Annotated in this window: 414 protein-coding genes, 15 tRNA genes, 13 pseudogenes, 1 riboswitch and 1 other annotated feature (2 of these 444 running past the window's edge); of the genes and pseudogenes, 256 read left to right on the forward strand and 186 right to left on the reverse strand. The window is 43.5% G+C overall.

The features are described 5' to 3' along the window. The 12 genes from cpaB to ABUE30_RS00945 form a co-directional block, all read left to right on the forward strand. On the forward strand, positions 1 to 104 hold the final stretch of the coding sequence (gene cpaB, locus ABUE30_RS00890) for a Flp pilus assembly protein CpaB (protein WP_408621786.1). 697 nt of this gene lie to the left of the window's left edge; 104 of the gene's 801 nt are visible here — the last part of the coding sequence; its start codon lies beyond the left edge, outside the window; it ends in the stop codon at positions 102 to 104. Positions 105 to 178: 74 nt separating this feature from the next. Then, positions 179 to 1,471, forward strand: a complete 1,293-nt coding sequence (locus ABUE30_RS00895) for a type II and III secretion system protein family protein (RefSeq protein WP_408621787.1) — start codon at positions 179 to 181, stop codon at positions 1,469 to 1,471. Beyond that, entirely contained in the window at positions 1,468 to 1,947 is a 480-nt protein-coding gene (locus tag ABUE30_RS00900; RefSeq protein ID WP_408621789.1) for a hypothetical protein, read from the forward strand. The genes ABUE30_RS00895 and ABUE30_RS00900 overlap by 4 nt, the downstream gene beginning before the upstream one ends. Position 1,948: 1 nt before the next feature. After that, the gene (locus ABUE30_RS00905) at positions 1,949 to 3,205 is read left to right on the forward strand and encodes an AAA family ATPase (RefSeq protein WP_408621791.1); all 1,257 of its coding nucleotides are present in this window, start codon (positions 1,949 to 1,951) and stop codon (positions 3,203 to 3,205) included. Between the two features lie 3 nt (positions 3,206 to 3,208). Further along, positions 3,209 to 4,483 (forward strand): CpaF family protein, encoded by a 1,275-nt coding sequence (locus tag ABUE30_RS00910; protein ID WP_408621793.1) that lies wholly within the window; start codon positions 3,209 to 3,211, stop codon positions 4,481 to 4,483. Then, a complete protein-coding gene (locus tag ABUE30_RS00915; protein WP_408621795.1) occupies positions 4,483 to 5,406 on the forward strand; it encodes a type II secretion system F family protein in 924 nt (307 codons plus the stop codon). The genes ABUE30_RS00910 and ABUE30_RS00915 overlap by 1 nt, the downstream gene beginning before the upstream one ends. Continuing rightward, positions 5,403 to 6,284: a type II secretion system F family protein gene (locus ABUE30_RS00920; RefSeq protein WP_408621797.1), complete on the forward strand. Its 882-nt coding sequence runs from the start codon at positions 5,403 to 5,405 to the stop codon at positions 6,282 to 6,284. Before ABUE30_RS00915 ends, ABUE30_RS00920 begins: the two co-directional genes overlap by 4 nt. Further along, positions 6,274 to 7,077: a tetratricopeptide repeat protein gene (locus ABUE30_RS00925; RefSeq protein WP_408621799.1), complete on the forward strand. Its 804-nt coding sequence runs from the start codon at positions 6,274 to 6,276 to the stop codon at positions 7,075 to 7,077. Before ABUE30_RS00920 ends, ABUE30_RS00925 begins: the two co-directional genes overlap by 11 nt. Beyond that, positions 7,068 to 7,643 carry a hypothetical protein gene (locus ABUE30_RS00930; RefSeq protein WP_408621801.1) on the forward strand — a complete coding sequence of 192 codons (576 nt, stop codon included), beginning with the start codon at positions 7,068 to 7,070 and terminating at the stop codon, positions 7,641 to 7,643. The genes ABUE30_RS00925 and ABUE30_RS00930 overlap by 10 nt, the downstream gene beginning before the upstream one ends. Next, positions 7,618 to 8,187: a tight adherence pilus pseudopilin TadF gene (tadF, locus tag ABUE30_RS00935; RefSeq protein WP_408621803.1), complete on the forward strand. Its 570-nt coding sequence runs from the start codon at positions 7,618 to 7,620 to the stop codon at positions 8,185 to 8,187. The genes ABUE30_RS00930 and tadF overlap by 26 nt, the downstream gene beginning before the upstream one ends. A gap of 2 nt (positions 8,188 to 8,189) precedes the next feature. Further along, positions 8,190 to 9,767 (forward strand): VWA domain-containing protein, encoded by a 1,578-nt coding sequence (locus ABUE30_RS00940; protein ID WP_408621805.1) that lies wholly within the window; start codon positions 8,190 to 8,192, stop codon positions 9,765 to 9,767. Further along, on the forward strand, positions 9,767 to 10,297 hold the full coding sequence (locus tag ABUE30_RS00945; protein ID WP_408621807.1) for an OmpA family protein: 531 nt from the start codon (positions 9,767 to 9,769) through the stop codon (positions 10,295 to 10,297). The genes ABUE30_RS00940 and ABUE30_RS00945 overlap by 1 nt, the downstream gene beginning before the upstream one ends. Before the next feature lie 99 nt (positions 10,298 to 10,396). Here ABUE30_RS00945 and ABUE30_RS00950 read toward each other — a convergent pair whose 3' ends face one another. From ABUE30_RS00950 to ABUE30_RS00960, 3 genes are all read right to left on the reverse strand, one after another. Next, positions 10,397 to 10,726: a TusE/DsrC/DsvC family sulfur relay protein gene (locus tag ABUE30_RS00950; protein WP_408621809.1), complete on the reverse strand. Its 330-nt coding sequence runs from the start codon at positions 10,724 to 10,726 to the stop codon at positions 10,397 to 10,399. Between the two features lie 10 nt (positions 10,727 to 10,736). Further along, the gene (locus ABUE30_RS00955) at positions 10,737 to 12,875 is read right to left on the reverse strand and encodes an FUSC family membrane protein (protein WP_408622510.1); all 2,139 of its coding nucleotides are present in this window, start codon (positions 12,873 to 12,875) and stop codon (positions 10,737 to 10,739) included. A 71-nt stretch (positions 12,876 to 12,946) separates the two neighbouring features. Next, positions 12,947 to 13,609 carry a Bax inhibitor-1/YccA family protein gene (locus ABUE30_RS00960; RefSeq protein WP_408621810.1) on the reverse strand — a complete coding sequence of 221 codons (663 nt, stop codon included), beginning with the start codon at positions 13,607 to 13,609 and terminating at the stop codon, positions 12,947 to 12,949. Between the two features lie 254 nt (positions 13,610 to 13,863). Between ABUE30_RS00960 and ABUE30_RS00965 the strand changes: the two genes are divergently transcribed. The 11 genes from ABUE30_RS00965 to eutC all read left to right on the forward strand — a co-directional run bounded on the left by ABUE30_RS00965 (position 13,864) and on the right by eutC (position 20,981). After that, positions 13,864 to 13,954: transfer RNA gene (locus ABUE30_RS00965), tRNA-Ser, on the forward strand. A gap of 266 nt (positions 13,955 to 14,220) precedes the next feature. After that, a tRNA-Ser gene (locus tag ABUE30_RS00970) sits at positions 14,221 to 14,311 on the forward strand. Between the two features lie 367 nt (positions 14,312 to 14,678). After that, on the forward strand, positions 14,679 to 15,323 hold the full coding sequence (uvrY, locus tag ABUE30_RS00975) for a UvrY/SirA/GacA family response regulator transcription factor (protein ID WP_408621812.1): 645 nt from the start codon (positions 14,679 to 14,681) through the stop codon (positions 15,321 to 15,323). Continuing rightward, positions 15,324 to 17,147: an excinuclease ABC subunit UvrC gene (uvrC, locus tag ABUE30_RS00980; RefSeq protein ID WP_408621814.1), complete on the forward strand. Its 1,824-nt coding sequence runs from the start codon at positions 15,324 to 15,326 to the stop codon at positions 17,145 to 17,147. Positions 17,148 to 17,193: 46 nt separating this feature from the next. Beyond that, complete coding sequence (gene pgsA / locus ABUE30_RS00985; RefSeq protein ID WP_408621816.1) at positions 17,194 to 17,766, forward strand: CDP-diacylglycerol--glycerol-3-phosphate 3-phosphatidyltransferase; 573 nt, start codon at positions 17,194 to 17,196, stop codon at positions 17,764 to 17,766. Positions 17,767 to 17,903: 137 nt separating this feature from the next. Beyond that, positions 17,904 to 17,979, forward strand: a tRNA-Gly gene (locus ABUE30_RS00990). A gap of 11 nt (positions 17,980 to 17,990) precedes the next feature. Then, positions 17,991 to 18,064: transfer RNA gene (locus ABUE30_RS00995), tRNA-Cys, on the forward strand. Between the two features lie 16 nt (positions 18,065 to 18,080). Continuing rightward, positions 18,081 to 18,167: transfer RNA gene (locus tag ABUE30_RS01000), tRNA-Leu, on the forward strand. Positions 18,168 to 18,269: 102 nt separating this feature from the next. Further along, positions 18,270 to 18,356, forward strand: a tRNA-Leu gene (locus tag ABUE30_RS01005). A 283-nt stretch (positions 18,357 to 18,639) separates the two neighbouring features. Continuing rightward, positions 18,640 to 20,061, forward strand: a complete 1,422-nt coding sequence (locus ABUE30_RS01010) for an ethanolamine ammonia-lyase subunit EutB (RefSeq protein WP_408621818.1) — start codon at positions 18,640 to 18,642, stop codon at positions 20,059 to 20,061. Then, the gene (gene eutC, locus ABUE30_RS01015; RefSeq protein WP_408621820.1) at positions 20,058 to 20,981 is read left to right on the forward strand and encodes an ethanolamine ammonia-lyase subunit EutC; all 924 of its coding nucleotides are present in this window, start codon (positions 20,058 to 20,060) and stop codon (positions 20,979 to 20,981) included. The genes ABUE30_RS01010 and eutC overlap by 4 nt, the downstream gene beginning before the upstream one ends. A gap of 382 nt (positions 20,982 to 21,363) precedes the next feature. On the opposite strand, the gene ABUE30_RS01020 is transcribed toward eutC, so the two are convergent. The 20 genes from ABUE30_RS01020 to ABUE30_RS01115 all read right to left on the reverse strand — a co-directional run bounded on the left by ABUE30_RS01020 (position 21,364) and on the right by ABUE30_RS01115 (position 49,151). Beyond that, entirely contained in the window at positions 21,364 to 22,014 is a 651-nt protein-coding gene (locus ABUE30_RS01020; protein ID WP_408621822.1) for a tetratricopeptide repeat protein, read from the reverse strand. Positions 22,015 to 22,178: 164 nt separating this feature from the next. Then, positions 22,179 to 24,617 carry a hypothetical protein gene (locus tag ABUE30_RS01025; RefSeq protein ID WP_408621824.1) on the reverse strand — a complete coding sequence of 813 codons (2,439 nt, stop codon included), beginning with the start codon at positions 24,615 to 24,617 and terminating at the stop codon, positions 22,179 to 22,181. Continuing rightward, positions 24,614 to 26,002, reverse strand: coding sequence for an ATP-binding protein (locus tag ABUE30_RS01030; protein ID WP_408621826.1), 1,389 nt, complete (start codon positions 26,000 to 26,002; stop codon positions 24,614 to 24,616). The genes ABUE30_RS01025 and ABUE30_RS01030 overlap by 4 nt, the downstream gene beginning before the upstream one ends. Before the next feature lie 12 nt (positions 26,003 to 26,014). Further along, entirely contained in the window at positions 26,015 to 30,115 is a 4,101-nt protein-coding gene (locus ABUE30_RS01035) for a contractile injection system tape measure protein (RefSeq protein WP_408621828.1), read from the reverse strand. Then, complete coding sequence (locus tag ABUE30_RS01040; RefSeq protein WP_408621830.1) at positions 30,112 to 32,457, reverse strand: hypothetical protein; 2,346 nt, start codon at positions 32,455 to 32,457, stop codon at positions 30,112 to 30,114. The genes ABUE30_RS01035 and ABUE30_RS01040 overlap by 4 nt, the downstream gene beginning before the upstream one ends. Further along, on the reverse strand, positions 32,457 to 33,263 hold the full coding sequence (locus ABUE30_RS01045; RefSeq protein ID WP_408621831.1) for a hypothetical protein: 807 nt from the start codon (positions 33,261 to 33,263) through the stop codon (positions 32,457 to 32,459). The genes ABUE30_RS01040 and ABUE30_RS01045 overlap by 1 nt, the downstream gene beginning before the upstream one ends. Before the next feature lie 2 nt (positions 33,264 to 33,265). Next, positions 33,266 to 37,171, reverse strand: a complete 3,906-nt coding sequence (locus tag ABUE30_RS01050; RefSeq protein WP_408621832.1) for a hypothetical protein — start codon at positions 37,169 to 37,171, stop codon at positions 33,266 to 33,268. Next, the gene (locus tag ABUE30_RS01055; RefSeq protein ID WP_408621833.1) at positions 37,168 to 37,617 is read right to left on the reverse strand and encodes a GPW/gp25 family protein; all 450 of its coding nucleotides are present in this window, start codon (positions 37,615 to 37,617) and stop codon (positions 37,168 to 37,170) included. The genes ABUE30_RS01050 and ABUE30_RS01055 overlap by 4 nt, the downstream gene beginning before the upstream one ends. A 13-nt stretch (positions 37,618 to 37,630) precedes the next feature. Further along, positions 37,631 to 37,930 carry a PAAR domain-containing protein gene (locus ABUE30_RS01060; protein ID WP_408621834.1) on the reverse strand — a complete coding sequence of 100 codons (300 nt, stop codon included), beginning with the start codon at positions 37,928 to 37,930 and terminating at the stop codon, positions 37,631 to 37,633. A gap of 9 nt (positions 37,931 to 37,939) precedes the next feature. Continuing rightward, on the reverse strand, positions 37,940 to 39,724 hold the full coding sequence (gene vgrG / locus ABUE30_RS01065; protein WP_408621835.1) for a type VI secretion system tip protein VgrG: 1,785 nt from the start codon (positions 39,722 to 39,724) through the stop codon (positions 37,940 to 37,942). A gap of 18 nt (positions 39,725 to 39,742) precedes the next feature. Continuing rightward, positions 39,743 to 40,393: a CIS tube protein gene (locus tag ABUE30_RS01070; protein WP_408621836.1), complete on the reverse strand. Its 651-nt coding sequence runs from the start codon at positions 40,391 to 40,393 to the stop codon at positions 39,743 to 39,745. Next, positions 40,393 to 40,587: a DUF5908 family protein gene (locus ABUE30_RS01075; protein ID WP_408621837.1), complete on the reverse strand. Its 195-nt coding sequence runs from the start codon at positions 40,585 to 40,587 to the stop codon at positions 40,393 to 40,395. Before ABUE30_RS01075 ends, ABUE30_RS01070 begins: the two co-directional genes overlap by 1 nt. Positions 40,588 to 40,589: 2 nt before the next feature. Further along, the gene (locus ABUE30_RS01080) at positions 40,590 to 41,027 is read right to left on the reverse strand and encodes a phage tail protein (RefSeq protein ID WP_408621838.1); all 438 of its coding nucleotides are present in this window, start codon (positions 41,025 to 41,027) and stop codon (positions 40,590 to 40,592) included. Positions 41,028 to 41,087: 60 nt separating this feature from the next. Continuing rightward, a complete protein-coding gene (locus tag ABUE30_RS01085) occupies positions 41,088 to 41,558 on the reverse strand; it encodes a phage tail protein (RefSeq protein ID WP_408621839.1) in 471 nt (156 codons plus the stop codon). A gap of 46 nt (positions 41,559 to 41,604) precedes the next feature. Further along, positions 41,605 to 43,158, reverse strand: a complete 1,554-nt coding sequence (locus ABUE30_RS01090; RefSeq protein ID WP_408621840.1) for a phage tail sheath family protein — start codon at positions 43,156 to 43,158, stop codon at positions 41,605 to 41,607. Positions 43,159 to 43,348: 190 nt separating this feature from the next. Then, positions 43,349 to 44,161, reverse strand: coding sequence for a hypothetical protein (locus tag ABUE30_RS01095; protein ID WP_408621841.1), 813 nt, complete (start codon positions 44,159 to 44,161; stop codon positions 43,349 to 43,351). Next, entirely contained in the window at positions 44,161 to 44,745 is a 585-nt protein-coding gene (locus ABUE30_RS01100) for a DUF4255 domain-containing protein (RefSeq protein WP_408621842.1), read from the reverse strand. Before ABUE30_RS01100 ends, ABUE30_RS01095 begins: the two co-directional genes overlap by 1 nt. Before the next feature lie 541 nt (positions 44,746 to 45,286). Further along, a complete protein-coding gene (locus tag ABUE30_RS01105) occupies positions 45,287 to 46,297 on the reverse strand; it encodes a hypothetical protein (RefSeq protein WP_408621843.1) in 1,011 nt (336 codons plus the stop codon). 284 nt (positions 46,298 to 46,581) lie between these two features. Continuing rightward, entirely contained in the window at positions 46,582 to 47,712 is a 1,131-nt protein-coding gene (locus ABUE30_RS01110; RefSeq protein ID WP_408621844.1) for an MBL fold metallo-hydrolase, read from the reverse strand. Between the two features lie 152 nt (positions 47,713 to 47,864). Then, positions 47,865 to 49,151: an acyltransferase family protein gene (locus ABUE30_RS01115; RefSeq protein ID WP_408621845.1), complete on the reverse strand. Its 1,287-nt coding sequence runs from the start codon at positions 49,149 to 49,151 to the stop codon at positions 47,865 to 47,867. A gap of 519 nt (positions 49,152 to 49,670) precedes the next feature. On the opposite strand from ABUE30_RS01115, the gene ABUE30_RS01120 reads away from it, so the two are divergent. Further along, positions 49,671 to 50,246 (forward strand): PDC sensor domain-containing protein, encoded by a 576-nt coding sequence (locus ABUE30_RS01120; protein ID WP_408621846.1) that lies wholly within the window; start codon positions 49,671 to 49,673, stop codon positions 50,244 to 50,246. Positions 50,247 to 50,291: 45 nt separating this feature from the next. Next, positions 50,292 to 51,938 (forward strand): methyl-accepting chemotaxis protein, encoded by a 1,647-nt coding sequence (locus tag ABUE30_RS01125; RefSeq protein ID WP_408621847.1) that lies wholly within the window; start codon positions 50,292 to 50,294, stop codon positions 51,936 to 51,938. A gap of 27 nt (positions 51,939 to 51,965) precedes the next feature. Here the strand turns inward: ABUE30_RS01125 and ABUE30_RS01130 are convergent. Both ABUE30_RS01130 and ABUE30_RS01135 read right to left on the reverse strand, forming a co-directional pair. Continuing rightward, a pseudogene (locus ABUE30_RS01130) lies at positions 51,966 to 52,765 on the reverse strand (thioesterase II family protein). Next, the gene (locus tag ABUE30_RS01135; protein WP_408621848.1) at positions 52,741 to 53,583 is read right to left on the reverse strand and encodes a carbon-nitrogen hydrolase family protein; all 843 of its coding nucleotides are present in this window, start codon (positions 53,581 to 53,583) and stop codon (positions 52,741 to 52,743) included. The pseudogene ABUE30_RS01130 and the gene ABUE30_RS01135 overlap by 25 nt, the downstream one beginning before the upstream one ends. 328 nt (positions 53,584 to 53,911) lie before the next feature. Here ABUE30_RS01135 and ABUE30_RS01140 point away from each other — a divergent pair. The 3 genes and pseudogenes from ABUE30_RS01140 to ABUE30_RS01150 form a co-directional block, all read left to right on the forward strand. Beyond that, positions 53,912 to 54,726: pseudogene (locus ABUE30_RS01140) on the forward strand (ISAs1 family transposase); the annotation flags it as partial. Between the two features lie 321 nt (positions 54,727 to 55,047). Continuing rightward, positions 55,048 to 56,496, forward strand: a complete 1,449-nt coding sequence (locus ABUE30_RS01145; protein ID WP_408621849.1) for an anion permease — start codon at positions 55,048 to 55,050, stop codon at positions 56,494 to 56,496. Positions 56,497 to 56,906: 410 nt separating this feature from the next. Beyond that, positions 56,907 to 57,521 (forward strand): HAD family hydrolase, encoded by a 615-nt coding sequence (locus tag ABUE30_RS01150; protein WP_408621850.1) that lies wholly within the window; start codon positions 56,907 to 56,909, stop codon positions 57,519 to 57,521. Between the two features lie 141 nt (positions 57,522 to 57,662). Here the strand turns inward: ABUE30_RS01150 and ABUE30_RS01155 are convergent, their stop codons facing one another. After that, positions 57,663 to 58,892 (reverse strand): multidrug effflux MFS transporter, encoded by a 1,230-nt coding sequence (locus ABUE30_RS01155; RefSeq protein ID WP_408621851.1) that lies wholly within the window; start codon positions 58,890 to 58,892, stop codon positions 57,663 to 57,665. 126 nt (positions 58,893 to 59,018) lie between these two features. Further along, entirely contained in the window at positions 59,019 to 61,793 is a 2,775-nt protein-coding gene (locus tag ABUE30_RS01160; protein ID WP_408621852.1) for an insulinase family protein, read from the reverse strand. 137 nt (positions 61,794 to 61,930) lie between these two features. Between ABUE30_RS01160 and sixA the strand changes: the two genes are divergently transcribed. Beyond that, on the forward strand, positions 61,931 to 62,383 hold the full coding sequence (gene sixA, locus ABUE30_RS01165) for a phosphohistidine phosphatase SixA (protein WP_408621853.1): 453 nt from the start codon (positions 61,931 to 61,933) through the stop codon (positions 62,381 to 62,383). 66 nt (positions 62,384 to 62,449) lie between these two features. Here sixA and ABUE30_RS01170 read toward each other — a convergent pair whose 3' ends face one another. Next, positions 62,450 to 63,547 (reverse strand): glycerol dehydrogenase, encoded by a 1,098-nt coding sequence (locus tag ABUE30_RS01170; RefSeq protein ID WP_408621854.1) that lies wholly within the window; start codon positions 63,545 to 63,547, stop codon positions 62,450 to 62,452. A 503-nt stretch (positions 63,548 to 64,050) separates the two neighbouring features. Between ABUE30_RS01170 and ABUE30_RS01175 the strand changes: the two genes are divergently transcribed. Beyond that, complete coding sequence (locus ABUE30_RS01175; protein ID WP_408621855.1) at positions 64,051 to 64,263, forward strand: DUF1107 family protein; 213 nt, start codon at positions 64,051 to 64,053, stop codon at positions 64,261 to 64,263. A gap of 56 nt (positions 64,264 to 64,319) precedes the next feature. On the opposite strand, the gene smrB is transcribed toward ABUE30_RS01175, so the two are convergent. Next, on the reverse strand, positions 64,320 to 64,850 hold the full coding sequence (gene smrB, locus ABUE30_RS01180; protein ID WP_408621856.1) for an endonuclease SmrB: 531 nt from the start codon (positions 64,848 to 64,850) through the stop codon (positions 64,320 to 64,322). Between the two features lie 56 nt (positions 64,851 to 64,906). Between smrB and prmB the strand changes: the two genes are divergently transcribed. From prmB to ABUE30_RS01195, 3 genes are all read left to right on the forward strand, one after another. Beyond that, positions 64,907 to 65,824, forward strand: coding sequence for a 50S ribosomal protein L3 N(5)-glutamine methyltransferase (gene prmB / locus ABUE30_RS01185; protein ID WP_408621857.1), 918 nt, complete (start codon positions 64,907 to 64,909; stop codon positions 65,822 to 65,824). Positions 65,825 to 65,848: 24 nt separating this feature from the next. Beyond that, a complete protein-coding gene (aroC, locus tag ABUE30_RS01190) occupies positions 65,849 to 66,937 on the forward strand; it encodes a chorismate synthase (protein ID WP_408621858.1) in 1,089 nt (362 codons plus the stop codon). Between the two features lie 99 nt (positions 66,938 to 67,036). Continuing rightward, complete coding sequence (locus tag ABUE30_RS01195) at positions 67,037 to 67,558, forward strand: elongation factor P hydroxylase (RefSeq protein WP_408621859.1); 522 nt, start codon at positions 67,037 to 67,039, stop codon at positions 67,556 to 67,558. Here the strand turns inward: ABUE30_RS01195 and ABUE30_RS01200 are convergent. From ABUE30_RS01200 to mnmC, 3 genes are all read right to left on the reverse strand, one after another. Next, positions 67,555 to 68,556: a GGDEF domain-containing protein gene (locus ABUE30_RS01200; RefSeq protein WP_408621860.1), complete on the reverse strand. Its 1,002-nt coding sequence runs from the start codon at positions 68,554 to 68,556 to the stop codon at positions 67,555 to 67,557. The genes ABUE30_RS01195 and ABUE30_RS01200 overlap by 4 nt on opposite strands. Continuing rightward, positions 68,553 to 69,632 (reverse strand): response regulator, encoded by a 1,080-nt coding sequence (locus ABUE30_RS01205; protein WP_408621861.1) that lies wholly within the window; start codon positions 69,630 to 69,632, stop codon positions 68,553 to 68,555. The genes ABUE30_RS01200 and ABUE30_RS01205 overlap by 4 nt, the downstream gene beginning before the upstream one ends. A 529-nt stretch (positions 69,633 to 70,161) precedes the next feature. After that, on the reverse strand, positions 70,162 to 72,186 hold the full coding sequence (gene mnmC / locus ABUE30_RS01210; RefSeq protein WP_408621862.1) for a bifunctional tRNA (5-methylaminomethyl-2-thiouridine)(34)-methyltransferase MnmD/FAD-dependent 5-carboxymethylaminomethyl-2-thiouridine(34) oxidoreductase MnmC: 2,025 nt from the start codon (positions 72,184 to 72,186) through the stop codon (positions 70,162 to 70,164). Between the two features lie 140 nt (positions 72,187 to 72,326). On the opposite strand from mnmC, the gene fabB reads away from it, so the two are divergent. The 19 genes from fabB to ABUE30_RS01305 all read left to right on the forward strand — a co-directional run bounded on the left by fabB (position 72,327) and on the right by ABUE30_RS01305 (position 94,040). Next, on the forward strand, positions 72,327 to 73,544 hold the full coding sequence (gene fabB, locus ABUE30_RS01215) for a beta-ketoacyl-ACP synthase I (RefSeq protein WP_408621863.1): 1,218 nt from the start codon (positions 72,327 to 72,329) through the stop codon (positions 73,542 to 73,544). A gap of 116 nt (positions 73,545 to 73,660) precedes the next feature. Then, positions 73,661 to 74,794 (forward strand): 4-phosphoerythronate dehydrogenase, encoded by a 1,134-nt coding sequence (locus ABUE30_RS01220; protein ID WP_408621864.1) that lies wholly within the window; start codon positions 73,661 to 73,663, stop codon positions 74,792 to 74,794. 122 nt (positions 74,795 to 74,916) lie between these two features. Continuing rightward, positions 74,917 to 75,900, forward strand: a complete 984-nt coding sequence (locus tag ABUE30_RS01225; RefSeq protein ID WP_408621865.1) for an Asd/ArgC dimerization domain-containing protein — start codon at positions 74,917 to 74,919, stop codon at positions 75,898 to 75,900. 177 nt (positions 75,901 to 76,077) lie between these two features. After that, positions 76,078 to 78,639 carry a FimV/HubP family polar landmark protein gene (locus tag ABUE30_RS01230; protein ID WP_408621866.1) on the forward strand — a complete coding sequence of 854 codons (2,562 nt, stop codon included), beginning with the start codon at positions 76,078 to 76,080 and terminating at the stop codon, positions 78,637 to 78,639. Between the two features lie 113 nt (positions 78,640 to 78,752). Next, entirely contained in the window at positions 78,753 to 79,538 is a 786-nt protein-coding gene (gene truA, locus ABUE30_RS01235) for a tRNA pseudouridine(38-40) synthase TruA (protein WP_408621867.1), read from the forward strand. A 104-nt stretch (positions 79,539 to 79,642) separates the two neighbouring features. Beyond that, complete coding sequence (gene accD / locus ABUE30_RS01240; protein ID WP_408621868.1) at positions 79,643 to 80,563, forward strand: acetyl-CoA carboxylase, carboxyltransferase subunit beta; 921 nt, start codon at positions 79,643 to 79,645, stop codon at positions 80,561 to 80,563. 3 nt (positions 80,564 to 80,566) lie between these two features. Further along, positions 80,567 to 81,826, forward strand: coding sequence for a bifunctional tetrahydrofolate synthase/dihydrofolate synthase (gene folC, locus ABUE30_RS01245; RefSeq protein WP_408621869.1), 1,260 nt, complete (start codon positions 80,567 to 80,569; stop codon positions 81,824 to 81,826). A gap of 1 nt (position 81,827) precedes the next feature. After that, complete coding sequence (locus ABUE30_RS01250; RefSeq protein ID WP_408621870.1) at positions 81,828 to 82,445, forward strand: SPOR domain-containing protein; 618 nt, start codon at positions 81,828 to 81,830, stop codon at positions 82,443 to 82,445. A 110-nt stretch (positions 82,446 to 82,555) separates the two neighbouring features. Next, positions 82,556 to 83,041, forward strand: a complete 486-nt coding sequence (locus ABUE30_RS01255) for a CvpA family protein (protein ID WP_408621871.1) — start codon at positions 82,556 to 82,558, stop codon at positions 83,039 to 83,041. Positions 83,042 to 83,068: 27 nt separating this feature from the next. Beyond that, positions 83,069 to 84,595, forward strand: a complete 1,527-nt coding sequence (purF, locus tag ABUE30_RS01260; protein WP_408621872.1) for an amidophosphoribosyltransferase — start codon at positions 83,069 to 83,071, stop codon at positions 84,593 to 84,595. 163 nt (positions 84,596 to 84,758) lie between these two features. Then, the gene (acuI, locus tag ABUE30_RS01265) at positions 84,759 to 85,742 is read left to right on the forward strand and encodes an acrylyl-CoA reductase (NADPH) (RefSeq protein ID WP_408621873.1); all 984 of its coding nucleotides are present in this window, start codon (positions 84,759 to 84,761) and stop codon (positions 85,740 to 85,742) included. A 476-nt stretch (positions 85,743 to 86,218) separates the two neighbouring features. Beyond that, positions 86,219 to 86,734: a GNAT family N-acetyltransferase gene (locus ABUE30_RS01270; RefSeq protein WP_408621874.1), complete on the forward strand. Its 516-nt coding sequence runs from the start codon at positions 86,219 to 86,221 to the stop codon at positions 86,732 to 86,734. A 740-nt stretch (positions 86,735 to 87,474) separates the two neighbouring features. Further along, entirely contained in the window at positions 87,475 to 87,684 is a 210-nt protein-coding gene (locus tag ABUE30_RS01275) for a cold-shock protein (RefSeq protein ID WP_408621875.1), read from the forward strand. A 446-nt stretch (positions 87,685 to 88,130) separates the two neighbouring features. Next, a complete protein-coding gene (locus tag ABUE30_RS01280) occupies positions 88,131 to 89,090 on the forward strand; it encodes an ABC transporter substrate-binding protein (protein ID WP_408621876.1) in 960 nt (319 codons plus the stop codon). Positions 89,091 to 89,123: 33 nt separating this feature from the next. Beyond that, the gene (locus ABUE30_RS01285) at positions 89,124 to 90,617 is read left to right on the forward strand and encodes a sugar ABC transporter ATP-binding protein (RefSeq protein WP_408621877.1); all 1,494 of its coding nucleotides are present in this window, start codon (positions 89,124 to 89,126) and stop codon (positions 90,615 to 90,617) included. Between the two features lie 5 nt (positions 90,618 to 90,622). Next, entirely contained in the window at positions 90,623 to 91,660 is a 1,038-nt protein-coding gene (locus tag ABUE30_RS01290) for an ABC transporter permease (protein WP_408622511.1), read from the forward strand. Next, positions 91,650 to 92,624, forward strand: coding sequence for a galactofuranose ABC transporter, permease protein YjfF (yjfF, locus tag ABUE30_RS01295; protein ID WP_408621878.1), 975 nt, complete (start codon positions 91,650 to 91,652; stop codon positions 92,622 to 92,624). The genes ABUE30_RS01290 and yjfF overlap by 11 nt, the downstream gene beginning before the upstream one ends. A gap of 87 nt (positions 92,625 to 92,711) precedes the next feature. Further along, positions 92,712 to 93,494 (forward strand): arylamine N-acetyltransferase family protein, encoded by a 783-nt coding sequence (locus ABUE30_RS01300; RefSeq protein ID WP_408621879.1) that lies wholly within the window; start codon positions 92,712 to 92,714, stop codon positions 93,492 to 93,494. A gap of 51 nt (positions 93,495 to 93,545) precedes the next feature. Next, positions 93,546 to 94,040, forward strand: coding sequence for an AAA family ATPase (locus ABUE30_RS01305; protein WP_408621880.1), 495 nt, complete (start codon positions 93,546 to 93,548; stop codon positions 94,038 to 94,040). A gap of 108 nt (positions 94,041 to 94,148) precedes the next feature. Here ABUE30_RS01305 and cmoB read toward each other — a convergent pair whose 3' ends face one another. The 3 genes from cmoB to ABUE30_RS01320 all read right to left on the reverse strand — a co-directional run bounded on the left by cmoB (position 94,149) and on the right by ABUE30_RS01320 (position 96,926). Further along, positions 94,149 to 95,138 (reverse strand): tRNA 5-methoxyuridine(34)/uridine 5-oxyacetic acid(34) synthase CmoB, encoded by a 990-nt coding sequence (gene cmoB / locus ABUE30_RS01310; protein ID WP_408621881.1) that lies wholly within the window; start codon positions 95,136 to 95,138, stop codon positions 94,149 to 94,151. Then, on the reverse strand, positions 95,131 to 95,874 hold the full coding sequence (cmoA, locus tag ABUE30_RS01315) for a carboxy-S-adenosyl-L-methionine synthase CmoA (protein WP_408621882.1): 744 nt from the start codon (positions 95,872 to 95,874) through the stop codon (positions 95,131 to 95,133). Before cmoA ends, cmoB begins: the two co-directional genes overlap by 8 nt. A gap of 140 nt (positions 95,875 to 96,014) precedes the next feature. Beyond that, entirely contained in the window at positions 96,015 to 96,926 is a 912-nt protein-coding gene (locus tag ABUE30_RS01320) for a M14 family metallopeptidase (protein ID WP_408621883.1), read from the reverse strand. Between the two features lie 251 nt (positions 96,927 to 97,177). Here ABUE30_RS01320 and aspS point away from each other — a divergent pair, with 251 nt between their 5' ends. The 7 genes from aspS to ABUE30_RS01355 all read left to right on the forward strand — a co-directional run bounded on the left by aspS (position 97,178) and on the right by ABUE30_RS01355 (position 103,673). After that, a complete protein-coding gene (gene aspS, locus ABUE30_RS01325) occupies positions 97,178 to 98,950 on the forward strand; it encodes an aspartate--tRNA ligase (protein ID WP_408621884.1) in 1,773 nt (590 codons plus the stop codon). Positions 98,951 to 99,080: 130 nt separating this feature from the next. Beyond that, the gene (locus tag ABUE30_RS01330; protein ID WP_408621885.1) at positions 99,081 to 99,827 is read left to right on the forward strand and encodes a YebC/PmpR family DNA-binding transcriptional regulator; all 747 of its coding nucleotides are present in this window, start codon (positions 99,081 to 99,083) and stop codon (positions 99,825 to 99,827) included. After that, entirely contained in the window at positions 99,827 to 100,351 is a 525-nt protein-coding gene (ruvC, locus tag ABUE30_RS01335) for a crossover junction endodeoxyribonuclease RuvC (RefSeq protein WP_408621886.1), read from the forward strand. Before ABUE30_RS01330 ends, ruvC begins: the two co-directional genes overlap by 1 nt. 220 nt (positions 100,352 to 100,571) lie before the next feature. After that, positions 100,572 to 101,534, forward strand: coding sequence for a D-2-hydroxyacid dehydrogenase family protein (locus ABUE30_RS01340; protein ID WP_408621887.1), 963 nt, complete (start codon positions 100,572 to 100,574; stop codon positions 101,532 to 101,534). Positions 101,535 to 101,724: 190 nt separating this feature from the next. Further along, positions 101,725 to 102,813 carry a threonine aldolase family protein gene (locus ABUE30_RS01345; RefSeq protein ID WP_408621888.1) on the forward strand — a complete coding sequence of 363 codons (1,089 nt, stop codon included), beginning with the start codon at positions 101,725 to 101,727 and terminating at the stop codon, positions 102,811 to 102,813. Between the two features lie 19 nt (positions 102,814 to 102,832). Next, a complete protein-coding gene (locus ABUE30_RS01350) occupies positions 102,833 to 103,060 on the forward strand; it encodes a DUF3820 family protein (RefSeq protein ID WP_408621889.1) in 228 nt (75 codons plus the stop codon). Positions 103,061 to 103,202: 142 nt separating this feature from the next. Continuing rightward, positions 103,203 to 103,673, forward strand: coding sequence for a GNAT family N-acetyltransferase (locus ABUE30_RS01355; RefSeq protein ID WP_408621890.1), 471 nt, complete (start codon positions 103,203 to 103,205; stop codon positions 103,671 to 103,673). A gap of 343 nt (positions 103,674 to 104,016) precedes the next feature. On the opposite strand, the gene ABUE30_RS01360 is transcribed toward ABUE30_RS01355, so the two are convergent. Continuing rightward, complete coding sequence (locus ABUE30_RS01360; RefSeq protein ID WP_408621891.1) at positions 104,017 to 104,541, reverse strand: CBS domain-containing protein; 525 nt, start codon at positions 104,539 to 104,541, stop codon at positions 104,017 to 104,019. Between the two features lie 38 nt (positions 104,542 to 104,579). Further along, a complete protein-coding gene (gene focA / locus ABUE30_RS01365) occupies positions 104,580 to 105,464 on the reverse strand; it encodes a formate transporter FocA (protein WP_408621892.1) in 885 nt (294 codons plus the stop codon). An 811-nt stretch (positions 105,465 to 106,275) separates the two neighbouring features. Here focA and ABUE30_RS01370 point away from each other — a divergent pair. The 3 genes from ABUE30_RS01370 (at position 106,276) to ABUE30_RS01380 (ending at position 110,409) form a co-directional block, all read left to right on the forward strand. Further along, entirely contained in the window at positions 106,276 to 108,360 is a 2,085-nt protein-coding gene (locus ABUE30_RS01370) for a TonB-dependent siderophore receptor (RefSeq protein WP_408621893.1), read from the forward strand. Between the two features lie 273 nt (positions 108,361 to 108,633). Then, positions 108,634 to 109,284, forward strand: coding sequence for a glutathione S-transferase family protein (locus ABUE30_RS01375; protein WP_408621894.1), 651 nt, complete (start codon positions 108,634 to 108,636; stop codon positions 109,282 to 109,284). A gap of 546 nt (positions 109,285 to 109,830) precedes the next feature. Next, entirely contained in the window at positions 109,831 to 110,409 is a 579-nt protein-coding gene (locus ABUE30_RS01380) for a LysE family translocator (RefSeq protein WP_408622512.1), read from the forward strand. A gap of 206 nt (positions 110,410 to 110,615) precedes the next feature. Here the strand turns inward: ABUE30_RS01380 and ABUE30_RS01385 are convergent, their stop codons facing one another. The 8 genes from ABUE30_RS01385 to ABUE30_RS01420 all read right to left on the reverse strand — a co-directional run bounded on the left by ABUE30_RS01385 (position 110,616) and on the right by ABUE30_RS01420 (position 118,114). Further along, positions 110,616 to 110,912, reverse strand: a complete 297-nt coding sequence (locus ABUE30_RS01385) for a YciI family protein (RefSeq protein WP_408621895.1) — start codon at positions 110,910 to 110,912, stop codon at positions 110,616 to 110,618. A 2-nt stretch (positions 110,913 to 110,914) separates the two neighbouring features. Next, complete coding sequence (locus ABUE30_RS01390) at positions 110,915 to 111,466, reverse strand: septation protein A (protein ID WP_408621896.1); 552 nt, start codon at positions 111,464 to 111,466, stop codon at positions 110,915 to 110,917. Between the two features lie 80 nt (positions 111,467 to 111,546). Further along, positions 111,547 to 112,356 (reverse strand): tryptophan synthase subunit alpha, encoded by an 810-nt coding sequence (gene trpA, locus ABUE30_RS01395; RefSeq protein ID WP_408621897.1) that lies wholly within the window; start codon positions 112,354 to 112,356, stop codon positions 111,547 to 111,549. After that, the gene (trpB, locus tag ABUE30_RS01400; protein ID WP_408621898.1) at positions 112,353 to 113,546 is read right to left on the reverse strand and encodes a tryptophan synthase subunit beta; all 1,194 of its coding nucleotides are present in this window, start codon (positions 113,544 to 113,546) and stop codon (positions 112,353 to 112,355) included. Before trpB ends, trpA begins: the two co-directional genes overlap by 4 nt. Before the next feature lie 15 nt (positions 113,547 to 113,561). Then, positions 113,562 to 114,941 (reverse strand): bifunctional indole-3-glycerol-phosphate synthase TrpC/phosphoribosylanthranilate isomerase TrpF, encoded by a 1,380-nt coding sequence (gene trpCF / locus ABUE30_RS01405; RefSeq protein WP_408621899.1) that lies wholly within the window; start codon positions 114,939 to 114,941, stop codon positions 113,562 to 113,564. Next, complete coding sequence (gene trpD, locus ABUE30_RS01410) at positions 114,938 to 115,942, reverse strand: anthranilate phosphoribosyltransferase (RefSeq protein WP_408621900.1); 1,005 nt, start codon at positions 115,940 to 115,942, stop codon at positions 114,938 to 114,940. The genes trpCF and trpD overlap by 4 nt, the downstream gene beginning before the upstream one ends. After that, on the reverse strand, positions 115,939 to 116,541 hold the full coding sequence (locus ABUE30_RS01415; RefSeq protein WP_408621901.1) for an aminodeoxychorismate/anthranilate synthase component II: 603 nt from the start codon (positions 116,539 to 116,541) through the stop codon (positions 115,939 to 115,941). Before ABUE30_RS01415 ends, trpD begins: the two co-directional genes overlap by 4 nt. Next, the gene (locus ABUE30_RS01420) at positions 116,534 to 118,114 is read right to left on the reverse strand and encodes an anthranilate synthase component 1 (protein WP_408621902.1); all 1,581 of its coding nucleotides are present in this window, start codon (positions 118,112 to 118,114) and stop codon (positions 116,534 to 116,536) included. Before ABUE30_RS01420 ends, ABUE30_RS01415 begins: the two co-directional genes overlap by 8 nt. A gap of 225 nt (positions 118,115 to 118,339) precedes the next feature. Here ABUE30_RS01420 and ABUE30_RS01425 point away from each other — a divergent pair, with 225 nt between their 5' ends. The 5 genes from ABUE30_RS01425 to rluB are packed head-to-tail and all read left to right on the forward strand — an operon-like array spanning position 118,340 to position 122,102. Then, positions 118,340 to 119,266: a PHP domain-containing protein gene (locus ABUE30_RS01425; protein WP_408621903.1), complete on the forward strand. Its 927-nt coding sequence runs from the start codon at positions 118,340 to 118,342 to the stop codon at positions 119,264 to 119,266. Continuing rightward, positions 119,190 to 119,810 carry an L-threonylcarbamoyladenylate synthase gene (locus tag ABUE30_RS01430; protein WP_408621904.1) on the forward strand — a complete coding sequence of 207 codons (621 nt, stop codon included), beginning with the start codon at positions 119,190 to 119,192 and terminating at the stop codon, positions 119,808 to 119,810. Before ABUE30_RS01425 ends, ABUE30_RS01430 begins: the two co-directional genes overlap by 77 nt. A 10-nt stretch (positions 119,811 to 119,820) precedes the next feature. Further along, the gene (locus tag ABUE30_RS01435) at positions 119,821 to 120,678 is read left to right on the forward strand and encodes a segregation and condensation protein A (RefSeq protein WP_408621905.1); all 858 of its coding nucleotides are present in this window, start codon (positions 119,821 to 119,823) and stop codon (positions 120,676 to 120,678) included. Next, on the forward strand, positions 120,668 to 121,231 hold the full coding sequence (scpB, locus tag ABUE30_RS01440) for an SMC-Scp complex subunit ScpB (protein WP_408621906.1): 564 nt from the start codon (positions 120,668 to 120,670) through the stop codon (positions 121,229 to 121,231). The genes ABUE30_RS01435 and scpB overlap by 11 nt, the downstream gene beginning before the upstream one ends. A gap of 28 nt (positions 121,232 to 121,259) precedes the next feature. Next, positions 121,260 to 122,102 carry a 23S rRNA pseudouridine(2605) synthase RluB gene (gene rluB, locus ABUE30_RS01445; protein WP_408621907.1) on the forward strand — a complete coding sequence of 281 codons (843 nt, stop codon included), beginning with the start codon at positions 121,260 to 121,262 and terminating at the stop codon, positions 122,100 to 122,102. Positions 122,103 to 122,176: 74 nt separating this feature from the next. On the opposite strand, the gene ABUE30_RS01450 is transcribed toward rluB, so the two are convergent. Then, positions 122,177 to 122,779, reverse strand: coding sequence for an isochorismatase family protein (locus ABUE30_RS01450; protein ID WP_408621908.1), 603 nt, complete (start codon positions 122,777 to 122,779; stop codon positions 122,177 to 122,179). Positions 122,780 to 123,032: 253 nt separating this feature from the next. Between ABUE30_RS01450 and ABUE30_RS01455 the strand changes: the two genes are divergently transcribed. Beyond that, a complete protein-coding gene (locus ABUE30_RS01455; protein ID WP_408621909.1) occupies positions 123,033 to 123,419 on the forward strand; it encodes a DUF4870 family protein in 387 nt (128 codons plus the stop codon). 16 nt (positions 123,420 to 123,435) lie between these two features. On the opposite strand, the gene ABUE30_RS01460 is transcribed toward ABUE30_RS01455, so the two are convergent. Continuing rightward, entirely contained in the window at positions 123,436 to 125,265 is a 1,830-nt protein-coding gene (locus tag ABUE30_RS01460; protein ID WP_408621910.1) for a putative bifunctional diguanylate cyclase/phosphodiesterase, read from the reverse strand. 143 nt (positions 125,266 to 125,408) lie between these two features. Here ABUE30_RS01460 and ABUE30_RS01465 point away from each other — a divergent pair, with 143 nt between their 5' ends. Next, a complete protein-coding gene (locus tag ABUE30_RS01465) occupies positions 125,409 to 126,392 on the forward strand; it encodes an LLM class flavin-dependent oxidoreductase (RefSeq protein ID WP_408621911.1) in 984 nt (327 codons plus the stop codon). A 3-nt stretch (positions 126,393 to 126,395) separates the two neighbouring features. Here the strand turns inward: ABUE30_RS01465 and ABUE30_RS01470 are convergent, their stop codons facing one another. Next, entirely contained in the window at positions 126,396 to 127,574 is a 1,179-nt protein-coding gene (locus ABUE30_RS01470; protein ID WP_408621912.1) for a sugar efflux transporter, read from the reverse strand. Positions 127,575 to 127,722: 148 nt separating this feature from the next. Between ABUE30_RS01470 and ABUE30_RS01475 the strand changes: the two genes are divergently transcribed. Next, the gene (locus ABUE30_RS01475) at positions 127,723 to 128,142 is read left to right on the forward strand and encodes a hypothetical protein (RefSeq protein ID WP_408621913.1); all 420 of its coding nucleotides are present in this window, start codon (positions 127,723 to 127,725) and stop codon (positions 128,140 to 128,142) included. A 161-nt stretch (positions 128,143 to 128,303) separates the two neighbouring features. Here the strand turns inward: ABUE30_RS01475 and phnE (ABUE30_RS01480) are convergent, their stop codons facing one another. The 6 genes from phnE (ABUE30_RS01480) to ABUE30_RS01505 form a co-directional block, all read right to left on the reverse strand. Further along, positions 128,304 to 129,155: a phosphonate ABC transporter, permease protein PhnE gene (phnE, locus tag ABUE30_RS01480; RefSeq protein WP_408622513.1), complete on the reverse strand. Its 852-nt coding sequence runs from the start codon at positions 129,153 to 129,155 to the stop codon at positions 128,304 to 128,306. A 43-nt stretch (positions 129,156 to 129,198) separates the two neighbouring features. After that, entirely contained in the window at positions 129,199 to 130,068 is an 870-nt protein-coding gene (gene phnE, locus ABUE30_RS01485) for a phosphonate ABC transporter, permease protein PhnE (RefSeq protein ID WP_408621914.1), read from the reverse strand. A 17-nt stretch (positions 130,069 to 130,085) separates the two neighbouring features. Beyond that, positions 130,086 to 131,015 carry a phosphonate ABC transporter substrate-binding protein gene (gene phnD, locus ABUE30_RS01490; protein ID WP_408621915.1) on the reverse strand — a complete coding sequence of 310 codons (930 nt, stop codon included), beginning with the start codon at positions 131,013 to 131,015 and terminating at the stop codon, positions 130,086 to 130,088. 37 nt (positions 131,016 to 131,052) lie between these two features. Continuing rightward, complete coding sequence (gene phnC, locus ABUE30_RS01495) at positions 131,053 to 131,859, reverse strand: phosphonate ABC transporter ATP-binding protein (protein ID WP_408621916.1); 807 nt, start codon at positions 131,857 to 131,859, stop codon at positions 131,053 to 131,055. A gap of 205 nt (positions 131,860 to 132,064) precedes the next feature. After that, complete coding sequence (gene lpxH, locus ABUE30_RS01500; protein ID WP_408621917.1) at positions 132,065 to 132,787, reverse strand: UDP-2,3-diacylglucosamine diphosphatase; 723 nt, start codon at positions 132,785 to 132,787, stop codon at positions 132,065 to 132,067. Continuing rightward, complete coding sequence (locus ABUE30_RS01505) at positions 132,784 to 133,281, reverse strand: peptidylprolyl isomerase (RefSeq protein WP_408621918.1); 498 nt, start codon at positions 133,279 to 133,281, stop codon at positions 132,784 to 132,786. The genes lpxH and ABUE30_RS01505 overlap by 4 nt, the downstream gene beginning before the upstream one ends. Before the next feature lie 138 nt (positions 133,282 to 133,419). On the opposite strand from ABUE30_RS01505, the gene cysS reads away from it, so the two are divergent. From cysS to ABUE30_RS01540, 7 genes are all read left to right on the forward strand, one after another. Next, entirely contained in the window at positions 133,420 to 134,805 is a 1,386-nt protein-coding gene (gene cysS / locus ABUE30_RS01510) for a cysteine--tRNA ligase (protein WP_408621919.1), read from the forward strand. A 233-nt stretch (positions 134,806 to 135,038) separates the two neighbouring features. Beyond that, a complete protein-coding gene (locus ABUE30_RS01515) occupies positions 135,039 to 135,401 on the forward strand; it encodes a hypothetical protein (RefSeq protein ID WP_408621920.1) in 363 nt (120 codons plus the stop codon). Positions 135,402 to 135,657: 256 nt separating this feature from the next. Continuing rightward, on the forward strand, positions 135,658 to 136,173 hold the full coding sequence (locus tag ABUE30_RS01520) for an O-acetyl-ADP-ribose deacetylase (RefSeq protein WP_408621921.1): 516 nt from the start codon (positions 135,658 to 135,660) through the stop codon (positions 136,171 to 136,173). Between the two features lie 67 nt (positions 136,174 to 136,240). Then, positions 136,241 to 136,768, forward strand: a complete 528-nt coding sequence (locus tag ABUE30_RS01525; protein ID WP_408621922.1) for a GNAT family N-acetyltransferase — start codon at positions 136,241 to 136,243, stop codon at positions 136,766 to 136,768. 6 nt (positions 136,769 to 136,774) lie between these two features. Further along, positions 136,775 to 137,314, forward strand: a complete 540-nt coding sequence (locus ABUE30_RS01530; RefSeq protein ID WP_408621923.1) for an MOSC domain-containing protein — start codon at positions 136,775 to 136,777, stop codon at positions 137,312 to 137,314. Positions 137,315 to 137,631: 317 nt separating this feature from the next. Continuing rightward, a complete protein-coding gene (locus tag ABUE30_RS01535; protein ID WP_408621924.1) occupies positions 137,632 to 138,270 on the forward strand; it encodes a ribonuclease T2 family protein in 639 nt (212 codons plus the stop codon). Positions 138,271 to 138,319: 49 nt separating this feature from the next. Continuing rightward, the gene (locus ABUE30_RS01540) at positions 138,320 to 138,781 is read left to right on the forward strand and encodes a GNAT family N-acetyltransferase (RefSeq protein WP_408621925.1); all 462 of its coding nucleotides are present in this window, start codon (positions 138,320 to 138,322) and stop codon (positions 138,779 to 138,781) included. A gap of 67 nt (positions 138,782 to 138,848) precedes the next feature. Here ABUE30_RS01540 and folD read toward each other — a convergent pair whose 3' ends face one another. Then, positions 138,849 to 139,706, reverse strand: coding sequence for a bifunctional methylenetetrahydrofolate dehydrogenase/methenyltetrahydrofolate cyclohydrolase FolD (gene folD / locus ABUE30_RS01545; RefSeq protein ID WP_408621926.1), 858 nt, complete (start codon positions 139,704 to 139,706; stop codon positions 138,849 to 138,851). A 1,597-nt stretch (positions 139,707 to 141,303) separates the two neighbouring features. Between folD and ABUE30_RS01550 the strand changes: the two genes are divergently transcribed. The 11 genes and pseudogenes from ABUE30_RS01550 to ABUE30_RS01600 all read left to right on the forward strand — a co-directional run. Then, on the forward strand, positions 141,304 to 141,711 hold the full coding sequence (locus tag ABUE30_RS01550; protein ID WP_408621927.1) for a hypothetical protein: 408 nt from the start codon (positions 141,304 to 141,306) through the stop codon (positions 141,709 to 141,711). Positions 141,712 to 141,922: 211 nt separating this feature from the next. Beyond that, the gene (locus ABUE30_RS01555; RefSeq protein ID WP_408621928.1) at positions 141,923 to 142,252 is read left to right on the forward strand and encodes a hypothetical protein; all 330 of its coding nucleotides are present in this window, start codon (positions 141,923 to 141,925) and stop codon (positions 142,250 to 142,252) included. Positions 142,253 to 142,866: 614 nt separating this feature from the next. Beyond that, entirely contained in the window at positions 142,867 to 144,168 is a 1,302-nt protein-coding gene (gene ltrA, locus ABUE30_RS01560) for a group II intron reverse transcriptase/maturase (protein WP_408621929.1), read from the forward strand. 160 nt (positions 144,169 to 144,328) lie between these two features. After that, entirely contained in the window at positions 144,329 to 144,463 is a 135-nt protein-coding gene (locus ABUE30_RS01565; protein ID WP_082038639.1) for a zinc ribbon-containing protein, read from the forward strand. A gap of 11 nt (positions 144,464 to 144,474) precedes the next feature. Next, the gene (locus ABUE30_RS01570; protein ID WP_408621930.1) at positions 144,475 to 144,702 is read left to right on the forward strand and encodes a DUF2188 domain-containing protein; all 228 of its coding nucleotides are present in this window, start codon (positions 144,475 to 144,477) and stop codon (positions 144,700 to 144,702) included. A 207-nt stretch (positions 144,703 to 144,909) separates the two neighbouring features. Further along, a complete protein-coding gene (locus ABUE30_RS01575; protein WP_408621931.1) occupies positions 144,910 to 146,247 on the forward strand; it encodes a hypothetical protein in 1,338 nt (445 codons plus the stop codon). Positions 146,248 to 147,023: 776 nt separating this feature from the next. Next, positions 147,024 to 148,339, forward strand: a pseudogene (ltrA, locus tag ABUE30_RS01580) (group II intron reverse transcriptase/maturase). A gap of 123 nt (positions 148,340 to 148,462) precedes the next feature. Next, positions 148,463 to 149,110: an alanyl-tRNA editing protein gene (locus tag ABUE30_RS01585; protein ID WP_408621932.1), complete on the forward strand. Its 648-nt coding sequence runs from the start codon at positions 148,463 to 148,465 to the stop codon at positions 149,108 to 149,110. A 95-nt stretch (positions 149,111 to 149,205) separates the two neighbouring features. After that, positions 149,206 to 149,670, forward strand: a complete 465-nt coding sequence (locus ABUE30_RS01590) for a hypothetical protein (protein ID WP_408621933.1) — start codon at positions 149,206 to 149,208, stop codon at positions 149,668 to 149,670. Beyond that, the gene (locus tag ABUE30_RS01595) at positions 149,651 to 150,394 is read left to right on the forward strand and encodes an NUDIX hydrolase (protein WP_408621934.1); all 744 of its coding nucleotides are present in this window, start codon (positions 149,651 to 149,653) and stop codon (positions 150,392 to 150,394) included. The genes ABUE30_RS01590 and ABUE30_RS01595 overlap by 20 nt, the downstream gene beginning before the upstream one ends. Positions 150,395 to 150,509: 115 nt before the next feature. Continuing rightward, positions 150,510 to 150,830 (forward strand): annotated as a pseudogene (locus tag ABUE30_RS01600) (N-acetyltransferase family protein); the annotation flags it as partial. 185 nt (positions 150,831 to 151,015) lie between these two features. On the opposite strand, the gene ABUE30_RS01605 reads toward ABUE30_RS01600, so the two are convergent. After that, positions 151,016 to 151,390, reverse strand: coding sequence for a transposase (locus tag ABUE30_RS01605; RefSeq protein ID WP_408621935.1), 375 nt, complete (start codon positions 151,388 to 151,390; stop codon positions 151,016 to 151,018). A 157-nt stretch (positions 151,391 to 151,547) separates the two neighbouring features. Between ABUE30_RS01605 and ABUE30_RS01610 the strand changes: the two genes are divergently transcribed. Then, positions 151,548 to 151,850: a putative quinol monooxygenase gene (locus ABUE30_RS01610; protein ID WP_408621936.1), complete on the forward strand. Its 303-nt coding sequence runs from the start codon at positions 151,548 to 151,550 to the stop codon at positions 151,848 to 151,850. 188 nt (positions 151,851 to 152,038) lie between these two features. On the opposite strand, the gene ABUE30_RS01615 is transcribed toward ABUE30_RS01610, so the two are convergent. Together ABUE30_RS01615 and ABUE30_RS01620 are read right to left on the reverse strand one after the other, a co-directional pair. Then, positions 152,039 to 152,329 (reverse strand): putative quinol monooxygenase, encoded by a 291-nt coding sequence (locus ABUE30_RS01615; RefSeq protein WP_408621937.1) that lies wholly within the window; start codon positions 152,327 to 152,329, stop codon positions 152,039 to 152,041. A gap of 33 nt (positions 152,330 to 152,362) precedes the next feature. Further along, positions 152,363 to 153,391, reverse strand: coding sequence for a zinc-binding alcohol dehydrogenase family protein (locus ABUE30_RS01620; RefSeq protein ID WP_408621938.1), 1,029 nt, complete (start codon positions 153,389 to 153,391; stop codon positions 152,363 to 152,365). Between the two features lie 103 nt (positions 153,392 to 153,494). Here ABUE30_RS01620 and ABUE30_RS01625 point away from each other — a divergent pair, with 103 nt between their 5' ends. From ABUE30_RS01625 to ABUE30_RS01635, 3 genes are all read left to right on the forward strand, one after another. Continuing rightward, a complete protein-coding gene (locus ABUE30_RS01625; RefSeq protein WP_408622514.1) occupies positions 153,495 to 154,436 on the forward strand; it encodes a LysR family transcriptional regulator in 942 nt (313 codons plus the stop codon). A gap of 171 nt (positions 154,437 to 154,607) precedes the next feature. Next, positions 154,608 to 155,114: an AAA family ATPase gene (locus ABUE30_RS01630; protein ID WP_408621939.1), complete on the forward strand. Its 507-nt coding sequence runs from the start codon at positions 154,608 to 154,610 to the stop codon at positions 155,112 to 155,114. A 261-nt stretch (positions 155,115 to 155,375) separates the two neighbouring features. Next, entirely contained in the window at positions 155,376 to 155,522 is a 147-nt protein-coding gene (locus ABUE30_RS01635) for a hypothetical protein (protein ID WP_408621940.1), read from the forward strand. 119 nt (positions 155,523 to 155,641) lie between these two features. On the opposite strand, the pseudogene ABUE30_RS01640 reads toward ABUE30_RS01635, so the two are convergent. Both ABUE30_RS01640 and ABUE30_RS01645 read right to left on the reverse strand, forming a co-directional pair. Continuing rightward, positions 155,642 to 155,907: pseudogene (locus tag ABUE30_RS01640) on the reverse strand (transposase); the annotation flags it as partial. Between the two features lie 119 nt (positions 155,908 to 156,026). After that, on the reverse strand, positions 156,027 to 156,371 hold the full coding sequence (locus ABUE30_RS01645) for a YajD family HNH nuclease (RefSeq protein ID WP_408621941.1): 345 nt from the start codon (positions 156,369 to 156,371) through the stop codon (positions 156,027 to 156,029). Positions 156,372 to 157,001: 630 nt separating this feature from the next. Here ABUE30_RS01645 and ABUE30_RS01650 point away from each other — a divergent pair. The 3 genes from ABUE30_RS01650 to ABUE30_RS01660 all read left to right on the forward strand — a co-directional run bounded on the left by ABUE30_RS01650 (position 157,002) and on the right by ABUE30_RS01660 (position 159,199). Next, positions 157,002 to 157,265 (forward strand): hypothetical protein, encoded by a 264-nt coding sequence (locus ABUE30_RS01650; RefSeq protein ID WP_408621942.1) that lies wholly within the window; start codon positions 157,002 to 157,004, stop codon positions 157,263 to 157,265. Between the two features lie 346 nt (positions 157,266 to 157,611). Beyond that, positions 157,612 to 157,962, forward strand: a complete 351-nt coding sequence (locus tag ABUE30_RS01655; protein ID WP_408622515.1) for a helix-turn-helix transcriptional regulator — start codon at positions 157,612 to 157,614, stop codon at positions 157,960 to 157,962. Next, positions 157,946 to 159,199, forward strand: coding sequence for a type II toxin-antitoxin system HipA family toxin (locus ABUE30_RS01660; RefSeq protein WP_408621943.1), 1,254 nt, complete (start codon positions 157,946 to 157,948; stop codon positions 159,197 to 159,199). The genes ABUE30_RS01655 and ABUE30_RS01660 overlap by 17 nt, the downstream gene beginning before the upstream one ends. A 69-nt stretch (positions 159,200 to 159,268) precedes the next feature. Here ABUE30_RS01660 and ABUE30_RS01665 read toward each other — a convergent pair. Continuing rightward, positions 159,269 to 159,492: pseudogene (locus tag ABUE30_RS01665) on the reverse strand (IS4 family transposase); the annotation flags it as partial. Positions 159,493 to 159,707: 215 nt separating this feature from the next. On the opposite strand from ABUE30_RS01665, the gene yqfB reads away from it, so the two are divergent. From yqfB to ABUE30_RS01680, 3 genes and pseudogenes are all read left to right on the forward strand, one after another. Then, entirely contained in the window at positions 159,708 to 160,037 is a 330-nt protein-coding gene (gene yqfB / locus ABUE30_RS01670) for a N(4)-acetylcytidine aminohydrolase (RefSeq protein ID WP_408621944.1), read from the forward strand. A gap of 120 nt (positions 160,038 to 160,157) precedes the next feature. Continuing rightward, a complete protein-coding gene (locus tag ABUE30_RS01675) occupies positions 160,158 to 161,189 on the forward strand; it encodes an acyltransferase family protein (RefSeq protein ID WP_408621945.1) in 1,032 nt (343 codons plus the stop codon). A 504-nt stretch (positions 161,190 to 161,693) separates the two neighbouring features. Next, positions 161,694 to 162,064, forward strand: a pseudogene (locus ABUE30_RS01680) (transposase); the annotation flags it as partial. Between the two features lie 21 nt (positions 162,065 to 162,085). Here the strand turns inward: ABUE30_RS01680 and ABUE30_RS01685 are convergent. From ABUE30_RS01685 to ABUE30_RS01710, 6 genes and pseudogenes are all read right to left on the reverse strand, one after another. Next, complete coding sequence (locus tag ABUE30_RS01685) at positions 162,086 to 163,282, reverse strand: AI-2E family transporter (protein ID WP_408621946.1); 1,197 nt, start codon at positions 163,280 to 163,282, stop codon at positions 162,086 to 162,088. Then, positions 163,279 to 163,551 (reverse strand): hypothetical protein, encoded by a 273-nt coding sequence (locus ABUE30_RS01690; RefSeq protein WP_408621947.1) that lies wholly within the window; start codon positions 163,549 to 163,551, stop codon positions 163,279 to 163,281. The genes ABUE30_RS01685 and ABUE30_RS01690 overlap by 4 nt, the downstream gene beginning before the upstream one ends. Next, on the reverse strand, positions 163,520 to 164,017 hold the full coding sequence (locus ABUE30_RS01695) for a hypothetical protein (protein WP_408621948.1): 498 nt from the start codon (positions 164,015 to 164,017) through the stop codon (positions 163,520 to 163,522). The genes ABUE30_RS01690 and ABUE30_RS01695 overlap by 32 nt, the downstream gene beginning before the upstream one ends. 20 nt (positions 164,018 to 164,037) lie before the next feature. After that, positions 164,038 to 164,340, reverse strand: a complete 303-nt coding sequence (locus ABUE30_RS01700) for a hypothetical protein (RefSeq protein ID WP_408621949.1) — start codon at positions 164,338 to 164,340, stop codon at positions 164,038 to 164,040. A gap of 716 nt (positions 164,341 to 165,056) precedes the next feature. Next, positions 165,057 to 165,405 (reverse strand): annotated as a pseudogene (locus ABUE30_RS01705) (IS3 family transposase); the annotation flags it as partial. Positions 165,406 to 165,476: 71 nt separating this feature from the next. Further along, positions 165,477 to 165,680, reverse strand: a complete 204-nt coding sequence (locus tag ABUE30_RS01710; RefSeq protein ID WP_408621950.1) for a transposase — start codon at positions 165,678 to 165,680, stop codon at positions 165,477 to 165,479. 452 nt (positions 165,681 to 166,132) lie between these two features. Between ABUE30_RS01710 and ABUE30_RS01715 the strand changes: the two genes are divergently transcribed. Then, on the forward strand, positions 166,133 to 166,588 hold the full coding sequence (locus ABUE30_RS01715) for a GNAT family N-acetyltransferase (protein ID WP_408621951.1): 456 nt from the start codon (positions 166,133 to 166,135) through the stop codon (positions 166,586 to 166,588). Positions 166,589 to 166,609: 21 nt separating this feature from the next. Further along, positions 166,610 to 167,119, forward strand: coding sequence for a 2'-5' RNA ligase family protein (locus ABUE30_RS01720; RefSeq protein WP_408621952.1), 510 nt, complete (start codon positions 166,610 to 166,612; stop codon positions 167,117 to 167,119). 147 nt (positions 167,120 to 167,266) lie between these two features. Here ABUE30_RS01720 and ABUE30_RS01725 read toward each other — a convergent pair whose 3' ends face one another. The 3 genes and pseudogenes from ABUE30_RS01725 to ABUE30_RS01735 form a co-directional block, all read right to left on the reverse strand. Next, on the reverse strand, positions 167,267 to 167,545 hold the full coding sequence (locus tag ABUE30_RS01725) for a type II toxin-antitoxin system RelE/ParE family toxin (RefSeq protein ID WP_408621953.1): 279 nt from the start codon (positions 167,543 to 167,545) through the stop codon (positions 167,267 to 167,269). After that, positions 167,542 to 167,826: a damage-inducible protein J gene (locus ABUE30_RS01730; protein WP_408621954.1), complete on the reverse strand. Its 285-nt coding sequence runs from the start codon at positions 167,824 to 167,826 to the stop codon at positions 167,542 to 167,544. Before ABUE30_RS01730 ends, ABUE30_RS01725 begins: the two co-directional genes overlap by 4 nt. 84 nt (positions 167,827 to 167,910) lie before the next feature. Then, positions 167,911 to 168,207: pseudogene (locus tag ABUE30_RS01735) on the reverse strand (IS110 family transposase); the annotation flags it as partial. Positions 168,208 to 168,365: 158 nt separating this feature from the next. Here ABUE30_RS01735 and ABUE30_RS01740 point away from each other — a divergent pair. The 3 genes and pseudogenes from ABUE30_RS01740 (at position 168,366) to ABUE30_RS01750 (ending at position 169,662) form a co-directional block, all read left to right on the forward strand. Beyond that, positions 168,366 to 169,061, forward strand: coding sequence for an aspartate/glutamate racemase family protein (locus ABUE30_RS01740; RefSeq protein ID WP_408621955.1), 696 nt, complete (start codon positions 168,366 to 168,368; stop codon positions 169,059 to 169,061). Between the two features lie 120 nt (positions 169,062 to 169,181). Further along, a pseudogene (locus ABUE30_RS01745) lies at positions 169,182 to 169,400 on the forward strand (type II toxin-antitoxin system Phd/YefM family antitoxin); the annotation flags it as partial. Continuing rightward, positions 169,393 to 169,662 (forward strand): annotated as a pseudogene (locus ABUE30_RS01750) (Txe/YoeB family addiction module toxin). The pseudogenes ABUE30_RS01745 and ABUE30_RS01750, both read left to right, overlap by 8 nt. 293 nt (positions 169,663 to 169,955) lie before the next feature. On the opposite strand, the gene ABUE30_RS01755 reads toward ABUE30_RS01750, so the two are convergent. Together ABUE30_RS01755 and ABUE30_RS01760 are read right to left on the reverse strand one after the other, a co-directional pair. Further along, positions 169,956 to 170,702 (reverse strand): SDR family oxidoreductase, encoded by a 747-nt coding sequence (locus ABUE30_RS01755; RefSeq protein ID WP_408621956.1) that lies wholly within the window; start codon positions 170,700 to 170,702, stop codon positions 169,956 to 169,958. After that, positions 170,699 to 171,655, reverse strand: coding sequence for an alpha/beta hydrolase (locus tag ABUE30_RS01760; RefSeq protein WP_408621957.1), 957 nt, complete (start codon positions 171,653 to 171,655; stop codon positions 170,699 to 170,701). Before ABUE30_RS01760 ends, ABUE30_RS01755 begins: the two co-directional genes overlap by 4 nt. A gap of 236 nt (positions 171,656 to 171,891) precedes the next feature. On the opposite strand from ABUE30_RS01760, the gene ABUE30_RS01765 reads away from it, so the two are divergent. Then, a complete protein-coding gene (locus ABUE30_RS01765) occupies positions 171,892 to 172,371 on the forward strand; it encodes a TetR/AcrR family transcriptional regulator (protein ID WP_408621958.1) in 480 nt (159 codons plus the stop codon). Between the two features lie 168 nt (positions 172,372 to 172,539). On the opposite strand, the gene ABUE30_RS01770 is transcribed toward ABUE30_RS01765, so the two are convergent. The 3 genes from ABUE30_RS01770 to ABUE30_RS01780 form a co-directional block, all read right to left on the reverse strand. Beyond that, positions 172,540 to 173,973 carry a glycoside-pentoside-hexuronide (GPH):cation symporter gene (locus tag ABUE30_RS01770; protein WP_408621959.1) on the reverse strand — a complete coding sequence of 478 codons (1,434 nt, stop codon included), beginning with the start codon at positions 173,971 to 173,973 and terminating at the stop codon, positions 172,540 to 172,542. Between the two features lie 12 nt (positions 173,974 to 173,985). Beyond that, positions 173,986 to 176,313 carry an alpha-xylosidase gene (yicI, locus tag ABUE30_RS01775; RefSeq protein ID WP_408621960.1) on the reverse strand — a complete coding sequence of 776 codons (2,328 nt, stop codon included), beginning with the start codon at positions 176,311 to 176,313 and terminating at the stop codon, positions 173,986 to 173,988. A 399-nt stretch (positions 176,314 to 176,712) separates the two neighbouring features. Then, the gene (locus ABUE30_RS01780) at positions 176,713 to 177,036 is read right to left on the reverse strand and encodes an iron chelate uptake ABC transporter family permease subunit (protein ID WP_408621961.1); all 324 of its coding nucleotides are present in this window, start codon (positions 177,034 to 177,036) and stop codon (positions 176,713 to 176,715) included. Between the two features lie 441 nt (positions 177,037 to 177,477). Between ABUE30_RS01780 and ABUE30_RS01785 the strand changes: the two are divergent. Both ABUE30_RS01785 and ABUE30_RS01790 read left to right on the forward strand, forming a co-directional pair. Then, positions 177,478 to 177,851 (forward strand): annotated as a pseudogene (locus ABUE30_RS01785) (VOC family protein). Between the two features lie 60 nt (positions 177,852 to 177,911). After that, a complete protein-coding gene (locus ABUE30_RS01790) occupies positions 177,912 to 178,397 on the forward strand; it encodes a GNAT family N-acetyltransferase (protein ID WP_408621962.1) in 486 nt (161 codons plus the stop codon). 426 nt (positions 178,398 to 178,823) lie between these two features. Here the strand turns inward: ABUE30_RS01790 and ABUE30_RS01795 are convergent. Then, positions 178,824 to 179,242, reverse strand: a pseudogene (locus ABUE30_RS01795) (transaldolase family protein). 345 nt (positions 179,243 to 179,587) lie between these two features. Here ABUE30_RS01795 and metB point away from each other — a divergent pair. Together metB and ABUE30_RS01805 are read left to right on the forward strand one after the other, a co-directional pair. Next, positions 179,588 to 180,766 carry a cystathionine gamma-synthase gene (metB, locus tag ABUE30_RS01800; protein WP_408621963.1) on the forward strand — a complete coding sequence of 393 codons (1,179 nt, stop codon included), beginning with the start codon at positions 179,588 to 179,590 and terminating at the stop codon, positions 180,764 to 180,766. 104 nt (positions 180,767 to 180,870) lie between these two features. Continuing rightward, positions 180,871 to 181,491 (forward strand): LysE family translocator, encoded by a 621-nt coding sequence (locus tag ABUE30_RS01805; protein ID WP_408621964.1) that lies wholly within the window; start codon positions 180,871 to 180,873, stop codon positions 181,489 to 181,491. Positions 181,492 to 181,778: 287 nt separating this feature from the next. On the opposite strand, the gene ABUE30_RS01810 is transcribed toward ABUE30_RS01805, so the two are convergent. Next, complete coding sequence (locus ABUE30_RS01810; protein ID WP_408621965.1) at positions 181,779 to 182,294, reverse strand: hypothetical protein; 516 nt, start codon at positions 182,292 to 182,294, stop codon at positions 181,779 to 181,781. Positions 182,295 to 182,358: 64 nt separating this feature from the next. Next, on the reverse strand, positions 182,359 to 183,294 hold the full coding sequence (locus tag ABUE30_RS01815) for a LysR family transcriptional regulator (RefSeq protein ID WP_408622516.1): 936 nt from the start codon (positions 183,292 to 183,294) through the stop codon (positions 182,359 to 182,361). A gap of 317 nt (positions 183,295 to 183,611) precedes the next feature. Here ABUE30_RS01815 and ABUE30_RS01820 point away from each other — a divergent pair, with 317 nt between their 5' ends. Genes ABUE30_RS01820 through ABUE30_RS01830 form a run of 3 tightly spaced genes read left to right on the forward strand, consistent with a single transcriptional unit; the run spans position 183,612 to position 186,024 of the window. Next, positions 183,612 to 184,805: a glycine C-acetyltransferase gene (locus ABUE30_RS01820; protein ID WP_408621966.1), complete on the forward strand. Its 1,194-nt coding sequence runs from the start codon at positions 183,612 to 183,614 to the stop codon at positions 184,803 to 184,805. Between the two features lie 10 nt (positions 184,806 to 184,815). Next, on the forward strand, positions 184,816 to 185,847 hold the full coding sequence (gene tdh / locus ABUE30_RS01825) for an L-threonine 3-dehydrogenase (protein ID WP_408621967.1): 1,032 nt from the start codon (positions 184,816 to 184,818) through the stop codon (positions 185,845 to 185,847). A 30-nt stretch (positions 185,848 to 185,877) separates the two neighbouring features. Further along, a complete protein-coding gene (locus ABUE30_RS01830; RefSeq protein ID WP_408622542.1) occupies positions 185,878 to 186,024 on the forward strand; it encodes a hypothetical protein in 147 nt (48 codons plus the stop codon). Here ABUE30_RS01830 and ABUE30_RS01835 read toward each other — a convergent pair. Together ABUE30_RS01835 and ABUE30_RS01840 are read right to left on the reverse strand one after the other, a co-directional pair. Next, positions 186,011 to 186,118, reverse strand: coding sequence for a ClbS/DfsB family four-helix bundle protein (locus ABUE30_RS01835; RefSeq protein WP_408621968.1), 108 nt, complete (start codon positions 186,116 to 186,118; stop codon positions 186,011 to 186,013). The genes ABUE30_RS01830 and ABUE30_RS01835 overlap by 14 nt on opposite strands. After that, positions 186,119 to 186,421, reverse strand: coding sequence for a hypothetical protein (locus ABUE30_RS01840; protein ID WP_408621969.1), 303 nt, complete (start codon positions 186,419 to 186,421; stop codon positions 186,119 to 186,121). Positions 186,422 to 186,762: 341 nt separating this feature from the next. Here ABUE30_RS01840 and ABUE30_RS01845 point away from each other — a divergent pair, with 341 nt between their 5' ends. Next, complete coding sequence (locus ABUE30_RS01845) at positions 186,763 to 187,221, forward strand: superoxide dismutase family protein (protein ID WP_408621970.1); 459 nt, start codon at positions 186,763 to 186,765, stop codon at positions 187,219 to 187,221. Between the two features lie 174 nt (positions 187,222 to 187,395). Here ABUE30_RS01845 and ABUE30_RS01850 read toward each other — a convergent pair whose 3' ends face one another. The 3 genes from ABUE30_RS01850 to ABUE30_RS01860 all read right to left on the reverse strand — a co-directional run bounded on the left by ABUE30_RS01850 (position 187,396) and on the right by ABUE30_RS01860 (position 193,289). Then, complete coding sequence (locus ABUE30_RS01850; protein WP_408621971.1) at positions 187,396 to 189,066, reverse strand: methyl-accepting chemotaxis protein; 1,671 nt, start codon at positions 189,064 to 189,066, stop codon at positions 187,396 to 187,398. A 314-nt stretch (positions 189,067 to 189,380) separates the two neighbouring features. Next, positions 189,381 to 190,982: an isocitrate lyase gene (locus ABUE30_RS01855; protein WP_408621972.1), complete on the reverse strand. Its 1,602-nt coding sequence runs from the start codon at positions 190,980 to 190,982 to the stop codon at positions 189,381 to 189,383. Between the two features lie 78 nt (positions 190,983 to 191,060). Further along, positions 191,061 to 193,289, reverse strand: coding sequence for a malate synthase G (locus tag ABUE30_RS01860; RefSeq protein WP_408621973.1), 2,229 nt, complete (start codon positions 193,287 to 193,289; stop codon positions 191,061 to 191,063). 155 nt (positions 193,290 to 193,444) lie between these two features. On the opposite strand from ABUE30_RS01860, the gene ABUE30_RS01865 reads away from it, so the two are divergent. Both ABUE30_RS01865 and ABUE30_RS01870 read left to right on the forward strand, forming a co-directional pair. Then, positions 193,445 to 194,971: a DUF3612 domain-containing protein gene (locus ABUE30_RS01865; protein WP_408621974.1), complete on the forward strand. Its 1,527-nt coding sequence runs from the start codon at positions 193,445 to 193,447 to the stop codon at positions 194,969 to 194,971. Between the two features lie 538 nt (positions 194,972 to 195,509). Then, the gene (locus tag ABUE30_RS01870; RefSeq protein WP_408621975.1) at positions 195,510 to 196,412 is read left to right on the forward strand and encodes a GGDEF domain-containing protein; all 903 of its coding nucleotides are present in this window, start codon (positions 195,510 to 195,512) and stop codon (positions 196,410 to 196,412) included. A gap of 188 nt (positions 196,413 to 196,600) precedes the next feature. On the opposite strand, the gene ABUE30_RS01875 is transcribed toward ABUE30_RS01870, so the two are convergent. Further along, positions 196,601 to 197,704, reverse strand: a complete 1,104-nt coding sequence (locus tag ABUE30_RS01875; RefSeq protein WP_408621976.1) for a GGDEF domain-containing protein — start codon at positions 197,702 to 197,704, stop codon at positions 196,601 to 196,603. A 930-nt stretch (positions 197,705 to 198,634) separates the two neighbouring features. Here ABUE30_RS01875 and ABUE30_RS01880 point away from each other — a divergent pair. Beyond that, positions 198,635 to 199,393 carry a LysE family translocator gene (locus ABUE30_RS01880; protein WP_408621977.1) on the forward strand — a complete coding sequence of 253 codons (759 nt, stop codon included), beginning with the start codon at positions 198,635 to 198,637 and terminating at the stop codon, positions 199,391 to 199,393. 459 nt (positions 199,394 to 199,852) lie between these two features. Beyond that, positions 199,853 to 200,557 (forward strand): aspartate/glutamate racemase family protein, encoded by a 705-nt coding sequence (locus ABUE30_RS01885; protein ID WP_408621978.1) that lies wholly within the window; start codon positions 199,853 to 199,855, stop codon positions 200,555 to 200,557. A 322-nt stretch (positions 200,558 to 200,879) separates the two neighbouring features. Here ABUE30_RS01885 and ABUE30_RS01890 read toward each other — a convergent pair whose 3' ends face one another. Beyond that, entirely contained in the window at positions 200,880 to 201,485 is a 606-nt protein-coding gene (locus ABUE30_RS01890) for a hypothetical protein (protein ID WP_408621979.1), read from the reverse strand. A 634-nt stretch (positions 201,486 to 202,119) separates the two neighbouring features. Between ABUE30_RS01890 and ABUE30_RS01895 the strand changes: the two genes are divergently transcribed. Then, positions 202,120 to 203,811, forward strand: a complete 1,692-nt coding sequence (locus ABUE30_RS01895; protein WP_408621980.1) for a SulP family inorganic anion transporter — start codon at positions 202,120 to 202,122, stop codon at positions 203,809 to 203,811. A 285-nt stretch (positions 203,812 to 204,096) separates the two neighbouring features. Here the strand turns inward: ABUE30_RS01895 and pap are convergent, their stop codons facing one another. Beyond that, the gene (gene pap, locus ABUE30_RS01900; protein ID WP_408621981.1) at positions 204,097 to 205,614 is read right to left on the reverse strand and encodes a polyphosphate:AMP phosphotransferase; all 1,518 of its coding nucleotides are present in this window, start codon (positions 205,612 to 205,614) and stop codon (positions 204,097 to 204,099) included. 480 nt (positions 205,615 to 206,094) lie between these two features. Here pap and ABUE30_RS01905 point away from each other — a divergent pair, with 480 nt between their 5' ends. From ABUE30_RS01905 to ABUE30_RS01935, 7 genes are all read left to right on the forward strand, one after another. After that, positions 206,095 to 206,661 carry a flavodoxin family protein gene (locus tag ABUE30_RS01905; RefSeq protein WP_408621982.1) on the forward strand — a complete coding sequence of 189 codons (567 nt, stop codon included), beginning with the start codon at positions 206,095 to 206,097 and terminating at the stop codon, positions 206,659 to 206,661. Positions 206,662 to 206,891: 230 nt separating this feature from the next. After that, positions 206,892 to 207,377 carry a GNAT family N-acetyltransferase gene (locus ABUE30_RS01910; RefSeq protein WP_408621983.1) on the forward strand — a complete coding sequence of 162 codons (486 nt, stop codon included), beginning with the start codon at positions 206,892 to 206,894 and terminating at the stop codon, positions 207,375 to 207,377. Positions 207,378 to 207,702: 325 nt separating this feature from the next. Continuing rightward, positions 207,703 to 208,722: a S66 family peptidase gene (locus tag ABUE30_RS01915; RefSeq protein ID WP_408621984.1), complete on the forward strand. Its 1,020-nt coding sequence runs from the start codon at positions 207,703 to 207,705 to the stop codon at positions 208,720 to 208,722. 90 nt (positions 208,723 to 208,812) lie between these two features. Beyond that, entirely contained in the window at positions 208,813 to 209,319 is a 507-nt protein-coding gene (locus tag ABUE30_RS01920) for a GNAT family N-acetyltransferase (protein ID WP_408621985.1), read from the forward strand. A gap of 304 nt (positions 209,320 to 209,623) precedes the next feature. After that, a complete protein-coding gene (locus ABUE30_RS01925; protein ID WP_408621986.1) occupies positions 209,624 to 210,151 on the forward strand; it encodes a GNAT family N-acetyltransferase in 528 nt (175 codons plus the stop codon). A 275-nt stretch (positions 210,152 to 210,426) separates the two neighbouring features. Beyond that, complete coding sequence (locus ABUE30_RS01930; protein WP_408621987.1) at positions 210,427 to 211,566, forward strand: 5-methyltetrahydropteroyltriglutamate--homocysteine S-methyltransferase; 1,140 nt, start codon at positions 210,427 to 210,429, stop codon at positions 211,564 to 211,566. A 627-nt stretch (positions 211,567 to 212,193) separates the two neighbouring features. Next, positions 212,194 to 213,066, forward strand: a complete 873-nt coding sequence (locus ABUE30_RS01935; protein ID WP_408621988.1) for a DnaJ C-terminal domain-containing protein — start codon at positions 212,194 to 212,196, stop codon at positions 213,064 to 213,066. A 26-nt stretch (positions 213,067 to 213,092) separates the two neighbouring features. On the opposite strand, the gene ABUE30_RS01940 is transcribed toward ABUE30_RS01935, so the two are convergent. Beyond that, positions 213,093 to 214,292 (reverse strand): MFS transporter, encoded by a 1,200-nt coding sequence (locus ABUE30_RS01940; protein ID WP_408621989.1) that lies wholly within the window; start codon positions 214,290 to 214,292, stop codon positions 213,093 to 213,095. A 122-nt stretch (positions 214,293 to 214,414) separates the two neighbouring features. On the opposite strand from ABUE30_RS01940, the gene ABUE30_RS01945 reads away from it, so the two are divergent. From ABUE30_RS01945 to ABUE30_RS01975, 7 genes are all read left to right on the forward strand, one after another. Further along, positions 214,415 to 214,771 (forward strand): ArsR/SmtB family transcription factor, encoded by a 357-nt coding sequence (locus ABUE30_RS01945; protein ID WP_408621990.1) that lies wholly within the window; start codon positions 214,415 to 214,417, stop codon positions 214,769 to 214,771. Between the two features lie 174 nt (positions 214,772 to 214,945). After that, positions 214,946 to 215,845, forward strand: a complete 900-nt coding sequence (locus ABUE30_RS01950) for a homocysteine S-methyltransferase family protein (protein WP_408621991.1) — start codon at positions 214,946 to 214,948, stop codon at positions 215,843 to 215,845. Between the two features lie 15 nt (positions 215,846 to 215,860). Next, positions 215,861 to 217,258: a basic amino acid/polyamine antiporter gene (locus ABUE30_RS01955; RefSeq protein WP_408621992.1), complete on the forward strand. Its 1,398-nt coding sequence runs from the start codon at positions 215,861 to 215,863 to the stop codon at positions 217,256 to 217,258. Between the two features lie 235 nt (positions 217,259 to 217,493). Continuing rightward, complete coding sequence (gene ddlA / locus ABUE30_RS01960; protein WP_408621993.1) at positions 217,494 to 218,594, forward strand: D-alanine--D-alanine ligase; 1,101 nt, start codon at positions 217,494 to 217,496, stop codon at positions 218,592 to 218,594. Between the two features lie 823 nt (positions 218,595 to 219,417). Next, positions 219,418 to 220,062, forward strand: coding sequence for an adenylate kinase (gene adk / locus ABUE30_RS01965; protein WP_408621994.1), 645 nt, complete (start codon positions 219,418 to 219,420; stop codon positions 220,060 to 220,062). Positions 220,063 to 220,171: 109 nt separating this feature from the next. Further along, positions 220,172 to 221,140: a ferrochelatase gene (gene hemH, locus ABUE30_RS01970; protein ID WP_408621995.1), complete on the forward strand. Its 969-nt coding sequence runs from the start codon at positions 220,172 to 220,174 to the stop codon at positions 221,138 to 221,140. A 40-nt stretch (positions 221,141 to 221,180) separates the two neighbouring features. Beyond that, on the forward strand, positions 221,181 to 222,488 hold the full coding sequence (locus ABUE30_RS01975) for an inosine/guanosine kinase (protein ID WP_408621996.1): 1,308 nt from the start codon (positions 221,181 to 221,183) through the stop codon (positions 222,486 to 222,488). Between the two features lie 42 nt (positions 222,489 to 222,530). Here the strand turns inward: ABUE30_RS01975 and ABUE30_RS01980 are convergent, their stop codons facing one another. Together ABUE30_RS01980 and ABUE30_RS01985 are read right to left on the reverse strand one after the other, a co-directional pair. Then, complete coding sequence (locus ABUE30_RS01980; protein WP_408621997.1) at positions 222,531 to 222,848, reverse strand: DUF496 family protein; 318 nt, start codon at positions 222,846 to 222,848, stop codon at positions 222,531 to 222,533. A 164-nt stretch (positions 222,849 to 223,012) separates the two neighbouring features. After that, entirely contained in the window at positions 223,013 to 224,245 is a 1,233-nt protein-coding gene (locus ABUE30_RS01985; protein WP_408621998.1) for an HD-GYP domain-containing protein, read from the reverse strand. 218 nt (positions 224,246 to 224,463) lie between these two features. On the opposite strand from ABUE30_RS01985, the gene ABUE30_RS01990 reads away from it, so the two are divergent. Together ABUE30_RS01990 and ABUE30_RS01995 are read left to right on the forward strand one after the other, a co-directional pair. Beyond that, positions 224,464 to 225,078: a flavin prenyltransferase UbiX gene (locus tag ABUE30_RS01990; RefSeq protein ID WP_408621999.1), complete on the forward strand. Its 615-nt coding sequence runs from the start codon at positions 224,464 to 224,466 to the stop codon at positions 225,076 to 225,078. Positions 225,079 to 225,094: 16 nt separating this feature from the next. Continuing rightward, positions 225,095 to 226,072, forward strand: coding sequence for a YbgA family protein (locus ABUE30_RS01995; protein WP_408622000.1), 978 nt, complete (start codon positions 225,095 to 225,097; stop codon positions 226,070 to 226,072). Between the two features lie 55 nt (positions 226,073 to 226,127). On the opposite strand, the gene fur is transcribed toward ABUE30_RS01995, so the two are convergent. From fur to ABUE30_RS02020, 5 genes are all read right to left on the reverse strand, one after another. Continuing rightward, on the reverse strand, positions 226,128 to 226,559 hold the full coding sequence (gene fur / locus ABUE30_RS02000) for a ferric iron uptake transcriptional regulator (RefSeq protein WP_408622001.1): 432 nt from the start codon (positions 226,557 to 226,559) through the stop codon (positions 226,128 to 226,130). A gap of 212 nt (positions 226,560 to 226,771) precedes the next feature. Beyond that, positions 226,772 to 227,416 (reverse strand): lytic transglycosylase domain-containing protein, encoded by a 645-nt coding sequence (locus ABUE30_RS02005; protein ID WP_408622002.1) that lies wholly within the window; start codon positions 227,414 to 227,416, stop codon positions 226,772 to 226,774. Between the two features lie 166 nt (positions 227,417 to 227,582). After that, positions 227,583 to 228,110: a flavodoxin FldA gene (gene fldA / locus ABUE30_RS02010; RefSeq protein ID WP_408622003.1), complete on the reverse strand. Its 528-nt coding sequence runs from the start codon at positions 228,108 to 228,110 to the stop codon at positions 227,583 to 227,585. Between the two features lie 15 nt (positions 228,111 to 228,125). Then, positions 228,126 to 228,419: a LexA regulated protein gene (gene ybfE / locus ABUE30_RS02015; protein WP_408622004.1), complete on the reverse strand. Its 294-nt coding sequence runs from the start codon at positions 228,417 to 228,419 to the stop codon at positions 228,126 to 228,128. A 156-nt stretch (positions 228,420 to 228,575) separates the two neighbouring features. Continuing rightward, positions 228,576 to 229,364, reverse strand: a complete 789-nt coding sequence (locus tag ABUE30_RS02020; RefSeq protein WP_408622005.1) for an alpha/beta fold hydrolase — start codon at positions 229,362 to 229,364, stop codon at positions 228,576 to 228,578. A 186-nt stretch (positions 229,365 to 229,550) separates the two neighbouring features. Between ABUE30_RS02020 and ABUE30_RS02025 the strand changes: the two genes are divergently transcribed. The 11 genes from ABUE30_RS02025 to ABUE30_RS02075 all read left to right on the forward strand — a co-directional run bounded on the left by ABUE30_RS02025 (position 229,551) and on the right by ABUE30_RS02075 (position 243,477). After that, the gene (locus ABUE30_RS02025) at positions 229,551 to 230,042 is read left to right on the forward strand and encodes a replication initiation regulator SeqA (RefSeq protein WP_408622006.1); all 492 of its coding nucleotides are present in this window, start codon (positions 229,551 to 229,553) and stop codon (positions 230,040 to 230,042) included. A gap of 45 nt (positions 230,043 to 230,087) precedes the next feature. Then, positions 230,088 to 231,737 carry a phosphoglucomutase (alpha-D-glucose-1,6-bisphosphate-dependent) gene (gene pgm / locus ABUE30_RS02030; RefSeq protein WP_408622007.1) on the forward strand — a complete coding sequence of 550 codons (1,650 nt, stop codon included), beginning with the start codon at positions 230,088 to 230,090 and terminating at the stop codon, positions 231,735 to 231,737. Positions 231,738 to 231,901: 164 nt separating this feature from the next. Beyond that, on the forward strand, positions 231,902 to 232,444 hold the full coding sequence (locus ABUE30_RS02035; protein WP_408622008.1) for a hypothetical protein: 543 nt from the start codon (positions 231,902 to 231,904) through the stop codon (positions 232,442 to 232,444). A 276-nt stretch (positions 232,445 to 232,720) separates the two neighbouring features. Continuing rightward, positions 232,721 to 235,201, forward strand: a complete 2,481-nt coding sequence (locus tag ABUE30_RS02040; RefSeq protein ID WP_408622009.1) for a glycogen/starch/alpha-glucan phosphorylase — start codon at positions 232,721 to 232,723, stop codon at positions 235,199 to 235,201. 116 nt (positions 235,202 to 235,317) lie between these two features. Then, on the forward strand, positions 235,318 to 236,349 hold the full coding sequence (astE, locus tag ABUE30_RS02045; protein WP_408622010.1) for a succinylglutamate desuccinylase: 1,032 nt from the start codon (positions 235,318 to 235,320) through the stop codon (positions 236,347 to 236,349). Further along, positions 236,328 to 237,344, forward strand: a complete 1,017-nt coding sequence (locus tag ABUE30_RS02050; protein ID WP_408622011.1) for a FecCD family ABC transporter permease — start codon at positions 236,328 to 236,330, stop codon at positions 237,342 to 237,344. Before astE ends, ABUE30_RS02050 begins: the two co-directional genes overlap by 22 nt. Further along, a complete protein-coding gene (locus ABUE30_RS02055; RefSeq protein ID WP_408622012.1) occupies positions 237,337 to 238,101 on the forward strand; it encodes an ABC transporter ATP-binding protein in 765 nt (254 codons plus the stop codon). The genes ABUE30_RS02050 and ABUE30_RS02055 overlap by 8 nt, the downstream gene beginning before the upstream one ends. Before the next feature lie 47 nt (positions 238,102 to 238,148). Next, entirely contained in the window at positions 238,149 to 238,277 is a 129-nt protein-coding gene (locus ABUE30_RS02060; RefSeq protein WP_408622013.1) for a hypothetical protein, read from the forward strand. Positions 238,278 to 238,534: 257 nt separating this feature from the next. Next, positions 238,535 to 241,576: a D-2-hydroxyglutarate dehydrogenase YdiJ gene (gene ydiJ, locus ABUE30_RS02065; protein ID WP_408622517.1), complete on the forward strand. Its 3,042-nt coding sequence runs from the start codon at positions 238,535 to 238,537 to the stop codon at positions 241,574 to 241,576. Between the two features lie 3 nt (positions 241,577 to 241,579). Next, the gene (locus tag ABUE30_RS02070) at positions 241,580 to 242,008 is read left to right on the forward strand and encodes a hotdog fold thioesterase (RefSeq protein ID WP_408622014.1); all 429 of its coding nucleotides are present in this window, start codon (positions 241,580 to 241,582) and stop codon (positions 242,006 to 242,008) included. Positions 242,009 to 242,172: 164 nt separating this feature from the next. Continuing rightward, complete coding sequence (locus ABUE30_RS02075) at positions 242,173 to 243,477, forward strand: MFS transporter (RefSeq protein ID WP_408622015.1); 1,305 nt, start codon at positions 242,173 to 242,175, stop codon at positions 243,475 to 243,477. A gap of 12 nt (positions 243,478 to 243,489) precedes the next feature. On the opposite strand, the gene ABUE30_RS02080 is transcribed toward ABUE30_RS02075, so the two are convergent. The 4 genes from ABUE30_RS02080 to ABUE30_RS02095 all read right to left on the reverse strand — a co-directional run bounded on the left by ABUE30_RS02080 (position 243,490) and on the right by ABUE30_RS02095 (position 247,240). Next, on the reverse strand, positions 243,490 to 243,936 hold the full coding sequence (locus tag ABUE30_RS02080; protein ID WP_408622016.1) for a YqaA family protein: 447 nt from the start codon (positions 243,934 to 243,936) through the stop codon (positions 243,490 to 243,492). After that, positions 243,936 to 244,652, reverse strand: coding sequence for a gamma-glutamyl-gamma-aminobutyrate hydrolase family protein (locus ABUE30_RS02085; RefSeq protein ID WP_408622017.1), 717 nt, complete (start codon positions 244,650 to 244,652; stop codon positions 243,936 to 243,938). Before ABUE30_RS02085 ends, ABUE30_RS02080 begins: the two co-directional genes overlap by 1 nt. Further along, positions 244,607 to 245,608, reverse strand: a complete 1,002-nt coding sequence (locus ABUE30_RS02090; protein ID WP_408622018.1) for an amidoligase family protein — start codon at positions 245,606 to 245,608, stop codon at positions 244,607 to 244,609. The genes ABUE30_RS02085 and ABUE30_RS02090 overlap by 46 nt, the downstream gene beginning before the upstream one ends. A 378-nt stretch (positions 245,609 to 245,986) precedes the next feature. After that, on the reverse strand, positions 245,987 to 247,240 hold the full coding sequence (locus ABUE30_RS02095; RefSeq protein ID WP_408622019.1) for a DEAD/DEAH box helicase: 1,254 nt from the start codon (positions 247,238 to 247,240) through the stop codon (positions 245,987 to 245,989). Between the two features lie 650 nt (positions 247,241 to 247,890). On the opposite strand from ABUE30_RS02095, the gene ABUE30_RS02100 reads away from it, so the two are divergent. The 7 genes from ABUE30_RS02100 (at position 247,891) to ABUE30_RS02130 (ending at position 253,357) form a co-directional block, all read left to right on the forward strand. Then, on the forward strand, positions 247,891 to 248,430 hold the full coding sequence (locus ABUE30_RS02100) for a GNAT family N-acetyltransferase (protein ID WP_408622020.1): 540 nt from the start codon (positions 247,891 to 247,893) through the stop codon (positions 248,428 to 248,430). A 552-nt stretch (positions 248,431 to 248,982) separates the two neighbouring features. Continuing rightward, positions 248,983 to 249,189 (forward strand): hypothetical protein, encoded by a 207-nt coding sequence (locus ABUE30_RS02105; protein ID WP_408622021.1) that lies wholly within the window; start codon positions 248,983 to 248,985, stop codon positions 249,187 to 249,189. Positions 249,190 to 249,406: 217 nt separating this feature from the next. After that, positions 249,407 to 250,153 carry a hypothetical protein gene (locus ABUE30_RS02110; protein ID WP_408622022.1) on the forward strand — a complete coding sequence of 249 codons (747 nt, stop codon included), beginning with the start codon at positions 249,407 to 249,409 and terminating at the stop codon, positions 250,151 to 250,153. 37 nt (positions 250,154 to 250,190) lie between these two features. Beyond that, entirely contained in the window at positions 250,191 to 251,093 is a 903-nt protein-coding gene (locus ABUE30_RS02115) for a DUF72 domain-containing protein (protein WP_408622023.1), read from the forward strand. A 15-nt stretch (positions 251,094 to 251,108) separates the two neighbouring features. Beyond that, the gene (locus ABUE30_RS02120) at positions 251,109 to 251,489 is read left to right on the forward strand and encodes a nuclear transport factor 2 family protein (protein ID WP_408622024.1); all 381 of its coding nucleotides are present in this window, start codon (positions 251,109 to 251,111) and stop codon (positions 251,487 to 251,489) included. Between the two features lie 193 nt (positions 251,490 to 251,682). Then, positions 251,683 to 252,510 carry a nucleotidyltransferase domain-containing protein gene (locus ABUE30_RS02125; RefSeq protein ID WP_408622025.1) on the forward strand — a complete coding sequence of 276 codons (828 nt, stop codon included), beginning with the start codon at positions 251,683 to 251,685 and terminating at the stop codon, positions 252,508 to 252,510. Between the two features lie 226 nt (positions 252,511 to 252,736). Beyond that, positions 252,737 to 253,357, forward strand: a complete 621-nt coding sequence (locus ABUE30_RS02130; protein ID WP_408622026.1) for a class I SAM-dependent methyltransferase — start codon at positions 252,737 to 252,739, stop codon at positions 253,355 to 253,357. Positions 253,358 to 254,239: 882 nt separating this feature from the next. Here ABUE30_RS02130 and ABUE30_RS02135 read toward each other — a convergent pair. Beyond that, the gene (locus tag ABUE30_RS02135; protein ID WP_408622027.1) at positions 254,240 to 254,821 is read right to left on the reverse strand and encodes a GNAT family N-acetyltransferase; all 582 of its coding nucleotides are present in this window, start codon (positions 254,819 to 254,821) and stop codon (positions 254,240 to 254,242) included. An 877-nt stretch (positions 254,822 to 255,698) separates the two neighbouring features. On the opposite strand from ABUE30_RS02135, the gene ABUE30_RS02140 reads away from it, so the two are divergent. Continuing rightward, positions 255,699 to 256,145, forward strand: coding sequence for a YaiI/YqxD family protein (locus ABUE30_RS02140; RefSeq protein WP_408622028.1), 447 nt, complete (start codon positions 255,699 to 255,701; stop codon positions 256,143 to 256,145). 30 nt (positions 256,146 to 256,175) lie between these two features. Here ABUE30_RS02140 and ABUE30_RS02145 read toward each other — a convergent pair whose 3' ends face one another. Further along, positions 256,176 to 256,946, reverse strand: coding sequence for a DNA repair protein (locus ABUE30_RS02145; protein WP_408622029.1), 771 nt, complete (start codon positions 256,944 to 256,946; stop codon positions 256,176 to 256,178). 27 nt (positions 256,947 to 256,973) lie between these two features. After that, a complete protein-coding gene (locus ABUE30_RS02150) occupies positions 256,974 to 257,669 on the reverse strand; it encodes a sensor histidine kinase (protein WP_408622030.1) in 696 nt (231 codons plus the stop codon). A gap of 153 nt (positions 257,670 to 257,822) precedes the next feature. On the opposite strand from ABUE30_RS02150, the gene cysB reads away from it, so the two are divergent. Beyond that, positions 257,823 to 258,809 carry an HTH-type transcriptional regulator CysB gene (gene cysB, locus ABUE30_RS02155; RefSeq protein ID WP_408622031.1) on the forward strand — a complete coding sequence of 329 codons (987 nt, stop codon included), beginning with the start codon at positions 257,823 to 257,825 and terminating at the stop codon, positions 258,807 to 258,809. 28 nt (positions 258,810 to 258,837) lie between these two features. Here cysB and ABUE30_RS02160 read toward each other — a convergent pair whose 3' ends face one another. From ABUE30_RS02160 to pabB, 3 genes are read right to left on the reverse strand one after another with little or no spacing between them, the layout of a single operon-like run. Continuing rightward, entirely contained in the window at positions 258,838 to 260,208 is a 1,371-nt protein-coding gene (locus tag ABUE30_RS02160) for an L-serine ammonia-lyase (RefSeq protein WP_408622032.1), read from the reverse strand. A 20-nt stretch (positions 260,209 to 260,228) separates the two neighbouring features. Further along, on the reverse strand, positions 260,229 to 260,798 hold the full coding sequence (locus ABUE30_RS02165; RefSeq protein ID WP_408622033.1) for a CoA pyrophosphatase: 570 nt from the start codon (positions 260,796 to 260,798) through the stop codon (positions 260,229 to 260,231). Beyond that, on the reverse strand, positions 260,779 to 262,149 hold the full coding sequence (gene pabB, locus ABUE30_RS02170) for an aminodeoxychorismate synthase component I (protein ID WP_408622034.1): 1,371 nt from the start codon (positions 262,147 to 262,149) through the stop codon (positions 260,779 to 260,781). The genes ABUE30_RS02165 and pabB overlap by 20 nt, the downstream gene beginning before the upstream one ends. Positions 262,150 to 262,398: 249 nt before the next feature. Between pabB and ABUE30_RS02175 the strand changes: the two genes are divergently transcribed. The 3 genes from ABUE30_RS02175 (at position 262,399) to ABUE30_RS02185 (ending at position 266,992) form a co-directional block, all read left to right on the forward strand. Next, positions 262,399 to 263,910 carry a fumarate hydratase gene (locus tag ABUE30_RS02175; RefSeq protein ID WP_408622035.1) on the forward strand — a complete coding sequence of 504 codons (1,512 nt, stop codon included), beginning with the start codon at positions 262,399 to 262,401 and terminating at the stop codon, positions 263,908 to 263,910. Positions 263,911 to 264,092: 182 nt separating this feature from the next. Continuing rightward, a complete protein-coding gene (locus ABUE30_RS02180; protein WP_408622036.1) occupies positions 264,093 to 264,728 on the forward strand; it encodes a hypothetical protein in 636 nt (211 codons plus the stop codon). Between the two features lie 365 nt (positions 264,729 to 265,093). Next, positions 265,094 to 266,992, forward strand: a complete 1,899-nt coding sequence (locus ABUE30_RS02185; protein WP_408622037.1) for a methyl-accepting chemotaxis protein — start codon at positions 265,094 to 265,096, stop codon at positions 266,990 to 266,992. 88 nt (positions 266,993 to 267,080) lie between these two features. Here ABUE30_RS02185 and ABUE30_RS02190 read toward each other — a convergent pair whose 3' ends face one another. Further along, the gene (locus ABUE30_RS02190; RefSeq protein WP_408622518.1) at positions 267,081 to 267,926 is read right to left on the reverse strand and encodes a MurR/RpiR family transcriptional regulator; all 846 of its coding nucleotides are present in this window, start codon (positions 267,924 to 267,926) and stop codon (positions 267,081 to 267,083) included. A 384-nt stretch (positions 267,927 to 268,310) separates the two neighbouring features. Between ABUE30_RS02190 and ABUE30_RS02195 the strand changes: the two genes are divergently transcribed. The 4 genes from ABUE30_RS02195 (at position 268,311) to ABUE30_RS02210 (ending at position 270,770) form a co-directional block, all read left to right on the forward strand. After that, positions 268,311 to 269,279, forward strand: coding sequence for a glucokinase (locus tag ABUE30_RS02195; RefSeq protein ID WP_408622038.1), 969 nt, complete (start codon positions 268,311 to 268,313; stop codon positions 269,277 to 269,279). 119 nt (positions 269,280 to 269,398) lie between these two features. Then, positions 269,399 to 269,486, forward strand: a tRNA-Ser gene (locus tag ABUE30_RS02200). A gap of 13 nt (positions 269,487 to 269,499) precedes the next feature. Then, a tRNA-Ser gene (locus ABUE30_RS02205) sits at positions 269,500 to 269,592 on the forward strand. A 719-nt stretch (positions 269,593 to 270,311) separates the two neighbouring features. Continuing rightward, positions 270,312 to 270,770, forward strand: a complete 459-nt coding sequence (locus ABUE30_RS02210; RefSeq protein WP_408622039.1) for a GNAT family N-acetyltransferase — start codon at positions 270,312 to 270,314, stop codon at positions 270,768 to 270,770. On the opposite strand, the gene ABUE30_RS02215 is transcribed toward ABUE30_RS02210, so the two are convergent. From ABUE30_RS02215 to dgcN, 7 genes are all read right to left on the reverse strand, one after another. Continuing rightward, on the reverse strand, positions 270,760 to 271,488 hold the full coding sequence (locus ABUE30_RS02215; RefSeq protein ID WP_408622040.1) for a hypothetical protein: 729 nt from the start codon (positions 271,486 to 271,488) through the stop codon (positions 270,760 to 270,762). The genes ABUE30_RS02210 and ABUE30_RS02215 overlap by 11 nt on opposite strands. Continuing rightward, complete coding sequence (gene putA / locus ABUE30_RS02220) at positions 271,488 to 274,601, reverse strand: bifunctional proline dehydrogenase/L-glutamate gamma-semialdehyde dehydrogenase PutA (RefSeq protein WP_408622041.1); 3,114 nt, start codon at positions 274,599 to 274,601, stop codon at positions 271,488 to 271,490. Before putA ends, ABUE30_RS02215 begins: the two co-directional genes overlap by 1 nt. Before the next feature lie 148 nt (positions 274,602 to 274,749). Then, entirely contained in the window at positions 274,750 to 275,529 is a 780-nt protein-coding gene (locus ABUE30_RS02225; RefSeq protein ID WP_408622042.1) for an AraC family transcriptional regulator, read from the reverse strand. 55 nt (positions 275,530 to 275,584) lie between these two features. Continuing rightward, positions 275,585 to 276,895: a hypothetical protein gene (locus ABUE30_RS02230; RefSeq protein ID WP_408622043.1), complete on the reverse strand. Its 1,311-nt coding sequence runs from the start codon at positions 276,893 to 276,895 to the stop codon at positions 275,585 to 275,587. 69 nt (positions 276,896 to 276,964) lie between these two features. Further along, positions 276,965 to 277,828, reverse strand: a complete 864-nt coding sequence (locus ABUE30_RS02235; protein ID WP_408622044.1) for a D-amino-acid transaminase — start codon at positions 277,826 to 277,828, stop codon at positions 276,965 to 276,967. A gap of 37 nt (positions 277,829 to 277,865) precedes the next feature. After that, positions 277,866 to 278,843 (reverse strand): N-acetyl-D-Glu racemase DgcA, encoded by a 978-nt coding sequence (dgcA, locus tag ABUE30_RS02240; RefSeq protein WP_408622045.1) that lies wholly within the window; start codon positions 278,841 to 278,843, stop codon positions 277,866 to 277,868. 10 nt (positions 278,844 to 278,853) lie between these two features. After that, positions 278,854 to 279,858 (reverse strand): N-acetyltransferase DgcN, encoded by a 1,005-nt coding sequence (dgcN, locus tag ABUE30_RS02245; RefSeq protein ID WP_408622046.1) that lies wholly within the window; start codon positions 279,856 to 279,858, stop codon positions 278,854 to 278,856. A 741-nt stretch (positions 279,859 to 280,599) separates the two neighbouring features. Here dgcN and alr point away from each other — a divergent pair. Next, positions 280,600 to 281,688 (forward strand): alanine racemase, encoded by a 1,089-nt coding sequence (gene alr / locus ABUE30_RS02250; protein ID WP_408622047.1) that lies wholly within the window; start codon positions 280,600 to 280,602, stop codon positions 281,686 to 281,688. On the opposite strand, the gene greB is transcribed toward alr, so the two are convergent. From greB to kdgK, 3 genes are all read right to left on the reverse strand, one after another. Further along, positions 281,672 to 282,178, reverse strand: a complete 507-nt coding sequence (gene greB, locus ABUE30_RS02255) for a transcription elongation factor GreB (protein WP_408622048.1) — start codon at positions 282,176 to 282,178, stop codon at positions 281,672 to 281,674. The genes alr and greB overlap by 17 nt on opposite strands. Positions 282,179 to 282,596: 418 nt before the next feature. Then, entirely contained in the window at positions 282,597 to 283,004 is a 408-nt protein-coding gene (locus ABUE30_RS02260) for a gamma-glutamylcyclotransferase (protein ID WP_408622049.1), read from the reverse strand. A 231-nt stretch (positions 283,005 to 283,235) separates the two neighbouring features. Further along, complete coding sequence (gene kdgK, locus ABUE30_RS02265; RefSeq protein ID WP_408622050.1) at positions 283,236 to 284,174, reverse strand: 2-dehydro-3-deoxygluconokinase; 939 nt, start codon at positions 284,172 to 284,174, stop codon at positions 283,236 to 283,238. Between the two features lie 747 nt (positions 284,175 to 284,921). Here kdgK and ABUE30_RS02270 point away from each other — a divergent pair. Further along, complete coding sequence (locus tag ABUE30_RS02270; protein WP_408622051.1) at positions 284,922 to 285,449, forward strand: YgjV family protein; 528 nt, start codon at positions 284,922 to 284,924, stop codon at positions 285,447 to 285,449. A 204-nt stretch (positions 285,450 to 285,653) separates the two neighbouring features. Next, positions 285,654 to 285,995 (forward strand): DUF3634 family protein, encoded by a 342-nt coding sequence (locus ABUE30_RS02275; protein ID WP_408622052.1) that lies wholly within the window; start codon positions 285,654 to 285,656, stop codon positions 285,993 to 285,995. A gap of 108 nt (positions 285,996 to 286,103) precedes the next feature. Here the strand turns inward: ABUE30_RS02275 and ABUE30_RS02280 are convergent, their stop codons facing one another. Next, a complete protein-coding gene (locus tag ABUE30_RS02280; RefSeq protein ID WP_408622053.1) occupies positions 286,104 to 288,176 on the reverse strand; it encodes a methyl-accepting chemotaxis protein in 2,073 nt (690 codons plus the stop codon). 282 nt (positions 288,177 to 288,458) lie between these two features. Between ABUE30_RS02280 and ABUE30_RS02285 the strand changes: the two genes are divergently transcribed. Then, positions 288,459 to 289,373 (forward strand): HAD-IIA family hydrolase, encoded by a 915-nt coding sequence (locus ABUE30_RS02285; RefSeq protein WP_408622054.1) that lies wholly within the window; start codon positions 288,459 to 288,461, stop codon positions 289,371 to 289,373. An 85-nt stretch (positions 289,374 to 289,458) separates the two neighbouring features. On the opposite strand, the gene asnB is transcribed toward ABUE30_RS02285, so the two are convergent. The 8 genes from asnB to ABUE30_RS02325 form a co-directional block, all read right to left on the reverse strand. Further along, positions 289,459 to 291,123 carry an asparagine synthase B gene (asnB, locus tag ABUE30_RS02290; RefSeq protein WP_408622055.1) on the reverse strand — a complete coding sequence of 555 codons (1,665 nt, stop codon included), beginning with the start codon at positions 291,121 to 291,123 and terminating at the stop codon, positions 289,459 to 289,461. A gap of 182 nt (positions 291,124 to 291,305) precedes the next feature. After that, positions 291,306 to 292,904 carry a cation:proton antiporter domain-containing protein gene (locus ABUE30_RS02295; RefSeq protein ID WP_408622056.1) on the reverse strand — a complete coding sequence of 533 codons (1,599 nt, stop codon included), beginning with the start codon at positions 292,902 to 292,904 and terminating at the stop codon, positions 291,306 to 291,308. A 311-nt stretch (positions 292,905 to 293,215) separates the two neighbouring features. Next, complete coding sequence (locus ABUE30_RS02300) at positions 293,216 to 293,893, reverse strand: DUF2982 domain-containing protein (protein WP_408622057.1); 678 nt, start codon at positions 293,891 to 293,893, stop codon at positions 293,216 to 293,218. A 102-nt stretch (positions 293,894 to 293,995) separates the two neighbouring features. Next, entirely contained in the window at positions 293,996 to 295,126 is a 1,131-nt protein-coding gene (locus ABUE30_RS02305; RefSeq protein ID WP_408622058.1) for a ribosomal protein uL16 3-hydroxylase, read from the reverse strand. A gap of 49 nt (positions 295,127 to 295,175) precedes the next feature. Next, positions 295,176 to 296,543, reverse strand: coding sequence for an adenylosuccinate lyase (purB, locus tag ABUE30_RS02310; RefSeq protein WP_408622059.1), 1,368 nt, complete (start codon positions 296,541 to 296,543; stop codon positions 295,176 to 295,178). 24 nt (positions 296,544 to 296,567) lie between these two features. Then, a complete protein-coding gene (gene hflD, locus ABUE30_RS02315; protein ID WP_408622060.1) occupies positions 296,568 to 297,191 on the reverse strand; it encodes a high frequency lysogenization protein HflD in 624 nt (207 codons plus the stop codon). Further along, positions 297,188 to 298,300 (reverse strand): tRNA 2-thiouridine(34) synthase MnmA, encoded by a 1,113-nt coding sequence (gene mnmA, locus ABUE30_RS02320; protein ID WP_408622061.1) that lies wholly within the window; start codon positions 298,298 to 298,300, stop codon positions 297,188 to 297,190. Before mnmA ends, hflD begins: the two co-directional genes overlap by 4 nt. A 57-nt stretch (positions 298,301 to 298,357) precedes the next feature. Further along, a complete protein-coding gene (locus ABUE30_RS02325) occupies positions 298,358 to 299,029 on the reverse strand; it encodes a pseudouridine synthase (RefSeq protein WP_408622062.1) in 672 nt (223 codons plus the stop codon). 234 nt (positions 299,030 to 299,263) lie between these two features. Here ABUE30_RS02325 and icd point away from each other — a divergent pair, with 234 nt between their 5' ends. After that, positions 299,264 to 300,520, forward strand: coding sequence for an NADP-dependent isocitrate dehydrogenase (gene icd / locus ABUE30_RS02330; protein ID WP_408622063.1), 1,257 nt, complete (start codon positions 299,264 to 299,266; stop codon positions 300,518 to 300,520). A 67-nt stretch (positions 300,521 to 300,587) separates the two neighbouring features. Here the strand turns inward: icd and cspD are convergent, their stop codons facing one another. After that, a complete protein-coding gene (gene cspD, locus ABUE30_RS02335; protein WP_408622064.1) occupies positions 300,588 to 300,803 on the reverse strand; it encodes a cold shock domain-containing protein CspD in 216 nt (71 codons plus the stop codon). Between the two features lie 208 nt (positions 300,804 to 301,011). Here cspD and clpS point away from each other — a divergent pair, with 208 nt between their 5' ends. Next, on the forward strand, positions 301,012 to 301,332 hold the full coding sequence (clpS, locus tag ABUE30_RS02340) for an ATP-dependent Clp protease adapter ClpS (RefSeq protein WP_408622065.1): 321 nt from the start codon (positions 301,012 to 301,014) through the stop codon (positions 301,330 to 301,332). 54 nt (positions 301,333 to 301,386) lie between these two features. After that, positions 301,387 to 303,651, forward strand: a complete 2,265-nt coding sequence (gene clpA, locus ABUE30_RS02345) for an ATP-dependent Clp protease ATP-binding subunit ClpA (RefSeq protein WP_408622066.1) — start codon at positions 301,387 to 301,389, stop codon at positions 303,649 to 303,651. 83 nt (positions 303,652 to 303,734) lie between these two features. Here clpA and infA read toward each other — a convergent pair whose 3' ends face one another. The 3 genes from infA to aat all read right to left on the reverse strand — a co-directional run bounded on the left by infA (position 303,735) and on the right by aat (position 305,417). Next, positions 303,735 to 303,953, reverse strand: coding sequence for a translation initiation factor IF-1 (gene infA / locus ABUE30_RS02350; protein ID WP_016401030.1), 219 nt, complete (start codon positions 303,951 to 303,953; stop codon positions 303,735 to 303,737). Positions 303,954 to 304,023: 70 nt separating this feature from the next. After that, entirely contained in the window at positions 304,024 to 304,734 is a 711-nt protein-coding gene (locus ABUE30_RS02355) for an arginyltransferase (RefSeq protein ID WP_408622067.1), read from the reverse strand. Continuing rightward, positions 304,731 to 305,417 (reverse strand): leucyl/phenylalanyl-tRNA--protein transferase, encoded by a 687-nt coding sequence (gene aat, locus ABUE30_RS02360; protein WP_408622068.1) that lies wholly within the window; start codon positions 305,415 to 305,417, stop codon positions 304,731 to 304,733. Before aat ends, ABUE30_RS02355 begins: the two co-directional genes overlap by 4 nt. A 51-nt stretch (positions 305,418 to 305,468) precedes the next feature. On the opposite strand from aat, the gene ABUE30_RS02365 reads away from it, so the two are divergent. Continuing rightward, complete coding sequence (locus tag ABUE30_RS02365) at positions 305,469 to 305,939, forward strand: outer membrane lipoprotein (RefSeq protein ID WP_408622069.1); 471 nt, start codon at positions 305,469 to 305,471, stop codon at positions 305,937 to 305,939. 54 nt (positions 305,940 to 305,993) lie between these two features. Here ABUE30_RS02365 and trxB read toward each other — a convergent pair whose 3' ends face one another. Beyond that, positions 305,994 to 306,947: a thioredoxin-disulfide reductase gene (gene trxB / locus ABUE30_RS02370; RefSeq protein ID WP_408622070.1), complete on the reverse strand. Its 954-nt coding sequence runs from the start codon at positions 306,945 to 306,947 to the stop codon at positions 305,994 to 305,996. Between the two features lie 557 nt (positions 306,948 to 307,504). Between trxB and lrp the strand changes: the two genes are divergently transcribed. The 10 genes from lrp to recR all read left to right on the forward strand — a co-directional run bounded on the left by lrp (position 307,505) and on the right by recR (position 319,220). Next, a complete protein-coding gene (lrp, locus tag ABUE30_RS02375; protein ID WP_408622071.1) occupies positions 307,505 to 307,972 on the forward strand; it encodes a leucine-responsive transcriptional regulator Lrp in 468 nt (155 codons plus the stop codon). Positions 307,973 to 308,105: 133 nt separating this feature from the next. Then, positions 308,106 to 310,586, forward strand: a complete 2,481-nt coding sequence (locus tag ABUE30_RS02380; RefSeq protein ID WP_408622072.1) for a DNA translocase FtsK — start codon at positions 308,106 to 308,108, stop codon at positions 310,584 to 310,586. A gap of 12 nt (positions 310,587 to 310,598) precedes the next feature. Further along, on the forward strand, positions 310,599 to 311,216 hold the full coding sequence (gene lolA / locus ABUE30_RS02385) for an outer membrane lipoprotein chaperone LolA (protein WP_408622073.1): 618 nt from the start codon (positions 310,599 to 310,601) through the stop codon (positions 311,214 to 311,216). Then, positions 311,209 to 312,540, forward strand: coding sequence for a replication-associated recombination protein A (locus ABUE30_RS02390; protein WP_408622519.1), 1,332 nt, complete (start codon positions 311,209 to 311,211; stop codon positions 312,538 to 312,540). The genes lolA and ABUE30_RS02390 overlap by 8 nt, the downstream gene beginning before the upstream one ends. Before the next feature lie 108 nt (positions 312,541 to 312,648). Next, the gene (gene serS / locus ABUE30_RS02395) at positions 312,649 to 313,941 is read left to right on the forward strand and encodes a serine--tRNA ligase (RefSeq protein WP_408622074.1); all 1,293 of its coding nucleotides are present in this window, start codon (positions 312,649 to 312,651) and stop codon (positions 313,939 to 313,941) included. Positions 313,942 to 313,999: 58 nt separating this feature from the next. Continuing rightward, the gene (locus ABUE30_RS02400; protein WP_408622075.1) at positions 314,000 to 314,632 is read left to right on the forward strand and encodes a MarC family protein; all 633 of its coding nucleotides are present in this window, start codon (positions 314,000 to 314,002) and stop codon (positions 314,630 to 314,632) included. 166 nt (positions 314,633 to 314,798) lie between these two features. Next, complete coding sequence (locus ABUE30_RS02405) at positions 314,799 to 315,893, forward strand: AbrB family transcriptional regulator (protein WP_408622076.1); 1,095 nt, start codon at positions 314,799 to 314,801, stop codon at positions 315,891 to 315,893. A gap of 487 nt (positions 315,894 to 316,380) precedes the next feature. Beyond that, entirely contained in the window at positions 316,381 to 316,632 is a 252-nt protein-coding gene (locus ABUE30_RS02410) for a hypothetical protein (protein ID WP_408622077.1), read from the forward strand. An 870-nt stretch (positions 316,633 to 317,502) separates the two neighbouring features. After that, a complete protein-coding gene (locus ABUE30_RS02415; RefSeq protein ID WP_408622078.1) occupies positions 317,503 to 318,606 on the forward strand; it encodes a phosphoribosylaminoimidazolesuccinocarboxamide synthase in 1,104 nt (367 codons plus the stop codon). Positions 318,607 to 318,617: 11 nt separating this feature from the next. Beyond that, a complete protein-coding gene (gene recR, locus ABUE30_RS02420) occupies positions 318,618 to 319,220 on the forward strand; it encodes a recombination mediator RecR (protein WP_408622079.1) in 603 nt (200 codons plus the stop codon). Between the two features lie 46 nt (positions 319,221 to 319,266). On the opposite strand, the gene ABUE30_RS02425 is transcribed toward recR, so the two are convergent. Next, positions 319,267 to 319,641, reverse strand: coding sequence for a TraR/DksA family transcriptional regulator (locus ABUE30_RS02425; RefSeq protein ID WP_408622080.1), 375 nt, complete (start codon positions 319,639 to 319,641; stop codon positions 319,267 to 319,269). Positions 319,642 to 319,950: 309 nt separating this feature from the next. Beyond that, positions 319,951 to 320,892 (reverse strand): tRNA-dihydrouridine synthase, encoded by a 942-nt coding sequence (locus tag ABUE30_RS02430; protein ID WP_408622081.1) that lies wholly within the window; start codon positions 320,890 to 320,892, stop codon positions 319,951 to 319,953. 360 nt (positions 320,893 to 321,252) lie between these two features. On the opposite strand from ABUE30_RS02430, the gene apt reads away from it, so the two are divergent. The 3 genes from apt to ABUE30_RS02445 all read left to right on the forward strand — a co-directional run bounded on the left by apt (position 321,253) and on the right by ABUE30_RS02445 (position 324,359). Then, positions 321,253 to 321,798 carry an adenine phosphoribosyltransferase gene (gene apt, locus ABUE30_RS02435; protein WP_408622082.1) on the forward strand — a complete coding sequence of 182 codons (546 nt, stop codon included), beginning with the start codon at positions 321,253 to 321,255 and terminating at the stop codon, positions 321,796 to 321,798. Positions 321,799 to 321,820: 22 nt separating this feature from the next. After that, positions 321,821 to 323,965: a DNA polymerase III subunit gamma/tau gene (gene dnaX / locus ABUE30_RS02440; RefSeq protein WP_408622083.1), complete on the forward strand. Its 2,145-nt coding sequence runs from the start codon at positions 321,821 to 321,823 to the stop codon at positions 323,963 to 323,965. 67 nt (positions 323,966 to 324,032) lie between these two features. Beyond that, positions 324,033 to 324,359, forward strand: a complete 327-nt coding sequence (locus ABUE30_RS02445; protein WP_408622084.1) for a YbaB/EbfC family nucleoid-associated protein — start codon at positions 324,033 to 324,035, stop codon at positions 324,357 to 324,359. Positions 324,360 to 324,413: 54 nt separating this feature from the next. On the opposite strand, the gene ABUE30_RS02450 is transcribed toward ABUE30_RS02445, so the two are convergent. The 3 genes from ABUE30_RS02450 to nagB are packed head-to-tail and all read right to left on the reverse strand — an operon-like array spanning position 324,414 to position 327,560. Next, the gene (locus tag ABUE30_RS02450) at positions 324,414 to 325,640 is read right to left on the reverse strand and encodes an ROK family protein (protein WP_408622085.1); all 1,227 of its coding nucleotides are present in this window, start codon (positions 325,638 to 325,640) and stop codon (positions 324,414 to 324,416) included. Beyond that, positions 325,615 to 326,754: an N-acetylglucosamine-6-phosphate deacetylase gene (gene nagA / locus ABUE30_RS02455; protein WP_408622086.1), complete on the reverse strand. Its 1,140-nt coding sequence runs from the start codon at positions 326,752 to 326,754 to the stop codon at positions 325,615 to 325,617. The genes ABUE30_RS02450 and nagA overlap by 26 nt, the downstream gene beginning before the upstream one ends. Continuing rightward, a complete protein-coding gene (gene nagB, locus ABUE30_RS02460) occupies positions 326,751 to 327,560 on the reverse strand; it encodes a glucosamine-6-phosphate deaminase (protein WP_408622087.1) in 810 nt (269 codons plus the stop codon). The genes nagA and nagB overlap by 4 nt, the downstream gene beginning before the upstream one ends. A gap of 249 nt (positions 327,561 to 327,809) precedes the next feature. On the opposite strand from nagB, the gene nagE reads away from it, so the two are divergent. The 3 genes from nagE to msrA all read left to right on the forward strand — a co-directional run bounded on the left by nagE (position 327,810) and on the right by msrA (position 331,910). Beyond that, on the forward strand, positions 327,810 to 329,192 hold the full coding sequence (gene nagE, locus ABUE30_RS02465) for an N-acetylglucosamine-specific PTS transporter subunit IIBC (protein ID WP_408622520.1): 1,383 nt from the start codon (positions 327,810 to 327,812) through the stop codon (positions 329,190 to 329,192). Between the two features lie 202 nt (positions 329,193 to 329,394). Further along, on the forward strand, positions 329,395 to 331,062 hold the full coding sequence (gene glnS / locus ABUE30_RS02470; protein ID WP_408622088.1) for a glutamine--tRNA ligase: 1,668 nt from the start codon (positions 329,395 to 329,397) through the stop codon (positions 331,060 to 331,062). Between the two features lie 227 nt (positions 331,063 to 331,289). Continuing rightward, the gene (gene msrA / locus ABUE30_RS02475; protein WP_408622521.1) at positions 331,290 to 331,910 is read left to right on the forward strand and encodes a peptide-methionine (S)-S-oxide reductase MsrA; all 621 of its coding nucleotides are present in this window, start codon (positions 331,290 to 331,292) and stop codon (positions 331,908 to 331,910) included. A 60-nt stretch (positions 331,911 to 331,970) separates the two neighbouring features. Here the strand turns inward: msrA and ABUE30_RS02480 are convergent, their stop codons facing one another. The 5 genes from ABUE30_RS02480 to ABUE30_RS02500 form a co-directional block, all read right to left on the reverse strand. After that, the gene (locus tag ABUE30_RS02480) at positions 331,971 to 332,600 is read right to left on the reverse strand and encodes an MBL fold metallo-hydrolase (protein WP_456298927.1); all 630 of its coding nucleotides are present in this window, start codon (positions 332,598 to 332,600) and stop codon (positions 331,971 to 331,973) included. Between the two features lie 89 nt (positions 332,601 to 332,689). Beyond that, a tRNA-Met gene (locus tag ABUE30_RS02485) sits at positions 332,690 to 332,766 on the reverse strand. A gap of 25 nt (positions 332,767 to 332,791) precedes the next feature. After that, positions 332,792 to 332,868: transfer RNA gene (locus ABUE30_RS02490), tRNA-Met, on the reverse strand. Positions 332,869 to 332,891: 23 nt separating this feature from the next. Continuing rightward, positions 332,892 to 332,968, reverse strand: a tRNA-Met gene (locus tag ABUE30_RS02495). 18 nt (positions 332,969 to 332,986) lie between these two features. Next, a tRNA-Met gene (locus tag ABUE30_RS02500) sits at positions 332,987 to 333,063 on the reverse strand. 161 nt (positions 333,064 to 333,224) lie between these two features. Between ABUE30_RS02500 and rlmKL the strand changes: the two genes are divergently transcribed. The 4 genes from rlmKL to rmf all read left to right on the forward strand — a co-directional run bounded on the left by rlmKL (position 333,225) and on the right by rmf (position 339,615). Further along, a complete protein-coding gene (gene rlmKL / locus ABUE30_RS02505) occupies positions 333,225 to 335,342 on the forward strand; it encodes a bifunctional 23S rRNA (guanine(2069)-N(7))-methyltransferase RlmK/23S rRNA (guanine(2445)-N(2))-methyltransferase RlmL (RefSeq protein ID WP_408622089.1) in 2,118 nt (705 codons plus the stop codon). A gap of 94 nt (positions 335,343 to 335,436) precedes the next feature. Continuing rightward, a complete protein-coding gene (uup, locus tag ABUE30_RS02510; protein WP_408622523.1) occupies positions 335,437 to 337,344 on the forward strand; it encodes an ATP-binding cassette ATPase Uup in 1,908 nt (635 codons plus the stop codon). Continuing rightward, positions 337,341 to 339,275 carry a DUF3466 family protein gene (locus tag ABUE30_RS02515; protein ID WP_408622090.1) on the forward strand — a complete coding sequence of 645 codons (1,935 nt, stop codon included), beginning with the start codon at positions 337,341 to 337,343 and terminating at the stop codon, positions 339,273 to 339,275. The genes uup and ABUE30_RS02515 overlap by 4 nt, the downstream gene beginning before the upstream one ends. Positions 339,276 to 339,408: 133 nt before the next feature. Then, on the forward strand, positions 339,409 to 339,615 hold the full coding sequence (gene rmf / locus ABUE30_RS02520; protein ID WP_408622091.1) for a ribosome modulation factor: 207 nt from the start codon (positions 339,409 to 339,411) through the stop codon (positions 339,613 to 339,615). Positions 339,616 to 339,661: 46 nt separating this feature from the next. On the opposite strand, the gene fabA is transcribed toward rmf, so the two are convergent. The 3 genes from fabA to rnt form a co-directional block, all read right to left on the reverse strand. Next, positions 339,662 to 340,204, reverse strand: a complete 543-nt coding sequence (gene fabA / locus ABUE30_RS02525) for a 3-hydroxyacyl-[acyl-carrier-protein] dehydratase FabA (protein ID WP_408622092.1) — start codon at positions 340,202 to 340,204, stop codon at positions 339,662 to 339,664. 64 nt (positions 340,205 to 340,268) lie between these two features. Then, a complete protein-coding gene (locus ABUE30_RS02530) occupies positions 340,269 to 342,035 on the reverse strand; it encodes an AAA family ATPase (protein ID WP_408622093.1) in 1,767 nt (588 codons plus the stop codon). Positions 342,036 to 342,103: 68 nt separating this feature from the next. Next, the gene (rnt, locus tag ABUE30_RS02535; protein ID WP_408622094.1) at positions 342,104 to 342,742 is read right to left on the reverse strand and encodes a ribonuclease T; all 639 of its coding nucleotides are present in this window, start codon (positions 342,740 to 342,742) and stop codon (positions 342,104 to 342,106) included. A gap of 118 nt (positions 342,743 to 342,860) precedes the next feature. Here rnt and ABUE30_RS02540 point away from each other — a divergent pair, with 118 nt between their 5' ends. Next, complete coding sequence (locus ABUE30_RS02540; protein WP_408622095.1) at positions 342,861 to 343,736, forward strand: flagellar protein MotY; 876 nt, start codon at positions 342,861 to 342,863, stop codon at positions 343,734 to 343,736. Between the two features lie 44 nt (positions 343,737 to 343,780). Here ABUE30_RS02540 and gloA read toward each other — a convergent pair whose 3' ends face one another. Beyond that, complete coding sequence (gene gloA / locus ABUE30_RS02545) at positions 343,781 to 344,188, reverse strand: lactoylglutathione lyase (RefSeq protein WP_408622096.1); 408 nt, start codon at positions 344,186 to 344,188, stop codon at positions 343,781 to 343,783. A gap of 323 nt (positions 344,189 to 344,511) precedes the next feature. Here gloA and ABUE30_RS02550 point away from each other — a divergent pair, with 323 nt between their 5' ends. Beyond that, positions 344,512 to 346,548: a methyl-accepting chemotaxis protein gene (locus ABUE30_RS02550; protein ID WP_408622097.1), complete on the forward strand. Its 2,037-nt coding sequence runs from the start codon at positions 344,512 to 344,514 to the stop codon at positions 346,546 to 346,548. A 342-nt stretch (positions 346,549 to 346,890) separates the two neighbouring features. On the opposite strand, the gene nth is transcribed toward ABUE30_RS02550, so the two are convergent. Genes nth through rsxA form a run of 7 tightly spaced genes read right to left on the reverse strand, consistent with a single transcriptional unit; the run spans position 346,891 to position 353,267 of the window. After that, complete coding sequence (gene nth, locus ABUE30_RS02555; RefSeq protein ID WP_408622098.1) at positions 346,891 to 347,523, reverse strand: endonuclease III; 633 nt, start codon at positions 347,521 to 347,523, stop codon at positions 346,891 to 346,893. Further along, positions 347,520 to 348,215 carry an electron transport complex subunit E gene (locus ABUE30_RS02560; protein ID WP_408622099.1) on the reverse strand — a complete coding sequence of 232 codons (696 nt, stop codon included), beginning with the start codon at positions 348,213 to 348,215 and terminating at the stop codon, positions 347,520 to 347,522. The genes nth and ABUE30_RS02560 overlap by 4 nt, the downstream gene beginning before the upstream one ends. Positions 348,216 to 348,217: 2 nt before the next feature. Next, the gene (gene rsxG, locus ABUE30_RS02565) at positions 348,218 to 348,847 is read right to left on the reverse strand and encodes an electron transport complex subunit RsxG (RefSeq protein WP_408622100.1); all 630 of its coding nucleotides are present in this window, start codon (positions 348,845 to 348,847) and stop codon (positions 348,218 to 348,220) included. Further along, complete coding sequence (gene rsxD / locus ABUE30_RS02570; RefSeq protein WP_408622101.1) at positions 348,840 to 349,907, reverse strand: electron transport complex subunit RsxD; 1,068 nt, start codon at positions 349,905 to 349,907, stop codon at positions 348,840 to 348,842. Before rsxD ends, rsxG begins: the two co-directional genes overlap by 8 nt. After that, on the reverse strand, positions 349,904 to 352,123 hold the full coding sequence (gene rsxC, locus ABUE30_RS02575; protein WP_408622102.1) for an electron transport complex subunit RsxC: 2,220 nt from the start codon (positions 352,121 to 352,123) through the stop codon (positions 349,904 to 349,906). The genes rsxD and rsxC overlap by 4 nt, the downstream gene beginning before the upstream one ends. Next, positions 352,123 to 352,683, reverse strand: a complete 561-nt coding sequence (gene rsxB / locus ABUE30_RS02580) for an electron transport complex subunit RsxB (protein ID WP_408622103.1) — start codon at positions 352,681 to 352,683, stop codon at positions 352,123 to 352,125. The genes rsxC and rsxB overlap by 1 nt, the downstream gene beginning before the upstream one ends. A gap of 2 nt (positions 352,684 to 352,685) precedes the next feature. Further along, positions 352,686 to 353,267: an electron transport complex subunit RsxA gene (gene rsxA, locus ABUE30_RS02585; RefSeq protein WP_408622104.1), complete on the reverse strand. Its 582-nt coding sequence runs from the start codon at positions 353,265 to 353,267 to the stop codon at positions 352,686 to 352,688. 238 nt (positions 353,268 to 353,505) lie between these two features. Here rsxA and nrdD point away from each other — a divergent pair, with 238 nt between their 5' ends. The 3 genes from nrdD (at position 353,506) to uvrB (ending at position 358,887) form a co-directional block, all read left to right on the forward strand. Beyond that, the gene (gene nrdD, locus ABUE30_RS02590; RefSeq protein ID WP_408622105.1) at positions 353,506 to 355,638 is read left to right on the forward strand and encodes an anaerobic ribonucleoside-triphosphate reductase; all 2,133 of its coding nucleotides are present in this window, start codon (positions 353,506 to 353,508) and stop codon (positions 355,636 to 355,638) included. Beyond that, positions 355,638 to 356,120 carry an anaerobic ribonucleoside-triphosphate reductase-activating protein gene (nrdG, locus tag ABUE30_RS02595; protein ID WP_408622106.1) on the forward strand — a complete coding sequence of 161 codons (483 nt, stop codon included), beginning with the start codon at positions 355,638 to 355,640 and terminating at the stop codon, positions 356,118 to 356,120. The genes nrdD and nrdG overlap by 1 nt, the downstream gene beginning before the upstream one ends. 778 nt (positions 356,121 to 356,898) lie before the next feature. Next, the gene (gene uvrB / locus ABUE30_RS02600; protein WP_408622107.1) at positions 356,899 to 358,887 is read left to right on the forward strand and encodes an excinuclease ABC subunit UvrB; all 1,989 of its coding nucleotides are present in this window, start codon (positions 356,899 to 356,901) and stop codon (positions 358,885 to 358,887) included. A gap of 25 nt (positions 358,888 to 358,912) precedes the next feature. Here the strand turns inward: uvrB and ABUE30_RS02605 are convergent, their stop codons facing one another. Then, a complete protein-coding gene (locus ABUE30_RS02605; protein ID WP_408622108.1) occupies positions 358,913 to 359,632 on the reverse strand; it encodes a sulfite exporter TauE/SafE family protein in 720 nt (239 codons plus the stop codon). A 203-nt stretch (positions 359,633 to 359,835) separates the two neighbouring features. Here ABUE30_RS02605 and ABUE30_RS02610 point away from each other — a divergent pair, with 203 nt between their 5' ends. The 13 genes from ABUE30_RS02610 to ABUE30_RS02670 all read left to right on the forward strand — a co-directional run bounded on the left by ABUE30_RS02610 (position 359,836) and on the right by ABUE30_RS02670 (position 375,413). After that, positions 359,836 to 360,732, forward strand: coding sequence for a DapH/DapD/GlmU-related protein (locus tag ABUE30_RS02610; protein ID WP_408622109.1), 897 nt, complete (start codon positions 359,836 to 359,838; stop codon positions 360,730 to 360,732). Between the two features lie 293 nt (positions 360,733 to 361,025). Next, a complete protein-coding gene (locus ABUE30_RS02615) occupies positions 361,026 to 361,109 on the forward strand; it encodes a potassium-transporting ATPase subunit F (protein WP_408622524.1) in 84 nt (27 codons plus the stop codon). Further along, complete coding sequence (gene kdpA, locus ABUE30_RS02620) at positions 361,109 to 362,779, forward strand: potassium-transporting ATPase subunit KdpA (protein WP_408622525.1); 1,671 nt, start codon at positions 361,109 to 361,111, stop codon at positions 362,777 to 362,779. Before ABUE30_RS02615 ends, kdpA begins: the two co-directional genes overlap by 1 nt. Position 362,780: 1 nt before the next feature. Next, positions 362,781 to 364,781 carry a potassium-transporting ATPase subunit KdpB gene (gene kdpB / locus ABUE30_RS02625; RefSeq protein ID WP_408622110.1) on the forward strand — a complete coding sequence of 667 codons (2,001 nt, stop codon included), beginning with the start codon at positions 362,781 to 362,783 and terminating at the stop codon, positions 364,779 to 364,781. A gap of 11 nt (positions 364,782 to 364,792) precedes the next feature. Then, positions 364,793 to 365,311 (forward strand): potassium-transporting ATPase subunit C, encoded by a 519-nt coding sequence (locus tag ABUE30_RS02630; protein WP_408622111.1) that lies wholly within the window; start codon positions 364,793 to 364,795, stop codon positions 365,309 to 365,311. After that, positions 365,301 to 367,913: a DUF4118 domain-containing protein gene (locus ABUE30_RS02635; RefSeq protein ID WP_408622112.1), complete on the forward strand. Its 2,613-nt coding sequence runs from the start codon at positions 365,301 to 365,303 to the stop codon at positions 367,911 to 367,913. Before ABUE30_RS02630 ends, ABUE30_RS02635 begins: the two co-directional genes overlap by 11 nt. After that, entirely contained in the window at positions 367,913 to 368,617 is a 705-nt protein-coding gene (locus ABUE30_RS02640) for a response regulator (RefSeq protein WP_408622113.1), read from the forward strand. Before ABUE30_RS02635 ends, ABUE30_RS02640 begins: the two co-directional genes overlap by 1 nt. Positions 368,618 to 368,680: 63 nt before the next feature. After that, positions 368,681 to 369,562, forward strand: coding sequence for a LysR substrate-binding domain-containing protein (locus tag ABUE30_RS02645; protein WP_408622114.1), 882 nt, complete (start codon positions 368,681 to 368,683; stop codon positions 369,560 to 369,562). Between the two features lie 153 nt (positions 369,563 to 369,715). Beyond that, positions 369,716 to 370,591 (forward strand): carbohydrate ABC transporter permease, encoded by an 876-nt coding sequence (locus ABUE30_RS02650; RefSeq protein WP_408622115.1) that lies wholly within the window; start codon positions 369,716 to 369,718, stop codon positions 370,589 to 370,591. Positions 370,592 to 370,599: 8 nt separating this feature from the next. Continuing rightward, positions 370,600 to 371,490 (forward strand): carbohydrate ABC transporter permease, encoded by an 891-nt coding sequence (locus ABUE30_RS02655; protein ID WP_408622116.1) that lies wholly within the window; start codon positions 370,600 to 370,602, stop codon positions 371,488 to 371,490. Between the two features lie 2 nt (positions 371,491 to 371,492). After that, positions 371,493 to 372,782, forward strand: coding sequence for an extracellular solute-binding protein (locus ABUE30_RS02660; protein ID WP_408622117.1), 1,290 nt, complete (start codon positions 371,493 to 371,495; stop codon positions 372,780 to 372,782). Positions 372,783 to 372,840: 58 nt separating this feature from the next. Beyond that, positions 372,841 to 374,259, forward strand: a complete 1,419-nt coding sequence (locus ABUE30_RS02665; protein ID WP_408622118.1) for a CehA/McbA family metallohydrolase — start codon at positions 372,841 to 372,843, stop codon at positions 374,257 to 374,259. Between the two features lie 26 nt (positions 374,260 to 374,285). Further along, on the forward strand, positions 374,286 to 375,413 hold the full coding sequence (locus ABUE30_RS02670; protein ID WP_408622119.1) for an ABC transporter ATP-binding protein: 1,128 nt from the start codon (positions 374,286 to 374,288) through the stop codon (positions 375,411 to 375,413). A gap of 53 nt (positions 375,414 to 375,466) precedes the next feature. Here the strand turns inward: ABUE30_RS02670 and tpiA are convergent, their stop codons facing one another. Then, entirely contained in the window at positions 375,467 to 376,219 is a 753-nt protein-coding gene (gene tpiA, locus ABUE30_RS02675; protein ID WP_408622120.1) for a triose-phosphate isomerase, read from the reverse strand. Between the two features lie 170 nt (positions 376,220 to 376,389). Next, positions 376,390 to 377,166: an ElyC/SanA/YdcF family protein gene (locus ABUE30_RS02680; RefSeq protein WP_408622121.1), complete on the reverse strand. Its 777-nt coding sequence runs from the start codon at positions 377,164 to 377,166 to the stop codon at positions 376,390 to 376,392. A gap of 219 nt (positions 377,167 to 377,385) precedes the next feature. On the opposite strand from ABUE30_RS02680, the gene ABUE30_RS02685 reads away from it, so the two are divergent. Beyond that, positions 377,386 to 378,576, forward strand: a complete 1,191-nt coding sequence (locus ABUE30_RS02685) for an amino acid aminotransferase (RefSeq protein WP_408622122.1) — start codon at positions 377,386 to 377,388, stop codon at positions 378,574 to 378,576. A gap of 400 nt (positions 378,577 to 378,976) precedes the next feature. Here ABUE30_RS02685 and ABUE30_RS02690 read toward each other — a convergent pair whose 3' ends face one another. Both ABUE30_RS02690 and ABUE30_RS02695 read right to left on the reverse strand, forming a co-directional pair. After that, entirely contained in the window at positions 378,977 to 379,300 is a 324-nt protein-coding gene (locus ABUE30_RS02690) for a cupin domain-containing protein (RefSeq protein ID WP_408622123.1), read from the reverse strand. Positions 379,301 to 379,769: 469 nt separating this feature from the next. Then, complete coding sequence (locus tag ABUE30_RS02695; protein WP_408622124.1) at positions 379,770 to 380,348, reverse strand: LON peptidase substrate-binding domain-containing protein; 579 nt, start codon at positions 380,346 to 380,348, stop codon at positions 379,770 to 379,772. Between the two features lie 127 nt (positions 380,349 to 380,475). Then, positions 380,476 to 380,612: riboswitch (molybdenum cofactor riboswitch) on the forward strand. On the opposite strand from ABUE30_RS02695, the gene moaA reads away from it, so the two are divergent. The 6 genes from moaA (at position 380,601) to ABUE30_RS02725 (ending at position 383,825) form a co-directional block, all read left to right on the forward strand. Further along, positions 380,601 to 381,572 (forward strand): GTP 3',8-cyclase MoaA, encoded by a 972-nt coding sequence (moaA, locus tag ABUE30_RS02700; protein ID WP_408622125.1) that lies wholly within the window; start codon positions 380,601 to 380,603, stop codon positions 381,570 to 381,572. Its footprint overlaps the riboswitch before it by 12 nt. After that, a complete protein-coding gene (gene mobA, locus ABUE30_RS02705) occupies positions 381,573 to 382,145 on the forward strand; it encodes a molybdenum cofactor guanylyltransferase (RefSeq protein ID WP_408622126.1) in 573 nt (190 codons plus the stop codon). Beyond that, on the forward strand, positions 382,135 to 382,647 hold the full coding sequence (gene moaB, locus ABUE30_RS02710; RefSeq protein WP_408622127.1) for a molybdenum cofactor biosynthesis protein B: 513 nt from the start codon (positions 382,135 to 382,137) through the stop codon (positions 382,645 to 382,647). The genes mobA and moaB overlap by 11 nt, the downstream gene beginning before the upstream one ends. Next, positions 382,647 to 383,132, forward strand: coding sequence for a cyclic pyranopterin monophosphate synthase MoaC (gene moaC / locus ABUE30_RS02715; protein ID WP_408622128.1), 486 nt, complete (start codon positions 382,647 to 382,649; stop codon positions 383,130 to 383,132). The genes moaB and moaC overlap by 1 nt, the downstream gene beginning before the upstream one ends. Beyond that, entirely contained in the window at positions 383,129 to 383,374 is a 246-nt protein-coding gene (locus tag ABUE30_RS02720; protein ID WP_408622129.1) for a MoaD/ThiS family protein, read from the forward strand. Before moaC ends, ABUE30_RS02720 begins: the two co-directional genes overlap by 4 nt. A 1-nt stretch (position 383,375) precedes the next feature. Beyond that, positions 383,376 to 383,825: a molybdenum cofactor biosynthesis protein MoaE gene (locus ABUE30_RS02725; RefSeq protein WP_408622130.1), complete on the forward strand. Its 450-nt coding sequence runs from the start codon at positions 383,376 to 383,378 to the stop codon at positions 383,823 to 383,825. 232 nt (positions 383,826 to 384,057) lie between these two features. Here the strand turns inward: ABUE30_RS02725 and moeA are convergent, their stop codons facing one another. Next, entirely contained in the window at positions 384,058 to 385,395 is a 1,338-nt protein-coding gene (gene moeA / locus ABUE30_RS02730) for a molybdopterin molybdotransferase MoeA (RefSeq protein ID WP_408622131.1), read from the reverse strand. Between the two features lie 28 nt (positions 385,396 to 385,423). On the opposite strand from moeA, the gene folE reads away from it, so the two are divergent. The 6 genes from folE (at position 385,424) to ABUE30_RS02760 (ending at position 390,243) form a co-directional block, all read left to right on the forward strand. Continuing rightward, positions 385,424 to 386,083, forward strand: a complete 660-nt coding sequence (gene folE / locus ABUE30_RS02735) for a GTP cyclohydrolase I FolE (protein WP_408622132.1) — start codon at positions 385,424 to 385,426, stop codon at positions 386,081 to 386,083. A 106-nt stretch (positions 386,084 to 386,189) separates the two neighbouring features. Further along, positions 386,190 to 386,756: a GNAT family N-acetyltransferase gene (locus ABUE30_RS02740; RefSeq protein ID WP_408622133.1), complete on the forward strand. Its 567-nt coding sequence runs from the start codon at positions 386,190 to 386,192 to the stop codon at positions 386,754 to 386,756. Positions 386,757 to 386,766: 10 nt separating this feature from the next. After that, a complete protein-coding gene (gene yccX / locus ABUE30_RS02745) occupies positions 386,767 to 387,033 on the forward strand; it encodes an acylphosphatase (RefSeq protein WP_408622134.1) in 267 nt (88 codons plus the stop codon). Between the two features lie 626 nt (positions 387,034 to 387,659). Further along, positions 387,660 to 388,403 (forward strand): DeoR family transcriptional regulator, encoded by a 744-nt coding sequence (locus ABUE30_RS02750; protein WP_408622135.1) that lies wholly within the window; start codon positions 387,660 to 387,662, stop codon positions 388,401 to 388,403. 354 nt (positions 388,404 to 388,757) lie between these two features. Further along, positions 388,758 to 389,417 (forward strand): OmpW/AlkL family protein, encoded by a 660-nt coding sequence (locus ABUE30_RS02755; RefSeq protein WP_408622136.1) that lies wholly within the window; start codon positions 388,758 to 388,760, stop codon positions 389,415 to 389,417. A gap of 64 nt (positions 389,418 to 389,481) precedes the next feature. After that, positions 389,482 to 390,243, forward strand: coding sequence for a heparin lyase I family protein (locus tag ABUE30_RS02760; RefSeq protein ID WP_408622137.1), 762 nt, complete (start codon positions 389,482 to 389,484; stop codon positions 390,241 to 390,243). Here ABUE30_RS02760 and ABUE30_RS02765 read toward each other — a convergent pair. The 10 genes from ABUE30_RS02765 to hisG form a co-directional block, all read right to left on the reverse strand. Then, positions 390,240 to 392,030: an ABC transporter ATP-binding protein gene (locus ABUE30_RS02765; protein ID WP_408622138.1), complete on the reverse strand. Its 1,791-nt coding sequence runs from the start codon at positions 392,028 to 392,030 to the stop codon at positions 390,240 to 390,242. The genes ABUE30_RS02760 and ABUE30_RS02765 overlap by 4 nt on opposite strands. Continuing rightward, positions 392,023 to 393,762 (reverse strand): ABC transporter ATP-binding protein, encoded by a 1,740-nt coding sequence (locus ABUE30_RS02770; RefSeq protein WP_408622139.1) that lies wholly within the window; start codon positions 393,760 to 393,762, stop codon positions 392,023 to 392,025. The genes ABUE30_RS02765 and ABUE30_RS02770 overlap by 8 nt, the downstream gene beginning before the upstream one ends. A gap of 112 nt (positions 393,763 to 393,874) precedes the next feature. Next, positions 393,875 to 394,492: a bifunctional phosphoribosyl-AMP cyclohydrolase/phosphoribosyl-ATP diphosphatase HisIE gene (hisIE, locus tag ABUE30_RS02775; protein ID WP_408622526.1), complete on the reverse strand. Its 618-nt coding sequence runs from the start codon at positions 394,490 to 394,492 to the stop codon at positions 393,875 to 393,877. Then, entirely contained in the window at positions 394,486 to 395,259 is a 774-nt protein-coding gene (gene hisF, locus ABUE30_RS02780; RefSeq protein WP_408622140.1) for an imidazole glycerol phosphate synthase subunit HisF, read from the reverse strand. Before hisF ends, hisIE begins: the two co-directional genes overlap by 7 nt. Then, complete coding sequence (gene hisA, locus ABUE30_RS02785; protein WP_408622141.1) at positions 395,241 to 395,978, reverse strand: 1-(5-phosphoribosyl)-5-[(5-phosphoribosylamino)methylideneamino]imidazole-4-carboxamide isomerase; 738 nt, start codon at positions 395,976 to 395,978, stop codon at positions 395,241 to 395,243. The genes hisF and hisA overlap by 19 nt, the downstream gene beginning before the upstream one ends. Beyond that, on the reverse strand, positions 395,979 to 396,593 hold the full coding sequence (hisH, locus tag ABUE30_RS02790) for an imidazole glycerol phosphate synthase subunit HisH (RefSeq protein ID WP_408622142.1): 615 nt from the start codon (positions 396,591 to 396,593) through the stop codon (positions 395,979 to 395,981). It abuts the gene before it with no gap. After that, positions 396,593 to 397,663, reverse strand: coding sequence for a bifunctional histidinol-phosphatase/imidazoleglycerol-phosphate dehydratase HisB (gene hisB / locus ABUE30_RS02795; protein WP_408622143.1), 1,071 nt, complete (start codon positions 397,661 to 397,663; stop codon positions 396,593 to 396,595). The genes hisH and hisB overlap by 1 nt, the downstream gene beginning before the upstream one ends. After that, the gene (gene hisC, locus ABUE30_RS02800; RefSeq protein ID WP_408622144.1) at positions 397,660 to 398,730 is read right to left on the reverse strand and encodes a histidinol-phosphate transaminase; all 1,071 of its coding nucleotides are present in this window, start codon (positions 398,728 to 398,730) and stop codon (positions 397,660 to 397,662) included. The genes hisB and hisC overlap by 4 nt, the downstream gene beginning before the upstream one ends. Continuing rightward, entirely contained in the window at positions 398,730 to 400,016 is a 1,287-nt protein-coding gene (gene hisD / locus ABUE30_RS02805; RefSeq protein ID WP_408622145.1) for a histidinol dehydrogenase, read from the reverse strand. The genes hisC and hisD overlap by 1 nt, the downstream gene beginning before the upstream one ends. A gap of 4 nt (positions 400,017 to 400,020) precedes the next feature. Beyond that, positions 400,021 to 400,920: an ATP phosphoribosyltransferase gene (hisG, locus tag ABUE30_RS02810; protein WP_408622146.1), complete on the reverse strand. Its 900-nt coding sequence runs from the start codon at positions 400,918 to 400,920 to the stop codon at positions 400,021 to 400,023. Between the two features lie 22 nt (positions 400,921 to 400,942). Continuing rightward, positions 400,943 to 401,068 (reverse strand) — a sequence feature (His leader region). Positions 401,069 to 401,244: 176 nt separating this feature from the next. Between hisG and ABUE30_RS02815 the strand changes: the two genes are divergently transcribed. The 6 genes from ABUE30_RS02815 (at position 401,245) to rnd (ending at position 406,189) form a co-directional block, all read left to right on the forward strand. Beyond that, entirely contained in the window at positions 401,245 to 401,460 is a 216-nt protein-coding gene (locus ABUE30_RS02815) for a hypothetical protein (RefSeq protein ID WP_408622147.1), read from the forward strand. Positions 401,461 to 401,518: 58 nt separating this feature from the next. Beyond that, the gene (locus tag ABUE30_RS02820) at positions 401,519 to 403,462 is read left to right on the forward strand and encodes an ATP-dependent DNA helicase (protein WP_408622148.1); all 1,944 of its coding nucleotides are present in this window, start codon (positions 401,519 to 401,521) and stop codon (positions 403,460 to 403,462) included. Next, the gene (gene tsaB / locus ABUE30_RS02825) at positions 403,459 to 404,163 is read left to right on the forward strand and encodes a tRNA (adenosine(37)-N6)-threonylcarbamoyltransferase complex dimerization subunit type 1 TsaB (protein ID WP_408622149.1); all 705 of its coding nucleotides are present in this window, start codon (positions 403,459 to 403,461) and stop codon (positions 404,161 to 404,163) included. The genes ABUE30_RS02820 and tsaB overlap by 4 nt, the downstream gene beginning before the upstream one ends. Positions 404,164 to 404,166: 3 nt before the next feature. Then, positions 404,167 to 404,430: a hypothetical protein gene (locus tag ABUE30_RS02830; RefSeq protein WP_408622150.1), complete on the forward strand. Its 264-nt coding sequence runs from the start codon at positions 404,167 to 404,169 to the stop codon at positions 404,428 to 404,430. After that, on the forward strand, positions 404,423 to 404,914 hold the full coding sequence (locus ABUE30_RS02835) for a Slp family lipoprotein (RefSeq protein WP_408622151.1): 492 nt from the start codon (positions 404,423 to 404,425) through the stop codon (positions 404,912 to 404,914). Before ABUE30_RS02830 ends, ABUE30_RS02835 begins: the two co-directional genes overlap by 8 nt. Positions 404,915 to 405,061: 147 nt before the next feature. After that, positions 405,062 to 406,189 carry a ribonuclease D gene (gene rnd / locus ABUE30_RS02840; RefSeq protein ID WP_408622152.1) on the forward strand — a complete coding sequence of 376 codons (1,128 nt, stop codon included), beginning with the start codon at positions 405,062 to 405,064 and terminating at the stop codon, positions 406,187 to 406,189. A gap of 31 nt (positions 406,190 to 406,220) precedes the next feature. On the opposite strand, the gene minE is transcribed toward rnd, so the two are convergent. Genes minE through minC form a run of 3 tightly spaced genes read right to left on the reverse strand, consistent with a single transcriptional unit; the run spans position 406,221 to position 407,998 of the window. Further along, the gene (gene minE / locus ABUE30_RS02845; protein WP_408622153.1) at positions 406,221 to 406,493 is read right to left on the reverse strand and encodes a cell division topological specificity factor MinE; all 273 of its coding nucleotides are present in this window, start codon (positions 406,491 to 406,493) and stop codon (positions 406,221 to 406,223) included. Between the two features lie 5 nt (positions 406,494 to 406,498). Further along, positions 406,499 to 407,311 (reverse strand): septum site-determining protein MinD, encoded by an 813-nt coding sequence (gene minD, locus ABUE30_RS02850; protein WP_408622154.1) that lies wholly within the window; start codon positions 407,309 to 407,311, stop codon positions 406,499 to 406,501. Positions 407,312 to 407,326: 15 nt separating this feature from the next. Further along, positions 407,327 to 407,998: a septum site-determining protein MinC gene (gene minC, locus ABUE30_RS02855; protein ID WP_408622155.1), complete on the reverse strand. Its 672-nt coding sequence runs from the start codon at positions 407,996 to 407,998 to the stop codon at positions 407,327 to 407,329. Between the two features lie 116 nt (positions 407,999 to 408,114). Between minC and ABUE30_RS02860 the strand changes: the two genes are divergently transcribed. The 4 genes from ABUE30_RS02860 to ABUE30_RS02875 are packed head-to-tail and all read left to right on the forward strand — an operon-like array spanning position 408,115 to position 410,482. Further along, the gene (locus ABUE30_RS02860) at positions 408,115 to 408,396 is read left to right on the forward strand and encodes a YcgL domain-containing protein (RefSeq protein ID WP_408622156.1); all 282 of its coding nucleotides are present in this window, start codon (positions 408,115 to 408,117) and stop codon (positions 408,394 to 408,396) included. Further along, complete coding sequence (locus tag ABUE30_RS02865) at positions 408,386 to 409,357, forward strand: lytic murein transglycosylase (RefSeq protein ID WP_408622157.1); 972 nt, start codon at positions 408,386 to 408,388, stop codon at positions 409,355 to 409,357. The genes ABUE30_RS02860 and ABUE30_RS02865 overlap by 11 nt, the downstream gene beginning before the upstream one ends. A gap of 2 nt (positions 409,358 to 409,359) precedes the next feature. Beyond that, on the forward strand, positions 409,360 to 410,028 hold the full coding sequence (locus ABUE30_RS02870) for a fumarylacetoacetate hydrolase family protein (RefSeq protein WP_408622158.1): 669 nt from the start codon (positions 409,360 to 409,362) through the stop codon (positions 410,026 to 410,028). Further along, positions 410,021 to 410,482 (forward strand): YcgN family cysteine cluster protein, encoded by a 462-nt coding sequence (locus ABUE30_RS02875; RefSeq protein WP_408622159.1) that lies wholly within the window; start codon positions 410,021 to 410,023, stop codon positions 410,480 to 410,482. Before ABUE30_RS02870 ends, ABUE30_RS02875 begins: the two co-directional genes overlap by 8 nt. Before the next feature lie 310 nt (positions 410,483 to 410,792). On the opposite strand, the gene dsbB is transcribed toward ABUE30_RS02875, so the two are convergent. The 6 genes from dsbB to rne form a co-directional block, all read right to left on the reverse strand. Next, positions 410,793 to 411,299, reverse strand: a complete 507-nt coding sequence (gene dsbB / locus ABUE30_RS02880) for a disulfide bond formation protein DsbB (RefSeq protein WP_408622160.1) — start codon at positions 411,297 to 411,299, stop codon at positions 410,793 to 410,795. Positions 411,300 to 411,360: 61 nt separating this feature from the next. After that, a complete protein-coding gene (nhaB, locus tag ABUE30_RS02885; protein ID WP_408622161.1) occupies positions 411,361 to 412,944 on the reverse strand; it encodes a sodium/proton antiporter NhaB in 1,584 nt (527 codons plus the stop codon). Positions 412,945 to 414,144: 1,200 nt separating this feature from the next. Further along, positions 414,145 to 415,641, reverse strand: coding sequence for a SpoVR family protein (locus ABUE30_RS02890; RefSeq protein ID WP_408622162.1), 1,497 nt, complete (start codon positions 415,639 to 415,641; stop codon positions 414,145 to 414,147). A 10-nt stretch (positions 415,642 to 415,651) separates the two neighbouring features. Further along, a complete protein-coding gene (locus ABUE30_RS02895) occupies positions 415,652 to 416,920 on the reverse strand; it encodes a YeaH/YhbH family protein (RefSeq protein ID WP_408622163.1) in 1,269 nt (422 codons plus the stop codon). Positions 416,921 to 416,937: 17 nt separating this feature from the next. Then, positions 416,938 to 418,860: a PrkA family serine protein kinase gene (locus ABUE30_RS02900; RefSeq protein ID WP_408622164.1), complete on the reverse strand. Its 1,923-nt coding sequence runs from the start codon at positions 418,858 to 418,860 to the stop codon at positions 416,938 to 416,940. 532 nt (positions 418,861 to 419,392) lie between these two features. Continuing rightward, positions 419,393 to 422,359, reverse strand: coding sequence for a ribonuclease E (gene rne, locus ABUE30_RS02905; protein ID WP_408622165.1), 2,967 nt, complete (start codon positions 422,357 to 422,359; stop codon positions 419,393 to 419,395). Positions 422,360 to 422,784: 425 nt separating this feature from the next. Here rne and rluC point away from each other — a divergent pair, with 425 nt between their 5' ends. Further along, positions 422,785 to 423,738, forward strand: coding sequence for a 23S rRNA pseudouridine(955/2504/2580) synthase RluC (gene rluC, locus ABUE30_RS02910; RefSeq protein ID WP_408622166.1), 954 nt, complete (start codon positions 422,785 to 422,787; stop codon positions 423,736 to 423,738). Between the two features lie 52 nt (positions 423,739 to 423,790). Here rluC and ABUE30_RS02915 read toward each other — a convergent pair whose 3' ends face one another. Then, positions 423,791 to 424,381, reverse strand: a complete 591-nt coding sequence (locus ABUE30_RS02915; protein ID WP_408622167.1) for a Maf family protein — start codon at positions 424,379 to 424,381, stop codon at positions 423,791 to 423,793. 130 nt (positions 424,382 to 424,511) lie between these two features. On the opposite strand from ABUE30_RS02915, the gene yceD reads away from it, so the two are divergent. From yceD to ABUE30_RS02975, 12 genes are all read left to right on the forward strand, one after another. Beyond that, positions 424,512 to 425,042 (forward strand): 23S rRNA accumulation protein YceD, encoded by a 531-nt coding sequence (gene yceD, locus ABUE30_RS02920; protein ID WP_408622168.1) that lies wholly within the window; start codon positions 424,512 to 424,514, stop codon positions 425,040 to 425,042. Between the two features lie 11 nt (positions 425,043 to 425,053). After that, on the forward strand, positions 425,054 to 425,227 hold the full coding sequence (gene rpmF / locus ABUE30_RS02925; protein WP_408622169.1) for a 50S ribosomal protein L32: 174 nt from the start codon (positions 425,054 to 425,056) through the stop codon (positions 425,225 to 425,227). Between the two features lie 10 nt (positions 425,228 to 425,237). Next, positions 425,238 to 426,263 (forward strand): phosphate acyltransferase PlsX, encoded by a 1,026-nt coding sequence (gene plsX / locus ABUE30_RS02930; RefSeq protein WP_408622170.1) that lies wholly within the window; start codon positions 425,238 to 425,240, stop codon positions 426,261 to 426,263. Positions 426,264 to 426,446: 183 nt separating this feature from the next. Next, entirely contained in the window at positions 426,447 to 427,385 is a 939-nt protein-coding gene (fabD, locus tag ABUE30_RS02935) for an ACP S-malonyltransferase (RefSeq protein ID WP_408622171.1), read from the forward strand. Between the two features lie 12 nt (positions 427,386 to 427,397). Next, complete coding sequence (fabG, locus tag ABUE30_RS02940) at positions 427,398 to 428,132, forward strand: 3-oxoacyl-ACP reductase FabG (RefSeq protein WP_408622172.1); 735 nt, start codon at positions 427,398 to 427,400, stop codon at positions 428,130 to 428,132. Positions 428,133 to 428,282: 150 nt separating this feature from the next. Further along, entirely contained in the window at positions 428,283 to 428,519 is a 237-nt protein-coding gene (gene acpP, locus ABUE30_RS02945) for an acyl carrier protein (protein WP_408622173.1), read from the forward strand. 79 nt (positions 428,520 to 428,598) lie between these two features. Beyond that, positions 428,599 to 429,831: a beta-ketoacyl-ACP synthase II gene (gene fabF, locus ABUE30_RS02950; protein WP_408622174.1), complete on the forward strand. Its 1,233-nt coding sequence runs from the start codon at positions 428,599 to 428,601 to the stop codon at positions 429,829 to 429,831. 83 nt (positions 429,832 to 429,914) lie between these two features. Next, positions 429,915 to 430,733 carry an aminodeoxychorismate lyase gene (gene pabC, locus ABUE30_RS02955; RefSeq protein WP_408622175.1) on the forward strand — a complete coding sequence of 273 codons (819 nt, stop codon included), beginning with the start codon at positions 429,915 to 429,917 and terminating at the stop codon, positions 430,731 to 430,733. Beyond that, positions 430,733 to 431,731 carry an endolytic transglycosylase MltG gene (mltG, locus tag ABUE30_RS02960; RefSeq protein WP_408622176.1) on the forward strand — a complete coding sequence of 333 codons (999 nt, stop codon included), beginning with the start codon at positions 430,733 to 430,735 and terminating at the stop codon, positions 431,729 to 431,731. The genes pabC and mltG overlap by 1 nt, the downstream gene beginning before the upstream one ends. Next, a complete protein-coding gene (gene tmk, locus ABUE30_RS02965; protein WP_408622177.1) occupies positions 431,728 to 432,351 on the forward strand; it encodes a dTMP kinase in 624 nt (207 codons plus the stop codon). Before mltG ends, tmk begins: the two co-directional genes overlap by 4 nt. Further along, positions 432,344 to 433,309: a hypothetical protein gene (locus tag ABUE30_RS02970; protein ID WP_408622178.1), complete on the forward strand. Its 966-nt coding sequence runs from the start codon at positions 432,344 to 432,346 to the stop codon at positions 433,307 to 433,309. Before tmk ends, ABUE30_RS02970 begins: the two co-directional genes overlap by 8 nt. Beyond that, positions 433,299 to 434,084, forward strand: a complete 786-nt coding sequence (locus ABUE30_RS02975; protein WP_408622179.1) for a TatD family hydrolase — start codon at positions 433,299 to 433,301, stop codon at positions 434,082 to 434,084. The genes ABUE30_RS02970 and ABUE30_RS02975 overlap by 11 nt, the downstream gene beginning before the upstream one ends. A 174-nt stretch (positions 434,085 to 434,258) precedes the next feature. Here ABUE30_RS02975 and rsmF read toward each other — a convergent pair whose 3' ends face one another. Then, on the reverse strand, positions 434,259 to 435,686 hold the full coding sequence (gene rsmF, locus ABUE30_RS02980; RefSeq protein ID WP_408622180.1) for a 16S rRNA (cytosine(1407)-C(5))-methyltransferase RsmF: 1,428 nt from the start codon (positions 435,684 to 435,686) through the stop codon (positions 434,259 to 434,261). Positions 435,687 to 435,851: 165 nt separating this feature from the next. Between rsmF and ABUE30_RS02985 the strand changes: the two genes are divergently transcribed. The 4 genes from ABUE30_RS02985 to prc all read left to right on the forward strand — a co-directional run bounded on the left by ABUE30_RS02985 (position 435,852) and on the right by prc (position 439,317). Next, entirely contained in the window at positions 435,852 to 436,118 is a 267-nt protein-coding gene (locus ABUE30_RS02985) for a YebG family protein (protein ID WP_408622181.1), read from the forward strand. Then, positions 436,111 to 436,584 carry a GAF domain-containing protein gene (locus ABUE30_RS02990; protein ID WP_408622182.1) on the forward strand — a complete coding sequence of 158 codons (474 nt, stop codon included), beginning with the start codon at positions 436,111 to 436,113 and terminating at the stop codon, positions 436,582 to 436,584. Before ABUE30_RS02985 ends, ABUE30_RS02990 begins: the two co-directional genes overlap by 8 nt. An 80-nt stretch (positions 436,585 to 436,664) precedes the next feature. Continuing rightward, positions 436,665 to 437,273: an RNA chaperone ProQ gene (proQ, locus tag ABUE30_RS02995; RefSeq protein ID WP_408622183.1), complete on the forward strand. Its 609-nt coding sequence runs from the start codon at positions 436,665 to 436,667 to the stop codon at positions 437,271 to 437,273. Between the two features lie 22 nt (positions 437,274 to 437,295). Beyond that, entirely contained in the window at positions 437,296 to 439,317 is a 2,022-nt protein-coding gene (gene prc, locus ABUE30_RS03000; RefSeq protein ID WP_408622184.1) for a carboxy terminal-processing peptidase, read from the forward strand. 61 nt (positions 439,318 to 439,378) lie between these two features. On the opposite strand, the gene ABUE30_RS03005 is transcribed toward prc, so the two are convergent. The 3 genes from ABUE30_RS03005 to ABUE30_RS03015 form a co-directional block, all read right to left on the reverse strand. After that, positions 439,379 to 440,332, reverse strand: a complete 954-nt coding sequence (locus tag ABUE30_RS03005) for a tyrosine-type recombinase/integrase (RefSeq protein WP_408622185.1) — start codon at positions 440,330 to 440,332, stop codon at positions 439,379 to 439,381. A 920-nt stretch (positions 440,333 to 441,252) separates the two neighbouring features. Then, positions 441,253 to 442,626 (reverse strand): amino acid permease, encoded by a 1,374-nt coding sequence (locus ABUE30_RS03010; protein ID WP_408622186.1) that lies wholly within the window; start codon positions 442,624 to 442,626, stop codon positions 441,253 to 441,255. Positions 442,627 to 442,715: 89 nt separating this feature from the next. Beyond that, positions 442,716 to 444,659 carry an exoribonuclease II gene (locus ABUE30_RS03015; RefSeq protein ID WP_408622187.1) on the reverse strand — a complete coding sequence of 648 codons (1,944 nt, stop codon included), beginning with the start codon at positions 444,657 to 444,659 and terminating at the stop codon, positions 442,716 to 442,718. A gap of 354 nt (positions 444,660 to 445,013) precedes the next feature. On the opposite strand from ABUE30_RS03015, the gene ABUE30_RS03020 reads away from it, so the two are divergent. Next, positions 445,014 to 446,411, forward strand: coding sequence for an MFS transporter (locus tag ABUE30_RS03020; protein ID WP_408622188.1), 1,398 nt, complete (start codon positions 445,014 to 445,016; stop codon positions 446,409 to 446,411). Positions 446,412 to 446,417: 6 nt separating this feature from the next. Beyond that, a complete protein-coding gene (locus ABUE30_RS03025) occupies positions 446,418 to 447,356 on the forward strand; it encodes a glycoside hydrolase family 43 protein (protein WP_408622527.1) in 939 nt (312 codons plus the stop codon). A 51-nt stretch (positions 447,357 to 447,407) separates the two neighbouring features. Here the strand turns inward: ABUE30_RS03025 and ABUE30_RS03030 are convergent. The 4 genes from ABUE30_RS03030 to ABUE30_RS03045 form a co-directional block, all read right to left on the reverse strand. Further along, positions 447,408 to 447,484: transfer RNA gene (locus ABUE30_RS03030), tRNA-Val, on the reverse strand. Positions 447,485 to 447,504: 20 nt separating this feature from the next. Continuing rightward, positions 447,505 to 447,581: transfer RNA gene (locus ABUE30_RS03035), tRNA-Val, on the reverse strand. A 19-nt stretch (positions 447,582 to 447,600) separates the two neighbouring features. Beyond that, positions 447,601 to 447,677, reverse strand: a tRNA-Val gene (locus ABUE30_RS03040). Positions 447,678 to 447,976: 299 nt separating this feature from the next. Beyond that, positions 447,977 to 448,897, reverse strand: a complete 921-nt coding sequence (locus ABUE30_RS03045; protein ID WP_408622189.1) for a chemotaxis protein — start codon at positions 448,895 to 448,897, stop codon at positions 447,977 to 447,979. An 872-nt stretch (positions 448,898 to 449,769) separates the two neighbouring features. Between ABUE30_RS03045 and ABUE30_RS03050 the strand changes: the two genes are divergently transcribed. The 4 genes from ABUE30_RS03050 to ttcA all read left to right on the forward strand — a co-directional run bounded on the left by ABUE30_RS03050 (position 449,770) and on the right by ttcA (position 455,328). Then, positions 449,770 to 449,946, forward strand: coding sequence for a type 2 periplasmic-binding domain-containing protein (locus ABUE30_RS03050; RefSeq protein ID WP_408622190.1), 177 nt, complete (start codon positions 449,770 to 449,772; stop codon positions 449,944 to 449,946). Between the two features lie 2,590 nt (positions 449,947 to 452,536). Beyond that, entirely contained in the window at positions 452,537 to 453,277 is a 741-nt protein-coding gene (locus ABUE30_RS03055) for an FNR family transcription factor (protein ID WP_408622191.1), read from the forward strand. Between the two features lie 111 nt (positions 453,278 to 453,388). Next, positions 453,389 to 454,312, forward strand: coding sequence for a universal stress protein UspE (gene uspE / locus ABUE30_RS03060; protein WP_408622192.1), 924 nt, complete (start codon positions 453,389 to 453,391; stop codon positions 454,310 to 454,312). An 86-nt stretch (positions 454,313 to 454,398) separates the two neighbouring features. After that, entirely contained in the window at positions 454,399 to 455,328 is a 930-nt protein-coding gene (ttcA, locus tag ABUE30_RS03065; RefSeq protein ID WP_408622193.1) for a tRNA 2-thiocytidine(32) synthetase TtcA, read from the forward strand. A gap of 40 nt (positions 455,329 to 455,368) precedes the next feature. Here the strand turns inward: ttcA and ABUE30_RS03070 are convergent, their stop codons facing one another. Together ABUE30_RS03070 and cobB are read right to left on the reverse strand one after the other, a co-directional pair. Beyond that, positions 455,369 to 456,166 carry a glucosaminidase domain-containing protein gene (locus tag ABUE30_RS03070; protein WP_408622194.1) on the reverse strand — a complete coding sequence of 266 codons (798 nt, stop codon included), beginning with the start codon at positions 456,164 to 456,166 and terminating at the stop codon, positions 455,369 to 455,371. A 49-nt stretch (positions 456,167 to 456,215) separates the two neighbouring features. Then, positions 456,216 to 456,926, reverse strand: coding sequence for a Sir2 family NAD+-dependent deacetylase (gene cobB, locus ABUE30_RS03075; protein WP_408622195.1), 711 nt, complete (start codon positions 456,924 to 456,926; stop codon positions 456,216 to 456,218). Positions 456,927 to 457,337: 411 nt separating this feature from the next. On the opposite strand from cobB, the gene ABUE30_RS03080 reads away from it, so the two are divergent. The 4 genes from ABUE30_RS03080 to ABUE30_RS03095 all read left to right on the forward strand — a co-directional run. Beyond that, positions 457,338 to 458,357 carry an amino acid ABC transporter substrate-binding protein gene (locus ABUE30_RS03080; protein WP_408622196.1) on the forward strand — a complete coding sequence of 340 codons (1,020 nt, stop codon included), beginning with the start codon at positions 457,338 to 457,340 and terminating at the stop codon, positions 458,355 to 458,357. Positions 458,358 to 458,450: 93 nt separating this feature from the next. Continuing rightward, entirely contained in the window at positions 458,451 to 459,641 is a 1,191-nt protein-coding gene (locus tag ABUE30_RS03085; protein WP_408622197.1) for an amino acid ABC transporter permease, read from the forward strand. Positions 459,642 to 459,644: 3 nt separating this feature from the next. Next, positions 459,645 to 460,745, forward strand: a complete 1,101-nt coding sequence (locus ABUE30_RS03090) for an amino acid ABC transporter permease (RefSeq protein WP_408622198.1) — start codon at positions 459,645 to 459,647, stop codon at positions 460,743 to 460,745. Positions 460,746 to 460,756: 11 nt separating this feature from the next. Beyond that, on the forward strand, positions 460,757 to 461,373 hold the 5' portion of the coding sequence (locus ABUE30_RS03095; protein ID WP_408622199.1) for an amino acid ABC transporter ATP-binding protein. It continues 151 nt past the right edge of the window; only the first 617 of its 768 coding nucleotides appear in the window; it begins with the start codon at positions 460,757 to 460,759; its stop codon lies off the right edge, out of view.

Genomic DNA, 461,373 nt, shown 5'->3' on the forward strand with positions numbered 1-461,373 from the left:
TGCATGATGTGCTCATTCGTGATGTTCTGCCAAGTTATAGCTCGGTCAAAGAATTACGAGGGTCGGCATCTTCTGCTTCAATCTCAAGAGCTCAGGTGAACTAATCATGATAAAAAAAATAATACGATGGGTGCTAATAGGATGGAGCATCCTGAGTTTGCCCGTGTATGCAGCCCTTTTGAATTTAACGACGGGAGGGGCGAAAACACTACATGTTCAGCAACTCGCTGATACGGTTTTTGTGGCGAACCCACAAATTGCAGATTACCGAGTTCTTGATGGACATCGTATTGTCATTTTTGGCAAATCGGTCGGAACCACATCGCTGATTATTTACGATAAGGCGGGTAATACATTATTAAATCGCCAAATTGTGGTGAATCAAGGCATGGAAAATATCGAACAGCAGATCGCGATTCGTTATCCTGACTTAGCGATCAGTGTCTCAAATATTGGTGACCAAGTTGTACTCAGTGGTGAAGTGCCAGATATTCAAACTCGGGATGATATCTATCAATTGGTAGGGGTTTTACTGAAAAAATCAGTGGATCATACCAAAACCGTCTCGCTCAAAAACGCCGGCTCAGTTTCATCAACTGGAACTGGTGGAAATTCGGGATCTGATGAGAAGTTGGACTATTTAACCCAAAATCATTATTCAGGCGTTATTGATAATTTGAAAGTAGGCGGAGTTAAACAGGTGAATGTGAAGCTCTCAGTTGCAGAGGTTTCCACATCTTACGTTCAGGAATTAGGCGCTAAATGGGGTTCAATGGTTGACAATAGCTTTCAGGGTAATGGTCAATTTTTCAACTATTTAAATAGCTTTAGTGCCAGTAATATTGCTACCTTTATTTCGGCATTGGATAATGACAGTGTCGGGCAGATTTTAGCGCAACCTAATTTATCGGTGATCTCGGGTGAAACAGCGAGTTTTCTTGTCGGTGGTGAGCTACCTATCGTTACCAATTATGATAATTCGTATCAAGTTACTTATAAAGAGTATGGAGTGAAACTTAGCGTAGGTGCTAAGGTATTAAATGATAATAAAATTCGTTTAACATTATCTCCGGAAGTAAGTGCTAAGGATAGTACCTATACCTCAACATTAGCTGATATCCCAGCATTTAAGACTCGAAAAGCGACAACTACTGTGGAATTAGGTGATGGGCAGAGTTTTGTCTTAGGCGGTTTGCTCAGTAAAGACGAGGAAGAGACACTGCAAAAAGTTCCATTTATTGGTGATTTGCCCATTTTAGGCGCGTTATTTCGCTATACCTCAACAACGCGTAAAAATACCGAATTAGTCATTGTTGCAACGGTTAACTTAGTTAAACCAATTTCACCTCAGGATGTGAGGCTACCGACGATGGAACGGACATCTGTTTTGAACCGCTGGTTGGGAATCAACGAACAACATGTCAGTGCTGATACGCAAGCGGTGATCACTTCAGGGGGATTTAAGCAATGAGACAACTTGTCATTCTCATCTTAACAGCGACATTGCTATCGGCATGTAGTAGTAGTGTGAAGCAGTCACAAGGACCTGAATTCAGTCTCAAACCAACGACTCAGGTATGGCATTTTAATCAACCATTGAGCCAAGCGGCATGGACGCAAATTAAACAACAGTTAACGCCTACTCTGGACAATCTGCGCATTTATCCCATCATGATTAGCGGTTCATCGCATTATCAAGCGCGTGTCGCTGCATTACAGCATTGGCTCTTACGCCAAGGCGTGCAAAATAGCCACATTCGTATTAGCCATCAACAGAGCGGCGGTGTGACATTGCAACTGGTTCGTTATCAGGTTGGCGGCGCAGATTGTCAGCCTCCTCGCGTTCTCTATAAACTGGGTGAAATGCAGCACAACGATTTATGTGCAGTGACGATGTTGCGTTGGCAATCTATGGTCTATCCAGAACATATGCTTGGAGCGCAATAGTATGGCCATATTGGAACTCTCAGAGCTACTGAAAAAGGAATCTGTCCCAGCGGCTGCTAAAAAAACGATAGCCTCGACGGTGCTCTTTTACCAAAGTAGTGAATGCGCTGAATTAATTGCAGAAGCATATCGCTTTGAAGGCTATGAACTGCCCGAAATGCTCGATAATAAGGACCCTGTTATTAGTGATTATGTCGATGAACATAATCCTGAAATTGTATTGTTAGAACTGAATAAAAGCCGTGAAGTTGCCAAAGATGCTGAACGCATTAGCCATATGTTGCCTAACCATAGTTCAGTGATTGTTATCGGTCAAGAAGATGCTATTTCAACTATCCGTAATTTAAAAGCCCTCGGGTTCTATTATCTTTTTTGGCCAGTGACCAAGCATGAGTTGATCGACTTTGTTGTAGGTGTCTCTGACAACCGTTTGCGTCAACGTGGTCCTGGGCAAAACCGCAAAGCTAAATATATTGGTATTTACGGCTCTAAAGGTGGCGTCGGCGCATCCCTTATTGCCTCTGAAATTGCATACACATTATCTGATCTTAAAAGTTCAACGTGCATTCTGGTTGATCACAATTATGAAGGGGGCAATATGGATGTCATGTTGGCCCGTGACGATTTGCATAAAAGTAATTTGCAAACAGGTAGCATTGCGGCCTCTTTGGATAGTTCTGCGGCCAAAGCACTGATGAGTGATGTCACCGATCGTCTCAGCTATCTGGCTTTGAATGGTGAGCAGCGCTCGCATGAAGAGATGCGTGATTTGACCGATAATATGGTCGAGCTTGTTGCCAAAGATAGTAATTTTGTGGTCGAGGATCTATCTGCGAGCGTAGATTTTAGCCGTCATTTAGATTGGATGACTCAGCGCTACGATAGTTTACTCGTCGTTATTGAACCTTCCGTTTCCTCGATTCGTGAAGCCAGTCGCACTTTGAGTGCTATTCGAAAAAAACGGGTTGAGTTAGATCATCCATTACGGTTGTTGATTGTTCTTAATCAACGTCTTCCTGAGAAATACAATTCCGTTACCTATCAAGAGATAGAAAAATATCTGGGAATGAAAGTGGATATCGTGATCCCATTTATTCCTGAAGTGAATCAAATGAAGCTTTATCAAAAGCATCTGTATAACTCGAAGACCAAGGCTTTAAAGCCACTACGTCATTTAGTTAAACTGATTATGGGTGAGCAAACTCAATCAGTTTCACCGCTTGCGCGCTTAACTAAAATGCTACGTTTAAAAGGATAATGTGTGGCGACAACTAAGGATATTTACAAGCAGCTCCGTTCTCGCATTTTCGATGTAATTGATGCTCAAGCATTGAGTACTCTTACACCCGTACAGCTTCGTGAGCAATTAGGCGAAGCGGTTGATCTTTTGATCACTCAGCAACGCTTGCCAGTTCCTCGGTTGGTTCGTAATGAGTTTGTTGGCAACTTACGTGATGAGTTGATTGGCCTTGGCCCAATTCAGCCACTGATGGATGATGATAGCATTAACGATATTATGGTTAATGGTCCTGATCATGTTTTTATTGAGCGTAATGGCGTCGTTGAAAAATCTGATATTACCTTTGTAGATGCGGAACAAGTTTTAGAAATTGCTAAACGTATTGCCTCAAGAGTGGGTCGACGTGTCGATGAATCGGTGCCGATGTGTGATGCGCGATTACCTGACGGGAGCCGTGTCAACATTGTGGCTCCGCCGATTGCGATTGATGGTACATCTATCTCTATTCGTAAATTTAAGAAGCAGAAATTAGGATTAGAAGATCTGGCTCATAATGGCTCGATGAGCACCGAGATGGCGCAATTGCTTGCTATTGCTGCACGCTGCCGGCTGAATGTAGTTATCTCAGGCGGGACAGGGTCGGGGAAAACGACCTTGCTGAATGCTTTATCAAATTATATTTCGCCTAAAGAGCGTATCGTCACGATTGAAGATGCTGCTGAGTTACAGTTACAGCAGCCGCATGTGGTTCGCCTTGAAACACGCACCGCCGGAATTGAAGGCTCGGGAGCAATAGGGCAGAGGGAATTAGTGATTAACTCGTTACGTATGCGCCCTGATCGCGTTATTGTTGGGGAGTGTCGTGGTGCCGAAGCCTTTGAAATGTTGCAAGCAATGAATACTGGCCATGATGGGTCGATGACGACTTTGCATGCGAACTCGGCTAGAGACGCTATATCGAGGATCGAGAGTATGGTAATGATGGCCACTTCATCACTGCCATTAGAAGCAATTAGGCGAACAATTGTGAGTGCCGTGGATGTGATTATTCAGATATCACGTTTGCATGATGGTAGTCGTAGATTAATGAGCATTAGCGAAGTTGTTGGTTTAGAAGGGCAATCAGTTGTGCTAGAAGAAATTTTTCGCTTTCAACCAGATGCGACTCAAATTGAAGGAAAAGTTGCTGGTAGCTATGTTACGTCTGGATTGATGCAGCGATCTGTATTAATGGAAAAAGCTCGATTCTTTGGTCTGCAAAATGATTTAAATAGTGTTTTTGGTCGGAGGGGATAATGCCATTTCTACTTGGACTTGCGGCATTTATTTTAGGGGGGATTTTACTCGTCACGCAGTTTTATCATAAACGTAAGAAATTAGATTTTTTTACGTCAAAAGATAATGAAAAGATCAAAACTGATTTGATCGATCAAAGCGTGATTGATCTGAGGGCATTGACTAAGATCGCATTGCATCGGCGGATACTTTTTTATTTGATGAGTATCACTATCCCACTCGGGGAACGTGTTGGCATAAAAGTTTTTTTCTACTATTTGGTATGGCTCATCATCGGTGGTGTGCTTAACTATTATTTTTTGAGTTTTGATCTACTTATCGTCTTGGCTTGTATCTTTGTTACCGCTACCTTTTTCGGTAACTATCTGTTGAAACATATCGCCAAAAAGCATTTTAATGATAACTTTCCGGATGCACTGAATTTGTTGGCGAGTGCGATCTCTGCAGGCGAGAGCCTCATGCATGCTATTATTTATGTTGGTGAGCAGATGCATAACGATGTTGGTTTAGAATTTAAGCGGATGGGGGAGCGTTTACAAATAGGTGAGTCGCCTCACGTTGTATTGGCTAAAACCTGTATTCGTATGCCTTATCCCGAATTTGTTTTCTTTTCTATTACATTACGTGCAAATATTGAACGAGGTGGGCAACTTCGCGATATTATTCAGCAGTTAAACCGTGTGATGTTCGATGCGCGCGCGCTGGATAAGAAAAAGAGTGCGATGACAGCCGAAGCAAGAATGTCCGCAAAGATCGTTTTCGTTATCCCATTTGGATTTCTGGTGCTAATGAAATTTTTATCGCCTGAAAATTTTAATTATGTATTGACAGACCCCACGGGGCGTTACCTCCTTTATTATGTTATCGCGAGCGAGTTTGTTGGGATGCTCATCATATCTGCGCTGATGAAGGGGATAAAATGAACATCGGTACAATGGTTTCAGTTGCTATTCTCGCTGGATTAGCGTTATTGCTTGCCTCTTTAATTATTCTGATGTTAAGGGCGTTTTCTCGTGAACGTAAATTAAAAAATTTCATTATTAAACAGCAAGCTGAAGAGACATGGCGAGATAAAATTTTAGAGTTTAGTCAGCGTTTTACTAGTTTTAACCATGAAAGTGTCTCTCAAGATTTTATTGCGGCAGGTATTTATAACGAACGGTATGCACTATTTTTCTTTCCACTGAAATATGGTGGATTTATTCTCTCAGCGTTAGTTATCTATCTGTTTCGCCAGAATATAGGTCTATCTGACTCGATGCACCTGATGGCCATTATTGCAACGCTAGCTGTTGTATTTATTATTGCGCCAGATATGTATTTACGCCAACGCAAGCAGCAATTGACCCGAAAAATATCTCAAAATTTACCTTATCTCATTGACTTGTTGAGTGTATGTGTTCAAACAGGAATGACCATCGAAGCGGGTTTTATCTATCTAACTAAAGAAATGGCTAGTTTTGATAGGGATCTGGCTTATGCACTACAAAAAACGACCGATCGTTCTAAAGTGGTCGGGTTATCTAAATCACTCGAAGAGTTACTCGTTCGAGTCCCGAGTAATGAAATGCGCTCATTTGTGCATACGATTAATCAAAGTTTACAGTATGGGTCATCTATTTATAAAGTGTTACTCATGTTGTCCAAAGATATTCGTGAGTTACAAATGCTCACTCTGGAAGAAAAAGTTGGGAAGTTGTCTGCTAAAATGTCAATCCCTTTGATTGTCTTTATTATGTTACCTGTTGCGATTTTAACGGCCGGACCAGGGGTAATGAGGTTGTTTTATCATGGTTTCTAACAAGCTATATACATTTACTATTTTTGGTTGTGTTATGTTGTTGAGCGCTTGTAGTTCAGGTCGTCAATCTGGTGGTGGTTTTATGCAACAACGGCAATTTGTCTCACAGGCATCTGCTCAAGCAGATAAACCTTTGACAACAAGTCAAAAGGTTGAACTGATGGAGAAGGCGCAAAATTATCCAGGATTGGTTACATACTACAAACATCAGCTTGAGCAAGATGATAGTCAATCTGTTCGACTTAGCTTAGCAAAAACGTATTATGAATCAGGTGATATTAATTCAGCACTATTTCAGCTTAGCTATTTAAAAGCGCATACACAGCCAAATGCAAAAATTAATTATTTAATGGCACAATGCTTTTATTACCAAAAAGATTATACGAAGGCACTTCGAGAAGTGAATATAGCTATCGTTCTTGACCCAAAAGATGCCAAAAATTATAACTTGCAAGGTGTGATCAGCGCCAGTCTTGATGATTTTATCTCTGCTCGGCGGGCTTTTGAGAAAGCTAGAAGTTTATTTTATAGTGATGCCATTGTGCTTAATAACTTGGCGATGGTTGATATATATCAGAATCAATATCAACGGGCTATCGATCTTTTAATGCCGATGTATAAAAACGGTCAAGCGGATAAAAAAATTCGAGCTAATTTACTGATTGCTTTAGCGAAGGTTCATCAACTTGGTCTTTTTGAAGAAGTTTATGGGAATGCAGATCTCGATAAAGCTAAACGTGTTTATAATCAGCTCAATATGAAAACAGTGAAAGGGACAAAACCATGGAACTAAAAAAACGCCAACGAGGTGTTGTTTCCATCGAGTTTGCAATGGGTTTTTTTCTGTTTATGTTGATGTTTTTTTCATGGGCTCAAATCGCTTATGCTGGCTATATCTCAGGATTGATTGATTATACATTGGCTGAAACTGCGCGCGATACGCGGGCCAGTATTCCATCACAACAAAGTACGGATGCGGCGCAATCATCACAAGGCGATGCAACGGCTCAAGCGCAGACGGCCTACCAAATTCAATTTGAAACGTTTCTTAAACAAGAGGCTGGAATTTGGGGGCGATTTATCGATTTCAGTAAATTTCATACCAAAGTATATTACTATGACAGTGTTGCGAATTTAGCCAGTAGTTGCAAACCGCCTGATCCGAAGAATCCACCTGAAGATCAAAAAGACTGCTTAGCAAGCAATGCGACGCAAAATGAAACAAATGCACCGATTGCGGTTTATCAAGCAAGTTATGATTTTAAGCCGTTATTTAATTTAATCCCTTCGCAGAATTTGAGCCTTAAACGTGAAGCCTTTGTGGTGCAGGAATATGAGCGAAAAGACTTTTACAACTAAATGCACACGTGGCGTATTCACTATCGAATTTGCGATTATTGCGCTATTTATGAGTACCGTCATTGTGTTTACATCTGACATGGTCATTAAGCAGTCTGTTGAAGGGATGCTCGATCGCATGAGTTATTCTGCTGTGAGTGTATTGAAAGAGCGCACCCAGCTTTATGATAAAGATGAACAGATGGATTCATCTCAAGTCGATACGATTGATAAAATTGTGCAAACATCGCTTGCTCGTACAATGCCTAGTTTTCAACCATCACGATACAGTGCGTATTATCAGCAGATTACATTTGCGGGTGTCAATACAAAGCAGTCATCGATGAGTGAGAAAGATGTCATAGAAGGTAGCCATAACGCAGCTTGCACGCCGCCGAATCAATTGAAAAGTATCGCGGCGAATTTATCCCCTATTACCAATGAGGGACGCCGGGCCCCTCTGTTTCAAGTAACGCTCTGTTATCGTACGGATAACTGGTTTGGCCAATTAGTGGGCGAAGATTATGAGTGGATTCGCTCTAACTCCATTATACTGGGGCGCTAACAATGAAATATGTACATAGCCAAAAGGGTATTGCTTCTATTATATTTGTTCTCATTTTCCCATTTTTTCTAGGCTTTTTTGCATTGGCGATCGAGGGAACTCGCTACATGACGGACAGTGCTCGGCTCAGCGATGTCTTGGAAAGTGCCTCACTTGCTGTGGCCGCATCGGTGAATCACGATGATGATAAGACGATGGTTCAAGATTATATAGCAGCCACCGTTCCACACGCTGATGTAAAACCTTCAGACATTACTATTACGTCAAAAACCTGTGAACAAATATATGGCAGTGACTGCGGTAAAGCAGGTGTGTATGATAAAAATGGGTTGCAGTTTAATGAGTATAAAGTTCAGGTTAATAGTCATTTTGTGAGTTGGTTTCCAGGCAGTACGCTTGTGGCCGGGTTTAATAAAAATCAAATATTATCGAATCAAGCTGTTGCTCGAAAATATCAACAAAATTTTGTTGATATAGCATTTGTAACCGATTTTTCAGGCTCAATGTTAGATAATTTTGGTGGGCAAAATAAAGCAAAATATGCCGCAGATATTGATATTATATCTAGTATAATGAATACCTTGAAAAGCTATAATGATTTAGCCCAAAATTCTAATAAAACTGAACGTAATAACGTTGCTATTGTACCATATAGTCAATACAATAAAAAAATTGATGGCAACGTAATATCCGAAGTTTCATATGGATATCAATCGTGGGGCTCTGCTTCTGTCACTGGGCCTAGTCAAGTCGATACTATTTCTCCATCTTTCGCTGCAACTGAATTGTATGATTCGGGATTTAATTTGCACCAATATTATCCTAATGGTGTGCCTGAACTTAATAGTGCAGAGCCTGATGGAACATTGATTCAAAAATATTTCGGATGGTCACGAGGTTTTTCAGCTCAACACACATATTGTAGTGGTTGGCAGTGTTATTATGATGACTATAATTGGGACTATGATGATTGGGATTATCATAGTCATAGTTATAGTTATTATTATAACGATTATGATATTTATCAATTTTGGAATGTTTGGTATCCGGATAAAAGAGATTTAAACTATAAAATACGTAATTATATTGGTTGTAGTAATCTAAATTGGTATGGTACTTGTCAATTTACAGGATACTTCTTCAATATTGGCTTAACTGATGATTTTTCTGGCATAGAAGAAAAAATAGATAATTTCTTTCCTAGTGGATCTACATCATCGAGTCAGGGGATTATTCCTGCTGCAGAAATGTTATTAAATAAAACATCTACGAATACAAATAATTTAATAATTGTTTTATCAGATGGTAATGATACAGATAATAATTTAAGTTTGGGTTATTATAATTCTGGACTATGTGACTATCTAAGGAATCAGTTTAAATCAAAAAATCAAAGTTTGAAGATAGCTGTAATTGGTTTTGATTATGATGTAAGTAAAAACCCAGGATTAGCTGAATGTGCTGATTCTAAAAATATTTTTAATGCTCAGAACTATGATGAAATATACACAAAAATATTATCACTAATTACTGAAGAAATTGGCCATCTCTATAACCATGACTATAAAGTGAATAACTAATGGATCGAATTAATTTTAAAAATAAGTTGTCACTCTTACTTTGCTTGGCAAGTTTAGCTCCGAGCATGAGTTTTGCGGCAGATTGTACTATTCCATCAGCGAGCAGTTATCGTGTTGGTGTCACTCACAATGGGTATTTGGTCAAAGAGTTGGACTCGCAAAAAGGCATACTTGAACAAGGGACTTGTCAGCGGTCAGATGTCTCGTACATAGTTCATTTTTCCTTTGACCAGGCAACCTTAAACAGCGAGCAAAAGCAACATATTCAGCAGCTAGTGAAGCAGTTGCAGTTGACTCAAGAACCGGTGCAGCTCGAGATTGTTGGCTATACTGACTCACGCGGGTCTATCGCTTATAACCAGCGGTTAGGCAAGGCGCGCGCCAGCGCAGTTCGTCATTACTTAGAACATTTAGGGGTTGTGGGCTCGCGTGTGATGATTCACTCAGAAGGTGAATTACAACCGGTTGCCTCTAACACGACTTCAACAGGCCGAGCGTTGAATCGTCGTGCTGTGATCACAACCAAGTAGCGATGCGTAGCTATCACTTGCTGTAAAGAGGCGAATAAGCCCCTTCATGGCTATTAGTGGCCGCTATTTAAGTCTGACTTTTATACTACGATGTTCCCACTAAATACATCGTGCAGGCTTAGGTAGGCCCGCTATTTTTGTCGCTTGCTTGGCAGGCCCTTTGGGGAAAAGCCGATAAAGATAACGACTGTTGCCTTTTTCTGGGCCATATTTTTTCCCCATTGCTTTAACCAGTGGCCGTATCGCGGGTGATGTATTGAACTGAAGGTAAAAGTCCCTGACAAAGTGGACAACTTGCCAATGGGGTTCACTCAGGTTGATCCCTTCACTATTAGCAATAACACTGGCTAATTCTTCGCTCCACTGGGTGCTATCTAGAAGATAACCTTCGGCATCTGTTTCGATCGTAGTTCCGTTAATTTCTAACATCAAGTTCAGTCTATAATTGAGATGGAATAGGATTTTGTCGCTCTGCCAATTGAGCTTGGATCTGGCATAGATTGCTAGTTAGCTGTTGCAGCTGAAAAGCAATCAGTAGCTCTTCGCCATGCAGGTTTGGCATCAATTCTCGCAATTTTAACGTAATTGCGGGAGTCAGTGTAGTCTCATCAAGTTGCTCTGGTGAATGCTCTCCTGCTCTTAATTGGTTAAGGCTGGCAGTGAGTTGCTGGCCGATATCAATAATAATAGCGCTCGCTTGGGGAGAGAGCTGACGGCCACGATAGAGCGATAACGTCGATAGATGTGCTATATAACTATGGATATAGCCTGTGAGATGGTAGAGCAATGTGACATCACGTCGTCTAGTTGAAGGCTCTGCAAACAATGCTTGTTGATGTTTTACAAACTCTGCTTCCGCGACATGCAAATTGAATCGGGCCAGCCGATAGGGTTCATTTTCATCTGCTTGATGGTGTTGATAATGGTTAAATATCAGACTTTGATAATCAATTAAACGGGTTAGTAATGTGTTAGTTCGTTGCTGTGTATGATTTTCCAGCCAATCAGGCCAGATAAATCGAATGGCAATATAAACCAATAATCCACCCAATAACGTTGCAATCATACGTATGACAATAGTGAACTCAGACTTTACCCCGAGTAGTTGCAGGGCGAGTGCAACAAAAATGGTGATCATGACAACGGCTAGTGCATAGCGATGACTAAAATACCAAAAAAATAGCAAGCAGCTTAATGCGACCGCTACAATCATCATGGCAAGTGGTAATTTAAGTAACAATAGTCCAGTTGCGATAGCAATGCCTATCAATGTTCCCACAATGCGCTGTACTAATCGCTGTTTTGTCGCAGCATAATTAGGCTTCATCACTAATAGCGTCGTGAGCAGTAACCAAAAATTTTGTCCATGAATAGGGCCAGGGATGAGCATTATGATCAAAAAGCCTGTCAGCATACACAGAGCTTGGCGTAATGCATGACGAAAGAGTAGTCCGGTTGGCTGGGTTATTTGTTGCCAAAAATTTGCCCAATTTAGAACAGGTAACTGCTCAAACTTAAAGTCATGACTGGGGAATACCGTTTTTTCACGAGTAAGCCGCTCCATCTCACTTAAATTATTCAGCATGAAACTCAGTTGGTTGTAATCGACTTCGCCAAGTGTACGTTTGAGCTGATAATTGCCCCGAAGCGTTTGCGCAAGGCTTGCAATCTCGTGCTGGAGCCTATCACGGATAGGTCGAGGTTTCGCCTGCCAAGCAATCCGTTTTGCTAGACCTAACATAATAAAGTGTAATTGCTGCGAAATGACTGTATCGGAAAGCTTTTGGTTGAGTTGGGCGTAATTCACGTGTGATGACACGATCCGTTCGATCAATAATTGGGCTTTGAAAAATAAGTCTAGGTAATCAGAGTTCTGATTGGCCTTTGGATATTGGGCTTGGCGAATCACCAATAGACTCCGCATTTGCGCAAGTGCGCTGGAAGCTTCACCCGTTAGCCCTGCTAGATTGCGTCGTAAAGTCTCGTCATTATGATATTTACTGAAAAATTGAGCTTTTTGTGACTGATATTTGGCAAGCAAGGTAAATAATGTATGAGATTGCTGAGCCAAGTTTTGGTTCGGCTTGAGTGCATTAATAATAAAGGAGAGTAGAACATAGCTCAGTGCTCCAACCAGTAAATACAATGGTTGTTGCCACTTTTGCCCTGTATATTGCCCATAACCTAGCATCGTATAAATGGCCAGAATTAACGCACTCATTGCGATAGGTCCAAAACGAACCTCTAACCCGGCTAGCATGACAAAGATAAACGTCGAGCTAAACAGCCCTAACGCAAATAGCCACGGATAGCTATAAAGTGCGGTCACTGAACCAGCTGCGAGGGTAAAACAGCCAAACATCACTAACATCGCTTTAGCACGATGTACATAAAGAGCCGGGTGGTCAGCAAGCGCAGCTGCGACAACGCCAAAGGCGAGCGTGGACAGATGCACCATTGGTAAATGCAGATAGACACCGAGCAGAATAAAGATAATCAACAAGGTTGCCTTAACGGCTATCCAGAACTGTGGATGATTAACTGGTGGTGTTTTGAGATAACTAAATAATGAATGCATCACGAGTGGTTACACAAAAAACGCCCCAAAGAAGGGGCGTTGATAGAGACTAATAAGCGAGTTCAATTTTTTTAATTGCGAGAAGAAGCCATTAAAATGTTGAGCAAGCTTAGGAAGATGTTGTACAACGACACAAAGATTGTCACGGTTGCAGAAATATAATTACGTTCCCCGCCGTGGATAATTGCACTGGTCTGCATCAAAATAGCGCCTGATGAAAACAGAATGAACAAGCCACTTAAGACTAAGTTCAGTACTGGCATATGCAAGAACAGGTTCGCAATCATCGCTACAACGAGCACGACAAAGCCTGCTGTCATCATGCCACCTAAAAACGACATATCTTTGCGAGTGGTCAATACATAAGCTGACAATGCAAAGAAGGTGAGGGCGGTTCCACCTAATGCAGTCATCAAAATACCAGTTCCACCTGTTTTAAGCAGCAGATCGATAATAGGGCCTAAGGTATACCCCATAAATCCAGTGAGCAAGAAAACGAATACAAGGCCTGTTGAGCTATTTTTGGTTTTCTCAACAGCAAATAATAACCCATAAAAGCCGACTAAGGTTAAAATGATACCTGGAGGCGGTAACATTAGAACTGCTGATGCACCCGCAATAGCGGCAGAAAAGGCTAAGGTCATTGCTAATAGCATGTAGGTGTTACGTAAGACCTTATTGGTCTCATCTTGTTGACGAATGTTACTATAGTCAACACTGCGATATTCATTCATAGAGTTTCTCCACTCTTGATCACTTAATACTAAAAGTGAGTATACATAATTTATACGGCTGAGTATAACAACCATTGACCCAAGGAAATGGCCCTAGTTTATAGTTAGAATACAATATGTATTAAAAGTTCATTGAAAAGAAGCTGTTATGATCAATAAATAATCAACCGAACGATTTTTTTGTAAAAATCAGATAATAATTTTAAAAAATAGTTGCGTTTAAAATTTCAATCAGTATTATTCGTTCCCGCTGCGGAGGGGTGGCAGAGCGGTTGAATGCACCGGTCTTGAAAACCGGCGTGGGTTCATAGCCCACCGAGAGTTCGAATCTCTCCTCCTCCGCCACTTTTTAAAAAGGGCATCACATTTGTGATGCCCTTTTTGCATTTAGTCCTGCATTAATGAAAATGTGGGCGGCAGATTATTCGTCATATGGATGAGCTCTTGATAGAGCTGATATTGATCATCGAGCGTATTGGAAGACGTGAACTGCATTGAAAAAATGAGCGGTTCGCATAAAAAGACAGCAACCAAATCGAAATTTAAGGAAAAGCATCAAGCAAGCCTTTACAACATTGTAGCAAATCGCTAATATGCGCCTCGTCGTCTGCGGAGGGGTGGCAGAGCGGTTGAATGCACCGGTCTTGAAAACCGGCGTGGGTTCATAGCCCACCGAGAGTTCGAATCTCTCCTCCTCCGCCACTTTTTAGAAAAGGGCATCACATCTGTGATGCCCTTTTTGCTTCCCATGTTAAATTTATCCAAGTGACAAATCCCACTCGCTATCTCACTGTATATATAGCATTAACCCTCATCGCATCTGTTTTGAGTTGAAAGTGAGTTCTATCTAAACAACCTGTGATCAGGGTATAGGATTTCATATATGTTCCCCTCTTTTTAGTCGCTCTGTCTATTAAAGCCTGATAGTATCTAGTGTCGATGTTTTATAAACTGACAGAACAGTTAGCGGTTTTTGTCGACCCAATTATTATTGATTGGTGTGATAATAAAATTGTAAAATCTAACTGCCTAGTGAGTTAAGTAAATTTTACTGTGCGGAGATGTACGCTTGATTACCGTTTATCTAGTTGATGATCACGAGTTAGTGCGCACAGGGATCCGTCGCATTATTGAAGATGCACGAGGAATGAAAGTTGTCGGTGAGGCAGAAAGCGGTGAACAGGCGGTCCAATGGGCTCGTCAGAACCATGCTGATGTCATGCTTATGGATATGAATATGCCAGGGATTGGAGGCTTAGAAGCAACTCGGAAAATTCTTCGTTACGATCCCGATACGCGAATAGTGGTATTAACGATTCATACCGAAAATCCATTCCCTAGCAAGGTCATGCAAGCTGGGGCGTTTGGCTATTTAACCAAGGGGGCAGCCCCTGATGAAATGCTTAACGCAATTCGAACGGTCAGCTGTGGTCAGCGTTATTTATCGCCACAGATTGCCCAACAGGTTGCATTGAGTTCATTTTCAACAGACAGTGAAAATCCGTTTTCCCAGTTGTCTGAGCGTGAACTGCAAATTATGTTGATGATCACCAAGGGGGTCCGTGTCACTGATATTTCAGAACAATTGAATCTAAGTTCAAAAACGGTGAATAGCTATCGTTATCGACTTTTTAGTAAACTGAATATTAGTGGTGATGTTGAGTTAACCCATTTGGCTATCCGTCACGGCATTTTGGACGCAGAAAAGCTCTAGATGAGTGAGTTTGATGCGACAGCTTTTTTAAGTCGAACGCCAGCTCTGCCTGGCGTTTATCGAATGTATGATAACCAAGATGTGGTTATCTATGTAGGCAAAGCTAAATCACTTAAAAAGAGGCTTTCGAGCTACTTTAGAGCGCGGGTTGATCGTGCTAAAACCGCTGCGTTGGTACGGCAAATTGTGCGTATTGAGACCACTATCACTAATAGTGAAACTGAGGCGCTAATTCTTGAACACAATTTAATCAAAAAGTATCGACCTCGCTATAATGTTGTCCTAAGAGATGACAAATCCTATCCTTACATCGTGTTGACCCATCATCGTCACCCACGGTTAACGCTGCACCGTGGGCGCAAACGTACCCAAGGGCGCTATTTTGGCCCTTATCCAAGTGGCTCGGCAGTGCGAGAAAGTTTAATTCTGTTGCAAAAAACCTTTCCAATTCGGCAATGTCGAGACAGCGAGTATGCCAATCGCACTCGTCCCTGTCTGCAGTATCAGATTGGTCGCTGTAGCGGTCCTTGTTGCGATAAAGTGAGTGATGATGAATATCAAAAGCAGGTTGGGTTAGTCGGATTATTTCTCAGCGGCAAAGGTGATGAAGTGATTGAGCGGTTGGTGCATCATATGGAAGATGCTAGCCATGAGCTCGCATTTGAAAAAGCCGCTCGCTATCGGGATCAAATTCAAGCGCTACGCCGTGTGCAAGAGCAGCAGTGGGTTTCAGGGACGGGAGCCGCCCAAACTGACATTGTCGGATTTGACTATCGCAATGGTATCGCAGCGGTACATTTGATGCTGTTCCGTGACGGACAATTGATAGGGAGTCGCAGCTATTATCCTAAAGTCCCCCCAGACACGGAACTGTCCGAAGTTGTTCAGAGTTTCATCAGTCAGTATTATCTAGCTGAGCAACGAGAGGGTCAATTACCCCGTGAAATCCTAATCGGTTATCAACAACAAGAATGGTTGCCCCTGCAAGACGCACTAAGTGAGCGGGCGGGTCATCAGGTCGTTTTACATCGTCCTAGCCGAGGCGAAAAAGTACATCTGTTAAAACTAGCCAATGACAATGCCAAAAATGCGGTGTCGAGTAAACTGCAAGAAGCGTCTACAGCTGCTACTCGTCTGGCTGCCCTACAACAGTTTTTACAACATCCTGAGCCTATTCAGCGAATGGAGTGCTTTGACATCAGCCATACTCAAGGCGAGCGCACCGTTGCGTCTTGTGTGGTATTTGATGAAAAAGGTCCGAATAAGAGTGCCTATCGACGCTTCAATATTGAAGGCATTACCGGTGGTGATGATTATGCCGCGATGTCCCAAGCACTCAAGCGCCGCTATGGTAAGCAAACCGCAGAGGTCGATATGCCCGATATCCTCTTTATCGATGGGGGGAAGGGGCAGTTAAATGCGGCATTCAACGCGTTTGATGCCATGCAGCTCACTCAAGAACCTCTATTTGTTGGCGTTGCCAAAGGTGTGACTCGAAAACCAGGCCTAGAAACACTACTGATTGGCCGAGAGATGCGTGCGCTACATCTAGAAAAGCATGAGAGCGCATTACACCTCATTCAGTATATTCGAGACGAAAGCCATCGATTTGCAATTACTGGCCATCGGCAACGCCGCGATAAAGCGCGACAGCATAGTGTATTAGAAGATATTCCTGGTATCGGCGCTAAAAAACGCCAAGCCTTACTCAAATACATGGGCGGTATCCAAGAGGTGAAACGTGCTGGCGTCGAGGAGCTGGTCAGAGTTCCTGGGATTAGTCGAACTCTTGCACAAACTATCGTTGATCGATTGCAAGAGTAGCCACAAACGGGCAACATACCCTCATTGACTTAAAAATTATACGCTAATGAAAACAATACCTAATATTTTGACGTTATTTCGGTTGATTCTGATTCCGTTTTTTCTTGTTGCATTTTATTTACCTGTACCTTGGGCTTATACCGCTTCAGCCGCTATCTTTGTGTTGGCCGCGTTTACAGATTATCTGGATGGATTTTTAGCGCGTCGGTTAAAACAAACAACGGCCTTTGGCGCCTTTCTTGACCCCGTTGCCGACAAAGTGATGGTGACGACGACTTTAGTCGTTTTGGTTGAGCATTATGATTCAATCTGGATTAGCTTACCGGCAATGGTGGTGATTGGTCGTGAAGTGGTGATCTCTGCGTTACGCGAATGGATGGCTGAATTAGGTAGCCGAGCCAGTGTCGCAGTGAATAAGCTAGGTAAATATAAGACAGCTGCGCAAATGGCTTCGATCACTGGATTACTTTGGCAGTATCAGCCTTGGATGGTGATAGGATCTAAAATTTTATTATATTTTGCCGTGTTACTCACTATCTGGTCTATGATTGCCTACATAAAAGCAGCTTGGCCGTATTTAACTGGACAAAAACAAAGCGAATTGCATGAAAAATCTTAAAGTTGACTGTTTTTCAGGCGAATGAACAAAAAGTTTAAAATTTGTTGTTGACGACTGAGATAACATCGCTAAAATGCACAGCACATCAACAAAGCAGGCCAGCGAGGCTTTGCGCTTGAGTTGATTTTTATCTAAAAGCGGCACTAGCTCAGTTGGTAGAGCGCGACCTTGCCAAGGTCGAGGTCACGAGTTCGAGCCTCGTGTGCCGCTCCAAAGATAATTAAGGCGGGTTGGCAGAGTGGCCATGCAGCGGATTGCAAATCCGTGTACCTCGGTTCGACTCCGGGACCCGCCTCCATATTGAAGTTAGTATGGCCCGGGTGGTGAAATAGGTAGACACAAGGGATTTAAAATCCCTCGAACGCAAGTTCGTGCCGGTTCAAGTCCGGCTCCGGGCACCACTTTCTTATCTAAGAATTTAATAGGTCAGATTTTTATAGAATTGTTTAATCTAGAACCTATTTGTTCAACTGTTCCAACAAATCTTCAGCATAATTAGTATGGCCCGGGTGGTGAAATAGGTAGACACAAGGGATTTAAAATCCCTCGAACGCAAGTTCGTGCCGGTTCAAGTCCGGCCCCGGGCACCACTTCCTTTCTATATTATTTTCTAATCCTGCTAACATTATCTAATCGCATTACTGGCTTTAAGTTTGAGCATTTTGTTTAAGAACTAATAGATTAGAGTTGATTGGCATTGTTTATCGTAAGTTGTTTTAACCTGGTTGTGATAGAACATAAATCATTATTCAATAAGGCGATAATCGCCGAATAATGCTTTGCGTGTTCATCTCAAAGTGATAAGTTTTAAAGTAGTCACTTGGGATAATTTGTTTTTATTGCGATTCATGTTTGTAACACGAGACTCCACCGATGACCCATGCTCATACTCCGTTTCAATTTCGTCATACATTGGGGCAGCGAACGTTCGGCTTTGTTGACCTTGCTGATCTGATGGCTAAGGCGACGCCTGCCCGCTCTGGTGATAGGCTCGCAGGTGTTGCAGCGCAAAGCGCAGAAGAGCGTGTTATTGCACAAATGACGTTAGCTGATGTACCGCTGAAACTCTTTCTTGAACAGCTTCTTGTTCCCTATGAAGATGACGACATTACCCGCTTGATCATAGACGATCATGATGCTGTCGCCTTTGCGCCTATATCGCATCTTACTGTTGGCGGTTTTCGGGATTGGTTGTTGAGCGATCTAGCGAGCAGTGAGGTGCTTACGCAAATTCGCTTAGGTGTGACACCAGAAATGGCCGCGGCAGTGAGTAAGATTATGCGCAACCAAGACCTTATTCTCGTTGCAAAAAAATGCCATGTTACCACTGCGTTTCGTAATACCATCGGCTTACCGGGGCATTTATCCACACGCCTACAGCCTAACCATCCAACCGATGACTTAACGGGGATTGCGGCGAGTATGTTAGATGGTTTGTTATACGCCAATGGGGATGCGGTGATTGGCATCAATCCAGCGACAGACAACGTTCAGCAAGCGACTCGTTTGATAAAAATGATGGACGATGTAATCCAGCACTATGAGATCCCGACTCAGTCGTGTGTACTAACCCACGTTACTAATACACTGGAATGCATCGAGCAAGGTGCGCCTGTAGACTTAGTTTTTCAATCCATCGGTGGTACGCAGGCCACCAACGACAGTTTTGGCTTTAGCCTTGCCAATCTTGCTGAAGCGCAGGATGCTGCTTTGTCCTTAAAGCGTGGTACGGTCGGTCACAACGTGATGTATTTTGAAACCGGTCAAGGGAGCGCCTTGTCAGCCAATGCGAATCATGGTCTGGATCAACAGACCTGCGAAGCCCGCGCCTACGCCGTTGCCCGTAAGTTTAATCCATTATTGGTCAACACCGTTGTTGGGTTTATCGGCCCAGAATATTTGTATGATGGCAAAGAGATCGCTCGCGCAGGTCTAGAAGACCACTTCTGTGGCAAACTACTCGGCTTACCCATGGGGTGTGATGTTTGTTATACCAATCACGCGCAGGCGGATCAAAATGATATGGATAATCTCCTTACGCTTCTCGGGGTCGCGGGGTGTACCTTTGTGATGGGGATCCCTGGTTCTGACGACATAATGCTCAACTATCAAACTACCTCGTTTCACGATGCGCTATATGCTCGTCGAGTATTAGGGTTAAAACCTGCCCCAGAATTTGATGCGTGGCTGGAAAAAATGCAAATTTTTAAGAGTAACGAGCAATTCGTTTTGAATCAAACAGTACCTAGTGCTTTTCGTCAACCTTTGAATCGTCTGATCGGAGGCCTCTCGTGAGCCAGAATAAATTAATTATACAATCTGCTGATCGCTCGCTGTTGGACTCTTCCTTTGATGAAGCCGTAACGGAAAACCCGTGGCGAAAGCTTAATACTTTTACCGATGCACGAATTGGCCTTGGGCATGCGGGTATTAGTGTCCCAACTAAGCATTTATTGGCATTTCAACTTGCCCATGCTCAAGCCATTGATGCTGTTCATACTCATATGGATAGCGACAGTTTAGCCAATCAGTTGATGGCTCAAGATTGGGCACCATCATCCCCCCCCTTGTTGTTGCATAGCAGAGCGGTGGATCGTGGCTGTTACTTACAACGACCTGATTATGGAAGACGACTTGATCAAGATTCGGCCAACAAGCTTGATGAACATAGAGCGACTCACCCGCAAGGTTATGACCTTGTGATTGCTATTGCCGATGGGCTATCTTCTATTGCCATTGAGCACAATACCCAGCCTTTTCTCGATGCGCTATTTTCCCTACTCAATACTCAAAACGATGATTCCCATCTTAATCGCTACATGGATTCGTTTGAATTACCTTCTACTGCTTGGAATGTAGCACCTTTGTGCTTGGTAGAGCAGGGACGAGTTGCTATTGGCGATGATATCTGTGAGCGCTTAAATGCCAAATGTGTCCTCGTATTAATTGGAGAACGGCCCGGCTTAAGCTCACCCGATAGTTTAGGTTTGTATCTTACATGGGGAGGTAAGGTCGGTTATACCGATGCGTCTCGCAACTGTATCTCGAATATTCGCCCTGCGGGACTTAAGTATCAAGAAGCTGCTCGCAAGGCATTTTATCTATTAAGCGAAGCCAGACAGTTAAAACTCTCCGGCGTGAAATTAAAAGATCGCTCCGATGATGGCCCTGTTATAGAAACAAGTAATACTAGCCGTAATTTTCTTACCTCTTAGGAAGGGAGGCTGCGGACGCTTGAAAAGTGCCCGATTGATAGCGTTTATTTGCATGTCAAAGAATATGAAAAATGGCTGAGAGCTTATTTAAAATCATCAACTATTGACAGACCGAGACAACCATTGAGCGAATGAGGCGAGTTGAGTAGATATCATTTTCTTTGAGCCTGTAACAGATTCTGTGCAACCAAGGCTTATAAGTCGTTAGCGTCAGTTATGCTAATGCTAAGTTAATTCAGCTTAGCCTCCATTGTATATCACCCTTTTTTGAACGAAAGGGGCCCGTGTTATTGAGTCATTCATCCCGATGATGTTGACTTCGCCTTGACGCAAATAACGCCTTTAGCTCTTATAGAGCAACTAAGCAAACTGGGCGGCTCTATTATTGGAGTTTATTCAGTAACGCCCTGATATCTTTTTTTCGTCCCTCATCTGCTAACTGATATTCGGGATTGATCTTAAATTTTAAAGCTTGTTTAAGGATCTGGATAGCTTCAGCTTTTTTGCCTTGTTTAGACAAAAAATCGGCATAGAAGTAGTTAGTCGTCAAATCGTTTGGGTTCATTTTCATCGCCTGTTTGAGCAATGTCTTTGCTTTGTCATTATTGCCAAAACTAATCGGCCAGCTGGGTGCTCGATAGTAAAGGGCACCCAAAATGACATATGGCGCGTTGTGTAGGACGTGAGGATCAATGGTTATGACGTGTTCGATGCGATCTTTGGCTTCCCGAATTAAACCGAGTGCACTGCTGCCTCCTTCCACACCGGCCAGCGATGCTAGATTAATGGCAAGTAGGGTATTTAGCGTTGGGTTATCAGCATCTTTTGTTAAAGATTGTCGGATCAGAGCTATCAGTTGGTTATAACAGTGAATTTGCTCATCCGATTGCTGACGTTGGTACTGACAGACGGCCCATTGGTGTTCTATGTCATGAATATTTTGACTGGCACTATAGGTGGGAAATGCAAGTAGCAATAAAAGTAATAACATTATTTGGACGCGGAGTTCGATACGCATGGACGGCCTATTCATGAAATGATCATCATCGCTAAAAAATAGCGATTCATTGCTCTTATTGAAACGTTTCTTGTTTTCCTGAATTGTTTATTCAGCTTTATCAAATGTGTTGAACGGTCTTTTGGACTTGTTGGCCTGATAGAAAATTCAGGCCAACAACCATCGCATAGTACAATATATTAAGGCTTATCTCCCTCTTTTCGCAGCACTCGAACGCCCATAAGAATCGCACCAATGACCATGGCAAACCCTAGCATAATGGGTCCTTGCATATTTTTAAAATAAGGATCAGCGATAAATACTAACATTAACCCGAATATTGCGGCAGAGCATAGGGTGACGAAGGGCAAACTTGCGATGAATTTTCGCCATGGGTAGTACCAGATACTCGCGAGCAAAATAACAATGATGACGCTAAACACACCGAACAAGATTAACCGCAGTAACCAGCGGTTTGGGCAAATCCAGTTTAACACCTGAGTGCTATAAGCAATGACCGTGTTTAGAGGTGTCGGTGAAGGGGATTGAGTCGAGTAGAACGTGTTTTGGATAAATTGTTGACTGACTGAGTCGGTGACTGTTGGCCAATAAGCCGCCCCAAGTAAGCTCCAGCTTGATAGGTGCACCAACTGGTTTAATTTTTCGTAGGAATGATAATGTGCAGCAGTAATCAGCATGGGGATCATATGTTGATATAAAACGGCGGTTTTATCCTGTTCTGGCTGGTTACTCAGCCACTTCAATAAGCCGCGGATCTGGCTAAGCTCATTATCGCTTTTATCCGTTTGTGTTGCGCTCCCTGGACGCATAATTAACAAATTACTTATTTTAGAAAGCTTGTCCAAATTGCTAAAGGTATAAAAACTGTGGGGATCGGCAGCTAATACCGCTTGAATTGGAATGATCACGTTAAGGTAGTAGCGATCATGGGCGTGTGCTTCAATGCTCTCTGTATTGGCTTTATCGAGTAAACTGGCTTTTAAGGCACGAATAAATGCTAAAAAGGCTTTTTGGCTGTCAGGGCTTTGCAGCGTTGTTAAGTCTAAATCGAGGGTAATGCCATCGGCGATAGTTGGAATATGCGTCATACCTAAAGAGAACAAAGGATGCATGCGATTACTCAGATGCTTGTTCAGAGGCTGTTGAACACTATCGACTAATTGTTTGATCATTTCGGTAGTGAATAATCCGGTGAGCTGTTGCTCGGATAAATGTCTTGATGCGCTAACCACGAGATCGATGTCAGTGCGGTAGCGGTGGGCAGTTTGGATAAACTCACTATCTTTGACCTCGGTCGTCCAGTTTGGAGGTAAGATTAAAGTTCCCCCGTTGTCGGTAGGCTTCAATGTAGCTCCGACGTAGCCAATGCGATCCAACTGGCTAAAGTGAATGAGTTGACCTTCTTTAGGGTGCAGCCAGTAGGGGTAAAATCCATAGAAAATATCGGCGCTATAAAGGGGAGCTTTACTGTCTTCACAGCCACAGTTGGAGGGCGCTCGCCATAATGTCGGTCGATCTGTTTTCGGCGAAATCCCTTGTTTCCCCGCTTTCTGGATAATACTTTTACCCGTGTCGCTCGATGGTGAAATACCGGCAAGTTTCAATGCGATATCAAATAGATAGTTGCCGGCAAAAACTTCGCCTTGTAGCGGCTGAAGCGCGTTGAGTGAGTCTTTGGAAATAGCTACCAGTTTAAGCTGTTCAAGCGTTTTTTTAAGTGCTGATGAATTGATCTGCCAAACTAATGCAGGCGTTTGAGTTTTAGTTTGGCTACTCTCGGTGGTTTGCCTGACTTGAGTGGTATGTTGGTCGTTTAAACTATACGTGGCTTTAGTGGTGGTGCTACTCTGGGTTTGGCTATTTGAGCTTGCTGATACTTTGAGCGGTTGCGACTCGATTAATCCATTTAGGTCTAATTCTGGATGTCCCAATTGGGTCAATGGTTCACGCAGGGCATTAAAAAGCTGCGTGCGTTGGTCAAATTGTTTAGAAGACAGTTTGTTTAATATTTGAATCGCTGCTTGCTGGTCGGCCAAAGCGTTGAGATCCACCGCACTCAGTTGGTAGTAGTCGACCGTCTTCGTTTGCTGAACCTGTTGAGGAGGACTTGGCTGGGGTTGAGGTTGAGGTGTGGACGGTTCTATATGGGGTGGTTTTGGGGTAAGATCTTGTTGAAGTTCTTGTGCGCTTAAGTGCAGCAGCTGGTTTGGCGCGATGGTTTTGCGCCAATGTGGATAAAGCGTGTTGATTTGACTGGCTTGTGTCAGGTTTGTTTGCAGTGTTTGCACAAAGCGGGTTTGGTTTTTAGGTACAATTACGGCAAATTCTGCACAAAAGTAGGCGAGCCAAGTACGAGTTTTGGGACCATAAAGACCATCATCTAAAAGGTGACCGTCGTTTTTCAGCGACTGAATAAACGTCGGATTATATTCATAGAGTGATTGCAATTGTTGCTGGGTGATTTTGCCAAACACATCAGAGCTACCACTGGGTAGGGATTTATAGCAGTTAGTATACGCTGATCCGTCCCAAATTGATGGGCTGGCAGCGTGAGCGGAAAAGGTCATGATACAGTACAACACTATCCCAAATGGCATGAACCTTACTGATGTGATCATAGTGTTTTTCCTTCTTTGCGACGCTCTTTTTGGATCCCTTGGCGTAGCATGTCACAGGTTATATTTGGGCTTTGTTGTTGGTGGGCGCTAATCGCTGCATCTCGAACGACATTAATCATGGCTCCTGCAGCCATCGGATAGGCTTCGGCCAACTGTTCAAGCTGGGCGTGCTCATCATCGGGTAAATGCAAGCCGATTAGGGTTTGCCACAAGGCGAGACGCTGCTCGATATCTGGAATTGGAAAATAGATCATCGACTGAAAGCGACGAGCAAAAGCTTCGTCAATATTATCCCTAAGGTTCGTTGCTAAGATCACCATCCCAGGGAAGTCTTCAATCCGTTGTAACAGGTACGCCACTTGTTGATTAGCATGGCGATCATTGGCGGTATCCCCTTTAGAGCGGCTGCCAAACAAGGCGTCGGCTTCATCAAAAAATAAGATCCAACGACGGTTCTGAGCTTGATCAAACAAATTGGCCAGATTTTTTTCAGTCTCTCCAATATATTTAGATACGATCGCCGATAAGTCGACTCGATAAACGGGTAATCCACTGGCTTTGCCTAGCAGTATGGCGGTTAAGGTTTTGCCCGTACCAGGTGGGCCATAAAATAGGCATCGATAGCCAGCTTTGAGATAACGTTGCAGTTGCCAATGGGCCAAAATTTCAGAGCCTGAAGTGAGCCATGTTAAGACTTTTTGGACCTCATTTAAGGTTGCTGAGGGAAGCACTAGATCTTGCCATTCCAACGCAGTTTCAATAAGCATTGCTGGAAACAGACTGCTGTAGCTGGGCGATTGTTCTTCACCTGTGGTTAATTGGTGCAAATAATTATCGCTAATACTCAGGCTACAACTTAATAGCGGCTCATCAGGCTCGGTGGCGCCGAGCACGATGACTCCTTTTTTAAATAACCGATGCGCGCTATGAAACCGGGTTAAAAATGCGAGCCGTTTGGTTAAGCTATTCCCTGCATATAAAAAAGCAGCTGTTTCACCAGTGGGGATAAAGCCACTGTGTTTTTTACCCAAAAGACCACCAAACTCACTATAGCCGCGGCTGAAACTGTCGTTTTGAGTAAAGAATATATCCAATAGTTGGGGACGTAGATAGGGTATGAGCGCCAGAATCAGCATCAGTCGCTCAGGCCATTGCAGATTTTCATCACGAATAAGTGTTGCATAATCGCTGTAATCATCACTCAAGTCAGGCGCAGAAAGTGTATCAATCTCGGCTAACTGGGGTTCTTGCTCAAAGTAAAGTTTGATACGCCGATCAATGATCTGATTAAACCAGTTTATTTCTCGCTCAAGCGACTGGGCATTGGCCCGGCCTTTGCTTTGCGAATCGGGTTGCTTTGACTGAATGACTTGATGAAAATTCATATGCATTGCTCCCTAACGCCAACTGACAAACATCGGTTTGTCCATCCACGGGTATTTAATGGTTTGATAGCTCCATGGCAACTGATCAAGCAGCATATCAAATGTGCCGGGGGCGATATTTAGCTGCCAGTGTTCGGTCTGGCGAATAAGTGTTCCTGAGCGTTGTAAAAAAGTGCTACGCAGGCCATCAATCGATGTTGAACCTAATGCCTGCCAATGTGCGCGCATGGCGTTTAGCATGCCGTCGATCACCAACTCTGCCCCATCGGGCAATAAATGATCAGCTGGGATCGGCATCGTTAGAGGCATACCACAAAGCACTTTGTTGAGCATCATCCGATATTCGGGCGCTTCATGCTGGCCATATACTACCTGTTGTAGGCAAAATAAAGCCTGTTCTTGCGTCTGAGGGCTGGCAAACTGTTTACCATCGGTTAACCCGAGTCGTTGAAATAGATTGGCAAGATACGGTGCGGCTAACACCATCCCAGCATTGTCGATACTTATCGGCTCGCCATCGGCTGGCGTATCATCTGTTTGGCTGAGTATTGGGCAAGGGCGCTGAGTGATCGCTTCTTGCAGCGGGCCAATGATCGAGGCCTCAATATCCGGTGGTTTAGGGGGGGCAGTAGCCTTGATGTTTTCTAATGTTAACCATTGATAGCGGCTATCTGCGCGCTGTGTGGTTAATAAAGATTGCTTAAGCGGGGCGTGAGCAGAGATATATGGGTGAGCAAACAGCGCTGCTTGGATCCGCCTGATAAGGTGATACATTCCCTCTTGGCCGCCTAACAATAAGAGCTGGTGGTAAAGTGTATGCCAAAGTATGCTGCGCGCGTTCCCTGTATCGGCTAGCTGCTGAGTCAATGTTTGAGCGAGCCAATCAATATAAGCTAAAAGCTGCGGATAATGCGTTGCGAAAAGCTGACGATGTTCTTGATCGCTCAGCGCTGTAATCCAACGGCGTAACATCGGAGGGGATTGCAACTGTATGCTCAACCACGGCCACAAAGAGTGGCCATGATTGAGCAATATATATCGTCGTTGTTCAATGTTTGGCAATGGGGCGTCGGTTTGAAGCCATTGTTGCAGTGCTTGCAATGGGTTTTTTAGTGGTTTGAGCCAGTCTGTTTGCGCCGAAATCGGCACATGATGCTCGATCACCGATTGGAGTAAGGCGATTCGTTGTGCTTCGCTTTGACTGGGTAATTGTCGGTGTAATTCACTTAATATAGCGAGCAGCCAAGCGTGGATGCTCCGCGGGGGATCGGCTGCTAATGCGCGTTGATAAAACCAGTTTGCTGGCAGGGGAAGCTGTTCTAACAATATGCTGAGTGTGTGGAGCCATGTGATAAGCTGGTCGGCAATTTTAGGGACGAGTAATTTGATCAATCGTTGCTGATTAGTCACTGACAATTGCTGGAGTGGCCAATACGCAGCAGCTTGAGTGAATTGCTCGACAACTGCACGGCGGTGTGTCGCAGATAACTCTAAGGGAATCACCCAGTGAGCCATAGGTGCCTTTAGCCAGGCAAGCATGTCTGGTGACGATGAAAGGCTTGTCTCGCTATATACAATGGTGAGTTCAATTAGCCAATCAGGTGGTGAGGTACTCGTTTGTAACATCGCATCGATCAGTTGTCGCGCAGACACATTATGTCTGGCAGCCAACTGTTGGACGAGTGATTTTAAATAGCTATGGCGGTTAAATTCGCTGCCGCGATCGCTTAATAGATAGGCGAAGGTCAACTGCCATATACTCTGTTTTAGTGCGATGGGATGGCTGGTGATCACCGCAAAATAGTGGTGATGATGGATGACACTAGCAACGGTCGGATGCGCGCTTGAATCGATCACGATGACAAGTTTCAGTAGCGTGCTATCTGGAAATTGTTCTGCCCAGAGACGTTGATAGTTGTCGAGTTCGCCAAGCGTGACAATCTGCGTTCTTAGCCACAAAGGATCTTGGTGGAGCATATTATGATAAAGCTGCTGCCAGATGGGCTGATCAGCCGTTAATAGCGCGTCAACTATTTGTTCTCTTGCTAAATAATTTGGCTGATTCACCAGCGAACGCTCAAGTGGCTGAGTTGTAGACAATGAGTGCGAGCTTAATAAGCGTAGTTGTTCATTCAATAAGCTATATAATATTGATTGTGAGGACGGTGAAGCGACTTGCAACATTGCGCGGATTAGCTCCGTTTGAGAAATGTTGCGTCGAGCGGCCATGCGCGCCGTTAATGTGGTTAGATAGCTGCGCCGATTAAATTCGCTCTCGTGTTCGAGAATGAGATAACCAAGGGTAAACTGCCAATAACTAACCCGTGTGCTATGGCGATCCACCGGTTGGGTCTCGAATGTGGCCCATATTCTAGGGTGGTGGATAATGTCTTGAATGATTTGACCAGCCGCTGGGGTGATGTGAATCGCTAAGCGGATCAGCGTTGGATCACTATAGCCTTCAGCCCATGTTTGCCTAATAGCCGCTAGTTGTCCCATCCAACGTAATATTGAACTCAAGAGGGTTGATTCGCTGGGCCAGTGCGCGAGCAATGTGACTTCATCAGCGCAGCGCAGCGCCATAATGATCGTGATTGGCTCGGATGTGGTGGCGCGTGTTTGCAACGAGAAGTGCTGTCGCCAATGTGCCTCGATGGTTTCTTGCGACGTTGAGTTTTGTTCTATGTCCGGTTCAATTGTGGTTAAAAGCGCTTGTTTCGCAAAGAAAGGTAGCTCGCTTAGTAAACGTTGTGCCGATAGCGTATTGACGTTTAGTCCACGCAGAGTGCTTATTAACAGTGCCGCGTCATGCCTGAGGAACCAGTCTAACGTGTCGGGGGATATTTCACCGGCTACCAGTTGATGATGTAGCCAGTGACGGCGGACGGCGCTAGACATTGTTTCTATTTCAGGGATGGCTATGAGATCTTGTTTTGGGGTCTTGTCAATTTCATTGAGCATTGTCTGCATTTGCTCGCGTAATCGTGAGTCAATGGCGCTCTGTTGCAAGGTCTGACGTAACATGTGGATGAGCGCTGCAACAGCCATATTTTGATGCGCTGCCATTTGATAAAGCACGCCTTGTAGATAAGTTTGTTTGTTAAATCGGCTGCCGCGCTCCACGAGCAGATAATACAAAGTAAACCGCCAGAGTTGCTGCTTAAGGTGAGGCGTGGCGGCGATCTTAGATGCTGTCGCCGCACTTGGTGTTGCGGCTGAGTGAACCCATAATTGTGCTGTGTTTAATAACAGATAGAGAAACGGATATTCGCTCGGTTCTAATAGTCTAAGTAGGGAAAACCGCTGAGATGGTGTTAATTGTCGTACCAGTGTGTCGGGCAGCCTCGGGTCGAGATGATGGGCTTGCAATACGGCAAGTAGCACATGGCTATATGGACCTATAATGGGCCATGCGTATGGCATCAATAAACTCAGATCATGATGGGTCAGCGCGTGGGTTAACTGCTGATGATAATACACTTCGATAGTTTGTTTTAAGCGAGGGTGATGCTGTTTGTCACTTGCGACTAAGCGTTGAATCAATCGAGATTGATTGGCGGCAGATAGGCGCGTGAATAGCCGTGCTAAATCCTCCGTGGGCAGTTGATAAATCATCCGCGCCAATAGTACTTCGTTAGATGGCTGTGCGGCTAAGTAGTGTTCCAGTTGATCAATATGGCTGATCATCGCGGGGATTAAATCAAGCTGGCTGAGGTGACTTTGGCTGTTAATATTCCAAGGCAATTGACCCGTTTGCAAAAACATCAGCGCTTGTTCAAAACGATAGTCTTTACTGGCATAGCGATGAACAGAGTTCGGCACAATGGCCGGTGATGTTAAGAGAGACGTCAGCTGAACGGTGAGCTGCGCCTCGATAGCGGTTAGTAATTGACTCAATAGCGATTCAGTATTTAAGTTCCCTAGGTTCAACTCAAGTTTATCGATGGTGATGACTTCATCGCTGGGATTGAATCGATCAAAGACGCGTTCAAGCATTGGTAGTAGTTGCTGAGAGACCCACTGGTGGGATTGGCGTTCAAACTGCTCGGCTGGTTTGCCAGTTTCAAAGTTGAGTGTGAGCCGAGCATGGGCAATTTTGTGGAAGGCTTTCATCGTGTCAGCCCCAGCGATTGCACATTAGGTTGCAATAAAAAGGCTAAGAGCTCGTTTGCCAACTGATCACAGTGTTTGTGATCGCGTTGATGTTTGGCGCGGGCTTCCCGCCAGTCTGTATAAAGAGTTTCAAAAGCACAAAAGGCATAAAATGAGAGCCAGTGATAGTGCACCATCAGATGTGCGGGAGTATTTTGCGTGATGAGGCTTTCGGCTTGGCTACGAAATAATGGATTTTGATGGCGAGCGGTAAAACCAGGCAAAACAATGCTGATCTGTTGGGCATATGGATTGTCATCGTCATGATGCTTAGGGTCACTAGCGGTAGGTCGTAGCGCAATATGTTCGATCACATAAAGCCCTTCGCTATCGCGATTAAGTTGGATCAGCCATTGGCGCAGGTAGTAGCTAAATTGCATGAGCTTCTGTCGCTGACGATGACATCCAATATACAACCACTGCGGCGACTGAGTATTGCTGGAGAATGTAAAAAAGAGTTGATAATCCCCTTTATGTGTACGAGGTAGAATGCGATAGTTTTGAGACGTGATACCGTACTGTAGCAGTGATTCGGGGATTGTTTGTCCTTTAAAAGCGACAATAGCACTGCGCATTTGACGGATTTGTTGATCGGATAACTCGGCGGTTTGTGTCTTTGCTGGCACATCCTCTAATTGTGCTTGTAGCACATCCGGCAGTTGAAACAAGGTCTGTTGCCCGATACTACTGCGTGCAAAACTGCTATCGGGTACAACATTTAATAGATACTGAGTGATATTGCGGCTGTATAAGTGGTGTCGACGCCACGAAATTCCAAGCAATAGGGTGAGGCGGCGCTGATAATCGCCTATGCTGTCGGCTTGACACAAGTCACATCCTAAGCCGCGATTAGCGGTTAGTGCGCTAATATGAAGAATAAACTGTTGCTTGCTGTGCAGTAGTTTCCATTCAAGCTCTTCGGCAGAAAAATAATCATTAAACTGGTAGTGCAGTGCATCCGGATAATGTTCACCATACAGCGCTAACAGGTAGTCGAAGATCCGTCCTTTACGTTCTGGATAGTTGTCAAATTGGCTCTGTAATTGACGCAACATGTGCTCCGGCTGAGATGCGTAATGTTGCTCGATACCTCGGAATTGGTGGTTTCCTAGGGGTTGTACTTGATAGCTGACTGGGTTTTCAAGCAAGGTTGACCAGAGCTGACGAATGCCTGCTAAATCGGCGCAAAAGTTAGCCATTAGTTGATCAAATAGCAGCAGATAACTACGCAGTTGATGACGTTGTGCTTGTTGCTGCGGTTGATAGTGACTTATGCCCGCTGCTGCTAAACGATAATTGCGGGGGAATAGGGTTTGAATCGATTCATACTGGCTTAAGTCATAAAAGTGACCCGATATGTTAGTTGTAAGATCTGCTGAAGGGGATGGTGTTGATTGAGTTGAGGATGATTGTTGATGATAGTGATAGAGGATCTCAGTGAAATCGATACTCAGTGGGTGGCCGTGTTGACTCAGCTGCAACTGGATTTCGGTTGCATTAAGCGGTATGGCTAGCCAAGCATTTTCTGGTAGTTGCGTTAACGCATCATTGTTATCTGATTGAGAGGGATAGGGTATCAGCTGAAGCTGTTGCACATTGATAATACCGGGAATGGCCAACAGTGTTTCAAATAGTCCCGCCAGATTGGCGATTGGAGCATGATGGTCAATCCATTCAGTTGCTTGCCAATAGAGCTGCGCAATGAGACGGTTAGGTTCGACTTCACCGGAAATTTGGACGTTGGCGCACAGTGATAACCCTGTTGTTCCGACGATAGTGACTTGACTGATGTCTTCACCCAATCCGCGGACTTGATGATACACTTTTTGAATCTGTTCAGTGATGTTGGCGATCGTTTGTGGTTCATTTAAGGCTCGCTGGCGATGTATCATGTTGAGTCGACATTGGATGGTGTAAACCCCCTGATACAAAGGCTGGGTTACTGGCAGTAATGAAACGCCCTCTAAGGCTGGAATTTTATTCAGCAGATATTGCTCGTAATCGGCTATTTGCTGAGGCGGAGAGGTCAAAATGGTATTCGGCAGCGCCAACCCTTGCTGAGTATAATGAATATGGCCATCTGGCTGGGCGAGATAATCACTGACTGCAAAATCACTTCGATAGATTAAGTCGGTCAATGCATAGCAGACCTGTTCTAAAATTGTGACACCGGGGTCGTGCAAATTGTAATCGGTCCAGATATGACCACTTAGTTGTTGCAGATAAAGAAGACCTTGACGATAGAGCTGCTCAAAACTATCGGGCTTATCAGCGTGGTCGTGTCGTGGGATCGGGTTGACCATTAGTCATCTAGCTCGCTGCTGACGTGAGTTTCACAGCTTTGCATATAGGCATCCTGCCACAGCTGTGTCAGGTGATAGCGGATCACCCGTTGATCACCATAGCTGGTATTAGAGCGGATTTGCAGTACATAAGGACGAATGGCTCCCTCTTTGATTGTTTGTTTCCAACGAAGCCGTAGTTTATCGGAGCTTGAGCGAAAATAGCCCTGGGTGACTTGAATTGGGTTTTTGCGTTGCCAGAGCCGATTCCACCAACGGTTTGGCGCACAGGTATTGATCGCAATGGCATGTAACAATGCGTAACGACCACTGTGGCGGATCCCAACCCCAGCAGCTATTTCAAACATCTGACATCCTTCTAATTCTGGGGTTAGATCATGCCACTGTCCATCGGCAGGGATCTCAGCATCAAGCATCTGATGGCCCATCCGGCCATGAGCGGCAATCAAGCCATTAACATCAAGAGCGCATTGTGGATGATCGGTTTGAATGCCCATGTACCCATCACCTGTTAGGGTGAGATTAGCTGCTTTGTTGCGGTGTTGTTCGGCCGTAATTTGTAAGTTATCTTGCTGCTTGGCAAAACCGATATGCCATAGTGGGGTGTCAGGCGAGCTTTGCTGATAGAAGCTCAGTAGATGTGCGCGATCGAGCGCCGTCAATTGCAGCCCCGAATCGGGTGGTTTGGCGAATCCTTCTTCAATCTGATTAACGCATGAGTCGATCAAATCTGCAAAATGGTCAGCAGAGGGCATTGCGCCTTGGCGGAAATAGTTTTTTAAGGTACTGCGATTACGTTTCGCCATAATTAGTCTTCTCCCAGCGAGGGCTCACCGGAGCGATTGATAATAAATTGCTCGCCAATGGTTAATTGACCCACTCCGACCGGTTGGGGGCTGATCTCCAGAGGCTGGGGGGTGACCTGGATATGATGATGTTCCGCTGGTAGCAAGATGTACCACGGATATTCAGCCGCAATCGTGGGCTCGGATGAGGCGCTATCTTGCAGTTGATAATTAGTTTGCTGTAGTTGACTGATTTTGAGTACGGATAACCCCGTCACATGGCTGACAAATGGAAATTGACTTATAAATGCGACGAGCTTACTCAGCGATAACTGCCAACCTAATCCAAGATTGGCCGTATCATTTTTCCAAGGACATAGATGCTCGCTGATTGCGTAATTAAGATGTCTCAGAGCGAGTCCGTGGTGGGTCCCAACTTTTAATGTCACCTGGCAGCGAACTTGAATTCGCTCATATCCGGGGTGGCGCACTTCAACTTGGCAGCCACTACGACTGACCGATTGTAAATAATCACGAATTGCGAGTAATTTTGCAGAACTGATGGTGACTGGAATACACGGATTATGTTGGCAGTGAATTGGCTGTGGGGTGACGATTATTAGCACGTGACCGGGAACGTTCTGATGTGAGTCAAAGCGATGGTGGGCAAAGCAGCTCACGCTGCCAATATCAGCAAACTGTTCGAGTACCAAGTGCTCGTAATCCCAAGGTGTAATAGCGAGTCCTTTATGATGCAGTTTTTCGCTCACCCGTGCGATCCACTGTTGGCGATTTTCTTGTTTAGGTGCTGCGTGAAGCGGGGTAAGCTGCATGATGTTGGCCAGATTAGCGGGTTTAGGTGAGACCCGCCAAGTGCTCCATGGTGTCAGTGATGGATTTGGCTGCCCTTTGACCTCAATGACATGTGTTGCAATGTGGCGACAATTTGGATAGAGCCCGATGCCGCAATCGGTGCTGACACATAGCCAGTAGTAACCGTCGGGCATAATACTGTGGTGAGTATTGATCGTGTCTGGTAGGTCGAGTGTGATAACGCCAGTGGTAATAAAGCCTTGGGTTGAATCATGGACAATCTGCTTCGGTGGGAGTGTCAACCACTGATTGTCGACCAAATAAGCCCAATGGTAATCATTGGATGGATAGGGTGAGAGGATCTTGGATTGACCGTCCAGCAATAAGAACAGGTTCAAATAACCCGATAGTTGCGATGCTGACAGACCAATAAACAAATAGCTGTCATGGGGATAGTTTGCCATCAGGCGTTGGGCTTTGGGTGCCAGCGGATCTGCGGGTGGATAGATCAGCTCTTTGCCAAAAGGATGCAAATGGATGATTTGGCTGTGATTGGTGGGGCTAGGGGATTTTAGATCTAACGTGCTTTGGGCGTGATAATTGACTGCAAAACGGCTTAGCTGCGGTGTATAGGGCGAATTGGGTAGAGGTTGTAATTTGTCTTTTTTCTTATTTTTTGTATTCGCAATGAGGGTTTGACTGAGCAGCGGTGCATAGAGACGGTGGCCAAAAGCTGTTTGCGGGGCGATCAGTTTTATTTTAAATAGCCCATTGCGAATGCTTGATTGTGAACTAAAGGGTGTTTGAGGCCAAGGTTGAGTCACTGGCGTAAAGGCGTGTTGCATCGATAACTGCAACTGTTGGGTTCGCTGTAACGAACCTTCTTTAGGGGCAAATAGCGCATAACTAGGTGCGCCCACTGATTGCCATTGTCCATTACTCAAAACCTCTAGTGCAACCTGAAAACTGTGATTGCAATAAGCATATGGGTAACCTTGGTAATATTGACGAAAGCCGTCGCTGCCACGCGGTAGATCGGTCCAATGCATATCCACTGATAGGGTATGAATGTGCTTACGAGCGAGCTCTTCACTGGCGATGACTAAATAAGATTCGTCGTTGGGTAAAACTCCAAATGGATGAAATGGCTGACTTGGATCGCTTGCCCCTTCATTGTTAAATAGCTGAAGTTGTGTCAGTCCCTCAATCCGTGTGTCGAGTTGCAGATCCATTAATTCAAAGTCGCGAAAAATAGAATAGGGAAAACAGTTTGTCTGGTTTTTTAGCGTCAGCTTAAATGCGGGATGAAGCATGTCCCAGCCTTGATTTATCAGCTCTTGATTGGGGGGAATAATCGCCGCAAAGCCAGGTTCAAGATTAAAGATCAGCGTGAATCCATACCGATGGCTGATTGGCGTTGGCAACGGATAGATCTGGTAGTGAGTGATCGCTAGCCAGCCTTCTTCAGTCGTTAGCTCGGCGTCAAATAAATTGCTAAAAAGCAGATAAAAAACGGCAGTTTTTGACTGCATGAGTAGTTCATGGACGGTCTGCTTCGCTGGCCCCGAAAGCGTTTTTTCGGCCTGAGCACGGATCAGACTGATATCAGCTGGACTAAGCCAGTCTGTATCACTTAATGCATGGCGAGTAATCAGAAGTCCAAAGATGCGGTAAAATTGCTCGGGTTGCTTAGCTTGTTGCAATAGCGCGAGCAAAAATTCTCGGTAGATGAGGTTAATTTGCTGATCAGCCTCAGCATTGGCGAGCTGATGGCATTGTATTGGACTGAGCGTTGCGACGAGCTGCTCGGCGATGAGCTCTATCCTTTCAGGCTCACCTAACGTATGACGATGGATCGTTAGTAACTGAGTAAATAGAACTTGGATCTCATCGGTTACTTTACTATCTGGTTGGCTTAATCGATAAAGTTGTCGATCAATTATTTCCCTTTGTTTTTCGCCTAATTGGAACTTTACACTGACTTGGCGTTTGCCTTGCGCCATCGCAAGCACGGGATCGGCGACAACCAAGCCCATTGTTTGATTTTGATTCAAGGTGTCGGCGCTAAATAGCGTGAATGACTGAGTATCTGGCAGCTCAGGTGGGGCTGCATCAGGGGCGATAGTGATCGATTGACTATTGATCCCGCAGACTAATCCAGCTTCTCGTTCAGGAGATATCAGAGGATCCCGCTTGAAGCTAAGCTGGTGGACTTGGCGGACTTCGGCATCAGTGACCAGTATTGGATAAGCTGTGCGATAATCTATACGCTGAAACTGTGCGTCTTGTCCGGGACTAATGAGGGTATTCTCAGTCATGGTCACGGGCGTTCCACGATGATTATTGAGTGAAAGTTTCAGATAGGTGTGATTATCTGGTGCTGATTGCTCAGTTTGTCGCAACACGTCTCGATAGTAAAAATTAAGGTGGCGTTCGTTGAACTGGTTGATTCTTACGCGTGCTAGCTGGAACAGCCGTAAAAAGCTTACATAAAGTGCTAGCTGAGGGGGATGTTCACCGTGTTTCAATGATTGTTGCAGATAAATGTGACAATCCTTTTGCAACGTTTTGAGCGTCATAATCGCGGCAGAGAAGCTATGTTGGATAAAATCAAATTTTGGGGGAGTTGTGACCGTCTGATCAAGTTGCCAGAGTGGGTCAAATTGGCTGAAATATGAGCGTTTTTCTTCAGGTATGCAACTGAGTAACTGCTGGAGTGGGGCAATTAATTTATTCCGATAATGACCGAGTAATACAAATTTAAGTTGATAGGCTAATTCGGGTTGGCTGGGGAGATACTGGTACCAGCTGTTAAATTGACGATACAATCCGATAAGGTAGTCAATAGCAGGACTTTCCCCCAGTTGCATAGCTTGTTTGAATTGCTGACGGCAACGATAGGGATCGAGGCTGAGGATACAAGCGCAGATCACTAGTTCATTCGTTTCAAACATGGCGGCCCATGAGCCCGCTTGGTGGTTATTTTCATCGTGATAGGGAAGTGTTGCAGCAAATTGTTTCGCCCAGTCTAACAACTGCTCAAAGCTGAGCTCATGGAGTTGAAAAAACTCTGGGGTAAGTGCTTTGATTAGGCGTTGCTTCTGGGTTGTGGTCATTCAGAGTCCTCCCTATTGGTTTGGGGGAGCAACTGAGGGGCGATCAGCGTACCTTCTTGTAGGTAAAATGGGTAAACCATATTTCCCCGCGTATTGGTGGTGACGATGAGATAGGTGATGTTGATGATCAAGTTGCCTTGCATGGCGTCGATCGTGATCTCGATGTCGAGCAGATCAATGCGGGTCTCGAAATACAAGATAGCTTGTTTGATACTCATTTTTATCTCAGTGAGAGTCGTTTGTGAGAGCTCCGCAAATACCAGTCGGTGTAAATCACATCCGAATTCGAGGTGCATAATTCGCTCGCCGGGTGTCGTTGAGAGTAATATGCGCAAACTTTCTTGGATATCCTGTTCATCTTGACTAAGTGCCACCTGTTGTTTTGGGGCGTTAAAGCGAGGAGGAAATGCCCAGCCTCTGCCAAGAAAGTTGTTGTGATCACTCATCTCTGATTCCTTTTTAGCCACCAATTAAAACGGTTGGTTCGCCTAAAATAATACTCCCTCCATGATTGGTACTATCTCCCATTCGAGCCGCTGGTTTGCCGCCAATCATCACCGTTACGGAGCCTTTGATGATGGTTGATGGCGGCCCGACACAGGTGCAACTATCACCAACAACTGATGCAGGCAGATTACCGATCAGGACTGTCGCAACCCCTGGCCCAATCACTGGGCCACCAACATGTGGGATCGGCGGCAAGCCAGGCGTTTGCATTGGGCAGAGGTGCATATCGGTAATTCGTGCAGCAAATGGCATAATTGCTCCTTAGTTAATTTTGACCAATCCACCTTTGATGGTTGTCATTCCTGATGCCGATAGTTCAGCGGTTGCTGAACCTTTGGCAGTAAAACCGGTTTGAGCTTCTAGTGAAACATTCATACCCGATCCTTTCACATCCGCATTGGCTTTAAGGCTGATATTACTAGTGGCTTTGAGCGAGATAGCCCCTTTTGCTGAAAGACTAATATCTTTAGGGCTTTCTAAACTAATCCCGCTATCATTTAGAGTGACTTTATTATCATTTTGATCGCTGATGGTGATCGCTTTATCACTGTCGCTGAGGACAATACTATTGCCCCCAGGTGTGATGAGTGTGATAACTTTGTCTTCTTCATTAAACTCCACCTTTAGTTGACTTTTGGTTACGATGGCTTTGGTATTGTTTTCGGCGGTTAACTCATAAGGTGGAGTGTGTTGGCTACTGTATAAGCTGCCTAAAATGATCGGCTGTGATGGGTCATTGTTGATGTAACCAAGAAGAACTTCATTGCCAACTTCGGGAATAAAAAAATTGCCGCTGCTGCTAGTGGCATAGTAGCTGATTAGTCTCGCCCAAAGTAGATTGTCATCATCGCCTAGAGTGGGTAATTTAACCTGAATGCGAGACTGTGATTGAGGGTCGTCATTTAGCTGAGTCACCACTCCAATTTGTAGGCCATCGACGGGTGGAAGCCAGCCAGCTGCCGGTGGTGCACCTAGATCGCGATGTTCACTGGACCACATAGGGGATAAACCTAAGTCAACTGTTGTAACCCACTGACCCTGTTCGATCTGATGATGTACGGCGCTGATATATTGCGGACCGTTAAAACGGGCACCGACGCCGGCGATTTTAATCAAGGTATTGATTTTGGCATCGGCATTGCCTTGAAAGCTCACCGAACCGCGGATTTTGGACAAAGCTGACTTAAGTTGCTGCCCTTTAGCCCAACTTTCAAGGACATCCTCACTGAGTGTCCCGGATGTTTGAAGGCGATAGTTGCCTACCCCCAACACCTCCGCTAACGTTGAACTACTCAAATTTCCTTGCTCATTGATAGACTGGCTACTTGCTTGACCTTGCACCATTTGTTGTTGGCTCATATCCCAGCCGATCCCAGTGACCTGATTGAGTTGATAGCAAGGGTCGACTTCAACTGATAAATCGATGAGCTCATTGCCATAGGTAATGGTTAGCGATGGGCTGTCATCTAGTGTTGGTGTCACTACGGTGATCTTATTGGATTGGTTACTAACCACCATGGCGTTGGCTTCAGCGCGGGTCAGCAGAAAATCCCAATCGCTGCAATTAAACTGGGTCAGTTCATCATGTTCACTGCTGGTTGAGTCGACATGATCTAAATCGAGTCCAGAGTAGTTACTGATGATTTGACTGATAATGGCGCTATCTGTCTGCTTGAGATAGCACTTACTTTTGCGTGCGATGGTCATGGCAACTGCTTGATCTTTGCATGTAATATCCAGCAACGTTTGATTATTGCCACTGATATGGATGGCATGTTTAATGACGATGCCTTCGTAAAGTGTAGTCTCATCACTATCATACCCTGCACTAATGGTAATGGACGTGCCCGGTTTAAAAGTATCGGTTTCACTGATAGCAAATGTTTGGTTGGCAATATCACCATCGGCAATTAATAGCTCGGCATGAGCAACCTGATTGATCTGGGAGAAGATATTAATGGCAATAACACCAATATCACTGGCTATCTCGCTGCCGTCAGCTTTAATGGTGAACGTCACGACGCCATCTGTGTCTTGATTTGACATACAACCTCTTAATACGGGTTAGACCAACGGTGGAAAATAAAGTTGTGTTCCGATTGGAATGTGACGAATACTGGCTAACCTATTCACACGGGCTACTTCCATGTAATAGGCTGCATTATGGTAAATTTGGGCACATAACAGCGGCAATGTATCCCCAGCTTTAAAAGTGACTACGTGCGTTAAATCAGGGGATGACTTTTTAGCTAGTTTTGCCTTTTCTTCTTCATCCATATATTGCTCGAAGGCAAGATTTATTTTGGCACGCAGTGCCACACCGCTTGAACTAAACAGAATGTACGAAACCCCCATGGAGGTGAGGCGACCTTTAAAGGATAAATTTCCCCATGTGAGAGTGACAACACTGGGTTGGTGTTGTGTCCCAACATAGCGATAGATCACATTTTTGAGCGCGTCTATTTGTGTATCGACTTTTGATGCTTTGGGCTGCTCAACAACCCCTGTTGCATCAACTAAGATTTCAAAGCTTAATTTTTCGCTCTGATAAGCCTTGTAATCCATCGATGGCGCAATATCACCTTGAGCCTGTCGATTTTTACATTCATTATTTGTATAATTAATGCCTAGATCGTGTTTGAGCGTATTAGGATTGAGCATCACAGTGAACGATCGCTTGTCATCTTGGGCTGTTATCTTGAGCTTTTCTATCATTAGCGTTCTCGAATATCAGTGTGAACTTTATGATGTAATGCTTTAAATTTTGAAGAATTTTCACTCTGATGTGACGATAGTAACGTGTTTGATTGATCGCATGAACGCCGCTTGTCGCTCGTTGCAGTTTCGCTCGATGAAGCGTTACTGGAGACATTTGACTGAATTACCATCTGTTTGACTTCAATTGGCATGGTTACTTACTCCTTATCGCTCGACTAAAACAAAATTCAATTTCTTCTATGGTGACTTCATTTTTAGTCGAGTTAAATGTGTCAACTTTCCAACTGACTGGATAAGCGTTTAAAAATACCCAACTACGACAAGGTTTATGGTTTTCATCGAGCAGATGAACAAGAACTGATTTAGTTTGAATTTTGAATTTGTATTTAAAACAGTTGAGACACCATTTTGCTAATGGAGAAGCGAGTGTTGCTATTCCTCTTTTGACGGTTAGCTTGTTACCTTTGGCTATTTGAGGAAGATAGTAAACTGATGTACTTCCACCTTCGAGATACTCTTCAGTTTCTATTTTTTGCTCAATCCCCGAAACTTCTTGAAAAGCGGTTTCAGAAGAATTATTGCCAATTACCACACTAAAATGAAAGGCAGGGAGGGGCCATTCTTCTTCCATGTAGTTGATCCTGTGCTTGATGAATGCAGCTACCCTCATGCTGATAGCTGCATTTAACGATTACACTGCGATTTCAAGTCCTTCATGGACTAGTTCAATCGTCTCGACAGCCACTTCATTCCCATCTGATTTCAGATCGGTGCCTGTGACTTTGGTTGGCCAAGCATTTTTCAGCTTCCAGCTCATGACCGGGCTGCCTGCTTCATCCAACAAGTTAATGGTGACCGCAGTACGAGCAATGGTATTCATCTTGATTTTGCTATACCACTCGTAGAATTTGTTATCACTTTTAAAAATGCCTTTTTTTAGGGTGATGTTGCTACTTTTGACGATACCCGGCATTTTGATCGTTGAAAATACGGGGCTATTACCCGCGCGATATTCAATCGGCTGAGATTCCGTATCCAAGCCGGAAATTTCTTGAAAAGCGGCGACCATTCCAGCACCGGCTCCACCATCCCATTTGACTTCAAAATGAAATTTGGGCATCGGCCAAACGGTTTCTGATTGGGCTGATCCATCATCTGCCATGGGATTTCTCCTGTTAAGTTAAATGCATTGTGTCCAGAGCTTGTGCCTATGATTTTTGCATTTGTTGCTGGAACGTGATCTCAATAAATTCAGCGGGACGGCTTATCGCAACTAATACGGTAATCCGCAAAATCCCTTCTAAAATATCGTCAGCTGTCATGGTTTTACCTAGTCCAACACTGACACTGTAAGCATCATCGGGGGATGCGCCAGCTAGACCACCACGTTTCCAGATCCCATAAAGAAAGTTACCAATCATGCTTTCCATAGAGACCCACGTATTAGCGACATTAGGCTCAAATACATATGCTTTCGAGGCCAATTTGACAGATTCCTCAAGCATAATCATGGTGCGACGGACATTGATATAACGCCAATCTAAGCTGTTGCCATCCAATGTGCGAGCCCCCCAGACTAGGGTGCCTTCACCAATAAACGGCCGAATCGCATTAATCGATTTACCTTGGGTTGTGACGTTCAAGTCTTCTTGCTCGTCATCGCTGATATTAACAGTCGGCGAGACCACTGCATTTAAACTAACATTAGCCGGTGCTTTCCAGACGCCGCGTGAGTTGTCGACCATGGTGTAAACACCTGCCATGGCGGCCGCAGGGGGCAAAATATTTTGTTGAAATTTGATATCGGCTAAGATTGTTTGATAGATAGGGCTGATGGAAACCAAAATTTTATTAAGCTGTTCTTGTTCGAAATCACTTTGCTCGGTGCTCAACTTAGCGACCTCGTCTAACATCTGCTGCTTTTTCGTCAGTCTGAGTTTGTTACTGCCACTTTTAAGCTCATCTTCAGATAAATTATCTAGATCTTTAAATGCATTGCTGATTTCAAACGTTAGTAATTCAGTTAGTTTGTCGATATTGCTGACACTATGAAAATTTACATCGCTGTCTTGTACAATTGATGTATTTAGCCATGGATAATAAGCGGTAGCGTAATTAAGATAGTTAATACCCAATTTAGAGCGAAATTTTTCGACACAATCTCCATCGGGATGCTGGCGATCTTTAAACCCTTCCCAAATATCTAATATGGCAACTCGGTTTTTCATTTTTCCGCCGCAATGCGCAAGCATTGCTTGCTGAACATTGATACAATCATCTTCTGCTAATTGCACGACCTCGGGAATAACAACCATGGTGGGTTCTTGTTCTTTAATGAGTGGGGTAATCCCAGATTTTAAAACGCCAGCATCTAAGTCATCTTGATAGCTGCCAACAGAGACGATATGACAAGGCCCCCCTCCGTTCTGGAAAAAAAACATCATGCTGTGATAAAGCAAATAGCGGGTATTGGATTGTTTAATTTTGTAAGCTTTGCCATCTTGGCTAAATGCTGTTGATGTTGTAGCATCATCGTCTGCATCGCTGATTTCAAACTGTTGCAATGCAGGCCCGCCAAAATAGCGTCTAAATTCCGACATCGAAGCAATTCGCCATGGCTTGTTATGCAATGATTTACCACCATTGTCTGCTTTTTCTGTATAACCAACAAAAGCAGGGACTGCTGTAGCAACCTCAACAACAGAATTTGGGAAAGCATTTTTCTCGACAATATATACGCCGGGGGTTTTCATGACACCCATGGTGAGATCCTTTATGTGATGAGATATTTAAAAACAACCCATATGGGCATGTTGCCAAACGAAACCACACAGCATACATCTAATTGATTTTATGACATTTTATAAACTGTCCAAATATCGAAATACAATAGTCGTTTGCAAGATCGCTCAAGGGAACCTTTATTGTTTATATTAGTCATTTATCAATATGTCAAGAAAGATATATTTCATAGTTGATAAAATTATTGTTTTTATTTTGACTCATCTTTGATGGGCTTGCTGTTGGTAAGTGACGAATTAATATCTGATTATCTTTTTTTAGTTGAAAATGAAATGGTGAGTGTTCGGCAATCGAGATCGGTTCTAGTGATGTGAACGTGGTCGCCAATTGATTGTTATTAAAAATTTTTTCTCCAGAATATTCAAACTGATGAATATTTTTTGTGTCGGATATAACGCATTGTGGATCAATAAACTCTGAAAAAAAGTAATATTGCCAATATCCCTGATTGGCTTGATAACTAACTGTGATAGAAGAATATTCTTGCGATATTGTTGGCAGAACGCCTTTTATATGAATCCATCCAACCAGATTTTGGCTTAATTCTTTTGGATTAATAGTATCAATCTTATTTGTTAGGGAAATCTGGGTGAGCTCATCGCTGGATAACCAAGCTGTGGGCTGAATCAATTTGGAGGATACTGGATCAGTTAAATCTGCTAGAAAATATGCAGTAGGTAATATTTTTGAAACTATCCCATTGGTGTAATTACGAAAATATGGATCATGACTAAAAATTTTGATGTGTAATTCATTTGTCTCCTGATTATCGAAAAGCTCGGCTAAGCAATCAGGATCACTCAGTAAGCACAATCCTCCCCGAATAGGCCTTATAAGTACTTGGTGTCGCTTTAGCCAAAGTTGGCTGTTTGGGCTGAATTCAAGCTGCAGATTACGGGCCAGTCCATTTATAAAATAACTATGTTCCACCATAATCGACAGATAGTGCTGATAATTAGCCATTAGCTAGGAGACCCACTTAAGTTGAGATGAGGTGCCGTTAACGGCTCAGCTTGTGTTAGCACCGCTTCACTGTTAGGGATAGCCGCCCTTATTTTGTAGACGACTGAAGGAAGATAATGTGTTCCTATCATGCCCCACATGTGGCTCAGCTGTTCTAGCGGAATGGTTTCCATTTCTATGGATATTTGTTCAATTAGTTTGGGCATATCTGGTGAATTATGGCGATTAAATAATGGGTTACGATGAAAAAAAGCTAATAAATGAGAGATTAATTTTAACCCATCTGAGTAGTTCGCCCCGCTAAAAGAAGCGGCAATAACGACTGATAAGCTGACATATAATGGTTTGTTCGTTAGCGCGAGGCGTTGCTGTGGATTTGATGAATAATTTGGCATTTGTTGAGGGAAAGGGTCTCGTTCTAAGTGACTTAAAAAAAGTAATATTTTGTTTTGGATATTTGGCGCTGGTGCGCTGTTCAAATCGGATGGAGGACTAATAAGTACCGCATTTTCAACGGTATGAAATGTGTTTTTGATTGATTGATTCATCCGGATGGATAAGTAGTCTAAACAGGTATAAAGCATTTCTTCCCCCATCATTGCTTCTCAATCGAGAAACTTGTCGCTACTATGTGGTGTTAGTTGTTAAAGTTTAAGCCTTAATTTTGGATCTATCACTAAATGTGAGCTAATTATTCAAAGAAAGTCGGTTTTATGATTGTTGAGTTGCCTACCTGTGCGCTGATAACTCGAAGTCACCTGACTACCCCTTATGGTTTAATAATGCCGACTAGATTCTGGTTGTTATGTCTAACGGTCACATAGTGGCATTTTAAACTCTATTTCTGCTTTTTCCCTTTGTACTCTGTTTTACATTTGGTTTGCCGTTGATGCTTACAAAGACGTCATGACGCCATATGCCAAATACCAATAATTATATGAGTAATGGATTTTTGATATGGCTAAGCGGATGGCGATGCGTATCGGCAAGAAGGCAGCAATCCATGAGGAAACTTCACAAATGCCCCATCATATGATGGAAGTGAAGCAGAAATAGCTGTTTTGGTGAAGTCGAAGCATCAAGAGCAGGGCCACAATGCGGCGTGGCCCTACAGACAGACTGTGATTATTTATAATCACCATGCATGTAACGATAAAACGATGGATTAACCCAAGTTTTGATTGTATTGATGTGGATATTTTTTTCCACATCTTTAATGTGCTCAGCTTGCGCTTTAGCTTTTTCAGGTAACACCATTAACTGCGCTTCGTATTGCCCCATTTCGATCCGGTTTTCCATTAAAACTTTATAACGTTTCATCGGGGTATATGAGCGGTAGAACGGCTGCCACCATGCTTGAAAAATTAATCCTTTCTCATCTTTGCTATCTTTTTTAGCATATCGGTTAATCAAATCCATAAACTCAGCTTTGCGTTGCGGCGTCTTAAATTCAAAGTCGAGATTATATTCTTTGGATGTGGCGACCATTTTGCCGCTTGGCAAGGTGGTGAGAGGGTCGCTTGATTTTCCCCATTTTGCTAAATACAAATAAGCAGATGATTTGGGGGTGAGCTGCACTTTCGGATCAAATCCTTCGGTTCGCATAAGATAGATCAACTGCGTTGCATGTTGAATATTGTCGTGGCCGTAACGCAACATGAGTTTTGGGGAAAAATGAGACAGATCGCTCTTATTAATGACGTTATAACCGGTCGTATACCCTTTATCAATAAAGGAATTTAACAGATTGAGTGTTTGTTTATGTTGGATCACATGTGCGTTTTGCCACGCATAATTGAGTCGCTCAATGATATTCTCGTCATCGACATTGCCGAGGTAATTCTCTGTTGTGTTGAGTTGGTCGGTGACAAAGTTTGATAATTTTTTATTCAAAACTGCTGGATGGTTAAGATCATTGACATTGATTACGTTCATATCAATGAGTAGTGCATCATCTTGCGATTTGCTTTTATGGTGAGTTGCTTTTGCAACTTTGGCTTGATCAAACGTCAATGCCAGTTCTTGGAGCTTAAGTGCTTTGACAGCTTGTTGCGTCGTCATGTCAGCTGCGAGAGCTTGGGTTGCAATTGGGAACATCGTTGCCACAACGAGTGCTTTAAGTAACTTTGAATTCATAACGTTTCCTGTTGGCGTTATGCGGGGGGGACCGCTAAGTGGACAAAATTATCACAGCCGCTGCGAATAGGGATCAAACTACACGCATGCGTCGTTAGGTTGTAAAGGATGAGAGATAGTACACGAAGTATTGGAAAAAGACAGACCAATAACTCGGCTTATGAGTATCACGAACCGTGTCCTATGATGCACTGAATGACTTCGCATCATAGGAATCGTTCATTCTGTGTGAGAGAGAACCTCTCACGAAAAGGTGACTGATTAAGAAACGATTACCTGCTTAATTAGATATCACTTGTGGAGGTTTCTCTAATAGTGACTGGTTCAGTGCTTGTCCACCAATGGGAGAAATGCTGCGGCTGCTGACAGTCGACGACTTGTCCTATCATCGGGGTTAACAGCTGGTATGGCTTATCCAAACTCAGCGCACTAATTTGTTTCAGTGGGTCATCCCAATCATGGTTTGATAACTTAAATTTACTGTTGTGTTGAGGGATAATGGCTTTGGCTTGCAGGTCAATGGCGGCTTGTACCGTTTGCTGGGGAAACATATGCACATCTGGCCAAGCGTGATTATATTGACCGCATTCTAGCAATGCGATATCAAACGGCCCAAGCTGCTCGCCAATCGCTTGAAAGTGTGGGCCATAACCACTGTCGCCACTGAGATAGACTCGCTGTGAGCCTATCAGTGCGAAGGAAGCCCACAGTGTTGGGTTTTTTTTCAACATCCGCCCAGAAAAATGCTGGCTAGGGAGGCACTCGATAGTGACATGGCTGCTGGTTTGGATGCTCTGTTGCCAATCACACTCTTGAATTTGCGCCGGCTGATATCCCCATTGTTGAAGATAAGAGCCTATGCCTAATGGTGTAATGACGTGAGCAACCTTGTAGCGAAGCGCATGCAGGGTTGGATAGTCAAGGTGGTCCCAATGATCGTGGGTGATAAGTAAGTAGTCAATATCTGGAATATCGTTCGGCTGATAGATATTGCTGCCTACAAACGGTCGATTCGTCCTTGGAATAGGTGAAGCGTTGTCGCTGAAGACCGGATCAACTAAAAAGCATAGCCCGTCGAGCTGAATATAGCTGGTGGAGTGTCCCATCCAGATCACAATATTTTGTTCGCGCTGCAACTGATGAAGATTACTTTTGTAGGATGAAACAGGGGTTGCTGGGATAGCACGCGCATTGCGTTGCACTAAAAAGGTGAACAATGCTTTGAGCTCGCCGCCTGCTTTTACGCGTTGGGATGGATGCGCTGCGTTATGAAATTGACTATATCGATGATTCGCCTTGAGGTCTTGTTTGGGCTGAAAAGGCTTTGGAGAACGAAATTGTGGCTTTTTCAACCATTGATAAATTCCTATTCCAATCGTAATGATTAGAAGAACTGCACTTAATATGAGCGTCATAATTAATCATCTCGTTTAATATTAACCTTGACATATAGAACTGATATTGCCGCTTAAGGTGATTTTGTTCAAACAGTTATTCAATGCAGTTATACCTGATGTAAGTGAATGCTGTATGACAGCAGCATTTAGATCGATATAACGCATCGCTGCTATTGCATGGGTGATGCTGAACTGGCCGACTTTAAATATCGCTTTTGTAGCCGCCGTCTTAAGGGGACAACGATGCGTTCTTGGAATAAGACAGCAAAGATTACCGTAGTGCCTAGAAACATCAGGTAACTGAGTATTGATGGTGTTACCGCGCTACCGGCGGTCATACAGTGGAGATGATCCCCTTTGATACAGGCCAATGGTGCACCTCGTAACCAACGGTCTGTAGTTCCCCAGATTGTAAAAAGGGGGATATGGAAGGCGAATATCGGAAGTGAAGCGCCTCCTAGTCGTGGCAACCATCGTTGCAACCATGGTTGGCTAGGTGCTTTAATATGTGCACACAGATAGAGCAAACTCATCTGTATGGGTAATAATAAGCCATTGTGGAGTAAGTAATACCAATAGTTTTTTCCACCATGCGTAAAAAGATACGTGGCGAGTAAAAATCCACTTGAAATCGCGATGAACAAAATAGTTTTTTGTAAGGCAGTTAGTTGAAAATTGTCTCGATGTCTTTCTAAGAAAAATCGATAGGCTAAAATACCTGCTAAAAATTCAGGCAAACGTAGCAGGGGTCCTCGTTGTAATAGCCCTGTGGTTGGCATGCCATAATGGTTGGTAAGCACCGCTATGCATGGTGGAATCAGATACACGGCCCAAATTAATAGCATCCATAATCCGTAACGGCGAACACTCATCAACCTCGGAGCAACCCATGGAAATACTAAATAAAAGAAAAATAGGGCTGAAAGCGACCATAATGGTGCATTAAAGGTTAAAAAATAAGGGTTCCAAGCTTGTAACATAAATAGTTGCAAGAAAATATTAAAAGCCAGTTGAGTATTATCCATTAAATGACGAAAAATCTCGGGGTGAGTTTGGGCGAGTGACTCATGCGTATCATAAATCACAAAGCGCATACTAAAAGTGGCACTCTCTGGCGTGACTGCAAGTAGATGCATATAACCAACCGCCAATACTGAAGCGAGCAACGCCATAATATGAATAGGGTATAGGTTAAAAAAACGCTTACACCAGAAATGATTGGCAGGTTCGCGTAATGTACTACCACGTACATAGACATGGGCGAGTAAAAAACCAGATAAAATAAAAAAGGTGCTCGTGGCAAAAAAGCCCATGCTGGTTAGTTCGCTGAGTCCCCAAAGTTGTTTGATTTGTGGATACCCATGAGCCGTGTGATAGATCATAACATAGCAGCCGAGTATGAATCGAAGCCATTCCAATCCCATAAAGCGTTCTTTAGCCAGAGGCATTGTTAACATGAAGTTGATCCTCATTGGGGATAAATAGTGTCACTCAAGTTCCATGTTGATGAAGTGCTCCAAGCCGTTTTTTAAAAGCCATAGGTTGATTTTTGTTATTGTATAAAATGCCTTCACATAGTTGCAGATTTTTTCGCCAAATTATATATAAGTCATAGCTAGGGTAGGGATTTGTCTCTATCTACTACTTCGCCTCATTTTTAATATACTCAGTAACGACCCGCTAGCCATAGTGGATGATTCGTCCGAATTTTGTTTGATTGATGATGGTTGAGTTCGATCTTTGATGCCACTATTTATCCCTTTCGCTCTGAATCTGGCGAGAAACAGTATATCCATGTAACCGCTCTGTTTGCCATAAATACAGACCTCTTTTATTCGTTTCATTCACTATTCATTTTTATTAAGCAAAAAAATTTTTTTTACTACCAATCTAGTCATTATTGACTATCTTCAATATAAATAGGTGGAAATATCCACTGTTTTAAAAGAACGTATTTTATGTTTTAAGGAGAAAACATGGTGAGACGACTTCCTTTACGCCGGGTGGTGCATTTCCTCGGTTTGATCGTGTTTGCGATCTCTATGAATAGTTTTGCAGAGCAAGCGCCAGATTCAGTTAAATCGATTGTGCCGCAACTTCAATCTTGGGGAAGTGATCCGCAGTTAGTGGCTGCAGTCAAAGCTCAAAATGCTGAAAATTTAAGTTTGGATACGATTAAAGATCGTGATGAAAAGTGGCGTAAAAGCTCAGATATCAGTGCATTGATGAAGGCACTGATGACGAATAATGCGGCCAAACGTTTAATCGAATTGGAAAAAAGTAAGCCATACCTAGTTGAATTGTTTTTGATGGATAACCAAGGCGCTAATGTTGCGATGAGCAATAGAACCTCTGATTATTGGCAAGGGGATGAAGAGAAATTTACCCAAAGTTATCAACAAGGCCAAGGACATGTGTACGTCAGTAAAGTCGAATACGATGAGAGTACTCAAGCCTATTTAGTGCAAGTTTCAGTCCCTGTTATCGACCAAGGTAAAGCCATTGGAGCGCTTACTATTGGAATTAATTTAGATAACTTAGAAGGAATGTAGGTTGGTCAATTTCACAAACCATGATGAGAAAGGGGAGGCTATCGCGTGCTTTTTTTCCGTGATATAGGTTTTCGTTGGAAACTGACAATCCCGATAGGGATTATTATATTGTTTGTATTGATATTGGCGGGTCGGAGTCTGTATTCTGAAAACCAGCAGGCAGAGGCTATTTCAATTGTTACGACTCGAGAACTCCCCTCCTTAAATCTTGTTCAACAAGCTGATCGCGATTTTCATCAAGCTTGGGTTGCCGAACGAAGTTTGTTAATGCTAAAAGTTGGTAGTTCTAATTACCAAGCCATGCAAAAAATGCATCAAGAAAATATCCTTCAAGTAGAACAGCGGATCAAAAAGTTGGATAACTATAACCCACCTGACAAAGTAAAAGAGCTTCTAGCTCAGTTTTGGCAAGTGTATCCAAAATGGCGACAGATGACAGAGCGTATTGAACAAGAACGCTCTACTGATACGCGAGCTGGACGAAGCGTCGCGGTTGCGCTTTCATATAAGGAAGGGGAAGAATTATTTAATCAGTCTCGTGACTATTTGGATCAAATTGCTGCTCTTATTTATGAAGAGGCTAATAGTCGTGCAAAATTATTAGAAGCGATGCATGTTAGTTTTCGTATTGGACAGTTGACGTTAGCCACCATTGCATTAGTTCTTTGTTTATGGCTACTGGTGTTTTTCCCATCGTTGATCACTCGCGATTTGGGAAATATTATCAACCAAATTAAAACGTTGGCCAAAGGCGGTGGTGATCTCACGCAACAAATGGCGATTGCACGTCGTGACGAGCTTGGGCAACTGGGACGCTACCTTGATCAATTTATAAATCAATTGCGTGAATTAGTTAAACAAGTGGTTGAGCACACTCGCGATAGCGGTGACGAAGTGCAAAATATTGGCCAATTATCCCGTCAAGCAAGTACATCTCAAAAAACCCAGACTGAGATGATGAATCAGGTTGCGCAGGCAAGTCGAGAGATGAATCACTCAATTCAATCGATTTCTGATCGTACCAGCGAGGCAGCTGAGCTGACTCAACAAGCTCACCATGATGCGATGCGTGGGCAATCTCAGGTTGAAGTGACCGGCGATAGCATTAAAGTTCTCAATGAAAGCGTGAACAACGCGACAGCTGCGATTTCGCGAATTGAAGAGGTGACAGTTAAAATTGGTAGCGTACTCACAGTGATCAGTGGGATTGCTGAACAAACCAATCTGTTGGCTCTAAATGCGGCGATTGAAGCCGCTCGAGCCGGTGAATCAGGACGTGGCTTTGCCGTGGTCGCCGATGAAGTGCGAGCGTTAGCAAGCAAAACTCAACATTCGACTGATGATGTGAAGGAGATGATTAGTAATCTAGACGACAGCGTGAAGGCCGCCGTTGCAACCATGCAACAAGCCGCTGAGCAGTCGCTACAGACACGAGATTCGAGTGAAGAAACCAAACATGCGATCAATGCTATGATGGTCGCGATGGTTGGCGTCAAAGAGATTGCGGGACAAATCGCTTCTGTCACTGATGAACAAAGTCATAGTGCAACCCAGATGCAACACTATATTACAGACATGGAAGCGCTAGCTCAAGATAGCTTAAATCAATCATCCAATGTGGAACAAGCGTGTAGCAAACTGGTGGCAATGTATCATCAGCTCAATGCGTTAACTGGTAAATTCAAGGTGTAACGATCAAGCTATCTATAAAGGTAATAATCACTTCTCGGTATCCAGGAACTTGACCAGGTCAATGCCACTCTTTATCAAATGGCTGATCTGAGGGATATTTTCCTGCATATAAAAATGCCCTCCCTGAAATTCGTGCTGATAAAATGCTCCGGTGGTTCTCTCCTGCCACTGACGCATGTCATCCGTCGTCGCAGGGATATCCCGATCGCCTCCCAAAGCAAAGATGGTCGTCCCTTCAAGTTTTTTATCTGGGGACAATCGGTGGGTTTCAATCGTCGTCAGATCCGCCCGCATGATCGGCAGGAGCAAGCTGCTGAAATCAGGATCGCTGAGCAGTTCCGAATTCTGCTCGCCAAATTTTAATAAGGCATGAATCAGATACTCATCATCATACCGATGTAACATCTCTTTATCCGGACGATGTCCGGGCGCTTGGCTTGATAGAAAAAGCGTATCCACGGATATCCCTTTGCGTTTCAGTTCAAACGCCAGCTCGAAAGCCATCACGGCCCCATGCTATGGCCCATCAGCGACAGAGAGAACCCCGGCTCAGCCTCAATGACATGGGCGATTTCCAGCACGTAATTCGACAGACTGGTGATCAACGGTTCTCTCATCCGGTCCTGACGCCCCGGATACTGAATGGAAAAAACCGCAATATCCGGCGATAACGCGGCGGATAACGGCTGAAAATAATTCGCTGCGCCTCCGGCATGAGGCAGACAGATCAGACAACGTGCTCCCGGTGGTGCGGCATGGTATTGGCGCACCCAGTGCTTACTTTTGATATTCAGTTTCATCATCAAGCCACAGTTGGCGACAAGCATGAATACCGATTCACAAAATCATTGAGCATCGTTTCTTTGCATCGCATTTGTTTCAAAATTTCAGGATCGAGTTCGGCCACAACGACACCGGGTTCACTTTCATGCGCTTCTGCAATCAGATTGCCGTAAGGCCCCCAAATCGCACTGGCACCGCAAGCGGGCCATCCCCCCGTGGTACCGACATGATTCGACATCAGGACATACATCGTATTGTCGAGCGCCCGGGCCGGCATCCAGATCCGAGATTCATGATAACCGTTCCCCTGACTGAACAAGGCACTCACCAGATAAGCATGGCAGCCGTCGACCGCCGCGGATCGCGCATGTTCTGCAAATCCTGAGTCATAACAGATGGCAAGCCCCAGTTTCCATCCGTCAATATGCAGAACGCCGGCTTCACTGCCCGGAGTAAAGAAATCCGCTTCGCCACTGAAAAGCGCACGCTTATGGTAGTCCATGATGCGCTCCCCCTGTTCATTGAAACACACCGAACTAATGTAGACCCGATCCGCCTGCCATGTCGCCGCACCGACGATCGCCGTCACACCGGACTCGCGACAAGCAGCAGCGATGGGTTCAAGCCGTTCATCATGCGGACTGATTGCATATGCTTCAGGATTTGATTTGATCAGATCCGGCTCGTAACCGCTGAGAAATTTTTCCGGCAGCAGGACGACTCTGGCCTCTTGTTCCGCAGCTTGCCGGATCAACGCGACGGACTGACGGACATTGGCACGAATATCCCCCGCATATGGCTGCGCCTGCGCAACAGCTACCCGCAATGTTTTGTCCGGATATGGTCTCAATTGACTTTCCATATTTGCATTCCTTTGAAAAAAGCCGACACGACAACGTGTCGGCTGATCGTAAATCAAAATGTCACGAACTAAAACATGCACTTGACTAAAACAATGTGTACTTGACTAATTCAGCGACCTTTTCAGGTTGTGTCCGCATGAAATAGTGCCCGCCTTCATTCAGTTCGATCAAATGAATGTCCATTGTCACACGCGTCCAGTGCTTATACCGTTCGATATAGCCTTCCGTCGCCGGATCATCTTTCGAAATTACCAAGGATCAGGGCGGGATCGCACTTTGTTAGCGAATATGATCTAATATCGGAAAGCCCTCATTCATTCAGCCATTTTGAACCTAATAGAACATCTATCTGTAGTCAAAGATACTCGCTCAGACATTAATCAAAAACAGGACCTTATCGACGTCATGTTCCTCGTTATCAGCGCCATCGCATCGAGGTGTGAAGGTTGGCAAGATATTGAACTATATGGCGAAGAAAAACTCGACTGGTTGAGAAAGTATCGTCCATTTGAAAATGGTATTCCACGTTGACATACCATCGCACGCATCCTGCGTTCAGTCGTTGCTGAGTCGTTACTTGAAGCGTTTGCTTGTTGGATTAACGAACAAAGAACTAGCCAAAATAAGCCTGTCATCGCATTTGATGGAAAAGTCCTACGTGGCTCGTACCGAAATGACAGCAAAAAAGCGTTACAGCTGGTGACCGCTTATGACACTGAGCGTGGTCTCGTTTTAAGCCAGAAGCCGACAGCGACTAAAAATGGTGAGATCAATGTTGTGCGCCAACTGCTTGATGTTATTCATGTAAAGGGCAGTATCAATTACTATTGATGCGCTGCATTGTCAGCGAGAAACCCTCGATAAAATTGCAGAGAAAAAGGCCCATGTTGTGATCCAAGTGAAAAACAACCAACCGAAACTCAGAAAAGCGGTTGTGGAGAAATTTCAAGCCGTTTTCGACGCCGGAAAAGAAAAAATCGTTACTGAAATCAAAGAAAAACATCATGGTCGCCAAGAAGAACGATATGTATTTCAGTTAAAAGCAATACTACCCGAAGGACTTGCTCAAAAATGGCCGACGATACGAAGCATTATTGCCGTAGAGCGCCATCGAAGTATCAATGGAAAAGGCAGTATAGACCCCCTAGCTATAAAGCCACATGGATTTGTAGCTAGTTCCTATTCTCATCCATGTTTAAACGTCGATGTAACGCACTACTTTCTTTTAAGTCAATGCCTTTCGCAATCTGTGATTTGGTTAGCTTATACAGACAAGACGTCATAGCGCGCCATCCAAAATTTGACAACGATATCAATTATGACAATTAGACTGATTATCAAAGTGCTTTTTGATGGCCGTCAACAACTTGGTGAGATTGTTCATGAATAGTGGTTGGTAACGATATGTTGATGTGTATCTTTGATTGTCTTCACTCACAAATTTCTTGCAATAGGAATAAGCCATGAGATGGATTAAAAATTTAGCGCCACTGCTGGTTGCTATCGTGATAGCTGTCCTTCCGGCCCCAGCAGGGCTTGATGCGTATGCATGGCGATACTTCGCTATTTTTATCGGATGTGTAGTGGGGCTTATTTTCGAACCGCTACCGGGTGCGGTCGTAGGGTTGATAGGGGTTGTGCTAATCGGACTATTGAATCACTGGGCGTTATTTTCTCCTACGCAACTGGCAGACCCGCATTTTCATGCTGCGAAAGCTGCCTTCAGCTGGGTGGTGTCAGGATTTACTAACGGGACTGTTTGGTTAATCTTCGGTGCATTTATGTTTGCACTTGGCTATGAAAAGACTGGGCTGGGTCGACGTATCGCACTTTGGTTGGTTAAAACAATGGGAAAACGTAGTCTTACCCTTGGTTATGCCATCATGATTGCAGATCTGATTTTAGCTCCTTTTACGCCATCCAATACAGCTCGCAGCGGTGGCACCATATTTCCAATTATTCGTAATCTTCCCCCTTTGTATGATTCTAATCCTGACGATGAAAGCCGTAAACGCATTGGGACTTATCTGATGTGGACTGCAATTGCGACTACATGTGTGACCAGTTCAATGTTTCTAACCGCACTGGCGCCTAATTTACTAGCAGTAGCTCTGACTGAGTCTGCAACGGGCATTGTGATCAGTTGGAGTGATTGGTTTTTAGCCGCTGGCCCTGTGTGCGCACTCCTTTTATTGTTGGTCCCTTTACTCAGTTACTGGCTGTGTCCACCTGAAATTAAATCAGGCTCAGCGGTCTGTGAATGGGCTGGCAAAGAATTGGTGCAGATGGGAAAATTGAGCCGTAATGAGTTGTTGTTACTCTGTTTTGTCGTGATGGCTCTGCTGTTATGGATTTTTGCGGGGCAATATATGGCGGGAGCTCTAGTAGGGCTGCTGGTCGTTATTTTGATGTTAACCTGTAAAATTTTAACTTGGGACGACATCCTAAGCAATAAATCAGCTTGGAATACACTGGTGTGGTTTGCAACATTAGTTGCGTTAGCTGGTGGCCTGAGTAAGGTTGGATTTGTAAAATGGTTTGGCCAGCTGGTGGGAAGTCAGATCGGGGGGATGAATCCAACCATGGCCATGTTGGTCTTAGCGTTGATTTTCTATTTATTGCACTATTTATTCGCCAGTGTCACCGCTCATACAACAGCGCTATTGCCGGTTATTTTGGCTGCAGCTTCTGGGATACCGGGGCTTAATATGCATATGTTTATCTTTTTGCTAATGCCGATGTTAGGTCTGATGGGGATTATTACACCTTATGGGACGGGGCCTAGTCCTGTCTACTACGGCAGTGGTTTTATTCCTGGGCCATTGTGGTGGAAGTTAGGTGCAATTTTTGGCACGCTTTATCTAGTTGTATGGTTAGGACTTGGTCTCCCGTGGTTACACGTGGTGTTTTAACGTGGTGACGGTTCTGATGGATGACTTGATAGGGTTCAGATGAAGTCATTCACGCCATCTGAAATTGATAGCCTCTAAGGAGGCTATCAATGTTTAATCATTAATTTCCGTAAGTTTTGAAGGTGAGCAGTAATTCATTTGTCTCACTTAGTGGTATTGGCTATGATGCCCTTGGCGGCTTCGGCATAATGATTCGATTAGCCTTGAATGGCCAGGGGCCGCCACTTGTTTTGGAGTCTTCTTCTAGTTCTAGCGTATATACTTTACCCACACCGTCATTGACGGACTGGAATCTTTTTGCTCACAACTACCGTGAGCGTTATTCATCTTTATTTGGGGATTTATAGGGATGTCATCTGCGGCATGAATAATAGTCATAAATTGATTTAATTGAAGAGAGGTTCATAAGTATGCCGACTATTCGTAATATTGTGTTTGATATTGGCAATGTCATGGTGCGCTGGTCACCACTGGAAATTATTCGACTCACTTTCGGCGAGCAGGTTGATGGTGCATCGCTGGCGGCTAATATTTTTCAAAGTTCATTGTGGTTAGATTATAATCGAGGGGTTTATACACAGTTGCAAGTACGTCAGCAGTTGCAAGAGCAGATGAATTTTTCAGACGATGAGTTAAATCGCTTGTTTTACTATTTAGTCAATTCACAGATCCTCATTTATGGACAGGTTGACTTACTCAAACGGCTTCATCAGGCAGGTTATCAGTTATACACTTTAACAGATAATGTGCCGGAAATTGTTAGTTTTATTAAACAACGCTATGATTTTTGGCCATATTTTCATGGTGAAGTGGTATCGGCTGATGTCGGGTGTTTAAAACCAGATCCGGTTATTTATCAATACCTGTTAAATACCTACCAACTCAACCCTGCCGAATCCGTTTTTACCGATGACCTCATGGCGAATATTCAAGGGTGTCAAAATGCAGGGATGCACGGTATTCATTTTCGCTCGTCAACGCAATTAGAAACTGATCTTCGCGCGTTAGGTGTGCAAATGGATTAATCGCTATCTTCTGCGAATTGTCTTTTTATTATCATGGCTCAAGTCAGTACTAGGCTTTTTAATATCACCAAGCCTAGTACTATTGCGTCGTATTGTATAGAAAGAGTTATTTATGTTGAGTTGATGAGAACCAATCTTAATTTATTGTTTAATGCACTCATCAACTGGTGGAATGGGTTCTCTCCAGCCAATTAAACAAGTAAAAATAATAAATGCAATAGCGTAGCACCCAAATATAGTGATGGCCATTGCTGCTGTTGAGCTGCCACCTAACCCACTTAGAGGGGCACTGATCCCACCTAATACAAACATGCATGCACCGAGTAGGGCTGAAGCACTCCCTCCACTTTGCGCAGGAACTTCTTGCATGGCTAGCATTGTGCCAGTTGTCCCAATCATGCTGTTGACGCTAATGGTGATAAATAAAATGGGTAAGAGCAACCACAATGACGCGTCGATAAAACCGATTACAACCAAAAGAGCTGCGCTTGTAATGGCTAAGATTAATACGCCTTTTAAAACGACTAGTTCTCCCCAGCGTTTGGCGAGACGAGCACTTATTTGTGCGGCGATGATGAGCCCTAATCCATTGGCAGCAAAGCATAAGCTATATAGCTGTGCGGACAGATGATAGTGCTCCTGGAGTACAAAAGAGGACGCTCCAATATAGGCAAACATACCAGCTAAAATAAACCCCTGTGTTAAGCACAGACCGATAAAACGGCGTTGCAACACTAAATTTCCTAACTGACCAAAGACACTGATAAAGCTTCCTTTGTGTCGCAGTGGTTTGGGTAAGGTTTCGCTGATTTGAAAGTGGCTAAAAATCAGTAATAAGCTGCTTGCAATGCCAAGTACCATAAAAATGTCTCGCCAATTGAGCCATGTCAGCAAAATCCCTCCGACAACAGGCGCGATAATGGGGGCGATGCCATTAATCATCATCAGTAGTGCAAAAAATTGCGTTAATGCTGAGCTTTGATACTTGTCTCGAGCAATTGCCCGGCTAATCACAACGCCGCCCGATCCCATCACACCTTGGATAAAGCGAGCTAAAATCAGCTGTTCAACATTCACGGCAAAGTAGCACGTCCATGATGCAACAACTAGGATAAGTAAAGAGATGAGTAAAGGCGGACGCCGTCCTAACCGGTCACTTAAAGGACCGAAGATTAGTTGCCCTAATCCCAGTCCAATCAGGGTGGCTGTTAAGCTTAACTGCGTTGCTGATGAGGTTGTAAGAAAATCATGTGTGATCTGGGGTAATGCTGGTAAATACAGATCAGTGTACAACGGCCCTAAAGCTGAAAGACAACCTAAAATAAGTGCATAATGGATTCGTGTTTGTGGCAAACAGCCAGCTGTTTTCATAACATTCCTTATTTTGATTATAAGTTTAAAGTGTGGAAGACGTAAAAGTTGTGCATAGCTATGTATCGCTTGATCTGTTCCTCTGAGACCGCATAGGTATAAGCTATACGGCCGTTATCAACAAGGTTAATACACAAATCGCTGGGCACTTGCATGAAAATGCTCAATTGATTCGATGCGATCGCCTTGAATGCAGGATTGTTCTTGTTTTGCTCCTGTTGTGTAGAGGATCATACGATCGCGATGAGGACTTTTTAATCCAATGGTAAATCGCATCAGCTCAGCGCGAGTGAGACTCATCAACTCATCAACTACTTTTTGCCGTTGGTCAAAATCTTCATCTTTGTTACCAATACTGACCCAATAGCGCCGAGCGCGGGTTCGCATATTCGACTCGCGTTCTAAAATCTGACTGGCTAAACCACTTTTTGCGTCCCCCCATTCTTGGCCACTTAACTCGTGGATCAGTAAAGGAAAATTATCAATAAATTCATCGATAGCTTCTCGCATCTGCGTGGGTGAGGCATGGGGTGATTGAATATAAAACAATAAACCTGGATGGCGATTAAGTGGTAAGTTGCCATTACCAACGATATATCCGAGTTGCTGTTTGGTTCGAAGCTCATAGAAAAATGTTGAGGACATTAAATGGTTACAGAAAGTGAACAATGCAATCTGTTTAGAATTAGCTTGTGCACTTTGAAAATACATCAAAAGTGCTGAGTCACTATGAGATGGGCAGGGGTGCTCATAGACAAGCGTTTGCATGCCACTGATGCTAACTAATTGACGGGGCGTTTCATCCGCTGGGCGACTTTGAGGAGCCAACTCGCGCTGAATATACTCACTTATCTCTATAGCCTGTAGTTTTGACCAACTCCCATAGACGAGTGTCTCAATATGTACTTTTTGATACAGATTGGCTATAAATTCTGGCATCTGCTCCAGTTGGATCGACGCAAGTGCAGCCGCTAACTGTGGCCCAGTTGGATTGTTAGGTTGTAGTAGCGCCGTCAGTTGATGAAACAGCTGATTAATTGGCTTGATCTGACGTTGATTTTGCCAGTTTCTTTGTAACTGTTTTTTTATCACATCAAAACGCTGTGGGTTATATTGACCAAATAATCGCCCATTGAGGATCATTTTTAACAGATCAAATTGTCGAGCATTAAAGCCAGCTGTATGGATGGTAAAGCCACCTTGATGCGCATAAAATTGATAGCCCATCCCGGCTATTTCGGCTTGATAGGTCACCTCATTTAGATGATCAAGAATCAGTTCAACCGCTAATCGGCTGCAAGCGATATGGTGAACCGACTGAACCGCAACTGCCGAGTCAACCGAGAGGTAAATATGCCCTTTAGGCAGAGGAAATTCACCATCTTGTTGATGCCATAGGCGAAAACCTTCAATATCAATCAATAGCTGTGGTTTATCGGTTATATCATTCAAGATTAGCTGACTTGGCGGTGAATTGATAAAAGGATTCTCGGGTGGCAGTGTTAATTGGTGAGCGTGAGGGGCTTGCCAACGGGCAAGCTGCTCGTTGCTTAAAGCTTGTACATGATAGGGCGTATGGTACCAATTGGCACAGCGCGTTGTTTTAAGATCTGGCGCAACTAAAGTGACCCGCATCCGCTGAGGAGTCATTTGTTCGAGAAAATGACAAATTTCAACACGATCGAACTGTGTCATTAAATAATCCCCAACTAATACATCTTCAGGGGCAAAATAATGCAAATTAATTGCTAGATGAGACACCAGGTCAATGGCTCGCAGCCGTTCTTGAAAGTGAAGGGCATGCTCTAATACCTGCTGCTTTTCACGGTAGCGCCACATTTCAATACCGTTTAAGGCGATGAGTCTTAAATAATCAAATGTGGCTTCAATGATGGCATCAATCTCGTTTAAACCTGCTTCGTTAAGCTGATAGCTTAAGGTGAACTCTCGAAAATCAGCTCCACTGATGCCCCCGCCAGCAGCCATCGTTTGAATTAACCCAGTTTGACGCAGCTTCGCGATGAGGCTGCCTTGTCCTTCATAACCAATGATGTGAGCTAAGTATTCTAAGGGTTTATTATGGTAGAGCTGTCGTACTGATTCTTGAAAAGTAAAAGAGAGCGTTAGTTGGCGAACTTCCTTCACTGGCTGAATACTGATAAACAACCCTTGGTCTTGCTCACGTAGAAGTTGGGGAAGTTGGCGCACAGGCCAAGATCTGCGTGTAATTTCAGTAAAGTAGCTCAGCCATTGGTTAAGTTCTTCAAGTGAGTGATGGCTCATCAATACTAATGTCATTCGATCAGCAGAATATTGTTGCTGATAAAATGAGATTAAATCATCACGAACAGAGGCATCAGGACGATCGGCGAGAGTGTCTAATGACCCGACCGAAAACTTGCTAAATGGATGGTCGGGATTAACCGTTTCTTTATGAACTTGATAGAGGCGACGCACATCATCTTGAATTTTCAAATGATACTCTGAGTGGACCGCTTGGCGTTCTTTATCAACTAGTTCAGGTATAAAACGTGGCGAGATAAAGAATTGACTAAAGCGATCGAGCGCGGCTTCAAACCATGGTGAATCAATATCGAAAAAATAGTTGGTGTATTCGGTTCCAGTCCATGCGTTATTACTTCCCCCATGATGATTGATAAACTGTTGATATTCGCCAGCATGAGGATATTTATCGGTTCCCAAAAACAGCATATGTTCAAGAAAATGGGCAAGTCCTTGCCGATCTTGTGGATCATCAAAATGGCCGACATTGACGGCTAGAGATGCGGCTGACTTTTGCACTTGAGGATCGCTAATCAATAGGGCTCGCAAGCCGTTATCAAGCGTTATCAGCTGATAGTTTCGAGAATCATTTGGGCTGGTTCGCAATGAACGCTCCATTATTCGTTTATTTCATTTTATTATCAATGGGTCGACGCTGACATGCAATCAACCTTGATGATTTTATGCAACCGGTTTTATGTTACGCTAACTCGGAGTAACATGTACTTAATTTTAGCATCACAGGTAATAATGCGATGGATATTTATGTCATGCGCCACGGTCAAGCTGGCATGGTTGCAAAACGTGATAGTGAGCGAGAGCTCACGGCTGATGGTCGCGCTCAAGTGAAGATGATGGCGACACAACTGGCAACGAAGACAGCGCAGTTTGATTATGTGTTGGTGAGTCCTTTTGTGCGAGCACAGCAAACTTGGGAAGAGGCCAGCAGTGCGTTTAGCGAGCCAAGCCGTGTGATTACGTTAAATGAATTAACCCCTGATGGTGATGCGAAAGCGGTATCTGCCTTAGTGGACGAATTTGCAGCAGATAGTCAGATCTTGGTTATTTCCCATTTACCGTTAGTGGGATATTTGGTGCAAGAATTTGTTCCTTCAGCTGGGGCGCCATTGTTTGCTACAGCTGCCATTGCACATATTCATTTGACGACTAGTCAAAGTAAACTTGTGGCATTAGAGCATCCTGCTTAACCCGTACCCAAACAAGGGTCCGCGCAATGGCGCCGGCACCTATGTTATTTTTTTTATTTCATTGATTTAGACAATTGTTTGGCTAATTGCATCGACGGCTAAAATGGCTTGTGCAATATCGCTTGCGGTTAATCCGGCGTCCAAATTACCCAACGTGTCACCTGGTGAACGAGCTAGTTCACCAACTTTTAGCAGTTGTTCATATGATTCATGTTCCAAATGCATCTCTTTTAATGTGGTGGGCATATGAATACTACGATAGAAACGAATAAACTGTTCAAGTTCTACGTCGCTACGATTTTCCAAAACCATCTGGGTTAATGTTCCATAAGCGACTTTTTCACCGTGTGTCAGATGATGAACATCGCCGCTTAAGGCGGTAAATCCATTGTGAATTGCATGTGCACCCGCCAATCCAGCATTTTCAAAGCCAAGCCCTGAGAGTAATGTATTGGCTTCAATCACGGCTTCAACCGCCGGGGTAACTAACTTTTGACAGACTGCTTTATACGCATTAAGGCCGTGAGTGAGCAAAGTTTCTTGGCAGGCGCGAGCGATTGCGACCCCAGCTATTGATGGGCGCGCACCGACCATCGAGTCGGCATGACTGCGAAGTACGGCTTGTGCTTCGATGTAGGTAGCTAGGCCATCGGCAATCCCAGAGGCAAATAGCCGAGCCGGTGCCTGAACACAAACTTTGGTATCAACGAAAACAAGATCTGGGTTTTTGCGATAAAAACGATAACTATCAAATTCACCAGTTTCGGTATAGATCACCGATAGAGCACTACATGGTGCATCCGTTGAAGCGACAGTCGGAACAATGATGACCGGTTGGCCTAAATCATCGGCAACAGCTTTGACGGTGTCTAATGTTTTTCCTCCGCCAATGCCAACGACCATTTGCGTTTGTTCGCGATTGGCAACCTCGACTAGCCGAGTAATTTCTTGGTCGGATACTTCACCATTAAATTGGTCGTAAGCGTAATTCATACCGCTTTCTTTTAATGAAACATCACATGTATCAGCGACGATTTTCCAAACGATATCATCGGCGACAAGGAGCGCATGGTCGCCCATTAATTTTAGTTGGTCACCCAACTGTCGTAAAATATCGTAGCCTTGGATATATTTTGCAGGTGATGAGTAGATTATTTGACTCATGGGTACTCCTTCATCCTATAGTTAGTCTAGTGTTAGATGGCTGCAAGCCGTTCATCGGTACAGTGAATGAGTGACATCTATACTCGTTACTCGTTCTTTGATGAAGTGTCCTCCGAGAATTTGCTTTATATAGTCGTAACAAACAGCCCTACAACCACACTACGCTGTGGGATACGTGAATGGCTGATCGAGATCAAATTTACCTCAAGCTATTTGCTTGATATATGAATTTATCTCAAGTCAATGTTCGGGTTTGAGAACTGTGATCAAAGGCTTAAAAGCTATAGAGGATTGTGCATTGGTCACTTAATTGTCAAAAATGGATCACATTTATCATATAGATTCAGACCTCGAATGAACTTTTAGTGGTATATATATCTAAGATATATACACGAGGCAAAATTGAATGCTGTTAACAGGGATATCTACAATGTTTTGTGTATTTCGATGAAGTGGCTGAGAACGGCTTCTCGGGTATTTCCTTAAAGGCAGGTTAAACGTGTATGAAAATTTTTAAGAAATATTCTCCCAAGCATATCGCACGCTATGTGAAAGCCTTTTTTAAGGGTCGCATTTATATTCAAGGACGTGGTGCTTATGCCTTTGAACAAGGTAAATTAGTTATGCTCAGTGATTATCGCACTGATAAACACCGACAGACGGTGGCCGAGATAAATCGCTGTATTGAGCGGTTTAGTCAGGACGAGGCAGCATAGCTGCAAAGCAATGTACTGGGCCAGCTATACGCTGGCCTTTCTTTTAGGACTTGATATTAGTTTCTTGGCAATTGGACTAAAATGAGCAGAGCGCTGTTACCGCCCCATTCAAGCGGGGCCTGATGAAATGCTGCGACATCTGGATGTTGTGCTAACCATTGGGGAACACGTTGTTTAAGAATATTTTGCCCATGGCCATGCATAACGCTCGCAATATTGAGTCGATATTTTAAACATGCGTGTAGCATTGCGGCGAGCTCTTGCTTGGCTTGCTGCTGTGTTAAACCATGCAGATCCAAAAATATTTCTGGGGCATACTGACCTCGCCGGAGTTTTTTTAGCTCATTGGGTTCGGTTGTTTCGGCGAGCCAGCGCATCGGCCCTTCTTCTGGCAAAAGAGGGCTGTATTCATCTGAAAAATAATAAGATTGTTGGCTTATCTGCTGATTTAATTGACCTATATTAGGTCTTTTTTGCTTGATCCGAGGCGGTTCTGGCCGTATTTTATCTTGTTCTAATGGTCGAACCCCATTCATCGCCTCTTGAAAAAGAGTCGAATCGGCATTTGCAACGGTTTTTTTGGGCATAACACGGCTAAAATGACACATTCATACATCTGATTGTACGCAATCTCGGAGTTAAATTGGAAAAGATTTTTGTCGAAGAAGCGGTGAGTGAGCTTCACACCATTCAAGATATGTTGCGCTGGGCTGTCAGCCACTTCAATTATGCCAATCTCTATTATGGTCATGGGACTGACAATGCTTGGGATGAAGCTATTCAATTGATCTTTCCATCATTGTGTTTGCCGTTAGAGATAGGTCAAGACGTGAAAGAAGCGCGATTGACTAAAAGTGAACGGCAGATGTTGGTGGAGTTAGTGATTCGCCGAGTGAAAGAGCGTGTGCCAGTCGCCTATTTGACACATAAGTCATGGTTTGCTGGATTAGAATTTTTTGTTGACGAGCGGGTTTTGGTACCACGCTCGCCGATTGCTGAATTGATTGAACAACAATTTCAACCTTGGTTACGCCACGAGCCCAAACGTATTTTGGACTTATGTACCGGAAGTGGTTGCATTGCCATTGCTTGCGGGTATGCGTTCCCTAATGCCGAAGTGGATGCGGTTGATATTTCAGTTGATGCGTTGGCAGTCGCTGAGATCAATATTCAGAATCATGGGGTAGAGCAGCAAGTGTTTCCGATCCAATCGGATGGATTTAGTCAGCTAAGCGGTCAACGTTATGACTTGATTGTGAGTAATCCACCGTATGTAGATGAAGTGGACATGGCGCATTTACCTGAAGAGTTTTGTCATGAACCTGAGCTTGGCTTGGCCTCTGGTGTCGATGGCTTAGCGCTCACACGGCAAATATTGCGTCAAGGCGCTGATCACCTGACCGACGATGGCGTGCTGATTGTTGAAGTTGGCAATAGTCAGGTTCATCTTGAGGCGCAATATCCGCAGGTGCCATTTACTTGGTTGGCGTTTGCCAATGGTGGGCATGGTGTTTTTGCCATTACTCGAGAGCAATTGCTGGCGCATGCTAGCGAATTTTAACGAATTATCCAGATAGAGGCGGACATGGCAGGAAATAGTATTGGCCAACATTTTCGGGTGACAACCTTTGGCGAAAGTCATGGAGTGGCATTAGGTTGTATTATTGATGGGTGTCCAAGTGGATTGGCGATTGATGCGGCACAAATTCAACACGAACTTGACCGACGCCGACCCGGCACATCGCGTTATACCACTGCTCGTCGCGAACCCGATAGTGTCCAGATCCTCTCCGGTGTGTTTGAAGGTGAAACAACGGGGACATCAATTGGTTTATTGATTGAAAATACCGATCAACGTTCTAAAGATTATTCGGCTATAAGTCAGCTGTTTCGACCGGGTCATGCTGATTATACATATCACCAAAAATATGGTGTGCGGGATTACCGCGGTGGTGGGCGATCATCTGCCCGTGAAACCGCTATGCGCGTTGCCGCAGGAGCTATTGCTAAAGCTTACTTGAAGCAGCATCTTGGGATTGAAGTCCGTGGCTATTTAAGCCAGCTTGGACCGATTAAAGCACAGCAAGTAGATTGGTCACAAGTGAATGAAAATCCATTTTTCTTTCCTGATGAGCAACAGTTACCTCAGCTTGATGCATTTATGCGTGATCTCAAAAAGCAGGGAGATTCGATTGGGGCGAAGATAACCGTTGTGGCGAGTGGGGTGCCTGTTGGCTTAGGTGAACCGGTATTTGATAGGTTAGATGCTGACATCGCGCACGCATTGATGAGTATCAATGCTGTGAAAGGGGTATCTATTGGGGATGGATTTGATGTGGTTGAGCAACATGGAAGCAAACATCGGGATGCGTTAACGCCGCAAGGATTTGCGAGTAATCACGCAGGTGGTGTGTTAGGTGGCATTTCATCTGGGCAAGATATTATTGCCCACCTTGCCCTTAAACCAACGTCTAGTATTACTGTGCCAGGCGCAACGATTGATGTTGATGGCAAGGCCACTGAAGTGGTGACCAAAGGTCGTCATGATCCATGTGTTGGAATTCGCGCAGTACCCATTGCCGAAGCGATGTTGGCTATCGTATTGATGGACCATTATCTGAGACATCGTGGTCAAAATGCGGATGTGCAGACGACCACCCCACAGCTTTCATAGTTCGTTGTTTTTGACTGAGGATTGACTGCGGCGCTAGCCGCATTTTTTATGATAGGGTTATCGATAGACGCCATATCTGCGCGGTTGAAGGAGCAATAGATGCATCAATCTGATGATCTGATTGAACTATTTAATATAACTTTTATGGCTTATCAGACGCGCTTAGTTCGCGGTGATGATGAGCCATTCTACCAAGCTGCACGATCGGTTGATGACTGTCATCAAGTGATCTTTGCCCATGGCTTTTATGCCAGTGCCTTGCATGAAATCGCACATTGGTGTATTGCTGGCCCAAAGAGGCGTTTAATGGATGATTATGGTTATTGGTATGAGCCTGATGGACGCAGCGCAGAGCAACAGCAAGAATTTGAGAAAGTAGAAATCAAGCCGCAAGCGCTTGAATGGGCTTTTTCTCTGGCCGCTAACTTTAAGTTTCGAGTTAGCGTGGATAACTTGGGCAGTGATGCGGGTGATTGGCGCTTATTCCAGCATCATGTGGGTCAACAGCTACGTTGCTATCAGCAACAAGGATTTCCCAAACGTGCCCAGTTGTTTATTGATGCACTCACTCAATTTTATACGACTCATGGGGCGATTGAACAGGTATTAAAAGCTATTTAGTTGCCTGATTCGGTGGATGGGTTAGGGGGCGTGACGAGTTGTGCCTTGGTGGTTCTATTTCGCCCCCCCTCTTTACTTTTGTAGAGCGCATTATCAGCCTTTTCTAGCCATACTTGATAGTTTGAAAACTGCTCGTGTAACTCACAGACTCCGAGGCTGATAGTGAATTTGATCGCTTCGTTTTCCCATTGAACTACACTCTCTTCAATGTGTTTTCTCAGTCGTTCACAAAATACTAGCGCATTTTCTTGCGAGGTATCAATCAAGATCACCACAAATTCTTCGCCGCCGTAACGCCCTGCAATATCAGTATTGCGCATCGTCTCTTTTAAAATAGCTGCAGTTTGTCTAATGACTTGATCCCCAGCCAAATGGCCATAGGTATCATTAACCCGTTTAAAATGATCGATATCAAACATCACCATAGAGCAGGGCTGTTTGGTGCGAAGATTACGATTATATTCTTGCTCAGCCCGCTCTTCCCAATAACGGCGGTTATTCAGTTGAGTTAAACCGTCAGTACGACTAACTTGTGAAAGCTCAGTGTTGGCTTTTTCCAACTGCATCTTATTGATGGCAACATCGGTGACATCATACAAAATTAAGCTCACATGAGAAATATCACCAGTGAGTGAGCGCAATGGAATAATAGTCATATTTTGATACATATATTCAGCCATGCCTGTGATTGGCCGATAATTGCGAAATTTAAATACGTGAGGACGCTGCTCCCAAGTGGTAAAGGAGCGATTATTCAGCATAAATACGGTATCGACTTTGTTGCGCAGCCATGTTTCGGGCAAAGCTGGAAATAGCGTGAAAATATTTTTTCCTTGTGCCTGATCTGGCCTTAGCCCACTGTGAGCCTCCATAAAGGTGTTCCATGTCTGGATATTGTATTGCTTATCTAAAACAATTAATCCAACATCAATGGTCTGGATCATCTCCAACATCCAATGGAAATCTTTCAAATCGACCTGAATGTTTGGCGTTGTCATGCCTTACTCCCTTCCAGCATATAAATTAGTTTATTGTTCATTATCGGTAGAGAGTCTTCCGTAAACAGCAGCAATAGATCGCATTTGATATTGTGATTTTCAATCTGATAGTTGATTTCAATGGCGAGCGTTTTACGTTGCCAGCGGCGGGTGCTTGCTTCAATGAGGTCACTAATATTGGTATGTTGACCCAATACCACTGGATGACCCTGTGAAAAATTCATATCCAGTTGGTCGGCAATACCTTTTAAACACGCACCAATTAAGATGTTAGCAACATCCATCAATACTTCGAGTTGTCCGCCATCATCGAGTGCCCCGTCATAACGCATCAACTGTGCGAGATCTTCAAAACTGGAATCATGAAACAGCAATAGTGCTTCGCCATTGATACCTGAGCCGATATAACCTTGGCAAACAGCGGATATCGAATCATCTTCCGCGACCGCATTAAGCGCCATGTGCAATTCACTGATCGCTAAAATATTAACATTAGGAATAGGTAATACGACGAAGGCTCCGAGCATTCGGGCTAACAGATCACCTGCTCGTCCCATCGCAACGTTGGCTATTTCTTGGTACTGATCGCGGTAGTCAATGATTTGATCATCATCTCTTGGGCTCTCACTGATGATGCTTTTTTCTGCTGGCACTGGGTCACTTTGAGGTTTAGTTTCCGGGGGTGGGGTCACTTCCCTAAGTTCATCTTCAGTGGCAATCCCATAGCGCAGCAAAATATCACGAATAGTCCCTTTGCTAGAGGGCTTTTTGATGAAATCAAGTGCGCCGAGCTGAGTGACGCGAGTATACGCTTGGGGCTGAATATCACCGGAAACCACAATAATCAGTGCGGGTAAGTCTTCGGATTGCACGGCTTCCAACACGCCGTAGCCGTCAAGATTTGGCATGTTAAGATCAAGAAAGACCACTTCACCTTGTCCTTGGCGGATAATATCTAACCCTTCTACACCATCCTTGGCATAACTAATTTGAATATCCCATTGCTCTGGTAGTGCTCGAGCCATCTGCTTTTGAGCAAATTTTGAGTCATCACATATTAATATTGGTAAGGTCATGATACCCCATATTATTGCTGATTCTAAAGCGCCTACCATCCACACATGACACTAAGGATGGTAATCAACAGACGATTGACCAATCACTGGTTGCGTCTTCTTGTATTTCATTCAAGCATAGACTTCAATATATGGCATTGTCTAAAAAATCCATCAAATTTAATGTGGTCTGAGTAGTGATAGTTTCAATGATAGTCGTCTGAGTCACATTCATCGGTGAGCCCTGGTCACGATTGTAATGATAGCATCGATGACATCGGTTACTCCAAATTGGGATAACTGTTCTGTGGGTCAAATTTAGTGAGGATAAGCATAGCGCTCGATGATTTGGACCGTTTCATCGTTCGATGTAGTGGTGGATCATGCAAGGATTAAGGTGTGTTTACCCTGAGTACGAGGCTTATCCTATTTTGTTGGCCACTAAAACCGACTCACTACAAGCTCGGTGAGATTCGCTGCAAAAGAGATAGCTAAGGTGATGGGCGCTCGAGCTGCAGGATAACTCGAACGCTGCCATTACCAACACATCTTAGCGCTGAGGTGTGTTCGGTGGCAATACGGGCTGGCCTCGAAGTAGTCGTCTGACCCAAAACCGTGCTGGATGCAGTGCATCTAATACTGACTGGCTAACGGGTGAGGGGGCGGCGGTTAATTCGGCGGCGATGAGTTCACCCAACAACGGCGCACTGGTCACACCACGAGCTCCTAGACCCGCTAAGACATAAACGTTTTGATGTAGTGGTAATTTAGGTGCTGTTTGTTGCAGTGCTGCTTGATGTAAACTGTAATCTTTGAACAGTAAGTCAAGATCGGGGAGTGGCCCCATCAACGGTAAGTGGTCTCGTACAGTGGCTCGTACTGACGCACGTCCAATACTGTCATCGGTATTGAGTTTATCGGTCCATGATTGTTTAATACACTGGCGCAGAGCGGCAAAATTTGCTTGTGTGTCATCGCTATATAACTGGCAGTCTCGGTTCTCTCGCTGGTGAGTGGCGCCAATGCAGTGGCTGCCCGCATTAGCTGGAGTGAGGTAACCTGCATAACATAGCACATGCTGTAGCTGAGTTAACTGATGATTGGTTGCTAAGTGAGTAACTTGTCCCCGAACAGGCGTAATGGGTAATGCTGCAGCTAGTGTAAAGTTAGTCACATCGGGACCATTACATAAGATAAGCTGTTTAACATATTGCGGCGGCTTATCGATGAACTCTAACTTAATTGTTCCATCACTCTGAGCTTGCCAATGGCTGAGGGTATGCTGATAACAAATGTCAGCTGCGCCTTGTTGCTGGGCAAAATTAAGCATTGCGTTGACTAGATCATGAGGACAAGCCCACCCCGCTTGCGGATAGTAAAGCCCACCATGCTCCACAGGAAGACCTAACTGGATACTCGCTGTCTGGGCATCGACTGGCGTGGCTAAATCGTTGGGCCAGCCCATTTTGGTAATTTTTGCGATTCGTTTGCATGAGCGCTCGTTATATCCTAGTTGCATTACCCCACAAAATTGATGGCGTATTGGGTAACCTTGGTCGAGCAATTGCAAGATGGTTTGACGATTATAGTGAAAGGCACTGATAAAAAACTCGCTCAGTGCCGTTTGTTCAGGGTGAAGCAGTGGATAGATGGCACCTTGACGATTCCCAGAGGCCCCTTGGGCAGGGCCTGTTGCTTGATCAAACAAACGATGCGCAATACCGCGTTTGGCCAATGCTAAACTGATGCTCGCCCCAGCGATTCCTGCTCCAATGATACCAACCTGTTCACAAGTTTGAGGATAGGGGCGTTGAAACCATGGCGCGGCAGTGGGAATGGGATGATGAGCTGATCGCACGCCACAAAGCATCTCTCGTTTGCGACCAAATCCAGCAACTTTTTTGACGTGAAAGCCCGCTTCTATAAGCCCTCTGCGAACAAATCCAGCTGCGGTGAACGTGGCAAATGTTGCATCGTTACGACTGAGACGGGCCATGGCATTAAAGAGTGGTTGGCTCCACATCTGTGGATTTTTACTCGGTGCAAACCCGTCTAAAAACCAGCAATCGACTAAACCTTGATCACTTTGAGGGAGCTGCTTGAGTGATTCATGTATATCTCCGAGCCATAAATCTAAGATGATCTGGCCACCTTCGAAGGTCAGCCGTTGACAACCTTCACTGAAAGTACTCGGATAATGGGCAATTAGTTGCTCTGCATAGCGAGCAAGTTCTGGCCAATGGCGTAAGGTTTGAGCCAAATCACTTTTTTGTAATGGATATTTCTCGAAACTAATAAAGTGCAGCACATTAGGTCGCAAGTGGGGCGCTAACTGGTTATAACAATGCCAGCTTGCTAAAAAGTTTAAGCCACTGCCAAATCCTGATTCAGCGATCACAAATGTGGTCAATAAATGCGCCTGCCAGCGCATGGGGAGTTGGTTTTGTGCTAAAAAAACATAGCGAGTTTCAGCCAAGCCATCTTGGTTAGAAAAGTAAACATCATCGAACTGTTGAGCAATCGGCAAACCTTGTTCGTTCCACTGGACTTCGGCTGAATGAATGGCTGTTACCACTGTGCACCTCGTAATAAGCTGGCATTAGACTGGAAATTATCGGCATACACCTGTAATCTTCCACACAAAACTTAAAGTAGCGATATGGAAACGTTACTTCTGAGCGTATACTTATATTTAAAAACGATTGAGATCGTCTGATGAAAAGAGCCGTAATCACCGGTTTGGGTATTATATCCAGTATCGGTAACAATAAAGAAGAAGTACTCGAGTCTTTAAAGACTGGTCGGTCAGGAATTACTCATTCTGACGAATTTGAGCAAATGAAATTGCGCAGTCAGGTATGGGGAGTCCCCGATATTAATCCAGCCGAACATATTAACCGTAAAGTTTATCGCTTTATGGGTGATGCTGCGGCTTACTCCTATTTGGCGATGCAACAAGCGATTGACGATGCAGGCTTAGCTGATGAACAGGTGTCGTCAGAGCGTACTGGGTTAATCGTCGGCTCCGGTGGAGCATCCTCAAAAAACCAAGTGGAAGCCGCTGATATTCTTCGCGAAAAAGGCGTGAAACGGGTTGGGCCTTACATGGTCCCACGCACCATGTCCAGTACTACCTCAGCATGCTTAGCCACGCCGTTTAAGATCCTTGGCGTGAATTATTCGATGAGTTCGGCATGTGCAACCTCGGCGCATTGTATTGGCACCGCATTTGAACAGATCCAAATGGGGAAACAAGACATTGTCTTCGCAGGGGGGGGGGAAGAGGTTCATTGGACTCTGGCTATGGAGTTTGATGCAATGGGTGCGTTATCGACTAAATTTAATGATACCCCAGCCAAAGCATCCCGTACCTATGACGCTTCGCGAGATGGTTTTGTGATTTCTGGCGGCGGCGGAATTGTGGTCGTTGAAGAGCTTGAACACGCTCTAGCTCGCGGTGCTAAAATCTATGCCGAAGTGGTTGGTTACGGCGCAACTTCTGATGGTTACGATATGGTCGCGCCATCGGGTGAAGGTGCCGTGCGCTGTATGCGTCAAGCGATGCAAGGGCTAAATGACCCGATTGACTATTTAAATACCCATGGAACGTCAACGCAAGTGGGTGATGTGAAAGAATTAGGCGCTGTTCAAGAGGTTTTTGCCGGACAAAGCCCACTGATTAGTTCAACTAAATCACAAACTGGCCATGCACTAGGCGCAGCGGGTGTCCATGAGGCGATCTACTCACTATTGATGATGGAAAACGACTTTGTTTCGCCATCCATTAATATCGAGCAGCTAGATGAGCATGCCAAAGGTTTAAATATTGTGCAAAATGAAGCCAGTGATGCGAAGCTCAATCAGGTCATGTCAAATAGTTTTGGGTTTGGCGGCACCAATGCCACATTAGTCTTCCATCGTTATGTTGACTAATAACTAAGCAAAGACATCAGAAAAGGCTACCTTAGGTAGCCTTTTTTACGATTAGCTCATGCAAATGTTAACGAGCTATGGCAAGCTAAACGCTATTTTTTACAGATGAAGTTATTATGCTGCAGCCATTTACTCTGTTAGTGGATGAGAACATGCCATTCGCTCCAGAACTACTTTCGCCTTTCGGGCAGGTGATCACTAAATCTGGCCGAGAATTATGCGCCGATGATCTGATCAATATTGACGCGTTGATGGTTCGTTCAGTGACGAAAGTCGATGAAACCTTATTAGCTAAAGCGAATCGATTGCAATTCGTCGGTACTGCGACGATCGGTACCGACCATATCCATAAAGAGTTGTTAGCTGCGCGAGGCATTGGCTTTGCCAGTGCACCAGGCTGTAATCGTATTGCCGTAGGTGAGTATGTCATCACTAGTTTATTAGCCTGTGCACAATATCGCGGTGAACAATTAGCTGGCAAACGATTGGCTGTTGTAGGAAGTGGTAATACTGGTAATGCAGTGGCTCAGCGCGCTGAAGCGGTTGGCATGAAAGTGTTGCGTTATGATCCACCACTGGCGGCTAAGGGGCAATCTCATTGGACATTTTGTCAGTTTGAGGATGTACTTAATGCTGATGTGATTAGTTTACATGTGCCGTTAACGCGTGATGGAGAACATGCGACTTATCATTTATTTGATGCAGAGGTGTTAAATCAGTTGCGCCCTGAACAGATTTTGATCAACGCGTGTCGTGGTGAAGTTGTTGATAACCAAGCACTGCTTCGATGCGTTCAAGCCAAGCTTGCACCGGCATTGATTTGGGATGTCTGGGAGGCTGAACCGAATGTGCTGACAGATTTGGTTCCTTACCCATTTATTACGACGCCACATATTGCAGGTTATAGCCTTGATGGCAAAATGCGCGGGACACAGATGATTACTCAGGCATTGTGCCAGCACTTAAATTTCCTCTATGTTGATCATAGTCAGCAGTTTTTACCGGCGCCGACGCTTTCAAGCATTGAATTAACTGCACCTATTGAGCAAGCAACACTCGGACAATTAACTCAACTTATCTATAATGTATTTGCTGACGATCGACGGTTTCGCCGCGATGGATTAACAGCAATAGGGTTTGATAGGCTGCGAAAAACCTATCCTCAGCGCCGCGAGTTTGCCACATTAAGTATTCGAGGCGTATCTGATCCGCGGTTAGCCGCTTTAGGTTTTGCGTTAGATCCCGCATGAACAACATGAGTGTTAGTGCATCATCATTGCGGTACCCCTGAATCTGTTGATGAAGATCGGACGGCAATGAGATGAATACAATGCGAATTGATTGAATTTGAGAACGAAATAAGAGAGAACACATGGCAATTGCAGTATTAGGTGCATCATCGTTATTAGGGAAAGCCTTAATTGAGCGGTTAGTTCGCAATCGGTATCCAGTAGAGGCGATTGTCGCCGTTGATCATTTTACTGAACATGATGATGATAGCGATGAAAATGATGATCGCCAGTTAGATATTGCGGACCAATCTTTTGAGCTGTCTTCCCCTGATGCATTTGATTGGGGTGCGGTGCAAGTGGTGATTGGTTGCGAGCCACAATTGGTCCAAGACTATGCCGATGAGGCCGTAAGTTTTGGAGCCGTGCTTTTGAACGCGACCAACACAGAGATGCTTGGCGCAGTTTCTACGCTGAGTTTAGCAGACAGCGAGTGGGTGGGGGCACAGGGGGTCTATCAGGTACCTAATGCCACCGTGTTATTACTGAGTCATCTACTGGAGCGTTTGGATAATGAAGTCGGTCTTGAAACGATTCATATCAGCGTACTCAACTCGGTCAGTGACCAAGGACAATCAGGAATCAGTGAATTAGCCGGACAAACAGCCCGTTTACTCAATGGTCTACCTGTGGAACCCGAAGTCTATGCTAAACAAGTGGCGTTTAATCTGCTGAACAATTCGAGTGAGGGAGCGTCAACCGCCGAAGCTGTTGAACAGCAATTACCCTTAGTCTTTCGCGATTCGACGCCAGTTATTATGGCCCATAGTGTGACGGTGCCGGTTTTCTATGGCACGATGGCACTAGTAAGTATGCAGTACACAGGCGTATTATCAGTGGCTGAATGTGCTGATATATGGCAGGCACTCGAAGGTGTTGAGCTTCACTTAGATCAACTTGTGACACTCGTTACTGATCTGAATCAACAGCCTTATTTGAGCGTGACCGAGTTGCGTCAAAGTGCCCAGCAGCCACATCAATTGAAGTTCTGTGTGCAAGCGGATACCATTTATGCGTGCGTCGTTCCCTATTTGGAAAAACTGATTCAGCGTATTAGCGGTAATTGATCGAAAACTACTTAAGTTCAACCATAATAGGCCGAGACATAGCTAAGGGCGTATTATTTACGCCCGACCTGTTAGACTGAGCGTTGTGATTGGGTGTGATGATCAGCCCGATACCTGAGTGCATCGCTGGCAGTAAGGATTTAGTATTGTGGATGCTCAGTATGAAAAGGAATCATTATGAAGCGATATTGTTCGCAATTAGCGGCAATTGTGTTGTTTGGAGTATCTGGTTTTTCTCTTTGTTCTTATGCAGCACCAGATCCAAGCCAGTATATTCAAATGGTTGGCCCAAATGAGGTTGTAAATAGTCAAGGGAAACAGATTACCCAGCGTTATGGGCCGGTCCGCCATACTGATACACTTTGGCGGATTGCTAGCAAGTATCGACCAAAATCATCGGTCAGTGTCTATCAGACGATGGTTGCTATTTTTCAAATGAATCCTGAAGCATTCGTTGATAATGATCTGAATTCATTAGTTAATGGTGCTTACCTGACAATTCCCACTTTAGAGCAAATTTCAGCGGTTCCAGAGCAGCGTGCGGTGCAGATAGTGTCGAAAACGACCAATTCATCGCCTGCAACAACTAAATCCTCGATTTCCTCCACCGCGTCTTCACCGAAAGCTTCCTCTTCAAAGTCTACTTCTCGAGTCATCAGTCATGTGTTGGCCGATCAAGTTGCCAAGCTGCAAAAGCGCATGGATGAATTGGAAACGATGAAAAACAAAGAGCTTGATGTCATGCGCAAGCAACTTGATCAAGCGAGCGAGCAGATGCTTGGTATGTCAGAAGTAAACCATCGTTTGAAGTTACGTGTTGCTGATTTGACCAGTCAATTGGCAGCGATTCGTGATCAGCTCGATAAAACTAGACAAATTCAGCAACAGATCCTCGATGAACTCAAACAAAACAAGAAAGCGACTGGTGATCAGACGAACTGGTATAAACAACTCATGGATTCACCAGTTAATTTAGCGTTAGCTGTCTCTATTCCATTACTATTGGTTCTGTTGGGGCTGATTTGGTTACTACGGCTGCGATCTAAAAAGTCGCAGAGTGATACGGAACTTGATGAAGATGAACTCTCATTAGAGGAGGACGACGATCAGTTCTCCAAATTATTCACTGATGATGTTGAGACTTCATCGTTAGATGAGGCTCCTGTCCCAGAGGTTGCTGATGAAGCACCGCTTTTGGTAGATGACCCGCTTATGGATACATCCGCCGATGAAGAGATTGCTTTTGATGATGAAGCCATCAGTGCGTTAGCTGAATTTGAGGATCCAGAACCTCCCTCAGTTGAGTCCTCAGAAGAAAGTGATGATGGTGTTTTTCATGATTTGTTGTCTGAAGATGACGATGAAGATGTTTTGTTACCTGAACAAGAGAGTGAAGAACCAGACATTGATTTACCCAATGACGAAGAATTGATTCCAGATGAGTCAAAAGACGTTACAGTCGATGAAAATGACGAGTTTTCAATTGACTTTGATGAGCCACTGCCATCATTAGAAGAATCTGAAGACGCTGAGCAATCGCGTAAAGATGTGGATGCATTAATTGATCAAGTTGAGCAATTGACCAGTGAGTCATCGGCAGTGGACGAGAGTGATGAGCAAGACTTAAATGAGATAGAACAATCTCTGGGCGAAAAGTCGTCGCTAACCAATCACACGGATGAGTTGCAGCTGGATGATGAAGAGATCACGCAAAGCAAACCACCTGCAGCTGATAAACCTGTCGATGATGAACTAAGTGAAGCGCAGCTTGAACAACAGATGGCTGAAGAATTAGCGTCACTAACGAACGATGATGTCGAAAATAACTTTGATTTGTCAGACGATGAGCCGCAATCGGCAGGGCCAGAGTTGGTTACCGAACCAGATTTAGAACCGGAATTGGTCACCGAACCAGATTCAGAACCAGAATTGGTCACCGAACCAGATTCAGAACCAGAATTGGTCACCGAACCAGATTCAGAACTAGAATTGGTCACCGAACCAGATTCAGAATCGGAATTGGTCACCGAACTAGATTCAGAACCGGAATTGGTCACCGAACTAGATTCAGAACCAGAATTAGTCACAGAACCAGATTCAGAACCAGAATTGGCCGTAGAGCCAGATTCAGCGCCGGAATTAGAAACAGAGCTGTCTGACAATGAGGATGATGACTTAGCGGCTCTTGATGAAACACCTCCCAAATTTGAGATGGAAGATGACGATGATATTGATGATTTGGGACTTGATTTTGAGATAGCTGATGATGAGGGTGCTGATCCTGAGGCGATCGAACCTATTTCGGCTATCGATGAGCCTATAGATGATGATCTGGACTCGTTATTCTCTGGATTTTCTGAGGATGCTTTCAGTGAAAACGACAATCAGGTTTTTCCTGATTTGCCGCAGCGCGATGAGGTTGAGGATCGTGAATTTGTTGATATCGACAAATTGATGGCTGATGATGACGAGCCTAGTGATGTTAACCCTTATACTGAGCCTAAATTAGATGTTGGTTTAGATGAATTTGCGAGTATTCTCAATCGTGACGGTCCAGACGGGATGAATATTGATGTTGATGCTGACTCAGATGGTGCTTCTAAGCTTGATTTAGCGAGAGCCTATTTAGAGATTGATGATGCCGATGGGGCGCGAGATATCTTACAAGAATTGCTGTCGTCACCGCAAAGTGATGCGGTGCAAGAAGAGGCTGAAAAGATACTCGCACAGTTGCGGTAGTCCACAATTTGGTCAGCGAATAGCGGTCCAATGACAGACTTAATTTAAAAAGGCGGTGACAAAGGGAACCGCTTTTTTTATTATTGGCCGCTGATTGTTAAGCGGAAAGTAGTATGCGAATTGCTCTTGGCATAGAATACGATGGTTCTCAGTATTATGGTTGGCAACGTCAACGAGAAGTGATCTCTGTCCAACAGTGCGTTGAACAGGCACTTTCGAAGATTGCCGATCAGCCTGTGGAAGTTTTTTGTGCTGGGCGTACGGATGCAGGTGTTCATGCAACGGGACAGGTTATTCATTTTAGCGTGGCATGTGAGCGTAAAATGGCAGCTTGGACATTAGGAATGAATGCCAATTTGCCAAAGGATATTGCGGTGCGTTGGGCAACATCTGTTGAAGATGATTTTCATGCCCGTTTTTCAGCAACGGCAAGGCGATATCGCTATATTATTTATAATGCACCTTATCGGGGTGCTATTTTGGGAAGTGGTGTCAGTCAATACCACATTCCATTGGATGAAAAACTGATGCACCAAGCGGGCCAATTGCTTCTTGGTGAGCATGACTTCACCTCGTTTCGAGCCGCGCAATGTCAAAGCCGTAGCCCGTTTCGTCATGTCCAGCATCTACAAGTCACCCGGCAGGGCGATTATGTGGTCATTGATATAAAAGCCAATGCGTTTTTACACCACATGGTACGCAATATTGCCGGCAGCTTAATTGAAGTTGGGCAAGGTGATTGTTCGGTTGAATGGATTGCTCAATTATTGGCGCTTAAGGATCGGAGTAAGGCTGCCGCCACTGCAAAAGCAAGTGGATTGTATCTAGTGGCTGTAGATTATCCATCCCACTATGGGATCCCAAAAGTTGCGCTTGGGCCGCTGTTCTATCAGGTATAATCAATTGACCGATAAGCATGTCGCTGGGTTTTCCACCGCATGCTTAGCTATTTATTACATGATAAGCATGTTGATGCTATCAAAAGACAGAATTAAGGATTCCGATGAGCTGGTTAGAGAAAATTCTCCCAAAAAGTAAAAGCGTCTCCTCACGACGTCGGAATATTCCGGAAGGCGTTTGGACTAAATGTGCGTCTTGCGAGCAGATTTTGTATCGTGCAGAGTTAGAGCGTAATTTGTTCGTATGTCCTAAATGTAACCATCATAATCATATTGGTGCGCGAGATCGTTTGGAACGATTTTTGGATAAGGGCGTTGAAGAGCTCGGAGCTGAGTTAGAGCCAAAAGATATTCTAAAATTTCGTGATTCGAAACGCTATAAAGATCGCTTGGCGGCAGCACAAAAAAGCACGGGCGAAAAAGACTCTGTTGTGGTTTTAAAAGGCCATTTAAAAGGGATGCCAGTTGTTGCATGTGCCTTTGATTTTAAATTTATGGCGGCATCAATGGGATCTGTTGCTGGGGCTCGTTTTGTCCGGGCCGTCGAGTGCTGTTTGGCTGAAAATCGTCCCCTTATTTGTTTTGCCGCCAGTGGTGGGGCGCGAATGCAAGAGTCATTGTTCTCGTTGATGCAGATGGCCAAAACGAGTGCGGCATTAGCTAAATTACGGCAAAAAGGGTTACCTTATCTATCCGTGATGACATATCCAACCTTTGGTGGTGTGTCTGCATCGCTGGCTATGTTGGGTGATATTAACGTGGGTGAACCCAAAGCGTTAATTGGTTTTGCCGGCCCGCGTGTTATCGAACAAACAGTGCGAGAAAAACTTCCAGAAGGCTTCCAACTGAGTGAATTTTTAGTCGAACATGGCGCGCTGGATATGATTGTTGACCGCCGTCAAATGCGTGACAAGTTAGCATCAATTATTGGTAAATTAACCAATCAGGTCGCAATTGAAGAACCCGTTGAAATAGCCGCTTCGGCCGTGTCGATGGAGTTCGATGATGAACCGGACATCGATTAATTTATGATCAATCCATCAAACGTGATAGGCCGGTCTTTATCAGACTGGCTTTCTTATTTAGAGCACCAGCATCCCGTTACTATCGATCTTGGACTAACTCGGATCCGTCAAGTCGCTCAGCTGATGTCTCTTGATACCATGCCTATGCCAGTTGTAACCGTTGCCGGGACGAATGGCAAGGGATCAACCTGTCGATTGATTGAACAACTACTGCTCGCTAAGGGTTATTCTGTTGGGGTATATAGCTCGCCTCATATTAGTGATTACCGTGAACGAGTACGCATCAATGATAAGCTACTTGAGGCAGATCTGTTTTGTCAGGCTTTTAGTGACATTGAGCAAGCTCGGGGTAACATCACTCTGACCTATTTTGAAGTGAGTACGCTGGCTGCTTTATGGTTGTTTAAACGCCAGAACCTTGACTATGTTATTTTAGAAGTTGGGTTAGGAGGGCGCCTAGATGCAACCAATATTATTGATGCTGATGTCGCGGTAGTGACCACGATCGCCTTGGATCACGAGAACTATCTAGGCCATGATCTGCAACAGATTGGTCGTGAAAAGGCTGGGATCTTTCGTGCTCAGGGCAAAGCTGTGATCGGTGATCCATCGATTGTTGAGAGTGTCTATCAAAGTGCTGAGCAACTGGGATGTCAGCTGCTGGCCAATGGCCATCAGGTTCATGCACAGATCAGCAATGATGGTCAAAGTTGGTGCTATCAGGGGCTTACTCATTGTTATGCACAATTACCAATGCCTGAACTACCTATTGATAATGCGGTGGCCGCGTTTGCGGTCTTAGATCAGTTGCAGATCACACTTAGTGAATCACAAGCCAAAGAGCAGGTCGCTCATTGGCAGTTAGCCGGTCGGATGCAATTATTACAGCGCGACCCCATTGTGTATATTGATGTAGCGCATAATCCACAATCGGCTCAGTATCTGGCGACACAATTGATCCGCCATCCTTGTCAAGGGAATACCTTCGCAGTTTGTGCCATGCTTGCTGATAAGGATAACCAAGGAGCTGTTGATGCCTTGGATGGTCTTTTTGAGCAGTGGTTTATTGCTGGATTAGCAAATGACCGTGGTGATAATGGCGATAAGCTTGTTTCTGCGCTCTACGGCAAAAATTATCAGCGTTATGCGAATATCCATCAAGCTTATGAACATGCGTTACTAGTTGCAAAGCCGATTGATCGCATTATTATTTTTGGGTCATTTGTGACTGTCGCAGAGGTTTTAGCGATTCGCGGAGGTTAATGTGCCATCTCAGTTAAAACATCGTTTGATCGGAACCATTGTGTTAGTTGCATTGTTGGTGATTATTTTGCCTGATCTATTTGATGGCAAAAAAGATCCGATCAAAGAGCAGTTCAGTGCAATTCCGTTTGCACCAGAGCCTGCCGATGAAAAGCCGTTGATGATTGATTTGAACAAGTCCGTTGTTGGCGCGCAAAAGGGCCAAACACAAGCCGTTAGCGCTAGCACCGAACAGCCAACTCAATCAAATCAAAGCGCATCGCAAGAGACTGCGGCGAAGGCTCTCGTTACATCGACGACTGCCTCTGACAGCAAAACGAGTGGGCAAGTGAAACCGATAGTCGCTGAAACACCAGCCAATACGTTTAAAGGCACCGGTTGGATTATTCAACTGGCTACATTGAAAAGTGCATCGAGTACTCAAGAGTTAATTGATAAGCTGCGTAAAGCCGGATATCAAGCACACAGTTATCCGAATCATCCGGTTGATGGTCAATTGAATCGGATTTTTGTTGGCCCTGAATTGTCGAAGAAAGATATCGAAGCACAATTAACTCAATTGAAAAAATTGACAGGGCTACAGGGGTTGGTACGTAAATTTGACCCACTGGATCATTGATTTTGACACAATGGACCAGCATGGCTATTTTAGTTTCATCATATACGTACAACATTCTGCTATTTTTCTGTTAGAATGCGAGGCGTTTTTTAGCGACGATAAGTTCTTTTATGAATTGGATCGATTATACCATTATTGGCGTTATAGTACTCTCAGCGCTAATCAGCTTAGTTCGTGGCTTTGTTAAAGAGGCTGTTTCGTTAGCAAGTTGGATTGCCGCTTTTTTTGTTGCCAGCCATTTTTATAGTGATGTGGCAACCTATTTTACCTTGATAGCTAATCCTTATTATCGAAGCGGCGCCGCTATTTTCTGCCTATTTATTGCGACGTTATTAATTGGTGCTTTGTGCAACTATGTGTTGTCACAATTAGTGAGCAGCACGGGTTTATCCGGGACAGATCGCGTGCTTGGCGTTTGTTTCGGTGGTATCCGAGGCGTCTTTGTCGTGTCTGCAATACTTTTTATGGTGTCATTTACCGCATTTGCCAAAGCGCCTTGGTGGCAGCATTCGCAACTGATTCCAGAATTTACTGTCATAGTACAGTGGTTCTTTGAGTTTTTAAAAAATTCATCGAGTTTTTTAACCCCCCAATAACTCTTGATAGCAAGAAGGATCCCCCTCATGTGTGGTATTGTCGGAATCGTCGGCTCAACTCCAGTTAATCAGAGCATCTATGATGCTCTAACTGTCCTGCAACATCGTGGACAGGATGCCGCTGGTATTGTGACTATCACTGATGGAAAATTTAAACAGCGTAAAGCTAATGGGTTGGTGCGCGATGTGTTTGAACTTCGCCATATGCAGCGTTTGCAAGGCGCTGTAGGCATCGGACATGTTCGTTATCCTACTGCTGGCAGTTCAAGTGCAGCGGAGGCCCAGCCTTTTTATGTCAACTCACCTTATGGTATTGCTCTGGCGCATAATGGTAATCTGACCAATGCTCATGAGCTCAAAGAGGTGATGTTCAAAAAAGCGCGGCGCCATATTAACACCACTTCAGATTCTGAAATTCTACTTAATTTGCTAGCCTATGAAATTGATAATGAGTTAGATCGCTGCGATGGTGAAATTGAAGCGAAAAACTTTTTTGCAGCGATTCGCCGTGTTAATCAACAAACGCGTGGTGCCTATGCGGTGGTTTCGCTAGTGATTGGTCATGGGATGCTCGCATTTCGCGACCCAAAAGGGATTCGCCCACTGGTGTTAGGTAAGCGCGTGACTGATGATGGTCATGCCGAGTATATGGTTGCCTCTGAAAGCGTCGCACTGGATGCGATTGGTTTTGAAGTACTTCGTGATATTGCACCAGGCGAAGCTATTTTTGTCAGCAATGATGGTCAGTTGTTTACTGATCAATGTGCTGAAAATCCGAGCTACCATCCGTGTATTTTTGAATACGTTTACTTTGCCCGTCCTGATTCGACAATTGATAAAATTTCAGTCTATGATGCGCGAGTGCGTATGGGCAACAAACTGGGTGAGAAGATCCAACGCGAATGGGATGACCTTGATATTGATGTCGTTATTCCAATTCCTGAAACATCGTGTGATGTCGCGCTGCAAATTGCTATGATGCTCAATTTGCCGTATCGCCAAGGGTTTGTGAAAAACCGCTATATTGGTCGCACATTTATTATGCCTGGGCAATCGCAGCGACGTAAATCAGTGCGGCGTAAACTTAATGCTATTAATGTTGAATTCAAAGGCAAAAATGTATTGTTAGTGGATGACTCGATTGTTCGTGGTACCACCTCTGAACAGATTATTGAAATGGCGCGTGAGGCGGGAGCAAAGAAAGTGTACTTTGCGTCAGCATCGCCGGAAATCCGCTTCCCGAATGTATATGGCATTGATATGCCATCAGCCAATGAGCTCATTGCCCATGGCCGCGAAGTGGATGAAATATGTCAGTTGATTGGTGCTGACGGACTCATTTATCAATCAATTGAAGATCTGGTTGCTGCTTGTCAAGAAGCTAATCCTGAAATACGTGAGTTTGAAACTTCAGTATTTACGGGTCGTTATGTGACGGATGATGTGGATCAACAGTACCTTGACTATATCGATCATTTACGTAATAACGATAGCAAAGAGGTCGCAGCGCAAGAAGAGGCGGCTAATTTGGAGCTATACAACGAAGACCATTAATTGCCCAAAGCTGTGTGATTGTCAAAAAGTCGTTCTTATGAACGGCTTTTTTGTTTTATGTCAAAGTGCTAAACAGATGCGCTAGAGCATTGTGTAGCGATGGTTGTAAGTTGCAGTGATCCTGTTTAGAGTCGTGGGCTGAACTCATTATTTAGGAGAGCACATGTCTATGCGCGCATTAGTCATTGATCATATCGATGATCAATATCACACCCAATTGCAGCAGATTGAGCCTGAACAACTCCCCGATGAACCTGTTAAAGTCAAAGTTTTGTATTCATCCTTGAATTATAAAGATGGTTTAGCGATTACTGGCAAAGGACCTGTAGTACGCTCATTTCCGATGGTTCCAGGGATTGACCTTGCCGGAGAGGTGATTGAGTCCAGTGATCCTGAATTTTCAGTAGGCGATCGCGTATTACTCAATGGCTGGGGGGTGGGTGAACGCTATTGGGGCGGACTTGCCGAGCAAGCGAATTTGCGTGCTAAATGGCTAATCCCGCTGCCAGATACACTAACGCCTGAACAAGCAATGTGGATTGGCACTGCCGGTTATACGGCGATGCTCTGCGTGATGGCCCTGCAACGTCATGGTCTTCAGCCTGAAGATGGCCCTATTTTAGTGACGGGTGCTGGCGGCGGTGTGGGGAGCTTTGCAATTCACTTTCTGAGTCAACTTGGCTATCACGTTATTGCAGTGAGTGGCCGCGCCGAATTAGAGCCCTATTTTACCAAACTTGGCGCGCAGCAGATGATGGCGCGAGACGAGTTAAGCCTACCTGGTAAGCCATTACAAAAAGAGCGATGGGCAGGTGCAATTGATTGTGTGGGCAGTCATACGCTCGTTAATGTTTGTGCCAGCATAAACTATGGTGGCATTGTAGCTTGCTGCGGGCTCGCCCAAGGGATGGACTTTCCCGCGAGTGTTGCGCCTTTTATCTTGCGTGGCGTGACATTAGCTGGAATTGACAGTGTGATGCGCCCTAAAGCCGACCGAATAGCCGCTTGGCAAAAAATTGCCGATGTGATGGATCCGACCATTTTGGCTGAAATTGGTCAAACTATCTCACTAGATGATGCGATTTCACAGGCTGAACAATTGCTCGCTGGTGCGGTGCGTGGTCGCTTAGCCGTTCAATTAGCTTAATGGCTTGACAGGCAATAAGGCTCAAAAGTAAATCATTGAGTCTTATGAGCCAGATAGGTGCCGATTAACCAGCATCTAGCGATTATTTATGCTGCTGTCCCGAGCCACCCATTCCAGTTTTATCTTAAAGCTATCAGTTAACCTACCTGTGAGTAGCGGTCTATCTGGCGCTAAGACATGTTTGTTTTATTGTGTAGCGATTCGGCGATGACATTAACGATGTAATCATGCCTTTGTGATTAGTTAGCGATTGAGCTAGACCCGTTTGAGCGATGGGTGCAGATCTGTGCCAATATGGTATTGAGATCTATATTATATTTTTACTCTATTGTTGCATCGGTGCGAGCGACTATAAGTATTGAACTATTTTATTCATCGATTAGCGATTCAATCATCGCTTGGCCGCAGTTGGCAGAGGTTTTATTGATTCGGATCAGAGATTAGATGGGCATCGGCAAGTTACTAAGAGAGGTCATATGCATCAATTGCAGTCAATTAGCTATCAAATTCGCTCCTTTCAAGAACAAGATTTCTTAGCACTACAAGCTATTTATCAACAAGGTGCCAGTGAAGGGTTAGCGACCATCCAGCCCCCTCTCACCAGTCATAAACGGTGGCAGAAAAGTATTGTGTCTGGCAGTTGTATTGTTGCCGAATGCAGCTCTAACATCATCGGGTGGGCAGCGTTTCGGCTTATGTCGAGTCGTCCAATCTATCGCGGTGTTGTTGAAGTCGAGCTATATGTTGATGAAAACTATCGCCGCCAAGGCGTCGGTTCAGCGCTATTAGCACAACTCGTCACGAATGCTAAATCGGCTGGTTATTGGACGCTCCAATCACTGATCTTTGCGAGCAATGAAGCGGCTTTACTGTTGCATCACCAAGCGGGGTTTACAGCGTTTGGAACCCGCACCAGTTTAGGTAAAATGCATAATCGTTGGCTAGATGTCGTCCTAATGGAGTGTCAACTCCATGCGAACGAGTTGTCTTAAAGGACATTTGCAAAGCACGGGTAACAAGCGCAATACAAGTGGTGAGCGCGGCAACCTACAATGATATGCGTGTTCTATCAACTGAAAATCGATTAAGTAGTAGTGCGGCTATAGTTGCCCCAAATGTTTGCCCAGGCAATCATGCTGTGCACAAATGATCATGGCGCTTGCAACGATAGCCATTCCTATCGAACCTAATAATTCCTTATGGATTTGATTGGACTAATGCCCAGCAAATGCTGCAATGATCACTGTTGCAATGGGCCAAGGGGTAAGAGTAAGCCAGTATTGAGCTCAGGTAATTCAATTGGCGCTGAAACAATTGCAAAGCGGCCATTGCCCAGTGCCAAAAAGGTGCCGATGGAAAACGATTTTTAGGTGATCGTCATGTCAGTAATAAAATGGGACTTATGAAAAAATTTATATCAGATTGTTTGTTGCCAGAGGAAATATTGATGAGCACAGGGAATAAATAATGATATATATCAATCGGTAATCTGAGTTTAAAAGACTTTGATGGACCGACGAAATAATTTTAAATTAGTGATTGTTTTTATGACGGTGGCTGTTATAATGAATTTAGCTTGAAAGTTAAGTTATTTATATCCACCATTTCGAAGTACCTAGAAAGTCCTCGTCCTGTAGTTGTAAGTAATTTGTTGCACTTCATGCTAATGCATAGCGTTTGGTGAACATACTAAACGCAAAGAAACATCAAGATATTAAGTTTAGGAAAAATTATGTCAAATACAGTGACTGGTACAGTTAAATGGTTCAACGAATCTAAAGGTTTTGGTTTCATCGAACAGGCTAATGGCCCAGACGTTTTCGCTCATTTCAGCGCAATCGTTGGTGATGGTTTCAAAACTTTGGCTGAAGGCCAGCGCGTTGAGTTTGTCGTAACTCAAGGTAAAAAAGGCCCACAGGCTGAAAACATCGTTGCTCTATAAGAGTCGATTGTTTTGAATGATAAAAGGTCGCCATGAAGCGGCCTTTTTTGATCGTAAATTTTACCCTCAATATCGAAATCCCCTTCTATAGGGTCATTATTTGATCTATCGCTCGCACATTTTAGCTATATATATAGATAATATAGCTACAATTTACCAAGCGGATCTGCATCACCTTTCCTGTTATTACTCTCTTCTATAGTTACCTTTGATATCGATGAGTCATTCATTTTTCTCATAAATCGAGAAAAAATATAGATGCATCGTTATCCAAGCGCGTTTGTAAAAGCCATATTATTCAGTTGTCATATAGCTGCGTTCAAGGAAAGGGCAAAAAGCCAATGTTTGGGCTGATTAATTTGATGAGAATGATAAAGCTGTTCGTCTGATCCGGTTAGGCCCAAGGGTGTTGTTCACAACAACAATATCAAAACGAGGGATAGACAATGCAAGCAATCGTTTCTGCTCGAAAAATAGCACTGGGTATTATCACCGTGCTGAGTTTAGTTCTTGCGCCAATAGCACAGGCGCTAACAGTTGGGTTTTCACAAATTGGTTCAGAAAGTGGGTGGCGAACTGCTGAAACTCAGTCGATTAAATCCGTCGCCCAGCAACGGGGCATCACTTTAAAGTTCTCTGATGCCCAACAAAAACAAGAGAACCAGATCAAAGCAATTCGCTCATTTATTGCACAGCGTGTGGATGCCATCATCCTTGCCCCTGTTGTAGAAACTGGATGGGACCAAGTTTTGCGTGAAGCAAAACGCGCTCATATTCCAGTCTTTCTAGTGGATCGCGGTGTGAAAGTACGTGATAGCAACCTTTATGTCACTAAAATCGCTTCAGACTTTGTCGAAGAAGGGCGTTTAGCAGGGGCTTGGTTAGCGGGTAAAACGAGTGGCCATTGCAAAATTGTTGAATTGCAAGGCACTGTTGGATCGAGTGCTGCGATCGATCGTAAAAAAGGGTTTGCTAATATCATCGATCTCTTTCCACGAATGAGTATCATCCGTTCCCAAAGTGGGGATTTCACTCGTAGTGGTGGCAAAAATGTCATGGAAAGCTTCTTAAAATCTGAAAATGGTGGCAAAACCATCTGTGCGGTGTACTCACACAATGATGATATGGCTTTGGGTGCTATTCAGGCGATTCAAGAAGCGGGTCTAAAACCAAGTAAAGATATCCTCATTATCTCCATTGATGGGGTTCCCGATATCTTTAAAGCAATGATGGACGGACAAACCAACGCAACTATCGAACTCAAGTCAGCTCTGGGTGAACCTGCCTTTGATGCGATTAAAGACTATTTAGCAGGTAAAAAATTGCCTAAATGGATTAAAACCCAAGGCGACCTCTATCTGCCTGATACTGCCAAAGCACAATATGAAAGTCGGACAGCGATGTAGTTCATAATGGCTTGAGTAAATAGGAGATAAACAGTGTCTAATCCAATTTTGCGTCTTGAGCACATTGATAAGATTTTCACAGGTGTGCATGCGTTAGATAATGTTAGTTTAGATGTTCAAGCTGGCGAAGTTCATGCATTGCTTGGGGAAAATGGTGCGGGTAAATCGACGTTGATTAAGGTCATGACAGGTGTCTATCCTTATGATGGAGGCCGGATGTCTTTATCCGGCCAAGCCTATCAGCCTAAATCATCAGCGGATGCGCAAGCGCATGGCGTAAGCACTGTTTATCAGGAAGTGAATCTGATCCCCACCTTAACGGTGGCCAGTAATCTCTTTTTAGAGCGTCAACCGAAACGGTGGGGACTCATCAATTGGAAACAAGTGCATCTGCAATCGATTAAGCTGCTCCAACGATTAAAGCTTGATATCGATGTACAAAGGCCTTTGGGCTCCTATTCGATTGCTATTCAGCAGTTGGTCGCGATTGCCAGAGCGCTGGCCGTTGATGCCAAGATATTAATTTTAGATGAACCGACAGCCAGCCTAGATGCTCATGAAGTTGAGATCCTATTTAGTTTAATTCGTGAACTCAAAAGCCAGGGTATGGCAATCGTTTTCGTGACGCACTTCCTTGATCAAGTTTATGCAATTAGCGACAAGATCACAGTGCTGCGCAATGGATGCCATGTGGCAACCCGCGAAACTGCGCAGTTACCACAGCTTGAGTTGGTGTCGTTAATGCTCGGTAAGGCTGTTGAAGCGCATCTACCGAAGAAAAAATCAGCCCAGAAAAGATCTGACGTACCGTTTTTAGCTGTTAAAGGTCTTGCTAAAAAACGGATGCTCGAACCTCTCGATCTGCATGTCCATGCTGGCGAGGTTTTGGGACTGGCTGGTTTATTGGGGTCTGGACGTAGTGAAACGGTGAACTTGATCTTCGGCGCCGTACGTGCGGATCAAGGGAAAATGACTATTGATGGTCAGTTGCAGCGGATCCGCTCTCCTAGGCAAGCTATTCGCTTAGGATTGGGATTTTGCCCTGAAGATCGCCGTCATGACGGTTTGATTGATGAGTTATCGGTTCGTGAGAATATTATTTTAGCGCTACAAGCAAGGCTTGGATGGCTCCATCCAATAAGCGAAGCGAAGCAATGTAAACTGGCTGATGAGATGATCCAATCGCTTGGGATTGCAACACCGGATTCGCAAAAGCCCGCTGGACAATTAAGCGGTGGTAATCAACAAAAAGTGATTCTCGCCCGCTGGCTTGTTGCCAACCCCAAATTACTGATCTTGGACGAACCAACACGTGGGATTGATATCGGTGCGCATGCCGAAATTGTCGCGTTGATCCGTCGTTTGTGTGAAGAACAAGGCATGGCACTGTTGGTTGTGTCTTCAGAGCTCGATGAAGTGGTGACCATTAGCGATCGGATATTGGTGCTTCGGGATCATCATCAAGCGGCGCTACTGGAAGGTGACCAAGTGACTCAGAAACAGATAGTTGAGGCGATTGCATCATGAGTGATATGACTGAACCTCGCCAAGTACCCCAACGATCTACATCGCGATGGGGAAATGGCTTGTTACGTAAAGCGACACTGCCGATTACCGCATTGATTTTAATTTTAGTCGTAGACGCGATACTCACCCCTAACTTCTTTGATTTATCAGTTGTGAACGGTCATCTTTATGGCAGCTTAGTTGATATTTTTTATCGCGGTGCACCACTTATTCTAATGTCCGTTGGCATGTCTGTAGTGATCGCCACTGGCGGGATTGATTTATCCGTAGGGGCGGTTGCCGCAATTGCAGGTGCCGTGATGGCCGTTATGATTGATGGAGGGACTTATCCAGGGTGGGTCATTGTGTTGGCGACACTGGTAACCGGATTAGTTTGTGGACTTTGGAATGGTCTACTCGTCGCGTATTTAAAAATCCAACCGATTATCGCGACGCTGATTTTGATGGTGGCTGGACGCGGTGTTGCACAGATGATTACTGGTGGACAGATTGTCACCTTCCATAGCCAGTTGTTTAGCTTATTAGGCGAAGGCTATCTGGCTGGATTGCCCATGCGAGTGGTATTGGTCACTACTGCTGTCATTGTGATTATCTTATTTATACGTCGCTCTGCTTTAGGTCTATTTGTTGAAGCGGTTGGCGGGAATGTTTCTGCGAGCCGTTTTGCGGGGATAGATAGCCGCAGCATCCTCATTGGTGCCTATCTGTTGTGTGGTTTGTGCGCCGGATTTGCTGGGATGATCTTAACGGCGGATATTAGCGGAGCAGACTCCAATAATGCGGGTTTATGGATGGAGATGGATGCTATTTTGGCGGTCGTGATCGGGGGAGGGTCTCTAGCTGGCGGGCGGTTTTCACTGATTTTAACCGTATTAGGGGCCGTGGTCATTCAAACGTTGACCATCTCTATTTTATTCAGTGGCTTACCTGCTGAATATACGCTGCTAGTTAAAGCGGTTGTGATTGTTCTTATTTTGCTGATCCAATCACCTCAGATGAAACAAAAAGTCATCGCAAAATGGAGGGGACGTCATGCGCGTTGATAAATGGATTTCAGTGATCGCCACACTGGTGGTACTGCTGCTGTTGTATGGTTATGGCGGGATCAAGTATCCCCATTTTGCTTCTACATTAGTCATTGGTAACTTACTCACCGATAATGCGTTTATTATTATCGCTGGGGTCGGGATGACGCTGGTGATATTGACTGGCGGGATTGATTTATCGGTAGGTTCGATGATCGCTTTTGTCGGTGTTTTAAGCGCAACATTGATCACCTCGTATCACTGGCATCCGTTGTATGCGATGGCTTTTGCGCTAGTGTTAAGTAGTGCATTCGGTGCTTTGATGGGCTATTTGATCGACGCGTTCGATCTGCAGCCATTTATTGTCACACTCTCAGGCATGTTTTTTTTACGAGGGCTTGCCTTTGTGTTAAGCCTGCAATCAGTTCCAATTTCTGTGCCCTTTGTTGATGAAATTGCTTCCTTTGCCATTCCATTGCCTGGGCGGGGTTGGCTCAGTGCTTCGGCGCTAATTATGTTAGCGGTGTTAGCGTTAGGTATCGTCGTGGCGCACTTTACGCGCTTTGGGAATAACGTGTATGCGGTTGGCGGGGATAGAGCATCAGCTGAACTTTTAGGCGTGCCAATTCGTAAAACATTAGTAGGTGTTTACGCCTTTTCTGGTTTTACCAGTGGTATGGCTGGGGTGGTTTATACCTTGTATACCTCATCAGGCTACCCGTTGGCAGCCGTTGGGGTCGAGCTCGATGTGATTGCTGCGGTGGTTATCGGCGGCACGTTATTAACTGGGGGTGTAGGGTTTGTGATTGGGACTTTACTGGGGGGATTAATTCAAGGCGTGATTCAAACGATCATCACTTTTGACGGAACGCTAAATAGCTGGTGGACTAAAATTGTCATTGGATTTTTGCTGTTCGTCTTTATTGTCTTGCAACGTTTGCTTACACGTTCGTTTGGCGTCGCTTCAACCAGCCCGGCTTAAGTGTTGAATGGATACGAAATCAGAGAACTATGCCAGCAAAAGGATTTGATGGTATAGTTCTATTATTCGTTCTATCAAAATATGATGATGTTAAGTCAATCACAGCAACAACAATATTTAAGCTACCTTCAGCAAGATATTCAGCCTCCTTCGCGCTGTTATTTATCGGCACTACATCAGGCACATTTGCAGCGAATTGCGTTTGAAAATCTTGATATTCTGCGCGATCAACCTATCTGCTTAAATATGGATCAGCTGCTCGATAAGTTTATTTGTCAGCATCGTGGCGGGCTTTGTTTTGAGCTTAACTATGCGTTTGGATTATTGCTTAAATCATTGGGTTTTTCGGTGCAATGGCTGAGTGCCGAGGTGTGGGATGGGGAGCAATTTGGCTCTGAAGTCGATCATCTATTTTTGCGACTGGATATCGATGACAGTGCAGTGATTGCGGATGTTGGTTTTGGTTGTAGCTACTTAACGCCGCTGCAATTGCAAATGAACAGCGAGCAGGGCACACACCGTTTGATTCAGCAACACGGCTATTGGGTGTGGCAAAAAAGGCATGCGACTCAGCACTGGCAGCCATGTTATCGCTTTAGGCTAAACGAGCATCCCATTGAACGGTTTTACCCGCTGTTAGCGCAATGCTTGGATGAAACATCTTTATTTAAACAACGACTTATTTGTTCGCGAGCCACGCCAAGCGGGCGTGTTTCAATTCGCAATAATCAATTTACTCAGACTCAAGATGGCGTTCAGATTAAACGCCACATTTTCAGCCAAGCGCTCTTTGAAAGTATATTAATGGAGCATTTTGGTTTTAAACTGCCTAGCGGCGTGCAACTTTCTGCATTTGGCATCGATAGATAACCTATTAAGAGATAATGGAAGTACTGTGATACATCAACATAAAGAGCAACTATGAACAAGGGAACATTAACTTTTTTCTGTGGCAAAATGGGGGCAGGAAAGTCTACCAAAGCTATTGAAATCACACAGTATAACAACGCAGTACTGCTTTCAGAGGATGAATGGCTGGCGTCACTGTACCCAAATAAGATCGCATTACTAACCGACTATATTGAATATTCAAATCTATTGAAACCACCGATTAAAAAACTGGTTCAATCCATGTTGTCTGCGGGAACCAATGTGGTGATGGATTTCCCGGCCAATACGCGTTCACAAAGAGATTGGTTCCGGGGGATCTTCTCAGAGGTCGACGCTCCCCATCATTTGATTTACATCGACTTGCCAAATGAAGTCTGTTTAAAACAGATTGAAAAAAGAAGCAAAGCACAGCCTGAAAGAGTAGCAACCGATACACCGCATATGTTTGAGCAGGTTACAAAGCATTTTGTGGCACCAACATCCAAAGAAGGTTTTCATACAACCCTAGTGACACAAAATACCTAACAAAGCACTTTTAATCTGCCAAGTCTAAGAAAATGATTCGCCCTAATTTTTTTGAACGCATAAATAAGGAATTATATTCAATGGGTTAGGGCAATCAATTAAATGCTGTTATGGCGGCGTCGCAGTATAAGGTTTACGCGCGATCATTACTGCACGTTTAGGCGCTGGATGGCCTTCAACGGTTTGGCTTGGATCGTCTGGGTTTAAAAATTGCGCGAGTGACTCATTGGTCATCCACTCAGTGCTACGCTGCTCTTCGGTTGAGGTGACACTCACATCGACACAGCGTACCTGTTCAAAGCCGCACTTCTCAAGCCAGAGCTTAAGCGCTGCGACACTTGGTAAAAACCACACATTGTTCATTTTGGCGTAGCGCTCGGGCGGGGTGAGGGTAGTTTGTTCATCACCCTCTACGACAAGTGTTTCCAGAACTAGTTCGCCGCCTTCGACTAATTGTTCTTTAAGCTGAAAAATATGATCAATTGGGGAGCGGCGGTGGTAGAGCACGCCCATGGAAAAGACGGTATTAAAGGCAGTGAGCGCCGGGAGCTGTTCAATCCCAAGGGGGAGTAAATGGATATTTTGCGGCGCGCCCGCTAAATGGCGAATTGCTTCAAATTGTGCTAAAAACAGTGACGATGGGTCAATTCCAACTACAAATTTAGCACCCGCGCCCAGCATGCGCCACATATGATAACCATTGCCACAGCCGACATCTAATACATGGCGATTGGCCAGCGGACTAATATGTTCAGCCAAACGTTCCCACTTCCAGTCACTGCGCCACTCGGTATCAATCTCAAAGTCAAAGACTCGATAAGGTCCTTTGCGCCATGGATGGTAGCTGCGCAGTAAGTTTTCAACGCGACGCTTTTCACCATCAATCAATCGAGGGTGGGCGTTAATGGTAACGCTGTCGCTGAGCTCAATGGCCGCACCGCTTTGATCGGGGAGTTTATCTAAGACGCGCTCCCAACTGGGCAATAAACCATGGGCTTGTTCATCACGCCATACTTTAAGCTGGCCTGGTAGTACTTCTAACCAATGGGCCAGTGGGCTTTGTGCTATTTGTGCATAAAAGCGGCCAAATTCAATCATTTTGATCTCCTTTGATCGCAATAAATGAGACAAAGTTAAAACACTGGAACCATGCGCTCGCATGGGCAAATCCGGCTGTTTTAAACCGCATGATGTGCGCATCTAACGTGTCGGTGAGTAGCACATTTTCAATAGCCGTGCGCTTTTGACTAATCTCAAGCTCGCTATAACCATTGGCTCGTTTAAAATCCAGATGCAGATCGTTTAGTACCGATTGCACCGGTGAATCAGTGAAGTGTACTTTTTCGCTGACGACTAACATCGCGCCGGGCAACATCCCTTGATAGATAGCGTGGATCAGTGCATCTCGCTCAGCTTGGGGGATAAACTGCAAGGTAAAATTAAGAACGACCACGCTAGCATTTACAATGCTGACATCCTGAATGTTGGCACAAATCAGCTGTACAGGGGTATCACTACGATAGGCATCTAGATGGCTTTGGCAGCGCTCGATCATTGGCTCAGAGTTATCAACACCAATGATCTCACAACCACTGTGGCTGATATTTCGGCGCATCATCAGTGTTGCACCACCGAGTGAGCAGCCTAAATCATAGAGCCTAGAGTCTGCTTGGTGATATTGTCCGGTGAGCTTGCCGATAACATCCAAAATGGTGCTATAGCCGGGAACCGAACGTTGGATCATATCTGGAAAAACTTCGACCACTTGTTGATCAAAGCGAAAGTTACCGACTTGAGCGATAGGTTGGGCGAAGATATTATCTGAGCGATGCATGAGTTTAATCTAACTACCATTAAAGCTATTAATAGGTGCACAATCGTGCAAACGGCGGCATTTTACCGCGCTTTGGCTAAACTGTCTTGTCTGTTTAAATGCTGTTTGTCCAAAGTGATGTAATAACCACCTTCTTTCTGCTATCGCTGCGCCAACACGTAGTTTAATCCACCGAGAATGGCAGCGACTTGGGCCTTGTTGCATTGACTTGGGGTTGCTTTGGGGCTATCGGGATAGACCTCGGTGGTGGCGTGAAACTGGCAATCACTCAAACTACCGCATAACCCTAATTTAGCCATTGGGTAGAGAATCACGCCCGGTTGCACCACTTTTTCACCGATAATTAGCCCTTGATCATCGGAAGGGGCAATGTGAGTGACTTTTGCGACTGAATCGATAATGGCTCGCTGAAACTCAAGTGTTGGTTTGGCGCTATCGGCTACCAGATAAAAACCATCGGGTATGCTGTCTGCTTCATAAGGCTTGCCTTGTTTGGCGGCGAGGGCAGGGCGAAACTCTTGTTCGTCACTGTCGGTGGTTTCATGTAGATCAATATGGAACCAGATTGGCTCGTCTTGCGCCTGAATGTAGGCCATCAGCTGAGCCGATTCGGGCACTGGTGAATCCTGATAAAACGAGCGGTTCGGGTCAATTGCCTCAGGGTTCCAGCGTTGGATGTGCTCATATCCCCAGGGACTAACACAAGGCGTGATGATGATATTAACGTGTTGTTGGTAGTCGCTTATATGTTCACGAGCAAAGCACAAAGCACCTTGCACGCCGCTCGTTTCGTAGCCATGTACGCCGCCAGTAATCAAAATAGTAGGGCGGTTGCGTTGCCAAATGGCACTTTTGATCGCCAGCAATGGATAATGCTCAGCATAGTTAAGCTCACCGTATTGCTCAATGACACAACTCTCTGGCAACTGGTCAATTTTGCTGATCACTTCATTATTGTAGCTGCGTTGTTTCACCTGCGCGCTTCGCCACGCAGCAATTTCAGCTACGCCCCAAGGGGTTCCAGCTTGACCAATCGGATAGGATGATGACATAACGTTTGCCTTAGCTCGAATATAGAAGCCACAGGGTAGGAGTGTTTTAAATGGGTTGCAACTTTTTGTTGGTTAAGCCAAGGTGGCCGAGGAATTCGAGGATAGCTATTCTGTTTTCGCAATAAAATCCTTTATAATGACACCTTGGTATGCCTAGTTGGGCTGGGTCTTCGTCTTTAAGCATTGCTTAATCTCAGCTTTCGCTGGCCAACAGGCTAAATCGGTTTTTTAATCTGCAACGGGAAGGCGTTATGCGCACTGTGTACTGTGGACAAGTCACATCTGAATATGAGGGCCAGGAAATTGATCTGGTCGGTTGGGTTAATCGACGTCGTGATTTAGGTGGCGTTATCTTCATCGATTTGCGTGATCGTGAAGGGATTGTTCAGGTCGTCTTTGATCCGGATCGTGATGATAGTTTCACGGTTGCCAATACCTTGCGTAACGAGTTTTGCGTGCAATTACGCGGTAAAGTACGTCCTCGCCCAGAAGGGCAAGTGAATACAGATATGACAACCGGCGCGATCGAAGTGCTTGGATTAGAGCTTGAAATTCTTAACCGCTCGGCACCATTGCCTCTTGATAGTAATCAAGAAAATAGCGAAGAGCTGCGTCTGAAATATCGCTATTTGGATTTACGTCGTCCTGAGATGACGCAGCGATTAATGTTCCGCGCTAAAGTAACCAGCTTTATTCGACGTTTTATGGACGGTCACGGCTTTTTGGATATTGAAACACCAATGTTGACCAAAGCGACGCCTGAGGGGGCTCGCGATTATTTAGTGCCAAGTCGAACCAACCGCGGTAAGTTTTTTGCGCTGCCACAATCCCCGCAGATCTTTAAGCAATTGTTGATGGTCTCGGGGATGGATCGCTACTATCAGATTGTTAAATGTTTCCGTGATGAAGATTTGCGTGCGGATCGCCAGCCAGAATTCACTCAAGTGGATATTGAAACATCTTTCATGACCAGCGATGAAGTTCGTGAAGTCACAGAAGCGTTACTTCGTAACCTGTTTAATCAGCTATTAAATGTTGATTTGGGCGATTTTCCAATTATGACGTGGCATGACGCAATGCGTTTGTATGGCAGCGATAAACCAGATTTACGAAACCCGATGCAGTTTATTGATGTTGCTGACTTATTGAAAGACGTTGAGTTTAAGGTTTTTGCTGGCCCTGCTAATGACCCGAAAGGGCGGGTGGCAATGCTTTGTGTGCCAGGAGGGGCGCAGTTATCTCGTAAACAATTAGATGAATACACCAAATATATTGGTAAATATGGTGCTAAAGGCATGGCATGGATGAAAATCAATGATGTCAGTGCCGGATCTGAAGGTGTTCAGTCACCGGTGGCTAAGTTCTTAACTGCCGATATTATCGAAGCACTGATTAAACGGGCAAATGCCCAATCTGGTGATATTCTGCTCTTTGGTGCCGATAGCTACAATATTGTGTGTGATGCCATCGGCGCTCTGCGGCTGAAAGTGGGTGAAGATCTGGGGCTGGTTGAACAAGGTTGGAAACCATTGTGGGTGGTTGATTTCCCAATGTTTGAAGAATCGGATGGTCGCCTATGGGCGATGCATCACCCATTTACCGCACCGGTCCCCGGCGTTACAGCGCAACAATTGCGTGAAAATCCAGCTAATATCTTATCTAATGCTTATGACGTTGTACTGAATGGTTTCGAAATCGGTGGTGGTTCGGTACGTATTCACCAACAAGAGATGCAGTCGGCTGCATTTGAAGCGTTAGGGATTAGCGAAGAAGAAGCGCAGGATAAATTTGGCTTCTTATTGCAGGCACTGCAATTTGGTGCGCCACCACATGCCGGCCTTGCATTAGGCTTAGACCGGTTAGTGATGTTGATGACTGGTGCCGCGAATATTCGTGAAGTGATGGCATTTCCTAAAACGACTACGGCTGGGTGCCCGTTAACCAATGCGCCAAGCCCTGCTAATCCAGAAGTTTTACAAGAATTAGGTATTGCTCTCGTTGCTAAAGAAAACGACGACGCCTAACCTCTTGTGATTCCTTTAGGCTAAGGCGCTGCCTTAGCCTGTCTTAAGCTCATGTTCTGAGTATCGAATAATGATCAGATTGTGAATGATCTGAGATAAAAAATATAAAAAACAGAAGTGGAGTACCGTTATGGCAGGTCATAGTAAATGGGCCAATATTAAACATCGCAAAGCTGCACAAGATGCCAAACGAGGGAAGGTCTTTACCAAGTTAATTCGAGAGCTGACGACCTCAGCCCGTGAAGGTGGAGCCGACGCTGATAGTAATCCTCGGCTGCGAGCGGCAATTGATAAGGCATTATCAAACAATATGACGCGTGATACGATTGATCGCGCGATCAAACGCGGCGCCGGTGAGCTTGATGGTCAGCAACTTGAAACGGTTATTTATGAAGGGTATGGACCTGGTGGTACGGCGGTGATGGTCGAATGCATGACCGATAACCGTAATCGTACTGCTGGTAGTGTGCGCCATGCGTTTAGTAAAAGTGGTGGGAATCTAGGTACGGATGGCTCAGTTGCTTATCTTTTTGATAAAAAAGGGGTCATCAACTATGCACCAGGATTAGATGAAGAATCGGTGATGGAAGCCGCCATTGAAGCAGGTGCTGAAGATATTATCAGCAATGATGATGGAAGTATTGACGTATACACTACACCGGAAACGTTTGGTCATGTCAAAGATGCTTTAGATCGAGCCGAATTAGTCGCAGAGAACGCTGAAGTGACGATGGTGCCGTCAACTGCCGCTGAGCTTGATGAACAGACTGCACCAAAATTAATGCGTTTGATTGATATGCTTGAAGATGATGATGATGTGCAAGAGGTATATCACAATGCTGAGATCTCCGATGAGATCATGGAAACCCTCGACTAATGGCAGTTATTTTAGGAATTGACCCCGGCTCGCGTTTGACTGGGTTTGGGGTGATCCGTTATCAACATGGTCAAGCGCAATACCTTGGCAGTGGTTGTATTCGTATGCAAACTGAAGCGGCGTTGCCACAGCGGCTGAAAACGATTTATCAAGGTGTGAGCGAGGTCATCACCCAATACCAACCGGATGAATTTGCCATTGAGCAGGTCTTTATGGCACACAACCCTGATTCGGCGTTGAAACTAGGGCAAGCCCGCGGCGCGGCGATTGTGGCGGCAGTGAATCAAGATCTACCGGTGTTTGAGTACTCTGCGCGGCAGATCAAACAGGCTGTCGTCGGAACTGGGGGCGCTGAAAAAAACCAAGTGCAACAGATGGTCATGCACATGCTCAAACTCAACGCGACGCCGCAAGCGGATGCAGCGGATGCGCTGGCCGTGGCATTGTGTCATGCCCATACGAACCAAAGCATGATTAATATGGCAGGGCAGGCTCGAAAAACAGTTCGTCGTCGACTTCGCTAGTGAAGTTGTCAATTTGTGTCGAAGTTGTTGATCTAATAGCCTGCTTTGTGACCGTTTTTTCTTTGCCGCGCTTATTGGTTTATCTATATGTGCTAGTACCAGTGATGATGAGTGTATCGAACGATGATGGCGTTTAGGCCGATTTTGCCGAGTAAACTGGCTTTCTAGCATGAAGATAACGGCGTCATTAACTTAAATTGATAACACTAAGGTGATCTTTGTGAAAATTGCAGTTTTAGATGATTATCAGAATGTTGTTAAAACGCTGGACTGCTTCTCTATTCTTAATGGCCATGATGTTAGCGTTTTTAATCAAGCCTGTTTAGATGTTAATGAGTTAGCTATGAAATTGGCTAATGTTGACGCGTTAGTTTTGATTCGAGAACGTACCCAAGTTACTGACGAGCTGTTGTCAAAACTTCCAAACCTTAAACTCATTAGTCAAACCGGAAAAGTCAGTAATCATTTGAATGTGGCTTTATGTCAGCAATATGGGGTTTCTGTTGCGCAAGGGATTGGTTCACCCGTTGCACCCTCGGAGCTGTGTTGGGCTCTTATTATGGCCGCATCAAGAAATATTCCTGAATACGTTGTTAATCTTTCATGTTCTCAGTGGCAGCAAGCGAGTGGGCTAGGATTAGGTCGAACATTGAATGGGTTAACGCTAGGCATTTGGGGCTACGGAAAAATTGGTCAGCGTATAGCACAGTATGCCAAAGCCTTTGGTCTGTCGGTTATGATTTGGGGAAGTGACACCTCGCGAGTGTTGGCTGAAGAGCATGGTTTTATTGCAGCGACATCTCAGCGGGAGTTTTTTGCCAGTTCAGATATCGTTTCACTTCATTTAAGGTTGAATGAGACAACGCGAGGGTGCGTGACGGCTGCCGATTTATCGGTGATGAAATCAGATTCATTATTTGTTAATACCAGCCGAGCGGAGTTGGTTGAATCTCTTGCGCTATACAATGAAATGCTCTCCCATCCTACAAAACGAGCCGCTTTGGATGTGTTTGCAGTTGAACCTGCCACTGATCAAAATGAGCCATTATTGTCGCTGCCGAATGTGCTTTGCTCGCCCCATCTTGGGTATGTCACTAAAAGCAGCTATGAGCTCTATTTTAAAGTGGCATTTGAAAACGTCGTCGCTTTTGCGCAAGGCCAACCCCAAAATTTAGTTAGGTAATGGCTACTAGAACAAAATGCCCAGTCGAGCTGCGCCGGTTATGTAAAGCAGAAGCCCTCGATTGAACGATGAGAAGGACCTAATTGCAGGCTCAATCTGAGTAGATAGCAATCATTACAGATAGTTGTTAGGATTATCGGTGATCATCCATTAGGGGATGTATCGATAGATAACGAATATGGATGATGATATGCCCACCAATTTACGTAAACAGTGTCATACTTTTCTCTCTGGAAATCACGAATATTCCCCCGCTGAATTATTTACCCAGATGGCGACATGGTGTGAAGCCCATCATGTGGAGCACGACACTTATGGGGAAGGGGAGACGATTGAGCAATTTGAGCAAAAAATTGCTGAGTTACTTGGATTTGAATCAGCGTTGTTTGTGATTAGCGGTACTATGACTCAACCCACAGTATTGCAACTGGCTTGTCAGCAGCGACGCTGTTATAACGTGGCTATGCACGAAACCTGTCACATTAATCGCCATGAAGGCCAAGGCTATCAGCTTCAAAATCGATTTCATGTTTTGCCGATTGGCGATCGCCATTCGCCTTGGCTGGTGGATGACCTTAAGGCGTGGCCAGATGAGCTTGCCGCTGCGGTTTATGAGCTGCCGATGCGTGAAATCGGAGGCCAGTTACCAAGCTTTGAGCAGTTATCTGCCATTAAAACTTACTGCCACGCGCAAAATATCCACCTGCATATGGATGGGGCTCGCCTTTGGGAGAGTGCTGCGTTTTACCAAAAAAGCTATGCAGATATCGCTCAAGGGTTTGATTCTGTTTATGTCTCCCTCTATAAAGGTGTGAATGGTCTGGGCGGTTCCATATTAGCAGGTGACAACGCCTTGATTGAAAAGGCCCGTTTATGGATGCGCCGTCAGGGTGGCAATGTCTATCATCGCACGCCCTATGTGGTGTCGGCTGCGATGCAGTTTGATGCCCGTCTTGCTGCGTTACCCAAATTATTTGCCCGAACCCAGCAGATTTACCAAATTTTTCAACGATATCCTGTCGTTACGCTTAATCCTAGTCAACCGCAGGCGAATATGTTGCATTGGTATTTACCGATGGATTTGGAGAAAGCCAATACGTTGCGCGACACGTTGGCCAAACAAAAAGGTATCTGGCTTGGTCATCCTCAAAGTGCGCCGCAACCGAATCAAAGTTTTATTGAGTGGTATGTGGGGGACCGCTTATTAACCATGCCTGATGATGAGCTGATCGCGCTGCTGGATTGGATTCAGAATTATCTGCATGCCGAACAGCGATAAACGATGATAGGCAATGGCTATGTTAGATAAAGCGAACATCTTAAAGTTAGTGCAGGTCAAAATGCCATTTGGCAAATATGCTGGCCGATTGTTAATCGATCTGCCGGAAGAGTATTTGTTTTGGTTTGATAAACAAGGTTTTCCTGAAGGGGAACTTGGTGAATTGATGCAGCTGTGTTTAATGCTTAAAATTGAAGGGCTAGATGAAGTTGTTCAGCCGTTAAAACGTCCCCAGTCATTCCTTTGATCGTCATTGATGTACAATATTGGAATGTCAATATTGAGCACTTTTTCTGATAACTGGCCGACATTTTGTCTCAACTAGCTTGTATTTATTGCCAAGAAGCGAAATGATGCTTATTTGAGTACTTGAATTAGGTTACATACGCATGCGATCAGTTTTAGAAAAGATGTCTGTACAGGAATTTTCTACCTATTTTGAGCGTTTGATTATTGAGTATGCAAAAGAAAATATAGCCTCTGGGCGTTGGCCTGAAAAAGGAGCGATTCAGCACTCACGGAGTGACCTTTGGGGTCTGTTACCCAACGGCATTTATACTGTAAATAATTATCTATTTAACATTACTAATCCTGAGAATGACACCTGTGTTGGGGCGCTATGGTTGGCCATAGATGAGGATATTCATACCGCTTTTATTTTTGATGTTTTAATTAAGAATGAATTTCGTCGACAAGGATTTGCAACGCGGGCTCTGGATGCTGTGCAGCGATATGCCAAGTCGTTGGGAATGAACCATATTGGCTTGCATGTGTTTAACCACAATACAGCGGCCAAACAACTGTATACTTTATTAGGCTTTCGAGAAGTTAGTTGCAATATGAACAAAGAGCTACTCTAAAACGACAATAATCGGCGGGTGCTAGTCGGTAATAAACAATCGGAGCTATGACTGTCGCGAAAACGACATAATAATAGGGCGTTTGCATGTTATTTAATTGTATAGAGGTCAGAGCAACGTTAAGCACTGATCATTTTTGAAAATGCCGAGAATGTTAAATTGCAGATTGCATGACATGTTTGTATCGGTATCGATGAATCAGCGGTCGCTATACGCAAAGTACTTCGCTGATTCATCTGACAGATGAAACTATAATTGTATAGATTAGTTATCTAACTGATTGAGCGAATAATTAATCGATATAAGTATCAAAAATCCCAGCATACGCTGGGATCAATGAGTATTAAATACTTTCACCAGTTTGCTGGCGCTGGTTTTGCGCTAATCGATGGAAGGTGTGCAAAATAGTTTGGCGATCAATAGTACCCAATACAATGCCGTTTTGAACCACTGGATAGAGTTTTGGGCGGCAAACCTGTGCATTCTCTAAATCGTCATTGAAACTACCTGGGATACGGTTTTGATTGGTTTGCTTGTTCTCAAACAATTTATTGGGATCAAACACCATATATGCAGCAAGTTCATCCACTGTTTCATCGGGTGAGACAGTAACGACCGAATCTCGCATAATGTCACCGACACAGTGATTAATATCGAAACTAAAGTCATTAGCCCACAGTTCTCGCAAAATATCTTGTTCTGAAACAAACCCAATTAGCTGGTGATCTTCGGTGACCACTGGCGCGGCAACAATATGATGATCCAACAACAATCCTAACGCACGATGCAGTCCGACTGATGCTTTTAACATTAATGGATTATCATTCATGAGGTCACGTATTAGCATTTTCTGAATGATCTGTAACATAACTTGATCTCCTTGCATTGAAAAAGGGCTAATCCTAGTTAGCTCAACTCGGTAACCATTGTTTCTTGCGGATTGGTTTGAGCTGATTTCGATTTGAAAATACTCCAAAATCCAAGTCCAATAACCACTGCACCACCGACAATATTACCTAGGGTGACAGGGATTAAATTATTAAAAATAAAGTTGCTCAACGTCAAATCAGAAAACTGCTGGCTCTGCATGCCGATTGCTTGCCAAAAGTTAGCATCTGCAAAATTGTGAATAACAATGCCCATTGGGATCATAAACATATTGGCCACACAGTGTTCAAATCCTGATGCAACAAACATAGCAACAGGTAAAACCATTAACATCGCTTTGGCTAAAACATTGTTGGTTGAAAAGGTTAACCATACGCCAAGGCACACCATCATGTTACATAATATTCCCAGAGTAAAGGCTTGAATAAATGTGTGGTGAATTTTGTGTTCAGCTAAATGCAGGACACTTAATCCCCATTGACCATTCATGGCCATGTGCATGCCAGCACCCATCATTAACAGAACAATAAAGAGCGAACCGACCAAGTTGCCACCGTAGACACGTAACCAGCAGCGTAGCAGTGCACTAAGAGAGACTTCGCCATTGGCATAGGACATAAACGACAACACGGTACTGGTGAATAACTCTGTACCGCATAGGACGACTAAAATTAACCCCATACTAAAGACGAGACCACCCGCTAAATGAACTAATCCCGAGTTGCCGCTACCGGTTGTAACGGTGACATAGAATACGAACGCGAGTGCGATAAACATGCCTGCTGCAATGGCCAGCATAAATGAGGTTTTAGGGGCTTTGGTAACTTTGTGATGACCATAATCTTTTGCTCGTAAGGTCATATCTGTTGGACTAATTGCCTCATTGGTTGATTGCGTATTCATGGTACTCAATAATTCCTTTTTACTGTAATCGACCGGATAGGTCATGCTTTAAACAACGGCGCTATTTTGCGTGAAGAGGCATAAAATAGAAATCTTTGATGGATGAAAACGCTGGAAATGAACACATTTGTTGACCCAGATCACACTTATTGAATGCAGGTATTTTTGATCGTAATCGCAGTCATTGATCGCTTTTTTGTCATCTAACCAATGAGCTCATTGGTGTATCTTTCGTTTGATCAAAAGGTTGGCACAGCAAGTTGAGACCCCCCCCCTACTCATTAGAATACCTATGAAAGATCTGATGAGCACTGCTGTGGTAACGATATCTGGGGCGGTTAACGTACGGAAATAATCATCAATTCATCACAATAACGACAGGTTTCATATCGTAAAAAACATTGATGATTCAAGTTGAAGCAAGCGAGGATCATGTCTGACGATATCATTAAGCAGCGTTATTACCGATCATTTACGCTAACGCTAATGGCTTCGCCTATCGCCAATGGCTACGGAAAGAGTGCTGAGTGCGATAAGAATCTCTGCACATGAAAATTTCAAACTTACCACGACTAAATAGGTGTGCACGAACCAAACTCGCCCCCATGAAATGAGTCTCTAAGAGGTAAATCTAGCCATTTTTATGTTGTCATTAGTATTTTACTGAGAAATGAACAGGGCACTATTTAAACCTGAGAATAGCGAATGTAAATAATAGTAATTTACATTTATATTATTATTTTTATTGGGTTGTGTTTTTATTATAACAACATAAAATGCGAATGGTTTTCATTTGCAAATAAGGATTTTCATGCCTGCTGTTTTCCGTCTATCTTTGCTTACCTTGTGCTGTCATCGTTTCTTGGTTCCCGTTCAGGCGGCAGAGCAAACCACGTTAGACACACTGCATGTCGTTGCTCAGTCAACGGGCAATACCTCTAAAACATCAGCAGCGCCTGATCAACAAAGCATTACGATTGATCAATTAAGTCAGTCGCAAATACACGCCGCTGAGCCGCAGTCACTCTCGGATGCGGTGTCGTTGTTGCCAGGTATTCAGGCCACCGGAACCAATAGTTATAGTTATACCTCCCGTGGGTTTGCCCTCAGTCGAGATAGTGTCAAAATTGATGGTATGAATGCTTGGGTTCTTAAGGATAATCAGATCCCACTCATTGCTATTGACCATGTGGATGTACTCAAAGGCGCGGGGTCAATGCTTTATGGCGGGCAGCCCGTGGGTGGCACATTAAATGTTGTGACGAAAAAACCTCAGGCGAAAAGCTACCATGTTGTTGAGATAGAGGGGGGAAGTTACGCCAGCCCGCAAACTAGCCGCTGGGTGGGTGGGCGGCGGATGGCATTTGACAGCACCGGTGCGCTCAATGATCAACAAACCTTGCTCTATCGGATTATTGGTGATTATAAGGGGCAAAGTGGCTTTGCCGAACAGCAAAATAACCATGGTTTTTATCTGACACCGATGCTGAGCTGGCAGCCGGATGATAGGCAATCATTCACTGCGCAGTTTGAGCTGACACGTTACCGCTATAATGATGCCTCTGCTTTGGTGGCACCTGAGAACAATATTGATCGCGTCGCGAGCATCTCGACTAACTACTATGGCCCACAAAATCAAGCCACTGATCAGGGCGTGTCGGCAACCTTGACTTATCAGCGGAAGTTGCCGAATACGTGGCAAAATACGACTCGTTGGCGCAGCGTTTGGCATCGTGATGAACGAGCTAATTTTGATGTCAGTAGTGTGTCTCAATCATGGGTAACACGGCGTTATCGGCATGTATTAAATCACCAAACAAATCATCAAGTTGACAGCTATTTCACGGGGCAATGGCAGAGTGGCTCTATTGAGCATTTCATGACTTTGGGTGGCAGTTATGCTCATACGCGGAATGACTTTAATCGGCTTAGTTGGGGGAAGAATGATCATGCGCTGAATGTATCGGTGTATTCACCTCAATTTAGCCATGTCGATATTGCCAATATCTCTCATCCGTCAGGATCGGATCGCGTATTCAGCTATGATACCTATAGCTTATATGCTCAGGATGTATTGGCACTGAGCGAGAAATTAAATCTGCAAGTCGGTGGTCGCATCGATTGGCAGCACCGTGAACTGGATATCATCACCCACAGTCAATCTGCGTATAGTGCTGCATTTAGGCACTATTGGGTACCCAATGCGGGCATAAGTTATCAGATCAATCCGTCGCTTCGCTGGCACGTGGGTTACTCTCAGTCTTATCAGAGCAGTAGCTTGCAAAATAGCGATGTGAGTGGACAAAGCTTTGAGCCAACGCGAGGCATACAGTACGAAACGGGACTGCATTTTACGCCCAACCAACCGTGGAGCGGCGACTTAAACCTTTTTCATATTATTAAAAAGAATGTGATCGTGCAAAATAGTTCCGGGGATGATGTTGCCCTAGGACGGGTGCGGAGTCAGGGGGCTGAACTGTCGGTCGTGCTGCAAGCCAATGCAGCATTGAATATCATCGCTGCGTATACCTACCTCGATACCAAAGTACTGGAGGGGGATCAGTCGAGCCAGTCGAATACGGGCAATGCTTTTATCAATGCACCTCATCATCGCATCAGTGTACAAAGTTATTACCAAGCTACGCCCGTGCTACGGGTTGGCGCCATTGTTCGTGCTCAAACGAGCAGTTTCGGCAGCAGTGATAATCAACTGATTTTACCCGGCTTCGCAACGGTCGATTTGACTAGCCGTTATCAACTTAACGCGAAAACGACATTGGATCTGAGTGTTAAAAATGTATTTGATAAAACTTACTATTCATCGGCAAAAAGTGCCATAGCCATCAATGCAGGTGAGCCGCGTTACTTGCAAGCAAAGCTACGTTATCTGTTCTAGATAAAGCCTCCAGCCTTGCTTGACAGAGCAAGGCTACTCCTTTTGATATTGGCAAAATGGATATTGCTCTTGATACGATATCAAGCTTATTGGGTCGTTACTGATTCTCGTTTTAAATGTCGGAATATGAGATCTATGTGCATGCCAACAGAGTATCTCTAATTGAAATATCGCATGGACTAATGGCGGCCTCAATAGATGAATATGATATCTTTGCTGGTAAAGTGCGGTTTGCCCATGCTCACATTATTATTTTAGATTCGGGAGATTGTTATGATCCAAGTCCATCATCTAGAACACTCGCGCTCGATACGGGTGCTGTGGCTACTCGAAGAGTTAGGTGTTGACTATGAGGTCGTGCATTATCGGCGCGATCCCAAAACCAAAGAGGCCCCTGAGTCACTGAAAAAAGTGCACCCACTGGGTAAATCACCCATCATTACCGATGGGGAGTTAACCATTGCTGAATCGGGGGCAATTATTGAATATTTAATTGATACCTATGGGCAGGGCCGGATGCGTCCGCAGACAGGTGAGGCCTTGCTAGAGTATCGGTATTGGTTACATTTTGCTGAAGGTTCATTGATGCCATTATTGGTGATGAAAATGGTGCTGGGGATGGTTGAAAAGGCGCCGATGCCATTTTTTATTCGACCCATTGCTCGAAAAATTGTCGCTGGGATTGATCAGCGCTTTACCCTGCCGCGACTGAAACCGCAGTTAGCGCTTATCGAAGCGCACTTGCAAGATCGCGGTTGGTTTGCTGGCCATGACTTAAGTGGCGCAGATATTCAAATGGCTCTGTCGCTGCAATTTTGCCTATCTAGCTTGCCAGATATGTCCGATTACCCACAAATTCGCAGTTATGTTGAGCGAGTCGAGCGGTTACCCGCTTATCAGCGAGCGGGCAAGAAAAGCGAATAGGGCTGGCCAATACACCACAGTTCTAAGTGATGGGGTAAAGCATCTGAGGTATGAGTGATAAGGTATAGTGATGTTCCTGTGGCGCACAACCCGCTAACCATCTAACAGCCTTGTTATGCTTGATGTATTTGCTGAATAGGTCATTTACCCTGACCGATGGGGCAATAGTTGGATCTATTCAGTATCTACTCAATGAAGTGGTGGCTACTTCGATATGATATCCCGAGATATTAAATATCGGAGTGGAAGTATCGGCATCATTGTGTTGAAGAACATTCAGAATTGACAAAAGGGTAACGCACTGACATAAAGGTGCTTGCATGACAATGAAAAAAATTTTTGCCGTTGATAAACGCCATTTTTTTTCGTAAATAAACAGCGAAGAACGTTGTGCTAACGGGGCGTAAAACATAGCCATCTATGGTATATGCCCGTTCTGGGAGATGGATTCAAACTTGTAAGTGTTTGTTGTTCGCTTGTGTATAAGCGTTAGTGATTAAGGATATTTTCATGTCAATCCATAGTTTATTTGCTTTATTTTGCGCCATGTTGGTTTTAGCCTTAGTTCCGGGGCCCGCTGTTTTCGCGATTATTGCGCGCTCTTTTTCTTCGGGTAAATTACATGCGTTGTATATGACTGCGGGTATTGTGTGTGGCGATTATTTTTTCATCGTTCTTTCTTTATTTGGTTTGTCGGCACTTGCAAAAGTCATGGGCACAACGTTCATTGTTATTAAGTACCTTAGTGCAATTTATTTAATGTGGCTTGGGGTTAAGCTGTTACGGACTAAAAGAACCTCAATTGATATCAAAGAATCAAAAAATTCGTCATTAATGTCTAACTTCTTGACGGGACTGTTTATTACATTAGGTAATCCAAAAGCAATTTTGTTTTATGTTGGTTTTTTCCCAGCATTTATTAATGTCAGTCATGTTGGATTAAATGATGTAGGTTTCATTATGTTAGCAGCCACATTGGCTTTTGGCAGCGTGAATATGTGCTACTCCGTGTTAGCCGTAAAAGCAAAAAACTTTTTTAAGTCGCCCAAATCATCGACCATTTTTAACAAAACAGCAGGCACGATCATGGTTTCAACAGGGGTTTTAGTGGCAATAAGAGCCTAACTGTTAGTTAACAATGAATACAGAGCGAGCTATCTCGCTACACTTGTATTTTAGCTATCTGCACTTTGTCTGTTATGGAAGGCTCTATTGCCACGAAACTTAGCATCAATCTAGGGCACTTGAAGCTTAACGCTGCAATCTGAGTGCAGCGCTCGTGACAGAGAAGCTCTTTCAAACTATCCATGTTCACTGCTTGAAGGCTATGGTTAGAAGACTTGTTTAAAGGGTTTGACAACTGTCGAGGCATAGACGCCAGCTGCGACATATGGGTCGTGTGCCGCCCATTGCTTGGCGTCATCAAGGCTATCAAATTCTGCAATGACCGTGGAGCCGGTGAAACCATTCGGGCCCGGATCCATACTGTCTATCGCTGGCATTGGGCCAGCAACGAGTAAGCGGCCTTCATCACGCAGTTGCTGCAACCGCGCCAAGTGGGCAGGACGTGCGCTTTGCCGCGCAGCTAGGCTGTCAGCTACATCTTCAGAAACGATTACATACCACATCATTAATCCTTATCCTCTTTAGTGGGTTCTTTGGGTAAATAGCGATAGATATAGATAACCGATACGACGGTAAACGCTAATGTGGCCCCAAATAGACCAAATACTTTGAAATCAACCCAGATTTGCTGACTGAGTGAAAAGGCCACATACAGGTTTGCGATGGCGCAAATAGCAAAAAATATCGCCCAAGCTAAGTTCAGTCGATTCCAAATATGCTCCGGTAGCTCCATCTCTTTGCCTAACATACGTTTGAGTGCGGGCGCTTTGAAGCCATATTGTGTCACTAATAATATGATAGTGAAAAGGGCGTAAATAACGGTTACTTTCCATTTAATAAAGACATCATTGTGTAAGGCAATGGTTAAACCACCAAAAACAGCAACGGCTAAAAAGGTAATAAGATGGGTCTTCTCAACACGCCGATAACGTAAATAGTAAACAACCAGCATTAAACCTGTGGCAATAATAAGTGCCCCACTAGCCATATAAATGTCATACATCTTATACACAATGAAAAAGATGATCAGCGGGATAAATTCAAGTAACTGTTTCATGCATGCTTCCGGTTTATCGGTGAAGGGCACTAGCTCAATGCCTATAACTAGTGCCCATCATAGCGATTATCCTCTAAAGGTCAATTACGTGCAGTGGCAGCCTTCATCCGCTGTGTGAATTGCTTAAGCGCTTCACACATCAGTGTTGGGTTATCTAAGTGATCGGCAATAATTTTAACCACTGCCGAGCCAGAGATTGCTCCGGCAGCACCCGCGGCAATTGCAGCGCTCACCTGTTCAGGCTGGGAAATCCCAAAGCCGAGCAAAGCGGGTGGGGCATTATGTTTTTTCAATATATCGAGCAAATGCTCTACGGGTGTACCGGCTTTGGTTTCTGCGCCGGTCACCCCCGCGCGGCTAACCAAATAGGTATAACCGGAGCCCATTTCAGCAATAGTCGCCAGCGTTGCATCATCGGCATTGGGCGGAGCAATAAAAATAGAGTCAATCTGATAGCGATTTGCCACATCTCTAAAACTACTCGCTTCAATAGTGGGTACATCCGCTATCAACACCGAATCGACCCCAGCATCACTGAGCTGATGATAGAAGCTATCAACCCCAGTACTATAGACAAGATTAGCATACAAAAGCAGTCCGATAGGTAGGTCAGGGTAGCGGCGACGAATGTCAGCTAACATCTTGATACATAGGCTCGGTTTAGCTCCTGCCGTCAATGCGCGAATATTTGCCCCTTGAATGGTTGGACCATCAGCGACAGGATCGGAAAATGGAAAACCCAGTTCCAGTGCATCAGCGCCGCCTGCAACCAAGGCATCGACAACTGCCAAGGATTGTTCATAACTAGGATCACCGAGCGTTACAAAGGGAACAAAAGCGCCTTCATTGGCGTGATTAAGACGATCAAACATCTGTAGATAGCGGCTCATTTATACTCCTCCCGATGGGCAAACATATCAGCAACTTGGAAGATATCTTTATCCCCCCGGCCAGACAAATTAACGACCAGTAATTGTTCTTTTTCTGGGTGTTGATGGATCATTTTTAATGCATAAGCGAGCGCATGGGATGATTCCAGCGCGGGGATAATCCCTTCATGACGAGACAACTCTTCGAAAGCACTGAGCGCTTCGTCATCAGTGACTGAAACATAATCGGCGCGGCCAATGCTGTTCAAATAAGCATGTTGTGGCCCAACCGATGGAAAATCAAGACCAGCGGAAACGGAATAAGACTCTTCAATTTGCCCTTCACTGTCTTGCATCAATAACGAACGCATGCCAAAGAAAATTCCTTCTCGGCCATGTTTAAGTGGTGCGCCGTGTTGACCGGTTTCAATCCCTTTGCCCGCTGGTTCTACGCCAATGAGGCGTACACTTTCGTCAGGGATAAAATCATTAAACAGACCAATAGCGTTGGAGCCGCCGCCCACGCAAGCGATCAATGCATCGGGCAAGCGCCCCTCATGAGCGAGTATCTGTTGCTTGGCTTCTTCCCCGATCATTTTTTGAAATTCCCGGACAATTGTTGGAAAGGGGTGAGGGCCCGCTGCCGTCCCCAGCATATAGTGACTGGTTTCATAGCTTCCAGACCAATCACGCAGCGCCTCATTGCAGGCATCTTTGAGAGTGGATGAGCCACTATGTACTGGAATTACCTCAGCACCCATCAGCTTCATCCGAAAAACATTGGGTTTTTGCCGCTCCATATCTTTGGCACCCATATAGATGCGGCATTTTAAGTTCATCAGTGCACAGGCTAAAGCCGTGGCAACCCCATGCTGGCCTGCCCCTGTTTCAGCGATAACTTCGGTTTTACCCATTCGTTTGGTGAGTAACGCTTGCCCTAATACCTGATTGGTTTTATGGGCACCACCGTGCAATAAATCTTCGCGTTTTAAATACAGTTTTGTGTTTGTGCCTTGGGTGAGATTACGACACAGCGTCAGTGGTGTTGGGCGTCCCGCAAACTCATTGAGCAACGTTTGAAACTCTTGTGCAAATTCAGGATCTGTTTGCGAATCGATAAATGCTTGTTCCAGCTGATCAAGGGCTGGTAGTAAAATTTGCGGAACATATTGTCCGCCAAATTCACCAAAATAACGTTCTAATTTACTCATAACACTCTCTTTCAATTAATAATGGCGCAACGAGCGAAAAACTGCTGCGAGTTTGTTTGCGTCTTTTTGTCCCACTGATGATTCAACACCTGAGTTAACATCAAGTCCCAGTGCGCCCAGCTGTGATGCTTGGGCAATATTATCAGGGCCCAATCCACCGGCTAGCATCGCTTGGCTGACGATCCCATCGACTAATGTCCAATCAAAACTTTGCCCGGTGCCGCCACTTTGCGCGCCACACTGGCAGTCAAATAAGGTGCGATCGGCGCTTTGGCATAACGCTGGGCGTTGCTCGCTGACGCCAACGGCTTTCCAGATCTGACAATGAACGGGCAGCGTTTGACGCAGAGCACTGATATACGCATCTGACTCTTGGCCATGCAACTGCACCACAGCTAGTTGCAATTGCTTCTGGGTTTCGATGATTTGTGCCATAGGCGCATCGACAAATACTCCGACATAGTTCAGTGGTGCAGCTTGAATAATCAGTGCAGCGCTTGCCAGACTCAGAGCGCGAGGTGATTGTTCAGCAAAAATCAAACCTCCATAAACAGCGCCCGCTTGGTAGGCGTTTTGCGCATCGATAGGGCGGGTTAATCCACACACTTTATGTTCACCGAGGATCATTTTGCGACAAGCCATCTCAATGTCGCTTTGCTCCATAATGGAACTGCCCACTAAAAAGGCATTCACCTTCGGGCTCAAACGACGCACATCTTGGTTGGTGTAGATCCCTGATTCTGACACAATGATACGATCGGCTGGGATGTGTACAGCTAACTTTTCGGTGCGAGTTAAATCAATTGACATATCGCGTAAGTCGCGGTTATTAATGCCAATAACCGGTGCATCTAGCGCGATGGCTCGATCAAGTTCGGCTTGATTACTCACTTCAGTCAGATAGTCCAAACCCAATGAGCGCGCCACATCAGCTAGGGACTGATACAACTCATCATCGAGCACTGAGAGCATTAGCAAGATGACATCGGCTTGATAAAAGCGTGCTAAATAGACCTGATATGGATCGATGAAAAAATCTTTACACAAAATAGGCTGGTGGGCATGCTGGCGCACAATGGGTAAAAATTCGTGGCTGCCTTGAAAGTATTTTTCATCGGTGAGTACAGAAATAGCCGCTGCATGACGGTTATAAACACGGCTAATTGCAACGAGATCAAACTGCTCACGAATTTGTCCTTTGGACGGAGATGCTTTTTTACATTCTAAAATAAATTGCGTGTCCGATTGCGTTAACGCATCGACAAAACTGCGATCGCTCAATGTGAGTTGGTCTTTAAATGATGCCAGTGGCTGTTGTTGTTTGCGTGCGGCTACCCACGTTAGCTTATCGGCCACAATTTGATCTAAAATAGTCCCAGTTTCTCGGATGATCACTGACTTTTCTCCGCAAGTTGACGAACCAATGCCAATGGTCGTGCTGAGCGCATCTCAGTGAGCGCGAGTTCAGTGCCTTCAGATAGCGTACTTACTTTACCGGCTAATTTTAATAATAAGGCGACATTAACCGCCACTGCATTTAAGTGGGCTGGATGGCCTTTACCTTGCAATAGTTGCTCGCTAATTTGGCGGTTTTGCTCAGGTGTTCCACCTTCGAGTTCACTAATACTTGCTATTTCGACCCCAAAATCACTCGGTGTAAGTTGATAGTACTCAATGCTGTCACCGTTAACTTCTGCCACATCAGTCGCGCCATGTAAGGCAACTTCATCAAGACCATCACCGTAGATGACCATGACCTTTTTCATCCCCATTTGTTGGAATGTCTCAGCGACCGGTTTGAGTAGGTTTTTATCATAAACCCCCATGATTTCCATGGTCGGATGGGCAGGGTTAATGAGTGGCCCCAATACGTTAAATAAAGTACGGGTTTTAAGAATCTTACGGATCGGCATGGCATGGCGAATACCCTGATGGTATTGCGGTGCATACAAAAAGCAGACGTTGAGATCATCAAGGCACTGACGAGCTGTTTGTGCAGACATCTCAATATTGATTCCCAGCGCGGCTAAAAGATCGGACGAGCCTGATTTGCTCGACACGCTGCGGTTACCATGTTTGGCAACTTTGACGCCAAGGCTTGCGGCGACAAAGGCGGCTGTTGTTGAAATATTAATGGTGTTATAGCCATCACCACCGGTGCCTACAATATCGGCGAACTCATAATCAGGTGTTGGAAATGGTGCCGCATTAGCCAATAACGCCTGTGCGGCGCCAGCAATCTCTACGGACGTTTCACCTTTGATTTTAAGTGCTACCAATAAGGCACTGATGAGCACAGGATCCATTTCACCTTTGACGATCTGATCGAAAACCTGTTGGCTTTGCGCCAACGAAAGATCGTCGCCTTGATAAAGTATTTCTAAAAGTTCGTTCATACTACGTTGTCCTCCGATTGACATGTGACCCAGTCCAGTGTTTGTTGTAAGAGTTTTTCACCTTGGCAAGTGAGAATTGATTCGGGATGAAATTGAAAGCCAATGGTGCGATCTGCGCTGTTGAACACGGCCATTGGCAAGCCTGCAAAGTGTGCACAGACAGTTAAAGTCTCAGGCACTTGGGTCGCAACCAATGAGTGATAGCGAGCGACCGGCAGTGGATGACTCAAGCCTCGGAACATGCGCTGACCGTCATGTTCAATGGCTGAAGCTTTACCATGGATCGTTTCTGGAGCGCGTTCAATTTTGCCGCCATAGTATTCGACTAAAGCTTGATGACCGAGGCAGATCCCAATTATTGGGATCTCGGCTTTACATAATCCGATAAGCTCTAACATACAACCCGCTTGGCGAGGATTTCCCGGACCTGGTGAGAGTACTAAAACGGGGTCATCACTTTGCTGAAGCTGCGCTTTGATGGTGGCTGCGGGTAGGTTATTGCGGTAAATTTTGACCGGATAGCCCATCGCGCGAAATTGATCCACTAAGTTATATGTAAATGAATCAAAGTTATCGAGTAAGAAAATAGTTTTAGCCACGAGACACCTCCGCTAATGTTGAGCCATGTGCACAGGCAATCGCATTAATGACCGCGGCTGCTTTGGTACGCGTTTCATCTGCTTCTGCTTGGGGAATCGAATCATAAACTACACCTGCGCCCGCTTGAATTTGCGCCACCCCATCTTTGACAAAAGCTGAGCGGATCACAATGCAGGTATCCATACTGCCATTGCCGGTGAGATAACCGACCGCACCGCCGTAGCTGCCACGTCGTTTGCCCTCATGTTGGCGAATAAGCTGAGCGGCACTAATTTTGGGTGCCCCTGTTAATGTGCCCATATTCATGCTGGCTTGATAGGCATGTAGCGCATCGAGATCGTCACGTAACGTGCCTACCACGCGAGACACTAAGTGCATTACATGGCTATAGCGATCAACTTTAAGCAGATTAGCCACATGGCGACTGCCTGGATTACTAATTCGAGCCACATCATTGCGGGCTAGATCGACCAACATTAGATGCTCGGCGGTTTCTTTTTTATCCATCCGTAATTCCAATTCCAGCCGACCATCAAGATCTAAATTAAGTGTCCCATCGGGATTGCGGCCGCGAGGGCGAGTCCCAGCGATGGGATAAATTTCTACTTGGCGGCTGTCATGCGAGTATTTGATGGCACTTTCTGGCGATGCCCCAAACATGGCAAATTCGGGATCGTTTAAAAAAAACATATAGGGGCTGGGATTATTCTGTTTGAGCTGACGATATGCAGCGAGGTTATTCGGACACTCTAAATAGAAACAACGAGAGGGAACAACCTGAAAAATGTCGCCATTGATGATCGACTCTTTGAGCTTAGCGACCATCGTGCCATATTGCGCATCACTTAAATCAGTAGTGACTTTCCCGTGATACGCGCTTATTTGCTCTGTTACCGGCATGGTTGGGTTTTGGCAGGCTTCACGCAGCGCTGCAAAACGACTGTTGAGCGTAAGCCGATATTCGGGGTGATTGCCAAACAGACTTCCGATTAATTCGCTGCGCTGGGTTTGATGGTCGATAATGAGCAAGGTTTCGGCTAAATAAAACTGAAAGTCTGGCAGTTGATTATCCCCCTTGGCGACGTCTAGCAGTTGCTCAAAGCTGGCAATAAAATCGAAACTAAAAGCGCCCCCAATAAATAGTCCCTCAGGATGAGTGGCCAGCGGGCCATATAAGCTAATTAATTCGCGCAGGGCCGTCACCGGGGATAATGCTTTTAAACGGCTATCTTCATCAAGATCGGGCGCTGGGCGAGGGAAGTCGAGGGTGAGACGGGTTTGGCTGCAATCACTGATGAGGCTTGGAATAAAGTGTTCAGCCAGCACTGCTACCACTTGTTTACCATTATCAGTCATGGCTTGAAAACAAACTTGCCGACCATGGCAGGTAATTTTGACGGCACAATCGAGTAGTATCAAACTTTTTAAATCAGCCTTGCTGTCAATTTCTGCCGATTCTAGTAAGACGCTCTCTTGCTGCGAATGGTATAATTGTTGGTAGAGTGCCAAAGGATCATCAACATAATTGACCTGTTCAATAATATTGGTCAGTGATGGTTTATGTCCCGTCATATTTTTCTCCCGCCATATAATAAAAAAGCCCGCATTTAATGCGGGCTTTATGGAATTTGGTTGTTATCTATGCACAACAAATCACACCCGCGTAAAAGGAGTGTGCCACCACCAGATAATTGCCATGTTGAAGTGGATTGTTGTCATGTTTAATCTCTCTTAATTTGATACCATTAGTTAAACGGAAAATGGTAATTAAAGTCAAGTGATAATTAATGGAGAGTTATGAAAATTGATTTGCATTGTCATACCACAGCTTCAGATGGTGGGTTAACGCCTAAAGAGCTGGTGTTGCGAGCAGAGAATATGCAAGTTGATTATCTGGCGATTACCGACCACGATACCACAGCGGCCATTGAGCCTGCTCGGCAAGCGGCCAAGCGTGTGCAAATTATTGAAGGAGTTGAAATTTCAACCCAGTGGCAAGGGTTTGATATTCATATTGTGGGTCTAGGCTTTGCGCTCGAGCATCAAGTGTTGCAAAATGCGCTGCATGAACAGCGATTAAAACGTGACAGCCGTGCCCGTGAAATCAGTATTCGTTTAGCTAAACGCGGAATTGAACCGGTGTATGCTGATGCACTAACACTTGCCCAAGGCGGATCGGTGACCCGAGCCCATATTGCCCAAGTATTGGTGAACCGAGGTAAGGTTAAATCATTTACTCAAGTATTTAACCAATATATGACCCGGGGAAAACCTGGATATGTGCCGAATCAATGGATGAGTATGGCGCAGGCTGTGGCATTATTACATCAAGCAGGCGGGGTTGCGGTGTTAGCGCACCCTTTAAACTATCAACTATCGAATAAGTGGGTTCGGCGACTGGTTAGCGAATTTGCTGATGTTGGTGGGGATGCAATTGAAGTGGGGATGCCACAGCTAAAACCGGATCATCAACGCTGGTTAGTCGATTTAGCCAATCAACATCAATTATTGGCATCGGTTGGCTCTGATTTTCATCGACCAATGCCGTGGCGGGAGTTGGGACGCTATTTGGCGCTTCCCGAAACCGTCTCACCTGTCTGGCAGCAATTTTTGCCAGACTATGACATAAAAACAAAAGGGGAATGTCATGAGTCAATATTTTCAGGTTCATCCCGAGAACCCGCAGTCTCGATTAATGAGTCAAGCTGCCGCCATCATTCTTGAAGGGGGGGTTGTCATTTACCCGACCGATTCAGGTTATGCGATCGGATCGCTCGCGGGCGATAAGCAGGCCTTAGCACGCATTATTCGGATCCGGCAACTCGATCCGCATCATCATTTAACGTTGATGTGTCGTGATTTGTCCGAACTGTCGGTCTATGCTCGCGTTGAAAATAGTGTTTTTCGTTTGTTACGTAATAATACGCCGGGGCCGTATACATTTATCTTGCGTGGGACCAAAGAAGTGCCGCGGCGCTTACTCAACGAGAAACGTAAAACGATTGGTTTGCGTGTTCCTGATTCACCGATCGCATTAGCATTGTTAGATGCCGTCGGCGAGCCAATGCTCTCAGGGAGCTTGATTTTACCCGGTAATGATTTTGCAGAGTCTGACCCCGAAGTGATTCGCGACAAGCTGGAAAAACAAGTCGATCTCATTATTGATGGTGGGATCGTGGGTGAGCAACCGACGACAGTGGTTGATTTATCTGATGATGAAGTGGTGATTCTGCGCCATGGGCATGGTGATGTGTCACCGTTTCAATGAGGAATAATGCTTGAGTGATCAAAGCAATTTACCCTTTGATGAGGCTCATCATCAGCTTATTTTTGCCACGGTTAATGGTGAACCGTGGCTTGATACACCCACTGATCTCTATATTCCACCCGATGCATTAGAGATTATTTTAGAGCGTTTTGAAGGGCCGCTTGATCTATTGCTTTATCTGATTCGCCGTCAAAAACTGAATATTATCGAGTTGCCAGTTTTAGAGATTACGCGCCAATATATGAATTATGTCTCAACCATGGCCGCGTTAAAACTTGAATTGGCAGCAGAGTATCTGGTGATGGCAGCGTTATTAGCTGAGATTAAATCTCGGATGTTGTTGCCTAAGCCACCTGATTCAGATGACGATGAAGAAGATGATCCAAGGGCGATATTGATTAGGCGTCTACAAGAATATGAATTGTATAGAAATAGCGCCGAACAAGTCGATGCATTGCCTCGTTGTGAGAGAGACATCTATGTGGCCACCCTGGATAAACCCGATGATTTACCGCGTGCGGTGCTTTATCCTGATGTAGACTTAAGTGAACTCGTTGCGGCGCTATCGAGGGTGATCCAACATGCCGAGCAATTTGAGCGCCATGAAGTGAGCCGACAAAAACTCTCGACACGGCAACGAATGAGCGATATTTTAGCGCGCCTTGAAGCGGGTGTGTTGTATGACTTTGTAGCACTGTTTGATATAAAAGAAGGGCGCATGGGGGTGATTGTTACCTTTATGGCTATTTTAGAGCTTACAAAGAACCGCTTAATTAGGTGTTTACAAAATCAGCCGTTATCGCCCATTCAGGTGACACTATACGAAGCCGACGAAACAATGGCAGTTGAGGTCGAGCATGGCCAATAGTGGCGATAAACTGAATTTAATTCAATTGGTGGAAGCGGCACTGTTCGTCGCAGGACGGCCATTAACCATCAGCGATCTGCAACAGACTGTTTTAGCACAGTTTAAGATAGCTAAAGGACAGGTCGTGATGATTTTGGATGAATTGGCGAGCCGTTATCAGCACAGTGGGTTGGAATTGCGTGAGGTCGCAAGTGGCTGGCGTTTTCAAGCCAAAAGTGAGTTTGCCGAGCATTTATCGATGCTTTGGCAAGAGAAACCACCCCGTTATAGCCGCGCATTACTTGAAACGTTAACGATTATTGCTTATCGCCAACCAGTCACGCGCGGCGAAATTGAGTCGATACGCGGGGTGGCTGTTAGTTCCTCGATCGTGAGTACTCTCAAAGAACGAGATTGGGTACGTGAAGTGGGCCACAAAGAGGTCCCTGGACGACCAGCATTGCTGGCAACGACCCCTAAATTTTTAGATTATTTTAACTTAAAGAGTCTCGAAGAATTGCCCGAGTTGGATCAATCTTTACTTGAAAAAATTCCTCAGGACTTTCAGACTTAGCGCAATTTCATAAGTGGATCATATTTACATGAGCGAAAAACTACAAAAAGTCCTTGCCCGTTGTGGCCTAGGCTCCCGTCGTGAGATGGAGGCGGCTATCGATGCAGGTCGAGCCAGTATTAATGGCCAACAGGCCAAGCTGGGCGATCGTGTCGAGGCTGAGGATATTATCCGCTTCGATGCTCAAGTTATTGATACCAAACGCGCGGCCGAAGAGCCATGTCGGGTATTGATGTATCATAAATCTGATGGTGAGATCTGCTCACGGCAGGACCCTGAAGGACGTACAACGGTGTTTGAGCGATTGCCTCGTTTGATCACGGGGCGTTGGATAGCGGTTGGACGTTTAGACATCAACACTCAGGGATTACTATTGTTCACTAATGATGGTGAATTAGCGAATCGATTGATGCATCCACGTTTTGAAATTGAGCGTGAATATGCGGTCCGTATCTTTGGTGAAGTCAACGATGGTATCGTGCAGCGACTGCGTACTGGCGTGCAATTAGAAGATGGGATGGCGCATTTTACTAACATTAAACGCCAAGGCGGTGAAGGCCTAAACCAATGGCTTAAAGTGACCTTAAATGAAGGGCGTAATCGTGAAGTGCGTCGTTTGTGGGAATCACAAGACGTGCAGGTAAGCCGTCTTATTCGGACTCGATATGGCCAGTTAAGTTTGCCTAAACAGCTGCCGCGCAGCGCTTGGAAAGAAATTGATTTAGCCACTGTGAATTATCTTCGCCAGTTGGTGCAATTACCCGCTGAGCAAAAAACGCTGTTAAAAGAGGGGGGGAAAGACCGTACCCGAAGTGCCCGTATTCGCCGTTCTGTACGTAAACATCAAATTCGTCAACGCCAACAGAATTAGTCGATATCACAGCCATAAATGTCTGGTTGCAGCGAGTTAAACCACCTAAAGGTTCGCCTTAGGTGGTTTTTTATTTAGTGATGATTGAAATCCGTTAATGTCAGAGCAATTGCACCTTGCTGACACATTGTATCAATGGCTTGCTGTCCGTCATGGGACTGAATATTCACTGCATCCATACCATCACAGAGCAGATAGCACTCAAATCCCTCTTTGAGCGCATCCAGCACAGTATTAAGGACGCAGTAATCGGTGGCTAAGCCACAGATGAAAAGTCGCTTCACGGCGCTGTGTTGGAGCTGCGTAGCTAACTCTGTCCCATCAAACGCGGAATAAGCATCTTTTGCTGAGGTGGTTGCCTTGGAAACTAACCAAGCTTGGGTGGGCCAGCGATAATCGGCACTGATTTGTGCGCCTTCACTATTGCGTACGCAATGGACGGGCCAGGGCCCACCTTGCTGGCTAAAAGAGCAATGGTCTTGAGGGTGCCAATCGCGGCTGAGAATGATGGTCGACTGAGCCCGCTCAAATAGTTCGGTATACCGATTGATGGGTTCAATAATCTGGGCGGCGCTTTTGATACCGAGTGAGCCGTTGGGTAAAAAGTCATTTTGCAAATCGATAATCATCAACGCATCCGATGATCTAGGAGTTATATCTTGCTGGGTGTGGGTCATCGTTGCTCCTTGCTGGTGAATAGTTTGGTGAATTAGTCGTGATGGCTTTTCTCGTCGCTTTTTCTATATTAAACGTATTAATATCGGATTGAAAAGAGATGTGATCGCCTCGAAGAAATCGTCGGCGCAGCAAATAAGATAATGCGAGTTGATTTGCATTGAGTCAAAGCGTTATTGTTGTTCACAGATGTTAAGCAGTGCGCTGCAATCGGTGTATACTTACAAAGGATATACATAAAAATGGGTGGATGTGATGCGACACTATGACTCGGATTTTAATTCGCCACAGGGGCTGTCGGATTATGATATCGACGCTAAAAATCATGCTCTCGTAGCTTATATCCTGATGATTCTTGGTGTTTTTACTGGCGTACTATGGATAGTCGGTGCGCTATGGGCGATGGTGAAAGTAAATGATGCTCGCGGCAGCCTGTTTGAAGATCACTATCAAAATATTATTAGCGTATTTTGGTGGGGATTCGTCTGGGGAATTATTGGATTTGCCTTAGCAATCTTATTGGTTGGTTATATCATTATCGCATTGGCGTGGCTGTGGGCCGTGTACCGAATTATTCTTGGGCTAGTTCGTTTAAACGCAAACCGACCCTATTATTGTTTATTGAATCCTGACTTTTCATAGTACAGTGCTACTTGTTTTAAGGGGCAGTGGGTGGTTTATAGTGTAACAGTTGGGCAATAGGCATGGGTTTGGCGTAAAGCCAGCCTTGCGCATATTCAGCGTGATGTTCCCTTAAAAATTCAGCTTGCTCCCATGTTTCAACCCCTTCAGCAATGACACTTTTGCCCAAACTATGGGCCATCGCGATCGTTGCTCGTGTAATTGCTGCATCGCGTTCAAGTTCTGTTACCCCATCGATAAATGATCGATCAATTTTCAGGTAGGCTGCAGGTAGCAGTTGTAGATAGCGCAGCGATGCATGTCCGGTGCCAAAGTCATCGATGGCAAAACGTATTCCGGCTTCTTGCAACTTAGCCATCTGATTGACGGCTGCGTCTAAATCACCAATCACTGAATGTTCCGTCACTTCTAGTTTTAGGCAATGCGGGGGCAGTTGGAAGTCATGTAAGGTGAGTAATACATAATCGGTAAAGCGCATATCGACTAAGTCTGCACTACTGATGTTGACGGACATATAAAGATCGACATTGAATTGAAGATAAATTGACGCGAATTCCTGGCAGGTGTATTTAATGATCCACCGAGTGAGCGATTTGATCAAACCGCTACTTTCAGCAATGGGAATAAACTCGGTGGGAGAGACATACTCGCCTGATTTCCAAGGCCAACGGATCAGCGCCTCAAACCCAACCATGTTACCATCACTGAGTTTAACGATCGGTTGATAGAGCATTTCAAATTGGCTAGCTCGAATCGCCTCGGTTAATTTATTTTCGATTTCAAAACTGCGCGAGAGTTGACTCTCTTGCGCGGGTTCATAGCTTTCGACACTGATCCCATTTGGCATTTCGGGGGCTGAATGCATGACTGTATTGACACGGTTAATAATTTCATCTGGAATATTAAATTCCGGTGAAATATGAGCAATACCAATGGAACAACAGATGGTTAAATTGGGTTCTTGGGGTAGTAGCGGCTTTTCGAGCAGGGCATTAAGGCGCAACAAAAACTTCGATTGGACTTCACTTTGATTATATTGTTTGAGTATGGCAAAACGATCATCACGAATGCGGGCAATAAAAGTATGCTCAGGTCGAATTTGCTGCAAAATATATGATATGGCGCGCAGCAGTGCATCGCCATAGGCCTGACCAAAAATATGGTTCACGATACGAAAGCGCTGGATATTCAAAATTAATAGTTGATAGTTTTGATCGGCTTGTGTTTGGCAAATATAGGTCAGCTTTTGGACGAATAGCTGTTGACCAGGTAAGCCCGTGAGTGGGTCATACAAGGTTTTCTGAAGTAGGTTTTGCTGCACTTCAACTATTTTTTTATCGCGCCACAGCTCTGTTTTAATAATATTTGCCAACATTTTCAGCTGTTCAATTTGGGCCTGTTCAAATCTTCGAGGTTCTGTGTCAATGACGCAGAGTGTCCCCACCGGTTGATTATTATCACTTAAAATGGCGCAACCTAAGTAAGCACGAATGTGAGGACTTTGAGTGACCAGTGGATTGGCACAAAAGCGCGGGTCAAGATGGGTGTCTTCAATAATGAGTAACCCGTCAGGGGCGATGATCGTCTGCGCGCAGATAGGGCAATTGCGTAAAATGGAGTGAAGCTGGATGCCAATACTCGCCTTGACCCATTGTTTATCGCGGTCAATAAGGGAGAATAATGCCCCAGAGGTCTGTGCAATGTGCTGCGCTAATTCGACTAATTGCTCAAAATGTTCTTGTGACTCAGAGTCTAATAACTCAAGGTCTGTTAATGCGTCAGTGCGTTGTAATTCATCTTCAGGGATCGGGGCTTTTACCCAACCTTTTGTTATCTTGGAAACCATAACCGATATTTAAATAGCTTGATGTGATCGAATGGGTTTATTGAGCATAGTTAATTTTTAATCACTTGGGCAATCTTTCACATTGTTGCAGTTTAATTTTAACTCAGGCATATTTGAATGATTGTTCAAATATGGAGTGATCGATGATCCCACTGTCAATTTTAGATTTGGCTCCAATTGGTGAAGGACAATCGATAAACCAAGCGATTGCAGCGAGCCGAGAGATGGCGATAATGAGCGAAAAAGCCGGCTTTAAACGTTATTGGTTAGCTGAGCACCATGGCATGCGTGGTGTTGCAAGTTCAGCGACTGCGCTAATGTTAGCACAAGCGGGTATGGCAACATCCACTATTCGCATTGGTTCAGGTGGCGTGATGCTTCCCAATCATGCTCCGTTGATGGTTGCAGAACAGTTTGGAACTTTAGCTGCGATGTTTGCTGATCGCGTTGATTTGGGGCTAGGGAGGGCACCAGGCACTGACTCAAAAACATCGCAGGCATTGCGTCGGCCGACCATGGACGCGGTAGAGCACTATCCCGAAGATATTGAACTGCTGCAACGCTACCTGGCGCAAGAAGGCAGCAGTGATGTGTTAGCGGTTCCCGGCGTGGGTAGCCATGTTCCATTATGGTTACTAGGTTCGAGCCTATACAGCGCGCGGCTAGCCAGTGAAAAAGGCCTACCATTTGCTTATGCTTCACATTTTGCGCCAGATTATTTAACGCGCGCTCTTGAGCTGTATCGCCGCCAATTTACCCCATCATCTCAATTGGATATGCCTTATACCATGGCTGGGGTTATGGCAGTCGTTGCTGATACCAATGCGCAAGCGCAGCATCTGTTTAGCTCGGCTAAATTGCAATTTTTACACTTGCGTCGCGGCTTAAACCAACCGTTTCCTGCGCCAGTCGATGACCTCTCTCAGCGCGCTAGCGCGCAGGAGCTTTTGATGGTCGAGCAAACACTCCGTTACGCCTTGGTTGGCAGTGTTGATCAGGTGAATCAACAGTTGCAGCAGTTCATTCGTGCCACGGGGGTGGATGAACTGATTATCTCAGTGCCCATTCATGATTTAGCCACTCGGTTGGAGACGGTCGCACAGCTTGGCCAATTCAACAGTCATTAGCAATTAAATGGGCTTGACCTGGGTGAGCAGCAATGTGGCCAAAGCGACAAAGCAACCACTGACAATAAAAATGGCTCCATAGCTCAGATATTGTGCAATTACTCCAGCACAGGCACCCGCGATCACTGATCCGGTATAGATACTGTTGGTAAACAAGGTGGTGGCTTGACCCGTTTGGCTAGGCAATAGTTCTTGAAAATAGATCATTCCTAGCCCACCTAACACACCGATAAACGCGGCGTTGCCTAATTGTAAAGCAAGCAACATATGCGGGCTGTCAAACCAGTTCATACCCAAATAAAATAATGTGCCTGCAACACCAGAGGCGATTAGTAAGCTGCGCATTTTCCAATATTTGGTGAGATAACCGGCGATCAGCATGATGGGGATCTCAAGCGCTGCTGCCATGCCCATCATCCATCCCGCCAGTTCTTGTGGCAGATGGAGCTGATGGCTCACATAGAGCGGCATAGAGATGATATACATGCTATTGCAGCCCCACATCAAGGTGGAACAGACAAACAGTTTGTAGATATCACCGCGATTTTTTTTGCTCTGCTCATGTGAATTAACGTTACTGGGTTGATGGGCTACATCAGGTAATTTGAGTAACGTGATAAAAAATCCCAGTACATAAACAGCGGTACCAAATAGAAATAAGGTATGGAATCCATAAGCGGTTATCAACGCGAACGCAATGGCTGGGCCAACGACCCATGCCAGTGAGAGCTGCGCACGCATAATGGTGGTAAACATCATCGAACGCTCTTTGGACTGATCTTTATAATCTCGGGCCAATGCAAATGACTGGGGCATAGCGGATGCGCCCATTCCGAGTAAGACGATGCCAATAGTGATGAGAATGAGATAACTGCGACACCAATCAAATAATAGGCAATTCAGTGCTCCCATCAGAAGACATATCAAGATAATGCGTTTGCGCTGACCATATTTATCGGAATAGCGCGCTACGAGCTGTGTAAAGACAATGCCACCAATCGCATTAAAAGTGTAAAACAGCCCGACAGCAAAGGGTTCTACATGCACTTCAGTGGTTAAAAAAAGGCTCAAAGTGGGGATAAATAGCGCCCCCCCTAGGCCGGTAAAAAAAGTAAGTGTCATAAACGACAGCAACACACTTGCTTGAGCACTGCGTAATTGACGCCAATAGGTCGTCAGCATAAAACCTCAACTAACATGAGAAAGATGGATGTTGTGTACTGGCATAGCCAACTTATTTGGGTTATCGACGTTGCTAGAATCGGACGATAGGTGCCCAGCGCGAATTGCGTTGAGTTATTATTTTGCCCCTTTTTTTCAAGCAGGTATAGTGCAATTATTTAAAGGAGAAGCGCTTGATTTACACGGCGCACTACACTGGTTTATGGACGGTCGTATGGCTGACGATAAAAGGACCCCGATGACTCAATTTAAATATTCTATGATGTTCCCCGTATTGCTGCTATGCAGCTTGCTATTAGCAGGATGCACGCTCTTGGGGGGCACCACGATCACCGATAGTAAAGTGGCCCAAATAGAGCGCAATTATACCAGTGACGACGAGTTATTGCAGATGTTTGGTCAACCTTATATTAAAATGACTGAAGGCAATAATCGGCAGCGTTGGACTTATTACAGCGATACCGCAGATAATCAAAGCTCATGGTTTCGCTCAAGCGCGCAGCACAAAACATTAATCATTTTGCTCGCAGATGGGGTTGTACGCGATTATCGTTATACTAAGAACTAACGACAGTTGTTGGTTAATGATAAGCAATTACGCTTCAATGTGCGGCTAGATCAGCTCTTAAATGATGTACAAATTGAAACTCACTTGAGCCGCTATTGCGGCTCAAGTATTTGTGCAAGGGGTTGCTTTTGGCAAATGTGGGGCAAGCGAGATTGCCGCGCTTAATAGAGCGGAACTTCCTCACCAATAATATATTTTTTGCGCAAAATTTCTGAGATTTTATCCATTACCATCACTAAAACCACCAGAATTAAGGTAATAAACATGACCACATCCCAGTTCCAAAGCCGCATGTTTTCCGCATAAACTAAACCGATGCCACCGGCACCGACAAAGCCGAGCACTGCCGCGGAGCGGGTGTTGGATTCAATTTGATAAAGCGTTAAGGCTAAAAATTGCGGAAATGATTGGGTAAAAATGCCAAAGCGGTGTTTCTGTAAACCGCTGGCGCCCAATGAACTTAGCCCACGGCTAGGACGTTTATCAACCGCATCGTGACTTTCGGCGTAGAGTTTGCCTAAAAGCCCAGTGTCTTGCACAAATATGGCTAATACCCCTGCCAGTGGGCCCATACCAACGGCGCGGATAAAAATAAGTCCCCAAATTGCCATATCAATGCCGCGCATGATATCGAAGATACGCCGCACGATAATGGCAAGCAGTTTTAATAGCGGCCGATTCATGACCCGTCGTGAGGCTAAAAATGATAAAGGTAAGGCGAATAAGGTTGCTGAGATAGTCCCAGCAAAAACAATACCTAAGGTAATGGCGATTTGTCCAAAATAGTAACCAAAAGGCCACTGACTGACATTATGCCAGATAAACATTCTCGCAAAATATTGGGCAAGTTTGACTACCCCCTCAAATAAGCGCGCGGCACTTAAGCCGTTGTAGCTAAAAAATAAGGCGTAGTAAACTATAACTGCAAGAGCGCAGCTGAACATCACCCAAATATGGCGGCGCCGGCTGGCGTAGATGGCCTGATATTGACGGTGGTGCTCTGAGGTCTTCATGCTAATGGGATGATGGATTAAATGCTGATCTGATTTTGTTTGACTAAACATGCTGGGCACCCTCAAGAACATAGGTTCTAATTTTTCCGGAAAGGTAATCGAGCACAGACACGACGACAACAATTTGGATTAAGACCATACTGACTTGATCAAAATGGTCGAGTTTGATCGATGTCATCAGCTCTTGACCAATGCCGCCGGCACCGACCAGCCCTAAAATGGTGGATTGGCGAAAATTAATTTCCAAGCGCATAAATGTATAAGAGAGAAATGTCGGGGCAACTTGTGGCCATAACCCATAGCGCATCCGTTCTATACGCGAAGCTCCCAGCGCGCGCAGGCCGCGCACCGGTTTATCTGATGCCACTTCGACGCTTTCATAGAACAGTTTGGTTTGAGCCCCAAAGCTATGTAAAAATAAGGCAAAAAAGCCGGGGATAGGGCCGATACCGAATGCCATAACAAACATGACCGCCCATGCTAATTCGGGCATCGTTCGGCAAAATGCAGCGATGCTACGCAGTGCATATCGAAACAGTTGATGGGTATAGGTATTGCCCGCAGCAGGGAATGAGGCCAGCGCCGCGAGAAAACTGGAAAAGATGGTTGCGGCAATTGCGACAGCAATTGTTTGACCTAATAGCGGGATTTGAATATGTAATCGGTAACCCCAATAAGCAAATGAACCTTTGGTGTGGCCGTCGGCGAATAACACCTGCCAGTGCAACACTGGCAAGATGTCATCGACGTAATCAAAAAAATGTGGAATGCCATGCCAAATAACTGACCAGTCAAATTCAGAGATATGACCTGAGTAAAGGTAAATGACGAGTATTCCAACCGACCAAAGTAATCCTTCGCGTTTTTGGCGTTTTCGAATACCGTGATAATATTCAGCAAATGACTGTGACATGACTTTCCCTTGTCCGCTTAACGATTACCGTTCATCAATTCACGTTTGAGATCGATGATATTGGCAAAATCTTTAACCGATGCGGGTGTGATATGTTGCGCGCCGCCAGCAGCTTTAATCCAACATGCGTGATGGTTTTTATCCAAATCATGAATGGCGCTAATTAACTTGGCTTTAAAATCGGCTGGCAAGTCATGGCGGACCAAAATGGGGCCGTTTGGAATTAACTGCGAGTGCCAAATAATGCGAATGTTTTTCATCAAATTCGGGTGATCCATCCGCATTAAACGGCTGAATGCCCCGGCCGTATAGCCTTTGTTGTAGTCACCGACCATCGAAGTCCATGTGACTGCCCCAGCAAATTGGCCGTTTAAAACACCTAAGATATCTTGCTCATGACCACCAGAGAACGTTGTCGAACTAAAGAAGTGGTTGTAGTTATCGTCCTTACTGCCACCGAAGCGCTTTTTAAAATCATGGTTAGGGATCAAAAAACCAGAGGTTGAATCAGGGTCGGCAAAGCCAAATGGGTGACCTTTCAGATCAGCAAGTTTGTGATATGGACTATCTGCACGGACGATCACCACTGAGTGATACCCTTTCGATTGGTCTTTATCATCGGTTAAAATCCCAATGACATCGACTGCCTTTGGATTGTTGATCTGTACTGAGGCAAAAGCCGATGGTGACATACTTAACACCATATCGATTTTGCCACCGATTAATCCTTGAATGACTCCTGAGTAATCAGATGAATTACGTAGTTTCGTGTCAACATGTAACGTTTTATCAAAGTAGGTTTTGACGCATTGGTTGTCGCCGATCTGTTGCGTAGCATTTTGTCCGCCTAAGATCCCTAAATTTAATTCACGCACGTCCGCGTGACTCAGCATGCTTTGTGCTGCGAGCACACTACCTAACACCAATGAAGCAAGTGTACGTTTCATATTCAAAATATCCTTATTGTTGAGTATTACCTTGGCCTTAAGCAGCCGCAGAAGATGAAGGGGTATAGATTAATTGTTGGACGTCATCAGTGAGTCCTTCTGGTGAGCCATCATAGACAATGGTACCTTCGGACACGCCGATCACGCGCGAGCAATATTGTTTGACTAACTCAACCGAGTGCAAGTTGACCATCACGCCGATATTCTGTGCACTGATCTCTTTGAGCGCCTGCATAACGCGATGGGTATTTTTGGGATCCAGTGATGCGACTGGTTCGTCGGCTAATAATAAGCGGGGATTTTGCATGAGTGCCCGGGCAATAGCGACGCGTTGACTTTGTCCGCCCGAAAGATTCTCAGCACGTTGTAAGGCGTGGTGAATCAGTCCTGTCCATTCGAGCAGTTCAATCGCTCGTTCGATATCCTGTTTGGGAAATAACTTCAGCATTGAGCGCACGATGCCGGTTTCACTTAAGCGGCCTAGCAATACATTGGTAATCACATCCAAACGAGGGACCAGGCAAAAATCCTGAAAAATCATGCCGCAGGTCGCTCGCCAATGACGCAGTGATTGACCCGAAAGAGTTTGAACATGTTGCGGTGAATCACTTTGTGCAAAGCCAATAATATCACCCGCAGTGGTTTCAATCGTGCCATTGAGCATATGCAATAATGTCGACTTACCCGCTCCAGAGCGACCGATCACCGCAACCAATTCACCGGCATAGAGATCGAAACTCACGCCTTTAATTACCTCCTGTTGTTGTCCATAAGCTTTGCGAAGATTGACAACGGAGAGTAATTTTTCAGGATGATGAGATGTTAATGTAGGCTGAGTATCCATACCGACCAAAATTGCGTTTTAATTAGCCGTTATGTAAACAACCTTTTTTGACAAAATGATGAACACAATGTGATGCTTTTATAACGCCCTCTTAAATGCAGCATGAAAAATGACCGGGGTATTCATTGATGCTTTAAATAAAGGACGTTACTCAACAAAATAGCCGGTTAGCGATATGTGTGAGAACAACACCGTTAAACACCTGTTACAGCTGCGCGCCTGACAAGTCGGCGTGTTCTGGCGTGACGGTTAACACACTGCTGTGCTCATACCAATCCCCGAGGACGATCCGCTGCTGAGAGTTGTCATTAAAAGGATGGTGAATCGCTGGGCGATGGGTATGGCCGTGGATCATCCAATCTAATTGGTAGTGTTTAAAGCGGGTAGTGACTTGCTCTGGTGTGACGTCCATGATGTTATCACTCTTACTTTGATTGTACCGTTTACTGTTGGCGCGCATGCGATTGGCAATATTAGCCCGCGCACGTTTGGGTAAATGTAAAAAGAGCCATTGCACCCAGCGCCTATGCACCATGCGGCGAAATTTTTGGTAGGATTCGTCCAGTGTACACATGATGTCGCCATGCAGTAACATGGTTTGACGACCATATAAGTTGATGATGGTTTCGTCGGGTAACATCGTCATGCCACACTGTTTGCAATAACGTTTGCCGACTAAAAAATCACGATTGCCGCAGATAAAATAGCAAGGCACCCCAGATTGGGTCAGCTTTTTAAGCGCTTGGGCCACAGTTTGGCTGGTCGTGGTGCGAAGATCATCGCCGACCCAAACTTCAAACAGATCGCCAAGGATATATAATGCATCGGCTTGATAGGCTTGCTCTTGCACAAAACGCAAAAACGCCCTAACCATGTCAGGGCGCTCATCACTAAGATGCAGATCAGCAATAAAATAGCTAACCGTCATTCACTCACGGTCACAGAGTTGATCATCACTTCATCCAAAGGAACGTCTTGATGAACATAACCAAAGTTACCGGTAGCAACGCCTTTGATTTTTTCAACAATATCCATACCGTTGCTGACTTTACCAAAAACACAATAACCCCAGCCTTGCGGAGTTTCTGAGCTGAAATTCAAAAAATCGTTATTTTTCAAATTGATGAAAAACTGTGATGAAGCTGAATGAGGCTCCATAGTACGTGCCATCGCAATGGTGCCTATGTCATTGGCTAGACCATTATTGGCTTCATTGGTAATGGTTTGATTGGTTTCTTTTTCTTTCATGCCACTGGCGAATCCACCACCTTGGATCATAAAACCATCAATCACCCGGTGAAATAAAGTGCCATCGTAGTGGCCTGATTTGGCGTAGTTTAGAAAATTTTCTACGGTTTTTGGTGCCTTTTCGGCATTTAGCTCTAAGGTGATGTCACCAAAATTTGTATGCAACGTAACCATTAGGTTTCTATCCTTTATTTAAAAATTGCTAAATTCTAGCGAGTTGTTGAATAGGATACCAGCCGACTAGCTGTTTTTCCGCAAGTTCAATGGTAAAATGTTGCATCGACTAGGAAAAGGACAGGAATAATCGGCCGAATGTTGAAAATCTATAACACGTTGACCCGCCAAAAAGAAGAGTTTAAACCGATCCAGCCGGGAAAAATCGGCATGTATGTTTGTGGTGTCACTATCTATGATTACTGTCATATCGGCCATGGCCGCACCTTTGCCTCATTTGACACGATCGCCCGCTACCTACGTTGGCGAGGGTTTGATCTAACCTATGTTCGTAATATTACCGATGTGGATGATAAAATAATCAATCGCGCCGCAGAAAACGGTGAAAGCTGCGGAACATTAGTGGCGCGGTTTAATCAAGCCATGCACGATGATTTTGCGGCGTTAGGGATACAAGCACCTGATATTGAACCGACTGTAACCACCCATATGCCTGAAGTCGTCGAGGTTGTGCAAAAATTGGTCGATCATGGGAATGCCTATGTGGGGGACAATGGGGATGTATTGTTCGCTGTCGACAGTTACACGAATTATGGCAAATTAAGTCAGCAAAATTTAGATATGTTGCAAGCGGGTGCTCGGGTCGATGTGGATCAAAGCAAACGTAATCCACTTGATTTTGTGCTTTGGAAAAAAGCAAAACCGGGTGAACCCCATTGGTCATCTCCTTGGGGCGAAGGACGCCCTGGTTGGCATATCGAATGTTCAGCAATGAACATGAAACATCTGGGTACCACTTTTGATATTCATGGTGGCGGTTCTGATCTGATCTTCCCTCATCATGAAAATGAAATTGCGCAAAGCTGCTGCGCGCATCATACCTCGTATGTTAATTACTGGATACACAGTGGTATGGTGCAAGTAGACAAAGTGAAAATGTCTAAATCACTGGGTAATTTTTTCACCATCCGTGAGGTGTTAGAACAATACGATGGCCAAACGGTGCGGTATTTTTTGATTTCAGGTCATTATCGCAGCCAGCTAAATTATTCAGAAGATAATTTAAAACAGGCGCGGGCGGCCATGGAACGATTATATACAGCGCTGCGCGGTGTAACCCCTGTAGCGGCTAGTGATGTGCTGGCTAAGCCTTATCGTGATACGTTTGTTCATGCGATGGATGATGACTTTAACACGCCTGAAGCGCTGCCAGTCTTATTTGACCTTGCCAAGGCATTGAATCGGGTTAAAGAAACGGATGCGGATGAAGCTGGGCAGTATGCCAGCTTGTTGATTGAACTCGGCGATGTATTAGGGCTATGTCAGCAAGATCCTGAGACGTTTTTACAAGGCGCGCAAGGCAGTGATGATGAAACAATTCAGATTGAAGCGTGGATTATTCAACGTAACGAAGCGCGCGCCGCTAAAAATTGGGCGAAAGCCGATGAAGCGCGTGATGCGTTAACCGCGTTGGGGATTGTGCTGGAAGATGGACCGCAAGGCACCACTTGGCGTAAAGCTTAAGTTAGGTTTGACCTGACAGCCATCAGAATGATGTTCTGATGGCTGTAAACTGTGCCGCTTAGGCTTGCGAGTCACGCGCTGTTGGCAGTTGTGCAACATGTAGTGGGCAACAAGTAATGCCGCTGCAATGGGTTCTTTTTTGTATTAGGTTGCATAAGCTTGTTGAATCGACAACTTTTTTGCTGCCTATAAATGACAGCCGTAACTGGCTTTTTGATTGATTAAGAATAAATATGACCTTATTAAAACGTGTAGTAATGGCCAATTTAGTAACGATCTTTATCGTCTACTTACTCAGTCAACATGTGTCGGCCTTTGCGGCGCACAGTGTCGGCGATTTTTGTTTTGAAATGATGATCGTGCTTTGGGGAATCGCTGCTATAAGTTGGCGCGGAGGGCTGTTTTTTCGCCGAGCGACCGCCTTAAAAGCGATTCGTCATAATCGCCAGCTCCCGTTTGTTGATGAGCAGCAAGAACGTGTCACCCAGCTTAATTATAAAGGCCAAACGGATTACTCCAGCGAAGTAATGCTCTTCATTGCCGGTGCACCAGCGGCATTAATTTGCGCTGTGATGACGTTTATCAGCTTAAATTGAGGCGATGATTTAGCCGCCCATTATGACGCAACGGTTGCGTTGACCAGTTTTGCGACTTTCACGTCATTGAAAGGGTCCTCGCGCAGCGGCCAGAGCAGTATTGAGTTTGTGGCTTAGGTGCGGCCGATGCGCTGGCTTTTACCCGCTAGACAGTGCTCGGCACATTTACAAAGAGTGATAGCCGCAGTGAGTTGCCTGATGATCTGCAGATATGATTGCCGTATGATAGTAGCACTGCTTGAATGAGGTGCTTACGATGTCCCATATTCAACTAATTCAAGGTGATATTACCACGGCTCATGTCGATGCCATTGTGAATGCTGCCAACTCGCGCATGTTAGGGGGCGGTGGAGTTGATGGCGCCATCCATCGCGTAGCTGGCCCTGAACTATTGCAAGCTTGTTTACAAGTCCCCGAGAGTGAACCCGGTGTTCGTTGCCCGGTGGGCCATGCGCAAATTACGAGGGCAGGGCGTCTGAGCGCGAAGTTTGTGATCCACACAGTCGGCCCTATTTATCGCAGCCATCACCACAGTGGCCCGTATCTAGAGAGTGCATATCGACATACCCTTGAGCTGGCCCGTACCCATCATTGTCATAGCATCGCATTTCCAGCTATTTCGTGTGGCGTGTATGGTTATCCCTACCAAGACGCAGCGCAGATTGCATTAACGACTTGTTTAGATTATGGCGAGCTAGACATTACTTTCTATCTCTTTGCTGATGATATTTATCAGGTATGGCAGGACGTCTATCAGCAATTACTGGCTTAGGTTTTTGTTTATTTTCTGACGTGCTAATGCTGTAATAAGCACAAATTAATCTGTTTAAAATGTAGCGATGCCGAACCCACTGATATGCCACAACACCTTGATTATTCGTCAATTAGATATTGATGATGCCGTACACGCGGTGGATATATTTTCGCAAATGTATGCTTACTACTTTAGTGAGCCGCCCACACCCGAAGCGATTGCCCGTTATCTGACTGAGCGAGTTCTCGCGGCCCACTCATCAGTTGGGGTGGCCGGAGCATTTGTTGATCAAAAACTTATGGGGTTTGCCACTTATACTATTTTGTACCCCGCGCCTAATTTATCGGGTCAAATGTTTATGAAAGATCTGTTTGTTTCTGCCTCGGCTCGGGGGCAACGATTAGGTCCTAAATTGATGCAATACATCGCACAGGTTGCCCTTGAGCATGATTGTGAGCGCCTGGATTGGACCGCCGAACAGAGTAATCCAAACGCTGGCAAATTTTACCGCGCGCTAGGTGCCGATCAAATCATAGAGAAGGAATACTATCGATTCACTGGTGCCGCACTGGCGGCCTTTGCCAAGCAAAATTCGCCCATGATAAAAGGATAAGGTGTTATGGCTCAAGTGGTGAGTGTGAGTAAAAGTTCTGCGCATCATTTTTCTAAGCAAGTGACCGATGCGATTCAGTTGATTGAAAATGAAGGGGTCGATGGCGATGCTCATCGCGGTGTTAACGTGCAGCATCGTTCACGGGTTAAAGTAGACCCCACTCAAGCGAATTTGCGCCAAGTGCATTTGATCCATATTGAGTTAATTGAACAGCTGCAAGCGCAAGGTTTTAACGTGAATGCCGGGACCATGGGCGAAAATATCACAACGATGGGGATCGAATTGCTCGATTTACCATGCGGTGCTCAATTGGGTTTTCCAAGCGGTGCGCGGGTAGAAGTGACTGGGCTGCGTAATCCTTGTGCACAACTAAACCACTATCAAAAGGGGTTAACCCAAGCGGTACTTGAGCGAGATGCACAGGGCAAGGTGATTCGTAAAGCTGGCGTGATGGGAGTCGTCGTTCAGGGTGGTTGGGTGTATCCCGATGATGCGATTGAGGTTATTTTGCCTGCGCAACCTCATTCTCCTCTCGCGTGTGTTTAATCTCGCAAAGACGCAATGGTCATAATGGGCGTGAGGGGGCTTGAACTGGCGGGTAACAACACATTTGATGAGCTCATCGATCAAAGAGTGAACTCGTCACGGTGAGAGTCGCGTTCAATTGATAAATAATGGGGCATGGCGCTGTTATAATTGAGCCGTTGCCAAGCTCTAGGTTGCATGGGCAGGATGATAAGACATGCGGCATTTTATGATGCGACGGCTATGTGTAACAGCCCAGTATAATGGGCGCCGCTTTAACGGATTTTGCTTATCCGCTAGTGAACTATTTTGCATAAAGACTTAAAAGGAAATGTCGCATGCGAACAATCATCGCCGCGCTTTTATTTATATTGCTCCCGCTGACCGCACACGCACAGTGCGTGATTAACGAGCAGGCGTTAAATTACCACTATGATCAGCATGTGGATTACAGTAATCCGAACATCCCGACTGATTTTTTTATGTTGATGTACAGCAACTCGCCGCAGTTTTGTCAAAAACATGGCAAGTCATCACAATATAACTTTCAATGTCATTCAGAGAATGCTTTTGGTTGGGTGATCCATGGGCTATGGGGCGACTCTACGGCGGCCTATTTAAGCGGCGATATTCGGCAACATCCTCGTTTTTGTCGCGGTGATTTACCCAAAGTACCACTTGCAACGCTCAAACCGTATTTATGTATGAGCCCCGGCACCGCATTATTGCAAGGCGAATGGGAAAAACACGGGGCTTGTGACTTTCCCTCTGCGAGGGCCTATTATCAACAAGAGCAACAGTTATACCAACGCTTTAAGGTTGCGCCTGGGCAGTTAAATAGCGCTCAAGCTGTCCGCTGGATGAAGCGTCATAATCCGGTGCTCGCCGATAAACGATTGCATCGCCAGGGCAGTGAATTTGGCATCTGTTTTAATCGCCAGTTTGCAGTGATAAGCTGCCCAAAGCGGCGTAAATAAACGTGCTGTTATTGGGTGTGATGAACGTTATGGTTAATAAGGGATGACGATGCGAGAGATCCGAGAGGGTGGAAGCGACCACCCAGCTGTGGTAGCGCTATTGCAAGAGCATTTAATGGATATGCATGCTACATCACCACTAGAGAGCTGCCACGCATTAGATGCAAGCCAATTTAAAGCAGCCAATATCCGATTTTGGGGGCTTTGGCAAGCCGAGCAATTATTAGGTTGCATTGCATTAAAAGTCATTGAACCGGGTCATGGTGAGATTAAATCGATGCGAACGGCTAAATCAGCACGCGGTCAAGGGTTGGCTAAACAGCTCATCGAGCACTTATTACAACAGGCACAGACGTTAGGACTAACGAAAATAAGTTTAGAAACAGGAACCGCCGACTTTTTTATTCCAGCACGGTGTTTATATCAACGTTATGGATTTAGCGAGTGTGCACCGTTTGGTGATTACGTGATTGATCCACACAGCACCTTTATGACGAGGCAGTTAACCTGATCCCGATTAAATAAACAAGGTAGAGGCACGGGCATCTACCTTGGTATAAATCAATCAAACTCACAGGTTAAGCGTCGTGGTATTTTTCACACGCTTCAAGCGTGTTTTCAATTAAGCTGGCAACCGTCATTGGACCTACACCGCCGGGAACTGGAGTGATCCAACTGGCATGTTGCTGGGCGCTATCAAAGACCACATCACCCACCAACTTACCAGATTCCAGACGGTTGATGCCAACATCGATCACAATGGCACCATCTTTAATCCACTCACCCGGAATAAATTGCGCTTTACCCACTGCAACAACCAACAGATCTGCTCGGCGCACTTCACTTTCAAGGTCTCTGGTAAAGCGATGGCAAGTTGTTGTCGTGCAGCCTGCTAACAATAGCTCTAATGTCATGGGGCGGCCGACAATATTCGAAGCGCCCACAATCACGGCATTCATACCATAAGGATCAACCCCGGTGGACGCAATTAAACTCATAATTCCCTTCGGTGTACAGGAGCGTAAGGCTGGGATACGTTGGGCGAGGCGGCCCACATTATAAGGATGAAAACCATCGACATCTTTATCAGGACGAATACGCTCAATCACTTCAGTTTCATCAATATGAGCAGGTAGCGGAAGCTGAACTAAAATACCATCAATGCTGGGATCACCATTGAGCTCATCAATCAAGTCAATGAGTTGTTGATGTGACGTTTGTGCGGGAAGGTCGTAAGAGCGAGAAATAAATCCCACTTCATCACAGGCTTTACGTTTGCTATTGACGTAGACCTTCGAGGCTGGATCACTCCCAACCAGTACTACGGCAAGCCCGGGCGCGCGGCGACCCTGTTCTAAACGAGCTTTTACTTTCTCGCTAACTTGTTGGCGCAGCGACTGCGCGATAGCTTTACCATCAATGATTTTAGCTGACATATACACTAATATGGGGGGTTATGATTCAGTGCTCGTTATTGTCGCAGAAATCAGTTTATAGGCCAATGAAAATTTGTGACGTTGATCGCTGCACCGTAAAGTAGCATAAATCAAAGAATTTGAGTGTTTTTTAAACAATTCAATAGCTTGTGAAGTGCCAGGTAAAAGAGAAGGGATATAAAATATTTGACGCTTTGGCGGATAATCAGTAATATGCGCTCCGCATCGATGGTATACTTTCATCTGCGACATGTGCCCTTAGCTCAGTTAAAACAACCATAGGTTATCAAGCCATTCAGGTTTGAATTTAACATCGCGGCGCAAAAATAATTTAAGCTCCGTTAGCTCAGTTGGATAGAGCACCCGCCTTCTAATTTTGGCAGAAATGTAAATTTCAAAAATTGGGCTTCATGAGAGAAACTTCATGAATGTAAGACGTCAAATTCGGGGAAACCTTACTCATTGAGTTGGCAATCCCGAGCCAAGCCTAGCATTTTAGGAAGGTGTAGAGACTAGACGGCGTCTACCTAAAGTTGTTATCACGACAACTATGGTAAAGGGATAGTCCAGCGCACAAAGCCGTAAGGTGGTAGCGAAAGCTATAGTGTGATGAAGCGGGTGGTCACAGGTTCGAATCCTGTACGGAGTACCATATTTTTAACGGCGTAGTAGGCAAAGTCTACTACGCCGTTTTTCTATCTGTGCAACTTCATTTTTATAAAATAGCTAATGATTGAAAAGCCATTAGCTATTTTATAAAAATGAGCGTGACTATCAGTTCCGTGTGAATTCTATTTGGTCTATTTATTTGATAAATAATAACGCGCGTTACCTGATGCCAATCCATCGATTTTTCATGGCCTCTTATTCTACCTGATGCTGACATAAACGATACTCGCCCACTTCTGCCTTTCTAAAGACGCACCAACATCACTCATCTGCAATAATAGGTTGAAAAAATAATGCAAATATTAGAGTTAAATCATATAAACAGGCGGATTAACTCTTTTAGGCGATTGTGTGGTGATGAGTAAATCAGTATGGTGAGATATTGCATACATCTCAATGCATCTTCATTGCCGGCGCAACCCAATTGATTGCCTCGGGGGCGGTAGCGTGGTTCAACCTAATTTACTTGTCGTCAAGCTTACTCATCACCTCACCAAATACAGCACTCAGGGATCATGAATAGAGTGATAGCGGCATCGATCGTTTGAATGATATCTGAGCTTACGACAGGCTCAGATCACTGATCGGCGATATCTACCTTTGTAGCCATTTCGCTATGGCGATTGTGAACGCTCTGATTTCTGTATGGATAGACAGTATTATTTGTACATGTGCCATCGCGAGCGCAGATCCGCCCCAACTGATGCGTACTTTGTTATAAACATCATTATAAAAATAAATAAAAATCAATATATTAGAATAAATGTGAGGTTGGATAATGCGCATGCGCATTTATCGCGAGGGTATATTTTCCCAAATAAGACTTAACTGTATGATAGTCCTGTAAAAACAGCTTGCTCACTTTGCCCCCATAGGGGTGGGATTTGAGCATGCTTCATATAAAAATGTTATAAGTTTGAGAAAAATTATGAATATTGAATGCCCATCGTGCTCAGAAGAAAACAAAATTGAGTATGGTGAAAATATAATTTGTAATAAATGTGGGACCACTTTTGCTGGTCATACATACAAAAAATTTAAGAAACCATTATTATCAGCTTCGTCTGCCCTTCTTATTGGCGTTTTTGGTACGTATAAAATAGATCAACTTTATTTAAATGAACAAAGATATCCAGTAAAAATTGAATACGAAATTATAGATAGCTGCGTTAACTCTGACCAACGAGCTATTACCAATCATCAATATCTTGAAAAGAAAGAACGATGTTCATGTGCCTTAGAGTTAACAATGGATTCAATATCGTATAAAGAAGCTACTAGTGACGATTCTAAGTTTTTACAAAAATTTCGTTCTAACTTAAATCATTGTAAGTAAATCGAAACCAGTAGCTCACGATTACTATCTTCTTGGTGGGTTGTTACCACGACCGCCGCCAGATGGATTGCCTGTTTTACTTGGTCCGTTTGGTGGTGTGTTATTAGCCATTGTTGTTTTTAGCATTTCATTATCTCCAATATTTTTATGATTTGCCCTAAGGACATATTCATAATAAATCGGTGCAAAGGGACATTTGGGGACAAAATTAGTGACAGCAAAAGAAAATCTAGAAAAAGTTTTAAATTCACTTGGTTGGTCAAAAAAGCGACTAGCGAGAGAGGTCTATGTAGAACTAAATGACGATGATAACGAGAAAGAAATACTCAATTTTGAAGATAAAGTTAAGAAAGAGTTTCAACGGTCAACAACAAAAAAAGAAAAGTTTGAATTTTATTTAAAAATAATTAGTAATCATCGTGAGTTTAAAAAACTAGATCTTGTTGTTCCTAATTATAAATCGTCTAACCTTCTTAGCGATTCATTAACTGATGGCTTATCACAAATATCAAAAGAATTAGGTGACGAATTGGGGAAATAAACTTATAACAAGACGAAGCAATTGACAAAATACATGTCACGAATTTTGGTTCCCAAAATATAGCGCCATGTATTTTGCAACTGTTCTATGCGTTAGTGCGTCAAGCGAAGCTTGATGCATCTTGCAGGGTGAAAGTCCCTGTCAGGTAAGGTTTAACTCACCACCTGTATCGAGTGTTGCGCCTGTGGCGGAGCCGATTTTTTTACGGTGAACAAAACAGGTGAAGCGTACACAAAGAATTATGTAGACCATAGAGGATACGTGTCCCTGAAGTGCTGGTATCGCTTCGATAAAGCCAATCTGACTGACGAGGTTTGTAACGCCATCGAAGTCCAAGCAAAGCAATCGTAAAGGTGAGATTGCGGCGAGTCAGCGGAGTTATTAAGCCGTGGCATGTATGAAGAGATGCATCAGGAACTTGAGAGAGCCAAGGGGTTCCATAAGGAAATGGTAGGGACGTTTAGCCAAAAGCGAGACCAACGATGATCCTTTGGCAGTCAGATCAGCCCGTAGTCGTCTGAGCAGGGGAAAGCCTTGTACATGGCAAAGGAGCTGACAGTTATATCCGTTATTAAGCAGATGCATAGTCCGGACAAAGTAGGGCTGGAGATACTATGACAACCCCACTTGATAACATCACATTTAAAGCACGAACCCACCCCAAGCACAGGTTTCAGAATTTATATGGATTATTAAATACTGATAGCCTGTATCAAAGCTGGGGGCAACTCAATAAACAAGCCGCGGCAGGTGTTGATGGCATGACCATCAGTCACTATCAGCAACGCTTACCAGAAAATATAAACCGCTTAAGTCAGGATCTTAAACAGAAATGTTATCGAGCCAATGATATTAAGCGCATCTTTATTCCTAAATCAAACGGTAAACAGCGACCATTAGGTTTGCCTACAGTCGAAGATAAACGGGTACAGCAGAGTGTTAGTCAGATCCTGCAAAGTATCTGGGAACAAGACTTTATGCGTAACAGTTATGGTTATCGTCCTAATAAAAGCGCGCATCAAGCGGTGCATAGTCTGGGGTTAAACCTGCAATTTAAAGGGTATGGTTATATTGTTGAAGCGGATATTAAAGGCTTTTTCGATAACCTTGATCACGACTGGCTGATGCAGATGCTCAAACAACGTATTGATGATAATGCGCTGCTTAATCTGATAAACCAATGGTTAAAAGCACGGATAAAATCGCCTGACGGTGAATATGCGAAGCCATCGAGTGGTAGCCCGCAAGGCGGAATTATCAGCTCAGTGCTGGCGAATATCTATCTTCACTATGCTCTTGATTTATGGTTTGAAAAGAAAGTAAAACCAAGGATGAAGGGGCGAGCGATGTTGATCCGTTATGCGGATGATTTTGTCTGCGCTTTTCAGTATGCGCATGATGCAGAGCGCTTTTATAAGGTGTTGCCGAAACGACTGGCGAAATTTAATTTAGAAGTAGCGGAAGAGAAAACATCTCTGATGCGCTTTAGTCGATTTCATCCCAGTCGCAAGAGGCAATTTGCGTTCTTGGGTTTTGCCTTTTATTGGGCAAAAGATATGAGTGGTAAAGCACACCTCAGAAGGGAAACGAGTACGAAAAAGTACAAGACCAGTCTGAAAGAGTATTACATCTACATCAAAACCCAACGGCATCAGAAATTGAATCACTGGTTGCCGGTGCTGAGGCGAAAACTGATGGGATACAGAAATTACTTTGGACTGCCGGACAACAGCCGCAGCTGCGACAGGCTCTACAATGACATTGTTCGTAGTCTGTTTAAATGGCTGAATAGGCGAAGTGGACGGAAGAGTTATAACTGGAGTCATTTCAAGACGATGTTAACGTATTATGGATTAGAGCGACCCCGAGTGAGTAAGCGATTTATTCATGTCGACTGGTATCAGGCACGTGTTTAACACGAGTGACTATATAACTGAAGAGCCGGATGCGGTCGTTCCGCACGTCCGGATCTGTGTGGGGTCGGTCTGGTAACAGATCGTTCTACCACGATAATTTCTTGGCATCTTTCCGCGTACCCCTCACGGTAAGTGTAAGGAAAATGAATGGAGAAACGATATGTCTACTACTGGGGAAAAACCAGGAAAAGGTGCATACACATGTGATAACTGTGGGCAGGTGGTTGTCTTAGATGACAATTCAGATACCTTACCGCCATGCCCTAAATGCCAAGAAACTGAATACACACCATAGGTGGAAATACAATGACTGGTAAATCTACACATGTTGTTCCAAACTCTGATGGTGGTTGGGACATTAAACAAAGTGGTGGCCAACGTTCGTCTGGTCATTTTGATAAAAAGCAGGATGCTGTCGACCGAGCAAGGGAAATTAGCCAAAATCAAAATACCGAATTGGTTATTCATAATAAAGATGGAAAAATTGGCGGAAAGGATAGCCACGGTAATGATCCTTTTCCTCCAAAAGGGTAACTAAAATTTAACAATTCAATGCAGCCGACCGCTAATGCGTCGGCTGATTGAGGCGTTATGCGCGCAAACCCGGATTCGAGAAACAAAAATCACTGTGAGTAAAGATACAGCCTGAAATAGATACCACTAAAGTCTTTAGGCCCACGTTATAGAAATAAAAGAAAGCCTATAAAAAGCGATAAAGCCAATTTATAAAAGGTTTAAGACATGAATGAACAAACAGAAAAAACACAGGAGATAAAAAGGCAATCGCTCACAAATGTAGCTTCTCAAAAGCAGAACAGTAGTGCTCAAACTTACAGTTTTGTGGATAACCGACCAGAAGCCATCCAAATGCAGAAGTTGAAAAAATGGGTTAAAAATAGTCCGCAAACGGTACAATTAAGGGCTTTACAAAGAATAGTGGGTGCTAATTCTGTTGCTCAGAAAAAAGTAAATGTGAATAAAGGGTTGGGGATTGTGGATAATCAGCCTGAGGCTATTGCTCAACGAAAACTGCAAGAGATTGTGATAAATAAAACTGAAGCGAATCAATTGCAGGGTCTCGATAACAACTCATTACAATTAAGAAGGAAAAAGAAGAACAGGCCTGGTGGGCATAAAAAAACTAAAGCCCCAGCATTAGCAGTAACTAGAATGTATGGTGACGGAACTTATGCTATTGCAAATGAGGCGAATGATACTGGTTTGCATCTTGAGCATTATGAGACCCCCCAACTTTTTTGGCGAGGTGATGACAGAACATATGGACAAGTCCGGGAAACAGGTTTCAATTCAAAAAATGAGCGGGATAATTTAAGTTTAGAAGGAAGTAATGTCATCAAATGGAGAACAGGGAACAATCAGGATGATATAGATCCAGACTCAGGCGTTTGCGTTGCCGCAGATGTAAGAGGGGCTGCCTTTTTTCCTTTGGACAGGGAAGCAAAGTATATTTATGCAGTTGGTTTATCAAGTGCAATAAACACCTATGCGATCCAAAAAGACGTAGAAAAACACGATGTGGGTATAGGATACGAAAGACCTGAACGTTATCCTTACGACCCAATAGAGAATCTGAGCGAAGGCCAATCAGCAATTTGGCAATATAAAGAATATGTATCTCATCGTATTTTGGCTCAAGAGATACTAGCTTGCTATGAAATAGTTAGAAAGGATTTCCTTCAAGATACTGGTGAGAAAACACTGGCAGGCATGCGTTTTAAACTGTCTCATATATGGACTAATAGTCAGCTACCAAAACAATTTTCCAGCGCTATTGCTAAAGCTGCTCATGTGGCTGAAATATATGCTAACTGGTTCCCTGAAAAGCCAACACAATATTTAAGTTATTATGGAATCATTGAAACCGACCTAGAAGGAGTAAAGACAGCGCAAGATGCTCAGGACGCATATGAACGAGATGAGATTACAGTTGTTGACCCTCTTGTCGGTGAATCAGCAGAAGATGCCTATGATATAGATATTTCACAAGAGCGTAGAAAAAAACAACGCACAAAAAATCGAAGACAAAAAAAGAGAAAAAAATTTAGGGGAAGACGTTAAATACCCAGTTTCAATATCAGTAATATATCTGTTTGGATTCTTATTAGGATAGTAATTTAAGGTGATTTTTTAAATAGCTCATAAAAATCCTAAAAGCTATTGAAAACGTCATTTAGCCCAATTGGTAAGAAATGATATGCACATAACAATTACATTCACTTGGACAGAAAAAATCGCCGCTCGTTCCGCGCTCTGCTTTTTGCTGCCGGTGAACGAGGCGTTAGTGCGTCAAGCGAAGCTTGATTGATGCATCTTGCAGGGTGAAAGTCCCTGTCAGGCAAGGTTTAACCAACCACCTGTATCGAGTGTTGCGCCTATGGCGGGATCTAGGATTCGTGAAATACTTATCAGCGATTTAGTCGCACTAGATGAACAAGATAGGTGAAGCGTACACAGAGAATTATATAGGCCATAGGGGCTGTCGTGGCTCTGAAGTGCTGGTATCGCTTCGATAAAGCCAATCTGACTGACGAGGTTTGTAACGCCACCGAAGTCCAAGCAAAGCAACCGTTAAAAGTGAGGTTGCGGCGAGTCAGCGGAGTTATTAAGCCGTGGTATGCATGAAGAGATGCATCAGGAACTTGAGAGAGCCAAGGGGTTCCATAAGGAAATGGTAGGGACGTTTAGCCAAAAGCGAGACCAACGATGATCCTTTGGCAGTCAGACCAGTTCATAGTCGTCCGAGACGGGAAAGCCGATCACATGGCGAAGGGACTGGCAGTTATATCCCGTGTTTAGCAGAGACATAGACCGGACAATGTAGGGCTGGATAAACTATGACAACCGAACTAAACACGATCACATTTAAATCACAAAGCCACCCCAAACACAGATTTCAGAACCTATATGGATTATTGGGGGAAGATTTACTGTATCAAAGTTGGGGACAGCTCAATAAACATTCTGCATCGGGTATTGATGGCGTCACACTGCCTCAATATAAACAACAACTGGTGAAGAATGTTTCCCGATTAGCGGATGCCCTAAAGCAGAAGTGCTATCGGGCGAATGACATAAAACGGGTTTTCATTCCCAAAGCCAATGGCAAGCAACGACCTCTCGGTTTACCGACCGTTGAGGATAAGTTGGTGCAGCAAAGTGTCAGCCAGATCCTGCAAAGTATCTGGGAGGCGGACTTTCTGCGTAATAGCTATGGCTACCGACCGAATAAAAGTGCGCATCAAGCCGTGCAAAGCTTAATGTTAAATCTCCAATACAGTGGTTATGGGTACATTGTGGAAGCCGATATTAAAGGCTTTTTCGATAACTTTGATCACGACTGGCTGATGCAGATGCTCAAACAACGCATTGACGATCAGGCGATGCTTAATCTGATAAACCAATGGTTAAAAGCACGGATAAAATCACCTGATGGAGTATTTGATAAACCATCGAGTGGCAGCCCGCAAGGCGGAATTATTAGCCCTGTCTTGGCAAATATTTATCTGCACTATGCTTTAGACTTATGGTTTGAAAAGAAAGTAAAACCAAGGATGAAGGGGCGTTGCATGATGATCCGCTACGCAGACGATTTTGTCTGTGCATTTCAATTTGTAAGGGATGCCGAGCGCTTTTACAAGGTACTACCGAAACGATTAAAGACGTTACCTTAAAAATAAGCAATTTAGACGTAGCAGAAGATAAAACATCATTAATGCGTTTTAGCCGATTTCATGTCGGGCGAAAACGTCACTTTGTATTTCTAGGATTTGAATTTTATTGGGGAACAGATGCCAATGGTAAAGCGAGGTTAAGGCGAAGAACTGCGGTTAAGAAGCAGAAAGCCACACTAAGCGAATATTACCAATGGATAAAGGCAAAACGATCACTCAAATTGAGAGAGTGGTTGCCGCAATTGAAACGAAAACTGCTAGGATTTAGAAATTATTTTGGCTTACCCGATAACAGTCGAAGCTTATCGCATTTATACAGTTATGTTTTGCATACACTATACAAATGGTTGAATAGGCGAAGTGGCCGGAAGAGTTATAATTGGAGTGATTTCAAGAAGATGTTAACGTATTATGGATTAGAGCGACCACGAGTGAGTCAGCGATTTATTCATGTCGACTGGTATCAGGCACGTGTTTAACACGAGTGACTATATAACTGAAGAGCCGGATGCGGTCATTCCGCACGTCCGGATCTGTGCGGGGTCGCCTCAGTAATGGGGCGCTCTACCGCGATGATTTAGACTCTGAAACCGAGGTTTGTCATGACACATAAACAATTTTGGCAGGACCCATACCAGATCGAACACGATACGATCATTGCTTCAGTTGATGGCGCTAGGGTTACCTTAGAGTCCACTATCTTTTTTGCCTTTTCAGGCGGCCAGGAGAGCGATCACGGAACCATTGGTGGTTATGATGTTGCCTCTGCTGTGAAAGAGAACTCCGAGATAATATACAATTTGCCGGACGATCATAAGCTAACGCCTGGTCAATCGGTGCGCATCGTAATTGACTGGGAAAGACGGTATCAACTCATGCGCCACCATTTTGCCGCCGAGCTTGTTCTTGAGCTGTTCTATAAGGCTTTTCCAAAAATCGAAAAGGTGGGCGCTCATATCGCTCAAGATAAAGCACGGATAGATTTCTCGTGGCCCGAAAGTATATCCCCATTGCTATCGGGGTTCTCCGATGAGGCAAACCGGATGATTGAATCGGGACTCCCCATTAAGACTGACTTCGACGACAAAGAAAAAGAGCGCAGATATTGGGAAATTGAGGGATTTTCAAAAGTTCCATGTGGGGGAACCCACGTAAGGACTACCAACGAGATTGGACCAATAAAGTTAAAAAGGAAAAACATCGGTAAAGGAAAGGAGCGAGTTGAGATTTTATTGGCTACCAAGAGCTAAAGGGGTCGGAGTGATTTATTCTTGATCAAGTCAGAGTAATCAGGTCGCTAGGTTATTCACTCCGACCCCTTTAATTATGAGGGTCATAAATAAGAATGGATATTTTTATCTCTAATTCACCAGGGGTAAAGAGCCTAGAATATTTAGCAAAAATTTTGGAGCAAGGTCTTCCCCTCACCGATATGAAGGAGGGTGAAAGTTCGAATTATTTTGGTGGGCAATATTTTGAGGCTTTGCTAAATGAAGCCAAAGTTAAGCTATATTACCTGGACACGGAAATGTTGGAGGATTGGATTTATATCTTGGATTGTCAATATATGTCAGCGGAATCCGTGGAATTTCTCGCGGAAAAAACAGCTAGTCTAGGACTTGAGTGCTTTATTGCTGAAGGCAACTGGTACAAGCGAATGGGTGTACCAAGGAAAGCATTACAAGCCCTAACAAACGCAAGCAATCGACGGTTTTCCGTTGCGCTTTGCTCCACTACAAACCGTGCTTGTTGCGGGCGTTATGTTCTTCTTGATATAAAGGATCTTCGCCGTGAAATTTACATTAGATAAATTCAATGGTCTGATTGTTGATTCATTGTCTATTCCTGAAAATGAATCTGAGTTTAAAAAACACTTAACTGAAATCACTGATTTCGCTGTAAATGAAAACAAAAACCTGATTTGGTTAACTCTTCCTATCGAAAAATCGCATTTGGTTCAACCTGCTACCACTCTGGGGTTTGTGTTTCATAATTGCCTTGAATCTGAATTAACGCTGATCCGTAAATCGCCGACGACAACATTCATTCCCTTCATTCCAACTCACACTCTTGGTGCCGGTGCTATTGTCCTCAATGCGTGTGATGAAATTTTAGTGATCAAAGAACATTACCAGAAAGGTTATAAATTGCCTGGCGGTCATATTGAGTTAGGTGAGCGCATTGAATCAGCCATTGTTCGTGAGGTATTTGAAGAAACTGGCGTTGAAGCCACGTTTGATTCCATCGTTGGTTTTACGACTAAGCATCCGTTTCAATTTGGCAAATCTAACCTCTATTTTGTCTGTCGGCTAAATCCCATCACAGAGACTATTGCGATCCAAGATCTCGATGAAATCGCCGATGCAAAATGGATATCGATTGCAGATTATATTCACGACACTCAGAACGGGCCTTTTAACCGGCAACTGGTTGAATCATTGGCTAAAAGTGTAGGCTTGTCTCTCGTCCATCTTGATGGCAATGATGGGCCACATAAAAAACAAGAAACGTTTTTTGTTCAATCACGAACATAACAAAAACTTAATGTGGGACGGTTTTCAACCGCCCCATAAGTCGAAGTTATAAAGCTCGAATAGAAAAGGACATTACGTGGAGATTCGATCAGGAAAATGATCAGATGTAGCGGGTATCACCGAAATCTTTAACTTCTATATTAAACATACCAATGCTCGCTTTGAGGGATTTCCATTTACAGTGGAAAATCGTCAAGAATGGTTCTCTCAATTTTCAAGTAACACCAAGCATCAACTTTATGTCGCTATAGAAAATGGAGCACTGCTGGGTTTTGCATGTTCTCAACAGTAAAGAGCGATGTCAGCCTTTGACGACACTGTAGAAGTGACCGTGTACCTAGCACCAGAGGTTAAAGGTAAAGGTTTAGGCTCTAAGTTGTATGATCAGCTATTTTCATCCATCCGTGCTTATGGTGTGCATCGCGTATTGTCGGGTTTCGTGTTTAAGGCGCAATGGTTTAGGTTTGCTAGTAGCGTTGCTCATACCTTAATGCCGCGCTGACGGATCCCCTCATAATTTTCCAAGCCCTGCGTTGTGTGTGAGCCGTTGATACTCAGTTATTGCCCATTGATAGTGGGACTCATTGATTTGATATCATCGATGGTTTCAAACCTCCCGTCCTAACCGAGGTATCGAGGGACTCTTCGGTGTTTGATACTATTGGCTTGAAAGTCAAAATGCCACTTTGCCTGAGCAGCAATGAGGCCGTTCCACCCCATTAAGATCTCAGCCAATAAGGCAATCAATAGCACTATATCTAGACGTTTAGTACAACGGGTTCGATTATGTCGAAGTGCAATGCCATAAGCGGTGCTTTTCAAATCACGAAATGATCCTTCAATCTGCATTCGTTTCGCGTAATGCTTGTTTATTTGAACCTGATTTAAAATCGAATGAGGAACATTAGTGGCAAGCATCAGAGAATGAAGGCGTTTATTGTGAATAATAGGGCATTGGTTTTGTATAGTTTGGTGTAAAATCTGACTATCGCGCATCGTGCCGTCCAATTGATTGAAATGTGTGTTTGCCGATATGCATTAGATCAAAGGTATTAATGCGCGTCTACCTTATTGTTTCTATAGGAGATTATGAGGGGATTCGTAAGACGCGGGCGTTAGGCATCAAATCATAATTAACACTAAGGATATTAAAATGATAATTGCAATAGTAAAGGCTTCAATTATTAATGGTAAGCATGAAGAGTTAAGAGAGATTGCAAATATTCTTCAATTTGAATATGCGCCGAAAGAAGAGGGGTGTGAACAATATGAGTCTTTCATTGACGGAGATACGTTTATAACTATCGAACGTTGGAAAGATCAGACCTCTTTAGATATACATCTAAAAGCTAGCCATGTTGAAAAATATGTTCCAAAACTAAGAGAATGTGTGATTGATGGGTGTTTTGATGTCCAGTTTATTAAATCGGAAGATGTTAGTTTTACTCGTATATAATTTAAATATATTGACTAGATTTCATGCCTAACAAGCTGTTAAACAAGGACAAAATACAGTTGGCTTTTTGCTCCTTCGTCGCTTATTGAGCCAACTAGATTCAGCTTGTTAACAGGGCTTTATGTATCTCAAGAATATCTACAACCCGCAGTAAGGCGCAAAATCTATTTTTAGTGTGCTGGCGAGCACTAAGCCAGTCTTGTCATTTCATTCAAAGTGAATAAATTAACCGCGCCATCAGTTCCAGCCATATAGTCCTTTAGATGTTGAGCCCCCAAATGTGTCTGCCAAAGCTCGCGGGACTCCCAATTTTCATAAAACACAAAGTGAGCTGGGTTTTCATTGTCCTGGTGCAAATCGTATTGCAGGCAGCCTTTTTCAGCACGAGTGATCTCGACTAGCTTTTCAAGCTCAGCTTTTACCAGATCAATTTTTTCGGCTTTGGCGGTTATATTTGCGACGATAGTTAATTTTGCCATGGCCCTTTTCCTTGTTGGTTAATTTTAGTTTGATTAAAACCCATGTAAAACAATCTTTCCAATTGACTTACCTGACTCCAACTCCTTATGTGCTGCCTTCAAGTTGTCGGCATTAATAATGCCTAGATTTTTACCAACGGTGGTTTGGATATGACCTTGGTCAACTAAGTCCGATACACGATTCAATAATCGACCTTGCTCATCCATATCTGGTGCATTAAACATGGAGCGTGCAAACATAAACTCAATGTGCAACGACTGGCTCTTTAGCTTTAGCTTCATCACATCAAGTGTTTTAGACGGATCATCAATCATGGTGATCTTGCCAAAGGGTGCCAGTATTTCTGTATATGTCTCGAAGTAAGACTCGGTATTATTCAGGCTAGCAATATGTGTAACCGGCCCAATGCCAAGCGCTTCGATTTGTGGTTGCAGGGGTTGGGTATGATCAACAACATGATGAGCGCCAAGTTTCTTTACCCAAGCTTGTGAACTTTCTCGCGATGCAGTGGCAATAATTGTTGCGCCAGTAATTGCTTTAGCAAGTTGCAACAAAATAGAACCAACACCTCCGGCAGCACCAACAACCATAATCACTTCATTTGATTGCTCTGTCGAGTCTGGCGATTGCTGTTGTATCGCTAAATGCTCAAACAGAATTTCCCAGGCCGTGATGGCGGTCAGGGGTAGCGCGGCGGCTTCTGCATCAGAAAGGCTTTTAGGTTTGTGGCCAACAATGCGTTCGTCAACCAGCTGATATTCAGCATTGCTGCCTTGGCGATTAAGATCACCGGCATAAAAAACCTCGTCACCTGGTTTGAATAAGACTGCGGCTTCACCTATGGCTACCACTTCGCCTGCGGCGTCCCAGCCAATCACTTTGTAGTTTCCATCTTCGGCTGCGACATTCTGGCGTATTTTATAGTCCACCGGATTAACGGCAATCGCTTTTACCTTAACTAGCAAGTCGTGACCTGTGGCAATGGGCTGAGGTAGTTCGATATCGATTAAAGACTCTGGGTTGATAATGGGTAGAGATTTGGTGTAGCCAATAGCTTTCATGGTCGTTCTCCAATTGCGTAGTTGTTGGGAGGAATAATAGGCCTTGATTGCCACTCTTTAAACAGTATAGTATTTGATATGTTCTCAAAAAATATTTGATAATGTGCTGTTAGAAGACCTTCAATTAGTGCTAAAAGTGGCTGAGTTTCGCAGCATTACTGCTGCCGCAACGCAATTAGATATGCGTACGGCTACGGCTAGTGCCGCACTTAAACGGGTAGAAAGCGCTTTGGGTGTGGAATTATTTACCCGCACAACTCGGCACCTACGTCTTTCAAGTGCGGGTGAAAAATACATTCCCCAGTGTGAGCAGGCACTGCTCATGCTGGATCAAGCGAAGCAGAACATGAAGGATGACCTGGATATTGTCGATGGAGAATTGCGCATCGCATTCTCTTCAGACTTGGGGCGCAACTTGGCTATTTCGTGGCTCGATGAGTTTATGGAAACCTACCCGGAGGTGAGCTTAAAGACAAATATCACAGATAGTAATATCGACTTCTATCGCGATTCAGTAGACATCGCATTGCGTTATGGCTCGCCCAGTGATGCGAATCTTTATGGGTTTAAGATATGCACTGTGCCTACACTACTTTGTGCGACCCAAGACTATCTTGATATACACGGTACACCTGAACACCCGCATGAATTAGTTTCACACAACGGGCTTTTTTATCAGCTTAACGACATTACCTACGATAATTGGACGTTCTCGCACAGTAGCACGGGAGCCGAATATAAAATCAAGATGAATGGTAATCGCGCCTCTAATGATGGCGACCTTGTAAGGCGTTGGTGCTTAGCAGGTAAAGGCTTGGCGGTCAAATCATGCCTTGATATGTCCGCTGATTTATTATCAGGAAAGGTTTTTAGCATCATGCCCGAGTTCAAACCTAGATCTACTGAACTTTGGCTGATTTTTCCAAGCAGACAATCGATCACACCGGCCACTCGGCTACTCAGAGATTCTTTCAAAGAGAAAAGTGTAGCCATTTTAAATCAACTGATCGACAAAGGAATTTTAGACGAGAGCGTTCTTGCTTAGAGTTTGAAGATTGCTGATTGTGATAAAATATTTAAACTAAAATCCGTAAGCCGGTATCAAGGTTTTCTATATAATATGGTGAAATCAACACATAACAAGGCCATCAATTTGACTGCTTTTCGCTGCGCTTCAAGCGGCAAATTATGGTGGCGTTGTATTTTTTGAGAAAATATGAGAGTACACATCACAGGGAATGCAGGTTCTGGGAAAACGACGTTGGCTAAGCAGTTAGGTCAAGCTCTCAATATACCCGTCGATAGCTTGGATAGTGTCGTTTGGAAAGAGGGATGGGTTGCTGCTTCAAAAGAGGAGCGAACTTTAGGTGAGCAAAAGTTAGTTAATCAACGCCGCTGGATTATTGAAGGTGTGTCAAAAACGGTTCGGGAGAATGCAGATTATGTCATCTTTCTTGATGTACCAAGGCATATTTGTTTGCTCCGTTGTTTTAAGCGTAACTTGCCTTATTTGTTTAGATCTCGCCCAGAGCTTCCCTCTAATTGTCCTGAGATCAGAGTCATCCTTAGGCTGATTAAACTAATTTGGATGTTTCCCTCCCTAGCAAGACCAATAATTTTGCAATCGCTGGATCAGCAAAAAGGTGTTGTACTTAGCCAAGTAATAAATCTGGACGATCTTGTTGCTCAGATAAAAGTTGAGTTGGGTGCGATTGGTAGGTAAAAAGATAACAAATTGCTTAAGCCTGATTTAGCAGGCGTGGCATTTTTTGTATGCGGTGGTTTCGGTGTTGAAGTGCAATGCGGCTGCTTGGTCATTGTGTGCATCACACCTTAGTAAAGCGTTAGATAAGGATGTTTAGATGGACTGCGAGCGAAGCTGATAGTGAAGCGATATCAGCACTATTAGACTCTCACGGGGAATGAGTCGTTTATTTCCGAGCGCATCAAGCAACTCGTCGCGCATCCTGACGAGGAGCTTCTTGTGGTTACTGACGCGAGTCAGGTTAATGTCGTCATTTCCGTGCATTTTATTCCACAACTTGCTTTAGCTGGCGACTTCGCCCGCATAAGCTATTTCTGCGTCGCCGATACGGCTCGGGGCCGAGGGATTGGCGCTTACATGGCATAAAGTTTTTACGCTAAAGCTCTTCCTGAGTAAATGTTCGTTTTGAGCGTTTCATTAAATGTACTCGTGCAAATCAGTATGTTAGCAAAACCATTGCGTTGACCATTTGAATCTACAGTAGCCTTTTTTAAAATATCATTGGTTCCTTAAGATTGGCTATTCTCTTCTTGAACTCACGAATTTCTATTTGTTCTGGCGTCAGCGGAGACGCTTTCGGCGCAATGCCTTGTTGCTCTTGTTTTAGTTGCCTAACTCAACGATCCATCGCCGATTTACTTACGTTCATTGCGTTGGCTGCTTCGATGATCGAATAGCCATGCTCTGTTACTCATTGTGCTGCTTCTAGTTTAAACTCTGCACTAAAAGAGCGTCTTGTACGATTTGCCATAAAGTCACCTGTTTGCTTCTGAGATGTATCTTAACATCTCTATTCAGGTGGCTAAATTAACTGTACCACTACACTACTCCAAGATGGATCAAACTGTACTTCACTTTAGTACAAAAGAATCATTTCTTCATCATCTTGGATAAATCAGCAAATGGATTGTATGTCGCTGTTTGGTGTTCATCTTCTCCTGGCTTTACTTCACTACCGTAACGCTCATGTTCTAGGTATTTGCTATGTTCATTATCGTGGCAGTAGAGGCATAACAGCTCCCAGTTGCTACCATCTTCTGGATTATTCGTATGGTCATGATCTTTGTGATGAACTGTTAATTCACGTAGATTTGAGTATACAAACTCTCGAGCGCAGTTTCCGCATACCCAAGGATAGAGTTTAAGTGCTTTTTCTCGATAACCAGCTTCTTTACGTGCATAACTGGCACTGGTTCCGTAATAGTCTGATGACATACTTGTATCCTTAAGTTTTATCTAACCTCAGATGCTAGCACGAGTACAAGTTGGAAAAAATGACCAATTGCTCTCAGTGATAAGGCGCTGACGGATTCCCTCATAATTTTCCAAGCTCTGTGTTGTGTGTGAGCCGTTGATACTCAGTTATTGCCCATTGATAGTGGGACTCATTGATTTGATAGTGTTGCGCCTGTGGCGGAGCTCGTTTTTTTCGAGTGAACAAGACAGGTGAAACGTACACAGAGAATGATGCAGGCCATAGGGACTATTGTGGTCCTGAAGTGCGGGTATCGTTTCGACATAGTCCATCTGACTGACGAGGCTTGTAACGCCACCGAAGTCCATGCAAAGCAACCGTTAAAGTGGGGTTGCGGCGAGTCAGCGGAGTTATTAAGCCGTGGCATGCATCAAGAGAGACATCAGGAACTTGAGAGAGCCTAAGTCGTCCCACAAGGAAAGTGGTAGGGAAGCTAAGCAAACTACTGCAAGGCAAACGAAGACACTTTGACAGTCAGACCCGCTCATAGTCGTCCGAGACGGTAAAGCCGATCACATGGCGAAGGGGCTGGCAGTTATATCCCGTGTTGAGCAGACACATAGGTCGGACAATGTAGGGCTGGAGACATGATGACAAACATCACATTTAAAGTACATACCCACCCCAAACACAGGTTTCAGAATTTATATGGATTACTAAATACTGATAGTCTGTATCAACGCTGGGAGCAACTCAATAAGCAAGCCGCGCCAGGTATTGATGGGATGATCATCAATCATTACCAGCAACGGTTAGTTGCAAATATCAATTGCTTAAGTCACAGCTTGTTCGGTGGCGTTGTACCTGCCAAATGTAAATTAGGCGCAGCGAAAGGATGTTGCAAGAAAAGTTAGCAGCTGAGCAATCATTTATGAACATTACAGTAAAGTCTATGAATCGTTTCCGCTTCATGTTGCAGATGTTAGTCGCAAATGGCTATGACATAACAAGTAGAGGACTATGGGCATGCTGAGGGTGAAAGAATTTGCTTCAAAAAAACGATATAGCCAAACAATCTCTAACAAAAGTTGTAAGGCAAGCCCACCCGTTATAGCGGGCGGGGAATGTCAGAGAACTCTTTTTGAAGAATGTTATTAATAATTTATACTGACAATATAAATGGCAACACTTAAGTTGCTTTATATAGAAATAGCAACTAATATGTTTCCATATGTTAAAAAGCAACTTATTAGTTTCCTTATGATAAATCTACTACAGCAAATAAAAAATCGACGTTTAGCACTTCAACTCAAGCAGAATGAAATGCCAATGCGTATCGGCATTTCTAGGCAGCAATACCAACGACTTGAAGCAAAAGGCAACCCAAGACTCGATACTCTTGAATTAATTGCCAAAGGCTTAAATAGCGACGTCATGCTGATCCCAAAAGAAAAGCTTAGCGCTGTTTTAGCAGTACTTGAAAGTCAGGGTAACAACACGTCTTTACAGAACATGCAACTCAACCATTCCAATGAGCAAAAAAAGCTATCTGATGATCCATGGAAAGGATTACTAGAAGATGGAGACGACGAAGATGACAACGGAAATTAATGTTCTTAAGTTGACTCTACATGGCCATCTAGTCGGGTATTTGGCCGGTGCAAAAAATGGACGCAATGTCCTACATTTCGCAGGAAGCTATCAATCTAATGTCACACGTCCAACTTTCAGCTTAACCACACATCCAAATTTTCCTCGTGCCGATAAAATGTTGTCAGAGTCATGGGCCACAAACCAACGTCTACATCCTATTTTGTCTAATCTCTTGCCTGAAGGTTCCTTACGAGAACTTATCGCTCAAGGGCTCAAAACCCATGTTGATAATGAATTCCATATTTTATCTTATCTTGGTATGGATTTACCTGGTGCATTAGTTGCTGAGCCAATGGAGCCTGAAGATGTACCTATACATTTATTATCCTCTCATGGCCAAGTGAAAGCCGTTAAATTCGAGAAGCTCAGCCAAGAAAACAAGTTCTCCTTGGCCGGTGTTCAAATGAAGTTTTCCATGAAGGAAAAAGATGGGCGATACAATCTATCGAAAGACAATGTACTTGGCGATTGGATTTTGAAAACACCTTCCACTAAGCATAAGGAAGTACCTGCCAATGAGTTTACAGCAATGACTCTTGTTTCTCTCATTGGTGTCGATGTCCCTGAAATAAAATTGGTCCAGCTCGACCGACTAGACAACCTTCCTCAAATTAACCTTCCCGACGAAAAATTGGCCTTCGCCATAAAGCGGTTTGACCGACATGAAGATCAACGGATTCACATGGAAGACTTTGCTCAAGTTCTAGTGAAATACCCACATGAGAAATACAACTCAGGCAACTACGAGCAAATAGCAAAAATCCTGTATCAGTTTTCTGGTGATGGTCTAATAGATGTCCAGCAACTTGCCCGTCGTTTACTTGCCAACATTCTGCTAGCAAATGGCGACGCTCATTTAAAAAACTGGAGTTTATTGTATTCAGACCAAATCACCCCCAGACTTTCCCCTGCTTACGACATAGTCACAACCAGTGTTTATATCGAAAACGAACAGCACTTTGCGCTTAATCTCGCTAAAACTAAAAATTGGTATGACGTCTCATATAAACACTTTGAATATTGGGCTACTAAATCAGATATTCCATGGCGAGCGATCAAGCCACATTTGGATGATGCAATGGAAAAAGCCAGAAGCCTTTGGCCTGATGCTTTGGACAACCTACCAATGCATGAAGAACACAAACAACAACTGAGGATGCATATGCAGAGACTTCATGAGGATTTTCGAATTTAAAAGTGTCTAGCAAAGTCTGGGGAGTCCAATGTGGTGTTTATCTCTGGATTTAAACACATATAAGTGACAGGGCATGGGGTTAGCGTCGCACAGCTGTTGGACAAGCCACTGATATAAAACCAAACGCTCATGATTAAGGTGATGATTGCCGAGTAAACGGTCGATTCGTTTAATCTTGTGTTTTGGGGCTATACGGGTTTTGATATGTCGACCTAAGGCGGTCAGAGACAAACAGTCCCCATCGAGTAAGGATGTAGTCGCAGCATCAGAGAATGAAAACGTTTTTTGTGAATTTGCGGACACTACTCGAGCAGTATTTGGTGTAATATTTGAGTTTCGCGCATTCCGACTGCCTCCGCGCAGAGTTTGATAGGATTTGTTTTTTTGCGAAATTAATTAGATCAAACAACGGGATGCGTGTCTACTATATTGAATTTCCGAAGAATAATGAGGTAATTCGCTAGAGCAAGGCGTTATGTGTATATAAATTGTAAAGTGAGAATGAATAATGACTGATGTTCCAAACAAAATTACGTTTTTTGAATTTCTTACACCATTGATTACATCTGGTAAAAAGACAATAACGATCCGAGATAAGTCAGAAAGTCACTATGTTGTAGGCTCTCAAGTCGAAGTTTTCACGTTGGAAACAGATCAAAAGGTTTGTGATATAGAAATTGAATCTGTGGAACCAATAAAGTTTGATGACATCAATGAATTCCATGCTCAACAGGAGTCTTTGGAATTACAGAGGCTTAAAGAACTAATCAAAGAAATTTACCCAAATACAAATGAATTGTTTGTTATCACATATAAGTTAATGCCAAACAATACATAACAAATTGCTGCGCTTGGGCTTGATACAGTTGTCGCGGTTTTTGCTAAAATAAAAAACGGCAAAAGCAGCATTATGAGGGGATTTGTAAGAATGCGGCGTTATATTTAATGTAGAGTCAATATGAATTTAAACCAATTTGTTTTACCGTACACTGATATGTACGGCCCATATCTTTTCATATCAGCTGTGCTTTTAATCTCAATTTTAAGTCTAAATAAAAAGGGTGTGGTAGATGCTTCGATTAGTATCAATAACTCTAATTTCCTTAAAGGACTATTCATTTTAACAGTGGTACTCCATCACTTCTTTCTAAAAAGTGTTGTTCATGAAACTATAGTTGATGTTGTTATTAACAAAATTTATTCGAGCGCGGGGTTCCTAGCCGTAGGGATTTTCTTTTTTCTATCTGGATATGGGTTAAGTGCCAGTAGAAAAAATATCTCACTTTACAATCTACTAAAAATTAAGTTATTCAGGGTATATATACCTTGTCTTGTAGTTAACTTAGTAGTTTCTATTTTGCTACATAAAAATATATTGCAATCATTCAACCCGATTGCATTTGATACGACACAATGGTTTATTATTGCGATTTTATTTTTTTATTTATTTGACTTTTTCGCTATAAAAATAAATATTGGAATTCTTACAATTAATTTTTTTGTCATTATATGGGTTATCGTGTGCATTAAACTAGACTTAGGTTTGTGGTGGTATGAGTCATCTTTCTGTTTCCCACTTGGTTATATTTGGCAAAAACATAGTTCGATAATCACAGAATTTATTTCACGAAACACAACAAAAATACTAACTTTATTGTTTATTTTTTTCGGTGTTTCATTTCTAATAGAGCTTCGATATCCTTACGAAACTTTTCTCACTGCAGTTATATTTAGCTTATTTATTTCATTGGTTGTTGCAAGATTTAACCCAACAAATAAGATAATGAATGCTATCGGTAAGTCATCTCTTGAAATATATATTCTTCATATTAAGCTTGCTTGGATTATGATTTATATCATGAACACTTTCAAAATAACAAATAGCTTTTCTTTTATAATCTATATGGTAGTTTTAATAATTTCGGGCATGATTTTTTCAAAAATAAACAATTATATACTGATCAAAATAAAATCCAGAAAATTATTTTAATGGGTAGGGTACGACCAAAAAAGAATGGCATGTTAAAAATATAGCAAGCCAATCAACTGGACAAATACAGCTGGCTATTTTCGCTTTGCTCAAATGTAGCCAACAGTTATTTTATAGACTCAAGGTGATTCCTTGGTTGGTAACTGAAGTGTGTATTTTTTCAAATGAGCTCATCGAGCGTTCGTTGTAATCCATTCAAATCAAAAAGCCAATAATCTCGCAATGGCTGTGCGCGTATCACCATTCGGCAGATTGCCTTTTTTCGAGTCATTGAGGCATCGTTCTTTGGGTTCGGTTGTTTGATGATGACAAGACCAGCCACGGTGACCGCAAAATCGTCTCTTCGCTACTGCTTTGTGGCGCACCTTGGCGCGTTAGGTAGAATATGGCTATCGAGTTTGATTTTACCCCGCTTTAACGGGCACCAATATCTATCAGATGAGATGTTCAATTACCAAATATATGTCTCAAATTATTTATTCCGGGCTAAGCGTGTTGATCTTTGGTGGTTTGCCCATCTATTTTGAGTTATCAGAAGATCAAAGAAACGACATTGCTCGCGCGATAGCTTAGTCGACCATCTGAAAGAGATAAATGTGTTCGTCGCTGATAAGGGGTATGACAGCAAAGCTCTGAGGACATATGTTGATTCAAAAGGTAGTAAAACGGTCATACCTAAGAGATATGATGGTCAGGATATAGATAAGGACAGCGTAGATTGGTGCCTGTATAAGTACCGACATTTAGTTGAAAATGCTTTTGCAAGGATTAAACACTTTCGTTCTATATCAATAAGATACGATAAATTAGCAAGAAACTACGTCCGTATGGTGTCACTAGCATTTTCTGTGATGTGGCTACCGATACATTGCTGAATGAAATTTGTACAGCAACGATCAACAGCCTCTAGGTGTTTCAATCAAACGTACCCAGTTTGTAAAAATATTGAGTCTTGCAGCGGCAAGTTTTAGGCAGACCAGTAAAGGTACGGCAATAAGTACTCCGACAGCGCCCCAGATCCAGCCCCATAGAACCACCCAGAGAATTAATATCAGTGGATTCAACCGCATGTTACGTCCCAATACGGTGGGAGTGATAAATTGTGCTTCGATGATGTTGATGGAGAAGAATATCAGCGCAGGCATAAATGCCATCCACTCTGCTCCGTACTGGATGATGCCTGCCAGGTAGAGAACCAGCATGGCAATAATAGGGCCGATATAGGGGGCAAAATTGAGTAATGCAACCATCACGCCCCAGAGCAGAGCGTCTTCAACGCCTGCTACCCACAGTGCCAGCCCTGTAACGACTCCAAGACCTGTATTGATGACGCTGACGGTCAGAATATAGCGAGATAACTCTCGCTGTACTTCATTAAGAAGTGAGTTAGCTGCCTGCTTATCGCGCTCCTGAGGAAAGCCGCTAATAAAGTTGACATACAGCAGAGGCCCAAATACCAACATGAAAATAACAAGAATTAGGAAAGTAAAAAACTGTGCCAGCACGACAGGCGTAGCACCTAAGAACTCAACGATCAGCTCCATCCCACCTTGTTTAAAGCGATCAGATACTGGATTACTGGTTGGCGTTGGTTCTGGTCGCTTTTCTTTAGGCTCGTCTTTGCGGAACCAGCCAAATAACCGGAAACCTTTTTTCTCTTCGACTTGCTGAGCTGTGCCAGTGTCTTGTACTGGAATCATTTCAACCGGGGATAGCGTCTGACTTATCTCGTTCAGTTCCGTTGTAAATTGCGAAGACAATTCGGGAATTCTCTTGCTCCATTTTTGTGCCGGTTCAACGAGCTGCATGCCAAGTAGCGTGAAGGGCACACCAATCATTACTAGAAGCATCAGGGCTGAGAACGCTCTCGGAAAATAGAAGCGTTTAAGTAAGCTCACAACCGGGCTCAGTAGTAGGGCAAAAAGTGCAGCGACTACGACAGGTAAGAACAGAGTTTTAGCAAAGTAGAGCGTATAAAGTACAACAATGGCTAAAAGCCAATATATAATCACCTGAATTGGTGTTAAATGTGTTTTACTGGATTCGTTTTCCTCTTTATTAGTGGTAGGTTCCTTCTGTGCTGGTTGATTCATTCACCGGCACCGAATTGCTTGCCTAGGCTAAAGGCTTTACTGGTTAGTGGGAACAGACGACTACCAGTAATACCCATGGCGTAGAAACTTTTCGGCCCCATGGTTGCCATCAGTGCGCCAGCTGCGGCACCGACGCTGATCAGCCAGACCGGTGGGATTTTTTTAAAAGTACGGTGTGTATCCTGAGCGAGTACGCGGATGTTTTCTGTTCTTAAGTTGAGCTTTTGATCAAGGGTATCAATCTTTTTTATCAATTTCTGTCGTTTCATCTGTCATCCCTTGTAAAAGTCGTTTGGCATGTGTCTTGGTACGTTTGAAACCTAATCCGCTACGGAATCGCTTTCGCAGAAGGAGAAGTGCTATGCACAGCACAATCTGCAAAAGCGTGAACGTTGCCAATGCTAAGGATATTGAGGTGGAGAAGTCGTATACGAACCACGCTGTCAGAGCACACAATGATACCCATGCAAGTATGAACGCGGGAAATAGCGCCAACCATGTCAACAATAGCCGTCCAGCATCTCCGGCTGACAGCTGTAACTCAAGTCTGAACAATTCGCCCAGTTCTTTCGCTGCGACGGCAGTCTGACCAGATAGTGCCATCAGTTGATCTGCTAATGTTTTCGCCAGTGCTTTTTCTTTGCTGGTTTCTTTGTCCGTAATATCTTGATCCGCACTATTTGGCTTAGCGCTATCTGGGTTCGATGTTTCCGGTCCGTCGGATGGCTCCTCCATACCGGGCTCACGCCCTAAACTCATTTGCGAGTAAGAAACTTAGAGGCAATAAAGCCCGCTGCGAACGCGATACACATCGTCGCTAAGGGGTTGTCCTTCATGTAAGTGGTTGCCTGATCGGTCAGGTCGCTTGCTTTATCGCGTCCTTTCTTTAGTTGCTCGACGGCGTCACTTTTCATATCAATGCCGGCTGATTCTGCAGCCGCTTTGAAATGGTTTTTTGCTTCCATCAATTTTTCGTAGGCTTCTGTTACTGCGACTTTACTTGCTTCAATCTCTTGTTCTTTAGTGGGGTCTGTTGCTTTGGAGTTTGCAGTTGTCATAATAACTATCCTTTTCGGTTGTTTTCTGACTGAATAACATATGTCAGTTTTAAATTTTATGTTATTAACACCAGCGAATGGTTGATCACTTCAAAAGTACTCTCTATTAAGGAACTATACAATAGTCTTGCAAACACCCATAATAGTGATGATTTTCTGTCGATTTATATTAGCGAGCAGGGCAGTTTGCAGAAATTGCAGCGTTTCCTATTTGTGGAATTAGAGGTTGTGGAGATCGATCTGACCCTTGAAATAGAAAAAGAAGCGCTAGGAAATATTTTTATTACGAGTTTTTTGAGTATGAGTAGTTTTTTAGCGTGGTGTGGGGTGACCTTTTACTAAAGGTTGGTGATTGTTAACGCGGGGGATGTTTTCGCACGAAGTGCGTAACCCAGAAACAATAGCCATTGAAAATGTAACTATCTGAAAAATTAACAAAGGATATTTTGCTCATAAGAAAACGACTATTATGAAGTTATCAATTATATAGTGGTCACTTTCACAGAAAGATTGCGCACATTGTCGGGCGCTGATAGTTTTAAAATATTCAAGATCAATCACTTAACCGAAGTGGTTTAACGGTTCTTAAAAAGGGCTGTGTACAGTATTCCAGAAAAGCGCATATGCTCGTTTTTCTTATAAAGCAAAAAGATATGGTAGGGAGAGTGGATCTCTGCTTCTGTGAAAGTTCGCATGCGTGGTAAGGCCTAGGAATACTAGACACTTTCTAATGATCTAAAATATCGATTTTCATATTTCATTGGTGAAATTCTACCATTAGCAGTATGACTGCCTTTTCGAATTGTAAAACATCTCAATGTATTGAAAAATAGTTAACCTTGCTTCTTCTTGGGTTTTGAACTGAATACGCCTGATTTTTTCTTTCTTTAAATTACTAAAAAAGCTTTCAGCGACCGGATTATCCCAACAATTTCCACGTCGACTCATGCTTTGCTCAATATTTAATGTCGCAAGTAATTTTTTATATCGACGACTCGTGTATTGACTTCCTTGGTCTGAATGAAGTTTGACGGTCTGAGTGGGTTTTCGACGCCAGTAAGCCATCGTAGACCGTTTGAATCTACAGCGGCCTCCTTTAGGATGTCGCGTTCCTGCTGAACGCGTTTTAATTCACGCTAAAGTTGAGCCACTTGAGTGTGTAAATCAAGCTCATTATTACGTTGTTTTGGCGATTGAGAGAACGTTTTAGTCCAAGCATATAAGGTCTTAGAACTGATCCCTAGCCGCTCAGAAACATCGGTGACAGAGTAGTCATATTTGATGACCTGATTAACGGCTTCTTGCTTAAATTCAGCAGTATAACGAGTACCTTTACTCATGATTGACCTCTTATGGTTTAAGTTACAATTTTTACCGTAAGAAGTGTCTATAAGTCTCAGGCCTTACCATTTTGAGTAAATCGTGTCATTACGGGTATCGTGCATGGCGTGGATTGAATAGGTTTTTGGCGAAATTACTTCGATCAAACAACACCAAGCACGTCTAGTGATTTGAACTGACAGGGATTTATGAGTGGCAAATTTAAAGTTGGTGATGTTATAGTTCTAACTTCTGGCAGTGAGCTTAATGATCGTCGAAGGTTATTTAGACAGTATTCTCGGTAAAGTTCAATGCATCTGGTCTGAAAAATAAAAAATTCATCTTAACGCATCTCTTGAGGCGATCTTAGAAGAGTACGATCCAGTATAACAATTGTTTCAAATCGTTCGCCTCGCTCACAGGGACGGGCTAAAGCCAGCCCCTTAAAAATGTTAGCAACCTGAGTTAGACCATGACATTCATACGACAGGCAACGCCTGATGATGTACCAACTATACTTCCACTTGTGGACAGCTATTGGGATTTCGAGGAAATTTCCGGCTTTGAACAAGAACGTGTTGCAGCACAGCTAACTTGTTTGCTCTCAAATCCAAATCTAGGTGCTGGCTGGATTGCAATTGTGGATGGTGTGGCGGTTGGTTATCTACTTGCAGTCCACTTATTTAGCCTTGAGTATTTGGGGCTTACAGCAGAAATCGATGAGTTTTTCGTTTTGCCCTCACAGCGAGGCAATGGTATTGGCGCAAAACTTTTAACAGTTGCTGAATCTGAGTTTGTGCAGCGTGGCTGCACAAACATGTCGCTTCAGTTGTCTCGGGGTAACAATTCAGCGCGTGACTTCTACCACAGCCTAGGGTACGCCGATAGGCCAGGGTACGAGCTCCTTGATAAATCATTGAACTGCTGACAAGTTACTGAGCGGAACATAATGAAAAGTATCTACATTCCCATCGAAAGTAGTCATATTGATGTTTTGGATTGTATTCGTCGAGACTACGATTCTTTATACGGAAAAATACCGGCTCATGTGACGCTAGTATTCCCTTTTTTGTCTGAGTTAGATGAAGGTTTGGTTGTGTCTCACATTCGTGAGGTTCTTGCTTGCGAAAAACAATTCTCTTTTACTCTTGGCTTTACGTTATTTAACGATAATGGCACTTGTTATATCCCTATTGAGAAGGGTGCAAATCATATTACGTCACTCAATAGTAGACTATATTCTGGTTGTCTCTCTAGCTACCGGTCCCTTGAATATGAGTTTGTTCCGCATGTTACAATTGCTAGGAGCGTTTCACCTGATAAGATTATCCATGTTGAAAGTAGAGCAGAATCAGTTTTTGGTACAAATTTTGTTGTTAAAGAGGTTGTTCTCGAAAATATAGGTAAAGACGGAAGTGGTAAGGTGGTTATCAGTACTAAATTAGCGGTGTTTCCATAATAAGTTGTTCACCTCATTCGCTAAGCCCTTATCGGTGAATGTCAGCAAGATCGGGACAGCCACTGCTTGCGACTTATGCGCTGGCTTCGCCATGATAACGCAATGCTGCTGCCCACTAGTTTGGCGTTAGTTGCCCACCGACTACAATTAGTCGGTAGGGAATTTCTGCTTCTGGTGTAAGACTCGCATGACGCGAATAACTGAACCTTCAACCCAGTAGGAAACGATCATTGATATTTCGGGAATAATGAGTAATCGTCCGCGAATGCCATCACGTTGAACACCCATCAATGGCTGATCTAGTAAATTTTCTACTTTAGCTTCAATGAGTTTATCAGTTTTTTCAGCTGCATCAGGGTTGAAGTCATAAATAAATTCAAAGATCTTCTCACGATCATTTAGCGATTCTTCTTCCCATGAAATCATTGCTGACCTTGGCTACGAATCTTAGCTTTTCGTTCAGCCATTCGTGCTTTTGCTGAGTGATGCTCAACAAATGAAGCTTCTCCTGAGTCAAACTTTTCAAATGCCAGGTTTACTTGTTCAGTTAACCAAGCGTCATGAGATAATGCTTTTCTTTGTTGCTCAGCCATTTGCTCAGTAAGCTCACGGCAAGCATCGCTAAGAGTGCGACCTTGGCTCTCAGCCATTTGCTGGGCTAAACGTTTAATTTCGTCGTCAACACGAAATTGAATTCTAGTGTCCATGAGTCGTTCCTAAATCTACGTGTGTACAAATGTTAGCACTGGTATTGAACAAGGGCAACTAACATAAGACTATGGCGTCAATAGTTAACTTTTAGCCGTATTTACATCCCACATAGCACCGTTTCTGAGCCTGGGATTTAGTATGACAACCGTCTTTCTGACGCAGGCAATAATGGCGACTTTGTTGGGTTTTCCGGTCTCAAGAAGTCACTGATAGGTGGTTTTAAAAACGAGATTTCTTTGAATCGCCGACATTATTGCCATGAACAAAACTGTTCTAACTGGATGGCGGCTGCCTTGTATGATTTGTTTCCCTTTATATCGGCTATTTTCTTTGGTAATAGGAGCGACGGCGACTTGTTTATTCCAATAGATGCCTATACCGTCCGGCATTTACAGTTTGATGTTTGTAAGTCAATAAATGATGGTATTTAGGTACTGTTGAACTTGTCGTTATTCTCCCTCAAGCTGAAATTTAACCGATAAGACGTGATATGATTTCTATGACCATTCTAAGATAGCAATAGGGTTAAATGTATATGGCAAAGCCTCAGATTGGGATATTAGCGGGGATGGGTCCAAGATCAACAGCCCCATTTGTGGATGCTGTTGTTTCCAAGTGTCAAGAGCTCTACGGTGCGAAGCTTGATGAAGAGTTTCCTGAGATGAACATATTGAGTCTTCCAACTCCCTTCTACGTCGATCGAGCAATTGACCACGATGCAATGAAGGAAAGGATTGTCGGTGGTCTGAGAAAACTGGAAGCCAGTGGGTCTAGCTTTGTTTCCATGCCATGTAACTCTGCACATGCTTATTTTAAAGAATTAAGCCAATCAATAAAGATCCCTTTGTTAAATATCGTGGAAGAGACTCTTGGTCAGCTCAGAGAAGGCCAAAGAACGACAGTTTTGGCTACTCGTGGAACCATGGCGTCGAGGCTTTATCAGATCGGAATCACTAAGGCAGGCCTAGAGTATGAGTTCAATCCAGATTGGCAAGATTTGGTAGATACTGTAGTTTCTGCAGTTAAGGCCGGAGACATTCAGGGCTCTGCCTCGGGGACGTGGGATCAGTTAATCACACATTTACAAGCACTAGGTGTCAATCAAGCGGTGATAGCGTGTACCGATATCAATGCTGTTTTGCCCTATTGTAAGACTGATATTGCTTTTGTAGATTCAACTGAATGTCTTGCGCAGGCAACTGTGAGACAGTACTTAAAATTGAGAGAATAACAATCAAGGTCACAGGGATAACAAATTCGTTAGTGCAAATTGCCACCGTACCTTAGCTGTTGGCTACTGTAATTGTACACGTTTATATGATATCGCATCTTTTACATAAGTTAGAAACAGCTTAAAGCGGTACTCGGCGGTGTTGTTAATGATGCTGATACAACAGTCATCACACGCAGATATTCAGGAGATGCAGTTGTTGTGTCATTAGATTATGACAATAACTTAATGGAAACAGTGCATTTGTTTCGCTCGGCTAAAAACGTAGAGCATCTATACCGTTCATTAACGCAGTATCGAGCAGATCAAACCACAGCACGAGATTTGGTTGATGAGTAGGTGTCAGCATTTATTATATTGGACTGATGAAGCTTGGGGCGATTATCTATATTGGCAAACCCAAGATAAAAAGGTACTTAAACGTATCAATAAATTAATCAGGGATGTCAAGCGCTCACCGTTTGAAGGTATTGGTAAGACCGAGCTATTAAAAGAGAATTTAACAAGTTTTTAGTCTCGTCGTATCGATGATACAAACCGGTTAGTGTCTTCGGTTAATAACCAAACTGCCATTATTATTTTATGTCGTCACCACTATTAACTCTACCTTCAACGCTTGGCAACTAACAAAAAGATCAATCAGGACAGGCAGCGATTGCGGCTTATACGCTGGCTTCGCCATGATAGCGCTGCGTATTAGCTTGGTGTTAGCTGGAGCTTCGGGCAGAGGAATAAATGGACGAGCATATAGACATAGTTGAAGTCTTTTGCAACGAGTTCGTCTCGGTACAAAGATACCCAAGGACGATGGACGGATTGTTATACGAATTGAGTTCATGGGAGTGACGTGAGGAAAGTCCTTCTCGAAAACACACCTTTTCGAGAAGGTAAAGTCTAGCCATTGAGTCGATGAAATATTTCCTCAAAATTTCCATTTTCGACGGCCCTGCGCAGATGGAGGCATCGGTCGACAACGATCTCACCTTCTTCTGGGCCCGACCGCAGAATGGCTATCACCTCGTCAATGAACTCCGCCAATGGCATTGCCGCAGGATCGCTACCGTGTCCCGGCCCGAGGTTAGTCTGGACGTAGGGCGGAATCAGTTCCAGAACCTCAACCGAAGTGTCCCTCATTTGTCGCCGCAGCGAAACCGTGTAGGAATGGTGGGCAGCCTTGGTTGCAGAGTAGGTTGGTACCCAAGTTCCAGGAACGAATCCGAGCCCTGACGTAACGTTTATCACCGTGGATGAGTCTCGAGTCAGCAGGTGAGGCAGTAAGGCGGCTGTTAGCCGTAGGGGACCCAATAGGTTGGTGGTGATCAGCGCTTCCATCGCTTCAACGTGCCCCTCTTGATTTTTGAGGTTTTCGCGAAATTGAATGCCAGCATTGTTGATCAGAACGTTTAGGTCTGGAAATTCTGCTACGATTTTTCGTCCAAACGCCTGAATGGCCAACGGATTGCTTATATCCAATTCTTCGGAACGCATTCCCGGGTTTGCAGAAGTCACTAGGCTGAGGGCTGGCACATTCCGCCCTGTGATAATGACTTGATTCCCTAGTTTGTGTAAGGACTCAGCCAAGGCTTTTCCGATCCCAGAACTGCCTCCGGTTACCAAAATTGTATTACCAGTAAGGTTCATACTTTATCTCCTCTGTGGGATTGGAACTGTTCTGATAGGAATTCGCCGATAGCATTCAGCGCCAGTTCGGCAGCGGCGGTCTGCCCAATGGTGTTTGCAAAACCGTGGGGCATGCCTTCCCAGATATCGAGAGTCACATCGTTTCCTGCTTTGATGGCACGTTCAAAGTATCGTCGAGAATCGTCGAGCAAAATTTCGTCCTCACCGACATGGATCTGTACAGGCGGCAGCCCTTGAAGGTCTCCGTACAGAGGCGAGGCCAACCAGTTACGGGGGTCTGCTGTGCCTAGGTAAGCACCTACGAGTCCTTCGACCTGAGCTCGAGTGAAATAGGGTTCAGCCTCGGCTTTGGTCTCAAAACTCGGGCCGGTCAGCGCCAAATCCGTCACCGGGGAGAGGACGGCCACTCCCACCGGAAGCTCATAACCGGAGGAGACCGCGACGGCTGCCAAAACGAGGGCGAGATTTCCCCCAGCTGAATCGCCTGTAACGGCAACTTTGAGCCCTTTTTGAACCAGAGCTTGGTAACACGCTTGGATATCATCTACCGCTGAAGGAAAGGGGTGCTCGGGGGCCAATCGGTAGTCTGGAATAAAGGCATTGACTCCTGACCGGACAGCCATTTGGCCGACAAGGTTTCTGAAGGACTGGGATGTGCCCCAGTTGAACCAGCCACCGTGCAAATGGATGAAGACTTCGCCCTCCCTTGCTCGAGCCGGGAGGCACCATGTTCCGGGAATTCCGCCCACGCTGTCGGGGCAAAATTCAACCCCATTGGGTGGCGAAACTCGCTCCGAAATTGCGTTGAACGGTTCTCGGGCAACCGTTCCTTGCATCTTTCCCTTATGGGCCGAGACCATTCCCCGCAAGGTCGTGATGACGGTGAGATCGTGTGGGGTCACGGGATGACTCAGCAAGGACTTTCGTCCTTGACTAGAAGAATTACTACTCATGATAAGCTCCTTTTGCTAGATCACTTGGCTAATATAATTTACATAACGTATCGTTATAATAATTAAGAGTCAAGTTTTCCCTTTACGGAAAGTTATGTTATTGTAGATTGATGACGAACAAGCCAACGCCTACCCGCCGATCTGGTCGCCCTCGAAGTGAGACGGCCGAGTCCCACACCGCCATCATGGACGCGGTGTATCAACTCTTGCAGGATAAACCAGCGGGACATTTGACCATGGAAGCGGTATCCAAACGAGCCGGAGTTGGTAAACCGACACTCTACAAATGGTGGCCCAACAAGGCTGCACTGATTATGGCCATGTTTCAGGAGCGACTTGTCGGCAAGTTCGAAAACCTGGAGGCTTCGAGTATCGAAGCTTTAATTCGCTTAAAAATGAAGAACATGGTCCGCGAGTTTAATGGCTTGTTTGGCAAAGTCATGGCCGATCTTATTGCTGAGGGACAGAGCGACCCCTTCGTTCTCAAAGAGCTTTACGAGAAACATATCGCCGTCAGACGGGCAGCTACGGTCTCAGACATTGAGAAAGGGAAACTCACTGGTGAGTTCGCTTCCGATACCGACGCAGAGTTGCTGGTGGACGCAATTTTTGGTCCCGTATATTATCGAATGCTCCTCAAACTCGAACCTTTGACGGAGGAATACGGCGAAAGACTTGTTGACCAAGTGCTCAGAGGGGTCCGACCTACTGCATAATTGGCAATGGGCCAAAATTAAGAAGAGTATTCGGGTCCAAAAGTTGCGGCGAACACATCCTCAATATCCAAAATCTCGTAATTAAACACCATAAATCTTTTTTCCATCTATTTATTAAATCCAAGACATCCATAACTTCATCCCCGTGTGATGTTCAAGCCTATCGAGTTATTTAAAGGTCACTTCAGGCTCAATAGTTGTGTTTCCTTTATTAGCAAATCGACCATGCTCAAGATCGTGGATGATGCTTTCCACTTTTCCATCCGTCAGGTCATAGCGTTTAATCTTCAAATATAAACCAGTTATGCAATACAAAATGGCGGGTAGCACGGTGAATATAATCAAGATGCCATTTAGTGTTGCTTGGGTTTGTTTTACTGGTTCTCCACCTACACTGCTCTGGAATCCAAATAAAGCAAGTCCCCAGCCAATTAATGCCCCACCGACTGCAACACCCAATTTAATCATGAAGATATTTGCAGCCACGTTCATGCCTGTTATCCGGCGGCCGGTTTTCCATTCACCATAGTTGTTAGCATCGGTGATCATGGACCATTGTAATGGGCCATTTGCACCTTGTAGCATTTGCAAGAAGAGGTATAAAACCAATGCTAGGATCCAGTAATCACCTGGGATAATAAAGAAAAGCAATCCTGCGACGCCAAGTAAGATATTGTTCCATATAGATAGTTGAATTTTACAGAATTTATCTGTAAATGGTTTTGCAATTAGGCTGCCTATCATTGAGAAAATAGTGGTTCCCAATAAGAAATAGGAAGCGGTATCGGTTCCTTTATTTAATATATATGTGACGTAATACAAGATCATACCGGCTCGAACGACTAAAGAAACTAACATAGTAAAATTATAGACAGCCAGAATCTTCCACTGATCATTCTGCATGAGTACTTTTAAATCTCGCAATATATTAATATTTTCTTCTTTGAGTGGTTGAACTCGCTCTTTGGTAAACATAAAGCAGAATATAAACATCAAACAACCAATGGCGCCAAAAATGGTCATTGCTAATTGAATGCCGGCAGCTCTGTCACCTGGTGATAAGAAATCTGCTAATGGTAAAATAGCAGCTGTGCCTAGAGCACCACCAATTGGGGCGATGGCAAAACGATACGATTGTAACGACATGTTCTCTTTAGGATCGGCAGTAATGGCCGCACCGAGTGAGCAATATGGAATATTTATTGCTGTATACATTAACGTCATGAAAATGTAGGTTACGACCGCAAAAATTATTTTACCTGTATCACCATAATTAGGAACGGTATAGACAAGTATGGTACTAACTGCAAATGGAATGCTAATTAATAGCAAATAAGGACGGAAACGACCCCATTTCGTTATAGTATTATCCGCAATTGCGCCCATAATTGGATCAGTGAACGCATCTAATAAGCGGACGGCCAAGAACATAGTCCCCATGACTGCTGGAGAAAGCCCATAAATATCAGTATAAAAATAGGCTAATATTGCTACACAAGAATCAAATACAATATGGCTAGCCGCATCCCCCATCCCATAACCGATTTTTTCGGCAGGGTGGATCTTTTCAGTAATCTGTTTATTTTGATGTAATATTGCCATTAAAACTCTCCTTTACGCTTCGATTTGGATCTGGAAGCGATGACTTTCTGCCCCAGAGAGTGATGAAATTAGAACTGTTTCTGCTTGAATTTCATTCGCAATATTTACAGAGCAAGGTTGAATTTCATGTAGATGTAAGATTAAGTTAGATAGCTCACCATTAACGACAACATCTAGCGCCATGCCATTTCGAGTAATAGTGATAGTTACTTCGGTTTGATTATCGGGATTCACTACTCGTGCCTGAGTAGTATTACCATTCGACAGTTGGAATAAATGAAATTCTGATGACTGTATATAGTCATAATCAACGTCGGTTTGTTGAACACTACGTGCTAATAGCGAATTCGGACGAACAAACAGTGGCAAACTCATGAAGTTATGCTTTTCGTGGAGCCATTGTCCGCCTTCAATAACATTGCCAGTTAATAAATTAGTCCATTTACCCGCGGGGAGGTAATAGCTCACATCACCCTGTTCACTAAATACAGGGGCAATAAGTAAGCTATCACCCAGCATGTATTGAAGGTCTAAGTTATGGGTGGTTAGGTCGCTTTCAAATTCAAGCCACATCGCGCGCATCATGGGAGTACCCGTTTCTTTTGCTTGATGAGCCATAGAATATAAGTAAGGCATCAAATTAGCTTTTAACTTGGTAAAACTTCTGACCACATCGCACGATTCTTCATCATAAGCCCATGGCACACGATATGATTTACTGCCATGTAAGCGGCTATGGCTTGAAAGTAAACCAAATGCGCACCAGCGTTTATATAGGTGTGATGGCGCAGTATTTTCAAAGCCGCCAATATCATGACTCCAAAATCCAAAACCAGATAACCCTAGAGAAAGGCCACCACGTAAACTTTCTGCCATTGACTCATAAGTTGCGTAACAATCTCCACCCCAATGCACTGGGAATTGCTGCCCGCCAACGGTTGCGGAACGGGCGAATAAAGCGGCTTTGTCTTTACCTAACTTACGTTCTAAGACCTTATACACCAATTTGTTATACAAGAATGTATAGTAGTTGTGCATTTTTTGTGGGCATGCACCATTGAACCATTTAACATCTGTTGGAATACGTTCACCAAAGTCAGTCTTAAAGCTATCAACACCCATATCGATAAGACGTTCAAGGTGTGATTCATACCATTTACATGCTTCTGGGTTAGTGAAATCAACAATGCCCATGCCCGCTTGCCAATGATCCCATTGCCATACGTCACCATCGAAATTTTTGAGTAAATATCCTTTGCTAGCCGCCTCTGAAAAAAGTGGTGATTTTTGCCCTAAATAAGAATTAATCCAGACACAAATTTTTAGTCCTTTTTCTTTTAAGCGAGTGAGCATACCTTCTGGATCAGGAAATGTTTTGTCATCCCATTCAAAATCACACCACTGATATGGTTTCATCCAAAAACAATCAAAATGAAAAACATGAAGAGGGAGGTCTCGTTCAATCATTCCATCAATAAATGAATTCACTGTGTCTTCATCATAATTAGTTGTAAATGATGTCGTAAGCCATAAACCAAATGTCCATGCGGGTGGCAAACCAGGTCGGCCAGTAAGTTGTGTGTAATGATTAAGAACATCTTTTCCTGTAGGACCATCTATTACATAGTAACTAAGAGATTCTCCCTCTACACTGAATTGCACTTTTGATACTTTTTCTGAGGCGACTTCAAAAGACACATTTTCAGGATGATCGACAAATACACCATACCCTTTGTTGGTCATATAAAATGGAATATTTTTATAGGCTTGTTCGGTACTGGTGCCGCCATCTTTATTCCATGTTTCTACCTGCTGCCCATTTTTCACAAAAGCAGTAAAGCGTTCACCTAAACCATAGACGAGTTCGCCAACTCCGAGATCTAGACGCTCAAAGAAATAATTTTTATTTTCTTGTTTGTCAATGGCATAACCAGATGATTTAGCAGTTGATTTTGTAATTTCCACACCATTGTGATAGAAGCTTATCCCCCAAAAATCCTTTTGAATACGAATCTCCAAATTACCATTTTTCGCAGTGAATACTTCATTGTTATCGGTGACTTCAAAAGTGGTTTTCTGATTTTTAAGCTCAAAATAAGGGCCTTTATCTATTTTGCCTTTAAAATGTTCATAGCGAACCCCGATTACATTTTGGATGGGGGCAGTAATAGTGATCGTAAATAACGGTGAACCTATTTGATTTTCTCTTACTTTTCCGTCAATAGGCGACACGTAGACAACAATTTCGTTTTCTTTAGTTTGTTGATATTCAAAGATACGAACAGGTGAAATTAGCTCCAAGTTTTCTTGAATTAACCAGTTGCCGTCACTAATTTTCATACACAGGCCTTATTTAGCGAAATCATTTATCATTGTTGATGCCATATCTTTGTCGCTTTTTTTTATGAAAAATATTATTTAAATACGTATCGTATTTACGATTTTTTTTAATCGTGATTAATGTCACTTTATCCGGGCAAGTTCATGAACGAATTTCGAGTATTATTGAGTTTTCTCTTTGGCGTCTGCTGGGATGCGCTTGTTTGTCTTTTATAGACATCAACACTCAAGCGAGGAACCCATAGTGCGGTTAAAGCGAGCTCCTTCCATGGGTTCGCTTGTTACTCGGCGCTTAAATGTAAGTCATCAAGTCATCAAGTCATTGTCTGGGTGTGGTGAACACAGTCACTGGGGTGTGTGGCTGATTTGAGTGGATTGGTACATGCTTTTTAGATGCTTTTAGGATCTTGGACGTTTTCCTTGCATTTGCTGATAACGATTAAGTAGCAACAAGCTTAGAAAGTAGATAGAACCCATTACGGCCACTAATGTACCTGCAGCGATCTGTTTTGGATATAACCAAATTTGTCCTAGCCAATCGGCCCACAGCATCAATGTCATGCCGCACAATGCCGCGAGTAGCATTTGTGTAAGGCTTTTGCGGGCACCTAATAGGGTTGCCATGTGGGGGGAGACTAAACCAATAAAGGCGATGGGGCCCAGCGTAATGATTAATATAAAAGCCACGCGCGTAATAGCTATGGCGGTTGCTATCGGCAACATTGGTTGAAATACCTGTGGTTTGCGCTAAGACATCTCCGATACTTTGTAAATCTTGATGCCGATCACTCATATCTTGGTTTTTTAGATATCTCTGCCTGATTTCGGAGCAAATGGGTTCAAATGATGGAGCCGTCAATCATCCATAAGTTGGCGGGGCTGAATTGACAATCTAGGGGGTATTTGCGCAAGATATAGATGCCCTTGATGATCATATGGCAAAGTTTGAGTTTCTAATAAGGCGTCTTGGCGGGCTATTTTATGGACTGCTCACATATTGCTTTTATGAGAGGAGGCCTTGATGTCACGGAAGTATGCGATGACGTTGTTGTACTCAGCTTCGATATAGTTGTCGCAATTTTTGCCAAAAATAGAGGGTAACAACAGCACGACTAACTTATTTCAATGAGAAAGGTGTGATTGACTTAAAATCTAGGAGGAAAAATGATCGATCATGTCACTATTGCGGTAAGCGATATCGAAAAAAGTAAAGATTTTTATGAAAAGGCATTTAAACCACTCGGCTATAAAGTCTCTTTTGGAAAGGCGGGGTATTTTGGGCTTTTGATATTGGGAAGAGACTATCTGAAATAAGTCAGGCAAACGAGTCTCAAGAGATAACCCGTTTTCATGTGGCTTTTCGAGTTGAGAGCCGAGGCAAAGTTCGAGAGTTTTATGAAGCGTCCATCACGGCAGGGGTTCGTGATAACGGTGAACCCGGACCGCGGCCAAACCATACTGAGAATGACTATGCTTGTTTCGTGTACGATCCGGATGGGAATAATATAGAGACTGTTCATGATATCTTTAATGATTGAGAGTGATGAGCATCCGTTGACAAAAAATTGCTTCTAGTGCTTTATTCTTGGAAAATAGTTATGATCAGAGAAATGACGAAGCTCGATTTTGAAGCATTCTGGCCATGTTTTGAATCGGTGATTAAGGCTCAAGAAAGTTACACGTTTGACCCCAATATGAGCCTAGAAATGGCTTATAAATTATGGTGTGAAATGCCTTTAAAAGCATTTGTATGGGTTGATGGTGAGCAAGTTCTAGGTTCTTATTATATAAAGCCGAATGGAATGGGCCCAAGCGATCATATTTGTAATTGTGGCTACATGGTCGATGTGGATGCCAGAGGTAAAGGGGTTGCACGTCAGCTTTGCGAACACTCTCAGCAGATCGCAATTGAATTAGGTTTTCAAGCGATGCAATTCAATGCAGTTGTTTCTTCCAATGAAATCGCAGTGAAGCTATGGAAAAAGTTAGGCTTCAAGATTGTTGGCACTATTCCATTGGCATATAGGCATGGCAAATTGGGTTATGTTGATAGCTATGTCATGTATAAATGGCTACTAACATAAACAGCGTCAGCAACGGATCACCAATTGTCCCTAAAATCGCGTTAATAGCTGGAATAGTTTTGCTAGCCATTTTTTATAAACCAATTCTGTTGCTTTTCAATATATTTTTGAGTATTGATCCATGATATACGCCGATCAATAATAGCTTATATCAGGTTAGCAGTAGCAGTATTGTGCTGTGTTTTCAGTCGGGTGCTGCTACGGGGGATGTATTCCAAGAAACGGAATACTCAGCGCCATATATAACAGATAAATTGAGAATAGTTTTTGTTTTGCAAATTGATGCTTGAGCGAGCACTTAGTGCTGCGCTCTGGCGGAGAAATGAGTGGGTTATTCACCCGCTGACGCAATAAGAATGATCGGGCTCAACGTCCGCTCGAAGGGTGGACTTCGCTCGCACCGATGACGAGCGAAGGTTAGGCCGATTATAACTCAAGCCGACCGAAGGCGCCGTTCCAATCCTGTTCAAATTTATCGACAGCAGCACTTACTGCTGGAGTATTGAGTAGCTGCCTTGCGATATCAACTGGCAATGTGATGGCACCGACGCCAGCGAGCATACAATCGAGTACTTGTTTAGGGGTTTTAAAACTGGCCGCAAGGACTTTACATTCAGGGACATGTAATTGCAGCAATGTCTGTAGATCGTTGCCATGGCGACACCGCTGCCACCTTGCGCATCGACTCGATTGATATAAGGCGCAACGTACTCAGCTCCTGCCAGTGCAGCTAACAGCCCTTGAGCTGCGCCATAGACGGCGGTTCCTAATGTTGGGAGCCCGAGCGCTTTGAGTCTATTAAGCTGGAATGGTGAGCAATTTGATTCAGTCTTAAAAGATAATATTCAACGATTAGGGCCAAGAACGGGATCTTTTATTATTAAGGCAATAGAAGAATTGATGTGGAATACGCGGAATAATTATATAAGACGAAGCGCAGCTGGTTTCGTCTTTATAAATCATCTTGAATATAGTAATCACATAAAGATCATATAGGACTAAAAAAGTACCAGTGTAATCAAAGTAAAAATGAACATATTAGGGTAATTGACGTACAAAGAGAACCGGAGTACAGTATTATATACGCAAATAATTGCATTTCATTAAAACAAGGAAACTAGTTCATCACAAATATTCGTCACAACTAGTGTACATTATACAAATTGAGTTAAGTAATAAGGGAATATTATATGACACAATTTAAATCTAAAACGATCGCTGTTCGTACAGGTATTGAATCAGATACACAGTATGGATCTGTAGTCCCTCCTATTTGTCTTTCCACTAATTTCGGTTTTTCTTCTTTTGGTCATCCCAATAAATATGATTATTCAAGGTCAGGAAATCCAACTCGTTCATTGCTAGAAAAAACATTATACAAATTGGAACACGGAGAAGGAGCTGTAATCACAAACTCTGGCATGTCCGCGCTAAATTTATTGGTTTCTGCGATGGTTGGTCCCGATGACCTTATTGTCGCTCCCATGGATTGTTATGGCGGAAGTTATAGATTATTAAATTCTCGCGCGAAGAAACGAGATTTTAAAGTACTCTTTATTGATCAAACTTCACCAAAAGAGGTAGAGTTAGCTTTAGCTCAAATGCCCAAACTAATACTTCTTGAGACGCCATCAAATCCGCTACTCCGTGTCGTTGATATAACTGAAATATGTGGGCTTGCTAAAAAGATAGGTGCCTTAGTTGCTGTTGACAATACATTTTTATCTCCTATTTATCAAACCCCAATAACTCTAGGTGCTGATTTTGTAATTCACTCAACAACAAAATATCTGAATGGACATTCAGATGTAATCGGAGGAGTTGTTATTTCTGAAACTAAGGAACTAGCTAATGAAATTGTATGGTGGGGTAATTGCATCGGCGCAACAGGAACTGCATTTGATAGTTACCTAACACTGCGGGGGATAAGAACCCTTCATCCAAGAATGAAACTTCATGAAGAAAATACAAAAAGAATATTAGCATATCTAAAAAAACAACCCTTGATAAAAACTCTTTATCATCCCATCCTAGCTAGTCATATAGGACATAGCATTGCCGAGCGTCAACAACAGGGATATGGCTGTATGATAAGCTTTGAACTTGTTGGAAGTTCTCCACAACTCGAGGTCTTTATTAACGAACTTAAACTATTTTCACTTGCAGAATCATTAGGTGGAGTGGAGAGTTTAATATGTCATCCGGCGACTATGACTCATAGAGCAATGGGTGCCGAAGCACTTAGAAACGTAGGAATTTCACAAAATTTATTAAGATTGTCTGTTGGCTTAGAGGATGCTGATGACTTAATTCAGGATCTTGATCATGCATTTAAACTGGTCCAATCCAATTTATCAAAGATTGAATGATCTATTTTTTACCAGACAAGTTTATAGATTATATATATAAACAATATTAACACGTAATTATAGACTAATGTTATTTGTTATTAATTTCATATCTGAGGAAAAAAATGAACACTTCCATGATATTTCTAAGTATAGCAACAATCTGGGGAATGGCAGTTGTGACACCTGGTGCTAATTTTTTTATAACAGTGAAATATGCCATTATAAAATCAAGAATAAATTTATTATTTTGTATAATTGGTATATGTAGTGGTACTCTTTTCTGGGCATCATTTGGAGCTTATGGTCTAGTGAATATTTTTAGCTCCTGGCCAATAACATATGTTGTTATAAAATATATTGGTGGAGGTTATCTTATTTATTTAGGCATAAAATCAATAATAAGTACAAGCATAAATAATGACGATATAAAATTAACACAAGAAAATAATTGGTTTGACAATTACTTGAATGGCTTGTTTACAAACATATCAAACCCCAAAACACCAATATTTATTGCTAGTATATTTGCGGTTTCTTTCCCTAAAAGCATGCCCAGTATGTTTTTAGTTTATATCATATTAGAAATGGTTATAATATCATTTGCATGGTATTCTCTAGTTGGGTTGTTTTTTTCTTCTAGAAGGTCTAAATTAATATTTAGACATTTCAATAATCATATAAAAATAATTTCAGGGATAATTTTCATACTATTTGGTTTAGGTGTAATAATAGTTGAGGCTTGATTAAAATATAAACATGGGGCGACCAAATGATCGCCCTTATCGATAAATTATCTCTTTACTACAGATATAATATGAGATATTACTTGATCACTATTTGCAACATCATCTTTTTTCCATAATGTTCCATCACTTAATTTTTTAAAGTTATTGCTTGGATAAATAAGAGTCCTAAGGCCATATGTAAGTCTTTTTAAAACAATACAATTTTCAGATGCCCCTTTAAATATAGAATCAATAATAACATCAATTGGTTCAGCGAGTACGGCTATTATTATCGCATGATAATTTTAAAAATTTAAATCTTTTCCATTTTTGTTAAAAAATCGGAAATTATTTTCTAGATTAAATTTCTTTATAACATCAGTAGATCTATTTATAGCATCTTCTGATATATTGGCACAATCGAAATGACATCCCGTTTTTAAGGACATTAATATGGGAGAAACGGGGAATGGACCACTACCAATCCATAATACTCTTGATTTACTATCAAGACTTAAATTCCTCAACTCTCTATCAACCAAATTGTTATATCTTATAAAATAAGATATTATTTTATTATTTTTTCCGCTAAAAATAAAATCTTGAATTCCGTAATTGTATGATAATAATGATAAAATACTATGTTCTATTTTTGTTTCAAATTGTACATATGCATCTGATATTATTTTTCTTTCTGATGGTTTTAGCTGATTAATTAATAAATTCTGTTCATCAATATTCAGAATATCACTTAATAGAATATGATCTAAGTCTATCAAATTTTCATAGTCACATCCTGATTTTGCGATGAGCCGTCGCAACAGGTGACTCAAATCGATTGGCCGAGTAGTTGTACAAGATAATGCGCGAAGCGTTGTTATTCGGTTAGTGACTCGCAGCGCCCAGCAGTTTAGGTTGGACATAGCGTAAAACATAATCAATAAAAGCCCGTAATCGAGCTGGCATATGTTGGGTTTGTGGGTATTGCATGGCGACAGCGCCATGATAGTTACTTTTAATCATCCACTCCGGCAGTACTTGCACCACTTCGTTAGCCGCGAGTGAGTCTTGCACGACAAAATCATGGAAAATGCCAATGCCTAAATCGTGTTTGACTCCGTTTAAGCGCATTTGCGAGTGATTGACCGCATAGCGCCCAGTGATCGCGACAGTGTGAATTTCTTCATTTTTCACGAACTGCCAGCGATAGTCATTGCTATTTTCGGCCAAATATAAGCAATCGTGCTGGGTGAGCTGGGTCGGATGATTTGGCATACCGCGTTGGGCAATATAGTTAGGGCTGGCACAGAGCACTAAATTGGTTTTGCATAGTTCCTTTAAAACTAAATTCTCATCAGGTTTGTCGGTCAATCTAAATGCGAGATCAATGTTGTTGCTCAAGAGATCAATATTGCCATCGGCTGCCCGTAATTTGATTTCGATATTGGGATGTTGCTGTAGAAAAGGCCAGACAAACGGTTGCAGTACCGAATAAAGAAAGGCTTCTGGCGCCGCGATGGTGAGGGCACCGGCCAATTCATCGTGGTCGCGACGGGAAAGTTCTACGGCTTGCTTGGCTGCATTGACCATGACTAAACACTGATCGTAAATTTTCTCCCCTGCTTGCGTAATCACCAATTTTCGAGTGGAACGTTCAAATAGCTTGACGGCCAGAGCATGTTCCAAGCGAGTGATGAGTTTGCTTAAGGCCGAAGGGGTGACGCCTAGTTGGTTCGCTGCCCCAGTGAAGCTTTTTTCTTCTACTACGATAATAAAGCTTGCGAGATCAGGTAGTAACGCAATTAATTTGGGATGAATCATAGCTTCGTCATAGTTGTTATCGTCTGTGGCGCAAACTTTGTCAAATTTAGACCAATTTGACAATGCCGTGGTGCCATTTATGTGACCGACACTGATCGCCGTATCACTCTTATGCTGTCTACTTATTAGGCCAGTATTAGTCATGCTCGCACCCAGCGACATTGAGATTACAGTTGTACTATTTGTGCTTTGAATTCACAAATGCTTTTCCACGTTGGCGGATTATCGCTACTTGGGCGATCGATTACACTTATTGTTCTGTCAAGAGGCGCATGCGGCTCTGATATTATGACCGATCATCACCAAGGAGCATGACAATGTCTAATGCCTTTTACCAGCAAATCCGGCAGCAATTGCAAGACATACAAGCGGAAGGTTTGTATAAATCAGAACGTATTATTATCTCGCAACAAAAAGCTGAAGTACAAATCGCAAGTGGCGAGCAGGTACTTAATTTTTGTGCGAATAACTATTTAGGGTTAGCGAATCATCCTGCATTAATTGCGGCTGCGAAAAGGGGTATGGATGAGCACGGATTTGGTATGGCGTCAGTCCGGTTTATCTGTGGTACTCAGGATGCACATAAACAGTTGGAACAAAAATTAGCGACATTTTTAGGACAAGAAGACACCATTTTGTATACGTCATGTTTTGATGCGAATACTGGGCTGTTTGAAACGTTACTTGATCAAAATGATGCCATTATTTCAGATGCGCTGAATCATGCGTCCATTATTGATGGCGTCAGGCTCTGTAAGGCGCAGCGTTTTCGCTATGCTAATAACGATATGGCGCAATTAGAGCAGCAATTAATTGCCGCCAATGCTGCGGGTGTTCGTCACAAGTTGATCGTCACTGACGGGGTATTCTCGATGGATGGCGTGGTCGCTAACTTACCTGCAATTTGTGATTTAGCGGATCAATACGATGCATTGGTGATGGTTGATGATTCTCATGCCGTTGGTTTTATGGGCGCACATGGGCGTGGAACGCCTGAATATCATGATGTGATGGATCGTATCGACATTATTACCGGTACGTTAGGTAAGGCAATGGGCGGTGCTTCTGGGGGGTATACGGCGGGCAAAAGGGAAGTGATTGATTGGCTTCGTCAGCGTTCACGGCCGTATTTGTTCTCTAACTCTGTGCCACCCGCCATTGTGGCGGCGTCATTGGAAGTTTTAGATTTACTACAAAATAGCGATAAATTACGTGCCCAGTTATGGGATAACGCCGCGCATTTTCGGGCGCGTATGAGCGCTGCGGGCTTTACGTTGGCGGGAGCTGATCATGCCATCATTCCGATTATGTTGGGGGATGCTAAAGTGGCGGCAGAATTTGCTGAGCAAGCTTTAACCCAAGGGGTTTATGTGGTCGGTTTTTCGTTCCCCGTCGTGCCGAAAGGGCAAGCGCGAATTCGCACCCAAATGTCAGCTGCACATACTCGAGAACAGTTGGATAAAGCGATTGATGTCTTTATTAAAGTCGGCCAACAAATGGCTATTATCTGAGACATGAACCATGAAAATTAAAGCGTTAAGTAAGCTAAAAGCAGAGCCTGGTATTTGGATGACCGAGGTCGATATGCCTAAGTTGGGCCATAATGATCTAATGATTAAAATTCATAAAACGGCGATCTGTGGCACCGATGTTCACATTTACAACTGGGATGACTGGTCACAAAAAACCATTCCTGTGCCGATGGTTGTTGGACATGAGTATGTTGGCGAAGTGGTTGAAGTGGGAAGTGAAGTCCGTGGTTTTGCCATTGGCGATCGAGTATCGGGTGAAGGACACATTACCTGTGGCCATTGCCGTAACTGCCGCGGTGGTCGAACGCACTTGTGTCGTAATACCATTGGTGTGGGAGTCAATCGTACAGGGAGCTTCTCTGAATACTTAGTGATCCCTGCGTTTAATGCCTTCAAAATTCCTGATGGTATTTCAGATGATTTGGCGTCTATTTTTGACCCGTTTGGTAATGCAGTCCACACCGCTTTATCGTTTAATTTGGTGGGTGAAGATGTATTGATCACCGGAGCTGGACCGATAGGCATCATGGCAGCAGCGGTTGCCAAGCATGTTGGTGCCCGGTATGTTGTGATTACTGATGTCAATCCATACCGTCTGGAGTTAGCTCGCAAAATGGGCGTAACCCGTGCGGTTAACGTGGCCGAGCAAACCTTAATATCTGTGATGGCCGAATTGAAAATGACCGAAGGGTTTGATGTGGGGCTCGAAATGTCGGGTGTGCCGAGCGCATTCAGCTCGATGTTACAAACCATGAATCACGGAGGGCGAATTGCCCTGCTGGGTTTACCGCCTTCTGAAATGGCGATTGACTGGAATCAGGTGATTTTCAAAGGCCTTGTAATCAAAGGTATTTATGGCCGTGAGATGTTTGAAACCTGGTACAAAATGGCTAGTTTGATTCAATCTGGCCTTGATTTAACGCCGATCATCACGCATCACTTCAAAATTGATGATTTTCAAAAAGGCTTTGATGCGATGTGCAGTGGGGCGTCAGGTAAAGTAATCCTCGATTGGCAATGAGAATGAAAACGCTTCGAATGGAGCGCTTTTTTGGCATCGATCAAATGGCTTGGGTCACTGGGGCAGGGGTCTAACCCTAAAAAATTGGGTGAGTACATCACCCAATTTCAGTTCACTGACTTAGATATTCTTTGTATGTACGTGCAATTTTTTGCTAGCCCAGTCAGTAATGACTGAACGTGATGAATATAGAATAACGACCAAGTGTCGTCATTGCCGTCCAATCGATGAACAGCTTGGTAAAAAGTGCTTTGTTGGAGAAACTTTGCACTCATGCCAATACTTGTGCCTCGCTCGTTGTCGTCGCTTCAACTAACAACATCAGATCCACATTGCCACTGATAGAATGGGCAAGCTTTATTTCAGGTACTTTATCAATATAAGGCTGAACAAGTTGGCAGGATAAAGGACGAAATGTTAGGGCTAAATAAACCATGACGGTCTGATTTGAGTCCGATTTCGTATGCGCATGATAGCCCGTAATCACGCCTTTTTCTTCTAGCGATTGCTTTTTAGCATTATAAACATGTAAGAGGCTATCTAAGAGAACACCCCTAATAATTTGACTTGGCATATTTAAACAGGTAGCTCGCCATTGAATCAGCGCGCGATTTGCAGAGAAAAATCAGTACAGTTGTAGGCAACGTTGAAAGTTGTCGGAGAAAGGCACTCTATTGCCCTTTATTATGTGTCCAATCATTGTGTTAGCCACAACGTGTCAAACAGTTTACTTATTGCCTATCAATTGATTATGATTATCAGGTTACAATAATGTTGTATTTGTGTTAATGTTATTTTATGATAAAAAAGTCAATTATCTAGTCTAGTCGCGGATTCTTATTCCAAACCACAATATGCTTTGTTCTAATCGCTCATTTGCTTAGTGGTTTAACATCGCATAGCAAGGAGTTCATCATGATCATATCTACGAGTGGAAAAACGATCCTTCTTGGTGCAAGCTTACTGGCAAGTATTTTATCTTTTGGTGCGAGCGCGCAGTCATTACATGCCAAAATTGGCGCTTATCCTGGTACAAAAACGACAGTCACAGGGGCTGTCACTGTCAATTTTGATCAACAAGACTTAACAGTAAAATACAACCTAAAAGGTTTAAATCCTGTCCGCAATGGCGGGCTACATATTCATGTGGGGACCAGCTGTAAAAATGCAGATAAAGTCGGTGGTCATTATTTTGCGCCAAAATCCATGGGTGATTATTGGAAAAGTGGTCAGTGGGTATCTGACACCAAAGGACGAGCCAAGGGTAGTTTTCGCTTAGTATCTGGATTAGCTTATAAAGCCAATATCGGTCATGCGATAGTTGTCCACAATGCCAGTGGCGCTCGAATTGGTTGTGGTATTTTAGAAAAATAAGTCACTTGGTTGATCAATATAACAAAGGCCGAGCGTGTGACCTTTGGTTCAGTTTCGATCAAAAATTGAACTGTTATCAAAATAGGTCACTTGCTCCTTTTCAGGCAAGTCAGATTAGGTTGAGGTCAATAGAATCAAAAGACCGTTTTATGACAATTTTTATTTTTTAGTCAATTACACTTTAAATTTATCACTAATCCCTTTAATTATTTGAGATTGGTTTTCTAATAAAGCGATTTGTTCGGCTGTTTGAGCAGAGTCCTTGCCGATATTTTTGGCAAGCTCAGCAATGCCAACCACATTCTTAGCGATATCGTTAGCGACTTGGGATTGCATATAGGCTGCAGTAGAAACCTGAACATTCATTTGCGTTAAGTTTTTAATTGATTGGGTACTAGAGTTAATGATTTCATTAATTTTGGCCATGGCTCCAACAACACATTCTCGTTGGTTGAGTGATTCATGCATTTCTTCTGTGGCTCTTACGGTACTTTGTTGAAGTTTTTCGAGAATCTCTTTAATTTTCACTGTACTTTGGTGACTACGTAGGGCCAAATTTCTCACCTCATCGGCGACTACGGCAAAACCTCGGCCTTGTTCACCTGCTCTTGCGGCTTCAATGGCTGCGTTCAAGGCTAAAAGATTGGTCTGTTCGGAGATCCCTTGAATGACACCAAGAACTAGATCAATTTCAGCAACATTTTCACCTAGTACCTCAATGGACTGTTCAACTGTATTCAATGCCAAACTTAACCCTTTCAGCTGATGGCTAGACAGATTAACCTGTTGTAGCATTTGTTGTATTTCTGCCTCAGTGCTTTCGGCTGACAACCGAGTGGATTCAGCATTTTCAGCAATCTCATTTGAGTTTGCTTTCATTTCTTCAATCGCACTAGCCACTAAATTAGTTTCACTAATTTGACGATCGGACACTTCAGCCAGCTTATCTCGCTGGTCATTAGAATTAACTGAAATGGTAATCAAAGCATTGCTAGAACGTTTAAGGTGACTGATATCAACGGACATGGTTGCTAAAAAGGTATTAAAGTCACTAGAAATACGATTCAAAATATCAATTGAACTGGCCGGTAGTTTTTGAGTTAAATCACCATGGCCACTCGCTAATTGTTTAACCGCATGACTGAGGGTGAATAGTGGTCCTAAAACAGCCTTCGACGAGAGCAAAACCATCGCAGTAATCAGAGCGAAAACTACCGCTAAAATAATAAAAGCAACCGATAAATTGTCTCGTTTAATCGTGCTCATTGAGGTTTTTATATCTGAAACGACCTTTTCTACACTATCCATATAAAATCCCGTGCCAATCACAAGATTCCACTGGGGAATGTAACGAGCGTAGCTATATTTACTACTCGATTTTGTTTCTCCTGGTTTTGGGAAATAATACTGGCTAAAGCCATTTTGATTAACTGCTGAGTTGATGATATTTTTAATGAAAAAGTTACCGTGCGTATCTTTCGAATTGATCATGTTAATATTAGTTCGTGAACCTGATCCGTCCATTAATCTTAGACCATTTATATCATAAGCGTATAAGTAGCCTCTCCCAGTATCAAAATTATAACTTTTCAGCAAGGCCAATGCGTCATCTAAGCCTTCTACTCCGGGTTTATTTATATCAGGTTGGATAATACTGAAGGCTGAATCAATGATGGTTACCAAGCGATTTTTTTCTGTTTCAATTGTTGCATTCTTTACTAATTTAGAAATACCATCATTTACCGTGTTTAATGTCCTAAATTGAGTAAAAGCACTAATGATGGAGATCAGTAAAAAAGGACCGAATGCCAGTAAATAAATTCTCATTTTTAGTGATGAAAACATGTCGATCCTTCCTCATTTTAGATATTACTAATAATTCGAGTAATTAACAACCTACACTTGTTGTAGTTACATTTAGTGATTTAGATCACTATTTTTAGTTTATTTGTCTCGTGAATAAGATCACTAAAGTTTGCTAAATAAATAATCTAAAAGACAGATGAAAATAAAGAGATAAAAAATATTGGAAGATACTAATAAGCCAAGTGAAATTATTAATAAAGGGGGTTGATATAAACATATGATAAAAACCAGCAGGATAAACTACTGGTCTTTATTATTAATGTGTAATTTTTATTTATTATCAATAAACCGCATTAGAGCGCAAATTGATTCATGGTGTTATCTTTACCCGACGCTTTCAGTGCCTGTTCGCCAGAGAAATACTCCTTGTGGTCATCACCAATATTGGAGCCAGACATATCTTGGTGTTTCACACAAGCCAGACCTTGGCGGATCTCTTGACGTTGTACCTCTTTGACATATCCCAACATGCCTAGTTCGCTGAAGTAATCTTTTGCCAAATTGTCGGTAGACAACGCGGCCGTGTGGTAGGTTGGCAGGGTAATCAAGTGATGGAAGATCCCTGCTTGCGCTGCTGCGTCTTTTTGGAAGCGACGAATTTTTTCATCGGCTTCGATGGCCAGTGGCATGTCATCGTATGCTTGGGACATCAATTGGTCACGTTGGTATTCGCTCACATCTTTGTCTTCGGCCAACCACGCATCAAACACTTGTTGACGGAAGTTTAATGTCCAGTTGAAAGATGGGCTGTTGTTGTAAACCAACTTAGCATTTGGGACGATCTCACGAATGCGATTCACCAGACTGGCGATTTGTCCGATATGTGGTTTTTCTGTTTCGATCCACAATAAATCTGCGCCATGTTGTAATGAGGTGATGCAATCTAATACGACGCGATCTTCCCCAGTATTGGGTTTAAAGCGCACCAAGCCATTGGCTAAGCGAGTCGGTTTAATCAAGCGATCGCCTAGTTTAATCACCATATCGCCAGATTTCATCTGATCAAGCGAGGTCACTTCTTCACCATCAATAAATGCCGTATATTGTTCAGCTAAGTCGCCTTTGGTGCGGGATACAGGAATCTTCTGCGTTAAACCAGCACCTAAAGAGTCGGTCCGCGCGACGATCACGCCATCGTCTACGCCCAGTTCCAAAAAGGCGTAACGAACAGCGTTGATTTTCGCCAAGAAGTCTTCGTGTGGCACAGTTACTTTGCCATCTTGGTGACCACATTGTTTGGCATCAGACACTTGGTTTTCGATCTGAATACAGCAAGCACCGGCTTCAATCATCTTTTTCGCTAGTAGATAGGTGGCTTCTTCGTTACCAAAGCCCGCATCAATATCGGCAATAATAGGCACAACATGAGTCGCAAAGTGATCGACTTTTTGCTGTATTGATTGCTCACGTAGTTGGTCGCCGGCCTTTCTAGCTTCGTCCATTTCTTTGAATAAATGCTGTAATTCACGCGCATCCGCTTGTTTTAAAAAAGTGTACAATTCTTCGATCAAGGCTGGTACTGAGGTTTTCTCATGCATGGATTGGTCGGGTAACGGGCCAAATTCAGAGCGCATGGCGGCCACCATCCAACCCGAAAGGTACAGGTAACGGCCATGAGTTGTTCCAAAATGCTTCTTAACGGAAATCATTTTTTGTTGACCGATAAAACCATGCCAGCATCCTAGCGATTGCGTGTAGTTCGCCGGGTCAAGATCATAGCTTGCCATGTCTGCACGCATAATCTTGGCCGTATATTTAGCAATATCTAAGCCGGTATTAAAGCGGTTTTGTAATTGCATTCTCACCACGTATTCGGGATTCATCGCTGCCCATGTTGGGCCTTGTTCAGAGATGGTTTGGCTCGCTTGTAGGGTTTTATTTTTGTAAGTTTGCATATTGTTTCTCTCTTTCGGGTTGCTTTAATTAGCACGACTAATGTGCTTGCTAATACGTTGTTTAAAATGGGCTCGTTTTTAAATTTGCATATGTGGCTCGTTAAAAGGGCGTTTTGCTTTAACTCGGTATGCATGCAATACCGGTTCTGTGTACCCATTGGGCTGAATCACGCCTTTAAAAATCAGATCTTGCGCCGCTTGAAAAGCGAGGCTCGGTTCATCGTGATCGTTGAGTGATTCTTGATGAATTAAGGAACGGGGCCCCATTGGACGGTAACCTTGGGTCTGTTTATTTTGTTCATCTACGACGAATGCCATGCGCTGCATCACTTCGTCTATCTGTGATTTATGGCACACGCTATGGAGCAGCCAATTGGCCAAATGTTGGCTGGAAATGCGCAAGGTGGCGCGGTCTTCCATTAAAGCCACGTTGTGAATATCGGGCACTTTGGAACAACCTACGCCAGCCTCTACCCAGCGCACAACATAACCCAATAAACCCTGAACGTTGTTTTCAATTTCTCGCTCAATCTCTTGACTCGATAAGGTCAGATTGCTTGGAATGATTGGGATGGTGAGCAACTCTGTTAAACCCGCTTGAGCACGGTGTTTGATAAGCGCCTGCATCTGAAATACATCCACATGGTGATAATGCAATGCATGCAGCGTCGCCGCAGTGGGTGACGGTACCCAAGCGGTGCTCGCTCCAGCTTTAGGATGCGCAATTTTTGCCTCCATCATGGCCGCCATTTCATCCGGCATGGCCCACATGCCTTTGCCAATTTGTGCCTTGCCGGGTAGACCACATTGTAAGCCGATATCCACATTGCGATTTTCATAGGCCTGAATCCATGGCTGGTTTTTGATCTGATCTTTTGGCAAAAAAGGCCCTGCGTGCATACTGGTATGAATTTCATCGCCCGTGCGATCTAAAAAGCCCGTATTGATGAAGAACACCCGCGATTTCGCCTGACGAATACACTCTTTTAAGTTCAAGGTCGTGCGACGTTCTTCATCCATGATGCCGATCTTGATGGTGTTCTCTGGTAAGTCCAGCATCTGCTCAACACGTGCAAATAACTCACAGCTAAAGGCAACTTCGTCTGGGCCATGCATTTTGGGTTTAACAATGTAAATACTGCCTGTGCGGCTATTGCGTATGCCTTCTGTTCGTTTTAAATCCAGCGCGCCGATCAAGCTAGTTACCACCGCATCTATGATCCCTTCAGGAACAAAATTGCCCTGTGCATCTTGCATCAAGTCGCATTCCATCAAATGCCCGACATTACGCACCAACAACAGAGCGCGGCCATGTAAACGGTATTCATGACCCTCCAAATCTGTAAAAATGCGATCAGGATTCATGCGGCGGGTTTGCATTTGTCCATCTTTTTCAAAGCGCGCAGCCAAGGTCCCTTGCATCAACCCCAACCAGTTACGGTACACTTCGATCTTGTCTTCGGCGTCCACTGCCGCAACAGAATCTTCGCAGTCAATAATGGTGCTTAACGCCGATTCAATCACGATGTCATTAATATGGGCCTTGTCGTTCGCGCCATTGGCCCCATTGCAATCAAACTGAATTTCTACGTGCAATCCATGATTTTTCAGCAAGATGGCGTCTGGTTCACTGTGTTGCCCATTTACCGCGACCAGTTGGCTAGGTTGCCGTAAACTGGTTTGGCGTCCATCATCTAAGAAAGCCAACAATTGGCGGGCATGCACCGTGTAGAGGGTTACGTTTTTATGCGAGCCTGATTCGAGAGTAAATATGTCATCCAAAAAGGCTTTGGCTTTGGCAATCACCTGTTTACCCCGAATGGGGTTGTAACCTTGATTGGTTGTCCATTCGGCCGTTTTTGGGATCACATCCGTGCCGTAAAAAACATCGTACAAACTGCCCCAGCGTGCATTTGCCGCATTGAGTGCAAAGCGGGCATTTTTAACCGGGACCACCAATTGCGGCCCTGCCAAAGTGGCAATTTCGGCATCCACGTTGGTGGTATTGATGGTGAAAGCCTCACCTTCGGTGATCAAGTAACCTATTTCACGCAAGAACGTCTCGTAGACAGAGATGTCCATTAGTCGACCTTGGTGAGCCAAGTGCCATTGATCAATCTGCTGCTGCATCTGGTCTCGAGTGGCTAATAGCTGACGGTTTATAGGGGCTAAATCTTCGATTAGCTGCTCAAGATTACGCCAAAATAGTGCCGGCTCGATCGTGTGAAGGGGCAATACTTCGTCGTTAATGAAGGTGTAAAAGCCTGAGTTGATCATATTTTTATATTTAGATGAGGGCATCGTCATCTCGCTTTCCTTCTTTGATCGGTCTACTTCAAATTTGTTTATGTGTAGGATGTCGCAATTCGTTTACTAGTTGTTAACAATTGCTTGATTTACACTCTATCTCCTATTAACTTAAAATTTCACAATAAGAATTACACAGTGTAAATTTTACAAAAATGAAAAGTAAAAATAGTCTCAATCGCAAAGCCCATTTTTTGGGCACCAAGATCCGTAACCTACGTAAACGTAACTGCTTGACGATGGAGGATTTATCGGCGCGATGCATTAAAGTGGACGCAGAAGCTGCGCCATCGGTGTCTTATTTGTCCATGATTGAGCGAGGGAAACGCATCCCCAGTGAAGACGTTTTGGAAGTCATTGCCAGTGTGTTTCAAAAAAGTGTTGATTGGTTTCTTGACGATATTCCCGAAGAGGAGGCTATCACCCCATCTAAAGGCTCAGGTGGTGGCATCAATGGGATGGCATTAGAGCCAAACTTTTTGTTTTCTAAAGAAATATTGCAAATTGCCATCCCTGAAATGCTTTCTCAAACTGGTACCAATGGCCGTCAATTTGCTCACTTACTGATCCGTGCTCACCAAGAACATCATCAAAATCATTTCCCTGATTTAGAGCGCGCGGCCGAAGAAGTAGGGCTCAAGCGTTTGCCATTAAGTCTTGATGAGATTGTCGCCATCACCAAGCAAATGGGATTGCGGATCGAGTGGTTCGCTAAGACGCCCATCGAGGTTTTGCAAGAGATGGGCATTGATAAAAGCCATGTGGTCACCTCTTTCTTTGTGCCACCTTGCACGATTTACATTAACCAAATTATGAAAGCTCAACCGCAACGCCTGAAATACAATCTTGCTGTGCACATTGGCCATGCGGTATTACACGACAACGACAGCATGCAAAATGTGCTCGTCACTGGGCGTGATGAGATCTCGCCCTTACAAGCGAACAATGCCAAATTACAATCGTCGGGAATGGATGCTCAGGATGTTTTGTTTGCATGGCGAGATTTTGAATGTAGTTTTTTTGCTGGGGCATTACTGTGCCCCAAAGTGCCGTTTCGACAAATGCTGGATCGCAACGGTTATGAGATCAACACCGCAAGGTTGGCCGACGTTTCAGAGTCTGTCACTATGCGTCGAATGACCGCGGTTTCGCCGTATCCCCATTGGCATTATTTCGATGCCTATGCGCCGGGCAAACTCAAAGCAGTTTATCGAGGCAACGGCATTCCACTGCCTTGGGGCAACATGAGCATCGTGAAAGACCCTTGTCAGCACTGGTCGGTATTTCGCAAAATTAACGATCTCAGTTCAGGCACTTCTGCGCAAATTTCCATTCTCGATGTGGGGGATGAATCACGCATTTACGCCTGCGAATCAATTAAGGTGCACGATCTTGCGGGCAACAGTCATGTGCTTTGTTCAGGTATCGATCTCAATCCTGCTATTGATGCCCAAGGCAAAGATGCTCTTAGTATCGCCAGCGATCTACGGAAAGCCTGCGTGACCAAAAATGGCTCTTCGCCGATTCCTCAAATTATTAAAAAGGATCTCATGAGCGTGGCAAAAATTCTCAATATTAACTGGATAGAACGGGGGATCGGCAACGACGCGAGGCTTATTTGTTCCCGAGGTGCGGTCTGCCCAAGATCTTCGAATTGTTATCTAAAATGTGAGGTGAATTAGGCAGTTGCTTTGAAAATAGTGGTGCTGTAGCAGAGAAGACTAGTTGGAAAAAAAATAATTTTTGTTAAGACAACGCTTGTTCGTCAATGCGCTTGTCACTGCGGTTCGTTTTGTGTGGGTCGTTTGATATTGAGTCAGATGAACGCGACAGTATCAAGAACAAAAGTTGAAGACTGTCTGAAAAGCATGCTGAAAACGTTCACGCTGTTTATTAAAAATTTAAGCATATTTGTCACTTTGGGCGCTAATCTCAAAGGTTGTACAGTAAACAATTGATAGTGGTCCGGCAAAAAGAGTAAAAAGTTAGTTATTTTCTAGTTGTGTCATTATGTGTTTTTGTTTAGCTAATGGCTGTATTTGTCGCTATGCTCATATATAGCTAACTGATTAAATGCTGTTTGATGATGGAGTCGTTTTTGACAAATCTACTTAACCGATATTATATGAAAGCTTATAGCTAGACGCCGGTCGCCCAGAATTAATACCTTGGGTGTTATATGGGGCAGTATTATTTAGGATAATTTCGCCGAGTGTTTTTATGATTAGTATTGAACAGATGGTCAGTATAATGGAAGCATTGCCAGACCCTGTTTTTATATTGTCACGTAGTGGTAAATATATTGACGTGTTCGGCGGGCGTGATACCCGTTATTATCATAGTGGCAAAGAGCTTATTGGGTTGCGTATTTCCGACATTGTTGAAGGTGAAAAGGCAAAGTGGTTTCTGGAACAAATTGCGCTTGCGTTGGAATCGAATAAGTTGTTGATCAGAGAGTATGAACTGCATAATGTAGAGATAGATAGGGCCCTAGCGGACGGACCACAGCAACCTATTTGGTTTGAAGGCCGTATTCAAAAGCTCGATTTTTTGATTGACGGTGAGTCCGTGGTGCTTTGGGTGGCCAGCAATATTTCAGAGCGACATGAAATGGAGATTAAACTTCGAGAGCTCAGTGATACCGATCAGCTCACAGGGCTGTTTAATCGCAGAAAACTTGAACACGATCTGATACTTCATTATGACGCATTTGAACGGCACGCGGTGCCAACCTCTATCTTGATGTTTGACCTCGATAACCTAAAAATAGTTAATGATACCCTTGGTCATTATGCGGGTGATGAAATCATCATGATGATTGGCGACATTTGTCGGTCAGAACTGAGGAAAACGGATATTGCCTGTCGCTTTGGGGGCGATGAATTCGTGATTGGCTTGCCGAGTATTGAATTAGAACAGGCGGTGCAATTTGCCAATCGGCTACGAAAGAAAGTTAAACGTGATATGAGTCTACTTTCCACTGGTGAGACCACGGTTAGCATCAGTATAGGTGTTGCGACTATGGAGCCAGTAGACCGATCATATGAAGATACCTTGAAACGTGCTGATGGCGCTTTGTATGAAGCGAAACGATGCGGTAAAGATCAAGTGGTAGCCAGTTAATACCAAATTAGTTGCAGTGTCTTAACCGGTGTAAGTGAAGTGAGCCGTGATCTGCATTGAAACTTAAAAGGTATCCATTGCAGTCCAAAAATCGAAACGATATTCGATAGGCAGACTGGTTGACGAGAGTCAAACCAAGCAGAATTAAGCTGACGGAGCAGGTACAAGAGCCTTCAACGATATCGCGGCTAAGAGGCTGGTGTGACGCAAACACGATTACGACCATGGCGTTTCGCCTGATAGAGCGCCTGATCGGCACGTTTTATCAATTGGTGGTGCGAATCATGTTTTTCTCGCTGTGCAACACCGATACTAATGGTGACGTTTTCACAATGACTGAATGACAAAGTGGCGACTTGGCGGCGTAGATGGTCAGCTAGATCGACGGTTTGCGCAAAAGTTTGGAAGAACGCAATAATAATAAACTCTTCACCACCATAACGGCTTAATAGCGCCCCGTGTTGATGACAATATTTTTGCATACATGCGGCGACTTGAACCAGAACTTGGTCACCGGAGCTGTGTCCGTAGCTGTCATTAATGTGTTTGAAGTGGTCGATGTCGACGACAAGAACGTGTAAATGGTAAGAGGTGGTGAAAATTTTTCTAAATATGTCCAAAATAAAACTGCGATTTTTTAGTTGCGTTAATGAATCGGTTTCACTGATTTGTTTTAGACGCCGCGCATATTGATTTGCGCGGTTGATCTCGTGATTCAGCTTACGCGAGTAAACCCCCATCATGGCAATCATGAGCATCAACGAGATCAAGTTACAGATCATAATATCTTCATAACGTTGTTCTGGCTGGGTATACGTCAATATCCAACTGGGATGTATGTGTTCAATCTGGATCAATACTAAAGGTTGAGCCACCATCATAAATACGATCGGTAAGCGGAAGTAATTGATCTCGTATAAAACCACTGTGCAATAAATGACAGCAATATAGGTGAAAGCCAGCGTTGGGCCGTAAGAGCCAGCGTCCATAAACCAATTGAGCGGTAAACTGACAAATAAGATATTAAATACATAAATGATCGCCATTCGCTTAAATTGCTGTTTATATCGGGAGAAATACCACAATACAATCTGCATTAAACTATTTGCTAATAGGATCCAATTGTAGATGAAGGGAATATCGAGATAAGCAAAATTGAACGTTGCCGAGATGGCCAAAAATACGCAGGTAAGCAATAGCAATGTGTGATGGACTTGATAAAATAATGGCAAATTATCTGAGCCAAGTAGGTAGTGACGCAGACGAGGTGGCAAAGAAAAAGGTCGGTCCATTTTTATTCCCAATTTAATCAATAGCAAGCTTAGAAAAACCATCTGTTGTACTGCCATCAAAATATAGGGCGCAGTGGCAGGGACTTCGGCAAGCAACTCACCGAGTTGTTGTTTTTATATTGCAGAGCATCAATTATGTGCTGAATAGCCTAACACAATGCGATTCCTTATAAAGCTATGAGTGAGTTTTACATACATGTTGATGATTCCGGAACATGTGAATAGCATAAAGACAAACGCAAAACCCAAGGGTTATTGGGCATGATGAACGGTCAGTTTGCCATGACTCAGATAGTGGGATCGGCACAACCTTGGCTGTTGGTAATTGCTGTTTCACCCAAATTTGTATAGAGCTTGCTTATCGCTATTTTAGCGAAGAGTTACACACCTGATCATTAGATTGTGGATATCTTACTCCCGCATTCGGCGCTGCTATCTGCATGATTTTCAGTATTACAACTTTTTCGATGCAGATCATATATCAGCAGTGACCCGGTGTGAATAAGCGACTTTAAAAAAGCAGATTACATTGTATGCTAGAACTTCTTTATATAGCGAACTGCATGTTGTTGCTCTGTGTTGGCACGTGATTGATAATGAATGTTGCCGGAGAGTTTGAAACATGTCATTTTTATTGTTGAGAGTAGCGACATGAAAGTCGGGCCGTTGGGTGAAGCTAGCAATAGTGTTTGGCCGATATCAATACTGACATGACTATTTTGCCTTGTGGTGATATACATCATAAGCTAACTCTCGCATTGCATAATGCGAGTTTGAGATCCAGACGATGACTGAGCGTGGCTTTCGACAACGAGTGTCACTGTATTGAGTCGCCGCATAGCAAGTGGGATTGTAGATTAAAGTTTGAGTCTTCCCTTACCTGAGTTAAGCAAGAATGATCCACCCCAATTGGTCAAGTAGGCTGCGCCAATGAATGGCGCTTTTGGGTTTGTTGTGTTTTTGGGGTTCAAACGTTATGTAGCAGTTTGGTCAGTGTATTGCTCAGATCTTAATAAAACGGCAGTTTTCAACGATAGAAACGGAGTATTTACATTGCTTGGTATCGAAAATTTTTGGTTATTTGTAGCGTCCGGCATTTTGCTTAATATTATTCCTGGGCCTGACTCGATACTCATCGCTGGCAGGGCTGCGAGTCAGGGGTTTAAAGCTGGCTCATCGGCAGCACTGGGTATCGGCACGGGAACGCTTATTCACATCATCGCGGCGGCATTGGGTTTATCTGCTATTTTAGCGACTTCAGCGACTGCGTTCACGATCGTGAAAATTTTAGGAGGAATGTATCTGCTTTATATGGCGATTGGCATGTTTAGAAGCAGTTGCTTGGATGAGGACATCAAAGTCATTAAACCGGAAAAAGCATCTTTAAAAAGAATATATATTCAAGGTATAGTTACAAACTTATTCAATCCTAAAGTGGCGTTATTTTTTCTATCTTTTATGCCTCAGTTTATATCTACATCCAGTGATAATAAAACATTAGCTTTTTTGGTACTTGGTTTAGTTTTTAACTTCAACGGTATGATCTGGTGCCATTTTATTGCTCGGGCTTCATCATCAATGAGCCGAAGATTGTCGGCGAGTAAAGCGGTGAAAAAATGGTTGTATAGAGTTGCTGCAAGTTTGTTTGGTTTGTTTGGAATCAAATTACTAGTTGCGACACAAAGCTAGCGAAAGTACGTATCAGGGCGAATTTCGCCGCGCGGCAAAATTGCCAGTGAGTGACTCGTTCGCAATTGCCTCTGCCGCCAAAAGGTTAATGAGATAGACAACGAGGCCGTATCGTTGTAGCGTGACTCACGCTCGTTTATCGATATTTTTGGCGAGACCATCACTTTCGTGTGGGCGAGCGTGCATCTGAATTGATTGTTTCAACTCCACCGAGCCGAGTGATTTAATTACACTCGACGGTGATAGATCTGTTCGCCTCTCGTGTGGGGCTTGCAGCTTAGGCTTCAATCACCACACGTGAGCATCCTTGATGATACAGCTGCTGGAAGATGTTATCTTCGCTTTGGATCGATTCTGAAACTGACAGCCCTGCTCATGACATCAGGTGCTAGTTTTAATATTACGCCTATTTTTCACATTTTCGCGATAGGGTATTAAGTAAATTATAATGGAGTATCTATGAAGACGATTGGACTTTTGGGGGGCATGAGCTGGGAATCAACAGCCAGCTACTATGCTGCAATTAATAGAGGAATCAAGTCGAGATTAGGCGGTTTACACTCGGCAAAAATTTGCTTGTACAGTGTCGATTTTGATGAGATTGAAAAATTACAACATGAGGGAAAATGGGCCGAAACGGCTGAAATTTTATCCCGAGCAGCGCATTTGGTGGAGCAGGGCGGTGCTGATTTTCTGATGATTTGTACCAATACCATGCATAAGGTGGTTTCTGAGATCGAATCAGCAATCACGATCCCTGTCTTGCATATTGCCGATGCAACCGCACAATTGTTGGTGCGTGACCAAGTGAATAAAGTAGGTTTACTGGGCACACGGTTTACCATGGCGCAAGATTTTTATAAAGGCCGCTTAATCGACAAATTTGGGATTGAAGTGGTTGTTCCCAATGCTGACGATCAAACGATTGTGCATGATGTGATTTATAATGAGTTGTGCCAAGGTATTGTTCGAGCGGAATCTAAATTGCAATACCTGACCATTATTAGCAAGCTTCAAAAACAAGGTGCACAAGCCGTCATTTTAGGATGCACTGAAATTGCGTTGTTAGTTGGGCAACATGACACCGATGTCCCCGTGTATGATACCACCGAGATCCATGCTAATAGCGGCATCGAACTCGCCTTGTCAGAAATCACATTATAAGGTTTAGCACCTGGTTGATATGTAATTGCTCTGCTTGGGCCGCAACGATTAAATCATGCGGTTTGTCCAAAGGTTGATATTGCTAGTGGATGCTCATTAACGTGAAAACGTCCTAAAAAATTAGGAGCCAACTATGAGTTGGCAGTTGAAGAAGGTAGGCAATATTGTATTGATAATCGCGTTACGTCGTTATTATGAACCTCGACTTTATCGGGTTAATTTTTACCAGTCGTTTGACTTTATCAAAACACAACGATTTGATCAGCGCTTGTCGAATAGACAGTTATTTGAGCTGGCCAATATGCAAAAGTGCCTTTGCGTGTCAACCTGTCAGAATGAAAGCCACTCCAGCTAGGTAAAATATACTAGGGTAGAGCCAGTTACGTGGGCGTCTACGTAAATGTTCAAGTACTACGGACAAAATGGCACCCATAATCATGTACAAAGGAACGACCTGAACCGAGGTAAAGTGTTTCATGTCATCTGGTAGATAATAGAAATAGAAAGTTTTATAAAACAGTAGGAAGAAAACATTCGCCAGAATCTCTAATATAGGGCCATCTATTCCCGAAGCCAGACCAATGAGCCAATGGGGGCGTAATTCCACTTTTTTAGCCACGAGTACTTGATGCAAGAAATACTGATAGACGCCATATACGGGCCAGATGATGAAGTTTAGCGCTGAGGTGTAACCTCCATGAATTGGCCAAACATGATACTGCCAAAGTGGTTTACCTATGACTAAGAAATACAGTTTACCCAGACCAACTTCGCAAACTATGGCGACTAAAAAAGTAACGGCCATGGATAGCATCAGCTGATAAACATCGATACGGACCCAGCTTCGTAGTAGCAATGAACTTAAAAAGTAAAAAATAACTATACCAACTAACGCGCCGGACATTCCTTGTTGTATCAGCGCCCCCATTAGCGTGTCCTTGTCTCTGTTGACATAGAATCGTTTTTACTGCAGTTCTCAACATTCAATTCTTTATTTTTTAATCAGTTATATTCTTAGGTGAGATCACTGCATTTCTTGGGATATGTCATAAATTATTGTTAGAGGTCTGATAATGATGAGTCGTTTAAATGCTTTTTCTCCAATGTGAATTACTCTTTAGGCTGAAATCACGCAGTTATACTATCGAGGTCTAACGGCTGTAATCTTGTTTTGAAATACAGCTTGCTGCGGTTGTACTAAATCGTGCTGGTGAAAAAAACAAAGCCTTTAATATCACTGAATAAGACGTTCGTCCTCGAGAGAGTGCAATTGTTCTATTACACGGCGTTCGTTGTACTACCCCATAGGATCGCTATCGATATGCAATAAGGAAACGTAAAATGAGTATTGCTAATGACCACTCAGATTTAAAATCGTCCAAGATCGTTGTAATTGCAACCAGTTATAATCAGAGATCTTTACTCGACAGCTATGCTTGTCTGCGTTAAAAATGGACTCTGGATGTTTATTTATGGCTCACAAGCTGTGCTGTAGTGTCTATTTTAGCCCTATTTTCCCTACGCTTGTCATACCGTGAAAAGGCCTCAATGAGAGTATCTAAATGATCATAAGAAATAAGCGGTACCGTTTTTTTCAAGGCGTATTACCACTAAATCGATCTCAGTTTTCTCAAGATGTCATGGCGGGTTTGACCTTAGCTGCACTTGCTATCCCCGAGGTTATGGGGTACACCCAAATCGCAGGCGTGCCAGTTGTCACTGGGCTCTACACCATGTTATTACCGATGTTTTTGTTTGCGATGTTTGGCTCTTCTCGTCGACTAGTGGTTGGGGCCGATTCTGCAACTGCCGCGATGTTGGCAACGGCATTGGCGGGCATGGCTGTGACGGGGTCGCAAGCTTATCTGGCATTCGCTGAGGTGTTGGCTCTTATGGTGGGCGTAATGCTGCTGTTGGCTCGCATGTTAAATTTAGGGATGCTCGCTAACTTTTTGTCTCGCACCGTATTGATTGGGTTTTTAACCGGAGTTGGAGTGCAAGTCTCCTTAGGGCAAATAGCCGGCATGTTGGGGATGCACGTTGATGGCATCAGCAGCTTATATAATATAGTGTTTCACTGGCAGAAATTGGAAACGGTTAATGTTTACGCGACGGTTATTTCTCTAGCCACGCTGATTATTATCGTCGGGATGCGTTTAGGGTCCAAACGTATCCCTGGCGCCTTAATCAGCGTCATGACAGCAATCCTTGCGAGTTGGCTCTTCGACTTGCAAGGTTATGGGATCAAGTTACTCGGCGCGGTTCCTAGTGGCTTACCCAGTCTGCAGTGGCCCGCTGCGTCGCTGAGCTGGCAGCAATTCCAGAATTTAATTCCTTCTGCTTTTGCGATGTTTATCGTGATTATTGCCCAAAGTGCCGCTACTTCTCGAGCGTATGCTACCCGCCATCATGAAAGCTTAAATGACAACGGTGACCTGATTGGCTTGGGAATGGCAAATTTGGGTGCCGCTGTATCAGGGGCCTTCGTGGTCAATGGCAGTCCGACCAAAACTCAAATGGTGGATGGAGCGGGTGGTCGTAGTCAGCTAGCGCATTTAATCACGGTGGCTATTGTGATAATCGTATTGTTATTCTTCACTGCGCCTTTGGGTTATCTCCCTAAATCGGCCTTATCGACCGTGGTTTTTCTGATCGGCATTGAACTGATTGATATCAAAGGGATGCGTAACATATTATATGAGCGCCCTTGGGAATTTTGGGTCGCTTTAATCACCGCATTAGTCGTGGTTTTTTGGGGCGTGGAGCAGGGGATTTTACTTGCCATTGTACTCTCATTATTGGTTCACACTCGTCATGGCTATCAACCACAAAATAGCGTGATCGTCTCTATTGGCAATGGACGTTGGCGTGCAGTTTCGCTAAATAATCACGCTCAGCTGATACCCGGCTTACAGGTGTATCGTTTTACACATAGTATGTATTACGCCAATGCGGCCTATATGCGCCGTCAAGTTATGTACTTACTGCATAGTGCTCGCCCCCCATTACATTGGTTTTGTGTCGATGCAGGGGCTGTAGACGATGTGGATTTTACCTCAGCGAAAACGCTAACAACTTTATCTAAAGAACTACAAAAATTAGAAATTCGTCTGGTGTTTGCCGAAGTATCTGAGAACGTCCGTGTTGAATTAGACCGTTCTGGCATCACTGAGTTGATTGGAATTGATGCTTATTATGACTCGGTGGCTGATGTCGTGGATGCTTTTCAACATCGTCATAAAATTCCAAATTAGCAAGGCAAGAGGATCGTCTGTTAAATTCCGGTTTAGGGCTCTGACGCCTAGGCGAGGAGGATATATGTGTTAGCCCGATTAGCCAATCGGTAACAAGTGAGCTTTGACTCTCGTCTGTAAACGCTATATCTATCGAAAAATCCATAGTATTCGTACTTTATAGAGCTCAAGATCGGCACTGATTGAAAAGAGATCGGGTCGAGTAGCCGTCACTTGGTTTGCAACTGCTACTGTGTCCCGAATTAAGCGGTACATGCCTGTATATTGACTCATTCTGAGTGTTGATTAGTCAGTCTGTTTTAATTTTTTTTCCAGTTTGTCACATAATTCTTCCAGCACGGCAATGCGGGCATGGTGTTTGTTATTGGCTGCAATCAAGCTCCAAGGAGCATAGTCTGTGCTGGTATGCACAACCATGTCATTGACTGCTGTTTCATAATCTTGCCAATGATTGCGGTTGCGCCAGTCATCGTCGGTGAGCTTATACTGCTTGTAGGGAATGTTTTCGCGGGCTTTAAAGCGTTGTAATTGTTCTTGCTGATCGATATGAAGCCAGAATTTAAGCAATAGGCTACCGTGATGGATGATTTGTTCCTCAAAGTTGTTGATTTCGGTGTAAGCGCGTCGCCATTCATTGTCTTTTGCGAAGCCTTCTACTCGCTCGACTAATACCCGGCCGTACCAGCTGCGGTCATAGATTGTGTGTTTACCTGAGGCCGGTATATGTCGCCAGAATCGCCATAAATAATGGTGAGCAATTTCTTCATCCGTAGGTGCTGCTATCGATATAACTCTGGCAATGCGAGCATCTACCGCCTGCATAATGCGCCGAATGGCACCACCTTTACCCGCTGCATCCCAACCTTCAAATACCAGAATAAAGCTGATGTTTTTATGGTACGCCTGCCAGCTCAAGCGGGTTAGCTTCTCCTGCAATTTGGCGAGGTGTTTATGGTAATGTTCTGGTTCGCCGGCTTGTGATTGGTTGAGCAAACTTAATATGGTAGGTTCGGTCGGTGTATCGGGCTTTTGTTCCGCTTGGCTAACGTTTGTGGGTGAAGAGATCGCTTCGGTGGCCTGAGAGGCAAGGGGAATATTCGCTAGATGGGTGTCTACAGTAGTAATTATTTGCTTAATCACGGTCAAATTTCGGTAGTTGTCATCCTCGGCATCGATCACATACCAAGGTGCAATCGCCTGATCCGTTAGCCGTACGGCTCTTTCAGCTGAACGAATATAGCGTGAGTAGTGAGTGAGGATCTGAAAGTCTGCATGGGAGCTTTTCCAACCTTTTTTATGGGCCGCTTTAAGTTCTTTTAAGCGCGACTTTTGAGTGGCTTTAGATGAATGTAGCCAGAATTTAAGAATTAACGCACCATCTCGCGCCAGTGTCGTCTCCAATGCTTGTATACGCTGCATATGCGTATCAAACGCAGCCTTTTTTTGCTGTTTGGTGGATCGCTTGATGAGTTCACCGCTATACCAAGAACCATAAAATAAGCCAATACGTCCCCGAGCAGGAAAGTTATGCCAATAACGCCAAAAACGCGGTCGACGGGCTTCGCCATCAGTTTTAGAACCAAAACCGTTTACTTCTAGTCCTCGAGTGTCAAACCACTGATTGAGAAGATTGACAACCTCGCCTTTGTCTTTGCTATTCACACCTTCTAGCAGAATAAACACGGGCACATTGGCTTGTTGTAAAGCGAGTTGGGTGAGCAATAGCTGCTCGCGAAGTTCTGGTTCCAGTTTTTTGCAATCTTGCTTACTGATTGAACGTCCTAACTCGGCTGCTTCAAACATCGGTGATTGTCCTTCGGATTGAAAGTGATGGATTAAATGTAGCATGGGTGATGTGCGTATAATGAGTGCATTGTCTTAGCTCGCTCAATTAGCCAGTATATTGCCAATGCGCTGTCATGGGGCTTTTCATTTGCAAAGGGCAAATTCTCAGGCGTGTCGGTTGTTCAATCCGTTGGGGTTGACTTAACCCAATTGATGTCGTTTGGCATGTGATGTCGATGAATAGGCGTGCAAGAAACGATGTCATTGTGCTGTAACTAGGAGCAGCGAATGCCCATTTGTTGTTTATTTAGCCACTGGTTTACTAGGGAAAACGCATTAGAGCGTTCAGGGGACTATTTTATACCCTCATGATTTTTTGTTTTTACCACTCTTTGATGCAATGCTAGATTGCAATATTAACCTCTTCCGTGAATCAATGGATGACTAAGAAAATCGAACCTGGGGTTTAAATTTAACTTGAATTTATGAGGAGCCACTGTGGCTGATATTTCTCTTATCTATTATTCAAAATCCGACATTACTAAAACGCTCATGTCGGCGACGCAAACTGCGATAGAAGAAGCTGGGCTTGAAACCTTTTCACATGGCATTAAAGGCACTGAAATTGTCGATGGTCGCTTCGTGAATGAGTTGGTTTTAGAAGAGCTTTTAACCAGTCGTGCGGTTATCTTTGGTTCACCTACTTATATGGGAAATGTATCTGCCCAATTTAAGACATTTGCTGATGCAACCAGTGTGTTTTGGACCGACCAAGTCTTATCGGGAAAGCTTGCGGCAGGTATAACATCGGGGACAGGGTTAAATGGCGATCAGACGAATACATTGCAGTATTTCTCAACGTTATCAAGTCAACACGGCATGCTTTGGGTCGGTTTGAATGCCTCTTATGGGGAACACAGTGAGCTCAATCGACTCGGTTGCCAGCTGGGTGTCGTCGCGCAATCAACCGACGGCAGGGTTCATCCTCAGGATCTATTGTCAGCGCAGTTCTTAGGTAAGCGAATGGCTAAACTAACTAAAGCTCTGTGTGCAGACAAACCCTGAAGCCAAAAACGAACTTTTGAGCTGCTTGATGCGCAATAACAAGGATTAAGACGCATGACTTTGGCAACGGTAGATAAACAGACGTTGTATTTCAACTTTGGTTATAAAAAGTTAGCGGACCCAGACTATTTTATGAGAAAATTTAATCCTCGGGTTTATTTATAAACAAACCTAGGTTGTTAATCGATCGCTGATTATTAGTTGATTTAAACGTCTAGAAAAGGGAAATAATGTTATTACTCGAATTAGTTAATCCGCTAGATGTTGCCGAACTGCGCGATCTCGCTGTTAACGCATTTATGGAAGATAGACGTTATCGGCCCGATGATGTAAAAGATGGCAATCCACCTAGGTTGGATGACATACAAAAACATCAAGAATGGTTGCTTTTGTATACGTATCTTAAATGCACAATGAATGGACGCCTTGTTGGTAGCTGCATTTTAAAGCTCACTGATCAGCAAGGTGAAATTATAGGTATTCATGTGCAACAACACCAGATGAATACTGGCGTTGGTTCTTGGATGATCAATGAATTAGCACAGCTATTTCCTCAGGTTTCAACTTGGACGCTGGAGACGCCAGATTATGCTACTCGCAACCATCATTTTTATGAAAAAAATGGGTTTACCTGTATTCAAGTCATCCCCAAGGTACTATCTCTTGGATTTGGATTTTATAAGTACTCAAAAAGCGTCGAAGTAACGTTAAAGTAACGAGGGGAACGCTAAAATAGTAAGACATCAATGATAGCCAACCTTCACCTATTGATAAAAACTCGAACATCTCATTTTTCTAAACATATCATAAAGTAGATGGCCATCACTCATTAACTGTTTGGTGCATCAAAGGGGTTATGTTTGTAACTATTTAGCTGTTGTATGGCTATGCTTAGCCGTGCACGTATGCCATCAGTGGTATTTGTATTGAAGTGATTGTTTGGCCGCTTTTCGCATTGTGATAACTCCATATAAAATATATAGTTATTAATGACTCAGGTTGTATGCGTTATTATTCCAGTTATGTATAAGGAGATGCGAGTTGACGATCGTTGCAAAAGCTTTGAAAGCAGGGGATACCATTGGATTTTTCTCACCGTCTTCACCGGCTACATACTTTGCGGCAAAGCGTTTTGAGCGCGCCAAATCTTATTTGCGCGCACAGGGGTTTCAATTAGAAGCCGGCGAGTTAACAGGTAAAACAGATTATTATCGCTCAGGGAACATTGAAGCGCGCGCCCAAGAATTAAATGCGCTGATTCGTAACCCTAAAGTTCGCTGTATTATGTCAACAATTGGTGGAAGCAATAGTAATTCATTACTTCCGTATATTGATTATGATGCGTTAGTGAAAGATCCTAAGATCATTGTCGGTTATTCGGATGTAACTGCGTTATTGTTAGGTATTTACGCTAAAACAGGGCTGATTACTTTTTATGGGCCAGCATTGGTCGCATCTTTGGGCGAGCTTCCCCCTCTTGTCGATGAAACATTTGCCTCGTTCTCACAGCTACTGTGTCACCCTAGCAACTTACCCTATCGCTATCGTATGCCTGAAAAGTGGACCGATATTCGGTTTGCTTGGGAAACGCAAACAACAGCAAAACCCGTTCAAGATAATGAATGGCAATTTTTGGGTAGTGGCGTCGTTCGGGGTCGTTTGATAGGAGGTAATTTAAACACCATGGCAGGAATATGGGGTAGCCCTTATATGCCGGATATTGTGGATGGGGACATTCTATTTATCGAAGACTCATTAAAAACGATAGGGACCGTTGAGCGCTCATTTAGTCACCTTAAATTATGCGGGGTATTTGACAAGATCGGCGCTATTATTCTTGGTAAACATGAGATCTTTGATGATCAAGGCAGCAATCGACAACCCCTTGATGTCTTACTCGAAGTGTTAAATGGCCAAAAAGTCCCTATTCTAGTCGGTTTTGATTCATGCCATACGCATCCAATGTTAGTGACCCCGTTAGGAGGAAATGCTGAAATTAATTTTGATTTTCAGACGGTTCACTTAGTATCAGATTGGCTTGAATCGAGCGGCGAGTCTTAATTTTTAATAATTCACATGGCCCCCTAATTTTGTACTTTGTAAGATTCGTTAATATGTGGTGGCCATAACAGCTGTATCAGGGAAGAATAAATGGATATACGTGAAGTTGGTCGTTTGGATATTGAGGCGATAACCCGCATTTATAATCACTATATTGTGAATACGACGATCTCTTTTGAGGAATCTCCCGTCTCGGAGCCTGAAATGCATGCACGGGTTAAACATGTTCAAGAATTTGGGCTGCCTTGGCTGGTGGTTGTCATTGATGGTGAAATTCAAGGCTATGCCTATGCAGGGCAATGGAAAGCGCGCAGTGCGTATAACTTGACAGTTGAGCCTTCAATTTACTTCGCGCCAGAGGCAAAAGGCAAGGGAATGGGCCGCTTGATCTATCATGCATTATTGGAACAATTAAAACGTCTAGGGATAAGAACCGTTATCGGTTCGATAGCCTTGCCTAATGACTCCAGCATTGCGTTGCATGAACGCCTAGGATTTAAAAAGGTTGGGGAATTCACTAACATTGGGTTTAAGCATGACCGCCGGATTTCGGTAGGGTATTGGCAGCTTGAGTTAAGTGATTACCCGATGAGCTAGTCGTTTCAAACCTTGGATTGGGAGTGTTTGGGGTTTTCGGGTTAGACCATCAATTTGTTACTCTGATGTCGCTCTGGTTTTTAAATTCAAACAGAAACGTTATCATTTTATTTTTGTGTCAATGCACCGCGAAATTTGCATAAAAAAATACCGAGCCAAGGCTGTTAATTATTTTTTGTTTTAATAGCGTTTGACAGTTTTTTGTGAAAACCACAATGGGATTAGATTGGTAAGGTTTAAGGTTGGCAGATTTGTAAAATTGAACAAAGACGACATAACATAACATGAAATGAAGGAACATCTGATGCGCAGAGACATCTGTATTCGGCCTGCTCAATCCACTGAATTGCATTTTGTTTATCAACTAGTGACTGAAAATGAAGAGTGGACGAAATTTAATGGTCCGTACTTTGCCTATACACCGCCTTTATTAGATGACTTTGCTACAGGCACATTTGAACGATTATGCAAAGGGTTAGATATGCAAGTTATCACCGTAGATGATGTCGTGGTCGGTTCAGTTAATTGCTATTGGGAGTGTGAGTCCACCCGTTGGTTAGAGGCGGGGGTCGTTATTTATGACACGGCGTATTGGGGCCAAGGGATCGCGCCTGTTGCACTGACTCAATGGATCAGTCACTTATTCTCAACGCGAGAAATAGAGCGTGTAGGAATGACCACTTGGTCAGGTAATCCACGCATGATGGCTTGTGCCTCTAAACTCGGTTTTAAACAAGAGGCTCGTTTGCGGAAAGTACGTTTCTACCAAGGTGAATACTATGATTCAGTCAAATATGGGGTGCTTCGCAGCGAATGGCAGCAACACGATTAGCCGTTAGTTAAGAACGAATATTAACGGAATATGACCTAAGCTAACATTGTAAGTCAGCTATATTGCTTCTTTTCTTGCGTAGCACTTTGACTAGCTGGCACGTCGGTCAGGTAGTCAAATCAACTTACTTAACGAAGAGAGCATTTTTTGTATGATTGGGACATAGCCAAGATGATATTTTTTCATGATCACAATTAAAGTTCATCATAATCCTTAAAAGACGTCTAGACATCTATTATAGTGAGTCCATTAATCGTTATTTCAAGGAATTTTTTGTGGCCATTCGTCCCCCCTTTCGCTCAGATGTCGTTGGTAGTTACTTGCGCCCTGATTATTTACATCAAGCCCGCTGTGATTTTCAAGCCAATCAAATATCAAAAAATGAACTGACCAAGATTGAAGATAGCGCGATTACTGAACTGGTTGAACAGCAGAAAACGGCTGGTTTGCATGTGATCACTGATGGTGAATTCCGCCGTGGGTTTTGGCATATCGACTTTTTAGAAAATTTAAATGGTATTGAAGGGTATGTGCCAGAGCAGGGCTATAACCAAGCATTTCATGGCAAAGCTGCGCCTTCTTACAACATTCGGGTGATTGATAAAGTGTCATTTAATCAAAATCATCCGTTTCTCGCGCATTTTATTTTTCTTAAACAAGTGGCTGAGACTCAAGATAAATACACGGCTAAAGCGACGATTCCAAGCCCAACGATGATTTTGCGCCAAGAAATACTGGCTAATGATGGGTCATCGAACCTCAGCGCTATCTATAGTGATCTTAATGATTTTTATCGCGATCTGGCGAAAACCTATCGGGATGCGGTGCAAGCCTATTATGATGCGGGTTGTCGCTATTTACAGTTTGACGATACCAACTGGGCGTTTCTTGCTGATGCCAATAAACGCGAAGGGCTTAAAGCCAAAGGGATAGATGCGGATAACATTGCTAGAATTTGCGCTGAGATTATTAATAGTGCTTTAGCTAATAAACCCAGTGATATGGTGATTACTACACATATTTGCCGGGGCAATCACGCTTCATCATGGTTGTTTTCTGGCGGGTATGAACCTATCGCAGCGGCTCTATTTGCCACTCAGTATGACGGTTTTTTTCTTGAATATGATAATGATCGCGCTGGAGACTTCGCGCCGCTACGATATTGGACAAATAAAGAAAGTCGAATAGTCCTTGGCTTAGTGACATCGAAGTTCCCAGAATTAGAAGATGCAGAAACTATCAAAGCGCGGATCCAAGAAGCCTGTGACTATGTACCGTTGGAAAATTTATGCTTAAGCCCGCAATGCGGCTTTGCCTCGACAGAAGAAGGCAATAAGTTAACTATTGAGGATCAGTGGAACAAAATTCGTTTGATTAATAGGATTGCAGCGAATGTTTGGCCTGATGTGCAATAACTAAATGATGTGGCTGGTGATTTTACTTGCGGTTGGCTTTATTAAGTTTTCAGTCAACCGTTTGGTCATCTGCGCCGCCGTAGTGCTTGATATGGATTGGATAACTCAGCTATAAAATGGCATCATTTAGACAGGATCACTAGCGCTTTGCGCGCTTGGGATGCCTATTATTCAATATCTGCATTTGGCGAGTCATTTTATATAAATCCACTCGTATCTAGTCGCCCGTGTAGTATAAAAAACGCGAATCTTACTTTAGTCGTTTTGTCGAGTGATACAGAATGTGTTGTAAACTAAGTTCGATAAAAAACTAATTTGGAACGTAGCGCCTACGTTAAAGAGATGATGTGGGACCATCAATGGTTAGATGCATGGAGTGCTGGGCGCTTTGCACCAGAAGCGCTGTTGATGATTGGGCCGTGAAGAGACACCGAATAAGCTGGCACAAATGTTGACAGTCGATTTTAGGGGACATATCAGCTATTGCCAGCGCGACGAATTAGAATATTGCTGTCTTAATCGTTATCACGGGTTTATTTTTGTAAAAAAGTCCCCATATATAAGCCAGGACGTATCACAATGATACGAAGTGTTGGGTGTTGTTTCGCAAAAGGTGTATGAGGCAGCATGAGTGCAAAAAATTATTATGATATCTTGGGCGTTGCGCGTGATGCCAGCGAGCCAGAGATTAAGAAAGCATACCGCCGGTTGGCCAAAAAATATCACCCTGATGTGAGTAAAGAGCCTGACGCAGAGCAGCATTTTAAAGAGGTCGGTGAAGCGTATGAGGCGTTAAGCGATCCGCAAAAGCGGGCCGCTTATGATCAGTTTGGTAGTCAATGGAAAGCTGCTGGTGCAGGGGCTCGTCAATCTCAACATGCTGGTGGTCAACCATTTAGTGGTGCTGGGTTTGGTGATTTCTTCGAGCAAGCTTTTGGCCAACGTGGTGGTTTTTCTGGTTTTGAAGGTAGCCGTGGGTTTCAGCAAACCGGAGAAGATATTCACTCTAAGATTGCTATTGATGTGCGAGATAGTTATTTAGGCGGACAGCGCTCGATGACATTGAATGTCGCCGGGCAACGTCGCACTTTAAATGTAAAAATCCCGAGGGGGATTAAAGCTGGCCAGAAAGTACGTTTGGCAGGACAAGGTTATGTCGGGCGTCACGGTGGGCCAAACGGTGACCTGTTCTTAGAAATTGATTTTCTAGAGAGTGACGTCTATCGCGTCGAAGGCACAGATGTATTTTATACCTTAGCGATAGCGCCTTGGGATGCAGCTCTTGGTGCGAAAGTGAGTGTGCCGTTACCGGATGAAAAGCAGGTTGAGATGACAATTCCGGCTAATTCATCTGGTGGTCGAAAAATGCGTTTACGTGGCCGTGGCCTCCCCGCCAAGGTGCCGGGAGACTTATATATTGAGCTGCAAATTTTGTTACCTAAAGCAGACAATGAGAAGGCTCGACAAGCGTATCAAACGTTTAAAGAAGCCTTTAGTTAAAAGAGCAGGGCATCTGCCCTGCTGCGTTAATTGGACTTGCTCTGATGGATAATTAAATATCCGCCCGTTGCAGCAGCCATCAGCATAAAGCATAAATATAAGAAAACTTGCGAGCCAACTTGTAACCCCATATGGCTTGCAACCCATCCCATGACAAAAATACTAAATGCCGCATATAGATAGCCACATAAAAAGAAAGTGGATGTCGAACGCTGAAAGCTGCCGAGCGGTTGAAATTCTTTTAATAGTCGAATCCCAGCAAGCTGCGTCATACTTTGCGCAATGCCCGTGAGTATTGCGGCGATGATCATTAAGATGATCCAGTGGTGTACTTCGGCGACAAGAACGCCGACTCCCCCTAAAAAGGTGCCGATAATGCCGATCAGTATTTGTTTACTGATTGATAAGGCCCGCAGACAAATTTGGCTGATGACACCCGATCCGAACATCAATAATGGGACGAAGCCAATCAGCGCATGGTTAGTGGTGTGCATTGACTCACTCATCATGCTTGGACCTAACGAAATAAATAGACCTGCTAGTGCAAAGGGGCTAGCAAATAATGCGGTTGCAACGAAAAAAAGTGGATAATTACGAGGTGATTCGTCCTTGGTCTGTTCATCTTCGTTATGCGTTAGTTGAGTGATGCTGGATGATGGCGCTAACTGGCGCAGTAAAAAGAAACAAATGATAAGTGCTACGATCAGTGGGTAAAAGATCCAACGAAAAGGCGTGGGAAATATATCGGCAATAATACCGGCGTAAAATGGCCCAAGACCAAAGCCGAGAACACAGCTTAAGGTCACGAGTAGTGGCGTGTTAATAATGTGCTGTGTAAGTCCAATTCTCACGATAAGAGAGATGCCACATGAGATAAATACGCCGCAGCCTAAACCGATTAAAACGCGAGCTGTGACGAGTTGCCAAAATTGATCGGCACTTGCAAACAGAACGGCTGCAATAATTGCTGTGATTAATGCTGTAGACAATAGTCGCATCGTTGTGCGCGCCGTTTGAACGCGGCGCATCAACAATAGTGAACAAACAATCCCCAAATGGTAAACCACAAAAATAACACTGATCCCAGTGGCACTATAATGGATGCTCTGCTGCCATAAGCTATAAAGAGGAGTGGGTGCATTAGCGGTCATATAAACGAGAAAAAGTGATATTGCCAGCACTGCCATCGCAAAGTGTGAATTCACCGAGCGTTTTGATTTGACCATCTTGTTATCCGTGCGTTAATTTTAGGGTTATAAAAATAACATGTCATTATCTGCTCAGACAATGACTAGTTCGATATTTGTCGAAACTCGACTGTCTGAACTGCGCCATCAAGGAGTAGGGTATGAGCCAATATGAGCACGCCTCCCCGCAAACGATTGAAGAGACTGTAACAGCTTTACGCCATGATGCATTAGCAGATGTGTTACATGCGCTTGGGGATCCTATTCGCTTAGCTATTATCGCTCAACTCTATCAGTATGAAAGTCGCTGTAGCGATCTCAAGTTACCCATCAGCAAGTCGACATTAAGCCACCACATAAAAATTTTGCGCCAAGCCGGTATCATTGCCACGCGTAGTGAAGGAACGGCTCGGATTAGTCGATTATGTATTGATGCGTTAGAAGAGCGCTTTCCTGGACTGATTCTCGCGGTATTAACTTCGCTTGTCGAAAGACCCAAGGATCCTTCGCCCTCATAAAAATGATAACGCTCCAAGCGTTGAGCATGGCTCGATATCGATCATCTGTTTTTGTTGACTTTTATTGCTGTTAAATCATCCACTTTGCACCATTGCAGATTACCTTCTGATTGCTTATGCTTGCTCATTTGCAACTGATTGTATAATACTGGCCTTTGGGTCAAAGGTGAATATATGGCACACCCTATAACTATTTTAGATGGTGGGTTGGGGCGAGAGTTAGCTCGTCGCGGCGCGCCTTTTAAACAGCCCGAATGGTCTGCACTGGCAATGATTGAAGCGCCTGAACAAGTGCAGGCTGTTCATCAAGATTTTATCAACAGTGGCGCGCAAGTGATCGCGACCAACAGCTACGCATTGGTGCCATTTCACATTGGCGACGAGCGCTTTAAAGAGCAAGGCCCAGCCCTCATTCGGCGCTCTGGTGAAGTGGCTAGAGCGGCAGCTTTGGGGACCCAGGTACAAGTTGCCGGCTCTCTACCACCGTTGTTCGGTTCATATCGTCCAGATCTCTTCGATGTGTCACATGTGCGCAATATTGCGATGCCGCTGATTGATAACTTGGCTGAATTTGTTGACCTGTGGCAGCTTGAAACACAAAGCCTTATCGCTGAAACACAAGCGGTGTTGGCGCTGTTACCGAGTGATGACAAGCCACGTTGGGTTTCTTTTACTTTGGACGATAACACGTTGCACGATACGCCGCGGCTGCGTTCAGGGGAGTCAGTCGAAAATGCAGTGAAAGCCATGTTGGACTGTCATGTTCAGAGTATTTTGTTTAACTGTTGTCAGCCAGAAGTGATTTTAGCGGCGATTGAGCAGGCAAATCGTGTGCTTGAAGAACAAGCGGCCAGTGATACCGTGCGCTTAGGTGGATATGGCAATGCTTTTGTCAGTGCGCAAGCTGAAAATGCTACCGCCAATGAAGGCCTTGATGATATTCGCCAAGATCTGACTCCGCAAGCATACCTTCATTTTGCACAGCAATGGCGAGCGGCTGGTGCTTCCGTGATTGGTGGGTGTTGTGGTATTGGGCCTGAGCATATTGCTTTGCTATCGAGAGAACTGCATTAGTTGTAAAAAACAATAATGGATCAGAAAAAAATTGGCTTGTTGTCGCTAACCGCACTGGTATTTAGCTCGATGGTTGGTTCAGGTATATTTAGCCTTCCACAAAATATGGCGGAAGTGTCGGGATTGAAAGCGGAACTGATTGCTTGGTTGATTACCGGTGTCGGTATTTTATCGCTGGCTGGATGTTTTTTGCTGTTGTCGCGACTTCGTCCCGATCTAGATGAAGGGATTTATAGCTATGCCCGTGAAGGGTTTGGTGATCTCATGGGGTTTTTCTCCGCTTGGGGTTATTGGTTATGTAGTACGATTGGTGTTGTGGCCTATCTGGTTGTGGCTTTTTCGGCATTAGGCGGTTTATTAGACAGCCCTCATCGTCTTATTTTTGGTGCGGGTAATACATGGCCATCATTTGTGGGCGAATCGCTCCTTTTATGGATGATTCATACGTTAGTGAGCCGTGGCGTGCGCCAAGCTGCGCTATTTAATCTTTTAGGTTCATTGGCTAAGACAATTCCACTATTAATATTTATTGTCATTGTTGCCTATTGTTTTAAACCGACGTTGTTTAGTCATGATATCAATGGCGTGTCTTTAGACGTTCCGATCGCAAATCAAGTCAAACATAGTATGTTGATTACCCTTTGGGTATTTACTGGGATTGAAGGGGCGGTCGTGCTTTCTGCTCGCGCGCAAAATAAACGCGATATTGGTCGAGCCACGTTTATTGGCGTGTTGTTTGCGGCGTTTTTATATATCTCAATTTCATTGCTTTCTAGAGGTATTATGCCAAGAGAGCAGATTGCAGCTTTAACCAATCCATCGATGGCGGGCATTTTAGCTGATCTCATTGGGGGTCCTGGGAAACTGTTGGTAAGTTTAGGTGTTTTAGTGTCGGTATTGGCCTCGTATATTAGCTGGATATTGTATGCCACGGAAGTTCCACAATCGATAGCTCGTCATCATGCTTTTCCTAAAATTTTCGCTAAACTCAACGCAAATGGCGTCTCTACGGCATCGTTATGGCTCACTTCAATTACGGTACAGATCTGTTTGGTGATGCTGCTCTTTAGCGGGAAGGGTTATAATACCTTAGTGCGGGTTTCGACCTCGATGATTTTAGTCCCTTATTTGCTCGTTGGGTTGTACCTGCTGAAAGTGTCGTTACAAACCAAACCGCATCTGCCTATGGTCGTGGTTGCTTTGGGGGCAAGTAGTTATGGTGTGTGGCTATTATATGCAGCTGGGTTAGATGGGGTGTTATTATCAATTTTACTCTATGTTCCAGGTATGTTGATCTTTTTATATAGCCGACGACAAAATGAACAGCGTGTGCACTTTAATCTGCTGGAAAAAGGGCTTATTGGCGTGTTGTTATTAGCAATGGTTCCAGCGATAAATATTTTATTGTTTTAAACATGCGGCTAGACAATGTTGAAGTCGTATCTATCCACTTGATGTGGTCAGATGCATCATTGAGTTGGAGAGAACTGTTGCGTGCTCATCGGCTTAGAGGTTGTCTGGCAACTTCGTTAGAGGTACGGTATAACAAATGAATGCGAGCCGCAAAAATAGATATGTATGACGTTGAGTGCGCGGTATTGGTGATGACTAGTGTCATCAGATAAATGAGTTATTTTTCGGATAAATTATGCAACAAAATAAAATACGCGTTGCGGTGCTGTTTGGTGGCCGTTCTGCCGAACATGAAGTTTCATTGCAGTCAGCAAGAAATGTGATTGCCGCAATCGATCCTGAACGTTTCGAAACAATATTGATTGGAATTGATCGAGATGGTGGGTGGTATCTTAATGATCAGAGCAGGCCGTTGTTAACGGCGGATAATCTGAAATTGGTTGCTCTGAATCAACGTGCCCAACCTACTTCACTGTTGGCCAGTGATCAACAAGGCTTGTTGATGAGTGATGGACAAGCAATGGGGTTGATTGATGTCGTGTTTCCCGTTCTGCACGGGCCTTATGGTGAGGATGGCTCGGTGCAAGGGTTGGCAAAGCTGGCTAATGTTGCTTGTGTCGGTAGTGATATCTTAGGTTCAGCCATTGGCATGGATAAAGATGTTGCCAAACGATTATTACGTGATAGTGGCATTGCGGTTGCCGATTATATGGTGCTGCGTCGGCATCAGTTGAATGAATCAATTGGACAACAAGTTAGCGAGAAGTTGGGATATCCGGTCTATGTTAAGCCTGCGAATATGGGCTCATCGGTTGGTGTGAGTAAGGTGACTTGTGATGCTGAGCTAGTTGCAGCGTTACGCCATGCTTTTGATTATGACATTAAAGTTTTGGTTGAAGCGGCAGTGGTTGGCCGAGAGCTTGAATGTGCGGTGTTGGGCAATGATGAGCCAGAAGTGTGTGATGTTGTGGGCGAAATTATCGCCGATGAGCAGTTCTATAGTTACGATCGCAAGTATATTGAAGCCGCCGGTGCTAAGCTGCAGATCCCCGCGGATGTGGATGCGCCAACATTGGCTCGGCTGCGCCAAACCGCATTACAGGCATATCAATGTCTAGAAGCGCGAGGCATGGGTCGGGTGGACATGTTTTTAACGCCAGACGGTGAAGTCTTAGTCAATGAGATCAATACATTGCCAGGGTTCACCGCTATCAGCATGTATCCTAAGTTGTGGCAGGCAAGTGGTGTCGCGCCGCGAGAGCTGGTCACCCGTTTGATTGAACTTGCATTAGATGAGTACCACGATAAGCAGAACTTAAAGAAAACTGAGCATTAAGTAAAAATGCGATTAGAAAACCGAGCACTTAGCTCTAATGCCGTTCTCTTAAGGTGAGCGGCATTTTCTTATTACTAAGGGGCTGTCAATGACTCAACATCTGCTATTTCTGCTCTCGATACTCCATTCTATTTCCCAACGATGCCCATAGAGAGTGTCGATAGCGGCGGTTGGGTAACCCATCGCACAACTATCGATGTCATATCACGTATTTTTTCATTGATGTGACAGTGATTAAACGGGCCAGTGTTTAGGCGTGTTTGGATTGCTCTTTAAAGTGACTCGCTTATCGTTGTGTCCTAAAGATTAAACCACCCTGTATTGCGTATTTTCTACTCTATTGTCCAGTGTGGTTTCAATCAGCTTTTGATCTATCCACCCGAGGAGCAGTCAATTATAAATGTGTTGACCTGATTGGTTTTTAAATTGTTGATGACGCCCTTAAAGAATCGGTCAACCGATCTTATTTGGTTTAACTGATCAGCATGATTGATTCAGGGCAGCATTTTTATTTATGATCAGATGGGTGGCTCAAATGGGATTATGACACAAAGGCATCCAGCAGTGATTGATTGAACTTGCAAGGTGACATATCAAGCCTTCTTAGGCCTACACCTTTATCCATAGCGTTAAGCCATGGTAATTGATCGGCTGTGCCAATAGCCATCGGTTGATGGTGGCTGCGGTTGGCTTATATTAACAATAAGTATGCGCGTACTGGGGGATAGCATGTGGAACAATATCAAGTGCTGACTTGAGAAAATCACAGCTTAAGTGTACATTCTACAGCTTTGCAAATATATTTGTTGGAAGGATAAGCGTTATGCGCATTATTTTACTGGGCGCGCCCGGAGCAGGAAAAGGGACTCAAGCACAGTTCATTATGGAACGTTATGGGATCCCGCAGATTTCCACTGGCGATATGTTGCGCGCTGCGGTGAAGGCAGGTACTGAATTAGGTCAACAAGCGAAAGCTGTGATGGATGCAGGTCAGTTGGTCAGTGATGAATTGATGATTGCATTAGTGCAGGAGCGGGTTGCTCAAGGTGATTGCGCTAAGGGATTTTTACTTGATGGATTTCCTCGTACGCGCCCTCAAGCAGATGCAATGAAAGAGCATGGTATTGATGTTGATGTGGTACTGGAATTTGATGTGCCAGATGAAGAAATAGTCAAACGTATGAGTGGTCGTCGTGTTCATGCTAATTCAGGCCGGGTATATCATGTTGTCTATAATCCACCTAAAGTGGAGGGCAAAGATGATGTCACTGGTGAAGATCTAAAAATCCGTCCTGATGATGAAGAAGTAACGGTACGTAAACGCTTGGCTATTTATCATGAAACAACACAGCCACTGGTTGATTACTATAGTGCAGATGCCGACAATGGAATGAATAAATACTTCCGGATTGATGGTACACAGCCCGTTGATAAAGTGAGTCAAGAGCTAGCGCAGCTGTTGGACTAATTTTTTGCTTCTATGATGAAAAAGCTGGCTCATGTGTCAGCTTTTTTTATTTCTTATTCCTGTTAATCGGTTAAACTAAATGATAATTCATAATCAAAAGGAATAATCTATGACTAAGTCATCAACAACGGTCATTCTTGCTAACTTAGGAACGCCTTCGCAACCTACTGCAAAGGGTGTCCGTGACTTCTTAAATCGATTTCTCTCCGATCAGCGTGTTGTGTCACTATCGCCTTGGGTATGGCAGCCTATTTTAAAAGGTATTGTCTTGCCGCTACGTAGTCCCCGAGTTGCTAAGTTGTATCAACAGATCTGGCTGGAAGGTGGCTCGCCACTGCAGGTCTATAGTGAAAATTTATGTCATAAAATCAGTTCATTGATAGGGGATAAGGCAGCAGTTCGTTTGGCGATGAGCTATAGTGAACCATTTATTGAAGATGTCATCGATACGGCATTAAAACAAGGCTGTGAACGGCTCATCGTACTGCCCATGTATCCACAATATTCTGTCTCCACCACCGCTCCCGTTTTTGATGCCTGCACTAGAGCGATGAAAGGGCGATTCGCACTTCCTTCATTACAGTTTGTCCGCCAATATTATGATTGGCCAGGTTATTGCGAGCTTTTAGCGCAGCGCATTCGTCAAAAAGGACACTCGTATGATGAAACTCATCAGTTGGTGTTTTCATTTCATGGTATTCCCGTGCGTTATGCCAATTTGGGAGACCCTTATCCACAACAGTGTGAAGCGACAGCAAAACGAATCGCAGAGCTGTTAGAGTTGCCGCAAAGTGCATGGAAATTGAGTTTTCAAAGCCGGTTTGGCAAAGAACCTTGGTTGCAGCCCTATACAGATGAAATGCTCAAGGAGCTCGCGCAGCAAGGTGTTAAGGCGATTGATATCATCAGCCCAGCATTTTCAGTGGATTGCTTAGAAACCTTAGAAGAAATTAGTTCTGAGCTAAAAGATGTCTTTTTGGATAATGGTGGCGAACATTTCCAATATATAGAAGCACTTAATGATGGTGATGATCATGCACAAATCCTGAGTGAAATGATTTTAGAGCAATTGAACTAATGGTAAAATGTGCCATTCGTTTTGGTTGAACATAGATTTTATGAAGTTTCCCGGTCGTCGTAAGACAAAACATTATTTTCCAGTGAGTGAACGAGACCCTCTGTTGTACAAAGCTAATTCACATTTAGCAGTTGAGAACAGTTACATAGTGGGCATCGACCAAGTGATGGTTGATATCGAGGCGACGGTGAGCCGAGAGTTTATCACCTCATTTGGTTTACCTATTGGTGAGTCGTCGCTGTTAGAAGATGAACAAACTGAACGGCTTGTTCAAGCACTTGCAGAGTTACCTGATCACGTGCGTTGTTTTGCGGGTGGAACGGTCGCAAATACCACTCATAACTACTCGGTACTGGCAGATTCACCATCATACTTGCTCGGCGTTATGTCTGAAAGTATTCAAGTAGGCAGCTTTGCTTATCAATATCTGTGTAATACGTCTAGTAAAGTGAATCTGCAGTATTTACAACCCGTTGATGGACCCATTGGACGCTGCTTCACACTTATCTCAGAAGATGGTCAACGCACCTTTGGGATTAGTAAGGGAAAAATGAACTGTCTGCAGCCTGAAGCTGTATCGCAAGCGCTGATTAGCAAAAGTTGCGCGCTACTGATTTCTGCCTATTTGGTCCGTACTAGCGTTAATGAGACGATCATGCAAGCGTGTATGAAGGCCATCGACTATGCGCATCAAGCTAAAATTCCCGTGGTATTAACTCTTGGTACTCAATATCTGATTGCCCAAGACCCTACTTGGTGGCAACAGTTTGTACGTGAGCATGTTGATATTCTTGCGATGAATGAGCAAGAAGCCTGTGCGTTAACGGGGGAGAGCGATCCGCTGCGAGCTGTCGATATCGCCTTAGAAAGCTGTGATTTAGTATTATGCACTGCCGGTGAGCAAGGCTTATACATGGGAGGTTATTGTGATAGCGAGGCGCTTCGTCAAACCCGTCATCCTCTTTGCTCAGATGACGGCATGGAGCAGTTCAACTATTATGAATTTAGCCGCGCGATGCGCGCCTGTGATTGCTCTAAGCCGAAAAAAATATATAGTCATATTGCACCCTATTTAGGTGGTCCTCAACAGATCCTGAATACGAATGGAGCAGGCGATGGCGCGTTAGCTGCGATTTTACATGACATCGTTGCGAATCGATATCACCGCCTGAGTGTTCCTCAATCAGCGAAACATGCACAACCATTTTTAACTTATTCATCATTGTCACAGATCTGCAAATATGCAAATCGAGTGAGCTACGATGTTTTAATACAATCCTCCCCGCGATTAAGCCGAGGACTACCTGAACGAGAAGACAGTTTAGAAGAAGGTTATTGGGCGATATAGCAACAATCAAGCCGCTGGAAGGGCGGCTTGGTAAGTGCTTAGCTATTTGTCAGATTTAGCTGTACGAATTTTACGGAACAGTTCGCGACGCTCTTTAGATAACTCCGCATTTTCGATGGTATATTCATCAACTCGGTCTTCATAATCATTTTTCATGTTTTCAACAATCGCCATGATTTCACGAAAAGACATCTCTTCATGAACATAATCGGATAAGTTGTTAAGTAGCTCAACACGTTTACGATTATCACGGATTTTATTTGCCACATCGATCATATCCCGTTTTAATTTATTACGGCGGCGAGCCATCGAGACTAGCTCCAGCACTTGGGACATTTGCTGATTATTTGGTTTTTCCATGAAAACTCCAATACTAATATAGTGTCAGTCATAAAACTATGATGAGGTAATGTACCTTGTATTGCTTCGATGGCAAAGGGGCTGTCGTGTATTTTCTTGATATGAAGCAAATAATTCAGCTTATAGCGAACAGGTTGTCTAAATCATAAGCAATCCAAAGGCACTTATTTACCCTCTGGGTGATGGCTGAAATCGAGGTGATATGTCGATAACGATTTGGCGATATTCTCTGGTAACTGCTCAAAGTTTGGGGTGTGCTTAATCGTTGTATTGAGCATCTGTAGATCGTCGATGGGAAGCTCATCAAATTGAGCATCGCCATCTTCGGATAGCACTTTCACATAGGGCTTTAATTTATCATCTGGATTACTCGCTGCAACTAATGCGTAGCGCTTATCATCAAGTTGTACACATGTGCCGGGCGGGTAGATCCCCAGTGAAAGAGCTAACGCTTCCACAACCTGTCTGTTAAAAAGTTTTCCAGCATTTTTAAGTAATACAGCGATAGCCAATTGCGGGGGAATTGCTTTTTGCCAAGGCGGCGGATTAATCAGTACATCATAGTAGTCTGTGACCTGAATTAACTGCGCCATCTCCGACATTTCATTGACCCCTTTTGGATAACCGCTGCCATCAAGGCGTTCGTGGTGTAAGGCGACTAACTCGATTAACTCTTTAGGAAAGCTAGCCCGTCTTAACAGCTCGACACTATATCCGACATGAGCCTGATAATAATTTTTCTCAACGCTGCTGAGCTCTGTTTTTTTATGGCGGATTTGATAAGGGACTCGCAGCATTCCAAGATCTTGAATGAGTGCAACAAGCGCTAACTGCTGTGTCGACCCATGATGATAGTTAAGGGTTTTTGCTACAAGAATCGTTAATACTGCGACATTCAAGCTATGCTGAAATATGTGATCGCCATTTTTTGCATTTAAAATTAAATACACATTGGGGTGATGCTGTTTTGTAAGAATGCTCTTACAAAGATTTTCAACGCAGTGAAGCTGTTCGGTATAGGCCAGTGTTGGATTACTATTCAAATGTGAAATAGAATTTTTTAATAATTCAATATGATCATTATACAATCGCTCAGTTTTGCGTTGCTGTCTCTTTTGTTGTTGTTGGAATTTCTCGGCTGCGTTTATCGAACGATGTGCTATAGGTGCCACGAATGCAGAATGATTAAATGAAGGTATCGTGACGGAGACCTGAATGTCTGATTTATCTAGATCAACGTCAATTTCATCAAATGGCAAATTGCGTAAGACAATTAATTCATCTTCGCTTTTGACCTTAAAGCTGCTGCGTAAAAAAGGATGCATTGTCCAGCTTAAAGGCAAGTTCACATAGTGGCCAATAGTCAACTTATTCAGGGGGATTTTGGTTGTTGGCATTTACATCTCCCCAGCTCATGTATTTCATCTGATAATGACATCAATATTCATTTAGGGTGTATATTATTTAGCATAGTTTGGGACAGATGATTTTTCGAGAATGCGATGACAAAACGGTTAGTTAGCTAGCAATAATCTCTGATAACTTGTAATTTCACTTGGCGCCTTCGCGACTTTTTGGCAGACTGCCTCGATTGAATCATGATAAGGAATAAGGCTTGCAAGCAATTACACTGGCAATAACTGGCGCATCAGGGGCTCCTTACGCCTTAAGATTATTAGAGTCACTAGTTGCAGCTGATAGGAAAGTTTATTTACTCCTCTCAAGTGCTGCCAAGGTTGTTCTAGCGACTGAGGTTGAGCAGCGCTGGCCTGCTGCTGATGATCTTTTTGATGCCTATATGGTCGAACATTACGGTGCAGCGCCAGGGCAAATTGTGCGATTGGGTAAAGAGCAGTGGTTTTCACCCGTTGCATCAGGTTCCTCTGCACCGAAGCAGATGGTTATTTGCCCCTGCAGTATGGGAACATTGGCATCGATATGCCAAGGGTTGTCAGATAATCTAATTGAGCGTGCGGCCGATGTGGTCCTTAAAGAGCGTGGTCAGTTAATTTTAGTCCCGCGAGAGATGCCTTTCTCGGCTATCCATTTAGAAAACATGTTAAAACTGGCGAGGTTAGGGGTTGACATCATGCCGGCGGCTCCTGGTTTTTACCATCAACCACAAACCATTCAAGATCTGATTGATCATGTGGTTGGTCGCATTCTTGATCACTTGCATATTCCACAAGATATGATGCCCGTGTGGGGATATCAGGGGTGCCAACGTTAATGAGGAATAGATAGTTATGTCAGATACTGATCAACCACTCAATGAAGTTATCAAACCTCGCTTAGGCGTGAGTGCTTGTACTATTGGTGAAAAAGTTCGTTTTGATGGGGGGCATAAGCAGTCTGAGTTTCTGCTAAAAGAATTGGCTCAATGGGTCACTTTTGTGCCATTTTGCCCAGAAGTGAAGGCAGGATTAGGGGTGCCGCGTCCTGCGATTCGATTAGCTTCAATTGATGGTCAATTGCGAGTGATTGGTAGTAAAAAAGCTGATTTAGATGTCACTGATGCGCTGGTTTTTGCAAGTGATGAACTCGTTGAGCAAGCAAGTGATCTGACTGGTTTTGTCTTTTGCGCAAAATCACCCAGCTGTGGTATGGAACGGGTGAAGGTCTATTTGCAAAGTGGCGATCCATTAGCCCAAACACAATCGGGGATATTTGCTGATAAACTGATGAAATGCTATCCAGCTATGCCTTGCGAAGAAACTGGGCGATTAAATGATCAGCTATTACGAGAGAGTTTTTTGTGTCGGTTATTTAGCTATGCCCGTTGGCAGACGATATGTCAAAATGGATTAACAGCGGCTATGCTTCTGGATTTTCATCAACGCCATAAAATGCTATTGATGGCCCATTCTGAGCGTCATTATCGTCAGGCGGGTCCTATGCTTTCTGATCTGAAAGCGCAACCTCTAACGGAGCTTGCTGAGCGTTATATTCAGTTAGTGATGGATGGTTTAAGGGTGGTTGCGACACGAAAAAAACACACTAATGTGTTGATGCATCTGCAAGGGTATTTTAAAAAGAATTTAGAAAAGGTTGATAAATCCGCATTGACGGAAATGATTTTACGTTATCAACAGGGGTTGTTGCCATTAACGGCACCGCTTGAGATGTTAAAGCATCATCTACGCCACTATCCAGATAGTTATCTGCAACTGCAATACTATTTTCAGCCCTATCCAGAAGCTTTACGGGTTCAAAGTGTGATATAAAATCAGCGGCTAGAAGGCCGCTGATTTTTTGTGACGCTGATTCAGGCGTCCATCCCTATTTATCATGGTTTGGGCAGTCCTGATTTAGGCAATTGCCATAGAGATAAAGACTGTGGTTGGTGAGGCTGATATTGTTTTGTTTGGCAATTAATTTTTGCCGTTCTTCGATGAGTTCATCGCGAAACTCAATAACTTTCCCACAATCTAGGCAAACTAAGTGGTCATGATGGTTTTGACTATTCAGTTCAAACACCGATTTACCGCCTTCAAAATGATGACGGGTTATAATACCAGCATCGTCAAATTGATTTAATACACGATAAACAGTGGCAAGACCGATCTCTTCGCCCTGATCAATAAGTTTTTTGTAAAGATCTTCGGCGCTAATATGGGCGGCATCAGGCTGTTGCATCAGATCAAGGATCTTGATACGAGGCAATGTCACTTTTAGACCGGCTTTTTTAAGCGCTTGGTTGTTATCTGGCATATGAAACTATTCGCTTGATTAAATGAAACGATTAGGTGTTGCAAACAAGCATTATAATACTTACTTGGACTCAATAGCGAAGGCTTTCCCTAATCAACTAAAGAGTTTAGTGAATCTACCACGAAATAATGCTAATACCTATCAATTTTACATTATTTATCGGTAAGACTGATTCAGTGGCTTTTTTTAGCCAATTTTTATCCTATCTAATTCTAACTTTTAAGTAACGCCATGACTTTTTGTACATAATGACGAGTCTCTGGGTACGGTGGGATCCCTTGATAACGGCGTACTGCACTCTCTCCAGCATTATAAGCAGCAAGGGCCAGGGGAGTTGATTGGAATTCATCAAGAAGCAGTTTGAGATATTTGCAACCCGCATTAATATTGGCCGCTGGCTCAAAGGGATGAGCTAGATTAAAGCGTTTTGCGGTTGTTGGCATGAGCTGCATTAGTCCCATGGCGCCAGCCTGGGAGACGGCTCGATGTTGATAACTGGATTCTACCTCGATCACCGCTCGAACTAAATGATAGGGTAATTGATAGCGTTTAGCAGATTGGGCTATTAATTTAGCAAATGGTTTGGATGCGGTATTGTTTACTGGCTCGACATTTGCCGATGTAACTTGCCGAGCATTGATGCGTTTGGCCAGTAATTCAGTTTGCGTATCGCGTTTAATGCGAAACCTCGCGGGCATTTCACTGCCCGAAGCGCTACGCATCAATAAGCGCCATTTTTGACCTTGATAGTGGGCGCTAAAGTGCATCTGCCCTTGTGCATCGACGACATACCATAAATTTGCCCAAGCTGATGTTGGAAGCATGATAATAAATATTAGAAAAAATAGTTGTCGCATAGACTTTACCAATCTGTTAAATACTCAGAATAGGTAACGGCAAGTGCACTGAAAAGTTTAGATCAATGAGGCGGGAATAAGCTCTGAGGGCGAAGAGCATCCATTTTGATGTAAACCAAAATGGCCGACCCATGCAGATGGGTCAGCTTATTTGGTGAAGAATCATTTAGTCTTCTAATTCCGCTAAACACATCTCATCATAGATCTGTTTACACCAAGCTGTTACACGTTCTTCTGTCAGCTCTGGTTGGCGGTCTTCATCAATACCAAGACCCACAAAATGATGCTCGTCGACTAATGCTTTAGAGGCTTCAAATTCGTAGCCTTCAGTTGACCAGTGACCAATAATTGTGGCGCCCTTGGCCTCGATTATATCGCGTACTGTTCCCATTGCATCCAGGAAGTACTCTGCGTAGTCCTCTTGATCACCGCAGCCAAAAATAGCGACTAATTTTTCAGAAAAATCAATCTGTTCCAGCTCAGGGAAAAAGTCGTCCCAATCACACTGTGACTCACCGTAATACCAAGTTGGGATACCAATGAGGATCAATGAGTAGTTATCAATATCTTCTTTTGTCGATTTAGCGATATCAAAAATATCGATCATGTTTTTACCCAGCTCTTTTTGAATCATCTGGGCAACTGCTTCGGTATTACCGGTATCACTACCGAAGAATAATCCAACGCTTGCCATAACTCTTACCTGTTTCTATCGTGGTGGTTCTGTCGTTAAAACAGCTACATGCTCAATAAGTATCTGTTCTATGAGTTCGCTACGGCTAATCCCTTGCTCTTGAGCTATCCCATTTAGGGCATCAAACAAATCATTCCCCACTTTCAGCTCAATACGCTTCATCCCTTTTTGGCGATCACGCCGAAGCTGATTGCGCTTATTTACCCGAAGTTGTTCTTTTCTGGGTAGGGGATTCGTTTTTGGTCTGCCAGAACGTTTTTCATCTGCAAACAGATCGATAGTGGTTCGATCCGTATTCTGTTTTGCCATAAACCTACATACTAGCAATGATCAAGGCCTGAATTACCTCAGGCGAAAAACCTAGCCTTTAGTTGCAATTATATACTGAATTGAAAAACAATCCTCGGCAAGCTATAGACCTTACATAATTTAGAAGCGGACTATAGCATAAAGGGTGAATGGGTGTTAATTTTCTGGCATGAAAAATTGGTTGACTAACCGATTAAATAATTGAGGCTTTTCGGCATGCAACCAATGTCCTGCTTGCGCAATAATTTTTATCTGGGCATTAGGGAACTGTGAAACAATAGCGTTTTGGTAGGTCAACTGAATGTAACTTGACAATTGTCCTTTGATAAATAAAGTCGGGCCAGCAAATCGTTCCTGCTCGAACGGCCAATCGATAATATCGTTGTAGTGAGCTTGTAAATTGGCGATGTCAAATTGCCAGCGCCAGCGCGGACCTTCTCGTTTGAGTGATTTAAGTAAAAACTGTCGTACTCCGCTATTGTCTATGTACTGTGCCAATTGCGTATCGGCATCACGACGATTGCTGATTTGGTCGAGCTGGACGCTATTCAAGCCAGCAAATTCTTGCTTATGAGCGTGTTGATAACGTACTGGGGACATATCGGCCACAACTAGTTTTGTGATGCGTTCAGGTGCTAATAGCGCGCTTGCCATCGCTAATTTCCCTCCCATTGAATGACCGACAAGATAGCCGTCATTGACGCCGAGCTCATTCATGGTCTCTAAGAAAGCTCGAGCATGTTGGCGATAATTCATGCTGTCCATGCGTGGGGATTGGCCATGATTAAAAATGTCGACGAGGTAAACTTGAAAATTTTTACTGAGATATTTTCCCAAGGACGTCAAATTATCGCCGCTGCCAAATAAGCCGTGGATCAAGAAAACAGCTTGCGGATGTTTTGCGGTGCCTTGGTAAGGAAGCGCATTTGTATATAAGAGTGGCATAGATGGCCTTCACCATATGGATGATAGGGAAGATCTATTTTGCCGTGAATAGACCTTCTATCTCAAGTTCTCTGAAAGACATTTGTTATCTAGAACGCTTTAAAGCGCAATCAGTAGTCGAGAATTTTTTGATGCTATGTATAATATTTGTAGTTATTCAATGCTATGTGGTCAATTTTAACGCATATGAAGTCTATCGAAATCGACGAAGAACTCTATCATTATATCGCGAGCCAAACTCAGCATATCGGCGAGAGTGCTTCACATATTTTACGCCGACTGCTCAATGTTGATCAGTCAACACTGCTCACCCAAGTTGTCACTGTTTCAACTGAACCGTGTCGTAGTCTGCATGATCTTGTGGATCATGCGCTATTAACACAGCAGGATAGTTGTGTTAAACGTTTTATGTTATTGCTCAGTTATCTGTATCAGGCCAATCCCGAAAGTTTTGCTAGGGCTAGTGAAATAAAAGGTAATAAACGGGTTTATTTCGCGACCAGCGAGCAAATCTTGTTAGCAAGCGGTAAAACAACTAAGCCTAAACCTATTGCCGAATCACCATTTTGGGTGATTACAAATACCAACACGAGTCGCAAACGTTTGATTATCTCTCAGCTGATGCGTGGTATGGGATATACTGATAGCGATATTGAGGCACTTGTTAATACAATATAGTAGCTATGCTACATATAGATTATTCTTTTTCATGGGGTATTTTTTATGGCTATCCACCCAAGAGCTGGGCAAAAAGCGCAATCGCAGGATCTGACCAATATTCCTCGATTGATGACTGATTACTATTTGATTCAACCTGATGCAAGTCAAGCCAGTCAGTTGGTTAATTTTGGTACCTCAGGACATCGAGGCTGTGCAAGTGATGGCGCATTTAATGAAGCGCATATTTTTGCAATCAGCCAGGCTATTGCCGAGTATCGTCAGGCACAAGGCTATGATGGCCCGTTGTTTTTAGGTAAAGACACCCATGCGTTATCTGAGAGTGCTTTTTGCTCTGCGGTGGAGGTGTTTGCTGCTAATGGCGTGGCGGTGCGCTACCAGCAAGATTTTGGTTTTACTCCTACGCCAGTCATTTCTCACGCGATCTTAGCCTACAATGGCGCTCATGATGAAAAAGCTGATGGTGTCGTTATAACGCCATCGCATAATCCGCCTCGTGATGGTGGGTTTAAATATAATCCGCCCAACGGTGGACCTGCCGATACTTCAGTCACGCAAATTATTCAAGACCGTGCTAACGAATTATTAGCGAATGCCTTGGAAGGGGTGAAGCGTATGCCTTACCCGCAAGCAATTAAAGCTGATGGTATTCAAGCCTATGATTATGTTCAACCATATGTCGATGATCTTAAGAATGTGATTGATATGAATGCGATAGCCAAGGCGAAAGTACACATTGGTGTTGATCCCCTCGGGGGATCAGGCGCGGCGTATTGGCCAGTGATCGCTAAAACTTACGGGCTTGATATTGAAGTGGTTAATGACCGTATTGATCCGACCTTTTCATTTATGTCGCTAGATAAAGATGGCAAAATCCGCATGGATTGTTCATCACCTTATGCCATGGCGGGGCTAATCCAATACAAAGATCAGTTTGATATTGCGGTCGGCAATGATCCTGATTACGACCGGCATGGTATTGTTACTCCATCGGCAGGACTCATGAATCCTAATCATTATCTCACCGTGGCCATTGAGTATTTATTTACGCATCGGACGCATTGGCCTAAAACTGCTGCCATTGGTAAGACACTGGTTTCAAGCTCGATGATCGATAAAGTGGCCGGCAAATTGGGGCGCCAATTATGTGAAGTGCCGGTTGGGTTTAAATGGTTTGTCGACGGCCTTTATCATGGTGATTTTGGCTTTGGCGGTGAAGAAAGTGCTGGCGCATCATTTTTGCGCTTCGATGGAACGGTGTGGAGTACTGATAAAGACGGAATTATTCTGGCGTTATTAGCCGCTGAGATTATTGCCGTGACTGGGCATGATCCATCTTGGCATTATGAGCAACTGGTCGAACAGTTTGGCTCGCCTATCTATCAACGTTTTGAAGCTAGTGCTAGTGCTGAACAAAAAGCAGTGCTTAAGTCGTTAGATCCATCATTGGTTGAAGCCTCTGAATTGGCTGGTGATCCGATTATTGCTAAATTGACCAAAGCACCCGGTAATGACGCTTCAATTGGCGGACTTAAAGTTGTTACCGCCAGTGGCTGGTTTGCAGCGCGACCATCGGGCACTGAAGATATTTATAAAATCTATATGGAAAGCTTCAAAGGCGAAGCCCATCTAAAACAGATCGAACAAGAAGCGCAGCAAATTGTTAGCGCTGCATTTGCTAAAGCTGGATTATAGCGGCACAGCATAAGAATGCATTTGATACCTCTTTTGGCATGTCCAAAAGAGGTATTTTTTTATCTTTTACTCGCGTTGTCTGTATCTATGCGCACATCTTGGTAGGCTTAACTAATGTTGTGGTATCAAAATGTATTCGCTTTTACATCCATGAGGAGATTGCAATGAATAGAAGCGCGATTAACGCGTTGATCCAACAAGGCTATGCTAGAGAGATAAGTAAGCAGCAAATTTTCGAACAGCTATGCTCCGCTTCAATACCGCCTGCAACCGCCGCTCACGCGATTAGTCATATGGTTAACCCTGTTATATATCGTCGCTATCGAGGGTATGTTTGGTGGGTTAGGGGACTTGGGGTGTTACAAGCGATGGTCGCTGTGTTAGCGGGTTTTTGGATAGGCCGGGGTATGGGCGATGGCGTCACTACGGTGTTAATTATGCTGGCCATGGGGATTGTGCCCGCAGCATTAGCCTATGGTTTTTTTCGTAATCATATTTTGCCTTATAACGCGATGTTGGTCTTTCTTGCCATGGAAGCTGCAAATTTGATCATGCATTTTGAATCTGCTGCGCGTCAAATCAGTCTGTTGTTGCTGCTGATATTGCTATGCTTTATGTTATTACTCTATGTGCGTTGGCGCCTATTTCCAGAAATAAGATGGTTTGTCCCCAAACGAGTTCATGGACACTATCAATTTGTTGACTAAATCATTATAGGTTCATTACTGTAACTGTGACATTTGCCTAAATTTAAGCTATACCTCATAGGGGTAAAATTAGTGTTGTTAGCTGAGCATCTCTCGTAAATTAGCACTCGATGATTTGTAAAAGATGGCGATTACGTTGCACGGTTGCTCGTTAGTAATAATGATTGACCTCATGCTACTGATTGGGGAATTAGCGCTCAATTGGATAGATTTTATCGGATGGTCGGCAGCTCTGCTGAGTCCATCTTCATCAGCCACGATATAGGATCTCAGTTTATGGTTCAGGTTTCGACAGCTGCCGAGGATTTTCCGTTTTATCTCGACAAAGAAGCATTTAAACAATCTGTACAGCGTCATTTGCATACCACCTATGGCACCGTTGAATCTAAAGCCAATTCCCTGGCATGGTGGAAAGCAACCTGTTCAGCCATCAATGAGTTAGTGTTTGAAGGGTTGACCGAAACGCATAAAAAACATTCTGGCATCGATACGCGAGCCGTTCATTATTTGTCGCTTGAATTTCTCATGGGGCGATTGACACGAAATAATCTCTATAATTTGGGTATTTTTGAGACGGCTCGTGATGCCTTAACTGAACTCGGCCAAGATATTGATACCCTTTGTTCTGAAGAGCCTGACATGGCACTGGGTAATGGTGGGTTAGGGCGTTTGGCAGCTTGCTTTATTGATTCGTTAGCGACATTAGGCTATCCGGCGATTGGTTATGGGATCCACTACGAACATGGCTTATTTCGCCAAGAGTTTCGTGATGGGCATCAAATTGAGCGTCCTGACAGCTGGCGTGACTATGGAAATCCATGGGAAATCTGTCGTCCTGAATCTATTCAGAAAGTCCCTTTATATGGTTATGTTGAAACCGAATTTGGCCCCAATGGAAAAATGCGTAAGGTGTGGCACCCCGGCGAAATGATTCGAGGCGTTCCCTGGGATATTCCTGTGGTTGGTTTTGGTGGGCATACGGTGAATATTCTGCGACTCTGGGAAAGTCGCGCGGATGATTACTTTGATTGGGATGTATTTAATGCCGGGGGGTATGTCGATGCGCAGGCTGAAAAAGCCAGGGCTGAGGCGATTTCAAAAGTTTTGTATCCCAATGACGAAACGCTTGCAGGTAAAGAACTGCGCCTCACTCAACAATACTTTTTCTGTTGCTGTTCACTACAAGATATGTTGCGCCGCTACAAGCGTCGTCATGATGACTTTAGCCATTTTGCTGAACAAATTGTCATTCAGTTAAATGATACACATCCTACTATTGCAATTCCTGAATTGATGCGTCAATTGGTCGATCTTGAAGGTCTAAAATGGGAAGAGGCATGGGCGATTTCCCAACAGGTTTTTGCCTACACGAATCACACCTTACTTCCTGAAGCATTAGAAAAATGGGATGTTGTCCTATTTGAACATGTGCTACCTCGGCATCTGGAGATTATCTATGAGATTAATCATCGCTTTTTAGATGAAGTTGTCGCCAAAAAATGGCCCAATGACGATCAAATGAAGCAACGGCTGTCGATTATCGAAGAGGGAAATCCGCGCATGGTGCGAATGGCCTATTTGGGCGTCGTAGGATGTTTTAAAACGAACGGGGTTGCTTACATGCATAGTGAGCTCATTAAAAAAGAACTATTTCCCTATTTTTATGAGCTCTGGCCGGAGCGCTTTACTAATGTGACAAACGGCATTACCCCGCGGCGCTGGTTAAAAGCGTGTAACCCGCGTTTATCGGCGCTTTTTGATGAGGCCGTCGGAACGCATTGGCCAACTGATTTAACCTTACTACGTCAAGTCGTCGCTAAAGCAGATGATCCTAAATTTCAGAAGCGTTTTATGGCGATCAAACACCAAAATAAGCAGGATCTGGCTAAGGTGATTTTGCAACTTACAGGGGTTGAGGTTAGTGCAGAGGCTATCTTTGACATTCAAATTAAACGACTTCATGAGTATAAACGTCAGCACTTGAATATGTTGCATATCCTGACGTTGTATCGACGCTTATTGCAAGACCCTGATCTGGATATTCAACCCCGCGTGTTTATTTTTGGGGCTAAAGCCGCACCAGGTTATAAGCTGGCTAAAGATATCATTTTTGGGATTAACAAAATTGGTGAGCGAATTAATGCCGATGAACGCATCAAAGGTAAAATCAAGGTCGTATTTTTGCCGAATTATCGTGTCTCTTTAGCAGAACAGATGATCCCAGCAGGCGATCTGTCAGAACAGATCTCTACAGCGGGCAAAGAAGCATCTGGTACTGGCAATATGAAGTTTGCTCTTAATGGTGCGTTAACTATTGGTACTATGGATGGCGCCAATGTTGAGATCCGCGAAGAGGTTGGTGATGAAAATATATTTATCTTTGGGTTATCTGCCGATGAGGTCAGTAGCAAGCTTAAAGCTGGGTATAATAGTCGCGATTATTACTACAATAATCCGGAGCTTAAAGCCATTCTAGACTGGCTTGATAGCGATTATTTCACGCCAAATCAGCCGGGAGCTTTGGCGTCGATTAAACGCAGCTTGCTAGATGGCGGTGACCCATTTTTATGCTTAGCGGACTATGAATCATATATCTGTGCCCAGCAAGCTGTAGATCAAGCCTACCGAGATAAAGCACGCTGGGCCAAAATGGCGATTATTAATTCGGCGAGTGTTGGGAAATTTAACTCAGATCGCTCAATTCAAGACTATGTTGACACCATTTGGAAGCTCAAGTCCTATCCTGCAATTGAATAAAAAGATTAGCTACTCATTTAATAGCCCGCATTTGCGGGCTATTTTTATGTTTTTAAAGCATTTTAGTTTCGTGGGTAGGCAAGGCATAATAGAGAGAAACAACGGGAAGCTTGCTTATGTTACCTTTTTCATTCAATTACCTTGAGTATTTACTGACTCATCCTAATGAACAACCTGGGGCAAGTACATGCATGCCAGATGGCAGTACGATGAGGTTGGTCGGTGTTGGCGTCATCCAAGTTACGCCTGCTCATCTACACGCACAGCATAAAGCAATTGTGCTTTCCGCGGGGATTCACGGTAATGAAACGGCCCCTATCGAATGGTTAAATACATTACTCAATGATCTATTGGATGGCCATCTGCAGATTTGTCATCCGTTGTTACTCATCTTTGGTCATCCATTGGCGATGGTTGCCAAGAGCCGAGAATTGAAGTTTAACTTGAACCGATTGTTTGCCGGTGCTCATACTCAACATCCTGAAGATGGTGAGCATCAGCGTGCTGCGCAATTGGAGCGGTGGATGGCCGATTTTTATGCACTTTGGCCAAATGCTGTGCGCTTACACTACGATCTACATACTGCCATCCGCGAATCAATCCATGAAAAATTTGCAGTTGCCCCATATATTCCTGAGCGGGCCCATGATCTATCACAACTGGCTTTTTTACAGAAATGCGGTGTTGATTGTGTGTTATTTTTCCACCAAGCCACTACGACGTTTAGTTACCATAGTGCTGCGACCCATCAGGCGTTCGCATTTACTATCGAATTAGGCCGTGTCCATCCATTTGGGCAAAATGATATGCGCCGATTACAATTGCTTGATCAAGCAGTCCGCGCTTTGATTACAACGCCTGTCATTGATTGGGGCAAGCCCGATTGGCAGCGATGCTGCTGGTTTCGGGTCACCGATGTGATCATCCGTAAGCAAGCTAATTTCCGCTTAAACTTCCCCGATGAACTATCTAATTTCACTGAGTTTTATGACGGCGATGTGCTCGCGTATCAAGACGAACAAATGGTGCGAGTGGAAAATGGCCCGAAATCGGTGGTTTTTCCTAACGCAAATGTTCAAGTTGGTCAACGAGCGGCATTACTCGTGCAAGCAATGAGTCAAGATGAATGCCAACAACTCAATCAATAAAGATGCTGCCGCCATTTAGGCGTTCGTCATGGTGCTGGTGGTTTGCGCTTTGTGGATTATGTGGCGCTTTTATACTTCACCTGAATATAGGTGATTATGCTCTGCAATGGCAGACATTGTTCAGCGCCCATTCGAATCTTTCCCAGCAAATATTTTGGCAATTACGGTTTCCGCGTGCCCTCGGGGCGGTTTTGGTGGGGGCGGCGTTAGGTGGCTCCGGCAGTGTGCTGCAAACTGTATTGCATAATCCATTAGCTGAACCGGGATTACTTGGCATTTCCTCCGGCGCTAGTTTAGCGGCAGTGGCCTTAATGGTGTTCGCTGCGATACTAGGTTGGACATTACCCGTGTGGGGAGTGATGTTTGCGGCGTTGATGGGGGCGCTGTTAGTGGCTGGATTATTATTTGCCTTGGCTCGGCGCTATCAACTGAGCGCTGGGGCTTTGTTATTATTTGGTGTCGTGATTGGCATCATTGCTGGGGCGGCGCTCACGTGGTTGTTGTATCTATCGCCAACGCAAAATCTGCGGCAATTACTTTATTGGTTGATGGGCTCATTGAGCTTTGCTAGCCAACAGGTTTATCAGTTGGCTCCAATCTTTGTGGTGGTGGTGATCATGTTGGCTCGTGATGCGAAACACCTCAATGCGCTGTTGCTTGGTGAGCGTCATGCGTTTGCACTAGGTGTGGATGTTCGCCGGCTGCGACCTCGTTTGGTGCTATGGGTTTCATTGCTGAGTGCGATCGCTGTTGCCTGCGCAGGAACGATAAGCTTTATTGGGTTATTGGTTCCTCATGTGCTGCGCCGATGGCTTGGTGATGAACAACGCCAATTACTATGGATGAGTATGTTGGTTGGCGCTCTGAGCGTTTTACTGGCTGATTGTTTGGCATTAACTATCTTACCCGGGGCCGAATTGCCTATTGGCGTCATCACGGCCACCATCGGCGGACCCATTTTATTTATTTTATTGATACGTAAACCTTATGATTAATATTGCCTCGTTACAGGTTAGAAGCTATTTGCACATAGATAAACTGGACATTGATGCGGGCAAGATGGTTGCGATTTGCGGCCCAAATGGTGCAGGCAAGTCCACACTATTAGAAGCACTAGCGGGTTATTTACCGATACAACAAGGCGTTATTCGTTTTGCGGGGGAATCCTTGCGCGATTATAGCGTGGCTGAATTGGCCACGAAACGGAGCTGGTTGCCACAACAAGCCGGCCGGCGGGTCTACTTAAGTGTGTTTGAGCAATTGCTGCTAACGGCAGAGCAATTTGCCCCAAGTCATCGCCAAAGCCCATTATGTCGTCAAGTGATTGATGATGTCGTGCAGCGTTTGGCATTGCAGCCACTGGTTGGGCGCACGCTCATGGCGCTCTCTGGCGGCGAGTTGCAACGTGTGGCTATGGCTAATCTGTTGGTCAGCTGTGACCACCGTTTAAACCCAGATCATCAACTCATTTTGTTAGATGAACCATTCAGCGCGCTTGATCCACATTATCAGCATCAGGTGATTGCTGTCCTACTTGAACTAAAAAAACAGGGACGAACAGTCCTTCTTGCACTGCATGATCTCAATTTAGCGGTTTTTTATGCAATGGATGTCTTGTTACTTGATCAAGGGAGGCTTAAAATGTACGGGCCAGCGCAGCAGGTCCTTAGCTCACAGCAGCTTGCTGAGTTATTTGGTGTATCGATGACTCAGATTAGTATCAATGGTCGTACGCAACTGGTACTGGCATGAGTTAATCGTCTAATTGATCCATCTTGACGTTGCACGGGAGGCAACTGATGCTTTGGAAGAATCAATCGGATAACGATGATGTGTTTTTTTACCTAGAACACAACAGAGATGAACGTAAGCGCTCAGCTAAACGTCGCCATCGTCTCACCCAAAGTCGACGCCGTATGCGTCATTAAATGATGGAAATTTGATTGCCTTCGTCTTAGCAAGACGGAGGCTTTTTTCATGATATACTGATTGCCGACGGTATATCGTGGTCATTTCTGCTAGCAATTGCATCGTCAATTTATCTTAAGTCATGTAGGTGTGTACTTCCAGCCTTGTCGATAACGTGGTAAAACAGGTCATCTAGTTTTAGTGCGTTGATTGATTCATAACGATATATCACAGCGCAATACCCTATTATTTTAGCTGCGGCACATTCTCGATTATGATGATTCCTAGATTATCTGAAACTCCGCCGTTATCTGCCCATTATCAGAGTTATTTAAAACAACTTGAAGAAGGCGGATTCCAAGGCGATATAGAAACTCGATATGCCAGTCGTTTGGCTGTTGCTACAGACAACTCGGTGTATCAATTGCTGCCCCAGGCAGTTATTTTTCCCAAACATATTGAAGATGTTCAGTGTGCGACTCGTTTGGCTAGCGATCCAGCGATGCATACTATCAAGTTGACTCCTCGCGGAGGCGGCACAGGTACTAACGGCCAGTCTTTAACTGATGGTATTGTTGTGGATCTCTCTCGTTATATGAACCAATTGATTGAGCTGAATGTGGCCGAGCGATGGGTGCGTGTACAAAGTGGGATGATCAAAGATGCCTTAAATGAATTATTGCGCCCCCATGGTTTATTTTTTGCCCCCGATTTGTCCACCAGTAACCGAGCCACATTGGGCGGGATGGTTAACACCGATGCGTCAGGACAGGGCTCATTACTGTATGGTAAAACCAGTGATCATGTTGTTACTTTAACTGCGGTCACTATCGATGGCGAACGCCTTGAAACAGGCCCAGTTGGTGCTGAGCAAGCGCTGACGAGTGATAAGCTTTATTTGCAGGTGAGTGCGCGATCATGTATTGAAAAACGAGCGTTGATCGATGCTAAATTCCCCGCATTGAATCGCTTTTTAACAGGTTATGACCTCAAACACAGCTATGACCCAGATACACAGCAAATTGATTTAACACGTCTTTTGTGTGGTAGTGAAGGTTCGCTGGCATTTATCTGTGAAGCGACTTTAGATCTCACGCCTATCCCTAATTATCGAACTTTGGTGAATATTACTTACGGATCATTTGAAGCAGCGCTGCGCCATTCTCCGGCTTTGGTTCATGCCAAAGCGCTCTCGGTTGAAACGGTCGACTCTAAAGTATTGAACCTTGCACGTCAGGATATCATCTGGCATAGCGTGCATCATCTATTTAAGCAGTCAGATGATCGACCCATGGATGGGATTAATATTGTCGAGTTTGCTGGCAATGATCTTGATGCTCAGCAAGCTCAAGTGGACGCACTTTGTCAGCAGCTAGAAAAAGCCGTTGCCAGTGGCGATATTTTAGGCTACCAAATATGTGATGATCTGCCGAGTATCGAAAAAGTCTATGCAATGCGCAAAAAATCTGTGGGATTATTGGGTAAGACAAAAGGGCGGCAAAAACCGGTACCATTTACTGAAGACACCTGCGTTCCTCCTGAACATTTAGCTGATTATATTATGGAATTTCGCGCATTGCTCGATAGCCAAGGCCTTAAATATGGCATGTTCGGGCATGTGGATGCGGGGGTTTTACACGTGCGTCCAGCGTTGGATCTTTGCGATCCTAAACAAGAGCGATTGATGCGGGAGATTTCGGATCAGGTTGTGGCACTCACTGCCAAATATGGTGGTTTAATGTGGGGGGAACATGGTAAAGGGTTTCGCTCAGAATATAGCCCTGCTTTTTTTGGCGACGAACTTTTTATAGAGTTGCGCCGAATTAAAGGCGCATTTGATCCCTATAATCAACTTAATCCAGGTAAGATTTGTACGCCGCTTGAGAGCGAAGAAGAACTAGTCTCGGTAGATAGTGTGAAACGCGGTACTTTAGATCGACAAATTCCCATTACTGTGCGGGATAGTTTTTCAAGTGTGATGGATTGCAATGGCAACGGTTTGTGTTTTAACTATGCAACCAGTTCACCGATGTGTCCTTCTTTTAAAGTCAGTTATGATCGGCGATTCTCTCCGAAGGGGCGCGCAGGTTTAATGCGTGAATGGTTACGACAATTTAGTCAACTTGGTGTTGATCCCAGTGTATTGGAGCAGCAAATATTATCCGGTAAAGGCAACTTGGATAACCAGTTGCGAAAAGTGCGTTACTCACTGGCAAAAAAACGTGGTGAGTACGACTTTAGCCATGAAGTAATGGATGCCATGCAAACTTGCTTGGCGTGTAAAGCGTGCGCTACTGGGTGTCCTATCCAAGTGGATGTGCCGCAATTTCGCAGCCGTTTTTTATTCTTATATCACAGTCGTTATCAGCGCCCACTAAAAGATTATATGGTTGGCTATGTCGAAAACTATGTTCCGCTGATGGCCAAAGTTCCCCGCTTATTTAATGCATTGATGGCATCGTCTGGCAGCCAGAAGCTGACCAAACAGATATTGGGCATGGTGGATATTCCGCAGTTAAGTTATCCCACCTTGAAACAACGCTTACCGCACTCACTAAAGAGCGCATTTGATCTCAAAGCATTACAGCGCGCGAGTGTTGAACAACGCCAGAAAACGGTTTTGATCGTCCAAGATCCGTTTACGAGTTTCTATGAAGCTGACGTGGTTGCCGATTTTGTGAAGTTAGTCGCTGCACTGGGTTTTCATCCGGTATTATTACCCTTTAAACCCAATGGTAAAGCACAGCATATCAAAGGATTTTTAGCTCAATTTGCTAAAACGGCTGCCTCAACTGCTGCCTTTTTAAATCAAATGGCAACGCTGAATATTCCGATGGTCGGTGTCGATCCAGCATTGGTATTATGTTATCGCGATGAATATGACACTCAACTGGCAGATAAACGCGGTGATTTTCAGGTGTTGTTAGCTCAAGAGTGGTTACAACAGAACTTATCTCAGCTGCCTCATGCCTCTTCACCTACAGGGCGATCATATTATTTGCTGGGACATTGCACTGAAAAAGCATTGCTGCCTGGTTCAGATGATATCTGGGCTCAGATATTTGCTCATTTTGGTACACCCTGTCAGGTACAATCGGTCGGCTGCTGCGGAATGGCTGGAACTTATGGCCATGATGCGAGTCAAGTTGAGACGTCAAAAGCAATCTATGCGCTAAGTTGGCAGAAAACTCTTGAGTTTTTACCCTCAGAACAATGTTTGGCCACGGGATACTCCTGTCGAAGTCAGGTGAAACGTTTTGATGGGGTGAAATTACAGCATCCAGTTCAAGCTTTGCTTCATGTTGTTCAAGGAGATTAAGTAGTGAATCGTATTTGGCAAAAAGAGATCAGTTTAGAGCGATTAAACGCGATGGTACCCGGTACTATGTTAGAAGCAGCGCAAATCCAGTTCAGTGAATTTGGTGATGATTATCTATCGGCAACCATGCCTATTACTGACGCAGTGCGTCAGCCAATGGGATTGTTACATGGAGGGGCGAGCGCTGCATTAGCCGAAACCGTTGGTAGCATCGCGGGCTTTTTTGCGTGTCCAGAGGGGTGTCATATTTTAGGCACCGAAATTATCGCGAACCATCTTAAGGCAATGCACTCAGGGAGCGTCGTTGCTACGGCAACACCGATACGACTTGGCGGGTTATTGCAACTTTGGCAAATTAATATCTCAAATCAAGCTGATCCGAATCAATTAGTGTGTAGTGCTCGCCACTCGGTGATTGTGCGCCATAAATAAATCTGTCAGGGCTGGTTGTGATCTGATTAGCCCTGATACAGCCTTTCTATACATATCAAACGATGCTTCCCCACTGCCTGAAAATTATACCGCAATGACTTTTTTGGTTATTAACCATGATACATTATCGGTTATAAAGGATGTTTAATTCGCTGGAAAGCCGCGTGAGACAGAAACTGACAGATATATTATACGCTAGGAAAACGGGTAATGATGACGCGCGCACGTCTGATGTGATTGATGAAACTGTAAATCGAGAAGCTTCAGCAAACTACTTTAAGATTTTAATTGCCCAATTTTTAAGTAAAAGTGCTGATGCACTCATGAACCCTAAAATCACATTGCCTTGGGTGATGCACGCACTAGGTGTGCCAATCGTTTTTCTCGGATGGTTAGTGCCGATTCGTGAATCGGGTTCCATGCTGCCACAGCTGCTTATCGCTAATTTTGTAAGGCGTATGCCGCGTCGTCATTTAGTTTGGGTTAGTGGTAGCCTATTGATGGCGCTGTGCATGCTGGGGATTGCTTTGACCATTCATGTGGCTCAGGGCGAGGTGGCCGGTTGGGCTATCATTGGCTTGTTATGTCTATTTAGTCTGTCGCGGGGTTTAAACTCTGTGGCATTTAAAGATGTACTGGGCAAAACGGTGGTAAAAAGTCGCCGAGGACGAATCAGTGGATGGGCCACTTGCGGCGCCGGATTTGTGATGTTAATTATCGCCTTGATTTTAACCCAGCCTGTCGTCGGTCACCATCCAATGTTTGTTTATACCTTAGCCTTTGTGACTGCTGCAATCTGTTGGGGAATCGCTGCATGGGTGTATCAACGAGTCATCGAGCCACCAGGCGTCGTCGATAGCGAGCGTCAAGGCTCTCTTTTGACGTTTAAACGCTTATTGTTAGTGGTCAATGACCGAACTTTTGGCGTGTTTGTTTTAGCGCGAGCACTAATGCTTTGCTCGGCATTAAGTGCTCCTTATTTTGTTGTGTTCGCCCAACAGCAGGGTAAATCGAGCATGATGTATTTGGCGTTTTTTTTAGCGGCTAGTGGTGCCGCTGAGCTGCTTTCTGGGCCATTTTGGGGGTGGTTTTCTGATATATCTAGTCGTAAGGTGATGATTATTGCATCCTTATGCAGTGCTCTTCTAACGGGTTTCATGGCTGTTTCGGCTGGTGGACATATAACCGCCCTTAGTGGGTATAGTCTGTTTCCAATCGTTTATTTTTTATTAACGATTGCTCACCAAGGGGTGCGACTAGGTCGAAAAACCTATGTGGTGAATTTAGGTCAAGGGAACCGCCGCACCGACTATGTATCGGTAAGTAATACCTTGATGGGGGCAATTTTGCTGTTAACCGGATTACTCAGCTTACTAGAGCCATACATTGGCATTTCGGGTATTCTAACGATTTTTGCAGCTATGGGAGCTAGCGGAGCGTTACTTGCGACTCGATTACCCGAAGTATAATGGTCGGATTGTTTAGAGCCAATGAGTGATCATTCCTTGGGAGATGTAAGCAAAATAAGCGACGGCAATATAGCGTACTGATTTGCCGATCCCAACTAGGATCAGAAAGATGCTTAAGCGGACTTTCATTATGCCGGCAACCAGCGTTAAGGCATCTCCCCCAATAGGCAGCCAAGCAAACAGTAGGCACCATTGACCATAACGCTGAAACCAATATTGCATGCGTTCAATTTGTTGATCTTTAAAATAAAACCAGCGTTTCCCTTTAAAACGTAGAATAAATTTCCCTAGATACCAATTGACAACTGATCCTAAAGTGTTCCCCAGTGAAGCTATTGCAACCAGTAATACAATATGGTCGCCTTGGGTAAGCATCGCATAAAGAATAACCTCAGAATAGAAAGGTAAAATGGTGGCTGCCAAAAATGAACTGCTAAATAAAATTAGGTAACCGATCATCAATTGGATGCTTTGAGTTGCTGGCGGTGTTTGGCTTGTGTGACCAACCAGTGAAATAATTGCCGCTGCCGGTATTGATAGAGCAGGTATTCGGGGTGCCACTGCACGCCTATAATCGTTTGTCCAGAGTGCTGCTCTCGCTCAATGGCTTGAATAAAATCATCTTTATCGCGCGCTGTTGCTTTAAACCCTGGGGCTAATTGACAGACAGCTTGATGGTGAAGACTATTGATTCGAATATGCTCCGAGCCCATGATCTGATTCATCGTTGAGGGCTTTACTACATAAGCGTTTTTACGTGGCAAAATAGTTCCCCAGTTAGAGGTGTATTGACGAAGCGTACGGATGTCATCGTATAAATTGCCTCCACACACAACATTTAATAACTGGTAACCCCGACAGATTCCCAATAGCGGTAGCTGTTGCTCGATCGCATAGCGAATATAGTGACATTCTAGATCATCACGAGGGCGATCATAGGTCGCGGTGGGCATCGCTTGCTGGCCGTAGAGGGTGGGATGAATATCATCACCGCCGCTAATGATCAGCGCATCTAATCGGTTGATATTAACAGGATGGCGAACACTAATCCGCTTAGGTATGGCGCCGCACCAGTAGAGTATTGTCGCTAGTGCCAGCCACGATGGCGAAGTGCGATCAGCATTGCCGGTTACGCCAATGAGAGGTTTTGCTCGATTTGATCGAGTTGTTGCCATATCTTCTCCGAGTAACAATTAGCCAGTTGGTCGTTAGTGCACCAATCGGATATGAGTTGTTGGCGAAGCTCTGTGTGATTAGCGATATATTCAAGCACACACCACACATTCCAACTTTTGTATAAGCCCCAATCAGCTTTTTCGATTTCGCAGTTTGGCAAACGATAATGGAGTGTTGGCCGAGCATTGATCAGTGAGTCATCGAGACGATCTTGAATTCGAGCTTTATCCAAATGCATAAATAGTGGGAGCATATCCAAAGCACGATTACGCGTTGCATTCCAATGTAAATAATCATCGATGATCTGTGTCAGCGACTCATCACCTGAGTAGTGAAGTACTCGATCGCAATAGGGCTCTGGATAGACATTAATATAAGGGGTTACCCGCCGAACCATATCAACATGATGGCGTTTAATCAGCCAATCTTGGGCCAATATAAAGCTTTGTAAATAAGCGATAATCGTCTGGCTATCATAGCTTGGTAACTCAGGGTTAATATGTACACCAAATGCATAGATGACCGACTCATTGGTGCCCAAAGCGCCATGTTGTTGTAACGCCTTGACCATGGGGTGTAAGCGTTCAAGGTCTGCGATAACCAGCGGTGGACAGACAACTTCAACGGGCACAACGACAGTTGCTAGCTTGGTGATCCATTGCATAAAAGGGTCATCAGCCCGAGCTTCGCCCAGTTCTTGAGCGCGCTGATTGATTCGTTGGCGCGCGGTTGTTTTGGCAAATTGCCAATCTACCTCGACTTTAAAGGTGCCTAGAGTCGTTTCAACTTTGCATTCCGCTTCCGAAATAATTTTTAGTTCACCTGCTAGCGCATCAGTTATCACTTGACCGGTAGTTTTTAAGTCAATCCCAGAAAATTCAAGTTCAAATCCAATTTTTCGGGGTTTGTTGTCGGCCTTATTCGGTTGCTCTGGCCGACTAAATAATTGATTCATAATGACCTCGTTGTGACAATTCGGGTAAACGTATGCCACCTAACCCCGCGAGCACTTTAGGAATATGCCATCGAACTAACAGTAACACGGGTGGCGAAAGCGTGAGTGATAACAAACAAGCGGCGACAATGGGGAATAAAAAGGATCGTGCTAAGGAGAGTGATGTGACGACTAACACGCAGCAGAGTAATGGAAAGCTCCAACGATAACGATTAATCCAATTGGTGAATGCAGGCTGAGTTGAATCTGAGTGCTGTGGTTTATCTGTGTACTGTGGGTTAATAATCTCTCCTATTTATCAAAAATGCTAACCTCAGTAAGTCTAGCCTATTTTGACAGTGAGATGCAAAAAGGGGGCGTTTTAACCCCCTTCAAGTTTTAGCGCTCTTGGCGTTGTGTTTGACGTGGACGAGCCGGTTTCCCACTGCGCTGTTGCTGAGGTTTACTCTGACGACGAGGGGCTTGACGTGTTGCCGCTGGTGTTTTCGCTGACCGTGAGAACGACGCTTTAAAGCCATCTATTTCAAGTACGTTCAATTTTGATTTGGTAAATTTTTCAATGTCTTGCAAATGAGGTAATTGATCTTGGCTGACTAATGAATAAGCGGTACCTGATTCACCAGCGCGACCAGTGCGGCCAATGCGGTGAACATAATCTTCAGCAACATTAGGTAAGTCAAAATTGACAATTTGTGGCAATTGTTTGATATCAAGGCCTCGAGCAGCAATATCTGTTGCGACTAGCACCTCAATGCTACCATCTTTAAACCCTTCCAAGGCCTTCACTCGAGCATTTTGGCTTTTATTACCATGAATAGCTGCAGCATTGATCTTAGCTTGTTCGAGCTTCTGTGTCAGACGGTTGGCCCCGTGCTTGGTTCGAGTAAAGACCAATACTTGTTGCCAACCATTTTGTACAATTAATGATTTGATTAAGCTGGTTTTTTGCTCTTGATCGACTAGCGTATAGAACTGTTCTACTTGGCGAGCCGTACGATTTTCTTGATCAACCGATACTTCGACCGGTTGATTCAATAGACCATGTGCTAACTTACGAATTTCACCGGCAAAGGTTGCTGAGAATAGTAAATTTTGGCGTTTTTTAGGCAATAATTTAATTAACTTGCGGATATCATGAATGAATCCCATATCCAGCATGCGATCTGCTTCATCTAATACCAGTATCTGTAGTTTGGATAGATCCAACATTCCTTGACCATATAGATCGAGTAATCGTCCTGGGGTCGCGGTTAAAACATCGCAGCCTAAGACTAACTGGCGAATCTGTGGCTTGATATTGACACCACCAAAGACGACTTGGTGACGCAGTTTAAGGTGTTTTGCATAAGCTTTTACATTGGCATCAATTTGGGCTGCAAGTTCGCGAGTTGGCGTGATAATTAATGCTTTAACTTCTTTATTGCTAGCTCGGGGCTGACTGCGTAATTGCTCAAGGATTGGCAATACAAAAGCAGCAGTTTTACCGGTACCCGTTTGTGCTGCTGCTAACACGTCTTTCCCTTGCAGGATTGCCGGAATAGATTGCGCTTGAATGGGCGTAGGGGAGGTATATCCCATTTCGCTGATCGCTTCAGTAATGGGTTTAGATAAGCCTAATTCGGCAAAAGACATGTTTACTCGCTTTGATTGATACAACTATAAAATTACAAGTGCGCAAGTGTAGAGCAAAACCCATGCCTTCGCCAGTGAAGAATGATTTAGCTCATCGTTGAAGTGCTACCAAACTCGTAGATATTCATTTGAAGTCTTAGCAAATCAATCATTAGCGAATGATTTTCGGGGGCAGCATACATAGGATAATAGTTGTTCTATCAACAGTCGATCTGCCCCAGTGATTCGAATTGAGTCGTTGATGCGTCGATTTGTAGGTCACTCGATGTTCTTCATTGGTGAGCAAACATTAACGTTTGTTTGTATCTTTACACACTTTGCTGTGGGTGACAGCTTAACAATTAGAACAATAAAGGCTGGATCTATGGATTCACCTCTATGGTAGAAAGAGCGCATTGCGTCACTGCTTTCGCATTTTGTGTCCATGGTAAGCGATGGCTTGTTATCGTCTTTTGCAACACATGTAATCAATTATTCGTTTGTTGGTTTTGTGTGTTGGTGAGCTTCACTAGTCTGGAAATGACCATATGACTTGCTACCCAATTTGTGGCTATGCCCTCTAAATAGGATTGCTTGATTGTAATGTCATCTGTGCGTCACGATCATTGCTTATAATTTTGCTTCGGTCAGTAATATAACGGAGATAGGTTATGTTGATGCAATCAGACCATGTGAAATTTAGACCCCTTGAACCTGATGATGCGGCGGTCTTTTTACGCTGGAGCGAAGATCGTCAAGTCACCCAATATAGCCTATCGCAATACGTTTGGCCTCAAGCGCTAAGTGATATTCGTAGCTGGCTTGCGAGCATTCATCAGGGCACCACTAGTTTTACTGTCGGCGTGTGTTGCCATAAAACCGGTAAGCTGATTGGCTATGCAGGGATTAGTAGGATGAATCAAATTAATCGCAGTGGCGAATTTTTTATTTTAATCGGTGAACCTCATTACTGGGGCCGCGGCATAGGCACCGATGTGACCCAAGTTATCAGTGATTATGGATTTACTTCACTGAATTTACATCGCATTGAATTAACAGCTTATGTAACAAATTTAGCGGCAATTCGCGCTTATGAAAAAGCCGGTTATCATCACGAAGGGATATTACGTGATGCGGGTTTTCGCAATGGCCAATACTTAGATAAAGTTGTGATGGCGGTGTTAGCGACTGATTGGCAAGGAATACGATAAGTCGATTGCATCTCGTTATGTCCTTATGACTATCTGTTCTCGCTAGAGCGAATGCTGTGAGCACCTCATTGATTGTGATTTTGTCTGTTTCCGCTTTATTGTGTCTAATTGCATTGCGCCATTGCTGCGTCGTTTTATCTTGCTATATCGTTTGAATCTGCACGTCGTAACAGAGCTTTCCGCACAAGTTAACCATTAGCGCTTTTAATTGGGAGCCATAGACGTCACTTAAGCTTATGTGAGTAAATAGAGTCACATAGTATTTTGTGACTATAATTGGACACATGAGCAGAACTCGCTGCTATGCTGGGTAGTTATTCGTTTCACTTGGATGGAGAAACCATGAGTGCCACGACCGTAGCCGTGTTAACCGGTGATATTGTCAAATCTCAGCAGATTGCATCAATCACATATGATCATGTGCTCGATGTGTTAAACCAAACATTGGGCGAATGCACATAACAAGACGGTGCTCACTATGATGTCTATCGTGGGGATGCGTTTCAGGCCTTCTTTACCCATCCAAGGCAAGCTGTATTCTGTGCTTTAGTCGTGCGTTTAACGCTAAAAGTAGCGACACCATCGGTTGATGTGCGCCAAAGTATTGGTATTGGCGGAGTCAGTTCACTGCGTGCAGCGGTAAAAAACTCGACAGGCGAAGCTTTTACCCTGTCAGGGACGGGCTCGATGGCCTTAAAGGTGAGTATTTGGCAATTCATGCCCAATCCGCTGAGTTTAGCCAGCGGGTGCAATTATTAACAAAATTTTTGGATGTTCATTTAGCAAGATTAACCTCTAGTCAAGCCCAAGCACTATGTGTGTATTTAACTGCTGAAGATAAAACTCACGAATCGATAGCCCGGCAATTGGGCAAAGAACGCAGTAATACTACCAAGTTGTTAAATGCCTGCCATTATCAATTAGTGCGCGACTATATACAGTATATAACGATGACACTCAAGGAGGTCTATTCTCAATGGCGCTATTGTTTAGTCTGTTGCTTGCGTATCTAGTTATTTATTTTTACCTGTGGCCACAACAATGGCAACCCGGCATAAGTCAACCTTATCGCTCCCTGCGCAAATTACTCCTTTGTGGGTTAGCCTTGGCATGTGTTAATGCGTTATTGGTTGGTTTATGGGGAGGGTCGTTGCTTGAGAGTGTTGGTTTTGGTGTCATCTCAGCGTTATGTTGGTGGTTATTAAATTACTGCTTTTCCTATAACGGTAATCGATTGTATGGCTTTTTAGCGGTGCAATTGTGCTATCTCTGTGTGTTGTTGGCTATTTGCCAATGGGTAACGGGGTTTATTCAGTCATGGCACGTAGCCTATTGGTCAAATTACCACCAATTAGTGGTTCTGATTGGCTACTTAGTGATTTTTAAACCGACATCAGTGGCTATTGCAATGTTATTGGTCCCATGGAATGGTGAATTTAACGATGATGATGCTCACCGAGCAGCATCATTACCCAGTTTGCCTTTGGCTGGGCAATTAATTGGTTATTTAGAACGGGCGATTACTCTCACTTTTATTTTGAATTATCAATTTGCTGCGATAGGGTGGGTGCTCGGAGCCAAATCTATTTTTCACTTTGGTGAACTGAAAAATACCCAGAATAACAAACTTACTGAATATATCATGGTAGGAACATTAGCTAGCTTTGCAATGACAAGTTTCGGTTGGCATGATCGTCTTAGCGGTTCGAGGGTCGTGATATGATGGTGCGTCGTATAAATAGAGCGGTTAGGGAAGGTTGATGATGGTGGAGACTCAAGCAAAGCTGCGCCTAGGTATGCCGATGTGGTCCCATCAAGCGTGGCAATATAGTGTTTACCAAGGGCAGCTTGCAAGCGCGATGCGCCTTGCAAATTATGCCCGAGTGTTCTCAAGTGTCGAGGGTAATACTACTTTTTATGCATTGCCGAGTGCGATAACGGTGGCTAATTGGCGCGACGCAGTGGATGACTCTTTTCGCTTTACTTTCAAGTTTCCTCAGACGATTACCCATCAAAGCGCTTTACGGCACTGCCAGCAGGAGGTCGCGCATTTTTTTTCGGTCATGGCGCCGCTCCATAACGTTGTTAGCCAGTGGATGATCCAACTACCTAAGCACTTTGGTCCTGAATCACTCCCTATACTGGCTGAATTTATTGCGCAGTTACCAAATGATTTTCCAATTGGCATTGAAGTTCGTCATACCGAATTTTTTGTAAAAGGGGCTAGCGAGCAACAATTGAATCGTTTGTTGTTTGATCATGGTATGGATCGAATCATGATGGATACTCGTCCTGTATTTGAAGCGCCAGCATTGACCCAAGCGGTAATCGAAGCCCATCAAAGGAAGCCGCGTTTGCCTGTTCATGCAGTGGCTACGGGTATGAACCCAGTAATCCGTTTTATTGGGCATCCTGATCTACATGAAAATGATCAATTTTTCTTCCCTTGGCTTAGTAAAATCGGGCAGTGGTTAAGCGAAGGGCGCGTACCTCATTTATTTATCCATACGCCAGATAATGCTTTGGCACCTGAGCTGGCGCTGCGCTTATTTCAGCAGTTACGGGAGTATTGCGCAGTGCATTATCAGTTGGTACTAGACCCTTTTCAGTTACCCGACTGTGCAGCAGCTAAGCAACTAGGAATGGATTTAGGTCTTACTTAATCAAAGAGGAGACTCATGAACATCATTGAACAATTGGTTAATTTAGAAAAAATTATATTAAATCCTGCTATTCGCCAATCACCAGAACGAATGCAGGAATTGCTTGCACCCGATTTTGTCGAAGTTGGACATAAGGGGGATTATTGGCAACGAGCACAGCTGATTAATGCGCTCCAATTTGAACAAAATTGGTCTGCGCATATTCAAGATATTGAGCATCGGGAGGTGACTCATGAAGTGCATCAGTTGATTTACCGTGCTTTTATTCATCCTGATGGCCAAGATGAATATTACTCGCGGCGTACTAGTGTGTGGCGTTGGAATGGTGAAACATGGCAAATGGTATTTCATCAGGGGACGCCCATAGAGCCGTTTGAACTAATTGACGCAGATTGAATTTTTAAAACCCCATTGCTTAGTATTATGATATAGCATCAATTAAGTTGAGTATAAAAGTATGATGTTTAGTGACTTAATAGCTGCATTATTTTGCTACGCTATAAGGAAAGCTTCTCGGTCAAGAATTGGGTGTCAGGGACTAACAGATAGTGGCTTAGCTTGAAAAGGCTAAATGCGATAGGTAGAGATCATGGTGACTTCTAAGTCAGCCAAAGACAAGGCGGCATTGATTGCGGCGCGGGGCGTTGATGAGCATGGCTATGTGGTGAATCCTTGCTCAGTCGTCTTCATTGCCGAGGAATTTGAAACGGTAATTGACGGCGCGACAGAGCAATTGCTGTTGTTATTTCCCCAAAGGATCCATAGCGTCTATTTATATGGGAGTATTGCCCGAGGCGACGCAGTGGTCGGGTGCTCTGATCTTGACATGTCAATTATTCTTCACGATGCACCGAGCCGCGATGAGCTCGCTGAACTTCACGGCTTGGCTGATCAGATTGCTTTACATCACACGGAAATTAGCAAAGTAGATTTTGACATTGGGACGCTAGCCGATGTACTTGCTAAAGAGAGCTTTTATAGCTGGCAGTTTTGGATTAAACATTGTTGTTGCTGCATTTGGGGCGATGATCTTGCGCCGCGTTTTGCTAAGTTACGTCCTTCCAGTCAGCTTGGCTATGCGATTAATGCTGATTTACCCGAGCAGCTTTCGACTTATCGCAAGGAATTAACCACCGAGAATGCACCGTTGTTCGGTCGAGCGATTACGAAGCGATTGATTCGAACGCTCTATGGTATTTTAGCTGATTATCACCAGCGCTGGCAGCAACCCATTTCGCAATGTGGATCGATGGTGGCACTCTTTCGTCCTGAGTATGCCGCCCACTTGCGGCGAGCTTGGCCTATGCTTCAATATGGGGCGCTGGTGGATGTTGATGAGGTTGTGTGGTTAATCGATGATTTCGGGGCTAAAGTTTGTGAGGAACTTCAGCGTGTTTCAACCGTCCAAGATAGATAGCTTCTAGTTAAAAGGGCTAGTCATTGTCAATGATACTATGTATTTAAATAAAAATTAATGGATGTAGCATCTGTTTTAAACAACTGTATCTCGTCTATAGGGGATTTCTGCCATAGGTGACGCATGGTAAATGTTGTAATCTGACGAATAACATAACTTTTTTTGTGTTTAATGTGGGGGAGTAATGCCAGAATACACATCACTTTTTAGGCGCCTGACCGCGCCGATGAGTACTATTTTTCAGGGTACGATTGTGCAATCAAAACTTCTTTTCTTGAAACAATTTTTAGCCACACCACGTACCGTGGGGGCCATTGCCCCTAGCTCACGATCTCTCGCTCGCAAGATGATCGAACAAATTGACTTTACTAAAGCACGTTGCATTGTTGAAATCGGTCCGGGGACTGGGGTATTTAGTGAATTATTGATCAAATATTGCCAGCCTCATTGCCAAATTATCTTAATCGAGACCAATCCCGTATTTGTCGAACAACTCGAACAAAAATATCAGCATATGGATAATGTGAGGGTTGTCCATGATTCGGGTGAAAAAATCAACCTCTATAAGATCAAGTTTGGTATAGAGCATATTGATTATGTGGTATCAGGTATTCCCTTTTCAAGTTTGCCTGCACAGGTATCGACTAATATTCTTTCCACTGTACATAAAGCGATTGGAGACGACGGCCGGTTCATTCTATTTCAATACAGTTTAATGAAAGTAAGGGCCTTAACCAAGTGGTTTGATTTAACCCACATCGAACGTAGTTGGATCAATCTTCCGCCAGCTCATGTATTTACCTGTCGACGCAAAGGGCGTAATGACACGAAGACATCGGCGATGTAACACTCTGATTGAAATTACAAATACCTAAAAATTGACAGCTGGTGGTGACAAGATAGCGCAATTTGCTAACTGTCTTTATTGCCAGAGCAATATGACACTAATAAATAAACCGGCACGATTACTGAGTAGCTAGGGTGTAACGCGAAATTCCCTAGCTGCTGGTTTTAAAATGTGGGTAACGATGAAGCTCGCTTTAGATAGGGTCACTTAAAATTTAGGCAAGTCGCCATACGCGTACTAGAAATTTTTATCAATGCTTAAAAAGATAGAATAGAAACTGAGCAGAAGTGAAAGTTATTCGGCCCATCTATTTTAGATCCTGGGTATTCATTTATAAAAAACATAACATCTATGAATATTTAATAGTTATAAAATAAAGTCTGTCATCTAAATTCATTCGAAGTTATTTCTGCACCAATTGTTAGAGCGTTCATCCATAAATGCTTTGATCTTAGAATTTAAATTTTCACTATGTGAACCAACGATGAACGCTATCGACTCTGTTAGGGTCATCTCAATTTATTAATTGATTCTCTTGGATCTCTTTTTGACAAATGTTTTCAAGTAAATGGCTAACCCGCTACTAGACAAGCAAAGTTTTATTATCTTATAGTGATTTAACTGTTTATTTTATTGAGATTGTTCTGGAAATATACTTGGAGTATTGTTCAGCATTTGGTCGTTTCTCGATCATATCACCGTTAATGATGTGAAATTATACTTAAGTTTCTCACTAGATTTCATTTTTATCGGAGTTTCTCGTTTGAATACAATGGTTTGTTCAACGTGAAGATGTTCCTTATCCGTATTCGTGAGTGCATTCAATCAATTCGAGTGTGTGGAGCATTGTAGGAAAAATACTAGGATAATCAATAAGCATAGCTAACTTTCAATCATTATCGCGAATGGCTCGAGACGTGTTCGCTTCTGGTTTGTCTGATATTGCCAGTCGAGCGATGTTAATTGATAAAGACAAGCAGGCGGGGTATCAGGTAAGTCGTAGATCGTTTGGCAATAGTGAAACCCTACTTTTTGCAATACGTGCTGTGAGGCTTTGTGATGGATTCGTGCAGTGGCTGAAATGATATTTAATTCAAAGTGCTCAAAGCCAGCAATAAGCATTGTTCGTGCAGCTTCGGTGGCGAAACCATTTCCCCAAGCTTCAACGGCAAAGCGATAACCTAGATTGATAATATGTTGACCTGCAAATAGACGGTGAGATAAGCCGCCAAATCCGAGAATATGGTTTGGTTGATGTTGATGGCTTATGGCCCACATGCCGAATGACTCACGTTGCCACTGAGTTAACCATGTTTCGAGAGTTGTTTGTGTATAGGCAAGGTCAGCGAAGGGCCCTAAGGGGTTATAGACGTTGGTGGCGGGATCACCATAAATACGAAACAAATCGGCCAAGTCATCTATTCTAGGTTGCCGTAAAACTAAGCGTTGCGTGTTGATATCCATACAAAAAATTGCAAACTGATCTGTTTATAAGGCTACCATACGCGCATGATGTGTCACTTGTATGAATTGGAGTGCTATTCAACAGCTATTATTTTCTCATCTATCAATAGATGATTCCATCGCTTTGAGATCTATTACCATGATTTGTTATTGAATATTAATGTGAAGAGCGCCTATTTGAGGTAGCACTACATTTTTCATCTTTGCCTTTGCAAGTTATCGCGATTTAGTGGCTCCTTGCCAATAGCGACTACGTTTAGGTACTACACTGAATTAGCTGCGATATTACTATTGCCATGGTATGTTGCAAAGTAAGCGGGGCGGAATAACTGGAGCAATATGGAGAGGGTATGTTGTTCGAAAATAAAGTAACCAAGTGATAGTCAATGCATTATCTAAGCTTGTCTGGTAGCTTTTTTTTGAATTCAGATCAGCCAATACGAATGGTTGATATAGTGGGTAAGGCCATTCAAGTTCGCGCCGTATATATAGACTTAGGTGAAAGAAGCGATAATGGCTTCAGTAATACGCCCAAAATATAGTAGGTTTTAATCTTTGTGAAAGGGAGATGGGTCCTTTGCCTTAGTCACTTGGATTGATGACGATAAAAGCTAATCTAGATGGTTCATCGCTGAGAATAGATTGTTCATGTGCTTTGCTTGTATAGGTAGATGAGTCATGTTCTTAGCTGCCTTTGATTTCGTCCTGCAACATATTTAAGCTCTGCTATGACGAAAGTTGGTCGCATTACTTTTGACTTTTATCACCACGATGAAGTGGCCAATCTGATATAGATACATTGTGAGAATAGTGGCTATCTTTATTGCCGGGATCTCGTTACCATTTATGCCATTTTTAACGATAGAGGATGTAAGTTTTGCAAATTTGGGTAGATGCGGATGCCTGTCCGCGAGTCATTCGAGATATCTTAGTGCGTGCGGCGAACAAACAATGTATTAAAACCACATTTGTTGCTAATCAACCAGTGGCTGTGACTCGCTCAGCTTTTGTCATGCAGTGGCAAGTGAATCAAGGGTTCGATGAAGCTGACAATGAGATTGTGCGGCGAGTTTGTAATGATGACATTGTGATCACTCAAGATCTAAGACTTGCTCAAGCAGCGCTGGCTAAGGATGCTAAAGTGATGAGCCCTAGGGGGCAAGTCTTCGATAGCGCGACGATCGATTCTAAAGTTGAGCGTCGTGACGTGCATGAAATGCTTCGTGAAAGCGGTATCATGATGGGTGGCCCTGCGACATTATCCAGCCGGGATAGCCAGCAGTTCTCTAACCAATTACAACAATGGTTGTTTAGCGTTGGATAATGAATAACGCCACCCTGAATGTGCGCGTTGTTACCATTTTTTCTTCGGCTGAAAGATCACATCGAGCTCATCTTGCTCTTTCATTTCTTTCTCTTTGTCTTCTTTTTGTTTAGTTTGCACTTTTTTTAGTTTTTCACTCATATCATCGTTCATTTGGCGCATTTGCGCCAACCGCTGCTCTAAATATTCGTCTCGATCACTGAGACCGTTTAAAACGCTAATTGCTTTATTCAACAGTTGCCTTGAACTACCCCATTGGCGCATGGCCTGTGATTCCAGGGCACGCTTAATGGTATTTTCAATGTTAACTTTGAGTATCATTAGTTCGAGCTTTCTGTCTTCAGCAACAAAGATGGATGTTGCTATTCGTCCTCGGGCATGCTCTGAGCGGATCACTGCTCGTAATCGTTTAATGACTTTAAGCATTTGCACGGCTTCTGCATCGTTGTCAGGAATCCGTAGCTGTTGGTTATTCTCAAAGCCACGATCTTGCAGTTGACTAATTTGATTCTGACTGGCACCGAGCCTATCCGTTAACCCTTTCACATCAGGGTCAATTCTTTTTATCTGTTGCAGTGAGTGCATAATGCGTTTGTGTAGAATCAACATGATCTCAGTCGAGTAGGGCAGACGTGCTGAATTTAACAGCAAATCTTCACTTTCGCTGATGAACGTTTTTTGTCGTGCAATCGCTGCTCGTTGGTCAGCCTGCTGTTTTTGTTTATATTGCAATACAATGTTGTAGCCGATCACCAGAAATAACAAAACACCAATTGCAATGAGTACCAGAGTAAAGATCATATCCGATTGCCACGATCCTTCTTCAGGTTAGGGAAGGTGTAATACAAATTCACCACCACACAAATTTCCTTGATTTGATAGAGAGACATAGCCATGATGAGCTCCATTATTGTGCGCATTTGCGACGACCTTTGCAAAATATAACCCGAGACCATGTTTTCTGTGTCTCCACTGGGTTGATGAAAGTTGTTGTGATGCTAACACTAATATCTCATCAGAAAACCCTTCGCCATCATCATTTATGCTGACTCTTAATAGAGTATCGACTACGCTCGCAGTTATTTGAATCTTTTTTTGGCAGAAGCGTAAGGCGTTAACCAGTGCATCATTTAGAATGAAAGTGATTAATTGTTGATCACAAATCCATGTGAGATCTCGGTCAACTTCGATTGATATGGTAACTCGGCGGCGAAAAGCAAGCCACTGATAATGTGCATAGACATCATCCAGCAGATCTACGATGAAAATATTTTCTTTGTGAATAGGTAATCGTTGTTGCTCCGATTGAGCTTGGTACAACGTAAGCAATTGAACTAATGTAGCATTCATTCGAGCCGTTTGATAGGACAATTCGGTGAGTTCGTCCTGTTCTTGGAGGGGGCGCTCAATTTGTCGGCTGGCAATCGTTTCAATAGATTGACTCAATAAATTCAGCGTATTTTTGACGTCATGAATGGTGGTAGCCATTATCGTGGAAAAATCTAACGAATCAGAGCAACGCATAAACAGAGCCTTTAAAAATTAAAATAACTCAGGCAAGCTTAACGGGTGCCGCTATGAGCGTAAAGTTGATACTATAAAATAGCCTGAGTTAGCAGATTCTGCTGCTCGTTTATAATGGTGGCAAACCATTTAATGACAAGTTGATAAAAGCCGATGAAATTACAGCAATTACGATACATCGTAGAAGTTCTGAACCATGACCTGAATGTCTCCGCAACCGCAGAGAGCTTGTATACATCTCAACCAGGAATTAGTAAACAGATCCGTACCTTGGAAGATGAACTCGGGATCCAAATTTTTGAACGTAGTGGTAAACATTTGACGCGAGTGACATCCGCTGGACATGAAATAATTCGCATCAGTTCTGAAATTTTAGCAAAAGTTGAGAGTATTAAAGCTGTTGCTAGCCAGCATACTCATCCCGATCAGGGAACGCTAAATATATCCACGACTCATACTCAAGCTCGCTATGCGTTGCCCGAAGCTATTCGCGGATTTATTCAGCGTTATCCAAATGTGTTACTCAATATGCACCAAGGAACACCTGCGCAGATTGCGGAGGCAGTTGCTAAGGGAACCGCAGATTTTGCCATTGCTACAGAAGCGATGTATATCTTCTCTGATTTGATTACACTTCCTTGTTATCACTGGAATCGCAGTATTTTAGTCAAGCCTGATCACCCATTAGCCAAAAAACAGTTTCGCGGTGAATTACTGACCATTGAAGATGTTGCACGTTATTCGTTGGTGACCTATATCTTTGGGTTCACCGGTAAGTCAGAGCTTGATCAGGCATTTAATGATGCTGGCTTGAAACCTAAAATTGTCTTTACGGCCACTGATGCCGATGTGATCAAAACCTATGTACGCGTAGGGATTGGGATTGGGGTACTCGCCAGTATGGCGATCGATCCAGAGCAAGATAAAGATCTCGTCGCGATTGATGCAAGCCACATATTTAAAGCGAGTACCACCAAAATCTGCTTTAGGAAGGGTACTTTTTTACGCAGCTATATGTATGATTTTATCGAGCGATTCGCACCCCATTTAACGCGTAATCTGGTTGACCAAGCGGTTCAAACCAAATCATTAGAGGAGTTTGAAGCGCTGTTTTGTGATCTCGAATTGCCCGTATATTAACTTGTCTGCTCGCTGTTATAGGTTGCCGTTAGCATTCAATAATATTAACGGCAAGTCCACCTCGAGCTGTTTCTTTGTATTTTGTTTTCATATCCTTGCCTGTCTGCCACATGGTGCGAATTGCTTTGTCCAATGAGATTGTATGTAGTCCTGTTCCTCGCAGTGCTAATCGGCAGGCATTCAACGCTTTAATAGCGCCCATTGCATTGCGTTCTATACAGGGGACTTGGACTAAGCCACCAACCGGATCGCAAGTGAGCCCCAAATTATGTTCGATGGCGATTTCAGCCGCATTTTCAACCTGTTCAGGTGTTGCGCCTAAAATTGCAGCTAATCCAGCTGCGGCCATTGATGCTGCAACGCCAACTTCACCTTGACAACCTACTTCAGCCCCAGAGATAGAGGCATTTTGTTTGTACAAGCTACCAATTGCAGTTGCAGTTAAAAAGTAACTTCTGCAATGCTGACGAGTGAGTGGCATGATAAATCGATTAAAGTACGCTAATGTCGCGGGAATAATGCCTGCTGCACCATTAGTTGGCGCAGTTACTACTCGTCCACCTGCAGCATTTTCTTCACTGACAGATAAAGCAAATAAGTTAACCCAATCCAGTACATTTAGTGGATCACCAGAAAGCTTGTCGATCGCTTGCAATTGCTGATGAAGAATGGGGGCGCGGCGTTTTAATTTAAGCCCGCCTGGCAAAATCCCTTCATTTTGCATCCCGCGCTCAATACAATGATTCATGACTTGCCATAGCCGTTCACAATAATCATCGATCGCTTCAGTGCTATGAACTTGTTGTTCATTTGCCATGACGACTGCAGCAATACTCAAGCCTTGCTGTTCACAATGTTGTAGGAGTGCTTGACCACTTTTGAATGCAAAAGGCTCATTGATAGGGTCTTGTAGTGCCTCGGGTGGAAAGGACTCATCAGCATCTGCGATAAATCCCCCACCGAGCGAGTAGTAAGTTTTGTCGATGCTTGTTCCATCAACAAAGCGCGCATGAAACGTCATCGCATTGTTGTGCCCTGGATGGCTTTTGCGCCGATGGAATGTGACCCCCCCACGTCTTGGGAAAGCAATGTTTTGTTGCCCAGCCAAGCAAAGTAGCTGTTTGGTATCAACATCAGCTAACATGCGCTCGATCTGATCGCAATCAACCTGTTCAGGATGTTCACCCAGTAGTCCTAAAATAATGGCCTTACCGGTACCATGGCCCCGCCCAGTGGCCCCTAGTGAACCAAATAACTCAATACTCAACTCGGTTTGTGCATTAAACAAGGAATGCTTAATCAACCAATCGGCAAATTGCCGAGCAGCCAGCATTGGACCTACTGTGTGAGAACTCGATGGGCCGATACCAATGGAGAACAGATCAAAAACGCTGATCATAACGATATTATCCTCTGTATTTAACAGGATTGATCACAATTTGTTTGAGCGAGGCGATATAATACCGCGGCCGTTGCACCCCATATAACGCGGTTTTCAATCTCAATAAAATGGATCGTTTGCAAGGTGCCTCGCCGATAAATAGCTAGATGCGAATAATGCCTTGTTTGTAACAAAGGTTCTAGAGGGAGAGTAAATATTTCGGAGACTTCATAAGGATTTGCTTTTATTTGTGAAGTATCATGCACCATACCAACAAATGGTGTCATGGTGAATGATTGACCTGCATCTTGATTCGGGAGCTGCGCAATCACGTCGATGTGTTGGGCTGATAACTGGATTTCCTCAAAGGTTTCACGCAAAGCGGTGTCTCGTAACGATGCATCATTGTCATCTTTACGTCCTCCCGGAAAGGCAAATTGACCTCGATGATGGCGCATTTGCTGACTACGGCGGATCATGATCAACCGCCAATTATGGGTATCTTGGTAAATGGGTAATAGCACCGCAGAGGCGATTCGCTCTGCGGGTATTGGCGATAGGTTGACATCAGCGGTTAATATGAGTCGATTAAGCCAATGCTGAGTCATTTTCTTCAAGCTTTAGAACTGGGAGAATACGGGCAAGTTTATCAAGACATTCTTGATATTCATCAGCTACTATCGAGTCGGCGATGATCCCGCCACCCGCCCAGCTATAGAGGTGGTTGTCTTCTGCAACAAGAGTTCGAATAGTGATGTTAGTATCCATACGGCCATTTTGACTGATATAGCCTATGGCACCGCAGTATGCATTGCGCCGATGAGGCTCTAAAGTCTCAATTATTTCCATGGCGCGGATCTTAGGTGCACCGGTAATAGACCCACCCGGAAAGCAAGCTCTCAGTAGATCCTCTGCACTTAAACCAGTTTTTAACGTTCCTGTTACGGTGCTCACTAGATGATGAACCGCTTGGAAGCTTTCAATGGCGAACAATGAAGGAACCGCTACACTACCAGGCTGGCTCACGCGGCCAATATCATTGCGTAATAAATCAACAATCATGACGTTTTCAGCGCGATCTTTATCAGAATTTTGCAACTCTTGAGCCAATTGTTGATCACGCAATGATTGGTCACTGCGGGGGCGAGTGCCTTTAATAGGTTTGGTTTCAATGTGCTGGCCATTAAGTGCAATAAAACGTTCTGGTGACAAAGATAGCACGGTTGAGGTGGCAAGCCTTGAATAGGCACAATAGGGGGCCTGATTAGCTGAAAATAGCCGCTGGTAGGCGACTCGGATATCACCTTGAAACTGACAACTGAATTGCTGCGTTAAGTTAATCTGATAACAGTCACCACTGATGATGTAGTCTTGAATACGAGCGAATGCATTTTGATAGGCATCAAAAGGTAAATTAGTTTGCCAACTTCGAGCAAGCTTAAAAGTGCCAAGAGGGGACGGGCGGTGTTGCATCAACCAGTTGCGGCGTTGTTGCCAGTACAGATGAGCATCACTGTGATTGACCACGAGCCAGCGTTTGCGCTGTTCATGATCAACGATGAGCGCCCAGTCATAAATACCAACTGCCATATCTGGCGTTCGTAACTGCGCTTTTGAACGCTCTTTAATCGATTCAACTCGGCGGCCTAGATCATAGCCAAATAACCCTACCACGCCACCGCAAAATGGCAATTCGCACTCTACTGAGGCGCCAAGCAGTTGATGTCGGAAACGATGACAAAGTTCAAACGGATCCGTCTCGCTCGTATCGGTATGCTGCTGCGTTTGAATATGCGTATGGGCCCCAAAAGTTTGTAATGTAGCAATGGGATCGGCGACATAAATATCATAACGGCCATCGCTTGCTGGTGCTGATTGCAGTATTTGACACCAGGCATGTTCGCCAAAATCGCACATAAAATTAGCGGGGTCGTAATCTATTTGTTGATAAAGGATCATTGTTTTATGCTCAAGGTCATAACTATGTTGCTTACCACTAGCCGCAGTTGGCGACTAAGCGTAGCATAAATCATGGTTTAGGTCTGTCATCTGTGGTTTCAAATTGCTGTCTATACAGATTATTTTTTGACTTTCTTAAATGTTAATAGAATGATACAGATAAATTGTCATCCATTAAATGACTAACTACGCAGCTGCAGGCGCTGTGCCATCCACATTAAATATCGCTGATTTTAAGGAGATGTTGTCATGACACTCATCCGCAAACAGGATGTGATCGACAGTATTGCCGATGCTTTACAGTTTATATCTTATTATCACCCCACTGATTTTGTACAAGCTATGAGCAAAGCTTATGAAAAAGAGCAAAATCCTGCGGCCAAAGATGCCATTGCTCAGATACTCATTAACTCTCGTATGTCAGCTGAAGGGCATCGCCCGATTTGCCAAGATACAGGAATCGTGACTGTATTTGTCAAAGTTGGTATGCAGGTTCAATGGGATTGTGATCAGCCATTGCAAGAGATGATCGATGAAGGTGTCGCCAAAGCCTATCTAAACTTGGCTAATCCTTTGCGCCAATCGATTGTTGCAGATCCTGCGGGTGCGCGCACAAATACGCGTAATAATGCCCCTGCTGTTGTTCACACTGAATTAGTTCGCGGTGATAAAGTTACGGTTAGCATTGCGGCGAAGGGAGGTGGTTCAGAGAATAAATCCAAACTAGCTATGCTCAATCCTTCAGATGATATTGTGAAATGGGTTGAGAAAGTACTACCCACGATGGGCGCAGGTTGGTGTCCGCCTGGAATACTTGGCATTGGGATTGGTGGAACGGCTGAAAAGGCAGCGGTTATGGCAAAAGAAGCGCTGATGGGGCATTGTGATATTCACGAGTTACAAGCGCGTGGGGCGACAACCACTGATGAGCAACTTCGCTTAGATATTTATGAGTGTGCTAATAAATCAGGTATTGGTGCGCAGGGGCTAGGTGGTTTGACCACTGTACTCGATGTTAAAGTGAAGTCATGCCCAACTCACGCAGCATCTAAACCAGTTGCTCTAATCCCTAACTGCGCTGCAACTCGTCATATCGATTTTACCCTTGATGGCAGCGGGCCGGCTCAATTTATCCCGCCTGATCTTGATCTGTGGCCCGCCATTACCCAGAGTAATAGTGAAAGTACTAAACGAGTGGACTTAGATCAGATTACCAAAGAAGAGATCGCGTCTTGGCAAGTCGGTGATACGTTGCTGCTTAATGGTAAAATATTAACGGGTCGCGATGCGGCACATAAACGCATTAAAGAGTTGCTCGATGCTGATCAACCTTTACCGGATGGTGTCGATTTTAATGGTCGATTTATCTACTATGTTGGCCCCGTTGATGCGGTGGGCGATGAAGCGGTTGGACCTGCAGGACCGACCACTTCGACCCGCATGGATGGGTTTACTGATATGATGCTTGATAAAACAGGTTTGTTAGGGATGATTGGTAAAGCTGAACGTGGTCCTGAAACCGTTGAGTCAATTCGTCAACACCGGGCTGTCTATTTAATGGCAGTGGGGGGGGCGGCTTATTTGGTGGCTAAAGCAATCAAAAAATCACGAGTCGTAGCATTTGAAGATCTAGGTATGGAAGCTATCTATGAATTTGAAGTGAAAGATATGCCCGTGACCGTTGCTGTCGATAGCTTAGGACAAAATGTTCATCAGCAAGGCCCTGCACTTTGGAAAGTAAAGATCGCTGAAATGTCTTAATACAACACTCTAAGTTATAATGTTACAAAAAGGGGCATTAAAGCTCCTTTTTTATGTCGATAGAGATGGCAGATGCTGTTATCAAAAGGTTTCTTGAATAGTGCCGAATCATTGAATAGTGGTGGCATTTTATTGATCGCGTTATAAAATGTGCCTCAATCGTTACAAAATGGATTAATTTCATGATCAAGGCGCTTTTTACTCAATTATACATTGCGATGTTAAGCGTGTTCGCCGTGATAGCCCTCAGTGGTTGTGTATCAAACGATACAGCTGTGCTTACTAATGCTCAAGATGTTCACCTGCTCCCTAAAACTAAAATGGCCAATTCTGATTGGCATCCACAAACGCTGATGGTGAGCCGAGATACACGTTATCCATTGATTGTAGGAAGCTTAATGCGTTTTTCACCTGCCATGTTAAAAGGGACTGCTGAGTTTAAAGGTGCGTTAAAGCAGAACTACCATTGGTTGACCCAGGAACTGGCGTCGCTACTTAATTACCGAGGTTTTGTCATTCACTCGTCCAATAATGCAACGCTTTGGTTTGCTGCCGCTTTGTATCATCCCCCTTTGCAGCATAATACCGACTCATTGGAAAAAATATATCAGGCCAATTCACAGCCGGTAACGCAACGTCAATCGCTCTCTATTTTACTGCGAATTTACCGTCGTGGTGCATATGTACCTTTGTGGCAAGGGGCTGTAGACAATTATGCAACGCGTTTGCCTGATGGCCAAATTAAGATTGATCCAGTGCGGGCGCGTCAGGATCTCATTCGGTTACTCAGAACGATCCCCATGAAAGTGGCTAATTAAGTGAAGTCGATCTAATATTTTTTAGATAAAAAAAACCCAGCGACTGCGACGTGCTGGGTTAAGGACTGTGTTTAATTGCTTGGCATAATATATGACCGCTCCTATTTTAATAAGTTCACCACCACTGTAAAAAATCTGAAGTAATTTAAAATTGATCAATGTGCTAGTTTGATGACGATATACCCGTTTTTTTAGCCCATGTGCTCTAGTCAAAAATCGTAACTCATCGAAACTGTTTGAATTTTATTCGATATCTATATTAATTATTTATTCATCCCTTTTTTGTTCCTTCCGGCGTTGCCAATCATTGCTAATAAGTTCACATTAAATTCATTAATCAATCAATAACAGTTCATGGAGAGATAATGAGCTTAGGGAAACATTTATCATTACGGGTTAAGCTTTCAATTGCCGCAGCGGTAGCGATCTTGGTCGGTAGTATCGCACTTATGGGGATGTCCTTTCATAGTGCCTTGAAACAGCGTGAGTATATGCTCAATCAGCAATTAGTGTCGCTTTCTGCTAATTACAACCATTATATGGTTGACTGGATTGATAGCCGCAGTCGAGCGTTAATGGCGATTCCTTCTCACATCGATGCTGATCATCTCATTGCGACTCTTCAACAAACTCGTGATAGTGGTGGTTTTGACAATGTGTTTATTGCTTATGCAGATGGGTCACAGCACAATGCAGGGCAAGTGACACTAGCTAGTGATAACCATGACCCACGTGCTTGGGGTTGGTACAAAGGCGCCAACGCTCAGCCTGGACAACTGTTTATGGACAATCCAAGTGTTGCTTCAGCTACAGGTGCAAATGTGGTGTCATTTGGATTAACCAAACAGGTCAATGGGCAACAAGTCGCATTTGGTGCGGATATGAGCATAAGCAAAATTATTCGTTTATTAAAAAGCACCGATCTGCCGGGCCAAGGGTTCATGGTCATTGCCAATCAGCAGGGCAACATCTTTGCTTACCATGATACTCAGCGCTTGAATCATCCTCTTAGTCAATTAGCTAAGCAGTTAACCGCTAACAAATTACATGAGCTAGCCTCGCAGAAAAAAATGGTAACACTCTCCATCGCAGGGCAGCCCAGCTATCTATTTGTCACACCTATCGCATCCAGTCAACTCTATACGGTGATTGCGATTAATCAGCATTCTATTTTAAGTTCTTTGTATTCTTCGCTTTGGGCCCAATTTGGTGTGATGATGTTGATCGTTATCGCCTGTATTCTGTTATTTAACATTTATAGTTTCCATTTGTTTAAAGCACTCTCTTCTGTATCGTATGCTCTGGCTAAGATTACCAAGGGAAATGGTGACTTGACTCAGCGTATTCCGGTTAAGAATCATGATGAAGTAGGTACTTTAGCAGATAACTTTAATCGTTTTATTGGATCTATGCAGATACTTATCAGTGAACTTCATATGCAAATTGAAACGCTGCGAGAAGATTCAATTTCAGCTAAGGAGCAAGCCGACCAAACAGCTCTGCGAATTAATGATCAACAAAGTGGCATCACCTCGGTGGCAACCGCGATTGAAGAGATGGCGTCGGCAACAGCCGAAATTGCCGCTAATTCTCAACATACGCTAGAGGTGGTTAATGAGACATCGGAGACTGCCCAGCAAGGTAGTCATTTGGTTGAAAGCAATCGCCAGTCAATTGAGCAATTGGCCGAGTCTGTTGAACAAACATCGCAAGTGATTAGTGAACTACACAGCCATACCCAAAGTATTAGTGATATTTTAACAGCTATTCAAACGATTGCTGAACAAACCAACTTACTTGCATTAAATGCTGCGATCGAAGCGGCAAGAGCTGGTGAACAAGGGCGCGGTTTTGCTGTCGTTGCTGATGAAGTTCGAAATTTATCACAGCGTACCCACCATTCGACCGAACAGATACGCGATACGATTACCACATTACTGACTTTGACCGATCGTGCTGTAGCGATTATGCAGAAGAGCTATCAGAGTTCACAGCAAACTGTTGGCGAGGTTGGGCAGGTTATCTATTCGTTTGCACAAATTGAGACAGCGGTTCACTCAATTAGTGAGATGAATGCACAAATTGCCACCGCAGCTGAAGAGCAGTCTCAAGTCACACATGAGGTCACCGAAAATAGTACGCAAATTAAAGATTTGACCGATGAACTGGCTCAAGATGCGAGGGAATCACAAGATTTCTTATTGCACTTAGCCGAACATGCGGATCAGCTATATAGCAAAATTGAGCATTATAAGGTGAATTAGTTAAAACATGTGTCAATCAATTGGCACATGTTCCGAGTGTGTAAAAAACATCCAATATAATCGTTGATTCACGAGATGAACATTACAATTATGACTGTTCAATTCGTGAGTCGCGTAATGTTTTTTTCACTTTTTTTAAATTTTCGCGAAAACGATCACCTCGGCGTAATGTGAATCCTGTCGCGAGCACATCAATTAACGTCATTTGAGCTAAGCGAGATGCCATTGGCATATAGACATCAGTATCTTCAGGCACATCCATTGCGACTAACAAATGACAACATTCGGCCAACGGTGAGTGTTTTGATGTAATTGCGATCACTGTCGCACCGTTTTCACGGGCCAGTTTGGCAATATCAACAAGCTCTTTTGTGCGTCCAGTATGTGAAATCAGCACTACGACATCATCTTCTGTACTTAAAATACAGCTCATGCGCATCATCACTACATCGTTCGAGCAAGAGACAGGAACATTAAAGCGAAAAAATTTATTGAGTGCATCTTGGGCAACCGCTGCCGATGCTCCAAGGCCGCAAAAAGTAATCCGCTTAGCTTGCGTAAGTAAATCGACGGCACGGTTAATGATGTTTGCATCCAAACTGTTTTTGGCAGCTTCCAAGCAGGCAATAGACGATTCAAAAATTTTGGCCGTATAGGCCTCTGGACCATCATCTTCATCAACATGGCGGTTCACATAGGGTGTACCATTGGCCAAACTTTGAGCCAGGTGAAGTTTAAAATCAGGGAATCCCTTAGTATCTAGTCTGCGACAAAACCGATTAACAGTTGGCTCACTGACATCTGCCATTTTTGCCAATGTGGCAATGCTCGAATGAATTGCTGTTTGTGGCGAGGCAATGATGACCTCGGCAACTTTTCGTTCGGATTTGCTAAATGAATCAATATTTTTGGTGATCTTTTCGAGCGTGTTCATAAAATTCTGTCTAAATGTTGTTGTCGTTTTAAGTAAAATATCCAGAGCAAATAGTGAGCATTGAATACCATGAGTCATCATGACGAGCGGGGTGTTATGATGATAACTAGTTTCCATCATCCTACTTCTGACTGTAAGATCTTTTCATATAGCTCGGTAGTGCTGACTATCTACGATATGGGAGATAAAAACACCATCAAACATCCTTATAGTAGATGTTTTAAAGGGAATTTAGTATGACTTAAATCTAAATTTCTCTATTTTGTTTTATTTTTCCGTAATTTTATAACGAAAGTTCTTAACATAGATATAGTTGTTTGAGCTTTATCTCAATGAGTGTAATGTCTAAAATTAGCAGATTAAGAATTGATGGAGGGTTTAACAATGACTAAAACTGGCCTTATCGCCGATGTTGGAGGTACCAATATTCGATTGGCATTGGTGGAACATCAAACTGGCGCGATACAATACATTCAAAAGTATCGATGCAGCGAATTTCCTAGTATAGAAGATGCTGTTCGTACTTATCTTGATGATATTAATGAAGCTCCGCAAGAAGCTTGTTTTGCGATTGCCTGCCCAACCAGCAATGACTGGATTAGTATGACTAATCACAGCTGGGCATTTTCACGCAGTGAAACTCAGCGTAATTTGGAACTGAATAATTTTTGGGTAATCAATGATTTTACCGCAAATTCGATGAGTTTACCGACCTTGACTGAGGCACAAAAAATCCAAATTGGGGGGAGCGATGTTGATCCATTGGCACCCATCACGATTTATGGGCCTGGAACCGGATTAGGGGTTGCACATCTTATTCAGCAAGAAGGCCGTTATATTCCGATTGCCTGTGAAGGTGGGCATGCTGATTTTGCACCAATCTCTGAACTCGAAGTGGAATTGCTTTCTTTTCTAAAGGGGCGATTTGGTCGAGTATCCAATGAGCGGATTTTGTCAGGTCCCGGACTGGTGAATATTTATGAAGCGCTATGCCATATCCATCAAAAACCAGCGCAGCAATATCAACCCGCAGACGTTTCTGCAAAAGGGCTTAGCGGTGAGGACTCTATCTGTCGTCAGGCGTTGTCAATGTTTTGCCAAATGATGGGAAGTTTCGGCGGTAACTTAGCTTTAATGCTTGGTGCTTTTGGCGGGGTTTATATCGCGGGTGGGGTTGTTGGCAATTTTGTGGATTATTTCTTAGCAAGTGATTTTCGCAATCGATTTGAAGAAAAAGGGCGTTTTAGTCGCTATTGCAGCCAGATCCCTGTTTATTTGATTACCGCTGAGCAACCGGGTCTACAAGGTGCTGCGGCGTATTTACGCCAAGAACTTGGTTACCAATTAGGCTAATAGAGCGTATAACGAGTTGATTTGGTGGATTAGTCGCCAATCAGCTCATAGAAGTAAAAAAAGGGTTGAAAGGTAAAGCATGATTCCATACCATACGCCTCGCCCTTTAAGGCATTAGTGGTGACGTGTCCGAGTGGCTGAAGGAGCACGCCTGGAAAGTGTGTATACGGCAACGTATCGAGAGTTCGAATCTCTCCGTCACCGCCACTTAAAAAATTATGGTGAGATGGCCGAGCGGCTGAAGGCGCTCCCCTGCTAAGGGAGTATAGGGTTTATAGCCCTATCGAGGGTTCGAATCCCTCTCTCACCGCCATCTTTAATCTAAATATGGCCTTGCTAGGTCTTTCTTCTATGTACATCATTAGATGTAAGTTATTAATTGTTTAATTTGGCTTATGTCGTCACATGGTTCCTGATGATAAAGACGGGCTCTGAATTTAGTCCGATAACATCAAACGTTCACATTGAGATAGCGCTAGAGAGTACTGGAATGAATACAGATTGTCGCGTTTCAGATCATCTCAATTGAAAACGACTTTTTCGACTCGATTAGAGCGATAGCGATGCGCTCTTAGGGCATGCTAATCAACACAGCGTTGGGATGAGCTTGGCTTGTGAGCATCCCCAGCTTTCGACCTTGTCTTCGTTGTGTTTAACTCGTTGCAATGAAACGAAATACTCCCTCATTGAACGGAATGAATTACGTCTGAGCAATCTGCGAAGAGGGATCTAACTATTTCAAAATAATTGTCTTAAAAAATTTAGCGCTCCTACTCGATTAAGAGAACTATTTATTTGTGACTATTCACAATTTTTGAATCGGATTATGATCTCTCGTTGTTTAACATATAAGATTTAAATTCACGCGTAGCGCGTGTCATTGTCATCGTTAAGGCCAATTTAGTGGTTTTGTCTGATGATGCTAAAATATTTAGAGAAATATTTTTTCAAGCTTTGTGAGTTCTTTTTAATCGATTAAAAAATGCTTCAAGCTTGTAACGTGGTCGAGGAAGTAAATCAAAAGGATATTTTATGCGAGTCGATTGGATTGACGCACGCTATTTAGATGACGCAGCTAAGCTATTGTTATTACTCCATCCCAGTTATTCAATAGAGGGATTAACGAGTCAACTAGAAATGCAGCAGTTGAGCCGTCAATACAAATTAATTGGTGTTTTTAAAGAAGATGAACTTGTTGGCGTAGCTGGGTTTGTCGAAGGGTTGACGTTTGCGTGGGGGCGAAATTTACTCATCGAAGATTTTGTGATTGCACCACCATGGCGTTATACCGGAATGGCCGAACAGTTAATCGCTTGGTTGCGTCATTATGGATTACAACTGGGCTGTAAAGAGATCCATGTGAACAGCGGAGTACAAGACTTTTTCGTCCACAAGTTTTACTTGCAGGAAGGATTTCGTATATCGAGCCACCACTTCAGCTTACAACTACAAGCTGATGCAGCGGCTCATGTCGCACGCTCTAATTCATAGGTATTGCAGTGGCAGCTAATTCAAGCAAACTGGCGTTGCCACCAATAGCGGTAGTGTTAATGGTACAGACTTTTTCCGTGCATAGACCAATACAGAATGTTTCGCTGGAAAAGCTAGGTAAATAAGGGTCGGTCTCACTCAGGAACATCACCAATGACCCTTCGCGTATAGCCAGTAACCGGTTGGCACGAATTAAGTTATCTTTGGTAGCGGCCATACAGACTACTTTGAGTGAAGGGTCTTGCAACAGTTCGGGCCATTGCCGCCAATCAATCAGCATCGCGGCATCTTTAGCACAAAAGCGTCCTAATAATTGGTTTAGCATCCCTTTAACGTATATTTTGAGCTGTGGATGTACGGCTAACTTGACTGGATTATGACAAATTAAAGCGGCGCTTAGCGCGGCACTAATCGCTGCCGCTGGCATGTTTTCATCAATAATAATACCTGTTAACCCTCTCGGTTCCAGCCAAAGTTCATTGCTTTCGCCAGTTACGCCAGGCAATTGATAGATCCCTTGCAAAAAACTTTTGGCACAGAGGCATTGATAGTCGATCATCTTAATGACTTGTTGCCACTGCTCATCGTCGCTGGGTTGAGCTTCTCGTAGTGACTGTGCCCATTGGCGCAACTGACTAATTCGCGTTGAAACCTGGCTTGATAACTCAGGGTTGGTGCTGGATTTACTGTCAACGATAAATGTTTTTATAGCGTCCATTATTGTTCTCCCTGAGTAGTGACTGGAACAGTGATGCGTTGGCTAAATCGATATAAGTAATGTGGTCCACCTGCTTTAGGACCGGTACCTGATAAACCTCGTCCACCGAAGGGTTGAGACCCAACGCTCGCCCCAACTTGATCGCGATTGATATAACAATTACCGACTTGTGCTTGGCGAGCAATATGACAGAATCGATGTTCGATACGGCTATGGATCCCCAATGTTAAGCCAAACCCGAGCTGATTAATTTGTGTGATCAATGTCTCTAAGCCTTTAGCTGGATAGCGAATAACGTGTAATATCGGACCAAATTGTTCATCTTTTAGCTCGCTGAATGACTCAATTTCGTAAGCGCTTGGCGCGACAAATAAACCTCGACTTTGGCTAAGAGGACATTCAAAAATGACTTTTCCATGTGATCTCAGCTGTTGCTGATACGTTTGTAATTTATTAACTGCGACTTCATCGATAACTGGGCCAATATCAGTTGTAACATCAAGTGGATTGCCAATGTTTAACTCTTTCATGGCACCGGCAAGCTGTTTAATGATGATGTCCGCCACATCCTCTTGAATGCACAATACTCGCAATGCGCTGCAGCGTTGACCTGCAGATGCAAATGCGGAACGAAGAACATCTTTGATCACCTGCTCTGGTAATGCACTACTATCGACAATCATCGCATTTTGTCCCCCCGTTTCAGCAATTAATGGAACGGGTAACTGTTCGCGTTCAGCTAAACTGCGATGAATAGCCTGTGCTGTTGCGGTCGAACCGGTAAAAGCAACGCCGGCAATACGTGGATCACTAGTCAGCTGTTGCCCAATATCAGCACCACCTGTCACCAACTGTACAATCGCCACCGGCACACCTGCTTGATGCATCAATTCAATGGTCCGAGTTGCAATGAGAGAGGTTTGTGGTGCTGCTTTGGCAATAACTGCATTGCCGGTGACTAGTGCTGCAACAATTTGGCCGGTGAAGATCGCCATAGGAAAGTTCCACGGGCTAATACAGGCGAATATGCCACGCCCTTGGTATGCACTGGAACACGATTGCCCGGCATAATCTTCAAAACTACGCACTTCACCTAAGCGCACTTCGGCTTGATTTGCATAGTAATAACAAAAATCGACCGCTTCACGAATTTCATCAATCGAGTCTTGAATCGTTTTTCCTGCTTCAAACTGACAAAGCGCAATAAACTCGGCAAAGTTCTGCTCCATTAATTCTGCGGTCTTGCGCAAGCAATTGGCTCGTTCCTTAATGTTTAGTTTATCCCAACTTGGATAGGCTTGCTCTGCGGCTGCAAAAGCTTGTTGCAATTGTAAGGGCGTTGTTTGGCTCACTAAACCGACTTCATTGGCACGATCAAAGGGCGAATGAATAGTTTTAGCCGTGTGTTGATCGAATAGCAATTGGCCTTCAACTAACGAGCCTGCGCGCCATTGGTGCTTGGCAAACTTATCTCGCTCGCTTAAAAATGCTTGTAGTTGATGGCCGGAATGTAAGTTGAAACCTTGAGAATTAGGGCGACGATCACCATAAATTTTTGATGGAAGGGGGATCCGTGGGTTATGTAACTGATTTTGGATGCGTAATTTATGAATAGGATCTTCGATAATTTCACCAATACTGCATTTAGGATCAACTAAACGGTGTACGAATGAATTGTTGGCCCCATTTTCTAACAATCGGCGGACTAAATAAGGGAGTAGGTCGGCATGCTTACCCACTGGCGCATAAATACGTACCGAAATGTGATGGTCGTGGATAACACGGTCATATAAAACATCACCCATTCCATGAAGTCGCTGAAACTCAAATGGATGTGCCGCAGGCATTTTCATAATGGCTGAAATGGTTTGAGCATTATGGCTGGCGAACTGTGGCGCGATTAGCCCTATAGTGGCTTCGCTGAGCATCATTCGTGCACACGCTAAATAGCTAACATCAGTCCCTTCTTTTCGTGTGAAAACAGGATAGTTTTTCAAACCGCGTTGTTGATAGAGCTTAATTTCCGAATCCCAATAAGCACCTTTTACCAGCCGAGTGGGAATTTCATCACCGACCTCATGCGCCAGTGATGCGAGCCATGACAGCACGGCTAATGCGCGTTTGGAGTAGGCCTGTACGACCAGCCCCATTTTTCCCCAGCCACGGCATATCTCATGGCGATAAACTTTGGCAAACACTTTTAGAGAAATCTCAAGACGATCCGCTTCTTCGGCGTCAATGGTAATGGCGACATCACGAGCACGCGCCTCTCGGACAAGATCTAAAACGGTTGTCACCAGTTCATCGAGCACTCGTTGTTCGAGCAAGCTGTCGTAGCGAGGGTGCAGTGCTGACAGTTTGATCGAAATACTCGGTTTGGGACTATTTGGCAACGCCAGCGTTGTACCAACTGTTTCAATACTGCGTAAATAATCGGCCTTGTAAGCTTGCGCGTCAGCTTGAGTGAGGGCAGCTTCTCCAAGCATATCAAATGTATAGGTATAACCTCGTTTACGATAGCTTCCACCGTTTTTTAACGCATCATGAATATCTTCACCGAGAACAAACTGATAACCAATAATTTTCATCGCGCGGCGAATCATGGTTCGAATCGTAGGGGCACTAAAACGGTGAAGCATATTGCGAATACCCGAATCTGATTGTGCTGGAGACAGGTTTAACAATTGGCCGGTTAACAACAAGCTCCAGGTGGCGGTATTAACTAATACTGAATTAGATTTACCACGGTGAGCCATCCAGTTTCCAAGCGCCAATTTGTCCTCAATGAGCGCTTGCGCAGTATATTGATCGGGAATGCGTATAAGAGCCTCACTCAAGCTCATAAGCAGCACCCCCTCATGAGTACTTAAACTGTATTCTAGCAACAACGCATCAAGCATACTCATCGACTTTTTATTGCTTTTGATATGCCCAACAAGCTCTTTGGCAAAAGTTTGTGTGGCTTCAGCATCATAATGATGCTCTGCGAGAGAGAGCAGCTCATTTAGCCACTCGCTTTCATCAATTTCACTCAGTTTTGCTAAATTCTTCCATAATTGATCAGGTGTTTGGCTTAAGTAGCTTTGATCCATGGCCGTTGTTGCGTTTAACATGACTATTCCTTTTATCGTGACATGCTTAAAGCGATTATTTTTTGTTATATTCTTGTTGCGATTTTACGGCGTATTTCTAAATAATGTATTGAACCAAACTCCGGTTTTTTTGTGTAAAAGTCGGAATATGACGATTTTGTGTAACGTATTAGTCATCTATATTTGCATTTCGATAACGAGCCGGGGAATAACCGGTTAATCGTCGAAAAACATGGTTGAAACTACTTTGACTTGCAAAACCACATTTTTGAGCAACGATCTCAACGCTGTTTGAGGTGTGTTTAAGTAATATTTGTGCCTGTTCTATACGCTTGGCCGTTACATAACGTTGTGGGGTTTGTCCCGTTTGCAGCTTAAAGCGGGCATAAAACTGACTTTCTCCCAAAAAGACACGGCTGGCTAAATCGGCAACACTGATGTTATTTTCCAGACAGCTCATAATATATTGGTCGAGTAATAATAAATTAAACCCGCGGGTAACGGTGCTGCTCACTTGATACACCGGTAAAAAATGGCGTTCTAACAGACATAACAAGGTATCGCCACAAGCTCTTTTGAGCATATGATCGTTTGGATTATTGCCGATTTCATTAGCAAGATGGGTGACTAATGTCTGTAACTGTTGATCGAGTTGAAAATAGCCAGGTTTACTTAACAGGGGAAGTACTCGCTGATGAATATCTTCTGAAAAAAACTGATTTTGCTGAGGAAGGTTGAGAACTAAAATTCGATTCTTAGCAGTGCCTCGAAACGTATGTGCACTGCCTGCCGTGACCATCACGCCTTGTCCTCGTGCCACTTGATTACTAATCCCATCAATAGTGAATTCAATATACCCATCAAGACCGATAACAATCTGGTGGTGATCATGGCAGTGCAACATTGCCTGCCGTGATAGCATTTGTAATTCAACTGATTGCAATGACATACTTACAACCTATTTAAATATGAGAAAAGCGTTCGTAATCCATCGTCAAAGACAATCAACTTTCTATTTGACGACGAAAAAAACGAATCATTTCACCGCGGGTTTGTTGGTGATCAAGGTGAAAAATATCATGTGGAAACAACAACTCTACCACCCCTGAGTCAAATACTCGCTTCACCTCATACTCATTATGAGCAACATCTTGCTGATACATATAATTGAGCCATGTTTGATTAGTATGGATAATGAACTCAACCCGCATCCCTCCTAAGCGTGCAAAAAATTTCAACATTGGAGTTTGCTGACTCGAACCAACTGCACGGCCTCGATAAAGACTACTTTCGGTTAATGTATCGGAAATGTCCTCAAGGACCATCAATGAGTTTGCGCGAGCAGCACTGCGAGTTAGGTGGTGTTGAAATAACTTGATGTCGCTGATGTTATCTAACACAGCCATTAGCCCAAGTTCATCATCAACAGCAATCGCGGGATTCTTGGCATTTTTGCGTAGCAATTTAAGTACTTTTGCTTCGGGTGGTTTTTTGCGAATAGACACATAGATCGGAACTTGCTTTTGACCGCTACTAAAGCGTCGCCTTTTTAATACAGTGAGTTTTTCTCCTTGCACCAGTTTAACCTGCTCTGCCTGGGTTGGATTCAACACGTCCACATGAGTGCAATGAAAATCACTATTGGCGTGTGTAGAATGCAGATAAACCGGATCAAGCTCGCCAATTTTAAGTTCTGAACTCCAAACATAGCTGTTTAAAAATGCAAGAAAGTTGGCAAATTTAGTGGCAATTTCAGTTTCTCGTTCACGTTGATCAATACTCCCTGCAAGCGTCATCAAAGTAATCTTACGGCGGGCTTCAAAACGGGCCTTTTTATGGTATCGATCATCAAACATAATCAGAATAAGCTCAATGGGATCATTGGCCATTTCAATCTCATTGGTGGTCTCAATGAATGATGCATAAGGTGATAATATTTTGTCTTTGAGCGAATGAATTACATTATCAGCAGTGCGGGCATATTCATAGACTCGATCACGAATTTCCTTTGGGGTTCCATTGATGCCAAACATGTTACTGATAAGCTGAAACGAACGGTTACTGCGTTCTTGACGCAATGTGGGCGTATGAATGAGCTCATTTATCTGAGAAAAATCCTCAATCCCTAAAAACTCAAAAAGCTGACTACGTAGAGCCCGATATTTTGATACATGGCTACTATCTCGGCGTAGGTTTTGTATCCATTGACGAGTTTCTTTTGAAAAAGGGGGCGATGGACGAGCTGATTTTTGTACAGCGAAAGGTCCGTGTTGTTGTAATGAAGTAAAAATGCTGGCGGGAGATAATACAGACATGTTCAAACTCTATGTAACGACGATGCTCTAGCTTAAAATGAGCATCGTCTAATGAAATACAACGTATTGCTATGATGCGGATTGGCGCTTAACTAAGTCAATATAAATATCACGCAACTGTTTAGCGATCGGTCCTGGTTTTCCATCGCCGATCGGTTGATCGTTAATTTCAACAACTGGATAGACAAATGTCGTTGCCGAACTGATGAACGCTTCTTTAGCATGCATCGCTTCTTCAGGGGTAAATAACCTTTCTTCAATCTTGATGGCATGTTTGGCACCAAGATCTAATAGTGCTTGTCGGGTAATGCCATGGAGAATGTCACGGCTTAATGGACGAGTCACCACGGTATTGTGTTCAGTGACTATATAGGCATTATTGGAGCTTCCTTCCGTAATATACCCTCCCTCAGTTAACCACGCATCATCATATCCCTGACTTAATGCAAACTGCTTGGCCATACAGGGTGCTAATAGCTGTACAGTCTTGATATCACGTCGATGCCAGCGAATGTCTTCAATGGTGACAACTTTCATTCCCTTCTTCGCTTTAGGGCTATCAAGCAATGATCGCGCTTGAGTGAATAGGACCAAAGTTGGCTGAATATTTTGTGGGTAAGCAAAATCACGATCACCCGCAGTGCCTCGCGATAGCTGTAAATAGATCCCCCCCTCGTCAAGTTGGTTAAGGCGAATCAATTCCTGTTGAATGTGGGTAAGTTCTTCGATAGTGACTGGTAACGTCAGCTCCAGCTCATTACAGGAACGAGCTAAGCGATTCATATGACCTTCGTTTTCAATCAGATGTCCATTGACCACCGCAGTGACTTCATACACGGCATCAGCAAAAAGAAAACCACGGTCAAAAATGGAAACTTTGGCATCGTGCTCATTAATATAGTCACCGTTGACATAGACAATACGGTTTAACATAGATATATCCTTCAAAAATGTCCCAGATTAAATGCCACTATCCCCATAATTTTGAGGAAGGAACCTGCATCTGACTGGCTTGATCGTATTCAAAACCATGAGGTTGATCTTGGGCTAACAATAGTGGGCCATCGAGATCAACTATTTTTGCATTTTGGGCGACCACAAATGCTGGTGCCATTGCCAATGATGTTCCGACCATACATCCCACCATAATGGCAAATCCTTCGGCTTCGGCGGCTTGTTTAAGCGCCAACGCTTCAGTCAGACCACCCGTTTTATCTATTTTAATGTTGATCATCTCATAGCAGCCTTTCAGTTTGACTAAATCCTGACGATCATGGCATGACTCATCGGCGCAAAGTGCAATGGGGTGGGGGAGATCTTGGAGCAGAGCATCATCACCCGCTGGAAAGGGTTGCTCTATCATCGCAACATTGAGGTTGACCAATTCAGGAACAAGCTGCTGGTAAAGTACGCTATTCCATCCCTCATTTGCATCGATGATAATTTGCGCATTAGGAACGGCCTGTCGTACAGCCTTAACGCGTTCTAAATCACCATCCCCTGCCAGTTTTAACTTAAATAAAGGTCGATGATGATGCGCCTGTGCTTTTTGTTGCATTTGCTCTGGGGTATCCAGCGATAAGGTATAAGCGGTTGTCAAAGCATGCGGCGTAATGCTAAGTCGCTGCCAAATCGTTTGATGAGCTTGTTTACATTCAAGATCCCACAGTGCGCAATCAACCGCATTACGAGCAGCCCCCGCGGGAAGCAATTGCGCTAGTTGTCCACGCGATAGCCCTCTGACTATCTGCGGACGAAGTCCTTCGATGGTCGCTGAGACGCTGGCTAGCGTTTCGTTATAACGGGCATAGGGAACACATTCTCCTCGACCAATTGACGAACCATCACTTAATTCAACTTGGATAACTTGTGCTTGGGTGCGACTGCCTCGAGAAATTCTGAATATCCCGTCAATCGGCCAGTTATGTTGAGTAATATGTAGTTGCATAAGTTAGCCTCTATAAAGCTAGCATTTGGTCAACAATACGTTCGACGCCTTGGCGAAATGGGTCGACGACAGGCAAATTATGTTCTTTTTCAAGAGTTGCCATTAATGTATAGGCATCACTTTCTGCAAGTTGTGACGTATTGATAGAGATCCCCACAAATTTGGCTGCGGGATTGGTTAAATGAGCCATGGTTAGGTTCAACGCCATACATGTTTTTAAATCAGGTAATGCAAACTCAGGCGTACCGCGCATGTGGGTACGAGTAGGTTCATGACAAAGCACTAATGCATCCGCTTGGGCGCCATGAATCAAGCCTGTGGTCACACCCGCAAACGATGGATGAAAAAGAGATCCTTGCCCTTCTATAACATCCCAATGATCAGCGTCATTAGCAGGGGCTAGTTCTTCCACTGCGCCAGAGATAAAATCAGAAACGACAGAATCAACAGATACACCCGCTCCACTCACTAATATTCCTGTTTGGCCGGTTGCGCGAAATGTCGCTTTTAGGCCTCGCTGATGGAGTACCTCAGTAATTGCGAGTGCCGTATACATTTTACCGACCGAGCAATCGGTACCGACTGGCAATACGCGCTTGCCTTTTCGCCGTTTGCCTGAAGCAACACTGAATGTTTGTGTAGGAAATCGCACATCAAACATCTGACGGCCTAATGATTTTGCTAAATCAACCAACTCATCGATAGCGTTCAGTCGGTTATGTAAACCTGCAGCAAGATCGAGCCCAGCATGCAGGGCTTGTTTGAGAACATCGATCCAAGCTGGAGAAATAATGCCACCGCGATTGGCTACGCCAATTACCAATGTTTTGGCGCCAGCTGCTTTAGCCGCGGCGATATCTAAATCAGGAAGTTGACAGTCAGCTTGGCAAGTATCCATACGATATTGCCCAACGCAATATTCGGGGTGCCATTGTTTAATCCCCATCGCAACTTTAGCTGCCAATGCATCCGGGGCGTCGCCTAAAAACAGCAAATAGGGGGTTTGAATTTCCATACTAAGTTCCTCAATTAAAACGGTGTTATTTTGCAAGAAAACATTTCTGTTAATGAACGATATCGGTTACTTCGTTGTGTAATTATTTTTATTAAACAATGCATTGACAGTATCTTGTTTCACCATTACTACGATCATCCATTGTTCTACTCAACCCGAATACCGTTAAATCCTAAGCAAGTAGCATGACAACTTTACGCTGAAGATATTGGCGGAGTTAAATTGATATATACAACTTATCGATGATAATGCTAAACAGTTATTGAAGCAGCGGAACAACACTAAAAAAATAGTTAAATATTCTTAAAAATATAAAATAATCAGATTAATAATCTAAATTAATTTTATGAATTTATAGTCAGTATTTAAACATATATATTCTTTGTAACATGACTCTGACAAATTTATAGCACTAATCTAGTGCAATAGTCAGATAAATGGGTTTTATTTTGGTGCAATCTGTTCTTTTTGTGATCAGTTTATTGTTTTTTGAGTAAACATTTCATTTAAATCATATGAAATATACTGATAAGGGATACAATTTTTAAAAAAATAATTGGATAAATAATCTAATTTTAATGAAAATATCAGATTATTTACCTATTGATGTAGAAAGCTGGTTTGATGGTGGAAGATTGGCTTGTGAATTGCGTAATAAATTACCAGCGTATTCTGCTATACAATAACTATTAAATAGCAGAAAATATCTATTCATTGCACATGAGTGTGTACGGAGTTTAAATGATCACAGCTGAGGCCGTTATCGATCTGGCGGCGTTAAAACATAACATTAAGGTGCTCTCGATGCACCAGCCTCATAGTAAGATGATTGCAGTCGTGAAAGGGAATGCGTATGGACATGGCGGTAGTCATGTTGCTCACGCATTAAGCTCATTTGTGGATAGCTTTGCTGTAGCGCGTTTTGATGAGGCTTGCCAACTCCGTGAATATGGTATAACACAACCGATCGTGTTGCTGGAAGGGTGTTTTGATCAAACAGAAACTCAAGAAGCAGCTCGATTAGGCTTTCAACCTGTTGTGCAAAATGATCAGCAGATCCATTGGTTGGAACAACTCGATGGGCAGTATCGGATAAATCTGTGGTTAAAAGTAGATACCGGAATGCATCGTTTAGGGTTTCACCTTGAACAAGTTCGCAGTCGGCATCAACACCTCTGTAAGCTTCCAGTTATGGATCAATATGTGGGGTTTGTGAGCCATCTTAGCTGTGCTGATGAAAGTGGTAATATACAAACTGACCGCCAGTTACAACGTTTTAACCATGTCACGGAAGGGCTAGTTGGCCCCCGTTCGCTGGCTAACTCCGCGGCGTTACTGACTCGTCCTGATATTTGTTTTGACAAAGCGCGACCAGGAATTGCTTTATATGGTGTAACGCCGTTTGCGGGGCATTGTGGTGAGGAGAATGGGCTTAAAGCTGTTATGACACTGCGCTCAAAATTAATTGCGATTCGCACTCATCAGTGCGGAGAACCCGTCGGTTACAGCGGACTTTGGCATGCTTCTCGTGAGACGATGATAGGGGTTGTTGCAATGGGTTATGGTGATGGTTATCCGCGAACAATGCCTACGGGGACACCCATTCAAGTGAATGGTCGCATTGTTCCTTTGGTTGGCCGCGTTTCGATGGATATGTTAACTGTTGATTTAGGTCCTGATGCATCTGATCATATCGGTGATGAAGTGATTTTGTGGGGGCCGACTAACCCTGTTGAGCCGATTGCTGAACGGGTGGGTACAATTGGATATGAATTACTCATTCAGTTAACAAACCGCGTGAAGCGTAGCTATATTAATGGTTGTTCTTAATCGATGTTTCAGCATCAACCTGACTGTAACGAATGAGATTAATAAACCAGAGCTTTATGCCATCAGGGGTGCTCACTTCGACTTCATCATCCACCTGCTTTTTCAGTAGTGCTTTGGCCATTGGAGAATCAATTGAAATATAGTCTTTTCGCTCATAAATTTCATCGGAACCGACAATGCGAAAGCGTTTGATATCTCCTTGTTCATTTTCAATTTCAACCCAAGCACCAAAAAAAACGTGACCATCTTGTTGGGGGGAATAATCCACGATAGTGAGATCAAAAAGTCGCTTACGTAAATACCGTATGCGTCGATCGATTTGTCTCAGTAAGCGTTTGTTTTGTGTGTAGTCGGCGTTTTCGGAGCGATCTCCAAGGCTAGCTGCCCAACTCACAATTTTGGTGATTTCAGGACGTTTTTTCTGCCATAAGTAATCATGTTCTTCTTTGAGTTGATTATATCCGCCGCGGGTAATGAGTTTGGCATTCATATGTATCACTTAACCTTGTTAACCATAGCTTGGTTATGCTTTGTGGCTGAGCATAACCATAACATTATGCTCATATTCGAAACAATCTATCGATGACTATATGTAAGAATGGACGGCAGTCAAGGACCATAAGGATACAGTAAGGTTATATCGCCAACATCTTGAAGGGCGCTGATTACACAAAAATAGTCAACTTCTCGGTGGATAAATCCATTCAAGCTATTGAAGTGAATCGGTAATGAGAATACGGAAAATCGAGCAGTTCCATAAAAATTAGTAAGAGCAGAGAACTCTTGTGTGGCCGCCGGCTAAAATTAAAAACATTGGTTTTAATGAACTAAATACACAATCTTAAAAAATAGGAATAAAGGGTCACTTCATTCCTAATCTCTGTTTTATTATGCCGCAGTGTCAACCGCTATGCGGGTTCACCAATCACCTTATTAGTAGAGACAGTTGTCTTTATTGGATGCTGATATACTCCCGCGAGAGCGGCATATCCTTCACTCATGACATACAGCCAAGTATTGCCAAATTTAGGAATATTGCACTGGATCCGGTCATATACTGTTGGATAACGCAGCAAAGAGTCGAATTGCTGTAGTTCTTCACCTGTTATGGTATAAACATCAATAGGTAACGGCTCTTGGCCATCCTTTATAGCAACAGGTATATCGCCATATTGGTACAGTTTAAACTGCGCAGGTGTATGGAAGCTACCTTGAAAATTAGTCTGGTTAAGCGGTGGATAGGTATAACCAGAAGCAGATTTTAAGGGACCGTAAATAGCAACGTTCACATAACGTTTTACTGGCGTCACTTGCATAATCAACTACCTTCTTTGATGTATTATATGTTTGAATATATTCACTAAGGGCCGTGATAGCCCGCTATTATCTATAATTATCGTAGAGGTTTGAATCGCTTATATTTGAACGACCCGCGAATTATGATCTACAAACTGTACGATAAAAATTTAGTTTAAATGTTCGATTGAATCGCAATTCGAGCATTGATAGCACAGAATGACGATTCAATCACAGTCAGGCCGATCTATTTATTCAAACGTAGGCATACATTGAATATCAATGATTGCCCCTTTGTACTGAATCACTGTTCCGGCTAAACGATGTCCCCACATTGCTGCTGTTGTTGGATCTTTACCTAATACAGTGGCGGCCATAAAACCTGCTCCAAATGAATCACCAGCAGCGGTTGTATCGACAATCCGTTCTTTTTCGATAAACGTCGCAGGTACAATATACTGCTCATCTTCTACATAAATATGACAAGGCTCTGCACCCATTTTCATGACCACGGTTTGCACGCCGAAAGCACGGGTACGGACCAGACATTCATCCATAGTATGCTCGCCGTACAGCGCCAGTTCATCATCAAAAGTCAGCAAAGCTAGATCGGTCAATTGCAACATCTGTTGGTAAAGCTGCTGGGCTTGAGTTGGACTTTGCCACAGGGCAGGGCGATAGTTATTATCAAAGACGATGGTTTTTCCTGCAGCCTTTGCTTTGGTGAGTGCTTCAAACAAGTGCGTTCGGCTTGTTGGCGTTAAAATTGCGAGAGATATTCCACTAAGATAAATGAGATCAAACTGGGCGAGTGCATCAATAATTTTAGAAGAATTTGCTTGTTCTAAACAAAATTTAGCAGCAGCATCGTTGCGCCAATAACGAAAATGGCGTTCACCATTATTGTCAGTTTCAATTAAATAAAGCCCTGGCAATTTGTTGGGTAGACGCTGTACAAACTGTGTATCGATCCCCTCATTTTGCCAGCTATCGATCATCTCTTGACTGAGATTATCTTCGCCAAGACCCGTGATATAGCTAATAGCCACATCTGCGTGTCGTGTTAGCCTAGATAAGTAAACAGCTGTATTTAATGTATCACCACCGAATTTCCTGCTCAATAAACCAGATGGCTGCTGTTGCAGTTCGACCATGCACTCGCCGAGTATGGCTATCTGCAATTGACTCATGATCACTCCTAATAATGCTAAGCTGGGTAAAGTGGCTGAATAAAGAGCCGATTAATTGCAATACCATATCGCATACTAATCATCAATATATTGATTCAGCGCTATTTCTCATCAATTCTGAATGAGGATTTGAAAAAATAGAAACATTATTTTAATTATATCCTTAGCGCTGATATGATCCTAGTTTTTCTTTAGTGTGTCAATATGGGGGTTGTAAGCCCAAAATCGCGAAATTTCCCAGTTCCGCATCTACGCTGAAAAAACGCACTTCTTAGGGTAGCCCCAACACTCTTATTGCCAGCCTCTATTTGAATAAAGGGTTGTGCGCCCACCGAGCGCCATGGGAGTCGGCAGCACAATGAAAGTTAGGCATGATAGATAGCCCCTCCAGCACGGCGACAACATACTGCTAAACGAAATCGAATCTTCTGAGCCATACAAATCTGCACTGAAGCAGCAGAGGAAACATAAAAGATTTGAGAATAGCTTGAAAGGCTGGTGTGTAGCCAGGTAAATGGCGCTAGATTTATTGCGAAGAATCTCGTCAGCGGCATGGTAGCATCTGCATTTTCTGAGACACTACACATTCCGCGACAAACGTCACCTGATTGACTTAAAGGCCATCTTGGCGAGGATTGATTGGGAATAACGCGTTAAATTGAGACCTGCGGGAAATTTTGCGGGTTTGGGCTTACAATCCCATACAGCAGTGGTCTCATAAACCTTAACCTTTGAGAGGAGTTGTGTGTGCTTGAGCATTTTCTTGGTCATTTTTGGGGGCAACTATTTGGATTTATTAGTTTTTCTTTAGGTATCGCGAGTTTTTGGCAAACAGATGACCGACGACTCAAATTAATTATGGTGCTTCTCAATATATGTAACACCATCCACTATGCATTTTTTGCCGCATTCACATCAATGGTAAGTTCGCTATTGTCTACTTTTCGAACGGCGTTGTCGATGCGTACGCGCTCTGGTTGGGTGGCGTTTTTGTTTATCGTGAGCAATTTAACGCTAGGCTTGTATATTGCTCAATCTTGGTCAGATTTATGGCCAGTTTTTGGAATGTGTATCGGTACTTATGCGTTATTTCGTTTAAAAGGTTTAACCATGCGTTTTGTCTTTTTGATTGGCTCTGGTTGTTGGTTAATAAACAATATTATAGTTGGCTCAATTGGCGGAACAATGTTAGAAATCATGATGTTGTTAATCAATTTGAGTACGATGTTTCGAATCTTCAAAGCACGACAAGCAACAGTTCACGACTCGCAATAAATGGCGGTTTTGTGTATTAGATGATGCTGAATCGGATTAATAAAAAAGTTGTTGTGATTTCAAAGATTCAAGCTCGCTAAATCAATAGGTTAAAACTTAATAATCAAACTGATTGGAAAATTCTATCTATCAAACTGCTGATTATGATTATAATCAGTTTTGATGAGATCTCTCATCGGTCAACATCCAGTGAAGGAGGTCGTGATGATTGGTTTATACCTCATGTTGTTAGGTGGCGCGTTGTTAATCGGCTACTGGCGTTCACTTGGACGCTATACATTCGTTTTATTGATAGAAACAGATAAAGTTAGGATACTTAAGGGCCATGTTCCAGAATCTTTTTTAACCTTGTGTCAAACGGTGTCTCGACTCACACCGGTAAAGCATCGCATTATTATTCGAGGTGACCGCCATGATGGTCAGTTACGATTGACATTTTCACGTGAAGTCGATGAGTGTATGCGACAACAACTGCGACATCAATTTCCTTACTCCGCATATGGGATTGCTCAACTTGACTGGCGCATACCAAGACGGCATGAATAAGATATTTCCGGAGAGAAGAATAATAGGTGACATAGATTAATAATTTAGGATTATCAGATGGCTGTAAAAATACCAGCCATCAGCCGAAAGACTGATGGCTGGATTTGTTTAGACGGTAAAGCGATTGACCAACTGGTGTTGTCTGCCCGCTATTTCTGCCATTGTTTGTCCTACTTGATGGGTTTGTTCAGTCCCTTGCGTTACTGCTTGGCTAATTTCTCGGATGCCGTTCACATTTTTACTAATCTCATTGGCTACCGCACTTTGTTGTTCAGCCGCACTAGCAATTTGCTCAGCCATTTGCAAAATTTGCGTATTTGCCGCCGCAATATCGATGAGGGTGTCGTTGGTGCGAGAGACTTGCTCGCTGGTTTGGCGGGCAGCTAAATTCGCACCTTCAATCGTTTCGACCACAGCGTGTGTTTCATTTTGCAACGTTTCAATCACCTGTTGAATTTCACCAACTGATGATTGCGTCCGGCCAGCTAGAGAACGGACTTCGTCAGCGACAACCGCAAACCCTCGACCTTGCTCACCAGCTCGCGCCGCTTCAATGGCGGCATTCAAGGCCAATAAGTTAGTTTGTTCTGCAATATTCTCGATCACAGATAAAATTTCGTTGATATTTTCACTTGTGGTCGCTAACTGTCCCATCCGTTCTTGTGAGGTCGAGAGCTGTTGATGAAGTCTATTCATCGCTTCTTGGGTGTCATCGGCGGCCTGTTGGCCTTTCTGTACTGATTGTTGTGCGTTGGCAACCGTCATGTTGGTTTGCTGCGTGTTATCAGCCACCTCTCGTGAGTTCATGGCCATCTCTTCAACGGCTGTTGCCACTTGGTCTACCTGTGCAAACTGCTGTTTCACGCTAGCGGCGGTTTTAGAGAGTAGCTGACTACTTTGGGTTGTTTGATCTTTCATTTCATCGACAGATTGGACTACATCCTTGATCAGTTGTCTTAATGAGCCAACAAACCGATTAAATGCATGGCTCAGCGCGCCAATCTCATCTTTACTAGTAACTGGGATTTGGTAGGTTAAGTCAGCATCTCCAGTCGCAATTTTTTCTAATTCGTTACGTAATACATGCAAAGGTTTAACTAATGGGCCAGAGAACCCCCATGTTAATGCTAGCATGACTAATGCAATCAATAGCCCGATCATGAATTGCTGTTGAAGTGCATTATTTGTACTAGATTCAAGTTTGCTTTGCATCATCTTACGTGCCTGAAGCACTTGTGATTGAGGGAGTTCAACAAGTATCCCCCAATGCAAATTTAATGAGGGTAGGGTGAGTGGGTAAAAACTAATAAACTGATTCGTTTCGTGATCCCAATGATTGACGATTTTCCCTGCTTTGATAAGTTCAGCCATATTCATCGTTGGCTGATAGTCGCTTGAGTCACGGCTAATTATATCTCCATCAGTGTTACTCAGCAATACATGTCCGGCACCTTTATATAAGGCACTATCCATGTCATTAATTAATTTATTAATTAATGACATATTCAATCGAAGAGCAGTAACACCGACTATCTTATCTTTATCTTTTAACGGTAACGATAACCAAAAACCCGCAGGAGTTTTTCCATCTTCAGCTAATTGACGACTGAAACAAGCTTGACCTGTAGTCATACCACATAAAATGGGGGCACTGACCGCTTTATCGTTGAGCTCATCAACTGTTAACGGTTTATGTACTAATTTACCATCTTGCTTGAGCCAGCGGGATGAAAACTGGCCATTACCGTTACTCCCCAAATAAGTTGAGCCTAAGTAACTGATGTCGTCTTCTCCCAAGCCACCTGGTTTAAAGACAGTTGTGATCGATGATGCATCAGAATCACTTTGCAATTGCGCCCTAAGCATTGCAACTATAGATGAGCGCAAGTTTGACCCTGGGAGATAATTCTTTAATGTATTTTCTTTTGCCGAAATAATCTGGGTTGATAATAAACCTAATTGATTTTTGCGACTGTCTAGAGCATTTTTGATTTGGCGTATGCGACCTAGCAGCTCCGTGTCGACCAGCTTTTGTGCATCACTCTTTAAAATACCACCTACTTGAGAGGTAATCAGATTGCGGGTATGGTGTGATGAATAAGTTGTTGACGCCATTAACAACAAAATAGTTAACAGCAATGTAGCGCCAGTAAATATCGTCAATTTCCAGCGAAAAGACATAACATATTCCTTTATTTCATCCGATGACGAATTAGACTATATGAATTAACTCATTTCATCAATTATTACTAACCTTTTTAAGTCTTAATAACTGTTGTGTTATTTATTGACAATATATTGTTTTGAAAAATTTAGTTACTTAAGACGATAACACTGGGTGTGGTTGAGTTTAATACAGGATCGTATGGGATCGCATCACGTGACTAAAACGACTCGAGAGGTTGGCTCTGTCATAATCGAACGGTATTATGTTTAACTTTATTTCGCTGAAAATAATAGACTATGATAGATAATCCAAAAGAGGCATTTGATGCCTATCTCATGATGCCGGAGCGTATGCCTTCTTATCCGCACCAATCTCACGAGTGTCGACATATTGAGCAGATTTGTGAGTTGGTCGAATCAATCGATCTGTTTCTATTTGATGGCTATGGTGTACTTAATGTTGGCACGAGCGCAATTCCCGGTGCCGTTGAGCAAATCTCTCGGTTGCAGCACCTCAACAAAGCCATCTATGTATTGACTAATGCCGCGACTCAAGATATGCCAGCATTGCAAAACAAATATGAACAGCTTGGGTTTAACTTTAAACTATCTCAAATAGTCAATAGCCGAGAAGTCATGCTTCGTGATTTCTATGCACAGGTGACACCGGCTGATCTTACAATTGGGGTGATGGTTCCTGAGCCATTTCGACCAGTGACATCATCGTTTCATGAAGTGTACCCAAATGATCCTAAATTTTGGCAAGCTGATCTATTTCTATTTCTGAGTGGTCAAGGATGGAATGAATCACTCCAAACGCGTTGGATTGAAGAATTAGAGCGCCGCCCCCGACCCATTTGGCTTGGTAACGCAGATTTAATCGCGCCTCTGGAGCAGGGGGTTTCTCACGAGCCCGGCAGCTACACACTAACCTTGCCATCGTCTTTATTTTCTTGGGTGCATTGCTATGGAAAACCATATGCCCCTATTTTTGAGTATGCATTGGCTAAGGCTTTCGATGAACACGGACCTATTGCGCGAAACAGAATATTGATGGTTGGAGATACGCTGCATACCGATATTCTTGGCGGGGCAAGTATGGGGATCAAAACAGCATTAGTGACAGGATCTGGATTTTTACGAGGCCTAGATGCCGATGCTTATATCAAAGCTGCTGGCATTGTTCCTGACTATCAGCTTAAAGCAATTTAATCACAAACTGTTGTAACGCAATCAATAAAGTGAAGCCCACGTTGAAGTGGGCTTTACTGGTTTATCGGCAAATAAAATGACCGAACTAATATGCTTCATTATGAATGTTGGCTACCGCGCGACCTGATGGGTCAGCATTTTTAGTGAAGCTTTCATCCCATGCTAAAGCTTCAGGTGTTGAACAAGCCACGGATTTACCCCAAGGCACGCACTCTGCTGCGCTATCCAATGGAAAGTGTTCTTCAAAAATGTTCCGGTAAAAGTAGGCTTCTTTGGTATCTGGTGTGTTGATAGGAAAGCGAAACTCTGCGGTTTCCATCATTTGATCGCTCACCTGTTCTGCAACATATACCTTCAGGCTATCAATCCATGAGTAACCAACACCATCGGAAAACTGTTCTTTTTGTCGCCACACCACACTTTCTGGGAGATAGTCTTGGAAGGCTTCGCGAACAATATGTTTCTCAATTTTGCCATGGCCACACATTTTAGCAGCAGGGTTAAGACGCATGGCCACATCCATAAATTCTTTATCTAAGAATGGAACACGCCCTTCCAACCCCCATGCTGCAAGCGACTTATTCGCTCTTAAGCAGTCAAACAAATGGAGTTTTTCCAATTTACGCACAGTTTCTTCATGAAACTCTTTGGCATTTGGCGCTTTATGAAAATACAAGTAGCCGCCAAACAGTTCATCAGAGCCTTCACCGGAGAGAACCATTTTAATGCCCATGGCTTTAATTTTACGTGCCATCAAGTACATAGGAGTTGATGCTCGCACTGTCGTGACATCATAGGTTTCCAAATGGTAAATAACATCGCGTAGTGCGTCTAAACCATCTTGTACAGTAAAATGAATTTCATGATGGATAGTCCCTAAGTGATCAGCTACTTTTTTAGCTGCGATCAGATCAGGAGAACCGTCTAACCCCACAGCAAAAGAATGTAACTGAGGCCACCATGCCGCACTATTATCATTATCTTCTACACGTTTATCAGCAAAACGTTTCGTGATAGCCGAGATGACTGAAGAATCTAGGCCACCAGAGAGGAGTACGCCATAAGGAACATCACTCATTAATTGGCGCTTCACAGCGGCTTCAAGTGCATCGCGTAACTCTTGAACGGAAGCTGGATTATCTTTGACATTGTCATATTCTTCCCAATCACGTTGATAATAGCGAGTGAGTTTACCTTCTTTACTATCAAAATAATGCCCAGGAGGAAATTCGCGAACCGTTTTACACACGGGGGTAAGTGCTTTCATTTCGGAAGCGACATAAAAATTACCGTTTTCATCATAACCGGTATATAACGGAATAATCCCCATATGGTCACGACCGATAAGATATCGATCTTCTTGTTCATCATATAAAATGAAGGCAAAAATGCCATTGAGATCATCTAAAAATGCATGACCTTTCTCTTTATACAAAGCTAAGATGATTTCACAGTCTGATTCGGTTAAAAAGTTGTAATTACAATTGAGATTGGCTCGTAGTTGTCTGTGATTGTAAATTTCGCCATTGACCGCTAAAACATTTGTTTTTTCTTCATTATAGAGCGGTTGAGCGCCGTTATTTACATCAACGATGGCTAATCGTTCATGCGCTAAAATAGCTTTATCAGAGGTATAAATCCCTGACCAATCAGGACCACGGTGACGCAACCGTTTTGACATTTCCAGGGCGACTTTTCGAAGCTCTGAGACATCTGTCTTAATGTCAAGTACGCCAAAAATAGAACACATATATTTCCCTTCGTTTTATTTATCTCAATTAAACAACTACCCCAAATTGGAGTAACCGATCATTCCAATTTGCCAATCTCAGAAAAGATTGCAAGTAGTTCATGACATTTTTATTTAATATTTTGTTTTTAGCGAAAAAATCGGCAGTTTTAACTCTATTTCGTGACTTAAAAAGAGAATAATCAAATATGTGATGGCGTTATATCAAGAGTATCGTAAATGTGCTGGGCAAAACCTAAACCAGCTTCCTCATAGAGGTTAACCACTTGATCGACACCGAGTTCTCGTAGAGAGGCTTCATCTTCCTCATAACGACAAATGGCAGCAATCTTCCCAGGGTAATGACGCCGCCGTAGTTGGGTGAGAGCATATTCATTCCCATTATGATGGGGCATTGTTAGTAAGATGAGTTTCACCGTTTTACTTGGCACTAATTTTTCCCAAAAATCTGAGTCAGTGGCATCACCTTGAATGACAACGCGACCTTTATCACCATTCACTTGAACCTTTTCTAAATTGGTATCAATACCGATCACTTTATCGGGATAATACTGGCTCATTAGATCGTAGGCTCCAGAACCTATTCGCCCCATCCCCAAAATAACAATTTCCATATTTCCCAGCTCGATAGGTAAATCGTCCAAATGAAGACGCTTGCGCTGCATACGCTGTAAAATTGGTTGTAAGCGTTGATAGAGTTGGTCAGCCTGTTGTGAGATAGGGGCAATAATAATAAAACTTAAACTTAATGCGATAGCTAAGATAGCCAACCATTCGCCATCTAATAGACTATGTTTAACGGCAATCGCCGTGACGATAAGACCAAATTCACTGTAGTTTGCCAGACTGACTGTCCCCATCAATGCCGTTCTTGCTCGAAGGCGAAAAATCAACATCAGGAAAAAGTAAATGATGGCTTTTAATGGCAATAACAATGTGAGCAATATTGCGGTTAGTAGCGCATCGACGGTGGGGAAGTAATGGATCCCAATCGATAGAAAAAAGGCAACTAAAAAAAGCTCTTTAAAGGCAAATAGATCGCGGCTTAGACTATTGGCTTGAGGCGTCCCCGCCAATAACATGCCCACTAATAGTGCGCCTAAATCAGGTTTGATGTGAACACTATCAAACCATTGATAACCCATTACAAAAGCTAAAAAGAATCCGATTAATAGCTGAACTTCTCCATGCCCAGTACGGTTAATCAATCTCAGCAACAGAGGTCGTAGCGGAATGAGCAATAGCAGTGACAAAGCCCAAATTGAAGGTGTTTGACCCGAGCTGATACTGAGATAAATAACGGCAAATAAGTCTTGCATGACTAAAATGCCGATGGCTACACGACCATATAAAGACTGTAGTTCACTTTTCTCTTGGAGCATCTTGACGGCAAATACCGTACTAGAGAAACTCAAGGCAAAGGCCAATAGGCTCAATGAGTTGATTGATAGCTGTGATAGATGAGGAATATTCAGCCATTTAAACCCCAGCAATAGAACTAAAAAAAGCAATCCATTCATCACTAAATGCAGTCCGGCTGTTCCGTAAACCTCAGTTTTAAGCAAGGTTCGAATATTCAGTTTAAGACCAACCGAAAAGAGCAATAATGTCACACCTAAATCGGCTAATGTATCAATGAGCGGTGTATCTCGTATCCCAAATAAATGAATTGCAAAACCAGCGGCTAAAAAGCCCAGTAGAGGAGGAAGCTTGAGTAACTGAAACAGTAATCCGGATGCGGCGGCGGTGCTCAGCATAATAATGCTATCCATCGAACTCATTGATATTCCTTGATCACTCGTGGTTCATTGTCATCGAGCACTCAATCAGTTGATGCATCATTGTTCAATTAGTTAGATGAGGTGATGTCATCAGTGGTGCTCTGGGATTGGTTTAAGTCGTATCACATCAATCGGGAACGATGGCAAACCAGTCATGTCTTAAGCATAGCATTGGAAAAGAACTAAGCCTAGGTGCGTTAAGTTCAAGGCGTTGATTCTGTTAAGATGGCGGCATCGACAAATTTGATGGGGCTATTGTGGTTATGATGCTATGTATTGTTACCTCACTGTTCTCTTCGCCGATCTACTCATCATAAATCAGCTCGCATTCCTGCAAGCAGATACTGACGCGCTAAAGACACAAAATGTTCTGGGTGGTTAGACAATGCATCTTGATCAATAAATAAGTCGTAGCCGGTCATGTCTCTTAACTTACTCATCCGATTCGCAAACATAGCTAATAAGCCGTGATAACATCGGCCTTTTGTATCCGTGAAATAATCATCTTCAAGCAGGTGATCGCTTGGGCAAGTCCCACTTGGACAATCTTGACGAAGGGCAACAAGCAAGGCTGCCCGCTGTTCCGTTAAAAGGTGAGCACATAAGCGGGGGGATAATGTATCCAACAGATGGGTATAATCGTTGAGGCGAATTCCAATATAACCGAGATCACGGCGCTCAAAACCTCGACCAACAGACGGAATACCAATGCGCTGAATTTGTTTCCACACAATAGCCCATCCACCATAACGGTGATGAAATTGAAGATGATCATGACAAATCACCAATCCATAACGGGGTTGATGTAACTTACTAAATCCGACTCGCATGCCAATATAGGCGAGAATTATACCAAACGATGCAACAAGGCTTACCATTGCATTGGGAAGATATAAAATAGCAATGCTACTAAGCGCGATCAAGGCGCTCAATCCAATAAAAGTGCGCGCATGGCGGCGGCTTGCTTGAGGGATTTTTATCGTCTCCACAGTCACTCCAAAGCAAACACATATGTGAAGAGTATGGGATCTAGATGCGATCAATGCAAGTAGCGACTGCGCGTAGTCAGTCGCTTCTCAACGATCTTAAGGTTAGTCGACCCAGTACCAAAAACCGCGGTTAATCCAATCGGTTAATTGTTTCGCAAAGTCAGGCTGAGCTAATGCTTTAGTTAATTGGTTAAACTCAAGCTGCATCTGGTTGGCTAACAGCTGATAACCATTGGCATCACCCTCAAATGGATAGGACTCACCGTCAATAAATAATTCATTTAAACCTTGTAGATACAAAACCTTCAATCCGTCAACTCGGCGAAGCTTATCCCCATCTTCTAGTGCGGCGCAAACATCAGCAACGGTATAATGCTCATCGGCTTCTAACGGCGCGATATCAATATCACGGCGTGTGTCTGAGAAAAAACGACCAAAGAAATCACGCATCTGACGATTGTCGTTCAGCAAATTTTGCATCAAGCCAAGTAATTTTTGTTGCTGATGGCGAGTAATTTCTCCCCAAGCATGGCCAGCAACTAATTCTGGATCATTATAACGGTTAAATTGTTGTGACTGATCTAACAAATAGTCAGCGAACGCACTGAATAACTCTTTTTGATCTGGCGCGCGAAATCCAACGGAGTAACTCATTGAGTCATTGAGTGAACGCCCATTGTGTGGGCAACCAGGCGGAATATATAGCAAATCACCCGACTCTAAAACTTCGTCTATGATAGGCTCAAAAGGATCACACTGTTTAAGCCCACCGCCGTTGGAAAACTCGTGCAAGGTTTGGCGCTCACCTACTTGCCAATGACGCTGTCCTTGGCCTTGGATGATGAATACACCATATTGATCGATATGCGGACCAACCCCACCATCTTTGGTGGCATAGCTCACCATGAGATCATCAAAACGCCAGTTAGGGATAAAATTGAACAACTCGGCCAAAGTTGCACAATCAGGATGCCAATGGTTAGTCGCTTGTACCAATAGAGTGCTTTGGGGGCGCTCTAATTCACTAAAATCACTAAACGGGCCAGATTCTGCGAGCCAGACACTATCGCGCACGGTGACTAGGCGTGATTGCAATTCTTCTTCCATGGCTAAACCAGCAAGTTCTTCGACGGTTAAGGGGTCGAAAAAATCGCTGATACTATTGCGGATAAGCAGCGGTTTACGCTGCCAAAAGTCAACCATGAAATGGCTAATATCAAAATTAATTTTCATTCAAAGGTGCTTACATTCGCGAGATAGCGGCACAAGGCCGCTATCTAGATTAGATATCCTGAGCCAGTTTTACCGCGTGCCCAATATAATTGGCTGGTGTGAGCTGTTTCAGATCGTTTTTCACTGATTGTGGCAGTTCAAGGGTATCAATAAAGTCTTGCATAATTTGTTGATTGACGCGTTTACCACGAGTCAACTCTTTTAATTTTTCATAGGGTTTTTCGATACCATAGCGACGCATTACGGTTTGAATCGGCTCAGCCAAAACTTCCCAGTTATGATCTAAATCTGAAAGCAAGTTTGCTTCATTAACTTCCAGTTTACTAATCCCCTTCAGGGTTGCTTGATAGGCAATCACTGAATAGCCTAATGCGACACCCAGATTACGTAATACGGTTGAATCGGTCAGATCACGCTGCCAGCGAGAAACAGGAAGTTTACGTGCTAAATGACCAAAGATGGCATTGGCAACGCCTAAATTCCCTTCTGAGTTTTCAAAATCGATTGGGTTCACTTTATGAGGCATAGTTGATGAGCCAATTTCACCCGCAATCGTTTTTTGTTTGAAGTGTCCTTGGCTAATATAACCCCAAATATCACGGTCAAAATCGAGAACGATAGTATTGAATCGTGCCAGTGCATCATAGAGCTCTGCAATATAGTCATGCGGTTCAATTTGTGTGGTATAGGGGTTCCAATAAAGACCTAAACTCGTGACAAAATCATGGGCGAATTGATGCCAATCAACTTCAGGGTAAGCGCAAACATGGGCATTGTAGTTGCCGACTGCACCATTAATTTTACCCATGACCTGCACGGCTTCAATTTGTTGAAATTGTCGTTTCAACCGCGCTACAACATTGGCCATCTCTTTACCAACGGTTGATGGTGAAGCGGGTTGCCCATGGGTGCGCGACAACATCGGCATACTGGCATAACGCTTAGCTAAATCAGTCAGCGCGTCAATTAACTGCTGGCAGTAGGGGAGTATGACCTGCTCACGGGCCTGCGAAAGCATCAAAGCGTAAGATAAATTATTGATATCTTCAGAGGTACAAGCAAAGTGGATAAATTCACTAATGGCTGCAAGTTCAACAACATCGGCTACTTTCTCTTTGAGAAAGTATTCAACGGCTTTCACATCATGGTTTGTGGTGCGCTCAATCGTTTTAATGCGGCTTGCATCAGCTTCACTAAATGAGCTCACAAGTTCGTTTAAAAATTGATGAGCGGCATCACTTAATGGGGGTACTTCGCTGATCTCACAAAGAGTGCTCAGCTTTTGTAGCCAACGGACTTCAACAGTGACCCGATATTTTATTAAGCCAAACTCGCTACATAATGCGCGCAGTTCTCGGGTTTTATCACCGTAACGACCATCAATGGGGGAAATGGCTGTCAGCGCTGACAGTTCCATGGCGTATCTCCTGGTTTAATGTGCTTAGTGCATCAATAGACATTGGTCTATTTGAGTAAGTAGCTTACTTCGTTGGAAAATAAGCTGGAGCCGTTTACCTCCGACCTGTTGCCACAATATAGCGGAGCGAATGCCACAAAGAAGCGTTGCTCGCACTTGATTTTGGACAGCCGGCTGCTGCAGTAAACGGGTATCGCCGGCGACCTGAATACGATTGCCGAGCGGACTGATAATATCACTGTAGATGGCTGCAAGGCTGGCTTGGATTTGTTCATCCGCGATTTGAAAATGATTCAGTTGGCGTTTGACCTGTTGAAGACGCTCCGCCAGCATTGATTGCATATCGGCACGCTTCATCAGGCGTCTTGCTAGCGCCATTAAGCCAACTAAATAACGGGTGATCTCGCCATCACGTTGCTCATTTCGATAACCTAACTGTTGGCGCATCACTGTTAAACCTAATTGAAGTGGCTCGATTCCACCAAACACAGCTTCAGTGGTGGGTGGGTCAGTTTGTAATATACTCCCAAGTGAGGCATTTAATGCATCACTATCGATAGACTGGCCCCGTGAGATTATTTGTACCAAGCGGGCTGATTGGCAAACGCCAGCAAAGGCGATCACTTGCTCTTGCAGAGTATGTATCATGCTTGTGACTCCGCATAACGCGCTTCGATAATGCCACCACCTAAACACTCTTGGTCAAGGTAAAAAACAGCAGACTGACCGGGAGTTACCGCAATTTGATAGTGATCGAAATTAACCAATAAGGTGTCATCATCTTGAGGATATACTTCACAGGGAATATCTTCTTGGCGATAGCGCGTTTTGACCACACAGCGAAATGGCGTATGGCGCGTTGCGCGGTCAACCCAATGGAGCTGTTTGACCTGCATCGCCATAGAACGTAGTCGTGGGTGGTCATGACCTTGCCCAACGACTAAGACATTGCGTGCGATATCTTTGTCAACAACGTACCATGGATCGTCACTTGCATCTTTGCGCCCACCAATCAATAACCCTTTACGTTGACCTAATGTGTGATACATCAAGCCTTGATGCTGGCCAATGACGTTGCCTTCACTCGTTTCTATTACACCCGGTTGAGCGGGCAGGTAACGTTGCAGAAAATCGGTGAATTTACGCTCGCCAATAAAGCAAATGCCCGTTGAATCTTTTTTATCAGCGGTGATGAGCCCTTGTTGTTCAGCGATTTCACGTACTTTTGGTTTTTCGAGATCCCCAACTGGGAACAGCGTTTGGGACATATGTTGTTCGCTGAGCGTATAGAGAAAATAGCTTTGGTCTTTATTAGTATCTAAGCCGCGTAACATTTTCCAATGCTCATTAATGCAGCCATTTCGGACATAGTGTCCTGTGGCGATATAATCTGCACCCAATTCTTCAGCGGCAAACTCTAAAAAGGCCTTAAACTTAATTTCTTTGTTACACATGATATCTGGATTAGGCGTGCGACCCGCTTTGTATTCTTCAAGGAAATGCTCGAAGACATTATCCCAATATTCAGCTGCAAAATTGACCGTGTGTAACTCAATTCCCAATTTGTCACAAACAGCTTGTGCATCGGCTAAGTCGGCAGCAGCTGAACAGTATTCAGTTCCATCATCTTCTTCCCAATTTTTCATAAACAAGCCTTCAACTTGATAACCTTGTTCACGTAATAAATAGGCGGAAACTGAAGAATCGACACCGCCGGACATTCCGACGATTACTTTTTTACTGCTGTTTGTGCTCATGCTGACTCGTAGCTGAAAATTTGTGGATAATTCTAACAGATGCCGGACGCTGGATCACTAGCGAACGGGGCGTTTATGATGCTTTGCTGGACGAACAGGTGATTGTCGTAACAGTGTCTCGATTTTCTCATCACGACTAATATCCAAAGTATCGCCTGGTTTAAGCGGTGCTAATTGCCAAGGGCCGATAGCCGCTCGAATTAATCGTAGTGTTGGTAACCCAACGGTAGCCGTCATTCTGCGCACTTGACGATTTTTCCCCTCGGTTAAAGTGATCGCAAGCCAACTGGTTGGAATCGCCGCTCGAAAACGCACTGGGGGGTGGCGCTCCCATACATCCGGAGGGGGGATTCGTTTCACTTTGGCCGGTTGTGTTCGTCCATCTTTGAGTTCAATCCCTTTTCGCAGCTGTTCCAGTGCTGCATCAGATGCTTCCCCTTCCACTTGTACCCAATAAGTTTTAGGCATTTTTTGCGATGGATTAGCCATGCAATGTTGCAGCGGCCCTGAATTGGTCAGTAGCAATAAGCCTTCACTGTCTCGGTCTAATCGTCCTGCAGCATAAACACCAGGCTCTTTAATATAGTCAGCTAGTGTCGCGCGTCCTTGATCATCACTAAACTGGCATAACACCAAATAAGGCTTATTTAACAAAATGACCCGTGTCGGTGCATCCAGTGGGCGAGACCGTAGCTTAGTGTGCTTTGATGTATATTGATTCTTTTTCATAGGGCTATTGTATCAGAGCTTGGTCGCAGAATGACAAAATTGTCCTCGCAGACATCGTGTGATGTTATATGCTTTCTGCAAATGTAGAAAATTTGTATTAAATTTGTCATTAAATAATAAGCCGCTTTGATAGCGACTATTCTCGATAGGGCTGCGATATCCAGTATTGTGGATAATAACAATTGGATGGTTTGTTAGCTCTGTTCTTTCTATTTGAGAAATGAGGAGAGTTTCGTGAGTACTCAATTATCAATCCCAAATGATGGGCAAGCTATCACACTGGGCGAACAAGGTGAGCTGCATGTTCCTGACAATCCGATCATTCCATATATTGAAGGCGATGGGATTGGTGTTGATGTGACCCCCGCGATGCTCAAGGTTGTGAATGCTGCGGTATCGAAGGCTTACGCAAATCGTCGTAAAATTCATTGGATGGAAATTTATGCCGGTGAAAAATCGACCCAAATTTACGGTGAAAATATTTGGCTTTCTGATGAAACATTACAAGCGATTCGTGACTATCATGTGGCAATTAAAGGTCCTCTGACAACGCCTGTAAGTGGCGGCATCCGCTCGTTAAATGTAGCTCTTCGCCAGCAATTAGATCTTTATATCTGTTTACGCCCAGTTCATTATTTTAAAGGTGTGCCGAGCCCGTTAAAACATCCTGAAATGACCGATATGGTGATCTTTCGTGAAAATTCTGAAGATATTTATGCTGGGATTGAATGGGCAGCGGGTAGCGAATCAGTCAGTCAAGTCATCGACTTTTTGCAACAATCGATGGGCGTCAGTGAAATTCGTTTCCCTGAGCAATGTGCGATTGGGATAAAACCGGTTTCAGAGCAAGGAAGTAAACGTTTAATACGAGCTGCATTTGACTATGCGATTCATAATGCACGGTCCTCGGTTACGTTAGTCCATAAAGGCAATATTATGAAATTCACGGAAGGAGCCTTTAAAGACTGGGGGTATCAATTAGCCAAAGATGAATATGGTGCTGAAATGATCGGTGAAGGACCTTGGTGTCAGTTTCAAAATCCTCAAACTGGCGAGATGATTGTGGTTAAAGATGTTATTGCCGATGCCTTTTTACAGCAAATCTTACTGCGGCCATCTGACTATGATGTCGTGGCGACTTTAAACCTTAACGGCGATTATATCTCCGATGCGCTAGCCGCACAGGTTGGTGGGATTGGAATTGCGCCTGGAGCAAATATTGGCGATGGGATTGCATTGTTTGAGGCAACCCATGGCACAGCACCTAAATATGCAGGTCAAAATAAGGTAAATCCAGGTTCCATGATTCTTTCAGCACAGATGATGCTGGTGCACATGGGGTGGATTGAGGCAGCAGAGCTTGTAGAGCAGGGTGTTGAAAAAACGATCGCGGCGAAAACAGTAACCTATGACTTTGAACGAATGATGACAGGAGCAACGCTGCGTAGCTGCTCAGAATTTGCTGATGATATCATTGCGCAAATGCCATAGCGTAACGCAATAAAAACGGGCCTTTATTGAAGGCCCGCAGTCAAATAAGACGTAAACGCGTTCAATATTAATTGGTGCTATCGTCAAAGACAATGCTTGTAGCATGGCTACCTTTCGGGCCTTGTTGCGTTTCAAATTGAACGTGCTGGCCGGCTTTTAAGGTTCGATATCCGTCCATTTGGATCGTAGAATAATGAGCGAAGATATCTTCCCCCCCCTGATCAGGGCAAATGAACCCAAATCCCTTGGCATTATTAAACCATTTCACTGTTCCGGTTAGCATACGACATATCCCTATTTACTTGTGTTTTTAGCGATGAACTACCATCATAACCAAGGCAGATTGCACTTGATTACCATCTTGCTATGGTAACTTTACAATCTAGTAAAAAAGTACCATCAGTCAAGTATGAATTTTCAAATTTGCTGGCGTTGTCATTTTAAACTCGTTAATGTGGTGGATAGATATCTTTGAGGCTATAGTTTAGGTTATGAGTAACAAGTCCGGCTGGTTGGATTTTGAGGAGCTAACCCGCACCAATAGTGAAACAAGGCTTAGGCCCCCATCACTTTATAAAGTCGTATTAAATAATGATGATTATACCCCTATGGAATTTGTGGTTGAGGTTTTACAGCGTTTTTTTAATATGGATTTAGAAAAAGCAACTGAAGTGATGTTGACGGTCCATTATCAAGGTAAAGGTATCTGTGGGGTTTTTACAGCAGAGGTTGCAGAAACAAAGGTAGTACAAGTAAATCAATATGCAAAAGAAAATGAGCATCCCTTGTTATGTACTATGGAGAAAGCCTGAAAAAGTAGTGAATTAAATAATAATGATGTTAGGCCGGTTTGGTAGGAGTTAGCTATGTTAAACAAAGAACTCGAAGTCACTCTGAATAAGGCGTTCAAAGAGGCTCGCCTAAGAAATCATGAATTTATGACGGTTGAACATCTTTTGTATGCATTACTTGATAATGGTGCAGCAAAAGAGGCATTAGAAGCATGCGGTGCGAATGTGAGTCAACTTCGGGATGATCTCAATAATTTTATTGAACAAACCACTCCTGTGATTTCGTCCAGTGATGCTGAACGGGAAACACAACCAACGCTTGGTTTTCAGCGGGTATTGCAACGAGCTGTTTTTCACGTGCAATCATCCGGTAGTCAGGAAGTTTCTGGTGCAAACGTACTTGTGGCTATTTTTAGCGAACAAGAGAGTCAGGCTGTCTACTTTTTGAAAAAATCTGATATTAATCGACTTGATGTTGTGAACTATATTTCCCATGGGGTGCGTAAGGTCGATGGCGATGATGAGAACGAGAACCTTGTCGGAGGTCTGGACGAAGGTGAATCGATCTCCGAAGAGCAAAAGCAGTTGGATAATTTTGCGACAAATCTTAACCAACAAGTGCTTAATGATAAAATTGATCCGTTGATTGGCCGTGATAGTGAGCTTTCACGGACTATTCAAGTATTGTGTCGTCGACGTAAGAATAATCCATTGTTAGTGGGTGAAGCAGGGGTTGGTAAAACCGCAATTGCTGAAGGTCTAGCCTACCGAATTGTTCATGGTGAAGTGCCTGATGTGATCAAAGGTGCAACTATTTATTCGTTAGATATTGGCGCGCTATTGGCGGGTACGAAGTATCGTGGTGACTTTGAAAAACGCTTCAAAACGTTGCTCAAACAACTGCAAGCGGCAGAAAATGCAATTTTGTTTATTGACGAAATTCATACCATTGTTGGAGCTGGAGCTGCCTCTGGTGGACAACTCGATGCAGCTAACTTAATCAAACCACTTCTTAGTAATGGCTTGCTTCGTTGCATGGGGTCGACAACTTATCAGGAATATAATCAAATTTTTGAGAAAGATAGAGCACTCGCCCGACGCTTCCAAAAAATTGATGTGGTGGAACCAAGTATTGATGATACCACTAAGATCTTAATGGGTTTAAAAAGCCGTTATGAAGCGCACCATGATGTACGATATACCAATAAGGCCATTCGTAGCGCAGCTGAATTAGCCGCTAAATATATCAATGAACGGCACCTTCCGGATAAAGCGATTGATGTTATTGATGAAGCGGGTGCAAATATGCGCATGCTGCCGATCAGCCGACGCAAAAAAACCATCGGGGTATCTGAGATTGAGTCAATTGTCGCTAAAATTGCACGGATCCCTGAGCAGAAAGTATCTTCGTCAGATAGAGAAGTACTTAAAACTCTTGGTGAAACACTGAAAATGATGGTGTTTGGGCAGAATACGGCGATCAATGTATTGGTCGATGCTATCCGTTTGAATCGCTCTGGGTTAGGGGCTGAAGGTAAGCCTGTGGGGTCATTCCTGTTTGCTGGTCCAACTGGGGTGGGGAAAACAGAAGTCACTCAACAACTGGCTAAAGCGATGGGTGTTGAACTGGTTCGCTTTGATATGTCGGAATATATGGAACGTCATACGGTTTCTCGACTCATTGGTGCGCCTCCAGGATACGTTGGTTATGATCAAGGTGGTTTGTTAACGGATGCGGTACTCAAACACCCTCATTGTGTGGTGTTGCTAGATGAGATTGAGAAAGCGCACGAAGACGTCTTTAATCTGCTTTTGCAAGTGATGGACCATGGGACGTTAACTGATAATAATGGGCGCCATGCCGATTTTCGCAACGTCATCTTGGTGATGACAAGTAATGCAGGAGTTAAGGAGACTCAACGTAGCTCAATTGGCTTTAAACAGCAAGATCACCGTTATGATGCGATGGATGAGATCAATAAGATCTTTCCTCCTGAGTTTCGTAACCGGCTTGACAGTATTATTTGGTTCAATGCTTTGGATGAAAATGTCATCGATCGTGTTGTAGATAAGTTTATTGTCGAATTACAGGCGCAGTTGGATGCCACTGGTGTCTCACTTGAGGTAACAAACGATGCCCGGCAATGGTTAGCGAAAAAAGGTTATGATCCATTGATGGGGGCACGACCGATGGCGCGCGTTATTCGAGAACAACTGCGCAAACCACTAGCCAATGAGATACTTTTTGGTCATTTAAACAAAGGCGGACATGTTGATGTCTCTGTTGATGGTGATGGTCTAAGCTTTGCTTACAATCATGTGGCTGAGGAGCAGGTATAATCTGTTTCTTGTGCACAAACTGATTGATTAATAAAAAACCAGCTTGTCATAAGCTGGTTTTTTTTGCATAGCGAAGCGGTGACTTAGCGGGCACGGAATACAATACGTCCTTTCGACAGATCGTAAGGTGTCAGCTGTACAGTCACTTTGTCGCCAGTTAAGATGCGAATATAGTTTTTACGCATTTTGCCAGAGATATGTGCAGTGACTACATGACCATTTTCCAGTTCTACTCGAAACATTGTATTAGGTAATGTATCTAGAACTGTGCCTTGCATTTCAATGTTGTCTTCTTTCGCCATGGTTCCTCGGTGAGTATGCTTCAAATTAAAACGCATCGAAGAATGCCAGATTAACGGCCCTGTGTAAAGGTTATTCGTTGTTTTCCGCTTGCCATTGTTCTGCAATAAACCGTTGATGGGGGCGAAAATGTTGCTTGTATTTCATCTTTTGGCAGTTATCAATTTGGTAGCCTAAGTAGAGCCAATTTTTGCGTAACTGTTTTGCATAACTCAACTGCTTGAGAATTAGCCAAGTCCCTAGGGAGCGCTTCTCTTGGGTTGGATCAAAAAAACTGTACACAGCACTGAGCCCTTCAGATAGCCAATCAGTGATAGCAACTGCAACTAATTGGTGATCTAAATAGGCGTGTAAAAACCGAGTCGGCTGCCAATCACTGTGAATAAAATCACGGTAATCATCATAGTTGTGATCTTTCATATCACCGTCATTATGGCGACTAGCTAAGTATTTTTTATACAGAATATACTGTTCTTGGGTAATACGGTCATACCATTGATAATGAAGGTCACTATTTTTACGCAGAATGCGTTTTTGACTGCGAGTAGGTAAAAATTGCAATGCATCTACCCGAAGTGACTGACAGCTTTGGCAATTGCGACAATGAGGGCGATAGACATCATTACCACTGCGGCGAAAGCCTAAATTAATAAGTTGTTGATAAGGTATTGTATTGTCATGGGAGTGTTCAGGCAGCATCGCAATCAGCTCTTGTGCTTGTTGATTGCTCAGATAAGGGCAAGGATGTTCGGGGGTAACCCCCGCGATGAATGAATGATTCATAACTCTTGTGACTCCCAACAGTTTACATCAACTGCTTGATCACGATACTGGCGCAAGTAATGCTTAAATTGGCGTCTTGGACAGTCTACGACGCCAAGGCTTTGTAGATGAGTTGTTGGCATTTGTGCATCAATAAGTTGTCCACCATGCTGGGCAAAATGATGGGAAAATTGAATGAAGGCTAGCTTGGAGGCATTGGTTGCTCGGTGGAACATTGATTCACCACAAAATAATTGTCCGACACTGACGCCATATAATCCACCAACCAGCTTATCGTCGTCCCAAACTTCAACAGAATGAGCGAATCCTTGGTGATGAAGCTCAATATATGCTTGTTGCATTTGTTTGGTAATCCAAGTGCCATCGTGGGGACGTATCGCACATTGGGCGATAATGCGCTCAAATTGAGAGTTCAGGGTAATGCGATACGGACATTTAGCCATCCATTTTTTCATGCTACGGCTGATATGTACATGCTCGGGTGAAATGACGGCTCTTATTTTAGGTGACCACCATAAAAGAGGCTGCGAATCATTATACCAAGGGAAAATACCATGACGATAGGCACTGACTAAGCGCTGGCAGGACAGATCCCCACCCATTGCCAGTAATCCATCTGGATCATCAAGTGCTTGTTCTATATCTGGAAACCAATAATTATCAGCTAGTACATGCAATTGCATCGTGATTCTCTTACACTTCTATATATCGCGAATGATTGAAGAGGTGACATTATGGCTATTCGTGCTTGGTTCTTTATCATTACCCTTATACTCAGTTGTCCAGCTTGGGCCAGTTATCAACGTAACGTTGCACGTCCTGTAGAGCAAGTAGTTTTTGGTCAGGTTGAATCTGTTCGCCATATGAGTCAAGTCGAATCAAAGCAAATCCATTATAATCCGTGGAAAACTTTATTAGGTAGTGTTGTCGGAGGGGTCGTTGGTCATCAATTTGGTCGTGGTTGGGGGCGAGTTGTCGCGACTGGTGTTGGGGCCGTTGCTGGCGGCGCAATTGTCCAAAATACGCAACAACCCACATTGTCAACTACACGTTATCAATTAGTTGAGTTGTTGATTCGTACGGATGATAAACATCAATTAATTGATGTTATCCAAGATTATGATCCGCAGATGCCATTTAAACGAGGTCAAGACGTTCGCATTCTCTATTTTAAAGATGGCGTTCGAGTCGATACTACCTATTAATAACAGTGAGCAATAAGCCGAAGGGGGAAGCTTCGGCATACTCGGCATAAAGGGTTACTTGAGCGCGTCCAAATAGCGTTCAGCATCTAGAGCGGCCATACATCCAGCGCCAGCAGAGGTAATCGCTTGACGATAGATGTGATCAGCGACATCGCCAGCGGCAAACACTCCAGAGACGCTTGTTGCTGTTGCATTCCCAGCACTACCCGAATGAATCTTAATATAGCCGTTGTTCATTTCTAACTGATCTTTAAAAATGTCAGTGTTTGGTTGATGACCAATCGCAATAAATGTACCCATCACATCGAGATTAGAAATTTCTTCAGTGTGAGTGTCTTTGAGAGCAACACCTGTTACGCCCATCTCATCGCCGAGTACTTCTTCAAGAGTTTTGTTCAGATGTAAAACCATATTGCCATTTTCAACTTTATCCATCATGCGATCACGCAAGATTTTCTCGCAGCGGAAAGTTTCACGACGGTGAATAACATGAACTTCGCTGGCAATGTTCGACAAGTAGAGCGCTTCTTCAACGGCCGTATTACCCCCACCGATTACAGCAACTTTCTGATTGCGGTAAAAAAAACCGTCACAAGTTGCACATGCAGAGACCCCTTTCCCTTTGAAAGTTTCTTCTGAAGGTAAACCTAAATATTTCGCGGATGCACCAGTGGCAATAATCAGTGCATCACAGCTATATTGAGCACTATCACCGGTCAAGATCAGCGGTTTTTTGGAAAAATCGACCTTATTAATGTGATCAAAGACAATATCTGTTTGGAACTTTTCAGCGTGTGCTTTCATGCGTTCCATCAACCCTGGGCCAGTCAGTCCTTCTGGATCGCCGGGCCAATTTTCCACCTCAGTTGTCGTTGTTAACTGTCCTCCCTGTTGGATTCCTGTGATAAGGGTCGGACTGAGGTTCGCGCGCGCAGCATAAACGGCTGCGGTGTACCCTGCTGGGCCTGAGCCTAAGATGATAAGCTGATGATGTTGAATATCAGTCATGATGTTAGTTCCCATAATGATCAATTATAATTTACATATAATAGAGGAATGTGTGCTGGGATCGAAACCTTTCTCTTAGACATTTTATATTTCGTCCTGGATTGAATAAAAATCACTCAATCTATGGCCAATAACAGGGTGTCTTTCGTGAGATATACAGAAATACCGGAAACTGTCGGATCTTCCAATAAACATGTTATTTACAGATAAATATGTTGTTTACGCTTGCGAAGAAGTGTTTTTTATGCAAGATTGTGGATATTGGTAAAACTTAGTTTTATCAAGGACCAATGGTCTCAATCAATCGACGATACTGATCACTAGTGATGCGACGAGGACGTCCAGCACTATTCTTGAATATTGGCTTTTATCGGTAGCTGGTTTTTCGATCCTATGCGGGCATGCAAACACTCGCGAGTCATCGGCTTACTATCTATTATTAACTCAATGTCAAAGGCACCAAAAAGTAAGTATCGAGGAATTGAGCCATTTGAACCGGAGGTTCCATAACAAAATAATTCGCAAAACAACATAATAATGGAAGTCAGGGTCAGCACATGAAGGAACTAGATCGAATCGATCGCAACATTCTGAACGAGTTGCAACAAGATGGTAGAATCTCAAATGTTGAATTGTCAAAACGAGTGGGCTTAAGCCCAACACCATGTTTAGAGCGAGTAAGAAGGCTGGAGCGCCATGGCTATATTTGTGGGTATACGGCAATTTTAAATCCACAGTTTTTAGACGCATCGTTACTCGTATTTGTTGAAATCACCTTAAATCGAGGTGCTGCCGATGTCTTTGAACAATTTAATCATGCAGTCCAGCAGCTTGAGGAAATTCAGGAGTGCCACTTGGTTTCGGGGGATTTTGACTATTTGTTAAAAACTCGAGTGGCCGATATGTCAGCTTATCGTAAGTTACTTGGTGAGACTTTGCTGAGATTACCTGGCGTGAATGACACTCGAACTTATGTGGTGATGGAAGAGGTTAAACAAAGTAACCGACTAGTCATCAAGCACTAGAATGTTGCTGAAATGGATTAACGAGTAAAAAATGGAGCGGCAAAAGCCGCTCTTTTAATTGGTATTGCTGCAATAATATGGCAAATATTTATAATATTAGTGTCTTTTTAGTTTGAGTAGGTAGGAGTCATTTTTGGCTGGTTTGTTTTCTGCAAAGTTAAATGGTAGTCAAAGGCTGCAAGAAACGGGTGTGATTATTTTTGTCGCCTTAGCGGTTGTCTGTGCTATTGCCTTATTTAGTTTTAATCCTGCCGACCCCAGTTGGTCGCAAAGTTCGTGGCAAGGACATGTGGCAAATGCTGCCGGTTCATTAGGGGCCATGCTATCTGATATTTTGTTCTTTTTGCTGGGGTGGATTGCCTATATCGTTCCAATATTTATCTTAGGAATTGGTTATTTATTGTTTTGGCACTCCTTGGGTTTTCGTGAACTGTCATTTTTTAATGGTGGATTAAGACTGATCGGGGTTGTGCTGACATTACTTAGTACAACGGCCTTGGCATCCGTCAACTTTGATAATTTTTACTATTTTTCATCCGGTGGCTTAATTGGTGATTTGTCCTCAGGGGTGATGATTAAAACCTTGGGTAATCTGGGCAGTACGATTGTGCTTCTGGCATTGTTAGCCATTGGTATTACCCTCTCAACGGGCGTGTCATGGGTCACAATTGTTGAGGTGATCGGTGAGTGTCTGCATCGATTAGCCTGTTGGGTAAAGGCGAAGTTTGGTGCGCGTCGTCATAACGATGAAGATGATTTCGTCGAAACGGCAGAGATTAATGAGCCATCACAACCAATATTGATGCAAGCACCAACAAAGTTAAAGCAGTTGTTTCATCGATCGAATCGCACACAAGAAGTGGATGATAGTTGGCTTGATGAGAATTCATTTGATGTTAAATCGCATCAAGATGAAACGCCAATAGGCATGCGTAGTAAACCTAAAATGGAACCTCATGTTGAACAATACATTGAAACGTATGTAGAACCAACGATTGCACCTATTTCGAGTGAGCAAGAAGTGCCAGATTCAAGTGATTTAGCTGGCGCGCGGATGGTTGCTCCCGCTAATGCAAAAACGCTTGCCGATTTCGAGCCTAAACCCAAGCCTAAAGATATGCCTGCGTTGCCTGACATGGGATTATTGGATAGGCCGGATAAAAAAACTAACCCAGTCACGCAAGAGGAGCTTGAACAAATTGCACGTTTAGTTGAGTCGAAGCTCCTTGACTTTAATATCGAAGCAACCGTTGTTGCTGTTCATCCAGGTCCGGTGATTACGCGATTTGAACTGGATTTAGCGCCGGGGGTGAAGGTAAGTAAAATCACTAATTTATCTAAAGATTTAGCACGTTCTTTATCTGCAATTAGCGTTCGAGTTGTGGAAGTCATTCCAGGTAAGTCTGTGATTGGTCTGGAGTTACCTAATCAATTTCGTGAAATCGTTTATTTAAGTGAAGTACTTAACTGTCCAGCCTTTCATAAAAATAAATCGCCTTTAACTATGGTCTTAGGTAGCGACATTGCCGGTGATCCGGTTGTGGTCGATTTAGCGAGAATGCCACATTTACTCGTGGCTGGGACAACAGGCTCTGGTAAATCGGTTGGCGTCAATGTAATGATTGTTAGCATGCTGTACAAGTCGACGCCTGAAGATGTTCGGATGATTATGATCGACCCGAAAATGTTGGAACTTTCAGTTTATGAAGGGATCCCGCATCTTCTATCGGAAGTAGTCACCGATATGAAAGAGGCCGCCAATGCGCTGCGCTGGTGTGTTGGTGAGATGGAGCGGCGTTATAAATTAATGTCAGCTGTTGGGGTGCGTAACCTCAAAGGTTATAATGCTAAAGTGCTTGAGGCAATTGCTCGCGGTGAACCATTGAGGGATCCACTATGGAAGCCCGGTGACAGCATGGATGATGAAGCGCCGATACTCAATAAATTGCCGGCTATTGTTGTGGTGGTTGATGAGTTCGCCGACATGATGATGATTGTGGGTAAAAAAGTGGAAGAACTAATTGCTCGGATCGCGCAAAAAGCGCGTGCTGCAGGGATCCATCTTATCTTAGCCACGCAGCGACCATCTGTTGATGTGATTACCGGGCTGATTAAAGCTAACATTCCAACGCGAATAGCTTTTCAAGTTTCAAGTAAAATTGATTCACGTACGATCCTTGATCAACAAGGTGCAGAAGCTCTGTTAGGGCAGGGGGATATGTTGTATTTACCGCCAGGCTCAGGTGTACCAACTCGCGTTCATGGCGCCTTTGTTGATGACGATGAAGTGCATCGCGTGGTCGCTGATTGGAAGTTACGCGGTGAACCGAACTATATTGATGAGATTTTAAGTGGCGAGCTAGGTAGCGAAGCACTGTTGCCTGGTGAACAGCTTGAAACGGATGAAGACGTTGATGAGCTCTATGATCAAGCGGTTGCATTTGTGACCGAAACACGTCGGGGATCAGTGTCTGGTGTACAACGGAAATTTAAAATTGGTTACAATCGTGCGGCGCGAATTGTTGAGCAGATGGAGATGCAGGGAGTGGTCAGTGCCCCAGGACATAATGGCAACCGAGAAGTTTTAGCACCGCCTCCGTCACGAGTTGATTAAACAAGAGGGCTTATGAAAAAATTACGAACAGTTGTGTTATTGCTGGTATTTATTAGCCCCGCAGTTTTAGCCAATGCAGAACAAACACTGCGTACAAAATTACAAGCGATTAGCCAGTTTAGTGCGGATTTTAGTCAAACAGTGGTCAGTCCCGATGGGAAGGTGATTCACCAAGCATATGGACACCTCGTCATTGCTAAACCGGGTAAGCTACATTGGCAGGTAATGCGGCCCAATCATGATGAGATTATCTCAAATGGGCAAACCATTTGGTATTACAGTCCTATCGTTGAACAGGTTTCAATTTATAATACCAGTGATGCGATTGTGCATACCCCCTTTATACTGCTAGCCGACCAGCGGCCCAGTACATGGGTTGGTTATAAAGTGAGTGCAACGAAACAAAAATATACAGTGACTAGTACTCATGATTCACAACAACCTGCCTTTACTGTGCAGTTTGATTCCAAAGATCATATTAACGAGTTTGATGTGATTGATAATCAAGGTCAGCGCAGTGAATTTAAGCTTAGCCACTTTAATGCAAAACCAAATATTGCTGCTGGTGAGTTTTCCTTTGCCATTCCAAGTGGCACTGAAATTGATGATCAACGTCAACCCCATGAATAATTTAGGTTTTGATTTCGCTCCTGATTTTAGGCCGTTGGCCGCGCGCATGCGGCCAACCACTTTAGCGACTTATGCCGGCCAACAACAGTTATTAGACCCCTCCAAACCGTTGTATCAATCCATTACCCACGGCCAATTGCACTCGATGATTTTGTGGGGACCGCCGGGAACAGGAAAGACGACGTTAGCAGAGGTGATTGCCAGTTATGCTGATGCGGATGTGCAAAAAGTTTCTGCGGTTACAGGCGGCATTAAAGAAATTCGAAATGCCATTGAACAGGCCAAAATCACCCAACAGAGTGGTCGGCGGACGATTCTGTTTGTCGATGAAGTGCACCGTTTCAATAAAAGTCAGCAAGATGCTTTTTTGCCTCATATCGAAGATGGAACGGTAGTATTTATTGGCGCGACCACTGAAAATCCATCCTTTGAACTCAACAATGCGTTGCTCTCGCGTGCTCGCGTATATGTGTTGGAGCGTCTGACCGAGCAGGATATTGATGCCGTTCTACAACGTGCGTTAGATGATGATCCACAGCTCAAGCTGCGACAGCTGAGTTTTGCCAGCGGAGCCCGAGGACAGTTAGCTCAGTTTGCTCAAGGGGATGCGCGCCGTGCGCTGAATTTTTTAGAAATGGCTTGTGATATTGTGGCTGATGGCGGTGTGATTGATAGTGAACTGTTAACCCAAGTTTGTGGGTCGCATTTTGCCCAAGTCGATAAACAGGGCGATCAGTATTATGATTTACTTTCGGCACTGCATAAGTCGGTTCGTGGATCGAATCCTGATGGAGCACTGTTTTGGTATTGCCGAATTCTTGAGTCGGGCTGCGATCCACTTATTGTCGCGAGAAGGCTATTAGCCATTGCCTCTGAGGATGTTGGCAATGCGGATATTCGTGCTATGCAAGTGGCGTTAAATGCGTGGGATTGTTTTACCCGCGTCGGATCCGCTGAAGGGGAGCGTGCGATTGCTCAAGCGGTGGTTTTTTTGGCCTGTGCGCCTAAAAGCAATGCTGTCTATGAAGCCTTTAAAGCGGCGCGCCAAGCCGCTAAAGAGTATGGCGATCTAGGTGTGCCGCATCATTTACGGAACGCCCCAACGGCTTTAATGAAAGAGATGGGGTTTGGTCAAGAATACCGTTATGCTCATTTAGAAGATGGGGCTTACGCAGCAGGCGAGTGTTATTTACCTGAATCGATCGCGCATTTGAGCTTTTATCATCCCCATGATCGGGGACTAGAAAAGCAGATCCGCCAAAAGCTTGAATATCTGCATGAATTAGATGCAAAAAGTCCGAGACAACGGTATACCAACAAGTGATAGAATAAGATATCGGCGGAAAGGCTCCGTCGACATCAATGTTTCGAGTTGATACCAATTGAGAGAAGCCTTGATAAAAGGCGAATGGAATTATAGATAAGGTTTATCATGTTAGATGCTAAATATCTGAGGAGTGATATTGAAGTCGCAGCGCAGCGCCTAGCTCGCCGTGGTTTTAAGTTGGATGTCACATTAGTGACTCAATTAGAAGAACAACGTAAGTCGTTACAGATCCAAACAGAGAATCTGCAAAACGAAAGAAACTCCCGCTCCAAATCGATTGGTCAAGCGAAAGCTCAGGGTAAAGATATTCAGCTACTACTTGATGAAGTCGGTTCTCTTGGCCATCAGCTAGATGACGCCAAAAAGCAGCTAGCTGAAGTGCAGGCCCAATTACAAGATCTTGCTTATCGTATCCCTAATCTTCCCCATGATGACGTACCTGATGGGAAAGATGAGAATGACAATGTCGAATTACATCGTTGGGGAACACCTCGTGAATTTGATTTTACCATCAAAGATCATGTTGATATTGGTGAGCAGTTGGGCGGATTGGATTTTAAAAATGCAACCAAAATTAGCGGTTCTCGCTTTATTGTGATGAAAGACAAAATTGCTCGGTTGCATCGCGCTATTGCTCAGTTCATGTTGGATACTCAAACCGGTGAACATGGCTATCATGAGATGTATGTGCCGTTATTGGTGAATAAAGAGTCCTTGTATGGAACATCTCAGTTGCCTAAATTTGGTGAAGATCTGTTTAATACGCAACCCGCAACTGAAGAAGGGGTTGGGATGAGTTTGATCCCAACCGCTGAAGTCCCTTTAACTAATATGGTGCGAGATACCATTTTAGATGAGTCTGAATTACCACTTAAAATGACAGCCCATACGCCCTGTTTTCGTAGTGAAGCCGGCTCTTATGGACGAGATACGCGAGGATTGATTCGCCAGCACCAGTTTGACAAGGTTGAAATGGTGCAAGTAGTGGCACCCGAGCACTCCTATGAGGTGCTTGAGCAGATGCGCCAACATGCAGAAAATATTTTGCAGAAGCTAAACCTACCTTATCGGGTGGTAACGTTGTGTACTGGCGATATGGGTTTTTCTGCCGCTAAAACGTATGACTTAGAAGTGTGGTTACCTGCGCAAGATACCTATCGTGAAATTTCTTCAGTGAGTAACTGTGTAGATTTTCAAGCTCGGCGGATGCAGGCTCGTTTTCGCCCTCAAGGCGCGAAAAAACCAGAACTTGTACATACGCTTAATGGCTCAGGACTCGCGGTGGGTCGTACCTTGGTTGCGATCCTTGAAAACTACCAACAAGCGGATGGTTCGGTGGTTGTCCCCGAGGTTCTTCGGCCTTATATGAACGGTCTCGACGTGATAACGAAAGACTAAAATACTCGAAAGCCCTGATTGATAATCATCAGGGCTTTTTTATGTCTGTGGAGTAATAATGGAAACAACTTGGGTACATGCCTCGACCGTGTTTATGAGCTTTTTTGCCATTATGAACCCTATTGCTAATGTGCCAATTTTTCTTGGGTTAACTGCCCAAGATGATGACAAAATAACGCGGTTAGTGGCACTGCGTGCGGTAGGGCTTGCATTTGTGATTGTCGCAGCTTTTGCTTTAACAGGGCATTTCATTTTTCAGTTATTTGGGATTACCCTGCCAGCCTTTCGTATTATTGGCGGTTTTTTGGTGTGTACGATTGGTTTTCAGATGTTGCATGGCAGTCAGTCGAGCATGCACCAGTTGAACAGTGATGATAATGCAGCTTGCCGTGATGCGGCATTAAGTGTGTCAATATTTCCACTAGCAATGCCCATTTTAGCGGGCCCTGGCACGATCGTGACGGCAATGAATTATGCGGGCCATGGTCTTATGATTACGCTACTTGCCTTTGCACTGTTGTGTTTAGTTACGTTTGTGGTATTTGTCTTTGGTCGTCGCTTTGTCGCCATTATAGGTAGTGGGGCACTAGGTGTAATCACTCGTATTATGGGGCTTATTTTGGCGGTTATTGGTGCACAAATGTTGATTGATGGTTTGCTGGGCGCCTTTCCTATTTTGACGGGGCATTAGCATTAGAATAGGAACGCTGAGAGTTATCATTTTCTCCTCACAAGCGCTATTTAATTAGATGATGTGTTCAGTTTGTCGATTTATATTTTCCGCTGCGTAGTCAATGTTTGCCAAATGGAAAGTTTATCCGTTCATTTTTGACACTCCGTCGTTAAACAAGGGTTTTATGTCAATAGTAGACAGCTCTAAATTACGTTATTTCTATCATTCCCGTATGCTCCAATGGTTGTTTCTGGGCGGCTTATCACTATTACTCGTGTGGGCCATGAACTATTTTGGGATCGCGGCAGGGTGGATGCTTGGCCCTATGATTGCGGGGATCGTAAGCGCTATTATTGGCATACGGATACAAATTTTTAAGTCAGGGTATCAGTTCAGCCAAGCCATTGTTGGCTGTTTGATCGCACAAAGTTTAACGATTGCGATTGTTAAAGAGATGGCTCGTGACTGGGAACTATTTTTGTCCATCATTATCGCTGTGATGATCTTAAGTTGGGGGCTCGGATGGATTTTAGCCAAAAGTAAGGTGATACCAGGCCAAGTGGCCATCTGGGGTACATCACCGGGAGCGGCTAGCGCAATGGTGATATTAGCCAAAGCGTATGGTGCAGATGCCCGATTAGTTGCCTTTATGCAATATTTAAGGGTACTTTTAGTCGTTGTCATGGCATCGCTTGCCGCATCATTTGCTGTATCAGGGCAAATGGCACACCATGGTTTATTCGCGCATTGGCTCGATGCGCCCAATTGGCTAAATTTATTCAAAACATTAGCCCTGATGAGCGCTGGGGTGATCTTTGCCAACTTGGTGCGTATTCCAGCAGGTTCAATGATTGTGCCGATGATTTTAGGGGCCGTCTTGCATCTTCAGGGCTGGTTGGTGATCGACTTGCCCCAGCCACTATTGGTGGCAAGCTACGTTGTCATTGGTTGGGTGATTGGTTTGGGGTTTGATAGACAAACACTAAAAGTGTCCATGCATGCCTTGCCGCGAGTGCTCTTAGCCAACTTGATTTTAATTTCGCTATGCGGATTATTAGGACTTCTAGTGAGTCATTGGTTTCATATTGATATGCTCTCAGCTTATCTTGCAACCAGCCCTGGTGGTGCGAATACCGTTGCTATTATCGCATTATCAACCCCCGTCAATGTGCCATTTATCATGGCGCTACAAACAGCCCGTATGTTATTGGTTATTTTGCTTGGCCCATGGATTGCTAAATGGCTTGGGCGTCACATCGAAGTAAATTCGCCTGAGTAGGTTGATGACGCTTCCAAACATATATCTTCTTGCTATTTGTCGCTCCATCTATGCACTAAGCTATTTCCTGCTGCCTGCATTGTCAGTGAAACAGCGGATCTTCTGAGCTAGAAATCTTTCTGATACTGATAATTTGTCAGTGCCGTTATCTATTTTGGTGAAACGATTAGCGTTTTAAAATTAGCATCCAAAAGGTAATTTGTGTGACAAGACTCTCTTTGTAACATTTAGAAAAATGAGTGACATCATCATTTTGGTAAAAAAGTACTATTGTTTATTTATTGGTACTAGTCATAATGATTGACTAATTCACTAATACTATCAATGCCTAGGTCTTAAAGGGTTGATTTTCGATTAACTATTGCGATGAATCAGCACTGTTGGTTTTTCAATCATGCTGCGTTTTATCGTGACCGCTGATCAGATGCGCTATCTTTTATCGATGTTTGAATATCCAAGACCAAGGAAAAAATAACAAAGGAAGCCCATGACGACTTTCCAATTTGATTTGATTTTGTCAGGTATTAAACAAGCATCACACCATGATCTACAACACCTTGAAAATGAACTCACACAACAAGGATGCTTACAGCCTAATCCGCGCAATGATAAATATGGCGTGCGAGTCTCTATAGCCGTAGAGGCTGATAGTTTTACTCAAGCTATCTATTTAGGGACTCAATATATTGGAAGAATCCAAGGAGTCAGGCTTTCTGTACGCTCGGTCGAGTTCAATTAAACTTTCCGCGATCAATTATTGCTATTTTTAAGTGAAAAATAGGCTCCAATGTCTTATTTCTGATGGTAACGGAATGCTAACAGTCAGTGACTTTTATGTAATTTAGGCTTGGAAAGTAAGCTCATAGATTAACGTATTGAAACATCCATAGAAGAAATGACAAAGAAGTTCTGTGACAATAAGCAAGCTTGCTTCAACTCCGCATGAAATAATAAACGACTATTGTATTGAGTTGGAAGATGACTTCGTTGCTCCGTATCTATCGTTCACTGGTCGATACATTATTGGATGAGAGGCTGAACTGTGCGATGGCATTGCTAAAATGCTTGTGACAATGAGTCTTGCTAAAGGTGTTGATCAACCATGCATTTTCCATGATTGGACTTGCTAACTATTTTAATGAAAATGTTTTTAGTTCTGATAAGGTTGATTCGTGGAAACCAGAGCCAGATGTCTTTTTGTATGCAGCGAAATCTATGGGGATATTCCTAAATATTGTGCAGTTCTCAAAGACAGGCCTGTTGGTATTGCCGTTTCGGTGCAGGCAGACATGATGCTGGTGCATTATGATCCGTCCATGCTCATATTCAAGATGTTTGTAACATCCAGTATGTGAGCGAATTATCCAATATCATCAACTTAATCAAACTATTCAAGCCATGCCTACGGTCGCTAGACGCTCATCAGCTTGCGTCAATGATGGCGGTGATATGGTTAGAATCTAAGTATCTTGCGTTTTTATTTTTAATGCCGAGAAATCTGTTTTTAGCAGATATAATCAGCGCTGTTATACCCCTAAAGGTTTGGTACAATCAAAGGCATTAAGGGATTTCATATCTACATTACGTATTACTATAGGAGCTACCCCCCATGAATGTTGCTGATCAGGTGATGGCGGTCAATAATGATCTTCCAATTCGGACTGCATTACCCGTGCACAGTGGTAAAGTGCGATCTGTCTATTGGTTAACTGAAGATGATAGCCGTCGTCTCATCGAGGAAAAAAGTTACCCAGTCGCGGTCAATACTCCCTTAGCTGTGATGGTCATTAGTGACCGAATTTCAGCATTTGATTGTATTTGGCATGGTGAAGGGGGAATGCAAGGTGTTCCGGGTAAGGGGGCGTCGCTAAATGCAATTTCCAATTATTGGTTTGAACAATTTAAACATCAAGGCCTCGCTCAAAGCCATATTTTAGATATCCCTCATCCACTGGTTTGGATTGTACAAAAAGCTCGCCCAGTGATGGTCGAAGCGATCGCTCGTCAGTATATTACTGGCTCTATGTGGCGAGCTTACCAGCAAGGTGAACGTGAATTTTGCGGTATCCAGCTCCCTGAAGGCTTAAAGCAAAATCAGCCGTTACCTGAGTTACTGATCACGCCATCTACGAAAGGTGTTCTCGAAGGCATTCCTGGCGTGCCAGAAGCGGATGATGTTAATGTCTCGCAAAGTGATCTGCTGAAACATTATCAAGCATTTGGTTTTCGCAATGCACAAGATGTGGCTTGGTATGAACGTTTACTCAAAGAAGGATTCGCTACCATTAGTCAATTGCTAGCAAGCCATGACCAGATTTTTGTTGATACTAAATTTGAGTTCGGCTATGTCACTGATATTAATGGTGACGAGCAATTGATCTATATGGATGAAGTTGGCACGCCTGATTCTTCACGAATTTGGGATGGGGCAGCGTATCGGCGTGGTGAAATCATTGAAAACTCAAAAGAAGGATTCCGGCAGATGTTATTGAATCACTTCCCTGATCCCGATATTTTACTGAACAAAAATCGGATGACTGAGCGGTTTGCTCTGGCTCGTGACAATGCATTGCCAGCAGACGCAATGATGGCTCTATCGAATACCTATCGACACATTGCACAGACGATTACAGGGCAAAAAATTGAGCTCTCAAGTCATCCTAAGCAAGAGATCATTGACTGTTTGCGTGATAACTACCAACTCATTGTATAATTGGAAGCACAATGAAATATACTCCAAGTCTTGATCAACTTATTCAAGCGTTACAGGCGCTACCCGGCGTTGGGCCTCGTAGTGCTCAGCGTATGGCGTTTACCTTGCTTGAGCAAAAGCGTGACCAAGCCAATATATTGGCCCAAGCCATGACACAGGCATTGACCCAAATTGGTCATTGTTCGCTGTGTCGTAACTTTTCTGAAGGTGACTCGTTGTGTCCAACTTGCCGGTCAGATAAACGACGCAATAGTGGACTGTTATGTATTGTGGAAAGCCCAGCAGATGTTGTTGCAATTGAGCAAACCGGTCAATATTCGGGGTTATATTTTGTTTTAATGGGGCGGCTATCACCCCTTGACGGCATTGGACCTGAAGATATAGGTCTCGATCTACTCGAACAACGCCTCCAGCAAGAGTCGATTAATGAACTTATTTTGGCTACTAATCCCACAGTAGAAGGTGAGGCTACTGCCTATTATATTGCAGATCTTGCGAAGCAACATACCATCAAAGTGTCGCGAATTGCCCATGGTGTACCTATTGGTGGCGAATTAGACCATGTTGATGGAACGACGTTATCGCACTCATTTGTTGGTCGCCAAGCATTTTAGATATCTTTTGCCGCAAAGGTTTAACCGCTTATAGCGGCAAAAGATTTTACAATGCAAATAAGTCTTGGCGTTTTTGTAAATGCCGTTTTGTTTCACATTTTTCACAGCGCTGTGTACACGGGTCAGCTTCTAATCGTTCTTCTTCGATGCTGTCCTCACAATCACTACAAATACCATATAAACCTAATTCACCCTGACAAAGAGCCGCGTCAATTCGGCAAAGCTCATTTAATACCACCTCGATCCTAGGATCGACTAAAGTACAGGCATAATCGATAAAATCGGCAGGTGGTAATTGTTGCAACTTAACGGCTTCTTGTCGCCACTGTGGTTCACTAGATTTTAACAATTGACTAATAAGTGCGTCTTTGGCCGTCATCATCATATCTTCTAGACGAGCCTGATAATGAGAATAATCCAAGATTGCTCTCCAGCTATGGGATCATTTAATAGAGGGAGTATAGGAAGCAGATCTGTTAACAGTTATGATATGAATCAACAAAAATGATGGTATCATTTGATTTGCAGGCCAACTCGCTGAATTTAAGTGACTTGCTAGATAAAAACCTAGCAAGTAGCCTATTATCGGTACTTTTGTCAAGATTATAAGCACTATTATTATATTTTCTTGGTCGATGAGTAATATATTAAATATTCCGTGTTATTTCTTGCGATAAAATAGCTGGGTAAACAGACCTTTCGCACTACATAGTGTGTCATAAATTGGTCGCTACATTTGCTCAAGCTCTTGGATGAAGCATTGTAAAATAGCCTCGCCATCACGAAACGCTCGAATACGTCGAAATAGCCCATCTGCCTGAGGGTAACTTAATTTTAGATAGCTGAACCATTGCTTCGTTCGAGATGGGAAATAAATAGTATTGTTATCATCTGTTGGATACTTTGCAAATTCGATTAATAGCGTTAATACATCAGACCAACTCATTTTGCTTGCATGGTGCTTAAGTACCGCTCCCAGATTGGGTGTTGCGACAGCCCCGCGCCCGACCATGAATGCATTCACCTGAGACTGTGCCCGACATTGCTCTAGCGAGTTTTGATCCCAAATTTCACCATTGGCAACAATGGGAATCGTGATTCGTTGTTGGATTGTTGCAATCCATGGCCAATAGGCTGGAGGACGATAACCGTCTGTTTTGGTGCGAGCATGAACAGTAAGTTCATCCGCTTTAGCTTGAGCAACTGCATCAGCAATTTCTAACGTTTGCTGGGTATCTTCATAGCCGAGCCTAATTTTTGCTGATACCGGCTGTTCACATGGTACCGCTTCACGTACTGCTTTAATGATTTGGTAAATGAGTTCTGGTTCTTTAAGTAATACAGCGCCCCCGCGGCTATTATTGACCGTTTTTGCTGGACAGCCGAAATTAAGATCAATCCCAGGAGAGCCTAGCTCAATGGCTGTATTGGCATTTAATGCTAGCCACTGAGGACTTTGTCCTAATAACTGGACTCGTACAGGTGTTCCTGCGCGGGTTTTTCCCTCAGTGTGTAATTCAGGACAAAGTCGATAGAAGACTTTAGCGGGCAGCTTTTGCTCATTAACACGGATAAATTCGGTCACGCATAAATCATAGCCACCTAAACTGGTAAGTAGTTGGCGCATTTGGGCATCGACAACACCCTCCATCGGGGCCAGTATAAGACGCATAATTACTCCATGAGAGGAAACTTGCGCGTTTTATAGTAAAACGAGCAGAATGTCCAGTTATTCATTTAAAACTCATTGGGGGTAGAAGCTGATGAAATATAGAAGCGCGATAAAATTGCCTTTAAAGTGGAACTTTTCGTTGATCAGTGGTGGATAATTCAGCATTTGTTCGCCTCAATGACATATCAAACTTTGCATCTTGGCGACAAATTGCGATAATCCTTTTTACTGCTTGTGGTCTGTGTGTTGTTAATTGATCGGTTATTAGTGTTATATGCCAGAAAACATCATATATATGCATACAGCGCCTAAAGGCCCATACCTTGCGATGGGCTTTTTATTTGAACAATTGGACTGAGTATGAACCCAGAAACCCATGCTTTGATTAAACAAAGCATCAAATCCATCCCTGATTATCCAAAACCAGGGATCATTTTTCGCGATGTTACCAGTTTGATGGAAAATCCAGTTGCCTATAAGGCAACGATCGATGAGCTGGTCCGTATTTATGCGGGTCGTCAGTTTACTAAAGTGGCCGGAACAGAAGCGCGTGGCTTCTTATTTGGAGCACCGCTTGCGTTAGCTCTAGGCATTGGTTTCGTGCCAGTGCGTAAACCAGGTAAACTACCTCGAGAAACGATTAGTCAAAGTTACGACCTGGAATATGGCACCGACCAAATTGAGATCCATAAAGATGCGGTGAATGCTGATGATAAAGTGTTACTGGTTGATGATCTCATTGCAACCGGTGGTACAGCTGAGGCATCAGTGATTTTGTTACGTCGATTGGGTGCAACGATTGAAGACGCAGCTTTTGTCATTAACTTAGTTGACCTGCCCGGTCAAAAACGACTGGAACAATTGGGTATTAATGTCGTCGATTTGATTCAATATCAAGGCGATTAGTGATTCCTTGGGGAGTGCAGTAATGAGTTATCTGGCTTTAGCTCGAAAATGGCGACCACAAAAATTTGCTGATGTAGTAGGGCAGCGCCATGTGCTCACCGCATTGACTAACTCGCTAGATAAACAAACGCTTCATCATGCTTATCTATTTTCGGGAACGAGAGGAGTGGGTAAAACCACATTGGCGCGCTTGTTTGCGAAAAGCTTAAATTGTGAACAGGGTGTATCGTCACATCCATGTGGTGTATGTAGTAACTGCCAAGCCCTTGAACAGGGACAATTTGTTGACCTTTTAGAAATTGATGCAGCATCTCGCACGAAAGTTGAAGATACTCGAGAGTTGCTTGATAACGTCCAATATCGACCTGCTAGAGGTCGCTATAAAATCTATTTGATTGATGAAGTTCATATGCTCTCGCGGCACTCGTTTAATGCGTTACTAAAAACGCTAGAAGAGCCTCCAGAACATGTGAAGTTCTTACTGGCGACGACCGATCCACAAAAGTTACCTGTAACCGTTTTATCTCGTTGTTTACAGTTTCAACTGACAGCCTTTAGTGAAGATCAAATTGAGCAGCGATTAGTTCATATTTTAGAGGCTGAACATGTTAGCGCTGATAAACGAGCTTTGCAGCAATTAGCCATTGCAGCAAATGGAAGTATGCGTGATGCACTAAGCCTGACAGATCAAGCTTTAGCATTAGGCAATAATAAAATTGCGTATCAGGATGTGATGGAAATGTTGGGGATGCTCGATCCTCATCACATACGTCAGCTACTTTGTCACATTATTGCCGGCGAAATAGCCCCTGCATTTGCTAAAATTGCTGAGCTGAAATTGCTTTCCCCTGATTACCAGCAGTTGCACCACCAACTGGCTCAGTGGCTACACCGCATCGCGCTACAACAACTACTTGAACAAGACCATGATGATGTGGTCAAACAACTTGCCAAAGACAGTGACAGCCAACTTATCCAATTATTATATCAGATAGCGATTAATGGTTATCGGGATTTAGCCTATGCACCATCGCCGCTGAGCGGATTTGAGATGACAGTGATGCGGATGCTGGCATTTCATCCTAAGCCGAATATACCGCTTACTCGAGAGTTAGTTGAATCATCAACCGATGAACATAGCTTCGATAACCGTAGTTCGCCTACTCAGTCATCAGGACTTGAGCCAGTCAGTGGGCCGGATGATTCCGAGCAATTGGCTAGTCAGCTGATGTCAGAACAACAATGGTTGGAACAACAAGCGAGCCAAATGATGGCAGATACTGCATTTGACAGCTCGGATATGGATATGCTCCCATCACCTGCAGAGCCAGAGCCAGAGCCAGAGCCAGAGCCAGAGCCAGAGCCAGAGCCAGAGCCAGAGCCAGAGCCAGAGCCAGAGCCAGAGCTATCGACTGCAGCTTTACTGCGCACTCGAAGCCTGCTTCGCTCACAAGTAAAAAAGCAGGAGGGTGATTCGACAAAAAAGCATAATTTGCCGCGTGAACCGTTCACTGCTCCAACTGAGCGAGAGTTGGGTCAGCCTAAACCGGCTGTCAAAGTGAATGCAGCATACGACGATGATAGTCATTCATCAGCGCCACCGCCTTGGCTTAGAGATGAACCTCCTGTCCCTGTTGAGTCGTTTGAGATGGAACAGACAATGGCTGCAATACCGGAGGCGGATGAGTCACTTGATGTGTATCAAAGTGAGGCTGCGCTTTCTGTACAGGCAGCGCGCCAAGCGAAACTGCAAGAGATGCAGCCGTCTGCTGTTGAATCCGCGAATGTTGAGTTACCGCATCATCACTGGGCGGAAATTCTTAATCGTCTTGATATTGGCCCAAGAGCGCGACAAATTGGTCTAAATGCTGTCTATCGGCTATATCCTCAGCAGTTACAATTAACTGTGAAACCAGCATTTCGACATCTGTTACAACCCGCAATCCAAGAGGAGCTACAACAGGCACTAATTCCCTATAGTCAGGGGCTTGCTATAGCATTTGAGGTCGGCGAAATTAGCGAGGAACAAACACCATTAGAACATCAATATATTTGCCAACAAATCCAGTATAAGGCAGCTAAAATTCGCCTTGAGTGTGACCCAAATATTCAGTTTATTGAACAGCGTTTCGGTGCGATTCTCGATGAACACAGTATTAAATATTGAGCAGGCTTGATTTTTGACTTGAAAATCAGGTTTAATTGCCAACAACGCGATTACAGAGAGAGAGATTATGTTTAAAGGTGGAATGGGTAACCTGATGAAACAAGCGCAGCAGATGCAAGAGCGCATGAAACAGGTTCAAGAAGAGATTGCCAGCATGGAAGTGAATGGTCAATCAGGCGCAGGGCTAGTTAAAATCACAATGACCGGGAATCATAATGTTCGGCGTGTTGAGATAGACCCGAGTTTACTTGAAGACGACAAAGAGATGTTGGAAGATTTAATCGCCGCTGCCATTAATGATGCTAGCCGCCGCGTTGAAGAAACCACGCAAGAAAAAATGGCGGATGTGACCGGTGGTATGCAGTTACCACCTGGGATGAAAATGCCATTCTAAGTCATTTGAAGTTTAAGTAACAAAGCGGGCTTATGGCCCGTTTTGTTTGTTTTGCTAGCTGAGTTGACGGGTGATAAGTTCCATAAGTAACTCGCCATCAAGCATTGCGCGTTTAATTAGAGCCAGCCCGCCTATCGTAGGATGGTTTTGAAAATGAGCCGCTCTCAGCTCAAGTTGTTGATAAAAAGTGGGTAGTGTCTGCTGAGCTAATACTTTTCTTAATTCTGCAAATAAGAGATCACCAGATTGACAAATTTCCCCCGACAATAAGATGACTTGGGGATTGAGCAGATTAACGACCGAAGCGAGCGTTTTGCCTAGCGCCTGCACGGCGTGCTTGACTAGACGTTCACACAGATCATCACCTTCAGCGGCTAATTGATAGATATGCTCAATAGGATCATCGGCTATCAATCGACTACTCACGCCTTGTTGAAGAGAGCGATGTGCTTGGCGAAGTATTGCTGGGTTAGAACAGATGGTTTCTAAGCAACCAATGTGGCCACAATGGCAATGTTCACCAAATGGATCCACCTGAATATGACCAATTTCAGCTAAATCGCGCCGGTCGTGCATAAAAACTTGAGCATTCATGATGATCCCAGCACTTGTCCCTGTATGAATGCTGACTAAAACGCTATCATCGATATTGGTCGCTTGACCAAAATAGTGCTCAGCTAATGCCATGGCTCGCGTATCATTGCCGATAAAAATAGGTAGCTTTAACGCCTCATTGAGATAGGTCTTTAAAGGGACATTGCTTAGCTCATAATAGGGTGCATAACGAATAATTCCGTCACCAGAGGAAACTAATCCAGAAAGGGTCAGTGCTAATGCCATTGGTGCTGAATTTAACGTTTTGATAAACGTTTCTATTAATCCTAGTAACTTAGGCAGCAACTGTGACTCAGGTTGAGCAGGCAGCTGGTAAGCTTGTTTAGCATAGACATAACCTGTTAAGTCATAAACCGCTAAATCGAGATAACCCCGGCCAAGGCGAACACTGATAAACCGAAACGATGTTTCACTCATTAAGGATGTCGCTCGCCTTCCGCCCGTCGATTGTTGTTGCGCAACCTCTCGGATGAGTTTTGCACTTAACAATTGGCGCGTAATTTTAGTAATGCTTGCGGCTGCTAGTTGGCTGAGCTCAGCAATTTGGACGCGAGAGATTGGGCCTTGTTGATCAATAAGTCGATAGACTGCAGCGGTGTTGATCTGTTTAACACGTTCAATATTAACAATATTTTTCATATTATAAAGTGATAAGTTGACCGCCATTCACCACTGCACTGACTTGGTAATGATCATTCAGAATGACCAAATCAGCATAATAATGTTGACGTACTCGGCCAATCATATGATCCATATTTATGGCACGAGCAGGATAGAGTGTTGCCATCCGAAGGGCCTCTAATTGGCTTAGACCAACATTTTGAACGCAGTGGCGAACTGCTTCATTCATTGTTAATGATGAGCCGCCTAGTGTGCCATCGTCTCCGACACAGAGCCCGTCTTCAACACGAATCGTGCGTCCGACAAATTCAAATTGCTCAACGTTTGAATTTGCAGCGGCGGTGGCATCAGTCACCAAATAGAGGTGTTCACCGAGTTGACGTTTAGCTATACGAACACTGGCAAAATCCATATGCAAGCCATCGACAATAATCCCAGCATAGACGTCATCACTGTCAAAAATAGCGCCAAGAACGCCTAAATCACGACCTTTTAAGCCGCTCATTGCGTTATATATGTGGGTGGCATAACCTGCGCCAGCATTAAAAGCTGCTTTGGTCTTCTCATAACTGCCATTTGAATGACCGACTGACACTCTGATGCCGCTGCTTGCCAATTGCTGAATCTGTTCTGGCATCACATTTTCAGGCGCAATAGTTAACATAGCAATCTGCGCGCGATGTTGCAGTAAATGCTCGATATCGGCTTGGGTCAAGGGACGAATAAATGCTTCAGTATGGATACCTTTCTTTGCCTTGGAGATGAAAGGGCCTTCTAAATGAAGTCCTGGCATACGCATTGGATAACGCTGTTGATACTCTTTGCTAACCGCTAAGGCGTGGTCCATCTCATCACAAGAAGAGGTCACCAGCGTTGGTAAAAAGGTTGTTGTACCACTTCGAATATTTGCTTGATGCATGATATCCAGTGTTTGCTCACTGATCGCACCGTTAAACATTACTCCGCCACAACCATTGAGCTGTAAATCGATAAATCCAGCACTAATTAAACACCCTGAAAAATCATGGACAGGAAGGCTTGGGTCGACCTGCGACTGTTCGACGATGGCATGAATATGCTCACCTTTAATAATGAGCGCATGGTTTTCCAGTATTTCTGAACCCGTAAAAATGCGGGCACCTGTGAGTGAGTAACTCATAATGTAGCCTTGAATGAAGCAATGTTTTCAGCCTCAAGTTGTTGAAAATATTTAACTGTTTTTACTTTTAATTCATCACGAGCTGGTGCATCACAGACCATCATACACTTAGGGTGTAATTGCATTGCTGAGATCGTCCACAAATGATTCACGCATCCCTCGACGGCCGCCTGCAGAGCTTGGGCCTTATGTCCACCATCAACCAACACCAATACCTCTTCAGCATCAAGTACTGTGCCAACACCGACGGTTAAAGCCATGTGAGGGACTTCATCAATGCTATCGAAAAAACGGGCATTCGCTTCGCGAGTTTCACGAGTTAACGTTTTGATTCGCGTGCGAGAGGCTAATGATGAACCTGGCTCATTGAATGCAATATGTCCATCAATTCCAACGCCGCCCATGAACAAGTTAATTTTACCATGTTGACGAATTTTTTCTTCGTAGTCTTGGCACTCCTGTTCAAGATCTTTAGCATTGCCATTGAGTAAATTGATGTTCTCGAACTGAATATCCACGTGGTCAAAAAAGTTTTCAAACATGAAGTGACGATAGCTTTGCGGGTGATCGGCAGGTAGCCCGACATACTCATCCATATTAAATGTGATGACATGCTTAAAACTGATACGGCCTGCTTGATAAAGACGCACTAACTCTCGGTATGTATTTAAAGGGCTGCTTCCAGTTGGACAACCCAATATAAAAGGGCGTTCCTGGGTAGGGGCAAAGCGATTGATCGAATCGACGATGTAATGAGCCGCCCATTGGCCTACTTGCTGTGGTGAGTCGAGAGGAATAAGACGCATATATTATATCTCCAGTCATGAGTATTTATTAAACATCTATCATAACAACTTATTTTTCGTTTAAAAATAAGTTTTATTAAATATAGTTCATATGCTATAAAAATAGCGAATTGACGCATATTTGATGACTTTTTAGACATCTGAATAGATGTTGTGTCATTAAAAATTTACAAAAAAAATTAAGTTCCACTGTCTCGCCGACAGATCTTAAGCAACACAATTGATAACACAGGAGTATTTTCATTGAATATATTAGGTTCATGTCAAAAGCTAGGACGTGCTTTGATGTTGCCCATTGCGGTGATGCCAGTTGCTGCTTTGTTGCTGCGTATTGGTCAACCTGATTTGGCAAACATAGCCTTCATGGCTCAGGCGGGTAATGCGATTTTTGGTCATCTCGCTTTACTCTTTGCTATCGGGGTTGCGGTTGGTTTGTCCCGTGATAATGCCGGTGCTGCAGGACTTGCAGGGGCGGTATCTTACCTTGTTCTTACCGAATCACTTAAAACACTTAATGCTGATCTGAACCTCCAAGTGTTAGGTGGGATTATCTCAGGTATCGTCGCTGGGCTTAGTTATAACCGCTTTTTTAATATTAAATTGCCCGAATTTTTGGGATTTTTTGGTGGCAAGCGATTTGTCCCAATTTTTTCTGGGATTATGAGCTTACTTTTAGCTTTGTTGTTCAGTGTTATTTGGCCTCCGATTCAAGTTGCGATTAATTCGCTAGGTAACTGGATGGTACATGCGGGCGATATCGGTGGATTTGTATTTGGCTTCTTAAACCGGTTGTTGTTGCCATTTGGTCTTCACCATATTTTAAACACTACCGCATGGTTTGTGTTTGGCCAATATGAACATCTCGATGCGGCGGGTAAAATGGTCACTGCAACGGGCGATTTAAATCGCTTTTTTGCGGGTGATCCGAATGCTGGGTTATTTATGACTGGGTTTTATCCGGTCATGATGTTTGGTCTTCCAGCTGCCGCAGCCGCTATGTATACCACCGCTAAATCAGAAAATCGCCGAAAAGTGGCGGGGTTATTGTTTGGTGTCGCATTAACTTCATTTTTAACTGGGATTACCGAACCGATTGAGTTCATGTTTATGTTCTTGGCACCTGGCTTATATCTCATTCATGCGATTTTAACGGGGTGTTCATTAGCGCTTTGTGCCGCCCTTGGAATCCATGATGGATTCGGTTTCTCTGCTGGGCTATTTGACTATGTGTTGAACTGGGGGCTTGCAACTAAGCCGGTATTGTTATTACCCATTGGCGCTGCTTATGCCGTGATCTACTATGTCTTGTTTGTTTTTGTGATCCGTAAGTTTGATCTCAAAACGCCGGGGCGTGAAGATGATGAGTCATCTAGTGGTGATCATGTCGCTGTGGTAAGCGGTGATATTGCTCAAGGTTATTTAGACGCACTAGGCGGAGCGGCTAACTTAGTCAGTATTGATGCCTGTATTACGCGTTTACGTCTAGAAATGGTTGATCGTAGTAAGGTTGATGAGGCGGCGCTTAAATTGCTTGGCGCTAAAGGTGTGGTGAAATTAGGCGATCAAAACTTGCAGGTCGTGATTGGGCCTCAAGCTGAAATTATTGCCGATGAGCTAAAATCACTTAAATAGTATGCGTTATGGATATGTCTGAATAGATAAGGCGGCTCTATTAAGAGCCGCTTTTGTCTATTTGATAGTCGAATAAATCACCAAATTGACCAGCAACCCTTCAGTTAATTCACTAGAGTGCTTTCAGGGCTTGTAGTTCTCTTTGAGATTAGCGATGATATTCGGCTATTCGAGGATGAATAAACACTATAGGTGAACAGCGATGAGTGAGGCAGTATCACGGCCGAGCAATTTTATCCGTCAGATTATTGATGATGATTTGAAGGCTGGCCGACATACGACGATCCATACTCGGTTCCCACCGGAACCAAACGGCTTTTTACATATTGGCCATGCCAAGTCGATATGTCTTAACTTTGGGGTAGCTCAAGATTATCAAGGGCAATGTAATTTACGCTTTGATGATACCAATCCTGAAAAGGAAAATATCGATTATGTGAAGTCGATTCAAGATGATGTGAAATGGCTTGGATTCCAATGGAGTGGTGATATTCGCTATTCGTCCAACTATTTTGATCAGTTGTATCAATTTGCCGTTGAACTCATTGAACAAGGCAATGCATATGTCGACTTTTTAACCCCAGAAGAGATTCGTCAATATCGCGGGACACTGACTGAAGCGGGTAAGCCAAGTCCATATCGAGATACCTCGGTTACGGATAACTTAGCTGCGTTTGAGAAAATGCGTAGTGGTGAATATGCTGAAAGCAGTGCATGTCTGCGCGCTAAAATTGATATGGGGTCTCCATTTATGGTACTGCGTGATCCAGTTTTATATCGGATCCGTTTTGCCCACCATCATCAAAGTGGCGATAAATGGTGTATCTATCCGATGTACGACTTCACTCATTGTATTTCAGATGCGCTGGAAGGTATCACTCATTCGCTGTGTACATTAGAGTTTCAAGATAACCGTCGATTGTATGATTGGGTATTGGATAACTTGGCGATTGACTGGCAACCTCGTCCTCATCAATATGAATTTTCACGGTTAAATTTAGAATACACCGTGACTTCTAAGCGTAAATTGAATTTGTTGGTGGCTGATCATTACGTTAACGGTTGGGATGATCCACGGATGCCAACTCTTGCTGGTATGCGTCGACGTGGGTATAGCGCATTTTCAATTCGTGATTTTTGCCAGCGTATTGGTGTTACAAAGCAAGAAAACATGGTTGAAATGGCTATGCTTGAAGCGTGTGTTCGGGAAGATTTGAATACTCATGCACCGCGAGCAATGGCGGTATTGGATCCCGTTCGTTTAGTGATTGAAAATTATCCAAGCGATCAGCAAGAGTTGATCCAAGCGCCCGTACATCCGCAAAATGAAGAAATGGGTGTCCGTGATGTCACTTTTTCTAAAGAACTTTGGATTGAACGTGAAGATTTCCGTGAAGAAGCGAACAAAAAATACAAACGTTTAGTACTCGGTAAAGAAGTCCGTCTACGTAATGCTTATGTAGTTAAAGCTGAGCGGGTAGAAAAAGATGAACAGGGTCAAATAACAACTATTTATTGTAGTTATGACCCAGAGACATTAGGCAATTCACCGGAAGGTCGCAAAGTGAAAGGGGTTATTCATTGGGTGAGCATAGCCACTGCGTTACCCGCTGAATTTCGTATTTATGATCGTCTCTTTAAGGTGGCCAATCCAGCAGCGGAAGAAGATTTCGTTGCAGCCATTAATCCTGAATCATTGACAATTCAACATGGGTTTGTTGAAGCTGGCCTCACACAGGCTATTGTGGGACAAGGGTATCAGTTTGAGCGTCAAGGATACTTTTGCGCAGATCTTGACTCCAAGGCAACAAGTTTAGTCTTTAACCGGACAGTCGGTCTGCGCGATACGTGGGCTAACGCTGGCGAATAGGTAAGCGAGAAGCAATGGTTAGGCGATATAAAGGCACCGTCGAGGTGCCTTTTGTTTTGATATGACACAATAACTATCAAGCGAATCAATGTTCTTTTTTGAATAATGATTCAAAAAGGAACATTGATATTGACTCATTTATAGAGTTATAAGCTATGATAACGCAACTGAGTTTAAGAAAGTTCAGCGAAATCGCTAGAGGAGGCACAGTGGTTGATAAATCTGTAATGGTGAAACCTGAAGAGGCCCTAGTAGGGCGTGAAGAACAGATGATGGTTTCAGGCGAACACTTTGTTCACCATACGTCCTATTTAAGACCATTTGATAAGTCGATGGAAGTCGTTTATTTCGGCTTAGGGTGTTTTTGGGGAGCCGAACGGCTATTTTGGCAACAGCATGGGGTTGTGGCGACAGCGGTCGGTTATGCGGGCGGATACACTCCCAACCCAACCTATGAAGAAGTATGCACGGGTCATACAGGTCATGCTGAAGTCGTATTAGTCGTTTTTGATCCCGTTAGCACTAGCTATGAACGTTTATTGAAGGTGTTTTTTGAAAGTCATGATCCGACCCAAGGTATGCGTCAAGGTGGTGATATTGGTACTCAGTATCGGTCTTTGCTTCTGACAACTAATCCTTATCAACATCGTATTGCAGAGCGAGCCTTAGAAAATTATCAGCAAGCTTTAATTCAAGGCGGGCAATCGATGATTACGACCGAAATCCTTCCAGCCGATGAATTTTATTATGCAGAAGAGTATCACCAACAATATCTCGCGAAAAATCCAGAAGGATATTGTGGGATAGGGGGAACAGGTATCTGTATGCCCCCGATGTTGCAGAGTTAATCATTTCGGTTCATTTTATTGTAAAAAGCCAGTGTGCTTATCCACTGGCTTTTTTATATTTTACTGAATAAATGGGTTATGAGCACGCTCATCGCCGATTGTAGATGTGGGACCATGTCCGGGAATAAATAGGTAATCGTCATCAAGGACAAGTAATTCTTTGCGAATGGATTGGATCAAGTCTTCAAAACTTCCTTTGGGAAAATCGGTGCGGCCAATAGAACGATGAAATAAGACATCACCCACCCATGCAAGGTGCTGTTGATGGTCGATAAAAACGACATGTCCAGGCGTGTGGCCAGCACAAACCCGCACGTCGAGTTCAACCAAACCGATAGTGACTTTTTCGCCTTGCGATAACCATTTGTCAGGTATAAATGTCGCGACAGGCTCAAAGCCAAACATCTGACATTGTTGCTGAAGATTATCAAACCAAAATTTGTCAGCTAAGTGTGGGCCCCAAATTGGGACATTGTAGTGTTGAGCTAACACCTTCGCGACACCAACATGGTCTAAATGGCCATGGGTGAGTAAGATGTAAGTCAATTCAACGTTTTGGTTTTTGACGGCGGCGATCAGCTTGTCGGCATCCCCACCTGGATCAATAAGTGCGGCCTGACGAGTTTTATCACACCAAATTAATGAACAATTTTGAGCAAAGGGTGTTACGGGAATTATTTGATAAGACATAATCACATTATTTCAAATAGCTAATAGTGATTAGTGTACCTGATGGAGAGAGAAGTCCCAATGACTTAAGAAAGCAATTGATAATGAATTGGTTGCGGGAGCTGGATTTGAACCAACGACCTTCGGGTTATGAGCCCGACGAGCTACCAGACTGCTCCATCCCGCGACAATAAATGATTGATACTTGTTGTTGGTTGCGGGGGCTGGATTTGAACCAACGACCTTCGGGTTATGAGCCCGACGAGCTACCAGACTGCTCCACCCCGCGACAGATATACTAGATGATTCAATTGGTTGCGGGAGCTGGATTTGAACCAACGACCTTCGGGTTATGAGCCCGACGAGCTACCAGACTGCTCCATCCCGCGACAACTGAACTATCGAATTGGTTGCGGGGGCTGGATTTGAACCAACGACCTTCGGGTTATGAGCCCGACGAGCTACCAGACTGCTCCACCCCGCGTCCGATGAAGCGCATAATAGGGAAGATGGTTTTTAAATGCAAGAGGAATTCCAATATTTCAATTTAACCGCTTATTTTACGATCAATTTTGGAAAAACTACGGTTAAAGCGCAAAGCGAGCTATAATAGCTCCCTATTTTTGAGTAAAGATTTGAGAGCATATGGCAGAGTATTTTGCATCAGCAGCCAGAGGGTTGGAGCAGCTTGTTGAGGCTGAGTTGCGGACATTTGGTATCACCGAATTAAAAATTAGCGGCACAGGTGTTCAATTTGAAGCCAGTGAAGAACAGGCATATCGCTGCTGCCTCTGGAGCCGTTATGCATCGCGAATTATGCGGCAGTTAAGTAGCTTTGCTCTGCATGATGCGATGGATCTTTATCTCGCGGCTAACTATATTCATTGGGAAGAGTGGTTTACACCTGAACAGTTGTTCTTAGTGCACTGCTCGGGGACCAATGAAGTCATTAATAACAGCCAATTTGGCGCATTAAAAGTGAAAGATGCCATTGTTGATCGCTTTAATAGCAAATGCGGCAAGCGTCCCAATGTTGATAGACAAAATGCAGATGTGCGCATTGTTTTGCATATTCACCGCGATCAGGGGGCGTTGTTTCTTGATTTAGTGGGTGAGCCATTGCATCAGCGTGGTTATCGTGATGTGCAGGGGGTTGCACCTATTAAAGAAAACTTAGCGGCGGCTATTGTTCAACGAGCTAACTGGCAAGATGGACCGTTAATTGACCCCATGTGTGGTTCAGGCACACTACTGATTGAAGCTCTATTGCAAAAAGCAGATATTGCCCCCGGTTTTTACCGAGAACATTATTTGCTAGAAAACCTCCAATCTTTTACTGCATCGGTCTGGCAACCATTATGCCAGGAAGTGAATGCGCGAGCAGAAGCGGGGAAGGCTGCCTGCCAAGTACAATTATTTGGCTATGACATTGACCCGATGATGGTGAAAATGGCACGGCGAAATGTGCAAAATGCTGGCCTTGCCAAATGGATCACAATTGAGCAAGGTGATGCACAAGTACTGCAAAACCCAGTACCAGATTCTCCGGCTGGACTCATTTTATCTAACCCACCTTATGGTGAGCGATTAGAGGAAGTACCAGCACTTACGAGTTTATTTAGTGCTCTTGGTCAGCAGTTAAAATCGCAATTTCCGAGTTGGCGGGTGGCTCTATTATCATCCGCAGTTGAGCTTTTAGATTATTTGCGGCTACGCTCTGATAAACAATATAAGTTTGCTAATGGTCCGCTTGACTGTACCTTGAAGCTTTATCAGTTAAGCGATACACCGGTAGTGGTCACTGAGCAGCGCTATGCACAGGACTTTATTAACCGACTACAAAAAAATCAAAAACGTCTGAGCAAATGGCTTAAGCGTGAGCAACTTGAATGTTATCGGCTCTATGATGCTGATTTGCCTGAATATAATATGGCGGTCGATTGCTATCAAAATTATTGGGTGATCCAAGAGTATCGCGCACCAAAAACAATTGATGCTAAAAAAGCCAGTCAGCGATTATTCGATGCTGTAACTGGTATTGTGGCGAGTGGCTTGGCTGATGCTGATAAAGTGATTGTTAAAAAGCGTGAACGTCAGCAGGGGCGCAATCAATATCAAAAAATCGATGAGCAGAAGAACCGATTAGTTATACAAGAGTATGGTGCGCAGCTGTATGTTAATTTGCGTGACTACTTAGACACTGGGTTATTTTTAGATCATCGTAATATGCGTCGCTGGTTAGCTGAGCATAGCCAAGGTAAGCGTGTCTTAAATTTGTTTGCTTATACCGGTAGCGCTAGTGTTCATGCTGCATTAGGTGGTGCGAGCCGAGTGACGACTGTGGATATGTCGAAAACCTATCTGAATTGGGCAATGGACAATTTTCGACTCAATCACTTAACCATTAGCCAACATGAATTTGTGCGCGCAGATTGCTTAAAATGGCTCGAGCAAGATGATCCACGGCAATACGATTTGATCTTTTTGGACCCGCCAACCTTCTCCAATTCGAAAAAAATGGAAGGAGTATTTGACGTACAGCGAGATCACGTCACACTCATTGGTCAAGCCATGAAGCGGCTTAGTGAAGATGGGACGCTCGTATTTTCCAATAATAAACGACAATTCAAGCTTGATGAGCAGGCCTTAACAACAGCCGGTTTTCAATGGCAAAATATGTCTGCACAATCATTGCCTGAGGATTTTGCCCGTAATAAGGCGATCCACCAATGTTGGTTAATTCGCCATATTCAGGCACAATGATGCTCGTTGTGACGTCTTTGCTGGATCACTTATTTCGTTGAAACGTGAAGTGTTGCTCGCATTATTTAAATCGTTCTATTAAGAGAAGAAGTCGATAGTGTTAATCAATTTACAGGACGCCATGTTGGCCTATGGCGACCATCCGTTATTAAATCAAGCCAACTTACAAATTCATCGTCAAGAACGAGTCTGTTTGGTGGGGCGTAATGGCGCTGGGAAAAGTACTCTATTAAAAGTATTAGCAGGGGACATATTGCTCGATTCAGGGCAACGTCAGGTAATTAGTGATGTTGTCATTGCGCGTTTGCAGCAAGATCCACCAGCGGCTGCCGATATGACCGTTTATGATTATGTAGCCAGTGGAAATAGCGAATTAGGGGCTATGTTGGCTCAGTATTATCAGTTGAGTGAGCAAGCAGCTGTTGATTGTAGTGAGCGTACGCTTAATCAGCTTGCGCAATTGCAAGAGCGGATCGAAGCCCAAGATGGTTGGAGTTTTGACTCGCAAATTAATCGCGCGATATCGTGGCTTGGATTAACGGCAGAACAATCTTTAGAAGGGTTATCGGGCGGTTGGCTGCGTAAGGTCGCTCTCGCTCAGGCGCTCGCAAATCAGCCTGATTTATTGCTCCTTGATGAGCCGACTAACCATCTGGATATTGATACGATCCGCTGGCTCGAAGAATTTTTACTGAATTTTTCTGGTACCATCGTTTTTATCAGTCATGACCGAGCCTTTATTCATAAACTTGCGACTCGCATTGTTGATATCGATCGTGGTGTGTTGACTTCTTGGCCAGGAAATTATCAGCAATATTTGGAAGGCAAAGCTGAGTGGTTACGGGTTGAAGAAGAAAAAAATGCTTTATTTGATAAACGACTAGCCGAAGAAGAAACCTGGATACGTCAAGGGATCAAAGCGCGTCGAACTCGCAATGAAGGGCGAGTTCGAGCTCTAAAAGCACTCCGTGAAGAACGGCAAAATCGTGTTGAGCGTCAAGGTGTATCACAAATGCAACTTGATGATGGTTCACGTTCTGGCAAACTTGTGTTTGAAGCTGAGCATTTAGGGTATGAGTGGGGCGATAAGCCCATTATCAACGATTTTAGTTTTCAAGTGCAGCGGGGCGATAAGATTGCATTGGTCGGACCCAATGGGATTGGTAAGTCGACATTACTGAAGTTATTTCTTGGTGATCTTCAGCCAACCCGTGGGACACTGCATACTGGCACAAAACTGGAAGTTGCTTATTTTGATCAATATCGACAAACACTTGATCCTGAAGCAACGGTGATGGATAACGTCGCTGACGGCAAGCAGGAAGTCACCGTGAATGGCAAAAGTCGTCATGTGATGGGGTATTTGCAAGATTTCCTATTTCCGCCTAAACGTGCGTTTACACCGGTCAAGGCCCTCTCCGGTGGTGAAAAAAACCGCTTATTATTGGCTCGCTTATTCCTGAAACCGACCAATCTTCTGGTGCTTGATGAACCAACTAACGATCTGGATGTCGAAACGTTGGAACTTCTCGAAGATCTGATCGCAAGTTATCAAGGGACGTTATTTATTGTCAGCCATGATCGCGCTTTCATTGATAATACAGCGACACAAGTTTGGTATTTTACCGGAGAGGGTGAAATTGAAACCGCAGTAGGTGGCTATGACGACCTGCAACGTCAGTTAGAGCGTCAGCAACGTGATCAGCGGTACAATCAGCCTGATGAACAGGTTAGTGACAAACCTATTGACAAAAAAGGTCGGGAGTCAAACCAAAAAAAATTATCATATAAGTTACAACGAGAGCTCGATGAGCTGCCAGAGAAAATTGCACAGGCAGAACTTGAGCTGCAAACCCTCCAGGAACAAGTGAACCAGCCGGAATTTTTTGCGCAGGATGCGCAGGCAACACAACCGGTTTTGGACCAATTGAATGCTGCTGAAGCGGCACTGGAGACACTGTTCAACTATTGGGAAGAATTGGAAGAATTAAAAACGCAATGAAATTAAAAAAATTAGTGCGCTATTTATCGCTAACCACATCATTACTGGCGGGGAGCAGCTATGCTGACGTATCGCCTTATTTCACGGTGCAAGAGGTTGGGGTCAATCAAACTGGCGTGTTAAAGCGCGCTCAGCGTGAGATTACTTCTGCCGCTATGAGCCAAAATGGTGATTGGATAGCTGCCAATGCTCAGTTTACTCGAATGCCCTTTGACGTATATGATATTAATCAACCATTCACCTTTGGCTATGGCTGCCAGTATTCAACATATATCTGTTCTTTAGCTTGGGAAGGCTCACAAACCAACGGTGTTGATAATGGTGACGGTTTTTATGATTATCGTACCAGTTTAGCATCGGCTTTTAATGGTGGTAGTTATACGAGTTATTTTCTCTCGATGGTCAATGCGTCAACGAGCTTAAGCTCTGCTACAGCAACCCCCTCAAGTAGTTTCACCAATGTGAGTTCACTCGGCTCTAGTTTATTGTCGAAGTTTTATGCTTTTGATACGAGTTCGGCTAATACACACGATACTCATATTACCAGTATGACCGCTGACAAAGAAACGATTGGTGGTATTTCTGCCTATTGGGTGACTGGTTACGATTCATCTCCTAGTGATTCAACGATGCAGATTGGTTTTGTTGAAAGTCTTGATGGTAGCTACCGAATTTCCTTGACACCATATTATACTTCAACAAATGGTGGTGTTTCTGCAGGTTATACGTTCGGTCATGACAGTTCAAATAATCTCTATGTGGCTGGACTTTCAAGTACAGAATTGGTGACAACCTCATCGAGCAATAACTTCTCTTATTGCTATAAAGATGGTGATTCGACAAGTTCTAACTCTGGTTATTATCAGTATTGCTCAGGGTTTAAAACGCAGGCTGAAATTTGGCCGTTAGGTAATATTTCGTTCTCATCAAATGAAGCGAATGTTAGCGGTACACGATTGAGTTCTGACTGGCTTAATAATAAGTCTAATACTAACTACGCAGCCGGCGCATTAGGGATGAACAATGAAGGAACTATTGCCGGTTACAGCGGTTATTCCGATAGTAGTTCGACGTTAGGTACGCGTGCCCGTGCAGTGCTATATACTTATGATGGTTCAACGCCAACGCGTTATATCATGAGTGGTACTGACTTAATTGGTGCTGATAACGATGATAATATTCGCGATCAGTGGGCTGTGGATATTACCGATCCAATCAATAATCAGGTTTATGTGGTTGGTAATGAACGATATACATCAAGTAAAGCGTCTTCAGCTCATAACCAAGCAGTGAATTTCTTTATTAGCCAGTTAAGTAATACAACTAATGGTATTCCGAACTCTGGGGTAGGAACTGTTCAATGGCCTTTAAAAGATAATCCATTTACTGGAGCCAGTAATCAGGTTAATGCGATCGATCACAGCACTGGATTAGCCGTGGGTTGGCGCGATGCAAGCTCGGAAACTCAAACCGCTTATCAAGGTATTCGCCGTGAACATGTTGCATTCTTGTTTGATGTACCAAGTTATATGAGTGATACTAGTAATCCAGATAGCTACGAGTGGTCTTTGAATAGTTTGACCTGCTATGAGTCTGGGACAACTGCTACTCGACCGTTTTATCGAATTGAGCATGCAAATTCGATTCACTCTGATGGTTCGAATCTGTATGTATTAGCTTCAGGTTATAAATATGCATCGAAGGCTGACTATGTCGATAAACTAGATCCAACACCTGTAATCTTGAAATTAACACACAGTGGTATCAGTGCTCCAGTGAATAGTGCTTTGTCATCGTGTCCGGATTACAGCGCAACGGAGAGTAAATATAGTCGTAAAGGCGCTGATAGCGTTTGGTTAACATTGTTATTGATTCCGGTTATTTTTGTGAGAGTGTTCACAAAACGAGCAAAAGAAAATGAGCTGTCATGAAAGGATCAATAAGTTAGTTTAATTTTAATCAATTTGGCCTTTGACTCTCATAACTAGGTCAGCGATAGTAAACAGGGAGGCGGTTGATAACCCCTCCCTGTTTTTTTGAACTACCACTAAAGAGGGTTGCTCTATGAAAAGACAAAAACGTGATCGCTTAGAACGAGCTCGAGCTAAAGGATATCAAGCTGGCTTGGCAGGACGCTCTAAAGAGACCTGTCCATACATGGGGGTAGATGCTCGGGGTTATTGGTTTGGTGGATGGCGTGATGCGTCTGAAGAGCGAAGCAGCGGTATGCTTAACCAGCAGCAGAATTATAATGAAATGCTATTATTTTAAATAGGATATGTAGTAGCCCGGTCAATGAGAAACCGGGCTACTTCGCTTAGAATGAACTTGTATCCTGGAAAAGTCCCACTTTTAAGTCTTTAGCGACATAAATTTCTTTGCCATCGACTTCAACACGCCCATCAGCAATCCCCATGACTAAACGACGATTAATGACACGTTTAAGATCGATGCGATAAGTTACTTTTTTGGCGGTAGGCAAAATTTGACCGGTAAATTTTACTTCACCCACACCGAGTGCACGGCCTTTACCGGGGCCACCCAACCAGCCTAAGAAAAATCCAACTAATTGCCACATAGCATCAAGGCCTAAGCAACCAGGCATGACTGGATCACCGGGAAAATGACAGCCGAAAAACCACAAATCAGACGTAATATCTAACTCTGCGACAATTTCGCCTTTACCATATAAACCACCTTCATCAGAAATATGGGCAATACGATCCATCATCAGCATATTGGGGGCGGGGAGTTGGCTATTACCTTCTCCAAAAAGCTCACCACGGCTGCAAGCGAGTAGATCATCACGAGAAAAACTATGTTTTCCTAATTCTTTTTGAGATTGGGGTTGTTCCGACATAATTCTCTTTGCTTCTAAAAAAATTGCATGTACTTTAGCTGACCTCTTAAAGTGAGACAACTGCTTAGGCTTCTTTTTTTACCATTCGCTTGAAAAAGCGAAATAAACTTGAGCGTCTATGGGAATATTCACCGCTGAATAGCGCTCTGGATCGATATTCAACCAGTCCCAAAAGCCCTTCACCAGAGCCCGGTGAGCCGGCTGGGCGATGGAATAATAACTCAATGGCCTCATCGATATGCTGAACGGGGTAAATAAACAATCGTTTTTGTTCAACGGCTGCAACGATCTCATCGCTTAAATTTAATTGTGATAAGTTCGCTTGAGGCATAATAATGGAGTGGACGTTTTCTACGTCGATGAGTTGGCAGACCCGATAAAACCCTTCGATTTTTTCATTGATCCCACCTACTGCTAAGACATTACCAATTTGATCAACTGCACCCGTTGTGGCAAATGACTGATCCACGGGTTGATTGGCTAACGCAGAAAGAACAACGACTAAGCTTGCAAGTGATGCGCTGTCACCATCTATCTCATGATACGATTGTTCAAATACAATGGTGCCTGATACCGGGAATTGGCTGTCGCGGGCAAATTCTCGAGTTAAGTATCCTTGGATGATCATCATCGATTTAGCATGAATATTCCCTGCCAATTCAGCTTTACGTTCTACATCACTGAGATCGCCTTCACCGGGTTGAACGGTCGCCGTGATCCGTAGCGGTTCGCCAAATGCATAACTGAGCCCTGGACTTTCCAATACAGATAGCCCATTAATTTGGCCTATTTTTAGTCCATTGAGATCGAGTCGAATATGGCCATCTCGATAATTGCGTAACGACCACGTTTGCTCACCGGAACGGCTATGTTGTAACTGCTGGTCGCAGTCTTGTAAATGGCTCAATTCTAATCGATGATCTGGCGATAGTGCAGCGGTGTAGCGTAATAAATGAATTAAAAACGAAAAATCGAGTGCCAGATAACCTTGATGTTCACTACGTCGAGTACCTTGGCGCAATAGCCACGTGAGTAGCGCGCGATCAGTTGGCTGCTTCACACCCGCTTGGGCAAATAGCACGGCTAGCCATGCTTCTATGTGAGGTTTATCAACGGGAGCCTCTTCGAGAAGTTCACATTTACACGTCGCTTGCAGATAAAGCTGGGGATAATCTTGTACCAGTTGTTCTAGCTCATCACTATTGCCCCAGAGCAATAGCTTGACATGAATGGGGGTGGGCGGTAGAGATAAATCATCCGATCCACTGCGCACTTGCTGCCAATCGAATTGTTCCTGCTCGATACACTGCCAAAGTGTCAGCCAAAGGTGGGGCTGCATCAATAAATCCCGAATGGATATGGCTAATATCCCGTGATTGGCTTGCCAAAGAAGCCCCGGTTGATAATCAGCAATAGCGCTTTGCAAGCTACCATTGGACAGATGGCTCGGATAATGGCCAAACAATTGTGATTGACTCAAATGATGGGCACAAACCAACTGACTAGTTGGGTGTGGATCCAATGCTATATCCCGCTGTTTTAACTCAGTTGACGGTTCAACAATATCAACTGATAAGCGTTCATTACCATGTAAACAAGTGATCGGTTTGCTTTGAGCCGGGAAAAGAGCCATGGCCCATTGATCCAGCGTCATAAATGCTGGAGTTTGGACCAACATAAGCCGACTATTCGCTTGCATTGCAAAATAATTTAGCAAGCCGTTAAATTCTGGTTGCAGCTGCGCATAAGGAGATAATGCGCTGGTTGCGCCATCAAGTAGTTCACCAAAGTGGGCTTGGAGTTGGTCGCAATTCAGGGAGGATACAGTCAATAGATCTTGCCTCAAAATAGAATCAATCAATTACGAAATATTGGATTTAGAACGCCAGACTAGACCTCTTATTCAGTCGATGAAAGAGGCCATCCGCCTAAATGTTGCCAGCGATTCACAATGTAACAAAATAGCTCAGCGGTTTTTGTCGTATCATACAGTGCACTATGTGCTTCACTCTGATCAAACTCAATTTCAGCCGCTTTACATGCCTTTGCCAAAACAGTTTGCCCTAAAGCTAAGGCGCTGAGCGATGTTGTATCGAAGCTGACAAAAGGGTGAAATGGATTACGTTTAATATGGCAACGTTCAACGGCTGCATTCATAAACCCCATGTCAAAGGCCGAATTATGGGCTACCATCACAGCTCGATTACAATGAAATAGTTTGAGTCTCCGGCGTACTTCTTTGAAAATAGACTTAATCGCTTCATCTTCATTGACCGCTTGGCGTAGCGGATTATACGGGTCTATGCCGGTAAACTCTAGCGCACTTTGCTCTAAGTTTGCGCCTTCAAAAGGTGTGACGTGAAAATGGCAAGTCGAGCCAATTGTCAGCTGTTTATTGCTATCAATGTCAATTAGACAAGCTGCGATTTCTAAAAGAGCATCCGTTTTTGCATTAAAGCCTGCGGTTTCAACGTCGATAACTACAGGGTAATAGCCACGAAAGCGGCTTGATAGGAAAGAATTCGTTGTATCTGTCATAAAAGCTATAAGCGATGAATCATCCCGCTATTATTACAAATGGCGCCGATGAGTGCGAATCTGTTTAAAGTTTTTTAACTCTTTGCCGATATCAAGCTGTGAGATAATGTGAGGCAATATGAAGCGACGACTTTTTATTTGTAGTGCTTGTTTGTCAACCTTTGTGTATGCAAGCAGTGGGTTGCGGCTCTATCAGGCGCCAATGGATGATTCTACATGGGTGGTGTCCGAATCCACACCATTGGCATGTCAGTTGGATCATGTGATCCCATCATTCGGCGTTGCTCATTTTGTGAGCAAGGCAAGTCGTCATATCAATTTAGATTTTTCGCTGGATATGCGCCGTTTACCAGCTATCACGCATAAAGTGTTGCTTCGCAGTGTACCGCCCCCTTGGCGTCCTGGGCGCTCGGCTAAAACAGTCGCAAAGCTCAATTTTTATAAACAGTTTGATGGTCGATTACATGATCAACCTGCTTGGGAGATGCTATCTGAGCTAGATAGCGGTAATTTTCCAACGTTCTATTTTAATGATTGGTATTCAGGGGGCGGGGCGACAGCCGTTGGCTTGTCAGCAATTAATTTTCGCAGTCATTACGACAAATTTATGCAATGCGTGAGTCAATTATTACCCTATTCATTTAATGATATTGCGTTCACTGTCCTCAATTATAAACAAAATAGTGATCAGCTCACCAAAGAGTCAAAAGCTAAATTAACGATGGTTGGCAACTATGTGAAAAATGATCCGAAAGTCGATATGATTGTGATTAATGGTTACACTGACAGTTATGGTGGACGGTATCCGAACCAAAAACTCTCAGAAAGCCGTGCTAAAAGTGTGAAACAGTTCTTTGTCACAAAGGGCTTTGACGGAAATAAGGTGAAGGTAACAGGGTATGGTGAAAAACGCTTTATAGCTTCAAATCAAACTTTATTGGGCAGAGAAAAGAACCGACGTGTCGTGATTTCCTTAGGCAAAGAAAATGGGTAAGCATAATGGCTATGCTTATCCACTCGCAGAGGGTTATATGTCAATTAGCCTTCTAGCCCTTGCCCTGCTGCTTTTTTCTCAATAAGTTCAATGGCGTAATTGTCGGGGTCTCGAACAAAAGCGATGATGGTGGTTCCTCCTTTTACTGGCCCCGGTTCACGGGATATAGTGCCGCCTTGCTGGCGAATTTTATCACAAGTGGCATAGATATCATCCACAGCAATTGCAATATGGCCATACCCATCGCCCAGATCATAGCTGTCTTTTCCCCAGTTATAGGTTAATTCCAAAACAGCTTCGTCCGTTTCAGCGCCATAACCTACAAAAGCTAACGTATATTGATATTCAGTATTTTCACTCTGACGGAGCAGTTTCATACCCATTACATCAGTGTAAAATGCAATTGAACGCTGTAAATCACCAACCCGAAGCATTGTGTGTAATATTCTCATAGATAATAGCCCCTTCTTTGTTTCCAATTTTACCTTATCATACGAAAATACTGACAATTTGGCGAATTTCTTCATATTCAGAGAAAAACTGCAGACCATTGGCCGCTTAAGCACTAGGCCTGTTAACGATATCAGGGATCTATGTATTAATAAGGTCATTAAATGAACGATTTAAAATAACCTAGCTTCCCCAAAGCCCATGCTTTGAAATATTTATCTTATATAACAAATAACACCCCATTATTTGTAGAATTATCATTTGCTGGATTGGCAACTGTTTCCTAGACTCAATAAAGTTATCACATTGACATGATTGAGATGTTATGAAACTGAATTCTATTCGAATTAAAATGATGCTGCCAATTATGCTGCTAGCGGCGATATTAGCTGGATTATTGCTGGTGATGTTTTATCTGAATAACGCACAGAAAGCGGCGATGATTCGTCAATCTGAACATTACTTTGAAGCTATAGCAGCAGTACTTAACGCAGACCGCGATCTTTATCAGGCGAGACTGGCTCAAGAAAAGCTCTTAAATCAGTCAGGCAATGTTGCCGATAATTCGCGAGATTTTGCAGACAATGCGAAACAAGTATCCGATCGTTTCAATAAATATCGCGACTATGTGGCTGATGAACCTAGTTTGTTGAAACCGTTTGAATCGTTTGATGCACAGTACCAAAGTTGGCTGAGTATTAGCAATAAAATCATGGCTAGTTACAAAAACAAGACTGTGCTAAACGACCAGTTCAGTGGGCTCGACCCACAATTTTTGGTGATCCGTAAAATGATTGACAATGCAGGTGACGGTTTGAGGGAACGAGTCAAACAGTTAGAACAACAACATAGTCTTTCTGTTGCCGACATAGAGCGCTATGTCGAAGCTATTACCGAGGTTCTCAATGCTGACCGCGATATCTATCAAGCGCGCATAGCTCAGCAAAATATCGTGAATAACGTAGGCGATTTTGACGCGAATAAACGTGCGTTTGAAGACAATGCGAAGCAAGTGATCCAACGGTTTAATTTATATCGCAGCTATCTTGTTAATGAACCAAATTTGACTCAACCCTATGAACAATTTGATCTATTATTTAACGAATGGTTTCAGCAAAGCACACGTTATTTACAATCTTATCAATCATCGGGTAAAACTGAAGTACCTATTCAGTTTGAGCAAGTAGAACAACGGTTTGCGAAGCTCAGAACATTGCTTGATCAAGCGGGGGAAATGGTTCGAAAACGCGCTAGAGGGGCTGAAAAAGAGATGATTAAAACCATGGCAGAGTTTCAGCAGATTGCCATGGTGGTTATGCTAATCGCCTTTGTTATAGCATTAACATTTGGTTACTACATACCACGTCAAATAACACGTAATATTGAAAGTATTACCAGCCGTATCAAAGAAATTGCGGCGGGTGACGGTGACTTAACACAGCGAATTGCATCCAAGTCATCCGACGAATTAGGTGATTTGGCTAATCAATTTGACGAATTTGTCGAGCGACTACGTGTAATTATTAGCAGTGTCAAACTTCAGTCTAATTCCCTTGGCGGAATGACAAATTCATTGACCGATGTTTCAAAAAAAGCTTCGCATATTACCCATGCGTTAGTTCAAGCCTCTGATTCTATTGTGAGTGCAGCCAACCAAATGACGATGTCTAATCAACAAATGGCGGATGTTGCAAAAAAATCGGCAGATGAGGCCAACCACTCTAATGAAGTCACGCAGCAGGGGACGACCGCGGTGACATCATCACAAGCCGCAATAGCGCGATTAGCTGATGATATTGAGCAAACGTTAAATCGCTCTACTGAGCTAGAACAAAGTTCGAGCGCTATTAGTTCAGTGCTTGAAGTCATTCGTAAAATTGCAGAACAAACCAATCTGCTGGCGCTCAATGCTGCTATTGAGGCCGCGCGTGCGGGAGAGCAAGGCCGCGGATTTGCGGTTGTAGCAGATGAAGTTCGAACACTGGCTACTCGTACTCAAGAAAGCACGAATGAAATTGAAACGATCATTGAGCAACTTAAAACTAACGTTTCCGCCTCATCGGTAGCGATTAAGACTAGCCGCAGCAATGCTGAAAAAACGACTGAAACATTTAAGGAAATGAGTGAAATATTTAACACCTTAACGACGTCATTTTATGAAGTGCAGCAGATGGCTCAGCAAACATCGCAAGCCACTCAAGAACAGGCTGTGGTTTCTCAGTCCATTATGGATAACTTATTAGGGCTAAAAGAGCAAACAGATGGGGTAGAAGAGGTATCAGGGTTGATTGGTTCACACTCACAAAAAATTTCCGATCTCTATCAGAAACTTGATGCAGAAGTTGGCAATTTTAAAGTGTAGTGACTGCCTGTCATTTATTATAACAATATGATTTTCTTTCAGTATCTAAATTAAAAGGGGATCATGAAAACGAGAAACGAGTCAGTTGATAATGTGTGCAACACTATTATTTGATTTTGGTGTTGAAAAGCAGGGCGCGATAACAACTGACTTTCTTCTCTACTTCAACCATGGTGATTATCTGAAATTAGCGTAGCCCCTCTGATACGCAGATAATGGGAGTCATTGAATTAACCTGAAATAATTTATCTCAAAGAGCCGTTGACCATGCTCTTTCACCATTATTAGCGCATTGTGAGCGAGCTAGATGCTCTATGCCACTTGAGTCATAAAGACCGCTTATTATTCTGTCTTTGAGTCAAATTCACATAGATCTTCAATGATACAGGAGCCGCAGCGGGGTTTGCGGGCGATGCAAGTATATCGTCCATGCAATATGAGCCAGTGGTGAACATCCACTTTAAATTCAGCCGGAACTACTTTAATTAGTTTTTGTTCTACTTGATCAACATTTTTCCCCATAGCAAATTTGGTGCGATTAGAGACTCGAAAAATATGGGTATCCACCGCGATCGTCGGCCAACCAAAAGCAGTATTGAGAACGACATTCGCAGTCTTGCGACCTACGCCAGGTAACGCTTCAAGCGCTGCACGATCTTCTGGAACTTGACTACCATGTTGATCGATTAAGATCCGGCAGGTTTTGATGACATTCTCTGCTTTTGAGTTATATAAGCCGATTGTGCGAATATACGCTTTGAGACCATCAACACCGAGTGTCCAAATGCTCTCAGGTGTATTGGCGATAGGGTAAAGCTTAGCCGTTGCTTTATTCACGGAAACATCGGTCGCTTGAGCCGATAGCATCACGGCAATGAGTAATTCAAATGGACTATCAAATGTAAGCTCAGTCGTCGGATTGGGGTTTTCATCGCGAAGTCGACTTAAGATCTCTTTGCGTTTTTGGTTATTCACAACACGCTGACCTCTTCAGATCGATCACTCAATGCTACTTGATGTTCACTAGCGCGTTGCTGCAGTTTTTGATCAATGACATATTTAAGCGCAATCAATAAGCCCAATCCCATAAAAGCACCAGGGGGAAGGATGGCCAATAACATGTGTTGATTAAAGTGAAACACTTCGACCCGCAATACGCTAGCCCATTGTCCTAGTAGTAAATTGGCGCCATCAAATAAAGTACCATTACCGATAATTTCACGAATAGCCCCTAGCACAAACAAAATAGCGGTGAAACCTAGCCCCATCATGAATCCATCAAATGCAGCCGCTGGGGCACTATTCTTTGCTGCAAAGGCTTCAGCACGGCCGATAATAATACAGTTGGTGACAATCAGTGGAATAAAGATCCCCAAATTCAAATATAGGCTATAGAGATAAGCATTCATTAACAGCTGCACGCAGGTGACTAGGCTTGCAATAATGATGACAAATACTGGGATCCGAATTTCATTGGGCACCCATCGTCGAATCAGAGAAATAAGTGTATTCGATGCAATTAACACTAACATTGTGGCAAATCCAAGCCCCAAGGCGTTAGTGACAGTTGCAGTGACTGCGAGCATCGGACACAATCCCAAGCGTTGTACTAACGCAGGGTTATTTTTCCACAAACCTTGTAAAGCTATTTCACGATATTGGCTCATGTTTAATCTCCGCATTTCTGATGACTAGAAATAATCTCATCAGCTTTTAACTGGTTGAGCTCTAGCGTGTGTTTTATCGCTTTAACCACTGCTCGAGGGGTAATGGTTGCACCACTAAATTGGTCAAACATACCGCCATCTTTTTTTACTGCCCAGCGGCTATCATTGGAGCTGCGTAAGCGCTTACCGGTAAAATCTAAGATCCAATTCGTTTTACGTAGCTCAATTTTATCCCCTAATCCTGGGGTTTCATTCTCACTGATCACTCGTACCCCGGACACTATCCCATTGCGTAGTACTCCGACTAATAGCTGAATATTGCCATTATAGCCATCTGGAGCAGTGGTTTGATAAGCGATGCCTTGCACTTGTCCATTTTTTCGGGCAATCCATACCTTATGCAATTCATTGTTCCCCAAATACTCAGGATAGTGAATCAGGCGACAGCTTTTTAACAATGCAGGGTTCACTAAATCTGCAGGTAGTACCTGTTTTAGTGAACGGCTCAATTTAGCCTGCTGTTGCTGCAATATTTTGGGGCCGGTTAATTGATTGGTGAAGACCACAAATAGAGTACAGATTAGGGCAAATAATGCCAATAAAACCGCATTTTTTACAACCGGGTTATTCATGAGATGATTTTCCCTTATAACCGTAAACACGAGGTTGGGTGAGGTGATCGATCAAAGGCACGCACATATTAGCAATCAAGACGCCAAAGGCCACTCCATCGGGGTATCCTCCAAAATGGCGGATCAAAAATACTAAGGCGCCCACTAAACTTGCGTAGATGAGTCGCCCTTTGTTCGTCGTTGAGGCGGTGACAGGATCAGTAAGGATGAAGAAAGCACCAAACATGGTCGCACCAGAGAATAATTCTATCAGCGGTGATGCAATGCGCTCGGGGGCGTACGCATGACCAATAGCACTTAACACTAACATGGTCGCTATAAATGCCAGTGGAATGTGCCAGCGGATCACCCGGCGCCACAACAAAAATAGGCCCCCGACAAGAAATGCCCCGTTTATTGCACCCCAGCCGATGCCTGCAAAATCACCAAATAAGGGTGAGGTCACAACTTGCGCGGCGCTGCGGCCCACAGTTAACCCCGTACGCAGTGCATCAAGTGGTGTGGCTTGGGTGATGGCGTCTGCACTTGTTGCCATTTGATGCAAACTAAATCCATCGGAAGTAAATCCAGTGAAAATGAGACTTATACCATCCCAATTGGTGAAGGGATTACCGAGTAGATCCTGTGGTAATAGCCAGCCGGTCATTGCGACAGGAAAGGAGATCAACAAAAACACATAAGCTGCCATTGCGGGATTAAATATATTTTGTCCTAAACCGCCATAAATATGTTTGGCGAGCAATATAGCAAAGAGTGTACCGAGAATGCTCACCCACCATGGCGCATAGCCGGGCAACGACAATCCTAATAATACAGCGGTGACGAATGCACTATTGTCTGACAAGATCGCCAAAACAGGGCGTTTGCGAAGCGCTACCACAATGCCTTCTGTGATCCACGCGGTGATTATACATAACGCTATCTGGATCAGATGACCGATCCCAAAATAGTAATATTGTGCAATGACACCCGGAATACATGCAAGTGCCACTTGGGCCATAACGGCGCGAGTAGATTGATGCGAGCGCTTAAATGGTGAGCTGAGGATGGCCAGTTTCATAGATTTGATGATTCCTCATTGGAAGAATGTATAGGGTCGGATTGACTCGTCTGCGAGGCATTTGCATCAGACTCGGCGGTTTTTTTCGCTTTAGCTTTAGCAGCTGCGGCTGCAATTGCCGCTTTTTTATCTACCTTTGGGCGATCAGGTTCAACTTGAACTGCTTGCTCAGCAGTTTTTTTCGCTCTGGCTTTAGCAACTGCGGCTGCAATTGCCGCTTTTTTATCTACATTTGAGCGATCAGGTTCGACTTGAACTGCTTGCTCAGCAGCTTTTTTCGCTTTGGCTTTTGCCACAGCAGCAATCAGCGCCTTTTTATCAGTAGCCGCATAAACGGGAGCGTCTTGTTTCGCGCTTTGGGGTGATACTGGGCCAGGCTTATTCGTCGTATCGACAGGTTCAGCATGTGTTTGCGTTTGTGCACGTTTCGCTTTAGCCCGAGCAACTGCGGCGTTAACGGTTGCTTTGCGTGTGGATTGTTCGCCTGTACTGCCGTTATCTTCGCTCTGTCGTTTCGCTTTCGCTCGAGCGATTGCCGCAGCAACTGCGGCTTTACGCTGATTATCAGGAGCAGGCTTAGATGCTGACTCATCCTCAGCCATAGTACGCTTGGCTTTGGCTCTGGCCACCGCGGCGGCAACTGAAGACTGGCGATCTTGTACTTGAGCGGTCGATGAATCCACACTTTGATGATGATCTTGGCTCTGTTGCTTTGCCTTCACGCGCGCCATAGCCGCTGCGATAGCATCTGTCTTATCTGAATGTTTTAATTCTTGAACACGATCTTTAGCGGCTTGTTGATGGCGCAACTCGCGCTGTTGTTTTTCACGTTCTAAACGCTGATTTCTGCGCTCGGTTCGTTGTCTCGCTCGTTCAGCATCAATTTCTAACTGTTGTTGCTCTCGCAACTGAACTTTTCCGCGTCGGTAATATTCTACCAACGGAATTTTACTGGGGCAGACGTATGCACAAGCCCCACATTCAATACAGTCTTTGAGATGATAGTTTTTAGCTTTATCAAGCTCATTGCCTTGAATAAACCAGAATAACTGTTGCGGAAGTAGATCGGCTGGACATACTTGGGCGCACTCACCACAACGAATGCAGGCAAGGGGTTGCTGCGATTGACCAAACTCTTTCTCACTACCATAGAGAATACAGTTACTGGTTTTAATTAAAGGCACATTAGGGGAGGGAAGTGTATATCCCATCATTGCTCCACCCATGATCAGTCGTGGATAACGAGGGGATTTTTCGGGTAAAAGTGCTGCCACTGGGGTACCAATATCAACCCATATATTACGCGGTTTTTTAATCGCATTACCCGCTAAAGTGACTATTCGCTTGGTTAATGGTTCACCATAATCGATAGCGCGATGAACCGCATAGGCGGTGCCTACATTTTGCACCATAATGCCGATATCTGCTGGCAGACTACCTGCTGGTACTTGGGTACCTGTCAAAATTTGGATCAGCTGCTTTTCACCACCAGAGGGATACTTAGCCGGTATTACTTGCACTCGCAGCGAATCATCGGCAACGGCTAGCATCGCCGCAATCGCGCAAGGTTTATCGTCTTCAATCGCCAAAATAGTCAGCTTGGGTTGCAAGATATGCTGTAGCCACTTGATCCCTTGTCTAATTCCACCACTGTAGTGCTGCATCAAGGTATCATCTGCACTGATATATGGTTCACATTCAGCCCCGTTGACCACGAGCAACTCAATACCCGAACGAGACGCTAACTTGATTGCTGTAGGAAAACCTGCGCCGCCCATGCCGCTAATGCCTGATTGGTGAATCGCTTGAATTAAACTTTGCCGATCATCGGTATTCGTGACAGGCGTTAATTTCTGCCAGTTGTTTTGACCGTCTGGACGAAGCATGATGGCCAATTCTTCTCGAGCCGACGGATGGGCACATGGACGAGGTTCAATGGCAACAATAGAACCCGACGTCGGGGCATGGATAGGCGGGGCTGAATACAAAAAGCTTTGGGTAAGTGCCTGACCGCCTAGTACATAATCACCCACTGCGACAGTGAGCATGCCCGCATCACCGATATGTTGATGTGGATGCAGAATATAATCGCCTTGATAGTCAAGTTTGGTTGGACGACCTGTATCAATTCCTTTTTTATGGGGATTGGGATGTATTCCACCCTGAAAATGCCAAAGTTTTCCTTGTTGGATCTGTTCAAAAGTTTGTAAAGTCATCAGTGACTCTCAATTTCAACAACGGGGATGCTATTGAGCTGCCAATCCCAGTTTTTAGTAGTTTGTGCTAAAGGGCGCATCTCAATACAATCAGTTGGGCAAGGTGCTACGCATAGTTCACACCCAGTACACTCACTTGCAATGACCGTGTGCATCTGGCGCGTACTACCGACTATCGCATCGACCGGGCAGGCTTGAATGCATTTGGTACAACCGATGCACGCATCTTCATGGATAATCGCCACTTTTTTCTGATGATCTTGAACCGTTGTATCATCTTGCGGTGGTTCAACCCCTAATAAGTCAGCCAGCTTTTTGATGGTAACGTCACCACCAGGTGGACATTTGTTAATGGCCTCACCTTGGGCGATAGCTTCAGCATACGGGCGACACCCGGCGTACCCACATTGACCACATTGTGTTTGAGGGAGAATTTGATCAACCTGATCAGCAAGCGGGTCACTCTCAACTTTAAAGCGAATCGAGGCATAACCTAAAATAGCACCAAAAATTAACCCAAGCAGCAGCAACGCGGATGCTGCGTAGAGAATAGTTATCATATCTACAACTTAATTAATCCAGAAAAACCAAGAAATGCTAATGACATCATGCCTGCAGTGATCATCGCCACGGAAGCACCTTTAAATGGGGCGGGTGTATCAGCTAGTGCCAAACGCTCACGAATTGCAGAAAATAAAATTAACACCAACGAGAATCCGACGGCGGCGCTAAAGCCATAGAATACCGAGTTAATTAGATTATGGTTTTCATTGATGTTAATCAGTGCAACCCCGAGAACCGCGCAATTAGTCGTAATTAAAGGCAGATAGATCCCCAATAGTCGATAGAGTGTCGGGCTGGTTTTTTTGACGAACATTTCAGTAAATTGAACCACAACTGCGATCACTAAAATAAATGCCATCGTACGTAGATAGATCAATCCAAGTGGTAACAAAATATAATGGTCGACTAAATACGAGCATAATGAAGCCAGTGTTAAGACAAACGTAGTTGCCATCGCCATACCAGCAGCTGTTTCAACTTTGCTAGATACACCCATAAATGGACATAGTCCGAGGAACTTAACCAAAACAAAGTTGTTCACCAATACAGTTGCAACAAAAAGCAGAAAATAGTGCGTCATGAGTTCATGTGAGATGTAAAACAATGGCACCATTATCGTTGTTTAAACGTCACATAACAACACTAATCCTGTATGGGATTAGATACAGCTAAAAGTCACAAAAGAGGCTCGCTGATAGTGGCTAAATGCTCTAATAACTAAAATTCTGATCTAGATCAATCGAAGTATCATAAGAAAAAACACTACATCTAGTGATTGGTATACAATTTATATACTAGATATTGAATGGTAATTTATAATGGATTTACAACCAGTAGTTGAGAAACGTGACGGGAGCCGTGTTCCTTTTGATACACAACGTATTTGTCAGGCCGTTCAGGCCGCAAGCCAAGCCTCGGAATCTATTTCTAGTGATTTTGCCTTATCCGTGGCGCTTTCAGTGACTCAACAATTTGCATCTGAGCCGCTAGTCAACATTCAGCAGATCCAAACCGCAGTTGAAGAGCGTTTGATGCAGAGCTCTTATCGTAAGCTTGCGCGAGCTTATATTGAATATCGCCATGATCGCGACATTGCCCGAGAACGCAATAGCCAGTTGAACCGTGATATCTGTGGCTTAATGGAGCAAACTGACGCTGATATTCTAAATGAAAATGCTAACAAAGATGCCAAAGTGATCCCAACGCAGCGGGATTTATTGGCTGGCATAGTGGCGAAGCATTATGCCAAAAAATACATGCTGCCAAAAGATGTAGTTGCAGCGCATGAATGCGGCGATATTCATTATCATGATTTAGATTATTCGCCATTTTTCCCGATGTTTAACTGCATGCTCATTGATCTTGATGGGATGCTTACACAAGGGTTTAAAATGGGCAATGCTGAAATTCAGCCACCGCGGTCGATCTCTACGGCAACCGCAGTGACCGCTCAAATTATTGCTCAGGTGGCCTCACATATCTATGGCGGCACAACGATTAATCGTATCGATGAGATATTGAGCCCTTACGTGACGCGCTCATATGAAAAACATCTTGAGATCGCTCGTCAATGGGGAATTAGTGATCAGCGCGCCTACGCCGACCAACAGATCGATAAAGAATGTAATGATGCTTTTCAATCATTAGAGTACGAAATCAATACCTTGCATACGGCCAATGGACAAACGCCTTTTGTGACACTAGGGTTTGGCCTAGGGACCAGTTGGCAAGCACGTTTGATTCAGCGTTCTATCTTAAATAATCGTATTGCTGGGCTCGGTAAAAATGCTAAAACAGCAATATTTCCTAAACTAGTGTTTGCCATTCGCGAGGGGATCAATCGCCAAGCCACTGATCCTAACTATGATATCAAACAATTAGCACTTAAATGTGCCAGTGAACGAATGTATCCGGATATTCTTAACTATGATCAAGTCGTTGAAGTGACCGGTTCGTTTAAAACTCCAATGGGATGCCGCAGCTTTCTAGCACCTTATTTTAACGAGAGCGGTGAAATGGTCCATGATGGGCGAAATAATCTGGGTGTGGTCAGTATCAACTTGCCACGTATTGCTATACAAGCTCATGGCGATCGTGCTCGTTTTTATCAACTGTTAGACGAACGTTTAGCCATTTCTTACAAAGCGTTAATGACTCGTATTGACCGACTTGCCAATGTAAAAGCACGTGTAGCACCGATTCTTTACATGGAAGGGGCCTGTGGGGAACGACTCGCGCCTGATGATTCAGTACTTACTTTGTTTAAAAATGGTCGCGCCTCAATATCGCTTGGATATATCGGTGTCCATGAAGCGATCATCGCGCTATTTGGTCCACAGCAACAACATATTTTTGATGACGAGCAGCTACGCGAAGAAGGGATTGCAATGGTCCGCTATCTGGCCCAAGCAACTGAACACTGGAAAGAAGAAACAGGCTATGGATTTAGCCTCTATGCTACACCAAGTGAAAATTTGTGTAACCGATTTTGTAAGCTGGACACACAAGATTTTGGTGTGATTGAAGGTGTGACCGATAAGGGTTACTACACCAATAGTTTTCACCTAGATGTTGAGAAAAAAGTAACACCCTATGCAAAACTTCAGTTTGAAGCTGCTTATCCACCATTAAGTAGTGGTGGTTTTATCTGCTATGGTGAATATCCTAATATGCGTCATAACTTAGAGGCATTAGAAAATGTGTGGGACTACAGCTATAGCCGAGTCCCGTATTATGGGACAAATACCCCAATTGATGAATGCTATGAATGTGGCTATAAAGGTGAATTCACCTGTACCAGCAAGGGGTTTGAATGCCCTCAATGTGGGAATCATGAAAGTGGTAAAGCATCGGTTATTCGCCGAGTGTGTGGCTATTTAGGCAGCCCAGATACACGGCCATTTAATTACGGCAAGCAGCAAGAGGTGCAGCGACGGGTGAAACATCTGTAATGAATTATTGTCAGTATTATCCAGTGGATGTTGTCAATGGTCCAGGAACGCGCAGTACCCTGTTTGTTGCTGGATGTGAACATATGTGCCGAGGATGTTACAACCAATCGACTTGGCGTTTGGATGTTGGCCATAAATTTGATGAGAAGATGCAGCAACAGATTATTGACGATCTGAATGATCCCGAGATCCCTAAACGTGGGTTGAGTTTAAGTGGCGGCGACCCTTTGCATCCGGCCAATGTCATTGAGATCCTAGCGTTGATAGAAGCTATCCGGGAGCATTGTCCAGGCAAAGATATCTGGTGTTGGACCGGCTATCAGATTGAGTCGCTAAGCCTCCCTCAGTGGCAGGTTGTCAAGTTGATTGATGTGTTGGTCGATGGCCCGTTTAAACAAGAGCAGCGCTCGCCACAGTTGCCTTGGCGAGGAAGCGCGAATCAACGCATCATTGATGTTGAGCATTGGCTTAACGAGCATTAGTACCTGCAACAGACAAAAGGCCGGCGAGTATGTCGGCTTTATACTTCCTCAGGTTGAATTCAACTCACCCTCAGCATTAACAGTCTACCGCTTTAACCTTCCATGAGACTGGAAATCGTACACTCATTGGCTGATTTAATGATGATATGAGCGATTATTAATCGTACCTTGAAAAACAGTCAACCAGCAATGAGTAAAAAATCAATGTTTGCTTTATTTTTTTCGCAGTATATTGCCAACAGATCGTACCATTGAGTAAAAATATTAAAGTATATTATTTGGTAAATAGATACCATTTGTTAGCTCGCCCAAGTATATTTTTTGCCCTAAATAGGGGCTTTTTAATGGGGCAATGTTATTCACACTTTGTTCAAGCAAGATGGCAAGCGGGGTACACATGGTTATCCACTAAAACTGTGGATAACCATGTGTATGAAATGATTAAAACATCCTGCAAGCCGCTTCACTACTGGGTTCCCAATAAATGAAACAAAAAACACTCTTTCAGGAAAGTATTTATATATCAAATAGTTAAAAAGGTGCAATAGGGTTAAGACAGAAAAATAAAATCTAGTTGCAGTTCGTCATTATCCATGTTAACTGCTGTGCATTAAATTTTACATATAGTGAAATATTCTAGTAAAAACAGCTTGACTTTAATGCAATGAAATAATTTTTAAAAGTTCATTTGTTGATAATAATGCTTTTTTTGTGAAGGTTGATTAAGATCACAGCATTCAATCGACGAAGTTACTGTTAACTCAGTTTGAAGGCCAATATGAAAGCGTTTCAGTTACAATCTGAATATCAACCTACCGGTGATCAGCCACAAGCTATTCGAGAGCTGCAAGAAGGTTTACATGATGGATTAGCCTATCAAACCTTGCTTGGGGTAACTGGCTCAGGAAAAACCTTCACCATTGCTAATCTGATTGCTAAAGAAGGTCGACCCACGCTCATTTTAGCGCCTAATAAGACCTTAGCGGCTCAGCTTTATGGCGAAATGAAGGAGTTTTTTCCTAACAACGCAGTAGAATTTTTTGTTTCTTATTATGATTACTACCAGCCTGAGGCGTATGTTCCTACGACCGATACGTTTATTGAAAAAGACGCTTCGATCAACTCACATATTGAACAGATGCGTCTGTCTGCAACTAAAGCACTTTTGGAGCGCCGAGATGTCGTACTTGTCGCTTCTGTTTCGGCTATCTATGGGTTAGGGGATCCTAAGTCATATATGAAAATGATGCTTCATCTCACCGTCGGTGACGTTATTAATCAACGGGAAGTTTTGCAGCGCTTAGCACAGCTGCAATACAAGCGTAATGATGCGGCGTTTGAACGAGGTACTTTTCGGGTACGTGGTGAGGTCATTGATATCTTTCCTGCAGAATCGGATCGCAATGCACTGCGTGTGGAATTATTTGATGATGAAGTGGAACGCCTTAGCTATTTTGATCCGCTGACAGGGTCGGTTGAAGAGACGTTATCTCGAGCAACTGTTTATCCTAAAACGCACTATGTGACACCTCGCGAGACATTACTTGAAGCGATAGAGAAGATTAAAATTGAGCTACGTGAGCGACGCGCACAATTATTAAAAGATAACCGATTATTAGAAGAGCAGCGCATTAGCCAACGCACACAGTTCGATATAGAGATGATCAATGAGCTTGGTTATTGCTCAGGAATTGAAAACTACTCTCGTTATCTCTCTGGTCGTGGACCCGGTGAGCCACCGCCAACACTGATCGATTATCTGCCAGATGATGGTCTATTAGTTATTGATGAGTCGCATGTAACTGTGCCGCAGATAGGGGCCATGTACAAAGGGGATCGTTCTCGCAAAGAGACATTAGTTGAATATGGCTTTCGATTACCATCAGCGCTCGATAATCGCCCTTTGAAGTTTGAAGAGTTTGAAGCGATCACGCCACAAACTATTTTTGTTTCTGCAACGCCAGGGCCTTATGAAAAAGAAAAAGCCGAGGGCCGTTTTGTCGAACAAGTCGTCCGACCTACTGGTTTACTTGATCCTCAAATTGAGGTCCGTCCAGTATCCACCCAAGTGGATGATCTGCTCTCTGAGGCGCGTAAGCGTGCCGCCATCAATGAGCGAGTACTGGTCACAACATTGACCAAACGTATGGCGGAAGATTTGACCGATTACCTTGATGAACACGGCGTGAAAGTGCGCTATTTACATTCTGATATCGATACCGTTGAACGCATGGAGATTATCCGTGATTTAAGGTTAGGTAAGTTTGATGTACTGGTAGGGATCAACCTCTTGCGAGAAGGGTTGGATATGCCGGAAGTGTCTTTGGTCGCGATTTTAGATGCTGATAAAGAAGGTTTTTTACGTTCGGAACGTTCGATTATCCAAACCATTGGACGAGCGGCTCGAAACCTTAAAGGAAAGGCTATTTTATATGGCGATCGCATTACTGGCTCAATGGAAAAAGCGATTCAAGAAACCGAGCGTCGCCGTGCTATTCAACAAGCGTACAATACAGAACATGGCATTGTTCCGCAGGCGCTCAACAAAAAAGTAACAGATGTAATGGCGTTAGGTCAGGGCCGAGTCGAGCGGATCTTAAAAGCCAAATCACAGCGCCAGATATTAACACCCGAACAACTGCTCAATCAGATCAAAGAGATTGAGAAGCAGATGTATCAACATGCCCGTGACTTGGAATTTGAAAAAGCGGCTGCCATGAGAGACCAAGTGAAACAACTGCAACAGCAATTGGTCGATATCAGCTAAAGCGGATAGGCCAGCGAAAGGCTGGCTAGCTCAACGCTTGGTAAATTAACGTAACCGCTGATAAGCAGCAGACAATTTGTGTGGTGCAGGTGATCTGTTTGCGATCAAATTTATTGATGATGTTTTTACTTAAAAAGAACCCAATAAAGACAGCGGGAAGTAAAATCAACGTGCTGATCAGATGATGAACATGAACTTGCCCACCGATACCTAAAATAAATATCGAAATCAGTGAACTTACGCTAAAAAATGCGGATAAATTACCGCGAATTGCATTCGCTTGCTGAGCGCGCATGAGCACTGCCATGGGTGGGCCACCAATGCCTGCAACCGTTGCAAAAAGACCGGAAATGAAACCTGCGATCAATAGGTTTCGTTGGTTAAAACGCAGTGCCCGTTTAGTCAATGTGGTTGCAACGCCCATCAATACCGCGATAGCGATTAAAATTTGTAAGCCTTTTGCATCAAAATGTAGCAATAACCAAAGCCCTATCAATGCGCCAGGAATACGCATAACCAGCGCACCGCCCATTGATTTGAAATCAGCATAATTGCGGTTATGGAACCAATTGATGGCTGAAATCGCAAAACCTAGTAGCAGTAATGGGGTAGGAACTAAACTAGGATCAATAAAATAAAGTAGTGGGGCGGCGACCACAGCTAAGCCAAAACCGATTAAGCTTTGAACACTCGCACCTAAAATGACAACACCGAATGCCAGTACGAGCATAAGTGGAGATGGCATATCAATTCCTTTTGCAAAAATAAATAGTTTGTGAAGATTTTATGGCTCATCCATGGACTCATCCGTGTAATTATCCATTTTATGTTCGCCAAACAACTTGTTGATCACTGCCAATGATGAAACAGGACGATGCTTTGTTAGCACTTGATAGCCACGGGCAATTTCGTTATGGTAAATTTTTTAGCTAGTTAGCAAGGATCATAATGCAAGTTTCTCGTAATGGACACCGCTATATTGATATAGAATCACAAACAACACTTGATTGTTGGTTCCCCGAAAATGACACCTATCTACAAAGAGGCTGTTTGGCTGAAAAGCTTGGCGTTATTCGAGGTGAGCGCATTGCAGTCAGCATTGACACCGATCAGCCACCTGAATCAACAGCGGATGCCTACTTACGATTACACTTGTTATCCCAGCGGGTTGTTAAGCCCAATACCATTAATTTAGAGGGTATTTTTAGTTGTTTGCCCAATATCGCCTGGAGCAATGCAGGCCCTGTTCTACCCGAACGAGTTGAACAACTACGCAGCCTATTGGCCGAAGAATTTGTTTATCTGAAAATTGACTCAATTGATAAGTTTCCCCGGATGAGTGATTACGTCATTCCCTCTGGCGTGCGCATAGGTGATGCTGACCGAGTTCGCCTTGGGGCACATTTAGCCAAAGGGACAACGGTGATGCACGAAGGCTTTGTTAATTTTAATGCGGGTACATTGGGCGAATCGATGGTGGAAGGGCGCGTAACGCCGGGTGTCGTTGTCGGGCAACATTCTGATGTGGGTGCAGGTTCTTCAATCATGGGGACGCTTTCTGGCGGCGGAAAACAGGTTAACTCAATCGGAGAACGCTCACTGCTGGGCGCCAATGCTGGAATTGGTATTTCATTAGGCGATGAATGCATTGTCGAAGCGGGACTCTATGTCACAGCTGGTACTAAAATCAGCTGTCCTGACGGGCAGATTGTCGCTGCACGAATTTTATCTGGCAAAGATAACTTATTGTTCCGCCGCAATAGTCAAACAGGTGCGGTTGAAGTACTTCCTACACAAGCACGCGTGTGGGGTGGGTTAAACACGTCGCTGCATGATAATGATTAGCAGATGACATCAGAATGACCAGTCTTAGTCACCATTGAGTGATTCCGGCTGGTTTATTTCGTCGCTACTTTACGTTCAATATCCCCTTGATAGTCGCCATTCATCTTTTTCATCCATTCATCTTTGCCATTCTTTGTGACTGTTCACAGGCAATAGCCTGTGTCAATTCATTACTATTTTGCTAATTTGGCGATAATTTTACGCAATCTTTACGCCGAACTCCTCACGCTTTATAGCGACTTGACGGGCTTATTGTTTACGCTACATCTGTCGTCAAACATAAGGACAAACAGATGTTGTGGCTTGAATGTATCGTCGCGATCGGCTTGCTGATCTATCTGGTATTTCATTTGATTAATCCGGAGAAAGAAGCATGATGTGGCAAACATGGGCTTATCCAGTGGCCTTTATATTACTGGTCATACTGCCAGCACCCTGGCTTGGACGGTATATTTACAGACTGATGGAGCGTCCCGCCATACCGGGGGAGACATTCCTGATGCGTTGCTGCGGTATTAAAAATGTAGCTGAGCAAAACTGGCGTCAATATTTGGCCGCGTTGCTTATGTTTAATGCGGTAGGGTTTGTTATTTTAGTTGCTATTTTGTTGCTGCAAGGTGTATTGCCGATGAACCCGCGGCACGTAGCGGCAATGCCGTTTGCAATGGCGGTAAATACGGCGATTAGTTTTGTCTCAAACACGAACTGGCAATCATACAGTGGTGAAGCGCAGTTATCTGTATTGAGTCAGATGATTGGTTTGACGGTACAAAACTTTGTATCGGCTGCGTCCGGCATGGCGGTGGCGATTGCTTTGTTTCGTGCATTGAGCCGTCAATCCGGTGAATGGCTAGGACATTTTGTCCGTGATTTACTACGTTTAAGCCTCGGATTACTGCTGCCTTTATCATTTATCCTTGCATTAGCTCTCATCCCCCAAGGTGTTCCACAGACATTCCATAGTCTGATTAGTGCGCATCCACTTGATGCCATCGCGCATCAAAATTTGATCATGGGCCCAGTTGCCTCACAAGAAGCGATTAAACAACTCGGAACCAATGGCGGTGGTTACTATGGCACGAACTCTGCGTTTCCATTTGAAAATCCAACAGCCCTAAGTAATTGGTTAGAGATGATTGCTATCTTGCTTATTCCGGCGGCATTAGTGTGCACATTTGGTGAATATATCCAAAATCGCAAGCATAGCTATACCATCTTAGCCACGATGACACTGCTGTTGATCGTTGGACTCGTGATCGCGTTATCACAACAACTAGGCTCTGACTCTGCTCTAGCACACTTAACCAGCGTTAAAGGTCATTGGGAGGGGATTGAAAGTCGCTTTGGCGGGGTGCTTTCAACGATTTGGGCCACCGCGACTAGCGCTGCGTCTAACGGTTCGGTGAATGCGATGCTTGATAGCTTTTCACCTCTTTCCGGTATGGTTGCGCTGACCAATATTTTAACGGGGGAGGTGATCTTCGGCGGAGTCGGTTCGGGTATCTATGGCATGCTGTTGTTTGTCATGTTAACCGTTTTTCTTTGCGGCTTAATGGTTGGACATACTCCCACCTACCTTGGTAAGCCATTGAATGTGGATATTATCAAGTGGGTGGTATTAACCATGTTGGTGATGCCTGTTGGAGTATTAGTGATTGGTGGAGCAAGTTTACTGCTGCCTAATATTCATCAGCTGATTGGCACGAGTGGTCCTCATGGTTTAACCCGATTACTGTATGCGTACGCTTCAACCAGCGGGAATAATGGCTCTGCATTTGCAGGTTTTAACGCCGCCAATACGACCCAAGAATACCTACTCGCCTTAGCGATGCTAGTGGGCCGTTATGGGATCATTATTCCTGTTATGGCCATTGCTGGACAATTTATCAAAGAGCGCAAAATTGAAACCGGTCAGGTCGAACTTCCCATCCATGGTGTGCTATTTGCGGTATTACTCACTATTAGTATTTTTTTGATCGGTGCATTAGCCTTTTTGCCCACCTTAGTGTTAGGTCCTGTGGCAGACTTTTTAAGTGGAGGATTTTAAAATGTCCAAAGCAATTTATACTCACGCTTGTTTTGAAGCGTGCAAACGCTTTAATCCCAAAGGATTACTGCGCTCACCTATTTTGCTGTCAATTTGGTTAGCGGCATTTTTAAGTACGATCCAAGCCATTATCGGTACCCCAGGTGTTTTGCCTTCATTAAGCTGGCAACTGACGGGCTGGCTATGGCTGACATTATGGTTTGCCAATGTCGCAGAAACCCTGGCAGAAGGACGAGGCAAAGCGCGCGCTGATAGTCTCAAAGCCAATCAAGATCAACTCATAGCCTTGCGCGTAGCGGGTGTTACCGAAACAACGGGTGAATGGGTGAGTAACACCAAGCTACGAGCCAATGATCTGGTGTTCGTTAAAGCCGGTGAAGTGATCCCAGCAGATGGGGAGGTTGTTTCTGGGATTGCGTCTGTGAATGAAGCGGCCATTACAGGGGAGTCGGCTCCAGTTATTCGAGAGTCTGGCACTGATCGCAGTGGTGTTACTGGCGGCACAACCGTTGTGTCTGATGAGATCCATGTGCGTATTACCCAAGAGCCTGGGGCAGGGACGCTGGATCGGATGATCGCTTTAGTCGAAGGGGCGGTACGCCAGAAAACACCAAACGAAATTGCTTTGAGCACCTTGTTGATTGGTTTAACACTGATCTTTTTATTAGTGGTGGTTAGTTTGCCGGTGTTCTTGCGTTATAGCCACACACACGTGCCGGCAATTTACTTGATTGCATTATTTATCACACTCATTCCAACTACCATTGGTGGCCTTTTATCCGCCATTGGGATCGCTGGGATGGACCGTTTAGTGCGACTGAATGTCATTGCTAAATCAGGACGAGCCGTTGAAGCGGCCGGTGATATTCAAACATTACTGTTGGATAAAACTGGAACCATTACCTACGGCAATCGTCTCGCCGAAACACTCATTTGTGCGCCGGGTGTCTCGCGTGAACAACTTGCCAATGCGGCATTGTTAGCCTCTCTCGGTGATAATACCCCTGAAGGCAAATCACTATTAGTGCTTGCTCAGCAACAAGGCGCTAATGGTCAATTACAAACCAGTGATGAGGTGATCGAATTTAGTGCTCAAACACGTCAGAGTGGGATTAATCGAGGAAAAGATCATTATCGTAAAGGGGCAGTCGATTCGATGATCGAAGCGATTGGTTCTACTCGAGCACAAATGCCTCAAGCGCTGATTAAGGCTGTGGATGCGATTGCACAAAGCGGTGCTACCCCCTTGTTAATTAGTTACAACCAGCAAATTATTGGGGCGGTAGCCTTTAAAGATATTGTCAAAGAAGGGATCCGCGAACGCTTTATAGAAATGCGTAATCTGGGAATTCGTACTGTGATGGTTACTGGCGATAATCCGCTTACCGCCGCAGCCATCGCCGCAGAAGCAGGCGTCGATGACTTTGTCGCTCAAGCAACTCCAGAGAGGAAACTAGCATACATTCGTGAAGAGCAAGAAAAAGGCCGTATTGTCGCGATGTGTGGCGATGGGGCGAATGATGCGCCAGCGCTGGCCCAAGCGGATGTTGGCATGGCGATGAATGAGGGCACGCAAGCGGCCAAAGAGGCGGGGAACTTAGTTGATTTAGACTCTAACCCAACCAAATTATTGGATGTGGTGAAGGTAGGTAAACAGTTGCTCATGACGCGCGGCGCACTGACCACATTTTCAATTGCCAATGATGTAGCGAAATATTTTGCCATTTTACCGGCATTGTTTATTAGCGCTTATCCGCAACTTAATCGACTTAATGTGATGCATTTACATAGTCCACAAAGTGCTATTTTGTCAGCCATTATATTTAATGCTCTGATTATTATTGCATTGGTTCCTTTGGCACTGAAAGGGGTCAGTGTGAATCGAAGCGTCACACAATTACTCAGACGAAACCTATGTATCTATGGATTAGGTGGCCTGATTGTGCCGTTTATCGGTATCAAAGTTATTGATGTCATCATTCATGCATTAGGTTGGGTATAAAGGAGTTTATGATGCTAATCGCTATTCGAACATTACTCATGTTAACGATGTTGTTGGGTGTTGGTTATCCGCTGTTAGTCACCTTGATTGGACAACAATTTTGGTCCTATCAGGCAAATGGCAGTTTACTCAAGGATCAATCCGGACACGTGATTGGTTCTGCGCTCATTGGGCAGCCATTTACCAGAGCCAATTATCTGCACTCCAGGCCTTCGGCCAGCCACTATCAGCCAGATGATTCGAGCGCAACCAACTGGCCACCATTTGATGCGGCGCGGCGTCAATTTGCACTGAGTCAACATTCACATCAGCCAGCGATGATGACTTACTCAGGTTCAGGCGTTGATCCCGACTTACCGGTTGCAGCCGTGCAATCTCAGTTGGCTCGAATCTCTATAGCCTGCAATATTGATCAATCGCCGCTGCAAGCATTACTAGCCAGTCAAACAAAATCTGGTATGCTCGGGCCCAAGGTTATCAATGTGCTAATGTTTAATTTAGCACTACAAAAGATTTGTCATGCGAGATAATGACCGTGCGGATGCTCTACTGCAAGAGCTCTGCCAACAAGAAACGGGAAAAGGCCGAGGCCATTTAAAGATTTTTTTGGGAGCCGCGCCAGGTGTAGGTAAAACCTACACCATGCTTCAAGAAGCTCAGCAGTTGTCTGAGCAAGGCATTGATTTAATTATTGGTGTTATTGAAACTCATGGGCGAACCCAAACGCAAGAAGCGAGTCGCCATTTACCTATACATCCCTGTCAACATATTAACTATCGCGGCAAACACTACAGTGAATTAGATCTTGATGGCCTATTAGCTAAAAAACCAGCTTTAGTGCTGGTGGATGAGTTTGCCCATAGCAATATTCCAGGTAGCCGTCATCAAAAACGCTATCAGGATATTCAAGAGCTCCTCGATGTTGGGATTGATGTCTACACGACGTTGAATATCCAACATCTTGATAGCTTGAACGATTTGATCTACCAGCTTACCCAAGTACGCGTGAAAGAGGTGATCCCTGATAAAGTTGTGCTTGAAGCGGATACTTTATTATTTGTAGATTTGCCGCCAAGACAACTGATAGAGCGACTTAAACAAGGTCAAGTTTATCTGCCTGAACAAGCGCAAGCAGCGTTACAAGCTTTTTTCTCGGTCAGTAACTTAACGGCTTTACGCGAATTGGCTTTGCAAATGGTGGCTAGTCATGTTCAAGGTGAAATGAATCTTCACTTGAATACACAAGGTAAGCCAAACATTATTTTACAAGACAAGCTGATGCTCTGTCTTAGCGAACAATTGGATGGGCGCGCGTTAATTCGAAGTGCTCAGCGCATCGCCCTGCGCCAACAAGTCCCTTGGATTGTTTTGCACGTTGCTCAAACAAATTCGTTGCCTTTGGCCATTGAACAACATTTATCCTTTGCCTCGAAGTTAGGGGCAGAGATCATCACCATGATTGATATGCATATTGCAGAGGCTATTTTACACGTAGCCAAGCAGCAATCTGTCTCACAATTGCTTATTGGCAAACCGCGCAAGAAGTTTTTTGCTCGATCGCCAGTATTGCAACATTTGCTAAGTAATCTTGGCTCGTTAGATTTAACTATCTTAGCCGAGCAATCATCGCCTAAATCGAACGGTTCGTTTTTCACTCGATTAAAACAGTTTAGTATAGGCCGACAAATTTTAGTTGGACTGGTGAGTGTTTCACTCGCTACGGGCGTGGGGTTATTAGTGACGCCATGGTTACCTGAGACGGCAATGCCGTTGATATTTATTGTTGCCGTGCTACTCAGCGCCGTGATCAGTAGTGCAGGGCCGGCCAGTATAACGGCGTTATTCTCGTTTATGGCCTGTAATTTCTTTTTCACACCGCCTTATTTCACCTTTAAAGTCGGCGATCACAGCGATCTTCTTAATCTTATTTCATTGTTATTAGTAGGTTTATTAGTCGGGCGCTTGGCTGCCCATCAAAGCCAGCAACTCAAAGCGCTGCGCAGTTCTCAGCAGTTAACTCAAATGCTACTGAGTTTGACCCAAGCACTTAGTGCTGCCAATAATATAAAAGATGTGGCAAGGCATACAGAACGTGTAATTAGTGGTGTATTGCAATGTATCTGCGTGGTATTTAACAGCGAACAACAAGGGGTCATTGATAAGTCCTTGCAGTTAAATGTGACAGATCAAGCCGCGCTGCAATGGTGTTTAACTCATCAACAGGTGGCCGGGCGACATAGCAGTACTCTAAATGGTTCCGATATGCAGTATCACCCGCTAGGCCCAGATTTAGCGTTGGGACTTAAACTTGCAGCGCCGTTGCCACTAGCGGTCGATTATCAGCTGCAAAGTATGCTTACCGATGTAAGGGCCACAATTGATCGCATGGTGTTGACTGAGCAATTGCAAAAAAGTCGTTTTGAATCAGAAACGAACCGGATCCGCGCTGCATTATTGTCGTCAGTTTCACATGATCTTAAAACACCTTTAGCCAGTATTATTGGTTCATCCACCACGCTGCTGGATTATCAACAACAACTCTGTGTTAGTGATCAACACGACTTAGTTCAATCGGTATTACAAGAGGCACAACGATTAAGCAGTTATATTCAAAATCTTCTCGACATGATCCGCTTGGGGCAGAGCGACTTTCAACTTAAACGCGAGCATTTTTCCATCAAGCAGTGGTGCCAGGATGTTATCGCGCGATCTGACAATCTCGATCATATCAATCAATTTGAATTACGATTTGACCAGAAAGTGACACACTTATATGCCCATCGCGCTCTTATGGAACAAGTCTTAACTAATTTATTGGATAATGCCCGTCGTTATTCACCTCGTGATCAACCTATTGTGATTCAAACTATGTACGCTCCCCCAGAACTCATCATCGATGTGATTGATCAGGGGACGGGGATATCAGAGTCCGATCGAAGTAAGATTTTTGAATTATTTTATACTCAGCCGGTAGGCGATAGCGGTAGTCGCGGAACTGGGTTAGGTTTGGCTATTTCTCGGGCCATGGTCGAAGCCCATGGTGGGCGGATTTGGAGTTTTCCGGGTGATTATGGGAAAGGTACCTATATGCGAATAGCATTACCACTAAATTTGAATACGAAGGAAACATAATGGCGCAGATCTTAATTGTTGACGACGAGCCGGCTATTCGCCGGTTTTTACGCATCAGCTTAAGCGCAGAAGGTCAACAAGTGATTGAAGCGGGGACATTGGCTGAGGCTCGATTACAGATTGAAAAATCGCATCCTCATTTGGTAGTTCTTGATTTAGGCCTACCCGATGGCGATGGGAGCGAACTGTTAAGTGAGATACGTCAATATTATGCTTGGCCAGTTATTGTTTTATCCGTGCGTGAAGACGAAGCAGAAAAAGTCCGGTTACTTGATGCCGGTGCTAATGATTATTTGACCAAGCCGTTTGGTATCCAAGAGTTTATTGCACGGATTAAGGTATTGTTGCGTACCCTCAGTAGTCCAGTTCATAGTCAACCGGCACTAGTGGTTGCTGGTGAGCAATTAACGCTTGATCCAACCACGCGATTACTTAATTTTCGCGGCCAAGCAATAACCTTATCGAAAAAAGAATTTTCCCTACTAGAGCAACTTCTACATCACCCTAGTAAAGTGTTGCTTCAAACTCAATTGTTAACCCAAATATGGGGACCAACACACAGTGAAGATACGCATTATCTGCGGATTGTGGTGGCTAACTTACGACGCAAGCTTGGTGATGATGCCCAGCATCCCAAACTTATCGAAACATTACCGGGTATTGGCTATCGTTTTATCAGTGATCAAACAAAACACACTGATTAACATAGAATAAGCCATGGTATGGCTTATCTTAACGCTAAGTTTGTTGTCATATGAGAGCTCATCATGCAAGATTTCCCTTCATTTAAAGCACTTGAAGCATTTTCTACCATTGCTCGGCTTGGTTCTATAGGGGCAGCGGCCCGCGAGCTTAAGTTAACACAAGCGGCAATAAGCCAACAGCTGAAGACTCTTGAACAGCAATTAGGACATCTACTATTTGAACGCAATCCGCGAGGCGTAATATTAACCGATATAGGCCAACGTTATTTACCGGTGGTGCAAGGGTCTTTGCAACATCTTAAAATGCAAACTCAGCTATTATTTAGTCAGCAGACTCAAGAAACGCTGGTGGTTAAGGTGAATCATACCTTTAGCCATAACTGGTTAATGCCTCGGATCAACGATTTTTTAACCCGTTACCCCTTTATTCATATTGAACTGCAGCAGGTGGATTGGCCATCAAGAGTGCCATGCAAAGATGTTGATATTGAAATTACCAATGGCTTTGAACCAAGCCCTTCTGTACAAGTTGAACAATTATTTCAAGAACGATGGCTGTTAGTTTGTAGCCCAACGTATCAACAACAATACGCAGATGCGCTGGCGCTAGGGGCGATTAGTGAATTATCAGCTGTACAAGTGAAAGGCTATGTGCAGCATTGGAGTCATTGGCTCAGTTATCATCAATGGCCCTTAACACTGCCTGAGATTCGTTTAGAAGTCAGTAACTCGCTGCAAGCACTGCAAGCGGCAAAATATGGTGTCGGTATCGCCCTGATTCGCTCATTAGCGGCCCAAGATGCGCTGCAAATGGGCACTTTAGTACAGGCTCGTCCCGAAGTGATGCCAACGACGGATAGTCACTATTTAATTACTTCCCGCTCACGGACGCCTAAAGTCAGTTTTTTTTGCGAATGGCTCGCACAGCAAGTTTTGCATCGTTAACATCATAGGTATATGCGTTTGTTATGACAGTTTTAAAACTGAACTCATAAATTATACCTATTAGAGATGTAACAAAAATTTATCAGTAGCTGACCTTTAACTGTCACATCACTGTCATAAGATAGCCTCAAGGTATCGTGATGAGGTGTTTAGATGTCAAACAAGGTCCGCCATTATCTCCAGTTGATATTGTTTTTGGCGCCTCTGTTAGTGCCATTGCTCGTCTTTTGGGTACTCCCGTTTATCTGTAGTATTTTCATCAGTTTTACTGATTGGGATTATATCTCGCCCACTTTTGATTGGGTTGGGTTGGATAACTATCGTTACATGTTAGACGATAGCCAATTTCTACAAGCACTACACAATACGGTTATTTTTTCTGCGGCGGTGGTCATTCCAACGGTTGCGATTGGCCTCGGCTTTGCACTTATTTTGCAAAAACGTTTTGCTGGCAGCCACTTTTTTCGTGCTGTCATATTCTCACCTTGGATCACCCCCACCGTTGCGGTATCGATAGTATGGTCGTGGGTGTTTGATAGTAAACATGGGTTGGCCAACCAGTTATTACATCTGATTGGAGTAGCTCCTATTAGCTGGTTTGAACATGGGAGTAGCGCGATGTTTGTGGTGGTTTTAGTCACCATTTGGCAAGCGGTGGGATGGACCATGTTATTTTTTATTAGTGCTCTCAATAAGATCCCTTCCAGTATTTTTGAAGCATCGCAAATTGATGGTTGCTCACCTTGGACACGTTTTATCAAAATCACCTTGCCCCTTGTTTCACCAACCACCTTCTTTTTGTTAATTGTCAATATGATCAACGCGGTACAAGCGTTCGATCAATTCCAAATTTTGACTCAAGGTGGGCCGGGCGGTGAAACTCGCACATTATTATATTGGTTCTATCAATTAGCTTTCCAACAATATGACATGGGATCAGCGACCGCCACATCGGTAATTATTTTTCTGATTACCGCCATCTTGACGATAATCAATGGCTGGATAGGTAAACGTTGGGTCTATTATTAGAGGGTAATATGCAAATAACTATTACAACGCCATCACGCATCGAGCGAACAGCCAAACAATCAGGGCCTCGACGGCACTGGAGAAAAAAAGCCGCGAAGTACTTATTTTTGGTCATTAGTGGTGGGTTTATGGTATTTCCATTTATCTGGATGCTATTTGGAGCGCTGAAAACTAATGATGAAATTTTTGCTAATCCGCTGGAGCTGATCCCAGAGCATTTTCACTGGCTTAATTTTATCGAGACAATGCAGAGTGCACCGTTTGGGCTCTATATTTTTAATAGCTTTAGTGTCGCTCTATTGACCACATTACTGGTGCTTGCTAATTCGTCTTTATTTGCTTATGCCCTGACGCTGTTGCAGTTTAAAGGGAAGAGCGTCATGTTCATGCTGGTTATGGCAAGCTATATGTTGCCTGCAGCCGTAACCTATGTTCCCTCTTATATTGTCCTGGCTAAACTGCATCTTTTAGACACCCACACTGGATTGATTCTATCTAATGCCGCGAGTGTCTTTGGTGTATTTTACTTGCGTCAAGTTTTCATGAAAATTCATCCATCGCTGATTGAAGCAGCACGCATTGATGGTGCAAGCGAGTTAAAGATTTTATGGGCCATTGTACTGCCACAATGTAAATCGGCTCTAACCACTTTGTCTCTCATCACATTTATTACGAACTACAACAGTTACATGTGGCCCAGCTTGGTGATTAACTCGGCCGATAAAAATCTGATTGCCACCGGCATTCGGCAGTTTTTTATTGCGCAGGGGAATTATGGTCTGAACTGGTCACATATCATGGCGGCAAGCACCATTGCCGTCGTTCCGTTGCTGATTTTATTTATGATCAGCCAAAAAACCATTCTATCTGGGATAGCCGATAACGGTGTTAAAGAGTAATCATGATGATAAAAAATAAGTTCGCATGGATTAGTGCTTCGCTAATCACCTCGTCACTTTTAGTCAGCCAGATGGCTCAAGCTAAGACACCCATTGAGTTTTGGTATTCAGGCGGCACTAAACCGCAAAAGATGATGACTAAGTTGATCCAGGAATTTAACCAAAACCAAGATCAATATACCATTGTCCCTTCCTTACAAGGGAACTACACCGAGACTTATCAGAAACTCCAAGCGGGACTTGCTTCAGGCACCGCGCCAGCATTGACGTTATTAAGTGGTGGGCAAGCGAAGGTTATGGCTGAGCGGCATTTGGTCGAAGATTTACGCCCGCTGATCAAGCCATCGTTTCACTTTGATGATTTCGTCAGCGCTTTTCGCAAACAAGTCACTGCTAAAAATGGCATGATCATTGGGTTACCCGCTTATGGCACCACCCAGATTTTGTATTACAACAAGAAAATTTTAGCTAAATATGGCTTTAGTGCGAAAGACCTCGCTACTTGGCAAGGCTTGGCTAAAGTCGCTAAGGCAGTGACGCGTAAAGGCAGTGATGGACAACCCATCTTTTACGGCTGGGAGCCAATGTGGGGGGCGGATAACCTGATTGATGCAGCTTATTCCAATGGCGGCGATATCATAAGTAAAGATGGCAAAAAGATCTTATTTGATTCCCCTAAATGGATCACTGTTTGGGATGGTTTTCGCAAATGGATCCATCAAGACCATGTTATGCGCATTCACTACGGCGGTCAGGGTTGGGAATATTGGTATAAAACCATTGATGATGTGATGAAAGATCGTGCATTGGGTTATACCGGTTCCTCAGGTGATCAAGGGGATCTAGATTTTTCTAAAATTGCGGCGACTGTCCAACCAGGATGGGGGAATCATCCTGCGGCGCCAGAGGCGGGCGCACAAGTCCTGCAAATTCCAATGGGAACAAAACCCGCGCAAGCTAAAGGTGCTTTTGCCTTTATGAAGTTCTACACCAATGCTAAAAACACGGCAGCATGGTCAATGTACACTGGCTATATTCCGGTTCGCGGTAGCGCCAAACAAGACCCAGACTATCAAGCGTTTACTAAAGATCATCCGCAGGCGTTGGTGCCACTCGAGCAAACCAAATTGGCTCGCCCTACATTTGTCGACCCGACTAAAGGTAAGATTCTCGATGCGCTTAAAGTTGCTGCCGATCAGGTTGAAATTCAGAATGTCCCCGCCGCACAAGCTTTAAAACAAGCGGCTCGGGTCGCGCAGCGTGCTTTAGACCGCGCAAATCGTCACCATTAATCAAATTAGGCCGGCTCATCAATAAGTAGGTGAGTCGGCTTGAACTTAAGGAACGATGATGTTGCAGTTTCATGATGAAGTGTACTTTGGCCGTCACAGCCAACCGTTTGAGGTTCAACAAGCGATCACAACACTCACCATTAACGGATCCACCGTACAGAAAGGGTTTCTCTATCTATTGGTGATTGACCCGACGGAGGCTCTGCGCGCCAATATCTTATTAGAAAAGCCCATTAAACAGCTTCAGCTAAGCGCTACAGAGGCAAGTGTAGGTGCTATTGCAGGGGCGCTACCCATGGGGACTTGGCGGCTAGAATTTATTCATCTGGTCGGTGAGTTCCGAACCCCCAGAGCGATGCAATATGCTGTCGATATTATCTTTGATGAGCCAATTGATGCTGCATTTGTTGGCAGAACCGCTCTAGATTCAGACCAACGTCTGCACTTTGATATGCAGCACCAATTATCAAAGCAGTCACGTTGGTATCGGGGCGATCTGCATGCGCATACGAATTTGTCTGATGGGCAAAATAATTTAGCTGATGTGCTCGCCATAGCTAAAGCACAGCATCTCGATTATTTATTTTTAACCGAGCACAACATCTGTCATAGTCAGTTGCCTGATGACTTGGACTGCCTCATTTTACCGGGGATAGAGGTCACCACCGACAGGGGCCATTGCAACGTACATGGGCCAGTTCAAACCCTTGATCTGTTAACCTCTGCGTTTTCCAGTGATGCGCTCCTCGAACAGACGGTGCTATTTGCCTCAGAGAAAAGTAATCTGAGTATCAATCATCCCATGATGAAACCATGGCATTGGTGGTATCAACAGATGCCACTTCAAGCCGTCAATTCATTAGAAGTATGTTGCGATCCAACCTGGCCGAGCTCACCACAAGCTTCAGAAGATGCCTTGGCTGTGTTGACCAAATTATGGAATGGTGGACGGCGCATCGTTGCTGTCGGGGGCAGTGATAGCCATTTAACCCTTGATCAACGTAACCCTCAGGCGAATGAGCCCTCTGTCTATGGCGATCCGGCAACCTATGTGTGGGCATCATCGTTAAGCGGCACCGCGATTATCGACGCGTTACGTGCAGGACGTGTCTATTTTGAGCGCCGTTGCCAATTGCAGTTATTAATCAATGAGGGGCGCACTTTTCCAGGCGATAATGTAGGTGACAAACAAGTGATATGGCAGCTAGCAGTACACGATCGCCAATATAACTACATCGCACAATGGATTGGCGATGGTGACATGATTGAAGAGCGGCCGTTGAATGAGCAACTGTGTCACGTTGAACTCGACATGGCGACCTATAGTTGGGTGCGCGTTGATATTCGCCGCACGGATGGCCAGCTTGAAGGGGTTGTCAACGCGGTCTATAACGCACAACAGCCAATCTTCCAAAACCCTTCATTACATTATTGGTCAGATTTAAATTTGACCAATGCTGATCACAACACACTTTAATTATTTTTTAATGCGTGGGAGTAACAATGGCTGCGGTCACACTAAGACAAATAGAAAAAACCTATCCAAATGGTTTTCAAGCTGTTCATGGCATTGATCTGCATATTGATGATGGCGAGTTCATGGTGCTGGTTGGCCCATCGGGATGTGCTAAATCAACGACATTGCGCATGATTGCTGGCCTAGAAGCAATAAGTGCCGGGGATTTACTGATCGGCGAACAGCGAGTGAATGATTTAGCACCTAAAAATAGAGGGATAGCGATGGTTTTTCAAAACTATGCTCTTTATCCACATATGAATGCTTATCAAAATATGGCATTTGGCCTCAAACAGCTTAGACTCGCCAAAAGTGAAATCTGTTCTCGCATTGAACAAGCCGCGAAAAACCTTGATATAGCGCATTTGTTAGATAAGAAACCTAGTGAAATGTCCGGTGGACAGCGTCAACGCGTTGCTCTGGGACGAGCTATTGTGCGTAAGCCAGATGTATTTTTATTTGATGAGCCGCTGTCAAATTTAGATGCAAAGTTACGGGTATCGACCCGTATTGGGATTGCCAAATTGCATCAAGAGTTGAAAGAGGTCGGTCAACAATCAACCATGATTTATGTCACCCATGATCAAGTCGAAGCGATGACTCTAGGCGATCGCATCTGTGTAATGAACGATGGACAGATCATGCAGGTTGATACTCCAATGCATTTATATCATCATCCGGCCAACAAGTTTGTGGCAGGGTTTATCGGCTCACCGGCAATGAATTTAGCACCAGCGCAGTTAGAATATATCGATCAGCAATGGGTGATACAGCTAGGTGAATATCAATGGGTGCTACCTGCATCGGTTACGCAGCGTCTTCAGATTCGGCAGTCAAAATCAGTTTGGTTGGGTATTCGCCCTGAACATATTCGCCCAGTCAAAAGTAACGAGCGCACGGAAAGCCAAGTGCAGATCCACGTTGATGTTGTCGAAGCGATGGGCAATGAGCAATATGTTTATTTTAAATGGCAGGCAGAGAGCTGGATATCAAGAGTAAGTTTAGATGAACTTGAGCTGATTGAGAAGGGCAGTACGCAGTGGCTAACCTTTGATTTAAATAAGCTGCACCTATTTGATAAAGACACCGAGCAAAGTTTGCTTGATGCCTCTTAATCGCTCTAATCAATCCCCTATAGATGGGGATTGATTAGCTCAGCACTTAGCATTTACTGAGCTGCGCTGATGATACCTGCAAATTCTTCAACTTGCAGTGATGCACCGCCAACGAGTCCACCGTCGATGTCGGCTTGACCAAATAACTCTTTAGCCGTTGCAGCTTTAACACTACCACCATAAAGAATTTGTACTTTTGCAGCAACTTCTGCATGTTGCGCCGCTAACCACTGACGGATCCCAGAATGAACAGTCTGTGCTTGAGCAGATGTCGCTGATTTCCCAGTCCCGATGGCCCAAATAGGTTCGTAGGCGATGACAGCTTGGTTGAATGCTTCAATGCCGCATAAATCAACAACTGCTTTCAATTGACGTTCCACAACAGCTTGTGTTTCGCCGGCTTCATTTTGCTCTAAGCTTTCACCGATGCACAATACAGGGGTTAAACCATTTTCTTGGATCGCTTTAAATTTTGCAGCAACCACAGCATCGCTTTCGTTGTGATATTCACGACGTTCGCTATGGCCGACTAAGCTGTAGGTACAGCCAAATTCTTTGAGCATAACGGGTGAGTTTTCACCGGTGAAAGCCCCCGATGTGTGAACGTCAGCATCTTGAGCGCCATAAGCTAATTTGCTATTGGCTGCTAATTGTTCAACAAAGCCTAAGAAAATAGCGGGTGCACAAACTGCAACTTGAACATTTGTTGCTGAGTTAGCAGGGGCCAGCAAGCCTTTGACTAACGCTTCAACAGACTCTTTGCTACCGTTTAGTTTCCAGTTTCCCATCACTAAAGGTGTTCTCATTATTCGCTCCTCATTTAATTAATGTGCATTATTATATGGAATTTATCGTGTGATCGTAGCTTAAAATGAAATTTAATTACATAAAAAACGCTAAATCTGATCTACAACAAATTCAACTCATTATCAGATCGATTTTCCATCATCAAATATGGACAAATCACTTGATGCAATTAGTGTAATTTTTTTTGTATCTGCGCCCATTCTTCCCCTAACTTCTCATGCCAATAGGCATCAAAGCGCATCATAGTAATGGGATCAGGTAAGTATTGATAACTAGCGAGCGGAGACTGAAGCTTTTTGGCTAAATAATCGGTGGGTACAGCTGTAACTTGATTACTAAATTGCTGAAAGTATTTCATCGCGCGTTCCATATGAACAGCGCTAGTTACCAGCGCCGTAGGGCGTTGACCTATATAGATAGATATCAATCGCGCTTCTTCGGCCGTGTCTTTTGCTTTAGGAACGGTGATAATACTTGCTGGAAGAATATCTGCTTGAGTAGCAACCAACTTCATTAATTCAGCATTGGTTTTCGGATCACTGCCACTATAACCTGATACGATTAACCGCGCACCGGGGTTTTCTTTCGCCAATTGGATCCCTCGAAGAATTCGCAGCAGTGAAGAGCGACTCAGCTGTTCAATAGGCGATAAAGACGGATCAGAGACATGTCCACCACCAAGGACAACGATAAAGTCGAAACGATTGCTAACTAAACTGGGTGGTGTATAGCGGCGTTCCAATTGGTACAACTGGTGATTAACCCATGAATAATTACTTGTCAGCAATATAATTGCCAGTGCTGAACCCAATGGAAAACAAGCCCAGAGGGGACGTTTTTTCAAACAAAGATAAAAGGTAAAAAATAGCAATAAAATACTAACGTTGAGTGGCATCAATACGCCAGCTAGCCATTTTTTTGCAACAAACGCCCAGCCTAACTGCATGAAAGTAAGCCTCTTGAGTTAATAGTGACGTTGAATATTATTAAAGACTTTTATTAATGGTATCATGTGCAAAGCACAAACACCGAGTTATTTGTAAACAAACTCACAAGACCTTACGGCGAGTGTGCGGTGAAAAACTCAACGGCTAGAGACTCGACAAAGGAATTAAGATATTCTTTGATGTATTGGTCAGTACAAAGATAAAAGAAGAGGAACATCATGTTTGAGCGTGTAAAAGCGGCCCCAACCGATCCAATTTTAGGCCTAACCGAAGCATTTAAAGATGATCCCCGCACCGATAAAATTAATTTAGGTGTCGGTATTTATAAAGATGAAAATGGTCAAACACCGATCTTGCGAACAGTGAAGCAAGCAGAGCAACGATTGCTTGACCACGAACAAAGTAAGTCGTATTTGAGAATTGAAGGGCTTGCAAGTTATGCCCATGAAGTGCAAAAACTGTTGTTTGGCGCCGATGATGCCATTGTTACTGGGCATCGCGCAGCAACGGCCCAGACACCTGGTGGAACAGGTGCATTACGCACGATTGCAGAATTTGCATTTCGGCATATAGGTATTCGCACGATTTGGGTGAGTGATCCAACCTGGGCCAATCACATCAGTGTCTTTCGTGCTGCAGGGTTAGAAGTGAAAACTTACCGCTATTATGATGCACAAACTCGTCGCTTAGATTTTCCCGGTATGTTGGAGTCATTAAGTCAAGTTTCCGAGGGAGACATGGTGCTGCTACATGGCTGCTGCCACAATCCCACAGGCATCGATCCAACCACTGCTCAGTGGCAAACATTAAATGAACTTGCTTTAAAACAAAATTGGTTACCATTTTTCGATTTTGCGTATCAAGGCTTTGGTCACGGTATCGACGAAGATGCTGTGGGGCTACGCATTTTTGCGCAATCGCATCAAGAAATGCTAATTGCTAGCTCATTTTCGAAAAATTTTGGCTTATATAATGAGCGCGTAGGCGCTGCAACGATTGTCGCTCATGACCATAACGTCGCTACTGTAGCCTTTAGCCAAGTCAAAGCCGTGATCCGCGCGAATTACTCCAACCCGCCAAGTCATGGTGCTGCTATTGTCACGACCATTTTAGAAGATTCTCAATTAGCCGCTCAATGGCATGTTGAAGTTGCACAAATGCGCGAGCGCATCCAGACTATGCGAGCATTGTTTGTCAAAAAGCTTCAAGAAAATGGGGCAACAACTGATTTTAGTTTTATTGAAGGGCAAAATGGGATGTTCTCATTTTCAGGGTTAAATAAAACTCAAGTTGAGCGACTGCGTGATGAATTTGGTGTTTATATTGTCGGTTCAGGACGTATTAATGTTGCAGGTATGACCGAACACAATATTGACGCACTCTGTAAAGCAATCGTACACGTTTTATAGCTGAGCCATGCCAGTTGCAGGAACAGACTACAGTTTTGCGGTGTTTATTGAGCATTTCAAAGCTGTGGTTTATAACTTGGCCATTATTCCTATTTTCATTGCTCTAACTTTAAGCAAATGAGTCGTAATTGCGCCATTATCCATTTACATTGTAATGGCAATATTGATCAACTTACATCGTGGAAAGTACGTTTATTAGACTATTTGATTTACTACTTGAGACGTTTATTTATGAAATGCTTGAACTCAATGACGAAAGCTCTACGTCATTCGTCATTAGATACACTCTCGGTCATACAAAGCCCTGCAGCACGGTTTGATCAAATATGACTGTTAAGATGTGACATTTCCAGCACTCTAGGGCTATAAGGTAAGAAGAAAATTCTTACCTTATCACTGATTACTTCAAAAAATCATCGCGCATTGGTGTAAAGGTATCGAGCAATACGCCTTTTTCTAAACAGACACAACCGTGTTCAATATTCGGTGATTTATACAAGGTATCGCCCGCGGCTACATCATGGGTTTCACCATCGATCGTAAAGCGAAATTTACCGCTCAATACATAAGTCAGTTGTTCGTGAGGGTGATGGTGCATTGCCCCAATGGCATTGGTTTCAAAATGGACTTCAACACCCATCATTTTACCATCATGCGCAAGTACTTTACGGCTGACGCCATCGCCTAAATCTTCTAATTCAATATCTTTATTAAAGACAAACATGGACTGTTACTCCCTTTATTGACATATCCAATGGCTCTAGGCCGATAGAAGACCGATTTGCCATCAGGTGCTAACACAGCCACCAGCGAGATCATAAGAGCACTAGGTGATTGTGTCACAATGGAAGTTAATATAACACGACATATCAATTTAAATAAAACAATGTTTTGTAAAAATTCGGTTCATATCAAAAATTTATGATTTAGGGTCCATAGAAGTCGTCAACCATATAGGTGAGGGGAAAGATCAAGGTTCGAGCTATATTTCTTCTCACGGTAATAATAATGTTTATCTATCAAACGATAGGCTATCTATTCCGTTGATCATTCCTGATTCGATATAAGGCGAGATGCTAAACCTTGCTTGATAAAATCAACGATACACATTGATGTATAGCTGTGAATATTAAGGCATTGACAATGGTGCAAATGTATCACTGAGGATTATCGCCATTACCTAAAAAAACATGTTAGGCTGCTTGATTCAGCAAATGAGTCAATAGTTGGTGTGTTCGCTCACAGGTGGTCGTGGCCATAAGCATTTGTTTTTGTTCTACGGGGATCGGCAATATCTCTAGCCAGCGCTGGCAAAGCCAAGTTAGGTTATTGAGTTTAAGGCAATGGTAGAGATCGCCAAGGTCAGGATATTGCTGATAGATGTCACATAGGCGTTGGGCGATATATTGTTCGTGACTGGGAAGCGGGCGATCGGGCCATAAGGGAAGCTCTTCAACTGTAGCAACTCGTAAACCATCATTTTGTTGTGCAACCTCGATGATACGAAAGCGTTGATAACCGAGCGCGGTAATCCCTAAAATTCCACCTTCAAGTTGGTCAAAATCGATGATCTTAGCTGCGGTGCCAATAGGTAGTAGCGTGGCATAACTTTCGGTTGCATCTGGAGCGGCCATCACAATCCCAAAACTGCTTTGTTCTTTGACGCAATCACGAACCATCCGTATATATTTTGGTTCAATAATTCGTAAGGGTAATTTCCCTTCGGGCATCACTTGCGCTGGAAGAGGAAAAATAGGAAGCTGTTTTGGCACAATAGACTCCTTGTTCTAAGTTAATTGATTTTACAGTAAAAATGGACTTATTGAGCTGTATCAATCGAAGCTCAGTAAACGCTGGTTTGAATCGATACCCTACTGACAAAAATAGCACAGTTAGCATATAATGCTGGTGAACCGAGTGCTTTGCTCCTGTCTCCTAGTGATATGGAAATAGTACCTCTGCGCGTTTAATGCAGACAGGGTATAGGAAGAAATGACTATGCCTCCCATATGGAAAGGTTTTTAATGTTTATCGATCAGTTTAATCGCCGATTTAGCTACTTGCGTTTATCGGTGACAGATGTGTGTAATTTCAAATGCAGCTATTGTCTTCCCCAAGGCTATCAGCGTCCTGAACAGGCACTGCAGTTTTTGACCCTTGATGAAATTCAAAAACTGGTGATCACTTTTGCTAAAGCGGGAACGTCTAAGATCCGCATTACGGGAGGCGAGCCAACACTACGTCGAGATATCGAAGCCATTATTGCGTTGTGTGCAGAACCTCTAGAAGTAAAAACAGTGGCGATGACGACTAACGGCTATCGCCTTGCCAAACATGTCAATAGTTGGCAGCAAGCAGGTTTATCTCGGATCAATATCAGCATTGATAGCTTTGATGAACGACTATTTAATCAAATTACCGGCACGAAACGCTTTGGTAAAGTGATGGATGGCATCGAAGCGGCATTAAGCTGCGATCTGACGGTCAAGCTGAACACAGTGCTAATGAAAACTTATAACTTTGTACAATTTGATCGCACTTTAGAACGGTTGCGTGATTGGCCTGTTGAGCTTCGTTATATTGAGCTGATGGAAACGCTAGAACAACGCCAGCTATTTGAATCAGAGCATATCAGTGGCCAACGTCTTAAGTTATTTTTACAACAACGAGGCTGGACAATGTTGCCTCAAGCTAGAGATGCTGGACCGGCCCAAGTATTTAGTCACCCAGATTATCGCGGCAAAGTGGGTCTGATTATGCCTTATGAGCATGATTTTTGTGCGGGTTGTAATCGGCTGCGGATATCGGCTGTTGGCAAACTACATCTGTGCCTATTTGGTGAATCTGGTCATGATTTAAGGCCCTATTTACAACAAGATGGCATACAGCCTTTAGCTGATGCTATTAGCCATGCCTTACGCGATAAACAGTCTGGGCACCATTTGCTCGAACGAAATCCAGGACAAACTATTCATCTAGCCTCGGTAGGTGGATAGATGCAGCCTTTTATAAGTATCATTTTAAGTGGTGGCCAATCTCGACGAATGGGTCAAGATAAAGCGTTGCTAGCTTTGGGTGAAACAACGCTTATAGACTGCCAGTATCAACGATTACAGCAGCTGGGTGCGCCGGTTTGGATAAGTGGCGATTATCCGAACTATCCATGTATTGGTGATCAAAGCCCAGCATCTGGGCCATTAGCGGGGATTGGCTCAGCCATGAGAGAATTTCGCTTACAGGCTCAAGCATTATTAGTGATTGCCGTTGATATGCCGTTATTAACGGCTAAAGTATTACAACAATTTTTAGCCCTAACCCATCAGCATCAACAGTGCATTTACCTTCAGCAAGCAATATTTCCGATCTGGTTACCTCTATCTGATGGTACTTTGCGCACAACTTATGAATGCGAACAAAGTGGTCATTTTGCTTTAAAACCTTGGCTAAACAAACTGAATGCGAAGGTAATACAATGGGCTGAACCAATGGCGCTGACCAATACGAATACCCCTGAGCAATGGCAACAAGCTATTGAACGATTACATAGAGAGACATCTTATGAGTCATAGTGCAAAAGAATTTTATCCATTAACAATTGCGGTATTAACCGTTTCAGATACACGCAACGATGACAACGATACCTCGGGTAAATATTTGGCCGAATCACTGGTTGAAGCGGGTCATCAGCTCGCTGAACGTAAAATTGTAATTGATGATCGCTATCAAATCCGTGCGCAAATTAGTCAATGGATTGCCGATCCAAACATCCATGTCATTATTACTACTGGTGGAACTGGATTCAGTGATCGTGATATGACGCCAGAAGCGATTCAACCACTATTTGACAAAAATGTTGAAGGGTTTGGTGAGATCTTTCGAGCCATTTCATTTGAAGAAATTGGCTCATCGACTATTCAAAGTCGATCATTAGCTGGGATGGCGAATCATACGGCTATTTTTTGCTTGCCTGGCTCAACAGGCGCATGTCGAACTGGTTGGAGCAAGATTTTAGTTGATCAGCTCGATAGCCGTCATAAACCATGCAACTTTGTTATGCATTTGGAGGTTTAATGGCCACGTTCAGTCATCTTGATCAACGAGGTCGGGCAAATATGGTGGATGTTTCAGATAAATCTGCCAGTGTACGCGTCGCCAGAGCACAAGCATTTGTAGTCATGAATGAGCAAACATTAACTGCAATTATCTCGGGTAATCACCACAAAGGAGATGTATTTGCAACAGCTCGTATTGCAGGCATTCAAGCCGCGAAACAAACCAGTGCGTTAATTCCATTATGTCATCCTTTGCTCTTGAGCAAAGTGAGTGTTGAGCTCACAGCAGAGGCGGATTTTAACAGAGTAAAAATTGAAACGATGGTGAAGTTAACTGGACAAACAGGGGTTGAAATGGAAGCCTTGACCGCTGCGAGTATTGCCGCACTAACCATCTATGATATGTGTAAAGCACTACAGCGCGATATGCGCATCGAAGGCCTTTGTTTGTTGGAAAAGCAAGGTGGACGTAGCGGCCATTATCAGTATCAGGAGGGGGAATGATTACCATCCGTTTATTTGCAAGATTACGTGAACAAATTGGCATTTCACAGTTGCAATGGCCACTGGATGAAAGTATTGCCGTTAGCGCATTGGTTAAGCAACTGATGGATGCCAACGGCATGTGGCGACATGTTGCTGAACACCAAGTATTATGCGCGCTTAATCATCAACACGTGACATTTAATGCGGAAGTTAAACCAGGTGATGAGCTAGCATTTTTTCCACCGGTTACAGGAGGCTAGCGTGATTGGAGTGCAGGGTGAAGATTTTGATGTTGGTTTGCAGTATCAGCAATTGGCCAACAACCCTCGAGCTGGCGCGATTGTCTTTTTTGTAGGCACGGTGCGAGATATGACAGATGGGCAGCATGTCACTGAACTTTTTTTAGAACATTATCCACAAATGACAGAAACTGTTTTGGCCCAAGTTGTTGCACAAGCGAGCGAACAATGGGAGCTAATTGATGTACATTTGATCCACCGAGTTGGGAAACTATCAGTCAATGAGCAAATTGTTTTTGTCGGCGTGAGTGCAAAACATCGCAAAAATGCATTTGCAGCAGCGGCGTACATCATGGATCAACTAAAAACCTGTGCTCCTTTTTGGAAAAAAGAAACCCGGCAAGGGCAGAGTATCTGGCTTGAGCAGCGGGACAGCGATGTGAGCGCTGCGAGTCAATGGTTTGATCACTAATATCATTGAGCTCACTGCGGAGGCTCTCAATAAAATTTGTAGATGGTCGGCGCTTTGCATTCTTGCTCTGCGCCCCGCAGCCATGATCTAAACTGAATCAAATTGATTTCAAAGTAACTCTTAGCGACCATCTATTTCATATTCGTATATTTGTTTATTGACGCTAACCTTATCGCCAATAAATAGTTTTACCTGAATTTTTGACAAGCTGAGACAAAATATCAACCTATCCCTAATAAATGCTATATCTTAAAAGAGAAGGGATCATTTCGATAGAAACCATCTCTCCCGCCTGAATAGGTCCACGTTCTTGTTCAAGAACCGCAAAACAATTTGCTTCAATAAACGATGCCAAAGTAGCACTGCTTTGTGTGCCAGCAGGGCGAACATGCCATTGACCTTGTTCATCTACTTCAGCAATGGCTCTTTGAAAATCAACTCGTCCGGGATGTTTTTTGAAGCTCACACTCGCTTTTGCAGGCCAGCGTTGCGGTTGATGTTCGCGACCTCCGCCTAGTTTTCGCAAGGCGGGAACAACCAGTTGTAAAAAGGTCACCGCTGCGGATACTGGGTTACCAGGAAGGCCAAAAAAATAGCTGTCAGATAAGCGGCCAAATGCGAAGGGTTTGCCAGGTTTCATGGCAACTTTCCAAAACGCTATCTGTCCTAGCGTCTCAAGTGCATCTTTAGTAAAATCAGCGTGACCAACCGAGACACCAGCACTGCTGATAATAACATCGCATTCATGATTGGCTTTTTTTAACAAATCGATAATTGCTGATAAATTGTCAGGAAGAACCCCATAGTCAATAACCTTCACGGGTAATGACTTAAGCATTGCTTGCAGCATCGCTCTGTTGGAGTCATAGATCTGACCGAATTCGAGTTCTGAACCTGGCGCACGTAGTTCATCGCCTGTCGAAAATAGACCAACCGTAATCGGTTGATAATAATTGACCTGGGCAAGACCTATACTTGCGAATAGGCCAATATGAGCGGCACTAATTGTATCGCCGACTTGTGCAACTATTTGTCCTTGCTTGACGGTTTCACCGGGGTGGCGAACATTTGCACCAAGTTTAGGCTGGTGATGAAGAGTGAGTTGGTTTGCTGTACGACTGGTTTGTTCTTGCATGATGACAGTATCTGCACCAATAGGCATTGGTGCTCCTGTCATAATTTGTGCACATTCACCCGCACTTATCTCATAGCGGTGGATGTCGCCGGCCAAAATCTGCTGAGTAACCGTTAGTGTGTCGTACTTAGTTAAGTTTTCGTAGGCAAACGCATAGCCATCCATTGCTGAATTGGCAAAACTCGGAATTGGACTCGACGCTTTAGCCGTTGATGCTAAATAGAACCCTAGCGACTGTTGATAGGAAGAAAACTTTGGAGACGCTATAATAGGGAGTTGTTTAACTAAATAGGATTGCGCTTCGTCAAGAGGCATAAGTTCAGGATGGGAGCAGGAGTCCATATTGATCCTTTGGTAATCAAAAATAGAAAGATAGATAATACCAGTATTATTGGGGCGTTGATAAGCGCCCTGCGATGGTTCATCTCCAACCATCACAATTTCATATAAGGAATAATAACGAATGACAGAAATCACCAGTGATGCTCGAAATGTCCAACAAGCATTAATTGCTGCGGGCATTGAAACACCATGTATCGAGTCAGATGCTCATCATAATAGTGATACAGATAAGATCGAGCAAATAGGTGGTCACTTTAGAGCGATCCTTAATATTCTTGGTATGGATCTAACTGATGACAGCTTAGCTGAAACACCGAACCGCATTGCTAAAATGTACGTCAACGAGATCTTTCAAGGATTAGATTATCGAAACTTCCCGAAGATAACTTTGATCGACAACAAAATGAATGTTGATGAGATGATAACAGTCAAAAATATCAGCATGATTAGTACCTGTGAACATCATTTTGCTGCGATTGACGGTTTTGCTCACGTAGCATATATTCCCTCTAGCAAAGTAATCGGACTCTCTAAAATCAACCGAATCGTGCGATTTTTTGCCCAGCGTCCACAGGTTCAAGAACGATTAAACCAACAAATATTGCTGGCATTACAAACTATCCTACAAACCGAGCACGTTGCGGTGCGCATCAATGCGACGCATTATTGTGTTAAGTCACGCGGGGTTGAAGACCACTCAAGTCATACAACAACGACCTCACTCGGGGGCTGTTTTAAGAGTAATTTAGCGAGTCGACAAGAATTTTTACAGCAGTTGTAATTTTGATACTATATAGATGGCGCTGTGTTCGTCGGGAACATGTGCAAAGCAGATTTTCTTGGATAGGTCCGTTTGCGGACCTGCCAAATGCAGGTAGTTTAACGACATGGATAAAATTTTGCAGTCATTTACCGTTCGTCCGGTCAAGGCCATTGATCTCTATAAATTTTGCGAAATCCTAATGGAGGCGGCGCGGTGGTTTGAAGATCATGGTGAAACGTTATGGGATCAGCAACAAATTGTTCCGCATACCATCTTGGCGCATCATCGAATGGATGAATTATTCATGGGCTATGTTGATGATCGCCCAGTGGCAGCGATGATCTTCAACAATCGTTGTTATTGGTCACAAGTAACGCCCCAAGAGCGCCGAAGTAGTTTATTTATCCATAAGCTAGCAGTGAGTCGTGGGCATGCAGGGAACTGTTATTCTGCAATGATGTTAAATTGGGCTTGTCAGCAAAGTACTGAACAAGGTTACACACAACTTATGCTGATGTGCAACTGCCATCAGGACAAATTACGGCGTTTGTGGCGTTATTATGGATTTGAAGAGATTGTCTCAAATGATGCAGATGGGCGTGTTTGTCATCATTATATAAGATCCCTTGAACTAGGTCGTTCGTTATTGCCTAAAATTCCGATGTCTACCCCAGTGTGGTCTTGTGCTTGAGGGATATGCAATGATTTGTCGACAGGTTTTCGTTAGCGGGCGAGTTCAAGGTGTGGGGTTCCGTTATTTTACCCAGCGCGAAGCATCTCGGTTAGGTTTAGCCGGTTATGCGCATAATTTAGAAGACGGGCGTGTTGAAGTCATGGTTAAAGGTGAGCCGGACAAAGTTGAACAACTATTGTCATTTTTACAGCATGGATCACCTATGGCTCGAGTCTCGCAGATTAAAGTTCAATCGGATGTTGATTGGCAAGGAAGCGGATTCTTTATCGACTAGCGGCTTATCAGCACCACAGATGACGCGGAAGACCTGTTTTCATAGCGCTCTGAACTCAAAATTGAACGAATGGTTTAAATGTATCTATTGAATAGAGGGCCTGTATTTTTGTATGTTTTGCTCGAACAGTACGACCCTCTAGACAGAGCCTTGTCGATGGTCGTTCACCTTCATCGTTATGCCACCTTACATACTGTAACTCAAGTTTATATCGGCACTACCCAGTCTTTAATTTAACCACAAACACTGCCTTTACATTTATTCATCGAGCAAATGTAACGCTTAATGCTCCCCACGGATAATTGATATTCGCTCAGATAATTCCCACACCAGACACTCGCTATCGCACCAACTGGTCGATACGCTGCTCATCTTTGCTTGTTGTGATAGCTCTTGTCACTTGATGTGATGAGATTGTCGGTTCCATCTGCCGACAAAATTTATGCTCTTACATTCGAATCTTTCACAGGCAATCACTATTATAGTATTTATCATATAAAACAAATTGTGCAATATTCGATATGTCATGTTGATTCTCATTAACAGATAACGTTAAAATTGTTTTTCGAGTTCCTTTTCATTTGAAAATAATTCGAAACTCAATAATGCCAGTAGAGAGATCATTCATGAATGCTAGACGTAGCGAAATTATCCAAATTGTTAACCAGCGCTATCGCGTTTCGGTGACCGAACTTGCCCAACATACTGGCGTCTCTGAAGTGACTATCCGTCAAGATCTAAATTACTTAGAGCAGTTAGGGTATATCAAGCGCATTCATGGCGCGGCAGTGGCGGTCGATAACGATGATATTGCCGCGCAGATGGAAGTCCGGTTCGGGACCAAGCAAAAGCTAGCTGAACGTGCTGCCGCTTTAGTCGAGCCTGGTGAAACCGTGATGATTGAAGGCGGTAGTACTAATGCCCTATTGGCGCGGGTATTAGCCGAACGAGGGGATATCACATTGGTGACCTCCAGTGCCTATGTGGCACATCTTCTGCGTAATACGAATGCCGATATTATTTTGCTAGGCGGCGTCTATCAGCATCAAGGTGAGAGCTTAGTTGGCTCCTTAACTCGGTATTGCATCGAAAAGGTACACTTTAGTACCGCTTTTATTGGTATTGATGGCTTTCATCAAGATACTGGTTTTACTAGTCGCGATATGATGAGAGCCGATGTTGTAGAAGCTATTTTAGCAAAGCAAAAACGTAACATTATTTTGACAGACGCCAGCAAGTTTGGCTTAATTTTCCCAACCACACTAGGTGGATCTATTGATGCATTTGACATGCTAGTGACAGGTAAAGACGCCCCCGAAAGTGATATCCACTATTTGAGTCAACAAGACATTGAGCTGGTGACTATTTAACATACAGCGCGATATAGTGATGACAAACAACAGCATATAGACCATCAATCACCGTCTAATACATTATTACGATGATGAAAAAATTACTGAATAAAGCAAGATCAAATGATTAAATCTTGGATGTATATTTTATCACCATTATTAATATGTATTTAAAATAAACTTATTAATAATTAGTTTAGAAAATTATGTAGATTATGTTAGATAACAGTGTGACTCGTTGCATATTGTTTAATCCCAATCGCTAATAATGCTAACTAGTTAAAATTATATTGATCCGTATCAATATAATTGAAGCGTTAAAAAGGCATTTTATGCGTTACAAAATAAATAGTTTATTTAGGAGCTATCTTTATGAAACGGAAAAGTATTCAAACATGGATGGCATTAACTGCGCTATCTACATCATTACTCATTGCAACTAGTGCTAATGCTGCGAATTTTAAGCCTAAATCTGCTGGGGATTTTTTGATTCGTGCACGTATTGTTGATGTCGTACCTAGTGAAAGTATTCACAGTAGTGACGTAGCAGGCAAGGCAGAGGTTAGTAATGATGTTATTCCAGAATTAGATTTCTCATATTTTTTCACCGATCATATTGCTGCTGAATTAATTGCGGGCACTTCAAAACATGATGTGAAATGGAATACGGGTGCTGGTAAAGTTGATTTGGGCTCAGTGCGTTTATTGCCACCTACATTAACTTTGCAATATCACTTTATGCCTAAACAACGTTTTAGTCCATATGTTGGTGCTGGGATTAATTACACCTATTTTTTCAGTGAAGATACTGGTTCTGGTAATACATCAATTGATTATAAAAATAAATTCGGCTATGCCCTGCAAGCTGGTTTTGACTATGCAATTGTAGGTAACTGGTCAGTGAACCTTGATGTTAAAAAACTGTTCTTGAAAACCGATGTTAATACAGATGTGACAGGTGTGGGCCATGTTCATGCAACGGGCCATTTGAACCCTTTGTTAGTTGGTATTGGTGTAGGCTACCGCTTCTAATTTATTGGTATCGCAGTTAGAATTAAACCACTTCACTTGAAGTGGTTTTTTTATAGGGATATCTATGCTATTCACTCAACTCATTCTTGTTGCAAGTTTATTGACTGGGCATCGCGTAGAGTCGCCGCTAAGTGTCTCTCATGGATTACTTGACCCGATGATGCGCTCTTTGAATACAACCGTTTGGGGATATAGAATATTACCCGTAAGCAGCACAAATCCGGCACCTCTTATTGAGCGATTTGAAGTCAGGGCAGGGGATTGCAGCACCAATAATAGTTGGAATGATTGCCAACAAGATCGTGAACGAAGTGAACTATCTGAACGTCATAAAACCACAGCCGCAGGACAAACACGCTGGTATCACTGGCAATTTTATCTGCCCACCTCTTATCAAGATATCTATCCTACGAAAGTTACGCTAGGACAGTTTCATCAAAAAGGTGCAAAACCTGCTTGGATGTTTGAACTTGATGACCAAGGTTACTGGTTAGTCAGACATCTTCCTCATCAACCAAATTATCGGCAGTTATTGATCCCGATGCATCAATTGCGTGGCACTTGGCAGTCAGTCACGGTTAAAGCAACGTGGCAACGCTCAGCAAAAGGGGGACTCAAAGTGTGGGTTAATCAGCGACAAAAAGTTGATTATCGGGGCGAGACGATGAGCGCCACCGATATCTATTTTAAATATGGGTTGTATCGTGCCTTTATTTCACGCTATCGAAATAAATTTCATCGGGCATTACCTACACAATGGGTTGAATACGCTAATGTTTGCAGCGCATCAACCACATTGTTAAACAAATCTTGCCCAATCAATTAAGCCAGTTCTGATTCAGCTTGTTGAATACGTTTGGCCTGCTGCTGAAGTTGGTACATGGAACGGTATCGTCCTTGTTCAAGCTTCATCAGTTGATGATGATTTCCTTGTTCAATTAAACGCCCATGGTCTAACACCAAAATATGATCAGCATGGCTGATGGTCGAGAGCCGGTGAGCGACAACGATCATCGTCACTTTCCCGCGGAGTTGATTCAATGCCTGCTGGACAACCTGTTCGGTTTCACTATCAACATTGGCGGTCGCTTCATCCAGCAGCAATACTTTCGGTGATCCAGCTAATGCGCGAGCAATAATGAGTTGCTGACGTTGACCTGTAGATAGCCGCAGTCCACCTTCACCTAACTGGGTTTGATAACCTTCTGGCATTTCTGCTATCACGTCATGTAAGCGTGCTTGGGTGGCCGCTTTTGCTACGGCTTGCTGGCTTAATCCGCGCCCCATATCAATATTGTCAAATAGGGTTGAGGCTAGAATAAATGGCTCTTGAGGAATAAAACCGACGCCTTCGCGCAGCGTATCGTGATCAAACTCATCTAATGAATGTCCATCGATACAAATGGCACCCGCTTGAGGCTGATAAAAATTAAGTAATAAGCTCAGTAGGGTACTTTTACCGCTTCCTGTATGGCCAACAATTGCAAAAAAGCGCCCAGCGGGTATATCAACCGTTAAATCGTGTAAAACGGGCTTATCAGCTCGATAGCCAAATTTGAGATGCTCAATAGAGAGATGGCCTTGTTCAATGCGTGCTGCCAATGTTCCATGCTCTTGAATAGTTGGCTCTTGTAAGAGCGAGTGAATGCGATCGCCAGCCACCATTGCCTGTTGATACAAGCTAAACCGCTGCGTAATATCCCCCAACGGTTCAGTGAAACGACCTAGATAGTTCAAATAGGCATAGAGCACACCAATTTTTGCTACGCCTTCCACCACTTGTTGACCAAACAACCAAACTACACCGACTAACACCAAAATATTTAATAAACTAATCGCCGGGCGCAATAAATACGAGGCGATCTTAATTGTTTTGAGACGGGTTGCATAATAATCATCATTAATCGCATCAAATTGTGCCAGTTTTGATTGTTGCTGATTGGTCGCTTGAATGACCGGCATTCCACCGATGGACTCACTAATGGTCGCATTGATATCGGATCGCACCTGTCGAGTCTTCGCCACAATTTTTCCGCTCAGATGTTGATAAACATAGATCAGTCCCATCACGGTCGGGAGTAACAGTAAGGCCACCAGCATTAATCGAATATCAAGAATAGCCATGGCGATGAGGATCCCAATGAGCAAAATGACATTTGCCAAGACATTGGATAAAAATTGCACATAAATGTCTTTTATGGACTCGGTGTCATTGGTAATACGACTGACCAGCTGACCCGTCCGAGCATGATCGAAAAAAGCCATCGGCAACTTGAGCACATGGGCAAATACTCGTCGACGAATATCGAGCACAGCATTCAATGCAATATTAATAAATTTGAGCGTTTGTTTATAATGTAAAAAAGTACCCAGAACCGTTGTCGCAATATACAACACAATAATACCGACAATTGGCCACAACGGATAATGGTTAGGCATAATGAAATTATCAATGAAAATTTTCGCCAAGATAGGGCCGACAACATCAAATCCTGTTGCAACGATAACCAGTAATACCGCTTTAATAAATAAAGGACGGTCGGTAAATACATAACTTAATAACAGACGAAATGAGCCTGATGACTTCGCTTTAGCTGAGTTGGCATTACTCATAAGAATCTCCCATTGCTTGTTCCATCTGCTGGTACGTTGACATGCGAGCATACCAGCCATCATGTTCAAGCAGCGTTTGATGATTTCCTCGCTCGATAATTTCACCGTGCGCGAACACGACAATTTTATCAGCATGTTCCATAGCGGAAAGTCGGTGACTCACAATGATTACGCTTTGCGAGTCGCGAGTACGCAAATGGCGAATGATCTTTTGTTCAGTATGGACATCCACTGCCGACAAGGCATCGTCAAGGATAAGAATGGGTGAATTACTTACTAGTGCTCGCGCTATTGCTAATCGTTGACGCTGCCCCCCCGATAAAGTGACCCCTCGTTCACCAACCTGCGTCTGGTAGCCTTGCGGGAATTGCAAAATATCATCATGAATTGCGGCCACCTCTGCGGCTTGGTAGATTGCTTCATCGGATGCATTAGGACGTCCCATGCGAATATTTTCCATAATACTCGTACTAAAGAGGAACGAATCTTGTGGAACATAGGCGAAGAGACTCCGCAGTTGTTGCAACTGATAATGCTGAATAGGGGTTTGGTGTAGACTAATTTGTCCAATGTCAGTTTCCCAATAGCGCATTAGTAGCTGCAATAAAGTTGACTTCCCGGCACCTGTTGCTCCAGCAATACCTAATACCTGATTTTCAGCTAGTGTGAGATCAATCTGCTTCAGACTGTTTTGCTTACTGCCTGGGTATTTAAATGTTAATTGCTTGATTTGTATATCGTAACCGTCAGCGTTCAATTTACCGCTATCCTCAATACTATCGGATAAGGATAATAATTCATGTAAGCGGGTCATTGCCGCATTACCGCGCTGAATGATATTCATCAACCAGCCAAAGGCAAACATGGGCCAAATAAGTTCAGAAAGATATAAGGTAAAACTGGTCAGTTGCCCTACGGTTAACATATTTTCATGAATCTGCCAACCGCCCACTAGCAGGGTAATTAACATCGCAGCGCCTAAACTGAGTTTGATGATCGGGTCAAATTTAGCTTCAGAACGCTCGACTTGATAATTACTAGTCGCCGCTTGTTCAGCTATCTGATCAAACTGATCTTTTTCAATCGTTTCTCGGCCCATTGATTTGATCATCCGGATCCCAACCATTGCTTGTTGGCTATGCTCATTTAAGGTTGAGAACCTATCTAGGGTATCTCTAAATTGACGATGGATCGTATTTGACAAGCGATAAAAGCTATAGCCCATTAGCGGAAAAGGAAGCAAGGCGAGAGCCGCCAAACGCCAGTCAATAAAGATAAACATCATCACTAAAACGAGGGTGAACGTTAAAAATCCATCGAATCCTGAGAGAATACCTTCGCCAGCAGCGGTTTCAATCGCATCTATATCGTTGGTGGCACGAGCCATCAAGTCGCCAGTAGAGTGCTCATTATAAAAGGCTTGCCCTTGACAGGTGAGTCGCTGATAAAATTGTTGGCGTAAAATGTTCCCCAGTTTGAAAGACGTACCAAAGAGCATGCGCCGCCAGCCATAGCGCAGTACGTAGACAATAAGTCCTGCAACACATAACCCTAATAGATAGAGATGGGTACCCGCTAAGTTGTGGGTAGCAAGCATGTGATCAATGACTCGGCCAACCGTCCAAGGGATAGCCATATTAATAATGCCAACCACGAACAACATAAAAAGGGCAAGAGAGTAGGTATACCAATAACGACGGAAAAACCATCGAAGATGTTGAAATAACTGCATTTGGGTTCCATTCAAATAGCTAGCCCATCATTCTACCTTGGCTATTGAAATAGCACCACAGTTGCGGGTAAAACAACTTTTTTACCCGCACTTCATTGGGTTGTAATAGGCGTTATTGATGACGTGCATTTAGGCAAGCAATGACTTCTGCTAATGGCAGTTTTGCATCTTCGAGCAGAACTAGTAAGTGAAATAGCAAATCAGCACTTTCATTGGTCAGCTCAAAGCGGTCTTTCACCGTTGCAGCAAGGGCGACTTCAACCCCTTCTTCACCAACCTTTTGAGCCATTCGCTTGGTCCCTTCAGCAAACAATCGCGCTGTATAACTGGTTTCAATCGATGCCTCTTCATGGCGACAACTAATGACCCGTTCAAGCTCTGCCAAAAAACCAAAATCAGTACTGCTACCCTCACCAAAACAGCTAGTTGTTCCCGTATGACAGGTTGGGCCGATTGGGGTGACTTCAAGCAATAAAGTGTCTTGATCGCAATCTAGGCGAATTGATTGCAAATTAAGATAATTTCCTGATGATTCGCCTTTGGTCCACAATCGCTGCTTTGTCCGACTAAAAAATGTAACACGGTTGCTCGCCAAAGTTTGCTTGAGCGCCGCTTGGTTCATATAGCCAAGCATTAATACCTGCGCACTATGCTGATCTTGAATGATGGCAGGGATAAGGCCATCTACTTTTTCCCAATTCACCTGTTTTACTAAGGCTTCGCTCATAATCGGACTACCACGTGTTGTTCATTAAGATAGGTTTTAAGTTGACCAATGTGAATAATTTGCTTGTGGAAAACACTGGCGGCAAGTGCACCATCAACATTGGCTTGATTAAATGCTTGCGCAAAATGGATCATTTCACCCGCGCCTCCGGATGCAATCAATGGTACATGACATACTTGGCGTACTTTTTTCAATTGCTCTAAATCATAGCCTTGGCGAACACCATCTTGATTCATCATGTTTAAAACAATTTCACCCGCACCGCGTCGTTGAACTTCTTCAACCCAGTCCAATGTATTCCAGCGGGTTGTAATGGTAGATTTTTCAGAACCGGTAAATTGTTTGACTTGGTATAAGCCCGTCTGCTCATCAAAATAACTATCGATGCCAACCACAATACATTGCACACCAAAACGATTAGCAAGTCGAGTAATGAGCGATGGATCAGCGAGCGCTGGGGAATTGATGGATATTTTATCGGCCCCGTGCTGCAATGTTGTTGCAACATCCTCTTCCGTTTTAAGCCCACCTGCAACACAAAATGGGATATCAATCACCTCAGCGACCTGGCTCACCCAACTTTTGTCAACGACCCGTTGGTCACTACTCGCGGTAATATCATAGAAGACTAGTTCGTCCGCACCTTCTTGTGCATAGCGCTGTGCTAGCGGCACAATGTCACCAATAATTTCATGGTTGCGAAATTGAACACCTTTGACGACTTGGCCATCTCGCACATCCAGACAGGGAATTATCCGTTTTGCCAACATGAAATAGCCTCCTTCACAGTGAATTTACCTTCCAATAGAGCACGCCCAACAATCACGCCGGCAACACCGGTGTGTCTCAGCGCAGCAATGTCGGCTAAGCGACCAATTCCCCCCGAGGCTTGAAAGTTAACCTTCGGATAGCGCTCACAGAGTTCTTGATAGAGGGCAACATTGCTCCCTTGCATGGTGCCATCACGCGAGATGTCAGTGCACAATACGTGTTTCAGACCACAAGCTTGATAGGTATCTAATAGTGATTCAATACTCATGCCACTATCATCTTGCCAACCGGATACCGCAACACACTTTCGCCCCTGAGCATTAATGTTAACATCGAGAGCCAAGACTATTCGTTGTGCGCCATATTCGCAGAGCCATTGGCTAACCAGCTCAGGTTGTTTGACTGCCAATGAACCTATCACCACGCGTGCAGCTCCTGCACCGAGTAAGTCAGAGACATCCTTTTCTTGACGAATACCACCGCCCACTTGAATGGATGCCTGCGTATGAGTAATCAGTTGTTGAATAACGCTCAATTGTCGTCGGAGGGTATCTTTTGCGCCATCTAAATCAACCAGATGTAACCAGTTTGCTCCTTGACGTTGGTAATCAAGAAATTGTGTTAGCGGTGTATCACTGTAGGTTGTTTGTTGTTGATAATCACCTTGATAAAGCCGAACAACATGCCCGTCAATTAAGTCTAATGCAGGAATAATCATCTACATCTCCAAAAAGTTTTTTAGCAGTTGCGCGCCAGCTTGACCACTACGCTCAGGGTGAAATTGCACACCGAAAAAATTGTCTTTAGCGATTACTGCAGAAAAATCCCCACCATAATCACAGCTGGCGAGTGTAGCGGGTGTCACCGGCAAAGCATAGCTATGCACAAAATAGAAGTAGCTATCAGGCGAAATGTCAGTAAATAGGGGATGTTCAGTCATTTTGATTTGATTCCATCCCATATGCGGTAACGGTAATCCAGATACAGGCTGCATCTTTTTTATTGCCCCTGGAATCAACCCTAAACAAGGGTGTGCCGATTCGCTCTGATAAGCACCACCTTCATAAGAACATTCCACAAGGATCTGCATCCCTAAGCAAATCCCTAAAAGCGGTGCCTGAATCGCTTGAATGGTATCTATAAGCTGTTTTGATTTTAGCTGTTGCATCGCCGCATTCACGGTACCAACACCTGGTAAAAAGACCTTATCTGCACTGAAAATAGTTTGCGGATCGGCGCTGATCATCACCGGATAGCCCAAACGTTCAACAGCAAAACGTACTGATGAGAGGTTAGCGCAGCCCGTATCAATGATCACATTCATCACATTCATTACAACACTCCTTTACTGCTTGGCAGAACATCACTCGTTTGAGTAATTGCTTGTCCTAATGTGCGACCAAAACATTTAAACAGTGACTCAACAACATGATGAGTATTCCCTGCACTGGCACTAAGATGCAAAGTCGCATGCAAAGAGTCAGCTAATGAACGAAAAAAGTGTGGAACCATCTCAGTCGTCATACCACCGACTTGTACCTGCTCAAGCGGGGCATCAAATTTAAGATAAGCGCGGCCAGAAAGATCCAATGCACACTGTGCTAACACTTCATCCATCGGTAAGGTAAAACCAAAGCGATTAATGCCACGCTTATCGCCAAGTGCTTGTTCCAATGCTTGACCCAACGCTAAAGCGGTGTCTTCAATGGTGTGGTGATCATCAATATGTAGGTCACCTTGCACTGAACAGTTAAGGTAAAACCCGCCGTGAGTCGCAATTTGATCGAGCATATGGTCAAAAAAGCCAATGCCTGTTTGAATCGTGCCTCTAGCGCGGGAATCAAGATTAACGTCAATAGTAATACAGGTTTCGCTAGTTTTGCGTGTGACGCTGGCAACCCGAGCTTGCGTTGTTAAATCCTGACTGATCTGCAACCAACCGTTGTTGCATCGCTCATATTCAATACCACGGATCCCCATATTGGCAGCTAATTGCATATCGCTTGGGCGGTCACCAATCACGGCTGAATGCTGAAAATCTACTTTGCTTTGTTGCAAATAAGGTGCGACTAAACCGAGGTTAGGCTTGCGACAAACACATTGCTCACTGGGTAAATGCGGGCAAATTAATACCTCATCAAAGTGAATTCCCTGCGATTTGAAAAGATTCATCATCGCTTGGTGAGGTCGATCAAAATCGGCTTGCGGAAAACTAGCTGTACCTAAACCATCTTGATTACTGACCATTACCAAGTGAAAACCTGCATTTTGTAGCTTCAGTAACGCGGGGATCACATTGGGCTCAAACTGTAGTTTAGCTAATGAATCAACCTGTTTGTCACTTTCAGGCTCATCAATGAGTGTCCCATCTCGGTCGATAAATAAGATCTTTTGCGCGCTCATAAACAGATTTCTCCGCAGGTGGCTTGGCAAAACGCTCGAATAGCTTCAAGCGTGGTTGCCATCTCTTGAGGATTTCCAATACTGACTCGAATGCATCGCTCAAGGCGCGCTTTATCAGTGAAATTACGTAACACAATCCCTTTCTCAGCAATCGCTGAAAAAAGTTCTTGTTTAAACCGAATTAAAATAAAATTTCCCGTTGCGTTAAATAGATACTCCACCCCCGGTAGCACTTCAAGTTGTTGTTTAAATGCGAGACGCTGTTGATTAAGAGCCTCAACACGTTGCTTCATACTGGCGAGTTGGCGAGTTAAAACCAGCTCTGCTAGTTTGGCAACAGGCGTAGGAATAGGGTAGGGCGCAATAACTTTGCTTAAGCATTGAATAACTGCTGCATTGCCAAGCACAAACCCACAGCGAGCACCCGCTAACGCAAAGGCTTTGGAGAGAGTACGTAAAATCACAATATTATCAAACTGACTCAAGCGTGAAATAGCGCTAGCTTGAGCGCTAAACTCAATATAGGCTTCATCGACGACGATAAGAGCTTTGTCTTGCTGAGCCAGAGCAAGTACCTCTAACTTAGCTAGATCAATGAGATTGCCGGTCGGATTATTTGGCGAGCAAATAAAAATTAATTTCGCATCTATCTTAGCTAATGCCGCATAATCAGGATCAAAGTTGACATCAACCGGTTGTTCAACCACCTCTACACCAAATGTCTGAGCGCTAATGGCATACATGCCATAGGTCGGTGGGTTTATCACAACGCGATCTTGTCCTGGTTCACAATAGGTGCGAATCAATAGATCAATCGCTTCATCAGCGCCGCGAGTAGCTAGAACCTGATCGGGTGTGATATTTGCGTAATTAGCGTAAGCGCTAATGAGTTCTGGCGGCTGAAATTCAGGATAGCGATTAAGCCGTTGTTCAGGGTTTGGGTAATCAATATTATCGGGACTTTCATTGGCATTGAGCCAGATATGCCCGTGTCCCCCAATACGTCGGGCAGACTGATAGGGCGTTAATTGTTGTACGCATTGACGAGCCAGTTGTGTAGTAGCCACTAGTTTTCCTCCCCAGTTCGAAGGGTGACTGCACGTCGGTGTGCCGTTAATCCCTCAGCATTGGCAATTTCTACGACCGTTGGTGCCAGAGCCCGTAAACTGGCTTCGCTGAGCTCTTGAACGGTGTAACGTTTCATAAAATCTGCGGTTCCTAGACTTGAATAGGTTCGGGTATACCCGTAAGTGGGTAAGGTATGATTGGTGCCGCTAGCATAATCGCCCACAGACTCGGGAGTCCAAGCACCTAAAAACACACTGCCCGCATTTTTAACTTGATTGAGTAAAAAACGCGGCTGTTCAGTTTGAATCACCAAGTGTTCGGGGCCATATTGGTTAGACACAGCAATTGCTTCATCGACATTATCCACCACGATACAGCGGCTATTTTCGAGTGCTTGTTGTGCAATATTTTTGCGCTCGAGCTGCTCGCATTGGCGCGTTATTTCAGCACTGACAGCTTGCGCGAACGACTTACAGTTAGTGACCAAGATAACTTGTGAATCAGGGCCATGTTCAGCTTGGGATAGCAAGTCAGCTGCAACAAAAACGGGCGAGGCACTTTGATCGGCGATCACCAATACTTCCGATGGGCCAGCAGGAAGATCCATCGCTGCCCCTTGATAATCATCTGCCACTTGCCGTTTGGCTTCAGTGACATACGCATTTCCCGGTCCAAAAATCTTATCCACTTTAGGAATCGATTGGGTGCCATAGGCCATAGCCGCGACTGCTTGAGCGCCGCCTACGGCATAGATTTCATCTACGCCACACATCGCCGCAGTATAAAGAATGGCGTCACTAACTGGGGCCGGTGAGCATAAAATAATTTTATCGCAGCCTGCTATTCTGGCTGGAATAGCTAGCATCATCACCGTCGATGGTAACGGTGCACTGCCACCGGGTACATACAAACCCACGCGTTCAATGGCGCTATAGCGCAATTCACAGCAGATTTCAGGAGCCGTTTCAATCAATGTGGGTCGAGGTTTTTGGGCTTGGTGAAATTTGCCAATATTTTTACGCGCGACATCAATGGCCTGTTTAAATGCATCGCTCAATTTAGAGCCGCTCTGGACGATAGTCTGCTTACTGATACGAATCTGTTCCAATTGTACTTTGTCAAAGCGCGCCGTTAACTCAAACAAAGCGTCATCTTGGCGTGTTTTTACTTGTGAAATGATGTCGCTGACCACGGCGCTGATTTGGGACGCGTGAGTCACAGATGGTCGCTGTAGAACTTGTTGCTGTTGTGTTTTGGTTAATTGATTCCAAATGAGTGTTTGCATCAGACTACTCCATCATTTTTTCAATGGGCATCACCAAAATAGAACTTGCTCCCAGTTCTTTAAGAGATTCCATGGTCTCCCAAAATAGGTTTTCAGTGCTGACCATATGAACCGCGACGAGATCATCTCGACCAGCCAGTGGTAGCAACGTTGGTCGCTCACTACCCGGCATCAATTCGATCACTTCGTCCAAGCGTGCTTTGGGAGCATGCAGCATAATATACTTGCTCTCTTTTGCTTGCATCACCCCTTGAATGCGCAATAGTAAGCGATTTAAAAGCGCTTGGTTTTCATCACTAAGTGGATTTTTTGATTGAATCAATGTTGCTTTGGAGCGGTAGATAACATCAACTTCTTTCAGGCCATTCGCTTCAAGTGTCGCTCCGGTTGAGACCAAGTCACAAATCGCATCGGCAAGTCCTGCGCGTGGTGCGACTTCTACTGACCCCGTTAACATAATACCGGTAAAGTCGATTCCTTGAGTATCCATATAACGCTTGAGTAATCCTGGATAAGTGGTTGCGATTCGTAAATCAGCCAATGATTGAGGGCTTATATAGTCAAAGTCTTCTGGAACCGCAAGTGATAAACGGCATCCCCCAAAGTCTAAACGACACAGTTGTTTGATATCAGTGGGCTCATTTTGACTGCTTCGTAATAACATTTCTTCTTCAAGTACATTTTCACCCACAATACCAATATCGACGACACCATCCATCACCAAACCTGGAATGTCATCGTCACGCACCCGTAGAATATCGATAGGCATATTTTCGCAGTGGGCGATCAGACGTTGTTCGCGTAGATTAACTTTCATCCCGCAGTTTTTAAACATCAACTGCGAATCCTTACTTAATCGACCGGACTTTTGGATCGCAATTCTTAAACGTTGTTGTTCTGGCATTTGGTTGTTTCCTTGACGTGAAAATAAAAAACCCTCGGAAGTATGAGCTTCCGAGGGTTTCAATATGTCTACCAACCGCTAGAAGCTCATCTGAGTCTTCCAGCACCAATTCTCCTGAAAGACCTATTCGGGATGATGATGATGATGGTGGTTTAAAGTAACATTCAACATAATATTGGTCTTTCAATCAATTGCTTTGTGTTACTTAAGTTAACAACTAAGAAAAAAAAATCAATCATTTTTTTCGTTGAAATCTAAAATGACTCAAGATGATGGCTTTTTGACCGATACAAAGATGTATCGATCCCATTAAAGGAGAATGATATGCCATCAAGTGACTTAATTTTGCCTATTATTCCGCGTCCAACAGGGCCGCCACTTCGGCAAGTTAAGGCGCATGAAGATGATGCAAGAAAACATCAATCACGTGACACCGATGAATCAACATCAAAACCAAGCAAGGAAGCTTCGTCACCGACCGATGAGCCATCAACAGCGCCTTCACCACCGACTGATCACGAAATTGATTTGTTTGTTTAGTGCGGGAGACTGGGGTTTTTGTCATAATATCAACTTTCTGGTGATTTAGGCGGAAGGTTTGAAAAAAGATTACTTTGCTCCAGGCGGCTTATTAGCGCGAACAATCTCTGGATTTGCCCCGCGGGAGGCTCAACAACTGATGGCTGAGGCTGTCGCGAGCGTGTTGGAAAAATCAGGAATCTTGTTAGCTGAAGCGGGTACTGGAACGGGTAAGACATTCGCCTACTTGGTTCCCGCTTTACAGTCTGGTAAAAAAGTTGTCATCAGCACCGGTTCTAAGGCACTGCAAGATCAATTGTATCAAAAAGACTTGCCAACCATGGTGAAGGCCTTAGGCTACGCTCGGCCGATTGCGCTATTAAAAGGGCGTAACAATTATCTATGTATTGAGCGACTCAGTAGCTTCATGCAAGAAAGCCGTAGCATGGATAAACAGTTATTGGCCGATTTGGCGCGAGTTAAACAGTGGGCCGTCGGTAGTGATAGTGGGGATGTCTCTGAGTTGGGCCCGCTCGCCGAACGTGCTGAATTGCTGCCTCTGATTACCAGTACCAACGACAACTGCTTGGGACGTGAATGCCCTAGCTATAAAGAATGCCATCTAGTAAAAGCGCGGAACCGAGCAATGGAAGCGCAGATTATTGTGATCAATCATCATCTTTTTTTTGCGGATATGGCGATTAAAGAGACGGGATTCGGTGAATTACTCCCCGAAGTAGACGGGTATATTTTTGATGAAGCGCATCAAATCCCTGATATTGCTACACAGTATTTTGGTCAAACTTTTTCTAGTCGCATGATTAACGATCTCTGCAAAGATATTGATCTCCTTTATCGTACTGAGCTTAAAGATATGGCGCAGCTATCCAAAGCAGCTGGCAAACTGAAAATCTCAGCTCAAGATACTCGACTCGCCTTTGAAGGCGAGAAAGAGCGCGGCGATTGGCGTCCCTTGTTGAATAAGCCGAAATTTTCTCAGCAGCTCAACCGACTGACTCAAGATCTACAGTTTGTCTATGAGCTGTTAAAGCTCGCCTTATCCCGCTCTGAACTGGGCGACCATTTATTTGAACGTGTTGCCCAGTTGCAAGTATTACTCGAAAAGATGCTTCACACCGATGTCACCGGATTTAGTTACTGGTATGATACCTCCCGATTAAATTTTTCCTTAAACATTACCCCGCTGAATATTGCCGAGCGATTTCGTCGTGAGCTTGACGAGCGGGATGCCAGTTGGGTCTTTACCAGTGCAACACTGGCGGTCAATAAAGGCTTTGAGCATTTTATCGGTCAGTTAGGTGTTCATGGCGCAACTGAACTGATGCTCGATAGTCCATTTGATTTTGCCCATCAAGCGTTGCTGTGTGTTCCCCGCTATTTACCTGATCCCGGCCAATGGGGCAGTGAACAAGTGTTAGTGAAACAACTATTGCCGATTATTGAAGTTAATCGAGGTCGGTGTTTCTTTTTATGTACCAGTCATGCCATGATTCAGCGCTTGTCAGTGTTACTTAAGGAAAAAACAAACTTACCTGTTCTCACCCAAGGGGATGCCGCAAAAGGTGTACTCCTTGAGCAATTCATTCAGGCAGGGAATGCTATCTTGGTTGCCACTGGCTCGTTTTGGGAAGGTGTTGACGTTCGTGGACAAGCACTCTCGTGTGTCGTTATCGACAAATTACCCTTCGCCTCACCAGATGATCCCTTAATGCGAGCTAAAAGTGAAGATTGTCGACTCCGTGGCGGCGATCCATTTCAGCAAGTTTATCTTCCTCAAGCGGCGATCACCTTAAAACAAGGTGTAGGGCGGTTAATCCGTGATGTATCTGACAAAGGAGTCGTGATCATCTGTGATAATCGGTTAGTCAACCGCACCTATGGTCAGCTCTTTTTAAGTAGCTTGCCACCGATGCAACGCTGCCGTGACCTAAAGCAAGTTAAACAATTTATTCAACAAATGAATCAAGCGGAATCTCCCGCAATAAGCGATATTAATTCATGATTAATCAACCAGCTATGGCTAACTTATTAGCCCTTGATACAGCAACTGAAGCATGCTCTGTGGCATTACATTGGAACGGTGAAATTTTTCACCATTTTGAGCTATGTCCACGGGAACATACCCAAAAAATTCTGCCAATGATCGAACAGATCTTGGCTCAGGCAGGTGTAAGTTTAACCCAATTAGACGCCATTGCGTTTGGCCAAGGTCCCGGAAGCTTTACTGGTGTGCGTATTGGAGTTGCCGCAGCTCAAGGGCTCGGTTTCGGCGCTAATTTGCCCCTACTTGGCGTTTCTACTTTAGCGGCGATGGCACAGCAGGCGATTGAACAGTGCACACATAGCCATGTTATTGCCGCTATTGATGCTCGGATGGGCGAGATTTATCACGCGATTTATCGCAATGAGCAGGGCATTGCAACGCTACAAGGCAGTGAGCAAGTAACAGCTCCTGATCAATTGGAGTATCAGAGTGATTTAGTCGCCTGTGCTGTTGGGACTGGCTGGCAAAGCTATCCACAACAGTTACAAGAGCATTATCCAAAAGCCGAGCAATTAGATATTGCACTTCCGCGTGCATACGATATGCTTAAATTAGCAAATGTTGATTATCAGCAAGGTAGGGTACAAGATGCCGAATCTGCACAACCTGTCTATTTGCGCGATAAAGTCACCTGGAAAAAGTTACCCGGGAGAGAATAACCAGTGAATATTGGTGGTATCGGTCAAGCGCCATATCCTGTCAATCTGCCTAAAAAAAGCACTGACAAGGTTCGAAAGCGCCGTGATAAGTCGAAAAAGGGCAAAGGACGTCTGCAGTCAGTTGCCGATGAGTCATTGCTCGATTCAGTTTGTTATGACTTACCACCCAGTCATAGTCGAGGCGCGCTGCGAGCGTATCAAGAGATTTGTTTAATGGCACGCCGTGGCGATATCAATCTTATTTTTGGTGTCGATATTTATGCTTAAATGGCAAGTGACTGGATTAGCATTAACTATGCTAGTGTTGACAGGGTGTAGTAGTTTACCTAAATCGGTTCAGTTGGCGTCTAATCAACAAAATATTGCCTATCAGAAAGCTTTTTTGCCAACAGCATTGAAACACACGGTCCTTTGGCAAGGGCAAATTGCACAAATTACGAATACTGATCAAAAAACACGGTTGCAAATAGTTTATCAACAACTGGATTATCAAGGCAACGTGGTTAATGACAACAGTGCAGGGCGATTCGTTGCGATCATTCCACAGTTTTTAGATCCAATGATTTATCGTCCTGGTCGTTCTATCTCAGTGAAAGGCGTCATTGATAGACCTATGGGAATTAGTGTCGGACAATCGCATCAAAAAGTACCCGTTATTGAGGTCAAACAATTTTACTTATGGCCTATTGTCAAAGATAAGCCGCCAGAACATCCGTTCCGTGTTTTTGCCTCTGATTGTTTTTACCCGTAACTTTCTTTCTATTTATAGATCAAAAGGTATTGTCGAATTTTCATAAATGTTGACAGATCTTTTGAGTGCTTTACTGTTAAAATAGCGGCTCATCTTAAGACGTAATAAAAGGCGGTGAACACTCATCGCCCGAAAGATAGGCCATTTATGTGTTACCAAATGATTCAAACGCCTGAGCAACTTGATGCGGTTTGTGCGTGCCTTCGGCAAAATGAAACAACATTAATGCTAGATACTGAATTCGTCCGCACCCGAACTTTCTATGCCAACTTAGGCCTTTTACAAATTTTCGATGGCCATCAATGCTTCCTAGTCGATCCGCTACTTTGTGACTTAAACAATAGTGATTTTTGGTCATTGCTAACGCATCACCACTGGGTTTTACATGCATTTGGTGAAGATTTAGAAATTCTCAAACACCACGTGAGTCAGTTTGGTCTATCTATTTTTGATACCCAAATCGGCGCTGCTTTTTTAGGCCATGGCATTAGCATGGGCTACCAAGCACTGATTCAAGAAACTGCTGGCGTGTTACTTGATAAAGGTGAATCGCGTACAGACTGGCTAGCACGGCCACTTACCGCGCGACAACTAGATTATGCAGCCAAAGATGTCACCTATCTCTATCAGGCTTATCACACACTCATTGATACGTTAAAAACCCGTCACTTATATGACTTTGTGTTGGCTGAAAGTGCTCGTCTAGCAAAGCTACGCTGCCAAGAAAATGATCCACAAACCGCCTATTTGGACATCAAAAATGCCTGGCGCCTTACGCGCCAAGAGCTCGCTGTTTTACAAAAATTAGCGGCTTGGCGCCTTGAAACAGCAATCGCGAAAGATATGCCAGTTAATAATGTGGTACGCGAAGAAGCTCTTTGGCTCATGGCTAAAAATCAACCTGATCATAAAAATATGCTCAAAGAAACGGGAATTGCCCCCCAAGCATTTCGGATACATGGCGTGGCGTTATTGCGCTTGATCAAGGAAGCGAAAGAGCTTGAGTCTGCGAATTGGCCTGAAAAGATTAAACGTCTGATCGACTTTCCTCATTACAAACAAACGTTACAACAAATCCGTGAAGCGATTACTCTCGTAGAGGTACAAACAACGATTCCCGCCGACGTACTGGCACCCAAGCGATTGATCCATGAACTATTGAATTGGCATTGGCAACTCACAGATGAACAACGCGCTGATGAGCAAAACAAGCCGACTTTACTAAGCGGCTGGCGGTACTCTATTCTAGAGGCCTATTTACCTAAAATAGGATGAAGGCCTGCGTGATGCAGGCCAGATCATTGAGCTAGTCTTTCGGTTTAACTTCTTCAGATAACGTAATATTTAACTCCAAAACAGACAGGTCCTTCTCTCTGTTATCGAGAGATACTTGGATCTGCTCTGGGTCAATTTTTACATAACGCTGGATGACTAGTAGAATATCCTGTTTAAGTGCAGGTAAGTAATCAGGTCCTGAGCGCTCATTACGTTCATGGGCAACGATAATTTGTAATCGTTCCTTGGCTAGTTTCGCTGAGCTTGACTTGGGGCTACTGCGAAAGTAATCAATTAATGACATTATTTCTAACCTCCGAAGATCCGGCTAAATAGACCTTTTTTCTCTTCGTTTAAAAACCGCAGTTCTACAGGATTGCCTAATAAGCGCTCGACGGCATCTTGATAGGCTTGTCCTGCATCACTCTCTGTATCTAAAATTACCGGTTCACCTGAGTTAGACGCCTTCAAAACTGATTGAGACTCAGGAATAACACCAAGCAATGGAACCGCTAAAATATCATTGACATCGTCAACGCTTAACATATCACCTCTATTGACTCGTGATGGACTGTAACGGGTGAGTAAAAGATGCTCTTTGACCGGATCTAAGCCTTGCTCTGCTCGGCGGGATTTGCTCGATAGCATACCGAGAATACGATCTGAGTCGCGAACAGATGAGACTTCAGGGTTTGTTGTAACAATGGCCTCATCAGCAAAATACAGAGCTAATATCGCGCCAGCTTCAATCCCCGCGGGGGAGTCACAAAGAATATAATCAAATCCTTTTTCAGTGAGCTCATTGATCACCCGTTCCACCCCTTCACGCGTTAAAGCATCTTTATCGCGTGTTTGTGATGCAGGTAAAACATACAATGAATCGATCCGCTTGTCTTTAATCATAGCTTGATTTAATGTAGCTTCCCCATTGATTACATTAACAAAATCATAAACGACACGTCTTTCGCAACCCATAATGAGGTCAAGGTTTCGTAGTCCAATATCAAAATCGATAATAATAGTTTTGTAGCCTTTTACAGCAAGGCCGGTTCCAATGGCGGCGCTGGAAGTGGTTTTTCCAACGCCGCCTTTACCTGAAGTCACAACGATAACTTTGGTCATATGATTCCTTCAAATCTAATTGAGAGGCGCTATCTTTAATTGACGCGCTTCAAGTTCAATACTACATGCCTGCTGCCACATGGACTGCAGGCTTTCAGATAATTGGTAATGACCCGCTACAGATACCAGCTCCGCTTGCAAATTTTGGCAACAGATCACACTACCTGTTTGTCCATTTGCGCCAGCAATAGCACGACCACGCAGAGCACCATAAATATGAATACTGCCATCGGCAATGATCTCAGCACCATTACTGACACTGCCTATCACCACTAAATCACACTCTTTGGCGTAAACTTGCTGCCCCGAACGGACTTGACCACGAATGATCCGTGGAGGTTGGGCCATGTTCGGCTCTTCAATCGGTTTAGGCTCTACATCACGACCCGCGATCAAAACGGGAATCTTTGCATCTTGTGCTTGCGCTTTTTGTTCGCTATTTTGACATCCTGTAACCCCGACCATCACAAAACCAGTCTGTTTAATATGCGTTTTCAATGCAATAAAATCGAGTGGGTGTTCCACTTGACTAACATTGACAATAACGGGCGCTGTGGAAAAAAACTTCGGTGCCTGCGCCATTTTATGATTAAGCACGTCTTCGACATGTTTTAAATCATCATCAATAAGATGAATGACCGAAATAGTAAATGTTGTTCCTTTAATTTCGACTTCTGGACTCGCCATGTGTTTAACTTATCCTATTATTCTAGTCTCTTTTATTTCTGCATTGTTGGAATGCGACCTATTTTGCTATAGTTTGCCTATTTATTGATGATGAAACAACGGGAAGAGTATAAAACATGCTGTGTTACGTTTATAAAAGCTTAAAAAAAACTCAAACCTATCTTTATATAGCCAAACGTGACGATTTTAACGCCGTTCCTGAGCAATTATTAATGATGATAGGTAAACTACAATTATTTACTACAATTAATTTAGCCAAGCAACAGCTAGCAACGGCAAATACTGACAAAGTGATCGAATCATTGCATAAAGAAGGGTTTTATTTGCAACTTCCACCTCCACCTGAAAATGAGCTCGAAGCCTATAAAGCTCGTAAGGCCAATCACTGTGAAAATTAAACAGCTAGGCTGGTTGGTGCTTTTATCTAGCGCATCGATGATGGCACAAGCAAACGATTTCCAGCAATTTGTTCAGACATTGCGCCAACAAGCTTTAGCTAATGGATTTTCGCAAACCTTAGTTGATGAAGCTTTTAGTGATGTCAAATTACGCCCAAAAGTTATCCATAGTGATAAGAATCAACCAGAATTTCGTTTAACACTCGATACCTATTTACCAAGAGCACTCCCAGACTGGAAGGTCGCTAAAGCGCGGCAGTTATATAAAGAAAATTTACCTTTGCTCAAGAAGTTAGAAAAAAAATATGACGTTCAACCACGCTTTATCGTGGCGTTATGGGGAATAGAATCTAACTTTGGTGCACTCACTGGCCATTATGATGTGATGTCAGCGTTAACATCATTGGCATACAATGGGCGACGGCGCGATTTTTTTGAGCGTCAAATCACTGCTGCCTTGACGCTAATGCGCGATGACAAAATCAAACGGGAAACGCTGAAAGGCTCATGGGCAGGGGCTATGGGACAAGTTCAGTTTATGCCAGGAACCTATTTAGGCTATGCGGTTGATGAAGATGGTGACGGCCGGCGAGATATCTGGCACAGTGTTCCCGATGCGCTTGCGTCGGCGGCTAATTATCTACATCAGTTAGGTTGGCGTAGTGATATAACCTGGGGACGACAAGTTAAACTTCCAGTTCATTTTGACCTCAGTAGTGATGCGGTAAAGTCACCCAAATTACTCTCTGAATGGGAGGCGCTAGGTGTACGCCGTTACAATGGCGATGCACTCCCAACTCGTGCGATAAAAGCACGTTTAGTGATTCCTGATGATAAAAATGGACGTGTATATTTGGTCTATAAAGACTTTGATACGCTGCTAAAATGGAATCGTTCAAATTATTTTGCGGTTACGGTGGGTACGCTTGCTGACCGAATCCGCTTTCTTTCAATAAAATGATTATGAGCTATCAACACATTAATATAGAGGGTCATCCGATCCCATACTCGCTAGGCAAAATTGTTTGCGTCGGACAAAACTATGCTGATCATATCCAAGAAATGAACAGTCAAACCAGCTCACAAGCGGTATTTTTTATTAAACCGAGGACTGCTGCATGTCGTTTAAGCGATGACATCGTCCTCCCTAGCAATCAAGGAAGCTGTCACCATGAAATAGAGTTGGCATTATTAATCGGCCAACCACTTCACAGAGCGACTATCCAGAGCGCACAAGAATCGATTGTCGGCTATACACTAGCCATCGATTTAACGCTTCGAGATCTGCAAGCGCAGTTGAAGGCTCAAGGACATCCTTGGGAGAAAGCGAAAGGCTTTGATGGTGCAGCTCCATTAGGCCCATGGCTTCCTTATCAAGGCGAAAATCTTCAAGATATGATCTTAGAATTGCGTAAAAATGGGCAAATTGTACAGCATAGTTCAACAGAATTGATGCTCCGGGACTGTATCACTTTGCTTAGCGAAGCCAGTCAGTATTTTAGCTTTGAGCCAGGCGATGTGTTATTAACAGGGACGCCTTCAGGAGTGGGTCCTTTAGTGCATGGTGACCACTTACAACTTCAATTATCCGATAAATTATCAATTCAAACAAAGGTGCGCACACATGCTTAATGATCCTCTTTTTTGGCAAAATAAGTTGCTAGCGCAGATGAATGATGAAGAGTGGGAGGCACTTTGTGACGGATGTGGTAAGTGCTGTTTAGCCAAAGTAATTGATGATGACACCGATAAACTTTATTTCACTGATATAAGCTGTCAATTACTCAATCAAAAAAGCTGCCAATGCAGTGATTATCCGAATCGATTTACAAAAGTTGATGATTGCGTCAAGATAAGTTTGGCTCACCGAGAATCATTTCAATGGCTGCCGCCGAGCTGTGCTTATCGTCGTTTAGATGAAGGTCGAGGGCTTCCCATTTGGCATCCTTTACGCCATGGCGGTAAAAAATCGCAGATGCATAAGGTAGGAGCGTCCATTCGTGGTAAAACCATCAGTGAAACAGCGATCAATGGTGATCTACAAGATTTCATTGCATGGTGGCCGTTGGATGAATGTGAAGATTAATCACGTTAGCGTTTTTATACGGTTAGGGAGATATAGTAGCCGAATATAACTATCTATACTCACTGTCATAATACCAATCTTGGACATTCTTCAATGTGATGGTTGCAACTCGCTTGGTCGACAGAACTGTTCTGATGATAACGAAGATAGCGATACTCAGTTGATGAGGCATTTACCAATCAAAGCGACCCATACTTAGCCATGTGAGCCGAGTATTGGATAGAAAAATCGTGAGTCAATGGCGTATCGAAGTGCTAAAGAACTGCAAACTAAGATCCCAGCATGAATATTCAGCTGGGGTCTAGACCAATTAGCGGCGAAATTGGCTCACTAAAATCATCAAAGCCATAATAGTATAGATAGCAAAAGCAACTATTAACCACTGCGGCATACTCCAATTAAGCAGTTTCCACACGATCACTGCACAATCGCCATGCGGCTGAAACATCCACGGAAACCAATGATTCAGAGGCAGCCAACTGGGAAAATGAGGAAATGGGCTACAAATTGCAAATGGCGATGGGTGTAACTGTATTTGCACATGTTGCCATGCAAGCACTAATCCCCAACTGCTCGATGCTAGAAAACCCATGGTACTAATCAAGCGTGCTAAAAAGAGTGTAGGCCCAATGGCACCAACCAATCCTGCGAGAAGGACCCCTAGCATCGCCGTACGCTCATAGATGCACATAACACAAGGGACGAGCTGCTTGCCATATTGAAAATACAATGCAGCTAGTTCAAATACTAACGCACTAAATGATAGCAGTAGCCAAGGGCTTCGATGATAAGACCATTTTTTTAATAAGTTAAACACCCATCAATCCTCTTCAAAGAGATAAACAAAAGGACTAAGCCAGCCCTTTTGTTTACTAAACTTAATGTCCAATTGCTGCGGCAGCAGCCTTCGCTGCATGGTGGATCAGCAGACCATTATGATAAAACAGATCGGTCAGTGGTATCAGTAAATAATTTACACATAATAACCCCACAACAATCAGCACGATGGTATAAGGAAGAGCCATGAACACCATCCGACCATACGATAGCCGCAACAAAGGGGCAAGTGAGGAGGTTAATAAGAATAGAAAAGCGGCTTGACCATTAGGCGTTGCAACAGAAGGGAGGTTTGTTCCGGTATTAATCGCAACCGCTAGCATATCAAACTGATCACGAGTAATTTGACCATCCATCAATGCTGAGCGAACTTCATTGATATAGACCGTGCCAACGAAGACATTATCTGAAACCATCGATAAAACTCCATTCGCTAAGTAAAATGCCACAAGTTGTGCGTGACCTTCCTGTTCCAATACCCAATGAATAATGGGTTTGAACAGGTGTAAGTCAATGATGACTGCAACGATTGAGAAAAATATAGCCAGTAATGCGGTGAATGGCAGCGCCTCAGTAAAAGCTGCTCCAAGTTGATGCTCTTCATTAATTCCTGAAAATGTCGTGGCAAGAATAATGACAGATAGACCGACTAGACCAACGGCGGCAAGGTGTAACGCCAAAGCTACAATTAGCCATGCAGCAATCACAAGTTGGGCGCCAAGTCTCATTTTATCGCGTTTGGTTCGACGTTTATCGGCATAGGTTTCATAATCTTCCATCACGATGCGTACGCGATCAGGTAATAGACCACCATAACCAAACCAACCTGTTTTTTCTAAAATAACACACATGACTAACCCTAAAATAAGAACAGGGATAGAAACTGGAGCCATTCGAATAAAAAATTCGGCGAAGTGCCAACCTGCCTGCTCGGCAATAATTAAATTTTGGGGTTCACCGACCATTGTGCAAACGCCACCTAAGGCAGTTCCCACTGAAGCATGCATCAATAGACTACGTAAAAAGGCCCGGAATCCTTCGAGATCTTGATGGGTTAATTCTCCCCTGAGTTGATCATCTTGAGTATGATCATGTTCAAGATGAAAATCTTTACCTGAAGCGACTTTATGATAAATGGCATAAAAACCAACAGCGACACTGATCACAACAGCGATCACGGTTAAGGCATCAAGAAACGCGGATAAAAATGCAGAAGTTCCGCAAAAAGCTAACGATAGGGCGACTTTGCTACGAATATGGGTAAGCATCTTCGTAAACACAAATAGCAACAGCTCTTTCATGAAGAAGATGCCAGCAACCATGAAGATCAAAAGCAAGATTACTTCAAAATTAGCGATTAACTCATGCTTAACGGTTTCTGTTGATGTCATTCCTATAGCAATAGCTTCAATGGCCAACAACCCGCCTGGCTGCAACGGGTAACACTTCAGCGCCATTGCGAGTGTGAATATGAACTCAATCACCAAAATCCAGCCAGAAACAAATGGGTCCACAGCAAAGAGAATAGGATTGATGACTAGGAACGTAAGAATTGTTTGTTTGTACCACCTTGGAGAGCTTCCAAGGAAGTTCTTGGCGAGGGCGTTCAGAAACGTATCGTTCATCATGATTACTTTTACTTCCTTTGGGGTAATTTATCCATAAATTATGACATCGAATTAAGTGATCTCAACTAAGATAACGATGGGCATTGACGCTCATCGTTGCTAAGCCGTATCGCGTCAACTATCGCAAGCTGTTTGATCGCAGACGAGTGTATATAATAGATTACCTGATAATACAGGAAACCTAAATAATCTCTCTAGAAGTCCAGACTGTTACAGTAATTGATAAGTCATCAGCTTGCCATTCTAAATTAAAAAAGGGGTTCAAAAAAACCAATAACTATGGATATGATCGATAAATCATCCCAAACATTGATAAATATTAAATTTTCATCGATTTTGCCACAGCTATCTATCATTTCAAGAAGATAATATCAATATATCCACATCAAAATCGCATAAAAAATGAGCTTAAACTTTAACTTATAGAGCGTAATCACTACATTGTTTATCAAATCGATCAAATACAGTAAAAGTGCTGTTCGTCCGAAGATCTATAGGTTCCAACAAAATACATATTATCCAAAAAAGCGACATTAGTGTTTAATTGGGCAACGAATCGAATACTGGCTCGTGATGTCTTTATCCTGTTGCCAGTTAGCGTTTTCTGGTAGGCGAGGAGTCAGGGCATTCAATAAATCATGAAGTGCTCCTTGTTGCACTCACCTATTGGCGATTCTCTGATATAGCTATTCTTCATTCAAAACATTGAAGGCTTGAGTATCAAATAGAGCAATTCGATTCAACCATTCAATAGAATAATTCTCTGTTGGCTTATCGAATGAACGCTGCTCAATAGCGTCGATTCTACCTATTTGTTTTATTGCTCGGTTTTTAACTTCAACTGAGCGTATCGAATGCAACCATCAGAACCATTTAAGCCCGATGTGCTCTTTCATGATCAAAGTCATCGATGCCATTAAAACGTTGTAAATACCATCAATAAGGCAAAACGCACTTAAAAAGTGTCAGCCCAACCACCGCTCATTCAACCAAAAAAGTACGTTTGGAGGATGAAAGGGCATATTGATAACCACAAGGCTCATTCCATTGGGAAAACACAACTATAATAGTTATTTAAGTGATGACACGCCTTTATCTGAAAAGACTGCCTAAGATGTAGATACTAAAAAAACAGTGACGTATCTACATCCTCAACATTCAAATGACCGCGATGAATAATCCTACACTTTTAAATTGTTACGCTGGCGGGCATATGGCTAATGACTCAACCAAACCTGAGTCCATAACTTGTTCAATTCGAACATCGAATCCCCAGAGCCGATGGAGGTGCTTTAATACCTCATCCAAATTACCGGCCAAAGGAATATGATTATGCGGAATATAGCGCAAGGTTAGGGCACGATCACCGCGTACATTCACATTGTATACTTGAATATTAGGGTCAATATTCGACAGATTATATTGATTTGATAGGGCTTGACGAACGGCTAAATAACCCGCCTCATTATGGATAGAACTTACTTCCAAATACGGTAAATTTTGGTGATCAGCTAAGTTAAACAGTTTAAAATCGCGAATCAATTTTGGAGAGAGAAATTGGCTTATAAAGCTCTCATCCTTGAAATTTTCCATAGCAAAATGCAATGTTTCTAACCAATCACTACCTGCAATTTCAGGGAACCAGTGTTTGTCCTCTTCGGTAGGTGCTTCACAAATACGCCGAATATCCGTCATCATGGCAAATCCTAAAGCGTACGGATTTATTCCACTAAAGTAGGGGCTGTTATAGGATGGCTGAGCGACAACATTAGTATGACTGTGCAAAAACTCAAGCATAAATCGATCAGTCAAATAGCCCTGATCATACATATCATTTAAAATAGTATAATGCCAAAATGTTGCCCAACCTTCGTTCATAACTTGCGTCTGTCGCTGGGGGTAAAAATATTGGCTAATTTTGCGTACAATTCGAATGACTTCCCGTTGCCAGTTTTCCAGTAATGGCGCTCTTTTTTCCAAAAAATAGAGAATATTTTCTTGTGGTTCATCGGGAAAACGAATTTGTTGCTGAAAATTTTCATTTTCTGTTTTTGGGACTGTCCGCCATAGTTCATTGACTTGGGCCTGAAGATATTCTTGACGCGATTTTTGTCTAGCTTGTTCTTCAGCTAAAGAGATCGGCGCCGGTCGTTTATAGCGGTCTACACCGTGATTCATTAACGCATGACAAGAATCAAGTATGTCTTCGACAGCAGTCACTCCATAGCGTTTTTCACATTCAGTGATATAATTTTTTGCAAACAAGAGATAATCAACAATTGAACTTGCATCGGTCCATGTCTTAAATAGATAATTATTTTTAAAAAATGAGTTATGACCATAGCTAGCATGAGCCATCACTAGCGCTTGCATCGGCATCGTATTCTCTTCCATCAGATAAGCAATGCAAGGACTTGAGTTAATAACAATTTCATAGGCCAAACCCATTTGACCTCGTTTATAATTTTGTTCGGTTTGAATGAATTTTTTCCCGAATGACCAGTGATTATACCCAATTGGCATTCCGACACTCGAATAAGCATCCATCATCTGTTCAGCAGTAATAATCTCAATTTGATTGGGATAGGTAGAGAGCTTGAACTTCGTAGCAGTCGCAGCGATTATTTCATGATACTGCTCGATAAGCGGAAAGGTCCAATCTGGTCCATCATCAAGATGTTTGCTAGTGCTCATACCATCTCCCTTATGCCATTTCTTTTTTGAAAAATTCTCGAAAAATCGGCAGGATATCCTCAGGTTTACGAATATGCTGCAGGGCAAAATTTTCATGTTGCTGAGCCAATAATTCGTACTCCCGCCAAAGCGATTGATGGGCTCTAGCGGTAATTTCAATGTAAAAGAAATTGCGAATAAACGGCAATAGATCGCGGTCAAGTAAAGCTCGGCAGGTAGGGGAATCATCAGCCCAATTATCTCCATCGGACGCTTGAGCAGCATAAATATTCCATTGCGCTTCAGGATAACGGGCATTAATAATTTCTTTCATGAGTTTCAATGCACTTGATACAATTGTACCGCCAGTTTCCTGTGAGTAAAAAAACTCTTTCTCATCAACTTCTTTCGCTTGGGTATGGTGACGAATAAACACAATTTCTATTCGTTCATAATTGCGTGTAAGGAACAGATACAACAATAGATAAAATCGTTTGGCGATATCTTTTGTTGCTTGATCCATAGAGCCTGATACATCCATCAAGCAAAACATAACAGCTTGTGAATTTGGAATAGGTTGCTTTTGGAACGCATTGTATTTGAGATCAAATGTATCAATAAATGGTACTCTGTCGATACGTCGTTGTAGTTCGTCAATCTCTTGTTCCAAAATCAAAATATCTGCTTGATTGCTTTGCGGTACTTTTTTCAATTCACACAATTGTGCCTGCAACTCGCGCAGCTGCCGTTTTTTACTCGCAGTCATAGCCGTTCGTCGTAACAACGAATTTTGTAACGATCGTACAATATTAATATTTGCTGGAACACCTTCATTGGTAAAACCTGCTCGAACAGTTCGAAAATCCACCATCCGATCAGTACTATTTTCCTGAAGATTAGGTAACTCTAAATCATCAAATAGGATGTCTAGATACTCATCTTTGGATATATCAAAACGAAACTCGTCAGATCCCTCGCCACTATCGCTGGCATCTGCGTCACCAGAACCGCCTCGACCACTGCCTTGAGGTCTCTCAATGCGATCCCCCTGTGAAAATTGGTCATTACCGGGTAGAACACGTGTCCGATCCCCCCCTTCACCTTGATGAAAAAATGGCTCGGTGATATCTCGTGATGGAATTGTAATCTTCTCGCTAGAATCCAAATCTTGGATGCTACGTTGATTGACGGCTTCGGTGACTGCTTTTTTTATCTGTTGCTTATAACGCCTTATAAAGCGCTGCCGATTGACAGTGCTTTTATTTTTCCCATTTAAACGTCGGTCAATAAGATGCGCCATACAAAAACCTCCGATGGCTAAGATGATTTACGAACACGTAAGTACCATTCGGAAAGAAGCCTTACCTGTTTGCGGGTATAGCCTTTTTCCATCATACGATCGACAAAGTCATCATGTTTACGTTGATCATCCGCTGACGTTTTAGTATTAAATGAGATAACTGGCAGAAGATCTTCAGTATTAGAGAACATTTTTTTCTCTATAACCGTGCGTAACTTCTCGTAACTAGTCCAAGTCGGGTTTTTACCTTCATTGTTAGCGCGAGCTCGTAAGACAAAGTTCACAATTTCATTACGGAAGTCTTTAGGATTGCTTATCCCCGCTGGTTTCTCGATTTTTTCAAGCTCTGCATTGAGCGCGGAACGGTCAAATAGCTGCCCTGTATCAGGGTCTCTAAATTCCTGATCTTGAATCCAAAAATCAGCATAAGTGACGTATCGGTCAAAAATATTTTGACCGTACTCAGAATATGATTCGAGATAAGCAGTTTGAATCTCTTTACCAATAAACTCGATATAGGTTGTAACTAAATAGCCTTTCAGGTGCTCAATATAGCGATCGGCGAGTTCTTGTGGGAACTGTTCACGCTCTATCTGTTTTTCTAACACATAAAATAAATGAACAGGATTCGCTGCAACCTCTACTGCATCAAAATTAAATACTCGCGAGAGAATTTTAAATGCAAAACGAGTCGATAACCCGGCCATCCCTTCATCAACACCTGCAAAGTCGCGATATTCCTGATATGACTTAGCTTTCGGATCGGTATCTTTGAGGCTCTCACCGTCATAAACCCTCATTTTTGAATAGATAGAAGAATTCTCTGGATTTTGCAACCTTGATAAAACTGAAAATTCAGCTAACAGCTTCAATGTACTTGGAGCACAATTAGCATGGTTTAATTCACTGTTATCAAGTAATTTTTGATAGATTTTAACTTCTTCAGAAATACGCAAACAATAGGGGACTTTTACTATATAAACACGATCCAAAAATGCTTCATTATTTTTATTATTACGAAATGCCTGCCATTCTGATTCATTCGAGTGAGCTAGAATAATCCCAGAAAATGGTAATGCAGACAGCCCCTCAGTTCCATTATAATTTCCTTCTTGAGTCGCGGTTAATAAAGGATGTAGCACTTTAATGGGGGCCTTAAACATCTCAACAAATTCCATTAAGCCTTGGTTCGCACGGCATAAAGCACCTGAATAACTGTAAGCATCGGCATCATTTTGTGCAAAATGCTCAAGCTGGCGAATATCAACTTTACCAACGAGTGACGAAATGTCTTGGTTATTTTCATCACCAGGCTCTGTTTTTGCGATCCCAATTTGATCAAGAATGGAAGGATAGACTTTGAGCACTTTAAACTGAGTAATATCTCCGCCATATTCATGCAATCGTTTTGCGGCCCATGGCGACATAATCGTGCGTAAATATCGTTTTGGAATACCATATTCTTTAAGTAAAATATCACCATCTTCTGCAACATCAAATAGTGAAAATGGATGATCGTTAACAGGCGATCCCTTAATAATATAAATGGGCATTTTTTGCATCAAACTTTTCAATTTTTCAGCAAGAGATGATTTACCGCCCCCAACAGGACCTAATAGATATAATATTTGTTTTTGTTCTTCTAATCCTTGCGAGGAATGCTTCAGATAAGCAACTATTTGCTCAATGCTATCCTCCATACCATAAAATTCTTTAAAAGCCGGATAACGAGCGACGACTCGGTTAGAGAAAAGTCGGCTCAGACGTGAATCCTTAGATGTATCAATGTATTCGGGTTCACCAATCGCCATAAGGAGTCGCTCTGCTGCAGAGGCATAAGCACTCGAGTCTTTTTTACATAATTGTAAGTATTCTTCCAGAGATAGCTCTTCATAGCGAGCTTCTTCATACCGCTGCAGATAATGATTGAATATGCTCATTGCCTTCTCCCCCTAATCGTTCCTACCCAGAATAGATAGACTAACGACCGAAATTGTTATGTTATTACTTAAGATTAGACCAATAATTGAATAACCCAATAAAACATAAAAGAAAATTTACTAGTGGCTGATTCATCTGAGATATTCAAGATTGCATCAACTCACCTCTATTCAGTCTTTAATTGACTCAATCGTTTGTCAAAGCCTTTTAGCAGATGATATTGATCAAAAATCAAGCATCAATCGTGCCGAATAATCAAAAGTGGGTAATTAGAGAGAAAACTGCTACTTCTATCTATAGCTTAACTAGAAAGGTAACTTACTGATTTATTTTATATAATAAAAATATAAAAGAGAGTTATGGGTGGTTTGAGTAAAAATTCATTTTTGATGTGAAAAATAAAATAAACGTTTTTTATAACTAAAAAAACTAATAGTTAAAAAATTATACTATCGATCAATACATAAAAGGGTTTGCCATTTCAGCAAACCCTTTTTCTAGTTTAATGTGTCAAAATTGCACCAGCTATGATCAGCTTGGCTTCTTCATTGGTGCATTAACTGAATGTGACGCACCATTTACGCCAGCCTGACGACCGCTATGCTGTAATTGCAAACGCTCATAAGGTTGTACCTCAACAGTTCGCTCACTTGGTGCAACTGGCGAAGGTTTGGTCATCGGTGCATGCGCAAACCCTTTCGCCTGAGCAAAAACACCTGCAATAGGATTGACAGAGGGCTCAATCTTAATGGCCGCGGCTTCATCTGCAGTTAAAACAAGCGCAGATTCTACCGCATGTTCAACGCGTGGCTCTATCACCACTTCCGACTGCTGTGTGTCAATTTGTGATGATGGCTCAATGATCGCCTCTGGCTGAGTTGACGCAACCTGTTCTGATGGCGATTCTCTGACGACATTCGGCTGATCCATCTGATTTTCTGATGGAGCCTGTGATGTCGTCTCTGGAGTTGCCTGCTGCTCTACTGCTGAATCAGCTTTTACCTCTGAGGGTTCATCATGACTATTTTGATCATTTGACTCTGCCATTTCATCATTGCTTAAAGACGCTTTTTCCAGATCACTAAAGCGCTTACGATCACCGGCGTATGGTGATTGACTCGAACGACGACGACGACGTTTTGGCTTCGCCGAGGTTTGTTCAGTATCAGTAGTCGATGACTGATTTTCTTGCGCAATTTCCGGTTTTTGCTCAGCCGCTTCCACTTCTAGGTTGCTTGGCTCAGTGCCTGCATCATTGACAGCCATTGTTGTTTCATCAGCGGTGGCAGTTGCTTGAATCGATGACGGCTCATTAGTCACCCCAGTATTCTCTACACGAGATGAAGACGCATAGCTCTGTTCATTACTATTTGATATTGGCGCTACCGTATCACTAACTGCTTCTTGCAAGCGTATTTTTCGATACAATCGACGCTGCTGGCGACGCAGTTTAGGTGGCTCTTCTTTGTGCTGAACGACAGCTTCCTGATTCTGATCACTTTCCTGCAATTGGTCGTCGACTGGAGGTTGTGACTTATTTGTATCACTCCCACGTTTAACCGGGGCCTGTTTTTGACTAGGCTTCGATTGTTTCTCCTCTTTTGGAGTCGACGCTGAAGTAATGTCAGTGTTGGCCACATTCTGAGGTTTTTTATCATCGCTACGTTGTCTCGAGCGATTTTGCCGACGACTACGGTTCTCACGAGTTTTGCGAGTTTGTTCAGGCCGTGATGATTCCGATGACTTATTGGATGCAGATTCCTCAGTCGTCTCCTTTGGAGCGTCCTTTGGAGCGTCCTTAGGGGTGACTGGCGCTGGACTAAACAGCTTATTCATCAATCGACTAAACCAAGACTCAGCCTTTTGGACAACAGCAACTGTTTGATTCACAACAGGAGCAGGTTCTATGGGCGAAAAACCTTTCAACAGCGGCTGCTCAGAAGCTTTTTGCTGAATATTAACTTGAGGTTGATATACAGGCGAAGGCTGGGCGGTCACAAGACTGTAGCTAGCTTCTTCTGTTTGTTCGCCAGGACGTACTCGGTTCACTTCGTAGTGGGGGGTGTCCATATGTTGGTTAGGAATCACGACAACTCGAACCTGATGGCGTTTTTCAAGCTTGTTGACTGCTACACGTTTTTCATTTAGTAGATATGCCGCAACTGAAACAGGCACTTCTGCACGAACCTCGGGCGTATTCTCTTTTAGAGCTTCTTCTTCAACAAGACGCAAAATTGATAGCGCTAGCGATTCAGTATCACGAATAGTGCCTTGGCCATTACAACGCGGACAAATATGAGTGGACGATTCTACTAATGATGGCCGCAGTCGTTGACGAGACATTTCTAACAAACCAAACCGAGAAATGCGTCCAATCTGTACGCGCGCACGATCTTGGCGAACCGCTTCGCGGAAACGATTTTCGACTTCTCGTTGGTTTTTAACCGGTGTCATATCGATAAAATCGATGACAACCAAACCGCCTAAATCACGTAACCGTAACTGCCGCGCAACTTCATCAGCAGCTTCCAAGTTAGTTTGCAGCGCAGTTTCTTCGATATCCCCCCCTTTTGTTGCACGAGCGGAGTTAATATCAATAGACGTTAACGCTTCTGTTGGATCAATAACAATGCTTCCGCCAGAAGGTAAGCGAACCTCACGCTGGAAAGCCGACTCGATCTGGGATTCGATCTGGTAATGATTAAATAGAGGAACTTCGCCATCATAACGTTTTACACGGCTAACAAAATCAGGACGAACTAACGAAATATGCTGTTTAGCTTCTTCAAAAATGATGCGATTATCAATTAAAATTTCACCTACATCGCGGCGCAAGTAATCACGGATAGCCCGCACAATCACATTGCTTTCTTGATGGATCAAAACAGGAGCTGATTGCGAGTCAGCTGCATCTTTAATCGCTTTCCAATGGTTAAGGAGTACTTTTAAATCCCATTCGAGTTCCTCAGCTGATTTACCCACGCCTGCCGTGCGCACAATCAGTCCCATTCCTTTAGGCAATTCTAGACTGCCCAACGCTTCTTTTAACTCAGTTCTATCGTCACCTTCGATACGACGGGAAATCCCTCCAGCACGCGGATTATTTGGCATTAAAACCAGATAGCTTCCAGCTAAACTGATAAAAGTTGTTAAAGCCGCACCTTTGTTACCACGTTCTTCTTTGTCAATCTGAACAATAACTTCTTGGCCTTCTTTGACCACATCTTTTATCGATGGCCGACCTTTGTATACATAACCAGACGGGAAATAATCGCGAGCTATCTCTTTGATGGGTAAAAAACCATGGCGTTCCGCACCATAGTCGACGAAAGCAGCTTCAAGACTAGGCTCAACTCGAGTAATTTTACCTTTATATATATTTGCTTTCTTTTGTTCATGGCCTGGGCTTTCGATATCTAAATCGTACAGCTTCTGACCATCTACGAGAGCCACGCGCATTTCTTCGAGTTGCATGGCGTTAATTAACATTCTTTTCATTCATTCTGCCTTGGTTTTAACCAAGCAGACCTTTCAACCTGCCTTATAACGGCTAGGCCCTGTGTTTTTTTTGCAAAGCAAGGAACCTCACGGTTGTAACTTCGTCATTTTAGGGCGCATGGGTGACGCGTTGTAATTACCTGGCCGCAACTATTTTATTTCTTCATTTTTATTGCGTGCAACCTGGCGTAAAATCTACTCGCTCTTTTGCGTTTTAAGGCAGCTTTTCGTTGCCTACTCGGTTGTTTTAAATTTTGTTATCATGACACACCGCGAGGCTATAGTGACTATTGAATATACAGCGCTACTCGGCGGATTGAGCGTAACACATCAAAAATTCAAAAACTGATGTGTTTAACGGATTAAATATAGCAAAGCTATATTTTCGCAGCAATCAATTTCATCTTTGTGATACCATCCATTCTATGAATACGACAAATAATAGCGTTCGCTGGGTAACCGTTACTGACGACGATGCTGGGCAACGAATAGACAACTTCCTGAAACGGCAGCTAAAAGGCGTGCCCAAAAGTCTCATTTATCGCATTTTGCGCAAAGGAGAAGTGCGAGTAAACAAAAAAAGAATAAAACCTGACTATAAATTGCTCGAAAAAGATGAAGTTCGTATCCCACCGGTTCGAGTTTCAACAAGCGAAAACTTACCCGCAAATGCCAAATTGGACAAAATTTCTAATTTAGAACATTGCATATTGTTTGAAGATGACTATCTGTTAGTGATCAATAAACCGAGCGGCTTTGCAGTTCATGGTGGAAGTGGCCTTAGCTTTGGTGTCATTGAAGGACTACGGGCTCTGCGACCTGACGCTCGTTTTTTAGAATTAATTCATCGTCTTGATCGCGATACTTCTGGCGTATTGATGATTGCCAAAAAGCGTAGCGCGTTGCGTGAAATGCATCGTCAACTCAGAGAAAAAACCGTACAAAAAGATTACTTAGCCTTAGTGTATGGTCAATGGGAGCGCTCATTAAAAACTGTGAATGCGCCTTTAGCTAAAAACTTATTGAGCTCCGGTGAACGCCTGGTCAAGGTGGATGAAGAGCAGGGCAAACCCTCTTTGACGCGCTATCAGCTAGAACGACGCTTAGGTGAAATGAGTTTAGTTAAAGCGTCTCCTGTTACCGGACGCACGCATCAAATTCGAGTCCATTGCCAATATGTGGGTCACGAGATTGCAGGCGACTCTAAATACGCAACCCATGAGCAATTAGAGCACAGCAAATCTATTGGCTTGAATAGACTTTTTTTGCATGCTTGGCAGATCCGTTTTGAGCATCCCCGAACTGGCGATATGATGCACCTAAATGCTCCCCTTGATGCCCATTTACAGCAGGTTATTGATCGTTTAGCTACCGATTAGCCCGTTATTAATATCTAGTTTATAACTATCAACCGCATCTATTGATGCGGTTTTAGACCGCGCTGAGTAATTCAACTCCCTCATTGGTGAGGAATTCGACTAATCGAATTAAAGGCAAACCAATAAGTGTATTCGGGTCATTACCTCGAAGAGCCTCAAATAAAACGATTCCACTCCCTTCGCTTTTGAAGCTACCGGCACAGTCCAAAGGACGTTCAATTGCAACGTAACGACGGATGAGTTGTTCACTGAGCTGGCGAAATTGCACATCAAATGTTTCGACCCGTTGTTGCAAGTGTTGAGTCTGAGTATTCAACAAGGCCAAACCAGTAAAAAAGCGAACCGTTTGACCACTTGCTTGCCTAAGTTGTTCAATCGCGTTATCCACTGAGTGTGGTTTTCCTAAAATATGGCCATTTATTGCGCAAACTTGATCACTACCAATAATAAGATGATTTGGGTAATTAACAGCAAGCGCCTGCGCTTTTCCAACAGCTAATCTCACGACGAGTTCACTGGCTGATTCGCCAGCAAAAGGTGACTCATCAATATCAGGCGAAACACTTTTAAATGAAATGGCTATTTTTTTGAGTAACTGTTGGCGATATTTTGAACTAGATGCAAGAATAATTGAAGGATACATAATTTGCTCTCGCTATTTGGGAAGGGCAATTGTAAACTCTGCAACTTCAATTAGCGAGAGCTTGTAATGTTGCTGGTTTTCATTAAAATCCTTTGACTATCAGCCTCTCTAACTATATGATGCGCGCCTTATGCAAAAGGTTAAATTACCGGTTGAGGTTGAAGCATTCCGAGCGGCGAAACGCCGATTGGATTATCACGGCATCTTACCTAAAGGACAGATGCTGCGATTAGCACAAGCAACTTCAGCTGTAAATATAGATGCTAACGCTTGGATTCGCTTTGATATTGACTCGCAAGGGTTATCTGTGATGACAGGCACGGCAAGCACCGAAGTGACATTGGTTTGTCAGCGTTGTAGGGAAGAGTTTGTTCTACCACTTAATGTTGAATTCCAATACTCTCCGGTAACAGACAAGCAGCCGATGGAAGAACTTCCGGAAGCGTATGAACCGCTTGAGTTAGATGAAAATAGCGAGTTTAATCTTCATGAGGTACTTGAAGACGAATTTTTGATCGCGTTACCATTGATTGCAATGCATTCAATTGACGAGTGTAAAGTTCAAGAGCAAGTCCAAACGTTTGGTAAGCTAGCAACTCAAGAAGAGAGTACGCAGTCCAATCCATTTGCTATTTTACAAAGTTTAAAAAAAGATAATTAGGAGAAAGGGTCATGGCCGTTCAACAAAACCGTAAAACCCGTTCTAAGCGTGGCATGCGTCGTTCACATGATGCAATCACTAACAATGCTGCACTGAGCGTTGACAAAACTACTGGCGAAACTCATCGTCGTCATCACGTAACTGCTGATGGCTACTATCGTGGCCAGAAAGTTATCAATAAGTAAGGCGACATCATTGCAACGTCTAACGTTGGCGTTAGATGCGATGGGGGGAGATTCTGGCCCCCCAGTTGTTGTCCCCGCAGCCAAACAGGCTTTAGAGAATTATCCATATCTTACGCTTCGACTTATCGGAGATCGTGAGCAGCTTATTCCCCTCATCCACCACTATCATCTTGAAGATGAGACTCGTCTGAGTATTGTGCATACAGTTCAGATGATAGCCCCTGAAGATAAGCCACTTAAAATTTTGCGCACTCGACGAAACTCCTCAATGGGATTATCTCTACAGATGGTTGCTGATGGAGAGGCTGATGCTTGCGTTAGCGCCGGTCATACCGGTGCGTTAGTGGCATTATCACATGCAATTTTAAAAGTATTGCCCGGTATAGAGCGGCCAGCACTGGTCAGTTCAATTCCTAATCGACGAGGACGACAAACTCTGATGCTTGATCTAGGGGCTAACTCAACGTGTAGTTCTCATCTATTACATCAGTTTGCGCTGATGGGAATGGTGTTGGTTCAGACCCTTTGGCACATTAACAATCCTAAAATTGCACTATTGAATATCGGCAGCGAATCGATCAAAGGAAATGATGCGATTCGCCAAGCAGGGCGTCTATTGACACAAACTTCATCGTTAAATTATCAAGGGTTTATTGAAGGCAACCAAATCTTTGATGGTGATGTAGATGTCATTGTCAGTGATGGCTTCTCAGGGAATATTGCACTTAAAACCGCTGAAGGAACTGCTGAATTTTTGCTCTATTCGTTTCGAAAAATGCTACCTCAAAGCCCACTGAAGCGATTCATTATGACTTGGCTGATGCCAAATTTTCAGCGACAACTTTCACAGCTTACCCCCCAAAAACATAATGGCGCATGTATGCTAGGCCTTCGCGGTGTTGTGATCAAAAGTCATGGTCGAGCTGACAGCGAAGCTTTTTTTCAAGCAATCAGTGAGGCACTGGTTCAATCTCAGCTCAATATTCCTCAATTAATTGGTCAACAGATCCCTAAATTTTTATCAGAAATTGGCTAATTATAGGATTTAACGTCTTAATTGGATGATTATTGCTCGTTTGTTGCTATGGATGTATGGATCATGCTTGGGAAGTGACGCTTAAGCCGTTATACTTGCCTGCATTAAATTTGAATTCGTGAATGATACCTGCAAAAGCTAACACAAGGCTTACAGGTAACACTAACGATATAGGAACCTTATATGTCAAATTTCGCTTTTGTATTTCCTGGACAAGGCTCTCAGAGCGTTGGGATGTTATCAGAGTTTGCTCAAACAAATGTAATTGTTCAGCAAACATTTCAACAAGCCTCTGATGCACTAGGTTACAATATTGGCTATATTATAGAACAAGGGCCAGCGGAAAAACTGAATGATACCTCTGTCACACAACCCGCGTTACTAGCTTGCTCAGTTGCGTTGTGGCGAGTTTGGCAAGACCGTGTCGACTTGAAACCTTCGTTTCTAGCCGGCCATAGTTTAGGTGAATACTCGGCACTCACTTGTGCGGGTGTAATTAATTTTGCTGATGCTATACGCTTAGTTGAGCTGCGTGGGCAACTCATGCAGCAAGCGGTTCCTGTCGGCATAGGGGCCATGTCAGCGATTATTGGTTTAGATAATTCACGGATTATTGAAGTCTGCGAACAAGCCGCTCAAGGTGAAATTGTCACCGCGGTTAACTTTAATTCACCCGGCCAAGTTGTGATTGCTGGTAATAGAGCCGCGGTAGAGCGAGCGAATATTTTATGCAAAGAAGCAGGAGCTAAACGCGCATTGCCGTTACCTGTTAGCGTGCCTTCGCATTGTGAATTGATGCGACCTGCAGCAGAAAAATTAGCAGACAAACTTGATAGTATTGTGTTTAATACACCTTTATTTAAAGTCATCCATAATTATAATGTGGCAATATCAAGTGATGCCGAGCAGATCAAAGAAGCGTTGATTAAACAGCTTTATAGTCCAGTACGTTGGACTGAAACAGTTGAGTTGATGGCTAATGAAGGTGTTTCTTCGCTGGTTGAATGTGGCCCTGGAAAAGTACTTGCGGGTTTAACAAAACGTATTAATAAGCAATTATCAGCAATTTCGATCAATGATAGTGCATCACTAGATGCGGCTGTCGATCTGATTTCAAAATAAGGGTAATCAACGATGTCATTGAGCGGTAAAATCGCACTCGTGACCGGAGCAAGTCGCGGTATAGGTCAAGCCATTGCAGTTGAACTACTACACCGAGGCGCTACCGTCATTGGAACAGCTACATCTGAGTCAGGCGCACAAGCTATCAGCGCGTACTTAGAAGAGCAGGGACAAGGGATGGTATTAAATGTCACAGATGACGACTCTATCAGCCAGTTATTTGGTCAAATCAAAGAAAAATTTGGCGATATCGATATCCTCGTGAATAATGCTGGTATCACGCGTGATAATTTGATGATGCGGATGAAAGATGAAGAGTGGGACGATATTATCGCCACCAACTTGACCTCTGTATTCAAATTATCAAAAGCTGTGTTACGAGCTATGATGAAACAACGAGCGGGACGTATCATTAATATCGGTTCGGTCGTCGGCTCCATGGGGAATGCAGGACAAGTCAACTATTCAGCCGCCAAGGCTGGCGTGTTAGGCTTCACTCGTTCAATGGCTAAGGAAGTGGCTTCTCGTGGAATTACAGTGAATGCCATTGCCCCGGGATTTATTGAAACAGATATGACTCGTGAACTGGATGAAGGACAGCGTGAGGCAATTTTAACTCAGGTGCCAATGAATCGACTTGGCACACCAGAAGAAATTGCCAAAGTAGTTGCCTTCTTAGCCTGCGATGATGCAGCATATATTACTGGTGAAACGATTCATGTGAATGGTGGTATGTACATGGCTTAATTACAGAAAAAGTGATTAAGTATTATATTTACTATTGTAATCAGTGAAAAATCGCGTAATTGATCATGCAACGGGGGTTGCAACTTTCCGCGGTTTGAATACACTATCGCAACGACGCAAAAGCGTATTATACAAAGGAAAATTATTGTCATGAGCACAATTGAAGAACGTGTAAAGAAGATTATCATCGAACAGCTTGGTGTTGGTGAAGATGAAGTTAAGTCAGAAGCATCATTCGTTGATGATCTAGGTGCAGATTCTTTGGATACAGTTGAGTTAGTTATGGCTCTGGAAGAAGAGTTTGATACTGAAATTCCAGACGAAGAAGCAGAAAAAATCACTACCGTTCAATCAGCGATTGATTACATTCTTGCTAACCAAGACTAATCTTCTAAAACAGGTGGCATAGCTGCCTGTTTTAATTTCTACCTACTATTTTTTAATTCCCGTTTCTGGAGGCTAATCTGTGACAAAACGCAGAGTGGTTGTAACCGGCATTGGCATGCTATCGCCGGTAGGAAATACGGCAGAAGATTCTTGGAAAGCTCTTCTAGCAGGCCAAAGTGGTATCGGACCCATTGAGCATTTCGATACAGAGGCCTTTCCGACTCGTTTCGCCGGTTTGGTGAAAAATTTCGAGGCTGATAAATATATTGCCAAGAAAGATCAACGCAAAATGGATCTCTTTATTCAGTATGGTATTGCTGCAGGCCTAATGGCGATAGAAGATGCAGCTCTTGAAATTACCGATGACAATGCTGAACGAATAGGGGTATCAATTGGTTCAGGAATTGGTGGTTTAGGGCTCATTGAGCAGAACCATACCAATTTTATGAACCATGGACCTCGTAAAATTAGTCCATTTTTTGTTCCGTCTACCATTATTAATATGGTCTCAGGTCATTTATCAATTAAAACTGGTATGAAAGGCCCGAATATCGCTATAACGACAGCCTGTACAACAGGTACTCATTCTATCGGTATGGCGGCTCGAATGATTTCTTACGGTGATGCAGATGTGATGGTCGCCGGTGGGGCAGAAAAAGCATCGACACAGCTTGGTATGGGGGGATTTGCAGCTGCTCGAGCACTGAGTAGTCGCAATGATGACCCGCAAGCGGCCAGTCGTCCTTGGGATAAAGATCGTGACGGCTTTGTACTGGGTGATGGGGCTGGTGTTTTAGTACTTGAGGAATACGAAGGTGCTAAAGCTCGTGGTGCGAAAATCTATGCCGAACTAGTTGGCTTTGGTATGAGCGCTGATGCCTATCATATCACCGCACCTTCTGGTGATGGTGCGGTGTTGGCGATGCGAAATGCATTGAAAGATGCAGGCGTTGAGCCTTCAGCCGTTGATTATATTAATGCCCATGGCACATCGACTCCTACGGGTGATATATCTGAAAACAATGCAGTGAAAAAAGTCTTTGGTGAACATGCTTATAAATTATTAGTGAGCTCAACCAAATCGATGACCGGTCATCTATTAGGTGCGGCTGGCGCGATAGAAGCAATCATCTCTGTACTGGCACTGCGTGATCAAATAGCACCACCTACAATTAATTTGGATCATCCAGATGAAGGGTGCGATTTAGATTATGTAGCAGGTAAAGCACGTAAAGCCGAACTGGAATACACATTATCGAATTCTTTCGGTTTTGGTGGTACCAATGGCTCTCTGTTGTTTAAGAAAATCTAATCACTCCGTTGATTGAGCTTAAAGCCCGATGCCGTTAACATGGCATCGGGTTTTTTTATGATCTCACACAGAGGACAAACAACTTGGGTGATTGTTGGATCAATGGAAAACTAGGTGAACAGCTAAGCGTCTTTGATCGCGGTTGCATGTTTGGTGATGGTTTTTTTACCACGATGGCGGTGCGTAATAGTCAAGTTGAGTTATTCCAGCAGCATCAATACCGAGTCAAACAAAGTTTAATGCGACTTGCTATATCGGTTGATGAATCTTTCATTTGGTCTTTCATCCAAAAGCGTGCGCAAAATTTGGTTCAAGGTGGTCTAAAGCTAGTCATCACGCGTGGGCAGGGAGAGCAAGGTTATCAGTTGCCCAGTCAAGTTAATCCACAATGGATTGTTTCATCGTTTGCACCTATCAGCCGTTATGAGCGTTGGCAAATTGAAGGGATTCGCTTAGGTGTTGCTCGGACAAAACTGGCAGTAGGGCATATCTATAGTGATCTAAAAACACTGAACCGTTTAGAACAAATCGCTATAAAATGTGAATTAGATCAAAGTGTTGATGATTTAATCGTACTTGATCACTTTGATCATGTGGTAGAGGCAAGTGCCGCCAATTTATTTTGGCGCAAAGGGCAGATTCTTTATACACCCACGCTTAAGCACGCGGGCATCCATGGTGCTATGCGGCAATATCTTTTATCGCTATTATTAAGCGAGCCTGAGTTTGTTGATTTACACCTGCAGCAAGGGCAATTTTCACTGACAGATGTCATGCTTGCTGATGAAATTTGGTTGACAAACAGTTTGCTACCGATTGTGCCCGTTGCATGGTTCAATGGTTCATCTTTCTCTGATTTTTCATGTAGTCATCGACTATTACGCCATATGGGGTATCTATAGTGATTTTTCGTAAAAGCAGTTATTCACTCATCGGGGGAATAATTGCTTTACTCGTGATTACGGGTTATCAAACATATCAATACGCAGAGCAACTATGGAATCACCGCGTATTAGATAAACAGCAACTTTACACGCTCAAGGAAAATACACGCCTCATTGATGTATTTGAGCAATTACACCCCTTAGCCCCACAGCAACGATTTGTGCTAAAAGGATGGTTACGACTGTATCCTCAGTTGGCTAAAATTAAGGCTGGGACCTACCAGTTGCCAGCACAAGCAAGTTTTGCAAAAATAGCCGCTATACTGCGCTCTGGGAATGTCTACCAATACCATATCACATTCGTTGACGGCGAAACGATGACCCAATGGTGGCAGCAATTACAACAAGCCCCTGGTATCAAGATAAATCAAGCATCTCTGACACAGGTGACAGCTGAACTGGGCTTTTCTAATGGAAATATGGAAGGCTGGTTACTTCCAGAAACGTATTATTACACGCAAGGCACGACCGCTGAGGCACTTTTAAATCGGGCATATCAAGCAATGAGGCAATTTTTGGCTCAAACTTGGCAAACACGAAAAGCGGGGCTACCTATTCGGTCACCTTACCAATTATTAGTTCTTGCTTCTATTATTGAAAAAGAAACGGGTGAAGTAGAAGAGATGCCGAAAGTTGCATCAGTATTTGTCAATCGCCTCCATCAACATATGCGGTTACAATCAGATCCAACCGTTATCTATGGGCTAGGGGATGCTTATACGGGTAATTTAACCCGAGCCAATCTCAGACAGAAAACGCGCTACAACACTTATGTCATCTATGGATTACCGCCAACACCTATTGCCATGCCAGGACGATCTGCGATTCAAGCCGCGGCTCATCCGGCAAATACAAATTACTATTATTTTGTTGCTGATGGCAGTGGTGGTCATCATTTTTCAGTCAACTTGCAAGAACATAATCAAGCAGTTAGGAAATATATTTTAAAACGATGAATGCCCAATTTATTGTCATTGAAGGGCTCGAAGGAGCCGGTAAAAGTTCAGCGGTTGAGACAGTTAAGTCTTGGCTATCAACACACCAACAAAACTACATCACCACTCGGGAACCCGGAGGAACGCCTTTGGCTGAGCAATTACGCGATATTCTTAAATATTATCAAGACGAAGTGATCACAACACAAAGTGAGCTTTTATTGATGTATGCTGCGCGCAGTCAACTGGTTGAAAATGTCATCAAGCCAGCCCTTAGACAAGGACAATGGGTCTTAGGCGATCGACACGATTTAAGCTCAAGAGCTTATCAAGGCGGGGGACGTCAAATCCCTATGACCACCCTTGATCAACTTCGAGAGTTAACATTAGGTGATTTTCGCCCTGATTTGACCCTCTATCTAGATATTGACCCAAAAGTTGGACTCGCTAGAGCTAAAGCACGTGGTGATTTAGATAGAATAGAGCAACAACAGCAGGCATTTTTTGAACGCGCACGCAGCGTCTATCTAGATGAGTTTGAACGCGATCAAACCATCATTAAAATTGACGCCTCTTTGCCATTTTTGATGGTACAAGACATGATTACTCAAGCTTTAGATACTTTTTTTAGCCATGAATAAACGCCTCACAATTCCGTTGAATTGGTATCAATCGACCCTTGATATGCTAGAACAGCAGATCATCGAGCAACATTTAGGTCAAACTTTACTATTCGACTATGATGAGGGCGGCGCAGCGGTAGAGATCGCAAATTGGACCGCCACGCGTTTATTATGTCAATCGGATACAACCAATAAACCTTGTGGCTACTGCCATAGTTGTAAAATGATGAGTGCGCATAGTCACTCTGATTTCTATCTGTTGGAGCCAAGCGCAGTATCGATCGGCGTCGACCAAGTTAGGGCACTGCAAGAATGGGCCGTACAAACGCCCAGTCACGGACGGGCCAAAGTAACCGTGATAAGCCAAGTCGGTAAGCTTACAACCGCTGCGGCTAATGCTTTACTAAAAGTTTTAGAAGAGCCTAAAGCACATAGTTACTTTATCTTACTAAAGCCCCGTCAGACGGCACTGCTAGCAACGATTCTCAGCCGTTCACAACGCTTGATCATCCATGCCCCAGACCCTAACCAAGCTCTTGGTTGGTTACAACAACAATTGCCAGATACACCCAATACGTTGCAGCAGTTAGCATTACATTGGTTAAATGATGCCAATCAAGTTTGTGATTTTCTACATGCTGATGGCGCCAAGCAGATTGAGCAATTCTGTCAGGCCTTTAATACCCTTATTCAACAAGGCAATATTGAGCCGCTTCACGAGCAAATAAGCACGCATCGAGATCAGCTCCAATGGCTAGGGCAGGTCTTGATTGATTCGATGCACACAAAACTAACGACGGAACAGCTTGCTGGGCCATCGGTGGCACATTTGGATTCACTACAGTTGATGGGATGCTATCAACAATTTGTTGATTTACAGCAGCAATTAAACACAAATGTGGCGCTTAATCTGTCACTGCAACTTTACCCTTTATTATTAAATCTGATTGAGACGGAGGAACCCAGTGCTCATTGACTCTCATTGTCATCTTGACCGTTTAAACTATGAAACTTTACATAGTGATCCCCAGCAAGTTATTGACAAAGCCAGTGCCCAAGATGTGCAATATATGCTCGTTGTATCCATCTCATTGAATGAATATCACATCATGCGAGAAAAACTGGCTCATTTATCCAAGCTAGCTTTCTCTTGTGGTGTGCATCCGTTGCATGTTCACGAATCTGAACTTGAACCCAACTTACTGCGCCAGCTAGCCTCTGAAGATGGCGTGATTGCGATTGGGGAAACTGGGCTTGATTATCACTACAATCCAGCAACAAAAGATATCCAGCAACAAAGCTTTATTGAACATCTTAAAGTCAGTTCTGAGCTGAAAAAACCAGTGATTATTCATACTCGAGAGGCCAGAGATGACACATTACGCTTAATTCAAGATTTTGGTGATGCATCGGTTGGTGGGGTATTACATTGCTTTACTGAAGATTATGCGATGGCAATGGCTGCCATCGAGATGGGCTATTATATCTCCGCAAGTGGCATTATTAGCTTTAAGTCAGCCAAGAGTGTTCAAGAAGCTTTCGCCAAATTACCGCTTGACCGCCTTTTAGTTGAAACTGATTCCCCTTATTTAGCGCCAACACCTTATCGTGGCGGAGAGAATCAACCTGCTTATACCCGCCGAATCGCTGAAGTTTTAGCACAAATTCGGCAAATTTCTTATGAAGCGGTAGCCGAAGCGACCACGGAGAATTTTCAGCGTCTTTTTGGTCAAATTGATGGATTAAAATAATAGAATAAAAAAAGTCCGGTGCCATCCTTGCACCGGACTTAGGGGAAGGACCCGGTCGGGTCTTGCGCTAATCATCAATATAACTAAGTATAGTCGTTGTTAATCGATTTGCTAACTCATCACGATTGATAACGACTACAATATGTAGCGACTATTGATAACCACTTGGAAAAGCTAGCTAAACTGCACTGTGTCGCGAACCAATTCTCGAGGTAGCCGGTTTTTGATCTTCCCCTTAAGCCATTTTCCAAGTCCTAAGGTCGTCTGCTGATAGCGAATCACAACTTCACCATCTCCCGCTTTAGCGTCGGGCCAAGGTAAATCACGCCCTTGCATGAAAGCTTGCGCTTGTTCGCTATCGCATTCGATAATATTATTCGTGATCTGATTAGCCCAATAACTAATGGCTTCATGAGTCAATTTGATCTCTTTTTTAAATTGCTCAGCCACTTTAATCCCTATGCGGTCGAATCGAATATCATTCGTTAGAGCATAGAGTTGCTCTGGAAATAGCCAAAATTCATTATCTCTTGTCATCAACCGACTATTTTGCGGTAACTTTAAGCCAAATTGAACACGAATATGTTCGGCTAGTACTTGAGCTTGCTTATTTGTGGCGAGACTAAAGGGAAGTGCCCTTACCTTCTTGATGACAGACGGAGCCTCGAGGGTTTTAACTTTACGCAAAGCTGCGACAAAGAACCCCTCGCAGTCATAAGTCTGTGGCCATACATGTAAATACCCTTCAGGGGTTAGCGCTTGGTGCGCACCATTAAATAATTTTGCTAGTGGTAATACCTCAACCGCATCAGGAAACCGAGCTTGAAGATTGGCAATAACGTGTTGGTTTTCTAGATGATTGAGCGTGCATGTCGAATAAATCACCACACCACCTGTTTTTAATGCATGTAAGGCACTATCAAGCAGTTGTAATTGAAGCGCGGCTATCTCGTTGACATGATCAATGCTCCAGTTACTCATCGCGTGGGGATCTTTACGTAACGTTCCTTCACCTGAACATGGCGCATCTAATAAAATGCCGTTGAAGGTTTCCGGCAACCAACGGCCAAATACATCCGCGTTATAGTTGGTCAACGCCACATTCGCTATTCCACAGCGCTGTAAGTTAGAATAAAGCCCCTTAATGCGACTTGCAGAAAATTCATTCGCAACAATCGCGCCTTGATGCGCTAATCTGGCGGCAATCTGAGTGGTTTTAGAGCCGGGAGCTGCGGCAGCATCTAAAAGTAGCGGCGCATCACAGACACGTATAAAATGAAAGAGGGCACTGACAGGGAGCATTGAGCTGGCTTCTTGAATATAAAACAATCCACCGAGATGCTCTAGGGTATTTCCTAATGGGGTCGTTTCATCTTCGCGTTCTAACCAGAAGCCTTGCTCACACCAGGGGATTGGAGTTAGCATCCATCCTTGATTAGTCATACGAGTGACAAACTCAGTGACCGTTATTTTTAGGGTGTTAACACGGACACTGCGACGCAGCGGTTGATCGCAATAATGTAGGAACTGTTCAAAACAGCGCTCATCAACGACAGTTTCACCAATAAGTTGAATGAAATCTTGAGGAAGGGAAGCGGACACAACATTAGCCTAGTTTAGTTATAGTGGTGGATATTTTACCGAACTTCGATAAAACTAGTACCGATAAATCACCCAGCTTTGGCATTTCATGGTTATTCTTAGCTTTTTAGCTGAAAATAAGTATAATTACATACCTGTACATAAATACAGTATTTGGAGTTTTCCGTGGCAGTTATTGTCAAATATGTAGTTGAACGAAATGGTATTGAAAAGATGACTTTTACCTCTAAGAAAGAGGCGGATGCATACGATAAAATGCTCGATGTGGCCGACCAGTTCTCATTATTTTTAAAACAGGCCGATGTGAAATTAGATGATGCACAGGCCGATGAACTCGGTTTTTATGTTGCTACTAATCGGCATTGTGTCAACCAATTATTAAAAGGACAAGCTTTTGAGGAGGCTATGTTAGAGGGAGAAAAAAATGACTGACAAGGTTAAATTCTATACACGATTAACCCAACAAATCACAGCTTTATCAGGACCTGATATTCATTGGTTGTCCACATTAGCCAATACGACAGCATTGCTTTGGCTTGAACTTGAAGACATCAATTGGGTTGGATTTTATTTAGCAAAAAATGACCAGCTTATATTGGGACCTTTTCAAGGTAACCCCGCCTGTACTCATATTGCAATCGGGCAGGGCGTTTGTGGCAGCGCCTTTGCAGAAAAAACTATTTTTCGTGTCAGTGATGTCCATCAATTCCCTGGCCATATAGCTTGTGATGCAGCTAGTCAGTCTGAAATTGTCCTTCCTTTATATACTGGATCGCAATTAATTGGCGTTTTAGATATTGACAGTCCTTCTATAAACCGTTTTGATGGACAGGATGAGGCAGGTTTAGCAGAATTATTGGTTCAATTGTCCGATCATCTATCCGAGATTGAATTTTAATAGCTTTTCCAAACTTGACCACTATAATAACCGAAGCACAGATCGGCCTGTGTAAATAGTTGTGTAATTTAAGGTTGTTCATGGAAACCGTTGAGAAACTTAAGAATAGTAAAGAAGTCATCGCCTATTTGGCAGAACAGTTCCCACAGTGTTTTTCACTGAAAGGGGAAGCTAAGCCACTGAAAATTGGTATTTTTCAGGACTTAACCAAACGACTTACAGATGATCCTAGAGTCAGCAATACACTGTTACGTAGTGCATTGCGCCAATACACCTCAAGTTGGCGCTATCTACATAGTGTTAAAATTGGTGTCAACCGCGTTGGTCTTAACGGCGAAGCGGCTGAAATTGTTGAGCAAGAACATGCAGAGCATGCCCAGCAAAAACTCAAGGAAAGTAAAGAAAAAGTCTTTGGTGCCAAAAATCAAGTTAAGCGTGACGATGTGAAGTCCAGCAAAAACTCGGATAAACCGATACCTGCTCGACGTCCTCGAAAGGAAAATACCTCTCGTCCTGCCAAAGTTAAAGCTCTTCCTAGTAGTGAACTTCAAACCGGTAAACAGATCCGTGTTCTCGTAGGTAAAGTACCAATGCCAGGAGTCATTACTGAAATCGTAAAAAATGAGATTTCAGTGCAACTCACCTCTGGAATGCAAGTGAAAGTTAAAAAAGAGCATATTGTTGCTTAAACGAAGCAAGAGGCGTTAGTTTATGATATCCATTCGCCCGCTGTTCGTAGCGCTGACACTTTCATTAAGTGTAGCTACGACTGTGTCGGCTAGTCCGATTCCAATTAAAGAATCGGCATTGCCCCAGCTAAGCCAAGAAAGTCAGCACGCTACAGAAGCTAAGCGAATTGCTGCAATTTATACGCGTTCTCATTATGTTGATGTAGTCTTAAATAACGCTTTGTCAGAAAAGATCTTTAAGCGTTATTTAGACCAACTTGATTATCATCATAATTTGTTCTTGCAGTCTGATATTGAAATGTTATCGCCTTACCGAACTCAGCTCGATGATGATCTAGCTAGTGGCCAACTGTCACCTTTTTATAAGATATTCAATTTAAGTTTAGAACGACGCTATCAGCAACTAGCTTATTCGTTGAAGCTTTTGAATAAAGATAAACCCATGGCGTTTACAAGCCAAGAGCGTTATCAGTTCGATCGTAGCAAAGCGAATTATCCTAAGGATAGTATTGCGCAGCATCTCTTATGGAAACATAAAGTAATGTATGATGCGTTGAACTTGAAACTTTCTGGTAAAAGATGGCCTGAAATTGTTGATCTGCTGAGTAAACGGTATAGTTATGCGATGAAACGTCTGACTCAAACAGAAAGTGAAGATGTATTTCAGACCGCAATGAATGCTTTTTCTCGTTCAATCGATCCCCATACCAGTTATCTTTCACCTCGCTCCTCTGAGCGATTTGAAACAGAGATGAGTTTGTCGTTGCAGGGGATCGGTGCAGTTTTGCAAACTAAAGACGAATATACGACGATTCGTAGCCTGATTCCTGGAGGCCCAGCAGCGAAGAGTGGCTTATTAAAAGCTGGTGATCGGATTGTTGGCGTTGCGCAAAAAGATAAATCGATGGTCGATGTAATAGGTTGGCGTATCGATGACGTCGTCGATTTGATCAAGGGAGAAAAAGGTACACCTGTTTATTTACAGATTTTACCGGTTGGAAGTAAAGCTGGGGATAAAACTAAGACCATTCAGCTCATTCGCAATGTTGTTCGCTTAGAAGATAGAGCAGCAAGCGGCAAGATTATAAAAGTGAAAGGGTATTCAATTGGTGTTTTAACTCTCCCAAGCTTTTATGTAGGTTTAAGTAGAGACTCAGCTAAGGTCATCAAAACGTTAGAGAAAAGCCACATTGACGGCTTAGTGGTCGATCTACGTGAAAACGGTGGTGGTGCACTAACCGAGGCCATAGGAATGACAGGTTTATTCATTCCGAAAGGTCCTGTTGTACAAGTTCGGGATCAAGCCGGGCGCATCAGTGTCAACCAAGATACTAGTGGAACAACCGTTTATAACGGCCCAATGACGGTACTTGTTGATCAATATAGCGCTTCCGCCTCTGAGATTTTTGCTGCTGCAATGCAAGATTATGGCCGAGCGTTGATTGTTGGGGTGCAAACATATGGTAAAGGTACGGTGCAACAAAACCGAGGGTTAGGTCGTATCTACGATACCTTCGAAAAACCGATGGGTCACGTGCAATATACTATTGCTAAATTTTATCGCATTAATGGTGGTAGCACCCAACGTAGAGGTGTCTTGCCGGATATTCTCTTCCCATCAGCACTGCCACATTCAGAAACCGGTGAGTCTAGCAATGAAAATGCACTTCCTTGGGATCGGATCCAACCAGCGCAATATCATAAATTAGGTAGTTTCACTAAACTTCTGCCAATACTAAAAGCTGACTATCGCAAACGTATCAAAGACGATCCTGAATTTCAGTATGTCGTCAAAGATATAACTCAGTACAAGGCGCTAAAAGATAAAAACAGTATCAGTTTAAATTATGTGACTCGAGAGAAAAAACGTAATGCACTTGATGCCAAAGATCTAATGCGGCTTAATGCTCAGCTTAAACGGGCAGGGATGAAACCTGTTAAGGCTATAGCTGATGCGCCGAAAAACTTTAAGGCGCCTGATGCTTATCTTGATGAAGCAGCAAGTATTACCGAAGATTTGGCAAAACACGAGAAGTCTTCGTAAGATACCATAGCTATACTTTTTTAATTTTCAAAGCCACTTTCAGTAAAGTGGCTTTTTTATTTCAAAAAATAATTCGCTGACTCGCTCGCACCAATCGGCCATCACCGCGGTGATCGTAACGCTGTGTGGTGCTAATACTCGCATGTCCCATGGCATCTTTGACGGTGACAATATCCTCTCCATTTTCTAACATCATCGATGCAAAGGTACGACGTAGATCATGGGGCGCGAATGGTGGGATTCCAGCTTCTTGCTGCCTAGTTTGTAAAATATGATAAATAGCTTGGTCACTAAGTCTATTCATGGTTACATCATCAAAACGGCGGATCCGAGTAAAAAGTGGACCACTATACTCGCCGCGAATATCTTCAATCCAAGTACATAAACGAAGCCAGCTGCTATCTGGCATAAAAGAGCGTCGTTGTTTATTACCTTTCCCCATAACGATTAATATCTTACGTGCCACTTCAATATCTTCGTAATTTAAAGCAACTAATTCTGCTCGCCTTAATCCGCAACCCAATAAGATAGCCAGTATTGCCGCATCCCGAATACCTTTTGCTGAATGATCATTCGCAAGCAACTTGAATAACTGTTGTACCTCAAAGGTAGATAGTGATCGACCACGACTAATCCGTGTTCCTTTTACTGACTTGACTTGGCGAATATGCTGAAAAGATTCTGTATCAATCAACTTCATAGTCCATGCCTCAAGCATAACCCCTTTCATCCCAGCCAAGTAGGTATTCACTGTTGCAGGACTTCTACCTTCACTTAACAATTTTTCCAAAATAGCTTGAATATGTTGTCGTCGTAATGATGACCAAGGGCAATCAAGTAGTGTGTTGTAACCAAGTATTTTAGCCACTATGGTTAAAAATGATTTCATTGTTTGTCGACTTCTCTTCGACTGCAATGAAATCAGGTAGCCAACTGCTGGACTTTGCTTGTTATCACTTAGTAGATTGGAGTTAGATCGTAAAGTAGAGTGAACAGGTGATGTGATTTTTGACACGACAACTCCAATAAAGATAACAGAAAGTTATAAACGAAAAAGCTACTTTTTCAAAGATACATTTTAATAAGTAGAAGAGATAAAAACAATGGATAATAAAAATATTATATAAATCATATAATTATCTAATAATAATTGTTCTGTTTGCCAGTATTCAAAATAGGTAGTCATTTTGTTATCTAATCACTAAAAGGCCAAATAATGGAAAAATGATACAGTTTCATACGAGTGAAAGATGGGGAAATATGATTTAACCTAACTCAGAATCCAAGCTATAGAATAGGTGATTAAACAGATCATTCTCTAATTTAGTAACAGTGAAGCTCGATTCCAAAAACGATTGGCCCCTATCAGAGAATACAATATGGAGTTGAGCATCAGCCAAAACAATAATCGTCACGATAATGCTATAGCTGAAAGTTTGTTCTATTGTTGAACATGATAATCGTAAATTCACATATACCGTAATGGCATTTATTATTATTTTACAATTAAAAGCGAGATTATAGAGTGAATGGAGAACTTTCTAGAAAGGCACGAAAAACTCTCGTGAACAAGTAAATCAGGGCAAAGGAATAGTGACGGCTGCATCACCGGAGTAATGGTCATTCCAGAGAATTAGCGATAGGGTGATAGTGATTAAATTTCTAGTACAATAGTTATAGGCTTATGGTCGATAAATATTGCCAAAATAGTTATGAATGAATCGCTATTTGTTTAAATATGAAAATACTAAATCTGGATATTTTATAAGACTGTTTCAACAACTGTTAATAGTTCATGATCTAATGAATGAAATTTTTGATATGAAATTCTGAATGGCTTAACTTGATTCAATTAAAAGGCTATAAATAATAGTTAACAACATTGTAAAAAGGCCACTTATATGAAGTGGCCTTTCTGATAAATATACTTAACTATTACATGGTTAATTCTGAGATAGAAGCGCGATGTCGAACTCTCATAATGATATAAAATATAGATAGGAGAACGATCCAAACTGGCAATAAATAAACGCTAATGCGAGCACCCGGAGTTAAATACATAATCACTAAAATGCCAACCATAAATAACAAGCAGATTATATTGCTGATGGGTGAAAAGAGACTAGGAAAAAAACTCTTATTACCATTAGCTAATTGAAACTTACGGAATTTTAAATGGGTTAAACTAATCATTCCCCAGTTAATCACAAGAGCTGAAACAACTAATGACATTAGTAGACCAAACGCTTTACCTGGCATGATATAATTAAGGATGACGCATAAGCCTGTCGCAATAGCTGAAAAAGTTAGGCCGAAAGTCGGTATACCTTTTTTATTCACTGTCATTAATAACTGAGGCGCATTTCCTTGTTTAGCCAAACCAAATAACATACGACTATTACAGTAAACGCAACTATTATAAACTGATAGAGCTGCTGTTAATACGATCACATTTAAAACATTAGCGACAATGTTACTATTGAGAGCATGGAAAATAAGAACAAATGGACTACCACCTTCGACCACTTTATCCCAAGGATAGAGGGCTAGCAAAATTCCAAGCGCACCAATATAAAAGATTAAAATACGGTAAATCACCTGATTGGTTGCAGTTGGTATTGATTTTCTTGGCTGATCAGATTCAGCAGCAGTAATACCCACTAACTCTAGGCCACCGAAAGAAAACATGATGATCGCCATCGACATCACTAACCCGTGGATCCCATTAGCAAAAAATCCTCCATGAGACCAAAGATTATTAATATTTGCCTGAGGACCGGCTGTGCCAGAGATGAGCAAATATGCGCCAAAACCAATCATCCCCACAATGGCCACGACCTTAATAATCGCAAACCAGAATTCCAATTCACCAAATAGCTTAACATGAAGCATATTAATAATATTAATTACAATAAAGAAAACTAACGCAGACATCCAGGTTGGAATGCTTGGCCACCAATACTGCACATAGATCCCGACAGCAGTTAATTCGGCCATAGAGACTAAAACATATAGAACCCAATAGTTCCACCCAGATATAAACCCGGCCAAGTTTCCCCAATACTTATGAGCGAAATGACTAAATGAACCAGCAACCGGCTCCTCTACAACCATCTCCCCTAATTGACGCATAATTAAAAAGGCAATAAATCCCGCAATGGCATATCCTAATAAAACTGATGGCCCAGCCATTTTAATGGTTTGAGCAATACCGAGAAATAAGCCTGTCCCGATTGCGCCACCCAATGCGATTAATTGAATGTGGCGATTTTTCAAGCCACGATGAAGTTGTTGTGTTTGCGTGTCCACTTTTTTCCCTTATGTGGTTTATATATTAACTATATTCAACATCAGCAGGGTGAAATGAATCCTTTTCACCCTACTTAATAATGGTTTGTTTAAACTAACTCAGCAATTAAACTCGAACCATTAGTTTTTACTTCAATCACTTTGATCGTGACCTCATCACCTAACTGATATTTACATTCGCCGTTAATGAATACTTTACCATTATCAGCATCACAGTTTAGTTGATCCTTAACCGCGTGAATCTTCGTTGCTGGAACAAAAACCATCGCCCCAGTTGCATGAACTCGAACTTTGATACCACCTCGCGTAACATCAAACAGTTGGCCGACTTGCGACCCAATTGTTGATAAATGAGTTTGATAATACTCACTATAGAGGTAATCACTCATATTCCGTTCAGCAAACTTATGGGCACGGCGACACTCGCCCAAATGAACAGCTAATTCGTCAGTCAAAGGAGCTTCTGCAGATTTATTTAGTAACATCGCTTTGAGTAAACGATGGTTTAATAAATCACCATACTTACGAATTGGGGATGTCCATGTACCATAGCACGATTCACCTAATCCAAAGTGGGGCTGAGGAACGGACGAAAACTCACTAAAGCTATAGAATTTACGCAATCGTAAATCGAGATAGGTCATTGAGTCATCATCCAGTACTCGACGCAGTTGGCAGAAACCTTCAAACGACTGCAGTTGTTCAACATTCATCTCAATGCCAGCATCTTTAACAATAGTTTCAACTTGTGCGATTTTATTCGTATCAAATCCCGCATGAGTATTAAAGACGGCAAAGCCAAAGTGATTTTTCAATGTCAATGCCGCACTAATGTTAGCTGCAATCATTGCCTCTTCAACCATACGGTTAGCTATCCGTCGTGGTTCGCAATGAATAGCTACAACACTGCCATCTAAATTAATTTCAAACCGATAATCAGGTCGGTCGGCAAATACAATCGCATTTTCTTTACGCCAACCAATTCGCTGCTCCGTTAACTCTTTAAGTGCTTTGAGTTGATCACTTAATGTCTGGGTAGCAGGCTCCCAAGTTACTGCATTTTCTTGCTCAAACCACTCTGACACATCATCATAATTTAAGCGATGTTTGCTCTCAATCCACGCGGCAAAAAATTCACAGCTATCTGCTAATTGGCCTTGTTGATCAATACTAATGCGAGCACACAAAACAGGACGTTTTTCTAGAGGATGCAACGAACATAACTCATCAGCTAAGCGTGCGGGTAACATGGGTACTGTATGTGCGGGTAGGTACAACGTAAAACCGCGTTGACGAGCAGTCTGTTCAAGCAGGTTATCAGGAGAAACATAAGCACTGGGATCGGCAATAGCGACCAATAATTGCCAACCATTAGATGTCTTTTCAATACTTAGCGCATCATCCATATCACGCGTGGAAGCCGAATCAATCGTGAAGAATTCAACATCAGTGAGATCTTGACGTTCTAATTGCTCTTCGGCAAGTTGGTAAGTCTCTAAATCATCTGGTGCATCCCAGGCTAAGTGGTGACGAGCGGTCGTCGCTTTCCAGCGCGCAAACTGGTCATCTGATTTAGCAATTAACTGGGTGATTTCACAATAAAAACCACGATCAGTAAGTGGATGACGTAGCATTTTAGCCACAACCCAGTCGCTTTCAGCAAGATCTTGTGTCACTTCCTTATTGACGCGCGCATTGATCGGAAAATTAATCAGTGGGTGATCGGCAATCACAGCAGGGCGTCCATCTCGGCCTAGGTGAACCTGACCAATAAATTCATCCGTGCCAGCTTCAATGAGTTTCTCTGGTTCAAAACTCTGCTTGCCATCATCGCTTTCTCGAACCACCCCGGAAACTTTATCGCCATGCATAATCCGCTTCATCTGAGCCGGTGCAATGAAGTAGCTTTTATTCCCTTCGCACTGTAAAAATCCAAACCCACGTTCAGTCGCTTTAACTTGACCTTCAGCTGTTGGTAAACTGTCTTTGATTTGCTGCTTCAATTGCTGCAAAAGCGGGTTATCTCTAAACATCTGAATCCATAAAACCCTTCATGAAAATGAACTTCAACTATACACAATAGCGGCTTTGCTCGCTACCCACGCAAGAATGTTGATTGCATTAGATCGGCATATTTCTGTTAATCATCATTCTGTATTAGTCCCTGTTTACTTCATACGTCGATGGATTAAAACGCTATATTACTGGCCATAATGGTTGTGGATCATTTTATGTGGATAGGAACATATTTCTATAATTTAGTGCAGATATCCAGCAAATATACCACCAATTAGTGACATCATGCACAATTATTTTAATTAACTATCAATAAAATCAATAACTGATACTCCTCGTAACAATTTGTTACAAACACAAAAGGATCAGTTATGGAGAAATTCAAGCTATCTGTTATTGAAAAGGTAGGGTTTGGTAGTGGCGATATGGCGGTTAATGTCGTCATATCGTCAATGATGCTGATCATTACTTTTTTTTATACTGATATTTTTGGTTTAAGGGCACAAGATTTAGCAGCATTATTCATCGTAGTGCGACTCATTGATGCCGTCACTGATCCGTTAATGGGGATAATCACTGACAAAGTAAATACACGTTGGGGGCGTTATAGACCTTATTTTTTAATATTAGCCGTGCCTTTTGGTATTGCTGTATTCCTAACGTTTAGTACGCCCGATTGGGGATACAACGCGAAATTAGTCTACGCTTATGCCACATATATATTCGTTACGCTAATATTTACAGCCGTTACTATCCCATACATTTCCCTCATTGGGGTACTGACCAATGATCCACAAGAGCGCTTATCAGCTAATGGTTATCGTTTGTTTTTAGCCAAAGTAGCCGCCTTTTTGGTAACGATTATTGTACCTCAACTCTCCGCGGTGTGGGGGCAAGGGAATATACAGCTAGGTTATAAATTATCAATGGGACTGATGGGTGCGATGGCAACATTATTGTTCTTATTTTGCTTTTTTACCACAAAAGAACGCGTTGAATATCAACCTACAAGTATCTCCATTTGGCAACAAGCTAAAGTATTAGTAAAAAATGATCAGTGGTTGTTATTGTGCTTTTCGTGCGTCACTGGAACTGTAGGTTATGTAGTACGAGGATCCGTTGCTGCCTATTACGCCAAATATTATTTAGGCGGCGGCCCCGTTATGATCTCCAACTTTTTGGCAACAGGTGTAACTGCCTCCATTTTGGCCATGGTGGTATCTACTTGGATCACGAAACGATTCTGTAAAATCAAACTCTTTCGGTATAGCCAGATTTTAGTCGCACTTATCAGCATTGTGATGTTCTTTAGTGTCGGGCAAAACGATGTAGTACTCGCTTTCATTTTATATTTTATTTTATCATTTGTAGTCGATTTACATGCGCCAGTATTTTGGTCAGCAATAGCCGAGGCAGTTGACTATGGTGCAGTCAAAAATGGCGATAGAGCATCCGGATTGTCATTCGGAGGGATATCTTTTTGTCAGAAGTTTGGGATGGGGATTGCCGGCGCTATTGTGGGCCTGCTATTGACTTACTTCAATTATATTCCTAATCAAGTGCAAAGTGAGTTCACTTTGACAGGGATTGCATTGATGTTATCGATTATTCCCGGATTTTTCCATTTGTTGATGGGCTTGGCTATGTTCAAATATAAAATAACGGACAGTTATTACAATAAAATGCTCGAGACTGATGCTTTAGCTGCCGCGCGAGTTAATAAAGACCTAGAGCCTTCTCATCATGATCATCCAGCTTATTACAAATAGGAGACACTGATGCATTACATAAACCCATTGATAAATCAACGTGCAGATCCACATCTGTCGTTAGGTGATGACGGCTACTATTATTTTACAGCCTCTGTGCCCGAATACGATCGTATTGAACTTAGAAGAGCACGTCATATAACAGAGCTCTCCTGCGCAGAGACTGTCGATATATGGCATGCACCCAGCAGCGGCCCTTATAGTTCACTAATTTGGGCACCGGAATTGCACAATTTATTTGATCAATGGGTGATCTATTTTGCGGCAGCGCCGAATCGAGAGATTGTTGACGGATTATTCCAACATAGAATGTACGCATTGGGATGTCACGCTGAAAACCCATGCAACGGTGATTGGAAATTATTAGGGCAAGTAGATTCTGGAATAGACTCTTTTTGCTTAGATGCAACCCATTTTAAGCACCATGGAAAGTCGTTCTATGTATGGGCACAAAAAGATCCATCTATCGCTGGTAATTCAAACCTCTATATCGCAACACTCAAGACACCAACTTGGCTAGATAGTCCAGCGGTTTGCCTTAGTGTTCCCGATAAATCATGGGAGCAACAAGGGTTTAAAGTGAACGAAGGACCCGCAATATTGCTCCGCAATAATAAAGTTATGATAACGTATTCAGCAAGTGCAACTGATGAGAATTATTGCATCGGCTTACTATGGGCTGATACACGATCGGACTTACTCGATCCAAACAATTGGCATAAATTAGACGACCCCATACTAACGAGTTCAGTCGAGCGAGAAATTTATGGGCCAGGACATAATAGTTTTACATGCGATGAACAGGGTCACGATCTCATGGTTTATCATGCAAGAAGTTATACCGATATTAAAGGTGACCCGCTATGGGATCCGAATCGACATACACGTATCAAACACGTCAATTATGGCAATGATGGTCTGATTAAACCGGATTTACCAGAATAATCTTCATATTTAAAAGGGATAGATTTGAATAGCGGAGTAGGGAAGCCGAATTGGTACGACCGAGTGGACTCGAACCACCGACCCCCACCATGTCAAGGTGGTGCTCTAACCAACTGAGCTACGATCGTACTATAACAGAGAATATAACTGGTACGACCGAGTGGACTCGAACCACCGACCCCCACCATGTCAAGGTGGTGCTCTAACCAACTGAGCTACGGTCGTATACGACAAGTTATATATTTGGTACGACCGAGTGGACTCGAACCACCGACCCCCACCATGTCAAGGTGGTGCTCTAACCAACTGAGCTACGGTCGTACTGCTTTGAAAGCGAGCCGTATCTTATCGAGAGGACTGAAAAGGTGCAAGGAATTTTTCTTGAATTTGAGTCAATTGCTGAATGTGTAGCCATGTGTAGCCATTTAGGAACCCAAATAGTAACTTATTCAAGCATCATCCTAAAATTTGGTACTCATTGAACATCGCTAGTCAAAAAGTTATCCTTAAAACAATCAAAAATAAAACATGCATTGAACACACGAACAGATAGGATAAAAAGCCATCATAACTAATGGCTTTTTAAGCAATAATGACATTGATGGAAATAGGTTAACGACCTAATAACCAGCGACACCCGGTGTCACTGTTCCATTCTCGATATGTCTTGCGCCTCTTAACATTCCCTGAACCAGTTCATTGGCATCAAATTTTGTTAGTGCTTCGTTTGCGCCCACTTGATGAGCTCTATCAACACTGATTTCACTCGAAAGTGAGGTGTGTAAAATAATATAAGAGTTAGCAATTTTTGGATTACTGCGAACTTCAAAGGTTAACTCATAACCATCCAAACCAGGCATCTCTATATCGCTAACTAAAATATCAAAGCGTTCATCAGAATCACTTGAACCGATCATCACCTCCAAGGCATGGCTACCATCAGAGCAGACTTCAAAGGGAATATTTGCGTAATCTAAGGCTTCTGAGAGTTGTCGGCGGGCAACGGATGAGTCATCAACTACAAGAATGCGATGTTCACGCAGTTTTGCACGATCAGCTGCATCAATATTTGCATGTAAGTGGTCCTCAGAAGTGGGGAATACATGCGAAAGAAGCATCTCTATATCAATAAGTTGTACCATTTTCTTGTCGTAATCAGTGACACCCAGCACATAAGCAGAACGACCCACGGCAGCAGGGGCTGCATGAATATTGCGCCAGTTACATTCAATAATTCGGTCAATTTTACGAACCAAAAAACCAACCAGCTGTCGCTGACAATCTGTCACGATAATAAAACAGCTTTTTATTTCTTCTTTTTGGATCGCTCGGTAACCCACCGCTGCAGCCATATCAATAATAGGGATTGTTTTACCGCGAAAAGGTGTGGAACCAACAACAGCACGATGAGAATGAGGAAGAATAGTCAAATGTTGATAGGGAATAATTTCTCGAACTTTCAATGTCCCCAACGCGAATGTTTGCTTCTCAGTTAACTTAAAAAGCAGTAGTCCTTGAGACTGTTGGCTGCTTTGCTTCATATAAATTCCTTTCAATACTCAAATAGCCAGTCCAGCCAGCTACGCCGTATTTACGACAGTCATGCCCACTATTATACCAAAACTTTTAGTTCGACCAACCTCCATTGGCTATCTTTCGAGTATAGTAGTTACTCGGGACTTTTAACAATCAGTTTTTGCCGAAGAATAAATTCAACTGATTAATTTTAAAAGAATTTTAAAAAAAACTATGACTACCGATTCGTGATCAATACAAATATTCTATTCAATTATTGTCATCCCTAATAAATTTCTACCCAGAATAATCATTAATTTATGATAAATATCAATTAGTTATATTTTATTCTGTGTGCTTTTAAATGTTCATCACTCCGCAGCAGTTTCTGGTAGGGAACATTTCAACGAAATGTTACATCTCCAGCTAGATGCCGAAACGGCGATCCTCGTTCTTTGAAGATGTCGTGTAGAATAGTTTGTTATGCTCGAGTTGCTGGGATTCAACAGCCCTACATATAATACCTAGGAAAGTCTGTGCCAAATCGGCTATAAATGTGCCAAGGAAGTGGTGATCGGGGAGTGATTCCAAGCCGGTTCTGTTTTACCCAGTGTTGATAATAAAAGGGAAATTGGCCATACCAGTCTTCTAGATGTCAATTGTAGAAAAATCCATCAACAGACGCCTGGGTGGTGCTCCATTTGCAAACATATATCGATCTCGATGAGTCGGCTTCAATGGTTGAGAGTGGAGGACTTGATCTAGTGATAGGGATCGTCTCTACACCATCTGAGAAAAGAATACTGTCACGGCCATTATATAGTGATTATTTATTACTATAGTCCAGCGTGACAGTAATATAGCCAGAAAAGGTATGACGTTAGAGACGTATCTAAATATGAGTCATATATTAGTGTCGCTGGAAGGTAATTACTATGGGCTGGTTGATGATCGCCTTATGAATATGGGGTTGGGAAGAAAGTTTCGTCTGACTCTGCTCAAAATGTTTGCCGTTTCCGAAATGGTTCAACAATCCAATTATGTCGAAACAGTTCTGAAACAGGTAATTCAATAACAGAAATGCACAAAAATGGCTAAGAAAACTGATTTATGCACAAGTCAATAAAACAATTTAAATCTACGCTTTACTGCTTGTGGCAACAGATTAACTTCCTATATACAAACAGCAAACCAGTACTGGCAAAAAAGTTATAACTACAATTTTAAAATTGAGGCTGTTAAACAAATGACTGAGCGTAGTTTTAAAGTCAATCACATGAGTTAACAACAGCATCTTTGCTTCACTCCAAATACCTTAATTCTTTCTGGTTCAATACTGAAGCAACAGAGTAGGGCATGACTAAAGGAAGTAAGGATAATAAACATAAATGCCAAACGCCGATTCATGATCAAAACTAGAGCGTGTTGATCTTTGCGGTATAAAATGAAACCAGCAAATTTAGCGGTTATATTGTAATGGTTTCGTCAAAAAATAAAAATAGCGCCACCTCAAACTCCAAGATTAATACTAACAATATGATAGCTGGAAATTGCTATCAATAATGATGCCCTTAACAGGACGTATTTATAATCAGCCTGAACATATAATGACTCTTGAGGATATTTTGTACCGCGTGAGAACAGGTATTTCTTGGCTGGATTTACCCCTCGAGTTTGAGGGATAAAACACAGTCTTGTGCTACAAAACTTTCCGTTCATCGGTAGACAAGTCATCACACAACAAGGCTAGGCCGTATGTGCATTGCACCAGTGCTATGATCTATATTTAGGAGCAAAGCGGTTTTTCTTCAGTGCAATTTTCGTATAAGCACTCAGCGAAGTTACAGAAATAAACCACGCTAGTAGTATGGCAACTATAGATAAATTCAGCAAAATGCTTGGCTGCTGCTTAAATGCTCGTAAACATCCTGAGACGCATATATTTAGCCAGATATACGTCTCACAGACACAAATAGCTCATAAGCATCAATCTAGTGCACAAAAGAATCATAGCGTTAGTACCTAGTATATTTCCTGTGTTTTGATGCATAGAGGTGCTAATAGCAGATAACCAACTGAAAGTTAAAGTTTACTAGACTACCCAGGATAAATCTCATAATATACAACTTCGCATAATGTATATTATGTTAAATATACTATCCTATAAAAATGAAGTCCAAAAATAGGCGGTAAAACCATGCTACTCCCTAGCTTATTCTCGGACTTTTTCCAAAAAGTATGCCGTGTATTTACTCTCCTAACTAGAAGCATTGCTGCATCAAAATCAAATTGTCGTTGCCATGTACCACATAAATACCTGAGCTGAAAACGGTGACCGCTCAAACAATATACGGCCTCTACACTGATTGAGAATAAAATGTCATAGACTAATCGATAGTTATTCATATACCTACTCAATAATAGACAGGTCAACTTCCTCAAGGTAACCGTATGAACATTCTTCAATCAATTTATGCCCATTAGACAAACAACAGACAAACAACGATTTTGGCGTAAAAACAATCACCTCTAGATAAACTGAATCGTTTTTCCTGATAAATCAAAGATTGCATTTAAAACGTGAACATTCGTGCAGTCACCTGAGTCAATTCCCCCAACACTAATCCTCAGGCACTAAAAAAGTCTATTCTCGCTGTCGCAAATCATTTTATGTAGATTGCTGCTATTGCTGCTATTGCTGCTATTGCTGCTATTGAACAGCAAATTATTAATGACTACCACTAGAAACGGCTGGTAGGAGACGAAAATGGAATAGGCAAAAAGGTAGTTCAAAGCACAAATTAACGAAAATGTAGCTCTATGACTCCCTATACTTTATTTAACAATAATTTACTATATTTACCATAAAATATGTATTTACCATTTAACTATCATTCTATTTTATCCAATTGCTTGGCTTCATATCTCGATAGCTAAACGCTAAAACATATCTGAAATGAAGTCAAAGTCGACAAAATCAAAACGATAACGGGTTGCTGAGTATCAACGATGGTTAGTACGACGTCGCTGCCCATCAGCTCCGTTTAGTTCGATGATCATCCACTTACAAGGAACTAAAGATAGCTAGGATGGGGTGCTGAATCCATCACAAAAATTACTTATATCATGGATTACTTCAGGAAACTTCCTATGACTCTGAGCGAAAACCAAGATCGCAGGAAATAAAAAATGTGTTGTGTAGCACACTTTCAAGATAATGAATAAACAATGAATACTTACGTGCTGATTCCTAACACTCTAATCCCCTAGAATTAGTGATCTTTTTTCCGATATTTAAAAATTGCTACCCCTTATCAATTTAAGGTTAAATATTTTTTAATATAATTAATCATCCTCTTCTTAGAAAGGACAAAAAATAAAATATCTTATTTTCAATAAGATATTTTCTAATCTGCTTTTATAAAGGAGGTTTTTCATGATAATTTATCGGAAAATCCCATTAATATTTTGCGTTAAATCTCTTCCGTAGCTGTTAATAATTTGTGAACTTTAAAATGCTTGCCTTAACCATAGATCCTCATGTATTGTTCGCGCACAAATCAAATCGGCTCACTTAAAGTTATAATTAAGATGCTTTTTAAGCTATGAAAGCATTTTAAAAAATAGTAGACTTGATCTGAGTCAAAATGGATGGTTGAGTTACTATGAGTGTAAATCACAGACATAATCGAGTTCAGACTGGCGGATGTGAGATTCATTGCCAAGAATGTAGTATTTCCCAATTGTGTATCCCCTACTCGCTCAACGAAACAGAGCTTGACCGACTAGATCGTATCATTGAACGGAAAAAGCCAATCCAAAAGGGTGAAGAACTGTTTGCAGCAGGTGAACCCATGCGCTGTTTATATGCCATTCGTTCAGGCACAATCAAAACCTATACCATTACCGAACAGGGTGATGAACAAATTACAGGTTTTCAATTGGCTGGTGATTTAGTTGGTTTTGATGCTATCAATAAAGGTGAACATCCAAGTTTTGCGCAGGCGTTAGAAACGTCCATGGTTTGTGAAATCCCCTTTGAAATTTTAGATGATCTCTCTTCTACAATGCCCAAGCTACGTCACCAGATCATGCGGTTAATGAGTAATGAAATCTGCGGCGATCAAGATATGATCTTACTCCTCAGCAAGAAAAATGCTGAGGAACGTTTGGCTGCATTCATTTTTGGTCTATCAAATCGCTTTTCTCAACGCGGATTTTCTCCTCGAGAGTTTCGGTTGACGATGACTCGCGGCGATATCGGCAACTATTTGGGCCTTACGGTAGAAACAATCAGTCGATTGCTTGGACGTTTTCAAAAGTCAGAACTCATTAATGTTAAGGGTAAATATATTACCATCGTTAATCATGAACAGTTAGCTGAACTTGCTGGTGCAAAAAAATAGGCTATAGACTCGAACTAACTTCGTTTATTTGAGCTAAGTCGCTTCGTTAACACTTAGTTTTGACTATTCTGGAAGTATCGTTCATCGAGCCTTTTATTTCAGGAGCGAATCATGATTCAGTATCAAAATATATTAGTTGTTATTGACCCAACCCAAGATGAACAAGCCGCTCTTTCTAGAGCAATTTTTCTTTCACAGCAAAAGCAAAATGCGCCAATTAAAGCGCTTTTAACTATTTATGATTTTTCTTATGAGATGACTTCAATGCTCTCATCTGATGAACGCGAAGCAATGCGTTCTGCGGTGATAGCCGATCGCATCGATTGGCTAAATAAGCTTGTGGCCCATTATCAGCATGAAGGTGTCGTGATCGAAACCAAAGTGCTGTGGAATAATCGTCTGTATGAAGCAATCATCAATGAAGCCATTGAATTTAAACATGACCTGATTGTCAAAAGCACCCATAGCCATCCTAAACTCAAATCAGTCATATTCACACCAACAGATTGGCATTTGTTACGGAAAACCCCCTGCCCGTTACTGCTAGTAAAAAATAATGACTGGTCATCCCATGGTCGTATTTTGGCCGCTGTACATCTAGGTGCTGAGGATGAATTGCACCTTAGACTTAATGAGCAAATTACCTCATATAGCCGAGACTTAGCACAACTCGTTGATGGTGAGCTTCATGTGATAAATGCTTATCCACCGGCTCCTGCCAATATTGCAATTGAACTTCCTGATTTTGACCCTGAACTTTACAATCGATCAGTGAAAGAACAGCACGAAGAACTTGTGAAAGATTATATTAGTCAGTATCAGCTCTCCGCGGAACAAGTCCACCTTGAAGAAGGTTTACCTGACGATGCGATTATTGATACGGCTTATAATTTAGATGTTGGGGTGGTCGTTTTGGGAACCTGTGGCCGTAGTGGTTTATCTGGGGCACTGATAGGCAACACGGCTGAACATGTGATTGATCAGCTAAACTGTGACCTACTCGCTTTACGCCCCGAGTCTTTGTCTAAGCCATAATTTTAATTCATCATCAGCAACACTTGAAGTCAGCTAGCGCGCCTTTATAATAGGCGCGCTTTTTATTATTTATTATTTGGTTGATCATGTCTGCAAATTCAAAATCTGAGGCGAAAGCGGTTTACAACGCCAACAAATTACACAAACGGTTACGTCGTCAAGTAGGTCAAGCTATTGCCGACTACAATATGATCGAAGCTGGCGATAAAGTTATGGTCTGTTTATCAGGAGGGAAAGACAGCTATGCTTTGTTAGCCATTTTACAACATCTGCAAGCCCATGCTCCCGTTGACTTTGAATTAATAGCAGTCAATTTGGACCAAAAGCAACCAGGATTTCCTAAAGATGTTTTGCCTCAGTATCTTGACTCACTGGGCATCGCTTATCGTATTATCGAAGAAGATACCTACTCGATTGTAAAAAATAAAATTCCAGAAGGAAAAACTACTTGTTCGCTTTGTTCTCGTTTAAGACGAGGGATTTTATATCGAACAGCTAAAGAACTTGGTGTGACCAAAATTGCTTTAGGGCATCATCGTGATGACATTTTAGAAACGTTATTTTTAAATATGTTCCACGGCGGGAAACTGAAAGCGATGCCACCTAAGCTGGTTAGTGACAATGGTGAGCATGTTGTGATTCGCCCACTTGCCTATTGTAAAGAATCAGATCTAGAACGTTTTGCTCAGATAAAAGAGTTTCCAATTATTCCTTGTAATTTATGTGGATCGCAAAAAAATCTACAACGCCAAGCCATCAAAGAAATGCTAAATAGCTGGGAGAGACACTACCCTGGACGCATTGAGTCCATGTTCCGAGCTGTACAAAACGTTGTACCATCCCATCTTATGGATTGTACATTGTTTAACTTCAAAGAGATCGATCGTGATAGCGGTGTGATCAACGGTGGAGATATTGGTTTTGATCAACCAGAACTTTCATCTTTGCAACTCGCTAACTTTACTGAAGAAGGAACAAATGAGCGTTTAGATATTCAGTTCATTGACGCCAATTAGTCAAAAAAACCTCTGAATAAATGCCCAGAGGAGTTTCAGTCTAATCTAGATTATTCAGCTGTGCCTGCACTGTTGCGGGCCACAAATCGGCATATGTGCTCATTAATTGCTTAAGTGAATCAACGTAAGCGGCACCTCGCGATGAGTAGTTCACCAACCCAGCAACGAGTACTTGACCTTTTAGTGTACGGCCTGCTTGACGCGATTTTTCTCTTAGAATTCGAAATTTATTATAAGCAGAATTAGTATTTAAATTAAGCATATACGAACGTAAAGATTGAAAAGGTGAACGAAACTTGCGAACTTCATGTGTTGCATTATCAGCGCGTTGGCTAGGAACAATGCCACAGCCTGTTTGAAAACACCATTGCCCAAATAGGTTATTTCCCTTTTGAGCGAATCGAGATGTTCCCCAGGCTGACTCATTTGCCGCTTGGGCCAATACCAGATTAGGTGGAACAATATCAACGCGTAATAAGAGTTGTTTGAAAGTGTCATCAGTCACTGTGTTTGTATCTAATGTAACGCTATATTCTTTTGCAAGTTCAATGACGTAATGATGTGCATCTGTCGATAACACCCCTTTTTGCTTATATTGCTGTTGCGCAGTTAACAACAGCGAACGCTTTTTTAAAATCAATAAATTTAATGATTTAACCATCGGCAAAAGGTAATCGCTAAAACGCTCCTTTCGCTGTTGTAAGTCTTCACCATTAACCGGTCTAGGAAGATGAGAAGTTTGTATGGACTCTGTCGGCATCGACCAGTCACTGGACGAATGCCCATAATCACATCCACCCAAAACAAATACCGTTCCTAACATTATCAGCCAACGCAAGCTCATCACCTCTCTATTCAAAGTTAAGCAGCTATTTTAGCAAATTAGGCTATTCCTTGGCTAATTCTTCAAAAATACGTTGTGTAAAGTGTGGCACAACCTGAGTGGCTGGGCCATAAAATTTATCATCAAAGGCACTTTCAACTTGGGATGGCGCTAAATTTAACTCTACCGTCTTAGCGCCATTACTGCTCGCCTGGCGCACAAAACCTGCGGCAGGATAAACGACGCCTGAGGTGCCTACTGCGACAAATAGGTCTGTTTGCTCTATTGCATACATAATTTCATCCATATAAAGCGGCATCTCACCAAACCAGACGACATGAGGACGTAATGGTTGTGGTGGCTGACAACACTGGCAGCGATCATCTGCAGCTACATCATAATCACATGCATATAGCCTTTCTGAATGAGTACAGCGTACTTTCATCAGCTCCCCATGCATATGAATAACATGCTTGCTGTTAGCACGCTCATGCAAATTATCTATATTTTGTGTCACTAAAGTCAAATTAACCTGAGGATGTTGCTCTAATTCAGCCAGAGCTAAATGCGCAGCATTTGGCTGTACAGCATCATTTAGCAACTCTTTACGGCGTTGATTATAGAAATTTTGCACTAAAAGAGGGTCTCGAGCATATCCTTCCGGCGTACAGATATCTTCGACTCGATGATTCGCCCAAAGTCCTGTATCCCCTCGGAATGTCTGGATCCCTGATTCAGCAGAGATACCTGCACCAGTCAAAATAACAATATTCACGTTTTCTCCTCATTCATTTTATTTACAGTTAGTGTAATACGAACCGGTATACCTCACAAAATGTTGATGATTAATTTGACTATTAATTTATAAATCAAAAATAAATTATCTAATTAATAGTTATTTTTAGTCTAAAATTTCAAAAGTAACGATAGAGTATTGAACAATTCAGTGTTTAATACTGAAAAACGTGATTTTTATTTTTAGAAAGAAAACATCTTTATTAAAGGTAAAAATTCTTTGAATAATTATCATGTCCGACTTTATAGCTAAAATTTTTCAAACTTCAGATAAAAATGTGGTTGACAGTGGAAGCTAATAACGTTTAATTTGACAGTAAGCCTGAAGGAAAAGGCGGATACATAGATGCCTTTCAGGCCGCTTATAATTCTAATGTACAGGGACGCAAAAATGTTAAAGACAACAACAATATGTGCCGTGATTGCTGCGACGCTGGCATTCTCGTCTTACGCAAATGCAGATACAACTTTACAATCAGTTCAGAAGAAAGGTTTTGTTCAATGCGGGGTGAGTACTGGTTTACCTGGATTTTCAAACCCAGATTCTAAAGGTAATTGGGAAGGGTTGGATGTCGATGTATGCCGTGCAGTGGCAGCAGCCGTACTTGGTGATGCAAATAAAGTTAAGTTTTCACCATTAACTGCCAAAGAGCGTTTTACCGCTTTGCAATCGGGAGAAATTGACATTCTCTCTCGCAATACAACTTGGACATTAACGCGTGATGCGTCTTTGGGACTCAATTTCGCGGGTGTTAACTACTATGATGGGCAAGGCTTTATGGTCAAAAAAAGCCTTGGTTTAAAATCAGCCAAAGAGCTTAATGGGGCTGCGGTATGTGTACAATCTGGGACAACTACCGAATTAAACCTAGCAGATTATTTTCGTAGCCATAACATGAAGTATACCCCTGTCGTATTTGATACATCAGACCAAACGGTGAAAGGTTTTGAAGCGGGGCGTTGCGACGTATTAACCTCTGATCAATCTCAACTTTATGCATTACGCATTAAGTTAGCTAAACCTGACAGTGCTGAAGTTCTCCCCGATGTTATTTCTAAAGAACCCTTAGGCCCAGTCGTTCGCCAGGGCGACGATCAGTGGTTCAATATTGTTAAATGGTCGTTATTCTCCATGGTCGATTCTGAAGAGTTAGGGATTACTTCAAAAAATGTTGACCAAATGCTCAAATCAACCAACCCATCGATCAAACGCTTGCTTGGTGTTGATAGTAGTATGGGCGAAATGTTAGGTATTAGTAATAAATGGGCTTATAACATTGTGAAGCAAGTGGGTAACTACGGCGAAGCCTTTAAACGAGATGTTGGAGCCGATTCTCCGCTTAAAATTTCACGCGGTTTGAACGCTCTATGGAAAGATGGCGGCATCCAATATGCGCCACCTGTTCGCTAAGCTATAGACTCAAAAGATTATAGAGCTGGTTTCCTCCAGCTCTATTTATTAGTTAAATCATTATAAATATAATTAACTGCAGGAGAGTTAAGTATGGCTAAGCAGCCTTCTGCTAAGCCCAAATTAACGCCCCGTACCATCTGGTTTGATCCAAATGTCCGTTCATTGGTCTTTCAGGTGCTTGCTATCGCCCTAGTGGTTTTGTTCCTTCACTCCATCATCACTAATGCGTTGCACAACTTAGATTCTCGGGGAATTAAAACGGGCTTTTCGTTTTTGTCGCAACATGCTGGTTTTGGCATTATTCAAACTCTAATACCGTACTCTGAGGATAGTACCTACGGTACTACGTTTATTGTTGGGTTACTGAACACCTTATTGGTATCTGTTTTAGGGATTATTTTCGCCACTATTATTGGCTTTATCGTGGGTATTGCTCGTTTATCGGATAACTGGGTTGTCGGAAAATTAGCTTCATCTTATGTAGAAATATTAAGAAACACACCACTATTACTGCAAATTTTCTTCTGGTATAACGCTGTGTTAGCCCCTCTACCGAGCCCTAGAGGAAGTTTTCACTTAGGACAGCTCATCTTTTTAAACAACCGAGGATTATATATTCCAAAGCCTATATTCGAATCAGGCTCGGGCTTATTATTAGCTGCCGTGGTATTCACGCTCATTGGTATTGTTGCTCTCAAACGCTGGGCAAAAAAAAGACAGCTACGCACAGGGGTTCCATTTCCAGTTTTATGGGTCTCGATTGGATTACTGATTGTTATTCCAGGTATTGCCCTTTGGCTAAGCGACCAGTCGATTGTGCTTGAACGGCCTCATTTGACTGGCTTCAATTTTCGTGGCGGTTGGACAATTATTCCTGAGCTAACAGCACTGTTGCTTGCTTTAGCATTATATACCTCTGCTTTTATTGCAGAAATTGTTCGCTCAGGTATCGAGTCCGTTAGCCAAGGACAAACTGAAGCGGCCCACTCTCTTGGACTTTCAAAAGGACAAACACTGCGTCTAGTAGTTATTCCACAAGCCATGCGAGTGATTATTCCCCCACTGACAAGTGAATATCTGAACTTAACGAAAAACTCCTCATTAGCCACTGCGATTGGCTATCCTGAACTTGTTTCCGTATTTATGGGAACCACTCTCAACCAAACAGGACAAGCAATTGAGGTTATTGCAATGACCATGGCGGTCTACTTGGTGATTAGTCTTGCCACATCAGCCTTTATGAACCTATACAACCAAAAAATGGCATTGGTAGAGAGATAATCTATGAGCGAATATCAATTTAAACCTGATCTCCCAGCTCCAAATAATAATGTGGGCATTTGGGGGTGGTTACGAAAAAACCTGTTTTCAACATGGTATAACTCATTATTTACTTTGTTGGTCCTGTATATTTTAATTCCTATGCTTTATCACTTTATTCAATGGGCTGTTATTGATGCCAGTTGGGTTGGCGATAGCCGTAAAGCTTGTACGGTAGGCGGTGGAGCATGCTGGGTCTTTGTCGAAAACCGATTTTCCCAGCTGATTTATGGTTTTTATCCTGAACCAGAACGTTGGCGGGCAAACCTGATCTATCTGAGTTGTGCTTTATTAATCACGTGGCTAGCGATCCCTAAGCTACCACACAAGCTATGGGTCGGTTTATTTGCATTATTTATTTACCCCTTTATTGCCGTCGTTTTACTGCATGGTGGCTTTTTCGGCCTCAGTGTCATTGACACTAGTTTGTGGGGTGGTCTGCTTGTCACTTTAGTCTTGGCTGTCGCAGGGATCGTCATCTCATTACCCTTTGGGACGGTATTAGCCTTAGGAAGACGTTCGAAAATGCCAGTGATTCGGGCTTTCAGTACCATCTATATTGAATTCTGGCGTGCTGTTCCATTGATCACCGTGTTATTTATGGCATCTGTGATGTTACCTCTATTTATGACGACAGAGATTAACTTTGATAAGTTGCTTCGTGCCATGATTGGGATCACGATGTTCTATTCCGCCTATATGGCAGAGGTCATTCGCGGTGGGCTACAAGCAATACCCAAAGGTCAATATGAAGCAGCAGAAGCATTAGCATTAAACTACTGGAAATCAATGCTGTTTATCATTTTACCCCAAGCGTTAAAAATCACGATTCCATCGATCGTCAACACCTTTATATCTCTCTTTAAAGACACAAGTCTAGTGTTGATTATTGGGATCTTTGATCTACTAGCTATTGGTCAATCTGCAATGTCAGATCCTAAATGGTTAGGTTTTTCTATTGAAATGTATGTATTTATCGCCTTTGTATTTTGGCTATTTTGCTTTGGCATTTCTCGATACTCGATCTATATCGAGAACAAGTTGCATACTGGCCATAAAAATTAAGGATTATAAGAATGACGGAACAATCTTTAAATCTCGCCGAAGGCGAAACAGTCATTAAACTAGACAAGATGAATAAGTGGTATGGGGAGTTTCATGTCCTCAAGGATATTGATCTCAATGTAACTCGTGGAGAACGAATTGTCATCTGTGGCCCTTCCGGTTCAGGTAAGTCAACAATGATTCGCTGCATTAACCACTTGGAAGAGCATCAGGCTGGAACAATTATCGTTAACGGAACGCCCTTAACAAATGACTTAAAAAATATTGAATATGTACGCAGAAACGTAGGAATGTGCTTTCAACATTTCAATCTATTTCCTCATTTAACGGTATTACAAAACTGTTGCTTAGCACCGATTTGGGTCAAACATACGCCAAAAAGAGAAGCCGAAGAAATTGCCATGCGATACCTAGAGCGGGTTAAAATTCCAGAACAAGCGCTCAAATACCCGGGACAGTTATCCGGGGGACAGCAGCAGCGCGTCGCCATTGCACGTAGTTTGTGTATGAATCCATCAATTATGTTGTTTGATGAACCAACTTCAGCACTTGATCCCGAAATGGTGCGAGAAGTACTCGACGTTATGGTTGAGTTAGCTGAAGAAGGAATGACGATGTTATGTGTGAC

It is taken from the genome of Celerinatantimonas yamalensis (assembly GCF_046054155.1).
GTDB lineage: Bacteria > Pseudomonadota > Gammaproteobacteria > Enterobacterales > Celerinatantimonadaceae > Celerinatantimonas > Celerinatantimonas yamalensis.

Bases quoted from the DNA above. Each gene is read 5' to 3' on its own strand.
- ABUE30_RS01025 (WP_408621824.1), bottom strand. From the start codon at position 24,617: ATGATCACATCAGTAAGGTTCATGCCATTTGGGATAGTGTTGTACTGT.
- ABUE30_RS01675 (WP_408621945.1), top strand. From the start codon at position 160,158: ATGAATTTAAACCAATTTGTTTTACCGTACACTGATATGTACGGCCCA.
- kdpA (WP_408622525.1), top strand. From the start codon at position 361,109: ATGTGGCAAACATGGGCTTATCCAGTGGCCTTTATATTACTGGTCATA.
- pgsA (WP_408621816.1), top strand. From the start codon at position 17,194: ATGAAAACAATACCTAATATTTTGACGTTATTTCGGTTGATTCTGATT.
- ABUE30_RS01305 (WP_408621880.1), top strand. From the start codon at position 93,546: ATGAACAAGGGAACATTAACTTTTTTCTGTGGCAAAATGGGGGCAGGA.
- scpB (WP_408621906.1), top strand. From the start codon at position 120,668: ATGGCCAATAGTGGCGATAAACTGAATTTAATTCAATTGGTGGAAGCG.
- ABUE30_RS01540 (WP_408621925.1), top strand. From the start codon at position 138,320: ATGCGAGAGATCCGAGAGGGTGGAAGCGACCACCCAGCTGTGGTAGCG.
- ABUE30_RS01035 (WP_408621828.1), bottom strand. From the start codon at position 30,115: ATGAAAGCCTTCCACAAAATTGCCCATGCTCGGCTCACACTCAACTTT.
- ABUE30_RS02125 (WP_408622025.1), top strand. From the start codon at position 251,683: ATGGTGACTTCTAAGTCAGCCAAAGACAAGGCGGCATTGATTGCGGCG.
- acpP (WP_408622173.1), top strand. From the start codon at position 428,283: ATGAGCACAATTGAAGAACGTGTAAAGAAGATTATCATCGAACAGCTT.
- acuI (WP_408621873.1), top strand. From the start codon at position 84,759: ATGTCTATGCGCGCATTAGTCATTGATCATATCGATGATCAATATCAC.
- ABUE30_RS00915 (WP_408621795.1), top strand. From the start codon at position 4,483: ATGCCATTTCTACTTGGACTTGCGGCATTTATTTTAGGGGGGATTTTA.
- mnmA (WP_408622061.1), bottom strand. From the start codon at position 298,300: ATGAGCACAAACAGCAGTAAAAAAGTAATCGTCGGAATGTCCGGCGGT.
- ABUE30_RS01950 (WP_408621991.1), top strand. From the start codon at position 214,946: ATGGCACACCCTATAACTATTTTAGATGGTGGGTTGGGGCGAGAGTTA.
- ABUE30_RS01195 (WP_408621859.1), top strand. From the start codon at position 67,037: ATGCATCAATCTGATGATCTGATTGAACTATTTAATATAACTTTTATG.
- ABUE30_RS02060 (WP_408622013.1), top strand. From the start codon at position 238,149: ATGCTTTGGAAGAATCAATCGGATAACGATGATGTGTTTTTTTACCTA.
- ttcA (WP_408622193.1), top strand. From the start codon at position 454,399: ATGTCTGCAAATTCAAAATCTGAGGCGAAAGCGGTTTACAACGCCAAC.
- ABUE30_RS02875 (WP_408622159.1), top strand. From the start codon at position 410,021: ATGCTTAATGATCCTCTTTTTTGGCAAAATAAGTTGCTAGCGCAGATG.
- ABUE30_RS01070 (WP_408621836.1), bottom strand. From the start codon at position 40,393: ATGATAGAAAAGCTCAAGATAACAGCCCAAGATGACAAGCGATCGTTC.
- ABUE30_RS01715 (WP_408621951.1), top strand. From the start codon at position 166,133: ATGACATTCATACGACAGGCAACGCCTGATGATGTACCAACTATACTT.
- pgm (WP_408622007.1), top strand. From the start codon at position 230,088: ATGGCTATCCACCCAAGAGCTGGGCAAAAAGCGCAATCGCAGGATCTG.
- ABUE30_RS02815 (WP_408622147.1), top strand. From the start codon at position 401,245: ATGCCATCAAGTGACTTAATTTTGCCTATTATTCCGCGTCCAACAGGG.
- dnaX (WP_408622083.1), top strand. From the start codon at position 321,821: ATGAGTTATCTGGCTTTAGCTCGAAAATGGCGACCACAAAAATTTGCT.
- ABUE30_RS01220 (WP_408621864.1), top strand. From the start codon at position 73,661: ATGCTGCAGCCATTTACTCTGTTAGTGGATGAGAACATGCCATTCGCT.
- hisD (WP_408622145.1), bottom strand. From the start codon at position 400,016: ATGCAAACACTCATTTGGAATCAATTAACCAAAACACAACAGCAACAA.
- tdh (WP_408621967.1), top strand. From the start codon at position 184,816: ATGAAAATTAAAGCGTTAAGTAAGCTAAAAGCAGAGCCTGGTATTTGG.
- ABUE30_RS03055 (WP_408622191.1), top strand. From the start codon at position 452,537: ATGAGTGTAAATCACAGACATAATCGAGTTCAGACTGGCGGATGTGAG.
- ABUE30_RS01360 (WP_408621891.1), bottom strand. From the start codon at position 104,541: ATGTTACAGATCATTCAGAAAATGCTAATACGTGACCTCATGAATGAT.
- ABUE30_RS01030 (WP_408621826.1), bottom strand. From the start codon at position 26,002: ATGAATTTTCATCAAGTCATTCAGTCAAAGCAACCCGATTCGCAAAGC.
- ABUE30_RS01565 (WP_082038639.1), top strand. From the start codon at position 144,329: ATGTCTACTACTGGGGAAAAACCAGGAAAAGGTGCATACACATGTGAT.
- adk (WP_408621994.1), top strand. From the start codon at position 219,418: ATGCGCATTATTTTACTGGGCGCGCCCGGAGCAGGAAAAGGGACTCAA.
- ABUE30_RS01355 (WP_408621890.1), top strand. From the start codon at position 103,203: ATGCGATCAGTTTTAGAAAAGATGTCTGTACAGGAATTTTCTACCTAT.
- yqfB (WP_408621944.1), top strand. From the start codon at position 159,708: ATGACTGATGTTCCAAACAAAATTACGTTTTTTGAATTTCTTACACCA.
- ABUE30_RS02215 (WP_408622040.1), bottom strand. From the start codon at position 271,488: ATGGACGCTATAAAAACATTTATCGTTGACAGTAAATCCAGCACCAAC.
- hisB (WP_408622143.1), bottom strand. From the start codon at position 397,663: ATGAGCGCGCAAAAGATCTTATTTATCGACCGAGATGGGACACTCATT.
- ABUE30_RS02275 (WP_408622052.1), top strand. From the start codon at position 285,654: ATGATTGGTTTATACCTCATGTTGTTAGGTGGCGCGTTGTTAATCGGC.
- rnt (WP_408622094.1), bottom strand. From the start codon at position 342,742: ATGACAGATACAACGAATTCTTTCCTATCAAGCCGCTTTCGTGGCTAT.
- ABUE30_RS01975 (WP_408621996.1), top strand. From the start codon at position 221,181: ATGAAGTTTCCCGGTCGTCGTAAGACAAAACATTATTTTCCAGTGAGT.
- ABUE30_RS01390 (WP_408621896.1), bottom strand. From the start codon at position 111,466: ATGAAACAGTTACTTGAATTTATCCCGCTGATCATCTTTTTCATTGTG.
- ABUE30_RS01610 (WP_408621936.1), top strand. From the start codon at position 151,548: ATGATAATTGCAATAGTAAAGGCTTCAATTATTAATGGTAAGCATGAA.
- ABUE30_RS01535 (WP_408621924.1), top strand. From the start codon at position 137,632: ATGCGAACAATCATCGCCGCGCTTTTATTTATATTGCTCCCGCTGACC.
- lolA (WP_408622073.1), top strand. From the start codon at position 310,599: ATGAAAAAATTACGAACAGTTGTGTTATTGCTGGTATTTATTAGCCCC.
- cysB (WP_408622031.1), top strand. From the start codon at position 257,823: ATGAAATTACAGCAATTACGATACATCGTAGAAGTTCTGAACCATGAC.
- ABUE30_RS01890 (WP_408621979.1), bottom strand. From the start codon at position 201,485: ATGGGGGCGCTGATACAACAAGGAATGTCCGGCGCGTTAGTTGGTATA.
- ABUE30_RS02225 (WP_408622042.1), bottom strand. From the start codon at position 275,529: ATGTCATTGCAATCAGTTGAATTACAAATGCTATCACGGCAGGCAATG.
- ABUE30_RS01515 (WP_408621920.1), top strand. From the start codon at position 135,039: ATGACCTTATTAAAACGTGTAGTAATGGCCAATTTAGTAACGATCTTT.
- ABUE30_RS02180 (WP_408622036.1), top strand. From the start codon at position 264,093: ATGATCAAGGCGCTTTTTACTCAATTATACATTGCGATGTTAAGCGTG.
- truA (WP_408621867.1), top strand. From the start codon at position 78,753: ATGCGAATTGCTCTTGGCATAGAATACGATGGTTCTCAGTATTATGGT.
- ABUE30_RS01255 (WP_408621871.1), top strand. From the start codon at position 82,556: ATGAATTGGATCGATTATACCATTATTGGCGTTATAGTACTCTCAGCG.
- ABUE30_RS03050 (WP_408622190.1), top strand. From the start codon at position 449,770: ATGAGTCATATATTAGTGTCGCTGGAAGGTAATTACTATGGGCTGGTT.
- vgrG (WP_408621835.1), bottom strand. From the start codon at position 39,724: ATGTCAAATCAAGACACAGATGGCGTCGTGACGTTCACCATTAAAGCT.
- ABUE30_RS03085 (WP_408622197.1), top strand. From the start codon at position 458,451: ATGGCTAAGCAGCCTTCTGCTAAGCCCAAATTAACGCCCCGTACCATC.
- nagB (WP_408622087.1), bottom strand. From the start codon at position 327,560: ATGCGTCTTATTCCTCTCGACTCACCACAGCAAGTAGGCCAATGGGCG.
- hisF (WP_408622140.1), bottom strand. From the start codon at position 395,259: ATGTTGGCAAAACGGATAATTCCCTGTCTGGATGTGCGAGATGGCCAA.
- ABUE30_RS01615 (WP_408621937.1), bottom strand. From the start codon at position 152,329: ATGGCAAAATTAACTATCGTCGCAAATATAACCGCCAAAGCCGAAAAA.
- metB (WP_408621963.1), top strand. From the start codon at position 179,588: ATGACACAATTTAAATCTAAAACGATCGCTGTTCGTACAGGTATTGAA.
- greB (WP_408622048.1), bottom strand. From the start codon at position 282,178: ATGAATGCCAAACTCATTACCCGCGGCGGATATAATCAACTCAAAGAA.
- ABUE30_RS01710 (WP_408621950.1), bottom strand. From the start codon at position 165,680: ATGAGTAAAGGTACTCGTTATACTGCTGAATTTAAGCAAGAAGCCGTT.
- ABUE30_RS01630 (WP_408621939.1), top strand. From the start codon at position 154,608: ATGAGAGTACACATCACAGGGAATGCAGGTTCTGGGAAAACGACGTTG.
- ABUE30_RS01460 (WP_408621910.1), bottom strand. From the start codon at position 125,265: ATGGTTTCCAAGATAACAAAAGGTTGGGTAAAAGCCCCGATCCCTGAA.
- ABUE30_RS02390 (WP_408622519.1), top strand. From the start codon at position 311,209: ATGAATAATTTAGGTTTTGATTTCGCTCCTGATTTTAGGCCGTTGGCC.
- ABUE30_RS02150 (WP_408622030.1), bottom strand. From the start codon at position 257,669: ATGCGTTGCTCTGATTCGTTAGATTTTTCCACGATAATGGCTACCACC.
- ABUE30_RS01465 (WP_408621911.1), top strand. From the start codon at position 125,409: ATGATCCCACTGTCAATTTTAGATTTGGCTCCAATTGGTGAAGGACAA.
- alr (WP_408622047.1), top strand. From the start codon at position 280,600: ATGATCACAGCTGAGGCCGTTATCGATCTGGCGGCGTTAAAACATAAC.
- ABUE30_RS02720 (WP_408622129.1), top strand. From the start codon at position 383,129: ATGATTACCATCCGTTTATTTGCAAGATTACGTGAACAAATTGGCATT.
- ABUE30_RS02515 (WP_408622090.1), top strand. From the start codon at position 337,341: ATGAAATTAAAAAAATTAGTGCGCTATTTATCGCTAACCACATCATTA.
- ABUE30_RS02680 (WP_408622121.1), bottom strand. From the start codon at position 377,166: ATGCAGTTAGGCTGGGCGTTTGTTGCAAAAAAATGGCTAGCTGGCGTA.
- ruvC (WP_408621886.1), top strand. From the start codon at position 99,827: ATGGCAGTTATTTTAGGAATTGACCCCGGCTCGCGTTTGACTGGGTTT.
- ABUE30_RS02970 (WP_408622178.1), top strand. From the start codon at position 432,344: ATGAATAAACGCCTCACAATTCCGTTGAATTGGTATCAATCGACCCTT.
- ABUE30_RS00945 (WP_408621807.1), top strand. From the start codon at position 9,767: ATGGATCGAATTAATTTTAAAAATAAGTTGTCACTCTTACTTTGCTTG.
- ABUE30_RS01780 (WP_408621961.1), bottom strand. From the start codon at position 177,036: ATGTTGCCGATAGCAACCGCCATAGCTATTACGCGCGTGGCTTTTATA.
- pabB (WP_408622034.1), bottom strand. From the start codon at position 262,149: ATGATCCTTTATCAACAAATAGATTACGACCCCGCTAATTTTATGTGC.
- ABUE30_RS01155 (WP_408621851.1), bottom strand. From the start codon at position 58,892: ATGAAAACAGCTGGCTGTTTGCCACAAACACGAATCCATTATGCACTT.
- purF (WP_408621872.1), top strand. From the start codon at position 83,069: ATGTGTGGTATTGTCGGAATCGTCGGCTCAACTCCAGTTAATCAGAGC.
- ABUE30_RS01865 (WP_408621974.1), top strand. From the start codon at position 193,445: ATGAAAAGTAAAAATAGTCTCAATCGCAAAGCCCATTTTTTGGGCACC.
- ABUE30_RS02610 (WP_408622109.1), top strand. From the start codon at position 359,836: ATGCAAGTTTCTCGTAATGGACACCGCTATATTGATATAGAATCACAA.
- ABUE30_RS01685 (WP_408621946.1), bottom strand. From the start codon at position 163,282: ATGAATCAACCAGCACAGAAGGAACCTACCACTAATAAAGAGGAAAAC.
- ABUE30_RS01590 (WP_408621933.1), top strand. From the start codon at position 149,206: ATGGATATTTTTATCTCTAATTCACCAGGGGTAAAGAGCCTAGAATAT.
- ABUE30_RS02400 (WP_408622075.1), top strand. From the start codon at position 314,000: ATGGAAACAACTTGGGTACATGCCTCGACCGTGTTTATGAGCTTTTTT.
- ABUE30_RS01570 (WP_408621930.1), top strand. From the start codon at position 144,475: ATGACTGGTAAATCTACACATGTTGTTCCAAACTCTGATGGTGGTTGG.
- accD (WP_408621868.1), top strand. From the start codon at position 79,643: ATGAGCTGGTTAGAGAAAATTCTCCCAAAAAGTAAAAGCGTCTCCTCA.
- ABUE30_RS02090 (WP_408622018.1), bottom strand. From the start codon at position 245,608: ATGAATCAATTATTTAGTCGGCCAGAGCAACCGAATAAGGCCGACAAC.
- minE (WP_408622153.1), bottom strand. From the start codon at position 406,493: ATGTCATTAATTGATTACTTTCGCAGTAGCCCCAAGTCAAGCTCAGCG.
- smrB (WP_408621856.1), bottom strand. From the start codon at position 64,850: ATGCCCAAAAAAACCGTTGCAAATGCCGATTCGACTCTTTTTCAAGAG.
- prc (WP_408622184.1), top strand. From the start codon at position 437,296: ATGATATCCATTCGCCCGCTGTTCGTAGCGCTGACACTTTCATTAAGT.
- minC (WP_408622155.1), bottom strand. From the start codon at position 407,998: ATGGCGAGTCCAGAAGTCGAAATTAAAGGAACAACATTTACTATTTCG.
- proQ (WP_408622183.1), top strand. From the start codon at position 436,665: ATGGAAACCGTTGAGAAACTTAAGAATAGTAAAGAAGTCATCGCCTAT.
- apt (WP_408622082.1), top strand. From the start codon at position 321,253: ATGAACCCAGAAACCCATGCTTTGATTAAACAAAGCATCAAATCCATC.
- hemH (WP_408621995.1), top strand. From the start codon at position 220,172: ATGACTAAGTCATCAACAACGGTCATTCTTGCTAACTTAGGAACGCCT.
- ABUE30_RS01370 (WP_408621893.1), top strand. From the start codon at position 106,276: ATGCCTGCTGTTTTCCGTCTATCTTTGCTTACCTTGTGCTGTCATCGT.
- ABUE30_RS01845 (WP_408621970.1), top strand. From the start codon at position 186,763: ATGATCATATCTACGAGTGGAAAAACGATCCTTCTTGGTGCAAGCTTA.
- ABUE30_RS02900 (WP_408622164.1), bottom strand. From the start codon at position 418,860: ATGAGCATATTCAATCATTATCTGCAGCGGTATGAAGAAGCTCGCTAT.
- ABUE30_RS02085 (WP_408622017.1), bottom strand. From the start codon at position 244,652: ATGGCAACAACTCGATCAAATCGAGCAAAACCTCTCATTGGCGTAACC.
- nagA (WP_408622086.1), bottom strand. From the start codon at position 326,754: ATGAGTTACTCACTCACAGGTGCCCGCATTTTTACGGGTTCAGAAATA.
- ABUE30_RS02195 (WP_408622038.1), top strand. From the start codon at position 268,311: ATGACTAAAACTGGCCTTATCGCCGATGTTGGAGGTACCAATATTCGA.
- kdgK (WP_408622050.1), bottom strand. From the start codon at position 284,174: ATGAGTCAATTGCAGATAGCCATACTCGGCGAGTGCATGGTCGAACTG.
- fabD (WP_408622171.1), top strand. From the start codon at position 426,447: ATGTCAAATTTCGCTTTTGTATTTCCTGGACAAGGCTCTCAGAGCGTT.
- ABUE30_RS02990 (WP_408622182.1), top strand. From the start codon at position 436,111: ATGACTGACAAGGTTAAATTCTATACACGATTAACCCAACAAATCACA.
- ABUE30_RS01280 (WP_408621876.1), top strand. From the start codon at position 88,131: ATGCAAGCAATCGTTTCTGCTCGAAAAATAGCACTGGGTATTATCACC.
- ABUE30_RS01060 (WP_408621834.1), bottom strand. From the start codon at position 37,930: ATGCCATTTGCTGCACGAATTACCGATATGCACCTCTGCCCAATGCAA.
- ABUE30_RS02235 (WP_408622044.1), bottom strand. From the start codon at position 277,828: ATGTTAAACCGTATTGTCTATGTCAACGGTGACTATATTAATGAGCAC.
- cmoB (WP_408621881.1), bottom strand. From the start codon at position 95,138: ATGATTGAATTTGGCCGCTTTTATGCACAAATAGCACAAAGCCCACTG.
- ABUE30_RS01870 (WP_408621975.1), top strand. From the start codon at position 195,510: ATGATTAGTATTGAACAGATGGTCAGTATAATGGAAGCATTGCCAGAC.
- ABUE30_RS01055 (WP_408621833.1), bottom strand. From the start codon at position 37,617: ATGAGTGATCACAACAACTTTCTTGGCAGAGGCTGGGCATTTCCTCCT.
- ABUE30_RS01270 (WP_408621874.1), top strand. From the start codon at position 86,219: ATGCATCAATTGCAGTCAATTAGCTATCAAATTCGCTCCTTTCAAGAA.
- moaC (WP_408622128.1), top strand. From the start codon at position 382,647: ATGGCCACGTTCAGTCATCTTGATCAACGAGGTCGGGCAAATATGGTG.
- ABUE30_RS01115 (WP_408621845.1), bottom strand. From the start codon at position 49,151: ATGTTAACAATGCCTCTGGCTAAAGAACGCTTTATGGGATTGGAATGG.
- nrdD (WP_408622105.1), top strand. From the start codon at position 353,506: ATGGATTTACAACCAGTAGTTGAGAAACGTGACGGGAGCCGTGTTCCT.
- recR (WP_408622079.1), top strand. From the start codon at position 318,618: ATGAAATATACTCCAAGTCTTGATCAACTTATTCAAGCGTTACAGGCG.
- ABUE30_RS02915 (WP_408622167.1), bottom strand. From the start codon at position 424,381: ATGTATCCTTCAATTATTCTTGCATCTAGTTCAAAATATCGCCAACAG.
- ABUE30_RS02080 (WP_408622016.1), bottom strand. From the start codon at position 243,936: ATGATCGGTTACCTAATTTTATTTAGCAGTTCATTTTTGGCAGCCACC.
- rluC (WP_408622166.1), top strand. From the start codon at position 422,785: ATGAATACGACAAATAATAGCGTTCGCTGGGTAACCGTTACTGACGAC.
- ABUE30_RS02670 (WP_408622119.1), top strand. From the start codon at position 374,286: ATGGCTGCGGTCACACTAAGACAAATAGAAAAAACCTATCCAAATGGT.
- ABUE30_RS02770 (WP_408622139.1), bottom strand. From the start codon at position 393,762: ATGCAGTTATTTCAACATCTTCGATGGTTTTTCCGTCGTTATTGGTAT.
- moaB (WP_408622127.1), top strand. From the start codon at position 382,135: ATGAGTCATAGTGCAAAAGAATTTTATCCATTAACAATTGCGGTATTA.
- ABUE30_RS00960 (WP_408621810.1), bottom strand. From the start codon at position 13,609: ATGAATGAATATCGCAGTGTTGACTATAGTAACATTCGTCAACAAGAT.
- ABUE30_RS02210 (WP_408622039.1), top strand. From the start codon at position 270,312: ATGCGAGTCGATTGGATTGACGCACGCTATTTAGATGACGCAGCTAAG.
- ABUE30_RS00940 (WP_408621805.1), top strand. From the start codon at position 8,190: ATGAAATATGTACATAGCCAAAAGGGTATTGCTTCTATTATATTTGTT.
- astE (WP_408622010.1), top strand. From the start codon at position 235,318: ATGTTACCTTTTTCATTCAATTACCTTGAGTATTTACTGACTCATCCT.
- ABUE30_RS01275 (WP_408621875.1), top strand. From the start codon at position 87,475: ATGTCAAATACAGTGACTGGTACAGTTAAATGGTTCAACGAATCTAAA.
- rne (WP_408622165.1), bottom strand. From the start codon at position 422,359: ATGAAAAGAATGTTAATTAACGCCATGCAACTCGAAGAAATGCGCGTG.
- pap (WP_408621981.1), bottom strand. From the start codon at position 205,614: ATGTTTGAAGCAGCCGAGTTAGGACGTTCAATCAGTAAGCAAGATTGC.
- ABUE30_RS01700 (WP_408621949.1), bottom strand. From the start codon at position 164,340: ATGACAACTGCAAACTCCAAAGCAACAGACCCCACTAAAGAACAAGAG.
- fabA (WP_408622092.1), bottom strand. From the start codon at position 340,204: ATGTCGGAACAACCCCAATCTCAAAAAGAATTAGGAAAACATAGTTTT.
- ABUE30_RS02135 (WP_408622027.1), bottom strand. From the start codon at position 254,821: ATGGATATCAACACGCAACGCTTAGTTTTACGGCAACCTAGAATAGAT.
- ABUE30_RS01920 (WP_408621985.1), top strand. From the start codon at position 208,813: ATGGATATACGTGAAGTTGGTCGTTTGGATATTGAGGCGATAACCCGC.
- rlmKL (WP_408622089.1), top strand. From the start codon at position 333,225: ATGGCAGAGTATTTTGCATCAGCAGCCAGAGGGTTGGAGCAGCTTGTT.
- ABUE30_RS02685 (WP_408622122.1), top strand. From the start codon at position 377,386: ATGTTTGAGCGTGTAAAAGCGGCCCCAACCGATCCAATTTTAGGCCTA.
- ABUE30_RS01820 (WP_408621966.1), top strand. From the start codon at position 183,612: ATGTCTAATGCCTTTTACCAGCAAATCCGGCAGCAATTGCAAGACATA.
- ABUE30_RS01650 (WP_408621942.1), top strand. From the start codon at position 157,002: ATGACAAACATCACATTTAAAGTACATACCCACCCCAAACACAGGTTT.
- infA (WP_016401030.1), bottom strand. From the start codon at position 303,953: ATGGCGAAAGAAGACAACATTGAAATGCAAGGCACAGTTCTAGATACA.
- ABUE30_RS03015 (WP_408622187.1), bottom strand. From the start codon at position 444,659: ATGTTTAGAGATAACCCGCTTTTGCAGCAATTGAAGCAGCAAATCAAA.
- ABUE30_RS01995 (WP_408622000.1), top strand. From the start codon at position 225,095: ATGTCAGATACTGATCAACCACTCAATGAAGTTATCAAACCTCGCTTA.
- putA (WP_408622041.1), bottom strand. From the start codon at position 274,601: ATGTTAAACGCAACAACGGCCATGGATCAAAGCTACTTAAGCCAAACA.
- ABUE30_RS02025 (WP_408622006.1), top strand. From the start codon at position 229,551: ATGAAGTCTATCGAAATCGACGAAGAACTCTATCATTATATCGCGAGC.
- hisG (WP_408622146.1), bottom strand. From the start codon at position 400,920: ATGCCAGAACAACAACGTTTAAGAATTGCGATCCAAAAGTCCGGTCGA.
- uvrB (WP_408622107.1), top strand. From the start codon at position 356,899: ATGAAAGCGTTTCAGTTACAATCTGAATATCAACCTACCGGTGATCAG.
- ABUE30_RS00930 (WP_408621801.1), top strand. From the start codon at position 7,068: ATGGAACTAAAAAAACGCCAACGAGGTGTTGTTTCCATCGAGTTTGCA.
- fldA (WP_408622003.1), bottom strand. From the start codon at position 228,110: ATGGCAAGCGTTGGATTATTCTTCGGTAGTGATACCGGTAATACCGAA.
- ABUE30_RS01430 (WP_408621904.1), top strand. From the start codon at position 119,190: ATGAGTCAATATTTTCAGGTTCATCCCGAGAACCCGCAGTCTCGATTA.
- ABUE30_RS02355 (WP_408622067.1), bottom strand. From the start codon at position 304,734: ATGAATCATTCATTCATCGCGGGGGTTACCCCCGAACATCCTTGCCCT.
- ABUE30_RS02750 (WP_408622135.1), top strand. From the start codon at position 387,660: ATGAATGCTAGACGTAGCGAAATTATCCAAATTGTTAACCAGCGCTAT.
- rpmF (WP_408622169.1), top strand. From the start codon at position 425,054: ATGGCCGTTCAACAAAACCGTAAAACCCGTTCTAAGCGTGGCATGCGT.
- ABUE30_RS01085 (WP_408621839.1), bottom strand. From the start codon at position 41,558: ATGGCAGATGATGGATCAGCCCAATCAGAAACCGTTTGGCCGATGCCC.
- clpA (WP_408622066.1), top strand. From the start codon at position 301,387: ATGTTAAACAAAGAACTCGAAGTCACTCTGAATAAGGCGTTCAAAGAG.
- ABUE30_RS02365 (WP_408622069.1), top strand. From the start codon at position 305,469: ATGGCTATTCGTGCTTGGTTCTTTATCATTACCCTTATACTCAGTTGT.
- hisA (WP_408622141.1), bottom strand. From the start codon at position 395,978: ATGATTATTCCTGCATTAGACTTAATTGACGGGCATGTTGTTCGGCTT.
- fabB (WP_408621863.1), top strand. From the start codon at position 72,327: ATGAAAAGAGCCGTAATCACCGGTTTGGGTATTATATCCAGTATCGGT.
- ABUE30_RS01925 (WP_408621986.1), top strand. From the start codon at position 209,624: ATGCGCAGAGACATCTGTATTCGGCCTGCTCAATCCACTGAATTGCAT.
- ABUE30_RS02185 (WP_408622037.1), top strand. From the start codon at position 265,094: ATGAGCTTAGGGAAACATTTATCATTACGGGTTAAGCTTTCAATTGCC.
- moaA (WP_408622125.1), top strand. From the start codon at position 380,601: ATGTTTATCGATCAGTTTAATCGCCGATTTAGCTACTTGCGTTTATCG.
- kdpB (WP_408622110.1), top strand. From the start codon at position 362,781: ATGTCCAAAGCAATTTATACTCACGCTTGTTTTGAAGCGTGCAAACGC.
- cysS (WP_408621919.1), top strand. From the start codon at position 133,420: ATGTTGAAAATCTATAACACGTTGACCCGCCAAAAAGAAGAGTTTAAA.
- ABUE30_RS02005 (WP_408622002.1), bottom strand. From the start codon at position 227,416: ATGCGACAACTATTTTTTCTAATATTTATTATCATGCTTCCAACATCA.
- ABUE30_RS02280 (WP_408622053.1), bottom strand. From the start codon at position 288,176: ATGTCTTTTCGCTGGAAATTGACGATATTTACTGGCGCTACATTGCTG.
- ABUE30_RS00905 (WP_408621791.1), top strand. From the start codon at position 1,949: ATGGCCATATTGGAACTCTCAGAGCTACTGAAAAAGGAATCTGTCCCA.
- ABUE30_RS02040 (WP_408622009.1), top strand. From the start codon at position 232,721: ATGGTTCAGGTTTCGACAGCTGCCGAGGATTTTCCGTTTTATCTCGAC.
- trpB (WP_408621898.1), bottom strand. From the start codon at position 113,546: ATGAGTAAATTAGAACGTTATTTTGGTGAATTTGGCGGACAATATGTT.
- ABUE30_RS02100 (WP_408622020.1), top strand. From the start codon at position 247,891: ATGTTGATGCAATCAGACCATGTGAAATTTAGACCCCTTGAACCTGAT.
- ABUE30_RS02095 (WP_408622019.1), bottom strand. From the start codon at position 247,240: ATGTCTTTTGCCGAATTAGGCTTATCTAAACCCATTACTGAAGCGATC.
- ABUE30_RS01090 (WP_408621840.1), bottom strand. From the start codon at position 43,158: ATGGGTGTCATGAAAACCCCCGGCGTATATATTGTCGAGAAAAATGCT.
- ABUE30_RS01690 (WP_408621947.1), bottom strand. From the start codon at position 163,551: ATGAAACGACAGAAATTGATAAAAAAGATTGATACCCTTGATCAAAAG.
- moeA (WP_408622131.1), bottom strand. From the start codon at position 385,395: ATGGTTGGAGATGAACCATCGCAGGGCGCTTATCAACGCCCCAATAAT.
- ABUE30_RS01175 (WP_408621855.1), top strand. From the start codon at position 64,051: ATGAAAATTTTTAAGAAATATTCTCCCAAGCATATCGCACGCTATGTG.
- ABUE30_RS01100 (WP_408621842.1), bottom strand. From the start codon at position 44,745: ATGCTTTATACCTGTTTAGACTACTTATCCATCCGGATGAATCAATCA.
- focA (WP_408621892.1), bottom strand. From the start codon at position 105,464: ATGAATACGCAATCAACCAATGAGGCAATTAGTCCAACAGATATGACC.
- dgcN (WP_408622046.1), bottom strand. From the start codon at position 279,858: ATGGAAATTCAAACCCCCTATTTGCTGTTTTTAGGCGACGCCCCGGAT.
- aroC (WP_408621858.1), top strand. From the start codon at position 65,849: ATGGCAGGAAATAGTATTGGCCAACATTTTCGGGTGACAACCTTTGGC.
- rsxG (WP_408622100.1), bottom strand. From the start codon at position 348,847: ATGAATAACCCGGTTGTAAAAAATGCGGTTTTATTGGCATTATTTGCC.
- ABUE30_RS01765 (WP_408621958.1), top strand. From the start codon at position 171,892: ATGGAAGCGGTATCCAAACGAGCCGGAGTTGGTAAACCGACACTCTAC.
- ABUE30_RS01790 (WP_408621962.1), top strand. From the start codon at position 177,912: ATGATCAGAGAAATGACGAAGCTCGATTTTGAAGCATTCTGGCCATGT.
- ABUE30_RS01320 (WP_408621883.1), bottom strand. From the start codon at position 96,926: ATGTCATCATCCTATCCGATTGGTCAAGCTGGAACCCCTTGGGGCGTA.
- ABUE30_RS01660 (WP_408621943.1), top strand. From the start codon at position 157,946: ATGACAACGGAAATTAATGTTCTTAAGTTGACTCTACATGGCCATCTA.
- ABUE30_RS01105 (WP_408621843.1), bottom strand. From the start codon at position 46,297: ATGAATTCAAAGTTACTTAAAGCACTCGTTGTGGCAACGATGTTCCCA.
- ABUE30_RS01985 (WP_408621998.1), bottom strand. From the start codon at position 224,245: ATGCCAACAACCAAAATCCCCCTGAATAAGTTGACTATTGGCCACTAT.
- phnE (WP_408621914.1), bottom strand. From the start codon at position 130,068: ATGTCACAGTCATTTGCTGAATATTATCACGGTATTCGAAAACGCCAA.
- ABUE30_RS01695 (WP_408621948.1), bottom strand. From the start codon at position 164,017: ATGGAGGAGCCATCCGACGGACCGGAAACATCGAACCCAGATAGCGCT.
- ABUE30_RS01425 (WP_408621903.1), top strand. From the start codon at position 118,340: ATGAAAATTGATTTGCATTGTCATACCACAGCTTCAGATGGTGGGTTA.
- ABUE30_RS02445 (WP_408622084.1), top strand. From the start codon at position 324,033: ATGTTTAAAGGTGGAATGGGTAACCTGATGAAACAAGCGCAGCAGATG.
- ABUE30_RS02285 (WP_408622054.1), top strand. From the start codon at position 288,459: ATGATAGATAATCCAAAAGAGGCATTTGATGCCTATCTCATGATGCCG.
- rsxD (WP_408622101.1), bottom strand. From the start codon at position 349,907: ATGAAACTGGCCATCCTCAGCTCACCATTTAAGCGCTCGCATCAATCT.
- rnd (WP_408622152.1), top strand. From the start codon at position 405,062: ATGTGTTACCAAATGATTCAAACGCCTGAGCAACTTGATGCGGTTTGT.
- ABUE30_RS02020 (WP_408622005.1), bottom strand. From the start codon at position 229,364: ATGCCACTCTTATATACAAATGCGCTTCCTTACCAAGGCACCGCAAAA.
- ABUE30_RS02605 (WP_408622108.1), bottom strand. From the start codon at position 359,632: ATGCCATCTCCACTTATGCTCGTACTGGCATTCGGTGTTGTCATTTTA.
- ABUE30_RS02160 (WP_408622032.1), bottom strand. From the start codon at position 260,208: ATGATCAGCGTTTTTGATCTGTTCTCCATTGGTATCGGCCCATCGAGT.
- ABUE30_RS02740 (WP_408622133.1), top strand. From the start codon at position 386,190: ATGGATAAAATTTTGCAGTCATTTACCGTTCGTCCGGTCAAGGCCATT.
- rsxC (WP_408622102.1), bottom strand. From the start codon at position 352,123: ATGACTTTACAAACTTTTGAACAGATCCAACAAGGAAAACTTTGGCAT.
- ABUE30_RS01645 (WP_408621941.1), bottom strand. From the start codon at position 156,371: ATGTCATCAGACTATTACGGAACCAGTGCCAGTTATGCACGTAAAGAA.
- ABUE30_RS01855 (WP_408621972.1), bottom strand. From the start codon at position 190,982: ATGCAAACTTACAAAAATAAAACCCTACAAGCGAGCCAAACCATCTCT.
- cspD (WP_408622064.1), bottom strand. From the start codon at position 300,803: ATGCTAACCGGAACAGTGAAATGGTTTAATAATGCCAAGGGATTTGGG.
- ABUE30_RS02835 (WP_408622151.1), top strand. From the start codon at position 404,423: ATGCTTAAATGGCAAGTGACTGGATTAGCATTAACTATGCTAGTGTTG.
- purB (WP_408622059.1), bottom strand. From the start codon at position 296,543: ATGGAACTGTCAGCGCTGACAGCCATTTCCCCCATTGATGGTCGTTAC.
- rluB (WP_408621907.1), top strand. From the start codon at position 121,260: ATGAGCGAAAAACTACAAAAAGTCCTTGCCCGTTGTGGCCTAGGCTCC.
- aat (WP_408622068.1), bottom strand. From the start codon at position 305,417: ATGCAATTGCATGTACTAGCTGATAATTATTGGTTTCCAGATATAGAA.
- ABUE30_RS01725 (WP_408621953.1), bottom strand. From the start codon at position 167,545: ATGATTTCATGGGAAGAAGAATCGCTAAATGATCGTGAGAAGATCTTT.
- ABUE30_RS02415 (WP_408622078.1), top strand. From the start codon at position 317,503: ATGAATGTTGCTGATCAGGTGATGGCGGTCAATAATGATCTTCCAATT.
- ABUE30_RS02655 (WP_408622116.1), top strand. From the start codon at position 370,600: ATGCAAATAACTATTACAACGCCATCACGCATCGAGCGAACAGCCAAA.
- serS (WP_408622074.1), top strand. From the start codon at position 312,649: ATGTTAGATGCTAAATATCTGAGGAGTGATATTGAAGTCGCAGCGCAG.
- ABUE30_RS02450 (WP_408622085.1), bottom strand. From the start codon at position 325,640: ATGGCGGTCAACTTATCACTTTATAATATGAAAAATATTGTTAATATT.
- lpxH (WP_408621917.1), bottom strand. From the start codon at position 132,787: ATGACGGTTAGCTATTTTATTGCTGATCTGCATCTTAGTGATGAGCGC.
- nrdG (WP_408622106.1), top strand. From the start codon at position 355,638: ATGAATTATTGTCAGTATTATCCAGTGGATGTTGTCAATGGTCCAGGA.
- ABUE30_RS01160 (WP_408621852.1), bottom strand. From the start codon at position 61,793: ATGGAGCGTTCATTGCGAACCAGCCCAAATGATTCTCGAAACTATCAG.
- ABUE30_RS01620 (WP_408621938.1), bottom strand. From the start codon at position 153,391: ATGAAAGCTATTGGCTACACCAAATCTCTACCCATTATCAACCCAGAG.
- ABUE30_RS01075 (WP_408621837.1), bottom strand. From the start codon at position 40,587: ATGCCAATTGAAGTCAAACAGATGGTAATTCAGTCAAATGTCTCCAGT.
- ABUE30_RS01655 (WP_408622515.1), top strand. From the start codon at position 157,612: ATGATAAATCTACTACAGCAAATAAAAAATCGACGTTTAGCACTTCAA.
- ABUE30_RS00950 (WP_408621809.1), bottom strand. From the start codon at position 10,726: ATGTTAGAAATTAACGGAACTACGATCGAAACAGATGCCGAAGGTTAT.
- ABUE30_RS01935 (WP_408621988.1), top strand. From the start codon at position 212,194: ATGAGTGCAAAAAATTATTATGATATCTTGGGCGTTGCGCGTGATGCC.
- ABUE30_RS01040 (WP_408621830.1), bottom strand. From the start codon at position 32,457: ATGGTCAACCCGATCCCACGACACGACCACGCTGATAAGCCCGATAGT.
- trpD (WP_408621900.1), bottom strand. From the start codon at position 115,942: ATGAACGAACTTTTAGAAATACTTTATCAAGGCGACGATCTTTCGTTG.
- ABUE30_RS02615 (WP_408622524.1), top strand. From the start codon at position 361,026: ATGTTGTGGCTTGAATGTATCGTCGCGATCGGCTTGCTGATCTATCTG.
- fabG (WP_408622172.1), top strand. From the start codon at position 427,398: ATGTCATTGAGCGGTAAAATCGCACTCGTGACCGGAGCAAGTCGCGGT.
- nhaB (WP_408622161.1), bottom strand. From the start codon at position 412,944: ATGAACGATACGTTTCTGAACGCCCTCGCCAAGAACTTCCTTGGAAGC.
- asnB (WP_408622055.1), bottom strand. From the start codon at position 291,123: ATGTGTTCTATTTTTGGCGTACTTGACATTAAGACAGATGTCTCAGAG.
- ABUE30_RS01885 (WP_408621978.1), top strand. From the start codon at position 199,853: ATGAAGACGATTGGACTTTTGGGGGGCATGAGCTGGGAATCAACAGCC.
- ABUE30_RS02165 (WP_408622033.1), bottom strand. From the start codon at position 260,798: ATGACTCAGCATTGGCTTAATCGACTCATATTAACCGCTGATGTCAAC.
- ABUE30_RS01895 (WP_408621980.1), top strand. From the start codon at position 202,120: ATGATCATAAGAAATAAGCGGTACCGTTTTTTTCAAGGCGTATTACCA.
- ABUE30_RS01450 (WP_408621908.1), bottom strand. From the start codon at position 122,779: ATGACCCACACCCAGCAAGATATAACTCCTAGATCATCGGATGCGTTG.
- phnC (WP_408621916.1), bottom strand. From the start codon at position 131,859: ATGGATACTCAGCCTACATTAACATCTCATCATCCTGAAAAATTACTC.
- ABUE30_RS01530 (WP_408621923.1), top strand. From the start codon at position 136,775: ATGGCTCAAGTGGTGAGTGTGAGTAAAAGTTCTGCGCATCATTTTTCT.
- ABUE30_RS01550 (WP_408621927.1), top strand. From the start codon at position 141,304: ATGAATATTGAATGCCCATCGTGCTCAGAAGAAAACAAAATTGAGTAT.
- ABUE30_RS01755 (WP_408621956.1), bottom strand. From the start codon at position 170,702: ATGAACCTTACTGGTAATACAATTTTGGTAACCGGAGGCAGTTCTGGG.
- phnD (WP_408621915.1), bottom strand. From the start codon at position 131,015: ATGAAACGTACACTTGCTTCATTGGTGTTAGGTAGTGTGCTCGCAGCA.
- ABUE30_RS01955 (WP_408621992.1), top strand. From the start codon at position 215,861: ATGGATCAGAAAAAAATTGGCTTGTTGTCGCTAACCGCACTGGTATTT.
- ABUE30_RS01375 (WP_408621894.1), top strand. From the start codon at position 108,634: ATGATCCAAGTCCATCATCTAGAACACTCGCGCTCGATACGGGTGCTG.
- ABUE30_RS01290 (WP_408622511.1), top strand. From the start codon at position 90,623: ATGACTGAACCTCGCCAAGTACCCCAACGATCTACATCGCGATGGGGA.
- ddlA (WP_408621993.1), top strand. From the start codon at position 217,494: ATGCAACAAAATAAAATACGCGTTGCGGTGCTGTTTGGTGGCCGTTCT.
- ABUE30_RS02115 (WP_408622023.1), top strand. From the start codon at position 250,191: ATGATGGTGGAGACTCAAGCAAAGCTGCGCCTAGGTATGCCGATGTGG.
- ABUE30_RS02035 (WP_408622008.1), top strand. From the start codon at position 231,902: ATGAATAGAAGCGCGATTAACGCGTTGATCCAACAAGGCTATGCTAGA.
- ABUE30_RS01730 (WP_408621954.1), bottom strand. From the start codon at position 167,826: ATGGACACTAGAATTCAATTTCGTGTTGACGACGAAATTAAACGTTTA.
- folC (WP_408621869.1), top strand. From the start codon at position 80,567: ATGATCAATCCATCAAACGTGATAGGCCGGTCTTTATCAGACTGGCTT.
- ABUE30_RS03045 (WP_408622189.1), bottom strand. From the start codon at position 448,897: ATGAAGCAAAGCAGCCAACAGTCTCAAGGACTACTGCTTTTTAAGTTA.
- ABUE30_RS02230 (WP_408622043.1), bottom strand. From the start codon at position 276,895: ATGTCTGTATTATCTCCCGCCAGCATTTTTACTTCATTACAACAACAC.
- ABUE30_RS02650 (WP_408622115.1), top strand. From the start codon at position 369,716: ATGTCAAACAAGGTCCGCCATTATCTCCAGTTGATATTGTTTTTGGCG.
- ABUE30_RS02870 (WP_408622158.1), top strand. From the start codon at position 409,360: ATGAGCTATCAACACATTAATATAGAGGGTCATCCGATCCCATACTCG.
- ABUE30_RS02480 (WP_456298927.1), bottom strand. From the start codon at position 332,600: ATGTCTTATCAAATAATTCCCGTAACACCCTTTGCTCAAAATTGTTCA.
- ABUE30_RS01330 (WP_408621885.1), top strand. From the start codon at position 99,081: ATGGCAGGTCATAGTAAATGGGCCAATATTAAACATCGCAAAGCTGCA.
- aspS (WP_408621884.1), top strand. From the start codon at position 97,178: ATGCGCACTGTGTACTGTGGACAAGTCACATCTGAATATGAGGGCCAG.
- ABUE30_RS01815 (WP_408622516.1), bottom strand. From the start codon at position 183,294: ATGATTCATCCCAAATTAATTGCGTTACTACCTGATCTCGCAAGCTTT.
- ABUE30_RS01910 (WP_408621983.1), top strand. From the start codon at position 206,892: ATGTTATTACTCGAATTAGTTAATCCGCTAGATGTTGCCGAACTGCGC.
- sixA (WP_408621853.1), top strand. From the start codon at position 61,931: ATGGATATTTATGTCATGCGCCACGGTCAAGCTGGCATGGTTGCAAAA.
- folE (WP_408622132.1), top strand. From the start codon at position 385,424: ATGACAGAAATCACCAGTGATGCTCGAAATGTCCAACAAGCATTAATT.
- ABUE30_RS01110 (WP_408621844.1), bottom strand. From the start codon at position 47,712: ATGACGCTCATATTAAGTGCAGTTCTTCTAATCATTACGATTGGAATA.
- uvrC (WP_408621814.1), top strand. From the start codon at position 15,324: ATGAGTGAGTTTGATGCGACAGCTTTTTTAAGTCGAACGCCAGCTCTG.
- ABUE30_RS00900 (WP_408621789.1), top strand. From the start codon at position 1,468: ATGAGACAACTTGTCATTCTCATCTTAACAGCGACATTGCTATCGGCA.
- ABUE30_RS02755 (WP_408622136.1), top strand. From the start codon at position 388,758: ATGAAACGGAAAAGTATTCAAACATGGATGGCATTAACTGCGCTATCT.
- ABUE30_RS01945 (WP_408621990.1), top strand. From the start codon at position 214,415: ATGAGCCAATATGAGCACGCCTCCCCGCAAACGATTGAAGAGACTGTA.
- ABUE30_RS03090 (WP_408622198.1), top strand. From the start codon at position 459,645: ATGAGCGAATATCAATTTAAACCTGATCTCCCAGCTCCAAATAATAAT.
- ABUE30_RS02405 (WP_408622076.1), top strand. From the start codon at position 314,799: ATGTCAATAGTAGACAGCTCTAAATTACGTTATTTCTATCATTCCCGT.
- ABUE30_RS02660 (WP_408622117.1), top strand. From the start codon at position 371,493: ATGATGATAAAAAATAAGTTCGCATGGATTAGTGCTTCGCTAATCACC.
- ABUE30_RS01080 (WP_408621838.1), bottom strand. From the start codon at position 41,027: ATGGAAGAAGAATGGCCCCTCCCTGCCTTTCATTTTAGTGTGGTAATT.
- ABUE30_RS01380 (WP_408622512.1), top strand. From the start codon at position 109,831: ATGTTGGTTTTAGCCTTAGTTCCGGGGCCCGCTGTTTTCGCGATTATT.
- yccX (WP_408622134.1), top strand. From the start codon at position 386,767: ATGATTTGTCGACAGGTTTTCGTTAGCGGGCGAGTTCAAGGTGTGGGG.
- ABUE30_RS01880 (WP_408621977.1), top strand. From the start codon at position 198,635: ATGAATGGCGCTTTTGGGTTTGTTGTGTTTTTGGGGTTCAAACGTTAT.
- ABUE30_RS00955 (WP_408622510.1), bottom strand. From the start codon at position 12,875: ATGCATTCATTATTTAGTTATCTCAAAACACCACCAGTTAATCATCCA.
- ABUE30_RS01350 (WP_408621889.1), top strand. From the start codon at position 102,833: ATGTTAGATAAAGCGAACATCTTAAAGTTAGTGCAGGTCAAAATGCCA.
- ABUE30_RS01455 (WP_408621909.1), top strand. From the start codon at position 123,033: ATGCGACACTATGACTCGGATTTTAATTCGCCACAGGGGCTGTCGGAT.
- ABUE30_RS02760 (WP_408622137.1), top strand. From the start codon at position 389,482: ATGCTATTCACTCAACTCATTCTTGTTGCAAGTTTATTGACTGGGCAT.
- ABUE30_RS01760 (WP_408621957.1), bottom strand. From the start codon at position 171,655: ATGAGTAGTAATTCTTCTAGTCAAGGACGAAAGTCCTTGCTGAGTCAT.
- ABUE30_RS02645 (WP_408622114.1), top strand. From the start codon at position 368,681: ATGCAAGATTTCCCTTCATTTAAAGCACTTGAAGCATTTTCTACCATT.
- ABUE30_RS02560 (WP_408622099.1), bottom strand. From the start codon at position 348,215: ATGAGCCAATATCGTGAAATAGCTTTACAAGGTTTGTGGAAAAATAAC.
- uspE (WP_408622192.1), top strand. From the start codon at position 453,389: ATGATTCAGTATCAAAATATATTAGTTGTTATTGACCCAACCCAAGAT.
- ABUE30_RS01010 (WP_408621818.1), top strand. From the start codon at position 18,640: ATGACCCATGCTCATACTCCGTTTCAATTTCGTCATACATTGGGGCAG.
- ltrA (WP_408621929.1), top strand. From the start codon at position 142,867: ATGACAACCCCACTTGATAACATCACATTTAAAGCACGAACCCACCCC.
- ABUE30_RS01860 (WP_408621973.1), bottom strand. From the start codon at position 193,289: ATGACGATGCCCTCATCTAAATATAAAAATATGATCAACTCAGGCTTT.
- ABUE30_RS01170 (WP_408621854.1), bottom strand. From the start codon at position 63,547: ATGAGTCAAATAATCTACTCATCACCTGCAAAATATATCCAAGGCTAC.
- ABUE30_RS00920 (WP_408621797.1), top strand. From the start codon at position 5,403: ATGAACATCGGTACAATGGTTTCAGTTGCTATTCTCGCTGGATTAGCG.
- ABUE30_RS01150 (WP_408621850.1), top strand. From the start codon at position 56,907: ATGCCGACTATTCGTAATATTGTGTTTGATATTGGCAATGTCATGGTG.
- ABUE30_RS01345 (WP_408621888.1), top strand. From the start codon at position 101,725: ATGCCCACCAATTTACGTAAACAGTGTCATACTTTTCTCTCTGGAAAT.
- rsxB (WP_408622103.1), bottom strand. From the start codon at position 352,683: ATGATAACTATTCTCTACGCAGCATCCGCGTTGCTGCTGCTTGGGTTA.
- ABUE30_RS01020 (WP_408621822.1), bottom strand. From the start codon at position 22,014: ATGAATAGGCCGTCCATGCGTATCGAACTCCGCGTCCAAATAATGTTA.
- ABUE30_RS02295 (WP_408622056.1), bottom strand. From the start codon at position 292,904: ATGAGTTCGATGGATAGCATTATTATGCTGAGCACCGCCGCCGCATCC.
- tsaB (WP_408622149.1), top strand. From the start codon at position 403,459: ATGATTAATCAACCAGCTATGGCTAACTTATTAGCCCTTGATACAGCA.
- folD (WP_408621926.1), bottom strand. From the start codon at position 139,706: ATGTCAGCTAAAATCATTGATGGTAAAGCTATCGCGCAGTCGCTGCGC.
- ABUE30_RS02055 (WP_408622012.1), top strand. From the start codon at position 237,337: ATGATTAATATTGCCTCGTTACAGGTTAGAAGCTATTTGCACATAGAT.
- ABUE30_RS01980 (WP_408621997.1), bottom strand. From the start codon at position 222,848: ATGGAAAAACCAAATAATCAGCAAATGTCCCAAGTGCTGGAGCTAGTC.
- ABUE30_RS03080 (WP_408622196.1), top strand. From the start codon at position 457,338: ATGTTAAAGACAACAACAATATGTGCCGTGATTGCTGCGACGCTGGCA.
- ABUE30_RS02145 (WP_408622029.1), bottom strand. From the start codon at position 256,946: ATGATCTTTACTCTGGTACTCATTGCAATTGGTGTTTTGTTATTTCTG.
- mobA (WP_408622126.1), top strand. From the start codon at position 381,573: ATGCAGCCTTTTATAAGTATCATTTTAAGTGGTGGCCAATCTCGACGA.
- ABUE30_RS02110 (WP_408622022.1), top strand. From the start codon at position 249,407: ATGGCGCTATTGTTTAGTCTGTTGCTTGCGTATCTAGTTATTTATTTT.
- tadF (WP_408621803.1), top strand. From the start codon at position 7,618: ATGAGCGAAAAGACTTTTACAACTAAATGCACACGTGGCGTATTCACT.
- dgcA (WP_408622045.1), bottom strand. From the start codon at position 278,843: ATGCAACTACATATTACTCAACATAACTGGCCGATTGACGGGATATTC.
- ABUE30_RS01420 (WP_408621902.1), bottom strand. From the start codon at position 118,114: ATGACGGGACATAAACCATCACTGACCAATATTATTGAACAGGTCAAT.
- tpiA (WP_408622120.1), bottom strand. From the start codon at position 376,219: ATGAGAACACCTTTAGTGATGGGAAACTGGAAACTAAACGGTAGCAAA.
- glnS (WP_408622088.1), top strand. From the start codon at position 329,395: ATGAGTGAGGCAGTATCACGGCCGAGCAATTTTATCCGTCAGATTATT.
- ABUE30_RS02895 (WP_408622163.1), bottom strand. From the start codon at position 416,920: ATGGCGCATCTTATTGACCGACGTTTAAATGGGAAAAATAAAAGCACT.
- ABUE30_RS01205 (WP_408621861.1), bottom strand. From the start codon at position 69,632: ATGACCTTACCAATATTAATATGTGATGACTCAAAATTTGCTCAAAAG.
- trpA (WP_408621897.1), bottom strand. From the start codon at position 112,356: ATGAGCCGCTATCTACAGATGTTTGATCGTCTTAATCACGCCAATGAA.
- yjfF (WP_408621878.1), top strand. From the start codon at position 91,650: ATGCGCGTTGATAAATGGATTTCAGTGATCGCCACACTGGTGGTACTG.
- ABUE30_RS02120 (WP_408622024.1), top strand. From the start codon at position 251,109: ATGAACATCATTGAACAATTGGTTAATTTAGAAAAAATTATATTAAAT.
- ABUE30_RS02635 (WP_408622112.1), top strand. From the start codon at position 365,301: ATGCGAGATAATGACCGTGCGGATGCTCTACTGCAAGAGCTCTGCCAA.
- ABUE30_RS01470 (WP_408621912.1), bottom strand. From the start codon at position 127,574: ATGCTGACGACCTATTGGCGTCAATTACGCAGTGCTCAAGCAAGTGTG.
- ABUE30_RS01050 (WP_408621832.1), bottom strand. From the start codon at position 37,171: ATGACCACAACCCAGAAGCAACGCCTAATCAAAGCACTTACCCCAGAG.
- rmf (WP_408622091.1), top strand. From the start codon at position 339,409: ATGAAAAGACAAAAACGTGATCGCTTAGAACGAGCTCGAGCTAAAGGA.
- ABUE30_RS02630 (WP_408622111.1), top strand. From the start codon at position 364,793: ATGCTAATCGCTATTCGAACATTACTCATGTTAACGATGTTGTTGGGT.
- hisH (WP_408622142.1), bottom strand. From the start codon at position 396,593: ATGAATGTGATGAATGTGATCATTGATACGGGCTGCGCTAACCTCTCA.
- ABUE30_RS01805 (WP_408621964.1), top strand. From the start codon at position 180,871: ATGAACACTTCCATGATATTTCTAAGTATAGCAACAATCTGGGGAATG.
- ABUE30_RS01575 (WP_408621931.1), top strand. From the start codon at position 144,910: ATGAATGAACAAACAGAAAAAACACAGGAGATAAAAAGGCAATCGCTC.
- rsxA (WP_408622104.1), bottom strand. From the start codon at position 353,267: ATGACGCACTATTTTCTGCTTTTTGTTGCAACTGTATTGGTGAACAAC.
- ybfE (WP_408622004.1), bottom strand. From the start codon at position 228,419: ATGGCAAAACAGAATACGGATCGAACCACTATCGATCTGTTTGCAGAT.
- ABUE30_RS02550 (WP_408622097.1), top strand. From the start codon at position 344,512: ATGAAACTGAATTCTATTCGAATTAAAATGATGCTGCCAATTATGCTG.
- ABUE30_RS01045 (WP_408621831.1), bottom strand. From the start codon at position 33,263: ATGGCGAAACGTAATCGCAGTACCTTAAAAAACTATTTCCGCCAAGGC.
- ABUE30_RS02640 (WP_408622113.1), top strand. From the start codon at position 367,913: ATGGCGCAGATCTTAATTGTTGACGACGAGCCGGCTATTCGCCGGTTT.
- ABUE30_RS01850 (WP_408621971.1), bottom strand. From the start codon at position 189,066: ATGTTTTCATCACTAAAAATGAGAATTTATTTACTGGCATTCGGTCCT.
- ABUE30_RS01145 (WP_408621849.1), top strand. From the start codon at position 55,048: ATGAGATGGATTAAAAATTTAGCGCCACTGCTGGTTGCTATCGTGATA.
- ABUE30_RS01840 (WP_408621969.1), bottom strand. From the start codon at position 186,421: ATGCCAAGTCAAATTATTAGGGGTGTTCTCTTAGATAGCCTCTTACAT.
- ABUE30_RS01300 (WP_408621879.1), top strand. From the start codon at position 92,712: ATGTTAAGTCAATCACAGCAACAACAATATTTAAGCTACCTTCAGCAA.
- yicI (WP_408621960.1), bottom strand. From the start codon at position 176,313: ATGAAAATTAGTGACGGCAACTGGTTAATTCAAGAAAACTTGGAGCTA.
- ABUE30_RS01135 (WP_408621848.1), bottom strand. From the start codon at position 53,583: ATGGAAAGTCAATTGAGACCATATCCGGACAAAACATTGCGGGTAGCT.
- ABUE30_RS01385 (WP_408621895.1), bottom strand. From the start codon at position 110,912: ATGTGGTATGTAATCGTTTCTGAAGATGTAGCTGACAGCCTAGCTGCG.
- phnE (WP_408622513.1), bottom strand. From the start codon at position 129,155: ATGAAGACCTCAGAGCACCACCGTCAATATCAGGCCATCTACGCCAGC.
- ABUE30_RS02665 (WP_408622118.1), top strand. From the start codon at position 372,841: ATGTTGCAGTTTCATGATGAAGTGTACTTTGGCCGTCACAGCCAACCG.
- ABUE30_RS02260 (WP_408622049.1), bottom strand. From the start codon at position 283,004: ATGCAAGTGACGCCAGTAAAACGTTATGTGAACGTTGCTATTTACGGT.
- ABUE30_RS02130 (WP_408622026.1), top strand. From the start codon at position 252,737: ATGAGTACTATTTTTCAGGGTACGATTGTGCAATCAAAACTTCTTTTC.
- ABUE30_RS02765 (WP_408622138.1), bottom strand. From the start codon at position 392,030: ATGAGTAATGCCAACTCAGCTAAAGCGAAGTCATCAGGCTCATTTCGT.
- ABUE30_RS02860 (WP_408622156.1), top strand. From the start codon at position 408,115: ATGCTGTGTTACGTTTATAAAAGCTTAAAAAAAACTCAAACCTATCTT.
- ABUE30_RS01605 (WP_408621935.1), bottom strand. From the start codon at position 151,390: ATGCGCGATAGTCAGATTTTACACCAAACTATACAAAACCAATGCCCT.
- ABUE30_RS03020 (WP_408622188.1), top strand. From the start codon at position 445,014: ATGGAGAAATTCAAGCTATCTGTTATTGAAAAGGTAGGGTTTGGTAGT.
- ABUE30_RS02430 (WP_408622081.1), bottom strand. From the start codon at position 320,892: ATGCGTCTTATACTGGCCCCGATGGAGGGTGTTGTCGATGCCCAAATG.
- ABUE30_RS02050 (WP_408622011.1), top strand. From the start codon at position 236,328: ATGCCAACAACTCAATCAATAAAGATGCTGCCGCCATTTAGGCGTTCG.
- gloA (WP_408622096.1), bottom strand. From the start codon at position 344,188: ATGAGAATATTACACACAATGCTTCGGGTTGGTGATTTACAGCGTTCA.
- ydiJ (WP_408622517.1), top strand. From the start codon at position 238,535: ATGATTCCTAGATTATCTGAAACTCCGCCGTTATCTGCCCATTATCAG.
- ABUE30_RS02190 (WP_408622518.1), bottom strand. From the start codon at position 267,926: ATGAACACGCTCGAAAAGATCACCAAAAATATTGATTCATTTAGCAAA.
- ABUE30_RS02690 (WP_408622123.1), bottom strand. From the start codon at position 379,300: ATGTTTGTCTTTAATAAAGATATTGAATTAGAAGATTTAGGCGATGGC.
- ABUE30_RS01120 (WP_408621846.1), top strand. From the start codon at position 49,671: ATGGTGAGACGACTTCCTTTACGCCGGGTGGTGCATTTCCTCGGTTTG.
- ABUE30_RS01875 (WP_408621976.1), bottom strand. From the start codon at position 197,704: ATGGACCGACCTTTTTCTTTGCCACCTCGTCTGCGTCACTACCTACTT.
- ABUE30_RS01520 (WP_408621921.1), top strand. From the start codon at position 135,658: ATGTCCCATATTCAACTAATTCAAGGTGATATTACCACGGCTCATGTC.
- ABUE30_RS00925 (WP_408621799.1), top strand. From the start codon at position 6,274: ATGGTTTCTAACAAGCTATATACATTTACTATTTTTGGTTGTGTTATG.
- ABUE30_RS02890 (WP_408622162.1), bottom strand. From the start codon at position 415,641: ATGAGCACTAGCAAACATCTTGATGATGGACCAGATTGGACCTTTCCG.
- ABUE30_RS02325 (WP_408622062.1), bottom strand. From the start codon at position 299,029: ATGAAAAAGAATCAATATACATCAAAGCACACTAAGCTACGGTCTCGC.
- ABUE30_RS01200 (WP_408621860.1), bottom strand. From the start codon at position 68,556: ATGACAACGCCAAACATTCAGGTCGATTTGAAAGATTTCCATTGGATG.
- ABUE30_RS02540 (WP_408622095.1), top strand. From the start codon at position 342,861: ATGAAGCGACGACTTTTTATTTGTAGTGCTTGTTTGTCAACCTTTGTG.
- fur (WP_408622001.1), bottom strand. From the start codon at position 226,559: ATGCCAGATAACAACCAAGCGCTTAAAAAAGCCGGTCTAAAAGTGACA.
- ABUE30_RS01225 (WP_408621865.1), top strand. From the start codon at position 74,917: ATGGCAATTGCAGTATTAGGTGCATCATCGTTATTAGGGAAAGCCTTA.
- ABUE30_RS01940 (WP_408621989.1), bottom strand. From the start codon at position 214,292: ATGGTCAAATCAAAACGCTCGGTGAATTCACACTTTGCGATGGCAGTG.
- ABUE30_RS01770 (WP_408621959.1), bottom strand. From the start codon at position 173,973: ATGGCAATATTACATCAAAATAAACAGATTACTGAAAAGATCCACCCT.
- msrA (WP_408622521.1), top strand. From the start codon at position 331,290: ATGGTGAAACCTGAAGAGGCCCTAGTAGGGCGTGAAGAACAGATGATG.
- ABUE30_RS01095 (WP_408621841.1), bottom strand. From the start codon at position 44,161: ATGGCTAATTATCAGCACTATCTGTCGATTATGGTGGAACATAGTTAT.
- trxB (WP_408622070.1), bottom strand. From the start codon at position 306,947: ATGACTGATATTCAACATCATCAGCTTATCATCTTAGGCTCAGGCCCA.
- yceD (WP_408622168.1), top strand. From the start codon at position 424,512: ATGCAAAAGGTTAAATTACCGGTTGAGGTTGAAGCATTCCGAGCGGCG.
- ABUE30_RS02175 (WP_408622035.1), top strand. From the start codon at position 262,399: ATGACACTCATCCGCAAACAGGATGTGATCGACAGTATTGCCGATGCT.
- ABUE30_RS01230 (WP_408621866.1), top strand. From the start codon at position 76,078: ATGAAGCGATATTGTTCGCAATTAGCGGCAATTGTGTTGTTTGGAGTA.
- ABUE30_RS02410 (WP_408622077.1), top strand. From the start codon at position 316,381: ATGACGACTTTCCAATTTGATTTGATTTTGTCAGGTATTAAACAAGCA.
- lrp (WP_408622071.1), top strand. From the start codon at position 307,505: ATGAAGGAACTAGATCGAATCGATCGCAACATTCTGAACGAGTTGCAA.
- ABUE30_RS02305 (WP_408622058.1), bottom strand. From the start codon at position 295,126: ATGAAAATTAATTTTGATATTAGCCATTTCATGGTTGACTTTTGGCAG.
- clpS (WP_408622065.1), top strand. From the start codon at position 301,012: ATGAGTAACAAGTCCGGCTGGTTGGATTTTGAGGAGCTAACCCGCACC.
- tmk (WP_408622177.1), top strand. From the start codon at position 431,728: ATGAATGCCCAATTTATTGTCATTGAAGGGCTCGAAGGAGCCGGTAAA.
- ABUE30_RS01585 (WP_408621932.1), top strand. From the start codon at position 148,463: ATGACACATAAACAATTTTGGCAGGACCCATACCAGATCGAACACGAT.
- minD (WP_408622154.1), bottom strand. From the start codon at position 407,311: ATGACCAAAGTTATCGTTGTGACTTCAGGTAAAGGCGGCGTTGGAAAA.
- ABUE30_RS01525 (WP_408621922.1), top strand. From the start codon at position 136,241: ATGCCGAACCCACTGATATGCCACAACACCTTGATTATTCGTCAATTA.
- ABUE30_RS01720 (WP_408621952.1), top strand. From the start codon at position 166,610: ATGAAAAGTATCTACATTCCCATCGAAAGTAGTCATATTGATGTTTTG.
- hflD (WP_408622060.1), bottom strand. From the start codon at position 297,191: ATGATACATACTCTGCAAGAGCAAGTGATCGCCTTTGCTGGCGTTTGC.
- cmoA (WP_408621882.1), bottom strand. From the start codon at position 95,874: ATGCATCGCTCAGATAATATCTTCGCCCAACCTATCGCTCAAGTCGGT.
- ABUE30_RS01505 (WP_408621918.1), bottom strand. From the start codon at position 133,281: ATGGTTACGTTGCATACAAATTTTGGTGACATCACCTTAGAGCTAAAT.
- ABUE30_RS01740 (WP_408621955.1), top strand. From the start codon at position 168,366: ATGGCAAAGCCTCAGATTGGGATATTAGCGGGGATGGGTCCAAGATCA.